The organism is Corynebacterium kroppenstedtii, from assembly GCF_016894245.1.
Classification (GTDB): domain Bacteria; phylum Actinomycetota; class Actinomycetes; order Mycobacteriales; family Mycobacteriaceae; genus Corynebacterium.
The window spans coordinates 1,730,148-2,191,520 of record NZ_CP069792.1 but is presented as its reverse complement, the minus strand read 5'-3'; the positions used below and the strand labels follow the sequence as shown (position 1 = coordinate 2,191,520).

The 461,373-nt window shown below is 55.0% G+C and carries 370 protein-coding genes, 9 tRNA genes, 3 rRNA genes and 6 pseudogenes (1 of these 388 cut by a window edge); 137 read left to right on the top strand and 251 right to left on the bottom strand.

The window, feature by feature from the left end; genetic code table 11:
• Positions 1–515 precede the first annotated feature (515 nt).
• The 21 genes from I6J23_RS09425 to der all read left to right on the top strand — a co-directional run bounded on the left by I6J23_RS09425 (position 516) and on the right by der (position 26,376).
• Positions 516–2,036, top strand: a 16S ribosomal RNA gene (locus I6J23_RS09425).
• 411 nt (positions 2,037–2,447) lie between these two features.
• Positions 2,448–5,524, top strand: a 23S ribosomal RNA gene (locus I6J23_RS09420).
• 112 nt (positions 5,525–5,636) lie between these two features.
• Positions 5,637–5,753: ribosomal RNA gene (gene rrf / locus I6J23_RS09415) — 5S ribosomal RNA — on the top strand.
• Together the 16S, 23S and 5S rRNA genes form the textbook arrangement of a ribosomal RNA operon.
• 351 nt (positions 5,754–6,104) lie before the next feature.
• Positions 6,105–7,025: a tetratricopeptide repeat protein gene (locus I6J23_RS09410; RefSeq protein ID WP_204581839.1), complete on the top strand. Its 921-nt coding sequence runs from the start codon at positions 6,105–6,107 to the stop codon at positions 7,023–7,025.
• Between the two features lie 25 nt (positions 7,026–7,050).
• A complete protein-coding gene (locus I6J23_RS09405) occupies positions 7,051–8,196 on the top strand; it encodes an HAD-IIA family hydrolase (protein WP_412523816.1) in 1,146 nt (381 codons plus the stop codon).
• The gene (locus I6J23_RS09400; protein ID WP_204581838.1) at positions 8,187–8,393 is read left to right on the top strand and encodes a hypothetical protein; all 207 of its coding nucleotides are present in this window, start codon (positions 8,187–8,189) and stop codon (positions 8,391–8,393) included. The genes I6J23_RS09405 and I6J23_RS09400 overlap by 10 nt, the downstream gene beginning before the upstream one ends.
• Positions 8,386–9,216, top strand: a complete 831-nt coding sequence (locus I6J23_RS09395; protein ID WP_412523815.1) for a TlyA family RNA methyltransferase — start codon at positions 8,386–8,388, stop codon at positions 9,214–9,216. The genes I6J23_RS09400 and I6J23_RS09395 overlap by 8 nt, the downstream gene beginning before the upstream one ends.
• Entirely contained in the window at positions 9,213–10,127 is a 915-nt protein-coding gene (locus I6J23_RS09390; RefSeq protein WP_012731492.1) for an NAD kinase, read from the top strand. The genes I6J23_RS09395 and I6J23_RS09390 overlap by 4 nt, the downstream gene beginning before the upstream one ends.
• An 89-nt stretch (positions 10,128–10,216) precedes the next feature.
• Positions 10,217–11,926: a DNA repair protein RecN gene (gene recN, locus I6J23_RS09385; protein ID WP_204581836.1), complete on the top strand. Its 1,710-nt coding sequence runs from the start codon at positions 10,217–10,219 to the stop codon at positions 11,924–11,926.
• A 154-nt stretch (positions 11,927–12,080) separates the two neighbouring features.
• Complete coding sequence (gene steA, locus I6J23_RS09380; RefSeq protein ID WP_204583055.1) at positions 12,081–13,274, top strand: putative cytokinetic ring protein SteA; 1,194 nt, start codon at positions 12,081–12,083, stop codon at positions 13,272–13,274.
• A 28-nt stretch (positions 13,275–13,302) separates the two neighbouring features.
• Positions 13,303–14,268, top strand: coding sequence for a copper transporter (locus tag I6J23_RS09375; protein WP_204581835.1), 966 nt, complete (start codon positions 13,303–13,305; stop codon positions 14,266–14,268).
• Positions 14,269–14,488: 220 nt separating this feature from the next.
• Positions 14,489–16,153 carry a CTP synthase gene (locus I6J23_RS09370; RefSeq protein ID WP_046202357.1) on the top strand — a complete coding sequence of 555 codons (1,665 nt, stop codon included), beginning with the start codon at positions 14,489–14,491 and terminating at the stop codon, positions 16,151–16,153.
• 136 nt (positions 16,154–16,289) lie between these two features.
• On the top strand, positions 16,290–16,949 hold the full coding sequence (locus tag I6J23_RS09365; protein WP_239454906.1) for an NUDIX domain-containing protein: 660 nt from the start codon (positions 16,290–16,292) through the stop codon (positions 16,947–16,949).
• Positions 16,950–17,088: 139 nt separating this feature from the next.
• Positions 17,089–17,991 carry a site-specific tyrosine recombinase XerD gene (xerD, locus tag I6J23_RS09360; protein ID WP_204583053.1) on the top strand — a complete coding sequence of 301 codons (903 nt, stop codon included), beginning with the start codon at positions 17,089–17,091 and terminating at the stop codon, positions 17,989–17,991.
• Positions 17,992–18,277: 286 nt separating this feature from the next.
• Complete coding sequence (locus I6J23_RS09355; protein ID WP_204088408.1) at positions 18,278–19,177, top strand: ParA family protein; 900 nt, start codon at positions 18,278–18,280, stop codon at positions 19,175–19,177.
• Between the two features lie 17 nt (positions 19,178–19,194).
• Positions 19,195–20,010 (top strand): segregation and condensation protein A, encoded by an 816-nt coding sequence (locus I6J23_RS09350; protein ID WP_204583052.1) that lies wholly within the window; start codon positions 19,195–19,197, stop codon positions 20,008–20,010.
• Between the two features lie 67 nt (positions 20,011–20,077).
• Positions 20,078–20,662, top strand: a complete 585-nt coding sequence (scpB, locus tag I6J23_RS09345) for an SMC-Scp complex subunit ScpB (protein ID WP_204581834.1) — start codon at positions 20,078–20,080, stop codon at positions 20,660–20,662.
• A 24-nt stretch (positions 20,663–20,686) separates the two neighbouring features.
• Positions 20,687–22,012, top strand: a complete 1,326-nt coding sequence (locus I6J23_RS09340; RefSeq protein ID WP_204581833.1) for an adenosylmethionine--8-amino-7-oxononanoate transaminase — start codon at positions 20,687–20,689, stop codon at positions 22,010–22,012.
• A 69-nt stretch (positions 22,013–22,081) separates the two neighbouring features.
• Positions 22,082–22,774, top strand: a complete 693-nt coding sequence (bioD, locus tag I6J23_RS09335; protein WP_204581832.1) for a dethiobiotin synthase — start codon at positions 22,082–22,084, stop codon at positions 22,772–22,774.
• Between the two features lie 293 nt (positions 22,775–23,067).
• Positions 23,068–23,904: a pseudouridine synthase gene (locus tag I6J23_RS09330; protein ID WP_204581831.1), complete on the top strand. Its 837-nt coding sequence runs from the start codon at positions 23,068–23,070 to the stop codon at positions 23,902–23,904.
• Between the two features lie 96 nt (positions 23,905–24,000).
• Positions 24,001–26,376 (top strand): bifunctional cytidylate kinase/GTPase Der, encoded by a 2,376-nt coding sequence (gene der / locus I6J23_RS09325; RefSeq protein ID WP_204581830.1) that lies wholly within the window; start codon positions 24,001–24,003, stop codon positions 26,374–26,376.
• A gap of 6 nt (positions 26,377–26,382) precedes the next feature.
• Here the strand turns inward: der and I6J23_RS09320 are convergent, their stop codons facing one another.
• The 3 genes from I6J23_RS09320 to rraA all read right to left on the bottom strand — a co-directional run bounded on the left by I6J23_RS09320 (position 26,383) and on the right by rraA (position 28,006).
• Complete coding sequence (locus tag I6J23_RS09320; RefSeq protein ID WP_204581829.1) at positions 26,383–27,237, bottom strand: class I SAM-dependent methyltransferase; 855 nt, start codon at positions 27,235–27,237, stop codon at positions 26,383–26,385.
• A 100-nt stretch (positions 27,238–27,337) separates the two neighbouring features.
• Positions 27,338–27,411, bottom strand: a tRNA-Pro gene (locus I6J23_RS09315).
• 58 nt (positions 27,412–27,469) lie between these two features.
• Complete coding sequence (gene rraA, locus I6J23_RS09310) at positions 27,470–28,006, bottom strand: ribonuclease E activity regulator RraA (protein ID WP_204581828.1); 537 nt, start codon at positions 28,004–28,006, stop codon at positions 27,470–27,472.
• A gap of 189 nt (positions 28,007–28,195) precedes the next feature.
• Here rraA and secA2 point away from each other — a divergent pair, with 189 nt between their 5' ends.
• The 6 genes from secA2 (at position 28,196) to I6J23_RS09280 (ending at position 34,422) form a co-directional block, all read left to right on the top strand.
• Positions 28,196–30,445: an accessory Sec system translocase SecA2 gene (gene secA2, locus I6J23_RS09305; RefSeq protein ID WP_204581827.1), complete on the top strand. Its 2,250-nt coding sequence runs from the start codon at positions 28,196–28,198 to the stop codon at positions 30,443–30,445.
• Between the two features lie 113 nt (positions 30,446–30,558).
• A complete protein-coding gene (locus tag I6J23_RS09300; RefSeq protein ID WP_204581826.1) occupies positions 30,559–31,416 on the top strand; it encodes a CDP-alcohol phosphatidyltransferase family protein in 858 nt (285 codons plus the stop codon).
• A 283-nt stretch (positions 31,417–31,699) separates the two neighbouring features.
• Positions 31,700–32,131, top strand: a complete 432-nt coding sequence (gene odhI / locus I6J23_RS09295) for an oxoglutarate dehydrogenase inhibitor Odhl (protein ID WP_012731510.1) — start codon at positions 31,700–31,702, stop codon at positions 32,129–32,131.
• Positions 32,132–32,136: 5 nt separating this feature from the next.
• A complete protein-coding gene (locus I6J23_RS09290) occupies positions 32,137–32,850 on the top strand; it encodes a MerR family transcriptional regulator (protein ID WP_204581825.1) in 714 nt (237 codons plus the stop codon).
• 55 nt (positions 32,851–32,905) lie between these two features.
• A complete protein-coding gene (locus I6J23_RS09285) occupies positions 32,906–33,562 on the top strand; it encodes a bifunctional nuclease family protein (protein WP_204581824.1) in 657 nt (218 codons plus the stop codon).
• A gap of 326 nt (positions 33,563–33,888) precedes the next feature.
• Positions 33,889–34,422: a MerR family transcriptional regulator gene (locus I6J23_RS09280; protein WP_204583051.1), complete on the top strand. Its 534-nt coding sequence runs from the start codon at positions 33,889–33,891 to the stop codon at positions 34,420–34,422.
• A 41-nt stretch (positions 34,423–34,463) separates the two neighbouring features.
• Here the strand turns inward: I6J23_RS09280 and I6J23_RS09275 are convergent, their stop codons facing one another.
• From I6J23_RS09275 to gndA, 5 genes are all read right to left on the bottom strand, one after another.
• Entirely contained in the window at positions 34,464–36,146 is a 1,683-nt protein-coding gene (locus I6J23_RS09275; protein WP_204581823.1) for a vWA domain-containing protein, read from the bottom strand.
• A gap of 9 nt (positions 36,147–36,155) precedes the next feature.
• Positions 36,156–37,088: a 3-methyladenine DNA glycosylase gene (locus tag I6J23_RS09270; RefSeq protein ID WP_204583050.1), complete on the bottom strand. Its 933-nt coding sequence runs from the start codon at positions 37,086–37,088 to the stop codon at positions 36,156–36,158.
• 65 nt (positions 37,089–37,153) lie between these two features.
• On the bottom strand, positions 37,154–38,212 hold the full coding sequence (locus I6J23_RS09265) for a hemolysin family protein (RefSeq protein WP_204581822.1): 1,059 nt from the start codon (positions 38,210–38,212) through the stop codon (positions 37,154–37,156).
• Complete coding sequence (locus I6J23_RS09260; RefSeq protein WP_204581821.1) at positions 38,213–39,604, bottom strand: hemolysin family protein; 1,392 nt, start codon at positions 39,602–39,604, stop codon at positions 38,213–38,215.
• 68 nt (positions 39,605–39,672) lie between these two features.
• Positions 39,673–41,136, bottom strand: a complete 1,464-nt coding sequence (gndA, locus tag I6J23_RS09255; protein ID WP_204581820.1) for an NADP-dependent phosphogluconate dehydrogenase — start codon at positions 41,134–41,136, stop codon at positions 39,673–39,675.
• A gap of 67 nt (positions 41,137–41,203) precedes the next feature.
• Between gndA and I6J23_RS09250 the strand changes: the two genes are divergently transcribed.
• Positions 41,204–41,761 carry a PaaI family thioesterase gene (locus I6J23_RS09250; protein WP_204581819.1) on the top strand — a complete coding sequence of 186 codons (558 nt, stop codon included), beginning with the start codon at positions 41,204–41,206 and terminating at the stop codon, positions 41,759–41,761.
• On the opposite strand, the gene I6J23_RS09245 is transcribed toward I6J23_RS09250, so the two are convergent.
• Positions 41,727–43,148 carry an NAD(P)/FAD-dependent oxidoreductase gene (locus I6J23_RS09245; protein WP_412523833.1) on the bottom strand — a complete coding sequence of 474 codons (1,422 nt, stop codon included), beginning with the start codon at positions 43,146–43,148 and terminating at the stop codon, positions 41,727–41,729. The two genes, I6J23_RS09250 and I6J23_RS09245, sit on opposite strands and share 35 nt — an antisense overlap.
• A gap of 342 nt (positions 43,149–43,490) precedes the next feature.
• Here I6J23_RS09245 and I6J23_RS09240 point away from each other — a divergent pair, with 342 nt between their 5' ends.
• On the top strand, positions 43,491–44,834 hold the full coding sequence (locus I6J23_RS09240) for an SAM-dependent methyltransferase (RefSeq protein WP_239454905.1): 1,344 nt from the start codon (positions 43,491–43,493) through the stop codon (positions 44,832–44,834).
• Here the strand turns inward: I6J23_RS09240 and I6J23_RS09235 are convergent.
• From I6J23_RS09235 to I6J23_RS09225, 3 genes are all read right to left on the bottom strand, one after another.
• Positions 44,773–45,540, bottom strand: coding sequence for a DedA family protein (locus tag I6J23_RS09235; protein ID WP_204581817.1), 768 nt, complete (start codon positions 45,538–45,540; stop codon positions 44,773–44,775). The genes I6J23_RS09240 and I6J23_RS09235 overlap by 62 nt on opposite strands.
• Positions 45,541–45,693: 153 nt before the next feature.
• On the bottom strand, positions 45,694–46,230 hold the full coding sequence (locus tag I6J23_RS09230; protein WP_239454904.1) for a phosphoribosyltransferase: 537 nt from the start codon (positions 46,228–46,230) through the stop codon (positions 45,694–45,696).
• A gap of 187 nt (positions 46,231–46,417) precedes the next feature.
• Positions 46,418–47,740, bottom strand: a complete 1,323-nt coding sequence (locus tag I6J23_RS09225; RefSeq protein WP_239454903.1) for an MFS transporter — start codon at positions 47,738–47,740, stop codon at positions 46,418–46,420.
• A gap of 323 nt (positions 47,741–48,063) precedes the next feature.
• Between I6J23_RS09225 and I6J23_RS09220 the strand changes: the two genes are divergently transcribed.
• From I6J23_RS09220 to I6J23_RS09205, 4 genes are all read left to right on the top strand, one after another.
• Positions 48,064–49,449: a TrkH family potassium uptake protein gene (locus I6J23_RS09220; RefSeq protein ID WP_204581816.1), complete on the top strand. Its 1,386-nt coding sequence runs from the start codon at positions 48,064–48,066 to the stop codon at positions 49,447–49,449.
• 99 nt (positions 49,450–49,548) lie between these two features.
• Positions 49,549–50,235 (top strand): potassium channel family protein, encoded by a 687-nt coding sequence (locus I6J23_RS09215; protein WP_204581815.1) that lies wholly within the window; start codon positions 49,549–49,551, stop codon positions 50,233–50,235.
• A complete protein-coding gene (locus tag I6J23_RS09210; RefSeq protein WP_412523814.1) occupies positions 50,213–51,736 on the top strand; it encodes a SulP family inorganic anion transporter in 1,524 nt (507 codons plus the stop codon). The genes I6J23_RS09215 and I6J23_RS09210 overlap by 23 nt, the downstream gene beginning before the upstream one ends.
• Positions 51,737–51,799: 63 nt before the next feature.
• Positions 51,800–52,447, top strand: coding sequence for a cation transporter (locus tag I6J23_RS09205; RefSeq protein WP_204581814.1), 648 nt, complete (start codon positions 51,800–51,802; stop codon positions 52,445–52,447).
• A gap of 115 nt (positions 52,448–52,562) precedes the next feature.
• Here I6J23_RS09205 and I6J23_RS09200 read toward each other — a convergent pair whose 3' ends face one another.
• The 6 genes from I6J23_RS09200 to I6J23_RS09175 form a co-directional block, all read right to left on the bottom strand.
• Complete coding sequence (locus I6J23_RS09200; RefSeq protein WP_204581813.1) at positions 52,563–53,729, bottom strand: ABC transporter permease; 1,167 nt, start codon at positions 53,727–53,729, stop codon at positions 52,563–52,565.
• Complete coding sequence (locus tag I6J23_RS09195; protein WP_204581812.1) at positions 53,726–54,610, bottom strand: ABC transporter ATP-binding protein; 885 nt, start codon at positions 54,608–54,610, stop codon at positions 53,726–53,728. Before I6J23_RS09195 ends, I6J23_RS09200 begins: the two co-directional genes overlap by 4 nt.
• Positions 54,611–54,706: 96 nt before the next feature.
• The gene (locus tag I6J23_RS09190) at positions 54,707–55,201 is read right to left on the bottom strand and encodes a pyrimidine dimer DNA glycosylase/endonuclease V (RefSeq protein WP_204581811.1); all 495 of its coding nucleotides are present in this window, start codon (positions 55,199–55,201) and stop codon (positions 54,707–54,709) included.
• A gap of 277 nt (positions 55,202–55,478) precedes the next feature.
• Positions 55,479–55,664: a hypothetical protein gene (locus I6J23_RS09185; RefSeq protein WP_046202338.1), complete on the bottom strand. Its 186-nt coding sequence runs from the start codon at positions 55,662–55,664 to the stop codon at positions 55,479–55,481.
• Positions 55,664–56,347, bottom strand: a complete 684-nt coding sequence (locus I6J23_RS09180) for a YceI family protein (RefSeq protein ID WP_318744334.1) — start codon at positions 56,345–56,347, stop codon at positions 55,664–55,666. The genes I6J23_RS09185 and I6J23_RS09180 overlap by 1 nt, the downstream gene beginning before the upstream one ends.
• A gap of 27 nt (positions 56,348–56,374) precedes the next feature.
• Positions 56,375–56,737 carry a hypothetical protein gene (locus I6J23_RS09175; RefSeq protein WP_204581809.1) on the bottom strand — a complete coding sequence of 121 codons (363 nt, stop codon included), beginning with the start codon at positions 56,735–56,737 and terminating at the stop codon, positions 56,375–56,377.
• A 203-nt stretch (positions 56,738–56,940) separates the two neighbouring features.
• Between I6J23_RS09175 and I6J23_RS09170 the strand changes: the two genes are divergently transcribed.
• The gene (locus I6J23_RS09170; protein ID WP_046202337.1) at positions 56,941–57,330 is read left to right on the top strand and encodes an RNA polymerase-binding protein RbpA; all 390 of its coding nucleotides are present in this window, start codon (positions 56,941–56,943) and stop codon (positions 57,328–57,330) included.
• A gap of 78 nt (positions 57,331–57,408) precedes the next feature.
• Here the strand turns inward: I6J23_RS09170 and I6J23_RS09165 are convergent, their stop codons facing one another.
• The 3 genes from I6J23_RS09165 to cobN are packed head-to-tail and all read right to left on the bottom strand — an operon-like array spanning position 57,409 to position 63,972.
• The gene (locus tag I6J23_RS09165) at positions 57,409–58,227 is read right to left on the bottom strand and encodes a polyprenol monophosphomannose synthase (protein WP_204581808.1); all 819 of its coding nucleotides are present in this window, start codon (positions 58,225–58,227) and stop codon (positions 57,409–57,411) included.
• 22 nt (positions 58,228–58,249) lie between these two features.
• Positions 58,250–60,196 carry an apolipoprotein N-acyltransferase gene (gene lnt, locus I6J23_RS10760; protein WP_239454902.1) on the bottom strand — a complete coding sequence of 649 codons (1,947 nt, stop codon included), beginning with the start codon at positions 60,194–60,196 and terminating at the stop codon, positions 58,250–58,252.
• A gap of 56 nt (positions 60,197–60,252) precedes the next feature.
• Positions 60,253–63,972, bottom strand: a complete 3,720-nt coding sequence (gene cobN / locus I6J23_RS09155) for a cobaltochelatase subunit CobN (protein ID WP_204581807.1) — start codon at positions 63,970–63,972, stop codon at positions 60,253–60,255.
• Positions 63,973–64,167: 195 nt separating this feature from the next.
• Here cobN and I6J23_RS09150 point away from each other — a divergent pair, with 195 nt between their 5' ends.
• The 3 genes and pseudogenes from I6J23_RS09150 (at position 64,168) to cobJ (ending at position 67,694) form a co-directional block, all read left to right on the top strand.
• The gene (locus I6J23_RS09150) at positions 64,168–65,391 is read left to right on the top strand and encodes a nitrite/sulfite reductase (RefSeq protein WP_204581806.1); all 1,224 of its coding nucleotides are present in this window, start codon (positions 64,168–64,170) and stop codon (positions 65,389–65,391) included.
• 40 nt (positions 65,392–65,431) lie between these two features.
• The gene (locus I6J23_RS09145) at positions 65,432–66,142 is read left to right on the top strand and encodes a precorrin-8X methylmutase (protein ID WP_204583044.1); all 711 of its coding nucleotides are present in this window, start codon (positions 65,432–65,434) and stop codon (positions 66,140–66,142) included.
• Positions 66,139–67,694: pseudogene (gene cobJ / locus I6J23_RS09140) on the top strand (precorrin-3B C(17)-methyltransferase). Before I6J23_RS09145 ends, cobJ begins: the two are co-directional and overlap by 4 nt.
• An 18-nt stretch (positions 67,695–67,712) precedes the next feature.
• Here cobJ and I6J23_RS09135 read toward each other — a convergent pair.
• The 13 genes from I6J23_RS09135 to I6J23_RS09075 all read right to left on the bottom strand — a co-directional run bounded on the left by I6J23_RS09135 (position 67,713) and on the right by I6J23_RS09075 (position 84,838).
• Positions 67,713–68,435, bottom strand: coding sequence for a cobalt-precorrin-6A reductase (locus tag I6J23_RS09135; RefSeq protein WP_204581805.1), 723 nt, complete (start codon positions 68,433–68,435; stop codon positions 67,713–67,715).
• A 62-nt stretch (positions 68,436–68,497) separates the two neighbouring features.
• Positions 68,498–69,274 (bottom strand): precorrin-4 C(11)-methyltransferase, encoded by a 777-nt coding sequence (gene cobM, locus I6J23_RS09130; protein WP_204581804.1) that lies wholly within the window; start codon positions 69,272–69,274, stop codon positions 68,498–68,500.
• A 54-nt stretch (positions 69,275–69,328) separates the two neighbouring features.
• On the bottom strand, positions 69,329–70,642 hold the full coding sequence (gene cbiE, locus I6J23_RS09125) for a precorrin-6y C5,15-methyltransferase (decarboxylating) subunit CbiE (RefSeq protein WP_204581803.1): 1,314 nt from the start codon (positions 70,640–70,642) through the stop codon (positions 69,329–69,331).
• A 13-nt stretch (positions 70,643–70,655) separates the two neighbouring features.
• Positions 70,656–71,891 carry a M24 family metallopeptidase gene (locus I6J23_RS09120; RefSeq protein WP_239454901.1) on the bottom strand — a complete coding sequence of 412 codons (1,236 nt, stop codon included), beginning with the start codon at positions 71,889–71,891 and terminating at the stop codon, positions 70,656–70,658.
• Between the two features lie 36 nt (positions 71,892–71,927).
• Positions 71,928–74,795 (bottom strand): DEAD/DEAH box helicase, encoded by a 2,868-nt coding sequence (locus I6J23_RS09115; protein WP_204581801.1) that lies wholly within the window; start codon positions 74,793–74,795, stop codon positions 71,928–71,930.
• Between the two features lie 106 nt (positions 74,796–74,901).
• Entirely contained in the window at positions 74,902–76,149 is a 1,248-nt protein-coding gene (gene tatC, locus I6J23_RS09110) for a twin-arginine translocase subunit TatC (RefSeq protein WP_204583043.1), read from the bottom strand.
• Between the two features lie 231 nt (positions 76,150–76,380).
• The gene (gene tatA, locus I6J23_RS09105; protein ID WP_204581800.1) at positions 76,381–76,656 is read right to left on the bottom strand and encodes a Sec-independent protein translocase subunit TatA; all 276 of its coding nucleotides are present in this window, start codon (positions 76,654–76,656) and stop codon (positions 76,381–76,383) included.
• An 83-nt stretch (positions 76,657–76,739) separates the two neighbouring features.
• Entirely contained in the window at positions 76,740–78,824 is a 2,085-nt protein-coding gene (locus I6J23_RS09100) for a WYL domain-containing protein (protein ID WP_204581799.1), read from the bottom strand.
• An 18-nt stretch (positions 78,825–78,842) separates the two neighbouring features.
• A complete protein-coding gene (gene pafA, locus I6J23_RS09095) occupies positions 78,843–80,276 on the bottom strand; it encodes a Pup--protein ligase (protein ID WP_239454899.1) in 1,434 nt (477 codons plus the stop codon).
• Positions 80,273–80,461, bottom strand: coding sequence for a ubiquitin-like protein Pup (locus I6J23_RS09090; RefSeq protein WP_046202329.1), 189 nt, complete (start codon positions 80,459–80,461; stop codon positions 80,273–80,275). Before I6J23_RS09090 ends, pafA begins: the two co-directional genes overlap by 4 nt.
• Positions 80,462–80,578: 117 nt before the next feature.
• Positions 80,579–82,141 (bottom strand): depupylase/deamidase Dop, encoded by a 1,563-nt coding sequence (gene dop, locus I6J23_RS09085; RefSeq protein ID WP_204581798.1) that lies wholly within the window; start codon positions 82,139–82,141, stop codon positions 80,579–80,581.
• Entirely contained in the window at positions 82,131–83,849 is a 1,719-nt protein-coding gene (gene arc, locus I6J23_RS09080; RefSeq protein ID WP_204581797.1) for a proteasome ATPase, read from the bottom strand. The genes dop and arc overlap by 11 nt, the downstream gene beginning before the upstream one ends.
• 152 nt (positions 83,850–84,001) lie before the next feature.
• The gene (locus I6J23_RS09075; protein WP_204581796.1) at positions 84,002–84,838 is read right to left on the bottom strand and encodes a tRNA (adenine-N1)-methyltransferase; all 837 of its coding nucleotides are present in this window, start codon (positions 84,836–84,838) and stop codon (positions 84,002–84,004) included.
• An 80-nt stretch (positions 84,839–84,918) separates the two neighbouring features.
• Here I6J23_RS09075 and I6J23_RS09070 point away from each other — a divergent pair, with 80 nt between their 5' ends.
• Positions 84,919–85,767: a RecB family exonuclease gene (locus I6J23_RS09070; protein ID WP_239454898.1), complete on the top strand. Its 849-nt coding sequence runs from the start codon at positions 84,919–84,921 to the stop codon at positions 85,765–85,767.
• A gap of 51 nt (positions 85,768–85,818) precedes the next feature.
• Here the strand turns inward: I6J23_RS09070 and hisG are convergent, their stop codons facing one another.
• From hisG to I6J23_RS09040, 6 genes and pseudogenes are all read right to left on the bottom strand, one after another.
• Complete coding sequence (gene hisG / locus I6J23_RS09065; protein WP_204581795.1) at positions 85,819–86,673, bottom strand: ATP phosphoribosyltransferase; 855 nt, start codon at positions 86,671–86,673, stop codon at positions 85,819–85,821.
• 89 nt (positions 86,674–86,762) lie between these two features.
• Positions 86,763–87,026, bottom strand: coding sequence for a phosphoribosyl-ATP diphosphatase (locus I6J23_RS09060; protein WP_046202429.1), 264 nt, complete (start codon positions 87,024–87,026; stop codon positions 86,763–86,765).
• A gap of 41 nt (positions 87,027–87,067) precedes the next feature.
• A complete protein-coding gene (locus I6J23_RS09055; protein WP_204581794.1) occupies positions 87,068–87,757 on the bottom strand; it encodes an HAD family hydrolase in 690 nt (229 codons plus the stop codon).
• 98 nt (positions 87,758–87,855) lie between these two features.
• The gene (gene metH, locus I6J23_RS09050; protein WP_430516401.1) at positions 87,856–91,452 is read right to left on the bottom strand and encodes a methionine synthase; all 3,597 of its coding nucleotides are present in this window, start codon (positions 91,450–91,452) and stop codon (positions 87,856–87,858) included.
• A gap of 517 nt (positions 91,453–91,969) precedes the next feature.
• A pseudogene (mshC, locus tag I6J23_RS09045) lies at positions 91,970–93,154 on the bottom strand (cysteine--1-D-myo-inosityl 2-amino-2-deoxy-alpha-D-glucopyranoside ligase); the annotation flags it as partial.
• Between the two features lie 34 nt (positions 93,155–93,188).
• Positions 93,189–94,016 carry an undecaprenyl-diphosphate phosphatase gene (locus tag I6J23_RS09040; RefSeq protein ID WP_204583040.1) on the bottom strand — a complete coding sequence of 276 codons (828 nt, stop codon included), beginning with the start codon at positions 94,014–94,016 and terminating at the stop codon, positions 93,189–93,191.
• 439 nt (positions 94,017–94,455) lie between these two features.
• Here I6J23_RS09040 and I6J23_RS09035 point away from each other — a divergent pair, with 439 nt between their 5' ends.
• Both I6J23_RS09035 and I6J23_RS09030 read left to right on the top strand, forming a co-directional pair.
• Positions 94,456–95,640, top strand: a complete 1,185-nt coding sequence (locus I6J23_RS09035; RefSeq protein WP_204581791.1) for a YncE family protein — start codon at positions 94,456–94,458, stop codon at positions 95,638–95,640.
• 2 nt (positions 95,641–95,642) lie between these two features.
• A complete protein-coding gene (locus I6J23_RS09030; protein WP_204581790.1) occupies positions 95,643–96,803 on the top strand; it encodes a quinone-dependent dihydroorotate dehydrogenase in 1,161 nt (386 codons plus the stop codon).
• 7 nt (positions 96,804–96,810) lie between these two features.
• On the opposite strand, the gene I6J23_RS09025 is transcribed toward I6J23_RS09030, so the two are convergent.
• The 3 genes from I6J23_RS09025 to I6J23_RS09015 form a co-directional block, all read right to left on the bottom strand.
• The gene (locus tag I6J23_RS09025; protein ID WP_204581789.1) at positions 96,811–97,413 is read right to left on the bottom strand and encodes a YbhB/YbcL family Raf kinase inhibitor-like protein; all 603 of its coding nucleotides are present in this window, start codon (positions 97,411–97,413) and stop codon (positions 96,811–96,813) included.
• Between the two features lie 39 nt (positions 97,414–97,452).
• Positions 97,453–99,057: a hypothetical protein gene (locus I6J23_RS09020; protein WP_239454897.1), complete on the bottom strand. Its 1,605-nt coding sequence runs from the start codon at positions 99,055–99,057 to the stop codon at positions 97,453–97,455.
• Positions 99,058–99,247: 190 nt separating this feature from the next.
• Positions 99,248–99,787 (bottom strand): hypothetical protein, encoded by a 540-nt coding sequence (locus I6J23_RS09015; protein ID WP_204581787.1) that lies wholly within the window; start codon positions 99,785–99,787, stop codon positions 99,248–99,250.
• Positions 99,788–100,298: 511 nt separating this feature from the next.
• Here I6J23_RS09015 and I6J23_RS09010 point away from each other — a divergent pair.
• A tRNA-Leu gene (locus I6J23_RS09010) sits at positions 100,299–100,384 on the top strand.
• 72 nt (positions 100,385–100,456) lie between these two features.
• On the opposite strand, the gene meaB is transcribed toward I6J23_RS09010, so the two are convergent.
• The 3 genes from meaB to I6J23_RS08995 form a co-directional block, all read right to left on the bottom strand.
• Complete coding sequence (gene meaB, locus I6J23_RS09005; RefSeq protein WP_204581786.1) at positions 100,457–101,599, bottom strand: methylmalonyl Co-A mutase-associated GTPase MeaB; 1,143 nt, start codon at positions 101,597–101,599, stop codon at positions 100,457–100,459.
• Between the two features lie 330 nt (positions 101,600–101,929).
• The gene (scpA, locus tag I6J23_RS09000; RefSeq protein ID WP_204581785.1) at positions 101,930–104,182 is read right to left on the bottom strand and encodes a methylmalonyl-CoA mutase; all 2,253 of its coding nucleotides are present in this window, start codon (positions 104,180–104,182) and stop codon (positions 101,930–101,932) included.
• A 23-nt stretch (positions 104,183–104,205) separates the two neighbouring features.
• Positions 104,206–106,068, bottom strand: coding sequence for a methylmalonyl-CoA mutase family protein (locus I6J23_RS08995; protein ID WP_204581784.1), 1,863 nt, complete (start codon positions 106,066–106,068; stop codon positions 104,206–104,208).
• Between the two features lie 283 nt (positions 106,069–106,351).
• On the opposite strand from I6J23_RS08995, the gene I6J23_RS08990 reads away from it, so the two are divergent.
• On the top strand, positions 106,352–107,257 hold the full coding sequence (locus tag I6J23_RS08990) for a TVP38/TMEM64 family protein (protein ID WP_239454896.1): 906 nt from the start codon (positions 106,352–106,354) through the stop codon (positions 107,255–107,257).
• Between the two features lie 21 nt (positions 107,258–107,278).
• Complete coding sequence (locus tag I6J23_RS08985) at positions 107,279–107,884, top strand: MarR family transcriptional regulator (RefSeq protein WP_204581783.1); 606 nt, start codon at positions 107,279–107,281, stop codon at positions 107,882–107,884.
• Here I6J23_RS08985 and I6J23_RS08980 read toward each other — a convergent pair whose 3' ends face one another.
• Genes I6J23_RS08980 through I6J23_RS08970 form a run of 3 tightly spaced genes read right to left on the bottom strand, consistent with a single transcriptional unit; the run spans position 107,885 to position 110,450 of the window.
• Positions 107,885–109,072, bottom strand: coding sequence for an SPFH domain-containing protein (locus tag I6J23_RS08980; RefSeq protein WP_412523831.1), 1,188 nt, complete (start codon positions 109,070–109,072; stop codon positions 107,885–107,887).
• A 60-nt stretch (positions 109,073–109,132) separates the two neighbouring features.
• Positions 109,133–109,567 carry an NfeD family protein gene (locus tag I6J23_RS08975; protein ID WP_204581781.1) on the bottom strand — a complete coding sequence of 145 codons (435 nt, stop codon included), beginning with the start codon at positions 109,565–109,567 and terminating at the stop codon, positions 109,133–109,135.
• 52 nt (positions 109,568–109,619) lie between these two features.
• Positions 109,620–110,450 carry a DUF3097 domain-containing protein gene (locus I6J23_RS08970; RefSeq protein ID WP_204581780.1) on the bottom strand — a complete coding sequence of 277 codons (831 nt, stop codon included), beginning with the start codon at positions 110,448–110,450 and terminating at the stop codon, positions 109,620–109,622.
• An 81-nt stretch (positions 110,451–110,531) separates the two neighbouring features.
• On the opposite strand from I6J23_RS08970, the gene I6J23_RS08965 reads away from it, so the two are divergent.
• Positions 110,532–111,311: a hypothetical protein gene (locus I6J23_RS08965; protein WP_204581779.1), complete on the top strand. Its 780-nt coding sequence runs from the start codon at positions 110,532–110,534 to the stop codon at positions 111,309–111,311.
• Positions 111,312–111,350: 39 nt separating this feature from the next.
• On the opposite strand, the gene I6J23_RS08960 is transcribed toward I6J23_RS08965, so the two are convergent.
• The gene (locus tag I6J23_RS08960) at positions 111,351–112,532 is read right to left on the bottom strand and encodes a ferrochelatase (RefSeq protein ID WP_239454895.1); all 1,182 of its coding nucleotides are present in this window, start codon (positions 112,530–112,532) and stop codon (positions 111,351–111,353) included.
• 156 nt (positions 112,533–112,688) lie between these two features.
• Positions 112,689–115,136, bottom strand: a complete 2,448-nt coding sequence (locus I6J23_RS08955; RefSeq protein WP_239454894.1) for an NlpC/P60 family protein — start codon at positions 115,134–115,136, stop codon at positions 112,689–112,691.
• A gap of 1,050 nt (positions 115,137–116,186) precedes the next feature.
• Between I6J23_RS08955 and acnA the strand changes: the two genes are divergently transcribed.
• From acnA to I6J23_RS08930, 5 genes are all read left to right on the top strand, one after another.
• The gene (gene acnA / locus I6J23_RS08950; RefSeq protein WP_046202312.1) at positions 116,187–118,976 is read left to right on the top strand and encodes an aconitate hydratase AcnA; all 2,790 of its coding nucleotides are present in this window, start codon (positions 116,187–116,189) and stop codon (positions 118,974–118,976) included.
• 30 nt (positions 118,977–119,006) lie between these two features.
• Entirely contained in the window at positions 119,007–119,567 is a 561-nt protein-coding gene (locus I6J23_RS08945; RefSeq protein WP_204581778.1) for a TetR/AcrR family transcriptional regulator, read from the top strand.
• Positions 119,568–119,770: 203 nt separating this feature from the next.
• Positions 119,771–120,040 carry an ACT domain-containing protein gene (locus I6J23_RS08940; protein WP_204583036.1) on the top strand — a complete coding sequence of 90 codons (270 nt, stop codon included), beginning with the start codon at positions 119,771–119,773 and terminating at the stop codon, positions 120,038–120,040.
• Positions 120,041–120,052: 12 nt separating this feature from the next.
• Positions 120,053–121,411 carry a PFL family protein gene (locus I6J23_RS08935; RefSeq protein ID WP_204581777.1) on the top strand — a complete coding sequence of 453 codons (1,359 nt, stop codon included), beginning with the start codon at positions 120,053–120,055 and terminating at the stop codon, positions 121,409–121,411.
• Between the two features lie 68 nt (positions 121,412–121,479).
• The gene (locus I6J23_RS08930; RefSeq protein ID WP_204581776.1) at positions 121,480–122,220 is read left to right on the top strand and encodes a glutamine amidotransferase; all 741 of its coding nucleotides are present in this window, start codon (positions 121,480–121,482) and stop codon (positions 122,218–122,220) included.
• Here the strand turns inward: I6J23_RS08930 and I6J23_RS08925 are convergent.
• Together I6J23_RS08925 and I6J23_RS08920 are read right to left on the bottom strand one after the other, a co-directional pair.
• A complete protein-coding gene (locus tag I6J23_RS08925) occupies positions 122,200–122,871 on the bottom strand; it encodes an NAD(P)H-binding protein (RefSeq protein ID WP_204581775.1) in 672 nt (223 codons plus the stop codon). The two genes, I6J23_RS08930 and I6J23_RS08925, sit on opposite strands and share 21 nt — an antisense overlap.
• 79 nt (positions 122,872–122,950) lie before the next feature.
• On the bottom strand, positions 122,951–124,579 hold the full coding sequence (locus tag I6J23_RS08920; RefSeq protein ID WP_204581774.1) for an ABC-F family ATP-binding cassette domain-containing protein: 1,629 nt from the start codon (positions 124,577–124,579) through the stop codon (positions 122,951–122,953).
• Between the two features lie 151 nt (positions 124,580–124,730).
• On the opposite strand from I6J23_RS08920, the gene I6J23_RS08915 reads away from it, so the two are divergent.
• On the top strand, positions 124,731–126,041 hold the full coding sequence (locus I6J23_RS08915) for a lycopene cyclase family protein (RefSeq protein ID WP_204581773.1): 1,311 nt from the start codon (positions 124,731–124,733) through the stop codon (positions 126,039–126,041).
• Positions 126,042–126,090: 49 nt separating this feature from the next.
• Here I6J23_RS08915 and I6J23_RS08910 read toward each other — a convergent pair whose 3' ends face one another.
• The 7 genes from I6J23_RS08910 to I6J23_RS08880 form a co-directional block, all read right to left on the bottom strand.
• The gene (locus tag I6J23_RS08910; RefSeq protein ID WP_204581772.1) at positions 126,091–126,552 is read right to left on the bottom strand and encodes a metal-sulfur cluster assembly factor; all 462 of its coding nucleotides are present in this window, start codon (positions 126,550–126,552) and stop codon (positions 126,091–126,093) included.
• Between the two features lie 139 nt (positions 126,553–126,691).
• Positions 126,692–127,192, bottom strand: coding sequence for a Fe-S cluster assembly sulfur transfer protein SufU (gene sufU / locus I6J23_RS08905; RefSeq protein WP_204581771.1), 501 nt, complete (start codon positions 127,190–127,192; stop codon positions 126,692–126,694).
• On the bottom strand, positions 127,189–128,460 hold the full coding sequence (locus I6J23_RS08900; RefSeq protein ID WP_204581770.1) for a cysteine desulfurase: 1,272 nt from the start codon (positions 128,458–128,460) through the stop codon (positions 127,189–127,191). Before I6J23_RS08900 ends, sufU begins: the two co-directional genes overlap by 4 nt.
• Positions 128,461–128,566: 106 nt before the next feature.
• The gene (sufC, locus tag I6J23_RS08895) at positions 128,567–129,325 is read right to left on the bottom strand and encodes a Fe-S cluster assembly ATPase SufC (protein WP_012731590.1); all 759 of its coding nucleotides are present in this window, start codon (positions 129,323–129,325) and stop codon (positions 128,567–128,569) included.
• 57 nt (positions 129,326–129,382) lie between these two features.
• Complete coding sequence (sufD, locus tag I6J23_RS08890; protein ID WP_204581769.1) at positions 129,383–130,645, bottom strand: Fe-S cluster assembly protein SufD; 1,263 nt, start codon at positions 130,643–130,645, stop codon at positions 129,383–129,385.
• Positions 130,646–132,100 carry a Fe-S cluster assembly protein SufB gene (gene sufB / locus I6J23_RS08885; protein WP_204581768.1) on the bottom strand — a complete coding sequence of 485 codons (1,455 nt, stop codon included), beginning with the start codon at positions 132,098–132,100 and terminating at the stop codon, positions 130,646–130,648.
• A 75-nt stretch (positions 132,101–132,175) separates the two neighbouring features.
• Positions 132,176–132,910 carry a helix-turn-helix transcriptional regulator gene (locus tag I6J23_RS08880; RefSeq protein ID WP_204581767.1) on the bottom strand — a complete coding sequence of 245 codons (735 nt, stop codon included), beginning with the start codon at positions 132,908–132,910 and terminating at the stop codon, positions 132,176–132,178.
• A 449-nt stretch (positions 132,911–133,359) separates the two neighbouring features.
• On the opposite strand from I6J23_RS08880, the gene mptB reads away from it, so the two are divergent.
• The 4 genes from mptB to I6J23_RS08860 all read left to right on the top strand — a co-directional run bounded on the left by mptB (position 133,360) and on the right by I6J23_RS08860 (position 138,286).
• Complete coding sequence (mptB, locus tag I6J23_RS08875) at positions 133,360–135,207, top strand: polyprenol phosphomannose-dependent alpha 1,6 mannosyltransferase MptB (RefSeq protein WP_204581766.1); 1,848 nt, start codon at positions 133,360–133,362, stop codon at positions 135,205–135,207.
• 53 nt (positions 135,208–135,260) lie between these two features.
• Complete coding sequence (locus tag I6J23_RS08870) at positions 135,261–136,259, top strand: ABC transporter ATP-binding protein (RefSeq protein WP_204581765.1); 999 nt, start codon at positions 135,261–135,263, stop codon at positions 136,257–136,259.
• Positions 136,260–137,117 carry an ABC transporter permease gene (locus I6J23_RS08865; RefSeq protein ID WP_204581764.1) on the top strand — a complete coding sequence of 286 codons (858 nt, stop codon included), beginning with the start codon at positions 136,260–136,262 and terminating at the stop codon, positions 137,115–137,117. It abuts the gene before it with no gap.
• Positions 137,118–137,242: 125 nt separating this feature from the next.
• On the top strand, positions 137,243–138,286 hold the full coding sequence (locus I6J23_RS08860; RefSeq protein ID WP_204581763.1) for a COX15/CtaA family protein: 1,044 nt from the start codon (positions 137,243–137,245) through the stop codon (positions 138,284–138,286).
• A 202-nt stretch (positions 138,287–138,488) separates the two neighbouring features.
• Here the strand turns inward: I6J23_RS08860 and I6J23_RS08855 are convergent.
• A pseudogene (locus I6J23_RS08855) lies at positions 138,489–139,427 on the bottom strand (heme o synthase); the annotation flags it as partial.
• A 512-nt stretch (positions 139,428–139,939) separates the two neighbouring features.
• Here I6J23_RS08855 and tkt point away from each other — a divergent pair.
• The 5 genes from tkt to pgl all read left to right on the top strand — a co-directional run bounded on the left by tkt (position 139,940) and on the right by pgl (position 147,278).
• On the top strand, positions 139,940–142,015 hold the full coding sequence (gene tkt, locus I6J23_RS08850; protein WP_204583035.1) for a transketolase: 2,076 nt from the start codon (positions 139,940–139,942) through the stop codon (positions 142,013–142,015).
• A gap of 71 nt (positions 142,016–142,086) precedes the next feature.
• Positions 142,087–143,298, top strand: a complete 1,212-nt coding sequence (tal, locus tag I6J23_RS08845) for a transaldolase (RefSeq protein WP_204583034.1) — start codon at positions 142,087–142,089, stop codon at positions 143,296–143,298.
• Between the two features lie 330 nt (positions 143,299–143,628).
• Positions 143,629–145,110 (top strand): glucose-6-phosphate dehydrogenase, encoded by a 1,482-nt coding sequence (gene zwf / locus I6J23_RS08840; RefSeq protein ID WP_239455062.1) that lies wholly within the window; start codon positions 143,629–143,631, stop codon positions 145,108–145,110.
• Positions 145,111–145,170: 60 nt separating this feature from the next.
• Positions 145,171–146,367 carry a glucose-6-phosphate dehydrogenase assembly protein OpcA gene (locus I6J23_RS08835; RefSeq protein WP_204581761.1) on the top strand — a complete coding sequence of 399 codons (1,197 nt, stop codon included), beginning with the start codon at positions 145,171–145,173 and terminating at the stop codon, positions 146,365–146,367.
• A gap of 62 nt (positions 146,368–146,429) precedes the next feature.
• On the top strand, positions 146,430–147,278 hold the full coding sequence (pgl, locus tag I6J23_RS08830; RefSeq protein ID WP_204581760.1) for a 6-phosphogluconolactonase: 849 nt from the start codon (positions 146,430–146,432) through the stop codon (positions 147,276–147,278).
• A 216-nt stretch (positions 147,279–147,494) separates the two neighbouring features.
• On the opposite strand, the gene secG is transcribed toward pgl, so the two are convergent.
• Positions 147,495–147,728 carry a preprotein translocase subunit SecG gene (gene secG, locus I6J23_RS08825; RefSeq protein ID WP_012731604.1) on the bottom strand — a complete coding sequence of 78 codons (234 nt, stop codon included), beginning with the start codon at positions 147,726–147,728 and terminating at the stop codon, positions 147,495–147,497.
• A gap of 178 nt (positions 147,729–147,906) precedes the next feature.
• Here secG and I6J23_RS08820 point away from each other — a divergent pair, with 178 nt between their 5' ends.
• Positions 147,907–148,914, top strand: a complete 1,008-nt coding sequence (locus I6J23_RS08820) for a hypothetical protein (RefSeq protein ID WP_204581759.1) — start codon at positions 147,907–147,909, stop codon at positions 148,912–148,914.
• Positions 148,915–149,000: 86 nt separating this feature from the next.
• Here I6J23_RS08820 and tpiA read toward each other — a convergent pair whose 3' ends face one another.
• From tpiA to pyrR, 28 genes are all read right to left on the bottom strand, one after another.
• Positions 149,001–149,783 carry a triose-phosphate isomerase gene (gene tpiA / locus I6J23_RS08815; RefSeq protein WP_204581758.1) on the bottom strand — a complete coding sequence of 261 codons (783 nt, stop codon included), beginning with the start codon at positions 149,781–149,783 and terminating at the stop codon, positions 149,001–149,003.
• Positions 149,784–149,868: 85 nt separating this feature from the next.
• Positions 149,869–151,080, bottom strand: a complete 1,212-nt coding sequence (locus I6J23_RS08810) for a phosphoglycerate kinase (RefSeq protein WP_204581757.1) — start codon at positions 151,078–151,080, stop codon at positions 149,869–149,871.
• Positions 151,081–151,179: 99 nt separating this feature from the next.
• Positions 151,180–152,184 carry a type I glyceraldehyde-3-phosphate dehydrogenase gene (gene gap / locus I6J23_RS08805; protein WP_204581756.1) on the bottom strand — a complete coding sequence of 335 codons (1,005 nt, stop codon included), beginning with the start codon at positions 152,182–152,184 and terminating at the stop codon, positions 151,180–151,182.
• A 242-nt stretch (positions 152,185–152,426) separates the two neighbouring features.
• A complete protein-coding gene (whiA, locus tag I6J23_RS08800; protein WP_204581755.1) occupies positions 152,427–153,431 on the bottom strand; it encodes a DNA-binding protein WhiA in 1,005 nt (334 codons plus the stop codon).
• Positions 153,432–153,446: 15 nt separating this feature from the next.
• Positions 153,447–154,535 carry a gluconeogenesis factor YvcK family protein gene (locus tag I6J23_RS08795; RefSeq protein ID WP_412523813.1) on the bottom strand — a complete coding sequence of 363 codons (1,089 nt, stop codon included), beginning with the start codon at positions 154,533–154,535 and terminating at the stop codon, positions 153,447–153,449.
• 107 nt (positions 154,536–154,642) lie between these two features.
• Positions 154,643–155,596 carry an RNase adapter RapZ gene (rapZ, locus tag I6J23_RS08790; RefSeq protein WP_204581754.1) on the bottom strand — a complete coding sequence of 318 codons (954 nt, stop codon included), beginning with the start codon at positions 155,594–155,596 and terminating at the stop codon, positions 154,643–154,645.
• Between the two features lie 10 nt (positions 155,597–155,606).
• Complete coding sequence (gene uvrC / locus I6J23_RS08785; RefSeq protein WP_204581753.1) at positions 155,607–157,724, bottom strand: excinuclease ABC subunit UvrC; 2,118 nt, start codon at positions 157,722–157,724, stop codon at positions 155,607–155,609.
• Positions 157,725–157,727: 3 nt separating this feature from the next.
• The gene (locus I6J23_RS08780) at positions 157,728–158,213 is read right to left on the bottom strand and encodes a PH domain-containing protein (RefSeq protein WP_318744380.1); all 486 of its coding nucleotides are present in this window, start codon (positions 158,211–158,213) and stop codon (positions 157,728–157,730) included.
• Between the two features lie 132 nt (positions 158,214–158,345).
• Positions 158,346–158,825, bottom strand: coding sequence for a 6,7-dimethyl-8-ribityllumazine synthase (ribH, locus tag I6J23_RS08775; RefSeq protein ID WP_204581750.1), 480 nt, complete (start codon positions 158,823–158,825; stop codon positions 158,346–158,348).
• Positions 158,826–158,925: 100 nt separating this feature from the next.
• Positions 158,926–160,218 carry a bifunctional 3,4-dihydroxy-2-butanone-4-phosphate synthase/GTP cyclohydrolase II gene (locus I6J23_RS08770; RefSeq protein ID WP_204583031.1) on the bottom strand — a complete coding sequence of 431 codons (1,293 nt, stop codon included), beginning with the start codon at positions 160,216–160,218 and terminating at the stop codon, positions 158,926–158,928.
• A gap of 118 nt (positions 160,219–160,336) precedes the next feature.
• A complete protein-coding gene (locus I6J23_RS08765) occupies positions 160,337–161,044 on the bottom strand; it encodes a riboflavin synthase (protein ID WP_412844627.1) in 708 nt (235 codons plus the stop codon).
• 96 nt (positions 161,045–161,140) lie between these two features.
• The gene (ribD, locus tag I6J23_RS08760) at positions 161,141–162,184 is read right to left on the bottom strand and encodes a bifunctional diaminohydroxyphosphoribosylaminopyrimidine deaminase/5-amino-6-(5-phosphoribosylamino)uracil reductase RibD (RefSeq protein WP_239454892.1); all 1,044 of its coding nucleotides are present in this window, start codon (positions 162,182–162,184) and stop codon (positions 161,141–161,143) included.
• Positions 162,185–162,213: 29 nt separating this feature from the next.
• Positions 162,214–162,993: a ribulose-phosphate 3-epimerase gene (rpe, locus tag I6J23_RS08755; protein WP_204581744.1), complete on the bottom strand. Its 780-nt coding sequence runs from the start codon at positions 162,991–162,993 to the stop codon at positions 162,214–162,216.
• A 9-nt stretch (positions 162,994–163,002) separates the two neighbouring features.
• Positions 163,003–164,577 (bottom strand): RsmB/NOP family class I SAM-dependent RNA methyltransferase, encoded by a 1,575-nt coding sequence (locus I6J23_RS08750; RefSeq protein WP_204581742.1) that lies wholly within the window; start codon positions 164,575–164,577, stop codon positions 163,003–163,005.
• On the bottom strand, positions 164,574–165,611 hold the full coding sequence (gene fmt / locus I6J23_RS08745) for a methionyl-tRNA formyltransferase (protein WP_204581740.1): 1,038 nt from the start codon (positions 165,609–165,611) through the stop codon (positions 164,574–164,576). Before fmt ends, I6J23_RS08750 begins: the two co-directional genes overlap by 4 nt.
• Positions 165,611–166,147 carry a peptide deformylase gene (def, locus tag I6J23_RS08740; RefSeq protein WP_046202283.1) on the bottom strand — a complete coding sequence of 179 codons (537 nt, stop codon included), beginning with the start codon at positions 166,145–166,147 and terminating at the stop codon, positions 165,611–165,613. The genes fmt and def overlap by 1 nt, the downstream gene beginning before the upstream one ends.
• A gap of 123 nt (positions 166,148–166,270) precedes the next feature.
• Positions 166,271–168,397, bottom strand: coding sequence for a primosomal protein N' (locus I6J23_RS08735; protein WP_204581737.1), 2,127 nt, complete (start codon positions 168,395–168,397; stop codon positions 166,271–166,273).
• 79 nt (positions 168,398–168,476) lie between these two features.
• A complete protein-coding gene (gene metK, locus I6J23_RS08730; protein ID WP_204581736.1) occupies positions 168,477–169,679 on the bottom strand; it encodes a methionine adenosyltransferase in 1,203 nt (400 codons plus the stop codon).
• Between the two features lie 112 nt (positions 169,680–169,791).
• Positions 169,792–171,090: a bifunctional phosphopantothenoylcysteine decarboxylase/phosphopantothenate--cysteine ligase CoaBC gene (gene coaBC, locus I6J23_RS08725; RefSeq protein ID WP_412523830.1), complete on the bottom strand. Its 1,299-nt coding sequence runs from the start codon at positions 171,088–171,090 to the stop codon at positions 169,792–169,794.
• A gap of 151 nt (positions 171,091–171,241) precedes the next feature.
• Positions 171,242–171,529 carry a DNA-directed RNA polymerase subunit omega gene (gene rpoZ, locus I6J23_RS08720; RefSeq protein ID WP_012731626.1) on the bottom strand — a complete coding sequence of 96 codons (288 nt, stop codon included), beginning with the start codon at positions 171,527–171,529 and terminating at the stop codon, positions 171,242–171,244.
• Positions 171,526–172,101 (bottom strand): guanylate kinase, encoded by a 576-nt coding sequence (gmk, locus tag I6J23_RS08715; RefSeq protein ID WP_204581732.1) that lies wholly within the window; start codon positions 172,099–172,101, stop codon positions 171,526–171,528. The genes rpoZ and gmk overlap by 4 nt, the downstream gene beginning before the upstream one ends.
• A 3-nt stretch (positions 172,102–172,104) precedes the next feature.
• On the bottom strand, positions 172,105–172,431 hold the full coding sequence (gene mihF / locus I6J23_RS08710) for an integration host factor, actinobacterial type (RefSeq protein ID WP_012731628.1): 327 nt from the start codon (positions 172,429–172,431) through the stop codon (positions 172,105–172,107).
• A 205-nt stretch (positions 172,432–172,636) separates the two neighbouring features.
• Positions 172,637–173,659: an orotidine-5'-phosphate decarboxylase gene (gene pyrF, locus I6J23_RS08705; RefSeq protein WP_204581730.1), complete on the bottom strand. Its 1,023-nt coding sequence runs from the start codon at positions 173,657–173,659 to the stop codon at positions 172,637–172,639.
• Positions 173,660–173,713: 54 nt separating this feature from the next.
• Entirely contained in the window at positions 173,714–177,187 is a 3,474-nt protein-coding gene (gene carB, locus I6J23_RS08700) for a carbamoyl-phosphate synthase large subunit (protein ID WP_204581728.1), read from the bottom strand.
• Complete coding sequence (gene carA, locus I6J23_RS08695) at positions 177,188–178,405, bottom strand: glutamine-hydrolyzing carbamoyl-phosphate synthase small subunit (RefSeq protein ID WP_204583030.1); 1,218 nt, start codon at positions 178,403–178,405, stop codon at positions 177,188–177,190.
• A gap of 29 nt (positions 178,406–178,434) precedes the next feature.
• Positions 178,435–179,799, bottom strand: coding sequence for a dihydroorotase (locus I6J23_RS08690; protein WP_204581726.1), 1,365 nt, complete (start codon positions 179,797–179,799; stop codon positions 178,435–178,437).
• 1 nt (position 179,800) lies between these two features.
• Positions 179,801–180,757: an aspartate carbamoyltransferase catalytic subunit gene (locus I6J23_RS08685; protein ID WP_204581724.1), complete on the bottom strand. Its 957-nt coding sequence runs from the start codon at positions 180,755–180,757 to the stop codon at positions 179,801–179,803.
• The gene (pyrR, locus tag I6J23_RS08680; RefSeq protein WP_204581723.1) at positions 180,754–181,410 is read right to left on the bottom strand and encodes a bifunctional pyr operon transcriptional regulator/uracil phosphoribosyltransferase PyrR; all 657 of its coding nucleotides are present in this window, start codon (positions 181,408–181,410) and stop codon (positions 180,754–180,756) included. Before pyrR ends, I6J23_RS08685 begins: the two co-directional genes overlap by 4 nt.
• Before the next feature lie 286 nt (positions 181,411–181,696).
• On the opposite strand from pyrR, the gene I6J23_RS10755 reads away from it, so the two are divergent.
• On the top strand, positions 181,697–183,085 hold the full coding sequence (locus tag I6J23_RS10755; protein WP_239454891.1) for a phosphatase PAP2 family protein: 1,389 nt from the start codon (positions 181,697–181,699) through the stop codon (positions 183,083–183,085).
• A gap of 732 nt (positions 183,086–183,817) precedes the next feature.
• On the opposite strand, the gene nusB is transcribed toward I6J23_RS10755, so the two are convergent.
• From nusB to aspS, 19 genes are all read right to left on the bottom strand, one after another.
• Entirely contained in the window at positions 183,818–184,399 is a 582-nt protein-coding gene (gene nusB / locus I6J23_RS08670; protein ID WP_412523811.1) for a transcription antitermination factor NusB, read from the bottom strand.
• A gap of 5 nt (positions 184,400–184,404) precedes the next feature.
• Positions 184,405–184,968 (bottom strand): elongation factor P, encoded by a 564-nt coding sequence (gene efp / locus I6J23_RS08665; RefSeq protein ID WP_012731637.1) that lies wholly within the window; start codon positions 184,966–184,968, stop codon positions 184,405–184,407.
• A gap of 147 nt (positions 184,969–185,115) precedes the next feature.
• A complete protein-coding gene (locus I6J23_RS08660; RefSeq protein WP_204581721.1) occupies positions 185,116–186,177 on the bottom strand; it encodes a M24 family metallopeptidase in 1,062 nt (353 codons plus the stop codon).
• Between the two features lie 39 nt (positions 186,178–186,216).
• The gene (gene aroQ, locus I6J23_RS08655) at positions 186,217–186,654 is read right to left on the bottom strand and encodes a type II 3-dehydroquinate dehydratase (RefSeq protein ID WP_204583028.1); all 438 of its coding nucleotides are present in this window, start codon (positions 186,652–186,654) and stop codon (positions 186,217–186,219) included.
• A 23-nt stretch (positions 186,655–186,677) separates the two neighbouring features.
• Positions 186,678–187,868 (bottom strand): 3-dehydroquinate synthase, encoded by a 1,191-nt coding sequence (gene aroB, locus I6J23_RS08650; RefSeq protein WP_239454890.1) that lies wholly within the window; start codon positions 187,866–187,868, stop codon positions 186,678–186,680.
• Positions 187,865–188,440 (bottom strand): shikimate kinase, encoded by a 576-nt coding sequence (locus I6J23_RS08645; RefSeq protein ID WP_204581720.1) that lies wholly within the window; start codon positions 188,438–188,440, stop codon positions 187,865–187,867. The genes aroB and I6J23_RS08645 overlap by 4 nt, the downstream gene beginning before the upstream one ends.
• Positions 188,441–189,661: a chorismate synthase gene (aroC, locus tag I6J23_RS08640; protein ID WP_204581719.1), complete on the bottom strand. Its 1,221-nt coding sequence runs from the start codon at positions 189,659–189,661 to the stop codon at positions 188,441–188,443.
• A 138-nt stretch (positions 189,662–189,799) separates the two neighbouring features.
• Positions 189,800–190,306 carry a prepilin peptidase gene (locus I6J23_RS08635; RefSeq protein ID WP_204581718.1) on the bottom strand — a complete coding sequence of 169 codons (507 nt, stop codon included), beginning with the start codon at positions 190,304–190,306 and terminating at the stop codon, positions 189,800–189,802.
• A 119-nt stretch (positions 190,307–190,425) separates the two neighbouring features.
• The gene (locus I6J23_RS08630) at positions 190,426–191,406 is read right to left on the bottom strand and encodes a shikimate dehydrogenase (protein ID WP_275431234.1); all 981 of its coding nucleotides are present in this window, start codon (positions 191,404–191,406) and stop codon (positions 190,426–190,428) included.
• Positions 191,396–192,562 carry an endolytic transglycosylase MltG gene (gene mltG / locus I6J23_RS08625; RefSeq protein ID WP_204581715.1) on the bottom strand — a complete coding sequence of 389 codons (1,167 nt, stop codon included), beginning with the start codon at positions 192,560–192,562 and terminating at the stop codon, positions 191,396–191,398. The genes I6J23_RS08630 and mltG overlap by 11 nt, the downstream gene beginning before the upstream one ends.
• Before the next feature lie 160 nt (positions 192,563–192,722).
• Positions 192,723–193,247: a Holliday junction resolvase RuvX gene (gene ruvX, locus I6J23_RS08620; RefSeq protein WP_204581713.1), complete on the bottom strand. Its 525-nt coding sequence runs from the start codon at positions 193,245–193,247 to the stop codon at positions 192,723–192,725.
• On the bottom strand, positions 193,225–195,885 hold the full coding sequence (alaS, locus tag I6J23_RS08615) for an alanine--tRNA ligase (protein ID WP_204581711.1): 2,661 nt from the start codon (positions 195,883–195,885) through the stop codon (positions 193,225–193,227). The genes ruvX and alaS overlap by 23 nt, the downstream gene beginning before the upstream one ends.
• A 313-nt stretch (positions 195,886–196,198) precedes the next feature.
• Entirely contained in the window at positions 196,199–197,167 is a 969-nt protein-coding gene (locus tag I6J23_RS08610) for a glycine betaine ABC transporter substrate-binding protein (RefSeq protein WP_412523810.1), read from the bottom strand.
• A gap of 107 nt (positions 197,168–197,274) precedes the next feature.
• Entirely contained in the window at positions 197,275–198,129 is an 855-nt protein-coding gene (locus I6J23_RS08605; RefSeq protein ID WP_204581708.1) for an ABC transporter permease, read from the bottom strand.
• Positions 198,122–199,384, bottom strand: a complete 1,263-nt coding sequence (locus I6J23_RS08600; protein WP_204581706.1) for an ABC transporter ATP-binding protein — start codon at positions 199,382–199,384, stop codon at positions 198,122–198,124. Before I6J23_RS08600 ends, I6J23_RS08605 begins: the two co-directional genes overlap by 8 nt.
• 2 nt (positions 199,385–199,386) lie before the next feature.
• Entirely contained in the window at positions 199,387–200,028 is a 642-nt protein-coding gene (locus I6J23_RS08595) for an ABC transporter permease (protein WP_204581704.1), read from the bottom strand.
• Positions 200,029–200,171: 143 nt separating this feature from the next.
• Positions 200,172–201,560, bottom strand: coding sequence for a replication-associated recombination protein A (locus I6J23_RS08590; RefSeq protein WP_204581703.1), 1,389 nt, complete (start codon positions 201,558–201,560; stop codon positions 200,172–200,174).
• Between the two features lie 19 nt (positions 201,561–201,579).
• Positions 201,580–202,836: a phosphotransferase gene (locus I6J23_RS08585; RefSeq protein WP_204581701.1), complete on the bottom strand. Its 1,257-nt coding sequence runs from the start codon at positions 202,834–202,836 to the stop codon at positions 201,580–201,582.
• A gap of 107 nt (positions 202,837–202,943) precedes the next feature.
• The gene (gene aspS / locus I6J23_RS08580; protein ID WP_204581700.1) at positions 202,944–204,737 is read right to left on the bottom strand and encodes an aspartate--tRNA ligase; all 1,794 of its coding nucleotides are present in this window, start codon (positions 204,735–204,737) and stop codon (positions 202,944–202,946) included.
• A gap of 161 nt (positions 204,738–204,898) precedes the next feature.
• Between aspS and ypfJ the strand changes: the two genes are divergently transcribed.
• Both ypfJ and I6J23_RS08570 read left to right on the top strand, forming a co-directional pair.
• Positions 204,899–205,744, top strand: a complete 846-nt coding sequence (ypfJ, locus tag I6J23_RS08575) for a KPN_02809 family neutral zinc metallopeptidase (protein WP_204581699.1) — start codon at positions 204,899–204,901, stop codon at positions 205,742–205,744.
• A gap of 251 nt (positions 205,745–205,995) precedes the next feature.
• Positions 205,996–207,465 (top strand): FAD-binding oxidoreductase, encoded by a 1,470-nt coding sequence (locus tag I6J23_RS08570; protein WP_204581698.1) that lies wholly within the window; start codon positions 205,996–205,998, stop codon positions 207,463–207,465.
• Here the strand turns inward: I6J23_RS08570 and hisS are convergent.
• Positions 207,441–208,724, bottom strand: coding sequence for a histidine--tRNA ligase (hisS, locus tag I6J23_RS08565; RefSeq protein WP_204581697.1), 1,284 nt, complete (start codon positions 208,722–208,724; stop codon positions 207,441–207,443). The genes I6J23_RS08570 and hisS overlap by 25 nt on opposite strands.
• A 90-nt stretch (positions 208,725–208,814) precedes the next feature.
• A complete protein-coding gene (locus I6J23_RS08560) occupies positions 208,815–209,528 on the bottom strand; it encodes an MBL fold metallo-hydrolase (RefSeq protein ID WP_239454889.1) in 714 nt (237 codons plus the stop codon).
• A 144-nt stretch (positions 209,529–209,672) separates the two neighbouring features.
• Here I6J23_RS08560 and I6J23_RS08555 point away from each other — a divergent pair, with 144 nt between their 5' ends.
• Positions 209,673–210,485: a peptidylprolyl isomerase gene (locus I6J23_RS08555; RefSeq protein ID WP_204581696.1), complete on the top strand. Its 813-nt coding sequence runs from the start codon at positions 209,673–209,675 to the stop codon at positions 210,483–210,485.
• Between the two features lie 156 nt (positions 210,486–210,641).
• On the opposite strand, the gene I6J23_RS08550 is transcribed toward I6J23_RS08555, so the two are convergent.
• Positions 210,642–211,307, bottom strand: coding sequence for an MBL fold metallo-hydrolase (locus I6J23_RS08550; protein ID WP_204581695.1), 666 nt, complete (start codon positions 211,305–211,307; stop codon positions 210,642–210,644).
• 2 nt (positions 211,308–211,309) lie between these two features.
• Positions 211,310–212,446, bottom strand: coding sequence for an S-(hydroxymethyl)mycothiol dehydrogenase (locus tag I6J23_RS08545; protein ID WP_204581694.1), 1,137 nt, complete (start codon positions 212,444–212,446; stop codon positions 211,310–211,312).
• Positions 212,447–212,667: 221 nt separating this feature from the next.
• Between I6J23_RS08545 and I6J23_RS08540 the strand changes: the two genes are divergently transcribed.
• Positions 212,668–213,477, top strand: coding sequence for an Fpg/Nei family DNA glycosylase (locus I6J23_RS08540; protein ID WP_204581692.1), 810 nt, complete (start codon positions 212,668–212,670; stop codon positions 213,475–213,477).
• 5 nt (positions 213,478–213,482) lie between these two features.
• Here the strand turns inward: I6J23_RS08540 and I6J23_RS08535 are convergent, their stop codons facing one another.
• The 22 genes from I6J23_RS08535 to I6J23_RS08430 all read right to left on the bottom strand — a co-directional run bounded on the left by I6J23_RS08535 (position 213,483) and on the right by I6J23_RS08430 (position 236,987).
• Positions 213,483–215,753, bottom strand: coding sequence for a RelA/SpoT family protein (locus I6J23_RS08535; protein WP_204581690.1), 2,271 nt, complete (start codon positions 215,751–215,753; stop codon positions 213,483–213,485).
• Positions 215,746–216,297, bottom strand: coding sequence for an adenine phosphoribosyltransferase (locus I6J23_RS08530; protein ID WP_204581688.1), 552 nt, complete (start codon positions 216,295–216,297; stop codon positions 215,746–215,748). The genes I6J23_RS08535 and I6J23_RS08530 overlap by 8 nt, the downstream gene beginning before the upstream one ends.
• Entirely contained in the window at positions 216,298–218,106 is a 1,809-nt protein-coding gene (locus I6J23_RS08525) for an ABC transporter substrate-binding protein (RefSeq protein ID WP_204581686.1), read from the bottom strand.
• A 335-nt stretch (positions 218,107–218,441) separates the two neighbouring features.
• The gene (gene secF, locus I6J23_RS08520; RefSeq protein WP_204581684.1) at positions 218,442–219,683 is read right to left on the bottom strand and encodes a protein translocase subunit SecF; all 1,242 of its coding nucleotides are present in this window, start codon (positions 219,681–219,683) and stop codon (positions 218,442–218,444) included.
• Entirely contained in the window at positions 219,683–221,629 is a 1,947-nt protein-coding gene (secD, locus tag I6J23_RS08515) for a protein translocase subunit SecD (protein WP_204581683.1), read from the bottom strand. The genes secF and secD overlap by 1 nt, the downstream gene beginning before the upstream one ends.
• Before the next feature lie 233 nt (positions 221,630–221,862).
• The gene (locus I6J23_RS08510; RefSeq protein ID WP_204581681.1) at positions 221,863–222,321 is read right to left on the bottom strand and encodes a preprotein translocase subunit YajC; all 459 of its coding nucleotides are present in this window, start codon (positions 222,319–222,321) and stop codon (positions 221,863–221,865) included.
• 118 nt (positions 222,322–222,439) lie between these two features.
• Positions 222,440–223,564: a Holliday junction branch migration DNA helicase RuvB gene (ruvB, locus tag I6J23_RS08505; RefSeq protein WP_204581679.1), complete on the bottom strand. Its 1,125-nt coding sequence runs from the start codon at positions 223,562–223,564 to the stop codon at positions 222,440–222,442.
• 3 nt (positions 223,565–223,567) lie between these two features.
• A complete protein-coding gene (ruvA, locus tag I6J23_RS08500) occupies positions 223,568–224,191 on the bottom strand; it encodes a Holliday junction branch migration protein RuvA (protein ID WP_204581677.1) in 624 nt (207 codons plus the stop codon).
• Between the two features lie 59 nt (positions 224,192–224,250).
• Positions 224,251–224,769 (bottom strand): crossover junction endodeoxyribonuclease RuvC, encoded by a 519-nt coding sequence (ruvC, locus tag I6J23_RS08495; protein ID WP_239454888.1) that lies wholly within the window; start codon positions 224,767–224,769, stop codon positions 224,251–224,253.
• A gap of 120 nt (positions 224,770–224,889) precedes the next feature.
• Positions 224,890–225,642, bottom strand: coding sequence for a YebC/PmpR family DNA-binding transcriptional regulator (locus tag I6J23_RS08490; RefSeq protein WP_204581675.1), 753 nt, complete (start codon positions 225,640–225,642; stop codon positions 224,890–224,892).
• Positions 225,643–225,767: 125 nt separating this feature from the next.
• Complete coding sequence (gene pdxT / locus I6J23_RS08485; protein ID WP_239454887.1) at positions 225,768–226,403, bottom strand: pyridoxal 5'-phosphate synthase glutaminase subunit PdxT; 636 nt, start codon at positions 226,401–226,403, stop codon at positions 225,768–225,770.
• Between the two features lie 5 nt (positions 226,404–226,408).
• Positions 226,409–227,368 (bottom strand): pyridoxal 5'-phosphate synthase lyase subunit PdxS, encoded by a 960-nt coding sequence (gene pdxS, locus I6J23_RS08480; protein WP_082089835.1) that lies wholly within the window; start codon positions 227,366–227,368, stop codon positions 226,409–226,411.
• A 121-nt stretch (positions 227,369–227,489) separates the two neighbouring features.
• The gene (locus I6J23_RS08475; protein WP_239454886.1) at positions 227,490–227,990 is read right to left on the bottom strand and encodes an NUDIX hydrolase; all 501 of its coding nucleotides are present in this window, start codon (positions 227,988–227,990) and stop codon (positions 227,490–227,492) included.
• Entirely contained in the window at positions 227,987–229,132 is a 1,146-nt protein-coding gene (locus I6J23_RS08470; protein WP_204581674.1) for a glycosyltransferase family 4 protein, read from the bottom strand. Before I6J23_RS08470 ends, I6J23_RS08475 begins: the two co-directional genes overlap by 4 nt.
• 15 nt (positions 229,133–229,147) lie before the next feature.
• Positions 229,148–230,044, bottom strand: coding sequence for a phosphatidylinositol mannoside acyltransferase (locus I6J23_RS08465; protein WP_204581673.1), 897 nt, complete (start codon positions 230,042–230,044; stop codon positions 229,148–229,150).
• Positions 230,045–230,053: 9 nt separating this feature from the next.
• Positions 230,054–230,707, bottom strand: coding sequence for a phosphatidylinositol phosphate synthase (pgsA, locus tag I6J23_RS08460; protein ID WP_204581671.1), 654 nt, complete (start codon positions 230,705–230,707; stop codon positions 230,054–230,056).
• A gap of 9 nt (positions 230,708–230,716) precedes the next feature.
• The gene (locus I6J23_RS08455) at positions 230,717–231,304 is read right to left on the bottom strand and encodes an HIT family protein (RefSeq protein WP_204581670.1); all 588 of its coding nucleotides are present in this window, start codon (positions 231,302–231,304) and stop codon (positions 230,717–230,719) included.
• Positions 231,291–233,282, bottom strand: coding sequence for a threonine--tRNA ligase (gene thrS / locus I6J23_RS08450; protein WP_204583023.1), 1,992 nt, complete (start codon positions 233,280–233,282; stop codon positions 231,291–231,293). The genes I6J23_RS08455 and thrS overlap by 14 nt, the downstream gene beginning before the upstream one ends.
• 241 nt (positions 233,283–233,523) lie before the next feature.
• Complete coding sequence (locus tag I6J23_RS08445; RefSeq protein ID WP_239454885.1) at positions 233,524–234,948, bottom strand: Dyp-type peroxidase; 1,425 nt, start codon at positions 234,946–234,948, stop codon at positions 233,524–233,526.
• 208 nt (positions 234,949–235,156) lie between these two features.
• Positions 235,157–235,834 carry a copper chaperone PCu(A)C gene (locus I6J23_RS08440; RefSeq protein ID WP_204581668.1) on the bottom strand — a complete coding sequence of 226 codons (678 nt, stop codon included), beginning with the start codon at positions 235,832–235,834 and terminating at the stop codon, positions 235,157–235,159.
• 100 nt (positions 235,835–235,934) lie between these two features.
• Positions 235,935–236,609, bottom strand: coding sequence for a copper resistance CopC family protein (locus tag I6J23_RS08435; protein ID WP_204581667.1), 675 nt, complete (start codon positions 236,607–236,609; stop codon positions 235,935–235,937).
• Positions 236,610–236,915: 306 nt separating this feature from the next.
• A tRNA-Val gene (locus I6J23_RS08430) sits at positions 236,916–236,987 on the bottom strand.
• A gap of 292 nt (positions 236,988–237,279) precedes the next feature.
• On the opposite strand from I6J23_RS08430, the gene I6J23_RS08425 reads away from it, so the two are divergent.
• The 6 genes from I6J23_RS08425 to msrB all read left to right on the top strand — a co-directional run bounded on the left by I6J23_RS08425 (position 237,280) and on the right by msrB (position 239,403).
• Positions 237,280–237,352 (top strand) — tRNA-Gly (locus tag I6J23_RS08425).
• A gap of 81 nt (positions 237,353–237,433) precedes the next feature.
• Positions 237,434–237,505, top strand: a tRNA-Val gene (locus tag I6J23_RS08420).
• Between the two features lie 54 nt (positions 237,506–237,559).
• Positions 237,560–237,635: transfer RNA gene (locus tag I6J23_RS08415), tRNA-Gly, on the top strand.
• A gap of 92 nt (positions 237,636–237,727) precedes the next feature.
• Positions 237,728–237,798: transfer RNA gene (locus I6J23_RS08410), tRNA-Cys, on the top strand.
• Positions 237,799–237,869: 71 nt separating this feature from the next.
• Entirely contained in the window at positions 237,870–238,772 is a 903-nt protein-coding gene (locus tag I6J23_RS08405; protein ID WP_204581665.1) for a dihydrofolate reductase family protein, read from the top strand.
• Positions 238,773–238,947: 175 nt separating this feature from the next.
• The gene (msrB, locus tag I6J23_RS08400; RefSeq protein ID WP_204581663.1) at positions 238,948–239,403 is read left to right on the top strand and encodes a peptide-methionine (R)-S-oxide reductase MsrB; all 456 of its coding nucleotides are present in this window, start codon (positions 238,948–238,950) and stop codon (positions 239,401–239,403) included.
• An 87-nt stretch (positions 239,404–239,490) separates the two neighbouring features.
• Here the strand turns inward: msrB and hemQ are convergent, their stop codons facing one another.
• The 3 genes from hemQ to hemE all read right to left on the bottom strand — a co-directional run bounded on the left by hemQ (position 239,491) and on the right by hemE (position 243,026).
• A complete protein-coding gene (gene hemQ, locus I6J23_RS08395) occupies positions 239,491–240,282 on the bottom strand; it encodes a hydrogen peroxide-dependent heme synthase (protein WP_239454884.1) in 792 nt (263 codons plus the stop codon).
• Positions 240,283–240,408: 126 nt separating this feature from the next.
• On the bottom strand, positions 240,409–241,878 hold the full coding sequence (hemG, locus tag I6J23_RS08390; protein ID WP_204581662.1) for a protoporphyrinogen oxidase: 1,470 nt from the start codon (positions 241,876–241,878) through the stop codon (positions 240,409–240,411).
• Complete coding sequence (hemE, locus tag I6J23_RS08385; RefSeq protein WP_204581660.1) at positions 241,872–243,026, bottom strand: uroporphyrinogen decarboxylase; 1,155 nt, start codon at positions 243,024–243,026, stop codon at positions 241,872–241,874. The genes hemG and hemE overlap by 7 nt, the downstream gene beginning before the upstream one ends.
• Positions 243,027–243,458: 432 nt before the next feature.
• On the opposite strand from hemE, the gene I6J23_RS08380 reads away from it, so the two are divergent.
• On the top strand, positions 243,459–244,040 hold the full coding sequence (locus I6J23_RS08380; RefSeq protein WP_204583020.1) for a DUF3000 domain-containing protein: 582 nt from the start codon (positions 243,459–243,461) through the stop codon (positions 244,038–244,040).
• 96 nt (positions 244,041–244,136) lie between these two features.
• Positions 244,137–245,528, top strand: coding sequence for an HRDC domain-containing protein (locus I6J23_RS08375; RefSeq protein ID WP_204581659.1), 1,392 nt, complete (start codon positions 244,137–244,139; stop codon positions 245,526–245,528).
• Positions 245,529–245,626: 98 nt separating this feature from the next.
• Here the strand turns inward: I6J23_RS08375 and I6J23_RS08370 are convergent, their stop codons facing one another.
• From I6J23_RS08370 to dut, 4 genes are all read right to left on the bottom strand, one after another.
• Positions 245,627–247,024: a class I SAM-dependent RNA methyltransferase gene (locus I6J23_RS08370; RefSeq protein WP_204581657.1), complete on the bottom strand. Its 1,398-nt coding sequence runs from the start codon at positions 247,022–247,024 to the stop codon at positions 245,627–245,629.
• A gap of 9 nt (positions 247,025–247,033) precedes the next feature.
• Positions 247,034–247,720: a DUF3159 domain-containing protein gene (locus I6J23_RS08365; RefSeq protein WP_239454883.1), complete on the bottom strand. Its 687-nt coding sequence runs from the start codon at positions 247,718–247,720 to the stop codon at positions 247,034–247,036.
• Positions 247,704–248,681 (bottom strand): DUF3710 domain-containing protein, encoded by a 978-nt coding sequence (locus I6J23_RS08360; RefSeq protein ID WP_204581656.1) that lies wholly within the window; start codon positions 248,679–248,681, stop codon positions 247,704–247,706. Before I6J23_RS08360 ends, I6J23_RS08365 begins: the two co-directional genes overlap by 17 nt.
• A 177-nt stretch (positions 248,682–248,858) precedes the next feature.
• On the bottom strand, positions 248,859–249,344 hold the full coding sequence (dut, locus tag I6J23_RS08355) for a dUTP diphosphatase (RefSeq protein ID WP_204581654.1): 486 nt from the start codon (positions 249,342–249,344) through the stop codon (positions 248,859–248,861).
• A gap of 243 nt (positions 249,345–249,587) precedes the next feature.
• Here dut and I6J23_RS08350 point away from each other — a divergent pair, with 243 nt between their 5' ends.
• Positions 249,588–250,097 carry a DUF3093 domain-containing protein gene (locus tag I6J23_RS08350; protein ID WP_204581653.1) on the top strand — a complete coding sequence of 170 codons (510 nt, stop codon included), beginning with the start codon at positions 249,588–249,590 and terminating at the stop codon, positions 250,095–250,097.
• A 192-nt stretch (positions 250,098–250,289) separates the two neighbouring features.
• Here I6J23_RS08350 and I6J23_RS08345 read toward each other — a convergent pair whose 3' ends face one another.
• Positions 250,290–250,586, bottom strand: a complete 297-nt coding sequence (locus tag I6J23_RS08345) for a DUF4193 domain-containing protein (protein ID WP_204581652.1) — start codon at positions 250,584–250,586, stop codon at positions 250,290–250,292.
• A 318-nt stretch (positions 250,587–250,904) separates the two neighbouring features.
• Positions 250,905–251,870 carry an inositol monophosphatase family protein gene (locus I6J23_RS08340; RefSeq protein WP_204583018.1) on the bottom strand — a complete coding sequence of 322 codons (966 nt, stop codon included), beginning with the start codon at positions 251,868–251,870 and terminating at the stop codon, positions 250,905–250,907.
• Between the two features lie 166 nt (positions 251,871–252,036).
• On the opposite strand from I6J23_RS08340, the gene ppgK reads away from it, so the two are divergent.
• Positions 252,037–252,792 (top strand): polyphosphate--glucose phosphotransferase, encoded by a 756-nt coding sequence (ppgK, locus tag I6J23_RS08335; protein WP_204583017.1) that lies wholly within the window; start codon positions 252,037–252,039, stop codon positions 252,790–252,792.
• Between the two features lie 453 nt (positions 252,793–253,245).
• Positions 253,246–255,015 carry an RNA polymerase sigma factor gene (locus I6J23_RS08330; protein WP_412523809.1) on the top strand — a complete coding sequence of 590 codons (1,770 nt, stop codon included), beginning with the start codon at positions 253,246–253,248 and terminating at the stop codon, positions 255,013–255,015.
• Between the two features lie 155 nt (positions 255,016–255,170).
• Here the strand turns inward: I6J23_RS08330 and I6J23_RS08325 are convergent, their stop codons facing one another.
• A complete protein-coding gene (locus I6J23_RS08325) occupies positions 255,171–256,901 on the bottom strand; it encodes a DEAD/DEAH box helicase (protein ID WP_204581651.1) in 1,731 nt (576 codons plus the stop codon).
• Complete coding sequence (locus I6J23_RS08320) at positions 256,898–257,137, bottom strand: DUF3039 domain-containing protein (protein ID WP_204581649.1); 240 nt, start codon at positions 257,135–257,137, stop codon at positions 256,898–256,900. The genes I6J23_RS08325 and I6J23_RS08320 overlap by 4 nt, the downstream gene beginning before the upstream one ends.
• A gap of 144 nt (positions 257,138–257,281) precedes the next feature.
• On the opposite strand from I6J23_RS08320, the gene I6J23_RS08315 reads away from it, so the two are divergent.
• From I6J23_RS08315 to I6J23_RS08295, 5 genes are all read left to right on the top strand, one after another.
• Positions 257,282–257,848 (top strand): DUF3099 domain-containing protein, encoded by a 567-nt coding sequence (locus I6J23_RS08315; RefSeq protein ID WP_204581647.1) that lies wholly within the window; start codon positions 257,282–257,284, stop codon positions 257,846–257,848.
• Positions 257,849–258,009: 161 nt separating this feature from the next.
• Positions 258,010–259,611, top strand: a complete 1,602-nt coding sequence (locus tag I6J23_RS08310) for a DUF7059 domain-containing protein (protein ID WP_204581646.1) — start codon at positions 258,010–258,012, stop codon at positions 259,609–259,611.
• Positions 259,608–260,084: a D-aminoacyl-tRNA deacylase gene (dtd, locus tag I6J23_RS08305; RefSeq protein WP_204581645.1), complete on the top strand. Its 477-nt coding sequence runs from the start codon at positions 259,608–259,610 to the stop codon at positions 260,082–260,084. The genes I6J23_RS08310 and dtd overlap by 4 nt, the downstream gene beginning before the upstream one ends.
• A gap of 385 nt (positions 260,085–260,469) precedes the next feature.
• The gene (locus I6J23_RS08300; protein ID WP_204581644.1) at positions 260,470–261,450 is read left to right on the top strand and encodes a sigma-70 family RNA polymerase sigma factor; all 981 of its coding nucleotides are present in this window, start codon (positions 260,470–260,472) and stop codon (positions 261,448–261,450) included.
• 170 nt (positions 261,451–261,620) lie between these two features.
• A complete protein-coding gene (locus I6J23_RS08295) occupies positions 261,621–262,295 on the top strand; it encodes a metal-dependent transcriptional regulator (protein ID WP_012731706.1) in 675 nt (224 codons plus the stop codon).
• 134 nt (positions 262,296–262,429) lie between these two features.
• Here I6J23_RS08295 and I6J23_RS08290 read toward each other — a convergent pair whose 3' ends face one another.
• Complete coding sequence (locus I6J23_RS08290) at positions 262,430–263,056, bottom strand: neocarzinostatin apoprotein domain-containing protein (RefSeq protein ID WP_204581642.1); 627 nt, start codon at positions 263,054–263,056, stop codon at positions 262,430–262,432.
• A gap of 273 nt (positions 263,057–263,329) precedes the next feature.
• On the opposite strand from I6J23_RS08290, the gene I6J23_RS08285 reads away from it, so the two are divergent.
• The 3 genes from I6J23_RS08285 to I6J23_RS08275 are packed head-to-tail and all read left to right on the top strand — an operon-like array spanning position 263,330 to position 266,375.
• Entirely contained in the window at positions 263,330–264,481 is a 1,152-nt protein-coding gene (locus tag I6J23_RS08285) for a heme/hemin ABC transporter substrate-binding protein (RefSeq protein ID WP_204583015.1), read from the top strand.
• Positions 264,478–265,569: a FecCD family ABC transporter permease gene (locus I6J23_RS08280; RefSeq protein ID WP_204581640.1), complete on the top strand. Its 1,092-nt coding sequence runs from the start codon at positions 264,478–264,480 to the stop codon at positions 265,567–265,569. The genes I6J23_RS08285 and I6J23_RS08280 overlap by 4 nt, the downstream gene beginning before the upstream one ends.
• The gene (locus tag I6J23_RS08275; protein ID WP_239454881.1) at positions 265,560–266,375 is read left to right on the top strand and encodes a heme ABC transporter ATP-binding protein; all 816 of its coding nucleotides are present in this window, start codon (positions 265,560–265,562) and stop codon (positions 266,373–266,375) included. Before I6J23_RS08280 ends, I6J23_RS08275 begins: the two co-directional genes overlap by 10 nt.
• Positions 266,376–266,562: 187 nt before the next feature.
• On the opposite strand, the gene I6J23_RS08270 is transcribed toward I6J23_RS08275, so the two are convergent.
• Positions 266,563–269,007: a neocarzinostatin apoprotein domain-containing protein gene (locus I6J23_RS08270; protein WP_204581638.1), complete on the bottom strand. Its 2,445-nt coding sequence runs from the start codon at positions 269,005–269,007 to the stop codon at positions 266,563–266,565.
• 641 nt (positions 269,008–269,648) lie between these two features.
• On the opposite strand from I6J23_RS08270, the gene galE reads away from it, so the two are divergent.
• A complete protein-coding gene (gene galE / locus I6J23_RS08265; protein ID WP_204581636.1) occupies positions 269,649–270,641 on the top strand; it encodes a UDP-glucose 4-epimerase GalE in 993 nt (330 codons plus the stop codon).
• Positions 270,642–270,693: 52 nt separating this feature from the next.
• Here galE and I6J23_RS08260 read toward each other — a convergent pair whose 3' ends face one another.
• Entirely contained in the window at positions 270,694–272,433 is a 1,740-nt protein-coding gene (locus tag I6J23_RS08260) for a hypothetical protein (protein WP_204581635.1), read from the bottom strand.
• A 352-nt stretch (positions 272,434–272,785) separates the two neighbouring features.
• On the opposite strand from I6J23_RS08260, the gene I6J23_RS08255 reads away from it, so the two are divergent.
• Together I6J23_RS08255 and I6J23_RS08250 are read left to right on the top strand one after the other, a co-directional pair.
• Entirely contained in the window at positions 272,786–273,910 is a 1,125-nt protein-coding gene (locus tag I6J23_RS08255) for a PAC2 family protein (protein ID WP_430516400.1), read from the top strand.
• A gap of 22 nt (positions 273,911–273,932) precedes the next feature.
• A complete protein-coding gene (locus tag I6J23_RS08250) occupies positions 273,933–276,485 on the top strand; it encodes a DEAD/DEAH box helicase (RefSeq protein ID WP_204581632.1) in 2,553 nt (850 codons plus the stop codon).
• A 41-nt stretch (positions 276,486–276,526) separates the two neighbouring features.
• On the opposite strand, the gene I6J23_RS08245 is transcribed toward I6J23_RS08250, so the two are convergent.
• Complete coding sequence (locus I6J23_RS08245) at positions 276,527–277,483, bottom strand: hydrogen peroxide-inducible genes activator (protein WP_204581631.1); 957 nt, start codon at positions 277,481–277,483, stop codon at positions 276,527–276,529.
• 119 nt (positions 277,484–277,602) lie between these two features.
• On the opposite strand from I6J23_RS08245, the gene I6J23_RS08240 reads away from it, so the two are divergent.
• The 8 genes from I6J23_RS08240 (at position 277,603) to hrpA (ending at position 289,871) form a co-directional block, all read left to right on the top strand.
• Positions 277,603–278,199: a peroxiredoxin gene (locus tag I6J23_RS08240; RefSeq protein ID WP_012731717.1), complete on the top strand. Its 597-nt coding sequence runs from the start codon at positions 277,603–277,605 to the stop codon at positions 278,197–278,199.
• Between the two features lie 75 nt (positions 278,200–278,274).
• On the top strand, positions 278,275–278,799 hold the full coding sequence (locus tag I6J23_RS08235) for a carboxymuconolactone decarboxylase family protein (protein WP_204581630.1): 525 nt from the start codon (positions 278,275–278,277) through the stop codon (positions 278,797–278,799).
• Between the two features lie 228 nt (positions 278,800–279,027).
• Positions 279,028–279,963 carry an ATP-binding cassette domain-containing protein gene (locus I6J23_RS08230; RefSeq protein ID WP_343287135.1) on the top strand — a complete coding sequence of 312 codons (936 nt, stop codon included), beginning with the start codon at positions 279,028–279,030 and terminating at the stop codon, positions 279,961–279,963.
• The gene (locus I6J23_RS08225) at positions 279,954–280,691 is read left to right on the top strand and encodes an ATP-binding cassette domain-containing protein (protein ID WP_204581628.1); all 738 of its coding nucleotides are present in this window, start codon (positions 279,954–279,956) and stop codon (positions 280,689–280,691) included. The genes I6J23_RS08230 and I6J23_RS08225 overlap by 10 nt, the downstream gene beginning before the upstream one ends.
• Position 280,692: 1 nt before the next feature.
• Positions 280,693–282,057 carry an MFS transporter gene (locus I6J23_RS08220; protein ID WP_204581627.1) on the top strand — a complete coding sequence of 455 codons (1,365 nt, stop codon included), beginning with the start codon at positions 280,693–280,695 and terminating at the stop codon, positions 282,055–282,057.
• Complete coding sequence (locus I6J23_RS08215) at positions 282,054–283,601, top strand: ABC transporter substrate-binding protein (protein ID WP_204581626.1); 1,548 nt, start codon at positions 282,054–282,056, stop codon at positions 283,599–283,601. The genes I6J23_RS08220 and I6J23_RS08215 overlap by 4 nt, the downstream gene beginning before the upstream one ends.
• A gap of 64 nt (positions 283,602–283,665) precedes the next feature.
• A complete protein-coding gene (locus tag I6J23_RS08210) occupies positions 283,666–285,423 on the top strand; it encodes an ABC transporter permease subunit (RefSeq protein WP_204581625.1) in 1,758 nt (585 codons plus the stop codon).
• 164 nt (positions 285,424–285,587) lie between these two features.
• The gene (hrpA, locus tag I6J23_RS08205) at positions 285,588–289,871 is read left to right on the top strand and encodes an ATP-dependent RNA helicase HrpA (RefSeq protein WP_204581624.1); all 4,284 of its coding nucleotides are present in this window, start codon (positions 285,588–285,590) and stop codon (positions 289,869–289,871) included.
• Positions 289,872–289,901: 30 nt separating this feature from the next.
• Here the strand turns inward: hrpA and nrdR are convergent, their stop codons facing one another.
• On the bottom strand, positions 289,902–290,354 hold the full coding sequence (gene nrdR, locus I6J23_RS08200) for a transcriptional regulator NrdR (protein ID WP_204581623.1): 453 nt from the start codon (positions 290,352–290,354) through the stop codon (positions 289,902–289,904).
• 791 nt (positions 290,355–291,145) lie between these two features.
• Between nrdR and lexA the strand changes: the two genes are divergently transcribed.
• Complete coding sequence (gene lexA / locus I6J23_RS08195; protein WP_204581622.1) at positions 291,146–291,880, top strand: transcriptional repressor LexA; 735 nt, start codon at positions 291,146–291,148, stop codon at positions 291,878–291,880.
• A gap of 148 nt (positions 291,881–292,028) precedes the next feature.
• Here lexA and ptsP read toward each other — a convergent pair whose 3' ends face one another.
• Complete coding sequence (gene ptsP / locus I6J23_RS08190; protein ID WP_204581621.1) at positions 292,029–293,711, bottom strand: phosphoenolpyruvate--protein phosphotransferase; 1,683 nt, start codon at positions 293,709–293,711, stop codon at positions 292,029–292,031.
• Positions 293,712–294,031: 320 nt separating this feature from the next.
• Here ptsP and I6J23_RS08185 point away from each other — a divergent pair, with 320 nt between their 5' ends.
• The 4 genes from I6J23_RS08185 (at position 294,032) to I6J23_RS08170 (ending at position 298,860) form a co-directional block, all read left to right on the top strand.
• Positions 294,032–294,811 carry a DeoR/GlpR family DNA-binding transcription regulator gene (locus I6J23_RS08185; protein WP_012731729.1) on the top strand — a complete coding sequence of 260 codons (780 nt, stop codon included), beginning with the start codon at positions 294,032–294,034 and terminating at the stop codon, positions 294,809–294,811.
• A gap of 197 nt (positions 294,812–295,008) precedes the next feature.
• Complete coding sequence (locus tag I6J23_RS08180; protein WP_318744370.1) at positions 295,009–296,040, top strand: 1-phosphofructokinase family hexose kinase; 1,032 nt, start codon at positions 295,009–295,011, stop codon at positions 296,038–296,040.
• Positions 296,037–298,304: a PTS fructose transporter subunit IIABC gene (locus I6J23_RS08175; RefSeq protein WP_204581619.1), complete on the top strand. Its 2,268-nt coding sequence runs from the start codon at positions 296,037–296,039 to the stop codon at positions 298,302–298,304. Before I6J23_RS08180 ends, I6J23_RS08175 begins: the two co-directional genes overlap by 4 nt.
• Positions 298,305–298,590: 286 nt before the next feature.
• Entirely contained in the window at positions 298,591–298,860 is a 270-nt protein-coding gene (locus I6J23_RS08170; protein ID WP_012731732.1) for an HPr family phosphocarrier protein, read from the top strand.
• A 163-nt stretch (positions 298,861–299,023) separates the two neighbouring features.
• Here I6J23_RS08170 and I6J23_RS08165 read toward each other — a convergent pair whose 3' ends face one another.
• The 6 genes from I6J23_RS08165 to I6J23_RS08145 form a co-directional block, all read right to left on the bottom strand.
• Positions 299,024–300,325 carry a uracil-xanthine permease family protein gene (locus tag I6J23_RS08165; RefSeq protein WP_204581618.1) on the bottom strand — a complete coding sequence of 434 codons (1,302 nt, stop codon included), beginning with the start codon at positions 300,323–300,325 and terminating at the stop codon, positions 299,024–299,026.
• Positions 300,326–300,409: 84 nt separating this feature from the next.
• The gene (gene hflX / locus I6J23_RS08160; RefSeq protein WP_239455057.1) at positions 300,410–301,816 is read right to left on the bottom strand and encodes a GTPase HflX; all 1,407 of its coding nucleotides are present in this window, start codon (positions 301,814–301,816) and stop codon (positions 300,410–300,412) included.
• A gap of 223 nt (positions 301,817–302,039) precedes the next feature.
• Positions 302,040–302,465, bottom strand: coding sequence for a FeoC-like transcriptional regulator (locus tag I6J23_RS08155; RefSeq protein WP_204581616.1), 426 nt, complete (start codon positions 302,463–302,465; stop codon positions 302,040–302,042).
• 40 nt (positions 302,466–302,505) lie between these two features.
• On the bottom strand, positions 302,506–303,000 hold the full coding sequence (locus I6J23_RS10750) for a nucleoside recognition domain-containing protein (RefSeq protein ID WP_239454880.1): 495 nt from the start codon (positions 302,998–303,000) through the stop codon (positions 302,506–302,508).
• Positions 302,948–304,603 carry a ferrous iron transporter B gene (feoB, locus tag I6J23_RS08150; protein WP_239455056.1) on the bottom strand — a complete coding sequence of 552 codons (1,656 nt, stop codon included), beginning with the start codon at positions 304,601–304,603 and terminating at the stop codon, positions 302,948–302,950. Before feoB ends, I6J23_RS10750 begins: the two co-directional genes overlap by 53 nt.
• 177 nt (positions 304,604–304,780) lie before the next feature.
• Positions 304,781–305,065 (bottom strand): FeoA family protein, encoded by a 285-nt coding sequence (locus I6J23_RS08145; protein WP_204581615.1) that lies wholly within the window; start codon positions 305,063–305,065, stop codon positions 304,781–304,783.
• A gap of 310 nt (positions 305,066–305,375) precedes the next feature.
• On the opposite strand from I6J23_RS08145, the gene I6J23_RS08140 reads away from it, so the two are divergent.
• Positions 305,376–306,188 (top strand): hypothetical protein, encoded by an 813-nt coding sequence (locus I6J23_RS08140; protein WP_204581614.1) that lies wholly within the window; start codon positions 305,376–305,378, stop codon positions 306,186–306,188.
• Between the two features lie 2 nt (positions 306,189–306,190).
• Complete coding sequence (locus I6J23_RS08135) at positions 306,191–306,856, top strand: hypothetical protein (RefSeq protein ID WP_204581613.1); 666 nt, start codon at positions 306,191–306,193, stop codon at positions 306,854–306,856.
• Here I6J23_RS08135 and dapF read toward each other — a convergent pair.
• Genes dapF through I6J23_RS08120 form a run of 3 tightly spaced genes read right to left on the bottom strand, consistent with a single transcriptional unit; the run spans position 306,820 to position 309,572 of the window.
• The gene (gene dapF / locus I6J23_RS08130; protein ID WP_204581612.1) at positions 306,820–307,800 is read right to left on the bottom strand and encodes a diaminopimelate epimerase; all 981 of its coding nucleotides are present in this window, start codon (positions 307,798–307,800) and stop codon (positions 306,820–306,822) included. The genes I6J23_RS08135 and dapF overlap by 37 nt on opposite strands.
• 9 nt (positions 307,801–307,809) lie before the next feature.
• A complete protein-coding gene (gene miaA, locus I6J23_RS08125; RefSeq protein WP_390886218.1) occupies positions 307,810–308,769 on the bottom strand; it encodes a tRNA (adenosine(37)-N6)-dimethylallyltransferase MiaA in 960 nt (319 codons plus the stop codon).
• Positions 308,745–309,572, bottom strand: coding sequence for a hypothetical protein (locus tag I6J23_RS08120; protein ID WP_204581611.1), 828 nt, complete (start codon positions 309,570–309,572; stop codon positions 308,745–308,747). The genes miaA and I6J23_RS08120 overlap by 25 nt, the downstream gene beginning before the upstream one ends.
• Positions 309,573–309,685: 113 nt before the next feature.
• Between I6J23_RS08120 and I6J23_RS08115 the strand changes: the two genes are divergently transcribed.
• Positions 309,686–311,008 (top strand): DUF349 domain-containing protein, encoded by a 1,323-nt coding sequence (locus tag I6J23_RS08115; protein ID WP_204581610.1) that lies wholly within the window; start codon positions 309,686–309,688, stop codon positions 311,006–311,008.
• A 72-nt stretch (positions 311,009–311,080) separates the two neighbouring features.
• On the opposite strand, the gene I6J23_RS08110 is transcribed toward I6J23_RS08115, so the two are convergent.
• Positions 311,081–311,869 carry an Rv2732c family membrane protein gene (locus I6J23_RS08110; RefSeq protein ID WP_204581609.1) on the bottom strand — a complete coding sequence of 263 codons (789 nt, stop codon included), beginning with the start codon at positions 311,867–311,869 and terminating at the stop codon, positions 311,081–311,083.
• 50 nt (positions 311,870–311,919) lie between these two features.
• Positions 311,920–313,539 carry a tRNA (N6-isopentenyl adenosine(37)-C2)-methylthiotransferase MiaB gene (gene miaB / locus I6J23_RS08105; RefSeq protein WP_239454879.1) on the bottom strand — a complete coding sequence of 540 codons (1,620 nt, stop codon included), beginning with the start codon at positions 313,537–313,539 and terminating at the stop codon, positions 311,920–311,922.
• A 301-nt stretch (positions 313,540–313,840) separates the two neighbouring features.
• Between miaB and I6J23_RS08100 the strand changes: the two genes are divergently transcribed.
• The 4 genes from I6J23_RS08100 to I6J23_RS08085 are packed head-to-tail and all read left to right on the top strand — an operon-like array spanning position 313,841 to position 317,175.
• Positions 313,841–314,569 carry an amino acid ABC transporter ATP-binding protein gene (locus tag I6J23_RS08100; RefSeq protein WP_204583011.1) on the top strand — a complete coding sequence of 243 codons (729 nt, stop codon included), beginning with the start codon at positions 313,841–313,843 and terminating at the stop codon, positions 314,567–314,569.
• Positions 314,570–314,584: 15 nt separating this feature from the next.
• Positions 314,585–315,538: a glutamate ABC transporter substrate-binding protein gene (locus tag I6J23_RS08095; RefSeq protein ID WP_204581608.1), complete on the top strand. Its 954-nt coding sequence runs from the start codon at positions 314,585–314,587 to the stop codon at positions 315,536–315,538.
• A gap of 9 nt (positions 315,539–315,547) precedes the next feature.
• Positions 315,548–316,237 carry an amino acid ABC transporter permease gene (locus tag I6J23_RS08090; protein ID WP_204581607.1) on the top strand — a complete coding sequence of 230 codons (690 nt, stop codon included), beginning with the start codon at positions 315,548–315,550 and terminating at the stop codon, positions 316,235–316,237.
• Entirely contained in the window at positions 316,237–317,175 is a 939-nt protein-coding gene (locus I6J23_RS08085) for an amino acid ABC transporter permease (RefSeq protein ID WP_204581606.1), read from the top strand. The genes I6J23_RS08090 and I6J23_RS08085 overlap by 1 nt, the downstream gene beginning before the upstream one ends.
• A gap of 23 nt (positions 317,176–317,198) precedes the next feature.
• Here I6J23_RS08085 and I6J23_RS08080 read toward each other — a convergent pair whose 3' ends face one another.
• Together I6J23_RS08080 and recA are read right to left on the bottom strand one after the other, a co-directional pair.
• The gene (locus tag I6J23_RS08080; protein ID WP_204581605.1) at positions 317,199–317,822 is read right to left on the bottom strand and encodes a regulatory protein RecX; all 624 of its coding nucleotides are present in this window, start codon (positions 317,820–317,822) and stop codon (positions 317,199–317,201) included.
• Between the two features lie 23 nt (positions 317,823–317,845).
• Positions 317,846–318,985 (bottom strand): recombinase RecA, encoded by a 1,140-nt coding sequence (recA, locus tag I6J23_RS08075; RefSeq protein ID WP_204581604.1) that lies wholly within the window; start codon positions 318,983–318,985, stop codon positions 317,846–317,848.
• A 342-nt stretch (positions 318,986–319,327) separates the two neighbouring features.
• Between recA and I6J23_RS08070 the strand changes: the two genes are divergently transcribed.
• From I6J23_RS08070 to I6J23_RS08060, 3 genes are all read left to right on the top strand, one after another.
• Positions 319,328–319,963, top strand: coding sequence for a biotin transporter BioY (locus I6J23_RS08070; RefSeq protein ID WP_239454878.1), 636 nt, complete (start codon positions 319,328–319,330; stop codon positions 319,961–319,963).
• Positions 319,964–320,005: 42 nt separating this feature from the next.
• On the top strand, positions 320,006–320,734 hold the full coding sequence (locus I6J23_RS08065) for an energy-coupling factor ABC transporter ATP-binding protein (protein ID WP_204581603.1): 729 nt from the start codon (positions 320,006–320,008) through the stop codon (positions 320,732–320,734).
• A gap of 76 nt (positions 320,735–320,810) precedes the next feature.
• Positions 320,811–321,518 (top strand): energy-coupling factor transporter transmembrane component T family protein, encoded by a 708-nt coding sequence (locus tag I6J23_RS08060; protein WP_204581602.1) that lies wholly within the window; start codon positions 320,811–320,813, stop codon positions 321,516–321,518.
• A gap of 62 nt (positions 321,519–321,580) precedes the next feature.
• On the opposite strand, the gene I6J23_RS08055 is transcribed toward I6J23_RS08060, so the two are convergent.
• The 10 genes from I6J23_RS08055 to dapB all read right to left on the bottom strand — a co-directional run bounded on the left by I6J23_RS08055 (position 321,581) and on the right by dapB (position 334,218).
• Positions 321,581–322,495, bottom strand: coding sequence for a PspA/IM30 family protein (locus I6J23_RS08055; protein ID WP_204581601.1), 915 nt, complete (start codon positions 322,493–322,495; stop codon positions 321,581–321,583).
• A gap of 89 nt (positions 322,496–322,584) precedes the next feature.
• Entirely contained in the window at positions 322,585–323,034 is a 450-nt protein-coding gene (locus I6J23_RS08050) for a helix-turn-helix domain-containing protein (RefSeq protein WP_412523827.1), read from the bottom strand.
• Between the two features lie 5 nt (positions 323,035–323,039).
• On the bottom strand, positions 323,040–323,639 hold the full coding sequence (locus I6J23_RS08045) for a CinA family protein (protein ID WP_318744281.1): 600 nt from the start codon (positions 323,637–323,639) through the stop codon (positions 323,040–323,042).
• Positions 323,640–323,689: 50 nt separating this feature from the next.
• Positions 323,690–324,367 carry a CDP-diacylglycerol--glycerol-3-phosphate 3-phosphatidyltransferase gene (gene pgsA / locus I6J23_RS08040; RefSeq protein WP_204581600.1) on the bottom strand — a complete coding sequence of 226 codons (678 nt, stop codon included), beginning with the start codon at positions 324,365–324,367 and terminating at the stop codon, positions 323,690–323,692.
• An 84-nt stretch (positions 324,368–324,451) separates the two neighbouring features.
• Positions 324,452–325,474 carry a TerC family protein gene (locus I6J23_RS08035; protein WP_204581599.1) on the bottom strand — a complete coding sequence of 341 codons (1,023 nt, stop codon included), beginning with the start codon at positions 325,472–325,474 and terminating at the stop codon, positions 324,452–324,454.
• A gap of 325 nt (positions 325,475–325,799) precedes the next feature.
• Positions 325,800–329,426, bottom strand: coding sequence for an FtsK/SpoIIIE family DNA translocase (locus tag I6J23_RS08030; protein ID WP_239454877.1), 3,627 nt, complete (start codon positions 329,424–329,426; stop codon positions 325,800–325,802).
• 165 nt (positions 329,427–329,591) lie between these two features.
• Entirely contained in the window at positions 329,592–331,751 is a 2,160-nt protein-coding gene (locus I6J23_RS08025) for a ribonuclease J (RefSeq protein ID WP_204581598.1), read from the bottom strand.
• Positions 331,751–332,656, bottom strand: coding sequence for a 4-hydroxy-tetrahydrodipicolinate synthase (gene dapA, locus I6J23_RS08020; RefSeq protein ID WP_204581597.1), 906 nt, complete (start codon positions 332,654–332,656; stop codon positions 331,751–331,753). The genes I6J23_RS08025 and dapA overlap by 1 nt, the downstream gene beginning before the upstream one ends.
• A gap of 38 nt (positions 332,657–332,694) precedes the next feature.
• The gene (thyX, locus tag I6J23_RS08015) at positions 332,695–333,465 is read right to left on the bottom strand and encodes an FAD-dependent thymidylate synthase (RefSeq protein ID WP_204581596.1); all 771 of its coding nucleotides are present in this window, start codon (positions 333,463–333,465) and stop codon (positions 332,695–332,697) included.
• On the bottom strand, positions 333,466–334,218 hold the full coding sequence (gene dapB, locus I6J23_RS08010) for a 4-hydroxy-tetrahydrodipicolinate reductase (RefSeq protein ID WP_204581595.1): 753 nt from the start codon (positions 334,216–334,218) through the stop codon (positions 333,466–333,468).
• A gap of 307 nt (positions 334,219–334,525) precedes the next feature.
• Between dapB and I6J23_RS08005 the strand changes: the two genes are divergently transcribed.
• From I6J23_RS08005 to I6J23_RS07990, 4 genes are read left to right on the top strand one after another with little or no spacing between them, the layout of a single operon-like run.
• Positions 334,526–335,509, top strand: a complete 984-nt coding sequence (locus I6J23_RS08005; protein ID WP_204581594.1) for an ABC transporter permease — start codon at positions 334,526–334,528, stop codon at positions 335,507–335,509.
• Positions 335,510–336,370 (top strand): ABC transporter permease, encoded by an 861-nt coding sequence (locus tag I6J23_RS08000; protein ID WP_204581593.1) that lies wholly within the window; start codon positions 335,510–335,512, stop codon positions 336,368–336,370.
• 46 nt (positions 336,371–336,416) lie between these two features.
• Positions 336,417–338,294, top strand: a complete 1,878-nt coding sequence (locus tag I6J23_RS07995) for an ABC transporter ATP-binding protein (protein ID WP_204583006.1) — start codon at positions 336,417–336,419, stop codon at positions 338,292–338,294.
• An 8-nt stretch (positions 338,295–338,302) separates the two neighbouring features.
• Positions 338,303–340,096 carry an ABC transporter family substrate-binding protein gene (locus I6J23_RS07990; RefSeq protein ID WP_239454876.1) on the top strand — a complete coding sequence of 598 codons (1,794 nt, stop codon included), beginning with the start codon at positions 338,303–338,305 and terminating at the stop codon, positions 340,094–340,096.
• 4 nt (positions 340,097–340,100) lie between these two features.
• Here the strand turns inward: I6J23_RS07990 and I6J23_RS07985 are convergent, their stop codons facing one another.
• The 4 genes from I6J23_RS07985 to I6J23_RS07970 form a co-directional block, all read right to left on the bottom strand.
• Positions 340,101–340,973 carry a YwiC-like family protein gene (locus I6J23_RS07985; protein ID WP_204581592.1) on the bottom strand — a complete coding sequence of 291 codons (873 nt, stop codon included), beginning with the start codon at positions 340,971–340,973 and terminating at the stop codon, positions 340,101–340,103.
• A 96-nt stretch (positions 340,974–341,069) separates the two neighbouring features.
• Positions 341,070–343,352: a polyribonucleotide nucleotidyltransferase gene (locus I6J23_RS07980; RefSeq protein ID WP_239454875.1), complete on the bottom strand. Its 2,283-nt coding sequence runs from the start codon at positions 343,350–343,352 to the stop codon at positions 341,070–341,072.
• Positions 343,353–343,627: 275 nt separating this feature from the next.
• Complete coding sequence (gene rpsO / locus I6J23_RS07975) at positions 343,628–343,897, bottom strand: 30S ribosomal protein S15 (RefSeq protein ID WP_046202199.1); 270 nt, start codon at positions 343,895–343,897, stop codon at positions 343,628–343,630.
• Positions 343,898–344,097: 200 nt separating this feature from the next.
• Positions 344,098–345,063 (bottom strand): bifunctional riboflavin kinase/FAD synthetase, encoded by a 966-nt coding sequence (locus I6J23_RS07970; protein ID WP_204581590.1) that lies wholly within the window; start codon positions 345,061–345,063, stop codon positions 344,098–344,100.
• Between the two features lie 292 nt (positions 345,064–345,355).
• Here I6J23_RS07970 and I6J23_RS07965 point away from each other — a divergent pair, with 292 nt between their 5' ends.
• Positions 345,356–346,351 carry a tRNA pseudouridine synthase B gene (locus tag I6J23_RS07965; protein WP_239455053.1) on the top strand — a complete coding sequence of 332 codons (996 nt, stop codon included), beginning with the start codon at positions 345,356–345,358 and terminating at the stop codon, positions 346,349–346,351.
• Between the two features lie 40 nt (positions 346,352–346,391).
• Here I6J23_RS07965 and I6J23_RS07960 read toward each other — a convergent pair whose 3' ends face one another.
• From I6J23_RS07960 to rimP, 8 genes are all read right to left on the bottom strand, one after another.
• On the bottom strand, positions 346,392–347,030 hold the full coding sequence (locus tag I6J23_RS07960) for a 4'-phosphopantetheinyl transferase family protein (protein ID WP_204581589.1): 639 nt from the start codon (positions 347,028–347,030) through the stop codon (positions 346,392–346,394).
• Between the two features lie 116 nt (positions 347,031–347,146).
• Positions 347,147–348,493, bottom strand: a complete 1,347-nt coding sequence (locus tag I6J23_RS07955) for an MATE family efflux transporter (RefSeq protein ID WP_239454874.1) — start codon at positions 348,491–348,493, stop codon at positions 347,147–347,149.
• Positions 348,490–349,557: a DHH family phosphoesterase gene (locus I6J23_RS07950; RefSeq protein ID WP_204581588.1), complete on the bottom strand. Its 1,068-nt coding sequence runs from the start codon at positions 349,555–349,557 to the stop codon at positions 348,490–348,492. The genes I6J23_RS07955 and I6J23_RS07950 overlap by 4 nt, the downstream gene beginning before the upstream one ends.
• A complete protein-coding gene (gene rbfA, locus I6J23_RS07945) occupies positions 349,547–350,014 on the bottom strand; it encodes a 30S ribosome-binding factor RbfA (RefSeq protein ID WP_204087088.1) in 468 nt (155 codons plus the stop codon). Before rbfA ends, I6J23_RS07950 begins: the two co-directional genes overlap by 11 nt.
• A 99-nt stretch (positions 350,015–350,113) precedes the next feature.
• Positions 350,114–353,230, bottom strand: a complete 3,117-nt coding sequence (gene infB, locus I6J23_RS07940; protein ID WP_204581587.1) for a translation initiation factor IF-2 — start codon at positions 353,228–353,230, stop codon at positions 350,114–350,116.
• Positions 353,231–353,459: 229 nt separating this feature from the next.
• The gene (locus I6J23_RS07935) at positions 353,460–353,789 is read right to left on the bottom strand and encodes a YlxR family protein (protein ID WP_239454873.1); all 330 of its coding nucleotides are present in this window, start codon (positions 353,787–353,789) and stop codon (positions 353,460–353,462) included.
• A gap of 159 nt (positions 353,790–353,948) precedes the next feature.
• On the bottom strand, positions 353,949–354,935 hold the full coding sequence (gene nusA, locus I6J23_RS07930; RefSeq protein ID WP_204583001.1) for a transcription termination factor NusA: 987 nt from the start codon (positions 354,933–354,935) through the stop codon (positions 353,949–353,951).
• Between the two features lie 113 nt (positions 354,936–355,048).
• On the bottom strand, positions 355,049–355,618 hold the full coding sequence (gene rimP, locus I6J23_RS07925) for a ribosome maturation factor RimP (protein WP_204581586.1): 570 nt from the start codon (positions 355,616–355,618) through the stop codon (positions 355,049–355,051).
• A gap of 70 nt (positions 355,619–355,688) precedes the next feature.
• Between rimP and I6J23_RS07920 the strand changes: the two genes are divergently transcribed.
• A complete protein-coding gene (locus tag I6J23_RS07920; RefSeq protein WP_204581585.1) occupies positions 355,689–356,873 on the top strand; it encodes a DUF4439 domain-containing protein in 1,185 nt (394 codons plus the stop codon).
• A gap of 69 nt (positions 356,874–356,942) precedes the next feature.
• Here the strand turns inward: I6J23_RS07920 and I6J23_RS07915 are convergent, their stop codons facing one another.
• Positions 356,943–358,715, bottom strand: a complete 1,773-nt coding sequence (locus tag I6J23_RS07915; RefSeq protein WP_204581584.1) for a proline--tRNA ligase — start codon at positions 358,713–358,715, stop codon at positions 356,943–356,945.
• Positions 358,716–359,122: 407 nt separating this feature from the next.
• On the opposite strand from I6J23_RS07915, the gene I6J23_RS07910 reads away from it, so the two are divergent.
• Together I6J23_RS07910 and yaaA are read left to right on the top strand one after the other, a co-directional pair.
• Positions 359,123–360,202, top strand: coding sequence for an inositol-3-phosphate synthase (locus I6J23_RS07910; protein WP_204581583.1), 1,080 nt, complete (start codon positions 359,123–359,125; stop codon positions 360,200–360,202).
• Positions 360,203–360,255: 53 nt separating this feature from the next.
• Positions 360,256–361,131: a peroxide stress protein YaaA gene (gene yaaA, locus I6J23_RS07905; protein WP_204581582.1), complete on the top strand. Its 876-nt coding sequence runs from the start codon at positions 360,256–360,258 to the stop codon at positions 361,129–361,131.
• A 37-nt stretch (positions 361,132–361,168) separates the two neighbouring features.
• Here the strand turns inward: yaaA and cobA are convergent, their stop codons facing one another.
• The 6 genes from cobA to mqo form a co-directional block, all read right to left on the bottom strand.
• Positions 361,169–361,963, bottom strand: a complete 795-nt coding sequence (cobA, locus tag I6J23_RS07900) for a uroporphyrinogen-III C-methyltransferase (RefSeq protein WP_204581581.1) — start codon at positions 361,961–361,963, stop codon at positions 361,169–361,171.
• Positions 361,964–362,099: 136 nt separating this feature from the next.
• Positions 362,100–363,623, bottom strand: coding sequence for a cobyrinate a,c-diamide synthase (locus I6J23_RS07895; protein ID WP_204581580.1), 1,524 nt, complete (start codon positions 363,621–363,623; stop codon positions 362,100–362,102).
• Positions 363,617–364,237 carry a cob(I)yrinic acid a,c-diamide adenosyltransferase gene (gene cobO / locus I6J23_RS07890; protein ID WP_204581579.1) on the bottom strand — a complete coding sequence of 207 codons (621 nt, stop codon included), beginning with the start codon at positions 364,235–364,237 and terminating at the stop codon, positions 363,617–363,619. The genes I6J23_RS07895 and cobO overlap by 7 nt, the downstream gene beginning before the upstream one ends.
• Positions 364,238–364,374: 137 nt before the next feature.
• Positions 364,375–365,223, bottom strand: a complete 849-nt coding sequence (locus I6J23_RS07885) for a vWA domain-containing protein (RefSeq protein ID WP_239454872.1) — start codon at positions 365,221–365,223, stop codon at positions 364,375–364,377.
• The gene (locus I6J23_RS07880) at positions 365,156–366,331 is read right to left on the bottom strand and encodes an ATP-binding protein (RefSeq protein WP_204581578.1); all 1,176 of its coding nucleotides are present in this window, start codon (positions 366,329–366,331) and stop codon (positions 365,156–365,158) included. Before I6J23_RS07880 ends, I6J23_RS07885 begins: the two co-directional genes overlap by 68 nt.
• Positions 366,332–366,469: 138 nt before the next feature.
• On the bottom strand, positions 366,470–367,975 hold the full coding sequence (mqo, locus tag I6J23_RS07875) for a malate dehydrogenase (quinone) (RefSeq protein ID WP_052292366.1): 1,506 nt from the start codon (positions 367,973–367,975) through the stop codon (positions 366,470–366,472).
• Positions 367,976–368,377: 402 nt separating this feature from the next.
• On the opposite strand from mqo, the gene mtr reads away from it, so the two are divergent.
• Together mtr and I6J23_RS07865 are read left to right on the top strand one after the other, a co-directional pair.
• Complete coding sequence (gene mtr, locus I6J23_RS07870; RefSeq protein ID WP_275431233.1) at positions 368,378–369,919, top strand: mycothione reductase; 1,542 nt, start codon at positions 368,378–368,380, stop codon at positions 369,917–369,919.
• Positions 369,920–370,040: 121 nt separating this feature from the next.
• Complete coding sequence (locus I6J23_RS07865) at positions 370,041–371,444, top strand: MFS transporter (RefSeq protein WP_204581577.1); 1,404 nt, start codon at positions 370,041–370,043, stop codon at positions 371,442–371,444.
• Here the strand turns inward: I6J23_RS07865 and I6J23_RS07860 are convergent.
• The 4 genes from I6J23_RS07860 to I6J23_RS07845 all read right to left on the bottom strand — a co-directional run bounded on the left by I6J23_RS07860 (position 371,441) and on the right by I6J23_RS07845 (position 377,524).
• Positions 371,441–373,090 carry a cobyric acid synthase gene (locus tag I6J23_RS07860; protein ID WP_204581576.1) on the bottom strand — a complete coding sequence of 550 codons (1,650 nt, stop codon included), beginning with the start codon at positions 373,088–373,090 and terminating at the stop codon, positions 371,441–371,443. The two genes, I6J23_RS07865 and I6J23_RS07860, sit on opposite strands and share 4 nt — an antisense overlap.
• Before the next feature lie 33 nt (positions 373,091–373,123).
• Entirely contained in the window at positions 373,124–374,062 is a 939-nt protein-coding gene (gene map, locus I6J23_RS07855; RefSeq protein WP_204581575.1) for a type I methionyl aminopeptidase, read from the bottom strand.
• Positions 374,063–374,184: 122 nt separating this feature from the next.
• Positions 374,185–376,062 carry a penicillin-binding transpeptidase domain-containing protein gene (locus I6J23_RS07850; protein WP_204581574.1) on the bottom strand — a complete coding sequence of 626 codons (1,878 nt, stop codon included), beginning with the start codon at positions 376,060–376,062 and terminating at the stop codon, positions 374,185–374,187.
• Between the two features lie 175 nt (positions 376,063–376,237).
• Positions 376,238–377,524, bottom strand: a complete 1,287-nt coding sequence (locus I6J23_RS07845; RefSeq protein ID WP_204581573.1) for a M50 family metallopeptidase — start codon at positions 377,522–377,524, stop codon at positions 376,238–376,240.
• Positions 377,525–377,790: 266 nt separating this feature from the next.
• On the opposite strand from I6J23_RS07845, the gene I6J23_RS07840 reads away from it, so the two are divergent.
• The gene (locus tag I6J23_RS07840) at positions 377,791–378,207 is read left to right on the top strand and encodes a DUF2631 domain-containing protein (RefSeq protein WP_204581572.1); all 417 of its coding nucleotides are present in this window, start codon (positions 377,791–377,793) and stop codon (positions 378,205–378,207) included.
• A 50-nt stretch (positions 378,208–378,257) separates the two neighbouring features.
• Here I6J23_RS07840 and rlmN read toward each other — a convergent pair whose 3' ends face one another.
• Positions 378,258–379,442 carry a 23S rRNA (adenine(2503)-C(2))-methyltransferase RlmN gene (gene rlmN, locus I6J23_RS07835; RefSeq protein WP_239454871.1) on the bottom strand — a complete coding sequence of 395 codons (1,185 nt, stop codon included), beginning with the start codon at positions 379,440–379,442 and terminating at the stop codon, positions 378,258–378,260.
• 115 nt (positions 379,443–379,557) lie between these two features.
• Here rlmN and I6J23_RS10745 point away from each other — a divergent pair, with 115 nt between their 5' ends.
• Positions 379,558–380,127 carry a LapA family protein gene (locus tag I6J23_RS10745; RefSeq protein ID WP_239454870.1) on the top strand — a complete coding sequence of 190 codons (570 nt, stop codon included), beginning with the start codon at positions 379,558–379,560 and terminating at the stop codon, positions 380,125–380,127.
• A gap of 20 nt (positions 380,128–380,147) precedes the next feature.
• On the opposite strand, the gene I6J23_RS07825 is transcribed toward I6J23_RS10745, so the two are convergent.
• From I6J23_RS07825 to rpsB, 5 genes are all read right to left on the bottom strand, one after another.
• On the bottom strand, positions 380,148–381,026 hold the full coding sequence (locus I6J23_RS07825) for a phosphatidate cytidylyltransferase (RefSeq protein WP_204581571.1): 879 nt from the start codon (positions 381,024–381,026) through the stop codon (positions 380,148–380,150).
• Between the two features lie 33 nt (positions 381,027–381,059).
• Positions 381,060–381,617 carry a ribosome recycling factor gene (frr, locus tag I6J23_RS07820; RefSeq protein WP_012731798.1) on the bottom strand — a complete coding sequence of 186 codons (558 nt, stop codon included), beginning with the start codon at positions 381,615–381,617 and terminating at the stop codon, positions 381,060–381,062.
• Between the two features lie 102 nt (positions 381,618–381,719).
• Positions 381,720–382,484 (bottom strand): UMP kinase, encoded by a 765-nt coding sequence (gene pyrH / locus I6J23_RS07815; protein WP_204581570.1) that lies wholly within the window; start codon positions 382,482–382,484, stop codon positions 381,720–381,722.
• A gap of 304 nt (positions 382,485–382,788) precedes the next feature.
• Positions 382,789–383,616, bottom strand: a complete 828-nt coding sequence (gene tsf / locus I6J23_RS07810) for a translation elongation factor Ts (protein ID WP_204581569.1) — start codon at positions 383,614–383,616, stop codon at positions 382,789–382,791.
• A gap of 33 nt (positions 383,617–383,649) precedes the next feature.
• Positions 383,650–384,510: a 30S ribosomal protein S2 gene (rpsB, locus tag I6J23_RS07805; protein ID WP_046202456.1), complete on the bottom strand. Its 861-nt coding sequence runs from the start codon at positions 384,508–384,510 to the stop codon at positions 383,650–383,652.
• An 867-nt stretch (positions 384,511–385,377) separates the two neighbouring features.
• Here rpsB and I6J23_RS07800 point away from each other — a divergent pair.
• Positions 385,378–385,878, top strand: coding sequence for a M23 family metallopeptidase (locus I6J23_RS07800; RefSeq protein ID WP_204581568.1), 501 nt, complete (start codon positions 385,378–385,380; stop codon positions 385,876–385,878).
• A gap of 103 nt (positions 385,879–385,981) precedes the next feature.
• Here I6J23_RS07800 and I6J23_RS07795 read toward each other — a convergent pair whose 3' ends face one another.
• From I6J23_RS07795 to I6J23_RS07625, 35 genes are all read right to left on the bottom strand, one after another.
• Positions 385,982–386,965: a tyrosine recombinase XerC gene (locus I6J23_RS07795; protein WP_204581567.1), complete on the bottom strand. Its 984-nt coding sequence runs from the start codon at positions 386,963–386,965 to the stop codon at positions 385,982–385,984.
• A 65-nt stretch (positions 386,966–387,030) separates the two neighbouring features.
• Entirely contained in the window at positions 387,031–388,251 is a 1,221-nt protein-coding gene (dprA, locus tag I6J23_RS07790; protein ID WP_204581566.1) for a DNA-processing protein DprA, read from the bottom strand.
• A 76-nt stretch (positions 388,252–388,327) separates the two neighbouring features.
• A complete protein-coding gene (locus I6J23_RS07785) occupies positions 388,328–390,001 on the bottom strand; it encodes a YifB family Mg chelatase-like AAA ATPase (RefSeq protein ID WP_239455052.1) in 1,674 nt (557 codons plus the stop codon).
• 121 nt (positions 390,002–390,122) lie between these two features.
• Entirely contained in the window at positions 390,123–390,464 is a 342-nt protein-coding gene (locus tag I6J23_RS07780) for a YraN family protein (protein WP_204581564.1), read from the bottom strand.
• Positions 390,465–390,750: 286 nt separating this feature from the next.
• Positions 390,751–391,056, bottom strand: coding sequence for a DUF2469 domain-containing protein (locus tag I6J23_RS07775; RefSeq protein WP_012731807.1), 306 nt, complete (start codon positions 391,054–391,056; stop codon positions 390,751–390,753).
• Between the two features lie 71 nt (positions 391,057–391,127).
• Positions 391,128–391,766: a ribonuclease HII gene (locus I6J23_RS07770; protein ID WP_204582996.1), complete on the bottom strand. Its 639-nt coding sequence runs from the start codon at positions 391,764–391,766 to the stop codon at positions 391,128–391,130.
• 157 nt (positions 391,767–391,923) lie between these two features.
• Positions 391,924–392,883, bottom strand: coding sequence for a signal peptidase I (gene lepB / locus I6J23_RS07765; RefSeq protein ID WP_239454869.1), 960 nt, complete (start codon positions 392,881–392,883; stop codon positions 391,924–391,926).
• Between the two features lie 94 nt (positions 392,884–392,977).
• Entirely contained in the window at positions 392,978–394,042 is a 1,065-nt protein-coding gene (locus I6J23_RS07760) for an esterase/lipase family protein (protein ID WP_052722242.1), read from the bottom strand.
• Positions 394,043–394,612: 570 nt separating this feature from the next.
• Complete coding sequence (gene rplS, locus I6J23_RS07755; RefSeq protein WP_204581563.1) at positions 394,613–394,954, bottom strand: 50S ribosomal protein L19; 342 nt, start codon at positions 394,952–394,954, stop codon at positions 394,613–394,615.
• A 344-nt stretch (positions 394,955–395,298) separates the two neighbouring features.
• Complete coding sequence (locus I6J23_RS07750; protein ID WP_204581562.1) at positions 395,299–397,740, bottom strand: Tex family protein; 2,442 nt, start codon at positions 397,738–397,740, stop codon at positions 395,299–395,301.
• Positions 397,679–398,620 carry a tRNA (guanosine(37)-N1)-methyltransferase TrmD gene (trmD, locus tag I6J23_RS07745; RefSeq protein WP_239455051.1) on the bottom strand — a complete coding sequence of 314 codons (942 nt, stop codon included), beginning with the start codon at positions 398,618–398,620 and terminating at the stop codon, positions 397,679–397,681. Before trmD ends, I6J23_RS07750 begins: the two co-directional genes overlap by 62 nt.
• Positions 398,621–398,659: 39 nt before the next feature.
• Entirely contained in the window at positions 398,660–399,322 is a 663-nt protein-coding gene (locus tag I6J23_RS07740) for a ribosome maturation factor RimM (RefSeq protein ID WP_204581560.1), read from the bottom strand.
• Positions 399,323–399,362: 40 nt separating this feature from the next.
• Complete coding sequence (locus tag I6J23_RS07735) at positions 399,363–399,635, bottom strand: KH domain-containing protein (RefSeq protein WP_052292482.1); 273 nt, start codon at positions 399,633–399,635, stop codon at positions 399,363–399,365.
• A 127-nt stretch (positions 399,636–399,762) separates the two neighbouring features.
• Entirely contained in the window at positions 399,763–400,236 is a 474-nt protein-coding gene (gene rpsP, locus I6J23_RS07730) for a 30S ribosomal protein S16 (RefSeq protein ID WP_204581559.1), read from the bottom strand.
• 271 nt (positions 400,237–400,507) lie between these two features.
• Positions 400,508–402,124, bottom strand: coding sequence for a signal recognition particle protein (gene ffh / locus I6J23_RS07725; RefSeq protein ID WP_204581558.1), 1,617 nt, complete (start codon positions 402,122–402,124; stop codon positions 400,508–400,510).
• A 181-nt stretch (positions 402,125–402,305) separates the two neighbouring features.
• Positions 402,306–404,753, bottom strand: coding sequence for an acyltransferase family protein (locus I6J23_RS07720; RefSeq protein ID WP_204581557.1), 2,448 nt, complete (start codon positions 404,751–404,753; stop codon positions 402,306–402,308).
• A 287-nt stretch (positions 404,754–405,040) separates the two neighbouring features.
• Positions 405,041–407,263 carry a [protein-PII] uridylyltransferase gene (locus I6J23_RS07715; protein ID WP_239455050.1) on the bottom strand — a complete coding sequence of 741 codons (2,223 nt, stop codon included), beginning with the start codon at positions 407,261–407,263 and terminating at the stop codon, positions 405,041–405,043.
• A gap of 39 nt (positions 407,264–407,302) precedes the next feature.
• Positions 407,303–407,641 (bottom strand): P-II family nitrogen regulator, encoded by a 339-nt coding sequence (locus tag I6J23_RS07710; RefSeq protein ID WP_204581555.1) that lies wholly within the window; start codon positions 407,639–407,641, stop codon positions 407,303–407,305.
• 164 nt (positions 407,642–407,805) lie between these two features.
• Entirely contained in the window at positions 407,806–409,092 is a 1,287-nt protein-coding gene (locus I6J23_RS07705) for an ammonium transporter (protein ID WP_204582994.1), read from the bottom strand.
• A 643-nt stretch (positions 409,093–409,735) separates the two neighbouring features.
• The gene (locus tag I6J23_RS07700; RefSeq protein WP_204581554.1) at positions 409,736–410,545 is read right to left on the bottom strand and encodes a GDSL-type esterase/lipase family protein; all 810 of its coding nucleotides are present in this window, start codon (positions 410,543–410,545) and stop codon (positions 409,736–409,738) included.
• 281 nt (positions 410,546–410,826) lie between these two features.
• Positions 410,827–412,749, bottom strand: coding sequence for a signal recognition particle-docking protein FtsY (gene ftsY, locus I6J23_RS07695; protein WP_204581553.1), 1,923 nt, complete (start codon positions 412,747–412,749; stop codon positions 410,827–410,829).
• A gap of 72 nt (positions 412,750–412,821) precedes the next feature.
• Positions 412,822–416,460, bottom strand: a complete 3,639-nt coding sequence (locus tag I6J23_RS07690) for a hypothetical protein (protein WP_204581552.1) — start codon at positions 416,458–416,460, stop codon at positions 412,822–412,824.
• Between the two features lie 49 nt (positions 416,461–416,509).
• Entirely contained in the window at positions 416,510–420,070 is a 3,561-nt protein-coding gene (gene smc / locus I6J23_RS07685) for a chromosome segregation protein SMC (protein ID WP_204581551.1), read from the bottom strand.
• A gap of 34 nt (positions 420,071–420,104) precedes the next feature.
• A complete protein-coding gene (locus tag I6J23_RS07680; protein ID WP_204581550.1) occupies positions 420,105–420,419 on the bottom strand; it encodes an acylphosphatase in 315 nt (104 codons plus the stop codon).
• Positions 420,420–420,501: 82 nt separating this feature from the next.
• Complete coding sequence (locus I6J23_RS07675) at positions 420,502–422,031, bottom strand: alanine/glycine:cation symporter family protein (RefSeq protein WP_204581549.1); 1,530 nt, start codon at positions 422,029–422,031, stop codon at positions 420,502–420,504.
• Between the two features lie 166 nt (positions 422,032–422,197).
• On the bottom strand, positions 422,198–422,941 hold the full coding sequence (rnc, locus tag I6J23_RS07670; RefSeq protein WP_204581548.1) for a ribonuclease III: 744 nt from the start codon (positions 422,939–422,941) through the stop codon (positions 422,198–422,200).
• Between the two features lie 96 nt (positions 422,942–423,037).
• Positions 423,038–423,625, bottom strand: coding sequence for a YceD family protein (locus I6J23_RS07665; protein WP_204581547.1), 588 nt, complete (start codon positions 423,623–423,625; stop codon positions 423,038–423,040).
• A 120-nt stretch (positions 423,626–423,745) separates the two neighbouring features.
• Complete coding sequence (locus tag I6J23_RS07660; protein ID WP_204581546.1) at positions 423,746–424,504, bottom strand: DivIVA domain-containing protein; 759 nt, start codon at positions 424,502–424,504, stop codon at positions 423,746–423,748.
• Positions 424,505–424,644: 140 nt separating this feature from the next.
• On the bottom strand, positions 424,645–425,118 hold the full coding sequence (coaD, locus tag I6J23_RS07655; protein ID WP_204581545.1) for a pantetheine-phosphate adenylyltransferase: 474 nt from the start codon (positions 425,116–425,118) through the stop codon (positions 424,645–424,647).
• Positions 425,119–425,204: 86 nt separating this feature from the next.
• Positions 425,205–425,771 carry an RsmD family RNA methyltransferase gene (locus I6J23_RS07650; protein WP_012731832.1) on the bottom strand — a complete coding sequence of 189 codons (567 nt, stop codon included), beginning with the start codon at positions 425,769–425,771 and terminating at the stop codon, positions 425,205–425,207.
• Positions 425,772–425,834: 63 nt separating this feature from the next.
• Entirely contained in the window at positions 425,835–426,044 is a 210-nt protein-coding gene (locus I6J23_RS07645) for an acetyl-CoA carboxylase biotin carboxyl carrier protein subunit (RefSeq protein ID WP_204582993.1), read from the bottom strand.
• Positions 426,045–426,119: 75 nt separating this feature from the next.
• Positions 426,120–428,471, bottom strand: coding sequence for an ATP-dependent DNA helicase RecG (locus tag I6J23_RS07640; RefSeq protein ID WP_204581544.1), 2,352 nt, complete (start codon positions 428,469–428,471; stop codon positions 426,120–426,122).
• A 2-nt stretch (positions 428,472–428,473) separates the two neighbouring features.
• A complete protein-coding gene (locus tag I6J23_RS07635; RefSeq protein ID WP_204581543.1) occupies positions 428,474–430,321 on the bottom strand; it encodes a DAK2 domain-containing protein in 1,848 nt (615 codons plus the stop codon).
• Positions 430,318–430,992 carry a uracil-DNA glycosylase gene (locus I6J23_RS07630; protein ID WP_204581542.1) on the bottom strand — a complete coding sequence of 225 codons (675 nt, stop codon included), beginning with the start codon at positions 430,990–430,992 and terminating at the stop codon, positions 430,318–430,320. Before I6J23_RS07630 ends, I6J23_RS07635 begins: the two co-directional genes overlap by 4 nt.
• Before the next feature lie 49 nt (positions 430,993–431,041).
• Positions 431,042–432,025, bottom strand: coding sequence for a thiamine-phosphate kinase (locus I6J23_RS07625; RefSeq protein ID WP_204581541.1), 984 nt, complete (start codon positions 432,023–432,025; stop codon positions 431,042–431,044).
• Positions 432,026–432,159: 134 nt separating this feature from the next.
• On the opposite strand from I6J23_RS07625, the gene I6J23_RS07620 reads away from it, so the two are divergent.
• The gene (locus tag I6J23_RS07620) at positions 432,160–433,245 is read left to right on the top strand and encodes a DUF3515 domain-containing protein (protein WP_204581540.1); all 1,086 of its coding nucleotides are present in this window, start codon (positions 432,160–432,162) and stop codon (positions 433,243–433,245) included.
• 36 nt (positions 433,246–433,281) lie between these two features.
• Here the strand turns inward: I6J23_RS07620 and I6J23_RS07615 are convergent, their stop codons facing one another.
• Positions 433,282–434,358 (bottom strand): D-alanine--D-alanine ligase family protein, encoded by a 1,077-nt coding sequence (locus I6J23_RS07615; RefSeq protein WP_204582992.1) that lies wholly within the window; start codon positions 434,356–434,358, stop codon positions 433,282–433,284.
• Positions 434,359–434,537: 179 nt separating this feature from the next.
• A complete protein-coding gene (locus I6J23_RS07610; protein ID WP_204582991.1) occupies positions 434,538–435,536 on the bottom strand; it encodes an NAD(P)H-dependent glycerol-3-phosphate dehydrogenase in 999 nt (332 codons plus the stop codon).
• Between the two features lie 247 nt (positions 435,537–435,783).
• On the opposite strand from I6J23_RS07610, the gene I6J23_RS07605 reads away from it, so the two are divergent.
• Positions 435,784–436,893 (top strand): NUDIX hydrolase, encoded by a 1,110-nt coding sequence (locus I6J23_RS07605; protein ID WP_204581539.1) that lies wholly within the window; start codon positions 435,784–435,786, stop codon positions 436,891–436,893.
• Positions 436,894–436,934: 41 nt separating this feature from the next.
• Here the strand turns inward: I6J23_RS07605 and leuD are convergent, their stop codons facing one another.
• Together leuD and leuC are read right to left on the bottom strand one after the other, a co-directional pair.
• A complete protein-coding gene (leuD, locus tag I6J23_RS07600; RefSeq protein WP_046202478.1) occupies positions 436,935–437,522 on the bottom strand; it encodes a 3-isopropylmalate dehydratase small subunit in 588 nt (195 codons plus the stop codon).
• Between the two features lie 98 nt (positions 437,523–437,620).
• Entirely contained in the window at positions 437,621–439,123 is a 1,503-nt protein-coding gene (gene leuC / locus I6J23_RS07595) for a 3-isopropylmalate dehydratase large subunit (RefSeq protein WP_204582990.1), read from the bottom strand.
• 145 nt (positions 439,124–439,268) lie between these two features.
• Between leuC and I6J23_RS07590 the strand changes: the two genes are divergently transcribed.
• Entirely contained in the window at positions 439,269–440,021 is a 753-nt protein-coding gene (locus I6J23_RS07590) for an IclR family transcriptional regulator (protein ID WP_204581538.1), read from the top strand.
• A gap of 6 nt (positions 440,022–440,027) precedes the next feature.
• On the opposite strand, the pseudogene I6J23_RS07585 reads toward I6J23_RS07590, so the two are convergent.
• Positions 440,028–441,254, bottom strand: a pseudogene (locus tag I6J23_RS07585) (Nramp family divalent metal transporter); the annotation flags it as partial.
• 192 nt (positions 441,255–441,446) lie between these two features.
• On the bottom strand, positions 441,447–442,313 hold the full coding sequence (locus I6J23_RS07580) for a diacylglycerol/lipid kinase family protein (RefSeq protein ID WP_204581537.1): 867 nt from the start codon (positions 442,311–442,313) through the stop codon (positions 441,447–441,449).
• A 159-nt stretch (positions 442,314–442,472) separates the two neighbouring features.
• On the opposite strand from I6J23_RS07580, the gene I6J23_RS07575 reads away from it, so the two are divergent.
• Positions 442,473–443,729 carry a YkvI family membrane protein gene (locus tag I6J23_RS07575; RefSeq protein ID WP_204581536.1) on the top strand — a complete coding sequence of 419 codons (1,257 nt, stop codon included), beginning with the start codon at positions 442,473–442,475 and terminating at the stop codon, positions 443,727–443,729.
• A 12-nt stretch (positions 443,730–443,741) separates the two neighbouring features.
• Here the strand turns inward: I6J23_RS07575 and I6J23_RS07570 are convergent, their stop codons facing one another.
• Both I6J23_RS07570 and solA read right to left on the bottom strand, forming a co-directional pair.
• Positions 443,742–445,682 (bottom strand): sigma factor-like helix-turn-helix DNA-binding protein, encoded by a 1,941-nt coding sequence (locus tag I6J23_RS07570; protein WP_204581535.1) that lies wholly within the window; start codon positions 445,680–445,682, stop codon positions 443,742–443,744.
• Between the two features lie 548 nt (positions 445,683–446,230).
• Positions 446,231–447,493 (bottom strand): N-methyl-L-tryptophan oxidase, encoded by a 1,263-nt coding sequence (solA, locus tag I6J23_RS07565; RefSeq protein ID WP_204581534.1) that lies wholly within the window; start codon positions 447,491–447,493, stop codon positions 446,231–446,233.
• Positions 447,494–447,711: 218 nt separating this feature from the next.
• On the opposite strand from solA, the gene I6J23_RS07560 reads away from it, so the two are divergent.
• The 5 genes and pseudogenes from I6J23_RS07560 to I6J23_RS07540 all read left to right on the top strand — a co-directional run bounded on the left by I6J23_RS07560 (position 447,712) and on the right by I6J23_RS07540 (position 455,161).
• On the top strand, positions 447,712–449,142 hold the full coding sequence (locus tag I6J23_RS07560; protein ID WP_204581533.1) for an MFS transporter: 1,431 nt from the start codon (positions 447,712–447,714) through the stop codon (positions 449,140–449,142).
• A gap of 6 nt (positions 449,143–449,148) precedes the next feature.
• Positions 449,149–450,423, top strand: coding sequence for an aminopeptidase P family protein (locus tag I6J23_RS07555; RefSeq protein ID WP_239454868.1), 1,275 nt, complete (start codon positions 449,149–449,151; stop codon positions 450,421–450,423).
• An 879-nt stretch (positions 450,424–451,302) separates the two neighbouring features.
• Positions 451,303–451,674 (top strand): annotated as a pseudogene (locus tag I6J23_RS10850) ((deoxy)nucleoside triphosphate pyrophosphohydrolase); the annotation flags it as partial.
• Between the two features lie 216 nt (positions 451,675–451,890).
• Positions 451,891–454,761 (top strand): DEAD/DEAH box helicase, encoded by a 2,871-nt coding sequence (locus I6J23_RS07545; protein ID WP_318744354.1) that lies wholly within the window; start codon positions 451,891–451,893, stop codon positions 454,759–454,761.
• Between the two features lie 84 nt (positions 454,762–454,845).
• Positions 454,846–455,161, top strand: a pseudogene (locus tag I6J23_RS07540) (YbjQ family protein).
• A gap of 592 nt (positions 455,162–455,753) precedes the next feature.
• Here the strand turns inward: I6J23_RS07540 and I6J23_RS07535 are convergent.
• On the bottom strand, positions 455,754–455,966 hold the full coding sequence (locus tag I6J23_RS07535; protein ID WP_204581532.1) for a hypothetical protein: 213 nt from the start codon (positions 455,964–455,966) through the stop codon (positions 455,754–455,756).
• Positions 455,967–456,082: 116 nt separating this feature from the next.
• On the opposite strand from I6J23_RS07535, the gene I6J23_RS07530 reads away from it, so the two are divergent.
• The 4 genes from I6J23_RS07530 (at position 456,083) to I6J23_RS07515 (ending at position 458,904) form a co-directional block, all read left to right on the top strand.
• Positions 456,083–456,448 (top strand): ImmA/IrrE family metallo-endopeptidase, encoded by a 366-nt coding sequence (locus I6J23_RS07530; protein WP_204581531.1) that lies wholly within the window; start codon positions 456,083–456,085, stop codon positions 456,446–456,448.
• Positions 456,445–456,897 (top strand): hypothetical protein, encoded by a 453-nt coding sequence (locus I6J23_RS07525; protein WP_204581530.1) that lies wholly within the window; start codon positions 456,445–456,447, stop codon positions 456,895–456,897. The genes I6J23_RS07530 and I6J23_RS07525 overlap by 4 nt, the downstream gene beginning before the upstream one ends.
• Positions 456,898–456,946: 49 nt before the next feature.
• Positions 456,947–457,726, top strand: coding sequence for a hypothetical protein (locus I6J23_RS07520; protein WP_204581529.1), 780 nt, complete (start codon positions 456,947–456,949; stop codon positions 457,724–457,726).
• A gap of 89 nt (positions 457,727–457,815) precedes the next feature.
• Complete coding sequence (locus I6J23_RS07515; protein ID WP_204581528.1) at positions 457,816–458,904, top strand: site-specific integrase; 1,089 nt, start codon at positions 457,816–457,818, stop codon at positions 458,902–458,904.
• Between the two features lie 75 nt (positions 458,905–458,979).
• Here the strand turns inward: I6J23_RS07515 and I6J23_RS07510 are convergent.
• From I6J23_RS07510 to gltX, 3 genes are all read right to left on the bottom strand, one after another.
• A tRNA-Glu gene (locus I6J23_RS07510) sits at positions 458,980–459,052 on the bottom strand.
• A 23-nt stretch (positions 459,053–459,075) separates the two neighbouring features.
• Positions 459,076–459,147, bottom strand: a tRNA-Gln gene (locus I6J23_RS07505).
• Between the two features lie 167 nt (positions 459,148–459,314).
• Positions 459,315–460,805, bottom strand: coding sequence for a glutamate--tRNA ligase (gene gltX, locus I6J23_RS07500; RefSeq protein ID WP_204581527.1), 1,491 nt, complete (start codon positions 460,803–460,805; stop codon positions 459,315–459,317).
• A gap of 159 nt (positions 460,806–460,964) precedes the next feature.
• On the opposite strand from gltX, the gene I6J23_RS07495 reads away from it, so the two are divergent.
• Positions 460,965–461,373, top strand: partial view of an isochorismate synthase gene (locus I6J23_RS07495; protein ID WP_239454866.1) — the 5' portion only. The gene runs 740 nt beyond the window's last position; only the first 409 of its 1,149 coding nucleotides appear in the window; the start codon lies at positions 460,965–460,967; its stop codon lies off the right edge, out of view.

Below are 461,373 nucleotides of genomic sequence, written 5' to 3'. Positions count from 1 at the left end.
GTGTGTGTTTGTTGTGGGTGTTTTGTGGTTGTGTGCTGGGGGTTTGTGGTGTGTGGGTGGGGTGTGTAGTGTTCTGTGTCGTCGCCGAGACAGCCCGCCCGGTTACTGGGAAAGCAGTGATCCGGTGGTTGGGGTGGAGATTCTTTCACTGGTTTTGTTTTCCAGTGTGTGGCGCGTGTTTGCGTCTGGCTGGTTGCGGTGTTAGGGTTTCTGCTTGCTGCACATGCTGGTGCACCGGTTGTGGTGTGCTTGGTGTTGTGTGTGCGTGTGTTGTGTGAGAACTCGATAGTGTGCCAATGTACTTTTGTGTTGGTCGCAGCAGGTGCCACAGTGTTGTGGTGGTTGCTTTGATCATCATGACAAGATTGTTTAACACCTAAATATTTTTTGGTGTGGTTGTGGTCTGCCTGCCCCGTTGGTGGGCTGCAACATTTGTTTTTTCGGATTCCGATACGGAATTGTTTTTGTGTCGGGGTTTGTTTTTTGCTTGGTTTTCAGGCTTTTTGTGCTTTGTTTGTATGGAGAGTTTGATCCTGGCTCAGGACGAACGCTGGCGGCGTGCTTAACACATGCAAGTCGAACGGAAAGGCCCTGCTTGCAGGGTGCTCGAGTGGCGAACGGGTGAGTAACACGTGGGTGATCTGCCCCTTACTTTGGGATAAGCCTGGGAAACTGGGTCTAATACTGGATAGGACCATGCTGTAGGTGGTGTGGTGGAAAGATTAGTTTCGGTAAGGGATGAGCTCGCGGCCTATCAGCTTGTTGGTGGGGTAATGGCCTACCAAGGCGTCGACGGGTAGCCGGCCTGAGAGGGTGGACGGCCACATTGGGACTGAGATACGGCCCAGACTCCTACGGGAGGCAGCAGTGGGGAATATTGCACAATGGGCGCAAGCCTGATGCAGCGACGCCGCGTGGGGGATGACGGCCTTCGGGTTGTAAACTCCTTTCAGCCATGACGAAGCCTTCGGGTGACGGTAGTGGTAGAAGAAGCACCGGCTAACTACGTGCCAGCAGCCGCGGTAATACGTAGGGTGCGAGCGTTGTCCGGAATTACTGGGCGTAAAGAGCTCGTAGGTGGTCTGTCGCGTCATTTGTGAAAGCCCGGGGCTTAACTCCGGGTTGGCAGGTGATACGGGCATGACTGGAGTACTGTAGGGGAGACTGGAATTCCTGGTGTAGCGGTGAAATGCGCAGATATCAGGAGGAACACCGGTGGCGAAGGCGGGTCTCTGGGCAGTAACTGACGCTGAGGAGCGAAAGCATGGGTAGCGAACAGGATTAGATACCCTGGTAGTCCATGCCGTAAACGGTGGGCGCTAGGTGTGGGTTTCCTTCCACGGGATCCGTGCCGTAGCTAACGCATTAAGCGCCCCGCCTGGGGAGTACGGCCGCAAGGCTAAAACTCAAAGGAATTGACGGGGGCCCGCACAAGCGGCGGAGCATGTGGATTAATTCGATGCAACGCGAAGAACCTTACCTGGGCTTGACATGCACTGGATGCGGCCAGAGATGGTTGTTCCCTTTGTGGCTGGTGTGCAGGTGGTGCATGGTTGTCGTCAGCTCGTGTCGTGAGATGTTGGGTTAAGTCCCGCAACGAGCGCAACCCTTGTCTCGTGTTGCCAGCATTTGGTTGGGGACTCGCGGGAGACTGCCGGGGTTAACTCGGAGGAAGGTGGGGATGACGTCAAATCATCATGCCCCTTATGTCCAGGGCTTCACACATGCTACAATGGCTGGTACAGAGAGTTGCGATACCGTGAGGTGGGGCTAATCTCGTAAAGCCAGTCTCAGTTCGGATTGGAGTCTGCAACTCGACTCCATGAAGTCGGAGTCGCTAGTAATCGCAGATCAGCAATGCTGCGGTGAATACGTTCCCGGGCCTTGTACACACCGCCCGTCACGTCATGAAAGTTGGTAACACCCGAAGCCGGTGGCCTAAACTCGTTAGGGAGCCGTCGAAGGTGGGATTGGCGATTGGGACGAAGTCGTAACAAGGTAGCCGTACCGGAAGGTGCGGCTGGATCACCTCCTTTCTAAGGAGCTTATTGTTTGTGTGGTGGCGCGGTGGCCGGCCGGTGGCTGGCTCGCGTCATTATGTTGTGTTTTGTGGGTGGATGGCTTGCTGGGGCGCGCGGTTGTTTGCGTGCGGCATCACAATCATCGGGTATCGATATCTGGTGGTGGGTGGTGTGTGGCTGACACAAATGGTTTTTGGGGTGCGTTGGTGCATTGTTGGGTGTCTGGGATGGCACATGGTTGTTGTTCCTGGCCTGGCTGCAGGTGATTGTCACGGTTGTGGTGGTTGCGTGTGGTGTGGGTGTGTTGTGTGAGAACTGGATAGTGGACGCGAGTAATCTTTTCTTGTTGTATTTTGTCTGGTTTATTCATACTCCGTTGCGCACATGGTTTTGTTGTGTGTGTGGTGGGGTTGTGTTGCCTTTGTTGTTGTTTGTTGTAGGGGCGCACGGTGGATGCCTGGGCACATTACGCCGATGAAGGACGTGGAAGGCCGCGATAGTCCTCGGGGAGTTGTCAATCAAGCGTTGATCCGAGGGTGTCCGAATGGGGTAACCTTGCCGTAGTTGTGTGCGGTGACCTGCTGGTGAATGTATAGCCGGTGTGGGGGTGACGCGGGGAAGTGAAACATCTTAGTACCTGTAGGAAGAGAAAATAATAATGATTCTGCGAGTAGTGGCGAGCGAAAGTGGATGATGGCTAAACCATATGCGTGTGAGACTTGCTAGGGGTTGCGTGTGTGGTGTTGTGGGGCCGTGGTGTTGGGTGGCTAGTGACGCCCTCCTGCGTGTGGTGTGTTAGCGGAAGTGGTTTGGAATGGCCTGCCGTAGACGGTGAGAGTCCGGTACGTGAAAACATATCTTATGTGGGGTGCTGTGGTGCCCGAGTAGCAGTGGGCTCGTGGAATCTGCTGTGAATCTGCCGGGACCACCCGGTAAGCCTGAATACGTGATGTGACCGATAGTGGATAGTACCGTGAGGGAATGGTGAAAAGTACCCCGGGAGGGGAGTGAAAGAGTTCTTGAAACCGTGTGCCTACAAGCCGTCAGAGCCTCATTGGTGGGGTGATGGCGTGCCTTTTGAAGAATGAGCCTGCGAGTCAGCGGCGCGTCGCGAGGTTAACCCGTGTGGGGTAGTCGTAGGGAAACCGAGTCCTAATTGAGGGCGGTTGTCAGTGGCGTGTCCTGGACCCGAAGCGGGGTGATCTACCCATGGCCAGTGTGAAGCATCGGTAAGACGTTGTGGAGGCGCGAACCCACGTAGGTTGAAAACTGCGGGGATGAGTTGTGGGTAGGGGTGAAAGGCCAATCAAACTCCGTGATAGCTGGTTCTCCCCGAAATGCATTTAGGTGCAGCGTTGCGTGTTTCTTGTTGGAGGTAGAGCGACTGGATGGTTTAGCGGGACTATCATCTTAGCGACATCAGCCAAACTCCGAATGCCAGCAAGGTGAGAGCGTGGCAGTGAGACTGCGGGGGATAAGCTCCGTGGGTCGAGAGGGAAACAGCCCAGATCGCCGGCTAAGGCCCCTAAGTGTGTACTAAGTGGAAAAGGATGTGGGATCGCGAAGACAACCAGGAGGTTGGCTTAGAAGCAGCCATCCTTGAAAGAGTGCGTAATAGCTCACTGGTCGAGTGGTTGTGCGCCGACAATGTAGTGGGGCTTAAGTGCATCGCCGAAGCCGCGGAAACCATGCTTTTGTGTGGTTTGGTAGGGGAGCGTCGTGTGCTCGTGGAAGCTGCCGGGTGACTGGTGGTGGAGGGTATGCGAGTGAGAATGCAGGCATGAGTAGCGAATGACAAGTGAGAATCTTGTCCGCCGGATGACTAAGGGTTCCTGGGTTAAGCTTTTCTTCCCAGGGTGAGTCGGGGCCTAAGGCGAGGCCGTCAGGCGTAGTCGATGGATAACGGGTTGATATTCCCGTACCCGTGCATGCGCGCCCATGGTGAATCAGTGATACTAACCGCCCTGAAGCACATGGCATGGTCTTTGGATTGTGGTGTGTGTGGATGCGTGGGGCCTGATCTGGTAGTAGTCAAGTGATGGGGTGACGCAGTGTGGTAGCCGAGCCACTGAGTGGATTGTGGTGTAAGCGTGTAGCCCGGCATTTAGGTAAATCCGGATGCCATCAGGGGTGAGGCGTGATGCGTACCCGTTGTGGGGATGTTGGTGATCCATTGCTGTCGAGAAAAGCCTCTAGCGATGTGTGTGTGCGGCCCGTACCCGAAACCGACACAGGTGGTCAGGTAGAGAATACTAAGGCGACGGGTGAACTGTGGTTAAGGAATTCGGCAAAATGCCCCCGTAACTTCGGGAGAAGGGGGACCACTGCTGGTGACAGACTGGTTGAGCTGGTGGTGGTCGCAGAGAGTAGAGGGAAGCGACTGTTTACTAAAAACACAGGTCCGTGCGAAGACGTGAAGTCGAGGTATACGGACTGACGCCTGCCCGGTGCTGGAAGGTTAAGAGGACCTGTTAGGCCGCCTTTGGTGGTCGAAGCGGAGAATTTAAGCCCCAGTAAACGGCGGTGGTAACTATAACCATCCTAAGGTAGCGAAATTCCTTGTCGGGTAAGTTCCGACCTGCACGAATGGCGTAACGACTTCTCTGCTGTCTCAACCACAGGCCCGGCGAAATTGCAGTACGAGTAAAGATGCTCGTTACGCGCGGCAGGACGAAAAGACCCCGGGACCTTCACTATAGCTTGGTATTGGTGTTTGGTTCGGTTTGTGTAGGATAGGTGGGAGACTGTGAAGCGGCCACGCTAGTGGTGGTGGAGTCGTTGGTGAAATACCACTCTGATCGTATTGAGCATCTCAACCTCGGCCCATGATCTGGGTTAGGGACAGTGCCTGGTGGGTAGTTTAACTGGGGCGGTTGCCTCCTAAATGGTAACGGAGGCGCCCAAAGGTTCCCTCAGCCTGGTTGGCAATCAGGTGGTGAGTGTAAGTGCATAAGGGAGCTTGACTGTGAGACTGACGGGTCGAGCAGGAACGAAAGTTGGGACTAGTGATCCGGCACTGGCTTGTGGATGCGGTGTCGCTCAACGGATAAAAGGTACCCCGGGGATAACAGGCTGATCTTCCCCAAGAGTCCATATCGACGGGATGGTTTGGCACCTCGATGTCGGCTCGTCGCATCCTGGGGCTGGAGTAGGTCCCAAGGGTTGGGCTGTTCGCCCATTAAAGCGGCACGCGAGCTGGGTTTAGAACGTCGTGAGACAGTTCGGTCTCTATCCGCCGCGCGCGTGGAAACTTGAGAAAGGCTGTCCCTAGTACGAGAGGACCGGGACGGACGTACCTCTGGTGTGCCAGTTGTCCCGCCTGGGGCAGGGCTGGTTGGCTACGTACGGGAGGGATAACCGCTGAAAGCATCTAAGCGGGAAGCCTGTTTTAAGATGAGGTTTCTTTTGAGGTTCCCTGGAGATGATGGGGTTGATAGGCCGGATCTGTAAGCATTGTGAGGTGTTGAGGTGACCGGTACTAATTGGCCGAACTAAAACAACAATGAATCATGATGGAATATTGTGAGAAGTTTGTTGGTTGCTTGCGTCTGCTGTTTGGTGTCTTGTGCAGCACACCACCTTGTTGGGTTGGGTGTGTGTTGTCCTTTTGTGTGTGTTGGTGGTTTTTGCGGTGGGGTCACGCCCGGTCCCTTTCCGAACCCGGAAGCTAAGCCTGCCTGCGCCGATGGTACTGCACCTGGGAGGGTGTGGGAGAGTAGGTCGCCGCCAACCGTAACGTGGGAACAATAGAATATGTGGTGTGTGTGGTGTGGTTGTGTGTGCTCGTTGTTTGGGGGGCGCGGGCAGCCACACCACTGTTTTTTGTGTGTGTTTACACGCCCAAAAAACCCAGCGAGCATTGAAGGAAACGAGAGGGTGTACAAAGTTTTCTATTCGCTCGTTGTGTATTCATTTCGAACGCAGCTAACAAAATTCCGTCCACCATCCGTTCCGCTGAAAGCCCTCTTTCAACCTCTGCTATTATCTTTTCGGTTAACGCATTGCTGCCCTTGGTGCTCTAACGCATCAAACGCAGTGATGACAGGTGTTTTTATATACGACTGTTAAGAAGTGAGCGGTACTATGAACGACTCCGAAGCAAATAAACGCCACAATGGATCGGCTAACAACCGCAACCACGGCTCCGGCAGATCGAGCGGCGACGGGCATCATGGAAGGCGCTACGATAAATCCGGTTCTTCTGACAGGAACCACCGAGCCAATAACCGCGACTTCAATAAAAAGAAATCCCACCGCAGCATCAACCGTAAGTCGAAGTACGCGTCAGGGCGTTCTGGTCCGAAGAAGAGCGGTTACCGGGAAGAGCGGTCGAAGAAGCACCTCAATGAGCCCTCACTGCCACCCGACATTTCTGAACGCGATTTAGATCCGACCGTTCGGCAGGACCTTCGCAGCCTATCGAAGCAGAACGCTGGGGTCGTGGCGAAACACATGGTCGCCAGCGCGTTAGCCATGGAAGAAGATCCCGAGCTGGCCCTTAAGCACGCTCGCGCAGCTAAAGATCGGGCGGGACGAGTGTCCATTGCCCGCGAGACGTGTGGTATCGCTGCGTACCATGCCGGCCAATGGAAAGAAGCGTTATCCGAGCTACGCGCTGCACGCAGAATTTCCGGGGGGCCGGGCCTACTTGCAGTCATGGCTGACTGCGAAAGGGGGCTAGGACATCCTGAGAAAGCCATATCTCTTGGTACATCGGATCAGGCGAAGCTTCTTGACTCGAACTCCGCTGAAGAACTCGCGATCGTCGTGGCTGGTGCTCGTCGAGACTTAGAACAATACGACGCAGCCGTCGCGGGGCTCGAACAAGAAAACCTTGATGATAAGCGGAAAGATGAGGAAGCCCCTCGGTTGTTCTACGCCTACGCTGATTCGCTGGCCGCAGCAGGGCGGACTACAGAAGCGAAGGCGTGGTTTCAAAAGACAATCGACCATGATCCCGACGAGCTTCTCGACGCAAAAGAGCGCTTAGCCGAGCTCATTTAAGATAAACGCACCGTATGGTGTCGCTATGTACCGATCCCTACGGATGACATCCATTAAGGAAGATTTGATGGCCGCCTCTAATAATGACAGCGCTCATACGTCCGAAGAGCGTTTGATCGACCGCACCGACGCGTTACTCCTCGATCTCGACGGAACCGTGTACCACGGTGCACGACCAATCCCGGAAGCTGTATCGGCCCTTAACGAGGCCCATTCCCACGTTGGCTTAAAGTACATAACGAACAATGCTTCCCGCTCACCCAGCGCTGTTGCCGAAGCTCTGCAGGAAATGGGAATTCCTGCCTCTGAGAACGACATCTTAACGTCCGCACAAGCCGGGGTTACGCTGTTGGTCAGCAAAATTCCTGCAGGTTCGCGCGTCATTGTATTGGGATCAGATTCGCTAAAAGAACTCGTCAGCGAGGCCGGGTTTAGCGTTGTCACATCGGCTGACGATCAACCAGCTGCCGTGATTCAAGGGCACGCGACGACGACGGGCTGGCCGCAAATGTCAGAAGCTGCGCTGGCAATTAATAACGGTGCGGTCTACGTAGCGACGAACATGGACACCACCTTGCCCACCGAGCGTGGCTTAACCGTCGGAAACGGGTCGATGATTGCTGCGATTACCACGGCAACAGGAGTTATCCCCGATTCTGCCGGAAAACCGGCTGGTGACATGTTTACCCAAGCGGCGGAAGAACTCCATTCTGATCGTCCACTGGCTGTCGGTGACCGCCTGAACACTGACATTGCCGGGGGAGTTGCGGCCGGAATCCCATCCTTGATGGTCATTACCGGTATATCAGGGCACAAAGATCTTCTGACCGCGGATCCTGCGGAGCGCCCCACATATATCGCCGACAATATGATGGCCTTGTTCGATTCGATTGATCGATCTGCCCCTGGATCAAAGTCAGGTTGGAAAGCAGAGGTGACGTTGGATGGCGTTTTGCAGCTGTCGTCCGTTGACGGCGAGTTTCCTGAGGGATCGGCTGAAGAATCCTTGGATGGTGCGGATTCACCTGAGCAGGGTCGTATCTCTGATCGACGACGCCACGACGCCTTGCTGACTGCGATCGCAGCAGCATGGGAAGAAGGAGCCCCCGCTGTGACCCAGGTGGCGGCGACCGATTCGACTGCGCAAAGTGTGATCGATACATGGCGATAACACCCGGTGACGTCCAGCGCCTCAACCAGAAACGTCTGGCTGAAGCGAATAAAACGCTCGAGGAGTCAAATGCTGAGTTGTCAGCGCACATGTACGAGATTCTTGAGGGGAATCACTCTGATCTCTCTGCAGAAGCTGATCGCTTAGAGAAGGCTCATGATCTTCTTCATCAGGCCTTGGAGGATTCCCGTGACTAAGCAGCCTAGTCGGCGTCGCCTCGACGCTGAGTTAGTAAACCGTAAAGTTGCGCGATCACGTGACCAGGCCGTTGAGATGATTCGCAGTGGTCGCGTTATGGTGAACGGATTTCAAGCTACCAAGCCAGCAACCCGAGTTGAGCCGGGCATATCCATCAAAGTGGAGAAAAGCGTCGACGATAATTGGGCATCTCGTGGTGCTCATAAGCTCCTTGGGGCGTGTGAAGCCTTCGAACCCGAGGGACTGTCATTTGAGGGGCGTCGGATATTGGATGCAGGAGCCTCAACAGGAGGGTTTACCGACGTATGCCTCAAGCGCGGAGCTCGGGAAGTCGTCGCTGTTGACGTCGGCTATGGGCAGTTGATCTGGCGTCTACAGAATGATGAACGGGTCCGTGTAGTAGACAGGACGAATGTACGACACCTGACCCCGGAATTGACAGGAGGCCCATGCGACCTGATGGTGGGGGACCTGTCGTTTATCTCTCTGAAATTGGTTCTCCCGGCGATTGTTGATTGTATGGGTGAGGGAGCAGATCTCCTCCCCATGGTGAAGCCACAGTTTGAGGTAGGGAAAGACCGTTTAGAACACGGTGGCGTGGTTCGGTCTGAAAGCTTACGGGTGAGCGCAACCGTGGAGGTTGCCCAGTATGCTCAAACTCTCGGTCTTTCACTCCGTGGTGTGGTTGCGTCGCCTCTGCCGGGGCCTAGCGGCAATGTGGAGTATTTTTTATGGCTTGTCAAGGATGGTGGGGTCCGAGCACTGGAACCCGGTAAACTTGAATCCATGGTGTCGGCAGCAGTGCAGGAAGGACCTCAATGACGGAGAAGAATCGGGAAATTCTGCTTGTTGCGAACACAGGGCGGGATTCAAACTTGGCTGCGGCGGCGGAAGCTGCTGAATATCTGAAGGACGCAGGACTGACCGTATGGGTCCTCGCTAGTGAGTCGTCGGACCCTATTACCAAGCACCCGGTCCTCGGCACATTTCCGATTTTTCGATCAGGAGAAGTTGATACGGCCCGCATTGAATTAGTACTCGTCCTCGGGGGCGATGGAACATTCTTACGTGCTGCCGATATTGCCCATGCTGCCGATTTACCCGTTCTGGGAATCAACCTTGGCCACGTCGGTTTCTTAGCTGAGTGGGAGCAAGAATCCCTTCCGGAGGCGCTCCAGCTTGTCATTAATCACAGCTGGCGTGTGGAAGATCGTATGACGCTATCGGTCAGCGTTCATGGTCCCGACGGACGGAACCTTGGCCGTGGTTGGGCCCTTAACGAAGTTGCTGTTGAGAATGTAGATAGACAAGGCGTGCTCGATGCAGTGTTGGAAGTTGATCAACGCCCTGTGAGTTCCTTCGGATGTGACGGAGTGTTGGTCTCTACTCCGACTGGGTCCACCGCATATGCGTTCTCAGCCGGCGGTCCGGTCTTATGGCCATCACTGGACGCCATCCTTGTCGTTCCTAACAACGCCCACGCACTATTCGCAAGACCTCTAGTGGTGAGCCCCTTCTCAGAGGTTGCTATAGAGACGAACACATCAACGCAGTCGGCGACGGCGAACCTGGATGGGATCAGAAGAATCCCTATCCCACCCGGATCCAGGGTGGAAGTCCGTCGTGGCGATCAACCAGTCAGGTGGGTCAGGCTAGACGCGGCACCTTTTACGGACCGTCTAGTGTCGAAGTTTCGCCTGCCTGTGTCCGGGTGGCGGGGGCCCAAAAAGTAATGCACGAGCCTCGGTCGCCAGAGCTGGGATACGATGCGGACGTCGAAAAAGCTTTCGGTCGGCAGGCACGTGTATGAAAGGGGAAACTAGTGCTCGTTGAACTCAGCATTGAGAACCTAGGAGTGTTGCCTAGCGCTACCGCATCATGGGCGCCTGGCCTTACTGTTCTCACTGGTGAGACCGGCGCAGGTAAAACCTTCTTACTGTCGGGCCTCAAACTCATTCAGGGGGCACGGGCTGATTCGTCGCGGGTCAGGGAAGGCCAGTCCCAAGCATTCGTCGAAGGGATTTTTGACTTTTCAGAGATCGACGAAGCTGACCGTGCTGCCATCACGGATGAAATCGAAAACGTCGGCGGGGATACCGAAAACAACGAAGTCGTCGTGTCCCGATCAGTCTCGTCAAAAGGTCGATCACGTGCCCACGTCGGCGGACGGACCGTCACTGCAGGACGATTGGCAGCCGTAGTGGATAATTTGTTAGTTATCCATGGCCAAAATGATCAATTGCGTTTATTGTCGACGGATCAGCAGCGGGATGCCCTCGATTCGTTTGACCCCGAAATTGCAGCCATTAAGTCGCGCTACCAAGTGTTGAGGGACCAGTGGCGGTCAGTGACACGCGAACTCACGAGGCGCCAACAGCATCGTCGAGAAATGGCTCAGGAAGAAGATCGGCTCCGATTCGCCCTCGACGAGATTGAGGCCGTGAGCCCCACGCCGCGTGAAGATGAGCTACTCGTCGACAGGGTTAAGCGACTGCAGGATGTTGATTCGCTGCGAGATTCCGCGGGGAGAGCTTTTCAGGCGTTAAGTTCCGATGATACCGAGGAAACGTCATCGGCTATCGACCTCTTGGGTCAAGCGCAATCAGCGTTGGCATCCAGCGGTGATTCGCAGCTGGTTAACCTGGGAACGCAAATTCACAACCTGCTTGAACAGGTGGGAGACATTTCATCCGACCTCAGCAGATATTTGGGCGGGCTCTCATCTAACCCCGGTGAACTCGATGCTGCACTCCAGCGTCAGGCACAGCTAAATGAGTTGACGAGAAAATATGCCGCGAACATTGACGCGGTCCTGGAATGGCGTGACAACGCCTACAAGCGGTTGGAAAGCCTCGATACCTCCACCGAAACAATTGAAAAACTAGCCAAGGAAGCAGAAGAAGCGGGGACAAAGACCCGAGAGATCGCCGAAAAACTAACCGCTGCTCGCCGACGTGCGGCAGGGAAACTCGAACGAGCGGTCACGGAAGAAATGAGGGGCTTGGCGATGCCGACGTCGTCGCTCGACATCGCAGTGACAACAAATACCGTCTTCCGAAAAAATGGGACCGATGAAGTCGAATTTCGACTGCGATCTTATGACGGCGCCGAGCCTCGTCCACTGACTCAGGCGGCTTCGGGCGGTGAGCTATCCCGAATCATGCTTGCCCTTGAAGTTGTCCTCTCCGCTGAACGACGCGGCACAACAATCGTCTTTGACGAAGTTGACGCCGGAGTGGGAGGACGCGCCGGGGTGGAGATTGGTCGGCGCCTTATGCGCTTATCAAGACAGTGCCAGGTGATTGTTGTCACGCATTTGCCACAGGTAGCGGCGTTCGCCGATCAACACCTCGTCGTTACGAAAAGCGTTGACGCCTCTGTCGCGGCGACATCGGGCGTCAAAACCCTAGCCGAAAGTGAGCGCGTTGAGGAGCTTGCACGGATGCTTGCCGGCTTAGATCATACCGATACAGGGCGCGCGCATGCCGAGGAATTATTGGCCACTGCAGCCCGCGAACGCTCTCGTACGTAAAAAGCGTCGGATTCGTTATCGTCGACGCGATTCCTTAATGCTTCTGATAAATAATCAGCACGAAGATTGTGTAATCCTCTTACCAGCAGATATCTGGCAGTCTTGATCCTTCAGTCGGCGCGCCTCTGTGCATAATGATAGGTAATCAGGAATGATGGCTACCATGAAACTGTTCTCTCGGTCGCAGTCGGATCTTCCGGGGCTTAACGCCACGGTTCGAGATATCGCTCACTCCTCGAAAGAACTGCGCAAGCTTGCTGAAGGCGATATCGCCATCATTGATGGGCCTGAAATCCCTCGAGGTCTGGCCCAGCGCCTAATTGACATGCATGTTTCCGCAGTCGCGACAGAGGTAGAGACAGAGCAGGGTAGTATCCCTCGCTTCGGCCCCCAGATGCTTATCGACGCAGGCGTCGTTTTTATCGACGGCATCGGCGCCGATGGGCGGAAGTCTCTTCAATCTGGGAAGACATATCGCCTCGACGAAGGCACCTTCTATCGAGGAGATGACGAAGTCGCTCGCGGTAAAGAAATCACCCTCGACCGGGCCATAGCGGTCTTTGAGGATTCCCGTGAACAGCTCGCGGATCACATGGAAGCGTTATCCGGCAACGTGACGGAATTTGTGCGTTCCGAATCGCCGCTCTTCATTGACGGTTTGGGCATCCCAGATGTCGATGTCCCCATCCAAGATCGGAAGGTCGTCGTTGTCAGCCCGTCTGCCGACGTTGAGTCGCAACTGAAAGACTTGCGTTCGTTTATTCGTGAATATGATCCGCTACTTATCGGTGTGGAAAACGCAGCTGACATTTTGGTGGAAAAGGGATATAAGCCGTCGATCATCGTCGGCGATCCTGAGCTCATCAATGATCGCGCGTTACGCTCTGGGGCGACGGTGATTTTGCCAGCTGACCCTGATGGTCACGCTGCAGGGTTGGAGCGAATCCAAGACTTGGGAATCGGCGCGATGACCTTCCCAGCGGCCACTGACTCGGCCACGGATCTGGCGTTGTTAATCGCCAGCTATCATGGCGCGTCACTCGTCGTTAATTGTGGTTCACCCTTTGATATTGAGACGTTGTTTGATGAGAATCAGCGGGATGCTGCTCCGTCAGCTTTGCTGACCCGTGCGCGAGTCGGTACCCGGTTGGTCGATGCCTCGGCCGTGAATGAACTTTATCTGGTACGGTCGTCGGGCTTGGGATGGTTGTGGGCAGTTATTGCCATTATCATCGCCCTCGTCACCATTATTCTTATTTCGGGGCTGTCAGGTGATGATTCATTTATCAACAACCTGATAGACACGTGGAACAGTTTCGCAATTAGTGTTCAGAATCTGTTCAAGTAAGGCAGTTTTACAGCCATAGGAGCACAGTTTGTCTCACAATCGATCAGGCATTGCAGTTGCCGGTGCGGCGTGCGGAATTGCCCTGGGAACCGTCTTCGGCGTGTATGTTTTAGGCCCACACTCGGGTGCGAGTAGCCATATCACCCGGCACAATGTTGATACCGAGCGCAAGGTCGACTCAGTCACTGCGGAACGTAATCAGGCCAATAAGAGTGTTCAGGCTGCTGATCAGCTCGGGGTAACCCTTGCACCAGATGCGGTCAGGGGGCGGTTGCAGGATAAAGCTGTGCTGATAATAACCACGCCTGATGTCAATAAAGATGATGTGAAGGCTGTCAACGGCCTCATCGAACCCGCAGGCGCTCATGTAGCTGGCACTATTGGTCTGAAAGACAAATTTGTTTCTCGCGACGGCGGTGATGACCTGAAATCCATAGCTGCGACGACGCTACCGGCAGGTGTCCAACTGTCCGAGAGAAATTCGTCGCCTGGCTGGCATATCGGCCAACTGATGGGCGGTGCCTTCTTGAAGAAGAGTGAAGGCGGGGATAACGCTGAAGAGCAATCTACAGGACCGGAAAGAAAAATAGTCAGGGATGCGCTGACTCAGGGAGATTTCCTTACTGCTGACGGCCTCGATGAACCGGCTGATGTGGCTATCCTCATCACCGGAGGTTCCGACGGTAAGAAGGGAAACCATGATTATGTAGCAGGCTTCCTTCGTGATTTCACCGAAGGGCTGGGCCACAATGGATCCGGTGTTGTTGCCGCGTCTCGCCCCGGCGCAGCCGAGGATGATGGAGTTATTGCTCGGCTCCGCGATTCATCAACGCACGATGAGCAAGAGGGGTCACAAGCTAAGATCGCCACCGTCGATGACATTAATCATGTTACGGGGCAGGTCAGCGCAATTCGCGCTTCCGCTGACGTCATCGCAGGAAAAACCGGTTCCTATGGGATTATGGATGGTTCAAAGGCAGCCGTTGCACAGTAAGGCCCCTCGGTTGCCAAGGTCTTCGCTGCTGCGGTTGGTTGTGCACCGCAAAATGACGACGGTGAAAGTTTCGTGTTAGGCTGAAGTCCCGAGGGATTGTGGATATCTACCGATAATTGCCACTTTAACCGATGGATTTTCCGTTAACCGTTAAGCATCAAAACCGGTTGCGGTTGTCCAGCATTGATCACCGTCCATCATCGATCCTCGGGAGAGCATAGTGTCGCAATCGCGCGCCGAGCATGTCACCAAATTTGTATTCGTCACCGGCGGTGTTGCCTCATCGCTGGGTAAAGGATTGACAGCATCTTCACTAGGTCAACTGCTGACGGCACGTGGCCTGAAAGTCACCATGCAAAAGCTTGATCCCTACTTGAATGTGGATCCAGGGACGATGAACCCGTTCCAGCATGGGGAAGTGTTCGTGACCGACGATGGTGCGGAAACCGATCTTGATCTAGGGCACTATGAGCGTTTCTTGAACCGCAACTTGTCAGGAAACGCGAATGTGACTACTGGGCAGGTCTATTCCGAGGTCATTGCCAAAGAGCGCCGCGGGGAATACCTCGGGGACACTGTGCAAGTTATTCCCCACATTACGGATGAGATCAAGCATCGCATCTTGACGATGGATCGCCCGGATGAAAATGGGGTTCGGCCCGATATCGTTATCACGGAGATCGGTGGGACTGTCGGTGATATCGAATCCCAGCCATTCCTTGAAGCTGCTCGTCAGACACGACACGACGTGGGGCGAGAGAACATCTTCTTCATTCATGTGTCGCTTGTTCCATATCTCGCGCCGTCCGGTGAGTTGAAGACCAAACCGACACAGCATTCAGTGGCTGCTCTGCGATCGATCGGTATCGTTCCGGATGCACTCGTCCTGCGGTGTGATCGGGAAGTTCCGGAGCCGCTCAAGGCAAAAATCGCTTTGATGTGCGACGTTGATCAGGAAGGTGTGATCTCCTGTGCCGACGCCGACTCCATTTACGAAATTCCCAAAGTTTTGCACCGTGAGCACTTGGATGCGTTCCTCATTCGTCGGCTAGATTTGCCTTTCCGCGACGTTGACTGGGCCGAGTGGGACTCGTTGCTGCGGAAAGTCCACGAGCCGGAGCATGAATTGACCGTGGCTCTGGTGGGCAAGTACATCGACCTTCCCGACGCTTATCTCAGCGTGACAGAAGCTATCCGTGCAGGTGGATTTGCTAATAATGCCCGAGCTCGGGTGAAGTGGGTCGCCTCGGATTTGTGCCAGACTGAGGAAGGTGCAGAAAAAGAGCTAGGAAACGTAGATGCCATCGTCGTTCCAGGTGGCTTCGGTATTCGTGGAATCGAAGGCAAGATCGGTGCGGTCCGCTATGCACGTACACATCGTGTACCGTTCTTGGGCCTGTGTCTGGGTTTGCAATGCATGGTGATTGAGGCTGCGCGTGCCGCGGGAATTACCGACGCATCCTCAACTGAGTTTGATCCTCAGACCACTGAGCCCGTGGTCTCAACGATGGCTGAGCAGATGGCCGCCGTCTCTGGAGAAGCGGATCTCGGTGGGACCATGCGTCTGGGCGCGTATCCTGCCGTGTTGGACAAGGGTTCGGTGGTAGCGGAGGCGTACCGAACGTTAGAGGTGTCGGAGCGTCACCGTCACCGTTATGAGGTCAACAATGCGTACCGTCAGCGGATTACAGATGGTGTTGGACTGAAGTTCTCTGGTACTTCTCCTGATGGAAAACTCGTTGAGTTTATTGAGTATCCGGATCATCCGTACATGGTTGCGACGCAGGCTCACCCGGAATATAAGTCCCGCCCTACAAAAGCTCACCCATTATTCGCTGCTCTGGTTAAAGCTGGGTTGAAGCATAAGAATGATGAGGAAAAGTAGTTACGGTAAATGAGGAGGACAAGCCACGAATCCGCTAGACAAAACATCTGATACTGGCTCATTAGACGAGAGCGCGAACCCGTCGGCTCAGAACCGTCCGGGGTCGTATGACTTCACGGTAGAAGACTCTACGTATTTGCTCGACAAGCCGATTATTGCGGTGCGGCAGGATACTGTCTCTATGCCGGGCGGAACATACGCACGACGTGAAATCGTGGAGCACCTTGGTGCCGTCGCCGTGGTAGCTTTCGACGGAAAACGCGTGAAGCTGATCCACCAATATCGGCACAGCGTGGGACGACGCCTGTGGGAATTGCCTGCTGGGCTCTTGGACGCTGCTGGTGAGGATCCTCTTCAGGCTGCGTCCCGTGAGCTTCAGGAGGAGGTTGGCCTCGCCGCCGAGCGGTGGGACCTGTTGTCGGATATTGTGTCGTCGCCCGGATTTTGTGAAGAGGCCGTCCGCATATATCTTGCGCGGAATCTTAGTAACGTTGATCGCCCAGAATCGGATGATGAAGAGGCCGACTTGACGTCAACTTGGGTGGATCTGGACATTGCTATCTCTCAGATCATGGATGGAACGATTTGTAATGCTATCGCTACATCTGGAATCTTGATGGCTGCACAGGTCATAGGAAACGATGTTTGCCCACGTAGCGTCGACGAGCCCTATGCTCTGCGTCCATATCGACTAGCTGAGCGCCGTGAAGCACAGTTGCGTGAAGCAGGGAAATCGACTGCGGATCTCAAGGTGACAGTGACAGATAAACTACCCGGAGACACCCACCACGCGTGAGTGCGTCTAACGCATGTAGTTGAGTTCTCTGCGCACAACGAAGTGTGAGGTTATGTCTTCTATGTCGACTCCAGGGGCACTTTCCTCTTCTGCAGATGAGCCCCACGAGGGGCAGCATCCGGGAGCGGACGTGTCTCAGATGGTGGCTGCTTATATTGATCACCTGGCGGTGGAAAAGAACGCTAGTCCGAATACGTTGTCGAATTACCAACGTGATTTGAATAAATATGTCGCGTGGTTGAATCAGCATAACCTCAGCATCGATAGCGTCGATGAGCCCGATATTGAGCAATTTATTGCGGATTTACGACGGGGAGACTCGACGTTAGGGTGGTCGCCTCTGGCAGCATCGTCTGCTGCGCGTGCAACCGTCGCCGTTCGTTCTCTGCATCGGTTTTCCCACGAGGAAGGGCAACTAGCTCGGGACGTCACTGCAGGAGTGACTGTTCCACGTTCCGGTCAATCGTTACCTCATGCTTTGACTGTGGAACAGGTCAATCGGCTCATTGAGTCGTGCCCGGTGAATGAGTCGAGTAGCCCGATTGCTCTTCGCGACCGTGCCGTTATTGAACTTCTGTATGGCACGGGCATGCGAATTAGCGAGGCCCTTAATCTCGACATCGATTCGATTGATCGAAATCACGCGTTTGTGCGTGTCGTGGGAAAGGGGAGGAAGGAACGACTCGTTCCGATCGGTGCGCCGGCGCTTTACGCTATTGATGCGTGGCTAGTCCGTGGTCGCCCCTCGATGGTCAAGCGGAGCGATAAAGCGTTGTTCCTGAATGCTCGGGGTAACCGTTTGGGCCGGCAATCGGTATGGAAGTTCCTCCACGCGGCAGCGGAACGCTGTGGGCTCGGCGATTCGGTGGGGCCTCACACGTTGCGCCATTCATATGCAACTCATCTTCTTCAAGGTGGAGCTGATATTCGGGCGGTTCAGGAGCTTTTGGGGCATGCAAGCGTGACGACGACACAAATCTACACTGCAGTGTCTATTGATAATCTCCGGGAAGTTTATGCTACGTCCCATCCTCGTGCGTAAGTGGGCAGAAAAATAGTCTCGACCTTGACTCTAAGTGTGTTCGTCGTCGTCGACTCGTTTTTCGGCGCAGTGGCACATTAAGTTCTCAATACGAACTTGAACTATGTCAAGCTCCAATACTTGACATCTGCGCTATAGCCCCTTCGTATTGTAGAGTGATACTCGAATTACATCGATGGTTTTCATCGTTGCTGCACGGTACGCATTGTGACCGTATGCATCCTGATTGACTGAGAAACGGTTGGCGTGCGTGTACTGACGACAAGTTCCGGAGGAAGGATTGACTGTGGTTGCATCGTCTCCACACGAGTCGGATAAGGGTGATGGTCTTTTTGACGACCCGACGCCCGAGCTGGGGCTGACTGGTCGCCCCCGCCGACAGATTCCGGAGCCGCCTCAGCTCGATCGTCATGGCCCAGCCACTATCGTCTCGATGTGTAACCAGAAGGGCGGGGTCGGTAAGACGACGTCAACTATCAACTTAGGTGCTGCTTTAGCTGAATATGGGCGACGGGTCCTCCTCGTTGACCTCGACCCCCAGGGGGCACTGTCAGCTGGCCTGGGTATTCCACATGATGAACTCGACCTCACGGTATTTAACCTGTTGGTGGACCCGTCGACGTCGATACTCGAGACCATCCATCGAACCGCTGTCTCGGGCTTGGATTTAGTTCCTGCCAATATCGACTTATCCGCAGCGGAAATTCAGTTAGTTAATGAAGTGGGACGTGAGCAGTGCCTGGGCCGGGCTCTTCGGCCGGTGATGGGCGAATACGATTACATCATTATCGACTGCCAGCCATCACTCGGCCTGCTCACGGTCAATGCATTGGCATGCTCGCAGGGAGTCATCATCCCGATGGAGTGTGAATATTTTTCCTTGCGCGGTCTTGCTCTCTTGACCGATACCGTTGATAAGGTGCGCGATCGACTTAACTTTAACCTGGAAATCATCGGGATACTGGTCACGATGTTTGATCGACGAACCCTTCACGCGCGAGAAGTGATGGAGCGCGTGATCGAAGTATTCGGAGACCAAGTTTTCGATTCCGTTATCACGCGGACCGTCCGATTCCCCGAGACGTCAGTAGCAGGAGAACCTATCACAACCTGGGCGCCGACGTCGGAAGCTGCGGAGCAATATAGGGGAGTTGCCAGTGAAATGGTGGAGCGTCTTAGTAAGTGACCGACGCGAATGCTGCGATGACAAAAAATGGTGAGGGTGTCCAAGAGGAAATCACAGGGTTCCGCGTGGCCCTCGCGAATTTTACCGGTCCGTTTGATCTCCTCCTCCAGCTCATTCATAGTCACAAAATGGATGTAACCGAGGTTGCTCTCGCCCAGGTCACAGATGAATTTGTCAGTTATACCCGGAGTTTGAGCAAGACCGAGGACCTCGATGAAATTACGGAGTTCCTTGTTATTGCAGCGACTTTATTGGATTTGAAAACAGCACGCCTGTTGCCCCGAGGTGAGGTTGACAGCGAAGAAGATCTTGCACTTTTAGAAACCCAAGATCTGCTCTTCGCTCGATTGCTTCAATATCGGGCTTATAAGGAAATTGCGGACGAGCTACGTGTACGTCACACGCATGCCGCCCGACGTTACCCGCGGGCGGTTGGCATGGAAGAAAAGTTCGCATCGCTGTTGCCGCCGGTCCGTATTGACCACACCCCCCAGTCATTTGCCGATATGGCAGCAGCTGTATTCCGCCCCCGTCCACCTGACACAGTGAATACGTCACACATCCACTCCGTGGCGGTATCCGTCCCGGAACAAGCGGGACGGATTCTTTCCATGCTCCATTCCGCCGGTGCCTATTCGTGGTGCTCATTCGAGCAACTGACCTCCGACTGCACGGTATCAATGCAAATCGTCGGCAGGTTCTTAGCATTGTTAGAGTTATTTAAGGCTCATGCCACTGACATCGACCAAGATGAGCCTTTAGGCGAGATGTTAGTAGCGTGGACGGGTCTTGAGGTTGATCCAGCTGTCGTTGCGGCCGCGAACTGGGAGTAAGTCCCGGTCGCCAGACTAGGGGTCAGTACCTCACATACGAGGATCGGCAGACACGAGGATCGGTGAAGTGAAAGATAACACCACGAACCCGAATGATTTACCGAAGATCTCTGCACTTCGGGCTGCAGTGGAGTCGGTGATGTTGGTGTTGGACGATCCTGCCTCTATCTCTGATATTTCCCGCGCGGTGGGGGCGTCGGAGCAAGAGACGCGCGCGGTTATCGACGAGTGGAGAGACGAACTCGATCAAAGAGGCAGTGGCATCGAGCTGCGTCACGTCGATGATGGGTGGCGGCTCTACACCAGAGCTGAGCACGCGCCGGCCGTTGAGGCATTTTTGTTAGACGGCGCGCAAACAAAGTTGTCACGAGCGGCGCTGGAAACGCTCGCGGTGGTGGCCTATCGCCAGCCGGTAACTCGCTCCCAAGTCGCCGCTGTCCGCGGGGTGAACTGTGATGGTGTCATGCGAACCTTAGCGCTGCGTGGTTTGGTGAAAGAAGTGGGTGAGGAGCAGACGTCGGGAGCTCATTTGTATGCCACCACTGAGTTGTTTTTAGAGACGATGGGCCTCTCGGATATCTCTGAACTGCCAGATTTGGCGCCTCTGTTACCTGATGTGGAAGCGATTGATGAGGCTATTGCAGATTACTGAACACTGTTCAGTAGGGTGACAACTATGGAGGATCTTGTACGTTTTGACCAAAAGCACATTTGGCATCCATATGGCCCGATGCCAGCAGCGGTACCTTCCATACCCGTGACATCTGCGGAAGGCGTTACGCTGCATCTCGAGAATGGTCGAAACATCATTGACGGGATGAGTTCCTGGTGGGCTGTAGCACACGGGCATCGCCATCCACACCTGGTTGAGGCCGCACATAAGCAGATCGATCACATGCCACATGTGATGTTCGGTGGCCTTACACATAAACCAGCGGTGGATTTAGCCAGGTGGCTGGTAGATACAACGCCTGAGGGGCTGGACCTGGTCTTTTATTCTGATTCGGGATCAGTATCTGTTGAGGTAGCCATCAAGATGGCCCTCCAATACCAGATGGGACAAGGCCATCCAGAGCGTAACCGGCTCGTGACGTGGCGTCGCGGATATCATGGTGATACCCAAGGGCCGATGAGTGTGTGTGATCCTGAGGGCGGCATGCACTCTTTGTGGCGAGGCACTTTGGTAGAACAAGTCTTTGCCCCCGAACCTCCGGCTGATCCACGATGCGACGTGGGCCATTCTGCCGGTGACAACAGTTACCGTGATGCGCGTCTTAGTGAAGACCAGATTGAGTCTTACTTACGGGAATTTGAGACATATATCGATGACACCATTGCTGGAGTGATTATTGAGCCTGTCGTGCAGGGGGCAGGAGGCATGCGATTCCACGACCCGCGATTGGTCGCTGGCCTTCGCCGTGTATGCGATGACCACTCCATCCTCCTCATTGCCGACGAAATCGCCACAGGCTTTGGACGTACGGGGAATCTCTTTGCGTGTGAAGCTGCTAACATCACCCCGGACATTATGTGCGTCGGCAAGGCCCTGACCGGGGGAATGATGAGTTTTGCTGCCACACTGACGACCCAGCGCGTAGGAGAGGTGATTTCGACACCGCAGGGCGGGGGAGCGTTGATGCACGGGCCGACTTTCATGGGCAATCCGCTGGCGTGCTCGGTGGCTCGGGCCGCGGGCGACCTCATAGATAACGGTTACTGGCGATCGACAGTTCCCCGTATTGAACAGGAATTACGCCACGGTTTGTCCCCACTTGCCGATGCTGAGCAGGTTGCGTCTGTACGTGTCCTAGGTGCTATTGGCGTCGTCGAGCTATCTCAACCTGTTGATATGAAGGTTGCTACGAGGGTAGCTGTGGAATCGGGAGTATGGCTTCGACCTTTCGGGAAGTTGGTTTATAGCATGCCGCCGTTTATATCGACCAGCACTGACATCGAGAAAATATGTGCGGCGATGAAAAATATTGTCGCTGCGTCGGCGTAAGCGCGCGGTCTCACCACAGAGACTTTTCCGGTCCGGATTATTCAGTGACCTGTTGAGAGGAGATTAAAAATGAGTATTGCCATCATGACGGGGACGGGGACAGATGTCGGGAAGACTGTAGCTACCGGCGCGGTTGCGAGCATCCTTCAGAAGGAGGGATATGAACCATTCATTGTGAAACCAGCGCAGACTGGTGAACCCGAAGGCGAAGGCGATGCTCCCCGCATAACCGCCTTGACCGGTATTGATAGTGCGGAGACCCTGTACCGGTTCCCCGAGCCGCTTGCCCCGGCTACGTCGGCCCGGCGGGCGAATATGCCATATCCCGAGCTCACGACCGTTGCTGAGCAGATCAGATCTTTTGATAAGCCAGGCCGCGTTGTACTTGTTGAGGGAGCTGGTGGGCTTCTTGTGCGTATTGGTCAGGACTGGACCATTGCAGATTTGGCTCGAGAACTTGATGCTCCGCTTATTGTTGTGTGTTCAACAGGCCTCGGAAGTTTGAACGAGGCTGAATTGACGGTGGAAGCTGCTACGCGCCGGGGGCTAACTGTTCTTGGTTTAATCGGTGGGTCCATTCCGGACTCCCCAGATTTGGCGACGCGGTGTAATAGAGAAGACTTGCCCGTGGTTACGGGGACCGATGTCTTAGGGTATATACCCGAAGGAGCTGGTGGGTGGTCTCAGCAGACTTTCGTCAAGGAAGCGCCAGGATTTTTCGTGTCGGATATTGTCGATCGGATGACGCGTGAGAGTGATTAACTGCTAGAGACTGAATGGTGACGTCACCGCATTTGTCGGTTGGTGGGTGTGTACTTCTCCGAGTGTGGAAGCGGGTCCCCGCCCCATTATGAGTGGCTTGATGCGCTGTGATGTAGTTTGATTGCGTCTGCAGCCCGTTGAAGATAATGACACGAATGAAGAACGTGATAGACTCACTGGTCACCATATGTTTTGCGTGGACGGCCGTTTATTTTTGATGCTATGAAACGACGCCACGTTACCCCTGTTTTTAAACCGAAAAAATAACGCATAGATACGGAAAGGTCCACATCGTGGCTTCTACCGCTCGCCGTGACGGCACACCGGAATACGTACCCAAGGCAAAGCCTGCTCGACATCAACATGTCAAGGCCACATCCCCCGCCCATCATTCGGGTGAGGGGATTCGCCTGCAAAAGGTATTGGCCGCTGCTGGCGTCGCATCCCGGCGGATGTCAGAAAAGCTCATCGACGAAGGGCGCGTCGAGGTCAACGGAGAAATCGTGACCCGTCAGGGCGTTCGCGTGGATCCAGATCACGACGTGATTCGGGTTGATGGCAGCAGAGTCATCGTCAACGAATCGATGCAATACTTCGCATTGAACAAACCACGCGGTGTTCAGTCAACCATGCATGATGATATGGGTCGGCCCTGCGTCGGCGATATCGTTGGTGAGAAAGTAGACGCTGGTCAGAGGCTTTTCCACGTTGGTCGTTTGGATGCTGCGACGCAGGGACTTCTTCTCTTGACCAACGATGGCGAGTTAGCGAACCGGCTGATTCACCCCAAATACGGAATCAAGAAAACCTACCTCGCCACTGTTCTCGGCGAAGTGGATAAGAGAGACCTTCGACGCCTGACCCAGGGAATTGAGTTGGATGACGGTACTGCCCGAGCCGACGAAGCTGAAACCATTGACGTCTGGCAAGGCCGTTCACTCGTGAAAGTAGTGCTTCACGAGGGGCGCAAGCACATCGTGCGACGGATGCTAAAAGCAGCTGGTTTTCCTGTGCAAGAGCTGGTTCGAACCAAAATCCACACAGTGCAGTTGGGTGAGCAAACTCCGGGAACACTACGCGCGCTGAACCGTGCGGAACTGACCAGCTTGTTTAATGCTGTTGATATGTAACAACCCGTACTATGTAGAGCTTTTGCGTCCACTTTCGTGTGATCCGATGTAACAGGGATTATGCAATGGCAGAACGGATTAAATAGGAGTTTAGTGATGTCAACTACTCGTACATCGGATGACTCAACACTCGCCAACACCCCAGGGGGAGGGTTGATCGTCGCCGTCGATGGACCATCCGGCACAGGCAAATCGACGGTCTGTCGTACCGTCGCCTCGCGATTGAACACGTCTTACTTAGACACCGGGGCGATGTACCGCGTGGCCACCCTCCACGTTCTTAATGCCGGAATCGACCCCGACGATCGCGAAGCTGTGATCGAGGCAACGTCTGACTTGCCCATCACCATTAACGACGACCCTCACTCCACCGAAGTCATCCTCGACGGAATGAACGTGGCTGATGACATCCGGACACCCCGAGTGACACGAGCCGTCTCGTCGGTAGCGGCGATCCCCGAAGTCCGCCAGAACCTTGTAGCATTGCAACGATCATTGGCTCACAAGGCCGGACGATGCGTTGTGGAAGGACGGGATATCGGCACTGTCGTCTTAGCGGACGCTCCTTGCAAAGTTTTTATGACAGCCGAACCGAGCATCCGGGCACGGCGCCGATACGACCAGGATCGTGAAGCTGGACGTGACGCCACATTCGACGAGGTTTTACGAGACGTTCAAGAACGCGACCGCAAAGATTCATCGCGGGCGGACTCACCGCTTATGCCAGCCGACGACGCCATCGTCGTCGATACGAGCCATATCGGCATCGATGACGTCGTTGATGCGATCATCGCCCTTATCCGTCAATCGGGCAGCGATAACCACCGAACCGACGACGAGCAATCTGATGAGGACGCCTCACTCGACGATCTCGTCTTCACCACGACAGAAGGTCAGGCTATTGGCGACGAGGATGACCCGAACATCGGTGACGCCACTGACACCGGTGACCAGGCGGGCCCCGGCGATCAGGCCGGCCTCGAACACACTGACCGCTCCCACGGCGATCACACTCACGAAGCCACTGGCAACGCAACCGACGGTGATGCCACTGACGATGAGGTCAACAACCTGCTGGTCACCTCCGACGATGACACCGATTGGCACTCTGTCGAGGAAGCATTCGGCGTCTTCGACGACGCCGGATACACCTCCGAAGCACTATGCACCGTCGCCATCCTCGGCCGACCGAACGTAGGCAAATCCACCCTCGTCAACCGCTTCATCGGGCGCCGTGAAGCCGTCGTCGAAGACTTCCCAGGAGTCACACGCGACCGCATCTCATACCTCGGCGAATGGAACGGCCGACGCTTCTGGGTACAGGACACCGGCGGATGGGGCCCCGACGCTAAAGGCATGCACGCGGCCATCGCCCGCCAAGCCGAAGGCGCTATGAAAACAGCAGACGTCATCGTCTTCGTCGTCGACACTCAAGTCGGAATTACCGCATCCGACGAAATGCTCGCCCGCAAATTACACCGGGCCGAGCAACCTGTCGTTCTCGTCGCTAATAAGTTCGACTCACCGACGCAGTACGGCGACCTCGCGGAATTCTGGGCACTCGGCCTCGACAACCCTTACCCAGTGTCGGCCAAACACGGCCACGGCGCCGCCGATGTCCTCGATGAAGTCATCCGACTCTTCCCCGACAAACCACGGCAAGAATTCATCACATCGGGGCCGCGTAGAGTGGCCCTCGTCGGCAAGCCCAACGTCGGTAAATCGAGTTTGCTCAATAAGATGACAGGGGAGGATCGAGCTGTCGTCGACGATGTCGCCGGCACGACCGTTGACCCCGTGGACTCGCTCGTCGAACTCGACCAAAAGACGTGGACCTTCGTCGATACCGCTGGTATCAGGAAGAAAACTAAGAAGGCAACGGGCCACGAGTATTACGCGGGTCTGCGTACACGGGGAGCCATCGACGCGGCGGAAGTCGTTGTCTTCATCGTCGACGCATCTGAACCGGTGACTGAACAAGATCAGCGTGTCCTACGTATGATCCTGGATTCCGGCCGAGCGCTCGTCGTGGCCTACAACAAATGGGACATGGTTGATGAAGATCGCCGGGATATGCTCGACCGCGAAATTGAGCTCCAGCTCTCGCACATCCCGTGGGCCCGCCGTGTCAACATCTCTGCAAAAACTGGGCGGGCAATACACAAACTCGAGCCCGCAATGATTGAAGCCCTAGAGAGCTGGGATGGTCGCGTTCCCACAGGTCAACTTAACACGTGGTTGCGGGCGGTCATTGCTGAGACTCCGCCTCCGATGCGGGGCGGTCGTCTGCCTAGGGTGTTGTTCGCGACGCAGGCATCCACCCGGCCACCGGTGATCGTGCTGTTTACCACTGGCTTCCTGGAACACGGGTACCGACGTTTCCTCGAACGAAAATTCCGGGAGACCTTCGGCTTCACAGGCTCGCCAGTGCGAATTGCCGTGCGTGTGCGGGAAAAGCGTGGGAGAAAATAGTCCCTCTTACCCCTCGTGCTGGCGGCGCATAATGAATGCGTCTGTCCTGTAGGGCAACTCAATTGGCTGATGCTCAGGTAGCTCGAGGTGCTGGTAGAGATACCAGCGGAGATTATTATCGACGTGCTCGCGCGTTTTGTCCGTGGCCCGTAACCAATAGGACCGAGTATGAGCCAGATGGATAATGTTATGTGCCGTGATGGCCTGGTTGAATGAGCCACGCCACTCATCAGTAATAGTCCATGGTGGCGCGACCTGAGGGATAAAACCGGGGCGCAAGATATCCCCTGAATGCATAATTCGCGCTAACCGATGCACCCAGGGGACACTCACATCGAGTGTGTTCCACACAAGAAGGCACACACCACCAGCAACCAGAACCCTGTCCAGCTCACGACATGTCTGATCTGTATCGAGCCAATGCCACGTTTGCGCACACGTCGCCGCGGTGAGGCACGCATCGGTGAGCCCGGTAGACTCCGCACGAGACCGAATGACCGGAACACGGGGGAGACGCGCCACACATGAATGGGTCATTTCAGGCGACGGATCCGAAGCGAGGACGCCACCTGGAAACCGCTCATCAAGGTTTACTGTCAATGAGCCCGGGCCTGCGCCTATGTCGAGTATTCGCAGTGGAGCGTTGAGCTCGCGGTGACCGGACTGGCCAATATGGCACTCGAGGAGATCAACAACATCAGTGGGATAGCCAGGACGCACTGCACCATAATTCGTTACCCCACGATGAAAGGAGTTGGCAGCTTCCACACGGTTCTCGGACGAGGCAAAAATAGGACGGTCACGTTGAGATCGAATGGGAATCTGCTGGCCGGGAGAATACGCCGGCCTCGATGGTGTCATAGCGTGTGAATCACCATCGGAAGAATGAGAAAGACCGCATCCATCAGGGTCTATATGCACAACACATCCCCAACGGTAGCGGCCTCAATTGTTATCAGCGTCGGACTGACAGGATTTGAACCTGCGACCCCTTGACCCCCAGTCAAGTGCGCTACCAAACTGCGCCACAGTCCGATTGCCCCATCAGGGGCAACCACTGCAGCATACCGCAGCCGATTGCGACCACAAAAAACTAGGCCTGAGGTGGGGAGACAGGTGTCTCAGTGACGACTATCCCATCGGCATCGCACGTCACATACTGGCCGGGAACAAAATCCACTCCGCCGAAGTTCACCACAACATCGCGCTCACCGTCGCCAGTTTTGCTGGATTTCCGTGGATTCGTGCCCAGAGCTTTCACCCCGAAATCCATATCCTTGATCTCTGCAGAGTCACGAATAGCGCCGTAAATAACGATCCCGGACCAACCATGATCACGCCCCAGTGCAGCGACGTTATCGCCCATCAACGCAGTGTGAACGCTTCCGCCCCCATCGACAACAAGCACACCCCCGTTGCCGGCGGTACCCAACACGGATTTAAGAAGAGCGTTATCCTCGTAACACCGCACCGTCGAAATCTGGCCGGCAAACTCAATACGGCCACCGTAATTGAGAAATTGCACATCACAGGACCGTACAGCCGGACCAACAACGTCGACAATATCGGCTGTGGGAATAATCCCCTGGGGACCCGCACTCTCATGAGCGGACTCACGTTTATTATTCATAGCCAGCAGATTAACCCGAATCGTTCCCGCCTGGTGTGACTTTGCCAAGAAACGACTCCCCATCGCCACCACCAACTGTGGACTACGCTGGGTAGCCGGCCCGGTCTCACCGGACTCGAAACATGACGTCAACCAAAAAACGCTAACGTAAAACACACGTAATCTTTCCACGTAGCAAGGACGACCCCTATGGCCACATGGCTTCGGAAACTCACCGGTTCCCGGCGCAAAAACACAGCTGAGCTCTCCCGCGCCACCACGCTAGGAGACCACACAGCCACACTCACCGACGCCGACCTCCGAAGAACCTTCGACACCGCGCTACGGGATAAAGACAATGCCACCATGTTCGCGACGCTTCGAGAAGCCTCCACGCGAACAATCGGACTCACCCCATTCGACTGCCAACTCCGAGGAGCTCAGGAACTCCTCAAAGGCAATGTCATACAAATGGCCACCGGCGAAGGCAAAACACTCGTCGGGGCACTCGCAGCGATCATCTACGCCCACCAGGGACGAAAAATCCATTGCATCACCGTCAACTCCTACTTAGCAGGACGAGACGCCGACTGGATGGGACCACTGTTCGACTTCTTCGACGTGACCGTCGGCGCCATCCAAGAACATATGACCGCGGATCAACGCCGCACGACATACTCTAACGACGTCGTCTTCGGATCAATCAACGAAATGGGATTCGACGTCCTCCGCGACCACTTGATCACACGCCGACATGACCAAGTACAGCCCACACCAGACGTCGCCATCGTCGACGAAGCCGACTCAGTCATGGTCGACGAAGCTCTCGTCCCCCTCGTCTTGGCCGGCAGCGCACCCGGCCACGCACCCACCGGCCGCATCAGCGAAGTCGTCCGGAACCTCACCAAAGACGAGGACTACAGCGTTGATGACGACCAACGAAACGTGTTCCTCACGGACAAAGGAGCCCACACCGTCGAGAAACGCCTCGGCCTATCATCGCTCTACGACGCCGAAAACATCAGCACCACACTTGTCCAAGTCAACGTCGCTCTTCACGCTAAAGAACTCCTGGTCAAAGACGTTCACTACATCATTCGAGACGGAAAAGTCGCCCTCGTCGACAACTCAAAAGGACGCATAGCTGACCTCCAACGCTGGCCAGACGGGCTACAATCCGCCGTCGAAGCAAAAGAAGGACTCGATGTCACCGACGGTGGGCGAGTGCTCGACACCATCACCATCCAAGCGCTCCTCGGCCGCTATACCAACCTGTGCGGAATGACAGGAACCGCCACCGCCGCCTCCGAACAACTCCGTCAATTCTACGGCCTCGGCGTCGCCGTCATTGAGCCCCATCTTCCCTGCATTCGCGACGACGAAGCAGACCGAATCTTCAGCACCGCCGACGACCGACGCCGAGGCATCATCGAACACATCCAACAGCTCCAACAAGCCGGCCGCCCCGTGCTTGTCGGAACCCACAACGTCGCCGAATCCGAAGACATCCAAAACGCACTCCAAGCCATTGGAGTCGACTGCGTCGTACTCAACGCAAAAAACCACGAAAAAGAAGCACGAATCATTGCCGACGCTGGACTCCCCGGGCGTGTCACCGTATCCACACAAATGGCCGGGCGAGGGACAGACATCAAACTCGGCGGAGCACATGAACAGTACCGCGACGACGTCGTCAAAGCTGGCGGCCTTGCTGTCGTCGGATTCGGACGCCACCGCAGTGCCCGCCTCGACGACCAACTCCGAGGTCGCGCCGGGCGACAAGGCGATCCGGGCTCCAGCGTCATTTTCGTCTCCCTCGAGGACGACGTCATCGCAGTTGGCGGAGCAGGTGAATCCGTCAATGCAGTTCCCGATAGCAACGGGCAACTGACGCAGAAAAAAGTGTATTCCTTTGTGGATCACTGTCAGCGTGTCACTGAAGGACAAATGCTTCAGATTCACGCGAACACGTGGAAATATAACAAACTCATCAATGAGCAACGGGGCATCATTGATGAGCGGCGCAGCGACATCCTTGATTCCGACGTTGCCTTGAACGAACTACAGCACCGTGCTCACCGTGACCTGACGGTGCCGCATGATGTCCGTGTTCAAGCAGCCCGTGAGGTTGAGCTCTTTCACCTCGATGAACATTGGGCGCGGCATCTTGAATATCTGGATGACATCCGGGAATCTATTCACCTCCGTGCTCTCGCCCGAGAGAATCCGGTCGATGAATTTCACCGTATGTCGATTGCCGAGTTTAAGAATCTCGCCACCGGAGCCGTTGATGATGCGGTTGAAACGTGGAGGCATATCACGATCGATAACAATGGCGCCGATCTCGGCGAGCGAGGTCTTCGGCGTCCAAGTTCTACCTGGACTTATATGGTTAATGACAATCCTCTGTCCGGGAATAATGGATCGGTCGTGGGATCAGTTGTTAACTTATTCCGATAGGCTTGCTTTACAACGGTGATGTGTACGGCAATATCGGGTGAGCAATGAAATTCTGACAGCTGGCTACATATAGCCACATATAGCAATGAGTACGTAACGAGAGGATAAGTCCGATGGATTATGACGAGCATCGTGATAACCCCGAGATCCCTCGTTATGAACAACCGGTTGGAACTAAAAAGCAAGGAGCTAAGAGTGCTCGGCAGTCGCGTTTTACCCGGAGCACCCCGGTGAGCAAAGTAACTCACGAAACTCGACTTCGGGTAGAAGCACGGATGGACAAGATGCTTCCCACGCCGGACGGGCACACCGCCCGCGCAGTACCCCCTGGTATGGAACCGCCGGGTATGAGGGAGCAAGTGACAGTTCACCCTGCGGGATACTCGCGGATCCTGACTGTTCCTAACATCTTGAGTATCGTGCGGATCTGCCTGGTGCCCATTTACGCCTGGTTTCTTATCGGCCCGGGTGAGTATGGATGGGCACTCGCCATCGTGGCGATTTCGTCATTTACGGACTGGCTTGATGGAAAAATCGCGAGAATTTGGGGACTGACCACACGGATAGGCCAGTATCTCGACCCAGCCGCCGACCGGTTGTTCATCCTCGTCACACCCATTTGTTTCGCTATTGCGGGGTTACTGAGCTGGTGGTGGGTGGTAGTTCTCTTCGCTCGCGACCTTATCCTTTTCCCAACGATGCTCGTCTACCGAAATCGTGGAATCCGGCCGAAAGTCATGTATCTCGGAAAAGCTGCGACTTTCGCTCTCATGTGGGCCTTCCCGCTGTACTTAGCTTCAGCTGCGGCATGGTCATTTTCACATTTCTTTACCCCCTGGGCGCGAGCTCTTTTCCTGTGGGGGACAGTTTTGTATTTGTGGACAGGGGTTCTGTATTTGTACCGAGCAGTGCTTGTATCGAGGCGATTTCCTGTTACTAGGGGTCGGAACCGAACCACGGGCTCTTCATGATAAAAAGTGTCTTTGGGGGTGATGCTTACCCGCATCGCGCGCATGCCACCATCCTATGGATTAGGCTGGGGGAGTGAATATAACATGCCCCTCGGCACTATGTGGAGGGGCATAAACGGCTACTATGGGCGCTAAATCTGTATAACCCAGTGGAAACGGTTCTCAGCTAATTTAGTGGCAGGCAACCGCTCGAACGGCTGGCTATTATCTCTATGTGAGATAGTAAGTCGGGCAGGGCAGTGGCTGGTGTGAACCGTTGGTCGAACTTAAGGAGGCAGAATCGATGAGTGACAATAGTGATTTTTCAGAATCTTCGGTGGAAACTACCTCGGTCTTTCGTGCCGATCTTTTGAAAGAAATGGAATCGGGCGCATCCGATTCCTCGGCCCCAGGCGTTGATGGCTTACCTGAGGGCTCCGCATTGCTCGTCGTCAAACGTGGTCCGAATGCAGGATCCCGATTCCTCCTCGACCAGCCGACGACGACAGCGGGCCGTCATCCCGATAGCGATATCTTCTTGGATGATGTCACCGTGTCCCGTCGCCACGCTGAATTCCGCAAGAACGATGACCAGTTCGAAGTCGTCGACGTTGGATCTCTGAACGGCACGTACGTCAATCGTGAGCCAAAGAACTCTTCAGAGCTTTCCAATGGTGATGAAATCCAGATTGGTAAGTTCCGCCTCGTGTTTCTCAACGGTCAGAAAGATTCTTAAGAACAGTGTCAGCTCTACGGAAAACGGGTCCGCTGCCTGAGGTCCGTCACGACCGCCCTTCCACGTTGTCGATCGGGGCGGTTCTTAAGCAATTGCGTCGCGAGTTCCCTGACGTTACGGTCTCCAAGCTCCGTTTTTGGGAGTCTGAAGGGCTTGTCTCCCCGGCGCGTACAGAAAAGGGTTATCGACGCTACTCGTCCGCCGACGTTCAGCGCTTACGTTATATTCTGACGACGCAGCGTGATAATTATCTGCCGCTGAAGGTCATTAAGCAGCGCCTCGACGCAATGGACGAAGGCAACGTCACCCCTGTTACGGGATTAATTTCTGCCGAGCAATTTAAGCCGGAAAATACGCGTTTGACCCATTCCGATGTGTGTACTGCTGCTGAGATTGATGACACTTTCCTCACGCAGCTTGCCAAGGCGGGTCTCGTTAATGCCGACAGATCAGGCCTCTACTGCCAAGATGATGTGTCGATCGCACGAACAGCGAGCCAATTGGTGGGGTTTGGGCTTGATGAGCGACACTTAAAAACCTTGCGAGCGACAGCTCAACGTTATGCGGGGTTGATCACTCAGGCTAGCGGTCCTTTGGGGCACGTCAAGAGCAGTGACGCCAAAGCCCGATCGGAAGAGACAGCTCGCGAGCTCTCCGCATTAATCGTGAGCCTACAGGCAGCGTTTATTAAAGCTTCCCTGCGAGGCGAATTCGATTAGACATTGAGTGCCGATGACCGATCGGTCGGAATGAGGATGGAGGCCACATATCATCATGGTTGAACTCGAGTATTTAGGGTTGTTTCTCCTCGGCCCAGATCGCGATCCGGCAATAGTGTTTTTGTGGCCCCAGCGCCGGCGTTTGATGACGGTGTTTGTTGGTGCGTCCTCCGCGGCTATTCTTTCGGGCAAAGACGTCGGTGTAGAGCCGCGGCGGCCAACGTCGACAAGTGTGATTGTCGACGTTCTAGAAGCGCATGATGACGCTGTAGTGAATATTTCTATTGATGCCGTCAATCATGGCACCTTCTATGCGACAATTCATTGCGAGTCAGGGAATAACTTTGACATCCGAGTTTCGGACGCCGTTGATCTAGCTCTTAATGAGGACGTGACGATTTACGCCGAAGAGTCAATTGTTAAAACCTGGTCGGTTCCGGTCACGGCTGAGGTAGTCGAACATCTTGATAGTTCGAATCAGCCCGTGTCTGGACGCCCCGAATCCAGCTTATCGCTCTTGGCTGAAATGACGGGAGATAATTCCCAGTCAGAGAGTAATGATCAGCAGCATCTGTCGGAAGATCTGGGTGATCTTGCAGTCGGTGATGCCGATTTTGAAGAACTGATGGGACACTTGGGTATGAGCGAAAATGATCTTACCCGGGGTAGTGATAATGATCGTCGTGGTGAGAACGGTTCTGAGGATTCGTAGAGACGAGATTGGCAGAGGTTGCTGGAGTGTGAACGGGACACTCTGTCGGTTGAATGTGAGTGATCCCAACTTGACACTGTGACTAGTGTGAAAGTTGTTAATTACAATATAGTAAGTTAAGCATGTGGTTTGATAGACGCATGTGAAAAATGTGCCACATGTGTTGCGTGTCGCGTTGACTCGAAAGAATATTGGCATAACCTAGACGGCATCGAACTACATGAGTGTGAGTTTTCCCGCTCTCTTGCTCAACACGTACGACCACAGAAAGTGAGCCTGCAGTGAAACAGGAACAGGCACCCGTCCAAGGCGCACTCTTTGACGTCATGGATTCGGACGACGAAGTTGGCTACCGCGTTCCCATCGCTTGTCAGGTAGCGGGGATAACCTATCGACAGCTTGACTACTGGGCTCGTACAAAGCTCGTCCAACCATCCATTCGATCCGCCCACGGATCCGGAACTCAGAGGTTGTACTCGTTCCGCGATATCCTTGTTCTCAAGATCGTTAAGGGTCTGTTGGATACGGGCATTTCTCTGCAGAACATTCGCCGTGCCGTTGAAAAGTTGAGCAACTTGGGTGTTGATGATCTTTCTACGATTACACTCGTTTCTGACGGAACGACGGTGTATGAATGCCGTTCTAGCGAAGAAGTCTTCGATCTGTTGACCGGTGGACAGGGCGTCTTTGGGATCGGAGTTCCCGGTATCGTCAAAGAGCTTGCCGGGACGATTTCAGAGTTTCCGGCGGAGAAAGTTGTCCATGTGGGAAGTGCTGAAGACAGCGCTGACGGGGCTTCTCAACACACCGTTGCAGGGTTCGATGAGCTCGCAGAGCGTCGGCGTCGTAAAACCAGCTAGTTAGCTGGCTAGAGCGCTTGGCTTTTCAGCCAGTTACGTATCTAACCTGCCACGGCGTCCGTTAATGCCTGGGGGAATGATTTATCTGTGGCATTGGGGATAGCGTGGTAATGGCCATTGGTTAATTTGCTCACTTCGCGTAGCCACGGATCCACTTTGTCGCCGAGAGCGATGACATCAACTTGTACGGGGGATTGCTTGTTGATGATATCGGCCTGAAGTCGCGCATTAGCCGCGTCCATGGATCGTCCTGCATTCGTTGAGTCAGTCACGATAACGACGCGCTTTGGAGCAGGTCCGCTAATTGATGCATTGAGCATCGCTGCGACGGTCGATTCATATAGGAACGGGGTGCCGCCCGTCGTGAGCCCGTTAACCATCGACGCACTCCGAGCGCCGTGGTCACCGATGCTGAGGTCAACATGGTTTCGATAGGGTTGGACCCTTTCCATGGGCGAGGAAAAACTCCATAACGACGTCACCCGCCCATGCTGTCCCGCTTGTTGCAGGCTTCGGGCGCTCTCGCGCTGGATAACGTCAAAATGGTTGCGCATAGATTCTGATGTGTCGATCAGCAGCAGTGTCGACGCCGGGGCAGGACGTTGTTGATTCGCCTTATCAGGTTTTTGTGTGGACTTCGTCTGGTCCTTTGCCGCGTCCTTCTTTACTGGGGACTGTTGAGCGGCCGCTTTATCGGTTGTGGCCTTACGATCAGTGTTCCCTGAAGCCTGACTATTCATTTCTGTCGTGGTGGAGTTAGTCACTGTCACCGGTGGAAGCTCGCCACTGACCTGGTTAGAAGCAGCATAAGCCAGTTCTTTGGTGTCGTTTGATAGGGAATCATGGGCAGGAGTTTTCTCGGCAGCCTGCGATTCCGAATGCGAGCGGGCGAATTCTGAATAATCAGCGGCAGCCCGTGCTTGGTATTCGGTAACCCGAGGGCTAGAGCTCATTGTCAGAAGTGGGAAATCGACCGTCGCATCACTGATCGGTGAGAACGCCGTGTTGTCGCCCCCAAGCGACTGCGGAGCTGCTACGGAAATATCTTCTTTCCCACCCGAGACGGACGAGACCGCATCCGAAAGAGAAGTGGGGGAAAGGGTGGCAGCAACCTCACGTGCCGACGCATCACGCGCTTGAGGATCCATACCGGCTGGATGATCTTTAGCGAATTGGGCACTAGCCGCATAAGCAGACCACGTCGAGTTGCGCGGATACACCGGTGCGCCCGGTGCTTTGTCTTGTGCCGAGTTCTTGGAGTGGATCGCCCCCAATTGTTGGCGATCAATGAGCACCGACGAATCGATTTCTGCTTCGCTGCCGTCCAAAGCGGTCCCACCGGGATTATCCTGCGTTGAACCCGGGAGGCTACCAGCGGGTATCCACGCTGCGGGGAGATCTCCCTCCGGCGAATGGAACAAAGCTATCGCCTGTGCCGTATTCGCATATGTTATCTTCGGCGTAATACAGGAATCGTGAGTGGAGGGATTCGACTTCGAATAATCCGACGTCAACTTCTCAGCCGTAGCCTTGGCCGAAGGGTCAGCAATGACGTTGAGAACCGTCGACCGGTCACAGTCAGCAGCGTTAGACGACGATTTATTCCGACTGACGAAAACCACAGACAAGGCAGCGAGAAGTGCGAGCACGATGACAATAACAAAGGCCACCCACACCCATCGTGCAAAGCGTAATTGCCGTGTTCCTGATCGATGATTCGCCATAACGCAATGTTACAACGTTAAATCTGAGGTGCGAATGATATCAATGAGCTTCGTCCGTAGGTCGGAGGCGCGCTGAGAAAATTCGCGTTGGGCAGCGACATATTGTGCTTTCCCCTCGGGCGTCTCAATGGGCACCGCGGTAAAACCCCACTCGGTGAGGTCATAGGGTGAGGCTTCCATATCCAGTTTCCGTATATCGCACGCTAAACGGAATGTATCCAGCCAGAGTTCACCCGGCACGAGGGGGCCTAATTTCGTTGCCCATTTATATAAATCCATGTTTGCGTGCAAGCATGCTCCCTGTTCACACAGTGGTTGTGTTTCCCGCGATGGGTGGAACTTATTGCGGGGGACGGCGTCAAGGGTGAAGAATCGAAAAGCGTCATAGTGCGTGCACCGCATGGAATGAGTTTCAACCACCCGGTTCGTCGCCTCTGGTCCTAGCCTGAGCGGTTCCGGGTGCCGAGGTCGTCCTCGATAAACCATCGCCCATTCGTGGAGGCCAAAACAATCAAAGTGCGTGGGATTGGACAATGTTTGGGTCAGCAGATTCTCAATGTAGCGGAACGTCGAGCCCCGATCTGCCCACAACGCAGCAGTGTCCAATGTTGTGATGGTATGGCCATGAAGCTGATCCGCAGTGATACCGGCGCCCTCAAGCGCAACGGTGGGGACAGATTCGCTATCAACCTTAGTGAAATACTTCATGGCAGGAGCATCGACGAGATACACACCGTGGCCAGGTGACCAATGACTGAGTTTGCCTGGGGTGACAGGGTAGTAATGGAAGATAAAGTCCCACACCGGATGCCGTTGCCCGCGAGAGGCGCGTTCAAGGTGATCTTTAGTCAACCTTGTGACCATGTCCTTATGTGCATTCCGACGCGATGTCCACTCTGATGGAAAAAGAATGGTGGGGCGAAATGTTGTCGAAGTCGGCATAATGTCTGAGGTCGAATTCCTTTGCTGTCGTGGGGTAGTAGCCACGTCGGGGTTAGTCGTCTGCTTTAGTCATCGTGGGTACTATCGCGCACGGTTCCGACATATTCCTCGATCAAATCTTCGAGGGTCACGATTCCGTATTGATGCCCGCCATCTACCACTTGCGCAATATGACGAGAGCGTCCACGCATGAGCCGCAGCGCTTGGTCCATAGGAGTAGAGGGGGAGAAGGTGATGAGCGGCCGGATTTCCCTACGCGCTAACACCGTTTCCGGGTCAGAATGGGGTGGGATTTCGCGGTCCAAAATGTCTTTGACGTGGACGTAGCCTAAGTAGGTGCCATCTCTGCCTGTCACGGGGAAACGTGAAAACCCGGTGTCGGCAACAGCCTTTTCCACGTCGCCCATGAGCGGGCCACTGCCGCGCAAAGGCACTGTACGGACCTCGTCGGCAGGAATGAGAACCTCGTCGATATGCCGACGTGGTGACGCTAATGCCTTGTTCAGCCGAGAGTGCTCTTCTGCGTCGATCAGGCCTTCTTGGCGTGAATCAGCGATCATGCGCGCTAGCTCCGACGGGCTAACGGTGGTGTCCAGCTCATCTTTCTGTGTGATGCCAACAGCTGCCAGCGTGATACGTGCTACCCAGTTGAAGAAAAGAATGATGGGGCGCGTTATTTTCACGAACATGACGTGGATAGGCACGAGCCACATCGCGACGTTTTCTGGGCCTGCGAGCGCAATGTTCTTCGGCACCATCTCGCCCAGAATGATGTGAAGAATCGAGACCAAGAGCAGCGCGAGCGCGAATCCAATCGGATGCAGTAATCCGTCGGGAACACCGAGAGCTGCCGCGGGGGTTTCGATGAGATGGGAGACGGCTGGTTCGCCGACTTTACCTAGCAGGAGGCTAGCGATGGTGACGCCGAATTGAGCTCCGGCGAGGTTCATGGAGAGGTGCTCAGTGGCGTTAATAATTGCGCGTGCTCTGGTATCCCCGGACTCGAGGATCGATTCCAGACGGTCTTTGCGGGAAGAAATGAGAGCAAACTCTGCTCCCACAAAGAACGCGTTTAACGCGATCAGGAAGAGGGCGAATACGAGAGCCCATAGGTCGCCGATCATTTATTCCCCCTCTCGCAGTGGCAGATTGTTGTTGTCTCCCGCACTTGTCATCGCAGATGCTTGTTCAGGAGCGATGGGGGTCAAAAGCACCCGATCCACTCGTCGGTCATCCATCGATGTCACTCGGGCCGACCAGGATAAAGGATTAGTTTCCACCATATTGGTATCTGGATCTGGCAAAACGATGATGTCGCCTTCGACGGGAATCCGTTTGAGGTTGGTCATGACCAGACCACCCAGAGTTTCATATGGTCCCTCTGGGGCTTTATAGCCGAGCCGAGACTCCAACTCATCGATGCGCACGAGCCCGGAACAATCCCACGACGTTCCCGATTGCCGTATCTCAGTCTCAGTGTCATCGTGTTCGTCGAAGACAGCGCCGAGGATTTCTTCGACCATGTCCTCAATAGTGACGATGCCGCTCGTTCCGCCATACTCGTCGGCAACCATGGCCATTTCGCACCCAGATTGTCGAACAATCTTAAGGACACTGTCGCCATCGAGGCTGGTAGGCACGACGGGCGCAGGATCGGCGTAGTCAATCACTAATGTGGAATCGCGTTGATCGGTCGGAAAGGTAAACGCCTTCTTGACGTGGATGACACCGAGGGTGTTATCAAGATCGCCGTCTGTAATGGGGAAGCGTGAGTGCCCTGTCTCCATGGCGAGGGTAAGTAAATCCGTCATCGAGGAGTCTTTTTCGAGCGCCTCGACTTTGGCACGAGGAGTCATAATTTCGTCGGCCGAGACATCGCCGAATTTCAGTGACCGGTCAATGAGTGTGGCTTGATTTTTTGACATACCTCCATGAAGAGCCGAGTTTCGCACCAGTGCACCCAGCTCCTGAGGGGACCGTGCCGACGCTAGCTCGTCGGCGGGCTCGATCCCCATTTTTCTCACCAAATGATTGGCGGACCAATTCAAAGTTTTAATGAATGGCGAGAAAAACCGGTTGAAATACACGACTGGCCGGACCGTGATCTTAGCGGCTTTCATGGGATTGGTGATCGCTATATTCTTTGGAACAAGCTCACCATAAACCATGGACAGAAGTGCCGCGATAATCATCGCGATAATCAACGCAATGGACTGCGAGGCAGAGGGGGAAATCCCGACCACTTCAAGTAGCGGAGTAATAAATGTGGACAGCACCGGCTCTGCTAAATAGCCTGTAGCCAGCGTCGTTAATGTAATACCGAGCTGCGCACCGGACAAATGAAAGGAAAGGTTTTGATGTGCCTTTCCCACCAGTTTGCCCAATGGGGAGGTGTCTTCCTGAATAGTGGAATTTTCCAGACCAGTGAGCGCGAATTCCACCGCCACGAATACTCCCGTGCCGGCGGTCAACGCGATGAAACCGATAATGCCCAGAATACTTAATGCAATGTCCATAGTTGGTAGCTAGTGTAGATCCGCCAGACGACGGGAGTAATCCCGACAGGGGAGTGACCAGTCGTCAGTTACGCTTCAACCTCTGAGCGATCGCCCGACCACAGCGTGTGGAAGGAACCATCTTTATCGATCCGGCGATAGGTATGGGCGCCGAAGAAATCACGCTGTGCCTGAATGAGTGTCGCGGGAAGCCGCTCAGCACGAAGCGAATCATAGTATGACAATGACGACGCGAAGACGGGGATAGGTAGCCCCATTTCCGTCGCAGATACGACAATGCGCCGCCAGGAATCAACCAGGTTGGACATCTGTTCCGTGAAGTACGGGTCCAAGAGGAGTAGCTGGAGGTCCGGATCCTGATCATAGGCTTCGCGAATGCGGTTAAGGAATTTCGCGCGAATGATGCAGCCGCCTCGCCAGATCGTCGCTAAGTCACGGGGATCGACGTTCCATTCGTGCTCTGCTGATCCGGCCTTAATTTCATCGAAACCTTGGGCATAGGCCACCATCTTCGATGCGTAGAGGGCCCGTCGCACGTCCTCGATGAAGCTCTCCCGTTCCTCAGCGGAAATGGGTGAGCGGAGAGAACCGCCGGGGAGGTTCCCCTGTGTGGCAGTGCGTTGTGCGGTAGCACCAGACAATGCGCGTGCGAAGACCGCTTCCCCGATACCGGTGACAGGAATTCCCAGGTCAAGGGCAGCTTTCACCGTCCAGCGGCCGGTTCCCTTCTGGCCTGCGCTGTCAACGATGACGTCAACGAGCGGTTTTCCGGTTTCACTATCAACATGGGAGAGGACTTCTGCGGTGATTTCAACCAAGTAGGAGTCAAGATCGCCCTTATTCCACTCCCGGAAAACGTCGGCGATCTCTGCTGGCTCTATGTTCGCGCCGTAGCGGAGCAGGTGGTAGGCCTCGCCAATGACCTGCATATCGGCATACTCAATGCCATTGTGAACCATTTTCACGAAGTGCCCTGCGCCATTAGGACCGATGTGGGTGCAGCACGGTGTGCCGTCAACCTGTGCGGCAATAGATTCCAGTAATGGACCAAGAGATTCGTATGACTCCTGGGGGCCACCAGGCATGATGGAGGGGCCGTTAAGAGCGCCTTCCTCACCACCGGAAATCCCCGCCCCGACGAAGTGCAACCCGCGAGCGGCAATTTCCCGTTCGCGACGGATCGTATCCGTGTATAGAGAGTTACCGCCATCAATAATGATGTCGCCTTCCTCCATAGCATCCGCAAGTTGTGAAATGACAGCATCGGTAGCCGCACCAGCTTTAACCATGATGAGGGCGCGACGCGGGCGCTCGAGGGAAGCAACGAACTCTTCAATCGTCGACGACGCGACGAATGAACCTGTTTCACCAAAGTCCGACATAAACGCGTCGGTTTTTTCGTGAGAACGGTTGTACACCGCGACCGTGTAGCCGTGCGATGCAAAATTACGGGCAATATTTGAGCCCATCACTGCGAGCCCGACGACTCCGATATTGGCTAGGTTGCCTTGTGTTGTGGAGGTATCACTCATGACCCTCGAGTCTAGCGTGTTCTATTTCTGACGTCTGACAGTGCATATGTCAGTACGATGGTGATCTATGAGTTTTGTCGAGAAATTCGGAATTTCCACGCAGCGTCAATTAACTGATGAGGAATTGGCTGAGCTCAATGGCGGTGCCGTGTACGGAGGCGAGACAAACCATACGGGTGGGAATGGTTTTTCAGAGGGAACTCCTGAAACGGTATCTAGCTCTGCTCTTCCGCACGGATTAGACCAAACTCTGGGCATGACCTTTACCGCGGTTGGCCCCGACAGAGTTGAGGGCAGGATCGTGATTGATCAGCGCCATGTTCAGCCGTGGGGTGTGACGAATGGTGGTGTGTACTGCGCGATTGGTGAGTCTATTGCATCTATCGCGGGATATATCGCCGCTGGGGGACAAGCAACTGTGATGGGAGTGAACAACAACACAGATTTCTTTCGCCCGTCGCGCCCAGGGGATATCTTGCGTGCAATCGCACGGCCGGTCAACCTTGGCCGGACTTTCCAGGTATGGGAAGTCCTTATCGCGAATGAACAAACTGAGAAGCTTGTTGCGCGGACAAACCTTCGAACCTCAGTTATTCCGCAGTCTTCCACTTCTCAGCAGGGTTAGGGGTACCCAGTTTCCGGGTCTCCCGCACCTCTGCAGCCTTGGGTGATTCGACTGCTAATTTGTCCAACCCGTTGCGTGCATAAAGCTGCTGCTGGGTGGTGTCCAAGTGCCACCGCTTGGGGGAAATGGAATTGAGCCCCCAGCTGACCATCGACACCAGCCTGTTGCGGAAGCCCACAATGAAGGCTAAGTGAACTAGCAGCCACGTGACCCATCCAAAGAATCCAGCGAATTCAACTTTATCCAGCTTAACGACGGCCTGGAATCGGGACACTGTGGCCATCGAGCCCTTGTCAAAGTACTCAAAGTCGGGGCGCTCCTCATATGACCGTCCCCGTGCTTCCTGGGCGATCTGTTCGGCAGCATACTTGCCACCCTGGATAGCCACCTGGGCAACACCAGGGAGCCTATCGAGTGACATCATGTCGCCGACAACGAAGACATCACGGTGGTTACCCACGGTGAGGTCAGGATTGACGGGTACACGCCCGGCGCGGTCGACGTCGACACCACTTTGTTGTGCGATGATGGCGCCGAGAGGAGAGGCTGCAACACCGGCAGACCAAATCTTGCACGAGGCCTCGATAGTCGTCTCTTCACCCGACTCGAGATTCTTGTACGTAAGACCGCGTTTGTTCACGTCAGTCACTATCGAGCCAAGAACGATTTCAACTCCCATACGGCGTAGTTGATTGGCGGCTTTTCTGCCCAATCGCTTGCCAAACGGCGGTAGTACCTGGGGAGCTCCGTCGATAAGTATGATGCGCGCGTCCGCAGGGTCGAAGTTGGAGTATTCGCCCGTCAGTGTGCGGTTCGCCATCTCGGCAACCTGCCCGGCTAGCTCGACACCGGTGGGACCTGCGCCGACGATGGCGAAGGTGAGAAGGCGATCGCGCTCACGCTGATCTGTTGTCATCTCGGCACGTTCGAATGCGCTAATAATGCGAGAACGAATCTCAAGGGCGTCGTCGATGCTCTTCATCCCCGGTGCGTACTTCGCGAATTGGTCGTTGCCGAAGTAGGATTGGCCCGCACCAGCCGCAACGATCAAGGAGTCGTAAGGAAACACTAACTCGTGATCATCTTGCGACGCTGTAACGGTCTTCGCTTCTGTGTCAACATTCTGGACTTCGCCTCGTGCGACATGAATGTTGGGATCAGCATGGAAGATTTGCCGAATCGATGAGGCTATTTCTCCCGGGGAGAGAATACCGGTTGCTACTTGATACAGCAGCGGTTGAAAGACGTGGGTATTGTTTCGATCGATGATTGTGACGTCGACATTTTCGTTGGCAAGTCGCTTCGCCGCGAAAATTCCGCCGAATCCGGCGCCGATGATAACGACGCGGTGCTGAGAATCGTGGGAAGCGGGAACGTTGTGGTTCATTTTTTCGGAGGGCATAGGTTTCCTTCGGTGGGATATATCGTGCGTGGTCAAGGAATCACGAAAAGTGTCGCCACACATCAGTGTATGTCGGATCACACAGTATGTAACCAATCACACTATAGTGTCAGGCGTAAGTGTGGTAATTGCCGGGTTCATTCGCGAAGCTAGTCGATGATTACTGAGTGACTCTTGACGGCCTGCGGGCAAGTGTGGCGTGGTGCAAACTATCACGTCCTTATCCGCGGTAATTTTAGGGCGGGTAGAAAGTAATAAAAAGGCGCATATACCAGCACTAAAGGGGTCAGCGTCGGCACGAATGATCGGAAGGGAGTAGCCGCTCAGGTGAAAAATAAAGGGCATATTGACCCCACAACGTGGCCTAATCTCGTCCGAGAACCCTCCGCACCAATGATGGGGGCGAGAGCCAGTGCAGTCCATGATCGACTCGAAGAGTTCCTCGACTCAGTAGATATTTCCGTACCGGACGAACCCATCGGGATTGGAGACATCGATCCCGAACCACCTATTGCCTACAACCCTGAAGCAGTATTTTCCTCGGAACCGATGCGGATGTCGGTGTATGACCCTAATGTCATGAACCGCATGGTTGACTCAGGTTTCCTTGGCCTAGGTGAAGGGTACGTCGCGGGGGAATGGGATGCGATACCTCTTGCAGATGTGTTAGCAACCCTGCTCGATCACGACATCGAGGCAGGGTGGGGGAAAATGCTGTCCCGGTGGTCGCGGAACAAAGTGACCGGCGTTCCTCGTGCAGGTGAACTGCCACTTGAACTCATCGAACTCTGTACGGGCCCCTCAAAAACTTGGGGAAGCCCCCTGTTTGCGACGAGCTCGCGGACATCTGTCACTGAGACGCTGAATTGGAAAAACAAAACCACCATTGTCGACGTGACACGGTACGAATCGCCACAGTCGGTGTCATATGACGATATCGAGTCCGCCCAGTACCGACGCGTGAACCAAATGCTGGATGAATGTCGCGTCGGGCCTGGTTCGCGAGTGCTCGAGTTCCCAGCATCGAGTGCGACGCTTGCCGTGACTGCTGCTCGACGAGGCGCCACCGTCGATGTTCTCACGTCGGACCCCGTTTACGCTGAGGACATACGGCGCATTGTGTGGGAAGAGAAGCTGGCGGGTGCTGTTCACGTGGAAACCATCAGTGGGCCGATACCGAGCCCCCGTCAATGGTCGGGTGTGTATGACGCAATCATGTCGGTTGAACGCATGGAAACGATGGGCGTAGGAGGCTTGCGCCCGTTTTTGCGAGCAATTGGGCGGATGCTGTCTCCCGGCGGTCGGGCATGCATACAGAGCGTCATCAACACTGGGCTTTCGGAGAACTCTCTCCAAGCTCTCGGGATCATGCGTGGTTATGTGTGGCCAGCGTTGGAATATCCGACGGTGGAGAATGTCCGCGATGCGCTAATGCGGTATACCGATCTGGTGGAACGGGCCGAGGTCCATTGCGGCGATCATTTGCGTGTCACGTTGCCACTGTGGCGACGCGAATTCGCGATTAATCGCGATGCTGCAGCAGCTGCCGGTTTTGATCGTGTTTACCGACGTTTGTGGTTCTATGTCTTAGCGCTGCAAGAAGCCTTGTTTATGCGCGGTGAATTGGATGTCGCTCAGTTTGTTCTTCTAAAGCCGAAGAAGAGCGAGTAGAGGAAGGGGCGGTGGAAGGCTCGGCAACGGATTCCGACGCAACGTCTGCGGAGTCTTCCTTAGCGTCCTGGGTGCCCTGGGCATTCTGATTGGTCTGATCCCGGTTACTGCGGTGCTTTCTCCACGCGAGTTGGGTGGCCTTGAACAAAGCCGGTATGACGACGGACAACAATCCAAGAATGATAAACCAGTGAACGTATTTGTCGATTAGAGGAATACCCCCTAACCAGTATCCAATTGCTATCACTCCTGCGCCCCATATCGTGCTTCCGATGACGGACCAAAGAGTGAACGTTCGGTGTTTCATGCCAGAAACGCCTGCAACGACGGGCGTAAGTGTGCGAACTACTCCGATGAAACGCGCAAGCATGACTGTGGGCGCGCCGAATCGATCAAAGAAATGATGAGTGCGATCAAGGGCTCGCGGACCCATCCAGGTCATCGCTCTGGATTCGAGAACTCGTGGGCCAACCTTGCGTCCAAACAAGAAGCCGACTTGGTCGCCTGCGATTGCGGCGAGGGGAACGGTGAGCATGAGTTGCCACACGTGCGCGAAGGGGTGAGGCTGGGCTGCCAAAATACCCGCGGTGAATAGCAGAGTATCGCCGGGAAAGATGAAGCCGATGAGCATGCCGGTTTCCATGAAGATGATGACGAGGACGCCAATGAAGCCGAAAGTATTGATCAGCATATTGACGTCGAACATGCTTCGCTCACACCCCAATCAACTCAAATCGCGTAGTCACCGACGAGAGCCCCGGCAGTAGTCTTGCTCTCAAGCGCTCTAGGCTACTCCATGTTGCCTGCGACGTGCATTGGAGCTGCTACGGCGAGTATCCCATTGCTCATGGGGCAAGGATTACTTGTTACTGGGCTTAACCGGGGGCAGGGTTGACCACGGGAAATTAATCCACTTATCTGTGTATTTCCATACGTAGTCCGATTTAATTACTGACTGAGGTTTTTCGTAAATAACCGCAGTGCGGGACTCTTTGACCGTTTCTTTGCAGAATTCCTGCACGAGCTCCAGCGTTTTTCCAGTATCGGCGACGTCGTCGGCAATGAGGACTTTCATTCCCGTGAGATCTACCGCGTCCGGAGTGGGTGGCAGCATGATGGGTGTTTCAAGGCGCTCATTGATGCCGGTATAAAACTCGACATTGATGACCGATACGTTTTTAATCCCCATGGCGTATCCGAGCGCACCACCAATCAGGAGACCACCGCGAGCAATGGACAAGATAAGGTCGGGCTCATAGTCATCAATGATTGTTTGAGCGAGCTCACGCATGGCGCAACCGAACTTTTCATATGTTAGCTCCTCGCGGTCACCTTCGGTTGCTCCGTCGATGACCGGACCCTTATTTGTATCTGATGAGTTCGTTGACGCCGCCATATCCTTGTCCTCGTTGTCGCAGGGAACTGATCCGTGCCAGCACGTCGGCCACATGGTCGATGAGTCACACTAGCTTCGGCTGAAAAGTCGTGTACCGATTGTAAAACAGACCGTTGTGTGACCAGGAATAGGAGAGTGGGTGAGAACGAAACGTAGAGGCTGTTGCTCTACGTCACGTTATGTTTCACTACGTTTCGCTCATGTCTTTGTGCTTAGTTTCTGGGATTACCCAAATAGCGATTATGGATATCACCGTGGTGACAGCGAGGTATAGACCGACCATATCGACACTGAACCGAGTAACAAGCCATGTTGCGATGAAGGGCGCGATGGCAGCTCCCAGAATCGACGCAAGGTTGTACGCAATTCCCGATCCGGTGTAGCGGACGTTAGTGGGGAAGAGCTCGGGCAGAACTGCGGACATGGGGCTGAAAATGCACCCCATCACACCCATTCCCACGATGAGGAAGATCAATACCGTCATTTCGTTCGCTGACTCAGAGTTCAGCAACACAGGGAACAGGGCCGCGAAAACGAGCATGGCGACCGATGACGTGAGTAATGATTTCCGACGGCCTCGTTTATCGGCACTCAGAGCTGTAAAGGGAATAGTTCCCATAAACATCAGTACAGAGATGAGCTGGAGAACAAGGAATTCTTCGTAGGGAATTCCCAGCCCCGCTGAGTCTTCAGGTTTCCCAATGCCGTACGACAAAATCCACGTGGTAATGAGGTAAAAGAGCGTATAGCAGGACACCATGACGAAGGTGCCTTGGATGATTTGAATCCATGACGTCTTGAAGACCTCTGCCAGTGGTGCGTCGACTCGCTTGCCGGATTCGACGGCTTTTTTGAAGACGGGGGTTTCTTCTAATGAGAAACGAACCCATAGGCCGATAATGACCATGACTGAGGAAAAGAGGAACGGAATACGCCATCCCCATGACATGAATGCGCCAGACGTGTCACCGATGGTGTAACCCAATGTGGTCGCGAGGATGAGGAAGGACCCGTTGGCCACCAAGAAACCAATTGGTGCTCCCAATTGCGGCCACATCGCAGCCCATGCTCTTTTGTCTTTTGATGCGGTTTCTGTGGCCAGAAGTGCGGCTCCTGACCATTCTCCACCAAGGCCGAGCCCCTGGCTAAACCTCATGAGTGCTAAAAGTGCCGGCGCGAATAAACCAATAGTTTCATACGTCGGTAATAAACCAATGATGAATGTCGCTATACCCATGGTGAGCAGCGAGGCGACTAGCGTTGCTTTGCGACCGATTCGGTCACCGAAGTGCCCAAAGACGACGGAGCCGAGTGGCCGACCGAGAAAAGCGAGTCCGAACGTCGCAAAGGATGCGAAAAGTTTAACGGTAGGGTCGTCATTATCTGGAAAGAATAAATAGGGAAAAACCGCTACCGCAGCTGTGGCGTAAACATAGAAATCATAAAACTCGATTGTTGTTCCGACCATGGATGCGACGATAATTTTCCGACGCATCGATGGATCTGTCATTGGGGAGACTGTACCAGGGGAGGCGGTAGTGGAACTCGGCGCTCGGGTAGCAGAAGTCACGCGAATAGTCCTTCTTACTCAATACATGCTTTATGTATGTACATGCTTCACGTATTTATGGGCAGATAGCTGATATAGCAAAAGAGGTTGGCTATAGGACCTTGGGCGACTAGTCGGCAGAGGTGACGCCATCTAGACACGTCAAGTAGCCAAAGAATACTTTCCCGAAATGCGAAAAACAAGTCTCATATAATGGAATTATTCGGTGTTGTTTTGTGCATCCGACTAGCACTGAGCCGAGTGCAGGCTTACTATTCCCTCTCGTGGCAAAAAGAAGAATAGGTGGGCGCTCCCTCAATCCGACACAGTTGGTGTCCATCGGGTTCTTTGGGCTTATTGTTGTCGGCGCTCTAGCACTGATGATGCCGTTTTCCAGTGTTACGCACACGGCGACGGACCCATTAACAGCAATTTTTACGTCGACCTCGGCGGTCTCACTGACGGGGCTGACCGTCGTGGATACGGGAGGTCACTGGAGCATTGCGGGCAAGATAATAATTGCCACACTCATTCAACTGAGTGGTTTGGGAATTATGAGCTTGACGTCTCTAGCCGGGATGATTCTTACGGGGCGGTTTGGTTTACGACTACGGATGAATGCCGCTGCAGAAGGGCGCACATTATCCATTGGCGACGTGAAATCCACCCTTATTGCCACCCTTGGTTTTACAGCCCTTGCAGAAGGCGCTGTAACTCTGATGTTGGCATCGCGATTTGCCAATCACTACGGAATGTCGGGTGATCGCGCTATGGGGGAAGGCCTCTTCCATGCAATTTCATCATTTAACAACGCGGGTTTCGGCCTCCGAAAAGATAACCTCGTTCCGTATGCTGCGGATGCGTGGATTCTTCTTCCCCTGGCCGGTGCCATCGTCATTGGCGGATTAGGCTTCCCGGTCCTTCGCGAACTTGTCACGAGGCTAAGGATCCGTGTTTTACGTGGCTGGAACTGGTCAAACCGAGAGAAGCGACTAGGACATCTCAGCGTGACGTCTCGCCTGACGCTCATCGGAACAGGCGTTTTGGTCTTAGGCGGCTGGTTTGTGATTGGCGTCTTGGAATGGAACAAAGCCATGGCTGGAATGCCGATAGGTGAAAAAATTCTCACCGCCTTTTTCCAATCCGTAACTCCTCGTACCGCGGGTTTCAACTCAGTGGACTACGGGCAGTTTCATCCGTCGACACTTTTTATCACTGACATTTTCATGTTCATCGGTGGTGGTTCTGCAGGAACCGCGGGTGGTATAAAAATTTCAACGCTTCTTGTCCTCGTGGCTGCAATGATCGCAGAATTCCGTGGCGAGACCGACACCGTCATTGGACACCGAAAAATCTCTTATTCGGTTGTCCGGCAGGCGATGACAGTATTCGCACTGGGAATCATGCTGATAGCGGTTGGTGTCATCTCATTGATGTTGATCGAAAACAGATTCACTGGCTCCCAGATTCTGTTTGAAGTCACCTCAGCATTCGGCACCGTCGGTTTGACGACCGGTATCACGCCGTCGCTGCAGGGCTCGTCGCAAATTATTTTGTGCTTCATTATGTATTTGGGACGCATTGGCCCGATCACGTTGGTGACCGCGTTAGCAGGTCAAGACAAAGCGCGACGTTTTTCCTATCCAGAAGAACGGCCCTTCATTGGTTAGACGCTGGAACGAGAGTGGTTTTAAAGTCCTGGCACAGTGTAATAACCCGTCCAGCCACGTCAGGATTAGTAAAATCGCAACTAGGGGAGGACAATCCCGATGGTGCATTTCTTTTCATCAACACCCCGTCCGAAGATGAATCTGGCGCCGGTCGTTATTGTTGGTTTAGGCCGCTTCGGGTCTGCAATGGCTAGAGAACTGACGGACCACGGTGTCGAAGTGATGGGAATAGACAGTAGGCAGCGGATGGTCCAGAATGCGGCCGATATCGTCACGAATACTGCCGTCGCTGACTCAACTGATATTGAGGCCCTGCGTCAGTTGGGTGTCGATCAGGTTGGTCGAGCTGTTGTTGCGATTGGATCGAATCTTGAGGCCTCCATCTTGACGGCGTCGAACCTGATGGAACTTGGGGTTAAGGATGTGTGGGCCAAAGCGGATTCAAAGGCCCATGGGCGAATTTTGACCCAATTGGGAGTTCACCACGTGGTTCGCCCAGAGGCCGATACGGGTCGGCGGGTCGCGCACATGCTGGGAGGTCACATCCAGGAATTCGTGCAGTTCGACAAGGACTATAGTATGATTATGACGAAGCCGAATAAAGTGCTCCTTCGCGATCCACTGGATAACCGCCGCTTGTGGGAGGACTACAAAGTGCACGTGGTCTCCGTACGAAGCGACGGTGGCCAGTGGGTTCCGGCGACCGATGGCCGTGATTTTGAACCTACGGATGCACTGATCCTCGCAGGAAGCCCAGAGCGGATTGAAACATTTGCCCGGAAATAGTGTGAAGGATGCCGTTACCGACCATCCGGCGACGGTCGGTTCGTTTCGCTCGGCCTTATCCTCGTGGGGTCGGTTCCGTACAGAGATCTTCGGCGGGTTGGTGACCTCGCTTGCTCTCATCCCTGAAGTGATTTCTTTCTCGATCGTCGAAGGCGTCGATCCACGAGTTGGCTTATTTACATCATTCGTCATGTGCGTGGCGATCGCTTTTACCGGTGGCAGGCCTGCGATGGTCACGGCCGCGGCGGGATCAGTGGCGCTAGTCATGGCTCCGCTGGTGAAAAACCACGGAGTCGATTATCTGGTTCCCGCGGTGTTGTTGGCGGGAATGATCCAGATTGCCCTAGGTCTCGGCGGCGTCGCCAACTTAATGCGCTTTATCCCGCGAAGCGTCATGAATGGTTTTGTGAATGCCCTAGCTATCCTCATTTTTCTTGCCCAGCTTCAACACGTCATTCATGTGCCATGGATGGTCTACGTGCTCGTTGTCATAAGCCTTGCCATCATGATTATCTGGCCACGCGTGAACAGCGTCATTCCGGGCCCCTTGGTGGCCATTGTGGTTGTGACAGCGTTGGCCATTCTGGGGCATATCGACGTTCCCACCGTTCGTGATCAGGGAGAACTGCCCCATGGAGTGCCGTCCTTGATCATTCCGGATGTGGTGTTCGGGTTCCACCATTTCGGCGTTATCGCGCCGTACGCGCTGGGGGCCGCCATCGTCGGTCTCATCGAGTCATTGCTGACCGCGAAACTCGTTGATGACATCACAGACCAGCACTCTGATAAAACGCGGGAGTCATGGGGGCTCGGAATCGCGAATGTCGCTAGTGCCTTCGTTGGAGGTCAGGGCGGTTGCGCGATGATCGGGCAGACGATGATCAATGTGCGCCATGCCCAAGCTCGTACACGCCTCTCTACGCTTCTCGCCGGCGTATTTCTCCTCGTTCTTGTGGTTTCGCTAGGGGAGATCGTTGGACAGATTCCGATGGCTGCGTTGGTCGCCGTCATGTTCGTCGTCGCGTTTTCGACGATGGATTGGCACTCGGTCGACCCGAGAACGCTCCGGAGAATGCCACTGAGTGAGACAGCGGTGATGGGTGCGACGATTATCGCGACAGTGGTGACCAATAACCTAGCGGTCGGCGTCGTGTGCGGGGTGCTGGGCGCGAGCGTGATGTTTGTTCGTCGCGTTGCTCATATGGTGACGGTGGAACGGGTGGACCATTCCTCCAAGACCAGTCGGTACCGAGTTCGGGGACAGTTGTTCTTTGCGTCGAGTAACGATCTGGTGTTCAGCTTTAATTACACTGACTCTGCGAAAACTATCGAAATTGATGTCTCTGAGGCCGAGGTGTGGGATTCTTCCGCCGTATCAGCTTTGGAATCTATCGCCTATAAGTATCGTCAGCGCGGTAAACATGTTCATGTTGTGGGAGCAACGGGCGCCAGCTTAGAGCGTCTACGTCGGTTGTCCTCACTGACGATCGTGGACGAGTAGTTCTCGGATAGGCAGGTGGGGTGCAAATGTGCCGTTCTCTGCCTTGGAGAGCACAATAAAACTGTGAATGAAATAGGTAGTTCCCACCGTGTTCACCAGTTACAACGGCGTATTCGTTTCATTGTCGCGTTTACGATTGCGTACAACGTGGTTGAAGCTGTGGTAACAGTGAGTGCGGGGCGGCTTGCCTCCTCGGGCGCCTTGGTGAGTTTTGGCCTCGATTCGACGATTGAGGTTGCTTCTGCCGTAGCAATTGCGTGGCAATATAGCCGACGAGCCCCTGAGCGGTGGGAGAAGCCCACGCTGCGGTTGATCGCGTGGTTGTTTTTCTTGCTTGCCGCGTATGTCGCTGTGGAGTCAATCATCGCTTTGGTGAATCATCGGGAACCTGATCACAGCGCTGTCGGCTTGGGCATGGTGATAGCGAGTGTCATCATCATGCCTCTCGTGTCATTTCTTGAGAGAGACGCAGGACGGGCCTTGGGTTCGTCCAGCGCGGTGGCTGACTCTAAACAAACTTTGGTGTGCGCGTACTTGTCAGTGGCCGTGCTGGTCGGATTGGTTGTGGACTGGCTCTTCGGATGGTGGTGGGCGGACCCTGTAGCTGCCCTGGTCGTGGCTGCTCTTGCTGTTCATGAGGGCAAGGAAGCGTGGGAAGGGGAGTCGTGTGCTGCCACGTCCCATGAAGCGCTTGCCGCTACTGAGCGATAGCTGCCCGTAAGTGAATTCCTTTTCATTTAGTGAAGGGGAAAGGCGGGTCCAGTCACGTCTTCAGTTGGATCGGACCAAGCCGTGACCCTCGTTGTGTGGTTCCGGGTATGGTGCGCTAGTCAGCCCGGGCACGCAAGGCCTGGGACCACTTAATGGCCTGGCCCGTGCGAAGGATAGAGCGCTCATAGATAGCCGACGCAAACCAGATCGCCAGTGCGGTCGCCACGAGCAGGATGCCGAGGGAGAGAAGATGATCCCAGAGCGTGCCTTGGCCCAAGAACACGCGTAGTGGCGTTGCCACGGGGGCAGAGAAGGGGATAAGTGCCATGATCCGCAGCGCCTCTGGGTTGTCATTGAAGAAGATCACCGCGACGTACGGGATCATAATCAGCATCATCACGGGCATCGACGTCGAACCGATGTCCTCCTGACGAGAAACGAGGGAGGCGGCCGCGGCGTACAGGGAAGCGATCATCACGAACCCGATCGCGAATAGCAACACGAACCATAGGATCGGTGCTCTGAGGCCATCGAGCGGTAGAACGGAGTTGTTAAACCGCATGCCCAGTAGAAGGACTCCGGCGATCAGCACCACTTGCAAGAAAGCCATCACGGAGTTACCGATGACTTTGCCAGTCATGAGGGCCTTCGCCGGGATTGTCGCGAGAAGAATCTCTACGATGCGAGACTGTTTTTCCTCGATCACTGAGACTGCGATCTGTTGGCCGTAGATGATAGCGATCATAAAGAACGCGATGCCGAACCCGAAGGCGATGAAATATCGTACGCCTGGGTTAGGGGCGTCTGGATCTAGTAACTCCACGTTCGGAGACACCGACAGAGCCTGGACCATATTCTCTGGCGTGGAATCCAGCCCGACGACGGTAATGCCGGCAGGGGATGCCTTATCTGTGATCACCGCGACGTCCGCGTCGCCGTTACGTACGGCGTCCTTTGCAGCTTCCGCGGAGTCCATGACCTGAGGCTTGTAGGAGTCGCCAAGACCTTGTACCACCTGGGACGTTTCGGCGGTCACGGCCACTTTCTTCCCGTCGCCACCGAAGAGATCTCCGAGGCGCGGGGCCAAGAGTACGGCCAGCATGAGCAGCCCGAGCACGATCACCGTCGTTACCACGAAAGCTTTGGACATCATCTTGACCTTCATCTCACGGCCGGCCACGAGGCCGACGGCGGTCCAGAAGGATGTACGTTCGGTGCTCCCGGAGGCGAGATGACCGTTCCCATGAGCTGGGGACGAGTGAGTCTGGGGCGAGGCGTTCATCGCGTGACCTCCGCGAAAATCTCATGCAGGGAATGGCGTACAGGACCGAAGCTGTGGATGGGTCCGCGGGAGGTGGCCTCGCGGAGAACCTCGTTGGCGACGTTCACCGAGTCGGCGTGGAACCGGACCTGTCCCTCGTCGGCACTAGTTATTGTCGCGCCGGTTATTGAGTGAACCCAGTCGGTGCTTGCGGCTGTGACGAGCTCCCATTCGGCCTCGGTGTGCTGCTCGATGAGTTCATCGCGTGTGCCGCTGGCCACCACGCGACCGTCGGCGAGAATGACAAGCACATCGCAGAGCCGTTCCACGACGTCCAGCTGATGAGAGGAGAAGAGGACGGGAATACCGGTGTCTGCAGTTTCCTGCAAAACCTGCAGGGTAATGTCCACTGCGTACGGGTCCAGGCCGGAAAATGGTTCGTCCAGTACGAGAGCGCTGGGCTTGTGTACTAATGCGGCAGCCACCTGGGCGCGTTGCTGATTGCCGAGAGACAGCTCTTCGAGCTTGTCCTTCGCACGGTTGCCGAGGTCCAAACGTTCCAGCAGGTTCATTGCGCGGGTCTTTGCTGCCTTTGCAGAGGATCCATGCAGGCGGGCAAGATAGACAAGCTGGTCAATCACCGGCATTTTTGGGTAGAGGCCACGTTCCTCAGGCATGTAACCAATGCCCGCGCGGTAATCGCTGGTGATGGGATCTCCATCGACGAGAATCTCACCTGAGTCGTGGGAGAGTACGCCGAGCAGGATGCGCATCGTTGTGGTCTTGCCGGCGCCGTTGCCACCCACAAACCCAGTAATTAGCCCAGGCTTAATATCGAACGATAAGTCGTGGAGGGCACGCTTACTACCGAAGGTCTTGTTGAGATCTCGGACGCTGATCATGTCGCCAGGGTATACGACGGGTCAGGACCGGGCCACTGGACGAAGATGAACTAGAAAGTACCTGGCTAAAGATAAGAATACGTTGTTCCTGCTCAGTTAGATATCTTTAACCTTCTCCCACGATTCGATGGGACCCTCAATGACGTCGAATAGTGGATGAGCTGGGGGAATGACTTGATTCTCATCACTGTCAGTGGGCTGGAGATAACTGTTGAGAGTGGACGACAGCCACTCGGGATCTCGGTTGGCCACTTTTGTACCGAGGAACCGGAGTTCGTAGCGGAGCTGGCCTATCGTCACGGGGATTGAGTTCGGGGCTTGTGCAGCCTGGGCTAGATCGTCCGAGCTATAGGCGATGCGGTCGCGGTTAGAGTTATATCCACGAGAGTCAGCTTCATCAGCGAGCGCGTGTAAATATGTCGCAACCGATAACATGGGATTGTCGGTGGCCTTAAACCTTTCCAGCTGCGGATGGCTCGTGTAGCCCTTAGTGAGTCCACGGAGAACTTTTTGCGCGAGTAAAGTTTCCCGCCAACATGCGACGAGTCCGCGACGGTCTAGCAGGCGGGGGTGTAGTGACCAGATGCGCATAGTTTTAGTGTTCCTCGCAATCACAATGTGGAGTATCGGAGCTTAGTAATACAGTGTCCTTAAAGTGACATAATGTAGATTATCGGCTAAATATATTGTGGTGTTTTACTGCAGAGCGCGGATAATATGCGCCCAACCGGCCTCAACCGCAGATCCCTGAGGGTACACTCCCTAACACTCTTTCTGTCACAGTGACTTAATAATCGTGTGTAACGGGATGTTCTACTCGCTTAGCCACGTATTACCAAGGCACGCAACATCAAGACTTCGGAGATCATCATTGAGCGGGCCGCTGCTTATTCTTCGAGCGATACACCTGGCGCAGTTGGACGATGGTGAGTACGAACAACACCGCGAAGACAACCAATATGATCCACAACTTCTGAATAAGCGCGATCACGATAAGAACGGCTAAGACTGCTAATCGCAGCCACCGTGTCCAAATTAGTGTTTCGTCACTCATTACTGCTTCTCCATTGTTAGCAGTAGGTTAATCTCGCCCGTTTCGTCAATCTTAGCTGCGACGAATTGTGGCGATTCGATATCGTAGTCACGCCTATTAATCGGAATCGTACTCGAAGCAATCAGTTTCTTACCTGTGCGCAGTGCCTTTAGCTTCACGTCGATGTCTTTTTTCACGCCGTGAATTTCCATGGTTCCCGGCACGGTAATCTCATCGGCATGTCCGTCATCCGGCAACGATGATACGTCCACTGGGCCTTTTATTGTGAACACTGCCTTCGGGAACTCATCAGTGTTCAGTATGGTCCGTCGGACATTGATATCGCGTTTTTCAACATCACTGGAAATCGACGTCAGATCACTGGATGCCGATCCTTCTTCCAACTTTTGATCTGACACGATGAATGACCCGTCAACTTTATTTGTTGATCCGCTTGTTTCCTTGGATTTACCAGGAAGAATCTCGTGGAAAGTATATCCGGCAGATGTTGCGTTCTTCCCTGATCCTCGGACAATCTTCCAACTGCCATTGATATCGGTGCTTGCTGCCTTGGCATCGCCGTCCGTGAGAGAATCAGTTTTTGTCCCCCGGTCGGTAGCTGCTTTATACACGACCGGGCCAACAGATGCTAAGACAATGGTGACAATTGCTATGACGACCAATGTGATCCAAGGCTTCTTCATAAGCGCCATGGTACTAGCCGCAGTGTTTTATGTATTAGCTTGCTCAACACCCAGGCGGATGGACTCAATATCTCGCGCCAACGACACAAGATCTCCAGTCATAGCAGCAATTTCGCTTGACGTTGCACCTTCTTGCGCAGCCGTGTTGATATCTTCCGCTGCACAACGTAATTCAAATAGTGAATCGAATAGGTATTGTGCTTTCTTGCCCCGCAAGACGATGTCTGAGTCCGATATTCCGACGCCACGGCCCTCATGGCGCTGCTCGTAGGCTCGTTGTCGGCAGGATCGTGAGCAGTATTTAGGTTTGCGTCCACGCCCCGAGTATTCGACTGGATTCCCGCACCACTGACAACGGACTTCCTGTGTTGAACGTTCCTTTTCCATCATTATCTTCCATCATTATCCGTGGTCTATGACGCTTAATGATCGACGTTATGTACCAATCATGGAACAGATCTGCCGCTAACATCGTTGTATGTAACGACGGTTATAATGAATAGCTGGTTTCTTTAGACCTTAGCGCGATATTACGCTCAAGTTGTAAAGCTTTACCAGTACGTACCCCAATGACGTAAGGACTGATTCCCCGCATGGCAGATCGTGTTCTCCGTGGCAGTCGAATGGGCGCCGTTTCCTACGAAACGGATCGCGACCATGATCTAGCCCCTCGGCAGCTTGTCAAGTACCGCACCGAGGACGGAAAGATATGGGAAGTTCCTTTTGCCGACGACGCTGAAATCCCAGGTGAATGGCCGTGCCAGAATGGCAAAATCGGTGAGCTCGTGGAAGGCGAAGGCACAGAGGCTAAGCCCGTCAAACCACCCCGTACACACTGGGACATGCTTCGCGAACGTCGCAGCATCGATGAGCTTGAAAAGCTTCTTAACGAGCGCCTCGATATGCTTAAGCAGCGCCGTCGTATCGCGGCCAAGATGATGAAGGAACAAAAAGAAGCAGAAGAAAAAGCCAAGTCGAAGTAACTCGGCTTTCCGCAGCGGGATCCGGTCTCTCCGCGAATATTCGCAGTCAGAGGCCGGATCCGTTTTTCGTCGTGACTTTTAGGAGTTAAACCGTCGCTTTTGCTTCTCGATTAACTCATGCACTTCATGCCTAATCAACCGCTTTGACGACGTAAACAGCTCTTTCGCTTGCTCGGCTCGATACGTCGCTCCCCACTTGGTTACTTCGAGGAGGGAATCTTTCACGAAGTTCCCCGAGAGCTTTGACTCCCCCAGCTCGCGTTCCGTGAAGGTAATCGGCACCTCCCGAACATCGAAGCCTTTCTGGAGAATCCGCCAGGCGAGGTCCGTTTGGAAGATATAGCCTGCGTTACTCAAATCGTCGAGATCCACGGCCTCGAGCACAGATCGACGATAAGCCCTGTAACCAGCGGTAATATCGCGGATTCCTGCTCCCAAGACAACATTGATATACGCATTTCCACCCCGAGATAGGAATTGGCGATACGCAGGCCAATTCACGGTTTCCCCACCCGGCACATACCGCGAACCAATCGTCAAATCCGCACCATCATTGACCGAGTCGAGCAAAAGGTGAAGCTGTTCAGGCGCGTGGGAGCCGTCGGCATCCATTTCACAGATCACGTCGTAATTTTGATCAAGCCCCCACCGGAAACCAGCGACATACGCTGCGCACAGGCCTTCTTTGCCCTTGCGGTGCAAGACGTGAATATGGGAGTCATCGGATGCCATCTGGTCAGCAAGATCACCAGTGCCATCGGGGCTATTGTCATCGACGACTAAGACGTCTACGCGGTCAGGTTCTGCTTTGCGTAAGCGGCCCACGATGAGGGGCAAATTATCCTTTTCGTTGTACGTCGGGATGATGACCAATGTGTTGTCGCTCGGTTGAGTCAACGGTGATCCTCTCTCTTGATAACTACTTTGACTTTACCCGCTGTGGCTTTCGCTGTGAGATAGCGGCACCCAGGACCATGACGACACCAAGCCCGCACAGCGCCCACTCGATGAACGTCGCCGAATAAGAAGCAATGGTTCGCGTTGCACGAAGCGGAAGCTGGGCATGGAGAATCCCCTCTGTGAAAATCTGGGTACGCTCAGACACTCGCCCATCTGGCCGAATGATAGCTGACACGCCCGACGTAGCGGCAACGACCGTGGCGCGGTCATATTCCACAGAACGCAATCTGCTCATCGCCAATTGCTGGTACGACATATCCGTGAAACCAAAGGTTGCGTTATTCGTCGGGACTGTGAAGATTTGCGCGCCCCCCTCCACAGCATGTTGGAAGGCGCCATCAAACGCGACTTCGTAACAGGTGCCGACGCCAACTGGAATGAGAGCATTCGTTGTGCCCGATCGAACGTGGATAACGCCGTTATCGTCGCCAGGGCCGAAATTCCCTGCCATATCTACGTAGGACGAAAAGTGTCTGAAAAACCCTCTCCATGGCATGTATTCTCCGAATGGTTGGAGATAGACCTTATCGTGCCTCTCCCCTGGCCCAGTCTCGGGGTCCCAGACGACGATAGTATTGCGCTCCTGGTCACCCGGGTGCGTGAGCGTCCCGACGAGAATCGGGACCCCCACAGCTTCTGCTGCTTGTTGAATCTCATCTTGGGCAAGAGGGTCAAGAAAAGGATCAACATCTGACGAATTCTCGGGCCATACGACAAAATCTGGCTTGGGCGATTTATGCTCCTCGATCCGACGAGCCAAGGCCAATGTGGCGTCACGATGATTTGCTAATACTGCACGCTGCTGATCATTAAAATCGAGCCCCAACCGCGGGACATTGCCTTGCACGACTGCGACTGTCACGAGATTTTCGGGTGACGACGAATCACTGGCACGATAATAAGTGATACCTGAGTCTTTGGACACCATCTTTATCGATTGTGACTGGGTTCCTGACCCGCGAGCTTCTACCCCATTTTTCGATGCCGCAAAAGAGTCAATGCGCTCAGTTGAAGGATTGGGACCCGCGTCCACCTGTGACCAGGCCAATCCCGCAACAATAGGGATAATAAGGGTAATGACCAAGCCAGGGATCCACACCCGACGAAAGATGATGGTTATTCCGACCCCCATCGTCACCGTTGCCACAGTGATGAGTGCGGGTCCACCGATTCGGGCAAGAGATAGCAAGGGGCCAGATACCTGCCCCCACGCTAAACGGGTCCACGCAAAGCCTCCAAAAGGCCAATGCGACCGTGCATACTCGACCGCAAGATACCACGTGGGAATCCCAATGACCGTAAAGAGGAACTCGTTGGCGGTAATCGTACGATGGACTCGACTGCTGCGGCCACGACCACTTAAACGCCCCCCCGACGAGGACCACTTCTTCGATGCCGAGTCCCCTCGAGCAGAGTCTGAGCTTCCCCTCTGAGAGCGAGCAGATAATTCACGCGGTTCACGCTTTCGGGAAGCACGCCCGGCGCGAAGTAGAAAGACAGTTCCCGCACCGAATAGCAGCGAATATAGCGCTTCGACGATGGATAAGGCGATCCATGGTAGCGAACCGACGTATTCTCCGATCCAGGGGAGATAGAAGAGGTAGGTGATGAGTCCCTGGGTGAAGGCTATGAGGGCACCGAGCCACGCGCTGGGTGCGGGTGATCTGTTGCCCCATGGTTGTAGGGCGGTGATCAGCAAGGCAATGCCGAGTGGGGCTGCGAGCCACAGGCCGTTTGGTTCGTATGACGCGTAGACGCACAGCCCTGCGAATGCGGCGAGCGAGAGTCGTATGACTGTGTAGAGGAATCGCTTGCCGTAGTCGGCTCTGCGTGTGGTGTTGTACAGGCCGGGTGTGTGCGCTGCCTCGTCCCATCGGGGTGTTGATCGTGGGCGCGGTGTGGGCATGGCGTCAAGATTACTACTTGGTGGGCCTGTACTCGGTTATCTCGGTGGCGGTATTTTTAGCGGTCTTCCATTTCTCCTTCGGTTTCTAGGAGGGCTTCGGTGAGTGCGTCGAGGCGGTCTTGGTCGGGGTTTTTCCATAGTCCGCGTTGGGCGGCTTCGAGGAGTCGTTCGGAAATGTCGTGGAGTGCCCATGGGTTGGATTCGCGGAAGAATTCCCGGTTTTCTTCGTTTTCGACGTATTCCTGGGTGAGTTGTTCATACATCCAGTCGTCCATCATCCCGGCGGTGGCGTCGTATCCGAAGAGGTAGTCGACGGTGGCTGCCATTTCGAATGCGCCTTTGTATCCGTGGTTGCGCATTGCTTCGACCCAGCGGGGGTTGACGACGCGGGATCGGAAGACGCGCCGGGATTCTTCGTGGAGTGTGCGGGTGCGGATGGTGTCGGGGCGTGTGGAGTCGCCGATGTAGGCTTCGGGTGATTGGCCTGAGAGTGCTCGGACTGTGGCTACCATGCCGCCGTGGAATTGGAAATAGTCGTCGGAGTCGGCGATGTCGTGTTCGCGGGTGTCCGTGTTTTTTGCGGCTACTTGGATGCGTGTGTAGGCCTGTTTCATGTCGTCGGCGGCGGGTGCGCCGTCGACTCCGCGTCCGTAGGCGTAGCCTCCCCAGGTGCTGTACACCTCGGCGAGGTCGTCGTCGCTGCGCCAGTTTCCTGCGTCCATGAGTTCGAGGAGGCCTGCGCCGTAGGTGCCGGGTTTTGATCCGAATATGCGGCGGTGTGCCCGTTCGGGGGGAGTTCCGTTGGCTTTGTCTTCGTTCACGTGAGTAGCGACGTAGTTCATGTCGGCGGGTTCGTCGAGGGCGGCGACCATCTGGACAGCGTCGTCGAGAAGGGCGACGACGTGCGGGAAGGCGTCTCGGAAGAATCCGGAAATGCGGACCGTGGTGTCGATGCGGGGTCGGCCGAGTTCCTCGAGTGGAATGACCTCTAGCCGTGTGACGCGTCGGGATACTTCGTCCCATATTGGTCGGACGCCGAGGAGCGCGAATACCTCAGCGATATCGTCACCAGAGGTGCGCATGGCGGAGGTACCCCAGGCGCTGATGCCAACGGATACGGGGTATTTTCCGTCGTTATCCTGCCTGTAGCGTTCGATTAGGCTGTCGGCGAGGAGTTGTCCGGTGTCCCAGGCTAAGCGTGAGGGGATTGCTTTGGGGTCAACTGAATAGAAGTTTCGTCCGGTTGGCAGGGTGTTGATGAGCCCGCGGAGGGGGGATCCTGATGGTCCGGATTCGATAAATTTTCCGTCGAGTGCTCGTAGAACTTGGTCGAGTTCTCGGTGTGTTTGACGGAGCCGGGGAACGATCTGCGTGGTTGTGAAGTGCAAGATGTCCTGGACGGCAGAAACATTGGCGCTGTCGGGGAGGCCGGGATCGTGGCGGATATCCTCGAGGACCGTGTCGACGGCGTTATCGTCCCAGTCGTGGTCTGCCAAGGAGGTAACGAGTGCCGACGCGATGTTTTCAATGTCATCGGTGCGGTGCCGTGTTTCTGAACCGTCTTCGTGGAGGCCGAGAGCCTCACGAAGCCCAGGAAGAGTGTTGATTCCGCCGAAGATTTGTCGAGCGCGCAGCATGGCCAGCACTGTTTCCACGAGCTGCTTTCCTTCGGGCGCGTGCGAGAGAATGTGTAGCCCGCCTCGAATCTGGGCATCTTTGATTTCGCATAGCCACCCGTCGACGTGCATGAGCATGTCGTCGAAGACATCTTCGTCGGGGCGTTTCTCCCATCCGAGATCCTGGTCCATTTTTGCCGCGGTTAGCAGCGTCCAGATTTCTTGTCGAATAGCTGGTAGCTTCGCGGGATCCATGGCGGCAATGTTGGCGTGCTCATCGAGGAGCTGCTCTAGCCGGGTAATGTCGCCATAACTTTCGGCACGGGCCATGGGCGGGATGAGGTGGTCGACGAGGGTGGCGTGGGCGCGGCGTTTGGCCTGAGTACCCTCCCCTGGGTCATTGACAAGGAATGGGTAGATCAGGGGAAGGTCGCCAATGGACTGGTCGGTGCCGGAATCGGGCCCGAGGGCGACGGTCTTGCCGGGAAGCCATTCCATGTTGCCGTGTTTACCGACGTGGACGATCGCGTCGGCTCCGAAACCGTGACGGTCCGGGGTGCGGCGAATCCATTCATAAGCTGCTAGATAGTGGTGATTCGGGGCTAGGTCGGGGTCGTGGTAAATGCCGACGGGGTTGTCACCAAAGCCTCGGGGTGGTTGCACCATTACAACGACGTTGCCGAAGCGTAATCCGGCTAAGTAGATATCTTTCGTCTCTGGGTGAACATAAAGGTCCCCGGGGGCTTCTCCCCAGGTCTCAATCATGTCCTTTTGAAGAGATTCCGGAAGAGTATCGAAATACTCTTGGTAGTCGGCTGCCGAGAGGCGGAGCTCATTGGCAGCCATTACTTCGTCGGTGAGCCAATCGGGGTCTTGGCCACCAGCGTCGATCAGTGCGTGCATAAACGCATCCGAGTTCTCGCTGGTTTCGTCGCCAGAGTCAAGCCAGCCGGGAATCTTGGACGTATCCCCCAGGTCGTATCCCGCGTCGTGGAGGACGTGGAGCAACGCCAACACGGAGGCCGGAGTATCCAGCCCAACCGCGTTACCAATCCGGGCGTGCTTCGTCGGATATGCCGACAGCATCACAGCGATACGCTTGGAAGCATTGGCTTTATGCCGCAACACTGCATGTCGATCCGCGATGCCTGCCAGGCGGGCACACCGCTCCGGATCGGGGTTATACGAAATGAGGCCGTCGTCGCCAATTTCCTTGAATGAGAACGGGACAGTAATGATGCGCCCATCGAACTCCGGAACGGCGATCTGGGTAGCAACATCCAGCGGTGAAGCCCCGTCATCATTGTCTTCCCATGTGCTGCGCGAGCTGGTCAGGGCGAGCCCCTGGATAACGGGGAGATCGAGCTCCGCCAATGCGGAGACGTCCCATGCTCCGTCATCACCGCCGGCTTGTGCGGTGGCAGGTTTTGTTCCACCCGCCGCGAGAACCGTCGTGATCAGAGTGTCCATCGTCCCGAAGAACTGGAGAAGTTCATCGGACGCCTGGCGGAGTGATGCGGTGAAAATCGGAACCGGCACTGCCCCACGGTCGGCAATCGCCTCGCACAGCGCGTCGATATAACGCGTATTACCAGCTAAATGTTGTGCGCGGTAATACAAGACAGCAATGCGTCGGGTGTCAGACTCTCCCCCAGACTGAAGGCCTGCCGTGCGATTACCTTCCCAGCCCTCCAGTATTCCCCATTCAGGAAGATGAATGGGGGCGTCGAAACCCAAACCGGTGAGAAGCAGAGTATCGGATAGGAAGTTATGAAGGTTGACGAGATTATTCTTGCCACCCTCAGCAAGATAGCGGTGAGCGGTGGTAACGACATTCGATGGCGCAGTGGACAGCTCTGTGAGCTCTGCGTCCATACTTTGTTCACCCGATACGGCAATAGTCGGGATACCTGAGGCAAGGAGCTTATTTAGTCCCTCTTCCCAGGCTCGCCGCCCACCCAAAAGCCGGACAATAATGATGTCTGGCTGGGAACCCGTAGCCCCACCGGATCCCGGTACACGTGTGCCACTGAGGAGAGCATCAACATCATCAAGCATCAATCGCGCCGGATTAGCCCAGCGGAACTCCACTTCGGGGTGCTCATTGGCCGCTTTCGCAGTAAGCAGATCGGTGTCAGAAGTGGACAGCAGAAGAATCATGTTTTCCTTTCCGGATACCGCGCCGGACATTGTTCGTGTACGGGGTCTGGCTTGACAGTGGCGCGACCGCTCCCCTGAGGGGATTCCCGCTTCCCGCAACTATATTAGAGGTCGAGTTAATTATCGGTGGCTACGACCTTTGATCGAGGATTCATAATACTTTGACCCTGTGTGCACGGGGGTACGGTAGAAACCATGCACAGTGACGGTACTCAGACGACGACCCGGAATCGGGGAGACATGTGCCCCGGTACATTGCGTCTTTTTACTGCATCCGACGGGATGATAGGCCGTGTCCGATCCCCCGGCGGGTATATCCAGCCGCACCAATGGACGGCATTAGGCGCTATGGCTGACGACTTGGGGGACGGCGACGTCCACATCACGTCGAGGGGAAATATCCAGATTCGTGGTGTGAAATCGGTTGACGATTTTGCTTCTGCCGTGACTGAAGCAGGACTCCTGCCTTATCCACGGCATGATCGGATGCGTAATTATCTTGCCTCTCCCCTGTCAGGACGGTCTGGTTCTATAGGGGACGTGCGCTCCTTGGTTCGTGCCGTTGACCGTGAACTGATCCAGTATGACGACACGGCAGATCTACCTGGCCGAACCCTCTTTGCTTTCGACGACGGACGTGGCGACGTGATTGCAGAGCGCCCGGATTTCGGAGTCATCGCGACGACGAAGACGCGACGATCAGATTCGCATGACCTCTTCGACGTCGTGATCGGAGGAGATTATCTGGTGGGTTCACTCCCCCGGGTGCGCGTGGTGGATAGCATCGTTGGCATGGCGCGCCAATGGCAGGCCCGGCGCGGCAAGAATTGGCGGATCGAGGAGACTCCCGGCGCGGCTGAGGATCTTGCTCAGTGGGCTCGTGAGAACCTTGTGGGGTTGGAAAATTCGGTTCATGATGTGCTTCCGACGTATGAGGAGTCTGCGGACAATGAGCTGGGGTTGCGTCAGCCGATGGGGTGGATTGACCAGGATGACGGGCGCGTGAGCTTGGCTTGTGTGTTGCCTTTTGGCCGAATGGATTCGGCGTGTGCGCGGTTGTTGGGCGCTGTGGGCAAGCCCTCGACGGTGACATGTTGGCATGGTGTGGTGGTTCATGATTTGACCGCGGCAGAGGCGGATGAGGCTGTGCGTTTTTTGGCTCCGCGCGGTTTGGTCTTCGATGCGGCGTCACCTTTGGCTCGTGTGACAGCGTGTACGGGATTGCCTCAGTGTCGGAAATCCCGTGATGATGTTCGTTCCGATGCGGTGCGGGCTATTAATGCCGGGTCGTTGCCTGGCGGACGTGTGCATTTTGTGGGGTGTGAGCGTCGTTGTGGTGCGCCGAATATGGATTACACAGAGTTCCTTGCTGAGGGTGATGGCGTCTATGAGACGTCAGAGGTGACTCATCATGTCTGATGGTGTGGGGTCGGCGAGTTCGGAAAGGACTGGTGATGCGATGTATAGCCGGGATCGTTATGTTTCGCTGGGGAACGATATTTATCGACGTTCGTTCGCGATAATTCGTGACGAGAGTGATCTGAGTCGTTTTTCTGCCGACGAAGAGACCGTGGCGGTGCGGATGATCCACGCTGCTGGGGACGTGTCGTTGGCGGACGACATTGTGTTCTCTGACGGCGCTGTACGGGTGGGGCGAGCTGCCTTGGAGGCGGGGGCGTCGATTTTTACCGATGTCCGGATGGTGTCGAGCGGTGTGACTCGTCGGCGTCTCCCAGCGGATAACGATGTGGAGTGCCTGTTGAACACTCCAGGCGTTGCGGAAAAAGCACGTGAGTTGTCGACGACGCGATCGGCTGCGGCCTTTGATATGTGCGCGGATCGGTTGGGGGGCGCGGTGGTAGCCGTAGGGAATGCTCCTACTGCGTTGTTCCATCTGATGGATGTGTTGGCTGCGCGTCCTGAGTTGATGCGGCCGGCGGTGATTATTGGCATCCCTGTTGGTTTTGTGGGTGCCGCCGAGTCGAAGTCTGAGCTTGAGGAACGTGCCGAGTCGTTGGGAGTCGAGTTTATAACGGTTCGGGGGCGTCGTGGTGGTTCTGCGATCACGTGCGCTGCGATCAATGCTTTGGCTCGACGGAATGAGCTCATGGACGAGTCTGATACATCGATGAAGGACGACGCCATCAAGGGTGAGGCGGACTATCGGTGACAGAATCGGGACATTTGTATGGAGTAGGGTTAGGCCCGGGAGACTCAGGTCTGGTTACTATTGCGGCCGCGAAGATCATTGGATCCGCCGATGTGGTGGCTTTTCATGCTGGCACGCATGGTCATTCGACGGCGCGGAGGATCGCCGCTCCGTATTTGGCGAGTGACAATCCCCATCAGATTGAGGAGCTACTCACCTACCCCGTCACGACGGGCGTTGCTGATCATGCTGGCGGCTATGCGGGAGCTTTAGGGGAGTTTTACGTCAGTGCCACCGCTCGATTGGCTCATCACCTTGACCAGGGGCACTCCGTCGCAGTCCTCAGTCTCGGCGACCCCATGCTGTATAGCTCCTACCAACACCTCCATCGTGCACTAGCAGACCGCTACCCCACTACCGTTATCCCTGGGGTCACATCAATCACTGCTGCCGCAGCCTCCGTCGGACGCCCGTTGGTTGAAAAAGATGAAACGCTGGGGGTTATCCCAGGAACATTATCTGAAGATGAGCTGGTGCAGCGGTTATCGCAGTTCGACGGTGCCGTCGTTATGAAATTGGGCCGAACATTTCCGACGGTTCGCCGGGCGCTGGTGCGGGTCGGTCAAGCTGATCGTGCCTATGTTGTTGTGCGGGCCACGATGGATGGTGAGCAGGTCATTCCTCTGCTCGAGGTGGACCCCGCTGCCGTGCCGTATTTCGCTGTTGCTGTGGTGCCGTCACCGACTGATAGCGAATTGCGGCGGTCGACAGAAGGACCGACAGAAAGAAGTAAATGACAATGGAACACACATCAATGGGCGAGGTCGTTGTTATTGGGCTTGGGCCTGGCAACTCTGAGTGGATTACTCCGGAGGCGTCAGAAGAATTAGCCCAAGCCACCGATGTGGTGGGGTACTCAACCTATGTCAAGCGTGTTCCTGACGTGCCAGGCCAGCGGCGGCATTTGTCGGACAACAAAGTGGAAGCAGTTCGGGCGGCGATGGCTTTGGACATGGCTCGGAGCGGTAGCCGTGTGGCCGTGGTGTCTTCTGGCGACCCCGGAGTGTTTGCCATGGCTGCCGCCGTTCTAGAGACGGCAGATGATGATCAATGGCGCGACGTTCCGGTGAGAATTGTGCCGGGCATGACGGCGGCCCAAGCGGTGGCAAGCCGCGTGGGGGCACCATTGGGCCATGATTTTGGCATGGTGTCACTGTCGGATCGGTTGAAGCCATGGGATGTGGTGGTCAAACGCGTTCGTGCTTTGGCAGGCGCGGATATGGCCTTTGCTGTCTATAACCCGGCGTCGAAGTCGCGACGGTGGCAGGTCGGCGCCTTGCGGGACATCGTTCTGGAATTCCAGACACCAGATACCCCGGTCATCGTGGCCCGAGCCGTGGGGTCTGCGGATGAATCAGTAACCGTGACGACATTGGCGGAGCTTGACCCCGGTGTCGTGGATATGCGGACGATGCTGATAGTGGGAGCATCGACAACGCATGTGTACGACGGACCCGATGGTCGTCGCGTCTTTACTGCTCGGCATTATGAGGCGCCCGCTACAGACGACTGAGTTCCCACGCCAGGGGTATCAAAGATGACTGAGCGCTTCGACGGCTTCGTCTGCTGAGGTCACAACCCATGTGGCCGGTAGTGGCGGCCGATCAACGATGATGACTGGGATATTAAGGCTCCGCGCGGCCTCAAGTTTGGGATAGGTTGATCCCCCCGAGTTTTTAGTGACGACAACATCGATTTGATTGTCAATGAGCGTCTTCTTCTCCGAGGCGAGGCTGAAAGGGCCGCGGTCAAGAATAATGCGGTGTCGGGCCGGCAACGGCGCAGATGGTCGTTCGACGCTGCGGATGACGTAGAGGTTATCCGGGTCGTCGGCAAAAGGAGCGAGTTGCTGTCGGCCGATCGTAAGAAATATGTGAGCAAAACGTTGAGCCTTCAGAGCTGCCTCACGCATAGTGGCAACGTGGATCCACCGATCCCCCGGCTGCTCTTCCCAAGCAGGACGATGAAGCGCCAACAAGGGGACCTGCGTCGCACGAGCTGCCTCATATGCGGACGTGCTAATGCGCTCGGCGAAGGGATGCGTGGCGTCGACAATAACGTCAACATTTTCGTCGAGTATCCACCGTGCCAAACCGGATGGCCCACCGAACCCGCCGATACGAACCTCCCCCGCGGGAAGCCGGGGATGTTTCACTCGCCCAGCTAACGACGTCGTAATATGCCACCCTTTATTGACTAAAAGAGTAGCTAGTTCTCGAGCTTCAGCGGTTCCACCAAGTATGAGAGCGCGCATAGGTGAAGAAGTGTCCTTAATAGTCATTGAGCCGGAATCCACTCCGACGGCGGGCAGGCGGATTAGTCGTGGCTACAGGGGATGGTACGTCCGTGCGCATCGCGGGGCCGGTCGTCAGAATAAAGGAAACTATCGGGGAACTCATCTGCGGCCAAACTTTGTCCCACGATAATGACTGCGGTCCGCGTGATACCTTCCGCGGCAATATCGTCGGGTAGTTTGCTCAGCGTTGTGCGGAGAACACACTCATTCGGCCGAGAAGCGAATGCGACAACAGCCACCGGGCAGTCGCCACCATACGATGGGGCGAGTTCATCACTGATGCGCTGGGCATCGTGCGCCGCAAGATGAATGCACATCGTGGCACCATGCGAGCCCAATTCAGGCAACGACTCCCCCTCCGGCATAGATGACGCGCGCCCCGAGATCCTCGTCAAGATCACTGATTGCCCAATGGTGGGAACAGTCAGCTCATGGCCTAACGACGCAGCCGCGGCAGAGAAAGCCGGAACCCCTGGAACGATTTCATAGTCAATATCTCGCTCCACGAGACGACGTGCCTGTTCGGCTAGAGCAGACCACAGCGAGGGATCCCCCGATTGCAACCGAGCAACGTCCTTGCCCTCACTGTCGGCCTTCGCGATTGTCTCCACGATGGCATCAAGAGGCATTCGGGCAGTGTTAATAACATCAGCACCCTCGGGACAGTGCTCCAGAACCTCAGGAGGGACGATAGATCCAGCGTAGAGGCACACCGGGCACCGCCTGATCAATGAATCCGCCCGAAGGGTAAGCAGGTCAGCCGCGCCGGGCCCGGCACCAATGAAATAGACAGTCATGAATACACACCTTTTCAGCCAGTGGTATTTAAGCAGCAGAAGCACCGCTACGCGTTATACCACCGGTTTTGTTGTGACGAAACGAATAATAGGAAGAGCGGGCCGCCACGCATGGAACGATCCCAAGGCTGAATGATGAGAAACGTCAAAGCGCGTTAATGAACCACCCCACTTTTCCTGAAGCCGGAGCACCATCTGCTCCGACTCCACCGTGACAGCGTTGGCGACGAACCGTCCACCGGGACGCAATGCCTCCCAGGCACGATCAACTACTCCGGGGTGCGTCAGTCCCCCGCCGATGAACACCGCATCGGGGGACGGTAAATCGTCAAGGGCTTCGGGCGCTTGCCCGTGCACGACGGTTACCGGGTAGCCCAGTGAGTTTGTCGTAATTCGTGCAGCTCTCTCATGGACGTGCTCAATCACATAAGACTCTGCATCTCGCGCAACCCGGCACCATTCGACGCTGACTGAGCCTGATCCCCCACCGATGTCCCAGAGAACCTCCCCCGGGTGCGGTGCTAGGGCGGCCAGGGTCAGCGCGCGAATGTCGGATTTAGTCAATTGACCATCATTCGCGTAAGTCTGGTCCGGCCTACCAGGTACCCGGCTGAGCCCAACTTTCGTGGGCGTGATTGCCACGATGCACAAATTCGACTGGGCATCGAGCGCCTCAGGCTGACGCGCCGTAGAGACCGTATGGGTCTCATGAGACGACCCCAAATCTGACAAAAGATCAACCCGGGCGTCACCTAGCCCGCGGGAGCATAGATAGTCGCAGATATCCGCAGGTGAATGACTATCGCGGCACAAGATGAGGAAAGGGATTCCGTCGTCGCATAGTGGGCCGAGAATCTCTACGGGCTTGGTCAAGAGGCTCACCACTGGCGTCGTATTAAGCCCCCACCCTAAACGAGCACATGCCAAACTTGCCGACGATGCTGCCGGTATCACACTGAACGCATCGGGCCCCAGAATCCGCGCCAGCGTCGTACCGATCCCGAAAAACATCGGGTCCCCGCTGGCCAACACCACAACCCGGCGATCCGCGAGGGAGTCGAAAAATTCCGCGATGTGCGGAACCAGCGGTGACGGCCACGGTTTCTTCGTTGCCTGACAACTATCCGGAACGAGTTGAAGTTGCCGCCAGGACCCGACCACGACATCAGCGCTCGTGATGGCGCGGTGGGCGCGCTCCCCTATGCCGTCCATCCCATCGGCCCCAATACCGACGACAATGATCCACCCACTGCCGTCATGTCCCAATAATGGGTTGCGCCGGTGCGGGTTGGTGCCGGATAGGTGCGAATCTGATTCGTCACTGTCGCGTGGCGGGGTATCGACCGCCCTTAAAGGTGAGCTTGTCATGACAGTGCGCTCACTATTTTTCAGTCCGGACGAGGTCATGCGTTTGGTTATTGACTGACGTAGCACCGTCGTCGGTAATGATCAGAATATCCTCGATGCGGGCTCCCCACTCGCCTTCCAGGTAAATCCCTGGTTCTACCGAAAACGCCATTCCGGGTTCGAGGACCAATTCATTGCCTGTCACGATAAACGGTTCTTCGTGGGTGGATAGGCCGATACCGTGGCCCGTCCGGTGAATGAAGTTATCGCCATATCCCGCCGCGGTAATGACATTCCGGGCAATGGCGTCAATCTGGGCGGCGGATACACCGGGCTTCGCCGCTGACACGGCTTGCTTCTGCGCCTGCTGGAGGACATCGTAGATTTCTTGTTGCTTCTCGGTGGGCTCGCCCACAACATATGTGCGCGTGCAGTCCGAGTGATAGCCATTAAGTGTTCCGCCGATATCGACAACGACGACGTCGCCGGCGGAGATTATGCGGTCCGAGTATTCGTGGTGCGGATTCGCGCCGTTCGGTCCTGATCCGACGATGATGAAGTCGACGGCTTGGTGCTCTTTGAGAATGAGTTGTTCGATGTCGCGAGCGACATCACGCTCAGTACGGCCGTCGCGGAGCAGGCCCGGGACTGCTGCGTGGACTCGGTCGATGGCCTGGCCCGCTGCGGTGAGCTGCTCAATCTCGTAGGCGTCTTTCCTCATCAGCAGCTCTCGGAGCACAGGTCCGGCTAACACCCAGCGATAGCCGCGATCCTGCAGAGGAAGAAGATGATCAGCGGTCATCGTTGAGCCGACACCCACTGTCCCCGACGGAGTATCTCCTTCGTCATTGCTGGGGTTACTCGATGTCAGCACACGAATAACCGAGTCATGAGGATCTTGTCCATCGACCCAATAGTCGACTGTGACCTCAGATCGGGGAACGTAGCTATCCTCGATTTCTCCGCGTTCGACAGCTGGAGCCACCAGGACGGCACGGTCATGCGTAATAACAAGAGCAGTCAGGCGCTCGTGCGAAAACAAGGGCGTCCCGATGAAATACTCCAGCTCGACGCCTGAACCGAAAACGAGGCCCTCTAGCTGGTTGTCCTTCACCAACCGACGGGCCCGCTCAAGGCGGCTAGCGAAGGCCGCGTCACGATCATGCTCACTGTTCGTGCCCGACTGCGCTGCTGGAGAACCAGACACGTCGTTCGATGGATTGTCGCCAGAGGAAACGTCGTTTGTCGTTTGCGAAGTCGATTGAGTCATATCTAAGACACTACTAGGCATTTTTGGTGATCGCGTTTAGCTCCCCATGGCAACGACGCCTCGACGCATGGCCTCCACTGCTTGCCGAACATGCGCGCGAATATCGTTGGAATATCCTGCTGTTTTAATTTGGTTGAGCACGTCGATCACTTGACGACACGACCGGACAAAATCACCTGGTGTTAGAGATGCTCCGTTCGCCGCGGCGGCTTGAACGCAATATGCCAAAGGCGCACCGGCAGTCCACTGGTGCATCGCTGTGGACAGCTCGGTCTCAATCGGCCTGGTCATGGGGAGATGATGCCGCTCTTCATCGGTAACGATCTCCTCCCAGAGACGCTCAGTGTTTTCTATCGCCGTGGCTAACGGCTGCGTCGGGACCTCAACCTCTCCTGGAACCGACTTGCGGTTCTCGAAGACGCAGGTGCTCACCACTCCTGCGAGCTCAGCGGGATCCAAGTCATCCCAAATCTTTCGTCGCAAACACTGAGCAATGAGCAAATCCGACTGATTGTGAATCCGTGCCAGACGTAGGCCTTCTTCGGTTAATGACAAGTCATGGGTGTCATCGGAGCCTCCCTGAGTGGTGTCGCTGGAGGTCACCGCGCCGGGTTCGTCGTCGATGGGCGGATTCACATAGTCCATCTCACGCAGCAGTGCGATCATCCGATCAAAAGTAGAGACCAGCGTATCCGCATCAAGTACCCCTCTGGACGTGCCCGAACCCGGCTGTGCGTCCGATTGATCTGCTATTTTCTCCCGCGTGCGCGCTAAACGGACATAGGCACGGACGAGTTCTTCCCGGTTCTCCCACTTGTGCACTGGGTGGGCACGCAGCTCCTTCCGCAACGACTTGATTGTGGCGTTCTTTCTCACGCGGGCTTTGGGCTTGAGAGACCGAGGCCGATGAAAAGATTGACGACGGAACTCAGAGCGGATAAGTGAGCGCGCCCGCTTGGGGTGACGAGAAACATCTCGAGGAAGACGCATCCGCCCCACCGTCATGGGCACATTGCCCAGCTCATCTGCATGAAGCTGACCCACTCGTCCATCTTCCGTGATCACCATCGGTCGTGGATCCTGACCATCCGTATCTGGGGTTTCATGATCATAGTGTCGACGACGACCCCGATAGCGTCGCGACGAATCGTGACGATGATTGTTTTTGGATGATGCCTTACCCGCTCTAGCAGCTCTAACGCACACAGCCAACGCGGGGTTGCGCCCCTCGGGAAGCGCGATCACATCACCCACGGTGAGCGAACCGAGACAACGAGAGATTTCCTTGAACCGCTCTTTCCGGTTCTCTGCTTGGGTTTTCTTCTCCTCATGGGAGAGGTTTCTGCGAATAGCGACGTATTCTGCCAGTTTGTTTTCGGATCGGTGGCCGAGGATTTCCAGAAGCTCATCATGCTGAGAATCCACGTGACGCTGGTGAGCGCGTCGCTGATGAGCGCGAGCAACCACGTCCTCATTCGCTAAGAACTGAGCAAATGATCGCTCCAACAGGCGGTGGGATTTCTCAACACCCAGCGTATTGAGCAGATTGACGGACATGTTGTAGCCGGGGCGGAACGTCGAAATCAGCGGATAGGTTCGTGTCGACGCCAACCCGGCCACAGCTTCCGGATCCATCGACGGCTGCCATAACACCACGGCGTTCCCCAACACATCGATACCGCGACGCCCGGCGCGGCCGGTGAGCTGAGTGTATTGCGCAGGGGTGAGATCAACGTGGGCTTCGCCGTTGAATTTGACGAGTGATTCGAGGACGACGGTGCGGGCAGGCATGTTGATCCCGAGCGCTAGTGTTTCTGTGGCGAAGACGACTTTGAGTAAGCCACGCACGAATAGTTTTTCGACGATGTGCCTGAAGGCGGGCAGCATCCCGGCGTGGTGCGCTGCAATTCCTCGCGAGAGGTTGGTTCGCCATCGGCGAAACCCCATGAGGTCCAAGTCCTCGTGAGGGATGTCAGCGGTGTCGGCGTCGATAATGGAGAGAATTTCGCGTGCTTCTTCACGCGTGGTGAGCTGTACCCGTGCTGTGTAGCACTGGGCTAGTGCTCCTTCGCAGCCGGCTCGGGAGAAGATGAATATGATCGCGGGGAGCATGGACGCTGCCTGGAGCTGTCCGATCACAGCTGGGCGGTGTGGGCGCTTACGTCGGCCATTACTCCGCCGTTCCGCTGCCGCGCATCGTGAGACTAAGTCTGGGTTAATCGGAGCTGATAGTTCCTGCGTAGCGTCGTCATTGTCTCCCGAAAATAGCGGGACAACGGAGTTCCCTACCAGCATGTATTGGTGAAGTGGGACCGGTCGGTGCTCCCAGACGATGATGTCGGTGTCGCCGCGGGTCATCTTTATCCACTCGCCGAATTGTTCGATATTGGAGACGGTGGCGGAGAGGGCGACGATGGATACTGACTCGTCCAAGTTGAGGATGATTTCTTCCCATACTGGGCCGCGTTCTGGGTCGGCAAGGTAGTGAACCTCATCCATTACGACGTGGGAGAGGTTGTCCAAGGAGTCCGCGTCGGCGTAAATCATGTTCCGCAGGACTTCAGTGGTCATGACGATGACGTCGGCATCCCTATTGATGGAGACGTCCCCGGTCATCAGCCCCACACGGTCATCACCGTAGGTGGAGCGGAGATCGTTGTATTTTTGGTTCGATAGGGCCTTGATAGGCGTGGTGTAGAAACAGCGTTTGCCTGTTTCTAGTGCGAGAAATACGGCAAATTCTCCGACGATTGTTTTTCCTGAGCCCGTTGGTGCGCTGACGAGTACTCCGCGGCCCCGTTCGATGGCGTTACATCCGTCAATCTGGAATTGGTCGAACGGGAAATCGTGCTGGTGCGCGAAACGGTGGAAAATAGGAAGGTCCTCGGCTGACGCTTCGGTCACACTTCTCCTTGTCGATTGTCACTTGTTGATTGTGGTGTCGGTTATGAGGTTTGTGTTGCTGTGCGGTTGCTGCGCGTCCACGATGTTCGTGTGCACAATGTAGCCGTTAGAGGACGTCGTCGAAACTGCTGGATTGGATTGTGTCATTCCCGGGCTTACCGTCGTTGTCTCCAGTGGAATCGTTCCATGACCGCGGACCCCGACGGAGCGCTGCTGCTGGTGGGGCGTGGTGTGAGCCTGAGGTCGGAGATGCGTCAGAGGGTGCCGGGCTCGGCGTCGGTGTGGGCGGCTCGCTGGCCGACGGGGTGCCCGATGGAGCTGTCACGGGTGAGGGCTGCGGTATCGGCCCTGATCCACCCGCGGGGTGGGCATCTCCCCCGCCGGCAACACCTTTGCGCTGCCCGTCGTAAATTGATTCTGCTGCGGGGATAGATGATGGAGCAACCTTCAGGGGGGAGGCTTCGTCGTCACTCAAACCCTCCCACTCGGACACATGCCGGGCAACGCGGCGGTCATGGATTCGCGTGAATTGCAGGGCTAACTCCATAAGAACAACCAGTGTGAGGGCGAGGACCAGCATGGAAATGGGATCCTGTCCTGGTGTGGCAATGGCAGCGAAGATGAAGATCACGACAATCATGATTCGCCGCTTGTCCTTGAGCTGCTCATAATGCACAACCCCAGCGAGGTTAAGCATCGCAGTAAAAAGTGGTACTTCGAAACTCAAGCCAAATACGAGAATCAGTGCGATAACGAAATTGAAGTATTTCTCACCGGTCAGCGCGGAAATCTGAGTGCTGTCGCCCAAATGAAGCAGAACATCTAAGCCCATGGGGAGGACCAGGTAAGCAGCAACAACGCCCAAAACGAAAAGGAACCCAGCGATGGTCCCGACGGACAGCGTCCAACGTCGCTCGTTTTTCAAAAGTCCTGGGGTGATAAACCGCCATATCTCGATAAGCCAGATGGGACATGCCATAACAAGTCCTGCCAATCCGCCCATCTTCATTCGGAGCATGAACATTTCGAAAGGACTTGTGGCGAGAAGACGGCATTCCTTATCCGCGGAGAATGTTGCACGGGCCGATGGGGGTAGCGAACAATATGGCTCTTTGAGAATCTCGCCGAGACTAGGGAGCCGTGGCACGTGGAGGGGCCCGATGGCCCAGGCCGGGATTCCGTGTTCGTACCAGATAAACCCGATGATTGTTGTGACGGCAATGGCTGCGAGAGCCCGCAATAGCCGTGTACGGAGTTCGCGCAAGTGATCGACGATGGACATGGTTCCATCTGGATTCTTCTTGGCCTTGCGAGACACGCGTCCACCCTTGCTTACCGACGTTGATTGAGTCACGAGCACCTTGTCTTCCCCGTGGTTCTTATCACAAGTACCCGTGCCGAGATGCATTGGTTCCGCCACCATGAGCGTGACTGTCACTCTCTTTGTGAGGCGAATACATTCGGCGTTGGCGGTCACTGTGAGGAGAACAAGGTTCTCTCCTGCTCCAGCTACTGGGAACAGCTGTAGAAAACAGCTACAGAGAACACAAACGTGACAGTGTTATAACAATACTGTTTTGTGCCTTTAGGCGGGATGCTTCTTATCGTCCTTGGACTCCACCGTCACCGTTGGCTGAGGCGTATCGGTTGACGATGCTGAGGTGATCTCATCAGTTGTGGTCGACGCGGCCGAGGTCTTTTCTGCCTCTGCGCCATCGTTCTTCATTTCTGAGACTTCAGATTTAAAGATGCGCATGGAACGACCAACTGAACGCGCAGCGTCAGGGAGCTTTTTCCATCCAAAGAGGACAAGTATGACGACTGCGATGAGAACGAGTTCTGGAAACCCTAGGTTAGCCATGGTGTACACCTTACGACGTGTGGTGAGTAACGCAGAAGCCACCCCCGCAGCTTTGTTGACGCGCGGGCGCGACTGGACGGTGCCTAACGATACCGAAGTAATCCGTCTTCTGCACGGTCTCTTACGGAATCGCGCAGGTCCTTGGGCTCAAGAGGAATGATCGATCCTCCGTGCCTGAGTATGAAGCTGCGAATCCATTCGGGACGCCCGGGGACGTCGATAATAAGACCCCCTTTAAATTCAGAAACAGGCCATACATGTTCATAGTCGACAACCCACCGCGCCTCAGGGGCGACCCACACTCGGGCCCAATGCGGACTTTCCCGAAAACCGAAGGGATCAAGTGGATTAAGAGTGGAGCGTAAGCGGTCTCGCTTTTTAGCACTCAGTGTCGACGGTTCCCGTTGCTCCAGCGATTGGATTCGGTCAATGCGGAAGTGTCGAATCCTGTTTCCTGGAGCCTGCGGGTCGTTCGCGGACTGGTTGTCCCCCACGTCCGCGTGGTCGTGCGGGTCGGCCAGTGACAATCCTCGGAGATAGCTCACTCCAGCGACGACCATAATCGAGAGTGGATCGACGAGACGTGGTGTTGCTACCGCATCGCCGAGGGGATCTGCGTACGCGATGACGATGGTCGTGCGTGTGTTAACAGCGTCGGCAAGGTCGTTGACCAGTGAATTGCCGCCGCCTTGTGTTGCGCGAGCAATTGCGTCGGCATGATTGCCGGCCATCGTTCTTAGTTTGTCTTCGGTGCGATGAATGGCCTCGGCGTCGGCAATCCCCGGAATAGAGTCAATAGTCTCCAACGCCATGAGGATCGCGCTGGCTTCTTCCATAGTGAGTCCCACCGGCGCGGTCAGACCTTGATCCGCCCACAACGAGATGTGCCGGGGATCGGCGTCGATGTCGATCAAGTCCCCGCCGGATAATCCCGGAAGACCACAAAACGTGAGTTTGGTGATATCGTTTTTCAGCTGCGTCGGCGACATAGCCAGGTCATGGGCTGCCTCAAAGAGAGTGACCCCGGGATGCTGTCGGAGGTAAGGAACAATCGTGAGGAGACGTAATAGTTCCGTGTGGTGTTGATCCGAAATGCTCACCGCAGCTGGTGCATCAACGGAATGGTCGGTCTCGTTGAGAGGAGGCACACTCGACGGTAGTGCCCACGCTGTGGAGCTCGTTATTCCCGTAATCAGGGATTTCAATTGGTTTGCGATGGTAATCCGGTAGTCGCCAGGCTCCTCGACTACGATCTCCGGTGCTTCGGCCAGGACACACGACCGCAGCTGTCCCGCGTCATCATCAGCAATAACCCAGCGCGTGTCACTGCGTTTCTCCGGATGAAGGTTGTGGGAGCGTAAGAGCTCAATAATTCGCCGGCTATCGTCTGGTGACACGCTGATCACAGCGTGGGTAGATTGACCATTGCTATCGCGGTGAAGCTGTGACCGGACGAGCTCAGTCGGAGCAATAGCTGACCGTTGATCGGTGTGGGTAGCCGGGGTGTCGGTGTCTTGAATGGAGTTAATTCGAGCGAGTCGGAAGCTACGTGGCTTCTCGCGTTCACGGTCAAAGCACGCGAGGTACCACCGCCCACTTTCCGGCACGAGCGCCCATGGCTCAACAGTGCGCAGCGAGGGCTCGTCTTCGATCGACGGATAGTACAGAAACTGGACGACGGTTGACTCCGTGATAGCCCGCAACAACGTGGAAAAATCAGGACCCGTGAGGTCGGTACTATCGGGAATTCCATGTATCGGGGCTACCGTCCCCAGCGATCCCGCCGCCGAAAGTTTGACCCAGGCCCGTCGCCCCAATGCGGCCAAGTCCCCAGACAAGGCGAATTGACTGGCGAGGGCGATGACTCCCATCTCTTCTTGAGAGAAGTGGACGTCGACAGTTTGGGTGAAGTCCATCAGATAACCGTCATCGGTGGTGTCGATATCGAACCCGAGATCACGGAGTTGGGCAATGTCGCGGTTGAGCTTCCGCCTGCGCGATTCCTGCGATCCATCCTCGTAACCACTGACATGCTCGATAAGCCACTGACCATTGAGAGGTCGGGAAGAATCCTTGAGTGCGAGCACAAGGTTGATGAGTCGCTCGTAGGTGGCTTGGTTGCGCCGGGACGTCGAGCTGGTCTGAGAGCGGTCACTCGGTGGAGTCATGGCTAATCGCCTTGTACCTTATCGGTCAATAATCGAACTGATCATGTCATCGGCCCGCGAATCGTGCGCGGCAAAGGGGTCGAGGAGCGCAATGTCGTGGGGCTCTGGGCGGTTGATTTTCAGCCGTGTCCAATCGACAGACACGTCGGCATCGTTCTCCTGGGCGACACGGAGAAAATCTCCCCGCATTTTCGCTCGTGTGGTCTGTGGCGGTGTGTCGGTCGCATCGGTGATAGGCGAGTTCGCACCTTCCAGCCACCGTGAAACACGGCCACGCTCTTCAAGAGTCCGGAAAATACCTTTACCAGGCCGGATGTCGTGATACGCGTAGTCGATCTGTTGGAGTTTCGGATGAGAAAGGTCCCAGCCGAACTTGTCTTGATATCGGTCGATAATGCTCTTCTTGATTACCCAGTCAATATCCTTTGCAATCGACGATGTATCCCCAGAATCAAGGGCAGTGAGCACTTTTTTCCACATATCGACGACGCGCTGCATGTCTGCATTAGGTGTGCCATGCTGCTCCTCCGGGCGTTCGTCGAGCCACTGTTGAGCTTTGTCAGCGAAGGCTTGCTGGATGTCAAGAGCGCAGCTTGTTCGTCCCGATCGGAGTGGAAACTCTGCTCGCCCGGTGAGATCACGGCTGATATCACGAATAGTTTGTGATGGGTTAGCTATTTCCCACTCGTCGAAAGAGTAACCAGCTTCGAGCATCTCGAGGACGAGGAGCGCTGACCCGATCTTGAGAGCAGCCGTTGTCTCTGACATGGACGAGTCACCGACGATGACGTGGAGACGTCGGTACATTTCGGAATCTGCGTGAGGCTCATCGCGGGTGTTGATGATGGGGCGTGAACGGGTTGTTGCGGACGATACCCCTTCCCACACGTGGTCGGCACGCTGGCTCAACTGATAAACAGGGGTGGTGTCCCCATTGGTCAACCGCGAATGGGGACGCGCGATGTGTCCTGCGCCGCAGATTAATTGTCGGGTAATGAGGAACGGGATGAACTCTTGGCCCAGTTTTTTTAGAAGGATCGCCCGGCCCACAAGATAATTCTCGTGACACCCGTATGAATTCCCGAGGGAATCGGTGTTGTTCTTCATCAAATGGACCGTGCCCTCAATGTGTTGGTCGGCGAGGGCGTGCTCTGCTTGGTCAGCGAGCCGGTTAAGCGTTACTTCCCCAGCCCGGTCATAGATGAGCAGTTGATTGAGGCTATCGCATTCCGGAGTGGCGTACTCCGGGTGCGAGCCGACGTCGAGATATAGGCGTCCCCCGTTGAGTGTATAGATGTTGGAGCTGCGGAAACGGTCGACGATAGGCCGAAATAGTTGACGCGCAATGTCGTCGGGAGCGACCGCTTGTGCTCCGTCATGGGTACAGGTAATCCCGAATTCGGTTTCAATCCCCATGATCCGGCGGGAGAAAACGGCTTTGTCAGCGCTCACTGTCCACCCTTTTGAACGTAGGAACGAACGAATTCCTCTGCATTCGATTCCAATAATCCGTCGATTTCGTCAAGAAGATCGTCGGCACCTTGTCCCCTAATCTGTGATTGGCCGGCGGCATTCTCGGGTTCATCGGCGTTGTCGTCGCCGGGCTTGGAGCCGTGAATTTGCGATGATTTTTCCATGCTTAAAAGCCTTCTTAAGTGTTCTCACTATGCGTGATTTATTGTAATCTGACGATCTCAGTGCCCGTTATAACCTTATCGCGTATGAGTGGTCCATAATTGCCTATGACTCACAGATCATGAACTCGGCAGCGGCGAGACGTCGCAGACACCTGAGGATGCGAGATAACGCGTCACATCATCGATGCTCTTTGCGCTCTCGGTGATGTCGTAGGTTGCCGTGGCGTTGGCAGCTGTCGGTGAGCTCAGGTCGATCCGTTGTGGGTGAGCTGGTGTGACGATGAGATTATCCCAGTTCGCTGCGATGACCTCACTGGAAAACCGATCCACCAATCGTCCTCTGAGCCAAGCCCGGGTATCGGTGGGCGGCGTGTCGATCGCTGCCGTCACATCGTCGGGATCAACGAGTGTCCGGATCTTCCCTCGCCGAACCAGGGCGTAATAGAGCCCCTTCTCAGGATCGCAATCGCTGTATTGCAAATCAATGAGGGCCAGCCGGGGATCATCCCACTCCCCTGTCCCGCGCTGTCGAAAACCATCCAACAGTGCATATTTCGCCGTCCAATCGAGACGATCAGCCGTCGACAAGGGGTCGGACTCTAAGTCATCAAGGATCTCGCCCCAAACCTCTATCACTTTCTTTTCGACGTCGCTCAGGCTGATGATCTCGCGGTCTGCGGCATCGATCACACGATCGCGGTAGATACGCTGAATATCAATGGCGGTTCGCTCGGTCTTTCGGTCCTCCCCGCGCAGGGTCGCCGTACAGGTGAGGTCGCGTGAGACGCGATAGACATCGTCGACCGGTGATTCGAGAGCAAGGTCAGAGAACTCAACCCCGGCCTCGATGGCGTCGAGAACAAGTGACGTGGTGCCAACCTTGAGGAACTGTGAATACTCGGAGAGGTTAGCGTCCCCAATGATCACGTGGAGGCGCTTCCATTCGTCGGCATTGGAGTGCGGCTCGTCGCGGGTATTGATGATGCCCCGGTTCAGCGTGGTCTCAAGCGAAACCTTGGTTTCGATGTAGTCAGCACGCTGCGATAGTTGGAAACCGGCAGTATCCCCCTGCTGCCCAAGGCCGACGCGACCAGCTCCAGTCATAATCTGGCGCGTCACGAAGAAAGGGATCAGTCCTTGTTCAATCGTGGCCATATCTGTGTCGCGGCGATACAGGTAGTTCTCATGGGTTCCGTATGAGGCACCTTTGCCGTCCACATTGTTCTTGTAGGTCTTGAGATCCCAATGATCCTGATCTTGCCCGATGCCGGCCTGCGTAGCAGCGCGCGCAGCCCGGTGCATAATGATCTCACCGGCTTTATCCCAGATCACCGCCGACAACGCATCTGTGACCTCGGGAGATGAATACTCCGGGTGCGCGTGATCCACATAGAACCGTGCGCCATTGCGCAGAATGATATTTGCCGCGCCCATAGCATTGGGTTCCAACACGGGCGCGTGATTCATAGCGTATCGACGAAGATCAAACCCGCGCGCGTCACGAAGAGGCGATTCAGGCTCATAATCCCAGCGCGTCCGCCGAGCACCGAGCCCCAGCGCGTCGGCATACGACATGACAGCGGCCGTCGAGGTCAGAATAGGGCTGACTGCGGGGTTCTCGGGACACGAAATCCCGAATTCGGTTTCTGTCCCTATCACTCTGGGTTGGTTATGAAGCATCGGTATGTCCTTTGCCCGAATCGGTATCTGCTGGCTCGGTCGCCTCTGTCACGGTTGTGGTCTTCCGGTTGTGGCGCGCCACCGTTACCTCTGTGACACGCTGGCCTGTTCGCCCAGAGATCCGTGCCCATTCGTCGGGATTGGCGGTGTTGGGGAGGTCATCATTTTCAGCGAACTCCTGGTCAACTGCCGTTCTGACATCCTCGAGTGAGACACCATGATTGTCAGGCTGCCCCGACGCTAACGCTCGTTTCAGCGCATTCTTCTTTGCGCGGTCGACGATATTGGCAATCATCGCGCCAGAGGCGAAGTCACGGTAATAGAGCACCTCGCGGCTACCATCCACGAAAGTGAGCTCAACAAATTCATTATCCGAGTGCTGGGCATACATCCGACTACTGAGCTCATCGATCAGCGCAGCCACAGCAGCATGCCGGTCTCCAGTTTCCTCAACCAGGGCCGGATCCAACGGAAGCGTATCCACAAGATATAGCTCTGCGATTTCCCGCGCCGATTTTTCATCGGGACGCTCAACGCGGATCTTCACATCCAACCGACCCGGCCGAAGAATAGCCGGATCGATCATTTCCTCACGGTTAGAGGCACCAATAACAATGACATTGCGCAGGTCCTCAACCCCGTCGATTTCAGACAGAAGCTGTGGAACAACGGTATTTTCTAGGTCGGAGGAAATACCCGAGCCACGAGTCCTAAAGATCGCATCCATTTCATCGAAGAACACGATGACCGGCCGCCCGTCCTCAGCGATCGATCGAGCACGGTCGAAAATCTGCCGAATCTGCCGCTCCGTTTCGCCCACAAACTTATTGAGCAGCTCCGGGCCCTTAATGTTCAGGAAGTAACTCTCTCCCCCACTACCCATTTTTTCCGCTAACGAATGGGCCACAGCCTTGGCAATCAACGTTTTTCCGCAGCCAGGTGGGCCATAGAGCAAAACGCCCTTCGGCGGCTGGAGATCAAACTTCCGATACAAGTCAGGATGAGTGAAGGGCAGCTCAACAGCGTCATGAATCATCTCAATTTGGTTATGCAGACCCCCAATGTCCTCATAGGACACCTCGGGGATTTCTTCCAAAATAAGATTTTCGACGTCGGCCTTCGGGATGGATTCGAAGGCGTAGCCCGCCCGGTAATCAACGAGCACCTGATCCCCTGCGCCGACGTTTTTCTGCGACCACAACTCGTAGAGTGGCGCAGCAATCTTGAGGACGCGCAAATCGCCCATCGTATCAGCGACGACGACCCGGGAGCCGCCGGGTAGAAACTCTTTAACCACAGCGATATCGCCGAAATCACTAAAACCACAATGTTCGACGACTTCCTGCCCCTCTCCTAAACGAACGAGCGCGCCGGGCGTTAACTGCGAGGTATCCACCCCGGGAGCAACCACTAAACGCATCCGTCGATTAGACGTAAATACTTCGGCGGAATGCCCACCGGGATTAAGTTCTAGGAGGGTTCCGTACGTACTCGGCGGATCGGACAATGCCCGGATTTGTTCATTAAGAGCGTCTAATTTGTCGCGTGATGCCTTCAGCATCTCGACAAGCTTGGCGTTTCGTGTACCTAAGGTCCGATTGGCTAATTGTAATTCTTTCAGCGACGGGGTCGCTTCGCTGTTGCCGTCCTTTCGCGCGGTGCTCGGTGGTGTGCTGTGGGATGAGGTTTGTTGTGAAGCTGTCGTCATAACTACCAGTCTACAAAGACAATCAAGCTCTCTATCGGTGTCGGTTCTAACCTCTTTGAGGGCGAATGCTAAGCCCAGGCTCACCTGGATGTATGGCTTCGTCATACATCCTCATCGCGTGCCATTCCTCGAGATAGATACCTCTGAGATAACTACTTCTGGGGGCGACGCTTTGGCTTGGGAGGAACAGTGCCATCAGCCAGACGACGCGCCCACACCAGAAATGCTGTGTGCGCATTCATGCGGTGTTCAGGGCGGGTAGCTAGCCCATCGACCTTCCACTCGCGAACCAACGATTCCCACGCGCGAGGTTCCGTAAAGCATCCGCGGTTCCGGATTCCTTCCATGACCTTCATTAATTGGGGAACTGTCGCTACATAAGCCATCAACACCCCGCCAGGTAGGAGCAGATTCTGGCATGTTTCCAAGCACTCCCACGGTTCCAACATGTCCAGAATGATCCGATCGACGGGGCCATCGAGGTCATCGACGGTGACGTCGCGGAGATCACCTAGCCGGGGCTGCCAATTATCCGGCGCCGACCCCAAGAATTCGGAAACATTCGACAACGCATACTTCAGGTGATCGTCGCGAATTTCATAGGAAAACACCGTTCCGTGCCCCCCGACAGCGCGAAGAAGGGACAACGTGAGCGCTCCCGAACCAGCACCTGCTTCCAGGACTCTGGCACCGGGGAAGATGTCCCCCTCAATCACGATTTGTGCAGCATCTTTGGGGTAAATAACCTGCGCTCCGCGAGGCATGGACAGGACATAGTCCACCATCAGGTGGCGGAAACATAAATACTGGCCACCTTCGGTAGAAACAACCACCGTTCCTTCGTCCTTACCGATGATGTCGTCGTGAGCAATGGCTCCCATGTGCGTGAAGAATTTCTTCCCCTCGGCCAGCTCAATGGTGAAGTGACGACGCTTCGCGTCGGTAAGTTGAACGCGATCTCCGGGTCGAAATACACCCGTATAAGCCATTGAGCAAGCTCCTTCACGAAGAGAAATGACGGTTGCGCGTGAGTAGTCTCACGGTAGCTCACGGATAGTCTACGGGGTGCATGGGCGACGACGGTGATGCGCTAGGGTCATGGATCATGAGTGCTCGACGTCGTATGGCTTTATCCCCCTCCCGGGCAGGAGATTACCGGCAGTGCCCTCTTTTGTACCGGTATCGTGCCATTGATCGGCTTCCTGAGCCAAAGACGGTTGCGCAGGTCAAGGGCACTTTAGTGCACGCTGTATTAGAGAATATGTACGGCCAACCACGTCCAGAGCGCACGTATCCCAAAGCCACCAAAATGCTCAAACCGCATTGGGCACAGATGGTTGACAAGGATCCGGACCTAAGGAAACTCGTTCCTGATGACAAGCTTTTCCCCTTCTTAGTGGAATGCCGGTCCCTCTTGAAGGGGTATTTCGCCATGGAAAACCCCGAAAACTTCGACGCTGACGAGTGCGAAATGTTGGTGGACACCACGCTGCCTAATGGCGTTCCCGTGCGAGGGTTCATTGATCGTGTCGACGTTGCTCCGACAGGAGAAATCCGCGTGGTCGATTACAAAACTGGCAAGAAACCTATACCGCGGTTTAGCCAGCAGGCCGTATTCCAAATGCGGTTTTATGCGCTTGTGTACTGGCGTTTATTCAATATCATCCCGACGCAACTCCGCCTCATGTACCTCAAGGTGATGGATTCTATGTACCTGGCCCCTTCCCAGGTGGAGTTGGAGTACTTCGAACGGGATATTGGCGACCTATGGTCGAAGATCACCCGCGACGGGAAGATGGGCCGGTTTCTGCCCAAAGAATCCAAACTGTGCGATTGGTGCTCTTTTCAGTCTCTTTGTCCCGCCAAAGGTGGAACGGAACTGCTCTATCCGGGGTGGCCTGACGACGCGCGGAACTAGCGCCACGCGCTGTGCAGACGTTCGTGTGACCACTGAATAACATAGGCGCGTTTACCGAGTAAGGCGTGCAATACGAATATCCGTTGCCAGAATTGCTTCCGCACCCAATGCCGATAAGCGGTCCATAAGTTGGTTAGCGTCCTTGCGCGGAGCCATCGCGCGGACCGCGACCCAGTCATCGTCGGCAAGTGGTGAAACAGTGGGCGCAGATAAACCAGGTGTGAGCTTGGTAGCCTCAGCCAGGAGCGACTTCGGGCAGTTGTAATCAATCATGAGGTAATTCTTCGCATGCAGAATGCCCTCAATCCGTCGCAAGAGGATCTGGTGTTCATCAGTAACGGGCTGATTATGCCGGCCGACAATGATGGCCTCGGATCTACAAATCACGTCCCCAAACGGCGACAACCCCTGTTGGCGCAGAGTTCGTCCCGTGGAGACAACATCAGCGATGATGTCAGCTACCCCGAGACGGATGGAAATCTCTACCGCCCCATCCAATCGGATAACGTCGGCCTGGATGCCCCGCTTTGCGAGATCTGCACTGACCAGATGCGGATAGCTCGTCGCGATGCGCTTTCCCTCGATCTTGTTGAGATTCCACTCCTCATTCTCGGGGGCCGCGTAGCGGAAGGTCGACGCGCCGAAGCCAAGGGCGAGGAGTTCATCCACCCCATTCGCAGCAGAATCCGCAGCTAAGTCGCGGCCGGTGATTCCTAGATCGAGGTGGCCTTTGGCGACGTAGATAGCGATATCTTTGGGGCGGAGGAAGAAAAATTCCACGTCGTTTTGTGCGTCCCATGACGTGAGATCTTTGGAGTCTCGGCGCATTTTGTACCCCGCTTCCTCCAAAATGTGGGTGGCAGTCTGAGACAGGGAACCCTTGTTGGGAACGGCGACGCGAAGCATGGATTTAAACTCCTGAATGCAAAAAAGGAAGGTGGAAAATGGTGCGAACCAGGGGTGCCGTGGTTGCTGAAGGAATGTAGGTAGAAGGACTACAGATAGCGATAAATATCGTCCAAGGACAGACCGCGTTTGACTGCGATAACCTGTAGCCAGTAGAGCAACTGGCTGATTTCCTCAGATAGTTCGTCGTCTGACTGATATTCAGCGGCTAACCATACTTCGCCGGCTTCCTCAACAACTTTCTTTCCAAGGAAGTGGAGGCCCTTGTCGAGAGCTTCAACAGTTCCTGAGTCTTCGGGGCGCTGTTGTGCGCGGTCGGTGATTTCAGCGAAAAGCTCATCAAAATTCTTCACAGTCGTCATTCTTTCATATGCTCGCCGTGGCGTATGCACATCTAGAGTTCGTTCCATAGTTCGCGGAAATCGTCGATGCCCCACGCATGCCCATCGCGCGAAGCGAAACTGGTCACTCCGCGTAGTTCATGGAGGGTTTTTATTCCCTGAGGCAGCTCTAGGCCCGGCTCCACCGGAACGCCGAGGACACGGCATCCGGCCGCACGAGCTGCAGACATTCCGGTCGGTGAGTCTTCTACGACGAGGACGTCGTCGGGATTGACGTTCATCAGGTCGCATGCTCGCGCATAGCCGTCGGGATAGGGCTTACCGCGAGGGACCTCGTCCCCGGCTACCGACGTGGCAAAGAACGCGCCACCGATAACTGGTAAACAGTGATCCACCAACGAGCGGGCCGTGTTGGTGACCAGTGCTTGGGGGATACCCGTGTCGTGAATATCTTTGAGGAGCGTGGGAAAACCGGGCCGAAAGTCGAACCCCTCGGAAAGAATCTCGCCCATTCGCGCAAAAAACCACGTTTTCCAGGTGTCAATGAGTGCCGGGTTTGGGGTCTTCCCGGCGAATTCCAAGCATGCTGAAATGGTGTGTTCCGCAGTTCCGCCGACGGTGACCGCTCGTTGTTCGGGTGTGAGGTCTACTCCCATCAACGTGGCCATCTCGTAGGTGGCTATCCCCCATCGCGGTTCAGTATCGACGAGGGTTCCATCCATGTCCCAAGCAATCGCACGCATGCAACATAGTGTACGGAGTGGCACTGCACCGCAGCGCGAGGAGTTCATGGAATGGTGCGTCGTCTGGTTGTCACGATGGTCACAGTCGCGGCAACGAATTAGACGTTAAAGTACTTTGCCTCCGGGTGGTAAAGCACGAACGCGTCAGTTGATTGCTCAGGGTGCAATTGCAGCTCTTCAGACAACTCGACGCCGATCCGCTCAGGACGTAGAAGGTCCACCAGTGCCCGGCGCGATTCCAGGTCGGGGCATGATCCGTAGCCAAAGGAGTAGCGTGCTCCTCGGTATTTGAGGTCGAAGAATGCTCGGTCTTCGGTGCCGTCGTCGTCGCCGGCGTGGGTGCCGTCGGCGAAGGCGAGTTCGGCTCGGACGCGGGAGTGCCAGTATTCGGCAAGAGCTTCGGTCAGTTGGACGCCAATGCCGTGGAGTTCGAGGTATTCGCGGTAGTGGTTGTCTGTGAAGAGGACGTTGGCTTTGTCCGCGATGGGTTGCCCCATGGTGACGAGCTGAAGTGGGAAGACGTCGGTGTGCCCGGTGCGCTGGGCTTCGTCGCGTGAGCGGATGAAGTCTGCGATGCAGAGGAACCGTCCCCGTTGTTGGCGTGGGAACTCGAATGATGTCACGGGTTGTGCCGCGGGATCTGGGTTTTCTGCCTCGTCGGGCACGGGCAGGATGTGGACGGTGTTGCCTTCTGAGACAGCCGGGAAGTATCCGTAGACGACAGCCGAGTGGTTGAGGATTCCTTCTGCTTTGAGATCATTGATCCATGCTCTGAGCCGTGGGCGCCCTTCGGTTTCGACGAGTTCCTCGTAGGAGGGGCCGTCGCCGCCACGTGTTCCGCGGAGGCCCCACTGGCCCATGAAAAGGGCGCGTTCGTCGAGGCAGGTGAGATAGTCTCTCACGGGTAGGCCTTTGACTATGCGTGTGCCCCAGAATGGTGGGGTTGCGATGGGGGTATCGGTGGCGACGTCGGAGCGATCAGGAATGACGGTAGGGGTGCTTTCTGCTTTCCGCTTTGCGGCGATCTTTCGTGAGCGTTCGTGCCTGGCTTTCCGTTCTTCTTTCTTTTTTTGTGCGCGTGTGGCAGCGGCGATTTGTTCTTCGGTGAGTTCTCGCTGTGAGCCGCGCTTCATGGACATGATCTGATCCATCAAGTTCAGGCCTTCGAAAGCGTCGCGCGCATAGTGGACATCGCCCTGGTAGAGTTCGTCGAGGTCATTTTCGACGTAGGTGCGAGTCAGTGCTGCTCCGCCGAGGAGGACGGGATAGGTGGCTGCGCCGGCTGTGTTCATCTCGAGGAGGTTGTCTTTCATGACGACCGTCGATTTCACTAAAAGTCCGGACATGCCGATGACATCAGCGTGGTGCTCAGATGCTGCGTGAAGGATGCTGGAAATTGGTTGTTTGATGCCCAGGTTAACTACGTCGTAGCCGTTATTGGACAAGATAATGTCCACGAGGTTTTTCCCGATATCGTGGACGTCTCCTTTGACCGTGGCCAGGATGATCTTGCCCTTGGAGGCGGAGTCGTCGGTAGCCTCCATGAACTGTTCAAGGTGGGATACGGCTGTTTTCATTGTTTCAGCTGATTGCAGCACGAAGGGAAGCTGCATCTGGCCCGAGCCGAAGAGGTCTCCGACTACTTTCATGCCAGACAAGAGATCTTGGTTAATGATCTCGAGGGGGTCTTTGTCAGCCCGGGCGAGATCGAGATCAGCTTCAAGTCCGTTCTTTTCTCCATCGATGATGCGCTGCGCTAGCCGCTTAAAGAGCGGGAGTGCCTGCAGGGCCTCTGTCCGTGCGTCCTTGGCATCGGCGGCCGAGACGCCTTCGAATAATTCCATGAAGGTTTGCAGCGGATCGTAATCCTCTGGGGCCGTTCCACCTCGTCCTTCCGTTCCACGACGGTTATAGACCATGTCCAGGGCGACGGTGCGTTGATCGTCATCGATACGGTTCATCGGCACGATCTTGCTGGAGTGGGCAATGGCTGTATCCAGCCCGGCCTCGATACATTCATTCAGAAAGACTGAATTCAAGACTTGGCGTGCTGCCGGATTAAGCCCGAAAGAAATATTCGACAGTCCCAGCGTGGTGTGGATGTCGGGGTGACGTGTGGTGATTTCGCGAATGGCGTTGATCGTTTCGATACCATCGCGCCGGGTCTCTACTTGTCCGGTCGAAATCGGGAAAGTAAGGCAATCGACGATGATGTCGCTTTCGCGAAGCCCCCACCGCGTGGTGATGTCCGAAATAAGGCGTTCAGCGATCTCAACTTTCTTCTCCGCAGTCCGCGCCTGCCCCTCTTCGTCGATAGTGAGAGCCACTACCGCCGCGCCATGTTTCTTGACCAGTGACATAATCCGGTCATAGCGTGACCCCGGGCCATCACCGTCCTCAAAATTCACCGAGTTGATCGCGCATCGGCCACCAAGATGCTCAAGTCCCACACGAATAACATCGGGCTCCGTCGAATCCAACATGATCGGCAGCGTTGAGCTCGTCGCCAAACGACTCGCAAGCTCGGCCATGTCTTGTGTCCCATCACGGCCCACATAGTCGACGCACAAATCAATCATGTGGGCACCATCGCGAGTCTGGGCCTTAGCGATATCCAAACACTTATTCCAGTCGCCCTCGAGCATCGCAGTGCGGAAAGCCTTTGACCCATTGGAGTTCGTCCGCTCTCCGATCATGGTGATTCCCGTGTCCTGAGTCAGCGGCACAGTTGAATATAAGGACGAGACATTATCGTCGACACCGTGGTGGCGCGCCGGGCGTGTGACGGCGGGAGACTCCGTGTCATTCTGTTGTGAGGACGGCGAACCGATTACGGCGTCGCGAACGGCGGTAATGTGCTCGGGGGTTGTACCGCAGCAGCCACCGACCATGGACAGTCCATAATCACGCACGAAGTGGACACTGGCCGTGGCTAGTTCGTCGGGAGTTAAAGGATAGACAGCCCCGTTGGCCCCGAGCTCTGGCAAGCCAGCGTTCGGCATGACTGATACCGGCATGGGTGCATGGGCGGATAAATACCGCAGGTGTTCATTCATCTCGTCGGGGCCGGTTGCGCAGTTCATCCCGATGACGTCAATGCCTAGGCGTTCCAGGGCGGTGAGAGCTGCGCCGATTTCTGACCCCAGCAGCATCGTGCCGGTCGTTTCTACCGTTACGTGACACATGATCGGTAAAGGCGTGCCGCAATCTTGGAAAGCTTGCTGTACGCCATGCACAGCGGACTTTACTTGCAAGAGGTCTTGTGCGGTCTCGATCAGGATGGCGTCTGCGCCACCGCGGACTAATCCGCGGGCTGCTTCCGTGTATGCATCGCGGAGATCTGAGAACGGAGCATGCCCGAGTGTCGGAAGCTTTGTTCCCGGGCCTAATGACCCAAGAACGAAGCGCCTCATGCCTTCCCGCCCCGGCCCCATGTCGTCAGCAACCGATCGAGCGATCTGGGCGCCGGCGTATGCAATCTCCTGAATGCGATCTTCGATACCGTAGTCTGCAAAATTGGGAAGGTTGCAGCCGAAGGTATTTGTTTCTACAGCATCGGCTCCCGCTTCGAAGTATCGGCGGTGAATGTCGGCCAGGATGTCGGGACGGGTGATGTTGAGAATTTCGTTGCATCCCTCGAGTCCTTGGAAATCTGCGTCTAAGTCAAGCTCAATAGCTTGAAGTTGCGTCCCCATAGCTCCGTCACCGATAAGTACCCGGTCATGGAGGGCCTGGAGAAACTCGGAACTCGTAGGATTCAAAGGTTGACACTCATCACTCACAGATAGACAGCTTAGTCTATTGTTGGGGTGCTCGACCAAATCCGGCGGTGATTTACAGTTTCAGCCCAAGCAGAGCATCGACACACCCGGCAACGAGAGCTGCAGCGGGTGAAAGATGAGAATATAAAGCAGAAGGGTCATCACCGCGCTGATGGGTTGCGGGTAACAGGTCTACAGTAAGTTCCCCTGATGCATGTGAGTGCGCTCCGCACCGCTGGGTACCCGCCGTTGCGGACGCAAGCTCCACAGACTTGGCATCCGCTTCGCTGTCTTTCCCGTCGTCCAGAATAGTGATCTTCCCTTGAGCAACACTGAGTTTTTCATCCGTCGCTGGAGCCGCGCAGGGAACTGGAACAGATAGCGATTCGTGGGCGTTCTTCCCGTCGACACCAGGCAGGTTCCAGATCTTCTCCTTGTCGACGATACCGCCTGCCCACTCGTCGATGAGATCGACAGCGGCTGGTGTGTCCAGGTCGGTAGCGAGGGCCTGGCGAACGTCGTCGACTAATCGACGAGCTCGCGCTTCAGAATCAGCATTGTTGCGAGTATGAACAGTCTCGACGGCCGTGCGCCACAGTGCTAAACGCCGTGAAGCGGCAGCCAAAAGAGCATCTGACCAGTTGCGCTGATCACGATAATGCCCTGCGTAGAGGGCTAAACGAATTGACGATGGATCAGTTCCGGCATTGCACAACCTGGATACAAATACAAGGTTGCCCAACGACTTGCTCATCTTGACGCCACCGAGGGCGATAAGTCCGGTGTGCATGTAATGGTCAGCCATGCGTTCTACACCGCATGCCGCTTCTACGTGGGCTGCCGAGTATTCGTGGTGAGGGAAAATGAGGTCCTCTCCCCCGCCCTGGACATCAAAATGACTGCCTAAATACCGAGCTGCAATAGCGGCGCACTCAATATGCCATCCGGGCCGTCCGCGTCCAAAGGGTGAATCCCACGCCGGTTCACCGGGGCGCTCTGCGCGCCACAGTAGGGAATCTAATGGATCGCGTTTCCCGGGGCGGTCTGGATCGCCGCCCCTCTCCGCGAAGAATTGTTCCATCGTGGATTCGTCGTAACGCGATTCGTAACCGAATTGTGGAGTCGCTGTTCGATCGGCATAGACATCTGGGTAGGTGGGATCGTCCACAACATAGGCAGACCCGTTGTCGAGCAAAGTACTAACCATGTCGATGACGTCGGGAATAGCTTCAACTGCACCGACATATGACGTTGGTGGAATCACCCCAAGATTAGCCATATCCTGGCGAAACAGGTCGGTTTGTCCCTCCCCCAGCTCCTTCCAATCCACCCCGTCGCGTTGGGCTCGCTCGAAAAGCGGATCGTCCACGTCAGTGACATTCTGCACGAAATTCACGCGGTGGCCATTCGCCAGTAACTGCCGATTCAAAACGTCAAAGGTGACGTACGTAGCAGCATGCCCCAAGTGCGTCGAATCATACGGGGTAATTCCGCAGACATATACCGTCGCCTCGTCGGACGGTGTGAGAGGGGTGATCTTACGGGATGCCGTATCCCACATCTGGAGAGGAACCGGCTGGTCCTCCTCGACAACGGAACGGAAATCAGCAACAAGGGGTTTTTGCCACGACTGCATGAGCCCTAGTCTACGGCCCTCCGGGCGATAGGGCTTAGGCGGCTGCCATCACGCCTGTAGCCAGGAGGATCATTACGATAATCCCCACCGGGATGCGGTACGCAGCAAACCAGGCAAATGAATGGTTGGCGACGAATTTGAGCAACCACGCAATAGAGGCGTAGCCCAGCGCAAACGCTATTAAGGTACCTACCAAAAGTTGCGGACCGGAAGCGATTTGCCCGTCGGATGGGTGAAAAGCATCAGGCAGAGAAAAAAGTCCGGAAGCCAGAACGGCAGGGATAGCTAGCAAAAACGAAAAACGCGTCGCAGCCTCACGGTCCTGACTGAGGAAGAGCCCCGCGGACACGGTGCCGCCCGAACGAGAGACGCCGGGAATGAGTGCAAGGCATTGAGCACATCCCATAATAATGGCGTCACGCATGGTCAAGTCCTTTTCCGTCCGCGTATGACGGCCTACCCGTTCGGCCCAAATGAACACGAACGAGAACAGGATGAGAACCGCGGCGGTGACCCATAAATTGCGGAAATTGTCTCGGATGAAATCTTTGAGGAGATATCCGGTAATTCCCACGGGAATGGTGCCTACAATCACCATCCACCCCATGCGGTAGTCAGCCCCGCGTTTGGTTTTATCCATCAGGCCAGCGAACCATCCGGTGATGATGCGCCAAATGTCCTTGGCAAAAAACACCAACACTGCCGCTTCTGTCCCCAACTGAACGACAGCAGTGAAGGAGGCACCTGCATCCTGGTCCCACAGAAGTTGGGACACGATGCGGAGATGGCCCGACGATGACACAGGCAAGAACTCTGTGAGGCCCTGGATGATCGATAGGATGATCGTTTGTATCCAACTCATGTGGGTCTCGGTACCGGCGGCCGCAAGATCAGTGGCTACATGGGCATGGCTAGCAGCGTGAGCGGACGTGTCCGCCTGGCTCAGCCACGAGGCTGGCGATTGCGCTAATGAGGATGCGGTTTCGTGGATCCTTCCCGTCACTGATCCGAGAAAACCGTGAGCCTGATGGAGTTGATGTACGTGCGTGAGCGCGTCGTGAACTACCCCTGAAATAGAGGTGAGTGCCGAATTGGCCATAGAAACTACCTGTCGTGTAGCCCGGACTAGGAGCCCGGAAATGGATAGAGACACGGCAAGTAGGCTAGCAACTTTATGGGCTCACCGTTACCTTCCAGCGTAGGGGCAGTTCGCGCAGACATGAAAGCATGTGAGGATCACCATCCATTCCCGGCCGTCGCCTCGGTGTCTTAGCTCCTTGACCTGTAGTAGCGTTACGAGAGTGATTTCCGACGGTACTCCTGGTCAATCGATTCGTACTGGTACATTGCCGACGCAGCGCAAACAACGACGCCTTGGTGCGCGAGCGATAAGCATCGCGTGTTGCAGTGGTCTGGCCGTCACGATGCTGGCGGGGTGCTCACGCAGCGATGATCAAGAAGCGTTATCGAAGGCGGAGGACGTTTCTCCGACGTCGGTACCTGCCGCAGAACCCCCGTCGGGCGATACTCGCGATGTCGACCTCCCCGGCGACGGTATTTCTGATGTGGTGGTGAGTGGTCAATCAGACTCATCAGTCATCGCCGGGCTGTCCGGTGGAAAAATGGTTGTCGGGACCTCGTCGGACTGGACGAACGGTAACCCCAAGTCGGTTGATCTTGGCAAGGATTGTAAAGATCTTTCTCGGGCCGCAGGGGGCGGTTTTTCTGTCGCATGTGAGAACCATGTGCTCGTTTTCGATGGACAAGGTAAGAAGGTCCACGATCTCGAGATCGACGGTACCGCGACGACGGCAGCCGTGACCAACGATGTCGCCAGCGTGACTTTCGCCGGTGAGAAGAAAATTAAGTACTTCCCTTTGGATGGTTCTGATAAGGATGGGAAGTCAACTGTTTCTATCGGCGAAGGAGCAACCCAATCGCTGATTGTCGATCCTGATCCTAAGTCTGGGTCAGATAAAGAGATGTCAGCAGTGTTCGATAAGAAGCAGTCGAGTTTGACGGGTGTGTATCCCGGTGAGGACAAGGAAGGGTCGTCGCTACGGATCGGCCAAGGTGCTGGGAAGATTGCCGGTGGGCAGGACGGGGTCGTTGTGGCGTCGTCAACCAAGTTGAACTCGATTGAGGTTTTCACAGCCGACGATATTTTGAGGAAACACCAAACAATCCATACCGACTCCGTCCCGTGGGGCGTGGCTTGGGATGCCAACACGCGCACGGTGTGGGTGACGTCAACGGGTAAGAACACTGTTATTGGTTATGACATTTCGTCGGGTGTTCCAGTCAAGGTAGCGACGATGCATACGATTCCCGATGCTCAGTCGGTTGTTGTTGACGGCGATGGGGGCCTGTTGATTGCGTCGCCGCAGTCATCGACTGTGCAACACATATCCAAGGATCAGGTTAGTGAGGCGCGTCATGAGGGTGCCTCGAGTGAACCGAGCTATCCCGTGAAGAAGGAAGCGTAACCATGTCGTTGACCAGCAATGATCGTATTGATGCCGATCTTGACGAATACAGGAAATCGCATCCCGTACGAAGCGTTATTTATTCCTGGTCGTTGCGGCAAATGTTTCGCTTGGACCCTGAGACTATTCATTCATTAATGACGAAGGCCTTGGGCATTTTTCAGCGGATGTCGATGGCTAATCGGGCTCTTGAGCGATGGTGGGCTGTTCATGACACAGCGCTGGAACAGACTGTTTTCGGTGTGAAGTTTCCTCGTCCGTTGGGCCTGGCTGCGGGGTTTGATAAGAGCGCAACGTCCCCTGATGTGTGGGCTCCTTTGGGCTTTGGGTTCGCCGAGTTGGGGACTGTGACGGCGCAGGGACAGCCTGGTAATCCCTCCCCCCGCCTTTTTAGGTTGCGACGGGACCATGCGATTTTAAATCGGATGGGCTTTAACAACGAGGGTGCCGTGGTGTGCGCACGGCGAATTGCTCGCCGCCGAAGCCGTGATGTGATTGCGGTTAATATCGGGAAGACGAAGAAAGCCTCGATTGACGAGGCTGCGGAGGACTATCGCTTATCGGCTCGTTTGCTTGGGCATCACGCAGATTTTGTGGTGGTTAACGTGTCGAGCCCGAATACTCCAGGGCTGCGGGATTTGCAGGCTGTGGATTCTTTGGGGCCAATTGTGGACGCTGTTCTTGATGAGGTCGAGGACACACCTGTGTTGGTTAAAATTGCCCCTGACCTGTGTGATGACGACATTATCGCGGTTGCGGATTTGGCCCAAGACAAGGGGCTTGCCGGGATTGTGGCGACGAATACGACCATTTCCCGCGAGCATTTAATGACGCCGTCGTTTGACGTGGAGGCGATGGGCGCTGGCGGTGTGTCGGGTCGTCCGGTGGCAGACCGTTCCCTGGAGATTCTGCGTTTGTTACGCAAACACGTGGGCGAGTCGTTGACTCTTGTCTCTGTGGGTGGAATTGAAACCCCGCAGCAGGCCTGGGAGCGTATCGGTGCCGGCGCGAGCTTGCTCGAGGGGTACACCGGGTTGATTTATGGTGGCCCAGATTGGATTCGGGATATCCATCGTGGTTTGGCCCAGCAGGTTCGACGCCATGGATTGAGTTCGATCGCTGAGGCTGTGGGCCGGGAGCTCCCCTGGATCCCGGCCTCGTAGTGGTTCTTTAGTTTTCTGCCCAGCCCCAAATTATTGAGCGTGCGAGGGTGTGGAAGTTGAGGTTGAAACCGAGGATTGTCGGAGTTGAGTCCTCCGGGATGTCGAGCTTGTCGACGTCGACCGCATGGACGGCATAGAGGTAGCGGTGCGGGCCGTGTCCTTCTGGAGGCATTGCCCCGTAGTAGCCGCGTTTTCCCGAGTCGCCTTTGAGGGTTTGGGCGCCTTCCGGGAGGGATGGCGTGTCTTCGGATCCGGCGTTTTTGGGGAGTTCTGCGAGATCGGCGGGGAGATTGAATACTGCCCAGTGCCAGTAGCCGGAGACCGTGGGGGCATCGGGGTCGTAGACGGTAACTGCCAGGGATTTTGTTCCTTCTGGAAGGTCAGACCACGAGAGTTGGGGTGAAACCCCGTCGGGTCCTTGTAAGTCGTCTGGTAGTTCATCGCCCGATGAGAAGTCTGCACTGCTTAGCGGAAATGTGGGAACGTCCGGTAGGTATGCGTATGGGTCTGCGGCTTTGAATCGCGGGTCAACGTAACTCGGTGTGCTGGTCGCGGTGGTGCCAGAGGTTGGTTCTTGCGTGTTGTCGGTTGCTTTCGGTGAATCGCTCATGACCCCAGTATGCCCGGATATCTGTTCCGATGCAGCGGTTCACTTGTTTTCCCGCAGTTGTGCGCCGATCACGTGTGGCGTGGTGAGACCAATATCTCCCCGGAGTTGCCGCAGGTTGTAGTCGGCCTCGAATTCGCTGGTGATGGGCTTGTATTTCCCTTCTGGCTCTTGTTTTTGTTTTTTAGATGAGTTGCCGTAGCCGCCCATGGGCGCGATGCCCGTCCTGCCCGTGGTTGGGCGTGAACCGTCGTGCCCGGTGGGATGTGGAAAGTTACTTTGTCCCGTTGAGTGTTCGTTGTGACCGTAATTTCGATCGTTGTATGAATTTCCACGGTCCGTCATGTCACTGTGTGAAAACCTATTGCGGTCGTTGCCATGCACTGGGCTGTGGTCATGAGGACCAGGGTGCACTATGACGCTGCGGGTCCGAGGTTCGTTGGAAGGACTCGAAAGGCGTCCACCGGGATGAGATGTTGTTGTGCCCGGCTTGTAGTAGTCGCCGACGTTTCTCCGGTTCCACGGATCGTGGGACCCGGGTGTTTTTGGGGCGTTGTTGGGGCCATTATTATACGAGGTCCGTGGAGTGTGAGGTGCGGAGGTACGTGGCGACTGATTGACCGCAATAGTTGTCGGCGGCCCATACGGCATGGGGATGTGTGTATGTGCGGATGCTCCGGGATTGGTGTGTGAAGGAGAAAAACTGTTCGTTCCCTTAGATGGCCGGAATTGAGAAGGAACCGCGGCGGGGACTGTATTTGCCGGGGTCGGTGGTGTGGTGGTGTTGCCAACTACCCCTCCGCCTGCTGGTCCTCCACCTGTGCTGGTCGTTGTTCCTCCGACGGATGTCCCGGCTGTTCCGACGGCTGGTGTGCCGTGGGTGGCGCTCATGACGCTAGTCGGGGAAACACCGGCTGTGCTGCTGTGTATGGCTGTTGGTGCATGTGCAGTGAGGTGTCCTCCACCCTGCCCGACGTTGGGTCGTTCGGTGAGGTTGCGTAGTGGTGGCACCGCCGCAGTGAGCATGGCTTGATAAGGGCCGGTCATGAATTCACGAGTGGCTGCCCGTGCTGCTTCTCCGGCTGCCTGTACTCCGGCGGGGTTGGTGGCTGCGGCGACCGCTGCGGCGTGCTCGGCTTCGATGGCGGCAATCTGCGTGCGGGCAGTCTGCCGGATGTGGGGCAGTTGGGAGACGGAAGCGTGCATGGCGGTGGCGTTATCGGCGAAAGTTTGAGCCGTGGCCATCACCTGGCCGCAGCAGGCGGCTGCGGCGTTAATTGCTTCTCCGGCATTTTCTTCCAATTGAGTGCGGGCTCGTGCGAGGGCGTCGACAGTCTTGTTTAAAGAACTGGACAGGCTGCGCCAATAGTCGGCAAGAGCATAAATGTCGCTATCGTTCCCGGCATCAAGCATGGCCACGAGGGCCGCCGGGTCATCGGTGCCACCGTGAGTGGGGTCAGTGAAATCAAAGGGGCTAAATGCTCCATCTGGACGTGTCGGGAAGGTGAACTCTGTGTCCTGTATCGACTTCAGCCCGCAGAGTATGGCCGCTGAGGCATCGTCTTGGCCAACAAACGCACCCCGCATTTCCTTCGTGCCTTCAGCCAACCAGCGGATGAGATGCCGGAGCTGCCGCAAAGTCTGCATCGCGCTGCCGGTTTCACCGTCAATTACCTGACAATGTTGCTCCCCCAACATTCGCAACCCAGGCTCACCAGTGTAGTCCCCAGATAATTTTTTGGAATATAGAATATATTTGCCCCCAGAGATATCATTTCCATTCTCTAGGAATTCTAGAGCCCTATCTAGGGAACAAGTATCAATCGAAATGGCCACTTTAAGTTAACCTCTCATTCAGTGTTTTAACTAAATCGCATAATTCTGCTTCGTTCAAAGTCCGTGACTCATCTATAGCTTGAACCGCGACGCGTCCGAGTTGAGTTTCGGTGTAGACCACGCAATGAGGATCTCCTACTATGCTTCCCCAACGTGTAAAGGTTGCAGGATTCTCGTTCTCAACCCTTTTACCTGGGACTTCTTCTCTACTTCGTTTGTCGGTGCCGAAATCCATCAATAGTGGCTGCGTTTCATTCTTCTCTCTCAAAAGGCAGTCATTAAAATGCAAAAATTCATCTTTTTCGGATGATTTCTTTATGAATCCCCTACTCTCCCAATACCCTGGCGGAGCATCTTCGCAGAGGTCGGCGTTCTCAAAACGTGGGTCTGAGTAGTCATAGGATCCATCGGGGTTCTTCTTTGCTTTCACCGGATATTTAGCCAATATTTCCGGGCGCTCCCACAATGGGACCTCATCATTGTTCTTCTTTGAGTCATATTTCTCTACAGGTGATTGTGAAGAAATGGGAGGATGCGTCATTACAGAACTGCTCAACGTCGTTTCGGAAAGGCCCGAATTTATTTCACTGCTCTTGTCAGTGGTTGTGTGACACCCCGCTAGCATCCATACGGCCATAGCGATACAAGTAAACTCGAGGAGGCCTTTCTTACGCTGGTGATGGGCCGATAGCGATACCGTGGGCACACGGTATCTATTAGGACTTGGATTGAGCGACGAACATGTCATCGTAGATAGATCCCCCAAAAATTAATCCCCCATTGCGCTCCGCGTGCCTGTCCCCCAGGGTGCGGTGCGAATCTGGCCTAATAGTAGCGCACTAAGACGTCCTTGCCTAGCGTCAGTCGGTGATGACCAGTTATCGAATTAGCCCCGATACGCAGGGGAAAAAGAAATCCCCATTGCCACGCATCCGGAATTGCGTGGGCCCTTCAAGACGTGTGTCACGATTTGTGACCAGCAGATTTGTGCACAGACTTTGAGACAACTAGAGTATTGCCTCGTGCTCAGCTAATTGCTGACTTTTTACCCTGTCCGGGTGGCGGAATGGCAGACGCGCTAGCTTGAGGTGCTAGTGCCCTATTAACGGGCGTGGGGGTTCAAGTCCCCCTCCGGACACAGAATAAACCCGGGTTCCGATTGAACATTGATCAGGACCCGGGTTTTGCCATACAAGTAGCACTATCTTGGCTACTCGTGTTTACTCAGCTGGCCACCAGTCGTCTCTCCGGTATCAAAAGCCTTGAGGATGCGTTCTGCCGCAATCGTCGGTGTCACCTGGCCGGCGCGAAGCTGCTTTTCAATCAGCTTCTTTTCCTTTTTTACTGCCTCAGATGTGTTTAACCGGGTTAGTAGAGTTTCATGGACCATTTGCCATGTCCAGCCAATTTGCTGATTTTTACGTTGCTCATCAAATCGGCCCTCGGCCACCATTTGATCATGGTGCTCTTCAACTACTTTCCAGAACTCCTCAACGCCGTTGCCTTCAGCAGCAGACATCGTCATTGTCGGCGGTTTCCACGATGCATTTGCTGGTCGAACCATCCGCATCGCCGCACCCAGTTCCCGCGCAGCTCTCTTTGCTCGGCGAACGTTATCCCCATCTGCCTTGTTGATAGCGACAAGGTCGGCAAGCTCAAGAATGCCTTTTTTGATGCCCTGCAGCTGGTCCCCAGCGCCTGCTAATGCCAGGAAGGTGAAGCAGTCGACCATCTCGCTAACAGCAACTTCCGACTGCCCTACACCGACAGTCTCGACGAGGATAACGTCGTAACCTGCGGCTTCCATGACAATCATCGTTTCGCGGGTCGCTTTAGCTACACCACCAAGTGTTCCGGCGCTCGGTGATGGTCGAATATACGCGTTCTCGCTCTGCGATAGCTTCGTCATTCGTGTCTTATCCCCCAAAATTGACCCTCGTGAACGGGTAGACGAAGGATCAATAGCGAGCACCGCGACTTTGTGGCCGTTTTCCACGAGGTACAACCCAAGGCGCTCAATGAACGTAGATTTACCGACGCCAGGGACGCCCGTAATACCTACCCGCAATGCCTTTCCAGAGAAAGGAAGCAACTTCACCAATAGTTCTTGGGCTAACACATGATGCGCCGGCGCAGATGACTCAAGCAAAGTGATAGCCCGAGCAAGTTGGGTGCGCTCATTATTGCGTACAGAGGTGAACAAAGCGTCCACGTCGATGCGGTGGCGGGCTCGCTTAACCGCTTCCGGAGCAACCGCTGACTTTCCTGGAACTTCAGTCCCTGCGGTCGTCGTTAAAGACCCGAGGGTTGACTCGAGAAATTCATCTCCCCGCGCTTGGCTATCGGAAGACATTGATATCTCCGCCTTTCTACGAAGAGCTCGTCATAAAAAGTAATTTTATAAGTAAATCATGTAATTAATTATGTCTTTGTTTGAAAACTCGGCGGACCGCGAGATGCTCGACGTTACTCTCTACATAATGGTCACCATGAGGACAAAGCGCCCTCTTCCCCACCCCAATTGGCCGGGAAAAGAGCGCTCATCATGCAGCTAAGGAATCTCGACACAAACGGGAAGAATAATGATTCTTTATCATTCCGCTCACCACCGAACACTCGTTAAGTCAGACGCAAAACTCTCGGTAATCGTGAATGTTGTGCCGCTATTCCCTAGCGTTATGCCTTAGGCCTCTGCCTTGTCCTCAGCTTCATCAGAGTCGTCCGATTTTTCGTCATCGTCGACATGAAGCTCAATTCCCATGTGTGCTGATAGCTTAGTCAACATGTCGATCACCGAATCTGCGATAACAGTGCCCGGTGGGTAAATAGCGGCGGCACCGTCGTCGTACAGTTCTTGGAAATCTCCTGGAGGAATAACGCCACCCACGATGATCATGATGTCTTCGCGGCCCAGCTTCTTCAATTCCTCGCGGAGCTCCGGGACAATTGTTAAGTGGCTAGCTGCCAGCGACGATACCCCGACGACGTGCACGTCGGAATCAACAGCAGACCGAGCAGCTTCGGCAGGAGTTTGGAATAGAGGTCCGACGTCAACGTCCATACCTAAGTCAGCATAGGCGGACGCCACGACTTTCTGCCCACGGTCGTGACCATCCTGTCCGATCTTCGCAATGAAGATACGTGGCCGACGACCTTCTTCCTCGGCAAATGCATCCGCCATAGCGGTGGCTTTAGCGACATTACCCACGGAACGGTCCTTACCTACCTCGTCTTTATACACACCCGAGAGCGTGTGGATCTCTGCCTGGTGACGGCCGAATACTTTTTCGAGAGCATCAGACATCTCCCCGACGGTGGCACCAACGCGGGCAGCATCGACAGCAAGTTTCAGAAGATTGTGCTCAAGATTACCGTGAGATCCGTCCATGCCTGCAGCTCCGGTTAAAGCATTCAGAGCTTGGTCGACAGCGCCTTGATCACGTTCAGCACGAAGTTTCTGTAGCTTGTCATGCTGTTCCTGACGAACACGGCTATTTTCAACCTTCAGGACTTCGATGGCTTCATCTTCGACGCCCACATATTTATTGACACCGATGAGAGCCTGACGGCCAGAGTCGATACGAGCCTGCGTACGTGCTGCAGCCTCTTCGATACGCAGCTTCGGAATGCCTTGCTCGGTGGCCTTCGCCATACCGCCGGCTTCTTCCACTTCGCGAATGTGCTCGCGAGCTTCCTCGACCAACCGGTTGGTCAGCCATTCGACGTAGTAGGAGCCAGCCCACGGGTCGACCGGACGCACCGTATTGGACTCTTGCTGCAAAATCAGCTGGGTGTTACGGGCAATACGAGCCGAGAAATCTGTCGGGAGCGCGAGAGCCTCGTCCAGAGCGTTCGTGTGCAGTGACTGCGTGTGTCCCTGCGTTGCCGCCATAGCCTCGATGCAGGTACGCCCCACGTTGTTATACACATCCTGAGCGGTAAGCGACCACCCCGATGTCTGGGAGTGTGTACGCAGAGCGCGTGACTTCGGGTTCTCAGGGTTGAATTTACTGACGATTTCGCTCCATAAAATACGGCCAGCACGGAGCTTCGCAATTTCCATGAAGGTATTCATCGAAATGCCCCAGAAGAACGAGAGGCGAGGTGCGAAAGCGTCGATGTTAAGGCCAGCATTCAGGCCAGCGCGAATGTACTCAAGTCCATCCGCCAGGGTGTAAGCCAGTTCGAGGTCAGCCGTAGCTCCAGCTTCCTGAATGTGATATCCGGAAATCGAAATGGAGTTCCACCGCGGCATCTTGTTAGAGGTGTATTCGAAGATCTCCGAAATAATCCTCATCGACGGCTGCGGAGGATAAATATAAGTATTACGGACCATGAACTCCTTCAGAATGTCATTCTGAATCGTTCCGGCTAGCTTCTCCGGAGGAACACCCTGCTCCTCGGCGACGATGATGTACAGGGCCAAAATCGGCAGAACAGCACCGTTCATCGTCATTGAGACCGACACGCTACCGAGGTCAATTCCCTCGAACAGCTCCTTCATATCCAGGATGGAGTCGATGGCTACACCAGCCATACCGACGTCGCCCTGAACACGCGGATTGTCTGAGTCATAACCGCGGTGAGTCGGCAGGTCGAAGGCCACCGACAAACCCTTCTGGCCTGCAGCCAGGTTGCGACGGTAGAACGCGTTCGACTCTGCAGCGGTCGAGAAACCAGCGTACTGGCGAATCGTCCACGGACGGTTCGTGTACATCGTCGGATACGGACCCCGCATGAATGGTTTGATGCCGGGATACGAATCGAGGGGATGCCCTGCCGTGAGGACATGGTTCCTATCTTCGCCGTTGTAGACGCGTTTGACGTCGAAACCCTCGGGTACTGTCCACGTCCCCTTATCTTCTTCAGCTGATGTCGTCGCTGCCTTCTCTGTAGCTCGCGAAACATCGGCAAAATTCGGAATACTTGTGCTCATTGTTGTCACAGTCCTAACAGCGATTATGCGCCGAGCTCATCGAGCAGGCCCGACAACGTCGAGACTGCATCAATCTTCATGTTCAGGTAGTCATCAGGCTTTGAAGAATCATCGAGATTCTCAACGGCCTTCGGAGCGCCCGCCAGGAGAACCTTCTTCACTCCTGCAGCTCGCAGGGCATCGATAGCGGAACCAGCATTCTCTGCATATTCCGCATCCGTACCGCAGACGACCACGATGGGGGCGTCTTTGAATTGAGTTGCGAAGTTCTCGTCGTCCGGGGTGACTTGTCCTGGGTTATCCGCCTGGATACCACCAGAGGCCAGGAGGTTCGTGGTGAAACCAGTGCGAATATTGTGCTTGGCCAGGGGGCCGAGAGGCGCCAATTTTATGACAGGCCGCTTCTCTTCCTTCTCGAAGAACGCGTCCGACCTGTTCCTCAGCGCCTCAAAATCTGCTCCCCAACGCCGAACGCCCGTCGGCTCGATGCGCAGATCGGCCGCCAAAGGCTTTTCTGCAAGGTTCGGGAATTCGTTGATCGCTGTCACCTTGGTACGGCGATGAGCAATATCGTCGCGCCGTTTTTCATACGATTCGTCGAGGAGTCGTTGAATATCGCCGTTATCGGTTTCAGCGATGAAGCCATTCTTAGATTCGACGTCTGTTAAGACTCCCCATGACTTCTCCTCGAGCTGGTCGGTGAAGAACTCAGCGTAGTACGAGCCACCAGCGGGATCAGCAACAAATCCCAAGTGAGACTCTTCCAAAAGGAGAAGGTTGATATTTCGCGCAATGCGATGAGCGAAGCTACGTCGAGCTCCCGGCAACCCATTCTTGATTGCATAGTCGAAGGGATGAACCAGTACGCTCGTGGCCCCACCGACGCCTGCCGCAAATGAAGCAATCGTGCACCGGAGAATATTCGTGTAGGGGTCGCGCTGAGCGAACATCACTGGTGCTGTTTCCGCATGGATCGCGGGCAAAGGATGCTCCACAATCCCCAACACTTCCCACACGCGTGCCAGAAGCGACCGGAGCGCACGGAATTTACAGATCGTCGAGAAGAAGTCGTCGGTCGCGGCGAGACGAATCGAAATCTGATCGACTGCGTCATCGACAGATAGACCTGCTTCGGTAAGCTTCCGCAAATACTCAAGCGTTGCCGCCAGGACCAGCCCAATTTCTTGGGAGTCTGTAGCACCTTGGTTGCTTAACGAAACACCGTTGACAGTGATGGCGTGAACTGCCCCGGGAAGTTGAGATGCTTTCTTTGCCCATGCAATGGCTGTGTCGAGATCAACACTTTGCGATGAATCGAAGCCTGACGTCAGCGGTGAAGCGCCGAGGTCAGCAGTCGTCTTGTCGTCGCCATTGGCCTCAAGGAAATCGAGAAAAGCGTCCCCTAATTCTTCAGAGGGGGTAGCAAGCGCAATCGGGGCAAGATCAAGATAGACGTCATTGAGGACTCCTGAGATATCCGTGGGTTGAATTCCCTTGAGCTCAATAACTGTGGTCCCGACATTCAGTGCGTGGAGGATTCGCTTGTTAATGTCTTTCGCGCTCTGTCCGCCGGCAGTTGCATTAACTTCGACGGCAGGTCCAAAAACCTCGCGAATTCCCCATCCGGCATTGTCAGCCTCAAGGAGCTTAGCTCCACGTGTATATGGGAATTCACCGGGAGCAGATGGTTCTGGTCCTTGATCGGTCCGCATATACAGCGGTTTGACATCTATTCCGTCGTAAGTCGGCTTGATGAGCTTCTTCCACACATCATCCGGAACGTCGGAAGGATCCTGCTTGCGGGTTCGAGCAAAAACTTTCGCAACTGCCCGATACCATTCGTGCTGCAGGGCGGCATCTTCCGTGCCAACCTGTGAGTCAGTCACAACTGACCCTCCGTCCTGGTCGTTCAAAGTAGGTTAATCTCTTTAGGTGAACCGGTGCAGTGGTCTAGCTCAGCGATGCTGTGGCAACACCATTCATAATGGTTATCTTGCAGGTGTTTTCGTTAAACACAGCGGAGCCTGCACGACGTTCACTCCCTTCTCAGGGTAGTCCCCATTGGTTGATATTTTCCCGACTCCACGTCGCTACCGCCCGTTTGATAGCGAATTATCTGTCAATTCTAGCGTGATGTGACGTACGTCTCCCCTATGTGTGGTGAATAATGTGAGCCACAATCTGGGGTCACCTTTCTTATCCACGGAGCAGCCAGAAGGTAGGCTTGCCGACGTTATGCGACGACGTGACGTAGTAACTCAAACGTGCGCTCAGGCCGACTCACCCGGCCGACGATCCTGGATCCGTCATGCCATAACAACAACGTCACGAGCTTTAGCGCAGTTCCTCAATATCATCGGCGTCATCATTCGCGATGTGTGTCACGGTTGGTTGCGTTGGACACGTCTCAATCAAGTGCTGAGTGTTATCATCCTCGTTGCGCTGGGAGCCGCCCTATTCGTCGTTCCACTCCCCTCAGTGACCACCTTCAGAGACTGGTCCGTGGGTGCTGGGTGGTGGTTTCCCTTTGTCTTTTCGGCTGTTTATATTCTTGCAACCCAGTTTCCAATACCCCGGACAGTTTTTACCCTTAGTTGTGGCGTCCTCTTCGGCCCGCTTATTGGCATAGGTGTCGCGCTGATATCGACCGGATGTTCAGCGTTACTATCCCTGCTCATTGTTCGCCGTCTGGGACGAGACTGGGTGCAGTCACGCCTCACCCACCCTGCTGTCGATGGGGTTAATGCCCATTTACGACGCCGCGGCTGGCTAGCAGTTGGTTCTCTCCGCATGATTGCCGCCGTCCCATTTTCTGTTCTGAACTATGTGTGTGCTTTGTCGTCGATAAACGCATTGCCCTTTACCTTGGCAACGGTAGTTGGGTCGGCTCCAGGTACGATCGCTACTGTTCTCGTTGGCGACGCTGCGGCGGGACAAGGTAGCCCCTTAACCATTTTGATCAGTGTCATACTTTTTGGGGTCGGCCTGACGGGCTTAATTGTCGATATTGCGCGGCCACCACGGGCAAGTAAAGACGACACCACGATTGAAACGCACGAAAACACGAGAATATGACAAGCTAGTATCCTTGACTTCATGGCAATGGCTCACACGCGAGGAACGTCGGCTCGATCACTTTTTGCAGTACATGCTCGGTTCCGGGGACGGACCATGAGACGGGCGGAATACGTAAAAAATAGTGCTCAGGCTATGGAGCACTTGGCGGGAGTTCTCAAGTCCACAGTAGAAGGCGTGGAAGAGATTTCACTTCTTACCCGCGACGCAGAATCTGAAGCGCAAGTCGTCATGGCTTTTCTTTCTGCTGGTGAGTGGGCTATTGGGATTGGAATAGGAGGACACGATCCGTCCGTTGTCGCCCGTAGTTGTACAGGTAAGCGGGCCGGCACAGTGGGCGCGTCGATAGCCACGATCTCCCAGGACTCTTCCATAGCAAGTTCAGAGCTCGCTTCAGATATTTCCGCGGCGTTTTCGTTGATCGGCCACGTGCTAACCCGGAGGACTGAGGAAGGTCGAGAAGCAACAGCGCTCATGCGGCAGGGGTATACACAAAATGACGCTGCGGCAGAGCTCGGTATCTCTAAACAAGCAATGTCGCAGCGTCTTGTCGCGGCGGGCTGGCAGGCAGAGCAAGCGGGATGGGATCTTGCCGTCCACCTTTTGACCCGAGCAGAGGAACTTTAACTATTCGTTCGACGCGTCCTCCGGTGAATCGACGTCCGGTTGATCGTCAGCATCGGCAACGTCGATGCTCTCTGAACCCGCAGTGGAGGGATCTTCCCCGAGCTTCTTCGCCGTGTTCCGTTTAGCGGCCAGAGCACTGTCTAATGGATCATCCACCGTTTTGTTCGCGACGGCGTTTGCCTCAGCGACGGCTTTGGCGATTTCTGGGGCCGACTGAGTGGTAAACCAGTCGTCATCCTCATCCGTCGCTGCCTCTGCCTTGGTTTCTTCGTCGACACTAGGAGCTTCGTAGCGGAATACCCCGTCGGAATCCTTGTCTGAGAACTGCTTGGTGAAGGACTCCAGGGCATCACCGAATTGCGACGGAATCAGCCACATCTTGTTGGCAGATCCTTCAGCCATCTCAGGAAGCTTTTGGAGGTATTGGAAAGCAAGAACATCCGGCGTGACCTGCGAGGTTTTGATAGCAGCATTCACCTTACGGATGGAGCGAGCTTCACCCTGTGCGCGTAGGTAACGGGCTGCTCGCTGTCCCTCGGCGCGAAGAATTTCAGCCTGGCGCTCGGCTTCCGCTTGCAAGATGGCAGCATGCTTTTCGCCCTCGGCGGCAAGGATACGCGCTTGTTTTTCACCTTCGGCAGTCTTGATATCAGCCTCGCGCTGACCCTCCGCAGTCAAAATCATGGCACGCTTTTCGCGGTCTGCTTTCATCTGCTTTTCCATCGACTGCTGAATCGACGGTGGCGGATCAATCGCTTTAAGCTCGACTCGACTAATACGCAGCCCCCACTTTGTCGTGGCGTTATCCAGTTCACCACGGAGACGTCTATTAATGACCTCGCGTGACGTTAAAGTCTCTTCCAGCGTCATGCCACCCACGACATCACGAAGCGTAGCCGTCGTGGTCTGCTCAACACCGGTGAGGTAATTATCCACACCGTAGATGGAGTGCATGGGGTCGTTTATTTGGAACGTGACCACGGTATCAATTGCCACGGTCAAGTTATCCTGCGTAATCACCGCTTGGGGCGGGAAGCTGACGACACGTTCGCGGGTATCCACGCGGGATCGGACACGGTCGACAAATGGAATGAGGAACGTTATTCCCCCTTCGACAGTTTTCGTGTACCGTCCGAGTCGTTCAATGACTGCCGCCGTCCCCTGTGGGACCAACTTGATGGACATCATGATGATAAGGACGATGACCACAATGATGGCTACGATCACGATAGTGCCAGCGCTCATGAATTAATCCCTCCTGTCTAAGACAAAAGCTGTGTTGCCTTCAATGCGGCTCACCACGACGGTGTCCCCAGGTTCGAAAACGTCGTCATGAAAGGCACTCCGAGCGGACCAGAAATCGCCATTGAGCCGAACAATCCCCGATGAGGACGAAATCTGCTCGACCGTCTCCCCTGTTGTTCCCACCAAGGCTCGCGGCGAGAAATCCGCTGTTTCGATCTTTTCGCTGAGTTTGCGCTTCAAAAAGGGACGCAGAACGAACATGAGTGTTAATGACACAACAGCGAAAACCACGACTGAGACCCAGAGCGGGGCCTGGAAAAAAGACACACCTGCTGCGGCGAGAGCACCGCCAGACAACATCAATAGTGCGAAATCGCCACCGAAAAGCTCCAGCACAGCTAGAAGTACCGCACCGATAAACCACACCAAGGCATTCACGTTGTCCAGCGTACAGAAAGGCTATGACAGAAAACAGGGTCGTCGTTTCTGCCTACTCGGGCCCGACGGTGACAAAATCGACCAGTCGTTCAACCGCACCAATGAGCGAGGAATCGACGTCTCGGAACGAATTCACACTGTTGTAGACACGGTTCCACCCCTCTTTCGGATCCGACCATCCGAGCCGTCGGCACACACCCGTCTTCCAATCCTCACCATAAGGAACGTCGGGCCAGGCCTTGATACCAACGGACGATGGTTTGACGGCAGCCCAGATGTCAATGAACGGGTGACCAGTCACCATGACATGCGGACCAAGCTCCTGGGTCAATAACGATTCCTTTGAACCCTCAACCAGGTGGTCGGCGAGGATCCCGATACGACGCTCAGCAGTGGGATGAAAATCTTGTACCCGTTGCGGTGCATTATCGAGACCCTCAAGGTACTCGACGACGACGCCTTCTACGCGAAGATCATGGCCCCATATACGCTCCACGATCGCCGCGTCATGGACGCCTTCGACCCAGATTCGTGATGGAGCAGCTACTTTGGCACGCAGGTTTTCTACACGCCGTGATCCGGATGCGCTTCGTTGTTGTCGTGGATCTTTTGGTGGAACATAGCGGACTAATGTGACGGGTTTTCCTTCGTAGAGGAACGCCCCTTTGCGCATTTTGAACAGACGCGTTCGTCGGTATCGGTCCTCCAACCGAACGAAATCTCCGTCGTATGTCCGCTCAAATTCGACGATCGCTCCCACATAACCACTGGCGATATCTTCAACCACTAAGCCAGGTTTAGCTGGGAGTACGGGGAACTCGCGGGGCTTGGAGCGTGGATGCCCGGCATAGATGTCACCTGAATAGCGGTCGTGGAAACTCATACCGAGGAAGTGTACTGAGGCGACGTGAACCTGGTGAGACGAGGACACGGTATCCCGTGAGAGGTGCTATGGTGGCACGCCATGAATGTGTCAACTATCTCGGGCCTGTGCAATGAGTGGGCGCGCGTCCACCGGTCAGCAGCATGGACAGCGTTTTGGCTCATTGGTGAGGCGTCGACGGACGACACTATTGATGCGTGGCATGATCTGTATTCACTTCCGCGCAACGAGATGGTCCACTTGTTGGGTGAACTCCGACAGGCAGCGTCGGATTATTCCGATCACACTGCCGACGACCCGCTCGTCCGTATAGTTTTGGCAGCGCCCGGTGATCCTCCGCACGTGCCCGGTCATTCGGATGACCAGAAGGCTATTTCCCGCGCGGGAGCGGGATTGGTGATTTCGTCTGGGGATCCAGATTCGCGCGTATTGGTTATTCCCTCTCGTTCCGACGGGATCCCGCGTTTAACGGCGTCGTCAATTGGGGAAGACGTGCCGGCTCCTCCGGCACCAGCGATTGGTGAAGCTGATTTAGCTCTTTCCGAGGCTACGAGGAACGCTGCGTCGATGATTACATCGATGCGAGCAGCTATTGCTGATGTCCCGGATGTACGGCTTCGGGTGGGAACTCTGACGGATTTTTATGACTCTGCTGGTTTTCCTGCAGGTTTTAATCCGAGAGCAGAGAAGCTGTCCGCGCGAGCTGACCATCTATCAGCAATTATTGATACAGCGCGCGCTACCGACAATGGAGCAACGTGGGACGAGCACGTCCTCCCTCTGCTCAGGGTTATTCGGCAGGCCCGGATAGCCTCGCTGGATTACGCTGTCCGCGAGATGCTTCGTGCGATACCTAGGTAATCGATACCAAGATGAACAATCCCTAGGTAATCTCTGCGACTATTTATGGTGTTTGTGCTTTGCCGGGGGAACACAGCAGTTGTCAAAACACGGGACCCCGTTGAGGCTGCATCCATGTTGGGGCTCACCGCCGAGGCGGAGAGGCTCTCTGCCTTCGATGTATTCATCGATCAAATCGATGATCATTCGGGTGAATCGCTGCGTTGGCCCCACGGTTGCCGCCCGCTCGATGGCCATATCAAAATCTTTTGCTTCATGAGCTAGCTCAGTGTCAAGGTCCCATGCCACTTCTACGTGGTCGGACACGAACCCTATAGGAGACACAACCGCAGCCGGAATCCCCTGGTCGTGGAGTGTTGAAATATGATCCACAATATCGGGTTCCAACCACGGAATATGCGGTGGGCCGGAACGCGATTGCCAGACGAGGTCGAAATCATCGTCTGACAGCCCAAGTTTGGTGGCCGTCAAATGTGCGGCCTCATAAATTTGCCGTGAATACAGGTAGTCCCCATCATCGGGGTTTCCGGACGTCTTATCCGCGGAGACCGGAATAGAGTGAGCTGTGAAAACTATTCGACAGTCTTCTCTCCTGTTGCTGGGTATTTTGGCGAGTGCTTCTTGTACGGCTTCTGCTTCAGCCTCGATGAACTCTGGGTGGTCGTAAAACTGACGCAGCTTCGTTAAATCCGGGGGCGTAATTCCCTGGTCATGGCAATGGCGTCGTGCTTTTTCAATGTCTTCATCATATTGACGGCATCCCGAATATCCCGCCCATGCAGAGGTAGCAAATACAAGCGCATGGCGGATTCCGTCATGAGCCATCTTCTCTATGGTCTCGTTCCAGAATGGATGCCAATTCCGGTTAGCGAAATACACAGGGAGATTGCGACCTTGCTTTTCAAGTTCTTTTTCGACGTGTCTAATGATCTCGCGGTTTAAACCATTAAGAGGGCTGATGCCGTTGAAGTGGTGATAGTGTTCTCCTACTTCGTCGAGACGCTCCGGCGGGATGCCACGACCCCTAGTTACATTTTCGAGGAAAGGACGAATATCATCTAGTCCTTCTGGGCCACCGAATGAGGCGACAACGATAGCGTCAACGGGGTACTCACTGGTCTGTGAGTTGCCACAATCGTTGGCGTTGATCTGGTTGTGCGCCGGTCGATCGTCCTTCCTGCCAGGCGGTTCTGTCAACGCCGGGGCATCGTTTATGGCCATCTCAACAGTCTCAATTCTCAGTAGACAATGGTGTTAACGGCAAAAGCCACACGCTGCGCTCGTGCCGTGCCAGTACACGACCGTACCGGCAAGGTGATCCCCACGTCGATAAGGACGGGAGTGAGCAGTGCGTGTGGAGTGCAGACCTAGCCTAGTTTATGAGATGAGCCGGACAACGTTCGGAGTCATGCCACCATAACGAACTGGGCTGATCTTGACGACTGAGCCGGACTCAGGTGCCTCAATCATCTGGTCGTTGCCCAGGTAGATTGCGACGTGCTGGCTAGCATTAGGACCGTAGAAGATCAGGTCACCGCGCTTCATCTGGGAAGCAGGATACTGAGTTCCCGATTGGTACTGCGCTCCTGTGTAGTGCGGCAACTTGAAGCCAGCGATGTAGAAGGCGTACAGCACCAGGCCGGAGCAGTCGAAACCAGCGTGAGCGTAATCGCCGTATTGGTCAGCGACCCCGCCATCCCTAATGCCGACGGTCGGGCCATAGTAGTTTCCGCCACCCCAGGAGTAACGCACCCCTAGCTGTGATTGCGCACGAGCGATGACGGCGTTGATCCGGGTTTCTGCAGAACCGCTGGTTGCGGTTTGTGCATTGTCGCCTGTGTTGGTCGTTCCCGTCGTGGAGCTATTGGCTGAGTTTCCTCCGCCAATTGAGGTAGCGAGTGATGCCTGGTCAGTACCGTCGGTCACTCGGTTCAAGGCGTCAGAGTTGTTCTTGAGACCGTTGACTAGCTGCGAAGTAGTCGACGTGGATTCGTCGTCCGAGTCGGATCCATCGCTGTCGGTGTCAGTGCTGGTTGATCCAGTGCTACCCGACGATGTTGAGCTGCTGCTCTGATCATTACTCGTGTTGTCAGATCTCGTCGAGCTGGAACCAGAAGCCGTGGATCCACTGTTGTCGCTACCCGAGCCGCTACCAGTGTTGTCCGTTGCCGTAGACGCAGATCCCGAACCGGTGTTAGCACTACCGGTGTTACCGGCGTTACTGCCGCTGTTATCGGACTGATTCTGAATCTGGTCCCACGCTTGACGCGCTGCCTGACGCCCGCCATTAACGGCGGCAGCAACCGGGTCGTTTCCTTCCTGGCCTGCCTTCAGTCCGGCTGCTAAGGCCGCCAAGCCACTCGAGGTGAGCCCGATGAGCGCCTTGTCAGCGTCGTTAGACGAGGAATCGAAGGCTGCACCCAAAATCTGCCGCAGCTTTTCGGTCAACTCTTCTACACGCTTGACCGCCTCGGAAGCGATCGTCGCCAGGTTGGCTGCATTTTGACGTGCCTGCTCAACGGTTGGATCGCCGTTGTCTTCCTTCTCCTTGGCATCCTTGGCGGCAGCTAAAGCGTTATCAGCTTTCTGCTTCGCGTCGACGGCAGCTTCGGACCGCTCTTTTTCGGTCTGATCTGCAGCAGCGTAGTCAATGCCCTGGTCGGCCTTAGCGCCCTGGTCGTCCGCATTATCTGCACTACTGGAGCTGTCTGCCTGGTCATTCTGCGCAGAATCCTGCTGATCCTGGGCAGAATTCTCCGAGGAAGCCGTAGCTGGCTCATTTGAAGACGGCTGCTCAGTTGCATCCGACGAGGGCTCGGTGGATTCCTGCTTGGGCTCGCCGGCCCCCGCATCACCGTCATTAGCCGTGTCGTACGCTAATTGCTCCGTTGTCGGCGCAGAGCTTGTGCTCGATTGGTCGTCAGACGAAGCGCTGTCCGACGAGTTGTCCTGGTTGTCAGCAGCGTTATTAGCTGGTGATGCAGAATCCGAAGCCGGTTTGGTGTCCTGCGTTGCCGAAGCAGAGGTGGAAGGACTTGCCGCACTTGTGTCACTGGCGTTGTTCTGAGCCGGCGCCGCTGTTGAATTGCTAGAGGAACCAGTCTTGTCGCCCTTTACTTCGTCGAGGCGTGACTGGATCTCATTCTTGCGAGCTTCGGCTTCCTGGATAGATTTTTGCAGGTCCGCTGCTTTTCGTGACGCTGTTTGAATCGCTTCAAGAGCCTTGTCCTTGGATTCCTTCGCGTCCTTACGCTTAGCGGAGGCGTCGGCAAGCAGCTTGCGGAGAGAGGACTCCTCATTAGCAGCCTGAGTACGCACCTTGTCTAGCTGCGAGACAACTTTGCGTTGCTTCGCTGCCTCGGTGCGCAAGTATGAAGCGCGGTCAAGAGTATTAGCGACGGCATCTTCCCCAGCTGCCATCGTCACCGCATTGGAATCTTGACCTTGCGTGTACTGCGAACGCGACAGGGAGTTTAACTTGTCCTGGGCTTCCTCGACGTCTTTTTGGGACTTGTCGAGCCTCGCCCGTGCCTGGACAACCTTCTCCTGTGCATCGTTTGCATCGCTGGTGGCCTCATCCAGCTCATACACAGTCTTATTTGCTTCTTGACGGATGCCGCCTTGTTCATTTTGCAGCTCAGTCAGCTTTTTCTGTGCCTGAGTTAAATCGTTGGCAAGCGACGCGACGGAATTGGGATCGTCGTTCGGCGCTGCCATGGCATGTGGAGCAGAGGTTACCCCTAGCCCGGCACACAGCAAGACGGCCGCAAGCCGAGTGCGTGCATGTCGCGGATGGGACGTCCGGAAGGCCCTGCGGTCTACCACGCCATTTCTCCTTTGATCGGAAGCATTCATCGTCTGAGCTATGCCTGAAGCCGTCAGTCAATAGAGGTAGAAACCTGATAACCAGCCTTGCTACGGAACCTAGCGACCCACGGAAGTGGTAACAGGAAAGTCAAGGTTTAAAGCTTGACGACTTTCTGCCCACTGTAGCCACGTTGGTGTGCCGATCCCCTCACCTTCTGTCAATCGGGCATACTTCCCCGCATGCCCGGTTGGCGGATGGTTGAAGAGTCTTCTCTAGCCTCAGGGGTTGACTTGTATCGACTTTGGTTGCACAGCTTTATTTTTTTGAACAGTGCCACCGTAGAGCACGTGAACATCGGAAGAAACTCTAATCACATAAAAAACAAGCTTCACATCCTGACAAGAGTCTCGCTTAAAGGCTTGACCAGGGATGATAACGGAATAATTACAAAGTGTGATTTACACCACGTTTTGAATATTCTCGGCGTGTCAACTTGAACCTCAAGTTGAGGTTGAAGGTTTGGGAACGCTGTGGCGCTTCCCCTTAGTTTGTGGATCAGCTAATAAATGCGCCAGAAGGGGTCGCTCTCGGGCCTCCTTAAGTCCTCTGCCCTAACCCGCCGAAAGTCGCCGACTGTAACGCGATAGCGAGCGCTCTATTTGAGGCGCGCATCTTTAACTCTCCCATGCGGTTGTCGACGCTGCGTGCCGCGTCGTAAGTGAATGCTTTACCCCAATACGTTTCCCAAGTGAAAGGAATCAATGCCTTGTGGGCGACCTTTTGATCTCACAGGATCAACTTTCAGGCCCCGGAAGTAACTTTTGGGGGTGAATAAGGCCCCAGATTCGCTTACAGTACGTCTGTACTGTTAGAGTTTGGGCTGCAATATGCTGGGCAAACCCCCTTGTCATGGGATTCTGAGAGCAAAGTTCAAGGTATTGCGCGCAGGCGGCCTTGAATGCTGCCACAATGGATCATGAGGAATCACGACGTTGTGCAGCTTTGTCAGTAGTTTTCTGACAGCTGTAACCCCTGAAAGTCGAAAGAGAAGAGGACTGGAGCTCGCTGTGTCAGAAAGTAAGAACTCCTTTGATGCCAAATCGACGTTGAAGGTTGGAGATAAGTCGTATGACTATTTCCGTCTTTCCGCCGTTCCTGGCATGGAAAAATTACCGTACTCCCTCAAGGTTTTGGGAGAGAACCTCCTCCGCAACGAGGATGGCAAGAACACTACTGTTGACCACATCAAAGCTGTTGCAAACTGGGAACCGAGCGCAGAGCCCGATACTGAGATTCAGTTCACCCCGGCCCGCGTCCTTATGCAGGACTTCACGGGTGTCGCCTGCATCGTTGACCTCGCTACCATTCGCGACGCGGTGGTCACGTTGGGTGGCAAGGCAGAATCGGTTAACCCGCTCAACCCTGCAGAGATGGTCATTGACCACTCAGTGATTATCGAAGCGTTCGGCTCCGAAGATGCCATCGAGAAGAACGTCGAAATTGAATACCAGCGCAATGACGAGCGTTACAAGTTCCTCCGTTGGGGCACTGGCGCCTTTGACAACTTCCGGGTTGTTCCCCCGGGAACAGGCATTGTTCACCAGGTAAACATCGAGTACCTCGCCCGGGTCGTGTTCGACCGTGACGGTCTTGCCTACCCGGATACATGTATTGGTACTGACTCCCACACGACGATGGAAAACGGCCTCGGAATTCTGGGCTGGGGTGTCGGCGGTATTGAAGCCGAGGCTGCCATGCTCGGCCAGCCGGTGTCGATGCTGGTGCCACGCGTTGTTGGATTTAAGCTCACGGGTGAGATCCCCGCCGGCGTGACCGCGACGGACGTCGTCCTCACCATTACCGACATGCTTCGTCAGCACGGAGTCGTCGGTAAGTTCGTTGAGTTCTACGGCCAAGGCGTTTCTTCAGTGCCGCTTGCTAACCGTGCAACCATCGGTAACATGTCGCCAGAATTCGGATCGACAGCGGCCATCTTCCCGATCGATGAAGAGACAATCAGGTATCTACGCTTGACTGGCCGTTCCGAAGAGAAGTGCGCTCTCGTCGAGGCTTACGCTAAAGAACAAGGCATGTGGCTTGACGAGAACACTCCGGAGGCAGAGTACTCCGAGTACCTCGAATTGGATCTCTCGACGGTCGTTGCATCGATCGCTGGACCTAAGCGCCCACAGGACCGCATCGAGCTCACCGATTCTAAGGCTCAGTTCCGCAAGGACCTTCACAACTACAGTGATGGCGAAGTCAAGGACGTTGTCGAAGCAGATGCTCCTGCTAAGGAAGATGTCGCCGACTACAACGAGTCCCGGCCTGGCCATGGCGAATCTGCCGCCGAGGGCGCTGAGGGTCGCCCCTCGTCCCCGATCGTCGTGAAGTCCCCTGAAGGTGGCGAATACACGCTCGACCACGGCATGGTCGCGATTGCATCGATTACCTCGTGTACTAACACCTCCAACCCCTCAGTGATGGTTGGCGCAGGTTTGCTCGCGCGTAAGGCTGCTGAAAAGGGACTGCACGCGAAGCCATGGGTCAAAACCATTTGTGCCCCTGGTTCGCAGGTTGTTAATGGCTACTTCGAGCGCGCTGACCTCTGGAAAGACCTCGAAGCCCTCGGTTTCTATCTCTCCGGCTTCGGTTGTGCAACCTGTATCGGTAACTCCGGCCCACTGCCCGCCGAAATCTCACAGGCCATTAACCAGGCTGACCTTGCCGCAACGGCTGTCCTGTCCGGTAACAGGAACTTCGAAGGCCGCATCTCGCCAGACGTCAAGATGAACTACCTTGCATCGCCTATCTTGGTTATTGCTTACGCAATTGCCGGGACGATGGATTTCGATTTTGACGAGCAGCCACTTGGCCAAGACCAGGATGGCAACGACGTCTACCTCAAAGACATTTGGCCCTCCACGGATGAGATCGAATCCACGATCGAGTCCAGCATTTCCCGTGAAATGTACGAGACGGACTACCAAGATGTCTTCGCAGGCGACGACCGCTGGAAGAACCTGGATACCCCGGATGGTGAAACATTCGCGTGGGATGATGAGTCCTCCTACATTCGCCGTGCCCCTTACTTCGATGGCATGTCCGTCGAACCGGATCCGGTTGAGGACGTGAAGGGCGCTCGTGTCCTCGCGCTGTTGGGCGATTCAGTGACCACTGACCACATCTCCCCCGCGTCGGCAATTAAGCCCGGTACCCCGGCGGCCCAGTACCTGGACTCCATGGGTGTGGCCCGTAAGGACTACAACTCATTGGGATCTCGTCGTGGTAACCACGAAGTCATGGTCCGCGGTACTTTCGCCAACATTCGCCTGCAGAATCAGCTCCTTGATGGGGTTTCCGGTGGATACACCCGAGACTTCACCCAAGAAGGCGGACCGCAGTCCTTCATTTACGACGCTGCGCTGAACTATGAGAAGGAAAAGACTCCTCTCGTCGTCTTGGGCGGTAAAGAATACGGCACCGGTTCGTCCCGTGACTGGGCAGCTAAGGGCACCCTGCTGTTGGGTGTTAAGGCCGTCATTGCCGAATCCTTCGAGCGTATTCACCGCTCCAACCTGATCGGTATGGGCGTCATCCCGCTTCAGTTCCCAGAGGGCGAATCCTGGAAGTCGCTGGGCCTCGATGGCACGGAAACCTACGACATTGAAGGCATCGAGAAGTTCAACGATGACACCATCCCGAAGACGGTCAAGGTGACCGCGACGAAGGAAAACGGTGAAACCGTCAACTTCGATGCAGTTGTTCGTATCGACACACCCGGTGAGGCAGACTACTACCGGAACGGAGGCATCCTCCAGTACGTCCTGCGTCGGATGATGAAGGAAGACAGCTAAGGCAGACTGCCTTCGCAACAGGTATTGGTCATGCCTAAAGTCAGTGACGTTGACCTCGAAAGAAGGAGGTCACAGATTCTCGACGCCGCGCGTACATGTTTCGCCGAATACGGCTACGAAGGCGCAACAGTACGGCGGCTCGAGGAGGCGACCGGACGAACCCGCGGAGCGATCTTCCACCACTTTAGCGATAAACAAGGTCTGTTCTTTGAACTAGCGCGCGAAGACGCGATTCACATGGCAGACATTGCAGCCTCTCACGGACTGATCGACGTTATGCGAAACATCGTCGACAATCCTGATGGATACCAATGGGCATTAACCCAGCTCGAAGTGGGAAGGCTCGTCCGGACTGACCCATCATTTCGTTGTCGTTGGAATAGCGAACACAAGCGTATCGACGATGCGGTGCGGCGAAGGGTCTCCCAGCAGATAGACGACGGTGTCATGCGGACCGATGTCAGCCCTGAGGTCATTTGTTCGTTGCTGATCGTCGTTTTTGATGGGGTGCTCTCTGCCGTTGGTGCAGGTGATACTGCTCCGGAGTTACCCCTCGCCCTTGATGTTTTGGAAGACAGTTTGCGCAAGTAGGTCGTGTTAGGCCAACCACAGAGGTGCTGCGTTATGTAGCGCCTCTTTTTTCATACCCTCATGCCTTTGACGGTGCTGCGTGCATATCTTGACGACGCCGCGCCAGACTTCCACGTGCGAGCAAAAACGCCACGTATCAGGCACGTATGAGGGATGGAAGCGCAGTTGTTTTCCTGCTATGGGTTCCCGCTATTCTGTATAACATGATCGCGATCATGACCGTCACCGGGTTAGATCACACCGGAATTATCGCTGCTGTGGCCACGCAATTGGCAAAAGTAGACGCAAATATTACTAACGTGTCTCAAACAATTATTGGTGATTATTTCACCATGATTCTGCAAGTAGATTTTGATGAGAATTCTCAAAGTCTCGATGCTCTACAGGATGCTATGAAACCCGTAGAGGTAGAGCAGAAACTCAAGATACGTCTTCAGTCGGAAGCTATTTTCCGTGCCATGCACGAGTTATAGGCCGGTGTTGGTATGGATACAAAGCATAATATTCTCGAGACCATTTCCATGATTGAGGAGCAGCGTCTCGATATTCGCACCGTGACCATGGGAATCAACATTCTCCACTGTGCGAATTCTGATATCGAGAAGGCTGCCACTCATATTTATGACACCATTACGAGCTGCGCTGAGCATCTCGTTCCGGTGGCCGAAGGGATTTCCCGAGAACTCGGAATACCTATTGTCAACAAGCGCGTATCAGTCACCCCTGTGTCTCTCGTCGCCGCTGCCTCAGACTGTGTGGATCCGACACCCCTTGCTCACGCCTTGGATAAAGCGGCGAAAACCACCGGTGTGGACTTCGTCGGCGGCTATTCTGCCCTCGTCGAAAAGGGAATGACGAAATACGATCGGGCGCTTATCGATTCCATTCCCGAAGCCCTGGCATCCACCGGGTTGGTATGTTCATCGGTCAATATTGGCTCCTCCCGTGCCGGACTGAATATGGACGCCATCGGGCGGATGGGTGAAGTGATCGTTGAATCGGCACACTCCAACACAGAGAACTCGGTGTTGGGGCCAGCCAAACTCGTCGTCTTCTCCAACGCTGTTGGCGACAACCCCTTCATGGCCGGCGCGTTCCATGGAATTGAGGAGCCCGATTGCGTAGTCAGCGTCGGCGTATCAGGCCCCGGGGTTATCCAACGTGCCCTCGCAAAGGTGCCTGATTGCTCATTTGATGACATGGCGGAAGTCATTAAGAAGTCCGCCTTTAAAGTGACTCGGATGGGACAGCTCGTGGGGGCACTAGCCGCAGAACGCCTAGGTAAACGTTTTGGAATTGTCGATCTTTCCCTCGCCCCTACTGCTGAAATCGGTGATTCGGTCGCTCATATTCTTGAGGAAATGGGGCTTGGGAAGGTCGGGACGCATGGCACGACGGCAGCCTTGGCTTTGCTGAACGATGCGGTCAAGAAGGGCGGGATGATGGCCTGCTCGCATGTTGGTGGGCTATCAGGTTCTTTCATTCCAGTTAGTGAAGATGCTGGCATGATTGATGCGGCTCGCGAAGGGTCAATCACCTTGGATAAATTAGAGGCAATGACCTCGATTTGTTCAGTGGGGTTGGACATGGTTGCAGTTCCGGGCGATACTCCCCCAGAGACGATTTCTGGGATGATTGCCGACGAAGCAGCGATCGGTATGATGAACCATAAAACAACTGCTGTACGAGTTATTCCGGTTCCCGGGAAGACCGTGGGAGACGACGTTGACTTCGGTGGTCTTCTGGGACGAGCCCCGATCATGCCAGTTCATGGAGCATCGTCAGCAACGTTTATTCGTCGCGGCGGTCAGCTCCCTGCGCCTGTTCATGGTTTTAGGAATTAATCTCTGGCATTGTTTGGCCTTGAAAAGCGAATTTACAAGATCTATCCATATAGACTAAGCTGTCTGCTATGAATTTTGTGCTGTTCTCGCCTCGTCACGGAGCTGATGTTGCCGCAAGCGAACTTTATGACTTCATGAGCGCTAGCGGCCTTCAACCTCACGAGCTTGAACAGCGAATGCTTGATAGCGAATCCGCTGAACTGGGAGATCTTCACGGTATCGACGGCATCTTCGTCGGTGGCTCGCCCCATACGGTGACAAACCCTCATAAGGACGATGAGCAGGAGCACATCGAGCGCCTTCTAAGAGCCCTCACAGGCATAAGGATTCCCGTCATTAATATCTGCTTCGGCGCCCATGTCTTAGCAGATACTCATGGCGGAACCATCGCCCGCCTTCATCCCGAAGACTCCGGACCGACGCAGGTTCGCTTGACCGACGCTGCCGCGTCGGACCCTCTGTGCCGGTCGCTTCCCTTAACGTTCCAAGCATTTACCGGCCACACGGAAAATATAGAGATCCTCCCCCAGGACGCCACCCTGTTGGCATATGGTGATGCCTGCCCGATCCAGATTTTCCGGATTGGTGAGACACAGTGGGCCACACAATTCCACGCCGAAATGGATGCGTCGGGGCTGCGTCAGCGGATGGAGTTCTACCGCAACTACGGTTACTTCGGCGTCGATGAGTTCACGTCCATCGTCAACGCTACCGCGAAAGTCGACGTATCCCCCGCGCGGCAGATTCTCGCAAACTTCGTCGATTTCTGCCGCTCATACTCTCGGGAGCTATCCCAGAGCGTCGCCTAGCTGCGAGTCACCGTCGGCGAACGGAATGATCTTATTCGGCGCAGTCGGTGCTTCAACCTCATACGCTGCTACGTGAGCGACGAGCTCTCGGGACGTATCTGCGGGGCGCTCCTGGTTTGCGGTGTCCTCTACGGTGTGGACGTCGATTCCTTTGGCCCGCTCCATGGTGAGCGCCGTCGGTGCCAGGATGGCGAAATCTAATGAGGAATCCAACAGATGTTGGTCCGCAGCACGCTTGGCTAGTGAATAGTGATAGAGCGAGTTGTCCTCGGGTAGGTCGACGGTTGTAGAGCCCCAGAAGCTGACCATGATGTAGCGCGGGGAGCTCTCTAACCGTTGAGCAGCATCGATCGATGCTATCGCTGCGTCGCGGTCGACGGCATAGGTCGCTTCGGTACCACCCTTGCCACCAGCTCCGGCGCTCCACACGATCGCGTCGACGCCAATGAGAAGCTCATCCCACTCTTCAGCGGTCAAGGAGGCGACGTCTTTAACAACCGGGTTTGCGCCGGTTTTGGTGATGTCCTCACTCTGATCTGGATTCCGAATGAGTGAATGAACGCTGAAACCATCTCTCACCAGCAGGGGTGCGAGCTTCAGCGCAACTTTACCGTGTCCACCAATGATTAGTACATTCTTCTTATCAGACATACATCCACTCTAAGGACTTTCTTCTGATTCTGCCAGGGTGGTGCGCCCGACTCGAGGGGCGCATTACATAGTCGCCCGTCTACGTGAGCTCCACGATCTCCATATACTCGTCATTCCACATGTCCTCGTCGCCATCGGGAAGGACAATGACACGCTCCGGATTAAGGGCCTTGACTGCTCCAGGATCGTGCGTGACAAGGACAACCGCACCCGTGTACGTCCGTAAAGCCGCAAGGACTTGCTCACGCGACACAGGATCAAGGTTGTTTGTCGGCTCATCTAAGAGCAAGACGTTCGCGCGAGACGCAACAAGAGCCGCCAACGCAAGACGGGTCTGCTCACCACCAGACAAGGTGCCAGCCGGCTGCTGAAGCTGATCGCCCGAGAACATAAAAGCACCGAGGAGACCGCGGAGGTCTTGTTCACCGGAATCGGGACATGCCTGAACAGTGTTTTCCCACACGGAAGCGTCGGGGTCGATCGTGTCATGCTCCTGCGCGAAATAGCCAACTTTGAGCCCGTGGCCAGTAACAATTCCCCCTTCCCCATCGCTCCGTTCGACGCCGGCGAGGAGCTTAAGGAGGGTCGTCTTTCCAGCACCGTTATAACCCAAAATGACGACGCGGGAACCCTTGTCGATGGCTAAGTCCACCCCAGCGAAAACTTCGAGAGACCCATACATCTTCGTTAAACCGTGGGCGTTGAGCGGAGTTTTACCGCAATGAGCAGGTTCAGGAAATGAAATATGCGCAACCCTATCCGATACATGGACCTCATCGAGTTCGCTGACGATGCGGTCTGCGCGCGCTAGCATCTGCTTGGCAGCAGCTGCTTTTGTTGCCTTCGCCCCGAACCGTGCAGCCTGAGCCCGTAGTGCTGCGGCTTTCTTTTCCGCATTTGCCTTTTCACGTCGACGACGAGTCTCGTCGGTGGCGCGTGCCTGTTGGTATTTTTTCCACCCCATGTTGTACACATCGGCTTCGGCCCGCGTGGCATCCAGGAACCACACCTTGTTACACACGGCCTCGAGCAATTCAACGTCGTGAGAGATAACCACTAAACCGCCGTCATGCTTGCACAAGAAATCGCGCAACCATGTGATGGAGTCTGAATCCAAGTGGTTCGTTGGCTCGTCGAGGAGCAGCGTTGTGTCGGATTTTCCACCCCCGGTGGACGCTGCGAAGAGAATCTGAGCTAATTCGACGCGACGCCGTTGACCACCTGAAAGAGTCTTGAGTGGCTGATCTAACACGCGCGCGGGAAGGCCAAGCGCATCGCAAATCCGCGCGGCTTCAGCATCAGCCTCATACCCGCCCAACGAGTGATAACGCTCTTCAAGGCGCGAAAACTTGCGGATCGCCGCATCGCGACGAGCGTCGGTACCGGTCTCCATGATTTCCTGCTGCCGATCCATGGAAGAGCGAAGCCGATCGAGCCCACGGGCGGATAGCACACGATCCCGTGCCGACTGTTCGATATCGCCTTCTTTTGAATCTTGGGGAAGGTACCCAATATCGCCGGACCGACTAACAGTTCCACCGTAAGCCTGTGTTTCTCCCGCCAAAATACGCATGGTCGTCGTTTTGCCTGCACCGTTGCGGCCCACAAGACCGATGCGATCCCTGGCTTGGACGCGCAGATGGTGTCCAGGTGCTGTCAGAAGTGTTCGCGCGCCAACGCGAACGTCAAGATCCTCGGTGGTAATCACAAGCCGGCAGTATATCGCGTGGACGCGGCTTTGTTCACACCATCGACTATGGCCTTACCGTTGGGCGAACTACTCAGTGTTTTACGGACGGTGTTGCCCCTCGCTAATCCTCGTTCCAGTTCCGATGCTGCTCTGACGATACAGTGAGGTTATGCGTTTTTCGGTGGTCGGGCTAGGTCCTGCAGGAACAGCAGCGTCTGTTGCTGCGCTCCGTTCCGGTTATTCCGTGGAATGCTGGGACCCACATGGTTCGCATTACCCGCCGACGATGGGTGCGTGGGCACACCAAATACCGCAGTGGCTACGTCAGCATCCGCATCCATATTTCTCCCAGTCTCGGCCACGTGTGTGCGGCGACGGTTGGGAAGTTGCCCTTCCGGAGACCTATGTCATTCTCAATCCGGATGCGTTACGTGACCAGTTGCGTGACGCGGGCGGCACGCAATCTCTATCTATTCACGACCAGTGGTATGACTCCACGCGTGACGACGGGCACGTGGTCATTGATACACGCGCGTCGAGCGGTGGTTTCCTCCCAGTTCGGCAACTCGCGGTAGGGCTAGTCCTCCCCGAGCATCTTCTACCGCGCGACCACCGTCGGTCAGTGCTGATGGACATGCGAACATTACCTGACAGTGCTTCTTGTTCCCGCCCGACATCCGATGACGGTGCATCGACGACGGCCCATCCAGGCGTTGATGCATTTTCTCGTATGACGTTCAACTATCGGATGCCTCTGGGACACGGCCGATGGCTGATCGAGGAAACAATTGTCGCAACATCATGCCGCGGGCCTGAGCACTCGCCACATTCCGAAACAGCGCAAGTGGAACATTTGCGATGGGCGCTCGACCGGCGACTCGAACAGCTCGGTATTGATCCAGAAACCGCGCGTCGGCACGCTGTTCGCGAGGAAGTCGTGAGTTTTCCCGTCGCACCCCTACGACGACGAATCCCGCACGTAACACGTCGAAACAACGGTGTGACAAGCATTTTTCCATGGGGTGCAGCTGCGGGATTGATGCACGCTGCCACTGGTTACAGCATCGGAACTGCGATAGATCGCGCTGATAAAGAAATCGGCTGGGCTGCCCATTGGGCCCGATACCCGAGCCTTCTTCAACGTACCGTCGGAGCAGTACACGGGCCTCCTGGAGGATGGGTGGCAGGATGGCTTCAACGGCGTGGCTTGGGCGCAACGCTCCAACTGAAACCAGAGGAGATGCGCCTGTTTTATCGCGAATTCTTCGCCATGTCCCCGCCACGGATTCGCGACTACCTGACGTCCTCTCACGGGTTGGATATCGCCCGATCCATGGTGTCCGTCGTCGCTCGCCTCGTGAGGGTGATGATTAAACCGGACGGACATTCACGACAGGAACGTAAAGCCAAACGTTCACTGGCCCGACGCATGTTTATGTCTCTGTGGCGTGGGAGTGCCACCCCGCTCCCACGTCGGTAAGTCGGGTCGGTGGTTCACGTCGGCACGAAATGCCCGAACTCAAGCCGAGCTAGACAGCGAACCCGAGGGCACGGAGTTGCTCTCTGCCCTCTTCAGTAATCATGTGTGGTCCCCACGGCGGAGTCCACACCCACTCAATACGCATATTGTCAGCAATACCGCGGCCGACCACGGCATCTGTTGACTGGTCTTCCAGCATGTCAGTGAGCGGGCAGGCAGGAGAGGTCAATGTCATGTAGACCACAACATTGTCATCGTCGTCGACCCAAATGTCGTAAACCAACCCGAGATCAACAACGTTGATGCCGAGCTCAGGGTCGACGACATCGTACAGGCTGTCCTGGACCGCATTAGCGATTTTCTGCTGGTCATCGTCCATGGGCGGTAGATCCGGAACGCTGGGGATGGAGCCATCCATCCCCGTTCCCGGTCCCGTTACCGAACCTGCGTCGTCATAGGATTCGTACGAACTGGCAGCTTGATCTTGTGTGGTCGTGTCGTCTTGTGCCATTGGAACTCCTCGTTCTTCCTGGATGGGCGCTGTCTACGGGGATTACCCGGCTGTCATTGTTTCCACTGATTGTTTCTAGTCCCATAAAGCATTGATGATGCTCAGTCCGGTATAACCAATAAAGGCTATCGACCGAAGACTATGGGCTTGTTGTTGACGACGATGAGTTCAGCTGTGCTGCGGCTTTATCGTGGCCCGCGTCAGCCATCGCCTCGGTGGCTGCGGCTTGAAGAGCTTTCCATCCTAACAGCGCGCACTTCACGCGAGCGGGGTATTGAGCAACGCCGGCAAATGCGATCCCATCTCCAATGAGATCCTCATCGCCCTCAACCTGCCCACGGGACGTCACCATCCGTTCAAACTCAGCGAGTTTTTTCGACGCATCGTCGACACTTTGGCCGATCAATTCCTCGGCCATAACCGACGTCGACGCCTGGCTAATAGAACACCCCGACGCCTCGTAAGAGATGTCTTGGATCGTTGACCCATCGTCCGATAACTGAACGCGCAGGGTTATTTCATCACCACAGGACGTGTTGACGTGGTGCACTTCTGCGTCAAAAGGTTCCCTCAAGCCCGCATGTTGCGGATTTTTATAGTGATCCAGGATCACTTCCTGGTACATGGATTCGAGTCTCATCGCGTCACCCCAAAGAAGTCTCGTGCACGACAAATAGATTCTGCCAGCTTATCTACTTCGTCGAGAGTGTTGTAAATATAAAACGATGCGCGCGCCGAAGCCTGAATTCCCATCCGACGGTGGATGGGCCACGCACAATGGTGGCCAGAGCGGACAGCGATGCCGTCGTCATCGAGAACCTGGCTGAGGTCGTGAGGGTGGACCCCGTCGAGAGAGAAGCTCACCGAACTGCCCCGGTGCTCAGGCGTTGTGGGGCCAATGATACGCAGCCCATCAATGTCGTTGAGTTTCTCCAAAGCATATTTAGTGAGCATCTGCTCGTGCTTTTCGACAGCGTCCATCCCGATAGCCTGGAGGAATTGTACGGCAGCCCCGAGACCGACAACCTGGCTGGTCATCTGCGTTCCAGCCTCAAACCGCTGTGGTGGCTCTGTGTATTCAGAGTGATCCATCTTGACTGTCGTAATCATGGAACCACCAGTGAGGAAGGGTGGCATCTGGGCAAGGATGTCCGCCTTACCGTACATGACTCCTACCCCATTCGGGCCCAGCATTTTATGTCCCGAAAACGCCGAAAAATCGACGTCAAGTGCGTGGAAGTCCACTGTTTTGTGTGGCACGGACTGGCATGCATCGAGCACCGCCACTGCACCGACGCGATGGGCACGCGACACAAGCTTTTCCACGTCTGGTTGGGCACCTGTCACATTCGATTGATGGGTAAAGGCGACAACCTTCGTGCGATCACTCAACGTCAGGGAATCAAGGTCTACCCGCCCATCATCAGTTGCTGAATACCACTTCAGGTGGGCACCTGTACGGCGGCACAATTCTTGCCACGGAATCAGGTTAGCGTGATGCTCGATTTCTGTGACGACGACTTCATCGCCTTCTTTAACCTGGAGCTCCCCGGCGCGATCATCGGCCAAGAGGTAAGCGACTTCATTGAGTGCCTCTGTGGCATTTTTGGTGAACGCAATTTCGGGTTCATCAGCCCCGACGAAGTGAGCGATGCGTTCGCGCGCATTCTCATAGGCTTCTGTCGCTTCTTCTGCGAGTTGATAGGAGCCGCGGTGAACGGGCGCATTGGTGTGGGTGAGGAAGTGAAATTCTTCGCGAAGCACACGTTCCGGTCGTTGTGATGTGGCACCGGAGTCTAAAAAGATGAGGGGTTTATCGTCGCGAACAGTACGGTGCAGGATGGGGAATTCCGCGCGCACTGCGTCGACATTCAACACCCCGTTTCGTGTGAGCTCTGGAATTTCCACCGTCAGTAACCTTCCTCTTGCAAGCTTTCGCTGGTTGCATCTAAAAAGTGTGTGAATAAAAAGTGAATGGCGACGTCGTCATGATCGCCATTCACTGTGGGGCTGGTTAGCCTACGAAAGCGTCGTAGCCTTCTTCTTCGAGCTTGTCGGCGAGCTCAGGGCCACCAGTCGTAACGACGCGGCCGTTGGCGAAGACGTGCACAAAGTCAGGGCGCACATAGTTCAGAATGCGCTTATAGTGCGTAATGAGCATGATTCCGCCATTGTTCTGCTCTTTGTAGTCGTTGATCCCTTGGGAAACGATACGAAGGGCATCGACGTCGAGTCCGGAGTCTGTCTCGTCGAGAATGGCGAACTTGGGTTTGAGCAACGAAAGCTGCAGAATTTCGTGACGCTTCTTTTCGCCACCGGAGAAACCTTCATTGACGGCACGCTCGGAAAATGAGGTGTCGATTTTTAGCTCTTTTTGGGCGTCCTTAACTTCTTTGATCCAGTCACGGAGCCGTGGAGCTTCTCCACGCACCGCGGTTGCTGACGTGCGGAGGAAGTTAGCCATTGACACGCCGGGGACCTCGACCGGGTACTGCATAGCGAGGAACAAACCGGCTCGGGCTCGTTCATCCACAGACATGTCGATGATGTTTTCGCCGTCTAATAGCACTTCCCCACCGGTGACTTCATAACGAGGATGGCCAGCAATGGTGTATGACAACGTTGACTTGCCCGATCCATTAGGTCCCATGATCGCGTGGGTCTCACCTGAGTTGATGGTCAGGTTGACGCCCTTAAGGATTTGCTTTGGCTCTTCCCCTGGTTCAGTAGGCTTGACGACAGCTTCGAGGTCGCGAATTTCGAGGGTACTCATTGTTCTCCTTGTGTTTGATGATCCGTGAGATACAGCTAGTGACGCACGGTGGATGGATTAGCTCAGTGAATTCAGCTCGTCGAGGCTGACAGTGTCGAGTTCCTCGGAGACGCGTTTTTCGAGTTCATCTTGGACGGCCGGTATCGGGATTCGTGAAATGACTTCGGTGAAGAATCCGTGGACGATAAGGCGTCGGGCAACGGGCTCGGGGATCCCACGGCTCATCAGGTAGTAGAGCTGTTCGTCGTCGAAGCGTCCGACGGTGGCCGCGTGACCAGCGCCAATGATTTCGCCGGTGGCGATTTCGAGGTTCGGAACGGCATCTGCGCGCGCGCCCTCGGACAAAACGAGGTTCATGTTTTTCTCGTACGTGTCCGTGTTGTCGGCCTGTGCACGGATCAGTGCGTCGCCAACCCACGCTGTGCGTGTTTCGGGGAGGTCCGAGTTCGGATCGCCTTGGAGTGCCCCTTTGTACATCACGTTGGAGCGGCAATTCGCCTCAGAGTGGTCAACGAGTAGACGTTGCTCGAAGTATTGTCCGTCGTCGGCAAAGTACACGCCGGAGAGTTCGCAATCTGCCCCGGGCGCTTTGAACGCTACGTGGGAGATATTGCGCACCACGGAGCCACCGAAGGCGCTGTATCCGTGGCGCATGACGGCGTCACGATCCAATCGGAGCTGCTCGTTGGCTAGATGGACGGCGTCGTCATCCATATCGTCGATAATGGCGACGTTGATATGTGCACCTGTTCCAATCGAGTACGAGTGGAAGTCTGCGTAGTTGCCATGTCCTTCGAACCGGAGCACGACGTTGGCTTCGGCGTGTTCACCAGCGATGACGGCCAGTGCTCCGAAGGACGTGGTGTCGGGGCCAGTTCCCGTGAACGTCAACGTAATATCACCGTCGACAACGGTGTTGTCGTCGATGGTGAGTACGGTTCCGCGTTGAAGGCTGGCGAAGACCTGCGCACCGACGCGATCCACGGGGGCTCCGGCTGCGCGAAGGCGGTCATCGTCGGCCGGAACCTCTTCTACGTGTACGCCAGATGTTCCGTCGGGGATATCTGCGCTGACTGGTTTCGGTGCGTGTTCACCCGGAAACGACCCGTCGTGAAGCCCGTTGAGCCGCCGCAAGGGAGTGAAACGCCAATCTTCGTCGCGGCCGCGAGGGACGGAGAAGTCGTCTACATTGAATGACGTAAATACGTCGCCTTTTGTTTTAGCCCCTGTGGTGTTGGTTGTGTTCGCGTCGAAAGCACCGACTTCTTTTGCCTTGTCGGCAGCAGCTTCGACTTCCTCGGCCTTGAGTACGTCAGTCATCTATCCCACGGATCCTTCCATTTGCAATTCAATGAGGCGATTGAGTTCGAGGGCATATTCCATGGGCAACTCTTTCGCAATGGGCTCGACAAAGCCACGAACGATCATCGCCATGGCGTCGTCCTCAGCGAGGCCTCGGCTCATGAGATAGAAGAGTTGATCCTCAGACACTTTAGAGACCGTAGCCTCGTGGCCAAGGGACACGTGGTCATTGCGGATGTCATTGTAGGGATAGGTGTCCGACCGCGAAATCTTATCGACAAGCAAGGCATCACATTCGACATTGGCCGTGCAGTGATGCGCGTTCGGATTAACTTTGACGAGGCCACGGTAGGCCGCACGCCCACCCCCGCGAGCAACTGATTTCGACACAATGTTGGAACTCGTGTGAGGAGCCATGTGCACCATCTTGGCGCCAGTGTCCTGGTACTGGCCTTCGCCCGCCATCGCGACGGAGAGAACCTCGCCACGGGAGTACGGCCCGGTCATCCACACGGCGGGATATTTCATCGAAACCTTGGACCCGATGTTGCCATCGATCCACTCCATGGTGGCACCCTCTTCGCACTTCGTGCGCTTGGTGACCAGGTTATAGACATTGTTAGACCAGTTCTGGATGGTCGTGTACCGGCAACGACCACCTTTTTTAACAATGATCTCGACGACAGCTGAGTGCAGAGAATCAGTCTTATAGATAGGCGCCGTACATCCCTCAACGTAGTGAACATAGGCATCTTCGTCGACGATGATCAACGTGCGCTCGAATTGACCCATGTTCTCCGTATTAATGCGGAAGTAGGCCTGAAGAGGGATTTCGACGTGGACGCCCTTTGGCACGTAAATAAATGAACCGCCTGACCACACCGCGGTGTTCAGTGCAGCGAATTTATTGTCACCGGCTGGAATAACGGTCCCGAAATACTCTTTAAACAATTCGGGATAGTCTCTCAAAGCCGTGTCGGTATCAACGAAAATGACGCCTTGTTTTTCCAGATCCTTACGGATTTGGTGATAGACAACCTCAGATTCGTACTGTGCGGCGACGCCTGCGACGAGGCGCTCTTTTTCTGCCTCTGGGATACCAATGCGGTCGTAGGTGTTTTTAATGTCCTCTGGAAGGTCATCCCACGTCGCGGCTTGTTTTTCTGTGGAGCGGACGAAGTATTTGATCTGGTCGAAGTCGATTCCGGACAGGTCCGCGCCCCAGTTAGGCACCGGCTTCTTCTGGAAGACGGAGAGAGCCTTGAGACGGTTCTTCAACATCCATTCCGGCTCACTCTTTTTTGCTGAGATGTCCTTAACAACATCTTCATCAATGCCGCGCCGTGCAGAGGCTCCGGCTACGTCGCTGTCATGCCATCCGTAGTTATATCCACCTCCGATGGATTCAATGATCTCTTCATCACTTTGTGGTGATGATTGTGGCCCGGCAGGAGCTGTCGGTGTTTGGGTCATGAGCTGTGACTCCTCTTATGTTGCGTGTGATGATGGTCAATTTTCCGGAAGTGAAAATTTAGGCAGATTATGGACTCATGATGATGTTGACGAAGCTGGGTGGCGTTTATCGCCACTCCCCTTATCGCGCTTCTGGTTGATAACGGGTTCCAAGGGAATATGCGTTGTGCACACGCCGTTCCCATCAACGATGGTGGCTAAAGGTTGAGTGTGGTGGCCTAAGACCTCACGAACCGCCTCGTGTTCAGCGGCGCACATCTCAGGAAAATGCTCAGCGACTCCTTGGATAGGGCAATGATGGCGACAGATTTGGATTCCACCACCAGCTTTGTCCACAGTTGCTGCGTACCCGTGTTTGCTCAGGGCATCAGCAACTTTGGTGACCATGGCCTCGACATCGTCGGGGTCAGCAAGGTCGGAAATCTCGTCATCCAGCCCCGCTTCGCGAAGAATATCGCTCATCCGTTGCTGTGCGAAGTGAATAACAGCGTTAGGGCCACCGGCATCTCGTAGCGCTTCGAGAGCTAGTACTGCGACGCGGTCATAGTCGTAGCCAAAGTTGCCTCTTCCTTTATCGGTTAACCGGAAAACGCGGGCTGGGCGGCCACGTCCGCGAGGCGCTCCACCTGTTGCTGGTGCCTCTTCCGCTAAGCCGTCGGAGACCAGATTATCGACATGGCGTCGAACTCCTGCAGCGCTTAACTTCAGCTCTTTGCTTAGCTCGGATGCGCTCATCGTTCCGTGGTGCAGGAGGAGAGACATGATGCGTTGACGAGTCTGGCCCTCTGGTCCGGGGGCATGGTCGTTCATAGCGCCTTCCTCTCTCACGAAAACGAAGCATCCGATAGGGCGGAGTTTCGTCGCTGCTTGTCATCCGGCGTGTAAGCCCAAGATCGCTTTGTGTTTCACGCCGTCACACGTGAAGTGTCGTGGGGATGAGGCCGCACATGGAGGTCTCTGCCCACGACGGTGCATAGCGTGGGGCTGTCCCCACCTGCGCTATCACACTTTACACAACATTAGTGTGTCGGAATTCTATTCCTACACAGAGGGGGTGAATTACGGTTTGTTTTGCTAGTCCGGACGGGGGGGGACACAAAAACGATTCAGCCGGCGACGTTGACTACACTCGACGTGATGGCAATGCCTTGGAGTGGGCGTGCTTGAATTTGAGGGACACAGTGCGCTTGAACATGCAGCGCGTGGACCTTATGCGCTGACAGTAAGAACTAGCGGGGAAACGATGGGAGGACCTACACATGGGCACTCGTGGGCCATCGTTCTTCCGCCGATTCCTGGACTTCAGCCGGCGGGAAATTTCGTCCGTTGTCCCGGAGTTTGGGGTTGCTGGTTCACGATCCGCAGAAGTTTTTCACGGTGAAGGGCCGGCGCGACCACGCCTGAAGCGGTTCGGGGTCTCCGATCTTCGCCGATTCGCATTATTGCGGTGGCTTGGAGCCTTCGGATCCGTCCTAATAATGATTGGGGGTTGGGGTGCAGGGGCGATGCCTGTTGTTGACAACACGCTCTGGGACTTCCCCATTGCCAACCTCATGGGACGAATGCTGTTGACTTCCACTGTGCTTGTGTTCGTTGGCATCGGTTTTCTCGTTACCGCGTGGGCACTCATGGGGTATTTCGCTTTAGCCGGGCCACGGGAGCAAGGGCATGGTTGGGCTACCGCACCGGTGATGGTTCGAACCTTTGTTGCCTGGGTCATCCCTCTGGGCTTTACCGCTCCGCTCTTCACCCAGGACATTTATTCGTATATAGCTCAGGGTGCGATTGCAGCTCGAGGCCTCAACCCGTATCAAGGTGGTCCGGTTGATTTATTAGGCGTAGCAGATCCTCTTGCTCGATCGGTGCCTTTAGTGTGGTCCCACTCGCCGTCCCCCTATGGACCTGTCGCCATCATGGGTGGCCAAGTGATCTCGTGGTTAACCAACGAGAACATTATTGCGGCTGTTTTCCTCTACCGGCTGGTGTCAATTATCGGCCTAACATTGTGCGCATGGGCTGTCATCAAACTCGCCCGCCGCTGTGGTGTGGAGGCATCGGCTGCGTTGTGGCTTGGCGTGTTAAACCCGTTATCGCTTCTTCACCTTGTCGGCGGTATCCATAACGAGTCAATCATGCTCGGCCTATTGATGGTCGGCATGGAATGGTGCTTCAGAGCTTTCGAACGTCCGTTGGAGGACTCCTCGTCCGGGTCTGAGTTTTCCTCCGTGGCTTCTATAGAACCGACGACGCCGGCGTCGACGCTGTTCACTCGGCGAAGCATACTGTATTTCGTTGCCGGCGTCGGAGCGATCTGTTGTGCGATCATGGTCAAAGTGACCAGCATTGTTGCGCTGGGCTTTGTGTGGGTCACACTCATTCGCTCCATCCACCGCAAACATGCGTGGCTGCTCGCCACTGTGATCGTCGGATCCCTGTTGATGTTTTTCGTCGTCGGCTTATCGTTCGCTTCTGGCCTCGGCCTTCAATGGCTTACCGTGCAGGGCGGAGCAGCCGATATCGTCAGCTGGATGTCGATTACCACGCTGCTCGGTATTTTTGCTGGCTTCCTAGGAAGCCTGCTCGGTCTGGGCGACCATACCGAGGCTATGACGTCGTTTATTCATGGGGTGGGGTTGGCTGTTGCTGCGCTGTGGATGGTCCGCATGCTCGTGGCGACCTATCGTGGTCGCCTTCATCCCGTCGGTGGATACGGGGTCGGAATGCTTGTTCTCGTTCTTCTTTTCCCCGTTGTTCACCCTTGGTACGCGTTGTGGGCCATCATTCCGCTCGCTGCGTGGGCGAACCGTCCTCTATTCAGAAATACGGCCGTCATCTATTCCATCATTCTCAGTTTCTTCGTTCTTCCTCGCGGACTGAAGTTGCCTGCGTGGAGCGTGACTCAAACATATATCGTCGCCGCAATAAGCTTCCTAGTCTTGGCGGTACTGGGGTATTTCATTCTCAAGGTCATCGAGGTTCGATCCCCAGGGATTGTGCTTGGACATGTGGATCGCAACCACACATCGAGGCCCAGAATCTCGCGTAGCGCCCAACACAAGACGAGGAAGAACACGGGCAATCGTGACCGGTCGCGTTCACTGCGGTAGTTAACGCTGAGTCTCTCTGTCGGTATCAGTTCGTCGCGCTACACTCGTACCCTGTGACTCACTCGAAAAATTCGCGTGGTGATGCGTTAACCCTCGATTCCGTCGTCCGGACTTTCAAATCCCGGCGGGCCGTCGATGGCATCAGCTTTTCAGTTCGTCGTGGCGAAGTTTTCGCTCTGCTGGGCCCAAATGGTGCCGGTAAAACCACAACGATCGAAATGTGTGAGGGATTCCAGACTCCCGATTCCGGATCGATTGAGCTTCTCGGGATGGACCCGTCAACACAAACTGACGAGATTCGTGCCCGTATCGGCATCATGCTCCAGAACGGGGGTTCATACCCAGGAATCCGAGTCAAAGAGATGCTGTCTCTGTTGGCGAGTTACAGTCAGAATCCTCTAGATCCCTCCTGGCTTCTGGAGATCGTCGGGCTGACTGACCATGCCCAAACGCCGTACCGTCGGCTCAGTGGTGGCCAGAAGCAGCGGCTCTCATTGGCCTGTGCGTTAGTCGGCCGGCCGGAAGTCATCTTCTTAGATGAACCCACTGCTGGTTTGGACGCTCAGTCACGATTAGCTGTATGGGATTTAATCAGCTCCCTCCGTCGGGATGGGGTGACCGTTTTGCTCACCACCCACATGATGGATGAAGCGGAATCATTAGCGGATACCGTGTTGATCATTGATCATGGCCGTGTCGTCGCCCACGGGACCACACAGGAATTAACCAACGCGGCCGATGCGCGAATTTCCTTAACGACGTCGGGCGCGCTGGATTTATCGGCTGCGAACAGTTTTCTGGCAGAGAATACCCGCAAAGGTGCTGCCCAAGCGGGGTCCGATGACGCGCCGAAAGTGAGCCAGCCACCCCTTCGTGTCTCTGCTGTGCGCCCACAGCATTACCGCGTAGACGGACAGGCCAACCCAGGAGCAGTGGGTGCTATAGCGGCCGCTGCTAGTGCTCAAGGAATCCTAATTACCGATCTAACGGTGGACCATCGGAGTCTTGAGGACGTCTTCTTGGATATCACCGGACGAGAGATGAGGTCCTAAATGATGGCAGACAATCACGGCACGCAGTCTCCTACTGACCCCCAAGCCCCCACTGAGGCCTCTTCTCAGGACACTGAGACCGCCGAGGATTCGCGTTTCGCGCCGGGGACGTTTGAACCGCAGCCCCGACGAGCGTCGACGACGAAGCTTGTTTCTGCTCAAGCGAGAATGGAGACTCTCCTGTTCTTGCGTCATGGTGAGCAGCAGCTTCTCTCGATGGTCATCCCTATTGCGATGCTCATCGGCTTCACATTGATGCCCTTCCTCGACCTCGAGGATCCGATCGCGCGCCTGTTCCCCATGGTCTTAGCCGTTGCGGTGATGTCTGCGGGCTTTACGGGTCAGGCGATTGCCGTCGTCTTCGACCGTCGATACGGAGCCTTGAAGCGAATGGGAGCCTCGGCCCTCCCGAAGTGGGCCATTATTGCAGGTAAAGCGTGCGCCGTCGTGGTCGTCGTGTTACTTCAAACCCTGGTGCTCGGTGCGATCGCTATGGTTATGGGGTGGTCAACGACCCCCCTCGGCGTCGTAATGGGGATTGTTTTCCTTATCGTGGGAGCTGTCGCCTTCACCGCCTTAGGGCTGTTATTGGGCGGAACCCTCCATTCTGAGGTTGTTTTGGCGCTGGGGAACCTCCTGTGGTTCGGGCTCATGGGTGTTGCTGCAATCGTCGCCATGGAGCCGGGAATTCGCGAAGGTATTCATGCGCTGCTCATGCTCTTCCCCTCGGTTGCCTTGACTCAAGGACTTATTGACGCGTTCCACGGGAGTTTCAACGTTTTTGCTCTCGTGATCATGCTCATGTGGTCGGCTCTCGGCGGTTTTGCTGCTAGCAAGCTGTTTCGCTTCACTGCGTAGAGCGTCGCCGTCGTCGGTGAGATCGGGGACATCAGAGGCCTCCAACTCCGCGTAAGCATTTTCGTGAATAACCCCACGTGTGTGCGATCGTGGTGTTCGCTGTGCGGGCTGTAGGCTGGAGAATCGTGAGTGCAATTCAGACTAATGATGCTCGGCGTGACGAACCGACACAATTAGGTCCCGACTCCCGTGAAGATGCGGCGACTCCTCCATCTACACCGGGAGGATTCGTGCGCGGCTGCTATTCTTTTGCCCGTTTGACCCGCTTCCCAGTGTGCACTGCGGCCCGCCAGCGATTGTTTGTGTTGGCGTTGTTAATTGCCCAGATCGGCATCACATTCACGGGCTCGATTGTTCGTGTAACAGCTTCAGGCCTGGGTTGTCCTACGTGGCCCGAGTGTCAACCGGGATCATTGGTTCCAGAATCTGGATCAATCCCATGGGTTCACCAACTCATAGAATTCGGAAATCGCACGCTCACCTTTGTTTTGATCATTTTCGTCATTTTGGCGTTTCTCGCGGTGTCACGTGCCAAACGGCGTTCAGAAATCATCGTCTTGGCGTTCATCCAAGGAATCGGCGTGATAGCCCAGGCGGTCATCGGCGGTATCTCCGTTCACCTTGATCTGGCGTGGTGGATGGTTGCCCTGCACTTTTTACCCTCGATGGTGCTCGTATGGCTTGCTGCCTTGCTGTGGGTTCGCATCGACGAACCCGACGACGGTAAAGCCCAGGTGATGTACCCGCAGCCTTTGCGCTGGCTGGCTCTCATGTCGTCCATCGCGATGGGGATCACCCTGATCACAGGAACCATGGTGACGGGTGCTGGCCCTCACGCAGGCGACTCGGAGGTCCCCGCCGATTCACGGCTCCAAATACCGCTTGATCTGATGGCGCACCTGCATGCGCACGCGATGTACCTGTACCTCGGCCTCGTGGCAGGTTTATTGTTCGGGCTTCTCACTGTTCGAGCTGACCGAGCGATCATGAAGACGACACAATGGTTGGTCGTCTTGATTGTTCTCCAAGCCGGGGTTGGCATCGTCCAATACTGGCTGGGCGTTCCCCGGTGGACTGTTCCGCTTCACGTTATTGGTTCTGGTGTGATCTGTGCTGTGACAGCAGTGTTGTGGGCACAGGGCAAACGACGCGCAGCCCCAAGAATTTAGGTTAAAGATTTTAGGAAGCCTGCTGCGCTTTCTAGCGGCTTCCGTCGATCATGTTCTTGTCCGCCGAGGAATCCCCACCTCCCCACGGAGGTGTCACTGGTTTATGTGTATCGGGGGTCCCGGCGGACTTTGCTTTGTCTACACGAACGGCTCTACGAGAATTCTATTTGTCGTATAGATCATTGTGTTTCGTGATCAGATCTTAAAAACCAAGAACTTCGTGAAGCGATTGTAAATTGATCACCGCATCAATGGAGAGACCAACGAACAACAACGACAAGTAGTTATTCGATAAAATAAATAACCTAATAGGTTTCACTGGTTTACCAGTAGAGATTCGCTTGTAAAGGCGAGTGGCGCTGATAATGAACCATGCCCCTGCCCCGATTGCGGTGAGAGTGTAAAACCACCCGGAGGCGAAAATAAGGGTGAGGGATGTGAGGACAGTAAGCCAGGTATAGAGAAGAATTTGTTTCGCAACCTGAGCTCGTGTTTTCACTACTGGCATCATGGGCACCCCGGCGCCGCGATAATCCTCTTCATATCGCATACCTAGAGCCCACGTGTGCGGCGGTGTCCAGAAGAAGATGATCATAAATAGCGCGACGGCTTGTAGCCATCCAGCCACCGAATGATTGGACGTGTTATCAGCAATAACGGCCCAGCCCACAATGACGGGCATGCATCCTGCTGCCCCGCCCCAAATCACGTTCTGCCACGTCCGGCGCTTGAGCCATTTCGTGTAGACGAAAATATAAAAGAGGATGGTCAGCATCACGAAAACTGCTGCTAAGAGCGAATGACACAAGAATGTGAGGAACAAAAAGCTCAGCACAGTCATCGATGAGGCAAAAACCTTGGCTTCCGTGAGAGTCAGCCGGCCGTCCACCAAGGGACGGTTCTGGGTCCTCTTCATAACCTTGTCGATGTCACTGTCGACGATCATGTTGAAAGAGTTGGCAGCGGCAGCTCCCATCCATCCCCCGACAAGCGTTAACAAGATGAGCCAGAGGTGGATAGTACCGCGATCCGCCTGAAGCATGGCAGGAATCGTTGCGACCAGGAGAAGCTCAATTACCCGTGGCTTCGTGAGCGCCACATACGCCTTTATCTTCTCCACTTGCCTCTTTTTCCTCCATGTCCGCTGACAGTCCTCATCGCTGACTGATCGTTCATGCTTGTCTCGGCACTGGTGATGGGCATCTGTGCGTCGTAGCTATGACCATATTTAGGACAGTCACCGCCCTAGTCTAACAATCACGATGTTATTCGTTGACTTGCCACGGGATTTTTACTCGAGGAGGAAATTCCATCGTGAACACTCGACCCCGACGGGGCTCGTAGGCGCCGCGTTTCGTCAGGCCATGCTGCCCCTCTGAAGAGGGTGCCTGAGGCGGGCATGAGAGCCTGTGCCGATACCCTTTGAATAGCCTCGTAGACCGCGATGAAACTTCAGCCTAAACTGGTGTTCGTTTACTCCGAGGAGTTTTATTCCGCGGGAATTTTGCTTCAGCGGGAACCAACTTAGCGGTCGCTACATAGACGGTAAGCATGTCTACGGCACGCGCACAGAAAGGTGATCAGAAGGTGATTGATAAGACTTCGGCAGTCATCAAGCGATATGCAGAAGCTCGGGAGCTCGTTCCCGACCATATCCGCAGAGCCGTGGAACCAGCTTTCCCAAAAGACTGGGATGAGATCGACTCGCGATCCGTCGACACAGTCCGCGTCTTAGCTGCAGATGCTGTTCAGAAGGCAAAATCCGGTCACCCCGGCACTGCGATGAGCTTGGCTCCCCTGGCCTACACCTTGTTCCAGCGAACAATGCGCCATGATCCCTCGGATCCCGACTGGGTAGGCCGCGACCGATTCGTCTTATCCTGCGGGCATAGTTCGATGACTATTTACGCCCAGCTCTTCTTGGGTGGATTTGGCCTAGAGCTCGACGACCTCAAGCAGCTCCGTACCTGGGGCTCATTGACTCCCGGCCATCCGGAGTACGGGCATACGGCAGGGGTTGAAATTACGACCGGTCCTCTGGGGCAGGGTTTGGCCTCATCCGTCGGTATGGCCATGGCCGCCCGTCGTGAGCGGGGGCTTTTTGACCCTGATGCTCCGGCAGGACAGTCACTCTTCGACCACTTCATTTATGTGATTGCTTCCGACGGTGACCTGGAAGAAGGCGTGACTAGCGAGGCGTCATCACTTGCAGGGACGCAGAAACTCGGCAACCTCATCGCTTTTTGGGATGACAACCGTATATCGATCGAAAACGATACGACGATTGCGTTTAATGAAGACGTCTGCGCCCGGTATGAAGCCTATGGATGGCAGGTTCTCAATGTCGAGTCCGGTGAAGATATTCAGGCGCTAGAAGCCGCGATCACGTTAGCCCAGCGCGAAACCAATCGTCCGACGCTTATCCGCGTTCGAACCGTTATCGGTTACCCGTCCCCCACCAAGATGAATTCCGGAGCTGTTCACGGAGCAGCACTCGGTGATGATGAAGTTGCCGCCGTTAAGCGCATCTTAGGTTTCGATCCTGATCAGACTTTCGGAGTCTCTGATGACGTTCTTTCTCATACGCGGTTACTCCGTGAGCGAGGTGCCCGCGCTCATGAGGCCTGGTCGGCAGACTTTGACCGGTGGGCCACGGAGAATCCGGATCGGAAAGCGCTATTGGATCGTCTGTATGCCCGGAAACTTCCTGATGGCTGGGATGCTGATCTGCCCGAGTGGGAGGCTGATGGTTCCGGAATCGCGACGAGGAAAGCCTCGGAGGTCACTCTTCAGTCGCTGGGTGCGACCCTACCGGAGCTGTGGGGAGGTTCTGCCGACCTAGCCGGATCGAATAACACAACTATCAAGGATGCGGATTCGTTCGGCCCGTCCACCATCTCTACTGATTCATGGAATGCACAACCCTATGGCCGGGTGCTTCACTTCGGTATTCGTGAGCATGCGATGGGTTCTATTCTCAACGGAATTGCTCTCCACGGGCCGACGCGCCCCTATGGCGGCACTTTCATGGTCTTCTCCGACTACATGCGCCCTGCAGTACGTTTGGCTGCGTTGATGAAGACCGACGTGTACTACGTGTGGACACACGACTCGATCGGGCTGGGTGAAGATGGCCCCACCCATCAACCTGTGGAACATCTTGCTGCCCTGCGCGCTATCCCCGGCCTTGCGGTCGTGCGTCCTGCTGACGCGAATGAGACTGCCTCCGCCTGGAGTGCAGCGATTGATTCGCCCGCGGGCCCCAAAGCGCTGGCATTGTCCCGCCAGAACTTACCTGTGTTGAAGGGAACCAAGGAACTCGCTCGGGACGGTGTCCGCCGTGGTGCTTATGTCCTGGTTCGTGAGTCTGCGGAACGCCCGCAGGTCATCGTGATGGCCTCGGGTTCGGAAGTCCAGCTCGCTGTCGAGGCTGCCAAAGTTTTGGAATCTCGCGGTGTAGCAACGCGTGTTGTGTCCGTTCCATGTATGGATTGGTTCTTGGAGCAAGACAAGTCATATCAGGCGGAAGTCCTTCCTCACGACGTCACCGCCCGCGTGTCAGTAGAGGCGGGCATCGCAATGCCGTGGTATCAGCTTCTCGGCTCGCAAGGTAAAGCCGTCAGCCTTGAACACTTCGGAGCATCAGCTGCTGCCAGTGAGCTCTTTGAAAAGTTCGGCTTTACTGTCGACGCCGTCGTCGATGCTGCCACCTCTGTTGTAGAGAACTAAGACCATCTACGTCATATTTGCGCGTTACGTGATGAAAGGATTTGATCGTGACCTCTGATAACGCATCCCACGTGCAGGGAGGCGATTCGAGTTTTCCCTCCGAGTATCTCCCCTCCTCAGCCAACGAGAATGTCCGTCAACTAGCCGACGCAGGCACGTCGGTGTGGCTCGATGATCTTTCTCGTGATCGTCTGAAATCTGCGAACCTGAACGAGCTCATTGCCGACGCGGGAATCGTCGGCGTGACGACGAACCCGGCGATCTTTTCAAAAGCCATGACCGTTGGGACTGCATACGACGACCAGTTAGCGACGCTGAATTCGCAGGGTCGTTCGGCGTCGGAAGCAGTTTTTGACATGGCTATTGACGACGTCCGCGACGCGTGCGAAGCCTTCAAAGATGTTTATGAGGCATCGCAGGGCCAAGACGGACGGGTATCCATCGAGGTGGACCCCCGTTATGCGCACGATCCTGAGAAAACGGTGGAACAAGCTAAAGAGTTGTGGGATCGCGTGGGCAAACCCAACGTGATGATCAAGATTCCTGCGGCAAAACAAGCTTTACCAGCGATTACGGATACTATCGCCGCAGGAATTAGCGTGAATGTCACCCTTATCTTCTCAGTGGAGAGATACAAAGACGTGATCAAGGCTTTCATCGATGGTCTTGAACGCGCCCACTCGTCGGGCAAGGACCTATCCTCTATTCATTCCGTAGCTAGTTTCTTCGTCTCTCGGGTTGATGGTGCCGTCGACCATAAACTTGCTGATATCGCCCCATCCGCATCCCGAGATGTAGAGACCCTCAAGGGAATGGCGGGTATCCATAACGCGCAGCTCGCTTATGAAGCGTTCTGCCGGGTTTTTGGGGACGAGGACGCTGAGAGCAGCGCTGCTGCCAATAACGGTGATCTTTCCTCAGAAGCTGAGCGTTGGCACAAACTTGCAAGTGCCGGAGCTAACGTGCAGCGACCGCTATGGGCGTCGACCAGCGTCAAGAACCCTGATTACACACCCACGTTGTACGTCACCGAACTTGCTGGTGCTTGCACCGTCAACACCATGCCGGAGGTGACTCTGGACGCTCTTCAGTCCAACGGTGGCGTTCATGGAGATGCGCTCACGGGCACAGGAGATGACGCCCGAGCATACTTTGACGCTCTCGAATCATTGGGCATTGATTTCGCTGACGTGGTGAATGTGCTTGAGGATGACGGCGTCGCTAAATTTGTGGATAGTTGGAATGAATTGATCGCCAATATTGATTCCCGCTTATCCAGCTAACCACTCAGCGAGTTGTTTACCGGAAGTAGCTGTTGCTCCCCCAGCATGGTGACACTGCCGAGTCGGGGTCAACCAAGGACCTGATGAGAAAGGCATGGACAATCGACCGTGAATAATCCCAACGCGGCCGCCGCGTCGCACCGGCAGACCTACACCCCAGAAGGAGAAACCGAGAACGACGTGAACCAAGGTCATGCTGCGGCTCATCAGGAGCCATCCGCCGAAGAACAGCTCAACCGGGTAACAGTGGAGTCTAATGAGAATCTGCTGGACAATAGCGCTTTTCCCGACGACTGGGCTAATCCGCTCCGCGATCCCAGGGATAAGAGGATGCCCAGGATCGCGGGACCATGTGGGCTCGTTATTTTCGGTGTCACGGGCGATCTAGCACGAAAGAAACTTCTCCCCGCGGTATATGACCTTGCCAACCGCGGCCTGCTCCCTGCGGGATTCACCCTGGTGGGATATGGCCGTCGTGACTGGACCAAAGAAGATTTCATTAAAAAGGTGTATGACGACGTTCGCGCGGGATCTCGTACTCCCTTCAGGCGATCGGTATGGGAGCGCCTGGCCGAGGGGTTGATCTTCGTCAAAGGCACATTTGACCAAGATGAGTGCTTCGATGCGTTGGCCGAGACTCTGGCGGAGGTCGACCATACCCGTGGCACGGCCGGGAACTGGGCCTTTTATCTCTCTGTTCCTCCTGCCTATTTCCCGAACGTGTGTCACCAACTTCAACGCTCAGGCCTCGCAAAAGATAGTGCCGGCGGTTGGCGGCGCGTGGTTATTGAGAAACCCTTTGGCCATGATGAGGAATCAGCTCGGGAGCTTAACCGCATTGTCAACAGCGTTTTCCCTGAACGCTCAGTCTTCCGTATCGACCATTACCTGGGCAAGGAAACAGTTCAGAATATTATGGCGCTGCGCTTTGCGAATCAGCTCTTTGAGCCCCTGTGGAGCGCATCCTTTATCGACCACGTCCAGATCACTATGGCAGAAGACATTGGCCTAGGCGGACGGGCTGGTTATTACGATGGCATCGGCGCTGCACGAGACGTTATCCAGAACCACCTCATCCAGCTTCTTGCGTTAATCGCCATGGAAGAGCCTCTGGCTTTCACGCCCCGCGATCTGCAGACTGAAAAGATTAAAGTCCTGAGAGCCACCAGTGCCGTTCCCCCGTTCTCTAAAACGACAGCCCGGGGCCAGTACACCGCAGGATGGCAGGGCTCTGAATTCGTCGGTGGCCTTCGCGATGAAGAAGGTTTTGCCGAAGACTCGAAAACTGAAACCTACGCGGCCTGCACATTGGAGATTAATTCTCGACGCTGGGCGGGCGTGCCATTTTATCTACGGACTGGCAAGCGATTGGGCCGACGAGTGACGGAAATCGCTTTGGTGTTCAAAGACGCGCCCTATCTTCCTTTTGACGCTGATGAGACGACTGCTCTTGGCCCCAACGCGGTTGTTATTCGTGTGCAACCCGACGAGGGAGTTCTGATGCGCTTCGGCTCGAAGGTTCCCGGTTCCGCGATGGAAGTTCGTGACGTCAACATGGACTTCGCCTACTCGGAAGCGTTTACTGAGGCATCCCCCGAAGCCTATGAGCGTTTGATCCTGGATGCTCTCTTGGATGAAGCTAGCCTCTTCCCCACCAATGAAGAGGTGGAGCTCTCGTGGAAGATCCTTGATCCCATCGTCAAATATTGGGCTGAACGAGGACGTCCTGACGATTATCCGGCTGGAACGTGGGGCCCTGAAAGTGCTGATCGTATGCTTTCGCGGTCAGGACGCACCTGGCGGCGCCCGTAAAACTATCACCGCTCGTCCTCACATCACACGCACATTTTCAGGGAATGAGAAAACCGACGCATGATCATTAACCTCCCCAATACAACAACCCGCGACATCTCTAAACGCCTCGTTACCGTCCGTGAGTCGGGTGGCGAAGTCACGACCGGCCGTGTGCTCACTTTGATCATCGTCGCGTCAATTAACGACGATTACGAAACGTTTATTACAGCGGCTAATGAAGCCTCACAGGAGCATCCGTCTCGTATTCTCGTGTTGCTCACGGATGATTCCTCCTCAACCGCGAGCCAATCTGATAGTGATGACAACGGCAATTCGCAGACTGAGCTTGCAGACTATGAGAATCTCGAAGAGTTTGAGCGTGCTCTCGACGCGATGCCCACCACGCCGCAACCCGGAACGTCCGACGAGGACACCGCGCAGTCAAGTGCCACAGATGACGTAACGTCCAGCGGGCGCGTTGATGCCGAAATACGCATGGGAGGCGACGCTGGTGCCGCTGAAGTCGTCGTCATGAAGTTGTATGGCGCTGTTAGTCAGCATCTCGCAAGCGTTGTGATGCCGATTTTGTTGCCAGATACTCCGATTGTGGCGTGGTGGCCGGCCAGCCGTCCCCCGGTCCCCGCGACCGATCCGATCGGGCGTCTTGCCGGCCGACGAATTACTGACTCCCTATCGTCAAGTATTGAGGACGGAATCTTTAGGTGCCGATCGTCGTATGCGCCCGGCGACTCTGATCTTGCCTGGTCACGTATAACGCAGTGGCGTGGAATTTTAGCGTCGGCACTCGATCAGCCTCCGTTTTCTCCTATCCGTGGAGTGACGATTGCTGGCCCACCGGAAGACCCGAGCGTTGATATAGCCGGCGGATGGCTTGCGGACCGTTTAGGAATGAATGTCACCCGTGAATCCACGGACTCGCCCAAGGTACCTCTTGATTCCGAAGGGCGCCCCACTATCGGCGTGCAAAGCGTGACAATCCATCGAGATAGTGGCGATTTGATCCTCCGCACCTTTAGCGCACATACGCTGACGATCACACGCGAAGGATCAGGCCGTGAAAGTCGCGTTGCCCTCACACGACGCGGAACAGCTGACTGCCTCGCGGAAGAGTTGCGTCACCTTGACCCCGATGTCATCTACGCACAAGCTCTCCGAGGGCTATCCAGAGTTCACCGCGTCGATGCTTTCGATTCAGACGAGTCGCACGCACCTGACGACGCGAACGACAGTGATGTCGAAGCAGACCGTGAATAGGTCGTCGGCAGTGCAATAAACCCCATCGTTGTGTGATAGACCGCAAGAAGAAAGGCGTATGGATGAGCGAAAAGTCTAGTTCCGATTCAGATGTCCGCATCGTCGCGTGTGCAGATCAAGCAGAAGTGGCTATGCGAGCAGCACGCGATGTTGAAAACGTCATAGTCAGTATTCAGGAGGGACGTGAGGGCGCTAGTAACACCACCGGGGTTACCCCGGATGGTTACGCCCGGCTGGTGGTCACGGGTGGAAGCACGGGTATCGCGGTGCTCCACCAGCTGTATATCGATAGTGAAGCCGGCAACGCGGGTATTGACTGGAACCGTGTCCACGTGTTCTTCGGTGATGAGCGCTGGGTGCCCGCAGACCATCCGGAGCGTAATGACAAACAAGCAATAGAGGCTCTATTCAGCCAGATCGATATCCCGCAGGACAATCTCCATCGCATTCCTGCCCCATCACCTGAAAGTACATATGGGGAGACCGAAGGATCCCGCAGCGGAAACGTCGACATGACGGAGCTCGAGGACGCTGCTACGTCATACGCAGACACCATTAATAGGTATGCTCCTGATGGATTCGACATCCACCTCTTAGGTATGGGGCCAGAGGGGCACATTAATTCCTTGTTCCCCCATACGCCTGAGTTAACGAGTGATGACACCGTTGTATCCGTAACTGATTGCCCTAAGCCACCGCCTACTCGTTTATCGCTCACCCGTCGCGCGTTGAATTCATCGACTCGTGTGTGGTTTGTCGTCGCTGGTGAAGGAAAAGCTGAGGCTCTCGGACACGCAGTCTCTGGCGACGATACAGACATGTGGCCCGCTGCAGGCGCACGTGGGCAAGAAGATACTGCCGTCTATGCTGATGCACCTGCCCTATCTCAGCTGCGGCGTTCATCGTCATAATCTACAAAAACAGCCGACGAATACAACGCATCCTCATTCGGCCCGGATAAGGATTGTGTTGTTCGTCGGCAAAATTAGTAGGCCCTTCGCGTGAATCGCGGCAGGGCCTCACTGGTAGCGGGATTGTTGTTATCGCGAGGACCCATCCACCACCAAATTACGTCCGTCAAGTGCTCGTGAGGGCCGGGATGGATGTGGATGGTTACATGTCCATGATTATCCGTACGCCTGAAGTAGGTTCAAACCGATCACTGCAGCTAACCAGATAATTGCGCAGACGATGGTAATGCGGTCGAGGTTCTTCTCTGCAACCGTCGATCCTGAAAGATTTGATTGCATTCCGCCACCAAAAAGGCTGGACAATCCGCCGCCCTTGCCTTTGTGCAAAAGGACGAACAGCCCCATGAGCAGGCTAAACACAACCAAAACGATTTGCAACGCGAGATGCATTGGTGTGGGTGCTCCAATCAGGAATTAATGTCACCGACCGTTAATAACCACACCAGTGTAACGTATTAGCGCTGGCGAGTGAACGTGCCCCACTCAATGTGTCACGTAAGGCAGCGGCATTGCGTTAGATAAGGCCCACGAGATTCGTTCCCGGCCGCGGGAAGGCATAATAGGGATTGTGAGAACTCGAGCTCGTCTACTCTCTCTGACGGACCACTTTCATGCTGCAGCTCAGGGGGTTGGAGTAACCGTCCACGCCATTGCCGATGGACTCATTCGCCGTTTCCATCTGCAACGGGTGGTAGGTGTACTCCCTTTTATCCCGCCTGGACTACGAGCTGCTCTCGGCTACCTGGTTCCGCTTAAACCGGCGGATCTTCCAGAGCGCCTCCCTCATGTGCATGCGCATAATGACAGTTCCCATCGTTTCCCTCTCCGCGAGGCCTTACTCCGCGGCTTTGCCTCAGTGGAGGCTGATGCCACCCTTTATCGAGGGCGTTTTCTTCTGGGCCATAGTGTTTTAGAAAAGAGTCGTGGTCTGGATTTAGAAAGGGATTATCTCGAACCACTCGCCACAATGGCGCGACTGGGGCCCCTCTTCCCCACCGGTGCCAATGACGTCAGCAGTGCCTTCGCACCGTCGCAGCCAGGTAATGAGGAACCTGTTTATGTCCACGTTGATATCAAATCGGCTGGGCTCCCTGCGTTAAAACAACTCGAAGCTATCGCGTCCCGCTATGAGGATGTGTTGAGTGAATGGACTGGGGAAGAATTTATCCCCCGACGTCTGACTTTGATTGCGACAGGAAATAGCTTGAGGGCTGCTGATGAATGGTGGACACAACCACCGACAAAAGACCGTCATCGTCGGGTATTCCTCGATGGTCGTCCGGAAGATTTGGCTGCCTGTCCCCCAACATGGCTGATGCCCATGGTGAGTACTGATTTCACGCACTTGTCAGCATGGCGTGGTTTTCGCACTATCGCGGCATCGGAAGAAGCTGCAGTGAGGGAGTTCGTCTCCTCTGTACACAAGCAAGGGCGGCAGGCACGGTTATGGGGCATCCCAACATGGCCCTACGCCCACCATGCGCGAGTAAGCCGGTGGCTCCTCAATGCCGGACTTGATTGGGTGAGTGTCGACAACTTACGAGGAGCACACCGGCTCATTCATTCGGCGCACTAGTGCTAACTAGCATGAGCACTAACTAACACTCGCGCCGTGACCCGCCTGGCCCGGAGCTACGTCGCTCCACATAGGCGGATGAGACCTTAGACGCTACCGTCTGCAGCCATGGCAGAGAGCTTGGCGAAGTCCTCACCATCGAGTGAAGCACCGCCAACAAGCCCGCCGTCAATATCTTGTTCAGCAATCAGTTCAGAAACATTGCCCGTCTTCATGGAACCGCCATACAAGACTCGAATTGACGACGCCGTTTCGTCATCTGTCAGCTCGGCAAGCGCACCACGAATAGCATGGCACACTTCTTGTGCATCCGAAGCAGATGCTGTTTTACCTGTTCCGATAGCCCAGATGGGTTCATACGCGATGACAGACTTCGCGATTTCATCCTTGCTCAACCCGGCAAGTGACTCCTTGACCTGGTCGACGACGAAGGAGACGTGTTTGCCCGCCTCGCGAACGTCCAGGGACTCACCGACACAAACAATAGGGGTCATACCGGCGTCGAGAGCCTTCTTGGCTTTTGCAGCAACGATCTCGTTGGTCTCGGAGTGATAGTCTCGGCGCTCTGAGTGTCCCACGATAACCCACGAGCATCCCAACTTGGACAGCATCGACGGAGCGATTTCACCGGTGTACGCACCGGAATCGTGTGTTGAGATGTCTTGAGCACCATAGGTGACGCGCAGCTTATCCCCATCCACTAACGTTTGCACCGAACGAATATCTGTGAACGGAGGGATTACCGCGACATCGACCTTGTCGTAGTAGTCCTTGGGGAGTGCAAAAGCGAGTTTCTGTACCACGGAGATGGCCTCAAGATGGTTGAGGTTCATTTTCCAGTTACCAGCAATGAGTGGTTTACGAGCCATGAACAGTCCTTTCGTAAAAAAGGTGAGCCCCGGGTCAACGGTGACGTTAACCGGGGAATAGAAAATTCGCCTGGCAGTCGAGTGCTTAGCGGTCGAGTACCGCAACCCCCGGAAGGGTCTTGCCCTCGATGAGCTCAAGTGAAGCCCCGCCACCGGTAGAAATGTGAGAGAACGCTTCATCAGCAAAACCGAGGTTGCGGACGGCCGAGGCGGAATCGCCACCACCAATTACGGAGAACGCTCCGTTTTTGGTCGCCTCTGCAATGGCTTCAGCCAACCCCTTGGTGCCATGTGCGAATGCTTCGAACTCGAACACACCCACTGGGCCATTCCAGAAAATGGTCTTGGCTCCGTTCAGACGCTCGCCGAAGGTCTTAACCGACTCTGCACCAGTATCCAGGCCCATCCAGCCGTTCTCAATACCATCGGCAGATACCGTCTTGTGCTCAGTATCCGCATTAAATTCCTTGCCGACGACGATGTCTGACGGCAACACGATCTTGTCCGAGTATTCAGAAAGCAGATTCTTGCACTCGTCGATCATGGACTCTTCGAGTAGTGAATCGCCGACACCGTAGCCTTTAGCCTTGAGGAACGTGTAGCACATTCCGCCACCGATAATGAGGGTGTCCACTTTCGGTGCTAGTGCTTTAATAACTCCAAGCTTGTCGGAAACCTTTGATCCGCCGAGGCAGACTGCGTAGGGATGCTGAGGATCATCCGTACACTTCGAGAGCTGCTCAAGTTCCCTCTCAACGAGGTAGCCAACGTAGGCCGGTAGTTTCTTGGCAACGTCGTAGACGGAAGCTTGCTTCCGGTGGACAACGCCGAAGCCGTCAGAGACGAAAGCACCATTATCACCCGTCAGAGCTGCGAGCTCAGATGCCAATTCCTCCCGCTCGGCGTCATCTTTGCTCTTCTCACGAGGATCGAAGCGAACGTTTTCGAGGAGCAGGACATCGCCATCATTGAGACCGTTGGCACGTTCGTGGGCGTCTTCGCCGGAAACATCCGAAGCCAGTGCAACATACTGATCTAAGCGCTGAGACAGAGCCTCAGCAACAGGTGCCAATGAGAATTGAGTGTCTTGCGGTGACTTGGGCCGTCCTAAGTGAGCCGCAACGATCACGCGTGCTCCTGCTTCAGTAAGAGCTTTGATCGTCGGGAGAGATGCATCGATGCGACCAGGGTCAGTGATGACCTTGTCCTTGAGCGGAACATTGAGATCTGCGCGTACGAGGACGTGACGTCCCTCGACACCTTCCTTGAGCAAGTCAGCGAGTTTCTTTACTGCCATAACAACTCCTCGTTAGTTCTATTGATATATAAAAAGACGGGCCGACGGCGTGCCGTGGCACAGCCCCCGGCCCGCTAGATCACTCGGGCGAGCGGAGGATTAGAGACGCTGTCCGATGTAATCGGTCATGCGAACGAGCTGGTTGGAGTAGCCCCACTCGTTGTCGTACCAGGAAACAACCTTAACCTGGTTGCCGAGAACGCGGGTCATCTCAGCGTCGAAGATTGAGCCGTGCGGGTTGTGCTGGATGTCAGTGGAAACCAGCGGCTCCTCAGAGTACTCGAAAGCAACGCTGAGCTTCTCATCCTCGGAAGCCTTCTTCATTGCAGCGTTAACTTCCTCGACGGTGACGTCCTTCTTCGGAACGAAGGTGAGGTCAACGAGCGATCCGGTCGGTACCGGCACGCGGACAGCGAAGCCATCAAGCTTGCCATTGAGGTCAGGAAGAACCAATCCGACGGCCTTAGCGGCACCGGTGGTAGTCGGAACGATATTCAGGGCAGCAGCACGGGCACGACGCAGATCCTTGTGAGGAGCGTCGTGAAGGCGCTGGTCACCGGTGTAAGCGTGGACGGTAGTCATTAGGCCGGACTCAATACCGAAGGCATCGTCGAGGGCCTTAGCCAGCGGAGCCAGGCAGTTGGTGGTGCAAGATGCGTTCGAGACGACGGTCATGTCGTCGGTGTATGTCTCGTGGTTGACGCCGTAAACGAAGGTGCCGTCAACTTCCTTACCAGGAGCAGAAATGATGACTTTCTTGGCGCCTGCCTCGACGTGAGCCTTGGCAGCCTCGCCCTTGGTGAAGAAGCCGGTGGACTCGATAACGATATCAGCGCCTAGCTTGCCCCAGTCGAGGTTCTTCGGGTCCCGCTCTGCAGAAACCGCGATGCGGTGGCCATCAACGGTGATGGACTCGTCATCGTACTCAACCTTCGCGTCCAGCGGACCCATGATGGAGTCGTGCTTCAAAAGCAAAGACAGGGTGCGGTTATCGGTCAGGTCGTTGACACCAACAACCTCGATATCGGCTCCTTGCTCACGGATAGCGCGGTAGAAGTTACGGCCGATACGACCAAACCCATTAATACCGACACGAACGGTCACGGTAATTCTCCTTAGCTATGTAGCTGTCTAGGTTAAGGACGTCATCAGGCGATCTTCGTATAGCCTTTCCGTCCCTGCACTGACTACTTTACAGCTGAACTGAGATATATGCAGCAGTCAGAGCAGAATGAGACAAACAACACTTTTGTATAAACGGACATTTCATCCCACGAAACGGACACGAACGCACATTTGGTGCTCAAAGACTGAGCTCTAACCGCACAAAGACGCCAGTGGCACGACTAATCCTCGTCGAAAAGGTCACTTGTTACGGCAGAAAAAGTATCGGGCACTCCCAATTCAGCAGCCCGTCTGTCTGCCAAAGACAGCAACCGTCGAATACGTCCCGCAATGGCGTCTTTGCTGATCGGCGGATCAGCTAGTTCACCGAGTTCTTCGAGCGACGAATGACGGTGCTCTGTACGCAACCGCCCAGCAGCTGCAAGGTGCTCAGGGATATCATCCCCCAGAAGCTCAGTAGCGCGCTGAACTCGGGCCGCAGCAGCGGCAGCAGCGCGGGCCGAGCGTCGCAAATTGGCGTCATCGAAATTTGCCAAGCGATTCGTCGATGTATGGGCTTCGCGACGTTTGCGCTGCTCGTCCCATTCGATTCGCGTGCGATGGGCCCCCATACGACTTAACACCGCACCTATAGCGTCGCCTTCACGAATCTGAACACGCTCTGCCCCACGGACTTCACGGTTTTTCGCGGCAATACCTAGTCGACGTGCACAGCCAATCAAACCGATTGCGGCCGCTGTTTGCGGGGCGATCACTTCGAGCGCTGATGCCCGGCCCGGCTCCGTTACTGATCCCCGAACCAAGAACGCACCACGCCACGCTGCTTCGCAATCGACAGCTGTACCGTGCACAATTCGCGGTGGAAGTCCCCGGACAGGACGACCAGCCCTATCCAAAAGGCCAAGACGTCGCGCAACCTCCAACCCCTCGCCCCGACGGTTCCATTCAACCTCAAACAAAGGTTTCTTCGAGGATTGCGTACGATCCGACACGACAGCGTGAATGTCGTAGAGATCGACAATGTGTTGACGCGCCCGCTCTGCGATGTCGGAAGAATCTACGTCCAGTGAGACCACCAATGACTCCGGCGATCGACCAGGATTATTGTCACCCAGTCGAAGCTTGCCGGCAAAGCGTATCATCGCGCCGACTTCGGACCGTCGAGCATTAGATGCTGTGACCGTGGTACTGGCTATTTCGGCTTTAATATCGGCTGTTAAACCCACGCTATTTGGTTCTCCTTACCGATTTTGTTCCTGAGCTGCCGAATACACCTCAGACAGCACGCGGGCCAATTTTCTTGGAGAATGTGTGCTCAGCCACCGCCCTTGTTCATCATCATGGCGGACATCGCCAATGGTTAGTTCAGCACCGAAATTCGCGGCAGCGCGGCTCAGGTGCATCCGCTCTCGTGTTCCTGTCACTGAATGCTCGTCGACAATCACCGTATCGAGCGAAAGATCCTGACAATGCTGTTGGAGCATGTGGAGGTGCCGCTCAACGGTGAAACCCGGGGTCTCCCCTGGTTCCGCAACTAAATTAACGACGACAACCTTATGAGCGTGAGTCTCCTGCAGGGCTTTCACAACGTCGGGAACCAAAATGTGAGGAACCACTGACGAAAACCAGGACCCCGGACCTAATGTCACGACGTCTGCGTTCATGATCGCCTCGATGACAGCCGCGCTGCTCGGCGGATTCTCTGGGATCAACTTCACGCGTCGGACTTGGCCCGGTGTTGTAGCCACGGCAACCTGCCCGCGCACCGGAGACACAACCCTCGGATCGTCCTCCAACCCAGCTACCTCAGCCTCGATATCGAGTGGTTCTGGACTCATCGGAAGCACACGACCACGGATGCGCATGAGCTTCGCTACCTCAGCTAAAGCCTCAACCTCATCCCCCATCACGTCGATAAGCCCTTGGATGATGAGGTTTCCTACCGCATGACCAGCCAAAGCACCGCGTCCTCCAAACCGGTGCTGGAGGACGCTTTCCCATAAGCGACCCTCGGGATCATCGGCTGCTAACGCTGCTAAAGCCATCCGTAAGTCGCCAGGTGGAATGGAATTGAATTCCTTACGCAGACGCCCTGACGATCCACCATCATCCGCCACAGTGACGATAGCCGAGACATCATCAGACAATGTACGTGCTGCCCGGAGGGTCGCGAAGAGTCCGTGTCCACCACCTAAACAAGCCATCCGAGCGATATGGGATAGCTGCGTCGCAGGCGTGCGTGCAGAAGACCCGTCGCTAGACGACTCATCCTTATTAGCGTGAATTAGGGGTTCGCCGCTCGTCGATGTATGAGGAGAAGCAGTATTCATACAAACTCAATTCCAATAATGATTACTCGGTCTTATAAAATCACGGGCCATACTTGCAGCTCTGGTCCGGTTAGTTTTCAACCATTGCGCAGGACCAACAGAGCAGCCTATTCGCGGTCAAAGTCTCGATGCGTCACGGTGACATCGTCACCTTGAGCACGTAAGCGTCGGGCAATCTCCTCTGCTACGGCAACGCTACGATGGTGGCCCCCGGTGCATCCGATAGCCACCGTCGTAAAGCTCTTCCCCTCTTGTTTGTAGCCTTCCTGCATAACGTTAAACATGTCCACAAATGAATTTATGAAACGGTCAACATTTTCATGGCTAAGGACATAATCAGCGACTTCATGATCAGTCCCCCGGAACTCCCGTAGATGAGGAACCCAATACGGATTGGGGAGGAAACGGACGTCGAGAACGATATCGGCATCCCGAGGGATCCCATGCTTAAAACCGAACGACTGAATAGTGACATGCTGGACATTGGAATCGAGCGCATCAAAACAGCGCTCAATTTCTCGACGCAAGTCATGGACGGAAAAATTGGTCGTATCAATAACTATGTCGGCTTGATCACGAATGTCCTCCAACACCTCACGCTCACGCGCAATCCCCATGTGAAGGGTATCGGTGCCCTGGAGCGGATGCTTGCGGCGGACTGTATCAAACCGCTTAATGAGCGTCTCATCGTCTGCGTCTAAAAACATGATGATCGGCCGTCGGCCATCCTCTTCCAACGACGACAATACGTCCCCGAGTGACCCTGCAAAGTCGCGCGACCGCACATCAGTGACGATAGCTAGGCGCTCGATCGGCGAGTCGGGAGAGAAAGAGAGCTCAACCATGCGCATGATGAGCTCTGGTGGCAGATTATCGGCAACATACCATCCCATTTCTTCTAGGACGTTCGCTGCCGATTGCCGGCCTCCTCCAGACATGCCAGTGATGAGGACCAGCGAATTCTCGGCCACATGGTGTGGGCTTTGGTCCTCTGACGAGATGCCGTTTGCTGGGGTGATATCCGTGGCAGCTGTACTCGAAGAACGCGCAGAGTCAGGCATACTCATTACTTTACTTGTTTTGGTTCCTATTTTTCGGGCCGGGATCCTTCGGGACGCTATTCGGCACGTCAGAATCCCGATCTGGCTTTCCGTGTAGGCCTTCATACACCAACGCAGCTAGTGCCGGACCAATGCCATTAGCAGTTGTTAGATCATCAATACTCGCTTTTTTAATTTGCGCCACACTGCCGAACGTCTTTAATAAATCAGCCTTGCGTTTCTCACCCAGTCCGGCGATGTTGTCCAGTTCTGATTGACGCAGCCGCCCCGTCCGTCGCGACCGTTGGTACGTAATTGCCACGCGGTGTGCTTCATCACGGATGTTTTGGAAGAGATATAACCCCTCGGAGCGACGTGGAAGAATCACCGGATACTCCTCATGCGGTAGCCACACTTCCTCAAGACGTTTCGCTATACCGCACAAGGTGACGTCGGTAATTCCCAACTCATCTAACACCTCTTGAGCTGCATTAACCTGAGGTGCACCACCGTCGACCACAAAAAGCTGAGGAGAATAAGCAAAGCGTTTGGTTGCCGACGGATCGGCCAGGTCAGCATTGGTATCCACCTCAGCCACCTCAGACGGAGCCAGCCTGCTTTCCTCAGCCGCGATACTATCCGCTACAGCGCCGTCGTCGGGGACCTCCGTGGAGCCCTTCCTGTACCGCAAAAATCGTCTGCGAACTACTTCTTTAATACTCGCAACGTCGTCTGAATGCCCCTCTCCTGCTGCTTCCTTGATTTTGTAGCGGCGGTAGTCCGATTTTTTCGGAGCCCCATCTTCAAAAACGACCAGGGAAGCCACGACGTCTGTTCCCTGGAGGTGGGAAATGTCGGTGCACTCGATGCGAAGCGGTGGCTCTGCCATACCCAAGCTTTCTTGGATTGCTTCTATTGCAGCGCTACGAGCCGTGAGGTCTCCAGTTCGCCGCAGTTTGTGCTGATGCAAGGATTCTGCGGCATTGCGAACGACGGTGTCCATGAGGGCTCTTTTATCACCACGTTGAGGAACACGAATGTCAATATGCGCGCCCCTCAACCCCGACAAATACTCACCGATCTGTGTGATGTCTTCGGGCTCTTCCATGACAAGAACCTCGCGCGGAACCGGTTGGCGAACATCATCGAGAACTCTTGAGCCTTCAACAGCTGTTGTGTTTTCTGTGGTCTCCTGAGCGCGTTCGACTTCATCGCTGTAGTACTGCAGTAGAAACTCACGAATGAGCGCGCCGATTGAATCCTCCGAATCACCACTACGCTCCACTACCCATGCACGCTGGCCGTGGATTCGCCCCCGTCGCACAGTGAAAATCTGGACAGCGGCTTCCAGTTCATCTGCGGACACTCCGATTAAATCAGTATCTGTGTCCTCGGGGAGCACAATGGCTTGCTTTTCCGAGACAGCTTTTATCGCTTCAATATCGTCGCGGAGATGTGCAGCTTTCTCGAAATTGAGTTCTGTAGCTGCCGCCTCCATATCAGCGGTCAAGCTCTTAACGATTTCGCGGGAATTACCTGCAAAAACAGAGCATAAGCCGGTAATTAATTTTCGGTGGTCTTCTTCGGAAATACGGCCAATACACGGTGCAGAACACTTATCGATATAGCCCAGAAGACAGGGTCGCCCCAGGAGCTCATGGCGGTGGTACACACCTTTTGAGCAAGTCCTTACCGGGAAAACTTGAGTGAGTGATTCGAGGGATTCTCGGACAGCCCATACCTTGGGGAAAGGACCGAAATAACGAACGCCTTTCCGGCGTGGTCCCCGGTAGACCCAGGCACGTGGGATCCGCTCTCGTTGAGATACCGCGAGCATCGGATAGCTCTTATCGTCACGAAAGACCACGTTGTATCGCGGGTTAAACCGCTTGATCCAGGTGTATTCGAGGTTGAGAGCCTCATCTTCCGAGGCAACCACTGTCCATCGAACTTGGGACGCGGCAAATACCATCTGACGCGTTCGCGGGTGGAGATGCTCGGGTGTCTGAAAGTAGTTAGATAACCGAGCCCGAAGATTCTTGGCTTTTCCGACGTATAACACTCGGTCTTCTGGATCCCGGAATGTATACACTCCCGGCTCGGTGGGAATTGTCCCTGCTGCCGGGCGATATGTGGCGGGATTGGCCACAGGCTAGTCCTCCGGAAGGTAGGCGTCTTCTAGTAAGCGGAAATTGTTAACGGCGTCGACAACTCGGTTACCGTCGGCAGCTTGGAAAGCCCACATCGACACGAACTCGAAATCTGGGAGTTCTAACCGCGCAGTCCGTGAGTTTTTCGGGAAACTTAAACCGTGCACGATCTCCCACGGATAAAACTGAGGATTAAGGAAATTACGTACCTCTACTCCGTCTTTATTGACTCGGACCCGTGGGCGTAGTCCCAGCATCCATATTCCAGAAAAGATAATGCCGATCCCAATGAAAGACCATTGATCCACAGTGGTCACCGCCGCACCTGTGTAACCGACACGGACGACCAGGGCCATGAAGATGTGAATGGCCATGATGACAACGACGCCGGCCCAGGTCCACTGCTTTAATTTTGTGGACGTCACTACGAGTTCCCATGGTGCGGTGCTCGTGGTGGGCGTGTCATATGCGAGGTAGTCCTCAGACATGTTCGTTTCGCTCACACCATTACTCACGGCTCCGACCCTACCTTTTTTCTTCACTGTTACCGAATTTGTACTCGGTGTGGATGCTGTTCGTGGATACTGCCTCTGTAGTCAGAACACTGCGGGGTTGCTCTTTTAATCCACTTTCATCTTTTTTAGTGTTTGAGCAGTATGAATGGCAGCAATCATGGCCTCAGCACCTTTGTTTTCATGCGCTGTCGGGCCACCAGCCCGGTCGACGGCTTGTTCATGAGTGGTGCAAGTAAGAACACCGTTTCCCACGGGTATGTCTGTCTCCACGGCAATTTTCGTCAATCCATATGTCACCGCGTTACATACGTGGTCAAAGTGGGGCGTTCCCCCTTGGATGACACAGCCCAGGGCTACGACCGCGTCATACGCTTGGGTGGCTTTCTTGACGACGACGGGGATTTCGAGTGCACCGACAACCGGAATGACGGTGACCTCTGCCCCGGTTGTCTCCCCTGCTTGTCGTGCCTGAGATGCTAATTCATTGGTAATGTCTCGATTCCATTCCGAGACAACGATGGCGACACGGAGTCCGTGTGCAGATCCGGGTTCGATGGTGATGGTGGGGCTTCCCTCGCCACTCATGAGTTATTCCTTTCGGTGGTATGTGCGGGAGTGACATGCGCTGGCGCGAGTTGGTGTCCGCGTTCACAGTACGGAGGATAGACGTAGACCTGATGCGCCTTTAATCGTGCAGGTTGTCAGAAGGCTCGGTGTGCCCTGGGGTGTGAGCTGCCTCCCACGCATTTAAACTAGGTAAATCGTGACCCATCTTGTCACGCTTAGTGCGAAGATAGTTGAGGTTTTCGGGGTACACATTGACCTCAATACTTCGACGACCACTGATTCGTAAGCCATGCCCCTTCAGCCCCGCTCGTTTCGTCGGATTATTGGACAAGAGGATCATGGATTTGACACCGAGGTCGGACAATATTGCCGATCCGGTCCCGTATTCACGAGCATCAGCTGGCTTACCTAGTTCAATATTGGCATCAACAGTGTCATAACCGTCATCTTGCAGCTTATAGGCTTGCAACTTGTTCAGAAGACCAATCCCCCGGCCCTCGTGACCACGCATATATAGGACGACGCCGCGTCCCTCCTTGTACACCTCTTCCATTGCTTGATGGAGCTGATCGCCACAGTCACACCGGCGCGAGCCAAAAACATCTCCGGTGAGACATTCAGAGTGGACTCTTACGAGGACATCTTCCCCACCATTATCAGAAGGGTCACCGACGACGAGGGCTACGTGCTCTAGTCCATCAATGACGCTTCTATATCCGATGGCGGTAAAACGGCCATACGACGTCGGAAGCGTGGTCTCCACAACGCGTTCGACGAGTTGCTCCGTGTTCCGTCGGTAAGCAATGAGCTGGTCGATGGAGATCATCACGAGCGAATGCTCGTCGGCGAACCGACGTAGCTCGGGTCCTCGTGCCATGGTAGTGGGATCTTCTTCACTCACTACCTCACAGAGTGCCCCGGCAGGATTGAGGTGAGCAAGCCGCGCCAGATCAACGGCAGCCTCGGTATGCCCGGCACGAACAAGAACTCCTCCCGGTCGGGCTCGAAGAGGGACCACATGGCCAGGCCGTGTGAAATCCCCGGGCCCGGAATCACGAGACGCCAGTAATCGAATGGTGTGTGCACGATCAGTGGCTGAAATGCCGGTGGTTCCGCCTTCTGCCGCGTCAACTGTGACTGTATACGCTGTGCTTTTCTTGTCCTGGTTTCGGGTAACCATGGGCGGGAGATCGCACCGGTCAGCGTCGTCGTCAGTCATTCCGACACACACATACCCCGATGAATACCGCACCATGAACGCGAGCGACGTCGCAGTAATACGGTCAGCGGCGATGATCATATCGCCTTCGTTTTCACGATCCTCGTCATCGACGACGATCACTGGCTTGCCTGCTGCGATGTCGCGGATAGCCTCGTCAACGGTGTTGAGCTGGATACTCCCACGGTACATATGTGAATCCTGAGAATCAGAGCGTTGATAAGGGGAATGACTCTGGGGCTGTGCGAGATCTTTATGTTGTGTAGTCACGGCATGTTGTTCCATCGTCTTTTCTAGCTTCCGTCTTCTATTATTTCGACTGCTGATCTGCTGGATCGGTCAACGCGTGGACGTAACCCCGGACATTGGCATTGCGTTCGATGTATTTAGCCACAATATCGACCTCGATGTTGACCGGGGCGGCCACTCTGAGTGAGCCGAGGATCGTATCCCGCAGGGTGGTCGGGATTAATGAGACCTCAAACCACGGGTCGGCAGTATCGGGAGGTGCCACCGCGGAGACGGTGAGTGATGTTCCACTGACCGCGATAGATCCCTTTTCAACAACATATCGAGCTAAATCTGATGGGAGACTAAAACGGAATACCTCCCATCGATCGTGAGGATCTCGTGAGAGCAACCGGGCTGTTCCATCGACATGGCCTTGAACTATATGCCCCCCGAGACGTTGTGATGGTTGTACTGCCCGTTCAAGGTTGACCTGGTCACCGGGGCGAATATCGCCCAGGGTTGTGCGATCAAGAGTTTCGCCCATAACGTCCATGATTACCGCCGTTCCCTCATGACCAGCCTCAGTCAAGCACACACCGTTGACTGCGAGGGAGTCTCCCCTACTGAGGGTATCGGTGACTCCTGGTGCATCAACAGTAATCCTGATGAAATCGGGAGTATCTCGTTCTTTATTCGACGACGGGTCCCCAGCCTGATCTGAGGGCAATTCTGCTCCTCGATCAATAGCTACGACTGTTCCAAGAGCTTCAACGATGCCAGTAAACACGATTGCCATTCTATCTTTCTGCGTCTGTCTTTCTGTCCATAAGCATTCCGATCATGATTAGAACGACTCAGCCTGCTGGTAATTCACTCTGATAATTCACTCCAGCGACGATTCAGCGTGACGATGAGCGTCGATGAGGAGATCAGGGCCGAGCTGAGTAATGTGCTCGATGGTGAAGTTATGCCTATCGGTGAGAGTTGATACGTGAGGAATCTGTATTGCCGGCAGCCCGGAGCCAAGGATGCTCGGTGCTACGTACCAGTGAATGTGGTCAACAATCCCCTGGTCTAATGCAGCAGAAGCCACTGTCGGTCCGCCCTCAATGAGGAGATCGACGTATCCCTGCTGAGTGAGGTCCTGAATAACGTGGGATAGATCGTGGGTATTAAAGCGCTGCGACCGTGCGTGTGCGAATATCTTCGCTTCGTCCGAAATGGGGCGGGAGCCAATGATCACGTGGTCCGGCTGATGCGCGTAGAGAGTCCCGTCTGGTGTGCGCGCCGTCAAGCGTGGGTTATCGGCTATAACGGTCCCCGTCCCGACAATCAGAGCGTCGCGGGTAGCGCGGTCGCGATGAACATAGTTACGAGCGTCGACAGAAGTGATCCACTGTGATGTTCCATCAGGCGCTGCAACACGGCCATCCAAGGTGGCAGCAACTTTCAGGGTAACCATTGCCCGACCAGTAGCTATACGATGCAGCCACGAACGTAGCGCTCCCTGACGCACTTCAGCAGCACGAAAGCCACCTATGACAGTGAGACCTTTTTCGGTTAAAACCGCGTGCCCACCATGAGCTACCGGGTTCGGGTCGGGCACCGCATACACGACTGTGGATATCCCAGCGGCAAGGAGCACGTCAGTGCATGGGCCAGTCCGACCGGTGTGAGCACAAGGCTCCAAAGTAACGACGGCAGTAGCGCCCACGGTCGCATCGCCAGCATCTCGAACTGCCATGACTTCGGCATGTGGGCCACCTGCCGGTTGTGTATGTCCTTGGCCAACAATCCGCCCGTCGGCATCAATAATGACAGCTCCTACCGGCGGATTTGGACTAGTCGTTCCCTTCGCTTCCCATCCAAGCTCGGCAGCCCGATCCATGGCGTGTTCGATAACGTTCACAGGGTGCTGGCCGATCATGTCACCATGGGATGGCGTCGACTTGTGCATTATTTCTGATGTCCGGCGAAGGTGTGAGGCCCGCGGTGCGCCGACGCATACCCCGCACGCGCATGCTCACGAAGTTCATCAATGGCAGCGTTGGGAGAATCGGCTTTGTACACCGCCGATCCAGCGACAAAAACATCAACACCGGCTTCGGCGGCGCTAGCAATAGTGTCGGTGGATATCCCACCGTCGATCTCAATAAGACAGCGGCCATCCCCTCTACCATCGCTTGTCTCCCTAGCCCACATCTGATCTGCGCGTTGACGCAGAGCGCGTACTTTGCCGAGAACCTCTGGCATAAATGTCTGGCCACCGAATCCAGGTTCCACTGACATGACTAGAACCATGTCGAATTCGTCTAGATGCGCGAGAACCTCGTCAACTGGTGTTTTCGGCTTAATACTAATTCCCGCTCGAGTTCCTGCCGCGCGCAATGTCTGTGCCAACGCGATAGCGGCGTCGATGTTATCGACCGCTTCGGCATGAAAAGTGACGGAATAGAATTCGGCGTAGTCGGGAGCCCATCGCTCAGGATCGTCAATCATCAGATGACAATCCAGAGGGAGTTGAGTTTCTCGCGCAACCGCTTGTGCAATAGGCAACCCGAAACTGAGATTCGGCACGAAATGACCGTCCATCACATCCACATGGATCCAGTCAGCGTGAGAAACTGCGTCAAGGTCCCGTGCGAGGTGGGCGAAGTCTGCTGAAAGGATCGATGGGGCGATAAGTGGGGTGGCCTGTGTGGATACCCCAGCGGATGGTTCCAGTCGTGATGTCATGGCAACATGTTACCGCTCTGGCGTCGCGCTCCGGCGGAAAATTTGAACGAACATCGCGTCCGTTCCGTGGCGGTGAGGCCACATTTGGACAGCATTCTCGCCAGCGCGGCAGTGTTGCATTCCGCACATATAGTCGACGGTATCCAAAGGTTGAAGTGGGCAATTCTTTTCTGCCCAGTCCACAATCTTGACGGTCTCTTCGAGATGAGGCGAGCACGTTGAGTACACCACTATTCCACCGGGGCGAGTAAGTTCAGCCCCCGCAGCCAGCAGCTCTCGTTGCAACGAAACGAGCCCGGGGACGTCGTCCGGGGACTTTCGCCAACGCGCTTCGGGCCGACGTCGTAGCGCCCCGAGTCCTGTACATGGAGCATCAACCAGCGTGCGATCATAATGCGCGTCGAGGCCAGACTGTCGCCCATCAACTGTATGGACTGTCACGGGAAGACCAGAGGTTGTTTTTTCGACCAACCGCGCCCGGTGAGGAACAGGTTCGACCGCATCAACGTGGGCACCATCAATGCGCGCAAGGCACGCCATCAATGCAGTTTTTCCGCCCGGACCTGCGCAAAAATCAAGCCACTGACCTGTCTCATCTCCTTCAAGAGGTGCCTCGGCGGCAGCACGGGCGATCAGCTGGGACCCCTCATCCTGCACCGCAGCCATGCCCTCTCGAACAGCGGGGATAGCGCCCGGATCGCCCTCCTCGAGAACCACGCCATAGGGAGAATATGAAGTCTGCTCACCACCGGTTACGAGTGCCAGCTCTTCCGCAGTGATCTCGCCAGGACGAGCGACGAGGTGAACACGCGGTCGCGCATCGTCAGCAATTAACGCATCAGATAATTCGGAAATGGCATAGTCACCCAGTGAATCCCGGAAAACTTTGACGATCCACTCGGGGTGAGCTGTTGCCAGAGCCAAGCGTTCAAACGGATCAGCATCGTGAGTGAGGTGATCTATCCACTCTGATTCTGTGCGCTGCGCGACGGAGTGGAGAACGGCATTCACAAATCCCTTAGCTTTCGGTTGATCGACCTCTTGACATAAATCCACTGAAGTATTGACCGCAGCGTGATTGCCAACGCGCATCCGTAAAAGTTGGTACGTCCCCAAGCGGAGCACGGCAATGACAGCGGGATCGATGGCTTCGAGGGGACGGCTAGAGCACTCACCGATCACTGCATCCACCAGCCCCTGAGCCCGCAATGATCCGTAACCTAACTCGGTAATGAATGCTGCATCCCGACCCGTCAGACCGTAATCCTTCATGAGCGACGGAAGAATGATGTTGCCGAAGGCGTTTTCGGTGTCGACGCGGAAAAGTGCTTGCCACGCAACATAGCGTGGTATATCCCGATGGTGCTCACGTGCAGGTGTTCTATTCGCTTTACTCCCACCTGACGAATTCCGTTGATGCTGGTGGCGCTTGTTACTGTCGTTTCGCTGGCGATTTCGCCGTTGCTGTTGCGTTTTTCTATCCGGGTGCGACGCTCCTCTATCCGACGGTGTCTGCTTCGCCCCCTTGGCATCAGACGTGAGATGACGCGCTGATTCACTGCGCGAACGAAATCCTCCACTCATTGAAAACGCGTCCCTTCATGCGGTGTGTCATCGTACGATTCAGCTCGTTCTGCTGGATTGCTCTGAGCTGAATTATTCTGAGCCGACTTATCGTTGTCGAGGCCATTGGCAAGGTGCGCGCCTCTCACCCACGCTCCGGCCTCCATCATCTTTTTACCTGGCGCCTGGACAGAGCCGAGTTGCACAGGATAATCCGCGGTTCCCACCCACACGCGGTTCTTTTTCCACGCAATCTCTCCGGGCGCTAAAGACAGCGACTTTTCGATAGGGTCCCGTGGATCGGTAATAGGTCGTACGGCTCCGACGCGGATTCGGTCGTCCCCAAGCAGTGTCCATGCTCCGGGATCAGGTGTGACCGCACGGATTACCTGGTCGACCGTCAATGCTGGCTTATTCCAGTCGATGCGCTTGTCCTCAGTGGAAATCTTCTTGGCATAGGTCGCACCGTCGTCACTTTGCGGTGTCGGTGTTGCCGATCCATTCTCGATAGCGTCCAGAGTGTCGACGAGAACCTGGGCACCCTGATTGGTCAGCCGTTCCATGAGTGAACCGGTAGTGTCATCGTCACGGATGTCGGCGGGTGCCGACGCAAATATGTCGCCCGTGTCCAGCCCTTCCTCAATGCGGAAGACGGTCACGCCTGTTTCCTTGTCCCCCGCTTCAATGGCGCGCTGCACAGGAGCTGCACCTCGCCAACGAGGTAACAGCGAAAAGTGCAGGTTGACCCATCCCCACCGAGGTAGCGTGAGTACGTTTGGAGGCACTAAAGCACCATAAGCGACGACGGGTATGCAGTCCGGCTTGTATTCCGCGAGGGAATCAATAACCGACGCGTCTTTTAACGTGGAAGTCTTAATGACAGGGATGTCGTGCGCTTCGGCGAGCTCAGCAACAGGGCTGGGATAGAGCCGACGGCCACGACCCCGAGGAGCATCGGGACGCGTTAAGACGGCAACGACGTCGTGATGTGAATCAAGCAGTGCTTGTAAAGCAGTCGCTGCCAGCGTCGGGGTTCCTGCAAAAACAACGCGCATTAGTTCTTCACTCCATCTTTGTCGCGGTATGCTAGCTCAGGGTGTGCGAACCATTCGGCGGTACGGATTTGCGCCATCGTCTCTTTACGAATCTCTGGCTCCAGCCTGCGCATGTACATCACCCCGTCGAGGTGATCGGTTTCATGCTGGATGCAGCGTGCCAGAATACCGTCGGCCGAAAATGACACGGGGTCCCCGTCGACAGTCTGCCCGGTGACGGAAACGTTCATCCATCGTCGAGTATCGGCGTGGATCGATGGAACAGAAAGACAGCCCTCCGGCCCATATTGGGTTTCATCGCCCTCGTGTTCCCACACCGGATTAACGATGTGACCGCGTCTGCCCCCACAGTTATAGACGAAGACCCGCCGCAAAACCCCTACCTGATTCGCGGCAAGACCGGCACCACGGTAGTGATCCATGGTTTCCATCATGTCGTCGACGAGGATCCGCAATGGCTCGTCAAAGTCGGTGACCGGTTCTGCCGGTGTTGTCAATACGGGGTCTCCAAAAATTCGGATACGACGAAGACTTATAACGACGCAACACTCCCAACGGCGGCAATTAACGACAACTAACGACAATGCGGTGAAGATCGCTTACGACAGTAAGCGAGTGAGGATGATGCCACTCACGAACGACTCAAACGCGGTCATAGTTTAGCCGATGTGGATGGGGTCCACGATCACCCGAATCGCTAAGTCCACCTTATTCACTGCGGCTTTAATTCGTGCAGCACGAAGCGCTGAACCCAAGACAAGTGGTCCATGGCTCGCATTCGCTCGTATGAGTAAGCGAAGACAGAGGTGTGCTGGAGTGTTAGCAGGCGGGTCTATTCCTGGTGGCAGCGGAACTGGGCCGAGAAACTGAGAATCCGGGGGAACGTCAATGAGACGCCTAAATTGCGATATATCTTGCTCTGTTCCATCGATGGCAGCCATATGCACAGCGGGCGAAAACCCAGCTTCCCGACGGTGCTCCAACTCGACAGAGGCAGCACCGATGGGGTCCCATCGGATCAAGGACTGGATCACCGGGGCCTGTGCATCAGCAACCACAACGACTTCTCCCCCGTCGTTATGCGACTCGACCAAGGACGCGACCTCGAGCCAGGACATAAGCGCCTCTTCATGAGCACGAACATCTTCACGCTTCAACTCCGACCACGTATCCAGAATGACCGCGGTCCCAAATTTCTTGTCCTCGGCGACGGGAGCAGAACCCGGTGTAGCAATCACGAGGCTCGGTTCGTCCGGGATAGATGTGACTATGTTGTCCCCCGTGCTGACGATGACGGGGATACCGGGGAATGAGCGTCCCAATTCTTCAGCAGTGCGGTCCGCCCCAACAACTACCGCACGGATCCTTGTCGAGCCACAATTGTCACAGCGAAAAGAAGGGTCAGGCCGTCCGCACCAGCGACACGTTGGGTAACCCGCATCAGACGCTTGCTCACCAGTATGGGGCGTAGCAGTTTCCGGTGCCGTCTGCCCCGGTAGTCCCAATGGCCCATTACAGTATCGACATCGCGCTGGCTCACCGCAGCGTTGGCATGCCAGCGTCGGAACATATCCTTTTCGAGGGACATGGATGAGTGCAGACCGCCCCCGACGATGGCTAGACCGTATCGCCTCAAAAGCAACATGCGGAATTCGAGCACGTTTCGCCGCCGGGTCCTTCGCCAGTTCAAAGTCGGTGTCGCCGATGGCGCGAATCCGGGGCATGGCGGCACGGATAGCCTCCCGTGATGACACCAAATTGTGCGCCCACCCGGATTCGACGAGGAGTTGAGCTTCTGCGGTTCTTCCGACGCTCCCCACTATCATCGCTGCTTTTTCAATACTCGCACGCAGCGTCAACACTTCACGGGCGTGGACATAGGGGGCACGCGGATCGACAAGATTGTCGTCGCCGTCGTCGAGAATGACGATGAGGGACAGATTTTTGACGGGAACGAAAGCTGCTCCTCGAGTGCCGACTACCACTCGATTGACGCCGTGAAGAATATCGATAAATCGGCGGTATCGGGCGTGACGTCCCAAGCTAGCGGTTAATTGCGTCCACTGGCGGGCGCTGAGCACCTCTTTAAAGGCGTGGGATAACCGGTTAATGGTCCGCTGATCAGGAACAATGATGAGAACCCCGCCCCCATCACGAGCGGTCTGTGCTGCCAATTGCGCAATGCGCATGGGCCACTCATCCCCCGGCGCGATCTGCCATACTGCCCGGGAAGTCTCGCCGCGCAGCACGGCATTCACAAATGATGGCCCGAACCGGTAACGCGACCAGGCCTCATCGAGGGTTGCGTTGTCGTCGGTGTTGTTATCCGCGGGGTCGCTGGTGTCGGTGCCACTGTTCTCGTAGTCAGTGGCAGACGACCATGGATCATCGCCGTGCTCTATAGCTTCGAGAGCTGCTTTTTCTGCAGCGGCATGACGGGGGGGAATGGCAGACCGAATAATGTCCGACCGCAATCCGCCGTATCGCTGCGCCAAGGTGTAAACCAGATTCCGGAATGTTTCAGGCGCAACGACTTCGCGGCTAATAACCCGATCGATCCACGAAAGACGACCAGCGTGATCGGACTCATTCTCGCGCGATAACACCAGCGCATCAGTGAGCCGACCTGAAAAGTGGACCCGCACCATGACCCCAGGTTTGACGTCCCTATCGACGGCTGCATCAACAAGGTAGTCGAATTCGCGGTCGAGGTGCGCCACCTTGAGAAGGGGAAGCACCCGAGCCACAGGGCGGTCGGGTGCAGGGGTATGGGGCGAAATAGACACGGCTACATCTTAATGGAGTCGTCCACTACCCCACTTCGCACTAAATGTGGTTGGCCGGCTCATGTATTTAACGCGCTACTTACCGTGAAATCGCGGCTTTGAGGTCATCTACCCTATCCAACCGCTCCCACGGCAGATCGAGATCTGTTCGACCAAAGTGGCCATATGCGGCGGTTTGCGCATAAATTGGCCGCTTGAGATCCAGTTCGCGGATAATCGCCGCTGGCCGGAGATCAAAGACCTTATGTACGGCTTCTTGGATTGCTGAGATCGGCTCTTTTTCTGTGCCAAAGGTCTCGACATACAAGCCCACCGGATTTGCGCGCCCAATAGCGTACGCGACCTGGACCTCACACCGATCCGCTAGTCCAGCAGCAACGATGTTCTTCGCGACCCACCGCATGGCGTAGGCAGCCGAGCGGTCAACCTTGCTCGGGTCTTTGCCGGAGAACGCTCCGCCACCATGCCGGGCCATACCGCCGTAAGTATCGACGATGATCTTGCGGCCTGTGAGACCGGCGTCGCCCATAGGTCCACCGACGACGAAGGAACCGGATGGATTGATCAATAGGGTGAGTTCATCGTCGACGAGGTTCTCTACCCCGGCGTCCTTGATGACTGGGGTGATGACATTCGTGCGCAACTGTTCTTCCAGCCATTGTCGAGAAACGCCCGGATCATGCTGCGTGGAAATAACGATGGTGTCAATACGAATCGGGTTATTGTCATCGTCGTACGCGAGCGTGACCTGCGTTTTTCCGTCCGGACGAAGATGCGGAACGATATCGTCTTTGCGCACTGCCGTGAGACGCCGTGCGAGGCGATGCGCAAGAGCGATCGGCAACGGCATATATTCGGGGGTCTCGTTGGTGGCGTATCCGAACATGAGGCCTTGGTCGCCAGCGCCTGCACGGTCATCGTCCTCGACCTCTGCCCCGTCGCGCGCTTCGAGTGCGGTATCGACACCTGCGCCGATCTCTAACGACTGCTCACCAATGGAGACGGATACACCACATGTTGCCCCGTCGAAACCCATATCGGAGGATAGAAAGCCGATGTTCCGGAGGGTTTGCCGAACCAGGCTTGGAATTTCTACGTATCCGCGACACCGAACTTCACCGACGACATGTACTTGTCCTGTCGTCACGACGGTTTCTACAGCGACGTGGCTGTCGGGATCCACTGCGAGCATGGCGTCCAAAATTGAGTCGGAGATTGCGTCGCAAATCTTATCTGGATGTCCCTCGGTGACAGACTCGCTGGTGAATAGTCGTTGAGTCACGGTTCCTTCTTCCTTGATGAGGTGGCGATACCACGTATTTTATTAGATGTTTTGTTGGATACTGTGTTGGCTACCGATATAATAGACCAAGCTGTCTAAATCCGTATGTAGCTTAGCGCACGCGGCCCCCGTAGTTCGCAACCGCATCCCACACTGAATCCGCTAAGCCAAACTTCGATGTCGACGGGATATCGGTGACCTCTCCGTCTCGTGACAAGACCCAGCCTCTGTTCGTATTACGCCCGAACACTTTCCCCTGGCCTACGTCATTACAGACCAATAATTCACAGCCCTTATCCTTCAGCTTTAACTGAGCGTGCTCTAACGGGGTGTGGTTCGGGTCCCCCGTCTCTGCAGCAAAACCAACAATGATGGTCGGCCTCGTGCTGTTCGGAGTCGAACTTTCATCCTGCCCTGCGTGCTCGGGTCGGGTTGTTCGTTCTTGCCGACGAGATACAACGCTTTTGAGGATGTCTGGGTTCTCCACCATCGACAACGTCGTGAGGGAAGTCGACTCCTTGTCTGCGGATTTCTTCATCTTCCAACCCTTTTCTTCGGCTGGACGGTAATCCGCAACAGCTGCAGCGCACACGACAATATCCGCGTCCTCGTCGCGCTTCTCGACTTCCCTATACATATCCCTGGCCGATTCCACGCGAACAACCTCAGAGCCAAGCGGAGTAGGAAGCTCGTGCGTAGCGCCCGCGATAACAGTCACCTCGGCGCCACGAGCTGCGGCAACCTCGGCCAGAGCAAACCCCTGTTTCCCAGATGACCGATTACCGACGAAGCGCACGGGGTCCACGTTCTCGTGCGTTCCTCCTGCGGTGATGAGGACTCGGCGCCCTTCTAAATCGCGAGGAAACTGACTCTGCCGTCGGGCTACGGACAACGCCAAGTTGACCACCTGCTCAGGCTCAGCAAAGCGGCCCGGACCAGAATCAGGCCCCGTTAAACGCCCATGTGCAGGATCGACGACAGTAACTCCTCTCTGGCGAAGAGTTGCCACATTGGCCTGTGTCGCCGGGTGAGTCCACATCTCGGTATGCATTGCGGGGAAAACAATGACGGGGCACCTCGCCATTAATGCGGAGGCCGTGAGGAGATCGTCGGCCCGGCCATGAGCTAAGCGAGCGATTACATCGGTCGTTGCCGGAGCAACAACGAATAACTCGGCGGTATGCCCAATACTGACGTGCCGAACCTCGGGGACGCCGTCGAAAACAGAGGTCGAGACAGAATTCCCAGAGAGCGCCTCCCACGTTGCACATCCGATAAACTTCAGCGAAGTTGCCGTTGGAATAACGTGAACGTCGTGGCCTTGCTCTTTAAGTAATCGGACGACGTGACAGGATTTAAACGCGGCAATTCCACCTGAAACACCGAGAACGATCTTCACTGCTTCCTCAATTCAGCTGTCGCTATGCAAAAACCGCTGATCACACCGTGGGTGGTGTGATACAGCGGAATGCTAGGTCGATGATGAGATGAGTACGAGCGGAAACACGTGGGAATAGCGTTTACCCGCCACATGTAACCCGCTGGCCCTCACCGTAGAACTCTTAGCCCTCGGTGTGGTCGAGGAGGCCGTCGTTGATCTCACGCAGAGCGATCGAGAGCGGCTTCTCACCAGGCTCGGGGGTGACAAGTGGGCCAACGAACTCAAAGACCGAGTCATCGACGCTCTTGAAGTAGTCATTGATCTGGCGAGCTCGCTTAGCAGCAAAGATGACAAGGGCGTACTTTGACGACACCTTGCCCAGTAGCTCGTCAATCGGTGGGTTGGTAATACCTACCGGTGGGTCAAATACGTTGTCGTCATTGACAGAAGCCAAATTAGGTGTAGTCACGATGTCCTTTCGGCCGTGAGTAGTGCGGCAATAGCGCGAACAGCGTTGTCCACGGAGTCATTAACCACGATGTGGTCGAACTCATCCTTGGCAGCCAGCTCTCTATGGGCGGTCTCGAGGCGACGTTCAATGACATCCGGCGGTTCAGTGCCCCGACCAGTCAGACGCTCGACGAGAACCTCCCATGAAGGTGGCATGAGGAAAACGGTGTGAGCCTCCGGAAGAGTTTTCTTCACATTCCGAGCACCCTCTAGGTCTACCTCGATGAGGACTGGGCGGTTGCTGTCAAGAGCGTCACGGACGGGGCCAGCCGGTGTGCCAGAACGTTGAAGACCGCCATGAATTTCAGCCCACTCCAACATGTCCCCGGCTTCAACATGGCGGGTGAATTCGTCGTCGGAGACGTACAAATAATCCACACCATCTTCCTCGCCGGGGCGGGGGGCCCGTGTCGTCATAGACACGCTGAAGTACAAATCGGGCACCGTTGTACGCAGACGATGAACCACTGTGGACTTTCCTACTGCGCTGGGTCCCGCGAGAACCACCAGATTGCCACGATTTGTTGTCAAGGTTTATTTCTCCGGGTCGAAGCCAAAGCGCTCTAGCAGAGCACGACGCTGACGCTCACCTAGGCCACGCAAACGACGTGTCGGGGCGATTTCCAGCTCTTTCATGATTTCCTGAGCCTTAACCTTACCCACCTTTGGCAACGCCTCAAGCAAAGCCGAGACCTTCATCTTGCCCAGGATTTCGTCCTCGTCGGCCTTCTTCAACACTGCCTGAAGGTCGGTCTCACCTTTCTTGAGCTTTTCCTTGAGCTCGGCACGTGCCTTGCGAGCTTGAGCAGCTTTCTCGAGTGCAGCAGCACGCTGTTCGGGCGTTAACTGGGGAAGGGCCACGGTTCCTCCGTAATGTCAATCGATGAATACTTCACTTACTGATGTTCGGGTTTCGGTGCGGGTCACAAGTTGACCGCGTAATTGTCTCCAGGTTCATTGAAGCACCCGACCAACTTCGCAAATAGTGAGCCTGGCAAACAGCACCAAAGACTATAGACGCTGACCAGGTCAAAGTTAAGTCTGCCCCTGGTTGAGACAACGCGAGTCATTCTAACACCATACCGGGGTAGTCCTGGGCATTCGCCTCCACAGCCCTCTGCAAGCTACCTATATCTGGGCCATGTTTCAATATTGCCCTCGATATATTGGGGAAAGCTAGGGGTTCGACGTGTGTCGTGAGGCGACGGACATCATCCGCACTCGCCCCTTGAGCCCCTACCCCAGGAAGAAGGACAGGGCCGTTGAGGGCAGACAGATCCGGAGCCCTACGTACCGCGTCTGATCCCTGTGTGGGTAGTCCTAAGGTAGCCCCCATCACGACACCGATGTTTCCGAATTGGCTACCAGTTTTGCGACGATACAGCTGATTACGCGCAGCACATTCGTCGACGATGTGTTGAGCGACGCTGTCGCCGTCGTCGGCATTGTGTGAGGGACGACGCTGGTCCTGACGCTGCGAATTACGCGAGCGTCTAATCCGCGCTGATTGGAGAGTCTCAGCCTCCGGATTCGAGGTCGCTGCCAAGACGTACACGCCCTGTCCTTGACGCTCTGCAAGGTCCAGCACAGGCTCGAGTGCGCCAAAACCGGTATAAGGGCTGACGGTCACGGCGTCACATCGCAGCGGCGAGGTCTCCCCTAGCCAGGCATCGGCGTAGGCCGCCATCGTTGAACCAATATCGCCGCGTTTGGCGTCGGCAAGAACAAGTGTCCCTGCCTCGTGGAGGGCAGCGATCGCCTTCTCCAATACTGCGAAGCCGCGTGAACCGTACGATTCGAAGAAGGCGACTTGCGGCTTAACCAAAGCGACTGCTGTGCCGAAAGCCTCGACGCATCGCATAGTAAAGCTCTCGAGCCCATTAACTGTGGCAGGAAGTCCCCACTGGGCAAGTAGACCCGGATGAGGATCGATCCCGACACATAACCGCGAACGATTCAGAGCTGCTGCGGCAAGGCGATCAGCAAATGAAGAATGCCCACGGGGGACATACTTAGACACAGATGGCTCTTGACCTGCCGGTACTGAATCGCCCGCCGAGGACGACGTCGACGGCTGTGGAACACACATATTTACTCTCTCTCACGAGCCTTTCTGCCGAGCTTCGCTGACGGGGTGGGCAGCTCACGCATGAAGATCCTGGATTGCTGCCACCATCAGCGATGCGTTTGGCTTGTGATCATCTTCTTCAGCACCGTCTTGACCTGGCTGCGGGTTTCCTTGTCCACCGCTCCCGTGTTCCTTCGGAGCCGTCTCAGAGATGCCATGAATGGATTCGATGGCTTGGACTGCTGCGACTGCCGCCTGAACCGTCGTGATGCAGGGAATCTCAGCATTCAAAGCTGCCGCGCGAATCTCGTAACCATCGTGGCGCGCACCAGAACTCCCGGCTGGTGTGTTGATGATGAGGTCAACTTGATCATCCAAAATAAGGTCGACGATGGACCGGCGGCCTTCCTTATCCCGGTGAACGGTTCCCACTTCAACATGGTCGACGCTGGGGTTATCTTCATGGACTTGCGATTGCTTCGCGACGACTTCACATGGGATTCCATTGCGCCGGAGCATCCCCGCGGTGCCTTCTGTCGCTAGAAGCGAAAACCCTAACGTAGCTAAACGTTGGGTGGGGAAAACCATGGTCCGCTTGTCATGGTTGGCAACCGACACAAACACCGTGCCTGATATAGGAAGGCGTCCGTAAGCCCCAGCCTGTGACTTTGCATAGGCTGCACCGAACGCCCGGTCAAGCCCCATGACTTCACCAGTTGACTTCATCTCTGGGGACAGGAGCGAGTCCAGCAGAGAACCATCCTGCCGCCGGAATCTCCGGAACGGCAACACCGCTTCCTTGACGGCAATCGGCGCATCCAGCGGGAGTGAACCGCCGTCGTGGTCAGTGGGGATCATTCCCTCCATGCGCAGCTCATGGAGTGTGGCACCGACAGATATGCGGGCAGCGGCTTTCGCCAATGGAACACCGGTCGCTTTGGACACGAAGGGCACCGTCCGCGACGCTCGAGGATTCGCTTCGATGACATACAGAGTGTCATCTTTCAGTGCGAACTGGACGTTCATGAGGCCTCGAACACCGATTTCACGAGCCAGTGATGCCGTGGACCGTCGGACAGTGTCTATATCCTCTGTGCCTAAGGTCATGGGCGGAATAGCGCAGGCCGAGTCGCCCGAGTGAATACCGGCTTCCTCAATGTGTTCCATAACGCCGGCGAGATAAACCTCATCACCATCGCATAAAGCGTCAACGTCGATTTCAATGGCATTGTCCAAGAAGCGGTCAACAAGGACGGGGTGGTCGTGGGTAATCTCGGTTGCCCGCGAAATATAGTCGGCGAGAGAGTCGTCATCATAAACAATTTCCATGCCACGGCCACCCAACACGTAGGACGGTCGGACTAACACTGGATAGCCAATTGACGACGCGACCGCCTGGGCTTCATCGAGATTCTTCGCTGTTCCATATGCCGGTGCCGGAAGTCCAGAGCGTTGGAGGACGCCTCCGAACTCACCGCGGTCTTCCGCCAGGTTAATGGCCTCGGGAGTTGTTCCGATAACCGGAACGCCGGCCTCTTTGAGGCGCTCAGCAAGGCCTAGCGGTGTCTGCCCGCCCAACTGGCAGATGACGCCTGCCACATTTCCCGACTCGGATTCGGCGTGGTAGACCTCCATGACATCTTCAAAGGTCAGCGGCTCAAAGTAGAGACGGTCAGCCGTGTCATAGTCGGTAGAGACCGTTTCTGGGTTGCAGTTAACCATGACCGTCTCATAGCCGATGCGTGAGAGTTCCAATGCCGCGTGAACACACGAATAGTCAAACTCAATCCCCTGGCCAATGCGATTGGGGCCGGAGCCGAGAATAAGGATCTTTTCTCTCTCTCTTTGAGGAGTCACTTCACTTTCAGCAGCTGGATCGAGTTCATACGCGCTGTAGTGATACGGAGTTTTTGCCTCAAACTCCGCCGCACAGGTATCCACTGTTTTGAATACCGGGCGGATGCCGAGGGACCACCGTAGTGTTCGCACCCCATTCTCTCCAGCGAGTTCGGGCCTCACACTGGCGATTTGCGCGTCAGAGAGCCCGAGGTACTTTGCTCTACGTAATAGATTTTCGGTGAGAACCGGCGCAGTTTCCAGCTCTTGACGGAAAGCCACAAGTTGTTCGATTTCAGCGATAAACCAAGGGTCAATGCCGGAAGCTTCGTGGACCTCATCGACGCTGGCCCCCAGCCGAAGAGCGAGTTCGACGAGGTACACGCGTCCTTCTTTGGGCACACGGAGCATATCGACGACTGCCGCTTTGTCCTTAGCCGATTCACCAGCAAAGTGTTCGTCGGGATATGTCCAGAAGCCGCTTTCTTTGTTCTCGAGGGAACGAAGAACCTTGTTCAGGCCCGCAATATAATTGCGCCCCAATGCCATTGCTTCGCCCACCGACTTCATGGACGTGGTCAGGGTGTCGTCGGAACCGGGGAATTTTTCGAACGCAAAGCGAGGAGCCTTGACGACGACATAGTCCAATGTAGGTTCAAACGCCGCCGGGGTCACACCGGTAATGTCATTGCGAATTTCATCTAAGGTGTATCCAATCGCCAGCTTGGCAGCAATTTTCGCGATCGGGAAACCGGTCGCCTTCGATGCCAAGGCCGATGAACGCGACACGCGTGGATTCATCTCGATGGTGACAATGCGGCCATTGTCAGGGTTGACCGCGAATTGGATATTACAACCGCCTGTATCGACACCTACCTCGCGCAGAATTGCGATGGCCTGGTCACGCATGACCTGGAACTCACGGTCGGTCAACGTAAGCGCAGGGGCAACAGTGACGGAGTCACCAGTATGAACTCCTACCGCATCCACGTTTTCGATTGAACATACGATGACGACGTTATCGTTGCCATCCCGCATGAGTTCGAGCTCATATTCTTTCCATCCCAGGATGGATTCTTCGATGAGCACATTGGCCTCTGGTGAGGCTGCTAATCCGCCTCCGGCAATGCGGTCGATGTCGTCGTAGGTGTAGGCAAGGCCAGACCCCAGGCCGCCCATAGTGAACGAGGGGCGAACGACAACAGGGAGGCCAAGCTCAGCGACGGTCTCATGAACTTCCTCCATGTTGTGACATACCCGCGATCGAGCCGACTCGCCACCAATTTTTTCGACGATATCCTTAAATTTTTGCCGGTCCTCTCCCCTTTCAATAGCCTCAATATCAGCACCAATGAGTTCTACGTGGTGTTTGGCCAGAATTCCGCGCCGATCAAGCTGAATTGCGGCGTTGAGAGCCGTCTGTCCGCCCAGTGTGGCAAGAACAGCATCAACGGGGTGCCCTTCGGCAGCTTCTTTTTCGAAGATCTTTTCGATGTATTCGGGATCGATGGGCTCAATATAAGTATGATCCGCGAACTCAGGATCTGTCATGATGGTCGCTGGATTCGAATTAATTAAGGTGACGCGGAGTCCTTCTTGTTCGAGGACTCGACATGCCTGAGTTCCGGAGTAGTCAAATTCACATGCTTGTCCGATGACAATAGGGCCAGACCCGATGACCAGCACGTGGTTTAGGTTCGTACGGCGTGGCATTTACTTGGCCTTTCCTTTTTGCATAGCGGTCACGAACTGGTCGAAAAGCGGATTCGCGTCATGGGGACCCGCAGCCGCCTCCGGGTGGTATTGCACAGAGAAAGCTCGCCCGTCGTTAAGAGCGACGCCTTCTACCACGTTGTCATTAGGGCAAATGTGGGTGACGTGAGCAGGCCCGAATGGAGTATCGAAGCTGGCTGTTAGCTCTTCAGTACTGAGTTTTTCCGACGCATCATGAGCATGCGGAGGAAGCAATGCGAATCCGTGGTTTTGAGCGGTGATAGATACGCGTCCCGTGGCGAGATTGACAACTGGGACATTAATTCCGCGGTGACCAAACTTGAGCTTGTAGGTGTCTAAACCGAGTGCTCGCCCGAAAATCTGATTCCCGAAACAAATTCCGAAAAATGGGATTTTCTCTGAAAGAACCTGACGGACGATGTCGACCATGATGTCCGCCGTCGATGGATCCCCCGGACCGTTGGAGATAAACACCCCATCAGGGTTGTACTTCTGGATATCCTCGAATGAGGTATTCGCCGGGACAACAACTGTCTTAACGCCACGTCGCGAGAAGTTTCGCGGCGTATTGGTCTTAATTCCCATGTCATAGGCGACGACGGTCAGAGTATTTGACTGCGACGACGTTCCCTCGGGCTCGACAATATAAGGCTCATTGGTGCTCACTTCTTCGGCAAGATCCTGGCCAGCCATTGATGGAATCTCGTTAACAACCGACAAAAGCTCGTCGACGGGTTTCGTGGCCTCATCCCCAGTAAAGATTCCGGCGTTGACCGATCCTTTGTTGCGCAGATGGCGAACCAATGCACGCGTGTCGACGTTCTTAATGCCGATTATTCCCTGTGACGCCATTTCGTCCTCAAGGGAACGTTTGCTCCGCCAATTAGACGGGCGGGTGGAAAGGTCACGGATAATCAACCCGGATACCCAGATGGTAGATCCACGTGACTCATCGTCTTCATCATTCCACCCGGTGTTTCCGATTTGTGGCGCGGTCGCGCACACTAGCTGACGACGATAGGAGGGATCCGTCATCGTCTCCTGGTAACCGGTCATGCCCGTGGTGAAGACGGCCTCGCCAAGCGCACGGCCTGTGGCACCGAAAGATGTACCGCGGAAAACACGACCATCAGCAAGAACGAGGATGGCAGGAAGACTCCCCGACTGAGCGTCGGTATGAGACGAAGGAGAGGCGATCGTGTGTAGCGATGTGGGCGATGTACTCACTAGTGAACCTTTCTGTCCAAGGGCTGGGAGGCTTCACCGTCTAGGCAGGTGATGTGCCCACGGAGAATCGTGGTGGTGACTTTCGCGCGAAACTCCATACCCTCGTACGGGGTGTTATCGGCTTTAGAAGCGAGGTTCTTCCCGCTCGCTACCCAGCGGCGATCGGGATCAATCGCGGTCAGGTTGGCTGGCTCGCCAACGGCGATAGGACGACCCTGCCCAGGAAGTCGAACGATTTCCGCCGGGCGTTCAGACATCACCGTGGCGACAAAACGCCAGTCTTCTAATCCCGTTTCAACAAAGAGCTGGGAGATAATGCTCAGCGATGTTTCCAGCCCCAGCATTCCCGGCCGTGCATGGTCGAACTCACAGCACTTTTCTTCGGACCCGTGGGGAGCGTGGTCGGTGGCGACACAATCGATAATGCGATCCCGAAGCGCAGAGCGAAGCGCGAGAACATCTCTTTGTTCGCGGAGAGGCGGGTTAACTTTGTTGACACCGTCATAGGTGCGGAGGCGTTCGTCAGTAAGAATAAGGTGATGAGGGGTGACCTCGGCAGTAACAGGAAGCCCCTGTTCTTTCGCCCATTTCACCAAGGAGACCGTACCTTCGGTGGACGCGTGACAAATATGGACACGTCCGCCATAGTCCCTGGTCATGATGGAATCACGAGCGACGATAGATTCTTCCGCAACGCGTGGCCATCCCCGAAGCCCGAGCTCGGCGGCGATCGTTCCTTCATGGGCAACAGCACCCTCCGTGAGGCGTGCGTCCTCACAATGTTGGGCTAATAAGACATCGAGCCCCTTGGCGTATTCCACAGCTCGACGCATCACCTCGGGGTCATTCACACATGTTCCGTCGTCGGAGAACATCCGGACCTTAGCTTCTGAATCTCGCATCATCCCAAGTTCAGCAAGCTCTTTCCCTTCACGTTGTTTCGTGATAGCTCCGACGGGATGAACATCGCAGAGACCGATTTTTTGGCCTTTGTACCACACCGATTCGACGATCGATGGATCGTCCATTACCGGTTTGGTATTCGGCATGGTGAATACCGCGGTAAAACCACCTCGTGCGGCAGCTTGTGACCCAGTTAACAACGTTTCTGTATCTTCACGGCCCGGTTCGCGCAAGTGAACGTGAATATCAACGAATCCTGGCAACAAAACCTGACCGGACAGATCCAGGACGCGAGCGCCCTCAGGCGCGTCGATTCTCGGGCTAATTTCCGCGATGATGCCGTCGGTAATCAGAACCGACATGGGGTCGCCTTCACCATACGGGCGCACTCCTGTGAGAAGGATCGAACCGTGTGCAGGCGGTGCCTGTGTGCCGGTTTCCGGCCACGACTGAGCACTCAATTTATGACTCCTTCGTTGTATGAGATTGTCCGTGGGTACCGATAATGAGCGAGAACAAAACCGCCATGCGGACATGGACACCGTTGTTCACCTGTTGCAAAACCGCAGTTCGCGGGGCATCTGCCACAGAGTAATTAATCTCCATACCGCGAAGCATGGGCCCCGGGTGCATGATGATGGCCTTATCTTTCATTTTGGCCTCACGTGCTGTGCTCATTCCGTATAGCGTGGCGTATTCGCGGTGACTGGGGAAGAAACCTCCGGCCATGCGTTCGGCTTGAACGCGCAACATCATGACAGCATCTGCGTCGGCAAGCTCGGAATCCATGTCATAGGAAATCCGGACCGGCCATGTCTCTACCCCATACGGGAGTAGCGTCGGTGGAGCGACGTAAACGACTTCCGCCCCCAGTTTTGTCAATAACTCGGCATTAGAGCGTGCGACTCGCGAGTGGAGAATATCCCCCACGATCACAATTTTCCGCCCATTGATTCCACCGAGGCGTTGACGAAGAGTTAGTGCGTCCAACAACGCCTGCGTCGGGTGTTGATGGGCACCATCACCAGCATTGATGACGCTGGGCCCGTCCCCGTTAGGGGCCACCCAGTGGGCCAATTGTTGCGCCGCTCCGGAACTGGGATGGCGGATGATGAGTGCATCGGCGCCTATCGCCGTGAGAGTTAAACCGGTGTCTTGGAGCGATTCACCCTTTTTCACACTTGATGATGATGCGCTGATGTTGATGACGTCGGCACTCATCCACTTTCCTGCAGTTTCAAAGCTGGATCGTGTGCGGGTAGAGTTTTCGTAGAAAACGGTGAAGATTGTCCGACCCCGTAGGGTGGGCAGTTTCTTGAGTTCGCGTCCTTCGAGAGCTTCTTTGAAGTTCTGAGCTTCGTCTAAGAGACCTGTGATGTCATCGGCAGAGAGATCCGCCATCGAGAGAAGGTGCTTCATGAGTTACTCCCCTCGCGAGTGGAGTTATCTCCCGCTGCTGCTTCTTTTGCCGACGATGATGAAGCGGCACTAGTTGGCCGGCGCAAAACGACACCGTCGTGACCGTCGATTTCTTCGAGGGAGACAATAACGTCTTCTGAACGAGATGTCGGAATATTTTTCCCGACATAATCCGCCCGGATGGGCAATTCGCGGTGGCCTCGGTCCACCACGACAGCAAGCTGGACGATGCTCGCGCGACCGATATCACGTAAGGCATCCAGCGCTGAGCGCACGCTTCGACCGGAATACAGGACATCGTCAACAAGAATGACGGTTTTCCCGTCGATTCCGTCGTCGGGAATTGATGTGCGTTGTAAAGCTCGGTGCGGTTTATGACGAAGATCATCGCGGTACAGGGTGATATCCAATGCCCCCGTGGCGACCGTGACTCCCGCGAATTCGTGAATAAGATGAGCTAATCGCTCAGCCAAGGGAACGCCCCCACTGGGAATTCCCAAAAGGACGACGCGCTCGGCGTCGTCGGCATCCAGTGCTGTTTTTTCGATTATCTGGTGCGCGATGCGTGCAACAGTACGGCCGACATCGTCGGATGAGAGAATTTCTGTCTCCATCGCGTCAGTAGCCGGCGTAGACGTACGTGCTGTATTCATCGTGACCTCCTTCCCTGCCTCTCGGTGCAGTCCGTTAAAGGATGTCACTCCTAATGATGTGAAATTGTAGATATCGCTCTGGACTTTACCACGGTCATGAGACGATTGCAGGCTTTCTCAGTCTTCAGTGTTGTGTATCGGTTCACGTCCCTTCGCGCATGAATTGCGCATATGAACAGTGTTTCTGGATTACGGCTAGTGAAGCCGAGTACCCTCAACACGTTATCTTTTGTCGGTCGACTCTGCTCAGCATTGTCACCTTTTGAAGAGTAAGGATGTCAGGACTATGGCAGAAGGAGAACGTCACGCCAGCGTTCCATCTGTGGAGCCCACATACGAAGCTGAGCTATCTCAATCCCCTCGGCCAGCGACACAGGGCCCGAAAGAGTTTCGTCCGATCCTCCCACCGTTCCGGTATATGTCAACGAAACAGCTCAGGCTAACCCGTCGACTTGCTGTCTCTGCATGGATACTTGGACTCATATTGTGGATCGCATTTCGAGGGTGGCCTTTTGGCCGGTCGTCGATCTTTATCGTGTTAACTAGTGGGCTTGCTGCACTGTCGATTGGGCGTCGCCACTTCTATCAATTGATCCTTGACTGGAGCCCTTTCTTCCTCTTTCTTGTTGCTTATGACAAAACGAGGACGTGGTCTTTGCAGCTTGGACTGCCCGTTCATTGGCACTTAGCCCCGGATATCGACAAGGCGATGTTCGGAGTCGTCCCCACAGTCTGGGTGCAGGAGCAGATTCGCTTCGAAGAGCCGCCGTGGTGGGAACTGATTCTGGCCGTCGTGTACATCTCCTACTTTGTGACGCCGTATATTATGGCCTTCGGCGAATGGCTCCGATCCCGCGCCGATTTCGCGCGTTTCGCTGCCGGTATGTTGACGATATCGTTCATCGGTCTTATCGGCTATGTATTCGTCCCCGCTGCTCCTCCGTGGGCTGCTGGAAGGTGCGCGCCCGAGGACGTTGCCGACGGACCGCGCAGCGTCCGCTGTATGTTCGTCGACGATCACGCAGGTGAAGGTTCCATCCTTGGTCCTGTTCATGGAAAACACGATGACACCCATCCATGGGTTGAACGCCTTAGTGCCCGCGGGTGGGAGAAGCTTAACCACCTCAGTTTCTCGGCAGCCATAGCTCATGCTGAAGAAAGCCCGAGCGATGATGAGACAACCGAACGCAGCACAGCGTCGCAATCGAAGACCAGTAATCTGGGGGCGGACAGCACGCAATCGCAGAAAAATAGCGCATCCAGCGATATCGCGGGGGATACGTCGAGTAACAACTCACAGTCGTCTTCCGCAGGAGAATCTTCAGGGATCGGTGCGCTGATAGAACGCGGTCAAAAGGAGTCTAACCTTGTGGCAGCGATCCCATCCCTACATGCTGCGCTCACCATGTACTTAGCGACGTACAGTTTTGCTCGACGGCGTAAAAAAATTGGTGTTTTTTGTCTTATTTACGCCTTCGCGATGGGCTTTACGCTGGTCTTTTTTGCTGAGCACTACGTGTTTGACATTTTGCTAGGGTGGGGCATCGCGATCATTGTTCCCCTCGTCGGTATCACCCTCGAAAAATGGTGGACTCGGAATAATCTGAGTAGCCGGCTCCCATGGAATCGCGACGCATCGAATTCGAATCGCGAACTAGCCGAATCGCTGAGCTAATGTTCAAAGCTCTATCTAAGCCCCCTAGCGGGGCTTTTTTAGTGTGTTCTCGTATGAGTGCAAACGGAGCCACAGCCGGGGTGTCATCCGCCCCCTCCGACCCAAAGCGTCTGTCACGATCCGCATTTCTCTATCGACCCAGATAGAGCCCCTCCTGCGGCGCGACGCGCTGTAGGGCCGGGATCCACAATGGTGACACCACGTCTACCGCTCCTTTGGCCCCCTTGATGAGCATGGCCCGGAATAGTGGGTAAACGCTGACTGGCTGTGGCTCCGTCGGCATGACTAGGTTATACGAACGGCAGTGGTTTTCTACATCCAGTTTTACAATGTCTTTCAATAGACCTTTCTGTCTGTTATCAGATTAATCTGGCACCGATTGCACAACGATAAGTTATTCCTATTCCAGCCATACTAAAACTCCAGCTCTTAGCTGTTATCAATCCGTAACTCGTTTGTTACATTGCTAATCGTAGAAATGACCCTCAGGTCCCTTAACTGAAATTATGGCGCAAAAATTACCCTATTTCGGGGTTATTTAGGGTGGCATGAGGGCCGGGATAGACCATGCCGCTCACCCTTCGCCGTGACTCAATTACGCCCAACGCAACGTGGTAGCGGACCACCGCACCATAAGAAAAAGGCATAGAAAAACTCCGCCGGTGAGTACTGACGGAGCTATTCGACTATGACTATTTCAGGCGCAGAGACTTCCCTACCGCGCACCGAATGTCATGAATCGCCATTCGACTGCGAACGCTGCACTTCTCCAGCGATGTCATCCAGAACCGCGTTGACATACGCCGGGGCAACATCCGTCGAGTATTCGGAAGCCAGCTCGATCCCCTCAGAAACTGCGACCTTCGGAGGCACTTCCTCATTGTGAAGCAACTCCCACGTCGACACCCTCATGACGGCTCGGTCAACAGCAGGGATACGGTCCAAGCGCCACGTCGAGGACAAGTGAGAGGCAATCGCGGAATCTATGCCGTCCAGGTTTTCTGCGACGCCTGCAACGATCGTCGCCGTGTAGTCGGACACAGGTAAGACACCGGATTCCAGATCTTGAGACAATTCCCGTCGCTGCTCGACGACATACACAGGATCTTGATCCCTGAATTCTGCCTCGAACAAAATATCGACGGCCCGACGTCGGGCTTTATAGCGCGACCCATGCCTCTTGAATCCACTACGAGTGGATTTTGACCGCTCCTGGGCGGAGGACTGGTTCTGGTGGGTCTGTTCGCCCGACTCATTCTGTAAGGGCGTGTCCGCAGATGAGGGCGCTCCAACGTTGTCGTCTGCCACGTCCATGTTCCTTAGTTATTCACGCGTGAAAGGTAGGAGCCATCACGCGTATCGATTTTCAGGACATTGCCGGTCTCAATGAAGAGAGGAACCTGCACCTCTGCTCCAGTCTCGAGGGTCGCTGGCTTCGTGCCACCCGTCGAACGGTCACCCTGCAAACCGGGATCGGTGTGCTTGACCTTCAGTTCCACGGAAACCGGCAACTCGACGAACAGGGGCTGATCCTCATAGAAAGAGACCTGGACGGGCATGTTTTCCAATAAGAACCGAGCACCGTCACCCATCAGCTCCGGCGAAAGAGGAATCTGCTCGTAGTTCTTATCGTCCATGACCACGTAATCTGTGCCATCGTTGTAGAGGTACGTCATATCACGGCGGTCTACCGTCGCGGTCTCAACTTTGACACCAGCATTGAAAGTCTTATCGACGACTTTCCCGGATACAACGTCCTTGAGCTTGGTACGGACGAACGCTGGCCCTTTACCCGGCTTGACGTGCTGAAACTCCACAATCTGCTGAAGTTTGTTGTCAAGTTTCAGAACTAGCCCATTTTTGAAATCGGCAGTAGTTGCCACTGAAAACTCCTCATCCTTCAGGACACACCATGATCCTGAGATATCGATGTCACATAACCTTGGCACTTCGTGAGTGGATATCGACAACCCGGGTTGGCTTAGCCCATTCCACTACCGTGACGAAGACCTCGTACACGATCTACCCTACTAGACGACGGTCAGCGCCGGACTGCTGGTATTGAGTGGCCGCGAACCGTCCTCGGTGACCACCAACGTGTTTTCAATTCGTGCCCCTGACAGACCGGGTACGTAAATTCCGGGTTCGATGGTCAGGGTTTGGCCGACGTCAATGGTCTTTGATTTATCGGTACGTGAAGCAGAGTATGGCCTCTCATGGACGTCGAGTCCCACTCCATGACCGGTCGAGTGGACGAAATACTCGCCATAGCCTGCGTCGTCGATAATGTCGCGGCACACCTTATCGATAGCGAACAGACCTGCTCCGGGCCGTAGCGCCTCACAACCGGCAAGGAAAGCGCGGTAGACAGTGTCCGCAATCTCGCGCTGCTTCTCCGGGGGCTCCCCGACCGATACCAATCGAGTCTGATCAGAAGCGTATCCGTTGAGGTACACACCAAAGTCAATGGTGATGAGGCCCTTGGGGATCGGGTCAGTACTTGCACTGTGGTGCGGTTTTGCACCATTAACTCCCGACGCCACAATCGTCTCGAAGGAGATTCCATCTGCGCCGAATTTCCTCATGCGGTACTCAAGTTCGGCAGCCACGATGTTTTCGGGAACGCCTTCGCGGATGACTTCATCCTCAAGAAGCGACAACCATGCCTTATCGGCCACAGCCGCTGCAGCGTCAAGCGCGGCAATTTCTGATTCGTCTTTGGTCATTCTCAGATCCTCAATGAGGTCTTGAGTGACCGTGTAATCGCCTAAGCGCTGCGCTTCACCAAGGTTGAGGCTAGTTTCAACGCCGATTTTTCCATCGAATGCTCTACGAACAGCAGGAACTGTGTCACGTTCGATGAGAACTTCAATGCCGGGCGCTTCGTCGGCAACCTGAGTGGTGTATCGACCATCAGTGCCAAGGAGTTCCTTCCCATCAGTGGTTAGAAGGAGTGCCGCGTTTGATCCACTAAACCCCGTGAGATAACGAACATTTTTTAAATTAGTAACTAAAAGAGCAGGTACATCAGCCTTGTTAAGTAACTCTCGCGCCGCATCTCGGCGTTGAGCATAAAGTTTTTCACGATCCATCAATCAATACCTCCTGAGTAGTGAAGTATTAGCAAAGTTTTACTTGTTACCGCGCGCAAGGAAATCCAGGGCGTAGGCGTAGCCCTCAACTCCCAAACCCACAATAACCCCGCGGGCAATCGGGCTCAGATAGGAATGCCGTCGGAAATCCTCACGAGAATGCACATTTGAAATGTGGACTTCTATAAAGCCCGCACCGTCAGCGATCTCAGCCAACGCATCGCGGAGGGCCACCGATGTGTGCGTCCATCCCCCCGGATTAATAACGACGGCTTCGCCCTCATCTGCGGCACGATGAATACGATCGATCAAGTCACCCTCATGGTTCGACTGATAAAAGCTCACGCTAATACCGAAGGATTCAGCGCGTTCGCGGAGCATGTTTTGGACGTCTTCGAGCGTCGTGGATCCGTAAATATCCGGCTCCCGTTTGCCCAGACGATCCAGGTTGGGGCCGTTGGCAACTAATACTCGCAAAGCTGGCTTGTTATCAGTAGTCACTACGACTCTCCCCTATCATTCATGCGCATAAAGGCAGTCTGAAGGTCTTCATAACTAGGCCCAGCTAGCCGGATAGGACGTGGAACCTGGCTGGAATTATCCCCAGCCGACAACCCACTACCCGTGTCAGAATCGAGGGAATCCGAATCATGGGAAGAAAGGATCACGAATCGGATCTTCCCGTCCCTGTTCTTCTTATCCATCTTCATCGCATCGATGAGATCATCGAGCGCGGCAGCATCATAGTGCGTAGGCAAGCCCAATGATTGAAGAATCGTTCGATGCTGCTGCACGACCGCTTCACTGAGGTGCCCTGTCACGCAGGCAAGTTCTGCCTCAAAACACATTCCCACCGCAACCGCATGCCCATGAGGCCACGTATAGTGCTCAACCTTCTCAATAGCGTGGCCAAAAGTGTGCCCGTAATTGAGAATCTCACGCAAGCTTGATTCTTTAAGATCTTGCGAAACCACCGACGCTTTAACAGCGATGCTTCTGCGAATTAACTCGGGCAAATCCCCGGCTACATCGAGACACCGATCAGGATCATGCTTATATAAATTGACGATTTCCGGATCTGCGATAAACCCAGTTTTCACGATTTCGGCACTACCAGCAACGATCGCCCCAGAAGGAAGACCGTTAATGAAGTCGAGATCAACAAATACAGCCGATGGCTCATGGAAAGCTCCGACTAAGTTTTTTCCGGCTGGTGTATTAATGCCTGTTTTTCCGCCGACGGCTGCGTCAACCATTCCCAACACCGTGGTCGGCACTTGGATCACATCGATGCCACGCATCCATGTCGCAGCTACGAATCCGCCGACATCAGTTGCAGCGCCACCGCCAACGCTGATAATCGCGTCGCGCCGGCTCATGCCGTGCCTAGCGCACTCGTCCCAACATCGGGTGACGACGTCAAAAGTTTTTCCGTGTTCGGCGTCATCAATTTCTACGAGGAACGAGGAAATATCGCGTGCCGCTAATGTATCGGCTATGCGATGGGCTGCGACGGCAACGGTGGGTTGATGAACAATCCCAACCTTTGAGTAAGATTCAGCTGCAGCTCCGATTGAGCCTACGAGGTCATGACCTATCACCACGTCATACGGCCGATTACCATTCACCGGGATAGTCCACGGCCCTGTACCACTCGCCGTGTTCATCGACTCACGACTAGGTGTACTCATAAGAATTCCTCTACTGCTACAGCGGATTCGTCCGCAGTATCGGGAATCATCGATCCCCGAGGCTCACTGGTCTCAAGGTAATTCAGAATGCTAGCGACGACCTTCTGGGGGCCACGACGATCACTCCGAATACGAAGAGTCGCGACCTCCTCGTAGAGAGGACGGCGTTGCTCATCTAAATCGCGATAGCGTTGTTCTGGGTCCTCTGAATGCAGCACGGGTCGAGTGAGGGAGTCGCGCGTGCGTCGATAACCTTCTTCTGCGGATACATCCAAGAAAACGACTTCATGGCCGACAAGGCGTCGGCGAGTCACCGGCGAGACTACTGCCCCACCACCGAGTGCAACAATGCCTCCAGTAGTCAAGGCGTCGGCAATGACGTCCTCTTCAACTAGTCGAAACTGTTCTTCACCCAAATGGTCATAAATGCGGCCACACGTCATTCCGCCCCATCGTTGTTCAATGAGTTCATCAGAGTCAACGAGGTCGAGGCCGAGAGCACGGCTAAGTCGACGTCCGATAGTGGACTTCCCGGCGCCAGGAAGACCAATCAATACAACCCGTGGTTTCATTCACTCTCCTACCCCAGAGCCAAAGCTCAAGCGTTGACTCACCTGATGAAGATAGCTTTTAACATTTTGAGTGGTTTCTGCAAGGCTGTCACCACCGAATTTGTCCATGGCAGCTTGTGCCAAGACAAGGGCTACCATCGCTTCTGCAACGACGCCGGCGGCGGGAACTGCACACACGTCGGAACGCTGATGGATGGCAGACGCCGCGTCACCAGTTTCCATATCAATGGTGGATAGTGCTCGCGGTACTGTGGAAATTGGTTTCATCGCTGCCCGTACTCGGAGGGTTTCGCCATTAGTCATTCCACCCTCGAGACCACCGGCACGGTTCGTCATCCTTGTGACGTGTCCGCGGTCGCGAACCATTTCATCGTGAGCTTCCGACCCACGCCGACGAGCTTCGGCGAATCCATCTCCTATCTCGACTCCCTTAATTGCCTGGATACTCATCAATGCGCCGGCCAAACGGGCGTCTAAGCGAGTCTCTGCCGACACATGCGACCCCAATCCGATGGGAAGGCCATCGACGATGACCTCAACGACGCCACCCAGAGTATCCCCGGATTTTTTAGCTGCCTTGATTTCATTAATCATGGATTCCTCTGCCCGCTGGCTACAAGCACGGACAGGCGATTCATCAATCAGTTTGAGATCACTAAAGTGTGGCCGAACTGCGTCATCGACCTCCGACGCACCAATACTGACGACGTGACTAAAGACTTCAACGCCAAAGAGTTCGCGAAGGAAAGAGCGAGCAACGGTGGCAATAGCCACTCGGGCAGCAGTTTCTCGGGCGGAGGCACGCTCCAAAATATCTCTCGCGTCATGGGCCCCGTATTTCACCATGCCCGCGAAGTCCGCGTGGCCAGGACGCGGCCGAGTAAGTTGCGCTCCCCTCCCGGAGTTCATGGCTGCCTGAACGTCTGGATCGTCACGGTCAAGAGGATCTTGCGCCATGACGGTGGTCCACTTGGGCCATTCCGTATTTCCTATCACTATCGTGATAGGGCTGCCCAATGTGCGGCCATGGCGTACACCGGTGAGAAGCGTGACATCATCTTGTTCGAATTTCATTCGTGCACCACGGCCATACCCCAAACGACGGCGTGCTAAATGATAAGCCACGTCCTGTGTTGAGAGTGGGATGCCAGCGACCATGTTTTCCATTGTGGAGACAATCGCTTCGCCATGCGATTCTCCGGCGGTGCTCCAACGCAACATACAGTCATTCTTCCACGTAGTAGCCATGTAAAGCTATCAGAATTCTAAATCTACAAGCTTGGGTTCTTAGATGGGCGATAACGGATGCATCGTTCCTCGTGAATACTGACCCCGTCTGCAATATTGAATGTGACCGATTTATACCATCCCCGTCATAGTGGCGACGACTACCCCACCCATCATCGCTGGAATGTGAGCTACCTCGGGTGTCCCATGGCGGTACGCGGCGTAAAACCCGCATCCGGTGGATATGATGTTGGCACCGCCTATGGCCACAATAACCAGCAGCGCTCCCCCGTGTGTGAGCCAAGCTCCGCATGCCGCACCAACTACAACATCTGCGCCCCCAATTCCTGGCCGTCGAGAGCCAAGACACGCCCCCATGAGGGCAATAGAGGCATAGAGACCTGACCAGATGGCGGAACAGCACAATACGTCTGTCCACTCATGGAAAAGCAATGATTCCCCGGCAACGACCATCGCAGAACCGATCAGAGTTAGACGCCATGGGATGAGGCGATATCGGCAGTCGAACCACACTACCCCGAGCGCCCAGAGGATACTCGCCACAATGAAAGCGGTGACACAAATGTCATGGGGCGAGACGGGAAAGCCAAATAAGAGCGGATGCTCACTCTGTTGCATGGTCGCGATTTCATCACGATCAGGGAGGGCAGAGTGATTCTATTCGCGCTCACGAACACCGAAGTTGTGGATAAAACAAGCCTGTGGATAACTTCCGGTACTATCTCACCGGGATATCCTTAGCTCGCACTCCCCGGAGCGTCGAGAACTCCGACGGGTACCCCAGAGGCTTTTTCCAAAGCCTGTCGCATCGCCGCTTGAGGAGCTTGATGCCCGGTGAACTGCTCGAATTGGCTGAGTGATTGGTAAAAAAGCATCGTTGTTCCGCCGACGCACGGCGTTCCTACCGCGAGACAGTGCGATATCAATGGCGTCGGCCATGGACTATAGATCACATCGCATACCGCCGAAGCCTCCGCCAATAGCTCTACGTAGGGTTCAGCTGCCGCCGATGGGACCGTCGATACCAGGACGTCGGCATTCGCACATACCCTCCCTGAGTGCTCGAACATGGTCCATGAAAATTCAACACCTAGTTTTTCTGCTAGCGGACGGAGCTGTTCCGCGCGTGATGATCGAGCTACCACGGTGACGCTACGGCACCCTAACTGAGCAAGGGCCCATAAAGCAGGCCGTGCGGTACCACCGTTACCCACAATGACAGCATTCGTCACCGCTACTAAACGGGAGTCGTCCCCGGAGGAAGAAGAGGTGTCGGTCGTCAGAAGCTCCTGAACGGATCCTTTTACGCCCTCACCATCTGTGTTATCAGCGCGCCACTGAGTCGGTCCAGAAATGCCATCCGTTGACGGCTTGCCAGCGGCTGCTGAGGGCATTTTCACCAGAGTATTTGCAGATCCGATGAGTCGGGCACGCTGAGTGGCTTCAGCTGCAAAATTCAGAGCTTCAAATTTGCCTGGCATGGTGACTGAGAAGCCCTCATACTCAGGACCCACAGAATTGATCGTGCTTTTGAGTTCGCCCTTTGGGCACCGGATACGTTCGTAGGACCAATTCTCGAGACCAGCCGCACGAAAACCATTGTCGTGGAGAACAGGAGAAAGAGAATGCTGGATAGGATCTCCCAGCACTGCGGCATAATGGTGGCCACAGCCCCCTCGCCAGTCGTTTCTTTGTCCTTCTTCGGAGCTAACGGGCACTGTCAAGCACTCCACTTTCTTGGGCTTTTTTAATCGCTGCCTCATGATCGGAGAAATCGTGGCTAAACACAGTCGTCCCGTTCTTGTCGATCGTCACGAAGTACAGCCAGTCGCCGTCAGCGGGCTTTTCCATCGCGTGCACAGCAGATAGCGAGGGTGATGCGATGGGGGTCGCAGGCAATCCTTCCATTGCGTACGTGTTCCACGGATTCTTTTTCTCACGATCCTCGTTAGTCGTCGCGACCTCTTGCTCATCCAACCCGTAGTTAACTGTCGAATCGAACTCGAGTTTCATCGGCTTATCGAGGCGATTCTTAATAACTCGCGCAACCTTCGCAAAATCCTGCTGAGGCGCTTCACGCTCGACGAGTGACGCAGCCGTCAGTAGTTGGTATTCCGATAGCCCCACGGTTTGTGCTGCTGACGATAATCCCGTGCCTTCGTATGCCTTGGCTCCTTCGGTGACCAGTGTTTTGAGAATATCTGTGGGCGATGCTGTGGGGTCAAAGATGTGGACGCCGGGGTTGATAAGCCCCTCCAACCGTTTGGAATCGTTTCCACGAGCCGACACCGCTTTGGACGCCCATGATGGAACGCCTAATTCCTCTAAACTGCTCTTTGCCGCGGCTTTTTCAAGATCACCGGCAGAAACACAGTCACTATCTTCAGAAATGCACGCTTGTTTAGCTACTAGGGAAAAAATACCTGCCCGTGTCTGTCCACCTACAACATGAACATCATGCAAAGTAGCCCCGGTCGGAATGTCGACGACCCCTCGTCGAGCCTCGTCCGACATCAGCGCGTCGATAGCAGCTTGAGAGGACATTTTTTGATGCAGGACATAATAACCTTGCTGCAAGTTAACAGCATTGCCCTTGCTCTTCGCCGCATTCATCAACGAACGACGCGACGACACGATCTTCTTGTCCACCAACGTCGAGGACAGTGAGGAAATCGTATCCCCTTCATCAACTCTGACCAGCGCCGACGTTGAGTTTCCGTTCCCCGAAAAATCGTCCTTGTCACCCGCTACGTTGTGGTACACGACGTAAGTAATCACGCCGGCCAACAACACAGCCAATGCCACCGTCACGGCTATGGCGTTTTGTTTATGCCCAGCAAGATGACGGCGACGACGTGTTCGGCTCGATGGCACAAATTCTCCTAGCTCCGGGGACAGGGCAAATAGATACAGGACAAACAGATAACTGTAGCCATTCCACTAAATCAGAGAGTGTGGACGTATTCAACTACCACAAAAGCTCTCCGACTATCGAAGAATTGCTACTTTTTGGTTGGCGGTCATCACCATTCCGCTAATGTCTCGCACGCTGATCTAACCAGGTCTGAAGGATCTCGACCGCCGCAGCCTGATCAATAACTGATCGACCCTCTCTAACACTGATACCAGCGTCGTGGAGGTTGGATTGGGCCATCACGGTAGTCATGCGTTCGTCGACATATCGAATGGGGACATCAGCTCCGTCACGTTCCAGTCGCCGACGAACGCGGAAACCCACATCCTGAGCATGTTTGACCGATGAACCGGCAGATCCGTCCAACATCCTCGGCAACCCCACAATGACTTCAACCACCGAGTAGTCGCGCGCGAGCTGAACAATGGAGTCGATGTCTTCGCCATCGGGCCCACGTCTCTTCGTAGTCCGCGCAATAGTGGCGACTGGCGTAGCAAGAATGCCATCAGGGTCACTGACTGCGACACCAATACGGACCGTGCCGACGTCCAATCCTAAGCGACGACCAGGTCCAGGATCATCCTCTCCTGGACGGTCAGGGACAATGTTTTTCACCAATAAATTATCCCCGCTTCTTAAGGTCATCGAGGACGGCATCCAGTGCGTGCGAGATGCCGGTGGCGTCACTACCCGAGCCCTGGGCCATATCGGGTTTTCCGCCGCCGCGACCATTGACTGATTGGCCGATCGTTTTCACGAGCGAGTTCGCGTTGATCCCGTTACCGGTTGCCTGTTCGTTCGCTGACACGACGAAGGGCACTTTATCGCCAGTAGAACTGATCAAAATGACGACTGCAGGCTCATTGCCTAACCGGTTTCGGACGTCTAGCGCCATCGGACGCAAATCCTTGGCCTCCACGTCTGACACACTCTCAGCTACCACCGTCACGTTGTTGAGACGCTGGGCATGAGCCACGAACTCGTCCGCCTTAGATTGGAGAGCCTGCTGGTGGGCACGTGCAACAGCGCGTTCGGCGTCGTGAAGACGGGCAGCTAATTGGTCAACGCGCTCAGGAACGTCATCGGCTGGAGCCTTGAGCGATGTCGCCACTGTGGTCAGCGTCGACTGCTGCTGAGCCAGGTAACGGAATGAATCCATACCTGTATAGGCTTCAATGCGGCGCGCACCGGATCCCACTGACGATTCACCTAGAACAGCGATGGGCCCAACCTGTGATGCGTGGTCAACGTGTGTGCCACCGCAGAGTTCCATAGAGAACGGGCCACCAATTTCGACGACGCGAACCCAGTCACCGTAGCTTTGACCGAAGAGCGCCAGAGCCCCCATCTTCTTAGCCTCGTCGAGGGAGGTCTCGATGGTGTTAACGGTGTAATCGGCGTCCACCGCAGAATTAGCGATGTCCTGAATATCTTTAAGCTGTTCATCGGTAAGAGGGCGATTGAAATTGAAATCGAACCGCAGGTAACCAGGTTTGTTCATAGACCCTGCCTGGACCGCTGTTGGCCCCAACACTTGCCGCAGCGCAGCGTGAATCAGGTGTGTACCTGAATGGGCTTGACGCGCAGCGTGCCGCCACTGGGGATCAACTTTGCCCTTCACTTTCATTCCGACGGCAATCTCGCCACCGGTTACTTCGGTCTTATGCACCCACAGTTTCTTACCGATCTTCTGGACATCGTTGACCTTCAAGCGAGCACCAGCCGTTGATAGTTCTCCGTGGTCGGCCATTTGTCCGCCGGACTCTGCATAGAAAGGTGTCCGATCGAGAATGACATCGACATGATCACCCTCAGTCGCTTTGTCAACGAGTTGACCATTGGACACCATTCCCAAGATGGTTCCCTCATCTTCTAAGGTGTCATAGCCTGTAAAGACCGTTGCATGATTGTCGACAAAGGGCCGATATACCGACAGGTTAGCGTGTCCGTGTTTCTTTGCACGGTTATCGGCTTTAGCGCGGGCTTTTTGGTCCTGCATGTGGCGATCAAAGGCATCACGATCCAAAGCTAGCCCTTGTTCACTAGCCATTTCTGCCGTCAGATCGACTGGGAAACCGTGCGTATCATGCAAAACAAAGGCATCTGAACCGGGAAAGACAGATTCACCGCGGGCCTTAAGGTCCTGGGCGATCGTGGTAAAGAGTTTCTCGCCTGATTCCAACGTCGCCAAGAATGCGTGTTCCTCGGCCACAGCAGTTGACCGTATACGCTCCCAGTTATCTTCGATCTCAGGATATGACGGAGTCATGGTGCGACGGACAGTTTCCATAAATCGCTCCATAGTTTCATGTGTCGCACCCAAAAGACGGGCAGACCGAACGATTCGCCGCAATAGACGTCGCAGGATATAGCCGCGTCCCTCGTTACTGGGGGCAACTCCGTCGAGAATGAGCATTAACGCGGTACGACAGTGATCAGCGATAACTCGGAATCTAACATCATCTGCGTGACGCTCTCCGTAGCGAGCCCCCGTCAATTCTTCAGCAACATCAATAACTGGGCGGAGAAGGTCGGTCTCGTAGACGTTATCGACGCCCTGCAGGATGCAGGCGACTCGTTCGATACCTAAACCCGTATCAATGTTCTTCTTCGGGAGGGGCCCCAGAATTTCGAAATTCTCTTTGCCTGTCCCCTCGCCGCGCTCTTTTTCCATGAACACGAGGTTCCAGATTTCGATATAACGAGTGTCGTCGACAACAGGACCGCCTTCTTTACCGTATTCCGGTCCGCGGTCGTAATAGATTTCGGAGCTGGGGCCACATGGTCCGGGGATCCCCATCGACCAATAGTTGTCCGCCATACCGAGCCGCTGAATACGGTCACGCGGAATACCTATCTTGTCATGCCAAATGTCGCCAGCTTCATCGTCATCCTGATAAATCGTGACCCACAATCGATCAGGATCAAGCCCGAATCCCCCATCATCAACTGAACTTGTTAGCAACTCCCATGCGTGGGTAATTGCACCTTCCTTAAAATAATTTCCGAAGGAAAAATTACCTGCCATCTGGAAAAAAGTGTTGTGGCGGGTCGTAATGCCTACTTCGTCGATATCCAGTGTGCGAACACATTTCTGGATGGAGGTCGCCGTATTAAACGGAGGGGTTTGTTGACCCAAAAAGTACGGCTTGAAGGGAACCATTCCCGCGTTAACAAAGAGCAGGTTCGGATCGTCCAGGATCAGCGACGCGCTCGGGACCGACGTGTGCCCAGCTTTAACAAAGTGTTCCGTGAACCGTTCCCTGATCTCGTGTGTATACACGAACGAACCTCGCTTTATACATGGTGAAGCTCCACAGTCTATCGGCCGGCGTACGTTTCCTTTAGGGTGAAATCCACACAACGCACGAGCGCATGATGGTTAACATCCTCGGATGACAGTAGACCGACAGGTGCGGAGCTGACGTTAACAAAATGGTCGGTAAACACTGTACCGTCTAGCCAACAGAGTACAGCGTGGTGTGGCGCTACGGACAACAGGCTTCGGAATAAACCAAATGAAATGGAACGATTGCGAAGGCGACGGGTCGCTGAGCCACAATGAACGCAGCGTGGGCTGGAAAGTCACGCTTGAACTACTTCACGAAGCCCTCCTCGCGGAGCCAATCCCACGCTACCTCAGAGGGCTCATCGCCATCCACGTCGACTTTCGCGTTGAGATCTTGAAGAACATCATTGGTAAGTTTTTGTGCCACAGGCTCAAAGAGGGGTTCTAGCTGGGGATACTTCTTGATGAGATCAGTCCGAAATACGGGAGCTACATTGTACTTCGGGAAGAAATGCTGATCATCTTCTAGCGTTCGCAAGTTCAAGGCTTTAATACGACCATCTGTCGTGAAGACTTCACCAAAATTGCATCCTCCCCGATCAGTTGCGGAATATATAGCACCTGTATCCATCAAAGAAATGTTGGACGAGGGTACTGGAGGAATCCCGTATTTCGCGAGCATCGGCTGGAAACCATCATTACGATTGGCAAATTCTGCCTCGAGGCAGAACGTTCTTTCGTTCAGAGGAAGGTCCTTCAGCTGAGAAATCTTCGTGATATTGAGCTGCTTAGCTTTGTCCTCCCGTATTGCTAACCCATAGGTATTGTTCATAGGAGCAGGCGGTAACCAAGTTAAACCATTTCCTTTGTCAGCATCGCGAACGGCAATGTACTGTTGGTGACTGTCTTCAATAGGGTCATCGTGACCGAGATATGAGATCCACCCTGTGCCCGTGTATTCCCACTGCATGTCTATATTTCCGCGAAGCATTGCAGATCGAGCACTATTTGATCCTGGAATATTGGTCAGATCGTCGACATGCGCGCCCGCAGATTTGAGAAGTGTGACCGCGATTTTTCCCAATACAATTTGCTCAGTGAAATTTTTGGATCCAATAGCGACATGAGCTCCTTTAACCGACTTTCCCTCGACAGGGCCTGCTAATTCGCCATTGTGGGTAAAGCCTCCCGACGTACCCAATCCGCAAGCAGTAAGCGAACCGATTAAGAATACTGATATCACGGAAGCAACAATCGTGTACGCTGCCCTCCGCACCGAGAGAGTACCGCGCCCACTTTTAACGGGCCTTATTCCACCGTCCAGGAGTCTCATGCTAGGTGGATTGAGGCCGGGGCTATTTGGGCAGTTTTTTAAACCGAACCTCATGATATTCCCTTCGGTGTCACTGCTATTTCAACTATTCGACCAATCCAATCGACGAACAATGCCAACAATGCAACGAGTATCGCTCCCGAAACCAAGACGCGATAACGGAACAAGACGATCCCAGATTGAATCAGAGCACCCAGCCCACCAGCATCAATAAAGGTAGCAAAGGCACCGACCCCTACCAATAAGACCAATGCGGTGCGAACACCATTAAGAATGACAGAGGAAGCCAGAGGAATTTCGATTCGCCACAATATTTGCCACGGCGTCATTCCCATCCCCCGAGCGCTTTCGATAAGCTCTTTGTCTACGCCCTGGAGTCCTGCGATGGTGTTAGCCAAAACGGGGAGGAAGGCATACAAAGATAACGACAAGATAGCGACTGGTGTGCCGAAGCCCAGCCACATCGCCAGGAGCACGATCACCCCGATAACAGGTGCTGATTGCCCCGCATTGCCGATCCCGGTAACGATAGGAACTAAAAACTTCATTCGCTGTCGCGTGAGCACAATCCCCAAAGGCAGGCCTACGGCAAGCACGATAATCGCTGAGATAACGACGATGCAAAGATGCTCAAGAGTTCGGCGGCCGATCACTGACCATGCTAGCTGGCGCATTTCTACATCTGTCAGTGTTGTAGTCGTCCGCCATATGAACCAGATCCCGAACACAACGAGGATGAGGATAGGCGTCCCAAAAACGAGGAGCTTATCCTCCTTGGTTATCTGGAGATTGCGGATCTTGCTATACGTCCCACGATGTGGAGCGCGGTCGGTGTTGTGCGACTGACCTGATTCGCGGATTTGCGTCGCAGATGAGTCTGAATGGTGGGAGGTCAATTTAGACATCGGCATCACGTTCCGTGCTCGAGTTCCAGAGAATGGGTTTTGCCTCGTGATCCGGTCGTGTTTGCTGGTGGACATACTGATTAACTTTTTCGTAGTTAATAGTGCCGACGTAGCGGTCCCGATCTGTCACCAGCGCGCCGCCATGACTCGATGACAGCATGGAATCTAAGGCGTTGTTAAGTGTGGATCGGAGGTCCACCACTGTCTGCAGTTTCACCGTAGGTGTCGGAACGTATTCAAATCGTGAAATACCTTCAAGGTATACCCAGTCTTTAGGTCTTTCACCCTCATCGAGAATGACTACAGAATCCTCTCCAGCACTCGTAACCCGCTCAGTAACGTCGTCGACTCGATCACCTATGTGGCATACTGGTGGTTGATCGAGTTGCATATCCGATACCTTAAGAAGGGCTAACTGCTTTAACCGAGATCCTGACCCCACAAAATCAGCAACAAAGTTATTAGCCGGGGATGACAAAATATTTTGGGGAGTGTCATATTGCTTGACAACACCACCGACGTTAAAGATGACGATTTTGTCACCTAGTTTGATTGCTTCATCAATGTCATGGGACACGCAGATGATCGTTTTGTGAAGATCTTCTTGGATAGAAAGAAGTTCATCCTGCAGGTGATTTCGCGTGATTGGGTCAACGGCCCCGAAAGGCTCGTCCATCAGAATAACTGGAGGATCAGCAGCAAGACCGCGAGCAACTCCCACTCGTTGTTGCTGGCCTCCCGAGAGTTCACGCGGGTAACGGTCCCGATAGACCGATGGATCGAGGCCAACCATGTCTAAAAGCTCATCCGATCGAGCGCTTATATCACTCTTTTTCCACTTCAAGAGTCCAGGAACAAGCCCGACGTTATCTCCTACAGTGAGGTGAGGAAGGAGACTGCCTCCCTGAATAACGTAACCAATTTTTCGTCGAAGCTCGGTGGCATTTTTCTTCGTAACATCGTCCCCATCGATGAAAATATGCCCGGATGTGGGTTCAATAAGCCGGTTAATCATTTTAAGGGAGGTCGTCTTCCCACAACCCGACGGTCCGACGAACATGACGGTGTTACCGGCATCAATGGTGAGATCTAGATGCGTGACAGCCGGCGTCTCTTGGCCCGGAAATTTTTTCTGTACACCGTCCAACACAATGTCAACGCCAGATCGACCGGAGGCTTCGCCGACAGCGTTTGATTTATGTACCGAGTGTCCCGAATTGTGGATCCGGTGATGACGGGTATTAAATGATGACATTTTTACCTTCTCAAGCCTTGCGGGATTGTTAGCCGACCGAATCCAATAAGTGCGAAATCAACAATGAGGGCAACAATAACCACACCTACTGTTCCAACTACTGCGTAGTTCACAGCATTCGCACCGCCAATTTGGCTCAATCCGGTGTAGATGTAACCACCAAGACCAGGCCCTAATGCATAAGCGGCGATAGCAGCCACTCCCATGGACATTTGAGCCGAGACACGAATACCGGTCATAATCACTGGCCAGGCGATAGGCAACTTTACTTTTGTTAAAATTCCTAATGAGCTCATGCCTTGTCCACGAGCAGCCTCAACTAAAGTCGGGCTAACTCCATCTAAACCGACCACCGCATTTCGAAGAATAGGCAACGTGGCATAAAAGCACACGACGACGATAGACGGCAAGGTCCCAATTCCGACTATTGGAATGAGCATTCCTAAGAGGGCGAATGATGGGATTGTGAGCCCGATAGCAGAAATAGCATTTGCAATAGGCGCTAGTGTGCGAAAAGACGTGACAATAACTGCCAATATTAAAGCGATAATGGAAGCGATAATCAGCGACTGTATAACGAGACTTCCGTGCTGGTAGCACCGAAAAAGAATGTCTTGCCACCGCGCAGAAATAAATTCCGCCATGCTGTGGTCAACTCCTCGATGACCACGCCATCGCAATGGTCATTAATCGTTAGAAGTACGTAGTGACCACTATAGGCCCCATCAACCAATTCTGCAGAGGGTCGAAAAAGGTAATAAACGAATCTCTCGGGCGCCGAAAAATTCTACGATGACGATTTCTTTCCTCTCACGATCTGTTCGATAGCCTCGAGGCGCGATTGTAGGGCTCGCTCGTCGCCATGCGTGGTAGGCACATAGTAGCGCTGGTCAATCACCTCATTAGGTGGATATTGCTGTGTGACCACGCCACGAGGATCATCATGTGGATACACGTATCCAACAGCGCTACCAATACGCTTCGCGCCTTCATAGTGGCCATCACGCAGATGTGAGGGGATAGCTCCCGCCTTGCCCTTCCGCACATCCTTGATTGCTGAATCAATGGCCACTATCACCGCATTTGATTTCGCAGCAGTAGCTAGATGGATGGTCGCTTGGGCAAGCGTGATACGCGCTTCAGGCATGCCGATCATCGATACTGCATGCATCGCCGCGACGGCAGTCTGGAGGGCGTTTGGATCCGCCATTCCAATATCTTCACTCGCCAGAATGACTAGCCGACGCGCGATAAACCGCGGATCCTCCCCCGCTTCCACCATCCGCGCTAGGTAATGCAAAGCAGCGTCGACGTCAGATCCACGAACTGACTTAATGAACGCACTAATCACGTCATAGTGTTGGTCACCATCACGGTCATATTTCACTAACGCGCGATCAACATTGTTGGCGACAATCTCCGGCGTTATAGTCTCGCCATCGTTCAAAGACTGTGCTGAAGCCTCTACATAGGTCAGCGCACGTCGTGCATCGCCTCCCGCCATCGCAACAATCGAGTTCACAGCCTCGTCGTCGATAAGGACTCTCCCGGCTAATCCTCGCTGTGACGAGACAGAGCGGAGGATCACCGTGCGTATAGCCTCGTCATCGAGTGGCTCCAGCTGAACAAGTAACGACCGTGAGAGCAATGGCCCGACGACAGCGAAGTTAGGGTTCTCAGTCGTCGCCGCGACGAGCAGCACTGTTCGATTTTCGACGGCCGCGAGAAGCGCATCCTGCTGGGTTTTCGAAAATCTATGTACCTCGTCGATAAAAAGGACGGTTTGAATGCCGTCAATAAGGGCTTGACGTGCCTCCTTAAGGACGCTCCGAATCTCTTTAACTCCAGAACTCAGAGCGGAGAGCACCCGAAAGCGACGTCCGGTCGTGGAGGAAACAAGGGACGCGATCGTCGTTTTACCGGTCCCCGGTGGACCAAAAAGAATGACCGACGAATCCCCCGCTCCCTCAACGAGACGGCGTAATGGCGAACCCGGCCCAAGAACATGCTCTTGGCCTACGACCTCATCCAAGTTACGCGGCCGCATACGCACTGCTAAAGGCGCCGACGCCCCTGGATGAAAATAGTCCGCAGATGACTCTGTTGAGGAAGAAGAGGTGTCAAGCGGGTTGCCGAACAATCCGGACTGACCCGAATTCGTGTCATCATCCGTCATATATGGGATCCCTCATGTGTTATGAGCCGGAGCGCTCCAAGTTTTTCACTGCCGTGCAGACCTCTCGACTAAAAGCTGAGACAGCGGGAAATCTGGGGTCTTGGCCACGTTCGGCTAAAGCCCCAAGGGCTTCGAATGTCTGAATAATGTCGCGACGAATGACCAATTGATCTCGTGTTCGCGCGCGACCATGGAGGATATGCTGTCCCCTAAAGTCAATAGACCGGTCCAGATCCGAAGCCTCAGAGTCCTCCTTGGGAGCGGTTCCACTAGTCGATGCCTTATTCTGGTTCCCGTCAGTAGTGAGCCGTACTTTATCAATCAGCGCAGTGAGCCCTCCAGCTTCCAAGATGGCTAGTGACAGAAGCGACCACCCTACCAAGGCTGTTACTATTCGCGCACGCAAGCGTTCATCGTTGAGCACATTCGGCCACATTCCGCTCACTTCATGGCGCCACGCGTCAACGAACTTCCGGCTGAGTTCTCCGTTAAGGGCAGTGCCCTCGGCATATTGAGGGAAGCCGGCAATCACGCACGCAACGTCAAAGGTGACATCGCGGAAGCCGGCCCACTCAAAGTCAAGATACGTGATCCTGTGGCTGCCACACAGAATATTGTCAGGCGACAGGTCGAACGGCGTAAAAGCCCTATGCTGACCCGAAGCCAACCGTCGTGATGAATCAGCAGCAAAGTCTGACACTTCTGCTGGAACATCAACGCCTAGCTTTTCCACCATGCTCAACCCGTAGTCAATGGCGTCAGTTAGGACGCGTCCACGGGCGACGGCTAGCTCACGGCCGGCTTTTGCTCGGGACATCATGCGACGAAGTAGCGTTGCGAAATCATCTTCCGCTCCAGCGGTCGCACGATGCATGCGTCCCAAGGATGTGCCGAGTCGCCTCACCAACTTCGCTTTATCGTCATCTGAGCTGGTGTCCCATACGTCGATAAGATTGTCGACTGATCCAGCGTCTGTGGTGACCATTAACCTTTTGTCCAGGTCATATGCCAACATGACCGGACCAGGGCGAGATTCATTAGCAAGCGAATTGGTGAATTGATACGCGACAATCTCACGAACGAGTGCTGGATCAGGACCGCTCAACGATTCTGGCGGCAAATGCTTAATGATCACTGTTCGTTCATGCAGGAAGGGGTTAGTGGCGACGCGCGCACGTAAGACTAACGCAGACCCTGACCCTCCTAGATCGTCTGGATCGGACAGGTGGGGTTGGCCGCCAAGCCTGTTACCCAATAAGTCAGAGGCTGCGCTCATGACCGTATCAGTGGATAGCACTGTGTGCCACTACTCCTTGTCTACGCCGGGACATTCCCGTTCCATCACGTACAGTAAACCCGCCGAAACGCTGTTCGCATGGAAAATCAGTTCTTCGTTTCTTTCTTCTTTGGTTTTGCGTCGATGCCTGATTCTTTGCGCTGCTCTGCAGTGATGGGCGCTGGTGCATCAGTAAGAGGATCGACGCCACCACCAGACTTGGGGAATGCAATGACATCGCGAATGGAATCGAAGCCACCCAAGAGGGAGACGATGCGGTCCCATCCGAAGGCGATACCCCCATGCGGTGGGGCACCGAACTTCATTGCTTCAAGGAGGAATCCAAACTTTTCCTGCGCTTCTTCGTCCGAAATGCCCATGACGTTGAATACTCGTTGCTGCACGTCCGAGCGGTGGATACGGATTGAGCCGCCACCGATCTCGTTTCCGTTACACACGATGTCGTACGCGTAGGACAGTGCAGAACCAGGATCTTTGTCAAAGGATTCCATGCACTCTGGCTTCGGGGATGTGAAGGCGTGGTGGACGGCGGTCCATGCGGAGTGTCCTAAGGCCACGTCGCCCTCTGCCGTCGCGTCGGCTGCCGGCTCAAAGAGCGGAGCATCAACAACCCAGGTGAATGCCCAATCGCCTTCCTTGATAAGACCCAGCTTCCGGGCAACTTCGCCGCGGGCTGCGCCTAACAAAGCGCGAGATGATTTAGCGTCGCCGGCCGCGAAGAAGATGCAATCGCCAGGCTTGGCTCCGACATGGTCGGCGATACCTTCACGTTCAGCGTCGGTAATGTTCTTTGCGACGGGGCCAGAGAGCTGGCCGTCGTCGCCAACGAGAATATAAGCCAAGCCTTTCGCGCCGCGTTGCTTTGCCCAGTCCTGCCATGCGTCCAACTGGCGCCGGGGCTGGGAAGCTCCGCCCTCCATGACAATCGCGCCAACATAGGGGTTTTGGAAGACACGGAATGTGGTGTTGGCAAAAAACTCCGTGCACTCAACGATTTTGATATCGAACCGGAGATCAGGCTTATCCGACCCGTAATACTTCATAGCGTCGGCATAGGTCATGCGGGGGATCGGAGTCGAAATGTCGTAGCCGATCTCTTTCCAAATGGCGGTGAGGATGTCCTCTGCAACGGCAATCACGTCGTCCTGGTCAACAAAGCTCATTTCGACGTCGAGCTGCGTGAACTCAGGCTGCCGATCAGCGCGGAAATCTTCGTCTCGGTAGCAGCGAGCAATCTGAAAGTACCGTTCCATGCCGCCAACCATCAGCAACTGCTTAAACAACTGAGGCGACTGCGGGAGGGCATAGAAGGATCCCGGACGTAAACGAGCGGGAACCAGGAAGTCACGAGCACCTTCCGGCGTCGACCGCGTCAACGTAGGAGTTTCGATTTCATGGAAGTCGTGCTTCCGGAGCACTGACCTCGCAGCCTGATTGACATTCGAGCGGAGGACCAAAGCATCATGCTGTGTTTTCCGTCGAAGGTCTAAATAGCGGTATTTGAGGCGATTTTCCTCACCAACTTCTCCGGATGATGACTGATCGTCGATCTGGAAAGGCAGAGCCTCCGACGCATTCAAGATGGTCAGTTCGTTGACGTTTAACTCGATGGCGCCCGAATCCAGGTTAGGGTTCTCAGAGCCCTCAGGACGGACGTCGACGACACCCGTTACCCGGATGCAGTACTCGCTGCGAAGGTGGTGCGCCTGTGCAGCAACATCAGAATCGCGGAAAACAACCTGCGCCAGACCCGATCGATCGCGTAAGTCAATAAAAATCACGCCACCGTGATCACGACGACGAGCGACCCAGCCACTCAATGTCACGGTCTGGCCTACATGGTGAGAACGAAGTTCACCGGCAAGGTGTGTGCGATGCACAGGGCAATCCTTCCAAAAATCGTGAGAGATCTTTCACTAGAGTGAGGCGATACCACCTGTAAACGGTTGTTGGCACACTCGGCTCCTCACCTTACCCGATGACCAATCCTATTTGGCGTCCGCCTCTCTACTTCTGTGCTGCATTTGGCAGAATATGAGTTGTGACGTTTAAGAATGATTTTCAAGCCTCGGGTTCTCGCGCTTCTCACGGTGGTGGGCGCATCGCTGCAGGTGGCGGCGTGGGCTCCATTGTTTTGGTCGGTTTATACCTTCTACTTGGCGGAAATCCGGCTGATCTGATTAATAGCGGTGGCGGGGGTGGACATGACCAAGCGAACCGCGAGGAATGTAAATCTGGTGCTGACGCGAACAAATATGATCACTGCCGCGTCGAGTACACAGGGATTTCACTGGACAGAGTGTGGAGCAGAATTTTGCCTGAACAGGCAAATATCGACTACACCAAGCCGGGCTTAACGCTGTTTTCTGGGGCAACTTCCACGGGGTGCGGACAGGCTAGCTCATCAACCGGCCCGTTCTATTGTCCGTCGGATTCCACAGCATATTTCGATACGTCATTCTTCCAACAGCTGAAAGACATGGGCGGCTCTAATGGACCTTTCGCGCAGGAGTACGTCGTTGCCCATGAATTCGGACACCACATTCAAAATCTCCAGGGCACGCTGGGATTAAGCGACTACAACAACCCAGGAGAAGACTCCAACGCTGTCAAGATGGAGCTTCAAGCGGATTGCTACGCCGGAATATGGGCGAATCATGCTGCTCAAGGCGATGACGCAATTCTTGAACCACTGAGTGATGACCAAGTTCAGCAAGCAGTGACTACTGCCCAAGCTATCGGCGACGACGCCATCCAAAAGCAATCGGGCCAGTCCGTCAACCCGGACCAATGGACACACGGATCATCAGAAGAGCGTAAGAGTTCTTTTCTCAAGGGATATAAGAACGGCACAATGAGCGCGTGTAAACAATCGTTTAACGAATAGACCTCTGGCTTCTCACCACGAACACGCTCGCCACGTTCAGTCGATGACCTCACCGCCGTGTTTGTCGCTTCCCGCGGTTCCAACGACGACGCGCCTGGCTCCACACGTGACTGACGTGCGAATAGTCCTTCCCCGGAAATTATCGCGGTTGACTGAACGAACAATAAAGAAGCAACGTATGTGTTTCTTTCACTGAATAATGTCCTATAAATATTCGCGAATACTGATTTATTAATCCTTAGGAGTTCACTATGCCCGTCCGTATCCCGACCCCGCACTCGTCGGCTGACTCAGATTCACCAGAATCAGATCGCGATAGGTTAGCTCGCGAGCTCGCCATCCTCGTCGACGATTTTGACGGCACGATTACCTTTGACGACGATGTTATCGCTGCGCATTCCCATGACGAGGCTCCCCAACCAACGAGTGGTCGCGCCTTGGCCCTCGTGAGAGCCAGGAGCGTCGCCGACGTTCAATCTGTCGTTCGATTCGCATATGAACATGGCATTCCCGTCGTGCCTCAAGGAGCCCGAACAGGCTTAACCGGCGGAGCTAACGCTAAAGAAAACTGCATTCTGCTCTCGGTGAAGTCGATGGATCGTATCCTCGAAATTAGTGAACTCAACCAGACGGTCACGGTAGAGCCCGGCATTATCAACCAGGACCTTAAAGATGCGCTCCGGCCGCACGGGCTACTGTATCCACCTGATCCGGGATCGGTGGGAATGTCCACCATCGGGGGAAACATTGCGACCAATGCCGGTGGAATGTGTTGCGTGAAATATGGCGTAACACGCGACTTCGTGCGTGAGCTCAAGGTCGTTCTTCCAGATGGAACTTTAACTCGCGTAGGCCACAAAACTGCGAAAGGCGTTGCGGGGCTCGAGCTCGCTCAGCTTTTCGTCGGTTCAGAAGGAACCCTTGGCGTCATTGTCGAGGCCACCCTTCGACTAATTCCCCTGCCGCCTACTCCCCTAACCGCGGTCGCTACATTCACCTCAGAACGCGACGCAGCAGAAACGGTTGCCGCTTACATGGGATCCGGGTACCGACCATCCATGTTGGAGATGCTGGATGGTCTCACGATTTCTATGCTCAATGAGCTCGGTGATTTCGGCCTCGACGAAAATGTCGGTGCCATGCTGATCATGCAATCTGATTCGACGACGGCGAAGAAGGACACTGAAGAATTCACAACGATTGCTGACAAACACAATGCAATCGACATCGCGTTTTCCGATAACCCCGCAGACAACGATGCTCTTGTTGCCGCTCGACGGATGGTTCACCCGGCCAATGAATTATACCAGCGCAATCACGGTGGCGGACAACTGATTGAGGATATATGCATTCCTCGCTCCGCCATGGCAGATTTCTTCGATGGCTTGACCGCAATTCGGAAGAACACCGGGGTCGTCATAGCGACCATTGCACATGCTGGTGACGGAAATACGCACCCGGCCTTGTTCTTCGACGCTGATGACCAAGCATCCTGCGACCGTGCTCAGAGTGCGTTTGAGCAGATCGTCCACCTTGGTTTATCCCTCGGAGGCACGATTACGGGCGAGCATGGCGTCGGAGATCTCAAAAGCAAGTGGCTACCCCATGAATTGGACGAGGGAGCGCAAAACCTACACCTCGCTATCAAACAGGCGATTGACCCGGATTCGATCATGAACCCCGGGGGTATGTACCACTACATAGCCTCTAATCGACCATGAACTTCCTGGACGACCTGATCAAAGGGGACGGCAGTTTGTTCGCCTTCATGTAGGTCCTTGACCTGCACGACGGATTGGGCCAGCTCGTCTTCCCCAATAACCAGGGCAAAACGCGCACCTGCGCGGTCGGCGGCTTTCATCGAACCTTTGAGCCCGCGGTGTCCATACGACATATCCGCACGCACTCCGGATTGACGGAGTTCATTAATGATGATGGGCATTCGGCGATGCGCCTCCTCCCCCATGGCCACCCCGTACACGTCTACTCGGCTCCCGTCCGTCACCGTCTTCTTTTCAGTTTCCAACGCAAGGAGTGCTCGTTCCACGCCGAGCCCAAAGCCCACCCCAGAGAGGTCGCGGCCACCTAGTTCAGCCATCAGACCGTCGTACCGGCCTCCCCCGCCAATACCAGATTGGGCCCCGAGGTCATCGTGGACAAACTCGAAACACGTCTTCGTGTAATAGTCCAGGCCACGCACCATGCGCGGATTGATCGTGTAAGGAACCGCCAGATCATCCAAAATTCCGGTGACCGTCTCGAAATGTGCGCGAGCCTCGTCGGAAAGATAATCAAGCATGAGCGGGGCGTCGGCCGTCATTTCCTTGACCTCTGGACGCTTGTCGTCCAAAACCCGGAGCGGATTAATCTGTGCACGGTGCTGTGTTTCTTCATCCAGCGGTAGCGACGTTAGGAAGTCCTGGAGTTTCTCTCGGTATGCAGGCCGACAAGTGGAATCCCCCAACGACGTTAGTTCCAGCCGGAACCCCGTGAGACCTAAAGATGTAAAACACCGATACGCAAGCGCAATGACTTCAGCATCGAGAGCGGGATCATCAACACCAATCGCCTCAACACCGACTTGCTGGAACTGACGATACCGGCCGGCTTGTGGCCGCTCATAGCGGAAGCACGGTCCTGCATAGACCAGCTTTGCGGGGAGTTGACCACGATCAAGTCCGTGCTCAATGACTGCCCGCATCACTCCAGCTGTGCCTTCGGGACGGAGCGTCATCGAACGTCCGCCTCTGTCTTCGAAGGTGTACATCTCTTTTGTGACGACGTCGCTAGACTCCCCAACTCCCCGAGCAAAGAGTGAAGTGTCCTCGAAGATCGGAAGCTCAACTGGCTCGTACCCAGCTACCGTCGCGCAATGATGAAAAGTCGAGCGAACAGCGTTGAACTCGTGAGAATTCGGCGGAACATAATCAGGAACGCCTTTAGGAGCAGTGAATTTACGTGGCTTCGAGGATGTACTCACGGATTCACACTATAGCGAATAGGGGCAATCGGCTGGCCGACCGACGGCGACACCGCATGGTGCAACGGCCCCTCAACGAGGTGACGCTTTTTATAGGCCGCGGAGAAATGGGTTCTGCTGAAGCTCCTCTTCGATGGTGGTGCTTGGTCCATGTCCTGGAAGAATCATGGTCTTTTGCGGAAGTTTCTTAACGACGTCGGCCAGCGTCGATTTCATGGAGTGCGGGTTGGAGCCGGGCAAGTCCGTCCGGCCAATGCCACCGCGGAAGAGAACGTCGCCTCCAAAACACGTCTCTCCCAGGAAAAGCATGGTCGACCCAGGGGAATGTCCGGGTGCTCCAACGACCGTGAGCGTGCCGACGGCTGTCTCGAGAGTGGTCTGACCGCCAATAGCGACTTCGGGATAGGTGCCGCTGTGAGGGTCGGTGGCGGAGCCATCCATCCACGAAATGTCGTAATGCTCTACTCGTTTGGGCTGTTCCATGTGGTCATGGTCAAGAATGCGATCAATGTCCCGGAAGGCGCCATCACCGTCTTCGAGCATGAAGACATCGGCCACGTGGAGCCAAACCGGAACTGAAAAACGGTTGGCGATGATTCCCGCATCGCGACTGTGATCCAGATGCCCGTGCGTTAAATACACTCCAGCCACGGTGAGGTCATGATCCTCCATATACGATAAAACAGGTACATGGGCACCGTGGCCTGGATCAATCACGATGGCCTCGTTGCCACGTGTACAGATGTAGCAATTAGTGCTTAAGGCTCCCACGGTGGTCATGGTGATAGTCACGTCGTTGGTCATAAGACCATGGTAGGCATAGTAGGATGTCGGGGCGGGAAACCAGTCGCCGCCGATAAAGTGCAATTATTATCAATAATTATCACGTGCAACTATGGTTCTGCAGCCCCGACCGTCATTCACAAGACTGATAGAAAGTGATTGTTTGTGAGCACCAACAAAGAAAGGCGCGAGGAAGCCTTCTCAGCGCTAGAAAAAGAGCTGAAAAAGCGTAACCGTGTGGAGAAGGCACGGCCCCTCGGAGTCGTCGTCGCTACTGTTGTCATTCTCGTTGCAGTAGCTGGCGGGATTTATTGGGCAGCAACGTCTGGCGGTGACGACCATGATGATACAGCGGCATCTGCTGAAACAACTACCAACGGCGATTCGGTCACGTGTGACTACACCAAGGCGGACCAGCCTGATTCGAAACAAGCTGATCTCCCCAAGAGCGATAATGTGTCGAAAAAGGGAACAGTGAACGTCACCTTGCATACGAACCAGGGTGATATCCCTATCACCATGGATCGTTCCAAGTCCCCTTGCACGGTCAATGCGATTGAGTCTCTTGCTAAACAGGGGTTCTACAACGACACAGTGTGCCATCGGCTCACGACAGAGGGCATTTTCGTCCTTCAGTGCGGTGACCCCTCAGGCACGGGCAAAGGTGGCCCAGGTTTCACGTTCAAGGATGAATACCCTTCAAACTCTGTGTCCGACAGCGACAAGGAGGGGACATTTGACTACAAGCGCGGGACTCTAGCAATGGCGAACTCAGGAGAGGACACCAACGGATCTCAGTTCTTCCTTGTGTACAAGGATTCGCAGCTTCCCCCCAAGTACAACATTTTCGGTTCGATTTCCGACGACGGTCTGAAAACCATCGATGGTATTGCCACCAAGGGCGCGAAGCCTCAGGATGAAAGCGGAAATACTGCCCCCAATGAAGAAGTCAAGATCACTAGTGCTGCAGTGAGCTAGCGCTTAGAGCTCCATCGCGATCGGGCTTCAGAATGTCGGCATCACCCCCGATGCCGACATTTTCCATTTAAAAGCGCTGCGATAAAAATGCCCCCCGATACAAAAATGCCGCGTGACAGCATCTGATCAATGCGTCACGCGGCAGTAGAGCCGCTGCTAGTACCCTCGTTCGATCCACTCCTCGAGATGAGGAGCTTCCTCACCGATCGACGTGGCATCACCGTGCCCCGTGTACACTTCCGTCCGCTCGGGCAAAGTCAAGACACGCGTCTTCAACGACTCGATAATCGTCGGGAACGATGAAAACGATCGTCCAGTCGCGCCGGGCCCACCGGCAAATAATGTGTCACCGGAAAGAAGGACATGTGCCTCGGGAAGATAAAGGCAGCACGATCCCGGTGAATGGCCCGGAGTGTTAATGACCGACATTGTTGTGTCCGCAATGCTAAACCGTTGCCCATCGTCAAGATCCTCATGAGCAATTCCGGGGTGGGTTTGCTCCCATAGCATTTGATCACCTGGATGGACGAAAATCCGTGTGTCCAGTTTTTCCGCCAACTCTGGCGCGACGGTGATGTGATCGTTGTGCGCGTGAGTACACACTATGCCTTTCACTGTGCGCCCGGCGACAGCGTCGACGATCGGATCGGCAGTGTGCGCGGCGTCGATAATAATGCATTCGGAATCGTCGCCTATGACCCAAATGTTGTTATCGACTTCCCACTCTCCACCGTCGAGTGCGAACACACCGTGCGTAACGACACGGCTAATTTTTAGGCCCGATTCGCTCTGGCCTTCGGTTGTCAATTTCCACGAATCCATCGTTATACCACCACCACAGAGCGCAGAACATTGCCCTTCTTCATGGTCTCGAAAGCGTCCTCGACCTCATCTATGCCGATGCGCTCACTAATGAACTTGTCCAAGGGGAATTTACCCTGCTGGAAGAGGGACACATACATCGGGAAATCGCGTTCTGGTAGGCAATCTCCATACCAGGATGGCTTGATGGTACCTCCGTGCGAGAAAACGTCCAAGAAAGGTAGTTCTAGCGTCATAGTCGGTGTTGGAACACCAACAAGAACAACGCGTCCGGCGAGATCACGCATGTAGAACGCCTGAGTAAATGTCTCTGGGACACCCACAGCATCGATAGCCACATCGACGCCGAAACCACCCGTGAGGTCCTTAACCGCCTTAATAACTGGTTGCTCTTCGGGAGAGGCATCCTCGTCATCATCGTCGGAGGTCAACGACTTCGGGTTGATCGTGTGCGTTGCTCCGAACTCCTTGGCTTTTTCTAATTTGTCATCGGAGACGTCGATAACGATTACCTTTGTCGCACCCGCTAAGGCTGCACCCGCGACAGCGGCCATGCCAACACCGCCAGCCCCAATCACAGCGACGGATTCGCCACGTTTGACCTGCCCGGTATTAACGGCTGCGCCGAGTCCTGCCATGACGCCGCACCCCAACAGGCCTGCTGCAGCAGGATCAACGTCGGGATCGACCTTCGTACACTGCTTTTCATGGACCAGGGTCTTTTCGGCAAAAGCACCGATTCCCAACGCTGGTGTCAGTTCAGTTCCGTCAGTGAGCGTCATGGACTTCGAGGCATTGAACGTGTTGAAACACAAGTGCGGTTCGCCCCGTTTACACGCGCGACACTCGCCACACACTGCGCGCCAGTTCAAAACGACTGTATCCCCTTCGGCAACATGAGTGACTCGTGAGCCGATCTGTTCGACGATGGCAGTTGCCTCATGCCCGAGTAAAAATGGATAGTCGTCGTTGATCCCGCCATCGCGGTACGCCAAGTCTGTGTGACAGACCCCGCATGTTTTAACCGATACAATAACGTCGTTATCGCCTGGTTCTGGAATAACGATGTCTGTTAGCTCAACAGGCTCCTTTTTTTCCCGGGAGATAACGCCCTTCACTGTTTGAGATGCTGCAGTCATGAATATCGTCCTTTCTCATTAATGGACCGTCATCGAGTGTAATGAAGTCTTGTGCACTCCGCTGTGTCATAGAAAAAGGAGATCGATCAGGGCTTATGCGATTGACGTTGAGATTGCTTTTACCAGCAAATACACATTGCTAAATATAAATTATTTTCAATAAAACACTGTGGTGTTCCGTTACACCCTATGCAATTACCCCATCTGAAAGAAGTTCAAGAATGCCAGAAGGCCACGTCATTCATCGGCTCGCTTCATCCCTAAATCGCGAATTTGCCGGACATGAAACTGTTGTTAGCTCGCCACAAGGGCGATTTGCGACAGAGGCTGATCAGCTCAACCACACCGTGCTCGCGCACGCCGAAGCGCACGGAAAACACTTGTTCATTGACTTCGCGGCCAACCAAGCAGCACATATCGTCTATATTCACTTAGGTCTCATTGGAAGCTTTCGTATCTCGGACCTCGCAGATCCACGAGGTCAGGTTCGTTTGCGAATAGCCTCTGCCACGCGAGCAGCTGATTTACGCGGTCCACAATGGTGCAGGCTCATCACTGATGAAGAAAAAGACACCGCTATTGGGAAACTTGGGGCCGATCCACTCTCCCCGTACGCCGATCCCAGCCGTAGCTTTCAACGAATCAAGCGTTCGTCGAAGCCGATTAGTACCTTGGTGATGGATCAACGTATCTTCGCGGGTGTCGGAAATATTTACCGCGCCGAAACTCTATTCAGGTTAGGGCTTAACCCTCAGCTACGCGGTAAAGATCTTACCGACGGCCAACTTTATGCGATATGGAATGACCTCGTCGAGACGATGACGAGGGGATTTCGCGTAGGGAAAATCGACACCGTTCGGCCAGAGCACATGCCTGAGGCCATGGGGCGGGAACCACGAGTCGATGCCCATGGGGGCGAGGTTTACGTTTACCGACGTGCCGGACTCCCGTGTTATGTCTGCGGAACCACTATTGTCGAGCGAAAGGTTGACGGGAGAAACCTCTTTTGGTGCCCCACGTGTCAGTCATAACGCCACTAACCGCCCGACGTGACCCGGAAGACGTCGAAGACGCCTTCAATATTTCTCAGCTGGGTCATCAAGTAGCCAAGCTGTTTGACGTCGGAAACCTCGAAGGTGAAACGAACAACCGCGACACGATCTTCAGCCGTATGAGAATTCGTCGCTAAGATAGCGACTTTCTGTTCTGATACGGCCCGAGTGACGTCAGATAACAACCCCTGACGGTCAAGTCCTTCGATTTGCAATGTCACTGTAAAGACAGCTCCACTGCGTTCTGCTGCCCACGACACGGCAATCAGGCGTTCAGGCTCTTCTTTCAGCTTCGGGGCATTAGTGCAGTCCGTGCGGTGGACACTCACTCCACCACCTCGGGTCACGAATCCGAAAATGTCGTCGCCGGGGACGGGGGTACAGCACTTGGCCAGCTTCGCCATGTAATCAGCGTCACCTTCAACAAGAACCCCCGCCGAATCGGCACGAGAATTCTTCTTGGACCTGAGCTGAGACAAAGGAGTGCGAGCTGCAAGTGCATCTTCCGCCTCCTCTTGTCCCCCAAACTGCTCCATCAGCAGGTTGACGACGCGACCAGCCGTGATGTTGTTATTACCAATAGCGGTGTACAACTGGTCGACGGAGTTAAACCTTAGTTGGCCAGCAATAGTTTGCATGGATTCGGGAGTAAAGAGCCGATGCATAGGCAGCCCGCCCCGCTGGATTTCGGCGGCGAGGGCATCCCGGCCCGCCTCCAAAGCAACTTCTCGACGTTCCTTCGCGAACCACTGACGAATCTTCGACTTCGCACGCGGCGACACAACGAATGATTCCCAGTCCTTCGAAGGGCCGGCGTCCGGATCTTTCGACGTGAAAACTTCGACCCGGTCTCCCGTGTGGAGTTCCGACTCGAGAGCAAGAAGCTTGCCGTTCACCTTCGCGCCGATACACCGGTGCCCCACCTCAGTATGGACTGCGTAGGCGAAGTCGATGGGTGTTGATCCCGATGGCAGAGTGATCGCGTCCCCTTTCGGGGTAAACACGAAGATCTGGTTTGAGGAAAGATCAAACCGCAGATTCTCCATGAATTCGTTGGGGTCAGCAGACTCCCGTTGCCAGTCGAGAAGCTGACGCATCCATGCCATCTGGTCCAGTTCTTTTGCGGAACCTTTGTTGTGCCCCTTGGTCTCCTTGTATCGCCAATGCGCCGCAATGCCGAACTCAGCGTTGTAGTGCATTTCATGAGTCCGGATTTGGATCTCGAGAGGTTTATTATCCGGCCCGATCACCGTCGTGTGGAGCGATTCATAAACTCCATAGCGTGGCGTAGAAATATAATCTTTGAACCTTCCGGGCATCGGCTGGTACAGCGTATGTACAGCACCCAGGGCGGCGTAGCATTCCTGCACGGAATCGACGAGAACACGGAGTCCGACGAGGTCGAAAATTTCGTCAAAGTCTCGGCCACGAACGATCATCTTTTGGTAGATCGACCAGTAGTGTTTTGGTCGCCCCACTACCTCTGTACTGATGTGGTAGTCCTTGAGCCGTGCTTGTAGCTCTTTAGATACTCGGGCGATATATTCGTCACGCTTCGGTGCCCGATCGGCCACCAATCGGACGATTTCTTGGTACTTCTTGGGGTACAAAATAGCGAAGGAGAGGTCTTCTAACTCCCACTTCACCGTCGCCATTCCCAACCGATGAGCCAGCGGAGCAATGACCTCCAAGGTCTGCCGAGCTTTCCTTGCCTGCTTTTCCGGCGGGAGGAAACGCATCGTCCGCATATTATGCAGGCGATCAGCAACTTTAATGACCAGCACGCCAGGATCGTCAGCCATTGCGACAATCATTTTCCTGATGGTCTCGGCTTCAGCTGCTGAACCCAAGGCCACCTTGTCCAGCTTGGTGACTCCATCCACCAGGTGAGCCACTTCAGGACCGAAGTCGTGCTCGAGTTCTTCAAGTGTGTAATCAGTGTCTTCCACCGTGTCGTGCAGCAGGGCTGCAACAATCGTGGTGGTATCCATGCCGATCTCAGCACAAATCGTCGCTACGGCAAGAGGGTGAGTGATGTACGGTTCGCCAGACTTACGAAATACACCGTCATGTAATTGCGCGGCAGTCTCATAGGCACGGTTGATGAGAACAACATCCGCTTTCGGGTGAACCTTGCGATGAATCGTCAGCATCGGTTCCAAAACCGGATTATATTTTGCACGATTCTGACCCGTCAGACTTCGAGCCAGACGTGCACTCACCGAACCAACCCGAGAGGGCGACCGATCACTCACTACGCTCCCCCACCACCGTCAGAGGAAGGTCAGCTAGACGCTTCCGGCCTTCCAACGCTTCAACTTCGAGAATGACGGCCAATCCAGCGACATTCGCCCCCGCTTCCTCCAGAAGGGCCCGGGAAGCGCACAGTGTACCGCCTGTGGCAAGAACGTCGTCGATAAGAACAATGTTCTTTCCCTGAATATTCAGGCCTTCTCGAGGAATTTCCAGGGCCGCATGACCATATTCCAAGTCATAGCCTCGATGAAAAACCGGTGGCGGAAGCTTACCTTCCTTGCGCACTGCTAAGATTCCCAGCCCCAGTTGATAGGCCACAGCAGAACCCAAAAGGAATCCACGAGCGTCCAGCCCGCCGATGATGTCTGCGTTATAGCTCCGAGCAGCCTCGGCTAATTCGTCAACGATTAAACGAAACGCGCCCGCATCTGCCAACACCGGAGTGAGGTCTTCAAAAACCACACCTTCAGACGGAAAACCGGGCACGCGGCGAACTAAGGTTGCCACTGCATCGGCTGCGGATGAATACTCACTGTCGGTCATCTAATTCTGATCTTTCTTCCATCGATCCATGTTCCAGCCGACCCCAACATTCGAGGTGCTAGGCACTAGATTACTCACTGCGTTATGCACAACCACGGCGCGGGGTTCAGCAGACAATGGGATCGTCGACATGCTATCCCATAATTCCTCTTCCGCTTGCCGACGTTCATCGATGGTTCCACCGACGAACGTCGAGGTTGAAAAGTACGTTGTGGGGTCAACCGCTTGAAGAACAACGTCAGCCCTGTCCGTCAGAGCAGTGCTATCAGCATGGTCTGTGGACACATCATCGACGGTAATTCCGCTATCGTGACAGGACTCACGGATGGCATCTGCCATGGCGACATACCGATCATTCGTACGGTCGTACGATAAACGGACTGTGGATCCCTTCGCTGCTTTGCGGGCAGCAGCAGTGTCGTGATTTCCATGCTGTAATGCGATATCACTGACTGCATCGAAGGACGAACTCGTCGGCGGCGTCAAACGAAGCCCGTAGGCTGGAGCCTTCATTGATGAATGGGCTGACGATGCTTCGGCCACAGCTACCCGGTCAACACACTGCGATAGCGCTCGGCGTATACGTTTACTTGCCATGACCCCGTGGTCAGCAGGAATGAGCGAGTCAATCCGGCGTGAGAGCATTGTCATTACACCGTATTTCTCTGATTCCACTGTCAAGCGTGATGCGGAGGCCGAGGAACCACCACCATGCGGAACTGAGAATGCGGGAAATCCCTCATTATCGTTCGTGGCTGGTTTTCCTGCTTCCGACGAAGACTGCGATTCGCTCGGGGCGTTTGAGGTGGGTGAGGTTGGCGTCGCTGACGAGGACGTCTCAGACGATGACGATGTCTGCGAGAACCCTGCCTCAGACGATTCAGGTTTGGATGGTAGTGGCTCAGATGATTCTGAGGACCCTTCGCCCTGCGATAAACGGAACTCGGAAGGAAGAGCTCGATCACTATCGACAACCTTGAGTGATTTGTGGTGCGCAAGGTCGCTCAGAGACGCTGAGCGAGGATAGACCACGATATCATCGATTTTTGCCGGGTCTCCCCACCAGTGGGGATTCTTGTGGAGTGTCACTGACCGCGTATGGGTAATCGGATCGTTATCGGTAACCGACTTAACCGAGTATGGCCCGGTGGACACAATATTCTTAAGATTCTCTTCCTTCAGGAGAAAGTTCTTTCTCCACAAATCGCCCAATTTTTTTACCATTTGGTAGTCCGCAGATCCCAGCGCATCAGTTAAATCTTCAACTCCAGCGTGAGACGCAATAATGTGAGAGGGCATCACTGACCCGGCCGGGAAAAGATTCTGGTATCGGGACCCGTACCCGCGGGCAAACTCTATGCGAAATTTTTTCTCATTATGCCTGCATGTGACTGATTCAACCTGTTCCAGAAGAGGATTATCAGAATCAAAATATTCTTTCTTATGTTGAGCAAACCATGCCAAGTAAAAGTCATCACACGTAACCGGTTTGCCATCCGAATACTGGGCCCGGGGGTTAATGACGTACTCAACACTTCGGTTCTCATCGGGGGCCTGGACTGACGTAAAAAGATCATTATTGACGAACGCCTGACCGTTGGGCCCATCAATGAAAGCGCCAGGATATAAACGAACTGATAATCGCGCTGCATCGGATGCCTGTCCTTGGGCACTAGCACCGTTAACAGTGGTGAGGGTGCTACCACTTACGTAGGCAAACCCTGTGTGTGCGTCGTCATCGCCTGCATGTTCATTCGTATCGCAAGCGGCTAAACCTGTGACTAATAAAGCTGCCGAAATTGCCGTCACAATCTCGCGGAGACTAGCACGTCGGGAACGTGGTAATGAGGACGTTGCTGACGGGAACTGGGGACGTGACTTCTTAAATCGCTGTAACACGGGTGGAGCCGATCGTGTCAGAAAATGGACGTACAAAGCACACTAACGCTGTATTCATAAGAACACAGGATGTGCTGTTAAGAAAAGTTTAGCGCCCTTGCATCGGAGTAATGAGCAAGGGCACTGTACGGCGAGAAATCTAACTACCCGATCGGCTAAGAACGCGCCATGCGGAACGCTGCGTCAGGCAACACGATACGTAACCTTTTATTCGAGAGGACACGCATGGGTTGTCGACTTAGCTTTTAGCTCTCATTAAGAGGTGGATTGGTACGGCGTCGGCTCTCGTCGGGACGCCACGACGCACCGCCGCCTTCACGGCTGCGGAATCTGCCCGTTTCGGACTCTCGATCAGAGTGGTGAGAGATACGTGATGATCCCCCCCTACGTGACGAGGAGCGTGCCGATGGCTCAGAATCAGCACCTTGGCTAGTACCCAACTCTGATCCACCACTAGCTACGGCAACCCGTTCAACCTGTTGGTTCGATGGCTCAGCTCTACGAGATTCTTCGACACGTTTAGTGTGCTCGGAATACTTCTTTTGGCGCGACTTGAGCGAAACCAAAATTGGTGTCGCTAAGAAGATTGAGGAGAACGTTCCTTCGATGACACCAAGGAGCTGTACGAGTGAGAGGTCTTTTAGCGTACCCACGCCGAGCAACCAGACCGCGACCACCATCAATGCGCCAATCGGCAGGATCGAGAATAATGACGTCGAAATGGAACGCATCATTGTCTGATTCACGGCGAGGTTAGCTTGCTCGGCATAGGTCGACGTGGTCGTTTTCGTCAAACCCGCGGTGTTCTCGTGGACTTTGTCGAACACGACCACGGTGTCATAAAGCGAGTAGGACAGGACTGTCAGCAAACCGATGATCGACGCTGGTGATACCTCGAAGCCAATGATTGAATACAGCCCAGAGACCACAATTGCGTCCACAGCAAGTGCTGATATAGCTGCAATAGCCATATCGCGTTCAAAACGAACCGTGATGTAAAGGAAAATTAGCGCAAGGAAGACGACCAGCGCTAGGACCATACGGTGGGTAATCGTCGATCCCCACGAGTTACTCACGGTCGAATCACCAATAGAGTCTGGAGTTTCTTTACCCGAGGCGTCTTTCGGGTGGTATTTCGAGAATAAGGCTTCCCGCGCTTCGGAAATCTCGTCATCATTCAGATGCTTTGACTCGATTTCCACATTACGAGCATCACCAGAGCCAATAATTTGGACCTGCTGGGCTTCAACCCCGGTGGCCTCGTGGAAGGTGTCGGCGACTTCGGTCTTAGACACGTCACCGGCAGGCATCGTTATCTTGGTACCGCCCTCAAAGTCGATGCCCAGTGTAAAGCCACGGAAGATAATGGATACAAGGCAAATCGCCAAAATTATGGCGTAAATGCCGTACCAGCGACGGCGCTGAGATACGAACTCAATTCCGCCTTCACCGGTGTAGATACGTTCGAAGAAGGGCCTCTTACTCATTACTTCTCCTCCTTCGAGGTATCGACGCGTGATGAGCCGCCCCACGATGACCCATCTGTTTCTGAGAGACTATCCGCGAGCTTGATGTGCCGCCGTGTAGGTTGATCATCTTTGACGTTATCAGCGCGCTCAACGTCATAAGGAAGCTTGATGCCAGCAGCGCGACGGCGCTGCGCAACGCGCATGACGGCTCCGAGTCCGTCCACAGATGGCTTAGAGAAGAATGGCTTGCGCGAGGCCAGAATAATCAGCGGTGCAGAGACCAGGAACACAACAAACAGGTCGAAGATCGTCGTTAAACCAAGTGTGAAGGCAAAGCCTTTAACGTCACCAACAGCCAGAATGTACAGCACGACAGCTGCGATGAGGGAAACCAAGTTACCGGACAGGATAGTGCGGCGAGCACGCTCCCAGGCCTTTGGTACAGCAGACCTGAATGTTCGGCCATCGCGTATCTCATCTTTAATACGTTCGAAATAGACCACGAAGGAGTCTGCAGTAGTACCAATGCCGATGATCAAGCCGGCGATGCCCGCAAGGTCAAGGCTGTAACCGACCCACCGTCCGAGTAAGACGAGGCTTCCGTAGATGAGTAACGCCGAGAGCAAGAGGGAGAAAATCGTGATGATGCCGAGCCCTCGGTAGTACGCCAACGCATAGAGAGCGACCAAGATTAAGCCAATACCTCCTGCGATAAGCCCTGCTTTCAACGAAGCAAAACCAAGTGTGGCGGGAATGGTCGTAGCGGTACCACCCTTCTCACCGTTCTCACCAGCAAAGCTGATGGGCAGCGCACCATACTTAAGGTTATTCGCTAAGTCTTTTGCCTCGGCCTCGGAGAACTTACCAGTAATCTGGGTCGTCGAGCCTGCAGGGGTCGGTGACTGAATCGTCGGAGCAGAAATTACTTCGGAGTCGAGGGTGATAGCTACCTGCTGGCCCTGATACTTCTGTGTTACTTCGGCCCACGTATCGCCACCCTTATCTTTATTGGATGTCTTGAACTTGAACGTAATGGCCATCTGCCCGCTGTTGGAATCATACCCGCCATTAATCGGAGAATTGGTATCGATCTCCTCGCCAGTGAGACGCTGAGGATCTTTCTTATCCTCCTGCCCCACTAATACCGGCGCCGCATCTAGTAGGTGAACGTTCTTATCTTCATCACAGGTTACGAGGGGTTTAGACGGATCATCTTGCCCTGCCAAAGGATCCGATCCCTTACACTCCAGCAAGGACCCAGCTGCTTGCAAAGTGGTTGGATCTTCTGATTGCCGATCCTTGAGAAGCATGGCAGATGTTTGTTCACGAAGCTTGTTTTCTTCGATGGAGTTGGCTGGCTTAGCCTCTGGCTTCGCCGTAATCTTCATCGAGCTGGGAATTGCGAATGCCTGCTGCCCCTGGGCTTGACCGCTGTTATTGAGTTGTTCCAACTGCTTCTTCAGTTCATCGAGGGTCTTCTGGGCATTATCCGGCGAAATCACGCCTGCTTTTACCCATCGATTAGCCATATCGACAACAGTGTCTGCTAGCTTGCCCCGATCAACTTCTTGTGCAGCAGCTTGTTGGTTAAGTACCGGACGGAACAACAATTGGGATGTTTGTCCCAGGTTCCGAGCTTGAGCGGAATCATCTCCTGGCACAGTGATGACGAGTGTGTTCCCGTCAGTTTGCACTGTTGCACCAGACACGCCCATGCCATTGACGCGGTTCTCTAGAATTTTCCGGGCCTGCTCAAGCTGATCATTGGACGGTTGGGAACCTTGGGGCACCAAAGTAACTCGGGTTCCGCCCTGAAGATCAATACCTAACTTAGGTTCAGGCTTCTTATTCCCCGTGAGGAACACCAGAAGGTACACCGCTACGAGGAAAATGACGAAGATACCGATGGCACGATACGGCCATCGGGATTTTGTGGAGCGAGCTCTGTTCTTCCGGGCTGCCAAAAGAGTCTCCCGTCGTATGAAGGTCACATTAGGCTCAGGTCGGCCTATTCAAACTTCAGAAAGTCTACCCCTTGACTTCACACTGCATCGTCTTACCCTGGGGTCGGCGTTTCTCGTATAGCGTTCGAGCCAGCATGGAGCCAAAGGTTATGTCATGTCTGCTGCCGGGGCGCTGTGCTTGCGTATCTATGATGCGCGATGGTCAGTCACCGCCGGGACTTTTGATTGTGATTTTACTTATCTGTCGTCGACGAATCCGAGGAAACATCTGTAGTTCCGTTGCTTTGAACCGACGAGTGCCGATGGGAGTCGGCAACGGCGTCCTCGCTAGCATTCGGCTCCACAGTTGAATCGTGATCCGGCGTCGCCTCCTCATTTAAGACAGTCGTCTGTCCCTGCGTCCCACTCGTCGTTGGCTCAGTAGCGGTTGACGACTCTTGTCGTGCAACTGGTCCCAAAATGCCTTTCACAGCCCACTCAACGACAACCCCAGGCGCAATTTGCAAGTCGAGGACGTCACCTTTCACCGCAACGACTCGCCCATGCAAGCCTCCGGCCGTCTCAACAGCCATCCCAGGCTGTAGTTGAGAGCGAAACTCCTGGATGCGCTTCATGCTCTTGTTCTGCCTCACAATTTGCATGATGGGCAATGCCAAGAAAAGGATGAGGATAAGTATCCATAGACCGTTCATGGCACCATCTTGGCATAGAGCAGGGACATTGAGTCAATTCTTTTAACTTGGCGGACGATCTGGCGAGTTTTTCGAGAGGTTTTACTCCTGGACAACGCGCTAATGATCCAGGTGTCGCTTAGAGAAAGGCACCGATTGTCCCCTCCGGTGGTTCCAGCCCCTGATGCCTCCACGCTTCCGCTGTGGCAACACGACCGCGCGGTGTGCGAGCAATCATCCCAGCCCTAATCAGGTATGGTTCACAAACCTCCTCGACAGTGGTGGGTTCTTCACCTACGGCGAGCGCTAAAGTCGACACGCCAACGGGTCCACCCCCATGGCCCCGGACGAGCGCATCGAGAACAGCACGATCGAGTCGATCCAGACCTCTCTCGTCGACATCGAAAACTAAAAGCGCAGCCTTGGCTGCTTCTACTGTGATCACTCCTCCGGAGTGGACGTCCGCATAGTCTCTTACCCGTCGCAACAGGCGGTTAGCGATACGGGGTGTACCTCGGCTCCGCGATGCAATCTCCTTCGCAGCATCGGCCTTAATATCAATATTGAGTAGACGTGCTGCACGCGTGACAACTTTTGTTAGATCCGATGCCGAGTAAAACTCCATCTGCGCAGTGAATCCAAAACGATCACGCAGTGGCCCCGTCAACATTCCTGCTCGGGTGGTTGCGCCCACCAAAGTAAAGGGGGGTAGATCTAAGGGTATGCTCGTGGCACCTGGACCTTTTCCGACGATGACGTCGATGCGGAAATCTTCCATCGCCATGTACAGCATTTCTTCCGCAGGACGCGCCATGCGGTGAATTTCGTCGATAAAGAGGACATCCCCCTCCATCAAATTCGACAGCATGGCAGCGAGATCACCGGTTTTTTCCAGCGCAGGACCCGACGTCATCCGTAATGACGTCCCCATTTCTTGGGCAATAATCATTGCCATGGTTGTCTTACCCAATCCCGGTGGCCCGGCTAAAAGGATGTGATCAGGGACAACTCGACGTGCTTTAGCTCCCGATAGAACCAATGCTAATTGTTCACGAACCTTGGACTGCCCAATGAATTCATCCAAGCTACGCGGACGTAGTGACAATTCGGCATCCGCATCATCACTCTGCTCGGTTGGATCGACAGGACGAATCCCAGAAGCAAATTCCTCATCTTTCCCCATCGTGGGTGCCGGCCCGCTCCGCTCCGGGGAGCCACTTTTGTCATCGGGGATGTGGAACTCAGTCTTCTCGATGTTTCCCATCCTCTAGTTCCTCTCGGATGACATGGATCGCAAGGCGCGCTTCAGAATTTCTGACACAGATCCCCCATCAGTAGCAGCGGACTGAGCAGTCCTTTCGGCCTGTTTTTCCGGAAAACCTAGTTCGACAAGAGCTTGAGTAACCGTGCCCACCACATCGTCCTGCGTGTCGGCTTCTGACTGCCCATCCACTCCCGGTAACGGCGCGCTAGCCGAATCTCCAGAATCGAATACAGCCACTTTCGACTTTAAATCGACGATAATCCTCTCCGCTGTTCTTTTACCTATGCCCTTGACAGCTTTGAGTGCATCGTCATCCTCATTGGTAATTATTCGGGCAAAATCTGCGGGGTTGTGAACGGAGCAGATTGCCATTGCGGATGTGGGCCCAACTCCCGACACCTTACGAAGCATCGCAAACATCTGTCGAGCCTCGTCGGAATCAAAAGCATAAAGCTCAATTCCATCGTCGCGAACGTTCATCGTGACCAGGATTCGAGCGTCCTCCCCTTTTCGCAGCGTCCCCAGCAATGAGGGGGCAGCAGTCGCTCGGTAGCCGACACCTGCACATTCGATGACGACATGATTAAGACCGACATGAAGAACCTCGCCATGCAATGAATCAATCACAGGGACCCCTTTTCTCTACTCACGATCGCCACACCACAACATCGGCCGCAACCATGACGTCACTTATGTCGTGAAGCACTCCAACCCGGATTCTGCCCACCAGACAGCCCCAACATGGGAGCACGCCAGCAATGGCAAATAGCAAGCGCCAGAGCATCGGCCGCATCGGCGGGACGCGGTGGTTCAGCTAAGCCCAAGACTCGTGTAACCATCGCGGTGACTTGCTTTTTATCTGCACGTCCGTTCCCCGACACAGCTTTTTTCACTTCACTGGGCGTGTACATGTAAACCGGAATATCTCTTCTCGCTGCACAAACGATAATCACGCCCACTGCATGGGCAGTATGCATGACAGTAGAGACTACGCCACGTTCAAATACACGTTCGATTGCCAGCATATCTGGATGATACTCATCCATCCACTCATCGATCTTCTCGGAAATATCGAGAAGACGGGTAGACAGATCATCGGATGCGTCTGTTCGGATAACTCCCACCGCGACAGGTAGGACGGACCGTCCTCGCCCAGCTTGAACTGTGGATATTCCGCAGCGGGTTAACCCGGGGTCAACCCCCATGACGCGGGTTCCTTCTAAGGATCGCGATCCACCCTTTGGCATGGTATTCACGGGCACTGGATCGCTACTCCTATCTGCACAATCATCAACAGCCTATTCGGCACACGATAAGGGCCTTAGCTAGTTATCAAGTTCAGCTAGGACGTCGTCGGCAAGATCCATATTGGTGTATATGTTCTGAACGTCGTCCGACTCTTCCAGTGCATCGATCAGGTGGAAAATCTTTCGAGCTCCAGCTGCATCGAGTTGAACCTTGACATCTGCTCGATAGTCCGGTTCTGCAGAATCGTACTCCAACCCGGCTTCCTTTAATGCGTCACGAACCGCAGAGAGATCTCCAGCTGCACATACGACCTCGAAGTTTTGGCCTAGGTCATTAACTTCTTCAGCGCCAGCATCCAGGACCGCCATCAAGATGTCGTCTTCAGTATTGCCTTCCTTAGGCAACTGAACGACGCCTTTACGGTTGAACATATAGGCGACGGAACCCGCATCCGCCATGTTTCCGCCGTTCTTGTTCATAGCGGTACGCACATCCGTCGCAGCACGGTTACGGTTGTCGGTCAAGCACTCAATAAGGATCGCTACCCCGCCATTGCCATAGCCTTCATACGTGACGGTCTCCCAGTCCGCGCCACCGGCTTCCTCACCAGAACCACGCTTGCGGGCTCGCTCGATGTTGTCATTAGGTACCGACGCCTTTTTGGCCTTTTTGATCATGTCATCGAGCGTCGGATTCGCTGAGGGATCACCGCCGCCGGTGCGAGCAGCTACCTCAATGTTTTTAATCAGCTTGGCAAATTCTTTACCACGCTTGGCATCGTTCGCAGCTTTCTTATGCTTCGTCGTTGCCCATTTAGAGTGCCCACTCATACTTCTGTACTCCCTCAATTGTTAACACACGTGTAAGCCCCACAAAGGGGATAATCGCAACCAGTCTAATACCTGGTCCCGACATCTCCTGGCATGGCACCGCGACCATCAAGTCTTCGGTTGGGTTACGCCATCGATTCCTGGACCATCGACACAAAATAGTCATGGACACGGTCGTCGTCGGTCACTTCAGGATGGAACGACGTAGCAAGTACGTTTCCCCTACCGTGACCAGAACGTACTGCAACGATAGCGCCCTTGTCTTCACCTTCAGGTACACGAGCAAGAACGTCGGTGTCGTCGCCGACTGATTCGACCCACGGTGCACGAATAAAAACCGCGTGAACAGGTTGACTAATTCCTTTAAAACTGAGATCCGTTTCGAAGGAGTCGACCTGACGACCAAACGCGTTTCTTCGGACCGTGATGTCTAGCGCGGAGAGGCAGTGAGCATCGGGCCGTGTCCCCTTAACTTCACTGGCCAACAAGATCATACCGGCACACGTACCGAACGTCGGCGTCCCGTCGTGAATCTTTGTCGTCAAAGGTTCCAATAACCCGCCCAGCTCGAGAAGCTTCGACATGGTCGTCGATTCTCCCCCAGGAAGAATTAACCCATCAACTCCGTCGAGGTGAGCAGGACGGCGTACAAGACGCGACCGAACTCCGAGTCGCTCTAAAGTGCGCTGGTGCTCGATAACGCCACCCTGTACAGCAAGAATTCCGATAAGTGGGGTTCTCTTTTCGTTGCTACTGTCCACTCGTTTTACCAACCACGCTCTGCTAAACGGTGCGGCTTCGGGATCTCGTCAACATTGATGCCCACCATCGCTTCACCCAAGCCACGAGAAACATTGGCGATCGTCTCGGGATCATCGTAATTCTGCGTTGCCTGGACAATGGCGCGCGCACGATGCTCCGGGTCACCAGACTTAAAGATGCCCGAACCGACGAAAACACCCTCAGCGCCTAACTGCATCATCATCGCTGCGTCGGCTGGAGTGGCAATACCACCGGCCGTGAACAGCACAACCGGGAGAGATCCACGCTCAGCTACCTCACGCACCAACTCGTACGGAGCTTGGAGTTCTTTAGCAGCGACATACAGCTCATCAGGTGCCATCGATTTCAATTTATTAATAGAAGCCCGGATAGTCCGCATGTGGGTCACGGCGTTGGACACATCCCCAGTACCTGCTTCGCCCTTCGAACGGATCATGGCAGCACCCTCGTTGATCCGTCGCAGTGCTTCGCCAAGGTTCGTTGCTCCGCAGACGAATGGCACCGTGAAGTCGAATTTATCAATGTGGTTGGAATAATCGGCTGGCGTCAGCACCTCAGATTCGTCGATAAAATCGACGCCCAGCGACTGCAAAACCTGTGCCTCGACGAAATGACCGATGCGGGCTTTCGCCATCACCGGGATGGACACAGCGTTAATAATGCCTTCGATCATGTCGGGGTCCGACATGCGAGACACTCCACCCTCAGCACGAATATCAGCTGGGACACGCTCCAAAGCCATCACTGCTGTTGCGCCGGCATCCTCAGCGATCTTGGCCTGCTCAGGGGTGACGACGTCCATAATGACGCCACCTTTTAACATCTCCGCCAGGCCGCGCTTTACTCGTGCAGTCCCGTGGGTTGTCTCATTCGAGGAGGAATGGGCAGCCCCGCGTGGATTGTCCGTAGCATGCCGTCCGTTTTGATTTGCATTATTGCTCATATTGTCGTTCTTCTCCTTAAAACTGGACTGGCCTGTCTAGAATACGCTGAAGCCTACAGTGTACTTACTCGCCTCTGGAGCCGGAAAACTCCCCAACCAATTCTTGAGGCCACATAGTGATTTACGACGCCGGAATGTCGGATTCAATTCCAGCCACCTCAAAATACTCCGGTGGCGACGCATGACCGCCGAGATGGAAAAACCTCACGAGCGGGCGTAGCCGCAATGTCCGGGTGTCCGAGACGGCATCATTATAAAAGCGCATTGCGAGTTCTACTCGTGTGTGGGCGTCGGCTAGTGTTCTCGCACCATTAACCGTCACCGATTCGTCATCGAGATCGTGAATGCGCATGGCAAACCGGTTCTCAGCGAGTGCTCGATCCGTCGTGCACGAAGTGTCGAAAGCGATACGTTCCGTTGCTTCGGCCTCATCCGCAAGTTCTGGCCACAATGCTGACACCACCGCAGCCCGACGACCCAAGGCAGCATCCAGGCTTAACGCTGCTTCATCCGTCCGGATATTCAATCGATGCAAGCGGGTGGCTATGAAAGAAGCCCACATCCCCGCTAAGAGAACGGCCATCAGACCAACGACAACGATGGCAACCCACACCGGTATCACGACGAAAGGCTCCTTTCCCCCTGAGGCCCCAATACGGTTTCATATACCCTCTCGACTTCTGTCGTAACGTGGCTCCAATCAAACCGTTGGGATCGCTCGAACCCCTTACGCGCGAGTTCTTGTCGCTTATCCTTATCCGAAAATAGCTCGGTGATAGCTGCCACCAAGGCATCCGTATCTCCCGGGGGAAATAGCCAACCAGCATCACCGTCATCACATACGGCACGAAATGCCGGAATATCACTAGCGACGACAGCAGCACCAGCAGCCATAGCTTCGACGAGGACGATACCGAAGCTCTCCCCACCGAGATGAGGTGCCACATAGACATCCGATGCTTTAAACGCTCGAGCCTTGTCGCTATTAGATAATCGGCCAAGAATGGTAATCGAGTCTCGAACATGAGCTACGCGGCGCGACAAAGCTTTGGCATCACCAGTCCCCACGACAACAACTTCGATACCTGGAATTGCTCGTGAAATCCGTGGCATCGCTTCGATAAGCACATCGAGCCCTTTACGCGGTTCATCAAAGCGACCCAAAAAGATAATTCGCGGGCGGTCTGGATCGAGGCGAGAGATCGCATCATCGGCTCCTGACCATGGGTCCGCCGATGAGAAAAACTTCGTATCGACGCCGTTGGGGATGAGAATGGGATCTCCCCCCAGCTGTTCCACTTGCCACCGACGGGCCATCTCCGAGACAGCGATCCCTGCACGAACCCGCTCAAGCATGGGCGTGAGAACCGGGATAAACGTCTCCAAAACACGAGATCGATCAGCCGATGCATGATACGTAGCCACGACGGGAATCTTCGCCATTTTCAGCGCGATCATAGACACGCTAGGGGCGTTAGGTTCATGTATATGGACAAGGTCGAATTCGTGATTATTCAACCACCGACGAACAGCATGAAACGCCGAAGCGGTAAAACTAAGGCGGGCAACCGATCCGTTGTATGGGATGGGAATTGATCGTCCGGCCCGAACGACGAAGTCTGGAACACGAGTTTTCAGCGACGCTGGGGCAAGTAGGCTTACGGTGTGACCGCGCCGGATTAACTGTTCTGATAGTTCAATTGCGTGAGCTTGAACACCACCAGGGTCGTCCATGGAATATGGACACACCATCCCGATTCGCACTCGACCTCCATACTCTCAGTCTTCATTCCAGATGCGTTGGAGCATATGCCAATCCTCAGGATGCTCCGAAATATTTTTCTCGAAAACCCTCGCGAGGTCTTGAACTACCTCGGGTATTGGCTTATCAGTATCCAGTGGCTCACCGACACTGTGGCCCCAGCCATCCGGAGTAAACCAGCAGTGAACGCCGTGTAAGGCTGCTCCGGTTTGTTGAGCAAGCCGTACCGCTCCTACCGGCATAGTTGTCCTGGAACCAAAAAAATCAACGCTGACACCGTGGTGCGAAAGATCACGTTCGCCCAGCAAGGCCACAACTCCACCTGACTCTAAGGTTGCGCGGAGACCGTCCATAGGTTTTTGTGAACCACCTGTGAGTGGGAAAACGGTAAAACCGAGGCCTTCGCGGTATTCCACAAATGCATCGAACAGTTTCTCCGGCTTAAGCCGTTCTGCAACCGTAGAAAATGTACCGTAACGCTGGGCAAGCCACAGCCCCGCCATATCCCAGTTTCCACTGTGCGGCAGAGCAAGAATGACTCCCCGTCCCTGTCGATATGACTTATCAAACAAGTCAACGCCCTGGATACCTGACTCAATTGTGTTCACTAGTGAGTCCAGAGATGATGAGTGAATGATGGATGGCAGGCGAAATGCTTCCATCCAGTATCGTGCATATGATCTCATCGCTTTCCGCACAATGACATCAAGCTCTCGGTCATCCGTGCACCCAGTCACCTTGGCAAGGTTCGACCGTAACCTCGCCGGTTGTTTTCCCCTGCGGGAAGCAATATCGGCACCAACCATGAATAATCTCCGCGCTACGGGGGCTGGAATTCGAGTGATTCCTTTCCATGCCCACACGTACGACTCCGCGATAAGGTCCTCTTTGGATAAGCCGAAGGGTCGTGTCACGTGTCGTCCTTATTTAGTGGGAAACTCTTTCGCCCCATGGGGTGCGGCGATTCTGTCATTCGCGTGCGGAGACTTACTAGCCATGACCATGCGTTGGATCACTGTGAAAATCGAGCCTATCGCAAGAACCCAGAGGGCAATACTTAACACATGCGGAACCCCTAAGCCTTCAAGACCTAAGCCGACCAAACCGATGATCAGCCGTTCAGGGCGTTCCACCAATCCCCCAACGATGTCGAGGCCACCCGCCTCTGCTCGAGCTTTGACATAAGAGATGACCTGGCTGGTGACCAACACGATTAATGCCGCGATCAGTTGGTGACGTTCTCCCTGCTGAGCGGAGACGATCCACCAGACGATAGAAGCAAAGACAGCACCGTCAGTGATCCGATCGCAACTGGCATCTAGCGTCGCTCCAAAGGTGGTTCCCCCGCCACGTAAGCGAGCCATGGTGCCGTCGACCATATCTACAGCTGTTAAAAGCCCGATAATTATTGCGGCGGCAAAGAGATGGCCAGTAGGGATGAGGGTTACCGCTGCTACACATGCACCGAAGGTGCCGGCCACGGTCACTGTGTTGGGGGAAATCCCCGCCTTAACCAGTGATCGGGCAATCGGTTCGATGACAACTGCAGCTGGTTTTCGGCCATGAACGCCAAGCATTATTCTCCCTTATTCCGACTCGGAAGCCGACTGCTCAGCAGACGGTCGATCATCGAAAGTGTCCAATGATGCCCAGGCTTCCGCAAGCAACGACCGTGTCTCACGGAGAAGCTGTGGCAGGACTTTTACGCCACCGATGACGGTCATGAAATTAGCATCGCCAGCCCATCGGGGAACGATGTGGACGTGAAGATGCTCTGCGATAGAGCCGCCGGATGCCTTGCCCAGGTTCATTCCCACGTTAATCGCATGGGGATGCGACACAGCTTTTAACGAGCGGATAGCTTTTTTCGTAAAAGCCATTAGTTCGGCTGTCTCTTCAGGGGTCAAGTCCTCAAGATTCTTTACGCGACGATAAGGAACAACCATCATGTGCCCGGAGTTATAAGGGAACAGGTTGAGCAAACAATACACTGTGTCACCGCGCGCGATGATCAGCCCTTCTTCGTCCGAGCCATGCGGAATGTCTTCGAACGGGTCACTGCTATTCCGATTGTCGTCGGCAATATAGGACATCCGGTAGGGTGCCCACAGCCGGGTCAATCGGTCAGCGTCACCAGCTCCTGAGTCAACAAAAGTATCGTTATCCGCGGACACGAGCCTCAATCAACTCCTTCGTCGGCTGCTCGTTGTTATGCTCTTGAATCCACGTTGAGATCACATCAACAGCTTTCTCAACGGGAACACCATTCACCTGCGAACCATCGAGGAATCGGAAACTCACCGCACCTGCTTCCGCGTCGCGGCCGCCAGCAAGAAGCATAAATGGAGCTTTATGAGTGGTATGGTTGCGAATCTTCTTCTGCATTCGATCATCTGAGGTATCGACCTCAGCGCGGACACCCCGAGCACTCAGTTTATCCACGACCTCGCCCAAGTACGGCGAAAACTCATCAGCAACGGGAATCCCGACGACCTGATGTGGAGCCAGCCATGCTGGGAATGCTCCCGCATAGTGTTCCAGGAGAACCCCAAAGAAACGCTCGATCGAACCAAAAAGCGCGCGGTGGATCATAATGGGGCGCTGCTTAGAGCCGTCGGGAGCCGTGTACTCCAATTCGAAACGCTCAGGAAGATTAAAGTCCAACTGAACGGTCGACATCTGCCACGTCCGACCGATTGCATCGCGGGCTTGGACAGAAATCTTCGGACCATAGAAAGCAGCTCCGCCTGGATCCGGAACAAGGTCGAGGCCGGATTTATCTGCTACGCGTTGGAGTATCTCGGTTGATCGCTCCCAGATTTCATCAGAGCCGACGAACTTGTTTGGGTCTTTCGTCGACAGCTCAAGGTAGAAATCATCAAGGCCATAATCCTTCAGCAGCGATATAATGAAATCAAGAACCGTGCTTAATTCATTTTCGAGCTGGTCTGCGGTGCAGTAGATGTGGGCATCGTCCTGAGTGAATCCACGGGCACGGGTGAGACCGTGAATGACGCCTGATTTTTCATAGCGATAGACTGTGCCGAATTCGAATAAGCGCAGAGGTAATTCGCGGTAGGACCGCCCTTTGGATGCAAAAATCAAATTGTGCATCGGGCAGTTCATAGGCTTGGCATAATAGTCCTGGGCCGGTTTCGTGACGTTTCCCTCGGCATCCCGTTCCTCATCCAACTTCATGGGAGGGAACATGCCGTCCTTGTAGAAATCAAGGTGGCCGGATTTTTGGAACAAATCCCCTTTTGTCAGATGCGGCGTGTAGACAAAGGAGTATCCGGCTTCGATATGACGGCGCCGCGAGTGCTGCTCCATTTCATTACGGACGATACCGCCATCAGGGTGGAAAACAGGAAAGCCTGATCCAATTTCGTCTGGGAAGCTGAAAAGATTCAGTTCGGTGCCAAGGCGACGGTGATCGCGGCGTTCTGCTTCTTCCATCCGCTGCTGATACTCTTGCAACGCTTCTTTCGACTCGAAAGCTGTCCCGTAGATTCTTTGCATACCGTCGTTGTTTTGGTCACCACGCCAGTAGGCAGCAGAACTCCGCTGAAGAGCGAAGGCAGCGATGTATTTCGTCGTGGGAACGTGGGGGCCGCGACACAGGTCGAACCATTCGACCTCTCCGGTACGGGGGTTGACGTTGTTATACGCAGTTAACTCGCCAGCGGTATCAAGATCGGCGTCCTCATCAAGAACAGTGCCTTTCGACTTATCGTCGATGAGCTCCAACTTGTATGGTTCATCTTTTAAGGCTTCACGGGCGTCATCAAGAGACTTCCACACAACGCGCTCGAACCGCTGTCCCGATTTAACGATCTTCTTCATCCGTTTTTCGATACGTTTGAGATCTTCGGGAGTAAACGCATGGTCGGTACCAAAGTCGTAATAGAAACCGTCCGCTATCGCGGGGCCGATTCCGAGTTTGGTACCTGGGAATTCCGCCTGAACTGCCTGTGCCATCACATGGGTACAACTGTGCCGAATGACAGAGCGTCCATCATCGCTCGCTGCGATGACCGTGGTGACCTCAGTGTCCTCAGTAGGAGCAAATGATAGATCGTGGATGATTCCATCCTTAGTCTTCACGCAGACCACTGCTTCTGGCCCCTTGGTGGGAAGGCCCAGTGGCTTCATCGCGGCCCCGGCTGGTGTACCAGCGGGGACCTGAAACGATACTGATGAGGCGCTTTTTTCCGATGACGACAGTGCAGACACTGATTGCACTCCTTAGTAATGACATGGCTATTACATACCTGGTAACAGCCGGGGACGGATCAAAACTCTACCGCATGACCAAACAGCACGCGTAGCACCGTCGGGGAACTCGGCGAACACAGCCCTCGTGGCGGCCATTCGTTGTCGCGCGGGGAAGGAGTCACGCCAAGAGGTCATCCGCCCAATAATTGTCTTCACCTGCGGTGCCGTGGGGAATTGCGTAGACGGCGGAACCGATGTGAGTTATCCACTCATTAAGACGATCTGACTGATCTAAACGTTTTTGAATCGGTGTGAATTGGGTGTCCGGGTTCTGCTGGAAGCAAGTAAAAATCAAACCAGCATCAGAAATCGGCGAGTGCGGTCCAGACACCGGAAGGCTGTAGTTAAAGGCACGACGCAAAATCTGCTCATGAGTATTGTTCCCCTCATAGTGGGCTCGAGCCATATGAGATTCTGGATCAATGATGGGCAGACCCGTGCTATCAACTTTGTCGAAGTCTGGGTCGTCGAACTCTTTCTCCCCCGTAAGAGGAGCACCCGATTTAAGCTTTCGACCGAAAACTACTTCTCGTGATGAGCGGTCCAAAATATCCCAGCTATCGAGATTGAGGGAAATACGCCGAATGACCATAGCCGTTCCCCCTTGTAACCAAGCAGGCCCGTCATTAATCCACACGATATCGGAGAGTTCTTCGTCCGAACGCGGGTTAACCGTACCGTCGAGAACGCCGAACAAGTTACGCGGAGTGGATCCTTTCGCTTGGGAACCAGCCGCATAAAGAAAACCCTGTTGTTCCCACACTAACTCCGTGTACCGTTGCCCCGCCCGGAGAATAAACCGTCGTGCGTGAGCCAATGTGGTGGGATCATCTGAACAGATCTGTAGTGCTAAATCCGTTTGTCCCCACGCGTCGTCAAGGCGATCCCGATCAAAAGCAGGGATGTCGTGAAGCCATGACGGGATCTGGTCATGCATCTGTAGTTTTTCGAGTAGAGGACGGCCGAACCCCATAGTGACGGTGAGGTTAGCGGGCCGGGAGACCATTTCCGGTTCAAGTTCGGCCAGCGGGGGTTGTCCTTGAGTCAGCTTTCGGGACGTAGACGTCCATACCTCCATGAGGCGCTGCAAGGCCTTCTTATCGATACCCTCGATACAATTAATTCCAATGACATTGATATAAGCTTGCGAAGGTGTATCGACACCCGCCTGATGTGATCCATCAAATGGGACGGTCTGATCAGCAATTCCTGTGAGACCAGCTGCGTTGCTGACCGCCTCCGCAGCAGTTTTCTCACGCTGATCTAGAGCTTCCGACGTTGATGCCGTGGGGTTATGGTCATCGTGGCCACAGGCCACCAATCCTGATGTCCCCAGCGCAACTCCGGCTCCTAGGCCACCGGTGAGAAAAGAACGGCGTCGTAATACGTGGCGAAACACATTACGTCGGGTGCTCTCCGCACCCCGGTTGTTTCGTTCATTCGGTGCATTGCTTCGTTCAGCATCGCTCGAGTTCTCATCGTCGTGAGAGCGTTGCACACGAGCGTTAGGGTCATCCGCAGAATTATGAGGCAAAGAGTTCATCTTCTTCGTCGAAATGATGTTGTCTGGGGAGAGGAAATGTGTGCTGACGTAGAGTTTTCCCTAAAAGCTTGACGGCACCACACAGCTTGGGACGCCAACCGTAACCAACGAAGCGGATATGGCTGGCGCTCAGACGTCAACATCAGCAAATATCAATAACCAGATGATGCTTCCACTATCACGACATCAACTGACTGATCTAGCTGATCTAATGAGAGTGCCCGGGCATGGAGTGGTCTGCTTGACCGCCCATCTCTTGACCACCCGGCTGAGCCGACTCACTCATCCCCGGCATATTTGGCATACCCGACATGTCAGAGCTGTCATCTCCGCCATAGTTCTCTTCACCAGAGGGCTGTTCACGGACCGGAATAACGACTTTCTCCGTGGAACCGTCTTTGAACTTCAACTGCACAGTAACCTTATCCCCGGCAGCTAATTCATCATGATTGTCCATAATCATGATGTGTTCTCCCCCTGGTTTCATCTCCAGAGTTCCATTTGCAGGGAGCTTAAACCCTTCTTTTTGTTCGACCATTTTTCCGTCGACAACGGTATGCAGTTCGAAATTACCTTTGACATCGGACGACGACACCGACTCGAGGACTTTCTCTTTATCAGTATTATTCTTCAGAGTCCCGAAAATTGCGGTCATCGCTTTATCCGAGGTCTTTGACTTTACATAGCCTTGATCTAGGGAAATATCGCCGGAAGCTTTATCTGTACTACTCTCGGGCGACGACGTCGTCGTAGTTGTGGCCGATTGTGAACCGTCTTTATCCGAATCTTCGTCGACAGAACAAGCAGCGAGACCCAATGATAAGGACAGAACCGAAGCGCCGATGACCCGAACAGCCAACCGCGATGTTGTCCGTGATGTACTCATTTTCTATAACTCCTCATTTGCTCCTGTGGAACACTAACGGCCCCACGATGTGATGTTCAGATCCTCACAGTCGCCTTCCGAGGATCTATTGCTTGGTGTTTTATCGTGAGTCTCGATCATCAGAGCTTGAGTCACGAAGACGTCGTAACGCAACCACGAGAGCACCGATAATGACGATGATAACGGCGATAGATAGCCATAGGGTCTTCGAGCCAAATGACGACGCAGACGTCGAGGATGATGAATCTGTGTCTTGAGAGGATCCGTCATTAGAATTCTCGGAGGAGACAGAAGAACCAGCGGACTCACCCGTATTGTCCTCCGAATTTCCTTCCGACGCAGGCTGCCCTGCCGATTCTTCTTTGTGAGAATCACCAGAATATGTGAAGGAAATTGAACCGCGCGTCGAATGCCCATCAGAACTGGTGATCTGGAACCCCACGGTGTACGTACCTGGCGAGGTATCGGCATCCTCAGGCACGGTGAATGAAATAACATTGCCCGAAATAGTGGGTGTGCCTTTAGCAATGACCTTTCCCGACGATTTGTTCGACACCGCTACGGTGTTGAAATTATCTCTCGGGTTGCCTGACATCGTCAGCTGAATGTCGTGAGGAAACTCTGATACTGTCGACCCATCCTCGGGCGACGACGACACGACGCTGTCATGAGCCCAGGCCTGCGGGGAAAAGGCAACCGCTCCCACCACGATAAGGATGAGAGATACGATAAGGCCACCCGTACTTCGGAACGGCACAGTTCGACTGTCGCTCATCTCAGCCCTCCCAGAGCTGTGTAAAACCAACTACTTGTCTCCATCGTGGCACACAAAATCTCTTAACCTCTACACGCCACGCTGCCACCTGATACTCAGGTACGAAACCGCCGTGAATAAGGCGATACGTAACGACTCCAAGCTGTCCGGTGCCCACTCGCGAACCGCGTAGACACTAGTCGTCGAAACGGGTCATGAAGTTCCCCACTCTCCGGAATTCCTTACCCCACCCAGCGATCAATCGACGTCAACGATAACACCCGGATATGAGAAAACCCGGACACCACGTGGTGACCGGGCCTTCTGTGGTCTCAGCTGGGATCGAACCAGCGACCTTTCCGGTGTGAACGGAACGCTCTTCCACTGAGCCATGAGACCGACAAGCAGAAAACTTAGCACGATAAGAAGCCTCGAACAAAAATGATATCGTAGCGCTCCCACAATGATGCCGCGCTCCTACAGTGATGTGGGCCAAAACGCGGTAGGGCACCGCGGTAGGGCTAAGGAGAGTCATGGACTCGCTACGGACGGTTCGCGTAGTTTTCCATAAACGACCCCCGCAACGATCATGCTCGAGCCCGTTTTCCTGGGGATTTGTGCATTAGCTATCGCTACGGCTAGTCTTTCTTTCGCGTGTTACGGGCTTCCTAGCCCCACCACAACACGACACGCGGATGTAGCGCAGTTGGTAGCGCATAACCTTGCCAAGGTTAGGGTCGCGGGTTCGAGTCCCGTCATCCGCTCAACTGAAATAGATATTTCAGTCATCGAGGTTGACTTTCGACGATGGATCTCTCATAGGTTTATAGTCGGATCACCTACATGCGCGATTAGCTCAGCGGGAGAGCGCTTCCCTGACACGGAAGAGGTCACTGGTTCGATCCCAGTATCGCGCACAGCTTATCGCAGCAGATTAAAAATATTTATATTTCTGTTGCGCGATGAGTCTTGCGGATGTAGCGCAGTTGGTAGCGCATAACCTTGCCAAGGTTAGGGTCGCGGGTTCGAGTCCCGTCATCCGCTCCATGCACTAAGGTGTAAAAGGGCAGATAACTGCCCTTTTGTGCTATCGTGCAACGTGATGTATGAGTGAAAGCCTTTCCTCATCATCGTCGTATGGTGGAATGGCCGAGTGGTGAGGCAACGGTCTGCAAAACCGTGTACACGGGTTCGATTCCCGTTTCCACCTCAAGCCCAACATATTCTTCTCAAGGGGACCTTGTACAGAATTCACGGCGCACTCCCGCCTACTGTGGAGTTATGACCCCATCACCCACAGTCACGGTTTTCCCGCCAGATAAAGATCCCGATATCGACATCGCAGTGCAGCGCTTTCTCCCCTACCCAGCGCCACAGTCACTGAGCATTCGAGCAATCATGGTATCCACTATCGATGGTGCCTCCATAGCACCAAGTGGTACATCAGGAGAGCTCGGCGGCCCGATCGATTCCAGCATTTTCGCCCTACATCGACGGCAAACCGAAGCCGTCGTAGCAGGCCTGTCCACGGCCCTCGCCGAAGGGTATGGACCCATAGAATTCAGCGCGCAGGAAATTCAGATTCGATCGCGCCATGGATTACCACCTACCGCAGACTTGGTCCTCACTACCCACCAGTTGGATGGAGAACGGCTCTCGGACCTTTTGTCTTCTCCCCTAACCGCCACTCATGACATCAATGACGATAAGTCGGAATCGGTTCACAACGGCAGAGATTCTGGCAACGATGCGCCCGAAGAAACCTCACCGCAGGGCTCAGTTATCATCCTCACAGATCGAGCCGCGTCAAAAGCGCCAACGTGGAGCGAAAACCGGGCAATTTTGCGAAACCACGGTATTGACGTCGACGTCCTCGACAAGCTCGACGGCACTCATGTCCGTCAATGGTTAAATGACCGCTACAAACTCGTCGATTGTGAAGGCGGGCCTCGCTTTCTAGGATCGCTCCTGACGTCACGTGTTATCGACGAAGTGATCTTGACGATTCATCCCGGTGTACAAGCCGGCAACGCCCCGCGAATTGCCTACGGGGTCTCCGACGGAACGGGCGAAGAGGATAATGAGGTCACCGGCACGCCCACAGACGGTAAACTCCTCGCAATAGGATATGACCAGAACGGAGCTGTGTTCCTTAGGTACGGTCTATGCGACCACGACACCTAAGCCGCACTGATGGTGGTGTAACCAGCCCCTACTAGACATGGCGAACCAAGACCTAAAAGAACCAAGACCTATTAACAGTACGGCCACTCATGAAATAACGAACCTTAGCGCAGTGTTGAACTGAGTTAACACCGGAACCTCTGATGACAATCTCGCACGATGCCGAGAGGAAAAAATGACTACACATAATCACTTAGGTAACGACAACAACGATGACCAACACGAGGATTTTCGTCGCCTTACCGATGATGAATGGCGGGCCCGGCTTACCAACGCCGAATACCGTGTCCTTAGAGAAGCGGGAACCGAAGCTCCTTTCACGGGTGAATATACCGATACCGAAACTGAAGGAGTCTACCGATGCCGGGCCTGCGGTTCTGAGCTATTCCGATCCCGCGAGAAGTTCCACAGTCACTGCGGATGGCCATCGTTCTTCTCCCCGCTCGCCGGAGATCGAATCATTGAAGTTGCCGATAATAGTCACGGGATGCACAGAGTTGAGGTGAAATGCGCGCAGTGCCATAGCCACTTAGGTCACGTCTTCGAAGGCGAAGGATACGACACCCCTACAGATTTACGCTATTGCATTAACAGCATCAGCCTCACACTAGAACCCGCAGCCAAGGATTAGTGGCCAAGAAGTAAGCGAGGGAATGGACCGCTACCTTTCTAGCGGTCTGCCCTACGCCGTAGTGACAAGATCTTCTTGATGAGACGATTATGGCAAGAGATCGGTGATCTCAGCGATATCGTCAACTCGTCGTCCGGTAAAGAACGGAATTTCCTCACGGACGTGGAGCCGCGCCTCTGTATAGCGCATGTGATGCATCAGATCGACGATGCGATCCAGTTGTGGCCCCTCAAAGGCAAGAATCCATTCATAGTCGCCCAAAGCGAAAGCCGGAACGGTGTTTGCGCGGACGTCAGGATAATCGCGGCCCATTTTTCCGTGGTCAGCTAGGATGCGACGGCGATCTGCAGGATCCATCACGTACCAGTCATACGAGCGAACGAAGGGATAAACAGCAATCCAACGCTTCGGTTCTTCTTCTGCAATGAATGACGGCACATGGGACTTATTGAATTCAGATGGCCGGTGAAGCGCTGCCTGTGACCACACTCCTGTACATGCACGCCCCAATGTCGTCGTACGTAGGAAACGGTTGTAAGCTTCCTGCAGATCTTCCATCTTTTCAGCGTGCCACCAAATCATGATGTCAGCTTCCGCACGAATACCGGAAACGTTGTAGATTCCTCGTATAGTGAGGTCTTCGTGCTCATATGAAGCAATGAAATCACGCATTTCCTGGGCCACTTTACCCCGGTCCTCACCCAGTTTACCGGGAGCAACCTTAAATACCGACCACATCGCGTACCGAACAGTCGCATTCAGCTTCTTATAATCCAAGCGATGCTTGTGCTCGGGGCCAGCAGATTGTGCAGGTTCCGTCGAAGCTTTAGCAGAGCTCTCACTAGTTTCTTGACGAACGTCGTCTTGGTTATCAGTCATGGTCAACCTCTTCCTTTCTTCGTACACTACTGCAGCGTCGTGGTGTGACGACGGAGCTCGACGCACACGACATCAATGGAACTTTGTTGTTGGCTCCACGTAGACGGAGGAGCCTTCCAATCGCTGTCACATAATCGTATCCATCACCTTCTTCGCTGCCTCACGCGCTTGTGCTATACACGCTGGAACGCCTACGCCGTGCCAAATGGAACCTGCAACTTCTAGTCCATCGACTTGACTAATGTCCTGAAGTGCCACGTTAACGAGTTCATCGTGGCCCATCCCGTATCGAGGTAAACCACCCCACCACTTTTGAAGCACAGTCTCTTCGGGGTGCAAACGTTGACCGGTTATCTTTTCAAAATCGTCGATAGCGTATTTCACCAGCGTGTCTTCATCTTCCCTGACGAGTGAATCGTCGCCCCAGTGGCCGAACGACGCTCTAATGAAAGCACCAACCTGATCGTTGACGTGAGGCCACTTACGAGATGAGAAAGTAAAGGCTTTAGCGTGTAGCCCTGCATCAGGCGACACGAGAATACCCGTTTTTTCCGGAATACCCTCGTCACTCGGCAGACGTAAACCAAGCACAACGCTCGACGCTAGATCCATCGACCCAAGGATGTCGGCTGTTACGGGGGCAACCTCAGCGAGCTGCTGCGCCGCGACATCCGCTGGGGTGGCGACAATAACACCGTCAAAGTTTTCAGATTCTGCCGACGAAGAGCCAGTCACCACGTGGAAACGATGGGAACTTGCTGCCTTCGTGGGCACTACCGCGCTAACAGGAGTATTCACACGGATGGTCGCCGATGACTGCTCAATTAGCGCATCGATCAGATCACGATAGCCGCCGACGAAAGAGGCGAACACCGGAGGCTTTTTCGCCGACGCACTCGGAGAATCTTCATCTGCCGCGCCACCGGCTACTCGTGCCTCACGCGCTTCATCTCGTTGCTGTAATACAGCAGCAGCCGCCTGCGTCAATGTCACAGGCTCGCCGTGATTGGCGAGGTCATCCATCGCAGCGGCTAATTCCGGAATCGTCGCTCGCAGGCCAAGATCCTCAGCTCGAGACGAATAGACTCCACCCAGCAAGGGAGAAACCACGTGATCCACGACCTGTTGTCCCATCCGCTCGGCAACCAACGCGCCGAGTAAGGCATCTTCACCCTCCATCCACGGTATGGGATATGCCTCCCCCTCAGCATCAATCCGTGCGCAGGTCTCGGAATCAACAAGGTCTTTCACTGAGGAACTATCGGCGGGAATTCCCATCACAGTTCGCGACGGAACCGAGTGCAAGACACCGTCGCCAATCCACAACCCGGATTTGAGGTCGGACGGATAGCGGAGCCGATCTTTCAGCCCCAAGGAAGTAAAAAACCGAGTGGCATCAGCACGGAAGGCGAGGTAAGCCTCTGCCCCCGCATCAACACTGCCGGTAGCTAGATCAACGGTCTTAAGTTTCCCACCTACCGCGTCGGATGCTTCAAAAACAACGACGTCGCTATCAGGGTCGCGACGACTGATTTCATAAGCCGCGACAAGCCCCGACAGTCCTCCACCAATAACCGCAACACGCGTATTTACCACGAATGCACCTTTTCTACGATGTGAGAAATAACGTCCGGGTCGGTGTCTGCGAGAACACCATGTCCCAAGTTCACGATATGACCTGAAATTTTTCCTTCGGAGATAAGCTGATCCGTGGTGGTCAAAAGCTGATTGATTTCCTTATCAACCGCTTCTTTACCTGCAAAAAGTAAGGCTGGGTCAATATTTCCTTGAAGCGCCATCGCACCAGATTTCGCTTCCCCTGTCTTGTCCGCTAAAGCTACGTTAATGCGCTGTGCCGCAGTAGCCATATCAACCCGCCAGTCAACCCCCATGACATCGGGGCCCGTTTGCGCCATAGAACCAAGAAGCTCACCCGTCGTGACACCGAAATGAATCCGCGGGATAGGACGGCGCCCACCCCGTGAGGACTTCTCAGAAACAAACCTAAAGATATCAGCCGAATATGGGGCAACGAGATCGTTATAGTCCCGTGCATGCAGGTACCCCGCCCAGGAATCGAATAGCTGCATAGCATCAATTCCCGCGTCGATCTGCACCCCGAGGAAAACCTTGATGTACTCCGTCAACACACGCATAAGAGCGTGCCATGAGCCTGGATCAGCATGCATCATGGCTTTCGTGTGCTGGTGAGTTTTCGACGGTCCCCCCTCAATCAAATAGGACGCAATGGTAAAAGGCGCACCAGCAAATCCGATCAAAGCCTGATCATCCCGCAGTTCTCGGATGATTTCCCGGACCGCCTCACCAATGGACGAAATGGAATCCGGATCCAGCTCAGGGAGCGAGTCAATATCAGACCGCGAACGAATGGGATGATTGACGACGGGTCCACGGCCGGCAACGATATCTACCCCGATTCCCGCAGCCTTAAGGGGCACAACGATATCTGAGAAAAAGATTGCAGCATCGACATTATGTCGACGCACAGGTTGCAGAGTGATCTCAGCCGCGACATCAGGGGTAAAGCATGCCTCCAGCATCCCGATACTTTCCCTGAGCTTCCGGTATTCCGGAAGTGAGCGCCCAGCCTGACGCATAAACCAGACGGGGCGATGACACGGAGTGTCTCCAAACGCTGCGTCGAGTAGCGATGACTGCGACAATGTGCGGCGCGACGAGGCTATACCTGGAGAATCGCCGGAATTCGTACTCATTCCATGCATATGGTTTATAGTGCCAGGTCTCGATCTGAATCGAACACTCGCAACAATCGCCCCTACCGGGTGTACCCCACCGTCGCTAAGATTCCACTGGCACAGGCGATTTCTTAGTCCCCCCGTCGTTAAGTATTTTTAGCGACGCGGTGAGCTCACCACATCACACAATGTAAACCGGTCGCACATGAACATCCCGTGCATGTCAGTCTGCAAAGGCTTTTCACCAAGTGCGACCGAGCTGGTGTCCGACGTCAAAGGGCCATCAGGACTCATCGCTAGCTGGGACTTTGACACAGAACTTCCGGCGCGCCTCCTGAGTAATCATGACAGAAAACTGTACCGTGCCCAAGTGTGAGCATTGATCAGCCATCGCACGACGATAATTTTGCTTCCCACCGGTTAAACGCTGCTACTCCTCATAAGGGGACATCAGCATCCATGGATCATGATGGATCCGCCGACGAACCCCAGGTTTTCCATGACGCGGTGGCTTCCATGCATGCGGCCTCATTGCGCAAGGAAATATCCATGGGTTCAATTCGCCCACCCCAGCGTTTAGCCCCATATAGCTACGCGGTCGGATTAGAAGTGGATCACGAGCAGTCTCGTACTATCCCGCGGGATACGGACGGTGATGCTTTTGGACGGCTGATACTCCTTCACGATCCCCGAAGCGATGGGGCTTGGTCCCAAGCCCTTCGGCTTGTCGCGTATATCCAAGCAGACATGGATCCAGAGGTCGCGTCGGATCCACTGTTGCCTGATGTCGCGTGGCAATGGCTTTCCGAAGGTCTAACAAGTGAGGGGGCGGATTATTCGCAGCTCGGGGGCACTGTAACCTCCACGTCATCGGCTCGGTATGGCAACATTGGGGGGCCAGGCAAGGCGTATCAGATTGAATTGCGCGCATCGTGGACAGCGAATGACACTGACCTCGCTTCCCACGTCGAGGCGTTCGCTCACGTTCTCGCGTCGGTGGCGGGGCTTCCTCCTGAAGGAGTTGCTCAGCTTGGACAGTAGGACGCTGCGTGGCCAAACGTGGCAATCTGTCAACCTGGTACTGCCTGGATAATCGGCTCAGTCTCAATACGACGCGATAGCGAGGGCGGTGAATCGATGAGTACGCGTGGCTTCTTTGAAGACAATGATCTCCAAGACGATAGTGACGAGGCATTACTAAGCGACTGGTACATCTCACCAGCTCCCAGGCCTTCTCCTGTTTTCCCTTTATCACCACAATCTGCTTCTGTGCCGATATCGACGCCATCGGGCGGAACCCCGTCGTTAATCTCTACCGCGGACGAGCTAGAGAAAGCCGCACACATGTTGGCGAATGGCCACGGCCCAATCGCCGTCGATACTGAAAGAGCTTCGGCTTACCGCTATGGCGATCGCGCCTTTCTCCTCCAAGTAAAACGCGCTGGTAGCGGGTTATTCCTTATTGACACTGAAGTTTGCCGATCCGATATGGGGCTCCTAGCCCCCGCCATCAACCGGCTAACCTGGATCATCCATTCTTCACGGACCGACTTGCCTGCCCTTCTTGACATGGGGCTTATTCCTCGTCGTCTTCTGGATACCGAGCTCGGCGGCCGCATTGCCGGGCTGAAGAAAGTTAACTTAGGCGACATGGTGGATGGTTTAGTCGGCTACCGCTTGGCTAAAGAGCATGGGCATGAAAATTGGTCGCAACGACCCCTTCCCGAAGAATGGCTTGATTACGCAGCCTTGGACGTCGAATGCCTCCTTGAGCTTTGCACCGCTGTGGCAGGTTTGCTTTCGGAATTAGATCGGTTCACGTGGTGGGCCGAAGAGTGTGATTTTATTCGCGCATCCACCTTTGCTGATGCTCCCTCGGTGAAGCCTTCACTGAGGGTTAAAGGAATCAATAATTTATCTACCCCTGCTCAGAGGGCGCTTGCTTTTACCTTGGCACGCGAACGAGACCGGCGGGCGCGATTGGTGGATCGCTCTCCTCACCGAGTGTTATCGAATTCTGACCTCATAACGATTGCTCGGAAGAATCCTCGGACGATTCAAGAAATGATGGACATAGCGCACTTCCGATCCGCGCGGAATGCGCGATCGTGGTGGAGCGTCATTCACGAGGATCACGACAAGACCTCAACATCCCCTTCAGAAAAGACGCCCTCTCGGTTTTTGACGCATGACAACAGGGTGACGGCGTCGCGGCAGCAGGTACACAAGTCAGATGCCCGCTATGCGGGAGGACGGCGATTTCCCAATTCTGAGCGAGGACACAAAGCTGAACAACTGTATTCACTGTGTTCCGAAGCCATCAATACAGTTTCTGATGAAACAGGTATCGCCCACGAAGTGATTATCGCCCCACAGATAGTGAGGCTCATGGCGTGGCATTTTTCGTCGAAACCAAAGGCCCATGCTGCTGATATCGACATGTTTTTCGCTCGCCATGGCGTCCGCCGGTGGCAACGTCGGATTGTGTCTTCCGTGTGTGCTCATGCTCTTGGCGACCGTAACGATTAGGCACGGTATGTCTGGCCACCGCACAATTCTTTAATTCCCCCACTTACCGCCCTCATTTTTCCGCTTCCGCCAGTGCCAGGTGCGTGGCTACCACGGAGCTACGACCTCTCAGTGAAAACGGTGATGATCTCCATGTGATGAGTACCGGGGAACGCATCAATGACCCTCATGGAGGACATCTCATAGCCGTGGTCTAACCAAGCCGCGTAGTCACGAGCACCTGTCGCCGGATCGCAGGCGATGTGAACCACAACTTGGGGGTGCGCCGCGGCTATTTGACCAATCACCTTAGTGCCTGCACCTTTTCGAGGAGGATCAAGAACAACAAGGTCCACGCCCCCTTTGTTATTTCGTCGGAGCGACGACCATGCGCGATCAACCCTGGACGTAAGGAAACGGATCGACGACGGACTAAATGAGGGATCAGCCAGGGTATTCAAGCTACGTCGGCCCCACGTGCAAGCATTTTTATCAATCTCCACGGAATCAACAGGACCACGTGTTTTTTCGGCCAAAATATCGGCGAAAAGCCCGATCCCACCATATAGATCCCATGCAACCCCACCATGAACCTCGGGAAGAAGCTCCCGCACAAGCTCGCAATATCGTGTCGGAGCACCCCTATGCGCTTGCCAAAATGCGGTCGGTGGAAGGATGAAGGTTCGGCCCTCCGTGGACTGCGCAGAGCCCTGAGCACCGCCACTGTTCTCGACAAGGTTATTGCTTAGTTCCGACGGAGTTAAAGCAGCGTTATCGGATATCCGTTCGACGCAGTAATTTCCGCCTTCCAGTATCGTGCTGCGTCCCCGTCGTCCACGACGAGATGTACGTGAGCGTGTCGTACTCGTGCCGGAGCGTTGTTTTGACGGCGCACCAGCATCTACTTCCACAATGTGGCGAATATCATTGGAATCGAGGGCGAGTATTACTTCCGCTCCTGGAGTAAAACGCAGGGTATCAAGGCCATCCATCAAACCAGGCGCAGCTTGGGAACACACCGCATTCGTCACAATACGATGACCGGACTTGACACGGAGACCAGCACGTCCTTCGTGGTCGACGGCCAGCCGCATCCTCGTACGCCACCCGCGATATGGAGGCAACGTCTCACACGTCGGTTCAACGTCAAAATGCCCGATCCGGCGCATTTGATCTGCAGTAATGCTGGCTTTCACCTCAGCGGACTTATCTGGCGCGATTTCTAAAAAGTCACAGCAGCCTGCCCCGTTTTCTGCTGCCGGGCAGGATATAGTTGCATTTCTCCGTAGAGACGAGCGGTGACCAATTGTTCGTGCTCCACCCCTCCATAGGGATGCCGAACTGCGCTCGGCATCAATATCGACGGTGACATCACGATCCCCAGCTACAGCACCGTCGACGAAAACCACGTGATTGTCGACCCGGCCAATCCCCTGCCCGCCGTAAGCGAAATCGGTGATATCCACCGTGACATGGGAAGGAACACCACTACGTGGGTGATTCTCAGTGTGCGTCACTCGCTTACCTCACTCGTCTGTGTCGAACGCAGTTTTATTACTCGGGTCGTCATCCTTGACTGCATCTGCCCTGCGCACCGCCCAGACCGTCACAACCATGACCAGGATAGTCAGAGGCCACCCCATAGCAATCCTCGCGACAGCCAGAATATTCGTCGTCGACGACCCGTATAGATAATTCTGAACAAAGAATCGCGCCGCGAAAACACAGGCCCACGCAATGGTCGCAAGAACAAAATAACGACGTTCCGACGTATTCTCACGCCATCGCATGCCGCGACCATTGAGCCCACGCCATATGACTCCTACAGCAGGCCAGCGCACGAGGCAGGATATAAAAAACACCGACCCCACGACAGCCGAGTACCAAATTCCATATAGGAAGTAGCCTTTAGCGGAACCGACGTACCACGCAATAGCCGCAGCGATAAGCACACCTATGACACCGGATATGGCGGGCTGCATGTTTTCGTGACGAGCAAAGCGCCAGAGGAAAATAAGAAGTGAGACCGCTAGTGCGGACACTAAAGCCGGAGTGAGCCCCCACCACGAATTCACCGGGACGAGGACAAGAATCGGCACAGTCGACGAAACTAGACCCGAAATTCCGCCCACCTGTTCAAGAAGAGTCGGGTCATCACTCGACGTGGGCTGGCCTGGTTGTCTTATCCGGCGTCGTTCAGTGCTTGTCATCATCTTCTTCACGGTCTAGTTCATCCATTGCGGATTCCATTCGCGCAGCGGCCTCACCGCCAGTTGAACGACAACGGCCAGTGCTTTCTGAATCAACATTTCCATGTCCCGCGTCGGATGATTCTTCATTCCCGGAAGGGAAGGCCGCGGAATCATCTGCAATGTGCCCTGACGACGCTGTACTCTGCGGACCCTCTTGTGCTTGCTGAGCCCCAGCGGCACGTTGGGCTTCAGCGGCTCGTTGAGCCATTGCTTTTTGAAGCTCCTGAACCATGTCTTGAGGCAATGCGACAGGAAGAGTTTCACCAGCTGGCATGGGCCCGTCGCCTCGTTTCACGATTGTACGAGAGGCAATACCACGCGTCAGGGCGACCAACTGATCGTGAGACTCATCTGGTCCCACGGCTGTTAGTCGTAGCATCCATCCCGGGCCGTTGATACCAACCATGTGCATCATGCCATGAGGCCCAATACCGGTAATCTCTATTCCCCACGGGCCCGACTCACGATGAGATTTGAGACCATCAGCGGTGATCTGCTGTTCAACCTCGTTCAACTGTTCTTCCCACAGGCCGCCAGAGCGGGGAGCGGCGAAAGCAACCGGTGTCACACGGCCATACGGGCTGGCAACGTGCACAGCGCGTGGACCCTCCTGGCTAACCTCCACTTGAATCTCAGCCTCGTGAGGAATCGGAACAAGGAGTGACCCCAAATCAATATCCCCTTTGGCGAAGTCGCTGAAGTCAAAACGGTCTAGATCTTCGCGCCGAGAATCGAACGGGCCCGAGTCGCCTTCCATTGCATCGAACGTCGCATGTGGGCGTTCTTCCCCAGATAAGCCTTTGTTGCTGGTGGCATCAGTTCCTTCATCGCTTAATTCACTGCGCTCATCGCGTGAATTATTGCGAAAATCCGATTCATTAGTTTCATCAGGTTGCTTGTTTTTCTTCCCAAAGGGCCACATAGGCAAACTCCTTACCAAGAATTCATGTCATGACTGCATTGACACGAGCCACGAGCACGGTCTCCTCATTCTCTGACCACCGCTCTGAACTGCTCGAATTGGCACTGACATCGGCCACTTACACAAAGGCCACTTGCCATGAATTTTTAATTACCCATTGCTTTCAACTTAAGGCCTTTACTGCTGCGATCGTAGAACATCATCTACGCCATCTGTAGCTCCAACGCCCGTAGATCCGTATCCGCCCTGGCCTCGTTCTGTCTCATCGAGATGGTCAACCTCGACAACGTCGCTCAGCACAACTTCCTGAACGACGAGTTGAGCAATCCTGTCCCCCCGTGAAATGGTGACCGCTTCATGCTGATCAAGGTTAATCAGGCACACCTTGATCTCGCCACGATAGTCGGCATCGATCGTACCCGGTGTATTGACGATAGAGAGCCCCCTTTTTAACGCCAGCCCGGACCGGGGATGAATCAGCCCCACCATTCCCACCGGTAAACCGATTGCTATGCCCGTTCCGACCAATTTCCGCTCGCCTGGTCGAAGTATGACATTATCGGTCGACATCAAATCAATTCCCGCATCGCTGGGGTGAGCGCGTTGAGGAAGATCAAGGCCGGTGTCTAAACGTTGTACGCGAATACTGGGTGTCTTAGTCACGTCTTTAGACTAACCGAGCGGCGGACGAACACGGCCATTAGCGTTTTGAGCTAACTCATGTCATTGACTCACCACATCGCCATAGTTTAAGAGCATAGGTGAAGCTATCCCAGAGGACAGCCTCCCGTAATTCCAGGTCATCGCTTGGTTCATCCGCCATTCATCCAAACGAGACCTCATGGCAGAAACACAAGGGACGACGAAACCACGGGTGAAAATACAAGCACGCTAGACTAGGGAGCTGTGAATGAACAGCGTGATACTCCCTCACAGAAATCAACCCGCAGTGGCGACGTTCTGTACCGAGAGCGCCAGTGGATCCCGTTTTACTGGTGGGTCGCTGTTCTAGGCCTTGTTGTGCTGTTGTCCTACGAGTTAGGACTCAATCGCCCCTGGTATTGGACACTCATCGGGGCGATCGTCTTCGGAGCAGCGGCGTCATGGTCCCTCATTTCCTTATCGGGAAACGTCATACGGGTTGAGAAAACGCCTCATGGGGAGCGCTGGCTCTATGTGGGGCCAGCGAAGCTTCCTGCGTCGGTAATCGAACGAACACTTGCCGTTCCTGCCACAGCAAAAAGTGCCGCTATGGGAAGGCAATTAGACCCGGAGGCTTATGTCGTTTCCCATGCCTGGGTGCCCGAGATGGTGATGTTGGTGCTGAACGATCCGCACGATCCAACTCCGTACTGGCTCATCAGCACTAAGGATCCTGACGCGCTTCTCGAAGCACTTGGTCGTCCCATTTACTGAGCCGTAACAAGCCTGCAAGCGAAGCACCCGTAACAGAGGCGAGAACGACAAGCCCGTCCAGGTACTTAGCTCCTCAATATCCATTCAATGATGGCCGTAACCCAGAACAGTATGTGAGCACGCTAAACAGACACCTCAGCACGCCGTGGCAACAACGTGGTAACGCCTACAGATCTGTATACAGTCAGCGAGCTACGCGCAATCGCGGCACACCATTGTGCCGTCATTTTCGGTGTATGCCAATCGGTTCCTGTGTTGAACTAAATAGCACACGCCGCAGGTAAATTCGTCTGATTTCTTCGGCACGACATCGACCGAAAGCTCTTCATTGGAATAATCGAAATCAGGGAGATCGATAGGTTCGACGATGTCGCCATCGTCGGTATCATCCACTGGTCCTTTTTTATTCTCTGCTGCCTGAAGTCCTTCAAGCGAGTCCGTGTCGAAATCTTGCCTGTCCCCACGAGGGGCGTCATAGTCCTTGGGCATGTCAAGCGACCTCCGAAATGATGAAACTGCCGGTCGGACGCGCACTTTAGACCAATTTCTTAGCATTGTCACGTCCTGTTTATCCGCCCATTATTTCACGGGTTCGTTACATCAGAATGTACCCGCAAAACAGCTGTTCAGACGCCCTATGTCAACTGAAATTTTAAGAAGCGAGAGGGGGGAGCTTTGACGCCTTTCACTCCCCCACACCCCGGCACTCGGCCACGTAAACCCAACGCCGTCAGGCCACCTCACACGAGGAGCTGAAACCGTCGATACGTAGCCGGCCTATACGAGAAAATCTCAATAGCTCATGTACTAATCGGACGGTATAGGATCGAGTCCGCCGGCTCGGGCCAGCCCTTCTTTAAGCTCATCGAAAAGCTCAGAATGAGCCGCCATCAGTAACTCACCGTCACTCCCAGGGCTCGTCCGCTGCGGCACAGAAACGCACGCGCCGGCTTCATGAGCAATGAGAGCGCCGGCCGCATAGTCCCACAAGTTCAACCCATGCTCGTAGTGCGCGTCAACGCTGCCCTCTGCAACATGGCATAAATCCAGCGCTGCCGAGCCCAAACGCCTGATATCACGGACGGTCTCAAGCATCGCGCTCACCACAGTCCCCTGCACATGCCGTCGAGAAGCTGTATAGCCGAACCCCGTGGAAACGAGAGCATGGGACAAATCGTGTCTACGCGAAACTGAAAGCTGCTTATCAGACGCGACGACGCGGGGCTCCGTCGTTTCGTGCTCCAAGGCACCCTTCCGCAGGTATGCACCACCATCGCGAGAGGCGAAGTAAGTCAGATCGTGGGCGATATCAACAACGACTCCTGCCACGGTTTCGCCATGCACTTGCGCAGCTAAGCTCACTGCGTAAAAAGGTATCCCGTAGAGGAAATTGACTGTGCCGTCGATGGGGTCGACGACCCACACGGTTCCCTCCTCAGGCAGTTCCCCGCCCGATTCCTCTCCAAAAACGGTATCGTGAGGTCGAACCGTAGACAGTAATCGCCGGACTAATTGTTCGGTCGATGTGTCAACTTCGGTCACAGGATCATTATCGGACGACTTCGTAACTACCGAAGCGGATAAATCAGCGATCTTCGCCCGCTGATCACGGACATGTCGTCCTGCAGCAATGGCTACTGACAGAGCTACATTAAGCTCTGAACTCGCTTCGTCGGTCAACGTTGATGGGTTTGACGAGTTCGGATCTGCTAATTGTGCGTTGTCATCCGAAGGATCATTATCGCTTCCAGCGAAGGTTTCTGAAGAAGTCATACGAACCACGGTAACCATTTTCGCCCCTTGCTGCAGCCCCGCATCCCCGAGCTCCTTGATAACAGTACGTTCTAGTTCACCATTTTTCCGGCGAATTCCTACGACAACGGCACGATCGTCGAAATCGTTCAGAGTTACCGTCATGAAATCCGCTACTATCGGAGTTATGAATAATTACGGCTTTGGCATAGACGTCGGCGGAAGCGGAGTAAAAGGCGCAATTGTTGATCTCGATAACGGAACTTTCGTCGGAGAGAGAATCAAGATTCTTACACCAAAGCCCTCAACTCCCGACGCTGTCGCTGACACGTGCCGTCAGATCGTCGAGCAGGCACAGTGGACGGGGCCTGTTGGAATCACCATTCCCGCAATTGTGAAACAGCAGCAAGCTCGTAGCGCGGCTAATATCGACAAATCGTGGATTGATACCGACGTATCGGAGCTCTTTCATCGCCATATTGGGTCAACCCGTGACATCGCTGTCCTCAATGACGCGGACGCTGCCGGAATAGCCGAGGTGGCCTACGGGAACCCTATTGCACGAAAAGGCTCGGTCATTTTTCTAACTTTTGGTACCGGAATCGGCTCTGCCTTGCTGATCAACGGGCAACTATATCCCAATAGTGAGTTAGGTCATTTAAATATCGATGGTAAGGAAGCTGAACGACGCGCGTCCTCTGCTGTGAAAGAGCGCAAGGATTTGTCATATAAAGAGTGGGCAAAACGCGTGGACCGAGTTCTCAAAGAGTACGAAAAACTGTTTTCCCCCACTACATTCGTTGCCGGGGGTGGGATATCGCGCAAGCATGAAAAGTGGATTCCACGGTTGACATGTGAAACAACAGTCGTGCCCGCTGAGCTTTTAAACCGAGCTGGAATTGTAGGCGCGGCGATGGCTGCGCGGGACCATATTTGCCCATAAAGTACATACGTCTAGAGACACTGAGCCGGAGCCGCTCGACATGGAGTGACGTACGTAGGTTATACTGGGCGGTCGATCCAGCTCGTTGCGCACATCAGTGACTCTGGCTGCACTACACCTCCACTACTCTCAGGCCACATCCTGGGCGTGTGACGCGATCGTCAATCGCCATCTCGCGTGATAAACCCGTGAAGACGACGCGCTATCTGTGGTAGGTGCCGGCGCTTGAAATGCTGAAACAGTCAATTGTGCGCAGCACCAATCGAAATCTTCATCGATCAGGAAGGGCCATGTGGACATTATCGAGCAACCCCGAGTAGTGGCAGTGACATCAATCGGGAGATCGCAAGATAGGGAGATCGCCTCTCTCGGCACGGAACCGAGTCTTCATGGAACACTAAGCATAGCCACGGCGCGCATGAGGTTTAATGACGGTGAAGGGGCAAAGCGATAGTGGAGACAGCGAAAACAGGCATGACTGAAACACCGAAAAAGGCTGTAGCCAAAAAAGCGGCCACGAAGAAGACGGCGGCTAAGAAAACTGCTGCAAAGAAGACCGCAGCCAAGAAAGCCACAGTGAAGAAAACTGCTGCGAATAAGGTTGCCAAGAAGCAGGCCTCGGACTCATCCGCCCTCCACGAAGATGCGTCGGCAGCTGCGGACGAGTCTTCGTCGTCGTCCCAAAAGAAGGCTGCTCCGAAGAAATCAGCGGCGAAAAAACCAACCAAGCGGACAGCCAAAAAGTCCTCGGCCAAGAAGACTGCTGCCAAGAAGACTGCTGCTAAAAAGACAACGTCGAAGAAGTCCACAGCTAAAAAGACAACGTCAAAGAAATCAGCGGCGAAAAAGACTACTAAGACGGCCAATAAGCGACCGTCCACAAGCCGTACGTCGACTAAGGACACGGCGGCCGAGAACAATCCCGACGTGATCACGTCGGATGCTCAGATTGTCGACGGACATCCCGACGATGATACGTCGAAGAGTGCAGATACCGATCTCCATCACGATGGAGAAGATTTCGCACTTCATGATATCGATGATGACGATGACATCGATATGGAGCACTCGGATCTAGATGATGATCTCGATCACGATGATGACCTGGACAGTGACGACTTAGACGACGAAGCAGGACTGGACGAGGACGAGATCGAGGACGATCACCCAAGCTCGCCTATTAAGCGCACTAGCGATTCGTCAACTGACGACGATGATGACGATAGTGACGGTGGCAACTTCGTGTGGGACGAGGATGAGTCAGCAGCACTCCGCCAAGCCCGAAAAGACGCTGAACTTACTGCGTCTGCAGATTCAGTCCGCGCTTATCTGAAACAAATAGGTAAGGTCGCGCTCCTTAACGCAGAGCAAGAGGTATCTCTCGCCCAGCGTATCGAGGCTGGCTTGTATGCGAACCACAAACTCGAGGAGCTCAAAGCAAGCAACACCAAGCTCAGCCCTGCACAATCGCGAGACTTTCGATCTATCGCTCGTGATGGCCGCAAAGCAAAAAACCATTTGCTGGAAGCCAACCTACGTCTCGTCGTCTCCTTAGCGAAGCGCTACACGGGTCGAGGAATGGCTTTCCTCGACCTGATTCAGGAAGGAAACTTAGGCCTGATCCGTGCAGTCGAGAAATTCGACTACACGAAGGGTTACAAGTTCTCTACGTACGCAACGTGGTGGATTCGGCAGGCCATTACCCGCGCGATGGCTGATCAGGCTCGTACAATCCGCATTCCGGTCCACATGGTGGAGGTCATTAATAAGCTTGGTCGTATCCAACGAGAGCTTCTACAGGACCTGGGTCGGGAACCAACACCCGAGGAATTGGCCCGCGAAATGGACATTACCGAGGACAAAGTCCTCGAAATCCAGCAGTATGCTCGCGAGCCAATTTCTCTGGATCAAACTATCGGCGACGAAGGAGATAGTCAGCTCGGTGACTTCATCGAAGACTCCGAAGCAGTCGTGGCCGTTGATGCGGTCTCCTTTACCCTCCTCCAAGACCAGCTTCAGGATGTTCTCAAGACCCTCACTGAGCGTGAGGCAGGAGTTGTTCGGCTTCGCTTCGGCCTCACGGATGGGATGCCACGAACACTCGATGAGATCGGCCAAGTTTACGGCGTGACCCGCGAGCGCATCCGCCAGATCGAATCGAAAACAATGTCGAAACTGCGCCACCCGTCGCGGTCACAAGTGCTCCGGGATTACCTTGACTAATCTGCGAAGATTAGTTTGCGCAGTTTACTTAGTGTCGCCCGCATCCCCATCCTGGGATGATGCGGGCGACAATGTGTACCGAGAGTCAGTGTGCCATTTACATGGATAAAATCCGACGCACATAATGAACATAGGACGGCCTATCACCAGGCAGATTACCACTTGCGCAGATAATTAATTCGGCTTCGCAGCTGGTCAGCGGTGCATAAAGCTGTTTGCGGACCGCCACATGCCTGCCGAACTTCGTTGTGTACTTGCCCGTGCGGACGACCGGTTCGCGCGGCAGATATCGACACTAACGCATTAAGCTCTTTCCGTAACCGAGGAAGATCGTCAATCACACCGCGACTGCCATCGGACATGTGACGATTGTCGCTGCCCACCTCATTGTCGCGCGGATCATGAAACCGACGCCGTGCTTCGTCGGCTTTTTTCTTTTCCCGCTCTCGAGCTTTCAACTGCTCTTGCTGATGATTTTGCAGCAATTGCCTCATTTGATCCGCGTTAAGCAGCCCCGGGAGTCCCAGGTACTCTGCTTCCTCCTCGGATCCTGATAATGTTCCGGTGCCATAGGATGACCCGTCATAAATGAGGTGATCAAGTTCCGCGTCTGCGCCTAGCGACTCATACTTTTTTAGATCGTCGGGTTCGGACTCAGTTCGGTTCGCTTGCGCCACCAACTCATCATCCCAGCCCTCATTGGGCCGATGCGGTTTACCCAGAACATGGTTGCGTTCAGCCTCCATTTGGGATGCCAAGTCCAACAGCACTGGAATTGACGGCAGGAAAATGGACGCTGTTTCCCCGGGCACCCGGGCTCGGACGAATCTACCAACAGCCTGCGCAAAGAACAGAGGCGTCGACGACGACGTTGCGTATACTCCAACAGCGAGCCGAGGCACATCAACGCCTTCTGACACCATGCGAACAGCAACAAGCCACCGCTCAGTGGACTGAGAGAACTCTTCGATTTTACGAGACGATCCGGGTTCGTCGGATAGAACAACAGTAACCGGTTCGCCCGACAACCGCTCCAGAATTTTTGCGTAGGCACGCGCGGCCTTCGTGTCCGTGGCAATGACTAGCCCTCCAGCGTCGGGGATGGCACGTCGATACTCTTTAAGACGGATATCGGCTGCACGGAGAACAGATGGGATCCACTGTCCTTTGGGATCAAGAGCAGTTTTCCACGCTTTGGCCGTATGCTCAGCGCTGAGGGGTTCGCCTAGCCTGGCTGCAAACTCCTCCCCTGCACTGTCCCGCCAACGCGCTTCTCCGGAATACGCCATGAACACGACAGGACGAACGACACCATCCCGCAATGCGTGGGAATACCCGTAGGTGTAATCCGCGCGGGAGACCTGATGACCGTCCCCGTCTTCGATATACCGCACAAATGGGATCGGAGCATCATCAGAACGAAATGGCGTTCCCGTCAACTCAAGGCGCCTCGCGGAATCGGAGTAGGCATAGCGAATTCCGTCGCCCCAACTCTTCGCATCTCCACCATGATGGATTTCGTCCATGATGACCAGCGACTTTTTCGTCGTTGCAAGGGAGTTATGTTTAAACGGGTGCATCGAGACCTGAGCGTAGGTCACGACCATCCCGTCGAAAACAGGGTTGAGGGTTCCCGCCGAGTTCGTGAAGTTGGCATCCAGAGCGATCCCCATCCGCGAAGCAGCGTCAGCCCACTGGTGTTTCAGGTGCTCCGTAGGAACAACCACGATGATGCGGTTGACAGCTCTCCTATCAAGAAGACGCCGAGCGAGTGTCAGTGCGAAGGTTGTTTTGCCTGCTCCCGGGGTTGCTACTGCTAAAAAATCGTCTGGATTTGTGTCAAAGTACTGCGAGAGCGCAGCTTGCTGCCATTCGCGGAGTTTCACCGTCGGCGCAGCCCCCGATAAATGCGCTCACATTCCGGGCACACAGGCGAGCCTGGCTTGGCTTGTTTGGTGACGGGAAAGGTTTCCCCACACAATGCCACCACGTAATTACCATTCACAGCTGATTCCACTATCTGATTTTTCTTCACATAGTGAAAATATTTCGGTGTGTCCGAATCCGTTGTTTGTTCTTCGGCTTTGGTTCGTTCAATCGTGGTCGTCTGAGGTGTTGTCACGGTTCAATCATGCCTTATACGTCAAGTCAGGAGGAGGGTCCCCAGCCACCTCTACGATGTCCGAGAATCCAGATTGCCGGTTAGGAGCTATCTACCCTACCGCTTACGCTTCGTGATCGCAGTCAAGGGGCTACGGTGGGGAGTATGTTTCACCGACGCAAGCACGTCGCACTAATTACCGACGCCCAAAGGTCGCCAGTTGAGGATTGGCACCGCAGACGGCGTGAGTATGCCGTCTTGCAGGGTTCGCGTATCCCCTTCTTATTGCTTGCCGCATTGGCATACATGCTATTGCACAACCTGGTGTTGGCAGCCGTGTTTACTGTCATCTCTGTTCCCCTTCCATGGATAGCTGTCGTGATAGCTAACGCCGTGGGTGAGACACACGACCCGCGAAAGCCGCAGGTATACAAGCCCGCCGTGAATAGAGACGCGTATTACGCGTTCAACGGTCTTGTCGACGGAGAGCGCGCCCGCGAATTGGTTGCCGGAAGTGAACAGGCTGCATCACATGAATCAAGTGAGTCAGAGGCAGCCGCTGATTCACGGGTAACGACGGTGGATGTTGATCCTCACAGTGGCAATGTGATGGATGACAACGGGGTAAGTAGGGGCGAAAATAGTACAGACTCTGCTCATGCCGCTAGTCCCGGCACCACTGATCCGGGCAGTGCTGTCCTTGATGAAGATAATCACGACACCACCACGTAAACGTTTTGCGCCAGGTGCGATGCTTACATTTTTTCACTTAGGATTCTCACTTAAGATTTATAGCGATCTGCCCGCACTCTAGGTACTTCACGCACTCTAAGTACTTCACGCGCTTCACGAGGTACTTCACGTTCCGATGAAAGGTTAGAGAACAGGCCACAATGGTGAGCACGCTACCTGATATCTCCGAACTGCCACGTTACGCCGCATCGCTCGCGAAACGGCTTACTGAGCTCGGCTATTCTTCGTCGGGCTTACACCGTGTCCTCGGCGATGATGGCCTAGCAGCCTTGGATCGGCACGAACCCGCCGCTGTGTCCTTTGCCTGTCATCGCTTTGAGCGCCAAGCCTCGAATGAGGATGATCGACGCCTTGCGCGGGCAGTGCGGTTACTCATCCTTCGCGAACCACAGCCGCGCGACGTGTTCGTCGACACTTTCGGCGACAATTTCTTCGTCGACGCTGTCTCCGCAGGCGTTATCGTCCGCGAACCCGATACGGATCGAGAGCGCTTTCGCACCGCAATCGATATCCGCCCACTGCACATCAGCCCGTCGGAACGCTCGGACTACCTCATTTTTAGCGACGCCGATGCCTCGATGGTTGATCATTCAGCAGACCCCGAACATGTCGTGGGCGTGGGTGCCGCATCGCGGTCACTCCTTCAAGCAACGGGGACATCACACGTCGGCTCAGTTTTGGACTTAGGGACCGGATCAGGTGTCCAAATTATGGGCCAATGGGGGCGGTCGGACTCGATCACTGCGACGGACGTGAGCCAGCGTGCCCTCCTCTTCGCTGAAGCTACGTGCGCTGCGGCCGAGATTGTTTTAACTTCCGAGCCACGTACACAGATTGATTTCAAACAGGGCTCATGGTTCGAACCCGTCCGTCATCAGACATTTGATCGCATCATCGCGAATCCGCCTTTTGTGGTGGGGCCGCCGACGTTACGCCACGTTTATCGGGATTCTGGAATGGAGCTCGATGGCGCTACCGCTAAGCTCATTCGCGGCATTCCGGAGCACCTGGCTGTTCATGGCCAAGCATGCGTGCTGGGGGCGTGGATTCATTCTGATGCGCAGGCCTGGCAAGCGCGGGTCGCGTCGTGGATTCCGGACCACGGTTATCGTGCATGGGTGTTGGAGCGGGATTGTGTCGACCCCCTGCATTATGTGGGCACGTGGATCAAGGATGAGTCTCTTGATCCCCGCGGTGACCTCGGTCGATCGCAATCAGAGGTGTGGATTGACTATATGGATCACGCCGGCGTGACGGGAATCGGTATTGGTTTTATCGCGATGACTCCGATTGATCCTGAGGAGAACTCAGAAGTTGTGTGTGAGGAATTCACTCAACCGTACACAGATCCTTTGGGCCCGGAAATTGAGGAGTACTTCCGACGCTGCGCATGGCTTGATGCACGTACTCCAGGTGAAATCCTGGACAGCAGATTTAGTGTCAGGCCAGGCTTAGCGCTTGAAAAGGTTTCTCTCGCTGAGGCAGAGGCAGACTCCACCTTTACCGACGTTGTTACGCGGATCACCCGAACCGACGGACCACGCTTTTCCCACGAAATCGACGAGAACGTCTTACGTATCTTTCGAGGTTTGGATCCGAATGGACTGTCAGCCCGCGATGTGTGCGAGATTGCCGAACTCGTTACCCCAACTACACCAGCCCAGAACCTGGCCGACGAGTTTTTACCCATACTGGTCGACGCCATTCGCCACGGGCTTGTCATACCTGGAGATCTTCAGTGAAAGCAGTAGTCACGCGTGTTCGTTCCGCGTCCGTTGTTGTTCAAGATTCCGTGGTTGGATCAATCCCGGACTCAGATGTGGGAGGGCTTCTTGTCCTCATCGGCGTAGCCACAGGAGATACCTCAGCCACCGCTCAGGCTATGGCAGAAAAACTGGCTCGTCTTCGGATCTTCGAGGGTTCGACGCCTGAGGGACGCCCGACTGAGGTATCTGCGCTTGACGTCGATGCGCCGTTGCTTGTTGTGTCACAGTTCACACTGATGGGTGATACCTCCCATGGCCGACGCCCGTCCTGGTCTGCTGCGGCGAAACCGACCGAGGCTGAGCCCACCTTTAACACATGCGTCGAGGAACTCCGCAAGCGTGGCCTTACCGTCGAGACGGGCGTATTCGGTGCCTACATGGCCGTCGACTCGGTCAACGATGGTCCGTTCACCGTTCTTGTCGATATTCCGAGTGGAGCTCGCTCCTAGTCGTCGAGTCCTTCATGGAAGAACGACCTTATAGGCAATGGCCCCTAAATAGGGGTAGCTAACCTTGTGGGAGTTAATTTCGGCACACAGTACGCTTACCAGCACCTTTGCGGGATTAAATCACACTCATGTGACTTAAATCCCCGCCACGTACAATACCTATTCCCTTCCAACGCTGGCCCAAGGTCACGTGAAAAAGTGCTTATGGAACCTTTTTACCGGCCCATGCGTTGGACTAACTGAATGCGATCGTGACAGCCCGCCATTCCGTGCGGACGTTAATTAGGTGGCAACCAGTGGTATACGTCCACCTCGCCACTCCGTCCCAACGGGCCGTCACATTGCACCGCTATCGCGACACCGAGCGCAGTTAAGGAGCCAGCACATGGACGAAGCGCACGTCAGTACGACAACCGAAGTTAATGGTGATCCTGGCCGGCGGGCCAACAATAATGAAAATCCTTCAGCTGATTTAGTTCGGGTTTACCTCAACGGAATTGGCCGTACCGCACTTCTTAACGCGGAAGACGAAGTTGAGCTTTCGCAACGGATTGAAGCTGGCCTCTACGCGCAACATCTCCTTGATTCTGACGAACAGTTCACTCCTTCGAAAAAACGGGATCTCAAGGCTATCGCTAAAGATGGACGTGCTGCGCGAGCTCACCTTCTGGAGGCCAACCTCCGACTCGTCGTGTCTTTAGCGAAGCGCTACACAGGGCGCGGCATGCCTCTTCTCGATCTCATTCAGGAGGGGAACTTGGGCCTCATCCGCGCCGTCGAAAAGTTCGATTACACCAAGGGCTTTAAGTTTTCGACGTATGCGACATGGTGGATTCGACAAGCCATTACACGCGGGATGGCCGACCAGTCCCGAACAATTCGTCTTCCCGTCCACCTCGTCGAGCAAGTAAACAAGCTCTCCCGCATTAAGCGCGAGATGTACCAGCACTTGGGGAGGGAAGCTACCAATGAAGAGCTCGCGGACGAGTCTGGTATCGATGAATCAAAGATCGATCTCCTTCTGAAGCAGTCCCGCGATCCGGTCAGCTTGGATATGCCGGTCGGAACAGATGAAGAAGCACCATTAGGAGATTTCATTGAGGACTCCGAAGCAACCGACGCGGAAGAAGCCGTCGTAGCGTCTCTACGTCATTCGGACATTCGGACCGTTTTGGCGACCTTGGAGAAAAGAGAGCAAGACGTCATTCGTCTCCGCTTTGGTCTCGACGATGGTGTACCACGAACTCTTGACCAGATTGGACGCGAATTTGGGCTCTCACGTGAGAGAGTTCGCCAAATTGAACGCGAGGTCATGGCAAAGCTGCGAAAAGGCGATCGTGCGGATAAGTTACGGTCTTACGCTTAAGTGCAGGGATGCTAACCTTGCATTTTGGCTTTAGCACATCCACATTTATTGTCCGTAAAAGTGGATAAAAACGCCCCGGGGAAATATTTCCCGGGGTTCTTATGTTAAGGGTAAAGTAAAAACCAGTATCGTCGTCTTATTTATCGAACTACTTGAGAAAGGCGTCCATCATGAAGGATCTCGTCGATACCACCGAGATGTATCTCCGGACTATTTATGAGTTGGATGAAGAAGGTATCACTCCCCTACGCGCGCGCATCGCGGAGCGCTTGGAACAATCAGGCCCCACGGTCAGCCAAACGGTAGCTCGCATGGAACGTGACGGGTTACTCCGCGTCGCGGAAGACCGTCACCTTGAACTTACTGACGCGGGCCGCCAGGTTGCAATCGCGGTTATGCGTAAACACCGTTTAGCAGAGTGTTTGCTTTCTACTACCCTCAAGCTTCCCAAAGAGAAAGTGCATGAAGAAGCCTGTCGTTGGGAACACGTGATGAGCGACGACGTTGAGCGTCGTCTTTACGATGTTCTCGATGCGCCAACTCACAGCCCCTTCGGAACGCCGATTCCGGGGCTTCCACAGCTCGGAGTCAATGGCAGTGAACCGCAAATGGAGGGTAAGCGGCTTACAGATCTTGCTCGCAATGAGCTCGTCACCGCGAAGATCCTCATGTTTAACGAAGTACTCCAGTCTGATTCCGCTGTGATGGCAAACCTAAGAAACGCCGGAATTGTTCCGGGGAAGAAAATTCACGCTGTTGTCAACGACCGTAATGCTACGGTCTCGGTTGGTGATGAGACAGTCGCTATCCCTGTCAGCTTGGCCCACGCTATCGTCGTTGAATAAGGAATTGAGTTCGGCCGAGCCTAATCTAGCTCAAGTTAGTGGAAGCCTAATAGAAGTAGAGACCTAACAGGATGGTGTGTGCTCTCGGGCGCCCCACCCTCCTGCCCTATTGTTACTGGAAGTTCACATATCCATCACTGAAAAGTGACCGGAATATCCGCAACATCGACGAACCCATTGCTGTGGTCGCCAAAGAGCTTAATGACACATTCTTGGGTTTTACAGTCGATTTCATCTCCACCAGTACTGACATTCTTCTGGTTGACGGTGATCTCTTCACTGAACGAGCCATCGTCCGGAATGGCTCCGTCCTCATTTTCATTTGAGATCCATTTCTGTGCATTCGGATCACCATGAGCCCCCAAGCAATCGGGAACATCCCCGGTTTGCTCTTTTGCACACAATGCAAGGTAATACCCCATGTCAGGGTCCGCGTCCTTAACATCTACAGTGACTTGCTGCCCGTCCCGCAAATCCTTTGCTTGCGACACTTTCATGACAACGATGTCATCGGTCCCGGTGACTTCCGTGCTCGCATTGTCATCGGAATTACCGTTCGAGTCTTTATCCTCGGTGTCGCTTGATTTGGTGGACTGGCCACTAGACTTGGCGGCGGAAGCTGTACCGGATGCTGAATCATTCGAGTCATTGTCATTGGAACACGCGGCAACTCCGAGTGTGCACCCCAGAGTAACGACAAGTGCACCAACCCGCATACCCATTGTTAGTGCCGGTCGAGTGGAATGAGTGTTGTGTTTCATCGCGGAGGGCTCCCTCGTAGGGTTCATAAAAGTGTACCGTGGTTAACCTTATACACGAAAAGTCTAACCGTCGGCTAAGGCAAATAATTTGGCCACCTTCTGTGCATCTTAACGCACACGTCAACACCCCCTTGCTACATAAGGGTGATGTGGCCTTTTCCTCTACCCTAACCATAGGTAAGCTAAAACCTCGACGTGGAGGCCTAGGCTTCCAGTTTTGTCTAAAGTTCGACTCTCCCACGATCGCTGTGCCGATCGTTGTCCGTGAAAGCTGTGACCTTGCATTACCCCTCAGGTTTCTTATCGGCTGGCCCTTTTCAGGCTCGCTATCGCCCCTTCAAATCCTTAACCATGCTCATGGGCGTCATACTCGTCATTGGTTTAACCACCACCGCATGTGACGTCCCGTCACGCGACGGAGAATCATCGTCTAATCAGTCTGATAGTTCAGCGCGTCCTGTCCATGCGCAGGGACTTGTCAATGCCTCGTTGAACACTGGTGATCCCCAGACCCTTGCGCAGATTAAACCGAATCTCCCCGCAGAAACGGCGTCGCAGGGCAAGAAAGTTACGGTTAAAAAGGCTGATCGCATTCTCGGCCTCGACCGATCTGGGGCTATGGCCGCCTCTCTGTGGTCCTTGGGCATGGGCGATAAAATCGTCGGGAGAGATATCTCCACTGATTTTCCGTCGGCTCAGAAGCTGCCATTAGTAACACCGGGTGGTCACTCTATTAACGCGGAGGCAGTTCTAGACCTCAACCCCGACGTCATTTTCACCGACGGCACAATTGGGCCCCAATCCGTTTTCCGCCAATTGGAACAATCCGGCATCACCGTTATACGTACTGATCGAGACAGAAATCTTGACAACGCGGACAACCTCATGAAGGAGATAGGACGTGCCTTAGGCGATCCGGACGCGGGTAATCAAGCAGCTCACAAAGTGCGAGACGGTATTAAGTCAGCGAGTAAAGCTGCCCAAGCAAAGTCTGATCATCGTCGCATGATCATGCTCTACTTGCGTGGGACAAATGTTTCAATGATCGCCGGACCGAAGTCTGGGGCACCTGACCTCATTACATCGCTAGGTGGCGTCGACGCCGGTGAGGGGCTTGGGTTAGACAAGGCCTTTACTAACCTGACATCCGAAGCATTGGTCAAGGCTGCTCCCGATACGATCATCGTGATGAAAGAGGGGCTCGAGTCTATTGGCGGCTTGGACGGCCTCCATAAGCTCCCCGGGTTTGATCAAACCCCAGCCGGGGCCCATGACAGCGTGCTGACTGTCCCCGACTCACACCTGTTATCGTTCGGTCCGGACGCGGGCAATGTGATCACAGCAATGGCTCAGGCTCTTTATGGCGAGCATCAGTCCTCCTCGTCCTCAAGCGCTACGCCTGAGGCTCTGGAGCGTCGATCATGACGAAACGCTCTCACACACAGCCGTTCCATCAAAAGCGAGTTGTAGCGACGATCATTTTCTTTCCAACAATCATTGCACTCCTCGCCATTAGCTTGGTGTGGTCAGCCACCGCCGGACAAGTGGATACAACTCCCAGCCAAGTGCTGGGGTCATTGCTCCATTCCATGAGAATATCCTGGTTAGACGGCCCCGATCACGCTAATGCAGAAGCCGCCTTATGGTACGTTCGCTTCCCGCGAATCGTCGTAGGGGCCATTGTTGGCGCAGGTTTGGGCGTATCAGGTGTCCTTCTGCAAGGCGTTTTTTCTAATCCACTGGCTGAGCCGGGCATCATCGGTGTTTCCTCTGGAGCAGCCGTCGGAGCTTCTGCAGCCATCGCGCTGGGCGCATCAACAACCGCAGCTCATCAAGGGCTCGGCCCATGGATGGTCACGCTCGCAGCTTTCATAGCAGGTCTGTGTACCACCGCATTTATATATTTTGCGTCTCGACGGAACGGCCGGAGCGAAGTTGTCACTCTTATTCTGACGGGTGTTGCAACTAATGCCATGGCCGGCGGTATTATTGCTTTCCTTACCTTTATTGCGGATAACGCGGCTCGTGATCAGATCGTGTTTTGGCAAATGGGGTCTATTGCCGGCTCGTCGTGGACAGCAGCGGGAATTATTTGCGTTGTAACTATTCCGGTCAGCCTCCTGGCCTGGACTCTGGCTAAACCCCTCGATTTACTTTCCTTGGGTGAAAGTCAGGCACACCACCTAGGTGTTAACGTTGAGCGTCTTCGCGCGTCGATCGTCGTTATTGTTTCTCTGCTCGTTGCGGTAGGAGTGGCCTTTACGGGGATCATTTCATTTGTTGGACTTGTTGTCCCTCACGCTCTCCGACTCATAGTTGGGCCAGGACACCGCGTTCTTATACCTGCCTCGGCATTGGGCGGTGCATTGACATTAACCATTGCCGACGTTGTCGCCCGAACGGCTATTCGCGGTGCTGACCTACCACTAGGGATGCTGACAGCACTTATTGGTGGCCCCGTGTTCTTCTACCTACTCCGACGTTCTCGAGGTCACTCTGGTGCATGGCGCTAGCGTCTGCGACGAAGAATGATCTGTTAGGAAGGTTGTGCATGCTATCTCTTGACTCAGTGTCCTTGCGCCGAGGTTCACGCGTCGTTCTTGATGCAGTTAACGTATCGATTGGCCAAGGAGAAGTTGTCGCTATCGTCGGGCCTAATGGTGCTGGTAAATCAACGTTATTGGCCGTAGCTGCAGGCGATCTCACGCCTGATTCAGGAACAGTTCGGATAAAAGATCACAACGTATCGACGACATCTGCGCCTGATTTAGCCCGACTACGATCAGTATTGACGCAATCCAACACCGTCGGTTTTTCCTTCACTGCCGGCGAAACCATTGCGATGGGGCGCGCGCCCTGGGCTAAAACCGAAACTGCCACCGAAGCAGCTGAGGCGATGAATACCGCGATCGATGAGACTGGCGTTCGCGGGTTTCTTTCTCGCGAATTCCATCATCTCTCTGGCGGTGAGAAAGCTCGAGTATCTCTTGCTCGAGTTCTCACACAAAATACTCCGTTGATTCTCCTTGATGAACCAACAGCCGCACTCGATATTCGTCATCAAGAAGATGTCATGAAGATTTGCCGACACCGGGCTAAGAACGGTGCCGCAGTGGGGATAGTCCTCCATGATTTATCTCTCGCCGCAGCGTGGAGTGACCGAATCATAGTGCTTGAGCACGGTCAAGTTGCTATATCCGGGAATCCCGATGATGTATTACAACCAAAGTTGCTGAGCAAGATTTACGGCTGTCCGATGCAAGTTTTCCGCGGACCCGATGACTCCCCCATCGTTGTCCCGCTGAGAAAGACACACTAAGCCCCCGGCTTCACGGGCTAGTGCTTCTATCCCTCCCGCAACCATTCCGCAGTTCGTGATTGCTGGGAGCGTCATTGCCGTGAGATGGGAGGTTTAAATGAACCCCACCTCACGATCAAAACCATGAGATGGGGCTAAATCATAAGCCACTGCTATCCATGGGGCTATCCCATGGAGGGCGACTTAGCTATTCATTGTCTACAGAGTCATCATTCGACGAATTCGGCTGATGGGTGGCAGAATTCCTCCGCTTTTCGATGCCGAATAGCGCAGCAAACACTATGGCGAGTGTGCCAAGGATGCCTATGATAATTCCGTAAAGCCATCCGTGGTCTGAACTGGTGTTTTCGGATTCGATGGCTTGGTTACCGTCGGCGTCTTTGGAACCTTTAGAGTTCTTGTTCTTTTTCTTAGCTTCGCGCGCTTTCTTCCGCGCTTCTTGTGCCTTCTTCTTTTCCTCGGCCTTCTTCTCGGCCGCTTTCACCGCAGACTCTTTTTCCTTCTGGGTTCCGGTAACAGTAATGTCTGTCACCGTGTCTTGGCTCCGGTCTGTCGAACCGTGTGCTGCAAAGGTGAAGATAGCGCACTGGTTCTTAATGCAGTTACCACCATCAAAAATCGGCTCGATGTTCAGCGTGGTACTGAAAGATCCGTTTGAAGAAATCTGCTGTGGCCGCACCCAGTTAGTCGCTCCGAAGACAGAAGCGTCCGTGAATGAGAACTTCGACTTTTCGGCTACCCCGACATAAACGCCGTTGCCACCAGTCTTGAAGCCTTGTCCGGTCACTGTGATGGGAGTCTTTCCAGTCGGCGAAATAGTTGTTCGTGATACCGAAACTCGCGCTCCGCTGCGTGACTGACCGGACGTGCCACTGGCACCAGAGGCTTGGCTGAGGCCATATCCGCCGCCTGAGCTACCCGAACCCGAACTGCCACCACTCCGGCTGACACCCGATGCAACTGATTGCGCTGCTTGCTGTGCACTTGATGCAGCAACTCCACCCGCAAAGCTGACCGGTGTCGCCGTATCTTGGCTGCGGTCGCTGGATCCATGAGCGGCGAAGGTGTATACAGCGCACGCGTTCGTCAAGCAATTCGCGCTTCCGAATGTTGCTGACACGGGAAGATCAACAGAAAAGGATCCGTCAGCATTGAGGTTGCCCTTTTGATTAGAGACCCATACCGTTCCGGGGCCGAAAACATCAGCATTAGTTGTGCTGAATTGATCTTGCTGAGCAATCCCGACGTAAACGCCATTCCCGCTGGTCTTGAACCCTTGGCCGCTAACCCGGATCGTGTCTCCACTCGGGTTAAGATTTTGAGTCTTTGACAATGTGACTGCCGCGCCACTCGAGGAATGTGCCCCGGTGGGCGCCGGTGCCGGTTGGGCAGGTGCACCTCCCTGCGGGGCAGCGGATCCTGAGTTTCCGTTATTAGACTGTGCGGTTCCGCCCGGGTTCGCGACGGGAGCAGCCTGGCTGTTGTTATTTCCACCCGTCGCTGCCCCGTCACCGGATGTAGCGGGGGGCGTCACAGCTCCATCTTCCTTCTTAGCTACCCCACCTTTAAAGGAGACCGGCGTTGCTGTGTCCTGGCTTCTATCTGAAGAGCCGTGTGCAGCCAACGTATAGATTGAGCAGTGGTTGTCTTTACAGTTCGCACTACCGAAGGTCGAGCTGACGGGCAAATCGATGGAGAAGGAACCATCGTCGTTCAGATTCCCCTTGCTCTTCGAGACCCACTTCGTATCGGGGCCAAAGGCGTCGGGATTAGTGGTACTGAACTGGTCGTCCTGGGCGATACCTACATAAATGCCAGGCCCATCAGTTTTAAACCCTTTACCTTCAACTCGAACAGTATCTCCGCTCGGATTGAGATCAGTGGTTTTATTGACTGAGACAGTCGCTCCACTGCTTGACGTACTGCCCAGGGATCCCGAATTCGGCTGGGAATTGCCGCCATTATCCTGGCCGGAATTGCTGTTATCACTGCCACCATCTCCGTAGTGACCGCCCTCGGTGTCAACAGTGACCGGGCTTCCGTTACGGAAACTAATGGGTGTCCACGCGTCCTGGGAGCGGTCAAAGAGCTTCGGGAATGCGGTGAATGACGCGACATAGCACTGGGTGGTGGTGCAGTCGACGTCCCTAAACTTGGTATCGACGGTCAAGTCGGTCGTGAAATTACCCTGGTCATCGGCTTTTACCTTGACCGCTTTGCCGTAAGTCTTTGGATATCCGGACGCGGGCTTTTCGATTGTCTGGGTGACGTAAATAGATTCACCAGGCTTGTAACCCTTACCCGTCGCTTTGAGAGTATCGCCACCACTGATGTCTTTATCTTTATCGAGAGTCAGCGTCGGTGATTGGGATTGTTCATCTCCCCCACCACTATTGAGGAATCGGCCAAGATCAGGCGATCCCGGGAATCCCAAGTCATTGATCGCGTCGCTCAACGAAGACAAATCAACTGCCGACGCAGCAGGGGCAGCAGCTGAACCCATCCCAATGAGAGACACCGTTGACAAGGAGGCAACGAGGGCACGAGCCGCGGTACGACCATGCTTTTTCTTACTCGTGTTGCGTGAGCCACTGGGTGCGTGGGTCTCGGAGTGATCTCCGGTGGGAAGCATGAACTCTCCAGGTAATCGAGGGGGCATTTCGAACTCGCCCGGCGCTGCGATCACGACGATGTCCCGTTAACCGATCCGGTGTAAGGGAGGGCGTCGTTAGGGAACGCTGGTGCATCAGGTGGTAGTTTTCCATGGCTATCACTTCCCATGCATAGTCATGCAAACGACAGCCAAGGTTATGCATCTATCCTCATATGAAGGTAAAGCTTACTTGGTGTTAAGTCAACATTTTTCTGCCCCGTGCCTCCCCATCACTTCGCACTCGATCGAACTGAAAAGAAAACGCTCGCGTAACCGTGCGATTAGTGTGGCACCTGTTAACAATGTGGCGTAAAAAACCTGTTTTCGCGCCCTTTTCGCAGCCTTTTTAGGGGGTAATTATTCGAAGAGTTTTCCTCACAGTGTTGAGAAAATCACCCGCGACTTCTCAGTTTGTCGGAAGCATGTGCCATTCATACGCGCGCTAGACTTAGGATTCGCACTATAAAGCACCCAATAATGGCGGCTGAATCTCGCCCCGTTCCCTGAAGTGAACGCACATATAGGCCGTGCCGGTGGTACGTCGCGCCAAATCTGAGTGCCCCATATCGACAAACAACCAGGCTAAGGTTAACCACTCCGTACGAAAGGTGAAGGACAGTATGAAGATTCTCGTGACAGGTGGCGCAGGATACGTTGGCGGCACCGTCGCTAAAGTGCTCCTTGAACAGGGCCATTCTGTGACCGTTGTTGACGATCTCACGACGGGAAATACCGACCTTATCCCCGATGGGGCGAAATTTGTTCGTGGAGATGTCCGCGATGTCGCTGCAGACGTCCTCGCTGATGAAACCTTTGACGGCGTTGCCCACTTCGCCGCTCGTTCGCTCGTCGGCGAATCTGTTGAGAGGCCTCAAGATTACTGGCACCACAATGTTGTGACCACATTGACGCTCCTGGACGCGATGCGTCACTCTCATGTCAGTAACTTGGTTTTCTCGTCCACTGCTGCCACATACGGAGAACCCGAAACAGTTCCTATTACTGAAGAGTTTCCCACGCGGCCGACAAACCCATATGGTGCGACAAAGCTCGCGATCGATCACATGATCACGTCGTATGCCCATGCCTGCGGCTTAGGAGCGACATCGCTACGCTACTTCAATGTCGCCGGGGCCTACCACGGTCAAGGCGAAAACCGCCCCGTCGAGACTCATATCATTCCCATCATTCTTCAAGTAGCTCTGGGGCACCGTGAGCGAGTGAAAATCTTTGGCGACGACTGGCCGACGAAGGATGGCACATGCGTCCGCGATTATATTCACGTCAAGGACCTTGCCGACGCGCACCTCCTGGCACTTCACACTAACAAACCAGGTCAGCACAGGATTTACAATCTCGGTTCCGGCGACGGGTATTCGGTCCGTGACGTCATCGAGATGTGTCGACAAGTGACTGGTAATCCGATTCCCGCCGATATCTCTCCGCGCCGGGCCGGCGACCCCGCGATTCTTATAGCTTCCAGCGACAAGGCACGCCACGAGCTGGGGTGGAACCCGACACATACAGACCTCGAAACAATTGTGTCTACAGCGTGGGACTTCGCTCAATCACTCGGGGACCGTGCACATTCTTTGCCCAAGACAACGTCGTAGATAGCGCCAAACGCAACAACGCCATATGGAGCGTGCACGCTGTACGACTGCGTCACTCTCGTTTGGGCTCCGCATTGTCTTCGACAAGATAGTGCCCCCACCGCTGTAAGCGCCGAGCTGCTTGTACACCCTCAGACAATGTCGACGCCCATGGCTCGAAGGGGAATTTATGGAATTCGGTGATGATGGCGTCGAAATCGATTGCCCCTAGGATCGCTCCTATTACTCGTCGTTCAGTAGTGACTTCTATACCATGAGCTTCGAGGGCCTTGACGGTGGTCACGAGGTCCTCGAGCGATTCGATGCTCAAAGCGGTAAGAAGTGCTATACCCGAATCGGTTTTCTGCGCTCGATGAAGAGCTAGGAGCGAATAGGGCAACGACGCTCCCTCGTCGAATTTCTGTTCCTCTAAAGCGCGACGATAGGCAGTCCCTGCCAAGGATTCATGTTCATTCCGATCCATAATTCCCCACATGCATAGGGCAAATGAACGTGACTGGGATGGAAAGGCCTGGGCCGCACTCAAGAAAATATCTCGGAGAGTGTGCTGCAGTGGCGAGTAGCGGAGACCGTGGCTAATGTCACGCAAACTGCCAGTGTTGAGAGCTCGAATCCAGCGTTGAGCCACGACGGGGTCCCTGAAGTCAGGGTGTTTGTCCTCCGATGTTTTACTGGCTGCAATGTCGTCGGCTATGTCGCCGACCAGAGTGATGAAATCTCGAAAGCTATCAAGACATAGTGAGATTAGCTCTCTACTGCCTAGAGGCTTGTCGCTACCCAAAGCCGTATTACAGCGACTTCCATCCTCCAACGAAGTAGCGATGCGTTCGCACCCGTGCGGCTCCGAATTCACGTCCATATCGAAACCAGAGCCGGTACCACCGGTAAAGTGACTAATGAACTCGCGAATGTAGATATCGCTGAGCTGCGCTTCTTCGGCGATTTCGTTGCCTATCTCGCGCGAAAAGGGCAGTACCGATTCGTCTGCGTTAAATATGCCGGCCGCATCGCGTTCTGATAGCGATGGGTCCGTACTGGCGCGGAGGTCAGAGAACCAGCTCTTCAGGGCTTCACCATGACCGACACGCCCAGTGTCGTAAAAGCCGCCTGCGTCGAAAGACATCATGGCAAACGGGTTCCCTGCCCGGAGTGTGTCCAGACCAATGACTGCGGTGACCTCGACACCTCTCGACCATAAAGTCGACATAATGGTGGTGATTGCCCGGATCCTGTCTGCAGATCCGTATTTAACGTGATCATCGACAGTTACCATTGCGCCGAGGCCGTCGTCGCCTATGTGCTTTATGACGTGGCCGGAAGTGAGTGTCGCGCCGGACAGCTCGGCGCTCGATCCTCCTGCGGTTCTCACCCACTGCTTATAACCGTTATAGAGTTTCCCGGATTGGGCATCCTTTAACACCGACGCCACGAGATCGAAGGCTCCAGGTTCATCGATAATTAACCAGCATGCTGACGAGAGAGGGGTATCAAGGGAATTCAGCGCACGGTCGAAGCTATCTGCATTGTCAACTGGAGCAGTGAGTACCCAAACTCCGCTAGACATCTGTTTTGATGGAGATTTTTCCTGATCAACGAAGGTCTTCGCATTACCACGATTCTGGGAGGAAGAGTCGCCGATCAGGATCAGGTTTTTCGTGGTTGAGTTATCTCCGAGTATTCGTGGCAAAGCTCCAAGAACAGCGCCGACGGTGTCAGAAGATGGGCGGGGACGGGTAAAAATGGAAAATGCGTCGAACGGACCGGTATTACACGAGGAATGGCAATCTGTCATGGCCGCTAGTCTGGCAATTGAAGTGGAACCGTTACCTCAGAGACGCCGGTAAAACTGCGTACGCTGTGGATAACTATTATCCTGTGGACAACTTGTAAAGCACCACCGATCATGGCCTCACACTAAGCGCGAGAAGTACCGTGTCCGTCACTATTATCGCTATTATTGTGAACTAGTGTCGATACGGGACGATATGTGGCGGTACACAGAAAGAGGCACTGCCAGGCTGAATTTCTGGAATACCACTACTTATCATGGCGTTGTGGGTAGTGTCGCGTTAAAATCTACCCTTTTAAATATCGAGTAATTAAACGACGAAATCGACAAATGATATCGAGGACTAATAATGACAATGGATAACGACGAAACGATGTACGAGCTTGAATATCCTGAGCCAGAAACGAAATCCGACGCTAATAATGGGCTATCACTCATCGTAGCGCTTCAAGGCTACGCTGATGCTGGCCAAGCTATTGATAATGCAGGATCGCATATAAAAGCAGCCTTGGAGCATGCGCCATTAGCGACGTTTAATAACGACCTCCTTATTGATTATCGTTCACGGCGGCCTGCCGTTCATATCGTCGACAATGAGTTAGCACCGGCCGAAAAAACAGAACTCTCCCTAGATGTTGTGCGTGATAATGCAGGAACACCATTCCTTCTTTTATCCGGCCCCGAACCCGACTTACGGTGGGATGCATTTACGGAGGCAGTCACTGACCTGTCTAAACGTTTCCAAGTGACAAAGGCGGTTAGTCTCTATTCCGCTCCGATGCCGGTTCCCCACACCCGCCCGCTGATCGTGACCCAGCATGGATCATACAAATCAGATCCGCTCCGATACCCCCGCTTTGATGGACGTATTACTGTACCGGGATCCGCTCAGCTCGAGCTCGAAATGAAAATGGCCAAAGAAGGTATTGACACAGCAGGCTTTACGGCCCATGTCCCTCACTACGTTGCCGCCTCTGAATACCCGTCTGCAGTGGTCAAGCTCCTCCAGGCTGTGGAGGAAACAGCGGGTGTTTCTATCCCCTTGCAAGCTTTAGAGCGAGAGTCGGAAAAAGTTGAGCGCGAACTTGAAGAACAAGTTGAAGAGTCGGGTGAAATAGCCGCCGTCGTCCATGCCCTCGAAGCGCAATATGATCAAGAAACTGCACGGTATCGAGAGCGCCATGACCGCGGTCTTCTTAGCTCTGATGGTGAGGTTCCCACTGGCGATGAAATCGGCGCAGAACTAGAAAAGTTCCTTGCGCAGGTTAACCGCGATAAGGATTCTCAGGATAAAGGTGCTGGGACCTCGCCCGAGTCGGATCATCCCCGTTCTCGTAACGACGACGGGACTGGTTCTCCGACTGACACGGGCCGTACATCAGATACCGGCTTGGACGATCACAGTGATTATGACGATGACCACGGCGATGGCGACCATCGGCCACACTCCGATGGAGGCGATGACTCAGACGAAGCCTAGACGAGACGAATAGGATAGAGCCGTGAACCTAGCTAGTTACCTTCCCGACCTTGCTGACGTCCCCGAGTCTTTATACGACGAAGCAATTTCTGATTCATTTCGAAGCTGGGTTCGCTCTCGAGGAATTACTCTCTTTCCTGCACAAGAGGAAGCAATCCTCGGAACAGAAGCCGGTGATAATGTCATCGTCGCTACACCCACCGGCTCTGGAAAATCACTTGTCGCCTTATATGCGCATTTCTTCGCCCTTGCGCATGACAGGCGAACATTCTATACAGCACCAATCAAAGCTCTGGTCAATGAAAAATTCTTCTCACTATGCGACGCATTTGGTGCGAAAAATGTCGGGATGATGACAGGAGATGCCACCGTCAATGGCAAAGCTCCGATTATTTGCGCAACTGCCGAGATCGTAGCCAATATTGCCCTACGCGATGGTCCGGATGCTGAGATAGACCAGGTAGTGATGGATGAGTTCCATTACTATTCCGATCCCCAGCGAGGGTGGGCATGGCAAGTTCCACTCCTTGAACTTCCATCAACACAATTTATTTTGATGTCTGCGACCTTGGGAGACACAACTTTCCTGCGTAAAGACTTAAGCGCTCGAACGGGACGGGATACAGATCTCGTTGACGGAACCGAGAGGCCCGTTCCCCTATCTTTTTCGTACGTCTACACGCCTATTCACGAAACAATTGAGACGCTTATTAAAGAGGATAAGGCGCCCATCTATATTGTTCACTTCTCCCAACGTGAAGCAGCAGAGCGTGCTCAAGCACTCAAAGGGCATGTGAAGATTTCCGCGGAGACGAAGGAAAACATTCGTGAAACAATCGGAGACTTTCGTTTTTCCTCGGCATTCGGGCGTCAATTATCCGGCCTCGTTCGTCAAGGTATTGGCGTTCACCACGCGGGCATGCTGCCGAAATATCGTCGCCTCGTCGAAAAGCTTGCCCAAGCAGGCTTACTAACAGTGATTTGCGGAACCGACACACTCGGCGTGGGGATCAATGTTCCCATCCGCACTGTGCTTTTTAGCGGACTTGCGAAATACGACGGTCAACGCCACCGAGTGTTACGTTCCAGGGAGTTTCACCAAATTGCCGGACGAGCCGGTCGCGCTGGTTTTGATACGGCCGGTTATGTCGTTATCGAAGCACCTGAACACGAAATTGAGAATTACCAGGCACGGCAAAAGGCCGGGAGCGATCCCAAAAAACTTAAGAAGCTGAGGAAGAAATCAGCACCTGAAGGTCGCGCAACATGGGCCGAAAGCACCTATGAACGCCTTATTAACGCTGAGCCAGAACAAATGACCAGCCAATTTACGGTATCTAGTTCCATGCTGCTCAACGTTCTGTCCCGACCGGGAAACGGCTTTGAGGCCATGAAACACCTACTGCGCGGCAATCACGAAAGCCGTGCAAAACAAAACCGGCATATTCATATGGCTATTGATCTATTCAAAGGCCTCAAGCAAGCCGGAATAATCGAGCAATCTGAGACACCAGATGAAACTGGTCGTTATTGCCACGTGACCGACGAATTGCAACGTGACTTTGCATTAAACCAACCGCTATCACCATTCGCCGTCGCTGCTTTGGAGATTCTCGATCCTGATAGCGAGACTTTTACGCTCGATATCATCAGCGTGATGGAGTCGATTCTCGACGAACCAACTCCGCTACTTCGAGCTCAAGAAAAGAAAGAGCGAGGTGAAGAAATTGCGGCGCTCAAAGCGGAGGGCGTCGACTATACCGAACGAATGGCGATAGTCGAGGACATTACGTGGCCGATGCCCCTCAAAGAGGAGCTTGACGAGGCATTTGAGGCATATAGTGAAGGACACCCCTGGGCGCGAGAATTTTCCCTCTCCCCCAAGTCTGTTGTGCGCCACATGATTGAGCGTGCAATGAACTTCTCCGACCTCATTGCAGCTTATGGTTTAGCCAGATCAGAAGGAGTCATTCTTCGTTATCTCACCGACGCCTGGCGGACGTTGCTCAACACGGTCCCCGCGGAGTATCACACTGATGAGTTAGACGACATTATTGATTGGCTATCCGAACTCATTATCCAAGTCGACTCGTCACTATTAGATGAATGGAACCGTATGGCGGATCCTGATACTCCGATTACCGATAAAGAAGTTGAAGAACGGGCTTTCGGTGACGGTAGTGAACATGCACTCACTGCCAGTACGCGGGCATTTACGCGCATGGTTCGGAACGTCTTCTTCCGTTTTGTTGAGCTCTTTGCCTTTGAGAAAGAGGACGAACTCGATGAGCTTACCGACCGCGTAGCAACCGAAGATCTAGCTGACACTCCCGATTGGCCAGCAGCACTCGACGATTACTTCGACAATTTCGCTGATTTAGGCGTGGACGCATCTGCACGGTCCGCGGACATGATCATCATCAAAGAAAACGGGCGTTCGTGGTCGGTTCGACAAATTATCGACGACCCAGATGGCAATCACGACTGGGCTATTACCGGGACCGTCGATCTTGATGCGTCCGATGAGGCCGGCGATGTTCGGCTCTCTGAGCTCAGCATCGTTGAGGGCGATTAGCCACAAGATCAGTAGCTTTCACCCCAATCGCGACGCCTCAATCAGGACAAAGCATTCGCGTTCCGCGACACTTCTTCGAAAGCCCGCGTAATCTGACGGCCGATGTGCTGGAACTGCTCTCCCCTACTTGGAGACGTACTGGAGCGATAAGCCAGTCCGATTTCGCGATGACAGGGCACAGACCCTTTCTTGAACTTCGCGATCGCGATATTCTCCTGGCGTCCTTCCACGGGCAGAGCGGAAGCAGGCACCAATGTGGAACCCAATCCACCAGCCACACATTGCACAACCGTCGTCAAACTAGCGACTCGTGTGACAGCCTGGTTTGCTTTTGATCCCTTGCCGGTACGGCGGCATAAATCCAGAACTTGATCACGTAAACAGTGCCCGTCGTCAAGAAGAAGAAGGTTGAGATCCTCCAACACCTTTGGGTCAACGTTTGTTTTACCAGCTAATTCGTGCCCCTCTGGTACGACGAGGAAGAAGTCTTCGTCATAGAGGTGCTGCTCGATTAGTCCACTCTCACCGGATGGGAGGGCAAAAACGGCGACATCGATCGTTCCTTGTTTCAGGCTTTCAACTAAATGGTGGGTTTGTTCTTCGACGATATTCGGCTGAACTTCCGGCATCTCAAGGTTGATGAGTTGAAGAAGGTGCGGCAGGATATATGGCGCGATGGTGGGGATAATTCCGATCGTGATCGGACCCGAGGGGGAATCGCTGACACCTCGAGCATGGGCGACGAAATCGTCGGTAGTATCCAAGGCTGCCCGTGCGTAAGGAAGGAGAGCTTGCCCAGCCGAGGTGACAATGACTTTCCGTGTTGAGCGTTCAATAAGCTGTAGGTTCAGGCCGCTCTCGAGAGCGACGAGAGCCTGCGACAGGGACGGCTGCGAAATCCCCAAACGCGCTGCTGAAGTACTAAAGTGACGGTGCTCCGCGATGGTCACGAAGGCACGAAGTTGAGCGATTGTCGGGCGATACTCTCTATTATTCATGGTTATAACTGTACACTAGATATTTAAGTTTTACCTCTTGACACACCCGATAAATCATGCCATGCTTTATAGCGTCAGATAATTAACCAATCGATGACGCTAACCAGTAGGAGGAAGCAATGGCATTGCTGACCATCGGTGACCAGTTCCCTGATTTCGAATTGACCGCGCTGAAGGGTGGAGACCTGCGCGAGGTCAACGCCAACCAGCCCGAAGACTACTTCGAGGAGATCAACAACCAGTCCTATGAGGGCAAGTGGCGTGTCATCTTCTTCTACCCGAAGGACTTCACTTTCGTATGCCCCACCGAAATCGCAGCATTCGGCAAGCTGAATGACGAGTTCGAAGATCGCGATACCCAGATCCTCGGTGGCTCCGTCGACAACGAGTTCTCCCACTTCAACTGGCGTGCAACCCACCCAGATCTGAAGACGATTCCGTTCCCGATGATTTCCGATATCAAGCACGACCTCATCAAGGCCCTCGGTGTTGAGAATGCCGACGGTGTTGCAGACCGCGCTACCTTCATCGTCGACCCTGACAACGTCATCCAGTTCGTGTCCGTCACCCCGGACGCTGTTGGTCGTAACGTCGACGAGGTCCTGCGTGTTCTCGATGCACTTCAGTCTGAAGAGGTTTGCGCCTGCAACTGGCAGAAGAATGACCCCACCAAGAACATCGACAAGATGGATGTTCTCAACGAAGAGCTGAAATAAGGACTCACTTTCAGCTTCGTTCGACTGTCTCAGTCGTCACCGAAACTATCTCGCCATCACTAAGGACGGTTCATAATGGCACTTGATAACCTTAAAGAGGGTCTCCCGGAGTACGCGAAAGACCTCAAACTGAACTTGGGCACCCTCTCACGCTCGACCGAGCTGTCGGAGCAGCAGCTCTGGGGCACCTTCCTCGCGACTGCTGCAGCAACGCGGAATGACACCATCATCTCGGAAATTGCTGAGGAAGCATCGCAGCACCTGTCAGATGAGTACGTCAACGCTGCCTATGGTGCAGCATCGATCATGGCCATGAACAATGTCGCATATCGCGCGAAGTCGTTCCTCGGCTCGGACTATGCCCAGGTCCGCATGGGTCTACGGATGAACATCATCAACAAGTCCGGGATCGACAAAGTCGATTTCGAGCTCATGACTCTTGCCGTGTCGACCATCAACGGTTGCCAGGACTGCACCAAAGCTCACGAGAAAACGGTGACGAGTGAAGGCCTAACCAAGGAACAGGTTTTCGAGGCCGTCAAGATTGCCGCGACTATTCAGGGTGTGGCACAGGCAATTCAAATCGAAGCTGCTCGTTAGAGTTTCGTGTGACACTCTAAGTCTCTCTTCCCTGGCGTTCGGTACGCCAGGGATTTTTCATTTTCAAGTGCATGTCATGATTGCGCGACCGCGCCAGATGTTACCGAACCTCCCCCCTGCCCCCCTTATTTGTTCTCCTTGCTTTACTTTATCGACAATTGTTTGCGGTTGTTTTAAGATCTTCTACGTCCGACGCTTAACCCTAGGTACTGAGGAGAACGTAAGCCTGTGGCCCGGCCCGCGCATCTCAGCACGACACGTCGCACTCCTGGAGATTTAGATTCCTCCGAGGAGTCCGTACACGTCCCTCAACCCTCCCATTCTCCTCGTTCGACCCACTTTCCTGACTCGATTATCTTCAGAGATTTCTCGATCGCTCCACTAAACATCAAATCGACTACTAGTTCGGCCGATCCTCGTTCTTCTCAGTCGCTAGTGCATATCAGTGAGCTGCATATAAACCCCGGGGAATGGGTTGTCGTCTCAGGGCAATCCGGAGCAGGCAAAAGCCTCTTCCTCAACTCGATTATCGATGCCGGCACACGGTCATCAGTAAATTCAGCACGCCAACAACATTCCCACCACGCGGGAATACAAACCACGGGTTACTGTTCAGTTTCAGGAACCCTTGGCTTTTGTGCTCAAAATTCCTCCACGTCACTTGATCCTCTTACCCCTGTGGGGACACAAATTTCATACGCCCTTCCGAGAGAATCCCGAAGAGACGCAATCGATCATGCTGATGCCTTGCTTAGTCGCGTCGGGTTGGATGGCTCCCGTTACCCCCTGGAATTATCCGGCGGCCAACGGCAGAGGGCCTCTCTTATCCTCGCATTAATACACCAACCCAACGTCCTTATCGCAGATGAAGTGACCAGTGCGCTGGATCCCGTCACTTCGTTAGCGATAAGGGATATATTGTGCGAGTTTTACGACGTCAACCACCCAACAATCGTGATGGCGACGCATGACGTGGCTGGTTTCCTTCCCTTAGCAACACGGCATTTGCACATTGATGACGGTGTTCTCGTCGACCATACGCACAATGAAGATAAACTTTCTGCTTCCTCTTCCGCAGGGCCTGAGCAAGGTGACAAAACCCATCTCGGCGTCCCCTCTCGCTCCTTTGAATCTCATGGTCACGGAGGAGCCACATGCCGATAATCTCGCTCCCCAACCACTCGTCAGAGCTGACTGGATCTTCTCTTGTCTCTTTACATGACGCCACGTGTGAAGGGCGGTTTCACCATTGTTCGTGCGATCTCTACGCCGGCGAAAAAGTGGGGTTCGTCGGGAGGTCGGGCTCGGGAAAGACCAGCCTCCTACGAGCGATAATGGGCAGCCTTCCATTAGACGACGGCGATCGCATAGCGCCTGACCACCGTGGCTGGTGTGCGTTTGTTCCACAACAACCTGATGCCACCTTGCATCCTCTTATGACGGTTCAATCCATCATCCGAGAAGCGACGCTGATCGCAGGAGTAAAAGCGCCAGACTATGAAGAACTCGTGGACTCGTTAGGGCTCCCCACGGATGTTCTACATCGGCGGCCTCACCAGTTATCCGGAGGTCAACGTCAACGTGTTGCTTTAGCTCGCGCGCTAGCAACCCGCCCCTCCGTCGTACTTGCTGATGAGATTGTGTCCGCCCTCGACGCAAAGAGCGCGACAACAACCATGAGCGTTCTAAGCGCTTACCAGCAACAATCGTCGTGCGCAGTGGCGGTAACAGGGCATGACTTTAGGTTCATGGTTTCAACGTGTGACCGCATCATCGTTCTTGACGATGGTCGCATTGTTGATAATCAAGCCGCAACAAAGATTGATGAATCAGATGTTCCACAGACCGCAGAATTGATTCACGCCGATCGAGTTTTTCGAGGAGGTGCATGACATGAAGTTCTTGTCGCTATTTGGTGATCGTCGGAGCTCTGGACAACCGCTCCCCGCGTACATTTATTTACTGTTGATCAGCCAACTACTGTTCAATATCGGTTTCTACATTGTCGTGCCCTTCTTAGCGGTCGTCCTTGCAGACGGTTTTGCTCAGGCCGGGACAATGATCGGCTTAGTCCTAGGTTTACGAACATTCTCACAACAGGGGCTGTTCTTTCTCGGCGGAGGGCTTACAGATAAATACGGTGCACGTCCTGTCCTGCTGTCGGGAATCTCTCTCCGAGTGCTCGGCTTCATCACAACCGGGGTGACCAGCCATTACGCCACGGTCAATGGAAAGAGCGACAATCTTGCGAATACGTGGTCCCTCGTCGGGTTCATCGGTGGCGTCGTCATTATTGGCTTTGCTGCCGCGTTGTTCTCTCCCGCTGTCGAAACGTCCCTAGCTGACTCGGGTGCCCGCCTCGAAGCTCAAGGAACAAGCACCAGAGCCCATATCTTTGCCTTAGATTCCGCGTATTCAACCGTCGGTTCTGGCCTGGGCCCGTTTATTGGAGCGCTTCTCCTTCCACTCGGGTTCGACATCTGCTGCTACGCGGCAGCTACGATCTTTGTCTTCTTGGGCATCACCCACTTGATCATGCTCCCCACGTCAGTTCACCCGGCCCGGCGCGAACCGATCACACAAGACTGGAGCCATGTTCTCCGAGACCGCCGTTTTCTTGTGCTCGCTGCGGCATATTCCATGAGCCTCGTCGCCTATAACCAAATGTATCTTTCTTTGCCTGTGGAATTGACGCGAGGGACGGGATCGGATCAATCGATGGGGATTATGTTCCTCATTGCCGGAGTGTGGGTCATTATTCTCCAAGTCCCACTGGCGCGGATAGCGTCCCGGTATGAGCCCACGCGGGCGGTTTCCGTTGGTTTTCTCATCATGGCTAGCTCATTCATCATTGTCGCCGTGTGTGCACCGTGGTCCCGAAGTTTAGTTCCCGCCATCGCCTTCGTTGTCGTTCTCAATGTGGGCAACATGATTGTTAGTCCGATCGCACGCGACCTCGTCGGAGTCCACGCTAAAAACATCAAGTTGGGTACCTATTACGGAGTTCTCAATTCAGTCGGTGGGGCGGCCGTTCTTATCACTTCACCACTTCTCGGAGAGCTATTAAACAATGCCTACCACCCCACTCAATCAGCGATGCTTCCATGGATCGTTCTTACTGCCGGGATGATTGGTGCTGCCATCACTATTTATTTATGGGGACGCCGCACGGCGAGGCCTGCACAGCAGCTACGTCATGCGGACGCACCTGACAACTCATCACAGTTAACCCACCAGATAGAGGAGTTCTCATCATGAAACGACTGTCGCTATTACTTGCCATTCCTGTGGTCGCAACTGTACTTACCGGGTGCTTCACTAATTCGGACTCAACTGGTAGCGACGGGGCAACCGTCGGGTTAGCCTTTGCCCCCGTGGCAAGTATGTCGCCCTATTCCGACGACGCTGTTCTGGCGAGCCGGATGGGAGTCGGAGAAACGCTGGTCACGATGGGAAGCAATGGCGATATTATGCCTTCATTGGCCGAATCGTGGTCGAACGATTCCCCACGGTCGGTGACCTTTCACCTCCGCAGCGCTAAGTTCCATGATGGAAAGCCACTGACTTCCCACGCTGCGGTCACGAGCCTCACCCACGCGTGGAACGCCACCAACCGACCGAAAGCCCTAGGAAAAGCCAACCTTACTTTTGAAGCCTCCGACGACCACACCCTGGTGGTGACATCGGAAAAAGACGACCCTGTCCTGGTTCAGCGATTCGCCGACCCCGGAACAATGATTCTGTCACCTGATGCTTTTAACGACGAAAACAAGAAAGACGGGGGGAGCAACGATGATAAGGATACGGAAGCAAAAAAGGGAGCCTCTGAGGATCACGCACCAGACTTGGTGAAACACGGAACTGGACCATTTTCGCTCGACAAAAAAGCTAGCTCGACCCAGGCGGATTTGAAGGCAAATGGCGATTATTGGGGCGGAAAGCCGAAGCTCAATTCAATAACCGTCAAGTTCATGACCGATGCGAGTGCCCGTACGGCCGCTTTTCGTTCAGGCGAAGTACAGCTTGCCACGGCTATCCCCACCTCCCAAGTTTCAGAAATTGAAAATTCGGCAGGCGACTTAAAATCAACGCCACTTCCCCGTGCGGTCCTCCTCCACCTCAATACGAAGAAGGGCGCATTCACCGACCCTGGTTTACGAGCAGCGGCGCGTGAAGCTATCAACAGCAAAGCCATCACGGACTCCGTGTTTGAGGGAAAAGCGGATGCAGCAACCGATCACCTGTTCAATCCGGCTGAAGAATGGGCACGTACCCCGGATGATGCATCCACAAGCACTGTTCCTGCTACGCAACCGTCACAGCAAAAGATAAAGCTTGCCACATGGACAGAACGTGGCGAGCTACCAGAAGTCGCATCTATTGTTGCTGACCAACTTCGACATGCGGGATTCGTCGTAGATGTAACCACGAAAGATTACGATTCACTCGAAAGTAGCCTCCTTGACGGCCAGTTTGATGCTGTTATTGGGAGTCGTAATTACCTCATCGGTGCAGCTGATCCTGTCTCTTACCTGCAATCCGACTACACGTGTGATGGCACATACAACTTGTCACAGCTGTGTGATCCGGAGATTGAAGCACAAATCTCGCGGGCAGATGCAACGTCTGATCTCAGTGAACGACGCACACGCGCAGCTGAAGCGGGCGCGCGCATCGTTGCAGACAATGCGGTTATCCCCATCGCCTACCCGCGCGGTTACATCGCGATGAAGGGGATGAAAGACGTCAGCGTGGATTCATTTGAGCGGCAATTGCTCACCGCTCACAGTCAGCGTGACTAGCCCATCGGCGCACCCACTCCAATTTCTGTTGTCATTTCTACGGATCCGCTAAGTGCCCCTCATCATGTCTTCACGACCACGACACCGTGCTACACACTCGTACCGTTCCATCCTGGGCCTCACAGGAACAACTATCCTCATAGTGCTGGGAGGACTGTTGTTTGCTGCAGTCCTCCCGTGGCTTTCCGGGCGCGATATTGCAGTGTCTGTCTTTCGAGCACGTGAATCGGAGCGAACTCCAGATCCGGAAGTCATAGAAAATATCCGGAATGAACTAGATTTACCGTCGAACCCCCTCGAGGGTGTTCAGCGTTTCTTTATCGGTTTCATCCATCTCGATTTCGGTGTCTCATGGGTAAATCCATCTAATTCTGCATGGCACACTGTGTTGGCAGGATTCGGGCCATCCGTCTTCTTAGCAGGAACAGCCACTCTACTAGGCACCATGATCGCCTGCGCTCTGATCTGGCCACGGGTTTACGCCTACTCCCAGGGACGCAGATCCCACGCAGGTTTATTATCAAGCGCGGTTTTATCATCCGTCCCTGAATTCGTCCTTGCCAGTCTGCTCATTAGCTTCATTGCCATTCAGCTGGGATACTTACCCGCTACCGGATGGGATGGCCTGAGCTACGCAATTCTTCCGGTCATATCCCTAACCATCCCCATTTCAGGAATGCTCTCACGCATTCTGCTTATCGCCGTGGACACAGCAGCTAACGAGCCCTGGGTCCGGACCTGGTTGGTTAACGGGATCCCCGGTTACCGAGTTCGCAGAAGCCTCATCCGACGGGGTTTTGCAACTTTAACGCCACAAATCTTCCTCTTTTTCGCTGGCACTTTAGCGTCAACGGCCCTCGTGGAAAACATTTTTTCCATTCCTGGAATCGGAAGGATCGCTGTTCAAGCGGCAACCCATCAAGACGTACCCGTCATGCAAGCACTACTGACCGTAGTGCTCTTCATCGGCGTAGCGTGCGGATTCCTATCTCGATGCATCCATTACTTCATGATGCGTCCAGTTGCTCAATCCCACGACGCCGGACTCTCCCATGGGCACACACATATCGACGTCGGATGGACGCCACCACTATTGGCCATCATCCCCCTAGTATTCGCTCTCCTCCTCGGCAGCTTTCGGTCCTCGGCCATCACGCCCACAGCCCGCTTGGAGGCTCCCTCGTTTACGCATCCGCTGGGCACCGATCAAGTGGGACGGGATGTACTGGCCAGAATGGCTGACGGAGCAATACCCACCGTCGGAATCGCTCTTATTACGACCGCAGTATGCGTAGCCATCGGGGTCATTATTGGCCTCAGTGGGGACTGGGCACGCGTCCTCGGTGATACGTTAAACGCTCTCCCCGCTGTTTTTATCGGACTGGTTATTGCCTCCGTGTTTGGCACATCTGTATGGACTGCAGCCGTCGCCGTCATGGCTGTCGGTTGGATTCCGATCGCAGCACATTGCAGCGCGTTAGCCCTAGATATCCGACATCAAGGTCACTACGAATGGGCTCGAGATAGTGGCGCCGGACGGTGGAGATTGCTTGTTGTCCACACGATCCCCTTCGTCGTGCCCGCCGCGCTTCGCCACGGCGCAACCCGTCTAGGGCACAATATTTTGGCTCTCGCCGGACTAGCGTTTCTTGGGATCGGCGCCGGCCACGATTCTCCTCAGTGGGGTACGATGCTCAGCGAAGCTGCCCCATATGCCGATCGAGCCCTATGGTTTGTCCTTTCTCCGACATGTGCGCTCATTTTGGTCGGGCTATCGACGACTCTCCTTGCAGACCATATCGTTGGCCGACGCCGTTCTTAATTACCGAATGCTTAAACGCGTCGGTAATGTCGGCCAGGGCCTGTCGGCGGAAACACGCTTTATCCACTCGTACTTCGCGAGTCGTACTGTTTTCCTTGGTCGTGATTGCACCAGCAGCCGACTGCGGAAGCTAGGGTCGTCATCCAGGTAGACTGAGGGAAGTCATGACGAACAAATCCAACCGCCACACAACCGATGCCCAGACGAAAAACCCGTCGACACCCGACGCCACCTCCGAAGCGCCTTCTCGCAAAGAACTCTATGCACAACTGAGCGAGGTTAGTGCAGCTGATGAGCACCGATTTCGTCGACGTCTCAAAAAAGCTCGATCTGACCACGCACGGCACGCCATCGCTCGTGACTTAGCAGCGGCCCGGACCCAATTCGCCGCAAAAATCGCAACGCTCCCGACTATCAGCTATCCCCGTGATCTCCCCGTATCTCAGCGAGTCGACGACATTGCAGAGTCCATTCGAACGCACCAGGTCACTATCGTCGCTGGTGAAACCGGGTCCGGGAAAACAACACAGATACCCAAGATTTGTTTAGCCTTAGGGCGTGGCCGGAAGGGCATGATCGGGCATACCCAGCCGAGACGGTTAGCTGCGCGTACGGTAGCCGAACGAATCGCCAGTGAGACCGGCCAAGATATCGGTCAGAGCGTTGGGTACGCTATTCGTTTTGATGACCGTGTTGGCCCCTCAACAGCCATCAAGCTCATGACAGACGGCATTCTCCTAGCAGAAATGCAACGTGACCGCCTTTTGCGAGCTTATGACACGATCATTATTGACGAGGCTCACGAACGAAGCCTCAATATTGATTTCATTTTGGGCTATATCAAGCGGCTATTACCGCGACGCCCAGACCTTAAGGTCATTATCACCTCCGCGACGATCGACCCTGAAAAATTCGCACGTCACTTCGCGGATGCGGAGGGAAATCCGGCGCCAATAATCGAGGTGTCGGGACGAACCTACCCTGTTGAAATCCGATATAGACCCCCGTATATCGAACGCGAACGCAAGGACGGTTCTGTCAAGCGGGTTGAGAAAGATCCGCAGGAGGCTGTGTGTGAAGCATGTGAGGAGCTCATGGCTGCCGGGCCTGGGGATATTCTGTGTTTCTTCCCTAGTGAACGCGATATCCGCGAAGCCCATGACGCCATTGAGGCCAAGAAATGGCCTGGAGTTGAGGTCACTCCGCTCTTCGGGCGCTTATCCAACGCGGAACAGCACCGCGTCTTCAGCTCGCATCGTAGCCGTCGGATAGTACTTGCCACCAATATCGCTGAGACGTCGTTAACCGTTCCTGGGATTCACTATGTTGTCGATACCGGAACGGCACGTATTTCCCGCTACTCAACCCGGACGAAGGTCCAACGGTTACCTATTGAACCCATTAGTCAGGCGAGCGCGAATCAGCGATCAGGCCGTTCCGGGCGTATAGCGAAGGGCATTGCTATACGACTGTATTCCGAAGAAGACTTCAACTCGAGGCCAGAATTCACCGACCCCGAGGTTTTGCGCACCAATCTCGCCAGTGTGATCATCACGATGGCCTCCCTGCAGCTGGGCGATATCAATGAGTTCCCTTTCCTTGATCCGCCTGAACCGCGAGCTATTCGTGATGGCATGATGGTGCTCCATGAACTCGGCGCTTTAGGTGAAGGTGAGCGTGATGGCTCCCCGGTGCTGTCCCCCATTGGTCGTGAAATCTCCCGTATTCCTGTCGATCCCCGACTAGCTCGAATGCTGGTTGAAGCTCATCACCGTGATGTCGTGGAAGCCACTTCGGTCGTGATCGCCGCATTATCGATTCAAGATGTACGCGAGCGCCCGACCGACCATGAGCCCCAGTCGGATCAGGCTCACGCGCGGTTCAAGGACACGGAGAGCGACTTTATGTCTTACCTCCGCCTATGGGCATATCTAACGACCATCAAAAATCAGCTATCGGGCAATGCGTTCCGCAAGCGATGTCGTGCAGAATATCTCCACTACATGCGGATCCGGGAATGGATGGACTTCGTTCGACAACTACGCCGAGTCACTGAAGACTTGTCGTGGTCGTGGGATCAGAACCGCCTTAATCCTGTCATACCCAGCAGCAGCGACGAATCGACGACGCTACCGTCGCGGGGGTACGCCAAAACCACTAGTCAGAAGCACAGTGGACCGCAGTTCACGAATAAGCGCTCGCATTCGGGTAAAAAGACGAATTCCCACTCTGATAGCACTCATCCCGATATGCCGATGCTCGCCGTCGATTACGATGGGCTTCACCGATCTATTCTCTCGGGTCTTCTCTCTCAGGTTGGTCTGCGGAGCGATGTGAAAAAGGAGTATCAGGGCACTCGTGGGACGCGGTTCGTCATCTTCCCTGGCTCATCGCTGCATAAAAAACAGCCTCAATGGCTGATGGCGGCCGAAATTGTCGATACATCACGAATGTTCGCGCGTGATGCTGCCGCAATCCGACCGCGCTGGATTGAAGAACAAGCATCAGATTTGCTGCGCCATCAGTATTCAGAACCCCACTGGTCATGCAAACGATCTGCAGCGATGGCGTATCAACGGTCTACGCTGTGGGGTTTACCGGTTGTCACCGATCGGCCGATCTCCTACCACCGCATTAACCCGCGCGAAGCCAGAGAGATCTTTATTCGCAGTGCCCTCGTCGAAGGTGATTGGGTTACCCGACACGAATTCTTTCACCTCAATCGCGAAAAGCTAGCCACTGCCGGAGAACTTGAGGAAAAGACGCGTCGCCGTGACCTACTTATCGACGACGACACTCTGTACGACTTCTATGATTCGCGGATACCGGCCTCAGTAACGACGGGTCGTCACTTCGATTCTTGGTGGAAGAAGCAATCGAAAAAAGATCCTCATGTGCTTGATTTCGATCCTGACAAACTTCTCCATCCCGAAGCACAGACCATTAGCGAGGACGATTTTCCGGATCGGTGGAGAGCTCATTCCGCAGACCTCGAGCTGACGTATAAATTCGAACCCGGGGAAGACGACGATGGGGTCAGCGTGAGGATTCCACTCCCCATTATTGGATCGTTATCATGGGATGACCGGTTCGATTGGAATGTCCCCGGTTTACGGCGTGAACTAGTGACGGCCCTTATCCGCACCCTTCCGAAGCCACTGAGAACCACCGTTGTTCCTGCTCCCGACTTTGCGCGCCGAGCCATCGAGATCATGCATCCGTACGAGCAGCCACTGACTAACTCGCTTGCAGACGCTCTCAGAGCAGTCGGAGGCTCAGGCATGACTCCCTCCGACTTTGACGTCACTAAGCTTCCTCTTCATTTGAGGATGAATTTCCAGGCTGTCGATAGACACGGAAAGGTCATCGATCAAGATAGAGATCTTGAAGCGTTGAAGAAGCGGCAAAGTTCGGCGGCAACCCAAGCAATGTCTGCCGCATTCAAACGAAGTAAAGTCGGTTCGGCTCTTTATCAGAATCACTCTGACAACGATCTCTCACTTCACGATGTGCCGCGCACGCAGGCTGATTCCGGGAGCGGAACAGCTCGTACTTCCGATGAAGACGTCGCGACGATTGTTCCTAACCTCGGGAAAATATATACGGAATGGACTGATGAGAGCATCGGGACTCTCCCCGAGAGCGTTCACACCACGATCGATGGTCAACCAACGACAGCGTATCCAGCGCTCCGGGTCACGTCGAAGGGAATTGAGGTGGTGACCTCCGCCTCTCAGTCCATTGCCAATTCCCTGATGTTCACGGCAGTACTCACTCTATTAGTGCAGTCCATCAAAATTAATGAGAACCAAGCAGTTAAAGGGTTACCTCTACAGCAGCGAGTAGCGGTAGAGCACTATCCCCACGGGGGCCTGAGCGGACTGGTTAACGACTGCCGAGTCGCGGCGATCAAGGACGCCCTAGTGGATCATGGTGTCATTGAGCGATCTCCCGACGCCTTTGAAACACTGAAAAAAAAGATGTCGCACACGATCCCTTCGGCAACACGGCGCATGGTTGTTGCCATGGCACCGGGGCTCGTGGCTTATGAGGCTATGACTGAAGAAATAAAGAAGTGGGATGGGCCAGCTATCGACGACATCAATCGTCAGCTGAATATTCTTCTTCCTCCGAATGCGGTGACACGATATGGCACCGGCTATCTCAAGCATCTCCAACGATATATGAAAGCGGTTGAGATACGTCTAGAAAACATGGAGCGTGACCCTGACCGAGACGCGGACGGCCAGGAAGAGATTAATAACCTCGAACGCGCTTTCCGCTCAAAGCTCAAAGGACTCCCTCAGCAGCGCGCGAAGTCCCCTGAAGCACGAGCCATCATATTCTCTCTACAAGAACTACGCGTCCAAGTGTTCGCAGAACGGTTAGGCACCGCGCAAAAAGTGTCCCCCCAAAGAATTAATAAAGCCATCACAAAGCTCCATTAGGTCAGGCCCGATACCACGGCTGCATATTCCTTACTGCGAACGCCGTGCCTTGAATTCTGCGATCTCTCGTTCGAAGTCCTCCATGCTGCTAAAGGACTTGTACACGGAGGCGAAACGCATATAAGCGACTTCGTCGAGCTTCCGTAGAGGCTCTAGTACTGCAAGTCCTACGTCGTTTGAGTTAACCCGTGAACCTCCTTGAGCACGCAAATCGATTTCTACTTCTTGGGCAAGGAGTTTTAACGCATCATCAGAAACATTTCGCCCTTGACACGCACGACGAACACCACGGATTAACTTGTCTTTACTAAAGTCCTCTGTCACGCCGTTTCGTTTTTCAACCAACAACACAGATTTCTCAACGGTAGTGAACCGGCCGTGGCACTTGGTACATTGCCGCCGCCGACGGGTGACAAAACCATTTTCCACGGTCCGTGAATCAATCACCCGAGACTGTGGATGGTGACAAAACGGGCAAAACACGACGATGATCTCCTATCTACATGGATAACGCCGAAAACACCGCCAGTATATTAACCCTCGCCAGAAGGGGTGACGATCACTGTTTGACTATAGGGTGTTTCCTGATTCATGTCCGCGTCCCGCGGTTCTTCCCAGGCGTAATACAGGCTCGCGCCCATGAGCAATCCGATTACGACACTGTATGCTGCGATTCTACGTCGCTCAGGAAAACTTGACCGTCTACACGGTTGGGCATACCGCCTAGACGGATAAGCTCTCATCGTTGAGCCACCCCGGAGAGCTCTGGGATGAGTTCGTTTCTTCTGGGTTAATCCATGGTTGCTGGCAGGCTCTACATACCTATTCTTATGCGATACATGGCGTTCGATGGGGTGAGCTGGATGACGGCGTGTCAAGGTCGGTGTTTGCGTAGGCATGGGACATCCTTTCGGCAGTGTCACGAATAAACGAATACTCGAACATCTCATCCCTCAATGAGGGATATCGCCATAAAATCATGGAGGCAGGACACAAAAGCGCAGCGAAGCCCATTATTCGAACACTAATTCCTATTTACGCACTATATACGCCTTTTCCATTCGAACACTGGACATCCTCTAGAGGTTCAGAGAGAACGTATTCCCCTTAGTACTCACGACAACTTTTTCTAGCGGTGTTCTGCGCCATCGAACGCACGTCCACGTGTCGTGGGGTGATGTAAACTAATCTCAACATCACGTACCAGGCGTACAGTACGGCCAAAAATTCAGCCATAACCACCTCAAGACCTAGAACTGGGAGAGACCAGCCCCATGCCTGAAAAGAAATCCCGGAAGTCAATGAAGCCTGACATGGGTTCATTGACGGACCGGCAACATCGCATCATTGACGTCATTCATGATGCAATTGTGCTGCGTGGCTATCCGCCGAGCATTCGAGAAATTGGCCAAGCCGCTGGCCTGACGTCGACGTCATCGGTGGCATACCAACTCAAAGAGCTCGAGCGTAAAGGATTTCTCCGGCGGGACCCCAATAAACCTCGAGCAGTGGGGCTGAAGATCGCGGATCCAGCCAAACCCACCCACTCCTCATCGCTACGCCACGCAGATGAAGAGTCCACGCCATCCACATCGAATGAGACTGCAGACAGCGATATTGAGTCTAACCACCCCACCCCTGTGTTTATTCCGACGATTGGGCGGATCGCCGCGGGTACGCCAATTCTGGCAGAACAAGAAGTTACCGACGAATTTCCTCTTCCCCGAGAACTTACTGGCGGAGGAGACCTCTACATCTTGTCGGTTGTCGGTGAATCCATGAGAGACGCCGGCATCTTAGATGGCGATTACGTCGTCGTGCGATCACAAAATGTGGCTGAAATTGGTGATTTCGTTATCGCCATGATTGATGGAAATGCGACAGTAAAGGAATTTCACCGGGACCGAACCGGAGTGTGGTTACTGCCCCACAACGACGCCTTTGACCCGATCCCCGGTGATGAGGCAACTATTCTCGGAAAGGTTGTCACAGTTCTTCGTTCGCTATGACCCCACCTGGCTTGTTCCACCTCTATTTACTTAACGTAACTAACGTCGAATCACTTAGCGGTGGCAGCACCCCCCGATAGAGCAAGAAAGTGATCCTGCTCCGACTCTGTGCTTTTACACGGCTTCTGCCTAGGTATAGTTTCTGTTCCTATACGGCGTCAGCGGCTGCCTTCTTCGCGTCGACGGCTGAGGTAGCGGCAACTGCGGCGGCCGCCATCTTCTGACATTCCTCGAATGTACGATCGCCAACCTGAGCTCCGACCCCCGCAGCAGAAGGAGCTGCAACGGACAGGGAGTTGACGCCCAAGCCCGTCAACACACAGGCGAGAAGTGGATCGGAAGCTGCCTCACCACATACTCCCACGGGAGTTTTAGTCTCAGCGCCGGCCTCACAGACCATCTTGATGAGCCGTAACACAGCAGGCTGCCACGGGTCATTGAGGTGAGCCAATGGGGAGGACAAGCGGTCAGCGGCCATCGTGTACTGAGTAAGGTCGTTCGTTCCGATCGAAACGAAATCAATTTCCTGCATAATCTCCCGGGCACACAGCGCAACCGCAGGAACTTCAACCATGATCCCGGGCGTTAAACCACGCTCGTGGCACATACCGGCAAACCAACGCGCTTCGTCGGCAGTTGCGACCATTGGTGCCATGACCCAGGTTGGGGCTTCACCGCGGTCGTTATCTTCGACTGCCTTGGCAATAGCGTCCAACTGTCGTTCCAGAATGTCCTGGCGATCCCACGCAATGCGCACACCGCGGACTCCCAGAGCCGGGTTGTCTTCTTCCTCCGCCTCTACGAAGGGAACGGGCTTATCCGATCCAGCGTCGAGAGTACGAATAACTACCTTCCCTTTCGGGAAAGCATTAAGCACACGACCATATGCCGCTGCCTGGTCGTTCACCGACGGCTCTTTCGTCGACGACAAGAAGAGAAGCTCAGTGCGGAACAGCCCCACTCCCTCAACTGCCGTCGACGCTGCCGACGCGGCCTGGGGACCATCCTGAACATTGGCTAAGAGCTGGACGCGGTGACCGTCTTTAGTCTGAGCAGGGCCTTCCCAGTTTGCGATCTTCTCCGCAAGCTGTTCCCATTCACGAACCGCTTGCTTCGCTGCGTCCTTGTCCGGGTTGACCGTGAGCTCTCCGGCAGCACCACTAATCATGCCTTCGGTCTGGCCTGAGGAAATCTCAACGTTAGTGGGCCCGGTTGCAACAACGCAGGGAATATTGAGCTGGCGGGCAATAATAGCTGTGTGCGACGTCGGTCCACCACGACGCGTGACGATGCCAATGACTAAGTCCGGATTCAGCGTTGCTGTATCGGCAGGTGCGAGATCGTCGGCCCATAAGATAGATGGCGTCGTGAGAACCGGAAGTCCAGGTTCCGGAAGACCCTGGAGGTGAGCCAGAACGCGATCGCGGACATCTTCGAGGTCAGCGACGCGTTCTGCAAAGACTCCCCCGTTGGCTGTAAACATCTCAACGAATGACGCTGTAGCAGTGACTGTCGCGTCAATCGCATTACGCCCCTGCTTCGTGGTTTTCTTAACTTTCCGACGCCATCCACGGTCTGATGCGAGCCCCGCAGTTGCATTAACGACATCTGCAGCGTGCCCCTCAAGGCTCTTGGCACGTTCCTTGAGAGCCTCAGTGACCGCATTAGCCGCTTGTTCAAAACGTTCGTATTCAGCCTCGCGCTGACCTTCGTCAACCTCGGCCCCAGCTTCCGGAACAGCGGGACGCGGTGCCACCACTGCGATTGGACCAAGGGCGACACCAGGTACTACGGCCTTACCTTTGATCACGGCAGTTTCTTGGGTGTCCATTAAAGTCGCTCCTCATGTCGGATTTCTTTAATCCAAGTCTAACGGGTGATTCCAGAAATATACCATCATTCAGAGTGGGAAAAGTCACAAAACTATGCCCAAATGCTCATGTTCACAGTAAAGTAAACGTAAAACCACAGAAAAGCCACCGATTGGATGCTCTCTTTATGTCCGATCGGGGACATTCAGACATGGTCTAATGACCGTTTGAAAACGAAACGCGTACCCTTAGGAGCGAAGAAACATGAAGACAACGTAAAACCAACGAATCAAGCGCAGACTCAGCGTGAAACAGACGTGAAAGGACAAGTGACACAGACATGTATGCAGAGGAACGACGGCGACAAATCGCTTCTCTCACCGCCGTTGAAGGCCGCGTCAGCGTCACTGATTTGTCCGAACGATTCTCAGTAACAGCAGAAACGGTTCGTCGAGATCTCGCCCAGCTCGATCGGGAAGGCGCTATCCACCGTGTTCATGGTGGTGCGGTAGCGTCCACAAATTTCCAGACACTAGAGTTGCCGATCGACAGTCGCGCGAGGGCCGCGTCCGGTGCTAAAGCCGCTATCGGACGGACAGCAATGGATTACCTCCCACCGCAAGGTGCAGGCATTTTTCTTGACGCAGGAACAACAACAGCGGTCTTGGCTAATCACATCGCAGATTTATCGTCGGGACGTGGATGGCCCATCGTCACTAACTGCCTTCCCATTGCGATGAATCTGGCAAGCCGAAACTTAACTGATCTTCAGCTACTCGGTGGTCAAATTCGTGCGATTACTCAGGCCGTTGTGGGCGATACTGCGCTGCGTACACTCGCACTAATGCGTGCTGACGTGGCATTCATTGGCACGAACGCGTTGACGATCGACCATGGCCTATCGACGGCTGATCCCCAAGAAGCAGCTGTCAAGCGAGCCATGATTACTAATGCCAATCGCGTCATCGCCATGTGCGACTCGTCGAAATTTGGCCGTGATTATCTGGTCAGTTTTGCTGCTCTGAGTGATATCGACGTTCTCATCACCGACTCTGCCGCCCCGGAAAGTTTCCTTTCCCAACTTCGCGAACACGAGATCGATGTCGTCGTCGCACAGTAAGAGCGTGTATCAGCTCAACGCGCATGTGAACGAGGCAACGATGTCGTTCGACCGCCACCACGTCTAGAGGAATAATGTCTTCACACTCATCATCGCCTTGTCCACACGAAGGCGAAACACACGATGGCTCTCGTCCATCCGGCATTGAAGCATTAGATAGTCAGTCCTTGCGAATTCCCGACAATGCTATCGTCACAGTGACCCCTAATCCCTGTATGGATCGTACGGCTGTGATATCCACCCCACTTGATCGAGGTGGAGTGAATAGGATCACTGACGTTACCGATGTGCCTGCCGGCAAAGGCATCAACGTGGCGATGGCTACGCATCGAGCCGGCGAGCCAACCGTCGCCATTGCTCCGGCATCTACAGGTGATCCTTTTACTTCTTTAGTTCATAAAACAGGTCTCAGTTTTTTGCCGACGCCGGCTGACCATTCTGTCCGCGTCAATCTCACCGTCACGGAACCTGACGGGACTACGACGAAACTAAATGAGCCAGGCAATTCTCTTGAGCCTGATCATGTCAACAGGCTGACACGAGTGATTTCAGACGTCGCGCAGCGCGCATCGTGGATTGTTCTCTCTGGTTCACTGCCACCTGGGCTGCCTGCCTCGTGGTACGCCGATATCGTCGAAGCGATCCGTACAAGCGCCAATGGGCACGACGTCAAGATAGCGGTCGACACTTCAGATAAACCGCTTGAGGAACTCGGTGCCCGCATGCTTAAGGATCCTGCTGTTGCCCCCGATCTCTTGAAACCAAACGGTTTCGAAATCGGCCAGATCCTCGGCCTCGACGGGAAAAACATTGAACACGAAGCATCGCAGGGAAACCTCAAGCCTGCGACAGAAGCTGCTCAGCTTCTAGTTGACCACGGCGTGCGTTATGTCCTGCTCACCCTTGGTGCGTCGGGCGCGGTCTTGGCTACCCAAAAAGGTGCCTGGTATGCCTCTCCACCGCCTATCACTCCGGTGAGTACCGTCGGAGCGGGGGATTCAAGCTTGGCTGGCTTCATTATTGGTACCCAGATAAATGGTCACAGTAGCGGGCAGAGTTCAGCGACAGACCACTCAGTCGAAAAAACTGCGCTTCAATACGCTGTAGCTTATGGGTCTGCGGCGACGTCGCTGCCCGGAACGACAATCCCCTTCCCCTCCCAAACACAACCTGAATCCGTCACCGTCATGGCTGGCGCCGAAGCAACAGCCTTGAAAGGAGTGTCATGACATCATCGAGTGGCTCCGGATCTACTCCGAATACACCGACACAAAAAGAAACAGCACCGGCGAAGGGAACACAGACGAGCTCCGCGGAGCCTCCAGTAATCACCCCGGACCTCATCATGCTCGACGTAGCTCCCGGTGACACCAAGGAAGCAGTTATTAAAGCTTTGGCCTCACACGCCAAAAAGGCTGGTCGCGCTGATGACGCCGAGGGGCTTACCTCTGACGCCTTGACTCGTGAATCAAAGTCAGCCACAGGAGTGCCTGGTGGCGTGGCAATTCCACATTGCCGAACCAGCCATGTGGAAGTTCCGACGCTAACCTTTGCGCGTCTATCCAAGTCTGTCGATTTTGGCTCCGCCGATGGCCCTGCCGACCTGGTTTTCCTTATCTCCGCTCCTATGGGCGGAGGAAAAGCACACCTGCGGATCCTTTCGAAATTGGCCCGGAGCTTGGTCAAAGCCTCCTTCCGGGATTCTCTACGCGAAGCATCCGACGAAAAAGACGCGGCTCAGCGCATTCTTGATACCTTGGCTGCCAAGCCAAAGAAGAAGTCCGCATCAACCGCGTCGGCAAACAAGAGTGCAGAATCGGCTGCCTCAGGTAACGGTGCGGGTTCGACACCCGTCGGAGCGGCGGGAGCGTCAACTCAAAGCAGAGTCGGCGACAGTCACACTGATGAATCCGAACAAGCTGTTACCCACCTTGTAGCGATTACAGCGTGCCCAACCGGTATTGCGCACACGTACATGGCTGCGGATTCTCTATCCCAAACGGCTAATGCACGTAATGATGTCGACATCACGGTTGAGACTCAGGGTTCGTCTGGAGTCACTCCCCTCCCCTACGACGTCATTAAGAATGCGGATGCCGTCATCTTTGCGACGGATGTTGGGGTCAAGGACCGTGAACGGTTCGCTGGCAAACCAGTCATCGAATCTGGCGTGAAGCGGGCTATTGATGAACCCGCGGTCATGATCGATGAAGCCATCGCCGCGTCAAAAGATCCCCATGCACGCCGTGTTAAGGGGAAAGCGTCATCGTCGTCTGAGAGCTCTCAGGAGGAGGGCGAGGGACTTGGCTGGGGTAAGCGTATTCAGCAAGCTCTGATGACCGGCGTTTCGTACATGATTCCTTTCGTGGCAGCAGGTGGCCTCCTTATGGCGCTGGCCTTCGTGCTGTCCGGTGCGGATATCGCCAAGGTTTATGAAACCGTCGTTAACAACAATGCTCTGTGGAACCTTCCTGGGCAGCACATCACTGTCGACGGTGAAACGTACAACTTCAGCCAGGCTCCTCTGCTGATCTACCTTGGCGCCGTATCGGCCTACGTCGGCACACTGGGGATGAACTTCCTCGTTAGTGCCCTGTCGGGGTATATCGCCTACGCTCTCGGCGGCCGCCCCGGTATCGCTCCAGGATTCATTGGTGGTGCCGTCTCCGTCGCTGTGGGTGCGGGGTTCATTGGTGGCTTGTTCACCGGTCTCATCGCTGGTCTCATCGCAATGTGGTTCAACACGCTTAATCCGCCACGGTGGCTAGCTGGGTTGATGCCTGTTGTGATCATTCCTCTGGTGGATTCACTCATCACCGGCTTCGCCATGTTTATCCTGCTGGGACGCCCAATAGCCTCACTGATGGACGCTTTGCAGCATGGGCTGAACTCGATGTCTGGCTCGTCCGCGGTTCTCCTCGGGATCATCCTGGGTCTCATGATGTGCTTCGACCTCGGTGGCCCCATCAACAAGGCAGCCTATTTGTTCGCCACGGCGGGTCTGAATGTCGACGATCCTGCGTCGCTGAAGATCATGGCTGCCGTCATGATTACGGGTATGGTTCCGCCGTTGGCCTTGGCTCTTGCGACGACTCTACGGCCTAAGCTTTTCAATAAAGCGGAGCAGGAAAACGGAAAAGCGGCATGGTTGCTAGGCCTGTCCTTCATTTCTGAAGGTGCTATCCCCTTCGCCGCTGCGGACCCGCTGCGTGTGATTCCGGCTACGATGCTCGGCGGCGCAGTTTCCGGGGCTATCTCGATGGCAGCTGGCGTCGAACTGATGGCTCCTCACGGCGGTGTATTCGTGATTTTGGCTGTCACCCACGTTCTCATGTTCTTCGTCTCACTCGTGGTTGGCGTAATCATCGCTGCAGCTGGCGTGGTCGCTCTGAAAACATGGTGGCCGGTTAAGACACGCGATGCTGCGAAATCGCCAGCGTCAACAGCACCGTCGTCGCCGACTACAGAGGCTTCTGCCAAAACAACAGCGTAAGGCAGGAGTTCGGCCATTAAATTGAAATTGGCTTCAGGATTGGGTGGGTGCACGCTGAAAGAAGCTAACCCAGCCGTACTCCACGATCGCCAGATACGGAAAAGGCCGTGGCACATGGCACTTTCCGTATCTGAACTACCACACTTGCAGCAACTTATCCGCTACGATAAGGACCGCTGTAGAAATAAATAAAATGCTTTGTGCAGGAGGACTTTAAGTCCGTTATTCTGGCACAAGAGGATCCCAATGATCCACACCTTATTTTGGTTAACAGAAAGGTTCACTTATGGCTTCCACAACCGTGACTGTCGGTTCAACCGTTGGTCTTCACGCTCGTCCCGCAGCTGTTATCGCCGAGGAAGCATCCAACTATGATGACGAGATCTTGATCTCGCTTCCCGACGATGATGATGCAGAACCTGCCGACGCCGCTTCTTCCCTCATGATTATGGCCTTGGGCGCTGAGCACGGTGACACCGTGGAAGTTTCGTCTGAGAATGCCGAAGCTGTCGAGAAGATTGCGGCTCTGGTCTCACAAAACCTCGATAACGAGTAGTCCAGTCGTTGTGGACACCGCCATGAGGCGGTGTCCAATGGCACTATTTATGGGGATGACCGAATATTTCTGGTCATCCCCACTTTATTATCAAGACATACGGTCATCATTCTGGTTCGAGCGCAGAATGACAACGTTTATCTTTCAACACATCGCGTTATTTTTAATACTGACGTTGGCTAGCATCCTGCCCTTCCCCAATGTGCTCGAAGAGATAGCGCAAGAGCGGGTATCCCACGATAATTCCCACTGATCCCCACGCGATGCCTTCGATATCGACTGATCCCACCCGCAATGTGAGATTTCCTATACCCGCTATTAACGCCACTGCAGCCGCGGTTAGATTGACGGGATTGGTAAACCGAACATTGTTATCCTGCCAAATTCGAATTCCGAGCATCCCAATCATGCCGTATAAGACCATGGTCGCACCGCCCAAAACTCCCGTGGGAATGGTGAACACTAAAGCGCCGAACTTAGGAATAAAGGCGAGAATTATTGCGGTCGCAGCAGCAACCCAATACGCAGCCGTCGAATAGACTCTCGTAGCCGCCATGACACCAATATTCTCGGCATAACTAGTTGTACCCGATCCGCCGCACAATCCTGCAACAGTCGTCGCAATACCATCAGAAAACAAAGCTTTGCCCGCTAAATCATCCATATTCCTTCCCGTCATGGCAGAAACAGCCTTCACATGGCCGACATTTTCTGCAATTAACACAACGACGACGGGAATCGTCGAAATAACGATTCCGGTGTGAAAAACGGGAGAATGGAATTGGGGAAAACCAATCCATGCTGCATTCGCAATAGTCTCAGAGGTACCTGGCGCTAAATTACTTGTCAGCGACGCGAAAACCCATCCCAGGATGACCCCAAAAAGAATTCCTAGCCGCGAGACCATCCCCCGACCAGCCACGGTGAAGAGCAGAATTGCCCCGAGAGTTACGCCGGCAACTAATGGCTGTTTCTGCACGTTGGATGTGGCGGCAGGAGCCAGATTCAAACCAATGAGTGCAACGATTGCTCCCGTTACGGGCGGAGGCATGACAGCGCCAAGAGCGTGTTGTCCCACGGCCATGATAACCAGCCCCACGGCTGCAAGCGCTAGCCCCGCGGCAAGTACACCGCCCAGTTGAGCGGAGAGTCCCGCGCTATGAGCTGCGGTTAAGGGAGCGATGAACGCAAATGAGGACCCTAAATATGACGGAAGGCGATTCCTCGTAATAAGGAGAAACGCCATCGTTCCCAGACCAGAGAATAACAGCGTGGTATTGACGGGGAACCCTGTGAGGGTGGGGACAAGGAGCGTAGCCCCGAACATTGCAATGACGTGTTGCATTCCCACGCCGATAGTTCGAGGCCAACTTAATCGCTCATCGGGGGCAACGACAGCACCAGGTCGGGGTGTTTTTCCGTCACCATGCACGGACCACGGGAGAAGACTCTTTTGTGCGCTCACGCTTTCTTATTATCCAACCTGAGCAGTTGGATCTTTACCACGACCCCTATAAGCACGGTCACGCCCCTGTACGCAGAGGGAAAATTATGTATATTCGTCAGCCTGAATAAACTCGTGCACCTCTTGAGCGATACGGGCAGGAACTCGCACATCGAGAATCGTGCCGTCGGTATCGTATTGTTCGTCGATAACGGTTCCATACTCATGAACTTTCGCCACGATGTCGCCGCGGGTGTATGGGACACGAAGCCTTACATGGGTATCCCGAGTGTTTAAGAAAAGTTCGATTCGCGATGCGAGTTCATCGATATTTTCGTCTGTCTTCGCTGACACAAAAACAACGTCATCGAGCTCATGACGGAGCTGCGCGAGAACAATGGGGTCAGCCTGATCTATCTTGTTAACAACAATAATTTCAGGGGGCATGGTCTCAGCCCCACTATTGGGTACGTCGGCAAAAACCTCATGAACAGCACTAATTTGTTTCAAAGGGAAGGGATCGGAACCATCTACAACGTGAAGCACCAAGTCTGCCGACGCAACTTCCTCTAAGGACGATCGGAAAGCCTCCACGAGCTGTGTGGGAAGGTGCCGAACGAACCCAACAGTGTCAGAAAAGATCACTGCCCGCCCGTCAGCAAGTTCTGCCCGACGTGTCGTGGGATCCAATGTGGCGAAAAGGGCATCCTCGACCAGCACCCCTGCCCCGGTGATGGCATTGATTAACGAGGACTTTCCAGCGTTCGTGTAACCAGCAATCGCGATTTGCGGAGTGGTGGAGCTATCCCGTCGATCTCGCTTGATTTCCCGAGCGGTCGTCATGCTTCGCAATTCCGCGCGCAGACGAGCCATATCTCTACGCAAACGTCGGCGGTCAGCTTCAATCTTCGTTTCACCAGGACCACGGAGGCCAACACCGCCATTGGAGCCGGCCCGTCCACCCGCCTGCCGGGACATCATGTCGCCCCAACCACGGACTCGCGTATAAAGATATTCCATCTGTGCTAGGGAAACCTGCGCTTTTCCCTCTTTGGATTTCGCATGCTGAGCGAAAATATCGAGGATCAGCATCGTGCGGTCGATAACCTTAACATCGAGGTGTTTTTCTAAAGCGATGAGCTGTCCCGGGCTCAGTTCGCCGTCGCAAATCACTGTATCCGCGCCCAATGATCGGACCGCGTCGCGGAGCTCAGCGACTTTGCCGGACCCGATATACGTGCCCGCGTCAGGTTTCTCGCGACGCTGATAAAAAGACTCGAGAACCTCAGATCCAGCTGTCTCTGCGAGAGAACGAAGTTCTTCCAAATTAGCTTCAAATTCAGCGGTAGTCCCCGACGTCCACACGCCGACCAGAATGACTCTTTCTAGTCGCAGCTTTCGATACTCGACGTCATAGCCGTCGGATTGCTCCGTGGTGTGAGCTTGGCTACCTCGGGACAACGCACGGAGTTCGTCCCGCTCGCTAAGGTCGAGTTCGCCTGCGGTGGGCATTTGCGCATGGCGAACTTTTGTGTCGTTATACAGGCCTTCCCCGCGTCGGCCGTGGTTATCGGTGAGTTGATTGTCATTGTCCGAATGAGACGGATAATTGCGTGAACGTTCAGTCATTGTTCACAAGTGTCTCACGACTAGCTCTCGCGCGGTAGTGCGTTCGCTATAGGCTAATGAACGGTGGCGCGTAGGTGGGATTCCTACACGATGTGCGGCGCTCAAGCTAGTGCCGGCTCGCGGAGCTGGCGGCTTCAGGCACAGCCGATGCGGACACAGCCGGCCAACACTGTGGACGGCGGGTTAAGACCAGCGCTACCGGTCCCGTTCCGCCTATGTGCGATCCACATCCAGCCCCTCCATCGGCTTTGCCTAATGGGCAGGATGAGCATCCTCCGCCGGAGCACGATGTTCCCAACGGTTTTTTAGTCAACCAACCCATGCGTTCTAGGTGCTCAATGGAAGCATCGACGGTGGTCCGGGCCAAGCCCGTGTTTTCAGCGATCCGTGACCGGTCAACAGCCCCAGAGGCAATGGCGTCACGAACCATGGCGAGCGGACCTTGTGGAGCCGACGATGCCGATGCACGCCCGGAAGATTCACCCCGTGGAGGTAAGTGGCGCGATACATCTCGTTCTCGACGAAACAGCACTGCTATCACTGCTTTCACGAATCAATATCGGGGGAATGATCTAGAAGAAAAGACGTAGTACCTGGAAAGTGACGACGGCCAGTGCCCAGGCCACCGCCAGCTGTATAGCTATCCCCACCAACGTCCATTTCAACCCAATTTCTCTCTTTTGGGCAGCCAGTGTAGCCACGCATGGAGTATAAGCCAGCAAGAAGACCATGAAAGCCCACACTGCCGGGTACGTGTGACCACCTGATGAGTGATTAAAGTCCTGACGGATGGCCTGAGCCAGTGCAGAGTGTCCCTGGTCCACAGCATCTTCATCCGACGGGTCTTGTAGGGCATACGTCTGGGCCCACGACGAAATCACGGCTTCCTTGGCAACGAAGCCCGTAATCAATGGACCCGACAGCGACCAGGAATCGAAGCCAGCCGGGGCAAAAACAGGTGCAACTGTTTGGGATACCGCGCCATAGACTGAATCCTGCGGATCTAGATCGTCGTCACCCCAGCTGTGGCCCCCAACGACGGGAGTTGACTGCAGCAGCCACACCACGGACCGTCGCAACGATGATCCCGCCAGCTGTGTGCAGGAACCCTTTCAAACGCATCCACATGGCAGATAGCGCCAACCGGGGCACCGGCAACTGATATACCGGCAAGTCAATAACGAGCGGTTCCGACCCCATACGTCGCCACAAGGTGTTTTTAATCAACAAACCCGTGAGCACCACCAACGCGATAGAGATGACGTACATTGCGAACACAACAGAACCGCTGTTGTGAGGGAAAAAAGTAGCGGCCAGCATGACGTACACGGTCAGACGAGCGGAACATGACGTAAAGGGCACGAGCAGCGCAGTCAAAATACGTTGGCGGGCATTGCCCAAGACTCGTGTTGCAGAAATCGCCGGAACGTTGCATCCAAATCCCACAATGAGCGGAATGAACGCTTTACCGGGCAGTCCAATCGCTCGCATGAGTCGATCAGCAACTACTGCGGCACGGGCCATATAGCCGGAATCCTCCAACACAGCCAGGCATAAGAACATTAAAGCCATCAGCGGTGCGAAGGTCAGAACCATTCCCACGCCACCGATAAGGCCGTCGACAATCAACCCATGAACAAACGGATAGTCAAGCCCTAAGGCCTGAAGTAAGGATGTCGCCCCATCACTGACAGGCCCGCTAAACAGGTTATCTAGCCAATCCTGGAGAGGCGCGGCTACTGTCGTCGTGATTTCGAAGACGCACCACATCGCCGCGAGGAAAATAAGCGGCCCTGCGATGGGATTAAGAACGACCCGGTCTATTTTTTCCGAGACGGAGCGGGTGTGATCGTTATGGATCGTTGCCTTCGAGACTGCTTTGTCAATCCAACTGAAACGTGCGTCAGAGACGGCCAGCTCTCGATCCGGACCCTCTAATTCATCGGGAATGTGCTGGCAACACATCGGTCGGACGGTATCCGCGGGCATATGTAACTGTTTTTCAACTGCGGACGCCAGCTCACCTACGCGACGTTTACGCGGATCGACCGCCACGACGGGAACTTGAAGCTTCCGCGATAGCGTATCTGGGTCAATTTCAAATCCCTGGTTCAGTGCAACATCGCCCTTGGTGAGAACTACCACCATACGATAAGGGTGCTCAGCTACTTGAGCTGCAAGATAAAGGCCACGTGAAATCGTCGCGGTATCTGCGACGACGATGACCAAGTCTGGCCGCTCCTCCACGTCACGTTCCAAAAGAAGCTCACGTGTTAAAGCTTCATCTGGGCTCATGGGGTCAAGAGAATACGCACCCGGAAAATCGATGACGTCATAGATCGTTTCACCCGATCCATGTGGCATCTCGGAGTGGTGTCCACCCGCCTGCGGTTCTCTTGTCGTCGACTCCTCATGATCACTGGAGCAGTGTGGGCATACGTCCGTCGACTCCATCTGACTGGAACCCGCATGCTCTTCGCACGTGTCCTCGTGATCGACGGCGCTATGCTTACCCTTCTTTACTTTCCATGCACCTCGAGAAACTGCGACGGTCGTTCCAGGCCAGTTGCCCATTTTGGCTTTTGCACCGGTTAAGGCATTAAACAAGGTTGACTTGCCGGCATTCGGCGCACCGACGAGCGCAATGACCGGTGAGCCCTTCGGCGCCATGGCCGTTCCGTGGCTTTCACAGTGACAGGATGGTGCGTCGGCGAATTGTGTTGTGAGGTCCTTGGTAGGTGTGGCCGTCGTCGTGCTAGACGTTGCGACACCGCCCTCCATCTGAGGACCTAAAGAGTCATTCATTTTTCCTCCGAAAATCCCCTTACCGTCATGGGGAGATGACCTCTATGACGAGGTCGAGATGGCAATGTGCTTGAGAGTAAAAGCATCAAGCGCGTATCTGGCGTCATGTACCTTCACGATTCGGCCTCCGCCTGCGGCGTGTTGAGCCACGTGGACGGTCGTGCCCTCGCGCAAGCCCAGTTCACGGAGCCGACGGGCAAAAAGAGCATCGACGTCCGAGCCCACAATCGTTGCGGAATGTCCAGGGGGCACGTCGTAAAGAGTGCTCATGGCGGGCGAAGAAGTAATTTCGTGACGGTCCGAGCGACTCAAGGAAATCTTTCCCATTCCAGGTCTCCTCATCGGGGTGCACCATGCATTACCTTTCGCGATGCACGGTGACCGCTCGTCAATACGTGCCAGAGAGAGGGAGCCATCTGGAAGGCTCACCGAGGGGTGGTCTGCGGGTGGTTGTCCTCGGTCTGGTTTTCCTTAACTTATTTCCAGGTCTATCAGGATTTTGGTTCCGTTTGGCCTATAACAGTTTTCATGGTAGCACGACACAAACGGGCATAAACAAAAAAATAAGGGAAACAAACAAACACGGCGGACAAACCAGTGAACGACTGAATTCATAAAGGAGCTAGAATCGACTTCTATGAGCACACCTACCGAAACCCCCGCTGACTCCCCGACTGCCGGAGCACGTACCACGACGGGGCTCACATCACTCGGAATGGGGGGCGTCCCCTGGCAAGAGCTTTTAGAAAAAGCCTACTCAACCGGCACTTTGTCGGTCACCGGTGAACTATCAGGTGGACAATTGCTCGCGTTTAATGACGTTAGCGGAGCACAGCTATTCATCCTTGCTGCCCCGCCGTATGCCGCTTACGCCGGCTTTGACGCATTGACCGAATGCGAAGCGGAAATTTCGATGCTATCCGACGTCCTGGCGCTACTCAGCGTTCATGATGACGACGGCAACATTGTGTGTGACATTGCTGCCAACCTGGCCCAAGGTCCGCTTCTGGTTGATGAACCAACTCAATTGGGGACGGTTAACCTCTCCGCCCTGGGCATTGACACCCACGTCTACTCCGACGAGAAAGCGTTCTCTGATGCCGGCGGGGCAACCACTGGGTTTGTCATTTCGCACGGTGCAGCCGTAGTCAATGCGGGGTCAGGCGATACTGAGCCGTCGGCTGCAGGAGACGTATCACTCGTCGTAAAGTCGGCAGAAAAACGGACGAACGGGCTGACGGGCGAATCGTTCTGGCACGTTAATGTAGACGCACCTTTCCCTATCGATCTGTGCCTCCCTGAAACCGCCGCCAACAACATCACTCGAGGAAATATCGTCGCTGGTCGAGTGCTGTTTACTGCCTCCGTAGCGTCTGACACCAACGCTGGCGGATGCTGTGGTGGAGGGGGCGGATGCGGCTGCGGTGGCTGCGGATGTGGTGGCCATTAAAAGTGATTAGCTCCCCTACCGACAAGGATGGTGCTCCGGTGCTTGGATCACATCACCGTGATGACCATGTATGGCGTCTTATCCTCATGAGTGCCCTCCTCATAGTTACCGCCCTGAGCTTGATCATCATTTTCCATTGGCTCGGATTTGGGCTGGTCCTCGCGTGCGCTGTAGTAGCTATCGTTATCGCGCGAACGTCAACTTTCTCCGCCGAACAAGAACAAGTTCGTCAGTCTATCGAATTGTCAGCTGCAGACATCACTGCAGTTCTGGACCAGTGGGAGGCATTTCAGCATGGTACATCAGTCGAGGCTGTTGCCGATCGATCCGTACATTTTGCGCTCTTGGATGATTCTCACCAGGAGAATCCTATAATTAGTCGATTTCACAAAGCCAGAGTGTCGAGCGAATTGTTTATCGACGATCTTGAGGGTGTCGTTACCCACGCACGCACCATTCACATGCTAGAGCACATCCTCTCAGCAACAGATGAGATGGCGCGCGAACTACAAGAAGCGTGGGTTGGGGCTCGACAGTACGCTAGCCAAGTCGACAGCCCGGTGGTACGGTCTCCTGAAAGCCAGACACGTACTAGCCCGTCCACATATGGATGGACTCCCGGGGCTTCTAGCTATAGGTCGTCTTTTCCACGCAATGCTGGCGCATAATGCGCCGAGGCATATTCACGCAATTGGTCGATATTAATTGTTCCTGACGCAACAATTACCGACGGACCTTCCAAGGTGGCCTGCTCGTCCTTGATAGTCACCGTGACCTCACCACCAGGAACGACGACGTGGACCGTGCCGTCGACCTGACCTCGGTCAGCCAAGGCCGCTACTGCTGCCGCGACCGTTCCCGTCCCGCATGATCGGGTCTCCCCCGACCCGCGCTCATGGACGCGCATCGACACTGTGCCGTCCCCACCCCGACTGTCATCCGCGTGAAGAGGAGTAATAAGCTCGACGTTGGCTCCGTGCGGGAAGAACTCGTCGTCAAGAACAGGCTTGAGGTGAAGAGGAAGCTCGCGCAGACCAGCGTCGTCAAGATCGGGAATAACGCACGCTAAGTGGGGGTTGCCTACATCAATCCCCACACCGGCAAACCTCTGTCGATCAAATGCAGCTACGGACTGACCAATAATGCCCACACGTCCCATATCGACGGCGATCCGTGCTGATGAGTCAGCCGTTTGTGCCGGATTGACGACGGTCAAGCGCTTCACTCCCGCTCGCGTACCAATCGAAAAATGGGGCGAATCGCTCACGAGGTTGTGCGCGAACAGATAGTGCCCAAATACGCGAGAGCCATTTCCACACATTTCAGCGATCGACCCATCGGCATTGCGGTAATCCATAAACCACTCGGGTGTATCTTCTGGTGCCCCATCGCCGGACTCACCAACAGCCTCTCGTGCAATGATGCCTTTATCGATCAAAGCTTCGGTGCGAGCAATGCGGATCACACCATCGGCACCCAACCCGCCGCGCCGATCACATAAAACCCGGACGAGTGCTGGGTCGAGGTCGATATCGGCGTCGAAGTCTGGCAGGAGGATGAAATCATTCTCTGTGCCGTGGCCTTTACTGAAGGGGGTTGTCTGTTCGGGCATGGGGCCATTCTAGACGTGGTTGTCGATGATCGACGTCGCTTCGCTGACGGTGTCCCCTGCCGCGTCGATCCAGTGGGTTCGTGGGTCGCGACGGAACCACGAACGCTGTCGTCTGACATAGCGACGGGTCCCTGTGATGGTGGACGATATGGCTTCATCGGTTGTTATGTCGCCGGCCAGCATGGCAAGTACTTGGGAGTATCCGATCGCTCGCCCGGCGGTGGACTGTGCAATGAGCCCGTGCCGGGTGAGGCCGTCGACTTCGTCAATAAGGCCTCGGTCAAACATGGTGTGGGTGCGTAATTCTATTCGCGGGTTCAACCATTCTGATGATGTTTGTAATCCGATGATGAGTGTTCCCCATCGGGCTGGTGCGTTGATGGGTGGCTGTGAGGCCGCGAAAGGCTTCCCTGTTAATTCGATGACTTCCAGGGCGCGGACAGTCCGACGCGGATCATTGACTTCGATAATGCCGGCAGCCGCTGGGTCAATAGCAGCAAGTTCCTTGTGCAACTGCTGAACACCTATCTCGTCGAGGCGCTGTTGCCATTTGGCCCGAACTGCAGGATCGGTGGGTGGGAACTGCCAATCATCGACGAGCGACTGGACATACAGCATGGAGCCACCCACCAAAATTGGTGTTTTCCCTCGTGAACGGATGTTTTCAACATCGTCGACGGCGGATTGTTGGTATTTCGCGACGCTCGACCGCTGGGTGACATCAAGTTTGTCGAGCTGATGATGCGGGATGCCCTCGCGCTCTTCAGGCGTCAACTTTGCCGTACCGATATCCATCCCCCGATAAAGCTGCATGGAATCGACGTTGACGATCTCTCCGTCATAGCGGTGCGCGAGCGCAAGGCCCAATGCCGACTTGCCCGACGCGGTGGGACCGACGACGGCCACGGGGAAAGGCAGAGATGCGGGCACGTTATCATCCTGTTCTACATCACGGTGGTGAGCTGCCATACGCCACAATGGAAACCTATTCCTCCATAGGCAGGCGGCCCATCCTGTGCGGGTGGGCCAACCTGTTGCTCGGCGGTGGTATCGGCGCGGTCATCGATGGAGGACCAGTGATACAGGGTACTCACACTGGAAGGGTGGGCTCGGCAAAAGTCAGCCCACGCGATCCATGGTTCCGGGTCAATCCCACAGTTTTCTGCAGCAGTCACGTCAAACAATGGTGCCGACGCCTGAGCCGCGGGATCGATAACAAAACTCCGAAGTTTCTCCTCGAGGGCCCACGCTCCGGGCACGTCACCCAAAGGTGCGTCGGGGTGAAGTCCCGCTCCCCCGTCGGCGGCTATTAGAAGAGGCCCATCCAGCAGCGTCCCATCCTCGGCGAGAAACTGCACGTCGTGAACGTCGACGCTGACGATCTCGCCGTCGTAACCCCACCGCCGAAGAAGGGCCCGCAGGACGATATCAGGTAAATACTTCCCAGCCCCCACATTCACGTCAATTCCCCATGCCTTAAGAGAACCGACATGACGTGTAGCCATGGACTCGTCGGGGTGGAAACCAATAGTGATGTGATCGTCCGTGGGTAGTATCCACTGCTGGGCCCGGTCGATCTTTTTCCGGAGTTGCGCCGGATAATGGGCGTGACCAGTTGCTTCGGGGAGAAGCAAAGGAGTAGGCGGCAGAAGCGCAACGATGCGCTCGCGGCGTATCTCAGGCTCTACACCGCAGCTACCAGTTGAATCTAGGCATCGACACGTCACCGGTGTGGTCGGCGAAGCCGGTGAAGCCTTGTGAGAATCGATCACATCACTACCCTAACGGGTAGACTCTCGGCGGGAAGTCGTGCAGTCTAAACAGTGGATTGTGTTTGGCAGCCGTGCCGCGCGGCAAAGAAAGAAAGAGTGAGGAACACCGGCCCATGACTACTTCTTCGGTCCCTTCAGCGCCTACCCCTGGACCCCGAGGCGCTCATCCCACACCGGCATCCATGTCTGGCCATGCAGCAACGACGACACCGCCACGTCGGACGAACAACCCCGAAGACCACGGGCGCATCGACGATGATGGAACGGTCTGGTTAATCACTCGCGACGGTGAGCGCGCTATCGGTGAGTGGAAAGCCGGCTCGAAGAGCGAGGGCTTCACTTTCTTCGGTAAGCACTTCGATAGCCTGCAAACTGAGGCAGATATCCTCCGCGTCCGTCTCCACACGCACCCCGAGGAGGCTGCCAATACTCGCAAGTCTGCCGAGGAACTGCAAGCTAAAGTCGCCGAATCAGCTGCGCTTGGCGATGTCGATAGTCTTAATGACCAGCTCACCTCGATTATCGACGACAGCTACACCATCGCTAAACAAGCCGAAACTGAGAAGGCTCAGCGCCGAGAGAACGCGATTGCGCAGCGTGAAAAACTCATCGCAGAGGCCGAGAGTATTGGTTCGGATTCGACGGAGTGGAAAGAATCCGGCGATCGCCTGCGCGAGATGCTGAACGAGTGGAAGAGCATCCACGGTATCGACCGAAAAACGGATGATGCCCTGTGGAAGCGTTTCTCTGCTGCCCGTGAGCAGTTTTCACAGCGCCGCGGAGCACATTTTGCCGAGTTGGATCGGAAGCGTGATGAGGCTCGTCGTCTCAAGGAAGATATCTGCGAACGAGCGGAGAAAATCCAGGATTCGACGGAGTGGAGAGAAACTGCACATCAGTTCCGCGACCTCATGACGGAGTGGAAAGCTGCTGGCCGCGCTCCACGTGGTATCGATGACAGGCTATGGAAACGCTTCCGCCATGCCCAAGACACTTTCTTCTCGGCACGGAAGGCTGTTAACGAGGCTAAAGACCGAGAGTATGAATCCAATGCCGAGAAGAAAGACCAGCTCATAGCGCAATACCGCGACAAAATTAATCCTGAGGAGAACTTGGACGCTGCCAAGAAAGCCCTTCGGGAATTGCAATCGCAATGGGAAAGCATCGGATACGTGCCCCGGGGCCGCGTGCGGGAATTCGAGGATAAAATCCGCGCGCTGGAAAATCGGGTCAATGACGTTGAGAATGAGCAATGGCGAAAGACTGACCCCGAACGTCAAGCTCGCGTCGCCCAGTTTGAGGCTAAGGTCACTGAACTCTCGGCCGCAGCGGATAGTGCCGAGAAAGCCGGTAACAGCAAGAAAGCTGCAGACCTTAAAGCTCAAGCCGAGCAGTGGGCGCAATGGGCTCAGACTGCTCAGCAAGCGATGAACTAAGTAGTACGCGCTAAATTGAAAAAGCCCCACGGGTAACCGGTCGTGGGGCTCCATTCATGAGTCATGAGATCGCTATTTGTCTGAGGGTGGCTGGTTCCGCTTGCGTTGGTTTTCCGCCACTTGGTGTGCACGCTCTTTCGCGCGTGCACGTCGGTTATCAACCGGCTCCCTATATTCCTGAACAGCTAAACCCGTCCGAAGATGCTGCTGGGCTGCCCGTGCTTCATCATCACGGTCAGCTTCTTCGCGCCGAATTTCTGCCAAAACGCGTTGTAAAACTGATCGACGGAAAACGACCGTGGAGATGGTTGCGAAAATAACGATGATCGCGACGAAACCAACGATCAGCCCGTACGACGGCCCAGATCCCGGCTCTGTTGGTGGGCGTGACTGCCGCATCCAGATCGCGAAAATACCGTATACCCAGGCAACTCCGGACACAACCCACGCGACCCAAGCGACGAGAGTTGATCGTGAGACGATTACTCCAATGGGTAAGAAGATTCCCCCTACCAGCGCCAACCATACATAGATGCGCTCGGGCCACGTCGTGACCATCTCTTGAGCGCGGTCAGAGTAAAACAGGACGTCAAAGCCGTACACACTCCCCGAGTGCGGGAGGAAAATGGCGAATAACGTCCCCAACATCCCGAGCAAGAAAAAAGGAAGCTGGCGGTTGAGGACCACGGTTTTCGACGCCAGGCGTTCTTCCACGTTGATGTTGGCACGTTTGCTTTCCCCGAAAGCTTGAAGCGCTTCTTTGCGCTCCTCGGCCGTCATCTCTTGGGGTTTTTTCGAAGGTTGATGCCGCTGAGCCGAGCCGTCGCCATCGCTGCGCCGAGACCTCTTCTTCATTGCCATGTCTCTTACCCTAATCCGTAAATCTCATTCGTGATGCGTACGAAGCTTGTCTACCTTTTCATCGTCTTGACCGTCGGCATTCCCAGACCAACGCCGCGGGGCGCTGGGGCGGAGGAAGCTTCGGTCCGGTCCCCTGCCGGCATACGACGGTGAGCAAGGACGCCCGAGTCGGATAACAGGAAGTGAGAGCGTGAATCAGTGATACGTACCCACACCACGTCTCCCGCCCGGATCGACTGATCGACACCCGGTTTCACACATTCTTCGACCGCCATTCCGCGGGGGTTCATCGGATGCGCCATAGGGGTTGCTCCGATGGAATTCCATGCTCGGGCTGTCTTTTCCATCGACGCAGCATCAGGGGCAAAGTGCACCAGACGACCGTCGCGCGTTCTTCCTGATAAACGATGTGTTTGAGCGGACCGACGCCCGTCGTCAGCCTGCACAAGAACCTCAACGACATCCCCAACCAGCTCAGAATTGAGTTCGGCGCTGATTCGCTCTTGAACCTCAACCAACCGCTCATACCGATCCTGCACCACTGCTTTCGGTACTTGATCATCCATCGCCGCGGCTGGCGTCCCCGGACGCGGCGAATACTGGAACGTATACGCACTCGTGAACCGTGCTTTTTCAACGAGATCGAGCGTCTGCTGGAAATCTTCCTCAGTTTCTCCAGGAAAACCAACAATAATGTCGGTCGTAATCGAGGCATGAGGGAGTTTCTCACGTACTTCGTCCAGAATTCTCATAAAACGCTTCGTGCGATAGGAGCGACGCATCTCCTTGAGAACTTTGTCTGAGCCTGACTGCAACGGCATATGAAGTTGAGGGCATACATTGTGGGTCTCCGCCATCGCATCGATGACGTCAGAGGTGAACTCGGCAGGATGGGGGCTGGTAAAGCGAACGCGCTCCAGGCCCTCGATATCACCACATGCGCGCAACAGTTTTGAAAATGCGCTGCGGTCACGCTCTAGCGTCGGGTCCTCAAAGTGGACTCCATACGCGTTGACGTTCTGGCCAAGCAGTGTCACTTCACTAACGCCGTCGTCGACAAGAGTTTGTACTTCCGCCAAAATATCACCTGGACGGCGGTCTTTTTCTTTCCCGCGGAGGCTGGGGACAATGCAAAACGTGCAGGTGTTATTGCATCCAACAGAAACGCTAACCCACCCGGAATAGGCAGAATCACGTTTCGCGGGAAGAACGGAGGGGAACTGCTCTAGAGCGTCGGCAATTTCCACCTGGGCTTCGTGATTGTGAGCAGCACGTGCCAAGAGTGTTGGTAGCTTCCCAATGTTGTGGGTACCGAACACGACATCGACCCACGGGGCTCGCTTCACAACGACGTCTTTATCCTTTTGCGCCATACATCCCCCGACCGCAATTTGCATGTCAGGCTTTGTATCTTTGACCGATTTCAGTTGGCCTAACGTGCCATACAACCGATTATCCGCATTTTCACGCACTGCACACGTGTTGAATACAACGACATCGGCAGAGTCGTCACTACCGACGGGTACGTAGCCGGCTTCCTCCAAAAGCCCAGCCAGGCGTTCTGAGTCATGCACATTCATCTGGCACCCGAATGTGCGCACCTCGTAAGTGCGTGGGCGGGTGGTCATCGTCGAAACCGTTGGATGAGGCGAAGCAGTAAAATGGTTCATGGTCTTTACATGGTTTATTGACATATCAGGGGTTGTGCCGTTCATCGCGCACTATCGTACTGGTCACCCCCGACAGACGGGGAATTGGTTACGGTGTTGTTAAGTTTTTGTTTCCCACACAGCTTTGGCTAAAAAACCCTTTAAGTTTTTCCGTATGCCAGAAGTTTCCGGATCCGACGACACAGCGCCGTCGCTACAGTCCATTCCCGCACACGAGTCCACTCCCGCAGACGCTGCAGACAATTCTGCACTTTATCCCGACGCTGAAACGGTTACCAAAGATCCTGGGCATCGCCCGCCGATGATCTCTTTGTCCCATGTCAACAAGTATTTCGGTGACTACCACGCACTCCGTGATATCAATCTGACAATTCCGGCAGGACAGGTCGTGGTCATTCTTGGTCCCTCGGGTTCGGGGAAATCAACTTTATGCCGAACACTTAACCGACTCGAGACTATCGACGATGGTGAGATCGTGATTGATGGTGAGGTACTTCCCGAAGAAGGAAAGAGTCTAACTCGGCTGAGAGCGGAAGTCGGCATGGTTTTCCAACAATTCAATCTGTTTTCGCACAAGACGATCCTCGACAATGTCACTCTCGGCCCTATCAAAGTGCGGAAACGGAGCAAGGCCCAAGCTAAGGATCGGGCTATGGCTCTTCTCCGACGAGTTGATATTGATAGCCAAGCACACAAGTATCCCGCCCAGCTATCCGGAGGCCAACAGCAGCGTGTCGCCATCGCACGCGCCCTCGCCATGGACCCCAAAATCATGCTTTTCGACGAGCCGACCTCTGCTCTCGACCCGGAAATGGTGAATGAGGTGCTCGACGTGATGATTGAACTAGCTAAAGAAGGTATGACGATGGTCTGTGTGACCCACGAAATGGGTTTCGCTCGACGGGGTGCTGATCGCGTGTTGTTTATGGCCGATGGCGCCATCGTCGAAGACACCGATCCGGAATCATTTTTTACGAATCCCCAAACAGATCGGGCCAAAGATTTTCTCTCCAAGATCCTCGGTCATTAATAAGGGGCGTGAAAAATGACACGAGTGCAGTTCGCCGGCCGCCACATCGGCCAGTTTGTTACTTATTTCCGACGCCAGTCTTCCCGACGACACACCCGTATGCGCGCGATCGTGGCTGCGGTGACAGCTATTATCCTCGTCACTCCGACGCTCACCGCGTGTGGGTCGTCAGAGCCGGTGAGTGTTCTCAACGAAATTAAATCTGGGCATATCGTCGTCGGCACGAAATATGACCAGCCGGGTATGGGGATGCGCACACCGGATAAAAAATTCGTCGGCGTAGATCCAGATGTTTCGCGGTACGTCATTAACCACATCGCAGAGAAAAATGGTTGGGATAAACCGAAGATTACATGGCGTGAAACGCCATCTGCCCAGCGAGAGACGTTGATTAAGAATGGCGAAGTCGGCATGATTACAGCTACGTACTCCATCAACCAAGGGCGCGCGAATGCTGTCGCTTTTGGAGGTCCATATCTGGTCACCCATCAAGCGCTACTAGTGCGAGATAAGGACACGGGGATCCAATCTTTGACGGACCTCAATAAAGGGAAACGTTTGTGCTCTGTGAGCGGATCCACTCCCGCCCAGAAGGTCAAAGAGGCGCTTCCTGAGGTCCAATTACAAGAATTCGATTCCTATTCCTCATGTGTGGAAGCGCTCCATCAAAAAAAGGTTGATGCTCTAACCACCGACGCCACCATCCTGTATGGGTTCGCAACTCAGTATCCGGGCGAATTCCGCGTCGTTGATATGAAACAGGATGACGGATCGTGGTGGACCGATGAGCACTATGGGATCGGGCATGCGAAGGGCGACACTAAGTCAACCGAGGCAATTAATGCTGCCTTGAAAGAAATGTGGGCATCCGGCGCGTACGCGTCCATTGTTCACAAGAACCTTGGAAACGACTTCCCCGTGGGCGATGAACCCGCCATCGGCGATCTCAGCTTTTTGCAGAAGGGATAAGGGGGATCAATGGAAACAACGACTTTATGGGGTGACCTCAGCGACACGCTGTGGCCTGCGTTCTGGGTCACCATTAAATTAACGGTGTACTCAGGGATAGGTTCGCTGATTCTGGGCATTATTCTGACCGCCATGCGGGTGTGCCCCGTCGGGATATTGCGTACGTTATCGTCATTGTTCATTACTGTTTCGAGGAACACTCCCCTCACGCTGATTGTGTTGTTCTCATCGATCGGGCTCTACCAAAACCTAGGCCTGACACTTGCTCCCGAGAACGACAGCTTCATCAAGAACAACAACTTTTGGTTGGCGGTCCTGGCCTTTATCGTCTACACCTCGGCTTTTGTCGCCGAATCCTTGCGGGCGGGCATCAACACGGTCCCCTTTGGGCAAGCGGAGGCTGGTCGATCACTCGGGCTGTCTTTTGGACAAAATTTCTCTGCCATCGTATTCCCCCAGGCGTTTCGTGCGTCGATCGTTCCGTTAGGCAACACCCTGATTGCGTTGTCCAAGAACACGACCATCGCATCGGTTATTGGCGTGGGTGAGGCATCTTTGTTGATGAAGTCGACAATCGAGAATCATGCCGACCAGTTGTTCTTGGTGTTCGGCATTTTTGCTCTCGGCTTTATTATCTTGACCCTGCCCATGGGATTGTTCTTTGGCTGGGCTGGTAAGCGATTGGCGGTGAAACGATAGTGAGTACTCGCGCAACTGTCCTTTATGACAATCCCGGTCCTCGCGGGCGTCAGATCAACCGCATCCTCACGGCCATTACTGTCGTGGTTGCTGCTGTCGTCATCGGGTGGACAATCTCGGTGCTGGCCAAAAATGGCCAGTTGGAGACGTCCAAGTGGGATCCCTTTATCAAGTCGACCACCTGGACGACTTATATTCTCCCTGGTCTTTGGGGAACGTTGAAAGCCGCCTTTGTCTCCATTATTTTGGCTATGCTTCTTGGAGCGTTGCTGGGAACCGGGCGTTTGCATCATCGGTGGATCGTTCGCCGGATTTGTGGGGTAATAGTCGAGTTCTTCCGCGCTATTCCCGTGTTGATCTTGATGATCTTCGCCTACCAGCTTTTCGCTGAATATGCGGTATTTCCTTCAGAGCAGTTGGCTTTTGCTGCTGTTGTCTTTGGGTTGACGTTGTATAACGGTGCGGTCATTGCCGAGGTCCTTCGTTCGGGGATTGAGGCGCTCCCTAGCGGGCAGTCAGAAGCCGCTTTGGCGCTGGGACTGACTCACCGACAGACGATGCGAATCATCCTTCTTCCTCAGGCTGTCGCTTCGATGCTCCCTGCTCTGATTGCGCAGATGGTGATTGCACTTAAAGACTCCGCATTGGGCTATCAGATCGGGTATGTGGAGGTTGTGAGGTCGGGAATTCAGTCAGCTTCGTATTATCGGAACTTCCTCGCGGCGCTCGTTGTTGTCGCAGTGATCATGGTCATTGTCAACATTGGGCTTACGAAATTTGCGGAGCGAATCGAGCTTCAGCTTCGGGCTGGCCGTGCTCGGCGCAATATCGTAGCTCATGTTCCCCATCAAAAAGAGCAAGGCGTGGAGACCAAGGATGAAGCCGTGGTCGACTGGCATGACCCAGCCCACCGTGATTTACGCAGTACTTTCGAATAGGTTTTCGGCGATATTATTCCACGTTATTCCACGTCGGGATCGTTGCTCAGTTCGGTGATTTTCTCCTCCACGACGTCGTGAGCGATCCGCTGTGACATACCCGCCGGAAAGCCCCGTCGTGCCAATGCCGCGGTAATCCGACGGAGATGGGCATATTTTTCTTTCCGATCGGCGGGAACCGTCCGAATCCGCCGCGCACGATCCTGAGCAACGCGGCGGGCTAATCTCTGTTCATCGTCGTCACTGACTTCAGCTAGTGCATGATCACAGTCGGACGTAGAGACACCTTTTTTCCGGAGTTCTTCGCGCAAAACACGGCGAGATTTTCCTCGGCGAGTTCTGCGCTGCCTCACCCACTCTTCGGCGAATCGACGGTCATCAATTAATCCGCTATCGACAAGGTCGACAATGACTGTGTCCACACTCGCTGGAGGAAACTCGGCGTCGAGAAGACGATCCCTCAGTTCCTGCTCGGATCTAGCCCTGTGGTCCAAAAGACGCAACGCCCGCGACCTAACAGGTCGTACAGCATTTTCTTCTTGCGCAATAGATCTACTGGCATCCACGCGAGAGATGGCTTCACTGAGATGCCCAATAATGTCAGCGGTGGACTCAGCAGAATAATCGCTCTCACTGGATTTAGGCATTGCCTAAACTAGCCCTTTCGCATCTATTCGTCATCATCATCGAAGTCCACATTGGGAACAACGTCGATCGGATCGTCATCAGAGCTATTGTTTTCCGATTCCGCCGCATCGTCATCAGTGACATTCGCATACGGCCCGACCTTCGCGGCCCTCATAATTTTATCTTCGATAGTCCCCGCAAGCTCACTATTATTCTTGAGATAATCACGGACCTTTTCTTTGCCCTGGCCGAGCTGTTCACCTTCATAGGTGTACCACGAGCCTGATTTCTTGATAATGCCGTAGTCAACGCCAAGGTCAATAATCGATCCTTCGCGCGAAATTCCTTCACCATAGAGGATGTCAAACTCAGAAACCTTAAACGGTGGCGAGACCTTATTTTTGACAACTTTTAACCGTGTCCGGTTGCCAATGACGTCTTGGCCATCTTTCAGAGCCTGGATACGGCGAATATCGCAGCGAACCGAAGCGTAAAACTTGAGCGCCTTACCACCGGTGGTCGTTTCGGGCGAGCCGAACATCACACCGATTTTTTCTCGCAGCTGGTTGATAAAAATGGCAGTTGTTCCCGACTGAGACAGCGCACCTGTCATCTTTCGAAGTGCTTGGCTCATCAAACGAGCCTGGAGCCCCACATGGCTATCCCCCATCTCACCATCAATTTCCGCCTTCGGAGTTAATGCAGCCACCGAGTCAATGACGATGATGGCTAGAGCGCCTGACCGAATGAGCATGTCAGCAATCTCTAAAGCCTGCTCACCGGTGTCTGGCTGCGCGACAAGCAGCGCGTCGGTATCGACCCCTAGCTTACGAGCGTATTCAGGATCCAAAGCATGCTCAGCGTCGATAAAGGCAGCAATGCCCCCGTCTTTTTGAGCTTCAGCAATGGCGTGAAGAGCAACTGTGGTCTTACCTGACGATTCCGGACCGTAAATTTCTACAACTCGGCCACGGGGGAATCCCCCTATCCCTAACGCAACGTTAATCGCAATGTTGCCTGAGGAGATCGAGCTAATCGGAGGACGCTTATCATCCCCCAAACGCATGACCGCGCCTTTACCAAAGTCTTTCTCGATTTTCGCTAAAGCCGTATCGAGCGCTTTCAGGCGTCCGTCGCCACTACTCTGATTTGTTTTCTTTTTCGTTGCAGTTTTACCTGCCATTGTCCACCAATCCTTCATCGATGTCAGAGCATTACTACTGGTATCTAGCAACCTGACCTAACAGCACAACATGTACCTGATTACAGCCACTTGCCAGGTCACAAAACAATATGTTCTCAAACCAGCAGGACTGTCCTCATCACACGGAATAGACGATGTTACTCCGGTTACGGTTCCAAGACAGAGAATATTCTGGCGTCGGACACGGCAACACCGCTCTTCATCATACGCAAACGTATGTTCGATTCAAAACGCTAGCATCCATCACCTACTATCAACAGCGAGCCACTATGAACGCTCACTCCTCGAGCGATACTAGTGACATCCATCGGTTTTATTACGATGACAGCTATGGGTGATAAAACACATCAGGGCAGTTCTGACACAACCTCCGCTCCTCACCAGCAATCACCACGCCGATCTTCATGGTCAAGCCGAGACATCGCATACGTAGCGGTCTTCGCCGCACTCTTCATAGCCATGGCCTTTGTCTCTATCCCAATAGGAGTGGCCGGCGTCCCTGTCGTCATGCAGAACGCAATTGCAATTATGGCAGGAATGATTCTCGGACGACGTCGTGGAACAGCTGCCATCGGGCTTGTGCTTATTCTCGGCCTCATCGGTCTACCAGTGCTTGCAGGTGGCCGGTCTGCACTATCAGCTTTTGCTGGCGTTAGCGGCGGATATGTCATTGGCTACCTGGTTTCGGCATGGGTGTGTGGCGCGGTAGCAGAAGTAACGCCACGTCGTCGACCGCTCCAGACAATTCTCTTTGTCATCGTCGCCGTCCTCGGAATTTTCGTCCAATACTTTTTCGGCGCTCTTTGGATGGTTATCATCAAAGGCTTCAGTCTTACTACGGCATTGACAAGCCAACTCGCATTCATAGGCCCGGATCTGGTGAAGATGATTGTTGTCGGACTTATTGCTTCGGGAGTCGTAGCTGCTTTTCCCCGTTTACTACCCGAACCTCGCTAACATGACTCGTTTTGCCCCACCTCCTTTTCCATGAAAGCACCAATGAACTCATCCATCACCCCACCCACTATTCAATTTGACAATGTCACAATAGCTTTCGATGAACACACAATCCTCAATGACATCTCCGTTACGCTTTCAGAACGCCGAATAGCCATTATCGGGGCAAATGGATCCGGAAAATCCACCTTCGTGCGCATGGTTAACGGGTTAGGGACACCGGATAACGGAAAAATCACCGTTAATGGCCTCAATCCCCAGACCAATGGTCGCGATGTCAGAAAAAAGGTGGGGTTTGTATTCTCCGACGCTGAAAACCAAATACTAATGCCGACGGTGTATGAAGATGTTGAGTTTTCGCTACGGAACATACGAGCAGATGGCCATCGTCTTTCTCGTCATGACAAAAACAACCGTGTCATGGCGATGCTCAGCCGCTTTGGGTTAGATCAACGTGCACATGCCTCCCCATACCGGCTATCCGGTGGCGAAAAGCAAATGTTGGCACTGGCTGCAGTGCTCATAGCGCAACCACTCACCATCATTGCCGACGAACCAACAACGCTTCTTGATCTATCCAACAGACTCAAACTTGGACGCTTGTTCGATAGCCTCCCTCAACAATTAATTGTCGCTACCCACGACTTAGATTTTGTTTCCCATTACGACCGTGCGCTCTGGATTGACGGTGGACGTATCCGGGCGGATGGGCCCGCGAATGAGGTGTGTAGAACATACAAAGAAGCAATGCACGCCAGGGACCAAGCCTGACGAATAAGTGGAACATACTCCGACCTGTAGGGCGTAAGCCAGACTACGTACAGCCGTTAGGGGATCTTATAGATCAATGAAAAACAAGAGTAAAACTCGTACTCCCCGACGGTGGTTGACTATGCCTCTTGGACACTACGTTGATAAAAACACCGCCGTTCACAGACTCAAACCCACCACGAAGATTGTGCTCATTATGGTGGCGGTGGTGGTTATCACAGTCATGGCCCGGACAATAGGGATCCACTTCAACGCCTTCGGCCTAGTAGTTTTAGGAGTTGAAGTCCTCGTGACGATGAGTGTTTTTGCCCTCGCGCGCATACCACTCAGCGTGGCGGCATCGCAGCTATTGCCCGTGGTCCCTGTACTGGCATTTATCACCATATTTCAGGCCTGGAGTGTGGGATGGTGGTCGGCTCTGTCACTGGCAACGTCATTGGTGGTAAGCGTAGCTCTAGCATTGATTTTGACTTTGACAACGCGGATCGGGGACATGATCGAGTCTCTTGACCTAGCCCTCCGACCACTTGCGCGTTTCCACATCCCCGTCAACGCAATAAGCGTGGCGATTGCCATTACCATCCGCTTGATCCCTCTTCAGATGGAAAATATCCGTGTGGTCATTGAAGCCCGTCGGGCTCGATCATCACGGGGGCTACGTGCTTTCGCTTTGCCGGTGATCATCCACTCGATCCGACGGGCCGAAGCAATGGGAGAAGCCTTAGAAAGCCGCGGATTTGATGACTGGGATCCGACGTCGTCAGAGTATGTCTCTCGAGAATAAACGCCGGAATGGACTCGATAGCGAACACTCAGCTACCCTTTTATCAACCTAGCTGGGCCAGGCTAGTTCCCTTCGCGTAACTGCCGCAGCTTCTCAGCCACTGCATCCTGAGGCACATCGTCTTCATGAGACGTGCGAGTAAATTCCCCATGAACAGAATTATCGATATCACTAGTGTTCTGTGAGGATTGTTCCAGCGACCGCTGATGGGAACCAGAAATGCTGGCGTGACCAGCGCTAGCTCCCGAGCGCCCACCACTGTTCATCGACGCACGAATTTCTTCTAAGCGCGAGTGTCCCGCCATCTGCACACTAGCTTGTTGAACCTCTACCATACGGTTTTCGACAGAATTCTCGGCCAACTCGGCCCGTCCCAAAGCATCTGAATAACGCTTTTCAATTTTGTCTCGTACCTGATCCAGGTTCGGTGAGTCGTCATTGGCGGTCAGCTTATTCATCGAGGAGATGGAATCGGCGACTTTCTCCTGCATCTTGGCCTGCTCTAATTGACTCAAGAGCTTTGTGCGCTCCTCGGTCTTTTGTTTCAAGGCCATGGCGTTGCGTTCAACAGCGGCTTTCGCCTGCTGAGCCTGCTGTAAGGCCTGATCATGGAGCTGTTTAAGATCTTCTACCGATTGCTCTGACGTTACCAATTGCGCAGCAAAAGCCTCCGCTGCATTTTCATATTCGACGGCCTTCGATGAATTACCTTCGCTTCGGGCCTTATCCGCCAAGGACAGAGCCTGGCGAGTGTTGCCCTGCAGCTTCTCCACCTCTGCCAGCTGTCGATTAAGTTTCATTTCCAGTTGCCGCTGGTTGCCAATGACCGCTGCGGCCTGTTTCGACAGTTCCTGGTGTTGTTCTTTCGCAGCCTGGATGGACTGCTCAATTTGTACTTTGGGATCAGCCTTCTCTTCGATCTTGTTGTCGAAGAGAGCCATCAAGTACTTCCACCCTTTTGAAAACGGGTTCGCCATCGTGAAAACCGGGACCTTTCTACACAAAGCTGCTCAGCAACCGGTGCTGACATTAACAACGTGGATGGCACAGAGCACGTGGGTGACTACTACACGGTGGCGTCGAGCTCGTGCCTAAAATCAACTGCTTCCGCCTCCAGGGCCATAATGCTAATGCACTCCAGAAGGACATCTGAAACGCTGACTCCTAGAGCATGGCAGACAGAAGCTAAGAGTTCAGAGGACACTTCTTTACGGCCGCGTTCGATTTCTGACAAGTAGCCGGGGCTAACCGACGCAACATCCGATAGCTCTCTGAGCGTCATCGATGCACGAACGCGGAAAGCTCGGAGCGCTTCCCCTAACGTCTCACGCAGGAGAGGTTCGGGTGTTCCTGCCGACGGGCCGATGGTGTCGTCGAGGGGGGTCTCACGGTCGTGACCGAGAACGGGGCTATCGCCCTGTGATTGATGGTGCGGAAAAAGAGCAGGATTATCTAGAACGGTGGTCTGAGTTCTCATCACTGGGTGTAACGAATCTTTGCCCACTTTTGTTCCCATCATTGCTATTTTTTATCGACGTTGAATTCCGCTAACCAGTTGCAGCACGAAGATAACGCCGCGGTTACAGACAAGCGACGTATAGTCTCGCGATCTCCACTGACAAGGATATCCGACGTGGCTTGTTTATCTGCATAATTGTGGCGAAAAAGCACGTTACCAGCAAGCTGTGCAGAGGCCTTTTTGCCATCGGAGATACCAATGAATACTTGACCTACTGGCTTGTCTTCCTGAGGTTCTGGCCCAGCAACGCCAGTGAGTGCGACACCGAGCGTGGCCCCGCACATCTCGCGGACGTGAGCGGCCAAGTACCGCGCGGTGGTTGGTGCAACGGCGCCATCGGCGTCAAGGACCTCCGGGGGAACACCGCCAAGGCTAGCTTTAAGTTCTGTCGCGTACACGACGATGCCGCCTCGCAAGACAGCTGACGCTCCGGGCACAGTAGCCACAGTCGCACTCAGCAGTCCAGCAGTTAGCGATTCTGCACACGCAATAGTCACACCCGAGGAGGAAAAATCGCGAACAACACGACAGGCGGCGTCATACAGCTCGTCATCGGTAGGTCGAGCGAGCTCGACAGCGCTATAAGGAGCAGAATTCAGCACCAGGACCACTTCTTTCCATCCACCAGCGGATGAGCATGAGCATCACGCGACTACGCCGATGTCGCCACAGATGATGCTGCCCGTGATTGCCTTGAATCCAGCAAATATTGAATTCCGGTCACCACGGTGACGATGACGGCAGCAGCCATGACGATACCTGTGAGCCAGTCGGTCCAACCCGGCAGAGGCATGAGGAACAGACTTACAGCTAACGACTGTAGCGCTGTCTTGAGCTTTCCACCCTTAGACGCAGGTACCACCAACCCGCGGTGAAGCATCGCCATTCTCCACAGGGTGATACCGAGTTCTCGGATCACTATCAGGCAGGTCACCCACCACCACAGGTGGCCGATAATATTTAGGCCCACGAGTGCAGAGATCATTAGAGCTTTATCAGCAATGGGATCCGCGATCTTGCCGAAATCGGTGATGAGGTTACGCGACCTGGCTAGTCGTCCGTCGACAAAATCGGTGACCATGAGCGCGATAAACATAAACAAGGCCGTCCAACGCGACGCTGCCGATTCTCCCCCGTTCCGGAGAAGGAGCCACACGAAAACGGGAATAAATACGATGCGGATGACCGTGAGAACGTTGGCAATGTTCAGTAGCTTTGCGCTTTCTTGCGTGTGACGTGGAGCTGGCTGCGTGTAGTCACTCACCTCATGGTTGTCACTCGCAGCTTCCGAAACCGTCGGCCCATGAGCCTTGTCGTCTGACGCGTTCACACTTAAACCTTACCGCTTACTACAACGATGAAACCGTTTTATCACCATAATTGGTTTGCGGCCACTCTTATCGTCTGGCGGACCTCACATGCGATTACGGACGGAGATTCCTCCGGCCTCGCGATCTCTGCGGTCCTTAATAATACTAGCCAATACAGTAACGGCTAGCGTAACGACGATGACACCCAATGACAAAACTGTCGAGATTTCCGGTACGTGAACGTCCTCCCCACCATTAATGAATGGCAGGTTGTTCTCCTCCAAAGCGTGGAACAGAAGTTTCACACCAATGAAACCGAGGATGACGCCCAGTCCATAAGGAAGATAGACCAGCCGCTCCAGGAGGCCGTCGAGCAAAAAGTACATCTGCCGAAGCCCCATGAGGGCAAAAACGTTAGTCGTGAACACGATATAAGGTTCTTGAGTTAATCCATAAATCGCAGGTATGGAATCCAGGGCAAAGAGAAGGTCGATAGCACCAAGGGTCACCAACGCCAGCAACATTGGTGTGACCATGCGCTTACCATCCACTTTTGCGACCATTTTGTGGCCCACGAACTCGGACGATACCGGAACAAAACGGCGGAGCGTCCGAACAACGAACATGTCATCAACATCGGTTTCTGGCGCATCGCGAACTTCGTCGACCACCAGTTTAATGGCGGTGTACAGCATGAAGAGACCGAATAAATAGAAAATATCCGACCACGCGTTAATCGCTGCAGCACCCAGGGCGATGAAGATACCGCGAAAGACGATCGCCAACGCGATGCCATACGCGAGAACCTTTTGTTGCAACTCTCGCGGGACTTTAAAGGAGCTGATGATCAAGGCGAAGATGAAGAGATTATCAATGCTCAAGCTCAGCTCAGTGAAATAACCAGAGAAAAATTCGAGCCCGTGCTTGTGCGGGTCCCCCGGGGCCGGCCAGGACACCCACAAGAAGATACCAAATATCGTGGCCAGACCAACGTACATACCTAACCACAAGCCAGCTTCTTTCATACTGGGTGTGTGATCCCGCCGGACGTGCCCCACAAAATCAACCAACAAAATTCCGACGAGAACGATGATTGTGATCGCCCACGATAACCCATCTACATGCATTAAAGACCTCCGGTCGTCACTACCAAGGACCGGAGGTCTTTCCCACTAGGCTCACCACACCATCGATCATTGACAACTACGCGAACGGAACGCCTTGTGCGCACGGCTGATAATGATCGGCCTAGCCGCTGATACCGGGTGCTGCTGTGCTCGTACACCTACTCAGATACTCCACACGAACACAGGCACCGTGTTGACGACACCAACGCGACGGGGATACTCCCCTCCAGCTACTAGAGGGTACATGAAGCATGTGTAAAAACCACGATCACAAGCTCTGACCAGACCAGATGTGCAGGCCGGGGTGGAAGAAGCGAGTGTCCAATCAGACGATCCCGCTCGACGGGTTGGCGCTAACTACCTTTGTCGTTGAGGCTGACATGCCACCTGAGGAGGCATCGGCTCCCTCGTTGTCACTCGGGTCTTCCTTCGGCGCCTCAGCAGGATCCGCACCCTTAATCATCCACAAAATGGTGTCCAGCTCCTCCGGTTTCACCAAGACCTCACGTGCCTTCGACCCTTCTGATGGACCAACAATGCCACGAGATTCCATCAAATCCATCAGTCGACCCGCCCGCGCGAATCCGACGCGGAGTTTGCGTTGCAGCATAGACGTCGAGCCATATTGGCTGGTCACGACAATCTCGACAGCTTGCAGCAGGTCCTCGAGATCATCACCAATATCTTCGTCAATCTTTTTCTTCGCTGATTCAGCCTGTTCGACCACCTTGGGGTCGTATTCCGGCTCCCGCTGGGCCTTCGCTGCATCGACGACAGCCTGCACCTCGGTGTCAGTGACAAAAGCTCCTTGGATACGCATCGGCTTTCCCGCGCCTTGAGGAATAAAGAGGCCATCGCCCATGCCAATAAGTTTTTCAGCTCCACCTTGGTCAAGGATGACTCGAGAGTCCGTCAGAGACGACGTTGCGAATGCTAAACGCGAGGGAACATTCGTCTTAATTAAGCCGGTAACGACATCGACAGACGGGCGCTGCGTCGCGAGGACAAGATGGATACCCGCGGCACGAGCTTTCTGGGTGATGCGGACAATCGAGTCCTCAATCTCTTTCGGAGCCGTCATCATCAGATCAGCGAGCTCATCGACCACGCAGACAATAAAGGGATAAGGCTTGACTTCGCGCTCAGACCCGAGAGGGGCTGTATACTCGCCCGTCTCCACCTTGCGATTAAAGTCCTTGATGTGCCGGACACCTGCGGATTTCATATCCATATAGCGCTGCTCCATTTCATCAACCAACCATTGCAGCGCACTCGCAGCTTTCTTGGGCTGAGTGATAATTGGAGTAATAAGGTGCGGCACTCCCTCATACGGCGTGAGTTCCACCATCTTTGGGTCCACCAGGATAAGCCGGACGTCCTCTGGTGTTGCGCGGGTGAGCAAGGACACCAACATGGAGTTTACGAATGCAGACTTACCTGAACCGGTAGCACCAGCCACCAGCAAGTGAGGCATCTTCGCGATCGAATGAGCAACGAAATCACCTTCGATGTCTTTACCCAAGCCGATCAACATCGGGTCGTTGTTTTGCATGACATCTGGCGCGTGCAAAACGTCAGAGAGCCGAACCATTTCACGGTCGGCATTCGGCACCTCAATCCCCACTGCCGACTTGCCGGGAATCGGAGTGAGAAGACGCACGTTATCCGTCGCTGCAGCATAAGCCAAGTTGGACTGCAGATTCGTAATCTTGGATACCTTGACGCCCGGCCCTAGTTCAACCTCATACCGCGTCACCGTTGGCCCACGAGAATAACCGGTGACCTTGGCATTGACTTTAAACTCTGAGAAGGTTTCCGAGATGGCGGCAATCATCCGGTCATTGGCCTCAGTCCGGGTTTTAGCTGCTTTACCCGGGATAAGCAGATCCGCACTAGGTAGTTCATAGTTATGTCCTGCATCCGATGATGATGAGTCGGAATCGCCCTCTTGACTTCGTGAGGCTGTTTTCACCGCTGCCGAAGCACGCCGCGATTGCTTTTTCCCCGGCGCTTTAGCTGCCGCATCAATACCCGAACGCGCGACAATTGCCCGACGCATGGCCTCGCGACTGGCATTTACCGCGTCCGTACTGCTGTCGCCTTGTTCACCGTCACCATCATCAACCAACTCGGGCGCACCTTCACCCGCAACATTGACCTTCACTGCCGACGATTGAGGCGAACCCTCATTCACTACGGATGGACTGTCATCGTCCTCGGTGAGTGAGGAGGCGTCGACCCGCGTGTTATTGCCATGATTTCCTTGCTGCGAGGTATTTCGCGGCTCTGCAGTATCTACGGACGTCGGGATGCCGCCTCGAAGACCGGCAATATTAACGTCGGTAGGTTGATCGTCCAGCGTCGGTGCTGGTCTCCTCCCCGAAGGATTGTGGGAAGGGCGGCCACGATCACCAGCACTCGAACTTGATGAGAACACTCGCGTCGGTGCAGCATCTTCGTCCAAGGGATAGTTATCCATCGGCGTGTTCCCATACGAGCCATACTGCTGAGCACCCGATGGCAGCACGTCGTCGTCAAACCCGGAACCGTCGTCGATGATCGCGTGGGACGAGGAATTCTGCGACCCCTCCCCAACGATGAGCGGTTGTCCATCTCTGTGCACCCGAGGATCGGAAGGTACATTGCGTGCCGGGTAGTGCCTACGGCCAGAATCGTAAGGAGTCAAGTCGCGGTCAGAGCGAGCATAACGACGGTCGGCTCGTGCACCATCGTCATAGTCGACGCCCTCATACTCGGAGTCAATGTCATAACCGGATTCGTCATACTCATCAGGTTGATAAGAGTCGTACGAAGCGCCTGAGTATCCTCCCCTGCCCCAACGAAAGCCCATCCACTCGGACACAGCATGAACCGTATCTTTAATGGTCGTTCCAGCAAGTGTGATCGCCGACCAGACGATAATGAGGAGCAAAACCGGCACAGCAAGCCACACCGAGAATCCGGTTGCCAGGGGAGTTCCGGAGAACAGGCCTATGGCACCACCCGCGTGGCTCCGCCCTGTCCATGTCGACGGTTGGCCTGCAAAAAGGTGGGCGAGGCCCAACATCGCGATTAATAGCAGTGCCAGTGCCCCTCCGGAGCGAAAATGATTCACTTGACGGACGGTCACGCCGACCATCAGTACCCAGGCGACGAAAAATAGAGCAACGGGAACCAGGTAGGCAGCTGCCCCAACGACCATCATGAGGCCGGTGGACAGGGCACCACCCACTGGACCGCCAATCCCGAACCACAGGGATCCAGCGGTGATGAGTCCGAGGGCGGCGACGATCAACGCGGGAGTGTCGTACCCGCCACCAACAGCTACTCCAGCATCGTCGGCGTAGGCGTCACGATCCTGGTCGACACCCTCATCCATTAGGCCGCGCTGTGCGGAAGATGCACTCCGTAAGGTGCTGCCACCACGCCTATGTCCCCCCGACGACACGTTTTCTCCTTCGGAATAATCGTCAAAATTCTCTTCGCTATCGGCAGTATGCCGGTCTGAGGGCTCCGACGCCCGAGACGTCGGAGACGTCCGACGAAACCGGCCGCTGCCCCGTCGCGGTTCCAGGTCAAGGCTCTGATTATGACTATTATGGGTGCGACCGCCTGAAACGTCACCACTGTCGGCACTATCGTCTAAAAGATCGTCATCGTTCGACCCTCGGACACTACCTTGTGACCCTCGAACAGAAGCAACCTTGCGGGTCAGACTTCCCAACCCCCGCGCTGTGCTACTGAAAAAACCGGAGAGACCGGATCCCACGGCTGAAAACGCGCTACCTGTGCGCTCGAATTCCTGGGTAGGGATTAACTCCTCACCGCGGTTGGCGGGTCGGGATCCACCTCGTGGTTTCGATGCTGGTGTGCCCCTCCGGGACCGTGCACGCGCAGAACTCGCAGGGTGAGTCTTTGGGTTACGTGTACTAGTTTTCCGAGGGGCAGTCATGCATGCCACTTTAGACTCTCACATCACATCATTCACATTATTAACCTACGCAGGACGTTTAGATGGCCGCCGTGTGACCGACTCACGACGCACCTCATAACAAAAAAGTCCTGACCCCGATGCGCGGGACCAGGACTCTGACAAGGCTGCAAGTCAATATCTACATCACAACGATTCGCGTGTACCCGTCACGTCGGATACTAACGGTTCGTCGGATGTCATAGGAACAACCGTCGGGACAACAAATGGCTTCCGACGCCACTTCTCGCCCACGAACTTGGTGATCCGACGCTTGATTTGCTGAGCCATCCGGTAAGGATCGTTTTCGCCCTCGCCTGATAAGTCAAGCAAGGTGTTGTCGACGAGGTCCTCCACCTCATGCATCATCTCGCGCGACTCATCCGAGAAACCGGACGCCACAACTCGGGGCTTTTCCAATGCCATACCTGTTCGGTTATCGATCACGACAGTGACAGAAATGACGCCACCCTCGCCCATTTGGGCGCGGTCTTCCAGAACCTCGGCGTTCACATCGCCCATGGTGACACCATCGACGTAGAGGTTTCCGACGGGGATCTGTCCAACAACGTCGGCGTGTTTATCCACGAGGTCGACAACCACGCCATTTTGTGCCAGCACGGTGTGATCCTCACGAACCCCCGTCGATATGGCCAGTTGTTTATTGGCCCTCAAATGACGCCACTCACCATGCACAGGCATGAAGTTCTTGGGGCGGGCTGCGTTGTATAAGAACAAGAGCTCACCAGCGAAACCGTGACCCGAGGTGTGTACCTTAGCGTCTTTACTGGTCACCACACGGGCGCCGATCTGCGAGAGCATGTTGATCACACCGAAAACGGCCTCTTCATTGCCCGGCACCAACGACGACGACAGAACAATAAGGTCACCATCACGGACAGTGATCTGCCGATGCTCACGCCGTGCCATACGGGACAGTGCAGCCATAGGCTCGCCCTGCGTACCCGTCGTGACGAGCAGAACCTTATGCGGAGCCATCTTCGCGGCGTCATCCATAGAAACAATGGTGTTTCGTGGAACCTCCAAATAGCCCATCTCTTCCGCAATTTGCATATTGCGGATCATCGACCGGCCATTGAACGCAACTTTTCGACCTGCCGCGACGGCAGCATCCACTGCGGCTTGGACTCGGTACACGTTCGAGGCGAAGGAGGCGATGATGACACGTTGTTTCGCTTCGGCAACGAGACGTTTCAACGTCGGAGCCACATCTGCTTCCGACCCTGAGAAACCAGGCGTAGCGGAGTTCGTCGAATCCGCCAACATGATGTCGACGCCCTCATCACCGAACCGGGACAATGCCGGCAAATCGGTGGGACGGCCACCGGTCGGAGTCTGATCGAGCTTGATATCACCCGTGTGAATCAGAAGCCCGGCTCCTGTCTTCAGCGCAATACCTAGGCAATCCGGAATGGAGTGGTTCACATTCCAGAAGCGCAAGTCAAACGGACCATACTTCTCGTGGGATGTCTCATTAACTTCGATCAGCTTCGGGTGCTGATGGTGCTCACGGCATTTCGCCGCAATCAAAGCACATGTAAAGCGCGAGGCCACTATGGGAATATCAGACCGCAGCTTCAGCAACCACGGGATCGCACCAATGTGGTCTTCGTGGCCGTGGGTAACGACTAACGCCTCGACGCGATCCATCTTGTCTTCCAGATAGGAAAAATCAGGAAGAATCAGATCGACGCCGGGTTCGTCCGAACTTGGGAAAAGAACGCCACAGTCAATAATGAGAAGGCGATTGTGGTATTCGAAAACGGTCATGTTACGGCCGATTTCGGAAATACCACCCAAAGCGACAATGCGTAGACCATCTTTTGGCGCTTTAGGAGGCTCAGGCAGGCGCTGAGTGAGGTCAGCTCCCTGCATGGATTTCACGACAGAGCGATTCTTATTGTGTCCCCTGTTTCGGTCACGGCCTCGTTTATTGGGCCGATTGTTTTTCCCGTTCTTATTCGAGTTCCGGGAACCGCCGCGCTCTGAACGACCATTGTCGTTTTTATTGTTACTGCCACGGTTGTTACGGCCTTTATTACCATTGCCGCCACCGTGCTTGTTATTGCCACCACGATTCGATCGGCCCGATGAACCATTGCGGTTTCCATCACGCCCATTGCCTTTATTGCGGTCGGCGTGGCCTTCATTGTCATCCGACGATGGTGAGGACTGACTACGTGTATTGGCTTTCGGCTCTGTGAACTCTGGACGCTGAGATGTGTCAACATCAGGCGACCCGGCCTTACGCGTCGATCGCCGACCGCGAGTGCGGTTATCTGGCACTACAGAACACCAGCCTTTCGCATATCATCAGCAAGCTCATCGAGCTGTGACGGACTGGGGGAAATTTGAGGCAAACGAGGTTCTCCTACATTAATGCCCTGCAAGTGCAGAGCTGCTTTGGCAAAACTTACCCCGCCGAGTCGTGCTTGCGCATGATAGAGCGGGGACAACGATGCTGATAAACGCTGAGCTTCAGGGAGATCTCCGGAATCATACGCGTCGTACATTCTTCGCAGCACGGGAGCAGCAATGTGCCCGACTACAGAGATAAGACCCGTTGCACCAACAGACAACCATGGAAGGTTGATGGGATCGTCCCCGGAATACCAGGCCAATTCAGTGGACTGAATAAGCTCTAAGGCCTCTGCGAGATTCCCTTTCGCATCCTTAACAGCTGCGATACGCGGATGCTCGGACAAGCGAGCCAGCGTCTCCTTCGCAACCGGAATGACACTACGCGATGGGATGTCATAAATCATGACGGGCACGTCCACAGCGTCGGCAACGGCCGTAAAATGCTGATAAATGCCCTCTTGACTTGGCTTCGAATAGTACGGAGTCACAACGAGGAGTCCATCCGCGCCAGCCTCTGCTGAAGCACGGGATAACTCGATACTCGTCGCCGTATTGTTTGTTCCCGACCCCGCGATAATGCGGGCGGAATCTCCCACCTCATGTTTAACAGCCTTGAGCAACCGCAACTTCTCTTCGACGGTCGTCGTCGGGGACTCGCCTGTAGTCCCAGCGAGAACCAGGGAATCACACCCTTGATCAACGAGGTGCTTAGCCAACGACACCCCTGCGGATATATCGACGTGACCGTCGCTATCGAAGGGCGTCACCATTGCTACGGCAATAGTTCCGAAAGTTTCGGCGCCGGCCCGTGTTGCAATACCAGTGCTCATATCGGACAAGGGTACCCGCGGGGCACGGGCACAAACAACTAGCTTTCACTAACAAACGGGCTTGTCGCGACCTCAGTCCCGTCGCTGAGCTCGATCACAGAGAAATCACCGAAAGCATGAGGCGCCACTGACTGAAGCTCTTTCAAGATCGCAATAGCTAGGTGTCGGATCTCTTGATCCGCATTTTCCGTCGCTCTCATCCCAATAAAGTGACGCCACGTCCGAAAATTCCCCGTGGCAACTAACCGCGTTTCGGTTGCCGACGGCAAAATCGCCCGTGCCGCTTGCCGCGCTTGCTTCTGTCGCAAAAGGGCATTCATACGCCCCGACGCCCCACCTAGAGTCTTCTTCTCGAGGCTACTCAGTAACTCCGAAAAGGTATCTCTGGCTACATCACACGCTTCGAGGAACAAATCTGTTAATTGTTTGTCTTTGGCAATTTCTGCAGGAACAACGACATCAATGTCATCATCCGGCGTGAAGCGCTGTGAGAGTTGAGAAAAAGACAAGTGACGGTGCCTCATAAATTCATGGGCACAACCCCGGGAAAGCCCCCGGATATAAAACGTCGCCGTCGGATGTTCAAGGAGAGCAGTATGCCCTACCTCCATAATGTGCCGAATATAAGCTTCATTCGACGCCGTGTGGGGGTTGGGGCGATCCCATGTTTCGTAGCAGGCGCGGCCAGCAAACTCGACTAATGAATCCGCATCGGAAGAGTCTTTAATAAAGCCCAAGTCCATCCCCGTGGGAAGAGTAAACGAGGTATGAGCAATAAGAGACACTTCACATGGCTTAGGTGTTGCCATTTACAGCCCCAAGAAAGAATCCAAACCGATGGTTAAGCCGGGGTGTTCCGGCACTTTGCGCACTCCCAGGAAAACACCGGGAACAAATGACGTGCGATCATAAGAATCTTGACGGATAGTCAGGCTTTGCCCCTGAGAGCCGAAAATAACCGCTTCGTGGGCGACGGCACCTTTCATCCTGATGGCGTGGACAGGAATACCGTCGACCGACGCTCCACGCGCTCCGTCGAGCGCTTGCTCAGTAGCATCCGGTTGGCCACCGCATCCAGCCTTGTCTCTCGACTGAGCAATTGTTTGTGCCGTGTGAATGGCAGTACCCGACGGTGCATCCTTCTTGCCGGGATGGTGCATCTCAACCACTTCAGCAGAATCGAAATACGGAGCAGCTATTTCCGCTAATTTCTCCGTTAATACCGCGGAGATAGCAAAGTTCGGAGCAACTAAGACACCAGTGTTGGGCGAATCCTTGAGCCATTCACGAACCTGGTCATAACGATCATCAGTCCACCCCGTCGTACCGACGACTGCGTGAATTCCATGGTCGATGAGGAATTTAACGTTATCCATTACGGCCGAGGGTGACGTGAAATCGATGGCGATTTCCGCACCTGAATCGAGCAACGTAGTTAAGGAATCGTCGTGGTCCACCGCAGCAACAAGTTCAAGGTCTGACTCCCCCTTCAATGCCGCAACGAGTGTCTGTCCTACATTCCCCGAAGCACCGATGACACCGACTTTGAGTGGTGAAGTCATTATTTCTCCCATCATTAGTGGATATATCTGTCATGTGGGTGGTCGCTACCACCGCAACGGCGATAGTCTACCCCTTCTCGCACGATACCGAGCTACCCCCGGACGGTAACCCCACTGCCTGAGTCGCCCCAATTAAAGTTATGACTCGTATTCACATTCTTCCAGCTCAGCTTGATAGAGACCACGACGTAATACAGCCGAAACATTTTGTAACCTCTTTGTTTCGACATTTAGCAACGCCACGTCATCAATCAGTTTTACATTTCAATGCGTAAAGCTTGTCTTCGTGACGATGAGGCCCCTGACTATGACGAAATATTTGGTGAAGAAGCTAGGCGGATGGCTCGCTATCATCTTCATTGCCACTAACATCACATTCTTCCTTGCGACTGCATTCCTCGATCCCAAGTCAAACTATGTCGGCAGACGACCTCCGCTGCCAGAGGATCAAATTCAACGCACACTTCAGCCGCTGAATCTCTCTGATAACACCCCACTTTTCGAGCGGTGGTGGACATGGTTATCGAATATCTTGTTTCACTGGGACTGGGGAGAGTCTCCGCTCGGCGAGTCTGTTAACCAGCAGATTTCATTTCGCATTTGGGTCTCGGCAGAGCTTCTTCTGTTAGCAACAGTGTTATCCGTCATCATCGGTGTTGCTATCGGCGTGTACACCGCCAGTAATCAATACAAAATGGGCGATCGTATTTGGCAAGGAATTTCGATTGTTACCATGAACCTCCACATCGTTGTCGCATCGATCATTACTGTGGCCTTTGGTTTATGGGTCAACCGAATCACTGGTTCCCGAATTTTTTATGTCACCGGCGCATCGAAATATGGCGTTCACGGATTCTTCCCTACCCTCCTCGATTTCCTTCAGCACGTTGCTCTACCGACGTTCTCACTCCTCTTGGTAAGTTACGCGGGCTACCACATGATGCAGCGCTCATTGCTCCTCGATAACCTCAACGCCGACTATGTCCGTACGGCCCGGGCGAAAGGTCTACCTCGGCGTAAAGCTATTCGGAAACACGCCTTGCGTACGTCGATAATTCCGGTGGCGACCTCGGTGGCATTCTCTATTCCCGGGATTTTCACGGGCGCCATTATGACTGAGAAAATTTTCGCCTGGCAGGGAATGGGCGATTATTTCATTACGGCGTTATCGCACAATGACATATACGGAACCGTAGCCGTCGCCGCCTTCGGTGCTTTCACGACCGCGGTGGCAGCAATTCTCGCAGATATAACTGTCGTGATCTTAGATCCCCGGGTAAGGGTGAGTTAAATGGCTCAGCATAAAACTGCCTTATACGCGCGTCGTTTCGCACGAAACAAACTGGCCCTTATCGGCGTCGTTGGTTTTCTTATTTTGGTTTTCGCTTCGATTTTTGGACCATATATTTCGAAGTGGAGTTATGAGGAACCGGATTTTCTCCACCTAGCCACTGCCCCTAGTTCTGAACATTGGTTTGGAACCTCAGACTCTGGAAATGATCTCTTCGCCCAGACAATCCACGGATTAGGACGGTCACTCATTATCGCTGTGACGGTCTCTCTCGGTGTGTCTATTCTCTCCGCGCTCATCGGATGTGTAGCGGCGCTCTTGGGTGGTATTGCAGAAAAGATCATTTTGACCTTCATTCACTTTATGTTGGCCATCCCCTCCTTCTTGATCATCGCTCTACTAGTTTCTGGTTCGGGCGGGGACTGGAAACTATTGATCTTAGTTCTGATCATTTTCGGATGGATTTACCCAGCGCGCGTCATTTGGTCAATGGCGTTATCGGTCAAACAGAACGACTATGTCAAAGCAGCACAATATATGGGTGTTAACACTCCCCGCATTGTGATTAGGCACCTTATTCCCAATATTGGTTCGCTCTTAATTATCCAATTTGCACTCGGAGTTCCCGCCACGGTGATGACAGAAACAGGTTTATCATTCCTCGGGCTAGGAGTGAAGCTTCCCGACGTGTCCCTGGGCACTCTTCTAACGGTCGGTACCGGAGCTGTCGACGCATCACCGTGGCAGTTCTACTTCCCGGCTCTGATCCTTACACTCCTGACAATTTCCATGGCGTTTATCGCTGACGGCCTGCGCGATGCTCTGGATCCCTATTCTGCTGCTGGAGGACATGTCTCATGACATCTGAAGTGTTGTCATCTACTCAGACGCGGTCGACTGAAAACCTATTCTCTCCGTCCGTGAACTCACCATTCGTTTCCCCTCGGAGGCGGGAACCGTTCACGCCGCCCGCGGTGTTGATTTCGACCTATATCCAGGACGTACTCTGGGGATTGTTGGTGAATCCGGATCGGGTAAATCCGTCACTTCTCTGGCGGTGATGGGCCTCTTGCCTGACTCAGCTGCGATTTCTGGGTCAATCAAACTTGATGGCCGCGAGCTCATAGGTATGAACGATAAAGACATGAGCGCGATCCGTGGAAAAGACATCGGCATGATCTTCCAGGATCCGCTGTCGTCTCTGACCCCCGTGTTTAACATTGGTGAACAAATTGTTGAAGCCATTCAGTGCCATTCCCCCATGTCGAAGGCTGATGCCTGGAAGCGCGCTATTGAGCTACTCGATATGGTTGGCATTCCGGAGCCGCACAAGCGTGTGAAGGCCTTTCCGCATGAGTTTTCCGGTGGTATGCGTCAGCGTGTCGTCATAGCCATTGCGATCGCTAATAATCCGCGCATACTCATTGCCGACGAGCCCACCACTGCTTTGGATGTCACCGTCCAGGCACAGATTCTGGATCTGATCAAAGTGGCGCAGAGGGAGACAGGCGCTGCGACGATCATGATCACGCACGATATGGGCGTCGTCGCGGAAACGGCCGACGACGTGCTTGTCATGTATGCCGGTCGGCCCGTCGAACGCGCCGATGTGTCGTCGATATTTCACAACCCAAAGATGCCGTACACGATTGGACTGCTGGAGTCGACTCCCCGTGTGGACAAACAAGCGGGAGGAGCACTCCCCACTATCCCTGGGCACCCGCCCATGCTGATCGATCTCCCGCAGGGGTGCCCCTTTGCTGCTCGATGCCCTGTGGTTATCGACAAGTGCCGGGAGAAAGAGCCACTCGCGATCCCCCTCGACGATAACCCCGACCACAACACAGCCTGCTTCCGATCCCACGAAGTTGTTGATCAAAGAATCGACAATACGAGGATGTATCCGCCTCCTGTTCTCGCCGATGACATTCTCGCCGGCACTCCACGTAGCGAACGATCGACAGTGTTGTCTGTGACGAACCTCCGCAAGGAGTTCCCGTTACTCAAGGGTGCACTCGTTAAGCGTCGTGTGGGTACGGTTCACGCTGTCCGTGGCGTCGATATCGACATTAAACAAGGCGAATGCTTTGCGATCGTCGGCGAATCGGGATCCGGGAAAACAACCACACTGCTAGAGATCATGGATCTGAATCCGCCGGACGGAACTGCGATCGAACTGTGCGGAGAATCCGCGGCACGTTTCACGCGGAAGTCACGTCTGAAGGCGCGTCAGAACATACAAATTGTCTTCCAGGATCCTATGGGGTCTCTCAACCCGCGCATGACCGTGCGCGAGATCATTACCGAGCCATTGAAGAGTCTTGGTTTCGACGGGGACATTAACGAGCGCGTGACCGAGTTGATGAAGCTTGTTGGTCTCAACGCTGCGCATATCGACCGCTTCCCCAGTGCGTTCTCTGGTGGTCAGCGGCAACGAATTGGTCTTGCCCGCGCCTTGGCAACAAATCCCGCGCTCATCGTCCTGGACGAGCCAGTCTCTGCCCTCGACGTTTCGATTCAAGCCGGGATGATCAATCTTCTCGACGACCTCAAGCGTCGGCTAGGTCTTTCCTACTTGTTCGTTGCTCACGATCTGTCCGTCGTTCGACATATCAGCGATCGTGTCGCGGTGATGTACCAAGGAGAGTTCGTCGAACAGGGAAATACCGATGACATTTTCGACAACCCCCAGCACCAATATACGAAAAAGCTGCTGGCCGCTATCCCGATTCCGGATCCTCACGCAGCGCACGACCGACCCGTCCACACTGTGGATGCCGAGTAGTGATTGTCATGCGCATGCATCGTGATCGAGCGATCCATCACCCCGCCACATCTTCGTCGGAAGGTAAAACCGTGAACGTCCCCTTACTCGTGTCCCTGCGGCACTCCGTTCGACACGCACAACGGCGCGTGCGCGCGAAGGTCATCATGGCCCTCGTCGTCATTGTTTCGACATCAAGTATGCCTCTGGCTGCATGCGGTTATAACGACGACGCTAGCAGTTCACACCGGGGATATGACCACATTGCTGACTACAAACCGACGAGCCGAGACCAGATAAAAGATGGTGGGCATCTCAATTTAGCTATTGACGAATTAACGACCCAAGAGAATCCTTTCCATGGCGACGGTACGAGCTACACCACCACGATCTGGTCGTATTACAACCCCGAATTGGCTATGTACACCCCGCGCGGTGAGTTCTCTCCGAACCACGACTATGTGACTGATATCAAGGAAGACACAAGTTCTGGCAAAACGGTTCTGACCTACACCATCAATCCGCGTGCTGTGTACAACGACGGCACACCGATTGACTGGCGTGCTTTTGAAAACACGTGGAAAGCAAACAACGGGACTGATGAGGATTACATCCCCTCCTCCACCGATGGGTACAAACTCATCGAATCTGTAACTCCCGGCGAGAACGATAAACAAGCAGTAGTGACGTTCTCCCAGGTATATCCCTGGTGGAAAGGTCTATTCAACATTCTGCTCCCCCCACAAGTTTCAGATGCTAAGACGTTCAATAACGCATATAAAAGCACTCTGCATCCTGAATGGGGTGCTGGGCCCTACACTGTTGACCACGTCAACTTTAAAAAAGGCGAAGTCGTCTTTAAACGTAACGATAAGTGGTGGGGCGATAAAGGAAAACTCGATTCCATTACGTTCCGGCAGATGGAACCACAAGCGTCGATCAATGCCTTACGTGCCGGTGAAATCGACGCGACCTCGGTAGGTAGCCGTGAGCGGCTCAAGACAGCAGAAAAAATGGGCAAGCTTGTCGATATTCGTACCGGGGCCGCACCGTCCACGTCACTGATCACTCTCAATGCGAAGTCAGATATTCTCTCCGACATCAACGTTCGTAAGGCGGTCATGACGGGCATTGATCGGTCACAGCTTGCCACCATTAGGTTCAATGGCATGGGGTACTCAGAGAAACTGCCCGGATCGTTCCAGCTCTTTAGCCGTCAAAAAGGGTATGACGACAACTTCGGTGCCGTCGTGAAGTTCAATAAAGACGAAGCGCAACAGATACTTGAGCAGGACGGGTGGAAACGTGGGTCCGACGGTGTGCGGAGGAAAGACGGTAAAAAACTGCAATTGAAGTACGTGTTACTTGGGGATGACAGCCTTTCTCGGGCAACGGCCCAAGCAACACAAAAGATGATGTCCGATATTGGTGTGCAGCTATCGATCCAGGAACGGCCAAGCTCGGAGTTTTCCGACGTGGTCACGCGTCGTGACTTCGATATGTTCCCGATGGGATTTAGCCAGTCGGATCCGTATGGCGTCGCTTATTTCCAACAGACCTATGCATCTGATTCTCAGTTGAATCGCTCCGGAACTGGTACCGCAGAGATGGACGAAAAGATTAATGAGCTGCAGAAACTTCCGACCGAAGATGAACAGATTCGTCGGGCCAATGAACTCGAAAAAGAGGCGTTCGCGCGTTACGGGATTATGCCGGTGACTAATGGGCCGTCCATTACGGCGGCTAATCCGGATCTCGTTAACTTTGGTCCTAAGTTCTTCGGCAACGTCAAACTGCAGGACATTGGCTGGAAGAAGAAGTAGGCCCCTACAGAACGAGCGCTATCACGACACCAAGAGTGACGAGCTGCTCAGTCTTCCCGACCCGCTTCGGCGACCACTTCCCGCCGTTGTGCGCCGAGCGGGGCACTGCCCAACTACGAAACAGCGATATGGAGGCCGCAACTACAAGCAACCAAGCTCCCACGATCAACCACCGCCCTGTATAGGGCGACAATTCTGTGACAATCCCGCACGAAGCTAAGACAGCAAACACGAGGGAAACAAGGACAAATATTGCGTGATATCCAATACTGAACGTCAAATAGCGCGGATTGTTGCGCTCCCGAATCATCGTCTTGACGTAAATAATCGTACCCGTGAAATAGATGCCTAAAATGAGGGTCCACCACCACGCGATTCCGTTTATGCTGCCCCGGATCGTGTGGTCGGCGACGGGAACCATTAATACGGACGCAACCACTGTCGCTATACCTGAAAGCAAAGAACGCGGGCGCTTTCTGACTACTTCCCACAGAGCAGCCCCCATGACGATGGCAAAGGCGGGTGCCCACAGCAACAAGCTCGGACGAAGCGCCACGGTAATGAGCGCCGCCACGAGCGTGATTGCACAATACGTAGCCGTCGCTACAAAAGCCTGGTGCTTACGCTCGGACGACCGGCCGTTCCGTGGTGGCGGTATTTTGGCCCAGAGCCCCCACGCGAAAAAAGCAAAATAGCCGACCGCCCAAGCTATTAACAACACCACCGACCGGGAAACACCCATGATGACTACACCGGCCGATGGTGAACCATTCACCAGAGTACAAATGCCCAAGCAGATTCCCATGATGATGGGAAGCAGAAGCATTGCCCACGCCCCATGTTGGTTAGGTACCCAGGGACTAATCGCGCGCGCCATGCGGATTAGTTTATAACCGTTAGTCGAGCCTTAACAAGAAGTGAGGAACGACATGAGGCAAAGAAACAATGGATACCCCAGGGGATATCAGCTTCATTAGTCATCCACGGGGACTAACGAGATCTTGCCTCGGTTATCAATGTCGGCGATCTCCACCTCAAGCTTGTCACCGACCTTCACAACATCCTCGACTTTCTCGATGCGCTTTTTGCCACCAAGCTTCGAGATGTGCACAAGCCCATCACGATTCGGAAGGATTGACACGAAAGCCCCGAACGCCGTGGTCTTCACCACAGTGCCCAGGAACCGCTCTCCCACCTTAGGCAGTTGAGGATTGGCGATCTCATTAATCCGGTCCACCGCTGCATCAGCGGAGCCACCGGACGTTGCGGAAATGAACACAGTACCGTCATCCTCGATGGACACGCGAGCACCGGTATCTTCCGTAATTTGATTAATGTTCTTACCCTTAGGGCCGATGACTTCCCCGATCTTCGAGACCGGCACAGAGATCGTCGTGATGCGCGGGGCGTAATCACTCATCGGGTCAGGCTCATCAATCACCTCAGCCATCGTGTTGAGGATTTCGAGGCGAGCCTCTCGAGCCTGCTTCAACGCACCAGCAAGAACATCCGACGGGATGCCGTCGAGTTTCGTATCCAGCTGTAGCGCGGTAATAAAGTCCTCCGTGCCCGCGACCTTGAAGTCCATATCGCCGAACGCGTCTTCAGCGCCCAAGATATCGGTGAGGGTGACGTATGTCATTTTCCCGTTAACTTCACCAGACACGAGGCCCATTGCAATACCTGCAACCGGGGCCTTCAGCGGAACACCAGCGTTGTACAGGGACAACGTCGATGCACACACCGACCCCATCGAAGTAGAACCGTTCGAGCCCAGGGCCTCTGAAACCTGACGGATGGTGTAGGGAAAATCATCGCGGGACGGAATCATGGGCATCAGAGCACGTTCTGCTAGCGCACCATGCCCAATCTCACGGCGCTTCGGGGAACCGACACGGCCCGTCTCACCAGTGGAATAAGGCGGGAAGTTGTAGTGGTGAATATAACGACGGTGATCGACGGGTCCCAGGGAATCGACCTGCTGCTCCATCTTCAGCGTATCCAACGTCGTTACCCCGAGAATCTGGGTTTCACCGCGCTGGAACAGCGAGGAGCCGTGGGCACGAGGAACAAGATCAACCTCGACATCGAGATCCCGGATATCCTCGACGCCGCGGCCATCGATGCGGAAACCATCAGCCAAAATCCGCGACCTGACAACCTCTTTTGTTACGGCGTTATGGGCGGCACGAATCTCCGCTTCACGCTCCGGGAATTCCTCAAGCAAAGCCTCAACCGTGTCATCCATGTCTGACGCGAGGGCTTCATCACGTTCTTGCTTATCGGCAATGGACATGATGTCGCTGATGCGCCCTTTGGACTCAGAATCGACAGCGGCCAAGATATCCGCCCCATAGGGTGGGAACAGAGGAAACTCTTCGGTCTCAGGGTCAACAGCCTGACGAAGAGCCTGCTGAGCGCCACACAGTTCGGCAATGAAGGGCTTTGCTGCCTCAATACCCTCAGCGACGATGGACTCGGTAGGGGCAGGTGCACCATCGTTGACGCGATCGACAACGGTTTCCGTCGCTCCCGCTTCCACCATCATGATCGCAACATTGTCGGTCTTTTTCCGTGGACTCGACTTGCGACCGCGACGACGTCCCTTCCGTGGCTTCTCCGGGACTTGCTCATCAGTCAAACGACCGGCAACGACCATTTCAAACACAGCCGACTCGTGTTGTTCTCGAGTGGGGAATGCGACCCACTGACCATCCTCATGATCGTCGTCGACGATGAGAGCCATTCTTACGCCACCAACCGGGCCCGACACGGGCAGCCCCGAAAGCTGGGTCGACGCAGATGCCGCGTTGATCGCGACGACGTCGTACATGTCTTTCGGGTCCAAGGACATCACGGTGACGATAACCTGAACCTCGTTGCGCAGTCCCTTCACAAAGGTCGGACGCAACGGGCGGTCGATCAGGCGGCACGCCAAAATAGCGTCGGTGCCTGGGCGGCCTTCCCGGCGGAAGAAAGAGCCAGGAATACGTCCAGCGGCATACATGCGCTCTTCCACGTCTACGGTCAACGGGAAGAAGTCAAAGCCCTCTCGAGGTTTGGATGACGCGGTCGTCGTCGACAACATCATGGTGTCTTCATCGAGATACGCAACGACGGAGCCATTCGCCTGGCGAGCTAGTTGTCCGGTCTCTAATCGAATAGTGCGTGAGCCGAAGTCGCCATTATCAATCGTGGCTTCGACAGAATGGGTGCCAAACTCTTCGTCATAAAAAACGGAGTGATTATTGGTCATAAAAGGGGGAATCCGTCCTTCTCTATGGGTGCCCCGGGCGATCATCGGTGTCGCCAGCGAGAAATCTCTTCTTCATATATCTTCAGGCGACCTCATCTTAGCAGGTGAAACCTGGAAGAGCAGGACGACGGGGTGTTGACACGCCTACCTACCTCTATGGATGGCTTCATCAGCGATACCACGGCCAGGTCCAAGCACCGTTCACAAGCTCCAGATATGAAAAACTCGGCCCTGCCGCACTGTGCAGAACCGAGTCACGATTGCCGACGCAGCAATTAGCGGCGGAGACCTAAACGGGCAATCAGGTTACGGTAACGATCGACGTCGTTAGCAGCCAAGTACTTCAACAAACGCTTGCGACGACCGACCAAGAGCATAAGCCCACGACGTGAGTGGTGATCATGCTTGTGCTCACGAAGGTGCTCCGTCAGCTGACGAATGCGCTCGGTCAACAAGGCAACCTGAGCCTCGGTTGAACCGGTGTCGGTCTCATGAAGACCGAACTCGGAAAGGATTTCTTTTTTCTTTGCAGCGGACAAAGCCATAGGAAAACTCCTGAGATTGAGGTCGTTATTTCAGTCCGTATGCGCTATGTCGTAAAAGACACAGCTTTCACAACTGCAACGGACCGCAGTTGATACCCGACCGAGGCTACCACATGTTCGGATGGACCCGAAATACCATCCAGCAGGCCCAAAACCAGGTCATGCACACCCCAGGAAATACTAAAGCACCCGCGCTCATCCTACTTCCGAGCCGTCATCGCCCTTACTGCGTCAACGTCGCGGTGCATGGCAGCGAGAAGCTCGTCAACACCCGAAAATGTTTCCATTCCCCGGACATAACCGATGAACTCGACTGTCGCATGCAAACCGTACAAATCCGCGTGCTTATCAAGCACAAAAGATTCAACCGACCGACGATCGTCGTTAAATGTTGGGTTCATCCCCACCGAAATGGCGGTTGGATACCGAACTCCCGGTTCCATATCTCCATCGACGGTCTCACCAGGATCAATCGTGAACCAGCCGGCATAGACGCCATCTGCGGGCAACGCACGCTCCGGGTTGATATAGAGATTGGCCGTGGGATATCCCAGTTCCCGGCCACCCCGCCCGGCGCCGTGTTCAACCTCGCCATAGACGGAATACGGACGCCCGAGAGCCCACGCGGCCTCGTCGACATGTCCTTGGTCAAGTTGAGAACGAATGAATGTCGAGGAAATCGTATGACCGTCCTCACTCAACAGCGGGACAATATCAACATCGCATCCATACCGAGGTCCTTCAGTTTCCAGTGTCTGAGACGTGCCTGCCGCTTTGTGACCAAACGTGAAGTTCTCACCAACCACGATGGCCCTGGCATGGAGCTGCTGAACAAGGACCTGCTCGATGTACTCAGTTGGGCTCAAGGCAGCCAAGCTTCGCGTGAAATCAACGGTCAAGAAATAATCCACGCCCAGCTCTTCGGCCATCGCTTGACGATCCTTCAAACTTCCCAAGAGCCGTGGAGTACGTTCCGGCGCAAACACCTTGACCGGGTGAGGTTCGAATGTCATCAACACACAGGGAACATGCAGTTCACGAGCACGACGGACAGCAGTACCGATAAGCCGACGATGCCCACGATGAACACCATCGAACACACCAATAGTAACGACGGACGCTTCGAGGGACTGCGGTATGTTATCCAACCCGTGCCAAATATCCACGTGAATAGCGTACGTCACAGGGGCGACGTTCTGCGATACGACCCCGATATAAACAACCGTGACGACGGTGTGGCTCAGGGTCCTCCTCAGCCCACAGTCCTTCGCGCTCCACGAGTAAGACGTCAGCTACGCTAAACCCGTGAATGCCTCAGAGAACCCCGGACAGTCCTCTACACAACGGCCACGTACACAGCGTCCGCGTGGCGAAACACCACACACCACCAGTTCGTCGACGCACTCATCATCGGTACTGGACCGCTCCGGCATTGTCATCGTCGATAAGCCCGCAGGAATGACGAGCCACGATGTCGTCTCGGCGATTCGTCGCCTGATGCGGACGCGCAAGGTTGGGCATGCGGGGACGCTCGATCCAGCGGCAACCGGCGTCTTGATCCTTGGAATTGAGCGCGGCACAAAATTTATGACGCACTTAGTGGCGGACACGAAGTCGTACGACGCCACGATCCGCCTCGGGTTCGCCACCACAACGGATGATGCAGAAGGCAAACCGATCCCCTACCCCTATAACGCTGATGACAATTACGCCCAAGCCGCCGAGCATCCTCTCATTAGCCTGGCCACCCGCGAGCGACTATCACTGCTGCTCTCTGAACCGGACCGGATAAATCAGGCCTGCGAGCAACTCACCGGCGATATCCTGCAACGGCCGAGCAGCGTCAGCGCCATCAAGGTGAACGGCCGTCGTGCCTATGACCTCGTACGGTCTGGTGAAACAGTTTCCCTTCCCCCACGGCCCGTCACCGTCTCCAGCTTTGTTATTCGCAATGTGAGAAAGGCCCCCATCGACGTTGGGGATGATGCTGTCACCGTAATCGACCTCGATGTCACCGTCGATTGTTCGTCGGGCACCTACATTCGCGCGCTCGCGAGGGACTTGGGCGAAATACTGGGAGTCGGGGGACATCTGACGGCACTTCGTCGCACACGCGTCGGCTCTTTTAGTCTCGATAACGCCAAGACACTCGACCAATTGCGCGACGAGCAATCCCTAAGCGAGCAGCGGATTCGCGACGAACAGTTGACCGGCGAAACTCCACGGGCATCGCTTAGCTATTCCCTCGACCAGGCCATTACCCGGGCGTTCCCCATCCGGCACTTAAGTGACGACGAAGCCACCGCGGTCTCGATGGGGAAACGTATTCCTGCGTCGGATCTGGAGGATGTCTACGCGGGGGTGTCAGCCGATGGACACGCTATAGCTTTAATGAAGAACGAGGGGAAGATAGCGAAAACGGTGTTCGTCGCCCGCCCGGCAACCCTCTCATGATCACGCCTCGTCATGAACACCACCGCGGGCCGCGCTCGAGCTAGGCGATCGGCGTAATCCACGTACTTGTCACGACGTACCCTGAGCTGACCATCCATCGCCCCGGTATCGTCCGGGGAACTGTTCCACAAGCCGCATCATGATGGACGGAGGCAGTCAATGTTCCGTCGTGGCGGAGTTCAATGTCTGCCTCGGCAAAATCGAGAAAAACGTGAGTTAGCGGGAACCACGATTTATACAGCGCCTCCTTCGCCGAGAAGACCACTGTTTCCAAGATCTTTTCTGTCGACGAAAACCGTGGATCGCTCTTGTTGTGCTGCACATCCTGTTGTCCATGTTGTCGCACAGCAGCGATATTTTGCAGATCGCGAGGGGTGAGAACAACGTTGGACACACCGTCAGGTAGTGGCTTGGCTACTTCTGCGTCCACGCCGATGGACTTCAACGTATTTGTACGCGCGACGACCGCTGCGCGGAAACCTGTCGTGTGAGTCAGCGATCCGACGATGCCGTGGGGAAAGAGTGGCATTCCACGCTCGCCCTTCGCAATGACAGTGTCAGCATGGTCATGGCCGGTGAGATCCGTTAAAGCGTTTCTGGCACACGCGCGCGCATCAGCGAATTGCGCCCGTCTGAGCGGCACAGCGTCGCCGACATAAGCGCGTTCTTGGGGATGCAAAGCGTCCCAGTTCCTACGGCTGACGGACGGCCACTCCGCGTTGCGTGACGGCTGTGAAGGCTCGGAGATACACAATTCAGACCACGCACAGCCGTCGGGGAAAAAGCCCGTCGGGATCACTGCGCGCCCACTCGGGCCCAGTTTCCGCGGAGGAATCGAAGCGTAGTCGTCGCCAATCGGAACAAGAAGAAGGTAATAAGCCCCCACCAGACACCAACCAGTCCCCAACCCTGGTTCAGGGAAATCCAGGTCAGGGGCAGGAAGCCCACCAAGGCCGACACCAGGGTGGCGTTACGGAGGAAGATTGCGTCACCGGCGCCGAGCAAAATCCCGTCGAGGGCGAAAACAAACCCGCCCAGCAGGACAAGGACAACCAGCTGCCACCACGGCCCGGCCATCGCGTCGAGCACACTCTCCGAATGGGTGAATTGGCGGGGAATCCAGTAGTACCCCGCGGACATCCCACCGGCTAGCACCACGGCAAAGAGCGATGACCACTTAATGATGGACCGCCCCACGGCTTTAGCATTAGTCGACCGTCCAGCGCCAAGAGCAGCACCAACAAACGCCTGCGCGGCAATAGCCAACGAATCGAGAACCATGGTTAAGAAGTTCCACAGCTGCAACAAAACCTGGTGGGCTGCCAGAGATGCTGCACCGAAACGACCAGCAACAGCGGCCGCAGAGATAAAGGACAGCTGGAAACTCAGTGAGCGCGCGATTAGGTCACGGCCCATCACCAATTGGTCTTTCATAATCGACCATCGTGGTTTCCACGAATTCTCGTATCGGCTGTTCTCCCGTATCAGGCAGACGAGGAAGCACAATGATGTAATAGTCTCACCTGTGACATTCGCCAGGGCGGAACCGACAATCCCCAACCGCATCACCAATATTGGCACCAGGATAAGCGCTGGTCCAACCCCCGCCAAGGTGAAATACAGGGGGTACCTGGCATTTTGGACTGCCCTCAGCCAACCGTTCCCCGCCATTGTCATGAGAGTCAGGGGCACCGCTGGCGACGCAACGCGCAGCCATCTCGTCGCCTCTTTGCCTACCCCGGGATCATCGGCCAGCCAGTTCGTCAACACCGGGGCGAGGATCCAAATCACCGCCGCCAAAGCGATTCCTACGAGCACAGCGATCCATGTCGACTGCACGCCCTCTTCAATTGATTTATCGCGTCGGCCTGCACCATAGAAACGCCCCGCGCGAGCTGTCGTCCCGTAGGACAGGAATGTGAGCTGCGTGGTGACTTGGGCAAGGATGGTCGTTGCTGCAGCAAGTGCAGCCAAATCCGTCTTACCTAAGCGCCCCACCACGGCCGTATCAAACAAGAGATAAATAGGGGTAGCCGCCAGGACACCCAACGATGGAAGAGCGATCGATAAGATCTTCCAAACACCAACCCCGTCGCCGTTCCTGCCGGTACTAGCAGAGCGATCGACGTTATCACTACTCATCGACCGGTTTTCTCCTCTTGGTCCACACGCTGTCGAAAAGCATCCATAAAACCGTCCCGAGTGCCTTGCCAGGTTAATCCGGCCGCCTGCGCATGGCCCCCACCCCCTAACTCTTCCGCCACCCGGGCAACATTGACCGCGCCACGGGACCGCAACGACACCACAATCTCGCCTGGCCGATATTCCTTCAGAACCATGGCGACCTCGGCTTCCGATGCCGTCCGAACTACGTCGATAACTGATTCGACATCGCATTCGACAGCCTCTTGAGCTTGGCTATCGGTGACAACACCCCACACCAAACCACGACCATTCACTGCCAACGGCTCATACACCAAGTCGGACAACACTGCGCCTAACATCCGCAGGTAAGGAACAGAATGGTCATCGATTAACGACGACGAGATACTCCGTGTATCAATTCCCGTCGATGCCAGCCGATGAGCTGTCGCAAACTGGGTGGCCCCGCCCCAGCGAAAGCTCTCAGTATCGGTCACGAGACCGGCGTAGAGCGCCGTGGCCATGGTCCGGTCGATCGTTTCCGAATACATGTCACATAAAGAAGTGAGCATGCTCGTCGTGGAATCGGCATCCGGGTGAACCCAATTGATGCTGCCAAAATTGGTTGCGGTCTCATGGTGGTCAATCACCAAAGAGCGACCTTTCTCTGAGGCGCGCTCGACCATATCGACGGCGACTCCGCACCGATCCAGGGAAGCCGTGTCAACGCACACCACCGCGATGGGATCACGAGGGATGTCCTCGAGCGGGACGTACACATCCTCTGTATTCAGAACAGAGAAAGCAGATGACGGCACTCCACCGTCGGCGTCCACAGCCACAGCAGTCCCACCCCACCGACGGATGAGATGGACGAGAGCGCAGGCCGAGCCAACAGTATCCGCATCCGGGCGCACGTGACTGATCACAACGCAGGGATGCAGAGCGCGTTCGTCGTCGGCAAGAGCATGAGACTCCCAGGCCATAGCCTGCAAGAAGACCCATGCGTCCCGATCTGTCACCGGCAATCCGCGCGGGATGAATGTCGAATCGTTACCACCCATCCGCTTCGCTCTCAGGACGTCCCTCGTGCGTCGAGGTTTTGTACGGATTGGCGTCCCCGGCTGGAGTTGCCCCTTCAGCTTGACGTGCAACTTCTTGGTCTCGCTGTCGAGCCTGGGCTAAAAGCTCCTCTAAACGAGCACTTGTTTCCGGAACAGTGTCCAAAGTGAATGTCAAGGTCGGAGTAAACCGAACTCCCAACTGGTCCCCCACGGCTTTCCGTAGTTGACCACGTGCCCGGTGAAGTGCTTCGGCCGCCTGTTCACGGTCGGGTTCTTCGTCGAGAGTGCGCCCACGGACCGTGTAAAAAACGGTAGCGTCGTGCAAGTCGCCGGTGAGCTGGGTATCGGTGATGGTAACGAGCTCTAAACGGCGGTCCTTCACACTATGTTCGATGGTGTTCGCCACGATAGTTTGGATGCGCTTAGCCATGCGCGCAGCGCGAGCGCGATCAGCCATTAGAAAAACTCCCTCCATTATCTACGTGGAGGGAGTTTACCTGACGATCAACCCGATCACCTGATCAGGAGATCGCCCTGGCCAACGAAGGGCTTATGGTTACTTGCTCTTCGAGGCCTTCTTGTTCTGCTTGTCCCGAGGAACCTCAACCAATTCGTAGGCCTCGATCTTGTCTCCGACGAAAATGTCGGGGTAGGACAAGACCATACCGCACTCGTAGCCGTGCTGGACTTCTTGGACATCGTCCTTACCGCGGCGCAGCGACGTAACGGTTGCTTTATCGGCAACAACATTGCCATCGCGAACCAACCGGACTGTCGCATTTCGCTTAACGACGCCTGTCTCAACCATGCAGCCGGCAATAAGACCAACTGCGGAGGCCTTGAACAGCTGACGGATCTCGGCGGTACCCAGGTCACGCTCTTCGTAGATCGGCTTGAGCATGCCGCGAAGAGCAGCCTCGATTTCTTCAATCGCCTTGTAGATGACCGAGTAGTACCGGACATCGACGCCCTCAGCGTGGGCGGCCTCAGTGGCCTTGCCTTCGGCACGGACGTTGAACCCGATGATGATCGCATCCGAGGCAGCCGCCAAGTGGACATTTGTCTCGGTGACGGCACCGACGCCGCGGTCGATGATGTTGAGCTCAACTTCGTCTCCAACGTCGAGCTTAAGCAGAGCATCTTCCAGGGCCTCAACGGTACCGGCGTTGTCACCCTTAAGGATGAGGTTCAGGCTGCTGGTCTCCTTAAGGACCTTGTCCAGATCCTCGAGGGAGACGCGCTTGCGGGAGCGGGCCGCCAAGGCGTTACGACGTCGTGCGTCACGACGATCCGCAATCTGGCGGGCAGTGCGATCGTCCTCGACAACGAGGAGGTTATCGCCAGCGCCGGGGACACTGGTAAGTCCCTGAACCTGCACAGGCACCGACGGACCAGCATCGGTGATGTCGTTGCCACGTTCGTCGGTCATACGACGGACGCGACCATGCGCGTCACCCACGACGATCGAGTCACCCACGTGCAACGTACCGCGCTGGACGATGACGGTGGCGACCGGTCCACGTCCGCGATCGAGGTGGGTCTCGATGGCAACACCCTGGGCATCCATGTCCGGGTTGGCCACCAGCTCGAGCGATGCATCCGCAGTCAGCAGAACTGCTTCAAGCAACTTGTCGATGTTCTGGCCCTGCTTCGCTGAGATATCCACGAACATGGTGTCCCCGCCCCATTCTTCTGGGGTGAGACCGTATTCGGTCATCTGGCCACGGATCTTCTCCGGGTCCGCGCCTTCTTTATCAATCTTGTTGACAGCGACGACGATCGGGACGTCGGCTGCTTTCGCGTGATTGATGGCCTCTACGGTCTGGGGCATGACGCCGTCGTCGGCAGCGACCACCAAGATGGCGATATCGGTGGACTGAGCACCACGGGCACGCATGGCGGTGAACGCCTCATGGCCCGGGGTATCCAGGAATGTCACCAAGCGGTGCTCGCCGTCCAAGTCAACCTTAACCTGGTAGGCACCGATGTGCTGGGTAATGCCACCGGCTTCGCCAGAAGCCACATTGGCTTTACGGATCGTGTCCAACAGCCGAGTCTTACCGTGGTCAACGTGACCCATGACGGTAACCACCGGAGGACGCTTAGTCAGATCCTCTGCGCCACCTTCGTTCTCACCGAACTGGAGGTCGAAGGATTCAAGGAGCTCACGGTCTTCATCTTCGGGTGAGACGACCTGAACCTTGTAGTCCATCTCGTCCCCAAGAAGCATCAGGGTCTCGTCGGAAACCGATGCTGTCGCGGTGACCATTTCACCCAAGTTGAACAGAGCCTGAACCAATGCGGCCGGATCTGCATCAATCTTGTCCGCAAAGTCAGCCAAGGAGGCACCACGGGCGAGGCGGATAGCCTTGCCATGACCATTAGGCAGCTTGACGCCACCAACAACGGTCGGGGCCTGCATTGCCTCGTACTCATGCCTCTTCTGCCGCTTCGACTTACGACCGCGACGCGGAGCGCCACCGGGACGTCCGAATGCACCCGCGGTACCGCCGCGACGGCCTCCGCGACCACCGCGAGGACCACCACCATGTCCGCCACCGGGTCCATGTCCGCCACGGCCTCGGCCGCCACCGAAGTGGTTCGAGGACTTGGAGGGCATCTGACCGGGGCTCGGGTGGGATGGCATCATCGCAGGTGTTGGAGCGTGTCCACTGCCCTGCTTCGAGGATCGCTCATTGCGGTTACCACCGCGACCGCGACCGCTCGGCTTCGTGTGTCCACCGGGACGCGGCGAGTGCTGACCGCCACCACGCTGGCCGGGCTTACCTGAGGTGCCACCCGGACGTGGCATATCCCCACCACGCGGGCGCGGCGCAGGCCGTGTTCCCGAGGAGAACGGATTATTCGCTACACGGGGAGCTCGTTTGCCACCGGGCTTAGCGCCTGGCTTCGGAGCCCCTTGACCCGGCTTCGGGGTCGGACGCTGAGAACGTGCCGCCTGATCACTCGGCTTCGGACCGGGCTTCGGAGACTTCTTCCCTGCCGCCCGCGGTTCTTCAAACCGTGGCTGACCGGGCTTGGGTGAGGACTTCCCAGCCGATGGCTTGGACGATGCCTCTGACTTGGATGCAGACGGCTTTCCGGCACCCTGAGCTGACGAATTGCTACCGCTCTGTGCAGGACGGGGAGCATTCGGGCTTCCCGAGGCGCGGGCAGCTGTACCCGGAGTCGGACCAGATGGACGCCGCCGCTGTCCCGGCGTCGGCGTCGAATGATCGGCTGCCGAGGGAGCCTTTCCACTAGCTTTCCCAGCCGATGCCGAAGCTGCAGCGGAATCCGACTTCGCACTACCAGCTGATGTAGCCGACTGATTCGACTTGGGGTTTTCCCCGCCTTTGGCATTCTTTCGATTGGCCATCGACGCGGGCGACGGCGATGCCGAAGGATTTCTACGGTGCGCTGCTGCAGCGGCAGCTGCAGCAGCCGTGGCCGCGGGGTTCGACTTCGATGACGGTGAACCGGAGGACTTATCAGCCACCCCGTAGTATTCCTTCATCTTTTTAACAACGGGAGGCTGGACCGTCGACGACGCGGTCTTGACAAATTCTCCCTGCTCTTCGAGCGCAGCGAGCAGCTTTTTACTTGTTAATTTAAGACTGCTGTCTAGCTGGTTGAGCTGTTTAACGAGCTCGTGGACACGAAGCTTTGGCACTACTCTCCTCACTTGTGGAGTCGAGGGCCTTCATGCCGCGTCGACTCCGGGGTTAACTATTGACATTCATCGCTGATGCTTCATCGTGTGCTCATCAGTGTTCAGGTCTTCCTTCGTTCAATGGTTCCTACTGAGTGTGCAGAGTTCGGGTTAGTTGTACTGTCCGCCATCTCAATCAACCTCTATCCGTGTGCGGAAAAGAGAAAGCCAGACTTAAAACTGGCGTCGATTAGGTGGCAGTAACGCTCCCTGACTCCAATGACTCGATGTATTCACCGATCTGGCGGGTATCAGCCTTACCTGATATCCGGAGGGCACGCTCGAAAGCACGCCGTTGACGGGCCCGTTCAAAGTTTTCTGCTGTGGGAATAATCCATGCCCCTCGACCTGGTAAAGACCGGGAGGGATCTGGAATAATCACAGCCTCTTTCTTTGACGAACCGCCCTGTGATGCACCGTCTTGCCTTAGGACGACACACAACATACGAGTGTCAGAGCACCGCGTCCGAGTAGCAATGCAAGTGCGTATGCGGACGAGGGCTGAACCCTGGCGATGCACTCTCTGCCACTCTCCTATCGCAGTAACTCTGTGTATAACTCTCTGTTGGTTGTGACAACTACGCTCTGAACCCATCAGAGCGTGCGTCATCGTCCCTCGTCATGGAAGGGCATACAACAGTGTAACGTCACAGACTGATTTACGCGAACTTACCAGCGTTTATTCAGTGTCCGAGTGTATATCGATCCGCCACCCGGTCAGACGTGCAGCAAGACGGGCATTTTGCCCTTCCTTACCGATGGCCAGGGACAGCTGATAATCCGGAACAGTCACCCGTGCGACTTGTTCCTCCGGATCAACAACCTCAACTTTGAGAACCTTCGACGGGGCCAAAGAATTCCCAACGAAGGTAGCGGGGTCCTCATCGAAGTCGATGATGTCGATCTTTTCGCCGCCAAGCTCGTCCATGATCGCTCTGACGCGCTGCCCGCGAGGGCCGATGCACGATCCTTTAGCGTTCACGCCATCGATGGTCGACCGCACGGCAACCTTGGAGCGGTGGCCAGCTTCACGAGCAATGGAGACAATCTCGACGGAACCGTCGGCAACTTCAGGAACCTCTAGTTCGAACAAGCGATGCACGAATTCGGGGTGCGTCCTGGAGATCATGATCTGCACGCCACGTGGCCCGCGATTGACGTTAACCACGTAGAACTTGAGGCGCTTGCCGTGTGGATATTTTTCGCCTGGAATCTGCTCGGCGGGAAGCAACGTTCCGTCATTCCCGTGCGCTTCCGTGCCAAGACGGGCAATAACGATCCCTTTCGCCCGCGCGAAAGAATCTGCCTCAACGATGCCTGTAACAACCTTCGAGGTCAGCGATGCATACTCTTCGTAAGTCTGGTCTGCTTCCGCCTCCTGCAGACGAGCAACCATTGCCTCGCGGACAGTACCAGCGAATGAACGGCCGAAGTCCGACGGGGTCTCGTCGACTTCGGCGATAACGTTACCGTCGTCGTCTCGCTCAGTAACAATAACGGCCACATGCCCATCGTCGGGATCGACATCGACACGCGCTTCTGAATCACCCCCTGACGACTTCTCCCACGCTTCCAGCAGAGCCTTCGCGATGGTGGCTGTCATGTCTTCCACGGACACCCCGCGCTCACGTTCAATCGCACGCAGCGTGCTCAAGTCGATGTTCACTTGTAGCCCTTCGATTTTTGTACCTGCAACCTCAACTTCCCATAGGCTACTCACTGGTCGTTTCGTCGCAAAATGTGCCCCGCCACACCATCACGTGCAGTTATTTTCAGGCGCTACCCCAACTGCTCAAAGGGTGTGTTAACAAGAGCCATTTCAGCTTCTGGCGGGGTTGAAAACTCCACTTCTAGCTTCGCCTCACGAATCTGCTCCAGCGGGTAGGTCTCCACCGACGGTTTCTTCTTCCCTGGGAGAACAACCGCCAACTCGGTCTCGTCGGCGTTCAAAGCACCGATTCGCGCCACAAACTGAGCGTTACCGGCGTTGTCTCCTCCACGGGCGTCGTCCGCCTGGGTGAGAACAAACGTGGCTATATGCCCACGTTGACGTCGAAAATGACGAGCAGCTACTAAGGGTTCATCAAAACCTGGGGTTGAGACCTCAAGGCGATAACCGGCCCCGAAGTTCAACTCGCCATCGCGCTCGGCGGCATCGAAATGGCGGGAAATCTCGTCCGAGAGTTCCTCGATAACGTCCAGATCAGGCCGCTGATCACCGTCGATACGGATAATGACGGCAGACTTCGCGCCCGCTTTTTTAATATCGACCTTTTCAACATCAAATCCACGCGGACCCACGATATTTTCCACGCGCTGCGTAATCTCTTCTGCCGTCGGGAAAGCCATAAAACCAGGATAACGAGTACCAGCCAAGCCCACTAACCGCCTGTGAGAGACTAGAACGGTGATGAGGAACGTGAAAAGCCCGCAGACGAGGATCAGTAGTGCTGAACAGCTGAAACAGAACAGTTCACGTGAAACCCCCGGTGCTGCTCTATCTCGGCGGGCCTTCTTCGGACGCTCCGCGCGAGCCATAGGTGCTGCCGTCGCCGTCACAGTGCTCTCCGGAAGCGGCCTGCTAGCCGGGTGCGAATCTACACACACTAAGCCTGACCAGAAGTTATCCGACCTCTACGCACAGGCCAACGGAGTGGCGAATTCACTTGACGCTTCCCAACACCACGATGCCGCGGTTTTTGTTCATACCCACGCAGATGCACTCCGACAAGAAATCCGACGCATATGCGGCACAGATAAAGACGGGAATTCGCCGTCAACGTGCTCAGATTCCACGCTGGATTCTGAACGCGACAGTGACGCTGGCTCGAGAGACGGCACGAACAGCGGTCAGGGCGGCGATAATCCGCAACCGGGTGGCGGAAGCAGTGACGAAGAGTTATCCCAAAAGCTGAGCGATCTTCGTTCGTCGATCGTCTCGGTGGCATCTCAAGCGGACACTAAACGCAATAACGGTTTACTTCTCTCTATTGCTTCATCACTATCGACCATTGCCGCGCAAACGTCGCTCGGTGAATCGGACTCCGGCAGCACGGAGACGAAGGAGGGCAACGATGGTGCTTCACCATCGAGGCTCACCGCATCGCCGGGTTCATCGAGCGACAACCGTCGCCCTAATAAAGCTGATGTCACCGCAATGACCACGCTGCTCACGACTGAGTATCAAATTATCTACGGCTTCGGGTTAGCCCTCCCTTTTGCGGACTCCGCACTAAAAAAGAGCATCGCGTCTGCAGCGGATAAGCACCGTGCGACGCGGGACCGCATCATTTCATGGCTCGAGGACCAGGCGAAGGTCTCTCAGAACAACATCCCCCTCGCCGATGCTGCATACTCCTATGAAGCCCCGCCGACAGACTCAGAAACCGCCCAGCAATTCCTGATTAACCTGGAGCTGCTTGCGTGTGCCAAAACGTACGACCAGGCGCGGGCTATGAACACAGGTAGCGCGATGGAGATAGCCTCCTCACTGATGACGTATTCAGCCGTGGACGCCGCATACTTCATCGATAAAGCCGGAGGAAACGCGATGAATGACGATCGCCTCCATCTACCAGGGAAGGGGACGTCGGCACACAGCTAATCCCACCTCTGGTCGGTTCCGCCGACGTTGGCTTGTTACAAAGCGACGTCGCCTTTTCACACGGCGACGTTAGCTTTTGACGAGCCTCGCGATATGCTCGGCAGCCCCCTCGACGGGGACCGTTTCCACCGAATCGGCCAACCGATCGCGAACCTCAACTTTTCCTTCCTTGAACGCGCGGCCCAACACCACAACGTAGGGCATACCCAGCAGTTCCGAATCCTTGAACTTCACACCCGGGCTGACCTTTGGCCGATCGTCGAAGAGGATGTCGAGCCCACGATTGGATAGATCCTCCGCGAGGGCAGACGCTGCTTCCGCTGCCTCTGCATCCTTATTCGCAACCACGAGATGAACTGGGAACGGTGCAACACTGACAGGCCACTTTAAGCCTTTATCATCGTGGTATTGCTCCGCAACCACACCGACCAAACGCGAAATTCCCACTCCGTAGGATCCCATTGTCGGGCGTGAGCGTTTACCATTTTCATCCAGCACATCGAGCTCGAAAGCGTTTGTGTACTTCCGACCGAGTTGGAAGATGTGGCCTATCTCAATCCCCTGCTTGAGAAGTAAGGTGCCGGTTCCATCCGGTGCAAGATCTCCCTCTTTCACCTCGGCGGCCTCGATAGTGCCATCTGGGGTGAAATCGCGCCCCACCGTGACGTCAACGCTGTGGTGGCCATCTACCCCAGCTCCGGTAATCCACCGTGTACCCGATACCACGCGCGGGTCAACAAGGACCCTCACATCGTGCTCCGCCATGCCCACTGGGCCGACGTAGCCTTTGGGGAGGAAGTCATGGCCGTCGAAATCTTCCTTCTCAGCAAGGACAACTTCTTTCGGCTCCAACGAAGCCTCGAGACGTTTCATATCCACTTCACGGTCACCGGGAATGGCAATAATGGCATACGCGAAGTCGCTCTCCCCCGGTTTCCGCGTCTTCACTACCACACATTTCAGGGTGTCTTGAGCCGTGATTTCACGACCGTACCGCTGGGACACCGTCTGGTTCGTATTGGCCCAGTCCACCAGCGCGGCAATCGTCGTACAGTTAGGCGACTCAAGTGTGATCGCCGGCTCAATCGAATCGACCGCATGCTCGTCGACAGTCGGTGCAGGGGTAACGACAGCCTCCACATTGGCCGCATAATCGGAGCTTGTCGACGTGACAAACGTGTCTTCGCCAACGGGCGAGACAGCGAGGAATTCCTCGGAGGCGGACCCGCCCATCGCACCGGACGTCGCAGCGCAGATCGCGTAATCGAGCCCTAAACGGTTAAACATGCGCTGATAGGCGGCTCGGTGATCCTGGTACGACTTCTCTAACCCCTCGTCTTTCATATCGAAGGAGTAGGAATCGCACATGACGAATTCCCGTCCGCGCAGAATTCCCGCGCGAGGGCGTTCTTCATCCCTGTACTTGGTTTGAATTTGATACAGAGTGACGGGGAAATCTTTATACGAGGAGTACTCACCTTTCACCGTCTCAGTAAAAATTTCCTCGTGAGTAGGTCCTAAGAGATAGTCGCCTTTCTTACGGTCTTTTAACCGGAAAAGAGCGTCTCCATACTCTGTCCATCGGCCCGTCACTTCATACGAATCACGTGGAAGCAAGGCAGGTAATTCAATTTCTTGAGCGCCTATGCCGTCCATCTCTTCCCGCACAATCCGCTCAATGTTTCGTAGAACCTTGAGCCCGAGCGGCAGCCAAGAATAAACACCGGGTGCGATGCGTCGTATAAAACCCGCCCGAACGAGGAGCTTATGGCTAGGGACTTCTGCATCGGCAGGGTCTTCACGCAAGGTTCGCACAAAAAGAGAGGACATACGGGTAATCATGGCTCGATACATTACCCCACAGTTTCAGTAAGGTCGCGCTCCGGTGGATGAGAATAACCATGGTGGTGGTGCGCCTGAAAAAATTTACACAGTGTCATCGCCACGCCATCGTCACGCCATCGCCTACCTCAGCGTAAGAGTCAGCGTCACAGTCAACTCACAGTCAGCGTCGAACCTGGCCCGCAATAGCCGTAACTACACCTACATAGGGGTAAATTCCAACACTCAATAAAAACTATCCGTTCTTTTTTAGCACCTTTTTGCGCCTGGATACACCCTCTTAATCGATCAACTACAACGATTAACAAACCAGCTGAGCTGAACAAATACACGTATTTCCGACATTAAAGTGTCCGCTGTGCCTGCACACCCGTGCCGAACATCACTAAATAACGAAAGGAGACTCTATGTCTGAACGAAAGCCTATTCGCGTGGCGATTGCGGGGGTCGGAAACTGTGCCTCGTCACTCGTTCAAGGTGTGGAATATTACAAAGACGCTGACCCGGAAGAAAAAGTTCCCGGACTCATGCATGTGAAATTCGGCGACTATCACGTCGGAGATATTGAATTTGTCGCCGCATTCGACGTCGATGCAAAGAAAGTTGGCACTGATCTGTCCGACGCCATTAACGCGTCAGAGAACTGCACGATTAAGATTTGCGACGTTCCTTCCAGCGGAGTCACTGTTCAGCGTGGCCCCACGTACGACGGTTTAGGTCAGTACTACCAAGAGACAATTGATGAGTCGAGCGAGGAACCTGTCGACGTCACTCAGGTGCTTCGCGATACCGAGGCGGACGTTCTCGTGTCATATCTGCCCGTGGGATCCGAACAAGCCGACAAGCATTATGCGCAGTGCGCGATCGACGCTGGCGTGGCGTTTGTTAATGCACTCCCCGTATTCATCGCGTCCGACCCAGAATGGGCCAAGAAGTTCGAAGACGCCGGCGTCCCGATTGTTGGCGACGATATTAAGTCGCAAGTCGGGGCGACAATCAGCCACCGCGTGATGGCGAAACTCTTTGAGGATCGCGGAGTTCGGCTTGACCGCACGATGCAGTTAAATGTCGGTGGAAATATGGACTTTAAAAATATGCTGGAGCGCCGCCGTCTTGAATCTAAAAAGATTTCTAAGACTCGGGCGGTGACGTCGAATCTCGAGCACGATATGGGTGAAGGCAACGTCCATATCGGACCCTCGGACTATGTTAGTTGGCTCGATGACCGGAAATGGGCGTATGTGCGGCTCGAGGGGACGACTTTCGGTGATGTCCCGCTCAATCTTGAATACAAATTAGAAGTATGGGACTCCCCTAACTCAGCCGGAATAATTATCGACGCTCTTCGCGCGGCGAAAATTGCGAAAGATCGAGGGGTATCCGGTCCGGTTTATTCGGCCGCCTCTTACCTCATGAAGTCGCCCCCGAAACAGCTGCGCGATGAGGTTGCTCGGCAGCAGCTCGAAGATTTTATCAGCGGAGAATAATTATCGACGCCCCTCAGCGCGGTACCGGAATGATCGCCCGATAGGCTTTCCCCATGTTGATAATCCTTCCGCCGTCGGAGTCACAATCTCGCCCAGCCGATACTGCGGATCGTGGCTCCTCCCACGGTGATGGTCCAACTTTGGATTGGGACACACTGCACTTTCCTTCTCTCAACCCGACACGCCAGGAGATCGCTCACGAGCTCATCGCCTTGTGCAACGTCGAGACTGAGGAAGGGCGGGCGCAGGCTCGAGAAGTATTGGGGTTGTCTGAACGCCTTGATGCCGAGCGCGCATCGAACGCCCAGCTCTTAACCAGCCAGGCTGCCCCCGCTTTGACGATCTATACCGGTGTTCTGTACGACGCACTGGCTCCTTCGGGACGAAAGGACCCCGTCACGAAAGCGGGTCACATTTGTCCAGCTGTGGGGCCTTTATCCGCCGCAGCTATGCGTCGCCTGGCCATAGGTTCGGCATTATTCGGGGTTATTTCTGCCGACGACTTCATCCCTCATCACCGACTATCCGGCACCGTAACCTTGAACGACTCCACAATGCGGGCGCGCTGGAAGCCAGCCTTGACTCAGGCTCTGGTCGAGTGGCGCGGCAGTACCGACGCACAGTCCAATGCGGTATTCGATTTTCGCTCCGGAACGTACCGACATTTGGGCCCCGTGCCCGGCGCGACAGAACTTCGCGTCGAAACGATTGATGCTGCCGGAAAACGGAAAGTGGTCTCCCACTTCAACAAGTTTTATAAAGGCCTGGTCGCTCGGCACTTGGCGGAAGCTTCTGAATGTAAGCAGGAACATGCCGCCGAGCTTTTATCCAGCGTGATCGATAAGGAGTTGGGGTTCGCGACGGAAATCCGGCCAGGTGCGGTGAAAGGGACGAAGGGGGACCTCGTCACCATGCTCATTCCGCAGTAGAGCTCACGCGGCTTGAGAGCCGAGTTCGCGTGAGGGGCTATTCTGCGTGGGGACGCGGTACCGCGACGTCGCCGATGACAATCACCGCCGGCGGATCGACGTTTTCCAGCACTTGCCCTAATGAGGCCAACGTCGTCGCAATCGATCGTTCGTTGGACGTCGTTCCTTCTTGGGTAACAAAGGCTGGGGTTTCAGGATCACGACCTGCATCCATCAGCGCTTGGGCAATGGCGCCACCATTTTTCACGCCCATGATGATACAAATTGTGCCTCTCATGTGGCCTAATGCTTCCCAATTCACGAGTGACTTGGGGTGCCCGGGCGGCACGTGACCTGACACCACGGTGAAATCATGAGTCACACCGCGTTGAGTCACGGACACGCCGGCAGTTTCAGGAACAGCAATGGGGCTTGTTATACCCGGGACGACCGTGACCGACACATGCTGCTCTTCGCAGTACTCTTGCTCTTCGAGCCCACGACCGAAAATGAAGGGGTCTCCGCCCTTCAGTCGGACGACAAATTCACCGGCTTCTGCGTGTTCAACCAGCATCGAGTTGATTTTTTCCTGGGCTACCGACTTTCGATACGGCAACTTTGCCACATCAATAACTTCGCAATCAGGGGGAATGATTGGCGAGAGATCAGGTGCTAAGTGGTCGATCAAGATGACGTCCGCGGCCCCCACATATTGATATCCACGGTACGAGATCAGACCTGGATCGCCTGGGCCACCACCGACTAAGGCAACTGTTCCACGAAGCTGTCCTCGGATATCGCTGATAGTCTCCGACGGCAGCGGTCGAAGGGTCACTGGTGGCAAATCGGTCATAGCCTTCAGCTTAGTCTCGGTCTCGTTGGGGGCTGACGCTGGTGGATGGGTTGGCTGTGTGCGCAGGTTGTCGCCATTATCGACGAGGCGACGGCTCACGCGTACCGCGGCAGCTCAAGCACGATGCGGGAACAGCTCACGCACAATGCGACGCCTGCTCATCGTGAAACTCGCGGCAAGCGTCGACAAAATGAACGATAGCGCTGGGCATGGCGGCGGGATGGGTATGCAAATACGACGCGTGAATGTTGTTGCGCACCCAACCTTCGTAGACATTGTGGCCGTCCCACCCGGTCCACGTCCACGCAGACTGATGTTCTGACGGATCAGTCGAACCCCCCGTAGCAACGTCGTCAATGACGAGGGATGTGTGGTGGAATTCGTGACCAATAAGTCGATCCCCGTGATGCCATAACACTGACGACTGTGTAGCAGTAGCTTCTCGGTAGCCAAGGGTCACCCGCTTGTTCATATGTGCGGATGCCGGAAATACCCCACACATGGGATAGCCTTCCAAACTCTCAAGGAGCCACAACAACCCAGCGCACTCGGCGTGAATAGGACGATGGCAATTCGCTGATTCACGGATGAGCTGAGCTAAGTGTCGTCTCGAGGACAGCTCCTTCACATGCTCTTCCGGAAAACCTCCAGGGATGATAATCCCGTCAGATCGCCGGACAGCATCGCACGCCGTTTCTTCATCCCCCAACGGATCCACATCAATGACATCAGCACCTGCTGCGTCGAGCAGTTCCCGATGCTCTGCGTATGAGAAGCTAAATGCTGGCCCACCAACCATGGCAATCAATGGTCGTTGGCGACAAGAACCCGCGCCAGGGTGGTGATGCGTCGTAGGCGAAGGGTACTGCTTTATCTCCTCAGCAGGATTCCACACCGGGCCCGGCGCGGGCGGTGTAGCCAGGGCGCGCACAGCGTCCAGGTCAACAGAGTCTTCCACCATGTCTGCCATATGGTCGACAGCTTCTTGCGCTTCCGCACTCCACTCAGACGTCGTGATTAGCCCCAAATGCCGACTAGGCACCTCAACATCGACGGCACGCGGAACCGCACCAATAACTGGGACCCCCTGCTCTTCGACCGCTTTCGTCGCGACAGCCGTGTGTCTAGTGGAACCCACTCGATTCAAGATCACGCCAGCGATGGTCACATCCGGATCCAGAGTCATAAAACCTTTCACGACGGCTCCGACCGACTGACTCATGCCTCGGACATCAATGACGAGAACGACAGGAAGGCCAACTAGCCTCGCCACTTCGGCCGTGGAGCCGCTAGCAAGGGAACCGCTGTCCACTGCACTACTTTTGTCTCTACCGTGCGAGGACAAGGCCGGGATTCTACCGTCGAAAAGACCCATCACACCTTCCACCACAGCAATATCCGCGCCCAATGAGCCGTGACGATACAACGGTGCTATACGGTCGGTTCCACACATGACTGAATCGAGGTTACGTCCCGGCCGTCCCGTGGCTACACCATGGTAACCAGGGTCAATGTAGTCGGGGCCCACTTTAAACGGTGCAACAACATGGCGTCGGCTCAATGCCGCCATCAGACCAGTGGCAAGCGTCGTCTTTCCCGTCCCAGAGGCTGAACCGGCAATGACGAGTCCCGGCGCGCCCGTATCTTGGGTGTTTACCACTCGATACCTTTCTGACCTTTTCTTCCTTGATCCATGGGATGCTTGATTTTCTCCATCTTGGTCACAAGGTCGGCTACGTCAATGATCTCTTGGGGTGCTCGCCGGCCCGTAATAACGACGTGTTGGGTTCCAGGGCGGTTCCGGAGTGTCTCGGCTACTTCCTCGACAGGAACCCATCCCCATGCCATGGGATAGGTAAATTCGTCAAGAACATAAAAGTCGTGGGTTTCCTCGTGAAGCCGTCGGGCAACCTCATGCCACCCATCGAGGGCATTGCGTGCGTGGTCGTCTTCGGTTCCCTTAGTCCGAGACCATGACCATCCTTCTCCCATTTTGTGCCATTCGACGGGTCCGCCGACACCAGTCTCGTCGTGGAGCTCCCCAAGTTTCCGGAAGACGGCTTCCTCGCCGACTCGCCATTTCGCCGATTTGACGAACTGGAAGACGCCGATGTTCATTCCTTGGTTCCACGCGCGCAGGGCCATGCCGAAAGCGGCTGTGGATTTTCCTTTGCCATCGCCAGTGTTGACTGCGGTGACGGGGAGCATCCGTCGTTGTCGTGTCGTTAATCCGTCATTGGGGATGTTTGCGGGATCAACTTTTCCTTTGGGCATTGTCGTCTTTCTCCTCGGTGACTGTCGTTGCCTGTGCTCCATCAACGCGCCTGACCAGGGCTTTCACAATCTAGTCTGCGAGCGTGCGTCTATGCAATTATCGCTGCGTCTACTCGGAGCTGAGCAGAGTCGTCGCTTTAGCTCACCGTCTTGATGACTCCACCTAGGTTATCGGCCGACAACTCATCTAACCGAACACACGGGGCATGGAGGTTCGCTGCTAGTCGTGATGCTAAACCTAATCGCACCCGGCCTGGGCGTTCACAATCGATGACAACGCTCCCTACAAGCCCTCGGCGAGCGATACGACGAGCTGCTACCTCGGCAGCAGCCAGACCACCTTTGCCATTTGCGCGTCCGTCCGACAGACACATGAGGATAGCTCTACGGCCAGGCTCGCGATAATGCTCGCGGGTAATTAGCTCATAAGCTTTATCGAGCCCGGCGGCCAACGGGGTACGTCCACCTATTTTGACATCGGCTAAACGACGAGCAGCGATCGTGATCGACCGTGTAGGCGGAAGAACGACTGTTGCTTCTGACCCATGGATAGTGATCACGGCGACCTTGTCGCGGCGCTGGTAAGCGTCGGTTAGCATCGACATAATCGCTCCTGTCACAGCTGAGAGACGGTCGCGTGCTGCCATCGACCCCGAGGCATCGACGAGGAACACGACGAGGTTTGCTTCCGATCCACGACGAACGCTTCCGCGCACGTCATTCGATTCCAGAGGAACACGGTGAGTGTGATTGTCGATCCGCGCTCCACGATCTGCCGCGGCGAGGACCGTCCCCACGACGTTGAAACCGTGACCGTCTCGTACTGCTCGGATAGTTGAGCCGTGCGCTGAGATGGCATGCGATCGTCGCCCCAGCGCGGTGGATTCGACCTGGCCTAACTTCTGAAGCTGAACAAGCCTAGCGACGAAAGGGCGCGCCCTGGGCGGCGCGGCCTCCTTCCTGCGGTGCCGGACCGCGGTTGTCATCGTTATCTGCATCGGACTTGTTCTGCTGCGGTGTGGGCTGCTCAGCGCTGGGGTCAGGGGTCTCATCCGAGTGGCCATCGTCGCTGGTGGGGTCGTCGACATCGTTAGTATCGACGTCACCATCACTGTCCTCGGTGTTGTCCGGCGCGGAGTCGTCATCCGGTTCATCGGGGACCTCGTCACGTGCGCGGTCCAACGCTTCGTCGAGCTCGTCGTCGCTGATATCAGGGGAATCGAAGGGGTCCCGACGTCGGTGCGGGAGCGCCAACTCGGCCGCGACTTTAATGTCCGAGTCCTTGATCGTTGTCCGGCCTTCCCAGGCAGCATGGGCGGCGGCGGCACGGGCAATCACGAGGTCTGCGCGCATGCCATCGACATCAAAAGATGCACAGATGGATGCGATTCGCCCCAAGACGACGTCGGTGAGTTCTACTCCTGTCACACGCTCTTTAGCAGCGACAATGCGCGTTGCGATGTCCCTCTCGGCATCGGCCCACTGCTCGAGGAATTCCTCGGGGTTCTCATCGAAGGCCAAGCGCCGGCGCATTACTTCCGTCCGCGACTTCGTGTCACGCGGCGCGGAAACGTCGACAGCCAAACCAAACCGGTCCAAGAGCTGGGGGCGCAACTCCCCTTCTTCCGGGTTCATCGTGCCGACGAGGACAAAGTCGGTGTCCTCAGTGTGGGACACTGCGTCGCGTTCGATGCTGATATGGCCAGTTGCGGCAGCGTCGAGAATGATATCGACTAAATGGTCCGCCAGCAGGTTGATTTCATCGACATACAGCACTCCCCCGTTTGCTTCACTGAGCAAGCCGGGCTGGTATTCAGCATGGCCTGTTGTCAGAACACGCTCGACATCAATAGAGCCCACCACACGGTCTTCTGTTGCACCCAACGGGAGGTTAACAACCTTCGCCTTCGGGTCCGGAAGCATCCGGGAGAAAGCGCGAACTGTCGTCGTCTTAGCCGTGCCTTTTTCGCCTCTAACAACGACACCGCCGATGCGGGGAGAAATAGCGGTCAAGATCAGCGCTAATTTCAGTTGGTCCTGCCCAACCACGGCACTGAAGGGGAAAAGCGAAACGCTGTGTGACGAAGGCAACATACTTCCTACTCTAGAGGCTTCCTACCGTGAACGGTTTACCGCCACTGATAATAAACACCAGGATGCGACAAGTGAAAGACACGAGAAAACGGCCCGGAACCGAACATTCACCGATTCCAGGCCGTGCTCAATAGCCGTTTAGGATTCCAGCTGCAACGCCTTCTGCGAACGATCCCACTGCTCATGGAACAGATCGGTGTGACGCGACATCAACTTGCCGTACGATGGCACCATTTCCTTGATCTTCGGCGCCCACTCGATCATCTTGCTGCCGAAGCACCGCTCCAGCAGTTCGATCATTGCCGACGGAGCGATCGAAGCTCCCGGCGAAGCACCCATCAAACCGGCGATGGAACCGTCGTTGCTCGAGATCACCGCGGTTCCGAACTCCAAGGAACCAAACTTCGGCGCACCAATCGGCTTGATGACCTGAACACGCTGACCAGCGGTAACCAGCTCCCAGTCCTCGGCACGTGCCGACGGCATGTATTCACGGAGCGACTCCACACGAGCGGTCTGGTTCTTCAACACCTCTTCCACGAGGTAACGGGTGAGGCCGAATTCCTGAAGGCCGACGCCGACCAGCGACGCGATATTCCCCGGACGCAGCGACTTCGGTAGGTCCAAGAAGCTGCCCTTCTTAAGGAACTTCGGTGTCCAGCCAGCGTAGGGGCCGAACAAAAGGCCACGCTTCCCGTCGATAATGCGGGTATCCAAGTGCGGCACCGACATCGGGGGAGCACCCACGGACGCCTTGCCATACACCTTCGCAGCGTGCTGCTTGATCAAGTCCTCGTTGGTGCAGCGCAACCAGGCACCGGACACAGGGAAACCACCGTAGCCCTTAATTTCTGGGATACCGGCTTTCTCCAGGAGCGGCAGGGCCATTCCGCCCGCACCGACGAATACGAAGTTTGCGGTAATGACCGACGTGTCCCCGGTGTGAAGGTTCTTCGAGGTCACCTTCCAGTGACTGCCCTCTCGAGAGATGTTTTGAACCTCATTGCCATACCGGATTTCGACGCCATTCTGGGTGACGTAGTCAATATATTGGCGAGTCAGAGCACCGAAGTTAATATCCGTGCCCTCGTTGGTCCACGAAATCGCCACTGGTTCCGTGTAGTCACGGCCGCGCGCCATCAGGGGGAGTTTTTCAGCGAACTTTTCGTTGTCATCCGTGAAATGCATCCCCGGGAACAAGGGGTGCTTGCTGAGAACATCAAAACGCTTACGGAGGAAACGGACCTGCTCACCGCTGTGCCCGAACGACATGTGGGGGCACTTGTTAATGAACTCACGCGGATTGCCGAGCTTATTTTCCTCAATGAGGTAGCTCCAGAATTGGCGAGAGATCTGGAACTTCTCGTTCACACTCACCGCTTTTGTAATGTCAATGTCGCCATTGACTTCCTGCGTGTAGTTCAGTTCACATAGCGCCGAGTGGCCAGTGCCAGCATTATTCCATGGTGACGACGACTCCCCCGCCGGAATATCAAGACGCTCCAGGATCACCTGATCCCAATCCGGTTGAAGCTCTTTGAGCAAAGTACTTAGCGTAGAGCTGATAATTCCGGCACCGATGAGCACAACATCGGTATCGGTGCCTTTTCCTACGCGATCAGTGGATTCTGACACGATTTTCATCATCCTTCGAAACGCCACGAACCAACGCGACGCCAGTAAGAGAAGCGAGTTGTTATTCGTTCTGGTCTGTCATAGTGCGCAAAACGGCCCGCAGCCAATTGCTATGGCGACCCGTCACGGCCAAAAACCATGAATCGTGGGTCGATCCCAAGGCGGAACCATCCCACCGTCTGAGAGTACCCGGCGCCACGGACAGGCACGGCATAACCGTCGTGGAAAGCCCAACATAATGACCATTTACATATCACCGGCACCCTTAAACGGGGGAAGCCCAAAGCTGTCACCGATGACGCCCGGTGGGAACAGGACTCGCCTCTGCGGTGTTAGTCGAAATGTAGACTCACGTGCGCATGATAAAGCGACGGCATCATTCGCATGTTATCGACATAGAAAGGACGTTCAATGGCTCCAACCTCGACGGCTGAGCGCAATAATCCTGTTATCCCTCAACCCGTCCACAATGGCCCCGAAGCACCGACGCGGCACTATGACCTCATGATTATCGGAACGGGATCAGGGAATATGATCCCGGGGCCTGAGTTCGGTGATAAGCGGATAGCCATCGTCGAAAAGGGCACGTTCGGGGGGACGTGCCTTAACGTCGGCTGTATTCCCACCAAGATGTATGTCTATGCGGCCGATATTGCGGAGGCTGCGCGGGAATCCGAACGGTACGGGGTGCATGCTCACGTTGACGGGGTCGATTGGCCCGCCATCGTGCGTCGTATTTTTGAACGCCGTATCGACCCCATTGCGCGCGGTGGCGAAGAATACCGCCGTGGCGATGAGAACCCGACAGTGGACGTCTACGACCAGTTCGCCCGTTTTATCGGACCACGAACCCTGGCAACCGGACAAGGTGATCAGCCTGTCACGATCACAGCGGATCGTATTATCGTGGCGGCAGGTTCGCGGCCATTCATCCCATCCGTCATTACGGATTCGGATGTGGCCTACCACACGAATGAAGATATCCTCCGGATCCCTGATCTCCCCTCATCAATGATCATCCTTGGTGGTGGAGTTATCGCCGCCGAGTTTGCCCACGTCTTCGGTGCGCTCGGGGTGGACGTGACCGTCATCAACCGGTCGCCTCATTTGCTCAAGCGGTTCGAGGCAGACATTTCGGAGCGCTTCACTGAGATCGCGTCCGAGCGCTGGACTACATACCTTGGCCGCACCGTCACCAAGGCGGAAAGAAAGAAAGAAAGCGCCGACGGAGTCACCCTAACTCTCGACGACGGCACCACAGTCAGCGCTGAGATGCTTCTCGTCGCCATGGGACGAACCCCCAACGGCGATCTCCTCAACGTCACTGAAGCCGGCATGGACCTCGATGATGGAGGAAGAATAGTCGTCAATGCGTACGGCGAAACCACTGCTCCCGGTGTGTGGGCGCTTGGCGATGTGTCGTCGCCGTATCAACTGAAGCACGTGGCCAATCACGAGGCGAAGGTCGTCAAGCACAATGTTTTGCTTGATATGGGGCTGTTGAAGAGCCCTGACGAAGCACGAGCCGGCATGGGAGAGATAGCCACGAGCGGCCCCGATGCTGGCAAACAAGCCTTCCACCACACATATGTTCCTGCAGGAGTGTTTACCCACCCGCAGATCGCAACCGTCGGTATGACGGAGGACGAAGCGCGGAACTGGGCGGACGAGAATGACACGACCGTGGCCGTGAAAACGCAGAATTATGGTGATGTGGCCTATGGCTGGGCGATGGAAGATAGCACCGGGTTTGTGAAACTCATTGCTGATACGACGAGCAAACAGTTGCTTGGTGCCCACATCATCGGCCCACAAGCCACAACTTTGATCCACCAATTCATAACCATGATGGAGCAGAAACTCACCGTCCCTGAGGTGGCCGAGGGTCAGTATTGGATCCACCCGGCGCTGTCGGAGGTCAATGAAAATGCTCTCCTGGGGCTGGGGTTATAGTCACGCATGTGTAGCCCTACTGGAGTCCCGCAGTGGGACGAGTGGCCCTACCCGCCCATCGTCGTATATAAACAGGTGGTCAATTGGCGAAAGAGAAAGTGTAGAGGTAACTGCTCAATCTATGGCTGGAAATAGGTTTGCCCTCAAGGAGTCGACGTCAGACGCCCAGGAAGGCCTACTCTCATCGCAGTATCGTGCGCTCACGGTCGGGATGATCACGCTCATTACCATTGCTGCGTTTGACCAGACGGCAGTGATGTCCGTCATGCCCACCATCACCTCAAGTCTGGGAGCACCAGGGGGCACCGCATATACGTTGACATTCACCGTGGCGACCGCAGCATCGATTTTCGCCATGGTAGCTGGCGGGATGCTCGCTGACTCCCGCGGAGCAATGAGAACACTACGCGGGTCCGGTCTCGTCTTTGTGGCAGGTCTGATACTCGCTGTTGTCACTCCGACAATGCCGATCTTCCTGGTCGCACGCGTGCTTCAGGGGCTCGGCGGGGGTGCCATCGTGGTGGCGATCTATGCGATTATCGCCGTCATCTACCCCTCCCAGCTGCAGACGAAAATGTTCGCGGCGCTGGCTGGTGCGTGGGTGATACCGACACTCGTTGGACCTGGAGTTGCGGGGATCATTACCGAAAGTCTCAGCTGGCATTGGCTTTTTGGCATTTCAGCTGTGGCGTCGATCATCGTGTTCCCTCTCCTCCCCCGCGCGGCCACGCCATTAACGCGTGAGACCGAACATCGCAATGCAACGAAGATGCTCATTGCGGCGCTCATTATCGCGATTGCGTCCTATCCGCTCTCGATTTCGGGTGATTTCTCAGCGTGGGGTGTTCTCGTCTTCCTCCTTGCTACGGGAGTGACTGCTGTCGCGATTCGTCCGCTCGTGCCCGCCGGTACATTCCGCGCCGCAGGTGATGTTCCGTCGATGGTTCTTCTGCGATTTCTTTTCGACGCTTTCTTCGGGCTCGAGGCGCTCATCCCTCTGCTTCTGGCACGTCGTGATGGATTGCCGCCAACGCTGACCGGGCTAGCGCTAACGGGCACGGGGATCACCTGGTTTATCGGATCGCAAGTGCAGTCGAGCGCCAAACCACGGTCGCTACCCGTGACGTTGTGGATTTCCGCTGTGGTCATGGGTGTCGGCGCCGCCGGTGTCGGTATTAGCAGCGCATCAGGGGCGCATTGGGCGTGGATAACAGCGTTTTGGACGGTGACCGGGTTTGGTGTGGGATACAGCTATCCCCGAATCAACTCGGCAGCGTTGAGCTTGTCCCCGGCTGAAAGAGCCGGTTTTATGGGGTCTGCGCTGCAGGTATCAGGCATGACCGGGATGACGATGTCAGTCTCCGCAGCAACTCTTATTCACACCCTCGTACCTCTATCCACAGGAGGGGCCTTCGGCGTCGTATACGCGGTCGCAGTTCTTTCACCTGTATTCATCGCAGTCATCGGACGAAGGTGCGGACATATTGACGACGTAGCACGGAATAACGTCAGTAACGCCCCCTAGGTTGTCGCGATTCTCAGTCGTTCGGGCCAATCTTTCCCCAAGGCTGCGTCCACGGCGTCGGCTAAACGGTCGACTTGTTCAGCGCGAGCATCATGGAAACTGACGTGTCCGGGAACGAATCCAGATAGGCCACGTGTCCGGGCAACGTCACGAAGGAACTGACGCCGAAAAGAATCGACCTCTAGCTGTCCGTGCCGGTGTGTGCCCCACACGGCATTTTCGTGTGCCCCCTCGTACCGTGCTGCGGTGCCGGCATTGTTGCCTGACTCAACGAGTGTGCCTGAGTCCTGGTTGTCTGGGTCTTCACCGGCTGAAAGTGGCCCGATCCACCCTGGGCAGTTTTGACGGACAACTCGACCATGATGGATCTCAAATGCTGTTCCGTAATTAGCCAGTGTTTTTTCGGGGAAAAACTGGATATCAATGTCCAGGAAATCGAAGCCTGCGATGGGTTCGGAGTGGCCGGACTCGACGGGGTCCGTAATGGAGTGACAGAGCATCTGAAATCCGCCACATATTCCTAGAATTGGTCGACCGGCACGGTAACGTTCTTGAAGCTGAGATCCTGCTGTATTCTTCAACCACTCTAAGTCGTGGATAGTGGACTTTGAGCCCGGAATGACCACTAGATCCGCCGAGGCGATAGCCGCCGGAGAAGTGGTCCATTCCACATCAACGCCAGGTTCGCATGACAGCGCTTCAATATCGGTGCTATTGGAGACCCGAGGTAGGCGAACTGCAGCTACCCGGATGGTGTCGGTCCCAATAGGCGGACGTCCCGGGCCCACTCGCCCACTCGCACCCGATAGAGAATCTTCAGCATCTATCCACAGGCCCTCAATGAATGGGATGACACCGAGTGTCGGTACGCCCGTTCGACGCGTGATCTCGTCCAATCCAGGCTGGAGGATGCCGACGTCCCCACGGAACTTGTTGACAATGAAACCTTGGAACCGGTCGCGATCAGTGGGGTCGAGAATGTAGTAAGTGCCAAAAAAGTGTGCGAGAACACCGCCGCGGTCGATATCACCGACAAGGACAACAGGGAGATCCGCTGCTTCCGCCAACCCCATGTTCGCGATATCCGTGTGACGGAGGTTGATTTCTGCTGGGGAACCGGCTCCTTCACAAATAACTACATCATAGTCGCGGCGGAGCGATTCTAAGGCCTGAGCGCTGACCTGGCGCAGGTGCGTGCGGTGTTCAATGTAGTCTCGGGCGCCGACGGTACCGGTTGCTACTCCGCGGAGGACTAATTGGCTTCGACGATCTGCTTCCGGCTTAAGCAAAACTGGGTTCATATCAACGCTCGGAGTCACTCCGGCCGCAAAAGCCTGCAGTGCCTGGGCCCGACCGATTTCCCCTGCGATGAGATGGGTCCTGTTCTTATGGCGGGAAGTTGGGGTTAAGAGCTCCGTCTCCCCTTGGGCCGAGTCGCCCCCGTCAGCGGAATAATCGGTCGCTAACACGACGGCCGAATTATTCGACATGTTCTGCGCCTTGAAAGGCGCGACACGGTAACCACGGCGTGCCAATGACCGGCACATGCCAGCAACGACAACCGATTTGCCAGCATCTGAGGTACACCCGGTCACCAAAAGTGCCGGGGCTACGCCGAGATCGGCCTGTTCATAGTCAGAATTCATGGGTAGTTAAATCGAACCACGCACAGTCGGTTCTCATGCTTCGTCGATAGAGAAGTCTGGCTGAGTCAAAATCTCAACGCCGTCCTCGGTCACGACCAGGGTGTGCTCAAACTGTGCAGTCCAGTTCCCTGGTTGAGTTAGTTGGACAGTCCAATCATCATCCCACACACGGTAATCAAGGTTCTCCGTTTGTGTGATCATTGGTTCAATAGTGAAGGTCATCCCCGGTTCCATAATGTCATCCGGCCACGATGCATCGTAATGCAAAATGACAAGTCCATTGTGAAATGTCGTTCCGATGCCGTGACCAGTAAAATCACGCACTACGCCATAACCAAAACGACGGGCGTACGACTCAATCACGCGACCAATCATGTTCACAGGCCGTCCCGGTTTACACGCTTTAATAGCCCGGTACATGCTTTCTTCTGTGACCTTGACCAGCTTTTTATGTTCGTCAGAGACATTCCCCGCCAGGAATGTCGCATTGGTGTCACCATGAACCCCATTTTTAAATGCCGTGACATCAATATTCACAATGTCGCCGTCCTGCACGACGGTGGTGTCAGGAATTCCATGACACACAATCTCATTGAGGCTTATGCAACTAGCTTTCGGGTAACCCCGGTAATGCAAACAAGACGGATAGGCATCGTGCTCAATGAAGTAATCGTGAACAATACGATCCAACTCATCCGTCGTCACTCCCGGTTCAACTGCTTCCCCTGCCTTGTGCAGAGCGTTTGCCGCGATAACACTCACTTCGCGCATCCGCTCAATGTTCTCGGGAGTCTGGATGAGGGGTTCCCCAATCCCCTCTTGGGGATCTTTGCCACTGTTAACGTATTCAGGACGCGGGATATGAGCGGGGACGTGCCGGATAGGAGTGGCATGCCCGGGCTTTAGTGGTGCGCGATCGCCATCATGCCCCACTACAGATGTGTGAGATTTCTTTGCTGAACCGTTAATCATGACCACATCGTAGCGCGGTCTATCAAGCACGCCGATGCCAGCGCGTCCTCGGGCTCGCCATCAGCAGTTTTTTCGCACACCGGCCCGTGTTTAATTCGTGTTTTATTCGTCGCCTGGAGTTCTTAGTCATCGCCACCCAGGTTCTGGAAGAAGGACTGAGTGATGGCAACCGAGTGTTCTGACCCGCCACCCATGGGGATAAGAGTGGCGAAGGCGAGATCGCCCCGATATCCAGCGAACCAGGCATGTGATCCCTCAGAGACTTCAGCTTCACCGGTCTTGCCGAAAACATCGCCCTGATCTGCGATCGCACGAGCCGTACCTGATGTCACGACGGCTCGCATCATTCCGCGCAATTTATCGATGGTGGGAGGATCAATCGTCGGCACGTTGGTGTTCTTAACCGTCGTTTTGTGGGATTCGATCAAGGTAGGAGTCGGAGTTTTTCCTGCTGCGGCGGTGGCAGCAACAAGAGCCATGCCGAACGGGCTAGCCAAGTCTTTCCCCTGGCCGAAACCGCCTTCCACACGATCAACCAGCTCATCAGCCTGTGGCACTTGTCCTGTCAAGGTGTCCAACCCGTCAATCTTGTAGTCTTGCCCAATGCCGAACTGTTGGGCAGTGGATTTTAATTCACCCGGTTTCAACTTGCTGGACACGTCCGCAAAAGTGGTGTTGCACGATTGAGCAAACGCCTTTGTCAAGGAGACATTGCCCAAACTGAAATCGTTGTAATTGTGCACAACACGGCTACCAATTTCCATCGTTCCCGGGCACTGCACAGTGGAATCCGGTGTGACCAATCCCTGCTGCATCCCCGCCGTTGCTGTTACCATCTTGAAAGTTGATCCAGGGGGGAACAAACCCGTCAGAGCCAGATCACCTTTTTTATCAGCATTGGCCGTCTGAGCAACGGCGAGTACCTCACCCGTCGACGGGCGAATCACGACCATCATCGCTTCGGTGTCCGCACGGGTATCCACGGCTTTTTGGGCGGCCTCCTGCACCCGCTTGCTCAAACTGATCTTGACCGACTGAGCGGGAGTTGGTTGCTGCTCTTCCAGGCTCTTAATGATAGCCCCATTGGGGTTTACAGAGGCCACTTGCCACCCATTTTTCCCATCGAGTTCGTCATTCACTATCGACGACACCCTGCTCAGAATGTCAGGCGCAAACGTCGGGTCGGGACGGACCAGAGCCGGTTCTTCATTGAGAGTGACTCCCTCCACGGATTTGAGTGCTTCAACGACGTCGTGCGCACGTGAGGGCACCATCGCAACGGAGTAATCACCATTGACGTTTTTCACAGATTGATGGACGGCAGAAGGGTCAATCGTCGGAACCGCTGCGTCTCCCGCGTGGCCGTCTTTGAGAATGGACGCGAGATGATTGATGGTCGCCGAGTCATGCTTGTTGAGAAGTACGCGGAATTGGGTTCCCGGTTCGAGTAGTACCTGGCCATCCGAACCAATAACGGGCGCGCGATCCGCCTGGAGAGACCGCAGCTCTAAATGCTGATCAGAGCCAAGGTCGGGATGGATAACCGCAGGCTTCCACCGCACTTTCCACGCTTGGTTCGTTTTAGCGAACGTGGCCTTAGCGTCGTATGAGAGTGAACGATTTTTCGGCAAGGTCCAGTCATAGTGATAAGTAGCTACGGACACGTCCCCGGACGAGGAGAAATCTTTCAAGCTGACTTTCAGGTCCTGCGCCTGTAATCCCTTCCACGAATCCGTGATGCTTGCCTGTGCTGCCGATTTATTGTCCGTCGTATCGGCTGCCTTGTCGACGTGGTCATTGGGCTCATCATCGCTAGCATCCCCGTCTTTGTCCTGGGATGAGGCCATCGCGCTTAGTTGCTTGGCGAAATCAGTTGCGGCTTCGCGCGCTCCAGCTGGTTTTGGTGTACATGCGCTTAAGGCCGCCAAGGCGGTGACCGAAGCCACTGCCAGTATCTTCTTTCCGCCATGTCCGTACCGACGAAGCCTCACGCGCTGCATGGTACGAAACCTAGCAGCGTTCAGCGGCCTCTCGGCTACGACCCGCCGACATTTTTACGCCGGGTTACAGAGTGGGTGTGCATCGGGAGCCGTGTGGTCCTCGAGGCGCAGGAAACGTCGAAAATAAGTGATATTACAAACGAGCGCTATCGGAATCGGGCCATACCACCGGCTCTTAGCCGAAAAGTCTGATGGGGTTAACAACATCCGCCACAATAACCAGTGCACCAAAACCGAATAAGAGGACGAAGACGGCAACGGTCAGCGGCATCAATTTCGTGTAATCGGCGGGCCCTAATGGCGCTACACCGCGAAGCCGTCGCACCATGTCGCGGAGTTTCTCCCAGATCGTGACGGCTACATGACCACCATCTAAAGGAGGCAAGGGGACGAGGTTAAACAATGCGAGGAAAAAGTTCAGGCTAGCCAGGAGAAGGAAGAATGACGACCACTGATCGTGTTTGACCAAGTCGCCACCTGCCACAGAGGCCCCAACGACGCTCATCGGCGAGCTTTCGCTGCGCTCACCACCGCCTATCGATCTGACCACTCCCGGAACTGATGCCGGCAATTTCGCCAGGCCGACAACCGATTGCCCGATCATGTAACCGGAATAATGCAAGGAGCCCGGGATAGCGGAGAGTGCGTTGTACTGCGAATACATATTGTTGGGACGCTGCCAGGTCATCCCGATAGCGCCAACAGTCACCGTCTTGCCCTGCGTGGTCTCCCGCTGAACACGCTGGATAATGACATCAACCGTTCGTGTTTCCCCGTTGCGCTCCACAACAACGGGAACGGTGGGGTCATGGTCATCACTTGCATGGTCATGTCCGATCTTTTGAACGACATCGCCCATCGTCGTGAAGTCTGGAGTGTCGTGACCGTCAACCTTGGTGATCGTATCTCCCTGACGGATTCCGGCCTTCCCCGCAGGGCCGGGACCGCTACAGTCAGTCGCCGAAGAATCGGAGGACGAACTATTCGTAGACGCTGATTGCGGAACACACTGTGTAGAGCCGACTTTGGCTGACAAATCGACGTTCGGATTGGGAAGCCCCCACGCGACGGCCACGAAGTACATCACAACGACACCGATCAGCAGGTTCATCATGATACCCCCCAGCAGCACGATGAGGCGCTGCCACACCGGCCGTTTGACCATGGAAAATGGCTCGTCTTCTGGGGCGACTTCATCGATCGCTGTCATCCCGGCGACATCGCAAAAACCACCGAAGGGAACAGCTTTAAGGCCATATTCCGTCATGAGGGGATGCCCAGCTGCTGCCGACGTCTTCTTCTCCTTCCGACGGAAGGAAAAGAGCGTTGGGCCAAAACCGATAAAGTATCGACGCACGCGCATCCCGCAAGCGCGTGCGGAAACCATGTGGCCACATTCATGCAGCGCGATGGTCAGAACGATCCCCAAGGCGAATAGAACAAGCCCCACGATGAAACTCATGAGGGCCAACCCTACCGCGTTCCACGAAAGAACGCTGCTATGTGCAGACCACACCGGCTTTTCACAGAATTACCACCAACAGGGTGTATTAGTCTTGGTCGAGGCACTACCCCACTATGGCTGAGAATTAATTTGAGGTAATGTAAACGACAGCAGTGTGACTGAAACGTCGACAAAAATACCCCACTGGTCCCGCGGAATCGCACCGGACACATGCATCAGACGTGGATCGTCACTGTTCCGGCAGAGCTAGAGGAGAGGTTCTCGTGTCTGAGACGAAAGACAAAGTATACGACGGCGTATCGACAAAGGACGAGCCATCCGCATTCTGGGGTTGGCATGATCTAGGCCGGCGCCCGGTCATTATCGCCGGCATAGTTGGCGGCCTTTTCCTCTTGTTCATGCTTGTCGGTAATCACAAGGGCCATGTCGAAGATATTTTCCTCATCGCAACCGCTGCCCTGTGCTTCGTCGGAGCATTGCTGATCGCTCTGCGTCCCAAGCTCAATCAAGTTCGGACCGTAACCGCCCACAATAAGGCAGCGGACTACGTTGAGCGCGACTGGGCTGCTGATCAGCTCAACCTCCATGGAGCATATTCTGACCTTTCCGACTCTCAGTTGCGTTCACTCAACATTGACCCGGCGACGTTGAAGGGGCAGCGCGCCGTCCAGGGGAACTAACTAATACAAAATCAGTTGCCGGGTCGCATCCCCCGGCCTCTGGCCCAGTTTTACGCAGTCTTTTCTTCCGCAGCTAGCTGTCCGCAGGCTGCGGCAATTTCTTGTCCGCGGGTATCACGTACGGTGCACTCGACACCTTGTGCTTTCACTCGTCGGACAAATTCATGTTGTTGCTGCTTTGTTGACGCATCCCAAATAGACCCAGGCGTCGGGTTCAGCGGAATCACATTCACATGGACCTTGGAATGGAGCGCTTTCCTCAACTTCCTACCTAAGAGGTCCGCACGCCACCCCTGGTCATTAACGTCACGGATGAGCGCGTACTCGATAGAGACTCGGCGCCCAGACCGATCCGCATAATACGCAGCAGCATCCAAGACCTCCTCCACTGACCACCTATTGTTGACGGGGACAAGGCTATCGCGGAGCTCATCATCAGGCGTGTGTAGCGACACCGCCAGCGTAACAGAGAGGCCTTCATCGGCGAATCGGCGTATTGCTGGTGCAAGCCCTACCGACGACACCGTCACGTTTCGCTGAGACAAACCAAATCCCCGTGGCGAGGGGTCGGTAATCTGTCGAACAGCACTGACGACGCGTTTATAGTTCGCCAGCGGCTCGCCCATTCCCATGAAAACCACGTTAGACAGGCGCCCTTTGCCACCAGCAACGTCGCCTCTGCTCATCGCGGCCGCGGCGGCACGAACTTGGTCTACTATCTCCCCCGTCGACAGGTTACGATGCAAACCGCCTTGGCCGGTTGCACAAAACGGGCAGGCCATGCCGCACCCTGCTTGGGAAGAAATACATAAGGTGGCTCGGCCCGGGTATCGCATCAGGACCGACTCGAGCAAGGTGCCATCATGCAACTTCCACAATGTCTTTCGCGTCATACCCTGGTCACACGAAATATTGCGGACCTCAGTCATAAGTTCGGGAAAAAGAGCTTTCTGAACCGGCTCACGCGACGCAGCCGGCAAGTCCGTCATTGTCTCAGGAGATGCCTCAAATCGGCCATAATAATGCCGGGCCAGTTGGTTCGCCCGGAAAGCCGGCAGCCCCAAGTCCTTCACGGCCTGTTTCTGCTGATCCACGGTCAGATCCGCGAAATGCGTTGGCGGTTTTCCACGGCGCGGAGCGGCAAATTTCAGCTGAGCTTTGTTATCGGCTCTATTGAGAGATTCGACGGGTTTGAGACCCAAATCGTTGTGTGTTTCTGAATGTGTTTCCGTCATTACTTATATTCTGCCTACGATACGAGAGGATAATCCAATCACAGCCCATCGGTGACCACAACGGTATGTCAGGGAACCGACGTGCCTATGGATGTTGAGGTATTGTTACGGAGCAATGAGTACATCACCAAAACCTAAGGACAACAAATCGACTCGGGCCGATAATGCGGTGGGTCGCCCACGTATGGACGGAAAAAGTGACACAGAGGCACGCACACCGAGCGTCGTTAGACCAACACCTGAGGGCGAGCGGAAAAAGGCCGAGCGCCAACAGCATGGCGAAGCTGCACGCAACCAGGATGCGCAGCAAGCTGAGCGAGCTCAGGGTAGCTCCACCCCTGTTAGTTCCTCCGATGATGAGCCACGTACCGAGCGTCGTCGTGTGAACAGAGAGGGAACTGACACCAATGCTGGCCCAATGAAGAATAAGACCGATGTCCAGGGCTCCGTTGCGGGAAGCACATGGGTAGCATTGAGTATCGGAATTGCTCTCCTAGTGCTTCTCCTAATTTTCATTATTCAGAACATGGAGTCTGTTACGCTAACAGTCTTTTTCTGGACGGTCTCGTTCCCGGCAGGTGTGGGTTTCCTCCTCGCTGCCATTATTGGAGCTGTCATTATGCTCTCTGTTGGTTCCGTTCGGATGATTCAGTTGCGACGACAAATCCACCAACTACGGAAATAAGGAAGCACGACGCGGATCAATCACATTTGGAGAACAGTAGCGATAATCCAGGTCATCGCCGCTGCAGGAAGCAGGCTATCCAACCGGTCCATGAGCCCGCCATGTTCAGGGAGAAGCCTCCCCATATCTTTAATTCCCAGATCTCGTTTGAATTGGGACTCAACGAGATCACCGAGCGTGGCGGCACAAGCAAGAAACAGGCCGACCACGATGCCCTCCCACGGGGGTCGGTGAAGCAAGAGCCAGGTGGTTATTACCCCAACAATGGCCGCAAAGACGAGGGAGCCTGCGAATCCTTCCCACGATTTCTTGGGGCTGACGGCCGGTGCAAGAGGATGTTTTCCGAAAAATACCCCAGCTGTAAACCCACCTACATCATTGGCAACAACGCACAAGATGAATGTCGCAATGAGGGCCCAGCCACGAAGACTTCCCTCGTTAAACAGGGTGAGATGTGCAGCGGCCGTCCCACATACTGAAATCCACGTCAAAACAAAGACGGCCACTGACATATCGCGAAGGTAATTCGTCGGTGGTCGGTTGGTTCCACGGTGGAATAATCGGGTGATCATAATCGCGCCGACGGACACAATGTAGCCCATCAGCATGCCCTTCGCCCCCCACGGCAACGACAACCACAGTATCAGCTGCCCACCAGCCAGCATGGACAGAACTGGGACATCGTAGTCATGCTCCTCGAGGCGGCGAGACACCTCAAGGGTTGCTAGTGGGATGATGACAGCTAAAAGCGGGTACCACGCGTGCGGGATGATGAGGCATCCGATGATTAAGGCCCCGAGTACGACGCCCACAATGATGGCTACAGGGACGTTACGCCCCGCGCTGTTGCGTGGGTGCGGCAGAGAACTGCCGTCGGAACCCCGCTCGCTTACCTTCATCGGCTATCCCCGAGCTTTCTATTGCAAGTTACGCTAGACTTCCATTAATTCTTTTTCTTTAGCCTCAATGAGCTTGTCCACCTGGGACACATACTCGTGGGTCGTCTTGTCCAATTCCTTCTCGGCGGCCTGGACCTCATCTTCTCCCGCTTCGCCGTCTTTCTGGATTCGCTTGAGCTCGTCCATTCCCTTCCGGCGAATGTTACGGATAGCGATACGCGCGTCCTCCCCTTTACTCTTAGCGAGCCGAACCATCTCTTTACGACGTTCCTCAGTTAGCTGCGGTACGGTGACACGCAAAACTTGACCGTCGTTGGTCGGATTGACGCCTAAATCCGAATTGCGAATAGCATTTTCAATGGCGTTCATAATGCTGGGCTCATATGGCTTGATCAGCAGCATTCGTGGTTCAGGGACGCTGATCGTTGCCATCTGCGTAATCGGCGTCATAACTCCGTAATACTCGGCTTGAACTCCATTAAACATCGACGGATTCGCGCGACCGGTACGAATCGTCGTGAGATCCTCACGAGCGTATTCCACCGACTGGGTCATACGCTCTTCGCTCTCTAGCAGTGTGTCATCGATCATGATGTGTACCTCGCAGTGTGTCGTAATAAACGCGGTGGCATGGGCGCAAGGGCTTCATGCCTTCGCTTCATTGGCTATGGCGTCTAACAAACTATGGCTGTATTAATCATTATCAGACGAACGGACCAGCGTGCCGATATTTTCGCCATTGACAGCCCTCGCAATATTTCCTTCAACGAGCAAATTGAAGACGAGGATCGGCATATTGTTGTCCATACATAGGCTGAAGGCTGTAGCGTCAGCCACCTTCAGTTTCTTGTCAAGGCATTCGCGCGGAGTGACTTCCGCATACATGGTGGCGTCCGGGTTTTTACGGGGATCGTCGTCATAGACTCCATCGACGGCTTTCGCCATCAATAGGACCTCACAGCCTATTTCCAGCGCCCTCTGGGCCGCTGTGGTATCCGTCGAGAAGTAAGGCATTCCCATGCCCGCACCGAAAATGACGACACGACCTTTCTCAAGGTGGCGGGTCGCGCGAAGAGGAAGATAGGGTTCTGCGATTTGTGCCATGTTGATCGCTGTCTGAACGCGGGTCTCAATTCCCTGCTTTTCCAAGAAGTCCTGGAGAGCCAGGCAATTCATCACAGTGCCGAGCATGCCCATATAGTCGGAACGCGATCTATCCATTCCCCGCTGGGACAACTGCGCTCCGCGGAAGAAGTTGCCACCCCCAATGACCACACAAATTTCAACTCCGTTGCGAGCAACTTCGGCGATCTGACGAGCAACATTGTCGACGACGTCGGGGTCAACTCCGACTTTGCCGCCGCCGAACATTTCACCGCCCAGCTTCAACATGACCCTCTTATATGGTGATCGATGAGGACCGTGTGCAGGTGAAATGGGGGCGTCATTCTGCGCCATTCTGGATGTCTCCTCATGAAGTTGAGTGTGCGACCCTACCTGAACCGACCAACGTGGACGCTGCCGCAAACAGCGAAGGGGCCAGTGGGTAACCCGTTCGGTTTTCCTCGTGACATCCTACCTGGCTCTCTGGACAAGAACACAACTTAACAGTTGGAGGGAGTGGGAGGAGGTAAATATCCCACCACTCGCCCACTATTCGAACACCGTTTCTGCCGGCAGGAAGCAAAAAACCTCGGTCTCGTTTCCTCATAGGTGGAAAAGAAACCGAGGTAGTGTCGCTCACCAGATGAAGCTAACTAGATTACTGCTGGCCAACTTCATAGCGACGGAAGCCGGTCAAGGTTACACCAGCCTCATCCATTAACTGCTTAACGGTCTTCTTGTGATCAGCGACGGAAGGCTGCTCCAGCAGCACAACGTCCTTGAAGAAGCCGTTGAGACGGCCTTCGACGATCTTCGGAAGAGCTTTCTCGGGCTTGCCTTCCTCACGAGAAGTCGCCTCCGCAATAGAGCGTTCTTTGTCGACGATGTCAGACGGAACGTCTTCGCGCTTCAGGTACTTGGCCTTCAACGCGGCAACCTGCATGGCAGCGTTGTGAGCTGCTTCCTTCGCTGCGTCGCCTTCACCTTCATACGCGACCAGGACGCCGACTGCTGGCGGGAGGTCTGCGGAACGGTGGTGCAGGTAAACAGCAACGTTGTCGCCGTCGATGGTGGTAGCACGACGGAGAGCCAGCTTCTCACCGATCTTGGCCGAGAAAGCCTGCAGGGCTTCCTCTGCCGGTGTGCCATCGACGTTGACAGAGGCCAGATCCTCGGGCGAGTTAGCCTTGGCCTCATCAGCGGCCTTAGCAACCTTGTCCGCGAATTCCTTGAACTCGGCGTTCTTAGCAACGAAGTCGGTCTCGGAGTTGACCTCGATCATGGTGTTGCCGGACACGGCGATGAGCCCTTCGGCAGCGGTGCGCTCTGCGCGCTTACCGACGTCTTTCGCGCCCTTGATGCGGAGGAATTCCACGGCTTTGTCGAAGTCGCCGTCAGCCTCCTCTAAAGCTTTCTTACAGGACATCATGCCTGCACCGGTGATCTCACGGAGCTTCTTGACATCAGCTGCAGTGTAATTCGCCATCAGCGATTCTCCTTCAGTATGTGAAAACGGGTCTTACTTTGACTCAGCTTCAGAGGATTCGGCTGCGGACTCATCACTGGAGGTCGCCGTCGTCTCAGATGCCGTAGACGCAGCATCGGAAGCCGCTTCTGCGCTCTCACCTTCGGAAGAAACAGGCGCATCGTTGTCGCCAGCAGCAGCCTTGGCCTCAGCCTGGGCGCGCTCGGCGCGAGCCTTCTTGCCGTCCTCAACGGCGGAGGCAATGACGCCAGTCAGCAGCGCAGCCGAACGGATAGCGTCGTCGTTACCCGGAATCGGGTAGTCAACGACGTCAGGATCGCAGTTCGTGTCCAGAATGGCCACGACAGGGATGTTCAGCTTTTGAGCCTCGGAGACAGCGATGTGTTCCTTGTTGGTGTCGACGATCCAGATCGCAGACGGAACCTTGTTCATGTCGGAGATACCGCCAAGAACGCGCTCGAGCTTCTGACGCTCGCGGGTCAGCATCAAGACTTCCTTCTTGGTGCGACCTTCGTAGCCGTTTTCCGCTGCGTCCATGGCCTGAAGTTCCTTCAGACGACCCAGGCGCTTGTGGACGGTTTGGAAGTTGGTGAGCATGCCGCCCAACCAGCGGTGGTTGACGTACGGCATACCAACGCGCTCGGCCTCGGTTGCAACTGCTTCCTGGGCCTGCTTCTTGGTACCGACGAAGAGGATGTTGCCGCCATGAGCAACAGTCTCTTTAACGAACTCGTAGGCAGAATCGATGTAGGTCAGTGTCTGCTGAAGATCAATGATGTAGATGCCGTTGCGTTCCGTGATGATGTAGCGCTTCATCTTCGGATTCCAACGACGGGTCTGGTGGCCAAAGTGGACACCGGCGTCAAGGAGCTGACGCATGGTTACAACAGCCATATATTTATTGGGAAGCACATTGGGGACGCTTAGGTGCTCGTTGTGCCAGGTGGTTTGTACCGATTCCCGGCGCGGAACACAGCGGTCCGGCTTCCCTCCTCGCTTTCTGCTCGGACGTAGTGGTTATTTCTTACATGTCAGCTTGACCAGCTGACGTGGTTGTGTGGGTTTCCTCCACACCCTGGTGCCATCGGGTTCGAATACTCGCGAATCACAACAACGCCAGAAAGCAGGAAAACTGCTTCCCTACCGGCGGTATTGCGATTCCCGAGACCACATTCTCTCCCTTACCCTTCATTTTTAACGCAGAACAAGTCCTTGGCTTTCGCCGACGTAGCTGCTGCCACGTAGACAAAAAATAAGGCTTTAACGGCTTTAACGCGTTAAAGAAGTGGGCGTGATGGTCACGCGAAGTCAATGGTCATACGGCGAAACCACGTCGAGGCGTCAACGGTGTCATGCGGCTGTGAGACTCTAAGCTCACCGCCACGGTGTCCGTTATTAGCTCTACGCGGCCCACGTAGACACATTGCAACGGCTAATTGTACTGCTTAGAACGCTTTTCCCCAAGTCCTAAAAAACGACGCACTCTGGCGCGACTCGAATGAGAATCGAACGGGAACAGTTAAGTCGTCGCTCCTCGATTCTGGGTTATCCACAGGCCTCCAGTTATCCACAGAATGAGTGGTGACCGGCGGTCGATCACACCCCGATTTGTGTGAATAAGCGGACTCTTATGTCATGGCTTTGTCAACACCATTTGTTTCCAAGATTCGTACACGCAGTTCGCTGACCGTGTTGTTCACGGTGGTGACCATTCTGTGGGTCACGGCGCTCAGTCTTTGTCCTGCTCATAGCCCTGTTTTGATGGCATCAGCGAGCACGCGCCACACGACTGTAGCTCATGCGGAGGGTACTACCGACGAGACATCGCTCGACCGCGCCCCACTCACAGCGCACCACCATATCCACCGACATCGACTACCCGTGGCATCAAAGGTGATTCTTCCCTTCAAAGCTCCACCAGAGCCCTGGTTGTCGGGCCATCGCGGTGTTGATCTTGAAGCCGCTCCTGGCACACCTATTCGAGCGTCTATGTCGGGGACCATTGCATTCGCTGGGCAGGTTGGTGGCCGGCCGGTGGTATCGATCCAGCACGCAGACGGTATCCGGACCACGTATGACCCTGTAATTTCTCAACGCTCCCGTGGCGACGTTGTCCGCAGGGGTGACATTATTGGTGTCCTTGCCAACGAGAATGAAGCGACTCACGGCCCAGGGCTTGGTTGGGGAGCAAAAATCGGCGAGAGTTACATCGACCCTCTAACTCTCCTTGGCCGATCAGAAGTGAGGTTGAAGCCTCAATGAGGGAGGCCAACACCAGGATCAGTCTCGACGCGACCTGTGCGGTGCAAACGACGTTCCGACAGGCAATGTACGGCCACGCGACGGCCGGCCTGACAACGTCCGGTCACGCCCGAGGGTGGGCTTGGTTAAACACCGCTTTCAAGCGCTCTGAATCAACATGGGTGTAAATCTGCGTCGTTGCTAGCGAGGCGTGTCCCAGCATTTCTTGGACAACTCGAAGATCCGCTCCCCCTTCAAGAACATCAGTGGCCGCGCTGTGCCTGAGTGCGTGTGGGGAAACATCCCCGCCCGTCACGGTGGAGGTCGCTTGATGAACAACCGTTCTGACTTGACGCGGGTCGATCCGGCCACCCCGTTTTCCTAGGAAAACAGCCTGATCGGCGTCCTTATGATGCCCGTGATCAGCGATCACGGGCCGTCCGACATCCATCCACCGCTTCAGTGCTCGCACAGCAGACTCCCCGAAGGGGACGACACGTTGTTTATTGCCTTTTCCCAGAATGGTGACCGTCTGTCTCGCGAAATCTAGGTCGCCAATGTTGAGCCGACACAGTTCAGATACTCGCACGCCGGTGCCGTACATAAACTCGACCATCGCGAGATCGCGGAGCGCAATGGGGTCCTCTTCTTCCGCACCAACTTCCAAGTTGTGAAGTATCTCTGCAGTTTGATCAGCAGCTAAGACACGCGGAAGCGTTTTATCCGGTCGTGGCGACGACAAGCGGGATGCTGGATCGCTTTGCACGATTCCTCGGTGTTCAAGCCATCGGCCGAAATTCCTCACCGCTGAAGCTCGACGCGAAAGACTCGATCGCGCATGCCCGGCGCGCAAAGCATCCGCCTGCCAGCGTCGAATGTGGTGCAAGGTGAGCTGATCGACCGTCGTTAGCCCGTCGACAAGCGAGTGAAGATCGTTGCGATAAGCCTTGACCGTGTTTTCGCTACGTCCCTTGGTGAATGTGAGGAAGTCTAGATAGTCCTCGATAATGCCGTCCCACTGCGCCGATACGGCCGGTTCATTATCCGGCGCAGTATCATTCCGTTCTTTACTGCAACCAGTATCGGATGAATTCGGTGTTCCGGCCATGTATATCGAGTATAGGTGCCGAGACACGACTCCACCCAGGACATGTGATCACACCGAGTACGCGTTTACACCGAGGATGCAGCAGTGTCACGTTGCCAGAGATTTCCGGTCCGGCTAATCAGTCCCTTGTCTCTGAGTTCACACAAGATCGTCATGGTCTGTACCACGGGCAGCCCGGACGACGCGGCGATGGCGGCTGCGTCAGATCTCTTACCGCTTACTGCATCAAACACGCGTAATGACGGTCGATCAAGGCGCTGGACGTCCGTCGCGGGATAATCCATTTCTAGCTGGGCATCGCTATCCACTGTTCCCAAGGGACTCAGTGATTCGATGAGGTCCGCCCCGCTTTCAATCAATTCGGCGCGACCTTCGCGGATGAGTCGGTGACAGCCGTGAGATGATCGTGACGTCACTGCCCCGGGTACTGCGAACACCTGCTTGCCCATCGTTTCGGCCCAGCTCACGGTATTGAGCGCACCAGAGCGATAACCAGCCTCGATAACCACGACCCCTTGCCCCAAGGCCGCTGATAGGCGGTTCCTGGTCAGGAATCGATGCCGAGCCGGACGCGTGCCCGGGGGATACTCCGTGATCACCGCTCCTTCTCGAGCGATGTCATTGAACTCAGTTCTATGGGCTGCGGGATAGGTGACGTCGATACCGTGGGCCACGATGGCAAAAGTGGAATGACCGACGCGGAGCGCTGCACGGTGCGCGCTGATGTCGATACCGAAGGCGCCTCCCGAGACCACTGTCCACCCGTGAGTGGCGCATTCAGCGCCGATATCTGCAGCGACCGCATTCCCGTACCTTGTGGCAGCACGTGTGCCGACAACGGTGATCGCTTTCTCCGTCAAGGCCCGAGCATTCCCACCTTTCACCCATAACCCATGTGGCGGGATCGCATCATCGTGATGGGATTTCGCCCCATCGGCGATGCGGGAAACGTGAAAAGATTCGGCAAGTACTGGGCCAGGCCATGCGTCGTCATCGGGTGTGATAAAACGTGCTCCGACGGAGGCTGCGGAATGAAGGTCGGCCAGCGGTTGGAACCATTCATATCGCGACTCGGTGGCACTCAACACCTTGGGCGAAAGACTCGGATCACGACGAATAATCCGTACAGCAGCAGAAACCGGATCCGATTCCCCGCTTTCCCAAATCAGAGCCAAAAGATGCGCATTCGGCCCCTCCACAACTCGGTTGAGATAAGCCCACGCTTGATGCCGTGCCGCGAACTCGGGTGTGTCCTTAAAAATGGCCGAATGAACCAAAGAAGGCATTGCTTTATTCGACCCGCTTCCCTGTGTCACCCTCCCGCTCTCATAATCATCTGCCTGAACCGCCTGACAACTACTGTTATCGCCCAATGTTGTCTACCCCCTCATGTAAAGACTGTGCTTCATCAAAATGGTCGAGCGTCACGTGAGACAGCTCGAACCCCTCGTCCATCCCCGACAAACCCACATCACCAGCGCCAAACGCCCCTGCCTCAAGATCCGCAATGGTGAACACCACCCGACACAACCGATCAACCCCTCGCTGGGTTACCGCATCCGTTCGTAATAAATAGTCGACGTAACTGGCCACCATCGGGACGGTGCTTAACCACTCGCGGATCCATTTTCCTGGGACGCGGGAGTTCGTGATCGGCCCCAAACCGGCGGACTCCCATCGTCGCCTCGCACTCATGTGGGCCTGACATACTCGCCGTCGTATCGATTCTGACGATTCACCACGACGCACCGACGACACCACGGATCCCTTCGGAGCCGTCGTCACAGCAAGATCAATTCTGTCTAGGAGTGGGCCCGATAATCCGGACAAATACGTCGAGCGAACACGACCTGTACACCGACATTCCTGAGGCGTTGCTGCACCACAGGGACACGGGTTAGCTGCCATAATCAGTTGAAAATTCGATGGATACACGACGGAAAAACGATTGCGTGAAATCCGCACATAGCCCTGCTCAAGTGGCGTGCGCAGAGCATCGAGGACGCGAGCTTTCATCTCCCCCACCTCGTCGAGAAACAAGACACCGTGATGTGCCCGACTGATCGCGCCTGGCCGCGGACGCCCCGAACCCCCACCAATAAGGCCAGCGACTGAGATCGAATAATGCGGATCCACAAACGGAGGACGAGTGACCACATCGGTCATCGTCTCTGACGACAACGAATGAATCGCCGTCACTTCAAGGCATTCTTGTTCACTCAACGGCGGGAGGATTGTGGGCACACGCGCGGCCAACATTGATTTCCCCGACCCAGGAGGCCCGATGAGAAGCATGTGGTGGCCACCAGCGGCAGCGATTTCGATACCGCGCCGGGCTAGTTCTTGACCGAAAACTTCCGACATGTCCAGCGTCTCGTCGCCTTGGCCGGGCGCAGACGATACGCGGTGATGCTCGCAGCGAATACACGCGTGCTGCACAGCTTCTGAAATCAAGGCCGATTGATCGCTCGTCATCGGTTGTCCCGTGCATACCCACGCCCATGCCGCGCGCAATGAGGTCACAGCCCACACCGAAATACCCGCAACTAAGGAGGCCTCCGCTGCGTTGGACGCGGGAACAATGGCGGCCGTCATTCCCTGGTCACGCGCTGCGATCACGGCGGGGAGCACACCAGCAACAGAACGGACATCACCGTTCAGTCCCAGTTCGCCGATAAAGACCGTCGAGTCAAGCCGAGCTTTTATGTCTCGGTCACGTGTCTTCGAGCCACTCGATCCATTCGTAGACCTGCTGGCATTCGAGGCTAAAACCGCGATCACCAGAGCAAGGTCATAGCCGGATCCGTTCTTTGGCAACGACGCAGGCGAAAGACCGACAACGATCTTCGTTTTTGGCCACTCGAGGCCGGAGTTTCTCGCCGCTGATCGGATGCGGTCGCGCGCCTCCGATACCGCCGTATCCCCCAAACCGACGACGTTCATTCCGGGTAAGCCCGGACCAGAATCCGCCTCAATAGAGATAGGAATTCCGGATACCCCTTGAAGGGCCACTGCGTAGGTCCGCCCGACTGTCATCACGCCACCTCTTCAAAGTGCTCGAGCGAACAACGCCATGGCATACCGTCGCTAGGGGGATGAACTGCAATGTCGATCAAATCGATACGAATGAACTGGGGATGGATGTCAGGGTGAGCGGTTAGCCACTGGCTCTTTCCCGCCGAAGAGTCTGCTGCTTCTTCCGCGTTATGGCCTCAACTCCTCCACCGAAAAACTGGGTTCGACGCGTTTTGACCTCGACGACGGCGCATACCGTCGGTGAGTTGCCCGCGCTGCTGTTCATCGTGGCGACGATGTCCAACTCGCCACCGCGAAAGCGCCAATTCCTGTCGACGATGACGAACCCTTGGCGGACAAACCATTCGGCTGCGCGATCTTCGCCCCACCGGCCTAAAAGCTGAGTGGAACAACTCCCTACAAACGCCGACACGTAATCGTCGTCAAGACAAAGCTGTGTCTGTGCACTACCGTCAGTCCCCACCGCGACCCCCTACTACTGATGCCAGTCATATCCGTGTAGGCGATAGCTTCTCATAAAAAATCCCCAGCGACGTCGGCATTCGGTGTGAATACCATGCGTCGCTGGGGATAACTTCCGGCCTGGGGATAACTAGGTAACAAACACACTATGTAGAGCACACAACGTGCTACCGCCTCTATACGTACTCTGAGCACGTGGGCACAAGAGCACTAAAAGAACTCTAAAAAGGCGCTCGAACGAGAGCGCTCTGAAAGCACTCTCTCAATTCTCGCTAGCGCGAATCGACCTAATCCGGAAGCTGGATATCCGGCTTGTCTAGCTCCTCAATATTGACATCTTTAAAGGTGATAACACGCACGTACTTAACAAATCGAGCGGGCCGATACATGTCCCACACCCAGGCATCCGACATCCGAACTTCGAAATAGACTTCCCCGTTCGAATTATTAGGTATGAGCTCCACCGCATTAGCTAAATAAAACCGACGTTCCGTTTCCACGACATACGAAAACTGGCTTACCACGTCGCGGTATTCGCGATACATGGATAATTCGACGTCGGCCTCGAAATTTTCAAGATCCTCAGCACTCACTGAAACTCAATCCTCCACAGCAGATCCGGATATACGACACAATGTACGTCAATTCAATAACGGTCAGACGATCAGATCGAATGATGAGCACGATACGCACCTACCACCTCGGCCACGTTCCGATAAGTGTAACGATGCTCGGGCGTCCCGCCGTGGAGGCGCACCGCGTCAATATGTTGAGCAGTCCCGTAGCCTTTGTGCTTTTCAAGTCCATACCCGGGGTAGCGTCCCGCGAGATCGCACATGTAGCGGTCACGAGTAACTTTTGCCAACACGCTTGCGGCAGCGATGCACCGGGCGGCCGAGTCCCCACCGATGATGGGAAGATGCGGTTGGGTTAACCCATCGACTCGCATGGCGTCGGTAAGAACATAATGAGGGCGCTCATCTAATGCACCCACGGCACGTCGCATTCCAGCGATATTCATGGCTTGGATTCCATACTTATCGATATCCACAGCCGGGATAAGAATAACTGACCACGATTCAGCGCAATCTTTAATGATCGGGAATAGTTTTTCTCTCATTGTGGGAGAAAGTTTCTTCGAATCAGTCAGCTTATCCAGGGGATGAATGGGCTTTGCCGGTAGAATGCACGCGGCTACAGCCATCGGGCCGCAACACGCTCCCCGACCTGCCTCATCCACACCTGCGACGGGACCTAGCCCCGCTTTGACCAACGCATGCTCATATGTCCGGGCTTGTGGCATACGGCGAATTCGCGTGGCCTGAATATTCAACCGGGCGCCAGCATGGTGAGCACTACCATGCTTGCTTGTGTCTACGCATGTTCTTACCTGGTTAAAGCTACGCGAGTGTCCGTCAACCAGCAGACCATCCCCCAGCATCTTCAGCGCACCTGATCCCCTACGACTGAATCTGAGGATGCTTCACAGTCCCTAACCGATTAAACGGCAAAATACGAGCATCAACGCGACCAATCACATTATCCACCGGAACAGTTCCTTGGTACTCATCCCCCACATGGAACCGAGAATCTCTGGAATTGGTCCGGTTATCTCCCATGACCCACAGATGGTCCTGAGGAACTTTCACAGGTCCAAAGTATTCACCTCCGCAGGCAGTCGAGCCACCTTTAGTATCGACACTCCGGGAAGGCGGGTTCATAATATACGAATTATCAATATACGTTCCGTTAACTTTGACCCCTTTATCACCAGGCAGGCATTCCACTGTCTGGCCACCAGTCGCTATCACACGTTTAACAAGATCATTTTCGTCTGGGGCCACGAGCCCGATATACGAGCCTAAGTTTTGAAAACCACGGACAATTCGATTACTCGATCTACTCGTTGTATACGCATTATCCCAGGAGTCAGGCCCCTTAAAAACAACCACATCACCGGGCTTGGGGTCCTTAAAGTCATACACCATTTTATTGACAAAAATTCGGTCATTATTGCAGTCTGTACATCCATGCAGCGTGGGCTCCATGGATTCAGAAGGAATGACATAGACCCTCCCCACCACTGCTTGAAAAGCAATGGTCGCTATGAGCGCAATCGCGATAATAATGGGGACATCGATATACCATGGACGCTCAGAACGGGGCGACTGTTTTCTCGCGCGCTCGGCTTTCGACGGAGCAGCGACACGACGTCGTGCCGAATAGCTTTGAGGCCTGTTGCTACCGCGAGGATGCCGTTGCGCCCGTAGTCGCCTGCTGTCTTGCCTGACCGAGGTGTGTGACGGCTGGTGCCGACCGCGTCGCCCATCGGATGACGAGCGATCGATGCTCGTCCTCGACGCACGTAAACGCTCGGGGCTCGTACGGGGGCGCCAGCCCGGTGGGTTAGTTTCGGTCACAGGCCGTCATAGTACCAGCAGAATTCAGCAAAACATGATGTCTCCACTGCGATGGCGGATCGCAGTGGGGCAACAACTTTGCCGAGTCCACCGCCTATGACGTCGCGAACAAAACGGCGGGAACACACGGAACTGCGACATCCCGGCCCAACGCGTTCATCGCATAAGCAATAACACGCGGATTAGTCGTGTACGAAAGGTGATCGCCATAATCCTTATTGCATCCGTCTTGCGTCACAATGTTGCTGACATCAACGTCTTTGCCCGATTCGGCAGCCGTCGTAAACTGCGCATGACTTGTCGGCGTGACAACCAAATCAGCATGAGACGAAATGGATACGTACTTGACCCCAGGAACCTCAACGTCGCTCATCTCATGAGTCATGAAATCTGATCCAGTTAAGAGGTCATTCGACGCCGGGCCACCCAGCGCACCAACGACAGTGCTGATCGGCAATCCAGCAGCGTCCAACTCCTGATAGAGGTGGTTCACTCCGACCAGCGTGGTGCCTTTGAGAACACCACCGAGGGTGATGACCTTACCGACGCCCTTACCCTCTTTACGCTTGGTGTACGCGGCAGCCATCGAGCCACCCTCGGAGTACCCGATGATGTCAACATCGCTACCCCCTAGGTTCTCACGAATCGCATCAATCTTGGCGGTAACTTCATCCACGCTATCCGCCATCGGGTTAAGGCCATTCAGGCCAGGGATCAACCCGGGTGCCGTCGCGTTATCTGCCGTCATCGGCCGCGGGTCACCGTAATTGAATCCATAGACACAGAACCCTGCAGCTGCGAGTTCCGGAGCCATCCGTGCATATGTCGAATAGAAATTCGAGTTCAAACCGTGAAGCAAAACAATGGGATTTTCACCGGGGCGAGGAGTACATTCCACATTTGCACCTTGAGGAGCCAAAGCCGGATTCGCCATGCCCAGCAATGTCGCCTGAACAAAGCTATCCTCTTTTGGTCCGTGGCCGACGGTTTCAGCCCATGAGACATTCGTCGCCGCAGGAACATCAACCTGTGTCGTTATGGGTTTAGCTGAAGCCTGTGGGTTGGTGCCGACCACACCTGTCATTCCGGCGATAGCAGTAGCGGCAGCAAGGACACACGCGGCCACTTTCTTCGTCGACGAGTGAAGCGATGAGAGCATTATGAGCCTTTCGCACAACCTTGCACTCGACTCGACGTGATCAGAGTTTATTCACTGCGACTGAGTGCAACGTGTATTCGATCCAGTAATAAGAAAGTTTCAACAGTTCTCGATGACAGGAACACGACTGCAACGCTTTGGGAACGTCACCGGTTGTCATACCGGTTTCGCGGGCAGCACTGCGGTAGTAGCTCACAGCCATACGAGAGGGGAAACTGAAGAACCAACATTCAAACTACCTACGCAACCGTAGAAAAAGGCTCATCCTACGAAAATCACCCCTGTTTAAGGTGAGGTTCCCCGCTTTACGCCGATGGTTTCTACGTAAACGACGTTTTTTACGCCCACATATTCGTGAGCATCGTTATGTCAGGCCCGGGGATTGATGGGTCAATCACCGCCTCTACCTCCCCTACACTGACCTACACCCGACCCCTTTCAGGCCAACCGCACAATGAGTAACGGGCCATACGACACAATTGGCATCAAAAAAGACCAATGCGATGTGCCTGAGCACTCACATTGGTCTTCATTGTCACACCACCGAGGTGGTCAACGACGGACAGCCGATTAACGACGTTCCTTAATCTTGGCTGCCTTACCACGCAGGTTACGCAGGTAGTACAGCTTGGCCCGGCGAACGTCACCGCGGGTCAAAACCTCGATGTGGTCGATATTCGGTGTGTGAACCGGGAAAGTACGCTCCACACCGATGCCGAACGACACCTTGCGGACGGTGAAGGTCTCACGGATACTGGAGCCTTGGCGACGGATAACAACGCCGCGGAACACCTGAATACGTGACTTCTGCCCCTCGATGACCTTCACGTGGACATCAACGGTATCGCCGGAGCGGAACTCCGGAATATCGTCGCGCAATGATGCAGCATCAACCTTGTCAAGAATGTTCATGAATACGATCCTTCGTAGTCGGAGCAGAGGAACCTAGCGGCACTTCCCTGGAGGGCGCTCGGCCGGTTCGTACCCAGTACATATTTCACTGTCGAGTTACGCAGAGTGCTATGGGATAGTGCCGTGCAGCATCCCAGGACCAACGTCGATTGTTACGACGATGGCTTTTATTACAACGATGACTTTCGCTTGCACTCGGCGAAACAGACAACCCCGAAATTATTGCACTACAGCAGTATTTTCTTCAACTCAACCGACGTAATCGGTGTGTCTACCGAAGCTTGAGCACCGGATCTCGGCCTATACTTCCCGTTAATCAGCAATGGTCACCTCATTGCCGCCCGTCACTTGCCAAACCCGGCGCGACGAAGGGCATCAGCCATGGAGCCACCCTGCTCACGTCGGGTACCCGCTCGTCGCCGACCACCCTGATGAGCCTTGCGGCCACCCTGGTAGGACTTACGCGAACCCTGGGCACGTCGATGAGACGAGTGACCGCGACGATCTCGGCGGTCCTCGCGATCATCGCCTTGTCGACGTTGACCCCGAGAGCTAGAGCCCCCAGTGCTAGAGCGCTGACGTTTCTCTCCCGGCTCGTCGTTCAACCGCAGAGACAACCCAATCCGCTGCCGGTCTGTATCAACGTCCATAACTTTGACGCGAACCACCTGGCCTGACTTCACAACATCGTGCGGATCCGACACAAAACGATCACTCATCGCCGACACATGGACGAGCCCGTCCTGATGGACTCCGATATCGACAAAGGCTCCGAAGGCGGCAACATTCGTGACCGTCCCTTCAAGCACCATTCCCGGAGTTAAATCAGAAACCTTTTCTATGCCCTCTTTGAACGTTGCGGTCCGGAACTCCGGACGCGGATCGCGACCCGGTTTATCGAGCTCAGCGATGATATCGGTTACCGTCGGAATCCCGACAGTCCCTTGGGCAAACTGAGCGGGGTCGAGCCCACTGAGTACTCGAGAATTGCCCATCAAGTGGTCCACATCTAAACCAGTCGCATCCGCAATGATCGAGACAACACCATACGACTCAGGGTGTACTGCCGACGCGTCGAGGGGCTGCGAACCCCCACGGATACGCAAGAAACCAGCACACTGTTCAAATGCTTTCGGCCCCAGGCGCGGAACCTTTGTCAACGTTGTGCGCGAATCGAAAGCACCATTGTCCTCCCGGTACGCCACAATGTTCTCGGCGATGGTCGGCGTCACACCCGCCACACGGGTCAGCAGCGGAGCCGACGCGGTGTTCAAATCAACCCCCACCGCATTAACCGCGTCTTCCACCACAGCGTTGAGAGCATCGGTCAGGGATGACTGGTTGACGTCATGCTGGTACTGCCCAACACCAATCGATTTTGGGTCAACCTTGACCAACTCGGCCAAAGGGTCTTGCAAACGGCGAGCAATCGACACCGCCCCACGCAACGAAACATCGAGATCAGGGCACTCTTTACTCGCCAGTTCCGACGCCGAATACACGGAGGCTCCCGACTCTGACACCACCACTGGAGTCGGAGCGTCGCCCCCCAGCTCTTTCACTTTGGCCGCCGCCTCGCGAGAGAGTTTTTCTGTCTCGCGACTAGCTGTTCCGTTGCCGATAGCCATCAAGGCAACGTGGTGGCGTGCGCACATCGTCGCCAATTCTTCGATAGCCGCCGAGCACCTGTTCTGTGGCTGATGGGGGTACACGATCGTCGTATCCAATACTTTCCCCGTGTCATCAACGACCGCCACTTTCACGCCATTGCGGTAACCGGGGTCGAGGCCGATCGTCACCTTCTGGCCCGCCGGAGCAGCAAGTAAGACGTCGTGAAGATTCTTCGCAAAGACCTCTACCGCCGTTGCTTCCGCTTTTTCTTTCGCCCGCATCCGGGCATCCAAGCTCGCGGAAACGCTCAGTTTCGTTCTCCAACCCCACTTGATCGCTTTCTCAATCCAGTCTGCCGCGGGGCCATCACTGTCAATAGTGCTCCCCAAGTCCGCATCGTCGGTAATAAGGCCAATATAGGGATCATCGTCGCCTGGATCGACCGACAGGGAGATGATCCCCTCACGCTCACCACGCAACAGGGCTAACACCCGGTGCGACGGCACATCCGAGAGCTGCTCTGCGAAGTCGAAATAATCCCGATAAGTGGCCCCCTCCTGTTCTTTGCCCTCCACAACGTGAGCCTCGAGGGCACCAGAATCCCACACTCTATCGCGAATATGGCCGACGAGATCGGCGTTCGTTGCTAAGCGGTCGACGAAAATAGCGCGAGCACCCTCCAGCGCCGCTTTCGCATCTTCAAACCCCTCGGTTGTATAGGTTTGCGCGGCCGATTCCGGCTCCAGGGTGGCGTCGTCAAGTAGAGAGTCAAGCAGTGGCTCAAGACCAGCTTCACGTGCCTTATCTGCCTTCGTCCTGCGGCGCTTTTTATACGGCAGATACAGATCCTCTAAGCGAGCCTTCGTGTCGCACTGTTGAATGAGATCACGCAACTCATCGGTCAGCTTGCCCTGATTATCAATCGCTTCGAGAATCGTGTGCTTGCGATCCTCAAGCTCCCGCAGATAGGTCAAACGCTCCGACAGGGTACGAAGCTGGGCGTCATCGAGACCGCCGGTCATTTCCTTGCGGTAGCGAGCAATAAAGGGAACCGTATTACCTTGGTCCAATAAGTCAACAGTCGTGCGGACTTGTTGTTCAGTTACACCTAATTCATGAGCGAGGGTCTGAATAATCACCCGACCGATGGTAGCCGTTGTGCTCCAGCCACTCATCGTCAGCATGGTTCAGAAGCCCCGCAGCCCGGCAGCGCTCAATCAAATCTGGCCGACGTTGGGCCGTGATTTCCAAGGCGCGCTCGCGATTCCACTGATCGACCTTCGCGTGATCACCCGACAGCAAAATATCGGGAACGTCGCGACCACGCCATGACCGCGGCTTCGTGTACCTAGGCCCCTCCAACAACCCCTCAGAGAACGAATCCTCCTCATGACTGCGCCGATTACCAAGGACCCCCGGGATTAGACGAACGATCGCTTCAGCCATCACTAACACAGCAACTTCACCGCCGACCAAAACGTAGTCGCCGATCGACACTTCCTGAACCCGATAATGGCTGCTGGCTTCTTCAAAAACGCGCTGGTCGATCCCCTCATATCGACCACAGGCGAAAACGAGGTGGTCTTCCTGCGCTAGCTCATGCGCGAGCTCCTGGGTAAATGGAGTACCTGTCGGGGTTGGTACGACGAGTACCGGCGTTGACGAGGCGTGCCCCGAGTGGCCAGCGTGGCCAGAGCGATCACTCTCGACGACCTGCCCCGACGAACCACTGATGCCGTCAGATGAATGATGGAGGTCGTCGTGCCTGGGTTGGCGCCGGTGAGCCTCGGCTGTGACAAGGTCCGCGGACTCAGCGGCGGGACCAGTCCCCTGGGCGACGTCGTCAAGCGCGTTTCCCCACACGTCGGGCTTCATCACCATGCCCGGGCCGCCACCATAGGGTGAATCGTCGACGGACTTGTGAACACCCGAGGCCCACTGCCGCAGGTCGTGAACACCGACGCTAATGATTCCCTGCTCGATTGCTTTACCGAGCAGGGCGTGCCGCAAGGGTTCCATATAGGCGGGAAAGATGGTGATGACATCAAGCCGCAGGTGGTGAGGCACGGTCGTTTCCTTATCCATCCTGTCCTCCTACGGTAGGTCCAACAATCCCTCGGGCGGGGTCACAACAATGGCCTCATTGTCGATATCGACGATCGGTACAATCGCCTGGACAAATGGAATGAGGACCGTCCGCGGCGCACTCTCGGACGCTGCGTCGCCAGCGTCTGCACCGTCGGACTCGATCTCCACTTCCAGCAAGCGCTGGGCAGGGCCGCGCAACACATTCTTGACAATTCCGACATCCTCAGGCTCTGGTTGAGCCCCCTCATAGGCTCGCGCGTGCGCTTCCTCCGCACTCACTGGACCCACAGTGAGGACGTGAAGCCCTTCCAACTCGAAGTCATAAAACTCGTCGTCGGAGTGGTCGATAACCGGCTCTGCAACGAAACGCACTCCGCGCAAAGACTCCGCGGCATTCCGATCCGCAACTTCCTCAGCCTTCATGATGATTCTGTCTTGGTGCCCCCGAATCGACGCCACGGTCAAAGTAAAAGGCTCCTGAGATCCGCCATTCCGACGCTGGCGCCCACCTACAGGCATAGCCTTGACGATGCTTCCCACCGCGAAGCGCCCCTCGGGGTCATCAGTGGTTGGTTCGACGACGAATTCTCCCCGGACCCCATGTGGCTTGACGACGCGACCGATCTGTACGTAATTGGGATCGTCCGCGGAATTATCATGCTTGGTCACGACGTCATTATCACAAAATCATGGCCGCGGAGCGAATACGTCAACGAATCTCTATCCGAGTATCGCGATCGAGGCTGCGCAGAATAGTGCGCAGTGCCTCGGCGTGGCGCCCTTTGCGTCCGATCACCATGGCGCGATCGTCGGGGTGGACGTAAACAATAAGAACGTGCTGCCGCCCCCGATAGGTCGTCCGTACTGTCACATCGTCGGGGTGAGGAACAATGCCCCGAACAAGGTGGAGAACAATTTTTTCTTCCGACGACGTCACCTCTGATGTGGTGCGGCGGAGATCGGAGGGAGATGCATTCGTCATAGCTGCCACTATAGTTCCTACGCCCCTAGGGAACTGGTGCGAAACAAAAACCGGTGCGCAGAATCACTCTGCACACCGGATAAGCACACGCTACACGTGGTGAGGCTCAGCCTCACATAACGTGAAACTACTCAGCTGATTCTTCCTCAGCCTTCTCTTCAGCAGCTTCCTCAGCTTCGGCTTCTTTAGCTGCAGCTTCCTCAGCAGCCTTCTTCGCAGCCTTACGCTTTTCAGTGATGGCCTCCAGAGTCGGGCCGTTGTTGGCCTCAGCAAGAGCCTCGTTGAAGAGGTCCAGCTTGGACTTCTTCTCAGGCTGAGCCTTCAGGGTGCCCTCAGCACCGGGGAGGCCCTTGAACTTCTGCCAGTCACCCGTCACCTTGAGCAGAGCGAGCACGGGTTCGGTCGGCTGAGCGCCAACGCCCAACCAGTACTGGACGCGCTCCGAATCGATGCGGATCACTGAAGGATCTGCCTTCGGCTCGTAGATGCCCAGGTTTTCGATAGCGCGACCCGAACGGCGGGTGCGGGAATCGGCAACGATGACACGGTAGTGCGGGGTACGGATTTTACCGAGCCGCTGCAACTTAATTTTGACAGCCATATTCTTCTTTCTGTGGTCACCGGGCAGTGCAGACACTCCCTACCGAGAGGGAGCCGGTTCAGCCCTTGGATTTAACCTGCGCGTGACCACCGGTCGGCCGTGGCCGAGGACGGTGTTACGCAGGAACGCTACGCGCTGTCCCATCGGCACTACTCGCGGACGAGTACACCGAAACAGACAACTTTCCGAATGCTAGCAGATCACACCCGAATTGCCGAAACACCGCACAGCGTTACTTATCTGCGTTACTCATCGGCGTGACTTATCAGCGCTACTTCTTCCGTCGGCCCTGAGAGCCTTGCCCGAAGTCGAGGTTGTTGAGGTCGATATTTTCCATTCCCTTGGGCAGGTTCTGCTGCCCCATCCCAGGCATACCGGGCATTCCACCGCCCATACCCATCTGCTGCTGGAGCTGCTGCAGCTGATCCATGTTCGGCATCCCGCCACCACGCTGCGCCGCAGCACGGTTCTTATTCTTGTTCTTGCCCTTCTTCCCCTTCTTGCCCTTGCGGCCTTTCTTCTGCTTCTTTGTTGCGCTCCCCCCGCCCATGCCGAAACGGCTGGTCATTTTGCTCATCATCTTCTTCGCCTCGAAGAAGCGCTCAACCAGCTGATTAACATCCTGAACGGTCACACCCGAGCCAGCAGCAATACGACGGCGTCGCGACGCATTCAATATTTTCGGATCATTACGCTCAGCGGGAGTCATACCGCGAATAATGGCCTGGATGCGGTCGAGCTGCTTTTCGTCGACCATATCGGCCATTTTGGACATCTCGGAGCCGCCCGGAAGCATCTTCAAAATGGCGCCCATCGGTCCCATGCGACGCACCATCAGCATCTGCTCAAGGAAGTCATCCAGGGTGAGTTCCCCAGAAAACATTTTCGACGCCGAACGCTCAGCTTCTTGCTGATTAATCTTCTGTTCAGCCTGTTCGATGAGCGTTAGGACATCGCCCATGCCCAGGATCCGGTTGGCCATCCGGTCCGGGTGGAAGACGTCGAAGTCGTCGAGCTTTTCACCCGTGGAGACGTAGAGAATCGGCTTCCCTGTCACCTCACGGATGGAGAGGGCCGCACCGCCTCGAGCATCGCCATCGAGCTTGGTAAGGACAACGCCGGTGAAATCAACGCCTTCCCGGAACGCGTCGGCAGTATGAACCGCGTCCTGACCGATCATCGAGTCGATCACGAAGAGGACTTCGTCGGGGTTCGTGGCATCACGTATGTCTCGCGCCTGCTGCATAAGGACTTCATCAATACCGAGCCGGCCGGCCGTATCGATGATGACCACGTCATGTTTGGTGCGCTGCGCTTCCTCAATACCCGCGGTCGCAACACCCACAGGGTCACCGTGTGACTGGCCCATCTCATGCTCGACGGTGTCCGTCCGGGTACCAGGATCTGGCGCGAAAGTTGGGACGTCCGCACGTTGACCGACGATTTCCAGCTGCTGGACAGCCCCCGGGCGCTGGAGGTCACAGGCCACCAACATCGGCGTGTGCCCCTGCTTCTTCAAGTGGTGAGCTAATTTCCCAGCCAGCGTAGTTTTACCTGCACCCTGCAGACCGGCGAGCATGATCACCGTCGGGGGATTCTTGGCTAACTGAAGGCGCCGGGTCTCACCGCCCAAAATGCCGATGAGCTCTTCGTTGACGATCTTGACAACCTGTTGAGCAGGGTTAAGAGCCTCTGATACCTCAGCACCCGTAGCACGTGCCTTGATGTTCTTAATGAAGGCGCGGACAACGGGAAGCGACACATCTGCTTCCAGTAAAGCTAAGCGAATTTCACGCGCCGTGGCATTAATATCTGATTCAGTCAGCCGGCCTTTACCGCGCAAACCTTTGAGCGCTCCGGTCAATCGGTCAGACAGTGACTCAAACACAGATTCTCCCCTGTTGGGTTGTCGGTCAATATCAGTGGGCGTCGAGCGCGCCTGCCACGCAATCCGGTGTCCACCGATGATGGTTCATGAACTCCCCTAGCATACAAGCTCAAGGCTTGCAGTACTGAGCCCGCTCGTATCGGATGAGCACAAATCGGTGCGACCCACCAAGGACTAGGCCCTATTTCTTATTATGGGCAAGCGTGGCAAAAGCCTGTTTAATGCAAGCAACGAAAATCGGCATCGCCCCGTAGTCCGGGTGAATGCCATCAGACTGCAAGTCACCGGTGTGTTTTTCTGCCACATCGGACCAGTCCGCCACAGTCACATTCGGATATTTCGCTGCTATCTTTTGGTACTCGTCCGTTACTTGTGGTTCCCAGCCAGCGCCGTATGTATTGACCAGAACGACGGTCCGCCCACGCTGAATCTCATCGATTTCTTGCTCAACAGCTTGAGGATCGCGGACACCCCAGTTTGTCCCCAGCGCAATAACGACGGCACGACGGATCTTCCCTTGGCGCTCCATATCTTGCATGATCGGAATAGCTTGCTCCCACGCACGCTCAGACTGAGCAACAATATCCACGCCGGGATAGTCTTTGACGATCTCAGGGGCCGTCGTGACAAGCATGGAATCACCGAACATGGTCGTGTCCTTGCCCTCCGGCGGAGTGTAGTCCACCGTGTCCGAGCGGTCTGTCCCCTGCCCGCCCGTCGCGCCAGCGCCACCTCCCGCAGACGTGCCGTCGCCAGTATTGACGAGGTGTTCATTTTCGGTGATTTTCTGTTCGACGAGTGTTTTATCTGGCGCGGTCGCGGCAACAGATACCGTGCATGCCGCCAGCGCGACGGGAACAATTAGAGTTGCCACAGCGGTCGGAGTTAACCGAACACGCCGTGCTGTTGTGGAACTCCGACGTGCCGACATCCGACGACCGTGACCGAGCTGAGTATCCGGACGTGAAACGAAGAGCCCACAAAAGGCGGCCCACGCGCCACGGAACCCTAAGCGCCTGATAGGAGTTTCCAGATACCGCAGGGAAATCTCACACACGATGAACGTAACGACGACAGCGCCCAACCGCACTGCCCACGATGCTGCACTATTGTCAGGTGTCGGGATGACGATTTGTGCGAGGATGATCAGCGGCCAGTGCCAAAGATAGACCGCGTAGGACCGATCGCCGAGCCACGACGCGGGGCGGGATGACATCAGCTGGACTAAGCCACCACGTTTCACCAGGAAGCTGGCGATCATGATCGCGGTCAGGACATTTGCCACGGCAATGCCGCCGTGGAAAGCTTCGGCTGAGCCGTCGCCAATGATGATCATGAGAACGATTAATCCGGCGCAGGAGAGCCAGCCGAGGACCGGCCCCACCGCGGACCAGAACCGGGTTGTGATGAAACCGCCGTCGGAGCGCGAGGCCTCGAAGGCTAGGGCGGCGCCGATCATGAGCCCGAAGAGGTGAGTGTCCGTTCCGTAATACACGCGCGTCGACGAATCCGGGCTAAAGAGAACTGCCATGCCGACGGCAGACGCCGCAGCGACGATAAGCAGGGAGAAAGACACCCGACGCCGGACGAACTGTCGTCGAGCTATCCAGACGAATACCCAGGGCCACAACAAGTAAAACTGTTCTTCCACTGCCAGTGACCAGAAATTCATGAACAGCTGGGGAACGTTGCGGGTGAAATAGGACGACCCGGCGGCAATCTCAACCCAGTTGTACGAGAAGGTCAAGACCCCGACTATCTGAGGCGCAATGCGCACCAACAAATCTTGGGCTTGTTCGGCCCATCGCGTACACAGCCAGGTCAATGGGACGACGATGATAATGAGGCTAACTAGGGCCGGGATAAGCCTACGCGCTCGTCGAATCCAGAAATTCGCCAAATTCGAGTGACCCGTTTTGTGGCGTTCGCGGATCAACAGCGTGGTAATCAAGAACCCCGAGACGACGAAGAAGACGTCGACACCCATGAACCCGCCGGGCAGCAGATCGGGATCAAGGTGGAAGAGGAGGACCGAGAGAATCGCGATAGCGCGGAGACCATCCAATCCCAAGATCCGCCCACCGGGAAGGGTAGGCGACACTCGAGTGGGCTGGGCTTTCGTGCGACGGCGGGTGCCCTGGCGTGAGCGCGATGTGCGGGACCGTTCAGGTGCCTGCGACGCTGGCCGGACACGATGACCGGCCGAGGTGGAAGCCCTGTCGAGGCCGTCGTGATGAGTCTGGCGAGTGGCACCCGCACCGCGATCCGCCGATGAGTCTCGGGTGACAGACGATGATTCTCGTTTGAGGAAATCTGCTTCGGGACGGCGTCTGCGGGCCTCTGCTAGTGCTCCTGCCCGTATGGAATAAAAATTGTCACTGGGTAAGCGGCGTCCGTGGCGGTCTAAGCGTCCCCGGGTGTATCGCTGGGGATAATCTGTTCCCCCGGCATAGCGGGACTGTGCATTGTGGGGAGGTCGTGTTTGCTGGTCACGGTCGTGACGATTGTGGGTCGCCGAAGCCCTCTCCGAGTTCTGGTTAGTACGGGAATCATGACGACCATCAGAGGGCGACCATGTGACACGGGCCTCACGCCTCGGCTGTCGGCTATCACGACGGTGGTGTGCCACAAAAACCACCTTTCTGGAAAATCTCCACACAAAGCATAGCGGAAATAAAAGTTTACTGGAGAAATGCTGACAAAGCGTGACACCTATCGCGTGTCCATCACTAAAGCTAATTATTTTAGGTACATAAGGTACCTGACTAGCACCAGCAACGACACTAAAACCGCAACAAGCCCTCGAGCGTATGAGGACCCCGACCCGGTTGCACGGTACTTACTGATAACGACTTCTATCGGGCTTAGTGTCAAAGGCCCTTATTACCGCGGACACGCACCCAAGGCTCCAATACTTTAGTCACCAAGAGCGTGCCTAATCCGCATTACCGCAGCGTCCTTCTCTTTACGAGTAAGCCCCGGCTTCACACCAAACTGATCAACGACCGTATCGGCAAACGTCGAGACCGTTGCCCAACGAAGCTCCGGAAGAGCCCCAATTACAGCAGCTAAAACACCTAAACGGTCCCGGGCGCGGACCTCGAGAATGTCGCCATTCCACACCAGTTCGGCATCGTCTTTGGTGAAGGGAAGACGCGTTTGTCGAGATTTTTGCTGCGCATAGAGCGATTGGAGAACGGAGTTATCGGGCTTACCCTCATGTACTGGGTGCAGAGCAAACATCGCGACGGTTTGGGTCAATCCCTTGTCGGTAGGCTCGTCACACATGATGCGGGCTTGCAAGATGTGCCATTTGCGGTCAAGCATCAGGTTGATAACACGCTGGAGCGCGGAGGGGTCGTCGTCGTCAAGGATCAAGCGCCAAAAGTGCTTGTCATCCTGTATTTCTACCGGCGAAGACGTCTCTTTCAGGTCAACGACGTCAGCCGCGAAATCTGGGTGTTGCACGGGTGCGATGCGCATCTGCGAACGAGCCACGCGGGCTACGCGTCGGACAGAAGCAGCAGCTCGCGGGGTCCACACGGTGGGACCAGTCCCCTGGGCATCACATGCGGTGAGCACCTCGAGAAGGTCAAGAACCAATGGGCTGCTATCAACGCAAGCGACCAGCTCATGCGCGGTCTCCGGATCATTGGGATCCTGGTTCACAGCGAGCCGCATCAGATCCGTATGGTGGGCAACCAACAATTCCAGCACGCGCGTATCGGCGGGATTGAGGCCCATACGTTGAGCAGCATTTTTGACCATCCGTGCACCGACCGCGCTATGGTCCTCGGGATTATCCTCATCCCCCGTTCGCTTGCCCAGGTCATGGTACAAAGCAGCAAGCAGAAGAAGATCGGGGCGGGGAACATGGATCGTGTTTTCTGCGGCTTGCTTCACCACCGCGAGCGCGTGCTTATCCAAAGTCAACACGTGGGTTCGTTCCCGCGGCATGACTCCACGAATCCGGCGCCACCCAGGCACGATTGGTTCCCAGAGATTGTGTCGATCCATGGCTTCGACGACGTCGTTTGTTCGATCTCCACCAGCAAGAATCGCGCAAAAATCAGAGAGTGACGATGACGGCCAGGGCTCGGGCAACGGAGGGCAGGACTCTAGCCGCGTCCAGACGGCTTCACCGACGGGGAGGCCTGTTCTCGTGGCGGTGGCCGCTACGCGCAGAGGGAGACCGGGATCGTCCATCTTCGCCGAGCGAGCTAAAGCGATCTGTCCTCCATGATCCACCACACCTTCGTCGAGAGGACGCCGGATGGGGCGACGAAGGGCCGTGCGTGACGGTAGAGCCGCGCGTGCCGTCGAAAAACCGATCGTCAATGCGGCGTCAATGTTTCGTGCCGCGGCGGCAACCTCTTCGGATAACGCATATCGGTCCCCGCGCCCCATGGCGACGGCGATATCGGCTGCAAACTCGGGATCGAGGATGTCGCGGGCACGACGCACGGAATCATGCAAAAGTGTGCGTACGTCTAATAACAGCTGATAGTCCGTCTCAGACACAGTGGCATTAGCAACCTGCGCGAGAGCTAGCGCACGCAACAGCTGGGCGTCACGAAGCCCGCCACGACCGTGCTTGAGATCTGGGCGGGTCATCGCGACAACCGATCCCGAGCGGTGCCATCGAGATGCTGCTGAAGCAACCAAAGAGTCAAAGCGTTGAGGGATGGAGGTCCGCCAATCCGCCATGATTTTCGCCCTCGCCGAGCTGGCGAGTTCTTCGTCACCGGTGACGAAGCGAAGGTCCACCAACGATAGCGCGGCGGTCATGTCCGCCGATGCCGTCGAGATCATTCCCGACACTGTCCGCACGGAATGATCGAGCGGAATGTTGCGATCCCACAACGGGTACCACACCGATTCGGCGACCGAGGCCACCACATCCGATTTGATGCCGTCCGCGTGCAGCAGCGTCACATCGAGATCGGAATAATGAGTCATTTCGCGACGGGCAAAAGATCCCGTTCCGCACAGCGCGAAACCATCGGGTAAGTCGCACTGACTGAGCAGTTCTTCATAGGCACCCGTGACTGCCTCCCGAACCGACGCCGGCGACGACGGAAGGCCGTCTGAATTATTCCCATTCAACTGCCCTGAAGGCGCAGTTGGCTCGTGCCGCACCCCGGCCAATCGCTGTCCTCTACTTGTTACGCCCACTTGTTATACAGCGTCCTCACCGCGTTCCGCCGTCCGGACTCGCGCGACATCATCGACCGGTGTTACCCAAATCTTCCCGTCACCGATCTTCCCGGTACGGGATGCGGAAATAATTGATTCAATGACGTCGGAATACAAATCATCCGACACAACAACTTCAATCTTTATCTTTGAGACGAAGTCAACTGCATATTCAGCCCCACGATAAACCTCGGTATGCCCTTTTTGCTGCCCAAATCCTTGGACCTCAGTAACCGTCATGCCACGCACGCCGATATTTTCCAAGGACTCCTTAATATCAGTGAGCGTAAAGGGCTTCACAATAGCGGTGACAAGCTTCACGATCATCTCCTCCTTATCTTTGCTCGGTCTCTCTGTAGCTCGGGATCATTCCTATAGCTCGGTCTTAACGTGGTCACTCACTAAAGACCCGACTGTATATCTATGCGTTAGTGGGCTGTGTCTCGTGCCCATACACCGTACGCCATTCATTGAATCGACACCGCCTACCGAATGTCCATTCCGACAAAGTCATAAGCGGTCTCACTATGCATAGCGAAGTCAATTCCACCTCGTTCAGCGGAATCGTCGATACGCCACCCCATGGCAGCCGAGAGAATAGTTCCGATGACTGTGGTGATGATTGCCGTGAACACCATGGCGACGACTGCGATGACCACCTGAATGATGAATAACCGAAAGCCATCTGCCCCGCCGCCTGTCAAAAGCCCAGCGTGGTCTTTCGCTAGCAAGCCGACGCCAACCGTTCCCCAAATACCCGATAGGAGGTGAACACCGACGACGTCTAAGGAGTCGTCAAACTTTAGTTTGTACTTGAGGCCAACTCCGTAGGCCGAAATAACTCCCGCGATAGCACCGAGGATGATCGACGTCACAGGGGTTAAGTTTCCACAAGCCGGCGTGATAGCAACCAGACCAGCAACGACACCGGATGCCGCACCTAGGGAGGTGGCGTGTCCATCTCGTATGCGTTCGACCGCAAGCCAGGCCATCATTGCAGCACAGGCCGCCACCGTTGTGTTGACCCACGCCAAAGCAGCATTGCCGTCCGCAGCGAAGGCGGATCCAGCGTTAAAACCGAACCAGCCAAACCACAGGAATGTCGTACCAATCATGGTGAGGGGAAGGTTGTGAGGGCGCTGAGGAGCTTTCAAGAAGTCACGCGACTTACCCACGATGAGGGCCAAGACTAAGCCTGCAACACCAGCGTTGATGTGGACCACTGTTCCCCCTGCGAAGTCGATCGGAGCGATTTTCGCGACTTTTTCGCCGTCGTCCATCGTTGTCCCGAATAACCACGCAGCAAGGCTGTGATCAGAGCCGGACAGCAGACCCCCACCCCACACCATGTGGGCCAAAGGAAAGAATGCGAAAGTGACCCACAGCACGGAAAACACGAGCCAAGTGGAGAATTTCACACGGTTGGCAAGAGAACCAGAGATAAGCGCTACCGTAATTACCGCGAACGTCAGCTGGAACGCGACGTCGACAATTTCGGGGTAGCCATTACTCCCCGTGGGGAACGTTCCATCGTCGGACGGGAGAATCCCTCGTAGCCCAAAGTTGGTGACTGGGTTAGCGAAAATGCCGCCGATGTCACCGCTGGAATACGACATCGAGTATCCCCACAGCACATAAATAACTCCGATTGCCCCGAGAGCCCCAAATGACATCATCATCATGTTGAGAGTGGACTTTTGACGTGACATTCCGCCATAGAAAAAGGCGACGGCAGGCGTCATTAACAACACCAAAGACGCGCTGATAAGCATCCACGCGGAATTGCCAGCCGTCACACCACTCTCCGTTGCCGAAGCGGCAAGAACTACTTGGTCGACGAGCACACGAGACTCCTCTCGCAGGACTCCACGCAGAAGCTAGCAGCGCATATGGGACGATGTTTGCGTGCGTCGGCACCTCAAGCGGGAAGCCTGATTGTGGGCAGATAGTTATTGGTGGCCATCACGCTCGGCACGTCGACAGTGATTTTTTGTTTTCACTCCACGGGCAAGGAGGTGATGCCTACACGAAAAGCATGGTTAGTTTGTGTTTCCGACGTCGCAGTACGACGTTTCATTCGTGTGAAATAAAACTGATATTGTTTCGGTTTTGTTACGAGGTATTTTTCCCGGGGCATGGCCTCACGATCATTCGTCCCTCACGACAGTCGCGCGTCAGAAGATGGCAGCTTCACACCAGTGCGGCTTGATTCGGGTAAACTTTATACGCGAAAACCCCAGGTGAAGAACACCCGGGGTTATCTATATCGCCACAGTGTAGTAGATCTACAGCTGCGCTATTCGGACAAGTGCTGCCTCACGGTCTATAACCTGGCCGTAATCTGGTGCGCCATATTGTCTACGCCTTGATCCGTCATATGCATGGACATTGCAGCGTTGTTCCCATTGGTCTCAATCAAACCTGACACCCAGTTATCCCGACCGGGAGCACACGTACTATGCCCGAAGTCGATTCGGTCATGTCAACATAGGTGCCACCGTTACGCTCTGCAGCCGAAGATTGCTGACGCTTAATAATATTAAAAGCGTTTTGGAAGCCGAAGCCAGGAGTGTTGAACGGGCGAAGGTCGCCGGCCTGAATCCAGCACATCATATTCGGCGCTTCAGGCGCGGTGATCTGAGGATAGGACAAGAAAATAAGCTTGGCGTTCGGAGCGGCTTCGCGGATACGATGAGCTGCTTTGTCCAATTCCGCACCGGCTTCGGCCTCGTGGGCAGGATCCTCGGGAGTGAAGCTCCACGCGTAACCCGTCTTATAGAAGTCATTGATACCGATCAGAATCGGAACAGCTTGCGTATTCGGATTCAATGCTCCACTGTCGATTGCCTTGGTCACCAAGGTATCAAGACGATTGGGATTCAAATTACTTTGAGTCGGTGCAGCGGCCAAAGTAGCGCCTGAACATGCGTAGTTCTCAACTTTTCGGCCCGAAATAGTCTGCAAGGCAGACCCGACATCATGCTGGTCAATGGGGCACCCGGAAGCAGCTGAACCCGTTACAGGAGCAAACCTCGGAGCGACGGGGATTGCTGCTTGGATGTGATCATTGAGGAGAGCCAGCTGGTTTGGGGTGGCCATATAAGAATCACCCAACAGCACAATATTTGAATCTCCCTCAGCTTCGGCTGGGTGAGCCGCTACGGCTGCACCAGCACCAACCGCAATAACACCAACGAGGGCAGAGAGCTTTTTAGCTAAGGACATTTCACTTCTCTTCTTTTTATGGGCGGGGGAGTTTCGGTGTGTCACCACAGTTCACGACAGAGCAGTGAAATTGGGCTAGCACACAGAAAGGAGCCCTGGTTCCGGTGCCGCACTAATCCGCACGGCCCACTACACACAACGGCCTACAAAGTCTTTCGTTCGAACACGATATATTATTTCATCTGAAAAGCATAGGGTACAGTGTGAGCTTTTTACGCTGCTCTATCCGGATGACGACGCGCCTCGTTGGCGCGTAACCGTCACCGGCCACGGCCATACTTTTACCCGAGCAGTGCGTCAACAAACCCCTCAACCTCAAACGGGGCTAAATCATCAACGCCCTCCCCCAGGCCAACCATCTTCACTGGAACACCGAGCTCTTCCTGCACCTGGAAGACAATTCCGCCCTTGGCCGTACCATCCAACTTAGTCAGGACCACACCAGTAATGTCCACTGTTTCCGCAAAGATACGGGCTTGGACCAGACCATTCTGACCAACAGTCGCGTCGAGAACCAGAAGGACTTCATCCACGACAGCCTTCTTTTCCACAACACGCTTCACTTTGCCCAACTGATCCATCAGGTTATTTTTCGTGTGGAGCCGGCCCGCAGTATCCAAAACAACAACATCCGCGTGATCAGCAACCCCAGCAGCCACCGCGTCGAATGCCACCGATGCTGGATCGGCACCTTCGGGCCCACGCACAGTACGGGCATTGACACGACTCCCCCATGCTTCAAGCTGATCGGCCGCCGCGGCACGGAAGGTATCCGCAGCACCCAAAAGCACGCTGTGGCCCATGGCAGTCAACACTCGTGCCAGCTTTCCAGCCGTAGTCGTCTTACCAGTTCCGTTTACTCCGACAACAAGAATCACAGCCGGTTTGCCGTCATACGGCATCGCTCGGATAGAGCGGTCCATCTCCGGGTGGCACGACTCAATTAGAGCCTGGCGGAGCAGAGCTCGGGCTTCTTGCTCGGAGGAAACTCCCTGAGAAGCGATTTTCTCCCGCAGGGAATCAACCACTTTCATCGTGGCAGAAGTACCCAAGTCCGCCATGACGAGAGTGTCTTCAACGTCTTCCCACGCATCCTCGTCCAGATCGCCACCACCAAGGATTCCTAAAACGCCCTTACCGATAGCGTTCTGGGAACGAGACAGGCGCCCGCGCAAACGATGGATACGCCCATCGACTGGCTCGGGGGTTTCTGCCGGCTCGTCCGGCTCAACCTCAGTTACAGCCGAGGCGTCTTCATCAGTGTGGTCGCTGGCCGATGTACTCTCCTCAGCCGCGCTACTCTTGCGCGCAAGGTCGGCAGCTGCTTCCGCACCGACGGCAACCGACTGCGCTGCAGCAGCTGCCTCTTCGGCTTCGGTTTTCTCTTTCTCAGTGAGGTCGCTCTCCAAAAGTTCACTGCTCTCCGGCGCCGGTTCCTGTTTCTCCGCAGAGTCTTCAGCCTCAGCCTTTTCGGCTTGTGCTGACGATGCCGCAACGACTGATTCCGCGGACGGCTCCTCCTCCGCGGGCGTCAAGGACGATTCCGTCTCTCCCGGCTGCGCTGGCGGCTCTGCCTTGTCCTCTTCGCCAGGGTTACCGCTGTCCGCCGAAGTCTTTGTTTCTTCTGTTCCTTTTTCGGATTTCTTAACGGCTGCGGCCGTGTCAGCCTCATTAGCCTTGCTGACCTCGACGTTAGCTGCTTCGTCAGCGGGGGGAACGACCGGCTCATCCTGCTCGCGATCAACGGTTTCCGGAGATTCAGTCACCCCGGCGACGTGATCATCGGGGCTCTTTGGCGCCTCGTCGGCACGGATGTCATCGGACGGCTCACTCGATTGAGGTGCAGACAGTTCTTCTTCGGACATAGTGTCCGAGACAACCGCCTGCTTACTCTGCGAGGAGGTGCTCCCGGCAGGAGCCGGTGCCGGTTCTTTTTTAGTCTGCTTCGTTTGACCAAATTCGCCGGCGACGACGTCGGCCTGTGACGGTTTGTGCCCCGTCGCAGGGCCGGCTGCGAAATTAAATCCGCCTTTTGCCTGGTAATTGCCCGAATCTGGATGCTTTTTCTCCTCAGTGTCACTGGCCTTATTTTCGAATGACACTGTGTTCTTTTTACGCCTATGCAGCCCCAAAATAATGAGGAGCGCAAGGAGCACCAGGACAACGACAACGCCAACAACGGTCCACAACACAACAGGAGACATAGTGGCCATTATGTCAGGAACCGACGCACTATGAAGAAGTAGGCACAGGATGTCGTACTATTTACTGCCTATTTACTTCCTTTTGTGGCCGACAACACCCAGTACCATGGCATCGGCAGAGACAATATCCCCAGCGACGAGATCCGGCAGCATCTCGGCAACCCGGGCCCAGCCTGCCACAGCTTGCGGGGACAAGGCGCCCATTTTTCCTGCACCATGGGCTTCTAAACGCGCTGCCAAGGCGAAAACGAGAGACACGATGGGGGCCAACGCCCACCGGTTGTCAACTGATTCGGTATCAACACCCTCCAGGCGATCGAATCGAACACGCGCGGCCGCGTACAACTGGCGATTACTGTGCCGAATTCTCTTCAACAGTTTGGCCGCCGTGACCATCAGGTCCTCTTCACCGAGAAGCTGAGTTAACTCTTCCCGGTGGGAAAAGGTCTCTAAAACAGCCAACAATCGGGAGTTATCCTCGCTAATGGGCCCCGGCATGATCCCAGCACTATCCAAAAACTGCTGGAGAATTACCTTCTGCTGAGCCTCCGGCATGCGGGCAATATGAACAGTCGTGGGGTCCAAGCACGCGTTATCCAAACTTTGATCCCGCCCTGTCGTAAATGCTTCAACAGCACGGTCCCCCACCAAGGAACGGAGTTTCTCCAGTGCTGTATTCCGCCCTTGAGCAGGAGTGACATCGGGATCGGGAGCCAGGTTAGCCACCGCATCCGCTTCATCTCCGTCGGATGATTGGTCTGCAGCTTCCTCCGCAGCCACCATTGCAGCATCCCAGCGCTCAACTTCAGCTAATGCTCCCAACGCCCCGATCCATGGAGCTGTTGACCCCTGAGAGGTTAACGACTCCGAATCGATCGCAGTGGGATCAAACGCGGATCGCACGAGCCCGCTCGAGATCAACACACTCGGACGCTTCGACGCGTCGACAAGCGATTGAGCTAATCCGACCAACGCAACACTCGGCTTAGACAGGAAGGCATCCCGGACCACTTCAGCACCGCGAGGCAATGAGGTGAACGCCCGCGAATCCGACATCCAGCCCGCCTGTAAGTCCCACAACAAGCTGAAGGTTTCAGCGCCGCCCTCGATATCTTTCGATTCACCAGCCAGGAATGCACTCAGCGAATCGAGCCCGTGGCCTGTCGCATAGCCTGGTTGATCCACCACGACAGCTTGGGGGCCTGGACGTGCTGGTGCGCGCAAGTTTTCACTGACATCCGCGCAATAAACTTGAACGACCAAAGGCCCGACATGACGAAGCTCCTCGGGCAGGATCGCTTCGCCCTCCCTGACACGGACACTTAAGGCTCGACGCCACGGTGCCGTCGTCGGCCACATCCACAATCCCAGTGGACGACCATCCGGCGAACCCTTAACCACCGCGACCGACGTCTCATCCCCCGGGGCTTTATCCGCCGACACCACTACGGTGTCGTCTTGTAGCTCGATCTGCCATTGAGGTGTGGCCGCCAATGTCACAAGACGAACCGACGTGCTCTTCCGAGTCTCTTCATCAACCCAGCTCAGTTCAATACTTCCACCAGACTGCGATGCAAGCGCAGGAGCGAAGTCATTCAAAGGAATACGCCAGGTCATTCCATCCCACGTGATCATCTTTTTCGTGCGCACCGGAGAACCGTGATGATTCCTAGCGGTAATCACAGGTTTATGGAGCTCACTGCCGGTGCGAACACGCAAGAACATGTCGCCATTCAACTCCGGACCCGCGCACACCAGCGGCGTTGACCGCCAGCGGGCTTCTTCTCCTTTGAGAGGAACCTGGAAGCGTAGCCGAGGAGGCGTCATTACGATGGGAAGCAGATCACCGTCATCGGTGCTCACCGTTGCGGATCCACGTGCCGAATCCGCCCCGATCTCAACCGGGTTCGGTTCAATAGACGCCGGTTTTTCCGTCGACAAGTCCACTGACATCGGTGAGAGCCCACCGGAAACGGGGATACGGAAACTATGGTTGTCCTCGAGTGAGGTAACCAAGCCTTGAACAATCGCGTACCGGTGGCGGAACGACTCATTCCGCGGGCCTCGTAGGCGGACGATATATTCACCTGTCCACGGTGATTCGTACAAATCGGGATCAAAAACGTAGACGGCACCACCATCCGCGGGCACCTCGACGGGTTCCGCGGGAGTGACCTCGACACCCACCTGACCAGGTCCGGCGTAGGAAGAAATCGATAAATACCAGACCTCATCGGCACCGGATAGCGTCGCCGGGAATTCCGCCAACAGGCTTTCAGAATGAACCGGTAGTCCCGAGATCGACCGAACATGTGAGCACAATTCCCCCTCGGTGAAAATTACTCTCTGTCGAGGATCAACACTGCGCAATGCTGTGCCCGCAGGCTCCCCTGGCCGACGCACCTGGAAGGACGCAGCATCATTAAGATCGACTGTCCGGGCAATCCAGCCATTCCAGCCCCGAAGCTCCACTCCATCATCAGCGGGCAAGGGAGTTTCACGGACAGGGTCGACGATTTCCGCATCATCGGGTGAGACCACAATGAGGTCCGTGTGGTGGAGCGATGCTTTGCTCGTCACATTGTGGCCGCGCATGGTGAACGCCAAGAATGGTTCCGATAGCACAGGAATCGTCCACGAAACCCGACGAACAATTTCTTTAACGACGATTTCCCGCGCGGCTTGTCGCACGGGAACGTCGAGGATCTCAGAGAATCCCTCAGTGTCATTGTCGTAGCCGGTGCGGTACTCGACCACCTCACCGTCAATAGAGACACGCCACCGCAGCTCAACGACGGTCTCGTCCAACGGCATCTGCGGCAAGCGTAGTACCACACGCTCTCTGGCTACGTCATAAACCAGGCGTGGGGAGGTTTCCCACGACGCCGTCCCCACCGTCGATAAGCGATCGACTGTGCCCGCTGGGCGTTCGCGCAACTCGTCGACAAGATCTTCAAGAATCAGTAGTGGTACTCGATAGGAGCCATCTTTACCCACTCCCCAATTAGCCCACTGATCGACTTCATACGGGTGCTGGGCAGCCCACCGATAAAACTCGATGATGTCGTCGAATAAATTTGTAGCGCGCTCAGGTGCCACCGTGCAGAGAGGGCCCAGCTGCCGAGTCGGCGATGTGTCAACGAAATGCTCAGTCAGCGACGCACCCGTGACGTTGTCAGGATCCTCATCGATAAGTGCAATAAGGCTCGGAACCCACCCCGCGGGGATCGTGGCGTGCAATAAAAGGCGGCCCAACTCGCCATCTGATCCCGACGCAGCGATGTCCATCGGGTCAAGACCCGCACGCGACAAGATTTCAGCCACATGGCCGTCAAAGCACCCATAAAACTGCTCGGCCAGATCGCGAGGCACACCCAGGCCAGCCCAATACTCAGAATCGAAATTGCTTAGATCTGCAATGCGGCCAGCACGCCCTACCAACGTCGTCGCCACAATTGCCGGGCACGCCTCCAAAACAGCGGAAAGCTCTGCCCCGGCAGAAATCTGTCGAGTAACAAAGCGACCCCAAAATCGATCCAGCCGCTCCAACTCATCGCCGCTGAGGTTGACCTCTACGGCGAAATCAAGGTCTGACAGCTGCCGAGACAGTTCAAGCTCCGTCGTCGATGCCCACCCCAACAATGGGTCAGCGGAATCTGCAATAAAACTCGTGGGGGCGTCAACGCCTGACAACTGAGTAATCCTTTCCATGATGCGATTGTGGCTACATATTTATTCGACGTGCACCGATCATGTGAGCTCACGGCGCGTCCGGTGAGCCAGCAGGTGATCCGGCAGATGAGCCAGCCACAGCAGGGGCGCTCACTGGCTGGGAGTGAGGGCTCATTCGTTGAGAGATTACACGTGTCATCCCGTCGCCGCGCATTGTCACGCCATACAGCACATTCGCAATGTCCATCGTCGGTTTCTGGTGTGTAATCACAATCAACTGTGAGTCTTCTCGAAGCTCTTCAAAGAGCGCAATCAACCGTCGAAGATTGACATCATCCAGAGCCGCTTCTACCTCATCCATGACATAGAACGGGGATGGCCGAGCGCGAAAGATCGCTACCAATAAGGCTAGTGCTGTCAACGACTTTTCACCTCCGGACAGCAGCGATAGCCTCGTGACTCTCTTTCCAGGCGGACGTGCGTGAACCTCGATACCAGTTGTCAGCATGTCATCGGGATCGGTCAAGGACAACCGCCCTTCGCCACCGGGGAACAATGTCTCAAACACGCGCGGGAATTCGGCTTGGACATCCTCCCAGGCATCGGTGAAGAGCTGCAAAATTGTGGCATCGACATCTTTAATCACACCGCGGAGATCCTCGCGGGCCTGCTCAACATCCATGAGCTGCGTGGATAGAAATGAATAGCGCTCCTCCAGAGCCTTATATTCCTCGAGAGCCAAAGGATTGACTTTACCGAGCTGTTTCAACGCACGCTCCGCAGACGCTAAGCGCTTCTTTTCCGACGCGGGATCGAAGTCTGAGAGATCCTGGCTGGCTACGACATCGTCGGGATTGAGACCAAGCTGCTCAACGATATGCTTTTCAGCCTGTTCCACACGAACCAGCGCTGCTTCACGTTGAACATCCGCATCATGCGTTGTTTTTAGTGCGTGTTCGCGCTGCGTCGTGATGGCACTTAACGCATCCCGTGCGCGCCCCCGCTGTGCTGTCGCTTCCGACATGCGGGCGTGGAGTGTGTCGCGCTCGTCAGCCGCCTTATGAACGGCGGTGTCCACTCGTTTCGCCAGGCTTTCGCACCACTGAGCGATATGTGCTGCTCGTTGACGTGCACGGCGACGAGCCCGCTGCGCTTCTTCGTGCCGACGTCGGTGAGCTCGCTCATGCTCGGCTTGGCGTCGCAACCTCTCCGCCTGGCCTTTAATCGCTGAAGCTCGTTCCTCGGCACTACGCAACGCTAACCGTGCCTCGGTTTCCATCGCGCGGACTTGAGTCAGTTCTTCATGGGCCTGGTCTCGGGCAATCGCTGAAGACTCCTCAGTGGAATCGTCCGCGTCACTAATTTCCGCGTCGATGCGGGAGCGTCGATCAGCCAGATCAGCAAGTTCGGCGTGGATGTTATCAATGCGCCCTTCGGCATGGGCACGGTTCTGTTGAACCTCGTGAAGCTCCTTCTTCAAACGGTCGACGGCCGCTTCCGCAGTGTTTACGCGCTCTTTGAGGTTCGACGCCACGGCGGTGAACTCAGTGTGTGCAGCGCGGGCAGACCCCAGGGCATCTCGTCGTTCCTGCACCGTCGTCTCTGCGCCGGCAATGGTGCCAGCGAGTTCCCTTGCCTTTGCCGTGTAGTCAGCTAATTCTTCTTGTGCCTGGTCAACGGAGGACTTGATGTCAAAGGTTGTGGCTTCACCCGAGCCCCCGCTCATCCAACCGGGGCCGATAACAATTCCGCTCTGCGTCACAGCACGTAGCCTGGCATCACCGCGTACCAAGGCAAGCCCAGCGGCAACCGAAGGGACTGCAACGACGTCAACAAGAAGACCAGTCACCGCGTGGATAAATTCACTATCCACCGCCACTTTGTCTAAGAACCACTCGCATCCGGTGGGAAGGTCCGCATCTAACCGCCAAGTGGACTCCTGCGATTGGCCCATAACCCACGCACGACCAGCATCGGCAGCGACGAGCGATTCAAGGGCTTCACCCACAGTTGCCGACACATCCCCTGGTGCGGTTATTGCCTCAGCGGCCGCCCCCAGCGTCGACGATAAGGCCGCTTCCCATCCACGTTCCACGCTGATTGAATCGACAAATGACCCCCACTCCACCGACGAATTCGTGCGAAGCCACGAGACCCCATTGGTGGGACGAACAGTCGCTTCTAAGGTATCAATGCGCGATTGAAGTGCGGATATGGACCGTTCGTAGTTTCGATCGGTATCGCGGAGTTCACGGAGGCGATCATCCGCGCTCACAACATCGCGCTCGGCTTCACTGACCCGATCCAATATCGACCCTGCCTGGGCATCGTGGTCCTGAAGGGCAGCTTGGACTGAATCAAGATCGCTTTTCGCCTGGGCTAATGCCGGAACAACCGCATCTACTGCCTTTGTTGCACGCTGTAGATCATCATTCGCAGCCTCCAACCGCTGCCGTGCGGAGTCTTCCGAGGCATCTAAACGGGCGACCCCCTCCCGGCGATCCGCGATAGCCCGCAAAGCAGCTAAGTGCTCTTTCTCAATCTGCTGAGCTTTCTCTTCTTTTTCATCAACCTGCTCACGGATCGTCTCCAACCGTTCAGCTGCTTCTTCCATCGTGGCAATGGTCTCTTCTTCGCGCTCTGCAGCCTCACGTGCGCGCGCTTCTAGATCCTCTGGGTCCGGGCCGCGGTAGTCTTCGGTTTGATCACCGGCCGAAGCTCGGTCGGCTGCGATACGGCCGGTCGCCATGACACGCTCCGACAAGGACGACAACCGGAACCACAGCTGCTGAGCCTCGTCGCTTCGCGGTCCTAGCTCAGCAACGCGACGTTCCAGTTCATCGACATGTTCGCGCAACTCCTCGAGCTTATCGACGAGGGTTTCTTCTTTCTCTCGCGCCTCATTGGCGCGCCGCGTCAACTCGTCGGCATCATCCCGCGCGGTGATCAGCGAGTGCGCTGCGAGATTGAGGCGAGCTTCGCGAAGGTCCGACTGCACCGTCGCGGCTTTTTGGGCTGCTTCCGCCTGCCTAGCCAGCGGTTTGAGTTGTCGCTCTAGTTCTGTGGTGAGGTCGCGCAATCGGTCCACATTAGCCTGCATAGAAACAAGCTTGCGCTGGGCTTTGTCTTTTCGGCGACGATGCTTCAAGACTCCGGCTGCCTCTTCGATATAAGCTCGTCGATCCTCCGGTTTGGATTCCAAGATGGTAGACAGTCGTCCCTGCCCCACAATCACGTGCATCTCTCGACCGATTCCCGAGTCAGAGAGCAATTCTTGGATGTCCATCAAACGGGCTCTGGCACCGTTTATTTCATACTCGCCACCCCCATCGCGAAACACCCGTCGGGTGATGGAGACTTCTGAATAGTCGATCGGCAGGGCACCGTCGGAATTGTCGATCGTGAGGGTGACTTCAGCACGACCAAGAGGTTTGCGTGCGCCCGTTCCGGCGAAGATGACGTCGTCCATGCTTCCGCCACGCAAAGACTTGGCGCCTTGTTCACCCATGACCCATGCGAGGGCATCAACAACGTTAGATTTTCCTGACCCATTCGGCCCGACGACCGCACAAATGCCGGGTTCGAGTTTTAAGGTCGTCGACGAAGCAAAGGACTTGAATCCTTTAAGGGTCAGCGACTTCAGGTACATACCAGTAAATCTATTCCGTTTATCGAATTAGTGATTACCGAGTTTCAAACGTTTGATACCCACCCCGTGGTTCTTCCCACGACTCCACCACATGATCGACGGAACCAGGACGATTGGTCGACGTCGGCTCTTCGCGCAATCTCGCTAGGAGCTCGGTGACGGGGGCACGCTCCCCTTCGGCGCAGATGAGAACTCGGCCGTCGGGGTAGTTCGTCGCAGATCCAACTAGACCGAGTTCGAGTGCTTGGCTTCGAGTCCACCAGCGGAATCCGACACCTTGAACGTGCCCATGAACCCACGCGGTGAGGCGGACTGGGTCATGTGACTGACCGGAATCAGCTGGAGCCATAAGCCTTTAGTTCCTTCCCTTCGAGCTTCTACTGCGCAGTATCCTACTCGCCTACACCAATTAATGAGCCGCCGCTGCATTCTCAGTCAACGCGGACAGAGCCATTAGCTCCACGTCTAATAACCTGTGGGGCAGGCGTTCCCGGACGACGCCCATAGACTTCCTGCCCGTCGCCACGGATAGTCAGCGGGTCGCTGCCATCCCAGCATTCAATTTTGTCGTGTCCAGGCAAATTCGGCAGATCATCACGGTGGAAGACAGGCGACAATCCGCGGTTGCGCTGTTGTCGGTAATTCTTGAGAAGCGCGATAGCCGCCCCACCCAACGGGAGAATGGCAGTGAGGTTGATAGCCACCATAATCCCCGCGAAGAGATCCGCTAATGCCCATACAATGCCGACCTTGCCGAGGGATCCACCCAACACACAGAGGCACACAAGGAACCTGTATGCGGTCATTACTTTGCTATTTCTGGTGAAGAACTCAATGTTTGATTCACCGTAGTAGTAGTTTCCGATGACCGACGAGAACGCGAGGAAGAAGATAATCACCGTCACCAAGTGGACTCCCCAGTGGCCGACTGCGGCCGCCACAGAGTTTTGTGTCAACGATGTTGACTCAACGCCTTCACCAAACGAGGGGTTGTTGAGCAAAATGATAAATGCCGTGATCGAGCACACGATGATGGTGTCAAAATAAACGCCGAGAGTCTGAATGAGCCCCTGCTTAACCGGATGGCTGACGGAGGCAGTCGCCGCAGCGTTAGGGATCGAACCCTCACCGGCTTCATTCGAGAACAAGCCACGACGAATGCCGTACATGAACGCTTGCCCAAAGGTTGCCCCCGCAACTTCCCGAATGCCCAGAGCCGACGTCACGATCTCAGCAAACATGTGAGGGACTTGCTCGATATTGACCGCAACGACGATGAAACCGGTAACGATGTACAACACGGCCATGATAGGGACCAGCCAGTTGGTTACCGACGCGATACGCTGCACGCCACCGAACACAATGAGTGCCGTCAAGATAGCCAGCGCAACACCCAACAACGCCTTCCACCACATCGCGTCAGAACCAGTCGACTCGGTAATGGCGTCGACAATGGAGTTGGACTGGACCGCGTTGTAGACAAACCCGTAGGTCACGGTAATGGCGACCACGAAAACAGCAGCTAACCACTTAAGATTCAGCCCTTTGGTGATGTAGTAGGCTGGGCCGCCTCGATAGGAATCGGTGTCCTTGACCTTGTACAGCTGCGCCAGTGTTGACTCAACGAACGCGGTTGCGCCACCGACGATCGCGACCAACCACATCCAGAACACAGCGCCGGGACCACCGATAGTGATTGCCACCGCAACACCGGCAATGTTTCCCGTCCCCACCCGCGACGCCGCCGAAATGGTAAACGCTTTGAACGCGGAGATTCCTTTTTTATCTTTCGAAATGTCACTGGGTTTTTCTGTCAGCGACCGAAACATTTCCGGAACCATACGGATCTGAACAACGACCGTACGGAAACAGAACCACACACCTGCCGCTAACAGCACCCACGTGATGACGGTCCATAACCCGTCACTCGAGCCAGTCACCGCGTTCTCAATAGCTGTCATAATGAACTACCCTACGACCATCGACAAGAGATCCAGAATTTATGATGGCCCGACTGGCGCGATCCGCCAACATTTAACATGTTTGAAATAAATGGCCGCTGTCAGCGGCCGAAATACGTGAAGATTTCGGCGAACTGAATTCTTTGTCAGCTGACGAGACTGCGTGTCACAACGCGTCATGAGCTTCACGGGCGGCATGGTGTTCGGCCTCTTTCTTGGTGTGTCCCTCCCCATGGCCCCACACTTTGCCCTGCAAGGAGACAGTCGACGTGAAATGCGGATCGTGGGCGGGACCCGAAATCGTCGTGTTGTATTCCGGTTCTCCCAAACCACGGCCAGCAATTTTTTCCAACAACTCTGTCTTCCAGTCCATATGCAGCCCGACAGTCGGCGCAGATTCAATCCTGGACTTAAACAAACGGAGAATAACGTCTTTCGCAGTCTGGAAACCATGCTCCAGATAGATCGCGCCGAGCATGGCCTCTGTCGTGTCAGCCAGAATGGAATTTTTGTCTTTTCCGTTAGTCAGCTGCTCACCACGGCCCAGCAGAACGTGGTCGCCCAGGCCGATCTCTCGTGCCACATCGGCCAATGCGTACATATTGACAACACCGGCCCGCATTTTAGAGATTTCCGACTCCGTGCGGTCGGGGTAATCCCTATACAGGCGCTCCGCAACGGAGAGCCCCAATACCGCGTCACCCAGAAACTCAAGGCGCTCGTTATTCGGCAACATTCCGTTTTCGTTAGCGAACGAACGGTGGGTTAGTGCAAGGCGTAAGACGTCGGCAGGAAGCGAAACTCCGAACCCATCGAGTAAAGGCTGATGATCAACATCGCCAAAAGCAGCGACCCAGGCTTCTTCACCCGTCAGCCGGTCGTGCTTCGAATTCTTTTGTTGCTTAGACATCACGTTCCCACTTTTCCGATTACTCCGCCTGACACCGAACGTATCCCTCACCACGGACACTCAGCCATGCAACGGGACACGCAATAAATCAACGCTTTATTGTTGCAGATCCTTCAACTTGTCCTGCAATCCTGCCCACCGGGGATCGACCATCTCTGTCTCTCCCGATATGCCATCAGGCTGCGGGGTCTGCGAGTCGCACTCCTCACCGAACTCTTCGCATGTGGGAGAAAAAGGCAACGACACTCCGGCTTCGTCGATCACAGCCTGGGTGAGGTCCAACCGATTGTCTTTCACCATCGGGGTGGGATCATCGTCATCATCGTCAGCCGAGTCTTCCGAGGTAATAAAGCCTTCTGTCAGCGCCCATACCCCGTTGATATGGAAGGAAAGGTGCGGGGTTAACGGTTTGAGGCACCGCACACACTCGGCTTCACCGGAGCCCGAAATTTCAGCATCAACCACAAGCCCTTCGCCGACATTGGTGACCGTCGCATGCACATCAAGAGGGGTGCCGACGCCAAAAGCGATCATTTCTGGGCCGATGCGTACTGGCGATGGGCCTTCGGTGTCGATGGTCTCTACAGCACCCGATTGCTGCGATACCGTTGAGACATCCAGGGACAGCGGGTTATGTGCCGTCGGTGTCACTGATTCTTTGCGGTCAGAATGTGAAATTCCCATAACAACGCCCATGGTAATGCACCGTGGACATTACGTCTTCCTATACCAACTCAGCCACCACCGCGACAGGGCAAAACTGCACGACAACGCGGTTTAACTAAGCCTCGAAGGTGGATGTTTTTAGTTCCGACGTGAGTCTCGGCTGCGGTATTCGTCGCGAGGCTCGCGAGAAGCCGAACGGGAGCGTCCGCCGGAGATTCCTGCACCGCCTCGCAGGGCAGCACGATCCTTGCCCACCGTGCGCAGCACTGAGGTCAGGGATTCCTCAAATTCGGCCAACTTCTGGTCGACGTATCGGTCGCAATCGCTACGGAGCTTATCCGAATCAGCATGTGCGGAATCCCGTACGCGAGTCGCTTCCTCATTAGCCATCCGTACGACTTCTGATTCGCTCACCAGGCGGGCCTGCTCTTTCAGGCCTTCATTCACGCTGCGGTCATATGATTCATTACCCGACGCGACCAGCCGCTCTGCTTCAGCAGCCGCCCGGCCTGTAACGTCGTCGTATTCACGCTGGGCGTCTTGAACAATCGAGTCCGCTTCGTCCTCAGCGTGGGCGACCATGCCATGTGCGCGGTCTTCCGCGTCATTCATCATCGCGTCGCATTTTTCCTGTGCTTCGGCTACTAAACGCTGAGCTTCAGCCTCCGCATCAGCCACCATGGAGTGCGAGCGTTCAGTGGCTTCGTTAATGATGCCGTCGCGCTTATCCAGAACATCCTGCGCATCGTCCATCTCAGTAGGTATGGCGTTGCGGATTTCGTCTAAAAGATCCAGGACTTCCCGGCGGGGAACCATACAGTTACTAGTCATGGGTACGCCGTAGGCCTGATCGACCATTTGGAGTAGTTCGTCGATGCCTTCGAAAGTTCTGTACATAACCACTAGCTTGGCAGAATTTTCGTAGTTTTGCAGGAAGCCACGCCAACTAGTCACCGAGACCCTATAACATTCCCGCTCAGTTACCATTCCCGGTCATCACGAGGCCACGGACGTGGGCATACCATGAGTGCTGAGAATTACGCTGAGAACTTCTCTTGCATCGCCGCGATGACGTGATCAGGCATGAGTCCCGAGACATCGCCACCGTAGCGGGCGACCTCTTTACATAAGGTCGACGAAATATGCTCAAACTTAGGCGTCGTTAGCAAGAAAAAGGTATCGATTCCAGAGAGTGACCTATTCATCTGGGCCATCGGCAGCTCATAAGCATAATCAAGTGAGCTACGCAACCCTTTAACGAGGGCACTGATCTGGTGGTCCGTGGTGTAATCCACCAGCAACTTATTCCACGAATCAACATCGACGTTCGGCAGATGCTTCACTGCTTTCCGAATGAGGTCACAACGCTCCTCAACAGAGAAAAGACCATGCTTATTCGGATTAAAAGTCACCAGCACAGTAACGCGGTCAAACTGGGCAGCTGCCCGCTCGATAATATCCACGTGCCCATTCGTGATGGGATCAAATGACCCCGGGCAGACAACATGCATCGTTAGGTTCCTCTCTCTGGCGCTCCACATCTGCGCACATAACTCTGTGCCCATAATATTGAGCACAATACAAGCTGACGCTGAACCTACTCAGAACGAGTAAAAGAAGCCATATCCATACGCGCAGCACCATATGTCCGCTTTTTTAACTTCTGCCCGGTCGGCTCATATCCCTCGGGCCACTGTGTCTCGGGGCTGGCGGATGAACGCTCCACCACCACCGCAGCTCCGTCCCTCAGGTGTGGAGCCAACGCCACTAACATGTCGTGCACGGCTTCGTCGATCAACGCATAAGGAGGATCGATAAGCACGATGTCAAAATAATTCTCCGGTGCGCCCGATAAATAACTGGATACTTTGAGCTGAACAACGTCGGCATCCACATCGCCGACGCGACGAATGTTGTCTTTGATGGTCTCAATGGCGGCCGAATCCGTATCAACGAAGACAACGCTATCTGCCCCGCGCGATGCTGCTTCCAACCCCAACGCGCCGGACCCCGCGAAAAGATCAAGAACGCGGGCTCCATCAAAACCGAAGCGGACACTAAGTGAAGAGAAAACTCCCTCTTTCGCCCGATCAGATGTTGGGCGTGTTCCCTCAGCGGGAGCTTTAATCGTCCGCCCGCGTGCGTACCCTGAAATTATTCGCATCTCACATCCCCTGTTCATGCCTGGACTGTGCCGACGTGTGTACCACCGGGCACGGCTTTCTCATTAATCCGTTATCCCCACAATCCTGTCGCCACCGTCGACGTTGGAAAAATCGTCGCGATCCAGTGAACCTATCGTGCCGGCGACGGGCGACACGACGGGAGCTTCTAATTTCACAGCTTCAACAACTGCGAGGGTTTCTCCAGGCTCCACCCGTTGGCCCGGGCTGACATGATAGTGAACAACTCCCGCGAAAGGCGCACAAATGTCCATGCGGTTCACTTTACCGTGCATATAGACCTGATTGGCGTTCACCTCATCCAGGGAAACCTATCCCGACGACGACACTCAACCTTTGCCCAAGAACTCACGTTCAGTACTGCTATAGCCTTCGCTGAGCCGTCGAGCGAGTCCCGGGTCCGTTCGCACGATATGCTCAGCTTCGGTTTTCGCTGCCTCGATTAGCGCTTCATCGTGGACAACGTCGAGAAGGCGAATATGACTAGATCTGCCGGACTGATCAGCTCCGACGAGGTCTCCCTCACTGCGGGTGGCCAAGTCTAATTCCGCAAGGGCAAAGCCGTCGGTAGTGGCTGCTACCCCCTGAAGACGTCGGTAAGAATCGCTGTTTTCTGGCTGAGCCGTGTGGAACAGGCACCATGATGCGTAACTCCCCCGACCAATCCGCCCACGAAGCTGGTGAAGCTGGGAGATACCAAAGTTCTCGGCTTCGCGGATCAACATAAGCGTTGCGTTAGGAACATCGACGCCCACTTCGATCACGGTCGTAGAGATCAACACGTCACATTCACCGCGAGAAAACTTCCCCATAATGCGTTCTTTGTCAGGATTAGGGAGTTGACCGTGGAGCATTCCGACCCTTAACCCATGGAGCGGGCCATCGATGAGTTTCTCGTACATGTCGTTCACCCCGCCATCGCCCTGGATTCGCGGACATACGATATAAGCCTGCCTACCCGTTTCTACTTCCTCCCGAATTCTCTGATAAGCGCGATCAAGCCACCCTTTTTTCCACTCCGGGACGACGGAACTCTGTATAGGTTTCCTGCCGCCGGGGAGCTCAGTTATGGTCGAGACATCGAGATCCCCGAAAGTAGTCATTGCGACGGTACGCGGAATAGGTGTGGCGGTCATCACTAACTGGTGCGGGGTCAGTGGCCCGTCCTCGGTGTCACGCCCTCGGCCACGCAGGCGATCCCGCTGCTCAACACCGAAACGATGTTGCTCATCGACGACGACCAACCCCAGGTTGAAGAATTCAACATTGTCGCTGAGCAGCGCATGGGTACCGACGACGATATCCGTCTCCCCAGTCATGAGCGATAGGAGGGCCTCTTGGCGGGAGGAGGCCGACATGGAACCGGTAACCAGCCGAATCGTGGCTGCAACGCCAGCATTAGCCATCATGGCCATTAACGAGTGTGCATGCTGCGCGGCCAAAACCTCAGTGGGGGCTAAGAGAGCCGCCTGGCATCCTGCATCCACCGCCTGAAGCATGGCAATGAGGGCAACAATGGTTTTGCCCGACCCCACATCGCCTTGGAGTAGCCGACACATTGGTCGAGGAGCGGCGATATCGTTGCCAATATCCTCCGTGACCACGCGTTGTTGGTCCGTCAGGGTGAACGGGAGGCCGGCTAATAACTCGGCGCGATATCCGTCGTTGCGAGGAGCGCACTGCGGGGCGCGGCGGTCTGCTGCAGCGTGACGTCGTAAAGCAAGGATCAACTGCAGCCCCAAGGCTTCATTAAAAGCGAGACGCTTGCGGGCCATGGCTTGATCTGCCCACGAGGAAGGCATGTGCATAGCCCGAATGGCGTGATCCAGTGTCGGCAAGGACTTCCCTTGAACGGTAGGCACGCGCGGGAGAGGATCAGGAATATGATCATGATGAGCAAGGACGGTAGTAATTACGTTCAACGCGGTCCACGAATCCACACGGACTGGGCGCGCCGAACCCCGCTTGGATCGCTTCGTTGTTTTTTTCGTTGACCGTTCCTCCGTCTTCAAGCTGCCCGCATCATCACCCCGGGCCGATGCCCGCGATGACTCACTTTTAAGCGGATAGATAGGCAACAGCGGGAGCTTGGTTACCAGCGCCGCGGTGTCACGACCAATGATGTTTCGTGATGAACCAGGTCGCGAACCGCGTTTGGGCTGCTCATCTGGGGTTTGAGTATCTAAGGTCCACTCGTGAGCGAAATCAATCACTTTGTATGCGGGATGCGCTAGCTGCAGCGCCCCTCGATACTCCGACACTGTTCCCACGAAAATAGCCCGGGTCCCGACGACCAAATCCCGCGCCGGAGCAAACGCGTTAAAAAACGTGGCATTGATAGTTTGGGTGCCATCAGAAATGACCACCGTGTACAGGCGCTTTCGAGAACGAGTCGTTATCTTGTGCCCGCGGAGAATCTCCCCTACGAAAGTCACGGTGGCCCCCACGTCCACAGCACCCATATCCGACGTCGACCCGGGCTCGACATACCGGCGCGGAAACCATTCCATGAGCTCGGCAACCGTCGATACTCCGACGGAAGCTAACTGCGCGCGCGTCGAGTCAGGAAGAGAATCGGGCAGGGGAACGACGAGTGGCTCCCACCCCATCATTGGGCGCACGTGTGCCTCCTTACTCGTCCCTACTGGCGACGCTGCCCCAGCGTGCTCCGTGTGCGTCACTATTACTCCACACCGATCATGACAGCTGCACCGCACTTCGAGATAGTGAAGAACGAATAGTCCGCGTCGTCCGATTGTGGAAGGGATTGCATCACGTGCAACCAATGATCGTCGCCAGAAATAACGGTGACGAGTTCGCCGCCTTTCTCTAGTAACTCGGATACAGTTTCCCAAGCGCGGATGGCCGCAGGGGGCGGGGAAAGTTCCGTGCTCGCGGGCTGCCCATCACTGCGGTCGCCCACGTCGTCGTGATGGCCGCCCACGTCGTCGTGATGGCCACCCATGTCGTCATAACTCAAGGTTATCGTCGTTGTCCCTTGTGCTGCGTCAACCATGGCCGCAGCATCCGCATCGAAAGATTGTGACGGATCATGAACCGCCATTGCTGCCAACCCCGCGCACAATGATGATGCCGGGACAACGACAACATTCGGCATGCGCCCATCCACTTCATTGGGATCAACAATGCCGTTCGTGACGAGTACTACTTCATCAACGTCTTCTTTCTCGATGGTCTCGCACACGACCCGGTATTGATGCTGGTCAGCAGCGTCTGCATCCGCGTCTATGACGACGGTGTCCGCCCCGGCCCGCCCAAAGAAGTCTGCGGCATCCTCACTTGGTACTACGGCTAAAACGGAGCGTAACCGTGGCCGAGCAGTCTGCAACGCGGACGGACGATTCGCAGAGGCCTGGTGCAGGGGTTCAACAGTGAGCTCAGATACGACTCCACGCTCATAAGCCCCAGAAATAACGTCACCAGCGCGATTGGTGTGAACGTGGATACGGGCGGAATGGTCCGTCAGTGCCCCTACAATCAAGCTATCGCCCAAGGGGGATAAGAACTTCCGTAGATCCTCAAGATCCGTGTTCTCAATAAAAAACATGACTTCAAGCTGTGAAGCCGACGAATTCGGTGCAGTGTTCCCTGCACTGAAACATCCGACGCCGGTTTCATCGTTCTCCATGCCCGGCGCGGAAACTCGCATGGCGTTCGCGTGGGCGTTGCCCGGCACGTCCAGGTGCGACTGTCCGCTCCCCGTCGACAACTCATCATCGCTGGTCAACGTAGTTTTTCCGTCAATGTGTGCGGAGGTGAAAGCGTTAGCGTCAGCGTTGTTAAAGCTGCCATCCACACTATCAGCGATCCGCGTTGCGAGAACGCGCTCTAACTCTTCTAACAGGACGACGAGCCCCCGCCCGCCGGCATCGACAACGCCGGCACGTCGTAAAACTGGAAGCTGCGACGGGGTGCGCTCAAGAGCCCGGCTGGCGGCAAGCCTGGCAGCGTGGGCCACCGCACCAGCGCTGTCAGTCGAGCGAGCGGCCGACGTCGCTGCGGCAGCAGCGGAGCGCAATACAGTAATAACCGTCCCCTCTACCGGATTCACGATGGCCGCCTGCACGAAACGCAAGCTATTCGATAACGCGTCACACACGGAGGCTCCGTTCAAAGGCCCAGCTTGCGCAGACTCAGCTAACCCTCGAAGCAGTTGGGAAAGAACGACACCTGAATTTCCGCGTGATCCCTTCGTCGCTCCAATGGCTAGGGCGATGGCTGCTTCTGAGGTAGTTAAGCTCGCGTCGGTAGCTAAGCCCATACCACTCTGAGCACCGTTTCCTGCGCGCAACCTACTCTTTTTCATCTCCCGTTCACGAAGAGCATGATCCAATGCCGACACGGCCGACGCCATCGTGAATGCCATATTTGATCCGGTGTCAGAGTCCGGCACCGGGAAAACATTCAGGCGATTAATCTCTTCTTTCTGCCGAGCAAGAGAATGGGCGCAGGCACGCGCCCACCTCTGAAGCGTGGTGGAGTCAATTGCATCCGGCAGCGAATTCGTCATGGAAGTGCCCATTCGACGGGATCCGCACCCTGGCTGACCAACAACTCATTGGCCCGGCTGAACGGACGTGAACCGAAAAAACCTCGGCTCGCCGACAGGGGCGATGGATGCGGGGAGCAGACGGTCGGGGTGTTCCCCAACCATTTCGCAGTATTCTGTGCGTCTCGCCCCCACAAAATGGCCACCAGGGGGCGATCCCTTTCAGCTAAAGCTTTAATCGCGCACTCCGTAACTTCTTCCCACCCCTTACCACGGTGCGATCCCGAATGGCCGGGCCGCACAGTAAGAACCCGGTTAAATAACGCAACACCATGTTCCGACCACGAGCTTAGATCCCCCGTGGAAGGAGTCGGGCATCCGATATCCTCCTGTAATTCTCGGAAAATGTTAGCCAGACTGCGAGGAATCGGTTTGACATCCGCATGAACCGAAAAACTTAACCCCATCGGATGGCCAGGCGTTGGATACGGATCTTGCCCCACAATCAACACCTTGACCTGGTCAAACGGGTAGGTGAATGCTCGCAACACGTCAGTCCCTGCTGGTAAGTATCCACGGCCCGCTGCGTTTTCCTCTCGCAAAAAATCGCCTAGCTCGTGGATCCGATCGGTGACGGGATCCAGTGGCTCTTTCCAGCTTTCATGGATCGGTAACGGTGTCTGCAGGGTCATGGTTCACACTTTAGCGACGCGGGTCCAACAGGCTCCACACACTTCAGTATTACGCTCCACCGAACGACTCTCCGCCGAACGGATCCCACCCCAACGTGAACGTCGGCGGGTGCCCGTCGATAGTTAAAGGCTCGGCGCCCTGTTTGTGGACGCGGCCGAGGAAGCGGAAGCCCGAGGGAATGTCTGCACCTGTTGTGGCAAGGAGAGCATGGTCCTCACCGCCCTGGCATATCCATTCCATGGGGTCACGGCCCAGCACGCGGGCTGCTTCACGCACGGCCAAATCCGGCGCGATAGCGTCCTTATCGAGATCGATCGTGACGTGGCTGGCCCGAGCCATCGTCGAAAGATCAACAACTAACCCGTCTGAATTATCAGTCATCGCTGTTGCTCCCGTTGACCGTGCTACCGTGCCTCGCGCCCGAGCCAGAGAGGGGACACGGAAAGCCTCAACCAGTGTCTGAAGGTGCGGGGACTGCGGAATAGCATCGGGCGAACCGAAACGCTCAAGCAACGCCCAGCCCGCCGCTGAATATCCCAGCCGACCACTAGCTATGAGCGTTTGTCCTGGATGAGCGCCTGATAGAGATAAGGCCGGGGCTGGTCCTGCCAGCTCGCCGATCGCAGTAATGCTGAGCGTCAACCGCTCACTGGTCACCACGTCTCCCCCAACCAGTTCCGCAGGCCACCGACCGGCTTCGTCGGCAATACCCCGGGCAATACCTGTGAGAACGTCACTATCCAGCTCTGGCGGCGCAGCAACTCCTAAAAGCAGAGCAACCGGGCGCGCACCCATCGCTTCTATATCGGCAAAGTTTTGCACCACCGCACGGCGACCCACGTCATAGGGCGTCGACCAATCACTCCGAAAATGCTGGCCCTCTACCAGAAGATCCGTGCTACACACCGTTTTTGACGCAAAAGATGACGGAGAGAGGACGGCTGCATCATCGCCGTTCATATCGGAAGGAGCGGCTGAACGGATGGCGTCGATCACGCCCCGCTCACCAAGGCTGTGTATAGGTTGTCCCATTGCTCTCTCATCTCGCTGCGACTAAAGACATGATGATAATTGATTCCGTAAAAATCAGTCGTTGACGCACCGAGCGCCTCCAGAACAGCTACTGGCAACCGAGCAGCGAGCTAACACCGCTACACTGAGAAATTATGTCTGATGACCAGCCGACGACAGACGAAAACCAACGACTCACGGGCCCGGGGACGATCATTTCCCTCGTCTTAGCCGTCGGATTAGTCATCGGCGTCATCATTGCTGCCCGAATTGCATATGACCACGCTGAGCACCAGCCAGTCACTCTCAACGCCATCGACGCACCCGGCGCATCCTCACATGAATGCACCAGCCTTATCGATAACCTCCCCGACCACGTCGGCTCTTATGGTCGAGTATCACTAACACAACCCTCCCCTGACGGTGCCGCTGTCTGGATCAACGGCGAGAAACGAATAACACTGCGTTGCGGGGTTCAGGCACCCGATTCCTACACAGCACTATCGACGACGGAAGAGCACGGCACCGATAAATCCGGTGGCCACTCGGACAGTATTCGCTGGTTGGGGATTGCCGATGCCCACGGCGGAGATAAACCCGTCACGGATTCCGTAACGTGGTACACGCTCGGGCGCGCCCAAGAGGTTGCCGTCACTGGGTCCGAGGATGTGGCACAAGATTTAAGCGATCTATCTGAAGCGCTCCACCACAACCCGGTGTCGGCCGCATCAGCAACAGCCCATCCTGCTCAGACGCCGCTATCTACCCTCCCCGTCGCGGAGGAGGCAGCTGCAGACAAGCAATGTCGCAGTGTCCTCGACGCGCTCCCCGACCACTTCGGCACGTTGACCCGGACGACAAAGGACGCGCTGGGCAATGACCTTCCTGACGGAATGGCCGCGTGGACAGCACTGCGCCGCGATCCCGTCGTCGTGAGGTGCGGAGTGCAGCAACCAGCGAGTTACCGTCCTGGCGCTCAGCTACAACAAATTAATGATGTCCCGTGGTTCAATGACGGAACTCCCGGGAACCACTCCACGGCGGAGAATCCCTCAGCCGAGGCCCCGACCGCCGACAACTCGTCCCAGAACGATTCTTCCGCAGGGACAACGGATAACGTCTGGTATGCCCTGGGGTACAGCGATATCGTTGCTCTTTCAATGCCGGCGTCGTCGGGGAACACCGTCATTACAACGTTGTCCAATGCAATCAGCAAAAATATGGAAAAATCTGGGGTCTAAACCAGGAGATGGAGCCACATAGCTAACATTCTGCGGTTAGGCCCCTGGGTGAGCCACTATGGCGCGTTGGATAAGGAGATCCAAGAGATCGGGATACTCAATCCCCATCGCCCCGAACATTTGAGGATACATCGAGATTGGCGTGAACCCCGGCATGGTATTGATCTCGTTCAACACCGGACCACGATCAGTCACGAAGAAATCAACGCGGGCCAGGCCTTCACAATCCAGTGCGTGGAATGTTTCCACAGCAAGTTCGCGGATGTGGCGGATGGTGTCGTCGTCAAAGTGCGGGGGTATCTGGGCTGTGATGACGTTATCCAGGTACTTGGTGTCAAACCCGTAAAACCCTTCGTCGCCCGATTCGGTGTCCTCGAGTTGAGCGGGAAGGGATGCTTCGACTGAACCATCTGGCCGCTGAATAACACCGCACTCCACTTCCGTGCCCACAATCATGGACTCCACAATGACCTTGGAATCATGCTGACGCGCCAGAGCGAGAGCGTCGTCAAGTTCATCCCACTGGTCAACCTTGGAAATGCCGATGGACGATCCGCCTCGCGCAGGCTTCACAAACACCGGCAGGCCCAGAAGATTCTTTTCTTCCTCGGTCAAAGAACGCGTCTCACGAAGGACGACGTCACGGCCGATGGGGAGCCCTTCCGCCGCGGCCAGTTTCTTCGTGAACTCCTTGTCCATCGACGCCGCTGACGCCAATACACCTGCGCCGACGTAGGGGACGGAGGCCATATCAAAGAGCCCTTGGACGGTACCGTCTTCACCGAATCGCCCGTGGAGAACAGGGAAAATGACATCTACGTCCGCAAATACCTGACCAACGTTGTCACCATCTGCATAGACAAAGCGACCGGCGTGCTGCGGATCGAGTGACAACGACAAACTGGTGTTAGCCTTCACTTCCGGCAGGTGCCGATCACGAATGGACAACTCTTTCGGGTCCGAGGAGCCCACTACCCAGCGGCCATCTCTCGTGATGCCGATCGGGACCACCTGGTAGCGGTCGGGGTCGAGGTGAGAGATGACAGCGCCCGCCGACACACAAGAAATGGAATGCTCAGAACTACGCCCACCATAGACGACGGCGACGCGAATGCGACTGTGCTCACTACGGCTGCTGTTCTCGTCGCGCTCCCCGCCAACCCCGGAGCCTGATTGAGTCGAAGTAACCAGGGGCGATGCCGACAGCGATGTGGTGTCCGCCGACGAGTCAGATGAAGGTTCAGATGTAGTCACGGGGACTAAGTGTAGCGGCACTATGCATTGTCGCGGTACTACTCCGCTTTGGTATCGCGCTCCATCAGGTTCATAATGCTTTCTTTCACAGTGGCGCCGTCGAAGCATACGGAGACCACGGCATCCGCAATAGGAACGTCGACACTATGAGCCCGTGCCAGCGCCTGGATTGCTCGGCATGCGTTGACCCCCTCCGCGACCTGGCCATGACAAGCTTCTTGGGCTTCTTCGAGGCTCATTCCCTGACTGAGATGCTCCCCAAAAGTCCTATTTCGAGACAGTGGTGAATTACAGGTTGCTACTAAATCCCCTAACCCGGCCAGCCCGGAAAACGTTGCAGGGTTAGCACCCAGTGCGGTACCAAGACGTACTGTCTCAGCAAGCCCGCGCGTGATAATCGTCGCCGCGGTGTTGAAGCCCAGCTGCTGCCCCGCGGCCATTCCCGCCGCTAAGGCAATCACATTCTTTGCAACTCCCCCGATTTCACAGCCGATGACATCCGTGTTGGTGTACGGGCGAAAATAGGCCGTCGTACACGCCTCTTGAACCCGTTTGGCGCTGCCGTGATCGGCACAGGCCACCACCGTGGCCGCAGGCTGCTCATCCGCTACTTCCTTAGCTAAATTAGGACCGGACAGGACCGCGATCTTCTCCGGAGGTCGTCCAGATGCTTCCGCGATGACTTCACTCATCCGGCGGGCCGTGTCGCGCTCTAGGCCCTTCGGAAGCGATACGATCAGCGCCTCATCGGGAAGGAACCCCTTCCAGTATGTCAGGCTGTCTCGAACAGCATGGGACGGAACACCCAGGACAACGATGTCCGCGCCAGCCAAGGCCACGCGGGGATCACTCGTCGCAGTCACAGCTTCCGGGATAACAACGCCGGGGAGGTAGCGTGGATTGCGCCGCTTCGATTGGATGTCATCAGCTACCTCGTCGCGCCGGGCCCACAATCTGACAGTATTTCCAGCATCAGCAAATACTTTCGCCATCGTGGTTCCCCATGACCCTGCGCCCATTACTGCTACTGCAACCATCACGGACCATCCTTCCCTACGTCATGTGCACCATCGTGGGGGTACTGTGCGCTTCCCCACCGCCGTGCGTCACCGCACTGCCTGTGATCTGTTTCGGTTTGTGGTGCGTGCGTCGACTCTTCTTTGAATCCAGCCTAACCGCCCCTATTCGGGCTCGCGCGGATTAACCTCTCACCATTGCATGAGTTCCTCGCTTATCGTTGACGTAGATTCACTCCACAGAATCCCCGGGAGGATACACATCACTATGTCGAAGAAACATTCATCCCACTCACACCATGCCACTCTTGCCGACGCTCCTCTGCCTGGATCACAGGAAAGTGGCAAAAACACGAAGCACGGGTCCAACGCGGATGGCTGCGTGCAGGGTATCGCCCGCCACCCCGCCCGGGAACTGGGCAAAATTACGCTGGCCGCCGGTGCCGTCGTATGGCGACGCCGGCACGGAGCGGATTCTTCTCCACGTGCCGCTGACGAGTCGCCACATCATTCGTCGGCTAGCACGGTGACTATGGATGACATCGAGGTGCTCCTGATCCACCGTCCACGGTACGACGATTGGTCGCTGGCGAAGGGGAAGCTGGATCCTGGCGAGACACTCCCCATGACGGCTATTCGAGAGATCAAAGAGGAAACCGGTTACGACGTCACGCTGGGGAAACTTCTTGGCCGGGTGACGTATCCGGTTAAGAGTAGGACGAAGGTGGTGTATTACTGGACGGCCGAGTGGATTGGTGGTTCCTTCGAGGATAATGACGAAGTTGATCAGCTGGTGTGGCTGCCTTTGGAGGAGGCGACGAAGCGCACGACATACGAGGTAGACGCAGAGATCCTTGAGAAGGCGGCCCGCGACATTGTCCTCTCCCCCACGTCCCGGATCATTCTTATCCGTCATGCTCATGCCCATCCGCGCGAGGGGTGGGGCGGTAATGATAATCTCCGGCCTCTTGACCGGAAAGGCCGCCGTCAGGCAGACATGTTGCCCCGCGAGTTGGCGGGGTTTGGAATCACCCGGTTGTATTCGGCAGATCCGATCCGCTGTCAAACCACGGCTGAGCCGCTGTCCCAGACATCGGGGCTGCACATTACTATCGACGAGCTGTTCGGCGACAAGGGCTGGGCCGCGCACACGGCCGATGCGAAGCGTCGGATTTCGGACATCATTACGCATGGCGGGGTTTCCGCAATCGTCAGCCAAGGAAAAGCGATTCCGGAGATCATTGCCTGGTTGTCGTCACAAGGGAACGCGTCGATCGATGACATACCATGTAAGAAAGGCAGCGCATGGGTGCTGACCTTCTCCGACGGTCAACTATCCGGCGCGGACTATCTTGCCAGCCCGCTGCCAATTAAATAGCGGCGATGGACGCTGGTTGCCGGCCCCCGGACGCTGGGCACTTAAATCGTCGTCGGCATAAACGGCGAGCGCGACTTTTCGTATTGCGTGATGGCGTCTTCATTGCGCAGCGTCAGCGCAATGTCGTCGAGGCCCTCCATCAACCGCCACCGCGTGTGGTCATCGATATCGAACCCGAACACCGCATCGCCGACCGTGACTGTGCGTTCTTCGAGGTCGACGGTCATGGTACGGCCCGGTTGTTCATCCAGAAGTTTCCAGATCAACTCGATATCTTCTTCAGTCATTTGCGCGGCAACAAGCCCATTCTTGCCGGCGTTGCCGCGGAAAATATCGGCAAACCGCGCAGATATAACGACGCGGAACCCATAATCCATCAGGGCCCAGGCCGCGTGTTCACGGGAGGATCCGGTACCGAAATCTGGCCCGGCAACAAGAATCGACCCGTTCTTGTACGTGTCCTGGTTGAGGACGAAATCAGGATCTTCCCGCCATCGCGCGAATAATCCATCCTCGAATCCGGTCCGCGTGACCCGCTTCAGGTACACGGCGGGAATTATCTGATCTGTATCGACGTTGGAGCGCCGGAGTGGAACTCCCACCCCAGTGTGGCTAATGAATTGCTCCATAACCGACCCTTCCTGTGTGGCGTTGTTCGTGGTGTGTGCGTTTTCCTATGCGCGTTTTTCTATGCGCGCGTGCGCGGCGTTCTTTCCGCTACTCCGCTCTATGCACTCGTTGCAGTGCTCTGCGGTGACGCCGTCTCACTGTGTGCGCTACCTACTGAACTGAGATCTGCTGGCGACGCAAAACGACCTTGGACAGCAGTAGCTGCGGCTACATAGGGGCTCACGAGGTGCGTCCGTCCACCCCGCCCTTGGCGGCCTTCAAAGTTACGGTTCGACGTCGACGCACAACGCTGACCTGGTGAAAGCTGGTCAGGGTTCATCCCCAGGCACATCGAGCACCCGGGCAGACGCCACTCGGCACCGGCTTCGGTGAAAATGGCGTCCAGGCCTTCTTCCTCAGCTTGCTGCTTCACGCGCGCGGATCCCGGCACCACCAGCATGCGGACCCCGTCGGCAACTCTCCGACCCTTCACGACGGACGCTGCCGCGCGCATGTCTTCAATGCGGCCGTTCGTACACGATCCAACGAAAACGACGTCAATGGGAACGTCGCGCATGGAAATCCCAGGGGTGAGATCCATGTACTTCAGGGCTTTCTCACACGCCGACGCTTCTTCTGCGTCGGTAGAATCTTCGGGCCCCGGAACGGGTTCCCCGAGTGCAATGCCCTGGCCGGGGTTTGTTCCCCACGTAACGAACGGCGTGATGTCGCTGGCATCGAGGTTAACGACGGTGTCGAATTCAGCGTCGTCGTCGGTCCTCAACGATTTCCAATATTCGACGGCACCGTCCCAATCCTTCGGAGCGTGCGGGCGGCCCTTGATGTAGTTGAACGTCGTCTCGTCGGGGGCAATCATTCCGGCCCTCGCGCCCGCTTCAATCGACATATTGCACACCGTCATCCGGGCTTCCATCGACAATTGGCGGATCGCTTCGCCGCGGTACTCAATGATGTGTCCTTGACCGCCTCCGGTTCCGATCTTCGCAATAACAGCCAAGATGATGTCCTTGCCCGTCGTTCCTTCAGGAAGGGCCCCGTCGACATTAACCGCCATTGTTTTGAATGGCTTGAGGGGCAGCGTCTGCGTCGCCATCACATGCTCTACTTCGGAGGTTCCGATTCCAAACGCGATAGCGCCGAAAGCTCCGTGGGTTGCGGTGTGGGAATCCCCGCACACCACCGTCATCCCCGGTTGAGTCAGCCCCAATTGTGGCCCGACGACGTGAACAATGCCTTGTTCGCGGTTCCCCATTGGGAAGAGCTTGACGCCGAATTCTTCGGCGTTTTTCCGTAGCGTCGAGACCTGTGTGCGCGACGTGATGTCTTTAATCTCTGCTACGTCGCCGGTCTTGACCCCAATGGTGGGGACATTGTGATCCTCGGTGGCGATGGTGAGGTCAGGCTGGCGAACCGGTCGGCCCGCCATGCGGAGGCCGTCGAACGCCTGGGGCGAGGTCACTTCGTGGACCAGGTGCAGGTCAATGTAGATGAGGTCAGGGTCCCCATTATCCCCGCGTGAGACAATATGGTTTTCCCATACTTTCTCCGCCATCGTGCGCGGGCGGTCCTTGTGGTCGTCCTCAGCAGAGTCCGAGAGCATCGTCGATGGTGTGCGAGTGGTAGAGGCTCCGGTGGTTGCGGAGGTTGTGTGTGTGGTGGAGTTCGTCATTCTCCAATCCTTCCGTCGTGTCGGCTGCCGTTCCGACGCCCGAGCGTCTCACTATGCAGAATGATAGTATCAAAGTATGGGAAAATTAAGCGACTTTGAGGACGAACTCGATGACAATCCGCCGACCTTCAACCCCGATAGTGGGATCAAAGTTCTTGATCGATCCTTACTCATCCTGCGCACAGCTACTGCCCGCCCCATGAATCTGAGCGAAGTATGCTCATCAACCGGGTTGCCCCGCGCAACAGCACATCGATTGCTTACTGCATTACACGTTCACCGATTACTCGAACGCGATAAAGATGGCCGGTGGAGCGCGGGACCAGGGCTGTCTGAATTATCCCCGGCCAGCTCGGACCGAATTATCCAGGCCGGAATGACGGTCATGCGCAGCCTCATGGAAAAAACCAACGAATCCGTCCAGATTTACCGCCTCACGGGCAATGTCCGCACATGCATCGCGTCCATCGAACCGGCGAGCGGACTACAGAATACGGTCCCCGTCGGCGCACGCATGTCGCTGCTTCGCGGTTCAGCCGCGCGAGTGTTGATGGCCTGGGCACCGGATGAATTGATTCAAGCCGTTATTCCCGATGCCGCCTTTACAGAAGATGACCTTGCGGAGATACGAACGACGGGCGTCGCTGAATCGATCGGCGAGCGTGACCCGAGTCTAGCCAGCGTATCGACGCCAATCCGCGCGAATCAGGGCGTCGTTGCGGCCTTGTCTATTTCAGGCCCGGTGGAACGATTGCGACCGTCACCTCAACAGCTGTATGGAAACCTTATTCGAGAGGCAGCCAATAGGATTAACCAGTCGTTGCAGTGAAAATTCTCAGGCTTGTCCTCGAACCGTCATCACAATAAGCACGATGTTAAGACTAATAATGAGCGCCGAGATAATTGCTCCTATCCATTTCAGCGCTTTATCTCGGTACTGTCCCATTACTTTCCCGCCCGTCACTATTTGCAACGGAATGAGGGCAAACGGAATACCTACACTTAAGACAACTTGTGAAATAACAAGCGCGTATGTGGCATCAATATGAAATGCAATGATGAGGAGTGCTGGAATCAGAGTAATTGCACGTCGTATCCACAGTTTGACTTGGAAATGAAGCATTCCCTTCATCACTTCGGAGCCCGCATATGCGCCGACGGATGTCGAGGCGAGCCCGGAAAACAAGAGTCCGATGGCAAAAATGACGCCTATCGCAGGTCCTAATGCGCTGCTTAGAGCTGAATGAGCACCTTCGATGGTGTCAGTTCCGTGTCGGCCACTTAAGGCGGATGCGGCCAGCAAGAGGAGCCCGATATTCACTAGCCCCGCGATACCGAGCGCGATAATAATGTCGATGCGGGTCGCTTTTAATAACCGACGAATAACGTGGGGATCATCGTGGCCGGCACCATGCCGGTGAATAACTAATGACGAATGTAAGTAAATAACGTGAGGCATCACCGTTGCCCCCAACATGGAGGCAGCGAGAATTACGCTATTGCTCCCTTCAAAGCGGGGAACTAATCCACCGGCGATTCCTCGAATATTGGGAGGTGCAAAAAACAAACCCGCAAGAAAACCAAAGGTGATAATGACTAGCATGACTATGATAACCCGCTCGAAGACCTTTTGAGCCGTCCCCTGCGTTAACAGCAGAGCCATCGACACGGCCCCCACAATGATCCCACCGGTCAACGGGGATACCCCGAACAATAAATGCAGTGCCACTGCACCCCCGATGATCTCCGCGAGGTCAGTAGCTGCTGCCACAATTTCCGCTTGCAGCCAATACGCAATTCTCCATGGTCGAGACAGTCGCTGGCCTAACAGTTGGGGAAGACTCTTTCCTGTGACAATTCCGAGCTTCGCAGCTTGATATTGAACGATCATCGCCATCAGGTTTGCGGCCGCGAGCACCCAGACCAAGAGATACCCGTAGGTTGCACCGGAGGAGATGTTCGCCGCGACGTTACCGGGGTCCACGTATGCAATAGCTGCGATGAAGGCAGGTCCCAGCAGACTGATAAGCCGCTTAGATGACGGAGATGCCGATGGCTGTGACCCGGAGTCGGACGAACCTGAAGCTGGATTACCGGACGGTCGACGTCCGCTGTGAGAATCGAGTGAAGTCGTCGCAACAGCCTGCTGTGATTCTGACGTAACCTACTCCTTCCGTGAGAGCTTCAGCTTATCGGTTCGGCATGGCGCCGTCGTAATAAGCAGACACTCGTGAATGGCCTCACCTACGTTTCCTCATGCGGCACACGCCAACGTGTGAGGAACAACAGAGATCGTGATCTCATCGTATTTGGACAAGTGCATGACCTCACCATCCAATTGGACTTGGGAGTCTTTTTCCAAGATGAAGTGCCACCGTTTCTCCCGGTCGGTGTTGTGGAGACCCAGTGTACTTGCGCGGAAAAGGTAGCCGACAAGCATGGCAAGCGTCAGGCTTTTATGCTTAACCACGTCGAATTTCCCGTTTGTTAGCGAAGTGTGGTCACTAATTTTGATAACTTTGCTCATCCTGGGGACATTGGCAAACACTAAATTATCGAATTTTTCCTGGTGGCCTTCGTGAATGATTTTCACAGGCTTCACTGAGAAGAGGTTCCTGAGGACAATCCAACCCTGATTCCACTTGGTCAAATGCGCCTCAGTGAGTTTTTCTCCGATATGAGGAGTCAGACCGAACCCGATATAGGAATGCGCATAACGCTCAAGATTATCTTTTCCAGTACTAACCAATTTAAGGACATCGATGTCCGTATAATCACTGGTAATAATGCGATGCGCTAATGTCTTACCATTAGTCAGTGCGTGATAATGATCGTTTGCATTACCGCTCGGCAAGATAGCAGTGCGAATGTGGTCGTGGGGATAACGCATAACGCCATTGACTACTTCGTTATACGTTCCGTCACCGCTGGAGCAAGCGATAACATGAATATTCTCGGATTCTTTGGTGATCTGAGTGGCTAACTTCTCGGCATGACCCGGATATTTCGTGGCTACGACAGTGACCTCAAAGAGTCCCTCCAGCTGATCAGCCAACCGTCGTGCGCGTGTTTCACTATCACCCGTCGAGTGGGGATTAAAGAGGATTGTTACTGGTGTCATGTCTTTTCTGTCGTCGTCGTTTTGAGAATATTCCGGCCATACATCGCGCCGGCATGAGGCTTCACCAATAGTAGATCTTCCCAAAGGGTGGGCGAGAACAACAACCCATAGGTAGGCTTAACAGAACTACAGTTGCCCCATGATCGAATAGGACTTTTCATGAGACAGAGTATGGCTGTCGCCATGGCATTTGTTGGGCTCCTAGTTGGTGCCGGGTTCGCCACCGGTAAAGAAATGCTGCAGTACTTCATCGCCTTCGGGTCAATCGGCCTGGTCGGGGTGGTGATTACCGGTACACTCATGGCTATTTTCGGGTGGGTCGTTCTGCAGGTCGGGAGTTACTTTCTCGCGGACGAACACGGACATGTTTTTAAAAACATTGCACACCCCCGAGTATCACGAATTTTAGATCTTTGCGTCTCCGCAACCATGGTGACCATGGGCATGATGATGCTGGCAGGAGCAGGCTCCAGTGTGAAGCAAACCTTCGGCTTACCCGCATGGCTGGGTTCCGCTGGGTTAGCGATCATCGTTTACTTCGTCTGTTTCCTTGATGCCGAAAAGGTATCCAACATCATCGGTATTGTGACGCCACTCATGATTGTTGCGGTCATAATCCTTTTCATTTGGTCGCTAGTTCATGTTCCTGACGACTTTTCGTTCAGTGCAGCAAGCGAGATGGGAAAGAAAGAAAGCGCACCCGTGTCACCGTGGTGGTGGTCAGCCGTCAACTGTGCCGGCATGACCTTGATGTGTGCGATCGGGATGTCACTAGTCATTGGCGGGACACACACTAAGCTCCGCGACGTCGGTATTGGCGGTCTGATCGGTGGGTCGATCATCGGGATCATGATGTTGATGGAGACGGTCACACTCTTCATCAATGTCAAAGACGCAGGCGGAAAAGATATTCCGATGGCCTCCGTCACCCACGCTATTAATCCAGCCGCCGGTATTATTCTTCAGATCATCATTCTGATCATGATTTTTAATACCGCGTTAGGTGATTTTTATGCTTTTTCACGGCGTATCGATGTCGCCCTCCCCACTCATCCGAAGATCAACCTCGCCGTCATTCTGACTGTATGCTGGGCAATCAGTTTGTTCGGTTTCGGCCCACTGATTCAGGTAGTTTTCCCCATCCTGGGATACCTAGGGACGTTCGTCGGAATCGTATTCATTGCCTGGCGTATCCGGTGGAGCCGACTAATTCGCGGTGAAAAGGAGCGCCGTAACCGAATTCGACAGCTCACCCATCTGTACATCCACCCCAATATTGCTGTGGATAGCACGATGGAACTGAACCACGAGCTCGAAGGTTCCGACGCTAATAGTGAAAAACTCTTCGCTACTGTTGCTCAAGAGGAGCGTCGGAAGTTAGATCCCGATGCAACATTGCATAAAGAGGATCGCTAAAACTACAGCGGTTTAAAGCCATAGCTCTTCAACCATCGCGATGGCATCTTTGTCATGGCGGTGGCGTAATCGAGCAACGATTCTGCGGCGTGGCGCATCGGAGGCAAGCCCGAGGTATTCTGCGATCAAGCTTTCACACGCTTTATCGATGGTGTTCCCAGTCTCCCCACCCATGTCGTCGATTCGTTGCGCAATCTCGTCGTGGGAAATTCCCATGTAGTTGGCCAAGTTGACCATTGCGATAGAACGACTCTCCGGCCCCAGTCCTACCCCACCGGCATAAAGCGGGTTGGGCGTATTACCCAGTTCTTCAAGTTCGGTCGACGCTTCATCTTCGAGGAGAAACGGTGCCCGTGGTGCCGCCTGCTCAATGCGGAAGTAATCACCGTTTCCAAAGTCCATCCAAATACGCTCTCCTTCTGTAATTCCTTGTGCAAGGAGGAGCCGCCGGATCGATCCTGTCGTTGTTCCTGTTGCATTCCAAGTGAAAGACTGATCGCCATCGTCGCTAGGGATCAACCGGGGTTGGTCCAAATGTAAACCGAGTAGCAGAGCGACACCGGCGGGGACTCCGGTCCCGCTGCCCCGCATATGATCATGGTTGACTGTTACTAGGTATTGCCAACGGTTATTGCGCCAATACAAGCCTCGACAATCCTCAGGCTGACGATGGGGCTCTATATCGTCGTTCCGTCGACTCACGATTCCATCATCCGAACGGAATTCGCCAGAACTCGCATAAGCCCGAATCGACGATGCTGATACCCCAAACTTTGTTGTTCCTTCAGAGATAAGATCGTCAAGATCCGCAGTCTCATCACCAACGCGCGACGCAATAAAGTCACGGATTGAAGTAAATTCTTCGAGTCCCCACTCCCGTAATGCGTACTTACTCTTGCTAACGCGAATTATAGAGTTTTCAGAATGGATAGCAGTTGCCAAATTCCGAGCTTGGGTGATTTCCCACATGTGCGCAATATCATTAAGGGAAAGAGGATGACCGGCAATATCGAGCGCAGCCTGAATTCGGTTCGCAGCAGTTGTCGGATTAGCCACCACGTGGTCGCCAATAACGGCGGCACCACAGCCCTCGAGCCATTTGACTAGGTCATCCTCCGGAACATGGCTGATGCGCTGAATGTCTTGAAAGGAAGCGACACCGTATTTGTCGGTCATGTCGTCGAGTAATTCTGTCGTCTTCTTTTGACAGTCGCCAAAGCTAGGAAAACATACCCATCCTTGTTTGACAGTGAAACTATCATCCAAAACGTCGAGTATTTTCCACAGGGGTGCTTCCCAACCGGATAACATCCGTTCAAGTTCCGGGTATATCTGGGAAAGTGCTTTCATTGTGCCGACGGGATACGCGTGATATCGCATCGCAGCGAGAAGGTTGGCAACGGGACCTCGCGATATAGATGCACTGATCGTAGAATCAAGTGCCACCAAAATCTGACGAATACGCTCCCGGGTTACGCCAACCGCGTCGCCAATGCTCTCTAGCGTTTCTCCATGGCCATCCCCGTAGCGTCGATACAGTATCTCCTGTTCTCGCGCGGAAAACTGCACGAATATGGTTTCCAGCAGCCGAGCGGCACGTTCCGCAGGTGGGATGCCAATGGCCCAAGAATGAGAGGTCGTGGTGGAACGAGATACGGCGTTATCAACCGCTTCATTGATGTACGCAGGTGCATTACCGTAGCGATCAACTACAGCTCGAATGGAGCCTTCCATAGCAGATAAATAGGACAGGATCTCGAGCGCAGTGTGTGATTCATCAGGCGGCTGTTCATCCTGTTCCTGGCTGCCGAACGTTTCACTGTCGGGGGAAACCAGTGACAGCAGGGCATCACTCGAATCATCCTCGCCATAAAAAGCATCGCCCAGACAACTAGAAGCATGACCAAGCTGGTCAACGTGAGTTTCGTCGGAAAGGTTATCGTTATCGTCCATAGTGACCTTTCTCGCGCGTGGATGAATGTCAGTGCACACTCACTACCGGTCGATGCATGCCCACTACCTGCACAGTACCGTCGAAAAGACCGGTTTCCTTACAGCCTAATCCCCCGACGTCACTTAAGCCGCACAAGAGCGGGCGCTGTACAAGAAACCCCTCTGTGAAGAGGTATCGCTATGTCATCTACGCCCTCAGCCGGGTAATCCTTAACTGCCTACGCCCATTCCTTAAACGACACCGCATGAGCTCCGCTAAAAAGTTTCTCCTTTCCAACTCCGAGCTCCAATGGCTACCGCAACCACCACGCTATAGCGAAGCACTTTCCACGCCCCCGACATCAAACCTATCTATACTCTACGAACTCTCAATCACGTTCCTATGCGCATCCGCAGAAAACCCTTGTCCGCCCAACTAGTACACCACATTGCGAAAGACCATCACCGCGCAAAAACCACACACCAAGATTCAGTGCACTAAGGTCAACGGCGCTAAAGAAACGTCGGCAAGAAGAGATATACAAGAAGAGATATATCGGACCTCCTCGTCACACTTCTTCTGAAACCGCGGCCCGAACCTCCGTGAAGCGCAATGGGTCGAAGAGCTCAATGGGATGATCCGTACGACCGTCGATAGCAAGATCTGCAAGCATCTCGCCGATGACGGGAACAAATTTAAACCCGTGCCCTGAAAACCCACACGCAATAATTATGTTATGATCATTCCAACGGGGGTGCCGGCCAATCACAAAATGTTCATCAGGCGTGGTGGTGTACATGCAGGCCCGACTATTCCGATGCTTCCCACGGCCCAGAGCCGGCACAAAAGTCAGCAGACGCTCCCGCATGTTATCGATCTCAGCATCAGTGACCTCCCGATCCAACTGGTCCGGGTCAACCGTCCGGCCATTACGGAAAAACGCCACCTTCGCCCCTGCTTCTTCCCCATCCGCGGCCGGGAAACCGTAAATCTGGAGCTCATCGGCGCGCTCGTGGATATACACCGGGCCCCGTTCATACTTTGGGAACTCCTCCCCTGGGCTAAACCAGTGCATGACCTGGCGCTCCGCGCGCTGCGGAATGCCCGTCTCTTCAAACAGACCGGGCGCCCAGGCACCTGGGCAGATCACCACTGAGCGGGCAGTAAAGACTTCCGGATCTCCGTACGTTTGTGTGCCGGGCTTTCCTTCCTTGCCGACGGCTCCAGCGACCGTCACAGCCACCCCACCGTCGCGTGGCTCAATGTTCAACACCTTGTGGCGATGACGTAGTACCGCGCCGCGTTCTTCCGCTCGGGCCAGCTGTAAGGCAACTGTTAACTCCGGGCGAACAAAACCGGCACGCTTTTCAAACACCGCCACCTCATCGTCCTGCACCGAAAAATGAGGAAAGCGGGCACGAATGTCGTCGGCAGAAAGTAATTCGTGGTCGAGCCCATGCTCTACCGCAGAGATCCGCGATCCCTCCACCGTGGTGCAACCGGGAGGCCCCGCGTACAAGCCTCCTGCGTAATGGACAAGCTGTTCCCACCCGCGCTGGTGGCTATCATGTTCGAGCTCATCCCACAGCTCAAAAGCCCGCCGCAAAAGTGGCACGTAATCCGGATGTTCAAAATAGCTCATCCGAATGATCCTCGATCCACCATGGTGGGATCCATTATCGTGACCGCGATGAAATTGCTCGAAGCCTAAAACCTTCTGACCTCGTTCGCTCAGCCGATCTGCGGCCGCAGACCCCATGGACCCCAAACCCACAACAATTACATCTGCATCAAAACTTTTATCTGCGTCAAGATCGTGATTGTTCGTCATGCTTTTTATTCTCAGACATGAGCGGTGTCCAAGGGAATCAAATTCTTACTTTTTGTGAATAGTTTTAACAAAAAGACATAACAGAGACTCAAAGATCACTAACCTGAAATAAACCAGTAACTAAGGCTACTTAGATTTCAATTACCGGTTGGTTCGCTTCCACGCCAGTGCACCACATACCGCGTCCTCCCGCGGCACAAGAAAGGAGCGGAAATCACATGAAGGCTCCACCAATAACACCGGATTCCTCAGATTCCGTCGCAACAACAACCCCGAGCCACCATGGACTCAGCCCCGTAGGAGAAACCGCACCAGAAGGAGATAGCACAATCGTCGATCGAGCAGGTGCGGAGGAAAATTACCGTACAAACATTCGCCGCTCTGTCACCTCTAGCTTCATCGGTAACTTCATCGAGTGGTTCGATTACGCCATGTACGGCTACCTCGCCGCCATCATAGCCTCGGTTTTCTTTCCTGAATCGGACTCCAATGTCGGGCTAGTTCTTACTTTCGGTCTCTTCGCCATCAGCTTCCTCATCCGCCCCATCGGGGCAGTCTTCTGGGGGCACATCGGCGATCGCCTTGGGCGCACAACAACACTGTCATGGTCAATTCTGCTGATGTCCGGCGCGACCATGTGCATCGCTTTCCTTCCGGGTTACGACCACATCGGTATCCTCGCCCCACTTCTCCTGCTAGCGCTTCGCCTCGTTCAGGGATTCTCTGCCGCTGGAGAATACGCCGGTGCAGGAACAATGCTCACCGAAATTGCACCATCCGGTCGCCGCGGGCTCTATGCCGCGATCGTGCCAGCGTCTACCGCTTCGGGATTGCTCCTCGGTTCCTTACTCGCTGCTCTGCTTAATGGAGTTCTTTCCGACGCGAATCTGCACTCGTGGGGGTGGCGGATCCCCTTCCTCCTCGCCGCTCCTCTCGGGCTCATCGGGCTATGGATTCGCCGTCACATGGATGAAACCAATGAATTCCAGCGCGCGCAAGAATCGAAAGAAGTTGCCGTCGGCACTGGTGAACCCCAGAAATCTCCCCTGGCCATGGTGTGGAAGGAACCCAAGGCCCTCGGGATCGCTCTTGCCGCATCCTTGCTGAATGCCATCGGGTTTTATGTCATCCTGTCGTACTTACCGACATATCTCAGCGAGGAATTGGGGCAGAACCACACGGATTCCTTTATCGCCACGTCCGTCACCCTGTTTGCCTATATCTTCAGCGTCCTTTTCACCGGCTGGTTATCCGACCGAGTAGGCCGTAAGAGAATCATGCTCACCGCTTCCCTTGCCTTTGTTATCACAATTATTCCGGCATTCATGCTCCTCAACGGCGCGGGATTGTTCCTCGTCATTGTGATCCAGTTGTGCATGGGAATGGCCCTCGCTCTTAACGACGGTGTTTTGCCGTCGTTCCTTTCCGAGCAATTCAGCACCAAGGTTCGGCTGAGTGGTTTTGCCCTGACCTTCAACGCCGCTAATGCGGTTTTCGGTGGAAGCGCAGCGATGGTTGCCACGCTGTTAATCGGCTGGACGGGATCAGATCTTGCACCTGGCTTTTACCTCATGGCGGCCGCCGTTGTCACGTTTTTTGCGGTACTCGCCGCACGCGAAACCAGTAACCACGAATTAAAGAGAGGATAGGTTTCCATGCCATCTCTACCCACCGGGGTCGTCCCCACCATTGATTCCACGAATTTTCTGAATGAGCGTCTGCGCACTTTTTACAACGGTGAGAAACAGCCTTTGACCTTCAGTGAGGAGGAGATGCAGCGTCGCCTCGATGCTCTGCGCGGCGTCATGGCCGAGCAAGATCTTGATGCCGTGGTGCTGACCTCCCAGCACAACATCAAGTACTATTCCGATTTCCTCTACACCCATTTCGGACGTTTCTACGCCGTCGTGGTGACCGCCGACGACTGCTGCACCATCAGCGCCGGTATCGATGCAGGTATGCCTTGGCGACGTTCCACCGGCGATAACCTGATTTACACCGACTGGGGCCGCAACAACTATCCCCACGCGATCAACACCGCCATTCGCGAGCGAGTAACACCACAACGGGTTGGTTTGGAATGCGACGGCCTTTCCGTTCATCTTTATAGCGCCATTACGACGACCATTGGGCCTGAAGTTGAATTCGTCGACATTGCTCCGTCGACAATGAGATTGCGCATGATCAAGTCCGAGGAAGAAATCGCCGTCATTACCGACGGTGCCAACGTGGCAGATATTGGCGGTTTCGCTATCCGCGAGGCTCTCGAGGCCGGGCCTAAGACGGAATACAAGCTTGCGCTCATCGGCACCGAGGCCATGGTGAAGGAGATCGCCCACCGGTATCCCGGCAGCGAGATCCGCGATACATGGGTGTGGTTCCAATCCGGAATTAATACCGACGGTGCTCATAACTGGCCGACGACCCGAACGGTTCAGCCGAGCGACATTTTGAGTTTGAACTGTTTCCCGATGATCAGTGGCTACTACACAGCCTTGGAACGGACGATGTTTTACGGGGACATTGACGACGCTACCCGGCGCTATTGGGACGTCAACATGGAGGTGTACTACCGGGGCCTTGAGCTCATCCGACCAGGTGCGGTGTGTGGGGATATTGCCAAGGAGTTGAACCTTATTTACGCCAAGCACGGGATGCTGGGGCTGCGCACCTTCGGCTACGGGCATTCGTTCGGCGTGCTCTCGCACTACTACGGGCGGGAAGCCGGGCTGGAGCTCCGTGAGGATATCGATACTGTCCTCGAACCGAACATGGTGGTGTCCATGGAACCCATGATTACCGTTCCTGATGGTGAGCCGGGTGCCGGCGGATACCGTGAGCACGACATTCTCGTGATTACCGACGACGGAGCCCGAGATATCACCGGATTCCCGGCCGGCCCGGAAAAGAACGTGATTGCTGCTAGGTGATTGTTCTAGCTGGGTGATTGTGGTGGATGTGGATGGGCTAGCAGCTGTGCCCGTTCTTGACGCAGTTCACTGTCACTTTGCAGTTTGAATATCGGTGCAGGGGTCGCTATCGCTTTCCCTTTTTAGTCTCACCTGGTTCGATTTCTGTAATGTCTAGCCTAGTCAATCAGTGGGATATATACGGTAAAATATCAAGTGCCCGAGAACGCTCCCGTGAAGCACGGTCAGCGGTTTCGTATTCGGGAATAATTCCGAAAATACTGAAGCCGCCGAGACTAATGACGAACTGTTCATTTCGAAATTCTGCTCGAATCACGCACGGCCATTGCAAGATCCAGAAAACACATTCCTCGTGGCGATCATACAATGCCTATGGAACCCCACATAATCCGGCGCAGACAAAGGAATTGTCGTGAACGAGATTGAAACGTAATGTTCTCGCTAAATTCGCGTGCCGCCACGACCAGCTTGATAAGGCAAAATTACGACACCAACGGTGCGTCGATATTCTCCGGCTGACGAGCACAGGGCGTTTCTCTCGTGAGCAAGCCGATCAAGTCGATCACTGTGAAACGATTTTTAAGCTCCTCCTGACAAAGATTATTACATCGGGCAAGGAAATCATCCCCTGAGGAGGAAAAGAATATAAAGACGAGTATTCAGCGTTTCATAACATGACTTCATCACGTTTCCTCCACGAGACTGGGCCAGAATTTATGAAATCCTTTATTAACTACCCCGGTCCACTTTTTAATAAACACAGCGCTTAGGCATGTAATCGCTAGTTTTTATATCACTCTATCTTCACGCTTTCATCCCTTCTTACTTTTCCAAGCTTCCTCTATTTATTTATTTCAATCTTTGCTATTATACATATTCATGAGCAGGTACATTAACGTAGTTGGCGCGGTTTTACTGCGCGGAGGAAAAATTTTAGCCGCACAGCGGGGAGAAGGCAGAGCCTTGGCCGGCATGTGGGAGTTCCCTGGCGGCAAGATCGAAGCAGGCGAAACCCCTGAACAAGCCCTCCAACGTGAACTCAAGGAAGAACTCCGCATCGATGCCATCATTGATGATTTTATAGAAACCACGAAACACTCCTATGACTTTGGCACCGTGGTCCTCACAACGTATTACGCGACAATCACCAACGGCGGCGACCCCGAACTTACCGAACACGCCCAAATCCGCTGGTGCACACCGGCCGAGCTCAAAGAACTAGAGTGGGCACCTGCCGACGTTCCGGTGGTAAACAAAATTTCAGCCAAAACGCTTGAATCACAGGCCTACAAATACAACGTTTCTCAGCCTTCTAACGGACGATCTCTGGAAGACCACGCCCCTGGCACAACCGGCGGTGATACCAGCGGAATAACCTTTTCTCGCACCCCGATCGGCCGGGACATTGCTTTCGGTTTTCTCGATCAAACCCTAGCTTCAGACAAGGTGTTCCACCCTGCCCTCATCATGAACAGTGACGATAACACCATGCTCGCGGCCATCCGGCATGAGCTCCGCCGCAGCCACAGCTTCCAGTTCTTCGTCGCCTTCATCGCCACCAGCGCTCTCGCACATCTCAAGCAAGACTTGCTCGACTACAAGGGCGAAGGAACGATCTATACCTCCACGTATCTGGACTTCAATGAACCCGGGATGTTCGAAGAGCTGCTTGGGCTGCCCAACATCTCGATCCGCGTGCTCAAGAACGAAGCCGATGCCTTCCACAGCAAAGGCTATATCTTTGAACAAGAAGCAGGCACCACTGCCATTATCGGCAGCTCCAACCTCACTGCCGGTGCGTTGATCGACAATAAGGAATGGAACCTGCGGTTTTCTGCCCTCCCTGGTGGAGATATCGTTGACCAACTCAGCAGTGAGATCGATAGCTTATTCCGAAAATCGGAACCACTCACACACGAATGGATTGAACGCTACGAACAAAACCGCCACCCAAAGATCACCATCAATGATCTACTGGAAGATCCCACTCCTACGCCCGCCGGCCCCATCGCCCCGAATGCCATGCAGCAGGAGGCACTAGAAAAGATCAAGGAAGTGCAAGACCATGGAGAGCACCGAGCGTTAGTCATCTCCGCCACAGGCACCGGCAAAACAATCCTCGCTGCTCTCGCCGCACGTCAGGCAAACCCCAACCGCATGTTATTCATCGTCCACCGAGAGCAAATCTTGGACAAGGCAATGCAGGAATTCCAGCGCGTCCTTGAAAAACCCGCTAGACTATTTGGGAAGCTTGCCGGTTCGACTAAACAGCTGGATCGGAAATACGTTTTTGCCACAGTCCAATCCCTATCCCGTCGCAGCACCCTACAAAGCATCGACCCGGAAGATTTCGACCTTGTCATCGTTGATGAAGTACACCGCGCGGGTCCTGCGAAGGGGCAATACGAAACTGTGCTTGAATACCTGAAACCCGCATTCATGTTGGGTCTCACCGCAACCCCAGAACGCATGGACGGGCGCGATATTTACAAGCTTTTTGATTACAACGTTCCCTATGAGATCCGTCTACAACAGGCACTTGAAAACAAAATGCTTGCGCCATTTAATTATTATGGCGTTCACGATTTCATAGATGCAGAGGGGAAAAAAGATTTCGATCCCTCCAAGCTCGCACAGCTAGTCGCCGATGAACGCGTCACGCACATCATTCGCATGCTGGAAATATATGGCTATAAGCGGGGCGTAAAAGGGCTCATGTTCTGCAGTAGCATCGCGGAAGCTCAGCAGCTCTCTAAACTATTTAATAAAGCCTCTGTTAATGGACGTCCGCTCCATACGCTCGTGCTGACCGGCGAGGATGACCCGACCACTCGGGAGGATGCGGTGGAACAATTGGAGGCTGGACAGCTGGATTACATTCTCACAATAGATATTTTTAATGAAGGTATCGATATCCCGAGTGTGAACCAGGTGGTGATGCTAAGGCCAACGAAGTCCTCCATCATTTTCACACAACAGCTGGGCCGTGGGCTGCGAACAGCACCGGGTAAGAGCCATTTACGGGTTATTGACTTCATCGGGAACTACCAGAACGACTATCTGATCCCGATCGCGCTATTCGGTGACAAGTCCCTCAGCAAAGATTCGGTGCGCCGGCGAATGATTGAGGCACTCAAACACGGCACGATAGCCGGGCTCAGCTCAGTGAGTTTCGACCAAATCAGCCAGGAAAGGATCTTCCGTTCTCTCTTCAAGGCTAACTTGGCCAACATGTGGGATCTCAAGAAGATGTACAAAGAGCTGGAGGATCGGCTGGACCGCCAGCCCATGAGAATCGACTTCGCCACCACCGACGATCTTGTCCACCCGGTGATTATTGCTACCTCGCCCAATGGTGTGAACAACTACGCCGAGTTTCTCGGCCAAGTCTTCCCGCACGAGTTACCCTTGACCCCCATCCAAAACAAATACGTGACGCTGTTGGACAATGAGTTCCTGAATGGTGAGCGCCCGCACGAATTGTTGGTGCTCCGCCATCTCTTAGCTCATGAGAGTATGACGGTTTCCGAGCTCCGAGAAGAGTTGGATGCATGGGCAGGGGACTTGCAGGATCTTGTTGCTGACGAGTTAACCGTCAATTCACTGAAGCGCATCCTCAACCTTGAGTGGTTCACCCAGAACGAGCGAACCAAATATGGTAACCAGCCATTCGCCAGCTTCAATGAAGAGGAGCAGCGCTTCGTCGCTGATGAGAACCTTAAGCGTGAATATGAGGAATCAGAAGCCTTTCGTGCCCACGTTGATGATGTGATCAAAACCGGCCTTTACCTTAACCGAGCTGAATACCACTGCGCCGGGCGACTGCTGCGGGAAAAGTGCTACAGCCGCAAAGACGTGTGCCGCCTGATGAACTGGGACACCAATAAATCCGCCACCATATACGGTTACAAGGTGGACGACGCGAGACGGACGTGCCCGATATTTGTGACCTACCACAAGAATGAAGACATCACAGAGACCACGAAATATGAAGACGCTTTTGATGATCCAGCGACTCTCCACTGGTTCACCAAGGCCTCGCGCACGCTAAAAAAGGGCAGTCAGGAGGCAAACATTGCCGCTGGACTGTACACACTGCATATTTTTGTGAAGAAGGATGACGCAGAGGGGCAAGACTTCTACTACCTTGGGACCGCGAAGGCCCACGACGCGGTAGAGACCACAATGCCCACGAAGTCAGGTCCGAAGAGTGTCGTCTCCATGAGATTGGACCTCGAGAAGCCTGTGACCACAGCCATATACAATCATCTCACGACCCCCACCTCCGCCACTTCTCCTCAAGGGGCCACACCAACGCAATCCACTGAACTCCGGTAGCATCGGTGCATCGTGGGGTGGGTAGCGCCTGGTGCCGTCGCGGCCCTAAAAGTCACTAAACGCCGGAGAAAAGGAGCCGAAGATATGATCGTAACCACCACAAACACCATCGAAGGGAAGCAGGTCGGCCAGTACCTGCGCGTCGTGGCAGGCGAGACCGTCGCAGGCATTAACGCGTTCAAGGACATCAGCGCAGGGTTGCGCAATCTCGACGGCGGGCGCTCTAACAGCTACGAGCGTGAGATCCGCAAGGCACGCGAGGATGCGCTCGCAGAGATGGTCGACCGCGCGCACGAGCTCGGCGCAGAGGGGGGTTCTCGGCGTAGACATCGACTATGAGTCCGTGGGTCAGAACATGATCATGGTCACTGCTTCCGGCACCGCCGTGACATTTCAGTAGACGGCCCAGCTGAACAACCTGGATAGCGCACGGCGCGCCACGGAACTAGGTGTAGGCCTGCAAGAACGCACAGTGGAGTTTTCGCGGAATCATGGAACACCCCTGCAGCCCCGATCATTTCGACATACAGAAAACTTTTGACAGACCCCACCAGCCGCACTAACTTCGCTCTCGGACGCCCTTAGGCGCTCCAGTTCCGAGGCTCGTGCGTACACCGCACGAGCTTTCGTGTATCCAAGGATCCCACGCATATCGGTTACTTCGACGAGTTCGGCCACAGCGGGCCTACTAATCTCGCCAGAACCAACGCCTCAAAGGCCACCCAGCCTTCGGCATTGGCGGATTTATCATCCCGGCAGACAACGTACGCTTATTCCCCGGACAATTCCGACACCTGAAAAAGATCGAGTTGAATACGCACAATCATCAATCGCCTGCTAACCCCCTGGACCGACTGAACTGCCCCCGTTAGTTGGACTGAGAAACCAGACACCGACTAGTGGGGAGCAGTTCACGCTCGAGGGCTAAGTAAGTTTTTAAAAGACTTTCGGGTTGAGGAAAACTTCGGAGGCCTCCTCAAGCTCGTCGATGTTCATGAGTTGAGTAGACTCTCGATCCTTACGAGTTCGTCGTAAAGGCGTCGTTCGTGGTCGGATAGTATTCCCATGACGACGAGCTCTCGGAGATCTTGTTGTGTCAGCGGGGCACCTTCCCGCATGATGCCGGCATCTTTAAAGCTGTTGTATATCGCTTTGCGCCGCTTGTGGAGTTCCTCAGTGGTTCTCCGGTTGATTGTGATGCTCATGGCTGTCTCCGTTTAGCTGTAGGGTGCCATATACAGTATCGGGGAATAGAGACATTTTTTGGCGGGGCATCGTTTTGTTCGATCATCAGGAAATGCCTCGGGTTTATGGTACAGGCGTGGTCGCTCCTCCTCTGTGCGTGTCCTCCCACACCAGTGGCGAGAACGGCCGCTGGTACAGCGACACCCGAACAATAAGCCTCAGGAAAGACCTCCACCCCACACTGCGCTACTGCACACTCGCCCATAAGCTAGGGCACGCCCTCAACAACCACGACAGTAGGGCCGAAACCTGGCTTAGGGGCCGGCAAGAACGGGAAGCTGACATTTTCGCAGCTAACGTTTTGATCGACCCCAGCGAATACAAAAGCACAGAGCTACTCTACGGCCCCCACCCAGGGGCTATTGCCCACGAATTAGGCGTCACCGTGCACCTCATCAAAGTCTGGGCAGCACACCACACTCCCCAAAGGATAACGCCATGAACAGCTCCCCCATCCGCCAGCAAGACCTCCAAACATGGGCCATCAGACACCAAAAACTCATCTGGGGAATCATCATCGCCATTGCCGTCTTTGGCGGGCTCTTCTTGTTGGCTAATACTGGCTCAGACGAGTGGGAATCTGATTCCCAACGCAACCAAGCTTTCCAGGAATTCTACTGCAAGAAGCTAGAAGAAAACCCCAACGAAGTAGGCGACAGTCTCATCTCAGCGCCAAATGATCTGTACAGCGATCCCGGGGACAGGGCAGTGCTTGTCCGAAACGCCAGAATGATAATTGACGGCGCCTTCACCCCTACCTGTGACACGGATAGCCCGACTTACAACCAGATGATTGTTGAGTCATGGGCAAAAGTTGCAGAGCAACAGTATGGCGACGATTTCACACCATCAAAGGCTCGAGAAGCTGGAGTCAACGTTGAAAACAACTAAACCCTTTTGGGGCTGTGCATAAAAACGCCCCGCGGATCAAGGAACAACAATGAAGACCACCAAAACTAACATGACCGCCCTCGACTACACCCTTACCGCCGTTTGGTGGTTGGCCGTCATCCTCGCTATCGTCAGCCTGTTCTCCATGAGCGGGGCACGGGGCAAAATCGGCATGTTTCTCTTTTTCGCGATCATCGCGGGACTACTGAGCTACCTCGCCAACGCCCGCAGCAAAGATAAAGAAACGGGACAGCGCACGCCCCGAAAGTGGAAGATCGTTGCACCTACCGCCGGTGTTGCGCTCCTTGCATCTCTAGCGTTGGTTGGTTCAGCGGGGACGAAGGACGCTGAGACAGAAGCGGCTACTGCACCGGCCCCCACAACCGCCACCACAACGACAGCACAGGCTGAGACGACAACCGCACAGAAAACAGAACCCGCCACACCGCACAAACAGCCCTCCCCGACGAAAACAAAGGACAACACCATGAACAACGGCGACATGGGCAAAGACTTCGCACAGTGGTACCTCAAAACCGCCGGCATGACCTCATGGGCAGACAACTACTCGGCCGCATGGGCACCTCACATTATCGCCGTCAAAGACGGGAAAGCCGGGATCATTCAGTTCGTTACTAACCTCGACCCGTCAGACAAAGACGGCAAGAAAATCGGCAACCAGTTGGCAACCTCTATGGTGAACACGATTAAAACGACCCCTAAGAGTGAGTTGCCAGAGTCGGTGCAGAAGACCGCGAAACAGGTCGGAGTGTCCGACATCACAGGCTCTAAGGTTATCGCGCTGAAGGATATTCAGTTCCAGGACTAACACCCGCATTTTTTAGGCCCCGCCCCGTCACACACGCCGACAAAAAGGGCGGGGCCTTACCCCTACCCCACACCAAGGAAAACCCCACAATGGCCAGCATAAAACAATACAACACCACCAACGGCCCCAAATGGCGCATACAATACCGCTCACCCGACGGAAAACTACGCGGCAAACGCGGATTCGCAACAAAATGGCAAGCCGAAAACTGGGCCGCAGAAAACACCGTAGACCTCACCACCGGCCAATGGCGCGACCCCGCCGGGGCAAACATCACCGTCGAAACACTCTCTAAAACATGGTGGAGGGGCCGACAACACTTGAAACCCTCCACTCTTGACCGTGAGGCCTCACGCCTACGCAGCACGGTGCTGCCCGTGTGGGGCAAGCGGAAGATCAGCACCCTGCGCAAGAGCGAAATTCAAGCGTGGGTATCAGCATCCACACTCTCCGGCTCCAGTATCAGACACGCCCACAACCTGCTAGCCCAGATCCTCGACGTGGCCGTGGACGATAACTATCTGAAATCGAACCCGGCGCGCGGTGTGAAGCTGCCGCCTAAGGGTAAGCCCGTCAAGGTGTATCTAACCCCTACCCAGTTGGAGCGGTTGGCTCATCATGCGGGGGATAAGGCTGTAGTGGTGTGGGTGCTCGGCACCGTGGGCCTCAGGTGGGGTGAGTTGGTCGGCCTCAAGGTTGAGGACGTGGACGAAGTGCACTCCCGGCTACGCATAAACCGGTCGGTGATCTACATCAAGGGTAAACCACAAGAGACGTTGCCTAAGACGCATGAGCGCCGCACGGTGTCCGTTAGTCTGCCGGTTATGCGCGTGATCCACGAACAGGCCACTGGACGGCTTCCTAGCGCGTGGCTCTTCCCTCATACGGATGGAGGGCCGTTAAAGCGTCCAGATTTTTCTGAGGGCTGGTTCGCTGCCGCTGCGAAGAAAGCTCAAGCCGAAGACCCGTCGTTCCCACGGATTACGCCTCACGGTTTGCGCCACGTAGCCGCCGGGCTACTAGTCTCAGCGGGCGCGAACGTGAAAGTCGTACAGCGGCAACTAGGTCACGCATCAGCTGTTTTGACGTTAGATACGTACGCAGATTTGTTCGAGGGAGACCTCGACTCAGCGGGACAAGCAATGGCCGGGCTGTTTTCAAATGTAGTCAAAATGTAGTCAAATGGGCTGAAAATCCCGATTTGACAAATAAAAAATACCCCCTGAACTGCGATAACAGGTGAGGGGGTGCTGTACCCTGTACGGGATTTGAACCCGTGCCGCCGCCGTGAGAGGGCGGTGTCCTAGGCCGCTAGACGAACAGGGCATAAGAAACTAAAAAGCTTCTTGCTGGCCTACCAGGACTCGAACCTAGAATGGCGGTACCAGAAACCGCTGTGTTGCCAATTACACCATAGGCCAATGAGCACAAAGCACCGCCAGGCCCGGCTGCGCTGTGCAACGGGGAATAATATAACCATAGGGCCACAAGTGGAGCAAATCCTCAGGTCAGCACTATTCCCAACGCAGCACAGCCCCCGCAAAATGCCAACGAATGCCATCCGCTACGGCAATCACTGCAGCAGCAATTACTGTTGGGCTGACCACGGAGTGACGGCCCGCGCATCCTTCAGGCGCTTCATCGTCGTCTGCTTCCCCAACAGCTCCAGGGACTCGAACAAGGGTGGCGATACCGCAGCGCCCGACGTCGCTACTCGAATCGCACCAAACGCCTTCCGTGGCTTTAGGCCAAGCCGGTCGATCAACGCGCCATGCAGGGCAGCTTCGATGCGGTCCGTCGTAAAGGAAGATTCATCGATAGCATCCAGCTCCTCCACCGCCACATCAAGAGCCTGTACAGCGTCCTCTTTGAGGTTCTTCCTGCCGGACTTCTCGTCGATCTCGAAGTCCTCATCCGACACCACGAGGAACTTCAGGAGATCCCACGCATCTCCCAAGGTCTTAATGCGCGTTTGGACAAGCTCAGCAGCAATAGCGAACTTGTCGTTGGGATAGTCCGCGGGGAACCCCTTGTACTCTTCCAAGTACGCCCGCAAACGCTGAGCAAAATCATTTTTGTCGAGCATACGAATATGCTCGGCGTTGATAGCGATCAGTTTTTTCTCATCAAACCGCGCGGGATTGCCCAACACATCGGCAACGTCGAAATTCTTGACTAATTCATCTCGGCCGAAAATATCCTGATCGGCGGACAAAGACCATCCCAAGAGAGACAGGTAGTTCACCATTCCTTCCGGAATGATGCCCGCATCCCGGTGATTAAAGAGATTCGACTCCGGGTCCCGCTTCGACAGCTTCTTATTGCCCTGCCCCATGACGAACGGCAAGTGCGCAAACTGCGGAGTCTGCTTCGCAATCCCCAACTTCTTCAGGGCCTCGTACAAAGCCAACTGGCGAGGTGTCGACGCCAAAATGTCCTCACCGCGCAGCACGTGAGTAACACCCATCATGGCGTCGTCAACCGGGTTGACCAGCGGATATAAAGGAGAACCGTCAGACCGGGCAACAACATAGTCTGGCTGAGTTTCAGGCTGGAAGGTCACATGGCCACGGACCAGGTCATCCCATTCCCACACCTGCTCCGGAATGCGGAAACGCCATACCGGTTTGCGGCCCTCTTTTTCATATTCCGCAATTTGTTCATCAGTTAAATTGCGGTCGTAATTGTCATAACCCAATTGCGGATCACGGCCCGCAGCCTTGTGGCGCGCTCTCACTTCATCCGCCGTCGAATAAGCGGGATAAACAAAGCCAGCCTCAATGAGTTTATTTAAAACATCGGCATAAATATCTAACCGCTGAGACTGTCGGTAGGGGCCATTCGGCCCGCCAACCTCGCCAATTCCTTCATCCCAGTCAATTCCCAGCCATTGAAGTGAATCGATAATCGCGGCATAGGATTCCTCAGAATCGCGTTTAGCATCAGTATCTTCAATACGAAAGATCATCTTTCCGCCGGTATGACGCGCATACGCCCAGTTAAACAAAGCGGTACGCACCATTCCCACGTGGGGAGTACCCGTCGGCGATGGACTAAAACGGACAACAACGTCACTCATGACAACCAAGCGTAGTGGACACGATATCTTTCACCACCCCCACCCTTATCGCACACGTACAATGCAGTACCACCATGCGATCATCACCAACCTTTATTATCGACGATGAATCCGCCGGAAAAGCTTGCCACCTCGGGCGAACGAACGTACTGTTTCAGCGTGGCTTCAGCATCCGACAACAGCTCCGCACCTCGTCCCCGAAATGCCCCTGACTTCCTTCTTTCACGCGTTGATGGGTCATTACGCACCCAGGGCGCAGATGCCACTTTCACCAGTATCAGCGATGCTCAAAGCGCATTAGACAACGGAAAAGCCTCGTACATCGTCGGCGCGCTGCCCTTTGATCCGTCACACCCGGCGGCGCTCATTAGCCCCCGCTCCGTGTGGCGATACACGGGCCCCCTGGAACCCCCCGCCTACTACAGGGGCAAAGGCGCCCACGCACACATCATCGCCGAAAACCCCACCCTCGACGAGCACGCGGAGATTATCGACGCCGTCACGCGAACGATCGCGCGGACCAGCGTCGATAAGGTAGTTATCGCCCGTAATGTTGATCTCTTTTTCG

Excerpts from the sequence above, each read along its gene's own strand:
- I6J23_RS07625 (WP_204581541.1), bottom strand. The coding sequence starts at position 432,025 with ATGGGACAACCTATACACAGCCTTGGTGAGCGGGGCGTGATCGACGCC.
- msrB (WP_204581663.1), top strand. The coding sequence starts at position 238,948 with ATGACTACACATAATCACTTAGGTAACGACAACAACGATGACCAACAC.
- I6J23_RS08810 (WP_204581757.1), bottom strand. The coding sequence starts at position 151,080 with ATGGCAGTAAAGAAACTCGCTGACTTGCTCAAGGAAGGTGTCGAGGGA.
- carB (WP_204581728.1), bottom strand. The coding sequence starts at position 177,187 with ATGCCACGCCGTACGAACCTAAACCACGTGCTGGTCATCGGGTCTGGC.
- I6J23_RS07885 (WP_239454872.1), bottom strand. The coding sequence starts at position 365,223 with ATGACAACCGCGGTCCGGCACCGCAGGAAGGAGGCCGCGCCGCCCAGG.
- I6J23_RS09275 (WP_204581823.1), bottom strand. The coding sequence starts at position 36,146 with ATGGCGAATCATCGATCAGGAACACGGCAATTACGCTTTGCACGATGG.
- arc (WP_204581797.1), bottom strand. The coding sequence starts at position 83,849 with ATGACGACAGCTTCACAACAAACCTCATCCCACAGCACACCACCGAGC.
- I6J23_RS08170 (WP_012731732.1), top strand. The coding sequence starts at position 298,591 with ATGGCTTCCACAACCGTGACTGTCGGTTCAACCGTTGGTCTTCACGCT.
- I6J23_RS08310 (WP_204581646.1), top strand. The coding sequence starts at position 258,010 with ATGGTGAGCACGCTACCTGATATCTCCGAACTGCCACGTTACGCCGCA.
- I6J23_RS07985 (WP_204581592.1), bottom strand. The coding sequence starts at position 340,973 with ATGGCGCGCGCGATTAGTCCCTGGGTACCTAACCAACATGGGGCGTGG.
- I6J23_RS08140 (WP_204581614.1), top strand. The coding sequence starts at position 305,376 with ATGAGCACACCTACCGAAACCCCCGCTGACTCCCCGACTGCCGGAGCA.
- dapF (WP_204581612.1), bottom strand. The coding sequence starts at position 307,800 with ATGCCCGAACAGACAACCCCCTTCAGTAAAGGCCACGGCACAGAGAAT.
- I6J23_RS09020 (WP_239454897.1), bottom strand. The coding sequence starts at position 99,057 with ATGCAGACTTTGCGGCAGCTCCGGCATCTCATCCGCTGGTTGGCTGAA.
- I6J23_RS07605 (WP_204581539.1), top strand. The coding sequence starts at position 435,784 with ATGTCGAAGAAACATTCATCCCACTCACACCATGCCACTCTTGCCGAC.
- I6J23_RS09250 (WP_204581819.1), top strand. The coding sequence starts at position 41,204 with ATGAGTTTTGTCGAGAAATTCGGAATTTCCACGCAGCGTCAATTAACT.
- I6J23_RS09145 (WP_204583044.1), top strand. The coding sequence starts at position 65,432 with ATGTATAGCCGGGATCGTTATGTTTCGCTGGGGAACGATATTTATCGA.
- I6J23_RS08530 (WP_204581688.1), bottom strand. The coding sequence starts at position 216,297 with ATGACCGACAGTGAGTATTCATCCGCAGCCGATGCAGTGGCAACCTTA.
- dapB (WP_204581595.1), bottom strand. The coding sequence starts at position 334,218 with ATGACTTCACCACTCAAAGTCGGTGTCATCGGTGCTTCGGGGAATGTA.
- I6J23_RS07980 (WP_239454875.1), bottom strand. The coding sequence starts at position 343,352 with ATGACCAATAATCACTCCGTTTTTTATGACGAAGAGTTTGGCACCCAT.
- I6J23_RS07705 (WP_204582994.1), bottom strand. The coding sequence starts at position 409,092 with ATGCTTATCAGCGCGTCTTTGGTGTTGTTAATGACGCCTGCCGTCGCC.
- I6J23_RS07515 (WP_204581528.1), top strand. The coding sequence starts at position 457,816 with ATGGCCAGCATAAAACAATACAACACCACCAACGGCCCCAAATGGCGC.
- coaD (WP_204581545.1), bottom strand. The coding sequence starts at position 425,118 with ATGCATGTTGTCTGCCCGGGGTCATTTGATCCCATCACGAATGGGCAC.
- I6J23_RS08780 (WP_318744380.1), bottom strand. The coding sequence starts at position 158,213 with ATGTCTGAGGACTACCTCGCATATGACACGCCCACCACGAGCACCGCA.
- cobM (WP_204581804.1), bottom strand. The coding sequence starts at position 69,274 with ATGACTGTCTATTTCATTGGTGCCGGGCCCGGCGCGGCTGACCTGCTT.
- I6J23_RS08220 (WP_204581627.1), top strand. The coding sequence starts at position 280,693 with ATGAAGTTCTTGTCGCTATTTGGTGATCGTCGGAGCTCTGGACAACCG.
- I6J23_RS07800 (WP_204581568.1), top strand. The coding sequence starts at position 385,378 with ATGGCATCAGCGAGCACGCGCCACACGACTGTAGCTCATGCGGAGGGT.
- I6J23_RS07760 (WP_052722242.1), bottom strand. The coding sequence starts at position 394,042 with ATGCTCTCATCGCTTCACTCGTCGACGAAGAAAGTGGCCGCGTGTGTC.
- I6J23_RS08000 (WP_204581593.1), top strand. The coding sequence starts at position 335,510 with ATGGCTCAGCATAAAACTGCCTTATACGCGCGTCGTTTCGCACGAAAC.
- I6J23_RS07620 (WP_204581540.1), top strand. The coding sequence starts at position 432,160 with ATGTCTGATGACCAGCCGACGACAGACGAAAACCAACGACTCACGGGC.
- I6J23_RS08145 (WP_204581615.1), bottom strand. The coding sequence starts at position 305,065 with ATGGGAAAGATTTCCTTGAGTCGCTCGGACCGTCACGAAATTACTTCT.
- rbfA (WP_204087088.1), bottom strand. The coding sequence starts at position 350,014 with ATGGCTGATCGCGCTCGCGCTGCGCGCATGGCTAAGCGCATCCAAACT.
- I6J23_RS07750 (WP_204581562.1), bottom strand. The coding sequence starts at position 397,740 with ATGAGTGGCTGGAGCACAACGGCTACCATCGGTCGGGTGATTATTCAG.
- I6J23_RS09075 (WP_204581796.1), bottom strand. The coding sequence starts at position 84,838 with ATGGCTTATACGGGTGTATTTCGACCCGGAGATCGCGTTCAACTTACC.
- I6J23_RS07850 (WP_204581574.1), bottom strand. The coding sequence starts at position 376,062 with ATGCAGCGCGTGAGGCTTCGTCGGTACGGACATGGCGGAAAGAAGATA.
- I6J23_RS08275 (WP_239454881.1), top strand. The coding sequence starts at position 265,560 with ATGGCGCTAGCGTCTGCGACGAAGAATGATCTGTTAGGAAGGTTGTGC.
- I6J23_RS09340 (WP_204581833.1), top strand. The coding sequence starts at position 20,687 with ATGGAGGATCTTGTACGTTTTGACCAAAAGCACATTTGGCATCCATAT.
- thyX (WP_204581596.1), bottom strand. The coding sequence starts at position 333,465 with ATGGCAACACCTAAGCCATGTGAAGTGTCTCTTATTGCTCATACCTCG.
- I6J23_RS08405 (WP_204581665.1), top strand. The coding sequence starts at position 237,870 with ATGACCCCATCACCCACAGTCACGGTTTTCCCGCCAGATAAAGATCCC.
- I6J23_RS07675 (WP_204581549.1), bottom strand. The coding sequence starts at position 422,031 with ATGACAGCTATTGAGAACGCGGTGACTGGCTCGAGTGACGGGTTATGG.
- I6J23_RS07535 (WP_204581532.1), bottom strand. The coding sequence starts at position 455,966 with ATGAGCATCACAATCAACCGGAGAACCACTGAGGAACTCCACAAGCGG.
- I6J23_RS08985 (WP_204581783.1), top strand. The coding sequence starts at position 107,279 with ATGGCAATGGCTCACACGCGAGGAACGTCGGCTCGATCACTTTTTGCA.
- I6J23_RS09175 (WP_204581809.1), bottom strand. The coding sequence starts at position 56,737 with ATGATGGAAAAGGAACGTTCAACACAGGAAGTCCGTTGTCAGTGGTGC.
- fmt (WP_204581740.1), bottom strand. The coding sequence starts at position 165,611 with ATGCGCGTTGTTTTTGCAGGAACCCCGACGCTGGCAGCGACTGCTTTA.
- I6J23_RS07690 (WP_204581552.1), bottom strand. The coding sequence starts at position 416,460 with ATGGAAAGGATTACTCAGTTGTCAGGCGTTGACGCCCCCACGAGTTTT.
- I6J23_RS08960 (WP_239454895.1), bottom strand. The coding sequence starts at position 112,532 with ATGGCCATAAACGATGCCCCGGCGTTGACAGAACCGCCTGGCAGGAAG.
- I6J23_RS09030 (WP_204581790.1), top strand. The coding sequence starts at position 95,643 with ATGTCGTTGACCAGCAATGATCGTATTGATGCCGATCTTGACGAATAC.
- cobO (WP_204581579.1), bottom strand. The coding sequence starts at position 364,237 with ATGCCCAAAGGAAAAGTTGATCCCGCAAACATCCCCAATGACGGATTA.
- metH (WP_430516401.1), bottom strand. The coding sequence starts at position 91,452 with ATGGGGACGCAACTTCAAGCTATTGAGCTTGACTTAGACGCAGATTTC.
- I6J23_RS09195 (WP_204581812.1), bottom strand. The coding sequence starts at position 54,610 with ATGATCAGCGTCCGAGATCTCAACAAGACCTTCGGTAGTAAGCGTGCC.
- pyrH (WP_204581570.1), bottom strand. The coding sequence starts at position 382,484 with ATGGCGCAGAATGACGCCCCCATTTCACCTGCACACGGTCCTCATCGA.
- I6J23_RS07580 (WP_204581537.1), bottom strand. The coding sequence starts at position 442,313 with ATGACACCAGTAACAATCCTCTTTAATCCCCACTCGACGGGTGATAGT.
- I6J23_RS08550 (WP_204581695.1), bottom strand. The coding sequence starts at position 211,307 with ATGGATTCGTGGAAATTGACAACCGAAGGCCAGAGCGAATCGGGCCTA.
- feoB (WP_239455056.1), bottom strand. The coding sequence starts at position 304,603 with ATGGCGCCGAAGGGCTCACCGGTCATTGCGCTCGTCGGTGCGCCGAAT.
- ruvX (WP_204581713.1), bottom strand. The coding sequence starts at position 193,247 with ATGACCTTAAGAAGCGGGGATAATTTATTGGTGAAAAACATTGTCCCT.
- I6J23_RS08065 (WP_204581603.1), top strand. The coding sequence starts at position 320,006 with ATGAACTCATCCATCACCCCACCCACTATTCAATTTGACAATGTCACA.
- I6J23_RS09070 (WP_239454898.1), top strand. The coding sequence starts at position 84,919 with ATGGGCGACGACGGTGATGCGCTAGGGTCATGGATCATGAGTGCTCGA.
- rpsP (WP_204581559.1), bottom strand. The coding sequence starts at position 400,236 with ATGGCTGTCAAAATTAAGTTGCAGCGGCTCGGTAAAATCCGTACCCCG.
- I6J23_RS08605 (WP_204581708.1), bottom strand. The coding sequence starts at position 198,129 with ATGTCTAAATTGACCTCCCACCATTCAGACTCATCTGCGACGCAAATC.
- I6J23_RS08590 (WP_204581703.1), bottom strand. The coding sequence starts at position 201,560 with ATGACGGATGATGACACGAATTCGGGTCAGTCCGGATTGTTCGGCAAC.
- zwf (WP_239455062.1), top strand. The coding sequence starts at position 143,629 with ATGCCCAGGATCGCGGGACCATGTGGGCTCGTTATTTTCGGTGTCACG.
- cobN (WP_204581807.1), bottom strand. The coding sequence starts at position 63,972 with ATGATTCTTCTGCTGTCCACTTCTGACACCGATCTGCTTACTGCGAAA.
- I6J23_RS09055 (WP_204581794.1), bottom strand. The coding sequence starts at position 87,757 with ATGCGTGCGATTGCTTGGGACATGGATGGAACCCTCGTCGATACTGAA.
- I6J23_RS08245 (WP_204581631.1), bottom strand. The coding sequence starts at position 277,483 with ATGAATAATAGAGAGTATCGCCCGACAATCGCTCAACTTCGTGCCTTC.
- I6J23_RS08595 (WP_204581704.1), bottom strand. The coding sequence starts at position 200,028 with ATGGCGGAATTTATTTCTGCGCGGTGGCAAGACATTCTTTTTCGGTGC.
- I6J23_RS07735 (WP_052292482.1), bottom strand. The coding sequence starts at position 399,635 with ATGACGAATGCATCTCCCTCCGATCTCCGCCGCACCACATCAGAGGTG.
- I6J23_RS09260 (WP_204581821.1), bottom strand. The coding sequence starts at position 39,604 with ATGGACATTGCATTAAGTATTCTGGGCATTATCGGTTTCATCGCGTTG.
- I6J23_RS08210 (WP_204581625.1), top strand. The coding sequence starts at position 283,666 with ATGTCTTCACGACCACGACACCGTGCTACACACTCGTACCGTTCCATC.
- I6J23_RS09410 (WP_204581839.1), top strand. The coding sequence starts at position 6,105 with ATGAACGACTCCGAAGCAAATAAACGCCACAATGGATCGGCTAACAAC.
- I6J23_RS07575 (WP_204581536.1), top strand. The coding sequence starts at position 442,473 with ATGAGACAGAGTATGGCTGTCGCCATGGCATTTGTTGGGCTCCTAGTT.
- I6J23_RS08070 (WP_239454878.1), top strand. The coding sequence starts at position 319,328 with ATGACAGCTATGGGTGATAAAACACATCAGGGCAGTTCTGACACAACC.
- tatA (WP_204581800.1), bottom strand. The coding sequence starts at position 76,656 with ATGGCTAACCTAGGGTTTCCAGAACTCGTTCTCATCGCAGTCGTCATA.
- galE (WP_204581636.1), top strand. The coding sequence starts at position 269,649 with ATGAAGATTCTCGTGACAGGTGGCGCAGGATACGTTGGCGGCACCGTC.
- I6J23_RS08340 (WP_204583018.1), bottom strand. The coding sequence starts at position 251,870 with ATGACTTCTTCAGAAACCTTCGCTGGAAGCGATAATGATCCTTCGGAT.
- I6J23_RS07560 (WP_204581533.1), top strand. The coding sequence starts at position 447,712 with ATGAAGGCTCCACCAATAACACCGGATTCCTCAGATTCCGTCGCAACA.
- I6J23_RS08280 (WP_204581640.1), top strand. The coding sequence starts at position 264,478 with ATGACGAAACGCTCTCACACACAGCCGTTCCATCAAAAGCGAGTTGTA.
- I6J23_RS09285 (WP_204581824.1), top strand. The coding sequence starts at position 32,906 with ATGGTTGAACTCGAGTATTTAGGGTTGTTTCTCCTCGGCCCAGATCGC.
- ruvB (WP_204581679.1), bottom strand. The coding sequence starts at position 223,564 with ATGGGAAACATCGAGAAGACTGAGTTCCACATCCCCGATGACAAAAGT.
- I6J23_RS08185 (WP_012731729.1), top strand. The coding sequence starts at position 294,032 with ATGTATGCAGAGGAACGACGGCGACAAATCGCTTCTCTCACCGCCGTT.
- mtr (WP_275431233.1), top strand. The coding sequence starts at position 368,378 with ATGGCTCCAACCTCGACGGCTGAGCGCAATAATCCTGTTATCCCTCAA.
- I6J23_RS08585 (WP_204581701.1), bottom strand. The coding sequence starts at position 202,836 with ATGAGCGCAGCCTCTGACTTATTGGGTAACAGGCTTGGCGGCCAACCC.
- I6J23_RS07965 (WP_239455053.1), top strand. The coding sequence starts at position 345,356 with ATGACGAGCCACGATGTCGTCTCGGCGATTCGTCGCCTGATGCGGACG.
- I6J23_RS07525 (WP_204581530.1), top strand. The coding sequence starts at position 456,445 with ATGAACAGCTCCCCCATCCGCCAGCAAGACCTCCAAACATGGGCCATC.
- thrS (WP_204583023.1), bottom strand. The coding sequence starts at position 233,282 with ATGAAGCCACTGGGCCTTCCCACCAAGGGGCCAGAAGCAGTGGTCTGC.
- meaB (WP_204581786.1), bottom strand. The coding sequence starts at position 101,599 with ATGTCTTCCGATAGCCAAGCGCGGGGAGATGAATTTCTCGAGTCAACC.
- I6J23_RS08970 (WP_204581780.1), bottom strand. The coding sequence starts at position 110,450 with ATGAGTTTCCACGACCGCTATTCAGGTGACATCTATGCCGGGCATCCA.
- hrpA (WP_204581624.1), top strand. The coding sequence starts at position 285,588 with ATGACGAACAAATCCAACCGCCACACAACCGATGCCCAGACGAAAAAC.
- I6J23_RS07770 (WP_204582996.1), bottom strand. The coding sequence starts at position 391,766 with ATGCCACAAGCCCGGACATATGAGCATGCGTTGGTCAAAGCGGGGCTA.
- I6J23_RS08345 (WP_204581652.1), bottom strand. The coding sequence starts at position 250,586 with ATGCCCAAGGACTATGACGCCCCTCGTGGGGACAGGCAAGATTTCGAC.
- rplS (WP_204581563.1), bottom strand. The coding sequence starts at position 394,954 with ATGAACATTCTTGACAAGGTTGATGCTGCATCATTGCGCGACGATATT.
- I6J23_RS09245 (WP_412523833.1), bottom strand. The coding sequence starts at position 43,148 with ATGAACCACAACGTTCCCGCTTCCCACGATTCTCAGCACCGCGTCGTT.
- I6J23_RS08100 (WP_204583011.1), top strand. The coding sequence starts at position 313,841 with ATGATCTCTTTGTCCCATGTCAACAAGTATTTCGGTGACTACCACGCA.
- ruvC (WP_239454888.1), bottom strand. The coding sequence starts at position 224,769 with ATGGGGGTTGACCCCGGGTTAACCCGCTGCGGAATATCCACAGTTCAA.
- dop (WP_204581798.1), bottom strand. The coding sequence starts at position 82,141 with ATGCTTCATAACCAACCCAGAGTGATAGGGACAGAAACCGAATTCGGG.
- I6J23_RS08360 (WP_204581656.1), bottom strand. The coding sequence starts at position 248,681 with ATGTGGCCCTTTGGGAAGAAAAACAAGCAACCTGATGAAACTAATGAA.
- I6J23_RS08935 (WP_204581777.1), top strand. The coding sequence starts at position 120,053 with ATGGATACAAAGCATAATATTCTCGAGACCATTTCCATGATTGAGGAG.
- I6J23_RS08915 (WP_204581773.1), top strand. The coding sequence starts at position 124,731 with ATGCGTTTTTCGGTGGTCGGGCTAGGTCCTGCAGGAACAGCAGCGTCT.
- I6J23_RS09225 (WP_239454903.1), bottom strand. The coding sequence starts at position 47,740 with ATGACAGATCCATCGATGCGTCGGAAAATTATCGTCGCATCCATGGTC.
- I6J23_RS08055 (WP_204581601.1), bottom strand. The coding sequence starts at position 322,495 with ATGGCGAACCCGTTTTCAAAAGGGTGGAAGTACTTGATGGCTCTCTTC.
- secA2 (WP_204581827.1), top strand. The coding sequence starts at position 28,196 with ATGGCCACATGGCTTCGGAAACTCACCGGTTCCCGGCGCAAAAACACA.
- I6J23_RS08260 (WP_204581635.1), bottom strand. The coding sequence starts at position 272,433 with ATGACAGATTGCCATTCCTCGTGTAATACCGGTCCGTTCGACGCATTT.
- I6J23_RS08945 (WP_204581778.1), top strand. The coding sequence starts at position 119,007 with ATGCCTAAAGTCAGTGACGTTGACCTCGAAAGAAGGAGGTCACAGATT.
- I6J23_RS09235 (WP_204581817.1), bottom strand. The coding sequence starts at position 45,540 with ATGTTCGACGTCAATATGCTGATCAATACTTTCGGCTTCATTGGCGTC.
- aroB (WP_239454890.1), bottom strand. The coding sequence starts at position 187,868 with ATGAGTACACCTAGTCGTGAGTCGATGAACACGGCGAGTGGTACAGGG.
- I6J23_RS09265 (WP_204581822.1), bottom strand. The coding sequence starts at position 38,212 with ATGATCGGCGACCTATGGGCTCTCGTATTCGCCCTCTTCCTGATCGCG.
- I6J23_RS09390 (WP_012731492.1), top strand. The coding sequence starts at position 9,213 with ATGACGGAGAAGAATCGGGAAATTCTGCTTGTTGCGAACACAGGGCGG.
- tsf (WP_204581569.1), bottom strand. The coding sequence starts at position 383,616 with ATGGCGAATTACACTGCAGCTGATGTCAAGAAGCTCCGTGAGATCACC.
- I6J23_RS09270 (WP_204583050.1), bottom strand. The coding sequence starts at position 37,088 with ATGCCGACTTCGACAACATTTCGCCCCACCATTCTTTTTCCATCAGAG.
- I6J23_RS08295 (WP_012731706.1), top strand. The coding sequence starts at position 261,621 with ATGAAGGATCTCGTCGATACCACCGAGATGTATCTCCGGACTATTTAT.
- I6J23_RS07825 (WP_204581571.1), bottom strand. The coding sequence starts at position 381,026 with ATGAAGGTAAGCGAGCGGGGTTCCGACGGCAGTTCTCTGCCGCACCCA.
- secG (WP_012731604.1), bottom strand. The coding sequence starts at position 147,728 with ATGCATCTCGCGTTGCAAATCGTTTTGGTTGTGTTTAGCCTGCTCATG.
- I6J23_RS08090 (WP_204581607.1), top strand. The coding sequence starts at position 315,548 with ATGGAAACAACGACTTTATGGGGTGACCTCAGCGACACGCTGTGGCCT.
- bioD (WP_204581832.1), top strand. The coding sequence starts at position 22,082 with ATGAGTATTGCCATCATGACGGGGACGGGGACAGATGTCGGGAAGACT.
- I6J23_RS08795 (WP_412523813.1), bottom strand. The coding sequence starts at position 154,535 with ATGAATACTGCTTCTCCTCATACATCGACGAGCGGCGAACCCCTAATT.
- I6J23_RS08095 (WP_204581608.1), top strand. The coding sequence starts at position 314,585 with ATGACACGAGTGCAGTTCGCCGGCCGCCACATCGGCCAGTTTGTTACT.
- I6J23_RS08445 (WP_239454885.1), bottom strand. The coding sequence starts at position 234,948 with ATGAACTCTTTGCCTCATAATTCTGCGGATGACCCTAACGCTCGTGTG.
- I6J23_RS08660 (WP_204581721.1), bottom strand. The coding sequence starts at position 186,177 with ATGGATCGTGAAAAACTTTATGCTCAACGCCGAGATGCGGCGCGAGAG.
- rpsB (WP_046202456.1), bottom strand. The coding sequence starts at position 384,510 with ATGGCTGTTGTAACCATGCGTCAGCTCCTTGACGCCGGTGTCCACTTT.
- I6J23_RS09150 (WP_204581806.1), top strand. The coding sequence starts at position 64,168 with ATGCACAGTGACGGTACTCAGACGACGACCCGGAATCGGGGAGACATG.
- I6J23_RS08545 (WP_204581694.1), bottom strand. The coding sequence starts at position 212,446 with ATGACTGCAGCATCTCAAACAGTGAAGGGCGTTATCTCCCGGGAAAAA.
- yaaA (WP_204581582.1), top strand. The coding sequence starts at position 360,256 with ATGTTGATAATCCTTCCGCCGTCGGAGTCACAATCTCGCCCAGCCGAT.
- I6J23_RS09015 (WP_204581787.1), bottom strand. The coding sequence starts at position 99,787 with ATGACGCATCCTCCCATTTCTTCACAATCACCTGTAGAGAAATATGAC.
- tpiA (WP_204581758.1), bottom strand. The coding sequence starts at position 149,783 with ATGGCTCGTAAACCACTCATTGCTGGTAACTGGAAAATGAACCTCAAC.
- I6J23_RS08910 (WP_204581772.1), bottom strand. The coding sequence starts at position 126,552 with ATGGCACAAGACGACACGACCACACAAGATCAAGCTGCCAGTTCGTAC.
- I6J23_RS08510 (WP_204581681.1), bottom strand. The coding sequence starts at position 222,321 with ATGAACGGTCTATGGATACTTATCCTCATCCTTTTCTTGGCATTGCCC.
- I6J23_RS08925 (WP_204581775.1), bottom strand. The coding sequence starts at position 122,871 with ATGTCTGATAAGAAGAATGTACTAATCATTGGTGGACACGGTAAAGTT.
- ribH (WP_204581750.1), bottom strand. The coding sequence starts at position 158,825 with ATGAGTGGCGAGGGAAGCCCCACCATCACCATCGAACCCGGATCTGCA.
- lnt (WP_239454902.1), bottom strand. The coding sequence starts at position 60,196 with ATGCCCACACCGCGCCCACGATCAACACCCCGATGGGACGAGGCAGCG.
- I6J23_RS07865 (WP_204581577.1), top strand. The coding sequence starts at position 370,041 with ATGGCTGGAAATAGGTTTGCCCTCAAGGAGTCGACGTCAGACGCCCAG.
- ppgK (WP_204583017.1), top strand. The coding sequence starts at position 252,037 with ATGAATAATTACGGCTTTGGCATAGACGTCGGCGGAAGCGGAGTAAAA.
- nusB (WP_412523811.1), bottom strand. The coding sequence starts at position 184,399 with ATGGACGTGGCAGACGACAACGTTGGAGCGCCCTCATCTGCGGACACG.
- hflX (WP_239455057.1), bottom strand. The coding sequence starts at position 301,816 with ATGCCCACCGCAGGCGAACTCGACCTTAGCGAGCGGGACGAACTCCGT.
- I6J23_RS08570 (WP_204581698.1), top strand. The coding sequence starts at position 205,996 with ATGCCCGTCCGTATCCCGACCCCGCACTCGTCGGCTGACTCAGATTCA.
- mqo (WP_052292366.1), bottom strand. The coding sequence starts at position 367,975 with ATGAAAATCGTGTCAGAATCCACTGATCGCGTAGGAAAAGGCACCGAT.
- pdxS (WP_082089835.1), bottom strand. The coding sequence starts at position 227,368 with ATGAGCAATAATGCAAATCAAAACGGACGGCATGCTACGGACAATCCA.
- I6J23_RS07555 (WP_239454868.1), top strand. The coding sequence starts at position 449,149 with ATGCCATCTCTACCCACCGGGGTCGTCCCCACCATTGATTCCACGAAT.
- I6J23_RS09215 (WP_204581815.1), top strand. The coding sequence starts at position 49,549 with ATGGTGCATTTCTTTTCATCAACACCCCGTCCGAAGATGAATCTGGCG.
- I6J23_RS09230 (WP_239454904.1), bottom strand. The coding sequence starts at position 46,230 with ATGGCGGCGTCAACGAACTCATCAGATACAAATAAGGGTCCGGTCATC.
- pyrR (WP_204581723.1), bottom strand. The coding sequence starts at position 181,410 with ATGAATACAGCACGTACGTCTACGCCGGCTACTGACGCGATGGAGACA.
- I6J23_RS08490 (WP_204581675.1), bottom strand. The coding sequence starts at position 225,642 with ATGAGTGGGCACTCTAAATGGGCAACGACGAAGCATAAGAAAGCTGCG.
- I6J23_RS09180 (WP_318744334.1), bottom strand. The coding sequence starts at position 56,347 with ATGAAGAAGCCTTGGATCACATTGGTCGTCATAGCAATTGTCACCATT.
- I6J23_RS07910 (WP_204581583.1), top strand. The coding sequence starts at position 359,123 with ATGTCTGAACGAAAGCCTATTCGCGTGGCGATTGCGGGGGTCGGAAAC.
- I6J23_RS07795 (WP_204581567.1), bottom strand. The coding sequence starts at position 386,965 with ATGGCCGGAACACCGAATTCATCCGATACTGGTTGCAGTAAAGAACGG.
- I6J23_RS07845 (WP_204581573.1), bottom strand. The coding sequence starts at position 377,524 with ATGAGTTTCATCGTGGGGCTTGTTCTATTCGCCTTGGGGATCGTTCTG.
- I6J23_RS07700 (WP_204581554.1), bottom strand. The coding sequence starts at position 410,545 with ATGTCCTTAGCTAAAAAGCTCTCTGCCCTCGTTGGTGTTATTGCGGTT.
- I6J23_RS07915 (WP_204581584.1), bottom strand. The coding sequence starts at position 358,715 with ATGATTACCCGTATGTCCTCTCTTTTTGTGCGAACCTTGCGTGAAGAC.
- dprA (WP_204581566.1), bottom strand. The coding sequence starts at position 388,251 with ATGCCTTCTTTGGTTCATTCGGCCATTTTTAAGGACACACCCGAGTTC.
- I6J23_RS08080 (WP_204581605.1), bottom strand. The coding sequence starts at position 317,822 with ATGCCTAAATCCAGTGAGAGCGATTATTCTGCTGAGTCCACCGCTGAC.
- I6J23_RS08600 (WP_204581706.1), bottom strand. The coding sequence starts at position 199,384 with ATGTCATCATTTAATACCCGTCATCACCGGATCCACAATTCGGGACAC.
- I6J23_RS09400 (WP_204581838.1), top strand. The coding sequence starts at position 8,187 with ATGGCGATAACACCCGGTGACGTCCAGCGCCTCAACCAGAAACGTCTG.
- I6J23_RS08225 (WP_204581628.1), top strand. The coding sequence starts at position 279,954 with ATGCCGATAATCTCGCTCCCCAACCACTCGTCAGAGCTGACTGGATCT.
- I6J23_RS08005 (WP_204581594.1), top strand. The coding sequence starts at position 334,526 with ATGACGAAATATTTGGTGAAGAAGCTAGGCGGATGGCTCGCTATCATC.
- I6J23_RS08300 (WP_204581644.1), top strand. The coding sequence starts at position 260,470 with ATGGACGAAGCGCACGTCAGTACGACAACCGAAGTTAATGGTGATCCT.
- xerD (WP_204583053.1), top strand. The coding sequence starts at position 17,089 with ATGGTGGCTGCTTATATTGATCACCTGGCGGTGGAAAAGAACGCTAGT.
- cobA (WP_204581581.1), bottom strand. The coding sequence starts at position 361,963 with ATGACCGATTTGCCACCAGTGACCCTTCGACCGCTGCCGTCGGAGACT.
- I6J23_RS07660 (WP_204581546.1), bottom strand. The coding sequence starts at position 424,504 with ATGTACAGAACTTTCGAAGGCATCGACGAACTACTCCAAATGGTCGAT.
- I6J23_RS07645 (WP_204582993.1), bottom strand. The coding sequence starts at position 426,044 with ATGGACATTTGTGCGCCTTTCGCGGGAGTTGTTCACTATCATGTCAGC.
- I6J23_RS08175 (WP_204581619.1), top strand. The coding sequence starts at position 296,037 with ATGACATCATCGAGTGGCTCCGGATCTACTCCGAATACACCGACACAA.
- I6J23_RS08375 (WP_204581659.1), top strand. The coding sequence starts at position 244,137 with ATGAGTACGCGTGGCTTCTTTGAAGACAATGATCTCCAAGACGATAGT.
- I6J23_RS08030 (WP_239454877.1), bottom strand. The coding sequence starts at position 329,426 with ATGACTGCCCCTCGGAAAACTAGTACACGTAACCCAAAGACTCACCCT.
- I6J23_RS08270 (WP_204581638.1), bottom strand. The coding sequence starts at position 269,007 with ATGCTTCCCACCGGAGATCACTCCGAGACCCACGCACCCAGTGGCTCA.
- map (WP_204581575.1), bottom strand. The coding sequence starts at position 374,062 with ATGATTAACGGTTCAGCAAAGAAATCTCACACATCTGTAGTGGGGCAT.
- ribD (WP_239454892.1), bottom strand. The coding sequence starts at position 162,184 with ATGATCGGCCAGCACCCTGTGAACGTTATCGAACACGCCATGGATCGG.
- hemE (WP_204581660.1), bottom strand. The coding sequence starts at position 243,026 with ATGCATGGAATGAGTACGAATTCCGGCGATTCTCCAGGTATAGCCTCG.
- I6J23_RS09320 (WP_204581829.1), bottom strand. The coding sequence starts at position 27,237 with ATGACACCATCGAGGCCGGCGTATTCTCCCGGCCAGCAGATTCCCATT.
- lexA (WP_204581622.1), top strand. The coding sequence starts at position 291,146 with ATGCCTGAAAAGAAATCCCGGAAGTCAATGAAGCCTGACATGGGTTCA.
- I6J23_RS08050 (WP_412523827.1), bottom strand. The coding sequence starts at position 323,034 with ATGGGAACAAAAGTGGGCAAAGATTCGTTACACCCAGTGATGAGAACT.
- I6J23_RS08035 (WP_204581599.1), bottom strand. The coding sequence starts at position 325,474 with ATGCATGTAGATGGGTTATCGTGGGCGATCACAATCATCGTTCTCGTC.
- I6J23_RS08435 (WP_204581667.1), bottom strand. The coding sequence starts at position 236,609 with ATGAGCGACAGTCGAACTGTGCCGTTCCGAAGTACGGGTGGCCTTATC.
- I6J23_RS09120 (WP_239454901.1), bottom strand. The coding sequence starts at position 71,891 with ATGACTCAATCGACTTCGCAAACGACAAACGACGTTTCCTCTGGCGAC.
- miaB (WP_239454879.1), bottom strand. The coding sequence starts at position 313,539 with ATGAACCATTTTACTGCTTCGCCTCATCCAACGGTTTCGACGATGACC.
- I6J23_RS08930 (WP_204581776.1), top strand. The coding sequence starts at position 121,480 with ATGAATTTTGTGCTGTTCTCGCCTCGTCACGGAGCTGATGTTGCCGCA.
- I6J23_RS07630 (WP_204581542.1), bottom strand. The coding sequence starts at position 430,992 with ATGACCCTGCAGACACCGTTACCGATCCATGAAAGCTGGAAAGAGCCA.
- smc (WP_204581551.1), bottom strand. The coding sequence starts at position 420,070 with ATGTACCTGAAGTCGCTGACCCTTAAAGGATTCAAGTCCTTTGCTTCG.
- I6J23_RS09135 (WP_204581805.1), bottom strand. The coding sequence starts at position 68,435 with ATGCGCGCTCTCATACTTGGTGGAACCGCTGAAGCTCGAGAACTAGCT.
- rapZ (WP_204581754.1), bottom strand. The coding sequence starts at position 155,596 with ATGCCTGACTCTGCGCGTTCTTCGAGTACAGCTGCCACGGATATCACC.
- I6J23_RS07860 (WP_204581576.1), bottom strand. The coding sequence starts at position 373,090 with ATGAATTCTGACTATGAACAGGCCGATCTCGGCGTAGCCCCGGCACTT.
- ftsY (WP_204581553.1), bottom strand. The coding sequence starts at position 412,749 with ATGTCTCCTGTTGTGTTGTGGACCGTTGTTGGCGTTGTCGTTGTCCTG.
- aroC (WP_204581719.1), bottom strand. The coding sequence starts at position 189,661 with ATGTTGCGTTGGAGCACCGCCGGAGAATCGCATGGCGAAGCGATTGTC.
- I6J23_RS07990 (WP_239454876.1), top strand. The coding sequence starts at position 338,303 with ATGCGCATGCATCGTGATCGAGCGATCCATCACCCCGCCACATCTTCG.
- pgl (WP_204581760.1), top strand. The coding sequence starts at position 146,430 with ATGAGCGAAAAGTCTAGTTCCGATTCAGATGTCCGCATCGTCGCGTGT.
- cbiE (WP_204581803.1), bottom strand. The coding sequence starts at position 70,642 with ATGACAAGCTCACCTTTAAGGGCGGTCGATACCCCGCCACGCGACAGT.
- I6J23_RS09170 (WP_046202337.1), top strand. The coding sequence starts at position 56,941 with ATGGCAGATCGTGTTCTCCGTGGCAGTCGAATGGGCGCCGTTTCCTAC.
- I6J23_RS07950 (WP_204581588.1), bottom strand. The coding sequence starts at position 349,557 with ATGGGTGGTAACGATTCGACATTCATCCCGCGCGGATTGCCGGTGACA.
- I6J23_RS07570 (WP_204581535.1), bottom strand. The coding sequence starts at position 445,682 with ATGGACGATAACGATAACCTTTCCGACGAAACTCACGTTGACCAGCTT.
- I6J23_RS08540 (WP_204581692.1), top strand. The coding sequence starts at position 212,668 with ATGCCAGAAGGCCACGTCATTCATCGGCTCGCTTCATCCCTAAATCGC.
- dapA (WP_204581597.1), bottom strand. The coding sequence starts at position 332,656 with ATGAGCACTGGTATTGCAACACGGGCCGGCGCCGAAACTTTCGGAACT.
- I6J23_RS07665 (WP_204581547.1), bottom strand. The coding sequence starts at position 423,625 with ATGGGAATTTCACATTCTGACCGCAAAGAATCAGTGACACCGACGGCA.
- rpe (WP_204581744.1), bottom strand. The coding sequence starts at position 162,993 with ATGACATCACGACTGGAACCATCCGCTGGGGTATCCACACAGGCCACC.
- I6J23_RS09280 (WP_204583051.1), top strand. The coding sequence starts at position 33,889 with ATGGATTCGGACGACGAAGTTGGCTACCGCGTTCCCATCGCTTGTCAG.
- rpsO (WP_046202199.1), bottom strand. The coding sequence starts at position 343,897 with ATGGCTTTGTCCGCTGCAAAGAAAAAAGAAATCCTTTCCGAGTTCGGT.
- ptsP (WP_204581621.1), bottom strand. The coding sequence starts at position 293,711 with ATGGACACCCAAGAAACTGCCGTGATCAAAGGTAAGGCCGTAGTACCT.
- rlmN (WP_239454871.1), bottom strand. The coding sequence starts at position 379,442 with ATGACGGAAACACATTCAGAAACACACAACGATTTGGGTCTCAAACCC.
- I6J23_RS08440 (WP_204581668.1), bottom strand. The coding sequence starts at position 235,834 with ATGAGTACATCACGGACAACATCGCGGTTGGCTGTTCGGGTCATCGGC.
- hemQ (WP_239454884.1), bottom strand. The coding sequence starts at position 240,282 with ATGACTGATAACCAAGACGACGTTCGTCAAGAAACTAGTGAGAGCTCT.
- I6J23_RS08255 (WP_430516400.1), top strand. The coding sequence starts at position 272,786 with ATGGATAACGACGAAACGATGTACGAGCTTGAATATCCTGAGCCAGAA.
- leuC (WP_204582990.1), bottom strand. The coding sequence starts at position 439,123 with ATGCTCTCGGACTCTGCTGAGGACGACCACAAGGACCGCCCGCGCACG.
- I6J23_RS08110 (WP_204581609.1), bottom strand. The coding sequence starts at position 311,869 with ATGGCAATGAAGAAGAGGTCTCGGCGCAGCGATGGCGACGGCTCGGCT.
- I6J23_RS09300 (WP_204581826.1), top strand. The coding sequence starts at position 30,559 with ATGGATTATGACGAGCATCGTGATAACCCCGAGATCCCTCGTTATGAA.
- I6J23_RS09090 (WP_046202329.1), bottom strand. The coding sequence starts at position 80,461 with ATGGAAAAATCATCGCAAATTCACGGCTCCAAGCCCGGCGACGACAAC.
- sufU (WP_204581771.1), bottom strand. The coding sequence starts at position 127,192 with ATGAGACTCGAATCCATGTACCAGGAAGTGATCCTGGATCACTATAAA.
- I6J23_RS09405 (WP_412523816.1), top strand. The coding sequence starts at position 7,051 with ATGTACCGATCCCTACGGATGACATCCATTAAGGAAGATTTGATGGCC.
- scpA (WP_204581785.1), bottom strand. The coding sequence starts at position 104,182 with ATGAGCACAAGTATTCCGAATTTTGCCGATGTTTCGCGAGCTACAGAG.
- mptB (WP_204581766.1), top strand. The coding sequence starts at position 133,360 with ATGGGCACTCGTGGGCCATCGTTCTTCCGCCGATTCCTGGACTTCAGC.
- I6J23_RS09185 (WP_046202338.1), bottom strand. The coding sequence starts at position 55,664 with ATGAGTGACGAAACACTAATTTGGACACGGTGGCTGCGATTAGCAGTC.
- I6J23_RS07610 (WP_204582991.1), bottom strand. The coding sequence starts at position 435,536 with ATGGTTGCAGTAGCAGTAATGGGCGCAGGGTCATGGGGAACCACGATG.
- leuD (WP_046202478.1), bottom strand. The coding sequence starts at position 437,522 with ATGGAGCAATTCATTAGCCACACTGGGGTGGGAGTTCCACTCCGGCGC.
- I6J23_RS08060 (WP_204581602.1), top strand. The coding sequence starts at position 320,811 with ATGAAAAACAAGAGTAAAACTCGTACTCCCCGACGGTGGTTGACTATG.
- steA (WP_204583055.1), top strand. The coding sequence starts at position 12,081 with ATGGCTACCATGAAACTGTTCTCTCGGTCGCAGTCGGATCTTCCGGGG.
- secF (WP_204581684.1), bottom strand. The coding sequence starts at position 219,683 with ATGAGTAAGAGGCCCTTCTTCGAACGTATCTACACCGGTGAAGGCGGA.
- I6J23_RS07590 (WP_204581538.1), top strand. The coding sequence starts at position 439,269 with ATGGGAAAATTAAGCGACTTTGAGGACGAACTCGATGACAATCCGCCG.
- I6J23_RS07955 (WP_239454874.1), bottom strand. The coding sequence starts at position 348,493 with ATGAGTAGTGATAACGTCGATCGCTCTGCTAGTACCGGCAGGAACGGC.
- hisG (WP_204581795.1), bottom strand. The coding sequence starts at position 86,673 with ATGCTTCGCGTCGCCGTTCCCAACAAGGGTTCCCTGTCTCAGACTGCC.
- I6J23_RS08835 (WP_204581761.1), top strand. The coding sequence starts at position 145,171 with ATGATCATTAACCTCCCCAATACAACAACCCGCGACATCTCTAAACGC.
- I6J23_RS08560 (WP_239454889.1), bottom strand. The coding sequence starts at position 209,528 with ATGACCAACGACGTGACTATCACCATGACCACCGTGGGAGCCTTAAGC.
- sufC (WP_012731590.1), bottom strand. The coding sequence starts at position 129,325 with ATGAGTACCCTCGAAATTCGCGACCTCGAAGCTGTCGTCAAGCCTACT.
- I6J23_RS09200 (WP_204581813.1), bottom strand. The coding sequence starts at position 53,729 with ATGAACGCCTCGCCCCAGACTCACTCGTCCCCAGCTCATGGGAACGGT.
- rraA (WP_204581828.1), bottom strand. The coding sequence starts at position 28,006 with ATGAATAATAAACGTGAGTCCGCTCATGAGAGTGCGGGTCCCCAGGGG.
- I6J23_RS08235 (WP_204581630.1), top strand. The coding sequence starts at position 278,275 with ATGGCACTTGATAACCTTAAAGAGGGTCTCCCGGAGTACGCGAAAGAC.
- sufD (WP_204581769.1), bottom strand. The coding sequence starts at position 130,645 with ATGACTGACGTACTCAAGGCCGAGGAAGTCGAAGCTGCTGCCGACAAG.
- I6J23_RS08685 (WP_204581724.1), bottom strand. The coding sequence starts at position 180,757 with ATGAAGCACCTTCTCTCGATGGCGGATCTCTCTGCCGATGACATCACA.
- I6J23_RS08240 (WP_012731717.1), top strand. The coding sequence starts at position 277,603 with ATGGCATTGCTGACCATCGGTGACCAGTTCCCTGATTTCGAATTGACC.
- I6J23_RS08290 (WP_204581642.1), bottom strand. The coding sequence starts at position 263,056 with ATGAAACACAACACTCATTCCACTCGACCGGCACTAACAATGGGTATG.
- I6J23_RS09350 (WP_204583052.1), top strand. The coding sequence starts at position 19,195 with ATGACAAAAAATGGTGAGGGTGTCCAAGAGGAAATCACAGGGTTCCGC.
- I6J23_RS08115 (WP_204581610.1), top strand. The coding sequence starts at position 309,686 with ATGACTACTTCTTCGGTCCCTTCAGCGCCTACCCCTGGACCCCGAGGC.
- pgsA (WP_204581671.1), bottom strand. The coding sequence starts at position 230,707 with ATGCTTGGCGTTCATGGCCGAAAACCAGCTGCAGTTGTCATCGAACCG.
- frr (WP_012731798.1), bottom strand. The coding sequence starts at position 381,617 with ATGATCGATGACACACTGCTAGAGAGCGAAGAGCGTATGACCCAGTCG.
- pyrF (WP_204581730.1), bottom strand. The coding sequence starts at position 173,659 with ATGTGTGTTCCACAGCCGTCGACGTCGTCCTCGGCGGGCGATTCAGTA.
- der (WP_204581830.1), top strand. The coding sequence starts at position 24,001 with ATGTCAACTACTCGTACATCGGATGACTCAACACTCGCCAACACCCCA.
- I6J23_RS07520 (WP_204581529.1), top strand. The coding sequence starts at position 456,947 with ATGAAGACCACCAAAACTAACATGACCGCCCTCGACTACACCCTTACC.
- gndA (WP_204581820.1), bottom strand. The coding sequence starts at position 41,136 with ATGAGTGATACCTCCACAACACAAGGCAACCTAGCCAATATCGGAGTC.
- I6J23_RS07880 (WP_204581578.1), bottom strand. The coding sequence starts at position 366,331 with ATGTTGCCTTCGTCACACAGCGTTTCGCTTTTCCCCTTCAGTGCCGTG.
- I6J23_RS08315 (WP_204581647.1), top strand. The coding sequence starts at position 257,282 with ATGTTTCACCGACGCAAGCACGTCGCACTAATTACCGACGCCCAAAGG.
- I6J23_RS09025 (WP_204581789.1), bottom strand. The coding sequence starts at position 97,413 with ATGAGCGATTCACCGAAAGCAACCGACAACACGCAAGAACCAACCTCT.
- gltX (WP_204581527.1), bottom strand. The coding sequence starts at position 460,805 with ATGAGTGACGTTGTTGTCCGTTTTAGTCCATCGCCGACGGGTACTCCC.
- I6J23_RS08215 (WP_204581626.1), top strand. The coding sequence starts at position 282,054 with ATGAAACGACTGTCGCTATTACTTGCCATTCCTGTGGTCGCAACTGTA.
- I6J23_RS08980 (WP_412523831.1), bottom strand. The coding sequence starts at position 109,072 with ATGATGTCCATCAAGTTGGTCCCACAGGGGACGGCGGCAGTCATTGAA.
- odhI (WP_012731510.1), top strand. The coding sequence starts at position 31,700 with ATGAGTGACAATAGTGATTTTTCAGAATCTTCGGTGGAAACTACCTCG.
- sufB (WP_204581768.1), bottom strand. The coding sequence starts at position 132,100 with ATGACCCAAACACCGACAGCTCCTGCCGGGCCACAATCATCACCACAA.
- I6J23_RS08380 (WP_204583020.1), top strand. The coding sequence starts at position 243,459 with ATGGATCATGATGGATCCGCCGACGAACCCCAGGTTTTCCATGACGCG.
- miaA (WP_390886218.1), bottom strand. The coding sequence starts at position 308,769 with ATGGCAGCTCACCACCGTGATGTAGAACAGGATGATAACGTGCCCGCA.
- I6J23_RS10745 (WP_239454870.1), top strand. The coding sequence starts at position 379,558 with ATGAGTACATCACCAAAACCTAAGGACAACAAATCGACTCGGGCCGAT.
- I6J23_RS07650 (WP_012731832.1), bottom strand. The coding sequence starts at position 425,771 with ATGCGAATAATTTCAGGGTACGCACGCGGGCGGACGATTAAAGCTCCC.
- I6J23_RS07635 (WP_204581543.1), bottom strand. The coding sequence starts at position 430,321 with ATGACGAATTCGCTGCCGGATGCAATTGACTCCACCACGCTTCAGAGG.
- recA (WP_204581604.1), bottom strand. The coding sequence starts at position 318,985 with ATGGCAGGTAAAACTGCAACGAAAAAGAAAACAAATCAGAGTAGTGGC.
- I6J23_RS07545 (WP_318744354.1), top strand. The coding sequence starts at position 451,891 with ATGAACAGTGACGATAACACCATGCTCGCGGCCATCCGGCATGAGCTC.
- I6J23_RS07785 (WP_239455052.1), bottom strand. The coding sequence starts at position 390,001 with ATGACAGTCGGGCGGACCTACGCAGTGGCCCTTCAAGGGGTATCCGGA.
- I6J23_RS08635 (WP_204581718.1), bottom strand. The coding sequence starts at position 190,306 with ATGCAACAGAGTGAGCATCCGCTCTTATTTGGCTTTCCCGTCTCGCCC.
- I6J23_RS10755 (WP_239454891.1), top strand. The coding sequence starts at position 181,697 with ATGGCAGAAGGAGAACGTCACGCCAGCGTTCCATCTGTGGAGCCCACA.
- I6J23_RS09190 (WP_204581811.1), bottom strand. The coding sequence starts at position 55,201 with ATGCGCATCTGGTCACTACACCCCCGCCTGCTAGACCGTCGCGGACTC.
- rnc (WP_204581548.1), bottom strand. The coding sequence starts at position 422,941 with ATGTCTAAGCAACAAAAGAATTCGAAGCACGACCGGCTGACGGGTGAA.
- I6J23_RS08645 (WP_204581720.1), bottom strand. The coding sequence starts at position 188,440 with ATGAAACCACGGGTTGTATTGATTGGTCTTCCTGGCGCCGGGAAGTCC.
- I6J23_RS09040 (WP_204583040.1), bottom strand. The coding sequence starts at position 94,016 with ATGAGTTGGATACAAACGATCATCCTATCGATCATCCAGGGCCTCACA.
- I6J23_RS08750 (WP_204581742.1), bottom strand. The coding sequence starts at position 164,577 with ATGAGTGGAGGATTTCGTTCGCGCAGTGAATCAGCGCGTCATCTCACG.
- I6J23_RS08965 (WP_204581779.1), top strand. The coding sequence starts at position 110,532 with ATGAATGTGTCAACTATCTCGGGCCTGTGCAATGAGTGGGCGCGCGTC.
- I6J23_RS08880 (WP_204581767.1), bottom strand. The coding sequence starts at position 132,910 with ATGAACGACCATGCCCCCGGACCAGAGGGCCAGACTCGTCAACGCATC.
- I6J23_RS08940 (WP_204583036.1), top strand. The coding sequence starts at position 119,771 with ATGATCGCGATCATGACCGTCACCGGGTTAGATCACACCGGAATTATC.
- I6J23_RS07680 (WP_204581550.1), bottom strand. The coding sequence starts at position 420,419 with ATGGCTCCAGCTGATTCCGGTCAGTCACATGACCCAGTCCGCCTCACC.
- solA (WP_204581534.1), bottom strand. The coding sequence starts at position 447,493 with ATGACGAACAATCACGATCTTGACGCAGATAAAAGTTTTGATGCAGAT.
- rimP (WP_204581586.1), bottom strand. The coding sequence starts at position 355,618 with ATGGCTTTCCCGACGGCAGAAGAGATTACGCAGCGCGTGGAAAATATC.
- I6J23_RS08865 (WP_204581764.1), top strand. The coding sequence starts at position 136,260 with ATGATGGCAGACAATCACGGCACGCAGTCTCCTACTGACCCCCAAGCC.
- I6J23_RS08770 (WP_204583031.1), bottom strand. The coding sequence starts at position 160,218 with ATGTACCGTGGGAGTATCCAGCTCAACACCGTTGACGAGGCTATCCGC.
- I6J23_RS09100 (WP_204581799.1), bottom strand. The coding sequence starts at position 78,824 with ATGACTCCACCGAGTGACCGCTCTCAGACCAGCTCGACGTCCCGGCGC.
- I6J23_RS08365 (WP_239454883.1), bottom strand. The coding sequence starts at position 247,720 with ATGATGACAAGCACTGAACGACGCCGGATAAGACAACCAGGCCAGCCC.